Origin of the sequence: Saccharopolyspora sp. SCSIO 74807 (assembly GCF_037023755.1) — a bacterium.
Classification (GTDB): domain Bacteria; phylum Actinomycetota; class Actinomycetes; order Mycobacteriales; family Pseudonocardiaceae; genus Saccharopolyspora_C; species Saccharopolyspora_C galaxeae.
Genome location: NZ_CP146100.1, coordinates 57,672 through 519,044, shown reverse-complemented (window position 1 = coordinate 519,044; position 461,373 = coordinate 57,672). Strand labels below are relative to the sequence as shown.

The 461,373-nt window shown below is 71.1% G+C and carries 418 protein-coding genes, 4 tRNA genes, 1 pseudogene and 3 riboswitches (3 of these 426 only partly in view); of the genes and pseudogenes, 292 read left to right on the top strand and 131 right to left on the bottom strand.

Translation table 11 applies throughout. The features are described from left to right. Positions 1-8: the end of an ABC transporter substrate-binding protein gene (locus tag V1457_RS02370; RefSeq protein ID WP_338599707.1), read on the top strand. Its footprint begins 1,609 nt before the window's first position; the window shows 8 of its 1,617 coding nt (coding positions 1,610-1,617); the start codon falls outside the window, past its left edge; it ends in the stop codon at positions 6-8. After that, a protein-coding gene (locus V1457_RS02365; protein ID WP_338599704.1) for an ABC transporter permease crosses the window boundary here: on the top strand, positions 1-952 show its 3' portion. Its footprint begins 5 nt before the window's first position; the window shows 952 of its 957 coding nt (coding positions 6-957); the start codon falls outside the window, past its left edge; the stop codon is at positions 950-952. Before V1457_RS02370 ends, V1457_RS02365 begins: the two co-directional genes overlap by 13 nt. After that, complete coding sequence (locus V1457_RS02360) at positions 949-1,740, top strand: ABC transporter permease (RefSeq protein WP_338599701.1); 792 nt, start codon at positions 949-951, stop codon at positions 1,738-1,740. The genes V1457_RS02365 and V1457_RS02360 overlap by 4 nt, the downstream gene beginning before the upstream one ends. Beyond that, positions 1,737-3,308, top strand: a complete 1,572-nt coding sequence (locus V1457_RS02355) for an ABC transporter ATP-binding protein (RefSeq protein WP_338599699.1) — start codon at positions 1,737-1,739, stop codon at positions 3,306-3,308. The genes V1457_RS02360 and V1457_RS02355 overlap by 4 nt, the downstream gene beginning before the upstream one ends. Positions 3,309-3,696: 388 nt before the next feature. Continuing rightward, entirely contained in the window at positions 3,697-4,038 is a 342-nt protein-coding gene (locus V1457_RS02350; protein WP_200073161.1) for a hypothetical protein, read from the top strand. Between the two features lie 98 nt (positions 4,039-4,136). Here the strand turns inward: V1457_RS02350 and car are convergent, their stop codons facing one another. Continuing rightward, the gene (gene car, locus V1457_RS02345) at positions 4,137-7,829 is read right to left on the bottom strand and encodes a carboxylic acid reductase (RefSeq protein WP_338599695.1); all 3,693 of its coding nucleotides are present in this window, start codon (positions 7,827-7,829) and stop codon (positions 4,137-4,139) included. Between the two features lie 180 nt (positions 7,830-8,009). Here car and V1457_RS02340 point away from each other — a divergent pair, with 180 nt between their 5' ends. Further along, a complete protein-coding gene (locus V1457_RS02340) occupies positions 8,010-9,209 on the top strand; it encodes a hypothetical protein (protein ID WP_338599692.1) in 1,200 nt (399 codons plus the stop codon). A 216-nt stretch (positions 9,210-9,425) separates the two neighbouring features. Here V1457_RS02340 and V1457_RS02335 read toward each other — a convergent pair. Continuing rightward, positions 9,426-9,498, bottom strand: a tRNA-Arg gene (locus V1457_RS02335). A gap of 161 nt (positions 9,499-9,659) precedes the next feature. On the opposite strand from V1457_RS02335, the gene V1457_RS02330 reads away from it, so the two are divergent. Continuing rightward, complete coding sequence (locus V1457_RS02330) at positions 9,660-10,592, top strand: cation diffusion facilitator family transporter (RefSeq protein WP_200070337.1); 933 nt, start codon at positions 9,660-9,662, stop codon at positions 10,590-10,592. 54 nt (positions 10,593-10,646) lie between these two features. Here the strand turns inward: V1457_RS02330 and rho are convergent, their stop codons facing one another. The 6 genes from rho to argS form a co-directional block, all read right to left on the bottom strand. Next, positions 10,647-12,575, bottom strand: coding sequence for a transcription termination factor Rho (rho, locus tag V1457_RS02325; protein WP_200070336.1), 1,929 nt, complete (start codon positions 12,573-12,575; stop codon positions 10,647-10,649). A gap of 975 nt (positions 12,576-13,550) precedes the next feature. Beyond that, positions 13,551-14,453 (bottom strand): homoserine kinase, encoded by a 903-nt coding sequence (thrB, locus tag V1457_RS02320; RefSeq protein WP_338599686.1) that lies wholly within the window; start codon positions 14,451-14,453, stop codon positions 13,551-13,553. Between the two features lie 50 nt (positions 14,454-14,503). Then, positions 14,504-15,592 carry a threonine synthase gene (gene thrC, locus V1457_RS02315; RefSeq protein ID WP_200070334.1) on the bottom strand — a complete coding sequence of 363 codons (1,089 nt, stop codon included), beginning with the start codon at positions 15,590-15,592 and terminating at the stop codon, positions 14,504-14,506. Continuing rightward, the gene (locus V1457_RS02310; protein ID WP_200070333.1) at positions 15,589-16,893 is read right to left on the bottom strand and encodes a homoserine dehydrogenase; all 1,305 of its coding nucleotides are present in this window, start codon (positions 16,891-16,893) and stop codon (positions 15,589-15,591) included. Before V1457_RS02310 ends, thrC begins: the two co-directional genes overlap by 4 nt. Further along, positions 16,894-18,312 (bottom strand): diaminopimelate decarboxylase, encoded by a 1,419-nt coding sequence (lysA, locus tag V1457_RS02305; protein ID WP_200070332.1) that lies wholly within the window; start codon positions 18,310-18,312, stop codon positions 16,894-16,896. Between the two features lie 79 nt (positions 18,313-18,391). Continuing rightward, positions 18,392-20,053, bottom strand: a complete 1,662-nt coding sequence (gene argS / locus V1457_RS02300) for an arginine--tRNA ligase (protein WP_200070331.1) — start codon at positions 20,051-20,053, stop codon at positions 18,392-18,394. A gap of 222 nt (positions 20,054-20,275) precedes the next feature. On the opposite strand from argS, the gene V1457_RS02295 reads away from it, so the two are divergent. Both V1457_RS02295 and V1457_RS02290 read left to right on the top strand, forming a co-directional pair. Continuing rightward, the gene (locus tag V1457_RS02295; RefSeq protein WP_338599680.1) at positions 20,276-21,079 is read left to right on the top strand and encodes a DUF3105 domain-containing protein; all 804 of its coding nucleotides are present in this window, start codon (positions 20,276-20,278) and stop codon (positions 21,077-21,079) included. Between the two features lie 32 nt (positions 21,080-21,111). Further along, on the top strand, positions 21,112-21,759 hold the full coding sequence (locus V1457_RS02290) for a DUF305 domain-containing protein (RefSeq protein ID WP_338599677.1): 648 nt from the start codon (positions 21,112-21,114) through the stop codon (positions 21,757-21,759). A gap of 1 nt (position 21,760) precedes the next feature. Here the strand turns inward: V1457_RS02290 and V1457_RS02285 are convergent, their stop codons facing one another. Further along, complete coding sequence (locus V1457_RS02285) at positions 21,761-22,144, bottom strand: hypothetical protein (protein ID WP_338599674.1); 384 nt, start codon at positions 22,142-22,144, stop codon at positions 21,761-21,763. A 250-nt stretch (positions 22,145-22,394) separates the two neighbouring features. On the opposite strand from V1457_RS02285, the gene rpmE reads away from it, so the two are divergent. The 3 genes from rpmE (at position 22,395) to prmC (ending at position 24,727) form a co-directional block, all read left to right on the top strand. Further along, complete coding sequence (rpmE, locus tag V1457_RS02280) at positions 22,395-22,625, top strand: 50S ribosomal protein L31 (protein ID WP_200070327.1); 231 nt, start codon at positions 22,395-22,397, stop codon at positions 22,623-22,625. A gap of 85 nt (positions 22,626-22,710) precedes the next feature. Beyond that, on the top strand, positions 22,711-23,781 hold the full coding sequence (gene prfA / locus V1457_RS02275) for a peptide chain release factor 1 (RefSeq protein WP_200070326.1): 1,071 nt from the start codon (positions 22,711-22,713) through the stop codon (positions 23,779-23,781). Positions 23,782-23,851: 70 nt separating this feature from the next. Next, positions 23,852-24,727 carry a peptide chain release factor N(5)-glutamine methyltransferase gene (gene prmC / locus V1457_RS02270; protein WP_200070325.1) on the top strand — a complete coding sequence of 292 codons (876 nt, stop codon included), beginning with the start codon at positions 23,852-23,854 and terminating at the stop codon, positions 24,725-24,727. Positions 24,728-24,849: 122 nt separating this feature from the next. On the opposite strand, the gene V1457_RS02265 is transcribed toward prmC, so the two are convergent. Further along, entirely contained in the window at positions 24,850-26,604 is a 1,755-nt protein-coding gene (locus V1457_RS02265; protein ID WP_338599669.1) for a M protein, read from the bottom strand. 183 nt (positions 26,605-26,787) lie between these two features. Here V1457_RS02265 and V1457_RS02260 point away from each other — a divergent pair, with 183 nt between their 5' ends. Further along, positions 26,788-27,171 (top strand): SPW repeat protein, encoded by a 384-nt coding sequence (locus tag V1457_RS02260; RefSeq protein WP_338599666.1) that lies wholly within the window; start codon positions 26,788-26,790, stop codon positions 27,169-27,171. Between the two features lie 214 nt (positions 27,172-27,385). Further along, positions 27,386-27,940, top strand: a complete 555-nt coding sequence (locus V1457_RS02255; RefSeq protein ID WP_307850045.1) for a helix-turn-helix domain-containing protein — start codon at positions 27,386-27,388, stop codon at positions 27,938-27,940. Positions 27,941-28,015: 75 nt separating this feature from the next. Here the strand turns inward: V1457_RS02255 and mce are convergent, their stop codons facing one another. After that, positions 28,016-28,456 carry a methylmalonyl-CoA epimerase gene (gene mce / locus V1457_RS02250; RefSeq protein WP_295148673.1) on the bottom strand — a complete coding sequence of 147 codons (441 nt, stop codon included), beginning with the start codon at positions 28,454-28,456 and terminating at the stop codon, positions 28,016-28,018. 152 nt (positions 28,457-28,608) lie between these two features. Here mce and V1457_RS02245 point away from each other — a divergent pair, with 152 nt between their 5' ends. The 3 genes from V1457_RS02245 to V1457_RS02235 all read left to right on the top strand — a co-directional run bounded on the left by V1457_RS02245 (position 28,609) and on the right by V1457_RS02235 (position 31,866). Then, positions 28,609-29,634, top strand: coding sequence for a hypothetical protein (locus tag V1457_RS02245; protein WP_338599664.1), 1,026 nt, complete (start codon positions 28,609-28,611; stop codon positions 29,632-29,634). A gap of 168 nt (positions 29,635-29,802) precedes the next feature. After that, on the top strand, positions 29,803-30,984 hold the full coding sequence (locus tag V1457_RS02240) for an acetyl-CoA C-acetyltransferase (RefSeq protein ID WP_200070320.1): 1,182 nt from the start codon (positions 29,803-29,805) through the stop codon (positions 30,982-30,984). Between the two features lie 99 nt (positions 30,985-31,083). Continuing rightward, positions 31,084-31,866, top strand: a complete 783-nt coding sequence (locus V1457_RS02235; RefSeq protein WP_295149499.1) for a hypothetical protein — start codon at positions 31,084-31,086, stop codon at positions 31,864-31,866. Positions 31,867-31,900: 34 nt separating this feature from the next. Here the strand turns inward: V1457_RS02235 and V1457_RS02230 are convergent, their stop codons facing one another. The 4 genes from V1457_RS02230 to V1457_RS02215 all read right to left on the bottom strand — a co-directional run bounded on the left by V1457_RS02230 (position 31,901) and on the right by V1457_RS02215 (position 35,051). After that, positions 31,901-33,223, bottom strand: a complete 1,323-nt coding sequence (locus V1457_RS02230) for a DNA polymerase IV (RefSeq protein WP_200070318.1) — start codon at positions 33,221-33,223, stop codon at positions 31,901-31,903. 61 nt (positions 33,224-33,284) lie between these two features. Beyond that, entirely contained in the window at positions 33,285-33,731 is a 447-nt protein-coding gene (locus V1457_RS02225) for a TipAS antibiotic-recognition domain-containing protein (protein WP_295145946.1), read from the bottom strand. Between the two features lie 117 nt (positions 33,732-33,848). Beyond that, positions 33,849-34,049, bottom strand: a complete 201-nt coding sequence (locus tag V1457_RS02220) for a hypothetical protein (RefSeq protein WP_338599659.1) — start codon at positions 34,047-34,049, stop codon at positions 33,849-33,851. Between the two features lie 72 nt (positions 34,050-34,121). After that, positions 34,122-35,051, bottom strand: a complete 930-nt coding sequence (locus V1457_RS02215; RefSeq protein ID WP_338599656.1) for a tetratricopeptide repeat protein — start codon at positions 35,049-35,051, stop codon at positions 34,122-34,124. 346 nt (positions 35,052-35,397) lie between these two features. On the opposite strand from V1457_RS02215, the gene V1457_RS02210 reads away from it, so the two are divergent. Beyond that, positions 35,398-35,655, top strand: a complete 258-nt coding sequence (locus tag V1457_RS02210) for a hypothetical protein (protein WP_295145952.1) — start codon at positions 35,398-35,400, stop codon at positions 35,653-35,655. 56 nt (positions 35,656-35,711) lie between these two features. On the opposite strand, the gene V1457_RS02205 is transcribed toward V1457_RS02210, so the two are convergent. Beyond that, positions 35,712-36,014 (bottom strand): MTH1187 family thiamine-binding protein, encoded by a 303-nt coding sequence (locus V1457_RS02205; RefSeq protein ID WP_295145954.1) that lies wholly within the window; start codon positions 36,012-36,014, stop codon positions 35,712-35,714. Between the two features lie 129 nt (positions 36,015-36,143). Here V1457_RS02205 and V1457_RS02200 point away from each other — a divergent pair, with 129 nt between their 5' ends. Next, positions 36,144-36,644, top strand: coding sequence for a MarR family winged helix-turn-helix transcriptional regulator (locus V1457_RS02200; RefSeq protein ID WP_200070314.1), 501 nt, complete (start codon positions 36,144-36,146; stop codon positions 36,642-36,644). 131 nt (positions 36,645-36,775) lie between these two features. Here V1457_RS02200 and V1457_RS02195 read toward each other — a convergent pair whose 3' ends face one another. Then, a complete protein-coding gene (locus tag V1457_RS02195) occupies positions 36,776-37,132 on the bottom strand; it encodes a DUF3817 domain-containing protein (RefSeq protein WP_338599650.1) in 357 nt (118 codons plus the stop codon). Between the two features lie 235 nt (positions 37,133-37,367). Next, positions 37,368-38,231: an alpha/beta fold hydrolase gene (locus V1457_RS02190; RefSeq protein ID WP_200070312.1), complete on the bottom strand. Its 864-nt coding sequence runs from the start codon at positions 38,229-38,231 to the stop codon at positions 37,368-37,370. A gap of 283 nt (positions 38,232-38,514) precedes the next feature. Here V1457_RS02190 and V1457_RS02185 point away from each other — a divergent pair, with 283 nt between their 5' ends. From V1457_RS02185 to V1457_RS02120, 14 genes are all read left to right on the top strand, one after another. Further along, entirely contained in the window at positions 38,515-39,165 is a 651-nt protein-coding gene (locus tag V1457_RS02185; protein ID WP_200070311.1) for an L-threonylcarbamoyladenylate synthase, read from the top strand. 232 nt (positions 39,166-39,397) lie between these two features. Then, the gene (locus tag V1457_RS02180) at positions 39,398-40,573 is read left to right on the top strand and encodes a glycosyltransferase family 4 protein (RefSeq protein ID WP_200070310.1); all 1,176 of its coding nucleotides are present in this window, start codon (positions 39,398-39,400) and stop codon (positions 40,571-40,573) included. Then, positions 40,573-41,034, top strand: a complete 462-nt coding sequence (locus tag V1457_RS02175) for a hypothetical protein (protein ID WP_200070309.1) — start codon at positions 40,573-40,575, stop codon at positions 41,032-41,034. The genes V1457_RS02180 and V1457_RS02175 overlap by 1 nt, the downstream gene beginning before the upstream one ends. A gap of 229 nt (positions 41,035-41,263) precedes the next feature. After that, a complete protein-coding gene (gene atpB / locus V1457_RS02170; protein WP_200070308.1) occupies positions 41,264-42,043 on the top strand; it encodes a F0F1 ATP synthase subunit A in 780 nt (259 codons plus the stop codon). Between the two features lie 60 nt (positions 42,044-42,103). Then, complete coding sequence (locus tag V1457_RS02165; protein WP_295148891.1) at positions 42,104-42,361, top strand: ATP F0F1 synthase subunit C; 258 nt, start codon at positions 42,104-42,106, stop codon at positions 42,359-42,361. Between the two features lie 30 nt (positions 42,362-42,391). After that, positions 42,392-42,955 (top strand): F0F1 ATP synthase subunit B, encoded by a 564-nt coding sequence (locus V1457_RS02160; protein WP_200070307.1) that lies wholly within the window; start codon positions 42,392-42,394, stop codon positions 42,953-42,955. Between the two features lie 70 nt (positions 42,956-43,025). Further along, positions 43,026-43,856, top strand: coding sequence for a F0F1 ATP synthase subunit delta (locus tag V1457_RS02155; RefSeq protein WP_338599643.1), 831 nt, complete (start codon positions 43,026-43,028; stop codon positions 43,854-43,856). Between the two features lie 62 nt (positions 43,857-43,918). Beyond that, positions 43,919-45,562: a F0F1 ATP synthase subunit alpha gene (atpA, locus tag V1457_RS02150; RefSeq protein WP_338599640.1), complete on the top strand. Its 1,644-nt coding sequence runs from the start codon at positions 43,919-43,921 to the stop codon at positions 45,560-45,562. An 11-nt stretch (positions 45,563-45,573) separates the two neighbouring features. Beyond that, positions 45,574-46,491: a F0F1 ATP synthase subunit gamma gene (locus tag V1457_RS02145; protein ID WP_200070304.1), complete on the top strand. Its 918-nt coding sequence runs from the start codon at positions 45,574-45,576 to the stop codon at positions 46,489-46,491. Position 46,492: 1 nt separating this feature from the next. Further along, a complete protein-coding gene (atpD, locus tag V1457_RS02140; protein ID WP_200070303.1) occupies positions 46,493-47,926 on the top strand; it encodes a F0F1 ATP synthase subunit beta in 1,434 nt (477 codons plus the stop codon). A gap of 295 nt (positions 47,927-48,221) precedes the next feature. After that, the gene (locus tag V1457_RS02135; protein ID WP_200070302.1) at positions 48,222-48,587 is read left to right on the top strand and encodes a F0F1 ATP synthase subunit epsilon; all 366 of its coding nucleotides are present in this window, start codon (positions 48,222-48,224) and stop codon (positions 48,585-48,587) included. A 13-nt stretch (positions 48,588-48,600) separates the two neighbouring features. Beyond that, the gene (locus V1457_RS02130) at positions 48,601-49,056 is read left to right on the top strand and encodes a DUF2550 domain-containing protein (protein ID WP_200070301.1); all 456 of its coding nucleotides are present in this window, start codon (positions 48,601-48,603) and stop codon (positions 49,054-49,056) included. Positions 49,057-49,167: 111 nt separating this feature from the next. Continuing rightward, positions 49,168-49,656: a GNAT family N-acetyltransferase gene (locus V1457_RS02125; protein WP_338599630.1), complete on the top strand. Its 489-nt coding sequence runs from the start codon at positions 49,168-49,170 to the stop codon at positions 49,654-49,656. Then, positions 49,653-50,135, top strand: coding sequence for a GNAT family N-acetyltransferase (locus V1457_RS02120; RefSeq protein ID WP_338599627.1), 483 nt, complete (start codon positions 49,653-49,655; stop codon positions 50,133-50,135). The genes V1457_RS02125 and V1457_RS02120 overlap by 4 nt, the downstream gene beginning before the upstream one ends. A 13-nt stretch (positions 50,136-50,148) precedes the next feature. Here the strand turns inward: V1457_RS02120 and V1457_RS02115 are convergent, their stop codons facing one another. After that, a complete protein-coding gene (locus tag V1457_RS02115) occupies positions 50,149-50,721 on the bottom strand; it encodes a cob(I)yrinic acid a,c-diamide adenosyltransferase (protein ID WP_338599623.1) in 573 nt (190 codons plus the stop codon). A 92-nt stretch (positions 50,722-50,813) separates the two neighbouring features. Between V1457_RS02115 and murA the strand changes: the two genes are divergently transcribed. Further along, the gene (gene murA / locus V1457_RS02110; RefSeq protein WP_200070298.1) at positions 50,814-52,070 is read left to right on the top strand and encodes a UDP-N-acetylglucosamine 1-carboxyvinyltransferase; all 1,257 of its coding nucleotides are present in this window, start codon (positions 50,814-50,816) and stop codon (positions 52,068-52,070) included. Between the two features lie 104 nt (positions 52,071-52,174). Here murA and V1457_RS02105 read toward each other — a convergent pair whose 3' ends face one another. The 4 genes from V1457_RS02105 to V1457_RS02090 form a co-directional block, all read right to left on the bottom strand. Beyond that, positions 52,175-52,813, bottom strand: coding sequence for a LysE family translocator (locus tag V1457_RS02105; RefSeq protein WP_338599620.1), 639 nt, complete (start codon positions 52,811-52,813; stop codon positions 52,175-52,177). Positions 52,814-52,826: 13 nt separating this feature from the next. Next, positions 52,827-53,720 carry an SAM-dependent methyltransferase gene (locus V1457_RS02100; RefSeq protein ID WP_295146507.1) on the bottom strand — a complete coding sequence of 298 codons (894 nt, stop codon included), beginning with the start codon at positions 53,718-53,720 and terminating at the stop codon, positions 52,827-52,829. A gap of 79 nt (positions 53,721-53,799) precedes the next feature. Continuing rightward, a complete protein-coding gene (locus tag V1457_RS02095; RefSeq protein WP_200070296.1) occupies positions 53,800-54,327 on the bottom strand; it encodes an NUDIX hydrolase in 528 nt (175 codons plus the stop codon). A gap of 26 nt (positions 54,328-54,353) precedes the next feature. Then, the gene (locus V1457_RS02090; RefSeq protein ID WP_200070295.1) at positions 54,354-55,754 is read right to left on the bottom strand and encodes an amino acid permease; all 1,401 of its coding nucleotides are present in this window, start codon (positions 55,752-55,754) and stop codon (positions 54,354-54,356) included. Between the two features lie 142 nt (positions 55,755-55,896). Here V1457_RS02090 and nucS point away from each other — a divergent pair, with 142 nt between their 5' ends. The 10 genes from nucS (at position 55,897) to V1457_RS02040 (ending at position 65,863) form a co-directional block, all read left to right on the top strand. Beyond that, positions 55,897-56,556: an endonuclease NucS gene (nucS, locus tag V1457_RS02085; protein ID WP_200070294.1), complete on the top strand. Its 660-nt coding sequence runs from the start codon at positions 55,897-55,899 to the stop codon at positions 56,554-56,556. Between the two features lie 682 nt (positions 56,557-57,238). Continuing rightward, a complete protein-coding gene (locus V1457_RS02080) occupies positions 57,239-58,921 on the top strand; it encodes a sodium:solute symporter family protein (protein ID WP_295146500.1) in 1,683 nt (560 codons plus the stop codon). 12 nt (positions 58,922-58,933) lie between these two features. Further along, on the top strand, positions 58,934-59,209 hold the full coding sequence (locus V1457_RS02075) for a hypothetical protein (RefSeq protein ID WP_200070292.1): 276 nt from the start codon (positions 58,934-58,936) through the stop codon (positions 59,207-59,209). A 160-nt stretch (positions 59,210-59,369) separates the two neighbouring features. After that, a complete protein-coding gene (locus V1457_RS02070; protein WP_338599610.1) occupies positions 59,370-60,890 on the top strand; it encodes an aldehyde dehydrogenase family protein in 1,521 nt (506 codons plus the stop codon). A gap of 246 nt (positions 60,891-61,136) precedes the next feature. Then, positions 61,137-62,132 (top strand): dihydroxyacetone kinase subunit DhaK, encoded by a 996-nt coding sequence (dhaK, locus tag V1457_RS02065; RefSeq protein ID WP_200070290.1) that lies wholly within the window; start codon positions 61,137-61,139, stop codon positions 62,130-62,132. 115 nt (positions 62,133-62,247) lie between these two features. Further along, positions 62,248-62,880: a dihydroxyacetone kinase subunit DhaL gene (dhaL, locus tag V1457_RS02060; RefSeq protein WP_338599605.1), complete on the top strand. Its 633-nt coding sequence runs from the start codon at positions 62,248-62,250 to the stop codon at positions 62,878-62,880. Next, positions 62,877-63,551: a dihydroxyacetone kinase phosphoryl donor subunit DhaM gene (dhaM, locus tag V1457_RS02055; RefSeq protein ID WP_200070288.1), complete on the top strand. Its 675-nt coding sequence runs from the start codon at positions 62,877-62,879 to the stop codon at positions 63,549-63,551. Before dhaL ends, dhaM begins: the two co-directional genes overlap by 4 nt. A gap of 71 nt (positions 63,552-63,622) precedes the next feature. Continuing rightward, the gene (locus V1457_RS02050) at positions 63,623-64,609 is read left to right on the top strand and encodes a DUF3558 family protein (RefSeq protein ID WP_200070287.1); all 987 of its coding nucleotides are present in this window, start codon (positions 63,623-63,625) and stop codon (positions 64,607-64,609) included. Positions 64,610-64,678: 69 nt separating this feature from the next. Continuing rightward, positions 64,679-64,993, top strand: a complete 315-nt coding sequence (locus V1457_RS02045; RefSeq protein WP_200070286.1) for a hypothetical protein — start codon at positions 64,679-64,681, stop codon at positions 64,991-64,993. A 120-nt stretch (positions 64,994-65,113) separates the two neighbouring features. Continuing rightward, positions 65,114-65,863, top strand: a complete 750-nt coding sequence (locus tag V1457_RS02040) for an alpha/beta hydrolase (protein ID WP_200070285.1) — start codon at positions 65,114-65,116, stop codon at positions 65,861-65,863. Positions 65,864-65,876: 13 nt separating this feature from the next. On the opposite strand, the gene V1457_RS02035 is transcribed toward V1457_RS02040, so the two are convergent. From V1457_RS02035 to V1457_RS02000, 8 genes are all read right to left on the bottom strand, one after another. Then, entirely contained in the window at positions 65,877-67,046 is a 1,170-nt protein-coding gene (locus V1457_RS02035; RefSeq protein ID WP_338599595.1) for a THUMP-like domain-containing protein, read from the bottom strand. 316 nt (positions 67,047-67,362) lie between these two features. Next, positions 67,363-68,346, bottom strand: coding sequence for a class I SAM-dependent methyltransferase (locus V1457_RS02030; protein WP_338599593.1), 984 nt, complete (start codon positions 68,344-68,346; stop codon positions 67,363-67,365). A 263-nt stretch (positions 68,347-68,609) separates the two neighbouring features. Next, a complete protein-coding gene (locus V1457_RS02025) occupies positions 68,610-69,392 on the bottom strand; it encodes an enoyl-CoA hydratase/isomerase family protein (protein ID WP_200070282.1) in 783 nt (260 codons plus the stop codon). Between the two features lie 158 nt (positions 69,393-69,550). After that, positions 69,551-70,318, bottom strand: coding sequence for an ABC transporter ATP-binding protein (locus V1457_RS02020; protein WP_200070409.1), 768 nt, complete (start codon positions 70,316-70,318; stop codon positions 69,551-69,553). Between the two features lie 187 nt (positions 70,319-70,505). Next, a complete protein-coding gene (locus V1457_RS02015) occupies positions 70,506-70,829 on the bottom strand; it encodes an STAS domain-containing protein (protein WP_338599589.1) in 324 nt (107 codons plus the stop codon). Between the two features lie 145 nt (positions 70,830-70,974). After that, the gene (locus V1457_RS02010) at positions 70,975-71,409 is read right to left on the bottom strand and encodes a rhodanese-like domain-containing protein (RefSeq protein WP_200070280.1); all 435 of its coding nucleotides are present in this window, start codon (positions 71,407-71,409) and stop codon (positions 70,975-70,977) included. Continuing rightward, positions 71,406-71,996, bottom strand: coding sequence for a cysteine dioxygenase family protein (locus tag V1457_RS02005; protein ID WP_295145831.1), 591 nt, complete (start codon positions 71,994-71,996; stop codon positions 71,406-71,408). Before V1457_RS02005 ends, V1457_RS02010 begins: the two co-directional genes overlap by 4 nt. A 547-nt stretch (positions 71,997-72,543) precedes the next feature. Next, entirely contained in the window at positions 72,544-73,812 is a 1,269-nt protein-coding gene (locus V1457_RS02000; protein WP_200070278.1) for a peptidase, read from the bottom strand. A gap of 85 nt (positions 73,813-73,897) precedes the next feature. Between V1457_RS02000 and glgP the strand changes: the two genes are divergently transcribed. The 5 genes from glgP (at position 73,898) to hrpA (ending at position 83,888) form a co-directional block, all read left to right on the top strand. Next, positions 73,898-76,441, top strand: a complete 2,544-nt coding sequence (gene glgP / locus V1457_RS01995) for an alpha-glucan family phosphorylase (protein WP_338599583.1) — start codon at positions 73,898-73,900, stop codon at positions 76,439-76,441. Between the two features lie 296 nt (positions 76,442-76,737). Beyond that, the gene (locus tag V1457_RS01990) at positions 76,738-78,207 is read left to right on the top strand and encodes a neutral zinc metallopeptidase (protein ID WP_338599579.1); all 1,470 of its coding nucleotides are present in this window, start codon (positions 76,738-76,740) and stop codon (positions 78,205-78,207) included. Positions 78,208-78,313: 106 nt separating this feature from the next. Next, positions 78,314-79,168 (top strand): tyrosine-protein phosphatase, encoded by an 855-nt coding sequence (locus tag V1457_RS01985; RefSeq protein WP_338599576.1) that lies wholly within the window; start codon positions 78,314-78,316, stop codon positions 79,166-79,168. Then, positions 79,111-79,752: a DapH/DapD/GlmU-related protein gene (locus V1457_RS01980; protein ID WP_200070274.1), complete on the top strand. Its 642-nt coding sequence runs from the start codon at positions 79,111-79,113 to the stop codon at positions 79,750-79,752. The genes V1457_RS01985 and V1457_RS01980 overlap by 58 nt, the downstream gene beginning before the upstream one ends. Before the next feature lie 173 nt (positions 79,753-79,925). Next, complete coding sequence (gene hrpA, locus V1457_RS01975; RefSeq protein ID WP_338599572.1) at positions 79,926-83,888, top strand: ATP-dependent RNA helicase HrpA; 3,963 nt, start codon at positions 79,926-79,928, stop codon at positions 83,886-83,888. 127 nt (positions 83,889-84,015) lie between these two features. Here hrpA and V1457_RS01970 read toward each other — a convergent pair whose 3' ends face one another. The 3 genes from V1457_RS01970 to V1457_RS01960 all read right to left on the bottom strand — a co-directional run bounded on the left by V1457_RS01970 (position 84,016) and on the right by V1457_RS01960 (position 87,729). After that, positions 84,016-85,260, bottom strand: coding sequence for a glycosyltransferase family 4 protein (locus tag V1457_RS01970; protein ID WP_338599569.1), 1,245 nt, complete (start codon positions 85,258-85,260; stop codon positions 84,016-84,018). 86 nt (positions 85,261-85,346) lie between these two features. Further along, a complete protein-coding gene (locus V1457_RS01965; protein WP_338599566.1) occupies positions 85,347-86,828 on the bottom strand; it encodes a glycoside hydrolase family 57 protein in 1,482 nt (493 codons plus the stop codon). Positions 86,829-86,883: 55 nt separating this feature from the next. Beyond that, positions 86,884-87,729 carry a DegV family protein gene (locus tag V1457_RS01960; RefSeq protein ID WP_338599563.1) on the bottom strand — a complete coding sequence of 282 codons (846 nt, stop codon included), beginning with the start codon at positions 87,727-87,729 and terminating at the stop codon, positions 86,884-86,886. Positions 87,730-88,012: 283 nt separating this feature from the next. Here V1457_RS01960 and V1457_RS01955 point away from each other — a divergent pair, with 283 nt between their 5' ends. Continuing rightward, positions 88,013-88,795, top strand: a complete 783-nt coding sequence (locus V1457_RS01955) for an electron transfer flavoprotein subunit beta/FixA family protein (protein ID WP_200070269.1) — start codon at positions 88,013-88,015, stop codon at positions 88,793-88,795. A gap of 31 nt (positions 88,796-88,826) precedes the next feature. Next, positions 88,827-89,786: an electron transfer flavoprotein subunit alpha/FixB family protein gene (locus V1457_RS01950; protein WP_338599559.1), complete on the top strand. Its 960-nt coding sequence runs from the start codon at positions 88,827-88,829 to the stop codon at positions 89,784-89,786. A 55-nt stretch (positions 89,787-89,841) separates the two neighbouring features. Here V1457_RS01950 and V1457_RS01945 read toward each other — a convergent pair whose 3' ends face one another. The 4 genes from V1457_RS01945 to rnhA form a co-directional block, all read right to left on the bottom strand. Next, positions 89,842-91,083: a YcaO-like family protein gene (locus tag V1457_RS01945; protein WP_338599556.1), complete on the bottom strand. Its 1,242-nt coding sequence runs from the start codon at positions 91,081-91,083 to the stop codon at positions 89,842-89,844. Positions 91,084-91,251: 168 nt separating this feature from the next. Then, positions 91,252-91,383 carry a hypothetical protein gene (locus tag V1457_RS01940; RefSeq protein ID WP_338599553.1) on the bottom strand — a complete coding sequence of 44 codons (132 nt, stop codon included), beginning with the start codon at positions 91,381-91,383 and terminating at the stop codon, positions 91,252-91,254. Positions 91,384-91,408: 25 nt separating this feature from the next. Then, positions 91,409-91,546, bottom strand: a complete 138-nt coding sequence (locus tag V1457_RS01935) for a hypothetical protein (RefSeq protein ID WP_338599550.1) — start codon at positions 91,544-91,546, stop codon at positions 91,409-91,411. A gap of 198 nt (positions 91,547-91,744) precedes the next feature. Continuing rightward, positions 91,745-92,212 (bottom strand): ribonuclease HI, encoded by a 468-nt coding sequence (gene rnhA / locus V1457_RS01930; RefSeq protein WP_295144315.1) that lies wholly within the window; start codon positions 92,210-92,212, stop codon positions 91,745-91,747. Positions 92,213-92,426: 214 nt separating this feature from the next. Between rnhA and V1457_RS01925 the strand changes: the two genes are divergently transcribed. Continuing rightward, positions 92,427-93,206, top strand: coding sequence for a GNAT family N-acetyltransferase (locus V1457_RS01925; RefSeq protein WP_200070264.1), 780 nt, complete (start codon positions 92,427-92,429; stop codon positions 93,204-93,206). Then, positions 93,203-94,048 carry a 1-acyl-sn-glycerol-3-phosphate acyltransferase gene (locus tag V1457_RS01920; RefSeq protein WP_200070263.1) on the top strand — a complete coding sequence of 282 codons (846 nt, stop codon included), beginning with the start codon at positions 93,203-93,205 and terminating at the stop codon, positions 94,046-94,048. Before V1457_RS01925 ends, V1457_RS01920 begins: the two co-directional genes overlap by 4 nt. A gap of 22 nt (positions 94,049-94,070) precedes the next feature. Here V1457_RS01920 and V1457_RS01915 read toward each other — a convergent pair whose 3' ends face one another. Beyond that, positions 94,071-94,697: an SRPBCC family protein gene (locus V1457_RS01915; RefSeq protein ID WP_338599542.1), complete on the bottom strand. Its 627-nt coding sequence runs from the start codon at positions 94,695-94,697 to the stop codon at positions 94,071-94,073. Between the two features lie 113 nt (positions 94,698-94,810). Between V1457_RS01915 and V1457_RS01910 the strand changes: the two genes are divergently transcribed. The 3 genes from V1457_RS01910 (at position 94,811) to mnmA (ending at position 98,630) form a co-directional block, all read left to right on the top strand. After that, complete coding sequence (locus V1457_RS01910) at positions 94,811-96,190, top strand: MFS transporter (protein ID WP_338599539.1); 1,380 nt, start codon at positions 94,811-94,813, stop codon at positions 96,188-96,190. 113 nt (positions 96,191-96,303) lie between these two features. Continuing rightward, complete coding sequence (locus V1457_RS01905) at positions 96,304-97,536, top strand: cysteine desulfurase family protein (RefSeq protein WP_338599536.1); 1,233 nt, start codon at positions 96,304-96,306, stop codon at positions 97,534-97,536. Between the two features lie 5 nt (positions 97,537-97,541). After that, entirely contained in the window at positions 97,542-98,630 is a 1,089-nt protein-coding gene (gene mnmA / locus V1457_RS01900; protein ID WP_338599533.1) for a tRNA 2-thiouridine(34) synthase MnmA, read from the top strand. A gap of 138 nt (positions 98,631-98,768) precedes the next feature. Here mnmA and V1457_RS01895 read toward each other — a convergent pair whose 3' ends face one another. Beyond that, positions 98,769-99,719: an ABC transporter substrate-binding protein gene (locus V1457_RS01895; protein WP_200070259.1), complete on the bottom strand. Its 951-nt coding sequence runs from the start codon at positions 99,717-99,719 to the stop codon at positions 98,769-98,771. Between the two features lie 192 nt (positions 99,720-99,911). Here V1457_RS01895 and V1457_RS01890 point away from each other — a divergent pair, with 192 nt between their 5' ends. The 4 genes from V1457_RS01890 (at position 99,912) to ligA (ending at position 105,500) form a co-directional block, all read left to right on the top strand. Then, positions 99,912-100,946 carry a methionine synthase gene (locus V1457_RS01890; protein WP_338599529.1) on the top strand — a complete coding sequence of 345 codons (1,035 nt, stop codon included), beginning with the start codon at positions 99,912-99,914 and terminating at the stop codon, positions 100,944-100,946. Between the two features lie 133 nt (positions 100,947-101,079). After that, positions 101,080-102,126 carry a DUF6461 domain-containing protein gene (locus V1457_RS01885; protein ID WP_338599527.1) on the top strand — a complete coding sequence of 349 codons (1,047 nt, stop codon included), beginning with the start codon at positions 101,080-101,082 and terminating at the stop codon, positions 102,124-102,126. Positions 102,127-102,283: 157 nt separating this feature from the next. Further along, entirely contained in the window at positions 102,284-103,030 is a 747-nt protein-coding gene (locus V1457_RS01880) for a hypothetical protein (RefSeq protein WP_407074769.1), read from the top strand. 253 nt (positions 103,031-103,283) lie between these two features. Beyond that, positions 103,284-105,500, top strand: a complete 2,217-nt coding sequence (ligA, locus tag V1457_RS01875; RefSeq protein ID WP_407074742.1) for an NAD-dependent DNA ligase LigA — start codon at positions 103,284-103,286, stop codon at positions 105,498-105,500. 78 nt (positions 105,501-105,578) lie between these two features. On the opposite strand, the gene V1457_RS01870 is transcribed toward ligA, so the two are convergent. Then, positions 105,579-106,952: an MFS transporter gene (locus V1457_RS01870; RefSeq protein WP_338599523.1), complete on the bottom strand. Its 1,374-nt coding sequence runs from the start codon at positions 106,950-106,952 to the stop codon at positions 105,579-105,581. A 68-nt stretch (positions 106,953-107,020) separates the two neighbouring features. Between V1457_RS01870 and V1457_RS01865 the strand changes: the two genes are divergently transcribed. The 3 genes from V1457_RS01865 (at position 107,021) to V1457_RS01855 (ending at position 108,293) form a co-directional block, all read left to right on the top strand. Continuing rightward, positions 107,021-107,614, top strand: coding sequence for a TetR family transcriptional regulator C-terminal domain-containing protein (locus V1457_RS01865; RefSeq protein WP_338599521.1), 594 nt, complete (start codon positions 107,021-107,023; stop codon positions 107,612-107,614). Positions 107,615-107,676: 62 nt separating this feature from the next. Next, positions 107,677-107,886 (top strand): type II toxin-antitoxin system VapB family antitoxin, encoded by a 210-nt coding sequence (locus tag V1457_RS01860; protein ID WP_200070255.1) that lies wholly within the window; start codon positions 107,677-107,679, stop codon positions 107,884-107,886. Continuing rightward, positions 107,883-108,293, top strand: a complete 411-nt coding sequence (locus V1457_RS01855; RefSeq protein ID WP_295141085.1) for a PIN domain nuclease — start codon at positions 107,883-107,885, stop codon at positions 108,291-108,293. Before V1457_RS01860 ends, V1457_RS01855 begins: the two co-directional genes overlap by 4 nt. Here V1457_RS01855 and V1457_RS01850 read toward each other — a convergent pair whose 3' ends face one another. Further along, positions 108,294-108,947, bottom strand: coding sequence for an amino acid-binding protein (locus V1457_RS01850; RefSeq protein WP_338604771.1), 654 nt, complete (start codon positions 108,945-108,947; stop codon positions 108,294-108,296). 453 nt (positions 108,948-109,400) lie between these two features. On the opposite strand from V1457_RS01850, the gene gatC reads away from it, so the two are divergent. From gatC to gatB, 4 genes are read left to right on the top strand one after another with little or no spacing between them, the layout of a single operon-like run. Next, positions 109,401-109,700: an Asp-tRNA(Asn)/Glu-tRNA(Gln) amidotransferase subunit GatC gene (gene gatC, locus V1457_RS01845; protein ID WP_200070253.1), complete on the top strand. Its 300-nt coding sequence runs from the start codon at positions 109,401-109,403 to the stop codon at positions 109,698-109,700. Beyond that, positions 109,700-111,235 carry an Asp-tRNA(Asn)/Glu-tRNA(Gln) amidotransferase subunit GatA gene (gatA, locus tag V1457_RS01840; RefSeq protein ID WP_338599517.1) on the top strand — a complete coding sequence of 512 codons (1,536 nt, stop codon included), beginning with the start codon at positions 109,700-109,702 and terminating at the stop codon, positions 111,233-111,235. The genes gatC and gatA overlap by 1 nt, the downstream gene beginning before the upstream one ends. Beyond that, on the top strand, positions 111,235-111,432 hold the full coding sequence (locus tag V1457_RS01835; RefSeq protein ID WP_200070251.1) for a hypothetical protein: 198 nt from the start codon (positions 111,235-111,237) through the stop codon (positions 111,430-111,432). Before gatA ends, V1457_RS01835 begins: the two co-directional genes overlap by 1 nt. Further along, on the top strand, positions 111,429-112,934 hold the full coding sequence (gene gatB, locus V1457_RS01830; protein ID WP_295143744.1) for an Asp-tRNA(Asn)/Glu-tRNA(Gln) amidotransferase subunit GatB: 1,506 nt from the start codon (positions 111,429-111,431) through the stop codon (positions 112,932-112,934). Before V1457_RS01835 ends, gatB begins: the two co-directional genes overlap by 4 nt. A 189-nt stretch (positions 112,935-113,123) precedes the next feature. On the opposite strand, the gene V1457_RS01825 is transcribed toward gatB, so the two are convergent. Both V1457_RS01825 and V1457_RS01820 read right to left on the bottom strand, forming a co-directional pair. Further along, the gene (locus tag V1457_RS01825; protein WP_338604768.1) at positions 113,124-114,614 is read right to left on the bottom strand and encodes a potassium/proton antiporter; all 1,491 of its coding nucleotides are present in this window, start codon (positions 114,612-114,614) and stop codon (positions 113,124-113,126) included. A 226-nt stretch (positions 114,615-114,840) separates the two neighbouring features. Beyond that, entirely contained in the window at positions 114,841-116,016 is a 1,176-nt protein-coding gene (locus V1457_RS01820; RefSeq protein WP_307850030.1) for a PQQ-dependent sugar dehydrogenase, read from the bottom strand. A gap of 327 nt (positions 116,017-116,343) precedes the next feature. Between V1457_RS01820 and V1457_RS01815 the strand changes: the two genes are divergently transcribed. Beyond that, positions 116,344-117,033, top strand: coding sequence for a DoxX family protein (locus V1457_RS01815; RefSeq protein ID WP_200070248.1), 690 nt, complete (start codon positions 116,344-116,346; stop codon positions 117,031-117,033). 75 nt (positions 117,034-117,108) lie between these two features. On the opposite strand, the gene ilvD is transcribed toward V1457_RS01815, so the two are convergent. Continuing rightward, positions 117,109-118,953 (bottom strand): dihydroxy-acid dehydratase, encoded by a 1,845-nt coding sequence (ilvD, locus tag V1457_RS01810; protein WP_338599512.1) that lies wholly within the window; start codon positions 118,951-118,953, stop codon positions 117,109-117,111. A 142-nt stretch (positions 118,954-119,095) separates the two neighbouring features. Continuing rightward, the gene (locus V1457_RS01805) at positions 119,096-119,971 is read right to left on the bottom strand and encodes a PH domain-containing protein (protein WP_338599510.1); all 876 of its coding nucleotides are present in this window, start codon (positions 119,969-119,971) and stop codon (positions 119,096-119,098) included. A gap of 434 nt (positions 119,972-120,405) precedes the next feature. Here V1457_RS01805 and V1457_RS01800 point away from each other — a divergent pair, with 434 nt between their 5' ends. The 8 genes from V1457_RS01800 (at position 120,406) to V1457_RS01765 (ending at position 130,920) form a co-directional block, all read left to right on the top strand. Continuing rightward, on the top strand, positions 120,406-122,238 hold the full coding sequence (locus V1457_RS01800) for an acetolactate synthase large subunit (RefSeq protein WP_200070245.1): 1,833 nt from the start codon (positions 120,406-120,408) through the stop codon (positions 122,236-122,238). A gap of 8 nt (positions 122,239-122,246) precedes the next feature. Further along, on the top strand, positions 122,247-122,753 hold the full coding sequence (ilvN, locus tag V1457_RS01795; RefSeq protein WP_200070244.1) for an acetolactate synthase small subunit: 507 nt from the start codon (positions 122,247-122,249) through the stop codon (positions 122,751-122,753). Between the two features lie 74 nt (positions 122,754-122,827). Then, on the top strand, positions 122,828-123,820 hold the full coding sequence (gene ilvC, locus V1457_RS01790; protein ID WP_200070243.1) for a ketol-acid reductoisomerase: 993 nt from the start codon (positions 122,828-122,830) through the stop codon (positions 123,818-123,820). Between the two features lie 378 nt (positions 123,821-124,198). After that, positions 124,199-124,423, top strand: a complete 225-nt coding sequence (locus V1457_RS01785; protein ID WP_200070402.1) for a DUF397 domain-containing protein — start codon at positions 124,199-124,201, stop codon at positions 124,421-124,423. Positions 124,424-124,830: 407 nt separating this feature from the next. Continuing rightward, on the top strand, positions 124,831-126,420 hold the full coding sequence (serA, locus tag V1457_RS01780) for a phosphoglycerate dehydrogenase (RefSeq protein WP_200070242.1): 1,590 nt from the start codon (positions 124,831-124,833) through the stop codon (positions 126,418-126,420). A 538-nt stretch (positions 126,421-126,958) separates the two neighbouring features. Beyond that, on the top strand, positions 126,959-128,002 hold the full coding sequence (locus V1457_RS01775; RefSeq protein ID WP_200070241.1) for a 3-isopropylmalate dehydrogenase: 1,044 nt from the start codon (positions 126,959-126,961) through the stop codon (positions 128,000-128,002). 344 nt (positions 128,003-128,346) lie between these two features. Beyond that, entirely contained in the window at positions 128,347-129,990 is a 1,644-nt protein-coding gene (gene cimA / locus V1457_RS01770; RefSeq protein ID WP_338599505.1) for a citramalate synthase, read from the top strand. Between the two features lie 147 nt (positions 129,991-130,137). Further along, positions 130,138-130,920 (top strand): fumarylacetoacetate hydrolase family protein, encoded by a 783-nt coding sequence (locus V1457_RS01765; protein ID WP_200070239.1) that lies wholly within the window; start codon positions 130,138-130,140, stop codon positions 130,918-130,920. Positions 130,921-131,073: 153 nt separating this feature from the next. On the opposite strand, the gene V1457_RS01760 is transcribed toward V1457_RS01765, so the two are convergent. Continuing rightward, entirely contained in the window at positions 131,074-132,312 is a 1,239-nt protein-coding gene (locus V1457_RS01760) for an FAD-dependent oxidoreductase (RefSeq protein WP_295141006.1), read from the bottom strand. A gap of 109 nt (positions 132,313-132,421) precedes the next feature. On the opposite strand from V1457_RS01760, the gene gltX reads away from it, so the two are divergent. From gltX to V1457_RS01730, 6 genes are all read left to right on the top strand, one after another. Next, positions 132,422-133,936 (top strand): glutamate--tRNA ligase, encoded by a 1,515-nt coding sequence (gene gltX, locus V1457_RS01755; RefSeq protein WP_338599501.1) that lies wholly within the window; start codon positions 132,422-132,424, stop codon positions 133,934-133,936. 122 nt (positions 133,937-134,058) lie between these two features. After that, complete coding sequence (locus tag V1457_RS01750; RefSeq protein WP_295141012.1) at positions 134,059-134,838, top strand: HAD family hydrolase; 780 nt, start codon at positions 134,059-134,061, stop codon at positions 134,836-134,838. 192 nt (positions 134,839-135,030) lie between these two features. Then, positions 135,031-135,102, top strand: a tRNA-Gln gene (locus V1457_RS01745). 62 nt (positions 135,103-135,164) lie between these two features. Further along, positions 135,165-135,237 (top strand) — tRNA-Glu (locus tag V1457_RS01740). Between the two features lie 505 nt (positions 135,238-135,742). Then, positions 135,743-135,818 (top strand) — tRNA-Glu (locus V1457_RS01735). A 586-nt stretch (positions 135,819-136,404) separates the two neighbouring features. Continuing rightward, positions 136,405-137,154 carry a bifunctional 2-polyprenyl-6-hydroxyphenol methylase/3-demethylubiquinol 3-O-methyltransferase UbiG gene (locus V1457_RS01730; protein ID WP_200070236.1) on the top strand — a complete coding sequence of 250 codons (750 nt, stop codon included), beginning with the start codon at positions 136,405-136,407 and terminating at the stop codon, positions 137,152-137,154. A 91-nt stretch (positions 137,155-137,245) separates the two neighbouring features. Here the strand turns inward: V1457_RS01730 and V1457_RS01725 are convergent, their stop codons facing one another. From V1457_RS01725 to V1457_RS01715, 3 genes are all read right to left on the bottom strand, one after another. Continuing rightward, the gene (locus V1457_RS01725) at positions 137,246-140,533 is read right to left on the bottom strand and encodes a ferritin-like domain-containing protein (RefSeq protein ID WP_338599496.1); all 3,288 of its coding nucleotides are present in this window, start codon (positions 140,531-140,533) and stop codon (positions 137,246-137,248) included. Positions 140,534-140,569: 36 nt separating this feature from the next. Continuing rightward, positions 140,570-142,018, bottom strand: a complete 1,449-nt coding sequence (locus tag V1457_RS01720; RefSeq protein WP_338599493.1) for an NAD(P)/FAD-dependent oxidoreductase — start codon at positions 142,016-142,018, stop codon at positions 140,570-140,572. Between the two features lie 151 nt (positions 142,019-142,169). Continuing rightward, positions 142,170-142,922: a class I SAM-dependent methyltransferase gene (locus V1457_RS01715; protein WP_200070233.1), complete on the bottom strand. Its 753-nt coding sequence runs from the start codon at positions 142,920-142,922 to the stop codon at positions 142,170-142,172. A gap of 317 nt (positions 142,923-143,239) precedes the next feature. On the opposite strand from V1457_RS01715, the gene V1457_RS01710 reads away from it, so the two are divergent. Continuing rightward, positions 143,240-144,016 carry a class I SAM-dependent methyltransferase gene (locus V1457_RS01710; RefSeq protein ID WP_338599489.1) on the top strand — a complete coding sequence of 259 codons (777 nt, stop codon included), beginning with the start codon at positions 143,240-143,242 and terminating at the stop codon, positions 144,014-144,016. 247 nt (positions 144,017-144,263) lie between these two features. Here the strand turns inward: V1457_RS01710 and V1457_RS01705 are convergent, their stop codons facing one another. Next, positions 144,264-144,965 carry an IclR family transcriptional regulator gene (locus V1457_RS01705; RefSeq protein ID WP_200070231.1) on the bottom strand — a complete coding sequence of 234 codons (702 nt, stop codon included), beginning with the start codon at positions 144,963-144,965 and terminating at the stop codon, positions 144,264-144,266. 118 nt (positions 144,966-145,083) lie between these two features. Between V1457_RS01705 and leuC the strand changes: the two genes are divergently transcribed. From leuC to V1457_RS01690, 3 genes are all read left to right on the top strand, one after another. After that, on the top strand, positions 145,084-146,487 hold the full coding sequence (gene leuC, locus V1457_RS01700) for a 3-isopropylmalate dehydratase large subunit (protein ID WP_338599483.1): 1,404 nt from the start codon (positions 145,084-145,086) through the stop codon (positions 146,485-146,487). A 27-nt stretch (positions 146,488-146,514) separates the two neighbouring features. Continuing rightward, positions 146,515-147,117 carry a 3-isopropylmalate dehydratase small subunit gene (gene leuD / locus V1457_RS01695; RefSeq protein ID WP_200070229.1) on the top strand — a complete coding sequence of 201 codons (603 nt, stop codon included), beginning with the start codon at positions 146,515-146,517 and terminating at the stop codon, positions 147,115-147,117. 230 nt (positions 147,118-147,347) lie between these two features. Continuing rightward, positions 147,348-148,220: an HU family DNA-binding protein gene (locus V1457_RS01690; RefSeq protein WP_338599480.1), complete on the top strand. Its 873-nt coding sequence runs from the start codon at positions 147,348-147,350 to the stop codon at positions 148,218-148,220. A 423-nt stretch (positions 148,221-148,643) separates the two neighbouring features. Here V1457_RS01690 and V1457_RS01685 read toward each other — a convergent pair whose 3' ends face one another. From V1457_RS01685 to cofC, 3 genes are read right to left on the bottom strand one after another with little or no spacing between them, the layout of a single operon-like run. Beyond that, the gene (locus tag V1457_RS01685; protein WP_338599477.1) at positions 148,644-149,615 is read right to left on the bottom strand and encodes an NUDIX hydrolase; all 972 of its coding nucleotides are present in this window, start codon (positions 149,613-149,615) and stop codon (positions 148,644-148,646) included. After that, the gene (locus tag V1457_RS01680; protein WP_407074741.1) at positions 149,612-151,789 is read right to left on the bottom strand and encodes an RNA degradosome polyphosphate kinase; all 2,178 of its coding nucleotides are present in this window, start codon (positions 151,787-151,789) and stop codon (positions 149,612-149,614) included. The genes V1457_RS01685 and V1457_RS01680 overlap by 4 nt, the downstream gene beginning before the upstream one ends. A 17-nt stretch (positions 151,790-151,806) precedes the next feature. Next, entirely contained in the window at positions 151,807-152,487 is a 681-nt protein-coding gene (cofC, locus tag V1457_RS01675; RefSeq protein ID WP_338599471.1) for a 2-phospho-L-lactate guanylyltransferase, read from the bottom strand. 88 nt (positions 152,488-152,575) lie between these two features. On the opposite strand from cofC, the gene V1457_RS01670 reads away from it, so the two are divergent. From V1457_RS01670 to V1457_RS01645, 6 genes are all read left to right on the top strand, one after another. After that, on the top strand, positions 152,576-153,577 hold the full coding sequence (locus tag V1457_RS01670; protein ID WP_338599468.1) for a 1-acyl-sn-glycerol-3-phosphate acyltransferase: 1,002 nt from the start codon (positions 152,576-152,578) through the stop codon (positions 153,575-153,577). Then, positions 153,564-154,580 carry an NAD(P)H-dependent glycerol-3-phosphate dehydrogenase gene (locus V1457_RS01665; RefSeq protein WP_295144425.1) on the top strand — a complete coding sequence of 339 codons (1,017 nt, stop codon included), beginning with the start codon at positions 153,564-153,566 and terminating at the stop codon, positions 154,578-154,580. The genes V1457_RS01670 and V1457_RS01665 overlap by 14 nt, the downstream gene beginning before the upstream one ends. Before the next feature lie 10 nt (positions 154,581-154,590). Continuing rightward, positions 154,591-155,712 carry a cystathionine gamma-lyase gene (locus V1457_RS01660; RefSeq protein WP_338599462.1) on the top strand — a complete coding sequence of 374 codons (1,122 nt, stop codon included), beginning with the start codon at positions 154,591-154,593 and terminating at the stop codon, positions 155,710-155,712. A gap of 413 nt (positions 155,713-156,125) precedes the next feature. Continuing rightward, positions 156,126-156,602, top strand: a complete 477-nt coding sequence (locus V1457_RS01655; protein ID WP_200070222.1) for a cysteine dioxygenase family protein — start codon at positions 156,126-156,128, stop codon at positions 156,600-156,602. 141 nt (positions 156,603-156,743) lie between these two features. After that, positions 156,744-158,183: a PLP-dependent aminotransferase family protein gene (locus V1457_RS01650; RefSeq protein ID WP_338599459.1), complete on the top strand. Its 1,440-nt coding sequence runs from the start codon at positions 156,744-156,746 to the stop codon at positions 158,181-158,183. Positions 158,184-158,193: 10 nt separating this feature from the next. Further along, positions 158,194-159,285: a D-alanine--D-alanine ligase family protein gene (locus V1457_RS01645; protein ID WP_200070220.1), complete on the top strand. Its 1,092-nt coding sequence runs from the start codon at positions 158,194-158,196 to the stop codon at positions 159,283-159,285. A 230-nt stretch (positions 159,286-159,515) separates the two neighbouring features. Here V1457_RS01645 and V1457_RS01640 read toward each other — a convergent pair whose 3' ends face one another. Then, positions 159,516-160,091 (bottom strand): DUF3515 domain-containing protein, encoded by a 576-nt coding sequence (locus V1457_RS01640; protein WP_295149520.1) that lies wholly within the window; start codon positions 160,089-160,091, stop codon positions 159,516-159,518. A 45-nt stretch (positions 160,092-160,136) separates the two neighbouring features. After that, on the bottom strand, positions 160,137-160,370 hold the full coding sequence (locus V1457_RS01635; protein ID WP_200070219.1) for an Lrp/AsnC ligand binding domain-containing protein: 234 nt from the start codon (positions 160,368-160,370) through the stop codon (positions 160,137-160,139). 96 nt (positions 160,371-160,466) lie between these two features. Between V1457_RS01635 and V1457_RS01630 the strand changes: the two genes are divergently transcribed. Continuing rightward, positions 160,467-161,432, top strand: coding sequence for a thiamine-phosphate kinase (locus tag V1457_RS01630; RefSeq protein ID WP_200070218.1), 966 nt, complete (start codon positions 160,467-160,469; stop codon positions 161,430-161,432). 95 nt (positions 161,433-161,527) lie between these two features. Here V1457_RS01630 and V1457_RS01625 read toward each other — a convergent pair whose 3' ends face one another. Then, complete coding sequence (locus tag V1457_RS01625; RefSeq protein ID WP_200070217.1) at positions 161,528-162,874, bottom strand: MFS transporter; 1,347 nt, start codon at positions 162,872-162,874, stop codon at positions 161,528-161,530. Between the two features lie 358 nt (positions 162,875-163,232). Between V1457_RS01625 and V1457_RS01620 the strand changes: the two genes are divergently transcribed. After that, a complete protein-coding gene (locus tag V1457_RS01620) occupies positions 163,233-163,904 on the top strand; it encodes a uracil-DNA glycosylase (protein WP_200070216.1) in 672 nt (223 codons plus the stop codon). Between the two features lie 154 nt (positions 163,905-164,058). Further along, entirely contained in the window at positions 164,059-164,637 is a 579-nt protein-coding gene (locus V1457_RS01615; RefSeq protein WP_200070215.1) for a hypothetical protein, read from the top strand. An 84-nt stretch (positions 164,638-164,721) separates the two neighbouring features. On the opposite strand, the gene rpmB is transcribed toward V1457_RS01615, so the two are convergent. Then, the gene (gene rpmB, locus V1457_RS01610) at positions 164,722-164,913 is read right to left on the bottom strand and encodes a 50S ribosomal protein L28 (protein ID WP_200070214.1); all 192 of its coding nucleotides are present in this window, start codon (positions 164,911-164,913) and stop codon (positions 164,722-164,724) included. A 410-nt stretch (positions 164,914-165,323) separates the two neighbouring features. Here rpmB and V1457_RS01605 point away from each other — a divergent pair, with 410 nt between their 5' ends. The 14 genes from V1457_RS01605 (at position 165,324) to mutM (ending at position 181,285) form a co-directional block, all read left to right on the top strand. Next, positions 165,324-166,913, top strand: a complete 1,590-nt coding sequence (locus V1457_RS01605; RefSeq protein ID WP_307850027.1) for a DAK2 domain-containing protein — start codon at positions 165,324-165,326, stop codon at positions 166,911-166,913. Positions 166,914-166,980: 67 nt separating this feature from the next. Then, positions 166,981-167,466: a hypothetical protein gene (locus tag V1457_RS01600; RefSeq protein WP_200070212.1), complete on the top strand. Its 486-nt coding sequence runs from the start codon at positions 166,981-166,983 to the stop codon at positions 167,464-167,466. A 133-nt stretch (positions 167,467-167,599) separates the two neighbouring features. Continuing rightward, positions 167,600-169,825 (top strand): ATP-dependent DNA helicase RecG, encoded by a 2,226-nt coding sequence (gene recG / locus V1457_RS01595; protein WP_338599443.1) that lies wholly within the window; start codon positions 167,600-167,602, stop codon positions 169,823-169,825. A 302-nt stretch (positions 169,826-170,127) separates the two neighbouring features. Further along, positions 170,128-173,505, top strand: a complete 3,378-nt coding sequence (locus tag V1457_RS01590) for a pyruvate carboxylase (protein ID WP_200070210.1) — start codon at positions 170,128-170,130, stop codon at positions 173,503-173,505. A gap of 298 nt (positions 173,506-173,803) precedes the next feature. Next, positions 173,804-174,604, top strand: a complete 801-nt coding sequence (locus V1457_RS01585) for an SAM-dependent methyltransferase (protein WP_200070209.1) — start codon at positions 173,804-173,806, stop codon at positions 174,602-174,604. 246 nt (positions 174,605-174,850) lie between these two features. Further along, positions 174,851-175,297, top strand: coding sequence for a L,D-transpeptidase (locus V1457_RS01580; protein WP_200070208.1), 447 nt, complete (start codon positions 174,851-174,853; stop codon positions 175,295-175,297). Positions 175,298-175,558: 261 nt separating this feature from the next. Then, a complete protein-coding gene (gene rsmD, locus V1457_RS01575) occupies positions 175,559-176,149 on the top strand; it encodes a 16S rRNA (guanine(966)-N(2))-methyltransferase RsmD (protein WP_338599438.1) in 591 nt (196 codons plus the stop codon). Between the two features lie 61 nt (positions 176,150-176,210). After that, a complete protein-coding gene (gene coaD, locus V1457_RS01570; protein ID WP_200070206.1) occupies positions 176,211-176,705 on the top strand; it encodes a pantetheine-phosphate adenylyltransferase in 495 nt (164 codons plus the stop codon). A gap of 160 nt (positions 176,706-176,865) precedes the next feature. Next, positions 176,866-177,300 carry a ribonuclease domain-containing protein gene (locus tag V1457_RS01565; RefSeq protein ID WP_200070205.1) on the top strand — a complete coding sequence of 145 codons (435 nt, stop codon included), beginning with the start codon at positions 176,866-176,868 and terminating at the stop codon, positions 177,298-177,300. Between the two features lie 247 nt (positions 177,301-177,547). Next, a complete protein-coding gene (locus V1457_RS01560) occupies positions 177,548-178,294 on the top strand; it encodes a DivIVA domain-containing protein (RefSeq protein ID WP_200070398.1) in 747 nt (248 codons plus the stop codon). A 362-nt stretch (positions 178,295-178,656) separates the two neighbouring features. Next, a complete protein-coding gene (locus V1457_RS01555; RefSeq protein WP_200070204.1) occupies positions 178,657-179,232 on the top strand; it encodes a DUF177 domain-containing protein in 576 nt (191 codons plus the stop codon). A gap of 2 nt (positions 179,233-179,234) precedes the next feature. Next, positions 179,235-179,417, top strand: a complete 183-nt coding sequence (gene rpmF, locus V1457_RS01550; protein WP_200070203.1) for a 50S ribosomal protein L32 — start codon at positions 179,235-179,237, stop codon at positions 179,415-179,417. 16 nt (positions 179,418-179,433) lie between these two features. Further along, on the top strand, positions 179,434-180,276 hold the full coding sequence (rnc, locus tag V1457_RS01545; protein WP_338599431.1) for a ribonuclease III: 843 nt from the start codon (positions 179,434-179,436) through the stop codon (positions 180,274-180,276). A gap of 64 nt (positions 180,277-180,340) precedes the next feature. Beyond that, positions 180,341-181,285 (top strand): bifunctional DNA-formamidopyrimidine glycosylase/DNA-(apurinic or apyrimidinic site) lyase, encoded by a 945-nt coding sequence (mutM, locus tag V1457_RS01540; protein ID WP_295151120.1) that lies wholly within the window; start codon positions 180,341-180,343, stop codon positions 181,283-181,285. Positions 181,286-181,293: 8 nt separating this feature from the next. Here the strand turns inward: mutM and V1457_RS01535 are convergent, their stop codons facing one another. Continuing rightward, positions 181,294-182,559 (bottom strand): glycoside hydrolase family 27 protein, encoded by a 1,266-nt coding sequence (locus V1457_RS01535; RefSeq protein ID WP_338599428.1) that lies wholly within the window; start codon positions 182,557-182,559, stop codon positions 181,294-181,296. Further along, on the bottom strand, positions 182,559-184,736 hold the full coding sequence (locus tag V1457_RS01530) for a glycosyltransferase family 39 protein (protein WP_338599425.1): 2,178 nt from the start codon (positions 184,734-184,736) through the stop codon (positions 182,559-182,561). Before V1457_RS01530 ends, V1457_RS01535 begins: the two co-directional genes overlap by 1 nt. Before the next feature lie 267 nt (positions 184,737-185,003). Here V1457_RS01530 and V1457_RS01525 point away from each other — a divergent pair, with 267 nt between their 5' ends. The 4 genes from V1457_RS01525 (at position 185,004) to V1457_RS01510 (ending at position 190,936) form a co-directional block, all read left to right on the top strand. Further along, a complete protein-coding gene (locus V1457_RS01525; protein ID WP_338599422.1) occupies positions 185,004-186,305 on the top strand; it encodes a bifunctional glycosyltransferase family 2/GtrA family protein in 1,302 nt (433 codons plus the stop codon). After that, complete coding sequence (locus tag V1457_RS01520; protein WP_338599419.1) at positions 186,302-188,509, top strand: glycosyltransferase family 39 protein; 2,208 nt, start codon at positions 186,302-186,304, stop codon at positions 188,507-188,509. Before V1457_RS01525 ends, V1457_RS01520 begins: the two co-directional genes overlap by 4 nt. 262 nt (positions 188,510-188,771) lie before the next feature. Continuing rightward, a complete protein-coding gene (locus V1457_RS01515; protein WP_295149641.1) occupies positions 188,772-189,491 on the top strand; it encodes a response regulator transcription factor in 720 nt (239 codons plus the stop codon). After that, a complete protein-coding gene (locus V1457_RS01510; protein WP_338599416.1) occupies positions 189,485-190,936 on the top strand; it encodes a HAMP domain-containing sensor histidine kinase in 1,452 nt (483 codons plus the stop codon). Before V1457_RS01515 ends, V1457_RS01510 begins: the two co-directional genes overlap by 7 nt. Positions 190,937-191,132: 196 nt before the next feature. Here the strand turns inward: V1457_RS01510 and asnB are convergent, their stop codons facing one another. After that, a complete protein-coding gene (asnB, locus tag V1457_RS01505) occupies positions 191,133-192,974 on the bottom strand; it encodes an asparagine synthase (glutamine-hydrolyzing) (protein ID WP_295149645.1) in 1,842 nt (613 codons plus the stop codon). Between the two features lie 399 nt (positions 192,975-193,373). Here asnB and kdpF point away from each other — a divergent pair, with 399 nt between their 5' ends. From kdpF to V1457_RS01475, 6 genes are all read left to right on the top strand, one after another. Next, positions 193,374-193,463, top strand: a complete 90-nt coding sequence (gene kdpF, locus V1457_RS01500; RefSeq protein WP_295149648.1) for a K(+)-transporting ATPase subunit F — start codon at positions 193,374-193,376, stop codon at positions 193,461-193,463. Next, positions 193,463-195,118 (top strand): potassium-transporting ATPase subunit KdpA, encoded by a 1,656-nt coding sequence (gene kdpA, locus V1457_RS01495; RefSeq protein WP_338599410.1) that lies wholly within the window; start codon positions 193,463-193,465, stop codon positions 195,116-195,118. The genes kdpF and kdpA overlap by 1 nt, the downstream gene beginning before the upstream one ends. Continuing rightward, the gene (gene kdpB / locus V1457_RS01490) at positions 195,115-197,151 is read left to right on the top strand and encodes a potassium-transporting ATPase subunit KdpB (protein ID WP_338599407.1); all 2,037 of its coding nucleotides are present in this window, start codon (positions 195,115-195,117) and stop codon (positions 197,149-197,151) included. The genes kdpA and kdpB overlap by 4 nt, the downstream gene beginning before the upstream one ends. A gap of 103 nt (positions 197,152-197,254) precedes the next feature. Beyond that, positions 197,255-197,851: a potassium-transporting ATPase subunit C gene (locus V1457_RS01485; RefSeq protein WP_407074768.1), complete on the top strand. Its 597-nt coding sequence runs from the start codon at positions 197,255-197,257 to the stop codon at positions 197,849-197,851. A 56-nt stretch (positions 197,852-197,907) separates the two neighbouring features. Beyond that, positions 197,908-200,421, top strand: coding sequence for a DUF4118 domain-containing protein (locus V1457_RS01480; RefSeq protein ID WP_407074740.1), 2,514 nt, complete (start codon positions 197,908-197,910; stop codon positions 200,419-200,421). Continuing rightward, entirely contained in the window at positions 200,418-201,098 is a 681-nt protein-coding gene (locus tag V1457_RS01475) for a response regulator (protein WP_338599398.1), read from the top strand. The genes V1457_RS01480 and V1457_RS01475 overlap by 4 nt, the downstream gene beginning before the upstream one ends. Here V1457_RS01475 and V1457_RS01470 read toward each other — a convergent pair. After that, positions 201,080-201,379: a hypothetical protein gene (locus V1457_RS01470; RefSeq protein ID WP_338599395.1), complete on the bottom strand. Its 300-nt coding sequence runs from the start codon at positions 201,377-201,379 to the stop codon at positions 201,080-201,082. The genes V1457_RS01475 and V1457_RS01470 overlap by 19 nt on opposite strands. A 147-nt stretch (positions 201,380-201,526) precedes the next feature. Between V1457_RS01470 and V1457_RS01465 the strand changes: the two genes are divergently transcribed. The 8 genes from V1457_RS01465 to V1457_RS01430 all read left to right on the top strand — a co-directional run bounded on the left by V1457_RS01465 (position 201,527) and on the right by V1457_RS01430 (position 208,083). After that, positions 201,527-202,378: a helix-turn-helix transcriptional regulator gene (locus V1457_RS01465; protein WP_338599391.1), complete on the top strand. Its 852-nt coding sequence runs from the start codon at positions 201,527-201,529 to the stop codon at positions 202,376-202,378. Positions 202,379-202,399: 21 nt separating this feature from the next. Then, complete coding sequence (locus V1457_RS01460) at positions 202,400-202,657, top strand: DUF397 domain-containing protein (protein WP_200070193.1); 258 nt, start codon at positions 202,400-202,402, stop codon at positions 202,655-202,657. Between the two features lie 112 nt (positions 202,658-202,769). Next, positions 202,770-203,150 (top strand): hypothetical protein, encoded by a 381-nt coding sequence (locus tag V1457_RS01455; RefSeq protein ID WP_338599387.1) that lies wholly within the window; start codon positions 202,770-202,772, stop codon positions 203,148-203,150. A gap of 117 nt (positions 203,151-203,267) precedes the next feature. After that, positions 203,268-203,636 carry a hypothetical protein gene (locus tag V1457_RS01450; RefSeq protein ID WP_338599384.1) on the top strand — a complete coding sequence of 123 codons (369 nt, stop codon included), beginning with the start codon at positions 203,268-203,270 and terminating at the stop codon, positions 203,634-203,636. Continuing rightward, on the top strand, positions 203,633-204,250 hold the full coding sequence (locus tag V1457_RS01445) for a DUF3558 domain-containing protein (RefSeq protein WP_338599381.1): 618 nt from the start codon (positions 203,633-203,635) through the stop codon (positions 204,248-204,250). The genes V1457_RS01450 and V1457_RS01445 overlap by 4 nt, the downstream gene beginning before the upstream one ends. A 20-nt stretch (positions 204,251-204,270) precedes the next feature. Beyond that, entirely contained in the window at positions 204,271-205,503 is a 1,233-nt protein-coding gene (locus V1457_RS01440; protein WP_338599378.1) for a PPE domain-containing protein, read from the top strand. Continuing rightward, a complete protein-coding gene (locus V1457_RS01435; protein WP_338599375.1) occupies positions 205,500-206,309 on the top strand; it encodes an ESX secretion-associated protein EspG in 810 nt (269 codons plus the stop codon). The genes V1457_RS01440 and V1457_RS01435 overlap by 4 nt, the downstream gene beginning before the upstream one ends. Next, entirely contained in the window at positions 206,218-208,083 is a 1,866-nt protein-coding gene (locus tag V1457_RS01430) for a sugar porter family MFS transporter (RefSeq protein ID WP_338599372.1), read from the top strand. Before V1457_RS01435 ends, V1457_RS01430 begins: the two co-directional genes overlap by 92 nt. 401 nt (positions 208,084-208,484) lie before the next feature. Here the strand turns inward: V1457_RS01430 and V1457_RS01425 are convergent, their stop codons facing one another. Further along, on the bottom strand, positions 208,485-209,660 hold the full coding sequence (locus V1457_RS01425; protein WP_338599369.1) for an NBR1-Ig-like domain-containing protein: 1,176 nt from the start codon (positions 209,658-209,660) through the stop codon (positions 208,485-208,487). Positions 209,661-209,870: 210 nt separating this feature from the next. Between V1457_RS01425 and V1457_RS01420 the strand changes: the two genes are divergently transcribed. The 6 genes from V1457_RS01420 to V1457_RS01395 all read left to right on the top strand — a co-directional run bounded on the left by V1457_RS01420 (position 209,871) and on the right by V1457_RS01395 (position 216,349). Next, positions 209,871-210,188, top strand: a complete 318-nt coding sequence (locus V1457_RS01420) for a hypothetical protein (RefSeq protein WP_200070186.1) — start codon at positions 209,871-209,873, stop codon at positions 210,186-210,188. Between the two features lie 48 nt (positions 210,189-210,236). Next, positions 210,237-210,521 carry a hypothetical protein gene (locus V1457_RS01415; protein ID WP_338599364.1) on the top strand — a complete coding sequence of 95 codons (285 nt, stop codon included), beginning with the start codon at positions 210,237-210,239 and terminating at the stop codon, positions 210,519-210,521. A 388-nt stretch (positions 210,522-210,909) separates the two neighbouring features. Further along, positions 210,910-211,233, top strand: coding sequence for an acylphosphatase (locus V1457_RS01410; protein WP_338599361.1), 324 nt, complete (start codon positions 210,910-210,912; stop codon positions 211,231-211,233). Positions 211,234-211,336: 103 nt separating this feature from the next. Then, on the top strand, positions 211,337-215,047 hold the full coding sequence (smc, locus tag V1457_RS01405) for a chromosome segregation protein SMC (RefSeq protein ID WP_338599358.1): 3,711 nt from the start codon (positions 211,337-211,339) through the stop codon (positions 215,045-215,047). Between the two features lie 22 nt (positions 215,048-215,069). Then, complete coding sequence (locus V1457_RS01400) at positions 215,070-215,330, top strand: hypothetical protein (protein ID WP_338599355.1); 261 nt, start codon at positions 215,070-215,072, stop codon at positions 215,328-215,330. A gap of 110 nt (positions 215,331-215,440) precedes the next feature. Then, the gene (locus tag V1457_RS01395) at positions 215,441-216,349 is read left to right on the top strand and encodes a hypothetical protein (protein ID WP_338599352.1); all 909 of its coding nucleotides are present in this window, start codon (positions 215,441-215,443) and stop codon (positions 216,347-216,349) included. Positions 216,350-216,368: 19 nt separating this feature from the next. Here V1457_RS01395 and V1457_RS01390 read toward each other — a convergent pair whose 3' ends face one another. Next, positions 216,369-217,889 carry a sodium:solute symporter gene (locus V1457_RS01390; protein ID WP_295143463.1) on the bottom strand — a complete coding sequence of 507 codons (1,521 nt, stop codon included), beginning with the start codon at positions 217,887-217,889 and terminating at the stop codon, positions 216,369-216,371. Beyond that, positions 217,865-219,079, bottom strand: a complete 1,215-nt coding sequence (locus tag V1457_RS01385) for an anhydro-N-acetylmuramic acid kinase (protein WP_338599347.1) — start codon at positions 219,077-219,079, stop codon at positions 217,865-217,867. The genes V1457_RS01390 and V1457_RS01385 overlap by 25 nt, the downstream gene beginning before the upstream one ends. 116 nt (positions 219,080-219,195) lie before the next feature. Between V1457_RS01385 and ftsY the strand changes: the two genes are divergently transcribed. The 22 genes from ftsY to whiG all read left to right on the top strand — a co-directional run bounded on the left by ftsY (position 219,196) and on the right by whiG (position 241,911). Next, positions 219,196-220,824 carry a signal recognition particle-docking protein FtsY gene (gene ftsY, locus V1457_RS01380; protein WP_338599344.1) on the top strand — a complete coding sequence of 543 codons (1,629 nt, stop codon included), beginning with the start codon at positions 219,196-219,198 and terminating at the stop codon, positions 220,822-220,824. A 94-nt stretch (positions 220,825-220,918) separates the two neighbouring features. Continuing rightward, positions 220,919-222,136: an MFS transporter gene (locus tag V1457_RS01375; protein ID WP_338599341.1), complete on the top strand. Its 1,218-nt coding sequence runs from the start codon at positions 220,919-220,921 to the stop codon at positions 222,134-222,136. A 104-nt stretch (positions 222,137-222,240) separates the two neighbouring features. Then, the gene (locus V1457_RS01370; RefSeq protein WP_200070178.1) at positions 222,241-223,575 is read left to right on the top strand and encodes an ammonium transporter; all 1,335 of its coding nucleotides are present in this window, start codon (positions 222,241-222,243) and stop codon (positions 223,573-223,575) included. After that, on the top strand, positions 223,572-223,910 hold the full coding sequence (locus tag V1457_RS01365; RefSeq protein WP_200070177.1) for a P-II family nitrogen regulator: 339 nt from the start codon (positions 223,572-223,574) through the stop codon (positions 223,908-223,910). The genes V1457_RS01370 and V1457_RS01365 overlap by 4 nt, the downstream gene beginning before the upstream one ends. 426 nt (positions 223,911-224,336) lie before the next feature. Then, complete coding sequence (locus V1457_RS01360; RefSeq protein WP_338599335.1) at positions 224,337-224,921, top strand: AAA family ATPase; 585 nt, start codon at positions 224,337-224,339, stop codon at positions 224,919-224,921. A gap of 332 nt (positions 224,922-225,253) precedes the next feature. Next, positions 225,254-227,248, top strand: a complete 1,995-nt coding sequence (locus V1457_RS01355; RefSeq protein ID WP_338599332.1) for a DEAD/DEAH box helicase — start codon at positions 225,254-225,256, stop codon at positions 227,246-227,248. Between the two features lie 239 nt (positions 227,249-227,487). Continuing rightward, entirely contained in the window at positions 227,488-229,044 is a 1,557-nt protein-coding gene (gene ffh, locus V1457_RS01350) for a signal recognition particle protein (protein WP_295149139.1), read from the top strand. Further along, complete coding sequence (locus V1457_RS01345) at positions 229,041-230,117, top strand: amidohydrolase family protein (protein WP_200070174.1); 1,077 nt, start codon at positions 229,041-229,043, stop codon at positions 230,115-230,117. The genes ffh and V1457_RS01345 overlap by 4 nt, the downstream gene beginning before the upstream one ends. A gap of 110 nt (positions 230,118-230,227) precedes the next feature. Further along, a complete protein-coding gene (locus V1457_RS01340; protein ID WP_295149142.1) occupies positions 230,228-231,022 on the top strand; it encodes a CPBP family intramembrane glutamic endopeptidase in 795 nt (264 codons plus the stop codon). A gap of 180 nt (positions 231,023-231,202) precedes the next feature. Beyond that, the gene (gene rpsP / locus V1457_RS01335; protein ID WP_200070172.1) at positions 231,203-231,658 is read left to right on the top strand and encodes a 30S ribosomal protein S16; all 456 of its coding nucleotides are present in this window, start codon (positions 231,203-231,205) and stop codon (positions 231,656-231,658) included. Next, complete coding sequence (locus V1457_RS01330; protein WP_009943617.1) at positions 231,655-231,894, top strand: RNA-binding protein; 240 nt, start codon at positions 231,655-231,657, stop codon at positions 231,892-231,894. The genes rpsP and V1457_RS01330 overlap by 4 nt, the downstream gene beginning before the upstream one ends. A gap of 2 nt (positions 231,895-231,896) precedes the next feature. Further along, positions 231,897-232,424 carry a ribosome maturation factor RimM gene (gene rimM / locus V1457_RS01325; protein ID WP_200070171.1) on the top strand — a complete coding sequence of 176 codons (528 nt, stop codon included), beginning with the start codon at positions 231,897-231,899 and terminating at the stop codon, positions 232,422-232,424. A 40-nt stretch (positions 232,425-232,464) separates the two neighbouring features. Further along, positions 232,465-233,256, top strand: coding sequence for a tRNA (guanosine(37)-N1)-methyltransferase TrmD (trmD, locus tag V1457_RS01320; RefSeq protein WP_295149485.1), 792 nt, complete (start codon positions 232,465-232,467; stop codon positions 233,254-233,256). A gap of 197 nt (positions 233,257-233,453) precedes the next feature. Continuing rightward, positions 233,454-233,810 (top strand): 50S ribosomal protein L19, encoded by a 357-nt coding sequence (gene rplS, locus V1457_RS01315; RefSeq protein ID WP_200070169.1) that lies wholly within the window; start codon positions 233,454-233,456, stop codon positions 233,808-233,810. A 262-nt stretch (positions 233,811-234,072) separates the two neighbouring features. Then, a complete protein-coding gene (gene lepB / locus V1457_RS01310; RefSeq protein ID WP_295149482.1) occupies positions 234,073-234,996 on the top strand; it encodes a signal peptidase I in 924 nt (307 codons plus the stop codon). A gap of 2 nt (positions 234,997-234,998) precedes the next feature. Beyond that, entirely contained in the window at positions 234,999-235,766 is a 768-nt protein-coding gene (locus V1457_RS01305; RefSeq protein ID WP_295149479.1) for a ribonuclease HII, read from the top strand. Positions 235,767-235,802: 36 nt separating this feature from the next. Next, positions 235,803-236,126: a DUF2469 domain-containing protein gene (locus tag V1457_RS01300; protein WP_200070168.1), complete on the top strand. Its 324-nt coding sequence runs from the start codon at positions 235,803-235,805 to the stop codon at positions 236,124-236,126. 258 nt (positions 236,127-236,384) lie between these two features. Further along, positions 236,385-236,795, top strand: a complete 411-nt coding sequence (locus V1457_RS01295; RefSeq protein WP_200070167.1) for a YraN family protein — start codon at positions 236,385-236,387, stop codon at positions 236,793-236,795. Next, a complete protein-coding gene (locus V1457_RS01290; protein ID WP_200070166.1) occupies positions 236,796-238,319 on the top strand; it encodes a YifB family Mg chelatase-like AAA ATPase in 1,524 nt (507 codons plus the stop codon). Positions 238,320-238,572: 253 nt separating this feature from the next. Continuing rightward, positions 238,573-239,727 (top strand): DNA-processing protein DprA, encoded by a 1,155-nt coding sequence (gene dprA, locus V1457_RS01285; protein WP_338599303.1) that lies wholly within the window; start codon positions 238,573-238,575, stop codon positions 239,725-239,727. Positions 239,728-239,819: 92 nt separating this feature from the next. Beyond that, positions 239,820-240,797 (top strand): tyrosine recombinase XerC, encoded by a 978-nt coding sequence (locus V1457_RS01280; RefSeq protein ID WP_338599300.1) that lies wholly within the window; start codon positions 239,820-239,822, stop codon positions 240,795-240,797. Next, entirely contained in the window at positions 240,772-241,911 is a 1,140-nt protein-coding gene (gene whiG / locus V1457_RS01275) for an RNA polymerase sigma factor WhiG (protein ID WP_338599297.1), read from the top strand. The genes V1457_RS01280 and whiG overlap by 26 nt, the downstream gene beginning before the upstream one ends. On the opposite strand, the gene V1457_RS01270 is transcribed toward whiG, so the two are convergent. Next, entirely contained in the window at positions 241,892-242,461 is a 570-nt protein-coding gene (locus V1457_RS01270; RefSeq protein WP_338599294.1) for a M23 family metallopeptidase, read from the bottom strand. The two genes, whiG and V1457_RS01270, sit on opposite strands and share 20 nt — an antisense overlap. Before the next feature lie 420 nt (positions 242,462-242,881). Between V1457_RS01270 and rpsB the strand changes: the two genes are divergently transcribed. The 7 genes from rpsB to V1457_RS01235 all read left to right on the top strand — a co-directional run bounded on the left by rpsB (position 242,882) and on the right by V1457_RS01235 (position 249,005). After that, positions 242,882-243,721, top strand: coding sequence for a 30S ribosomal protein S2 (gene rpsB / locus V1457_RS01265; RefSeq protein WP_200070163.1), 840 nt, complete (start codon positions 242,882-242,884; stop codon positions 243,719-243,721). 220 nt (positions 243,722-243,941) lie between these two features. Further along, a complete protein-coding gene (gene tsf / locus V1457_RS01260; RefSeq protein WP_200070162.1) occupies positions 243,942-244,757 on the top strand; it encodes a translation elongation factor Ts in 816 nt (271 codons plus the stop codon). Positions 244,758-244,945: 188 nt separating this feature from the next. Beyond that, positions 244,946-245,695 (top strand): UMP kinase, encoded by a 750-nt coding sequence (pyrH, locus tag V1457_RS01255; RefSeq protein ID WP_200070161.1) that lies wholly within the window; start codon positions 244,946-244,948, stop codon positions 245,693-245,695. Between the two features lie 90 nt (positions 245,696-245,785). Continuing rightward, positions 245,786-246,343: a ribosome recycling factor gene (gene frr, locus V1457_RS01250; protein WP_200070160.1), complete on the top strand. Its 558-nt coding sequence runs from the start codon at positions 245,786-245,788 to the stop codon at positions 246,341-246,343. 170 nt (positions 246,344-246,513) lie between these two features. After that, on the top strand, positions 246,514-247,359 hold the full coding sequence (locus V1457_RS01245; protein ID WP_200070159.1) for a phosphatidate cytidylyltransferase: 846 nt from the start codon (positions 246,514-246,516) through the stop codon (positions 247,357-247,359). Next, the gene (locus tag V1457_RS01240) at positions 247,356-248,081 is read left to right on the top strand and encodes a class I SAM-dependent methyltransferase (RefSeq protein ID WP_338599286.1); all 726 of its coding nucleotides are present in this window, start codon (positions 247,356-247,358) and stop codon (positions 248,079-248,081) included. The genes V1457_RS01245 and V1457_RS01240 overlap by 4 nt, the downstream gene beginning before the upstream one ends. A 426-nt stretch (positions 248,082-248,507) precedes the next feature. After that, complete coding sequence (locus V1457_RS01235) at positions 248,508-249,005, top strand: hypothetical protein (RefSeq protein ID WP_338599283.1); 498 nt, start codon at positions 248,508-248,510, stop codon at positions 249,003-249,005. A 37-nt stretch (positions 249,006-249,042) separates the two neighbouring features. Here the strand turns inward: V1457_RS01235 and V1457_RS01230 are convergent, their stop codons facing one another. Genes V1457_RS01230 through V1457_RS01215 form a run of 4 tightly spaced genes read right to left on the bottom strand, consistent with a single transcriptional unit; the run spans position 249,043 to position 252,304 of the window. Next, the gene (locus tag V1457_RS01230) at positions 249,043-249,714 is read right to left on the bottom strand and encodes a metal-dependent transcriptional regulator (RefSeq protein WP_374220942.1); all 672 of its coding nucleotides are present in this window, start codon (positions 249,712-249,714) and stop codon (positions 249,043-249,045) included. 51 nt (positions 249,715-249,765) lie between these two features. After that, positions 249,766-250,638: a metal ABC transporter permease gene (locus V1457_RS01225; RefSeq protein WP_200070155.1), complete on the bottom strand. Its 873-nt coding sequence runs from the start codon at positions 250,636-250,638 to the stop codon at positions 249,766-249,768. Continuing rightward, complete coding sequence (locus V1457_RS01220) at positions 250,635-251,357, bottom strand: metal ABC transporter ATP-binding protein (RefSeq protein WP_200070154.1); 723 nt, start codon at positions 251,355-251,357, stop codon at positions 250,635-250,637. The genes V1457_RS01225 and V1457_RS01220 overlap by 4 nt, the downstream gene beginning before the upstream one ends. Next, positions 251,354-252,304: a metal ABC transporter substrate-binding protein gene (locus V1457_RS01215; RefSeq protein ID WP_338599279.1), complete on the bottom strand. Its 951-nt coding sequence runs from the start codon at positions 252,302-252,304 to the stop codon at positions 251,354-251,356. The genes V1457_RS01220 and V1457_RS01215 overlap by 4 nt, the downstream gene beginning before the upstream one ends. Positions 252,305-252,390: 86 nt before the next feature. Between V1457_RS01215 and rlmN the strand changes: the two genes are divergently transcribed. Beyond that, positions 252,391-253,500, top strand: a complete 1,110-nt coding sequence (gene rlmN, locus V1457_RS01210; protein WP_200070153.1) for a 23S rRNA (adenine(2503)-C(2))-methyltransferase RlmN — start codon at positions 252,391-252,393, stop codon at positions 253,498-253,500. Between the two features lie 493 nt (positions 253,501-253,993). Here rlmN and V1457_RS01205 read toward each other — a convergent pair whose 3' ends face one another. The 3 genes from V1457_RS01205 to V1457_RS01195 all read right to left on the bottom strand — a co-directional run bounded on the left by V1457_RS01205 (position 253,994) and on the right by V1457_RS01195 (position 256,162). Continuing rightward, positions 253,994-254,482: a carbonic anhydrase gene (locus V1457_RS01205; protein WP_200070152.1), complete on the bottom strand. Its 489-nt coding sequence runs from the start codon at positions 254,480-254,482 to the stop codon at positions 253,994-253,996. A 215-nt stretch (positions 254,483-254,697) separates the two neighbouring features. Beyond that, positions 254,698-255,795: a hypothetical protein gene (locus V1457_RS01200; RefSeq protein WP_200070151.1), complete on the bottom strand. Its 1,098-nt coding sequence runs from the start codon at positions 255,793-255,795 to the stop codon at positions 254,698-254,700. An 82-nt stretch (positions 255,796-255,877) separates the two neighbouring features. After that, complete coding sequence (locus tag V1457_RS01195) at positions 255,878-256,162, bottom strand: DUF2631 domain-containing protein (RefSeq protein ID WP_200070150.1); 285 nt, start codon at positions 256,160-256,162, stop codon at positions 255,878-255,880. A 388-nt stretch (positions 256,163-256,550) separates the two neighbouring features. On the opposite strand from V1457_RS01195, the gene dxr reads away from it, so the two are divergent. The 8 genes from dxr (at position 256,551) to V1457_RS01155 (ending at position 266,597) form a co-directional block, all read left to right on the top strand. Next, complete coding sequence (gene dxr / locus V1457_RS01190) at positions 256,551-257,867, top strand: 1-deoxy-D-xylulose-5-phosphate reductoisomerase (protein WP_407074739.1); 1,317 nt, start codon at positions 256,551-256,553, stop codon at positions 257,865-257,867. Then, entirely contained in the window at positions 257,868-259,151 is a 1,284-nt protein-coding gene (locus V1457_RS01185; RefSeq protein WP_295145049.1) for an RIP metalloprotease, read from the top strand. Between the two features lie 332 nt (positions 259,152-259,483). Further along, positions 259,484-260,638, top strand: coding sequence for a flavodoxin-dependent (E)-4-hydroxy-3-methylbut-2-enyl-diphosphate synthase (gene ispG / locus V1457_RS01180; protein ID WP_295145052.1), 1,155 nt, complete (start codon positions 259,484-259,486; stop codon positions 260,636-260,638). Positions 260,639-260,923: 285 nt separating this feature from the next. Next, positions 260,924-261,760, top strand: a complete 837-nt coding sequence (locus V1457_RS01175) for a GNAT family N-acetyltransferase (protein ID WP_338599267.1) — start codon at positions 260,924-260,926, stop codon at positions 261,758-261,760. Between the two features lie 187 nt (positions 261,761-261,947). Further along, entirely contained in the window at positions 261,948-263,777 is a 1,830-nt protein-coding gene (locus V1457_RS01170; RefSeq protein ID WP_307850022.1) for a penicillin-binding transpeptidase domain-containing protein, read from the top strand. 255 nt (positions 263,778-264,032) lie between these two features. Further along, complete coding sequence (gene map, locus V1457_RS01165; RefSeq protein WP_200070145.1) at positions 264,033-264,890, top strand: type I methionyl aminopeptidase; 858 nt, start codon at positions 264,033-264,035, stop codon at positions 264,888-264,890. Beyond that, on the top strand, positions 264,887-266,431 hold the full coding sequence (locus V1457_RS01160; protein ID WP_338599262.1) for a cobyric acid synthase: 1,545 nt from the start codon (positions 264,887-264,889) through the stop codon (positions 266,429-266,431). The genes map and V1457_RS01160 overlap by 4 nt, the downstream gene beginning before the upstream one ends. Before the next feature lie 10 nt (positions 266,432-266,441). Continuing rightward, positions 266,442-266,597 carry a type II toxin-antitoxin system prevent-host-death family antitoxin gene (locus V1457_RS01155; protein ID WP_338599259.1) on the top strand — a complete coding sequence of 52 codons (156 nt, stop codon included), beginning with the start codon at positions 266,442-266,444 and terminating at the stop codon, positions 266,595-266,597. Between the two features lie 63 nt (positions 266,598-266,660). On the opposite strand, the gene V1457_RS01150 is transcribed toward V1457_RS01155, so the two are convergent. Continuing rightward, complete coding sequence (locus tag V1457_RS01150) at positions 266,661-267,353, bottom strand: FadR/GntR family transcriptional regulator (RefSeq protein ID WP_200070142.1); 693 nt, start codon at positions 267,351-267,353, stop codon at positions 266,661-266,663. A 49-nt stretch (positions 267,354-267,402) separates the two neighbouring features. On the opposite strand from V1457_RS01150, the gene V1457_RS01145 reads away from it, so the two are divergent. Then, positions 267,403-268,719, top strand: a complete 1,317-nt coding sequence (locus V1457_RS01145) for an MFS transporter (protein ID WP_338599256.1) — start codon at positions 267,403-267,405, stop codon at positions 268,717-268,719. Between the two features lie 24 nt (positions 268,720-268,743). On the opposite strand, the gene V1457_RS01140 is transcribed toward V1457_RS01145, so the two are convergent. Continuing rightward, positions 268,744-269,247, bottom strand: a complete 504-nt coding sequence (locus V1457_RS01140; RefSeq protein WP_338599253.1) for a metallophosphoesterase — start codon at positions 269,245-269,247, stop codon at positions 268,744-268,746. A 20-nt stretch (positions 269,248-269,267) separates the two neighbouring features. Then, positions 269,268-270,668 (bottom strand): mycothione reductase, encoded by a 1,401-nt coding sequence (locus V1457_RS01135; protein WP_295139280.1) that lies wholly within the window; start codon positions 270,666-270,668, stop codon positions 269,268-269,270. A 283-nt stretch (positions 270,669-270,951) separates the two neighbouring features. Between V1457_RS01135 and V1457_RS01130 the strand changes: the two genes are divergently transcribed. From V1457_RS01130 to V1457_RS01120, 3 genes are all read left to right on the top strand, one after another. Further along, complete coding sequence (locus V1457_RS01130; protein ID WP_338599249.1) at positions 270,952-272,211, top strand: histidine kinase; 1,260 nt, start codon at positions 270,952-270,954, stop codon at positions 272,209-272,211. Positions 272,212-272,329: 118 nt separating this feature from the next. After that, on the top strand, positions 272,330-272,995 hold the full coding sequence (locus V1457_RS01125) for a response regulator transcription factor (RefSeq protein WP_200070137.1): 666 nt from the start codon (positions 272,330-272,332) through the stop codon (positions 272,993-272,995). 288 nt (positions 272,996-273,283) lie between these two features. Further along, a complete protein-coding gene (locus tag V1457_RS01120) occupies positions 273,284-273,586 on the top strand; it encodes a PLD nuclease N-terminal domain-containing protein (RefSeq protein WP_233627349.1) in 303 nt (100 codons plus the stop codon). Positions 273,587-273,601: 15 nt separating this feature from the next. Here V1457_RS01120 and V1457_RS01115 read toward each other — a convergent pair whose 3' ends face one another. Together V1457_RS01115 and V1457_RS01110 are read right to left on the bottom strand one after the other, a co-directional pair. After that, positions 273,602-274,732, bottom strand: coding sequence for a VanZ family protein (locus V1457_RS01115; RefSeq protein ID WP_200070136.1), 1,131 nt, complete (start codon positions 274,730-274,732; stop codon positions 273,602-273,604). Positions 274,733-274,750: 18 nt separating this feature from the next. Beyond that, the gene (locus tag V1457_RS01110) at positions 274,751-275,296 is read right to left on the bottom strand and encodes a YbhB/YbcL family Raf kinase inhibitor-like protein (RefSeq protein WP_200070135.1); all 546 of its coding nucleotides are present in this window, start codon (positions 275,294-275,296) and stop codon (positions 274,751-274,753) included. Between the two features lie 489 nt (positions 275,297-275,785). On the opposite strand from V1457_RS01110, the gene V1457_RS01105 reads away from it, so the two are divergent. Both V1457_RS01105 and V1457_RS01100 read left to right on the top strand, forming a co-directional pair. Next, entirely contained in the window at positions 275,786-276,631 is an 846-nt protein-coding gene (locus V1457_RS01105; protein WP_200070134.1) for a helix-turn-helix transcriptional regulator, read from the top strand. Between the two features lie 267 nt (positions 276,632-276,898). Further along, positions 276,899-277,786: a serine protease gene (locus V1457_RS01100; RefSeq protein WP_338599241.1), complete on the top strand. Its 888-nt coding sequence runs from the start codon at positions 276,899-276,901 to the stop codon at positions 277,784-277,786. Between the two features lie 94 nt (positions 277,787-277,880). Here V1457_RS01100 and V1457_RS01095 read toward each other — a convergent pair whose 3' ends face one another. Beyond that, complete coding sequence (locus V1457_RS01095) at positions 277,881-278,504, bottom strand: LysE family translocator (RefSeq protein WP_200070132.1); 624 nt, start codon at positions 278,502-278,504, stop codon at positions 277,881-277,883. 296 nt (positions 278,505-278,800) lie between these two features. On the opposite strand from V1457_RS01095, the gene V1457_RS01090 reads away from it, so the two are divergent. The 9 genes from V1457_RS01090 (at position 278,801) to V1457_RS01050 (ending at position 291,023) form a co-directional block, all read left to right on the top strand. Continuing rightward, on the top strand, positions 278,801-279,625 hold the full coding sequence (locus V1457_RS01090; protein ID WP_338599237.1) for a serine protease: 825 nt from the start codon (positions 278,801-278,803) through the stop codon (positions 279,623-279,625). Positions 279,626-279,699: 74 nt separating this feature from the next. After that, positions 279,700-280,158: a GNAT family N-acetyltransferase gene (locus V1457_RS01085; RefSeq protein WP_200070130.1), complete on the top strand. Its 459-nt coding sequence runs from the start codon at positions 279,700-279,702 to the stop codon at positions 280,156-280,158. Positions 280,159-280,228: 70 nt separating this feature from the next. Further along, a riboswitch (cobalamin riboswitch) is annotated at positions 280,229-280,356 on the top strand. Positions 280,357-280,414: 58 nt separating this feature from the next. After that, complete coding sequence (locus V1457_RS01080) at positions 280,415-282,553, top strand: magnesium chelatase subunit D family protein (RefSeq protein WP_200070129.1); 2,139 nt, start codon at positions 280,415-280,417, stop codon at positions 282,551-282,553. A gap of 386 nt (positions 282,554-282,939) precedes the next feature. Next, positions 282,940-283,554, top strand: coding sequence for a cob(I)yrinic acid a,c-diamide adenosyltransferase (gene cobO, locus V1457_RS01075; RefSeq protein WP_200070128.1), 615 nt, complete (start codon positions 282,940-282,942; stop codon positions 283,552-283,554). Further along, the gene (locus tag V1457_RS01070; RefSeq protein ID WP_338599230.1) at positions 283,551-284,975 is read left to right on the top strand and encodes a cobyrinate a,c-diamide synthase; all 1,425 of its coding nucleotides are present in this window, start codon (positions 283,551-283,553) and stop codon (positions 284,973-284,975) included. Before cobO ends, V1457_RS01070 begins: the two co-directional genes overlap by 4 nt. A 143-nt stretch (positions 284,976-285,118) precedes the next feature. Continuing rightward, complete coding sequence (locus V1457_RS01065; RefSeq protein WP_338599227.1) at positions 285,119-286,633, top strand: SAM-dependent methyltransferase; 1,515 nt, start codon at positions 285,119-285,121, stop codon at positions 286,631-286,633. 185 nt (positions 286,634-286,818) lie between these two features. Further along, a complete protein-coding gene (locus V1457_RS01060) occupies positions 286,819-288,015 on the top strand; it encodes an SAM-dependent methyltransferase (RefSeq protein ID WP_338599224.1) in 1,197 nt (398 codons plus the stop codon). Continuing rightward, on the top strand, positions 288,015-289,427 hold the full coding sequence (locus V1457_RS01055) for a cobalamin biosynthesis protein (protein ID WP_338599221.1): 1,413 nt from the start codon (positions 288,015-288,017) through the stop codon (positions 289,425-289,427). Before V1457_RS01060 ends, V1457_RS01055 begins: the two co-directional genes overlap by 1 nt. Positions 289,428-289,667: 240 nt before the next feature. Then, positions 289,668-291,023 (top strand): hypothetical protein, encoded by a 1,356-nt coding sequence (locus tag V1457_RS01050; RefSeq protein ID WP_338599218.1) that lies wholly within the window; start codon positions 289,668-289,670, stop codon positions 291,021-291,023. A 63-nt stretch (positions 291,024-291,086) separates the two neighbouring features. Here V1457_RS01050 and V1457_RS01045 read toward each other — a convergent pair whose 3' ends face one another. Next, entirely contained in the window at positions 291,087-291,356 is a 270-nt protein-coding gene (locus tag V1457_RS01045) for a DUF1876 domain-containing protein (RefSeq protein ID WP_338599215.1), read from the bottom strand. A gap of 124 nt (positions 291,357-291,480) precedes the next feature. After that, entirely contained in the window at positions 291,481-291,606 is a 126-nt protein-coding gene (locus tag V1457_RS01040; protein ID WP_338599212.1) for a hypothetical protein, read from the bottom strand. A 156-nt stretch (positions 291,607-291,762) separates the two neighbouring features. Here V1457_RS01040 and cobA point away from each other — a divergent pair, with 156 nt between their 5' ends. After that, the gene (cobA, locus tag V1457_RS01035) at positions 291,763-293,004 is read left to right on the top strand and encodes a uroporphyrinogen-III C-methyltransferase (protein ID WP_338599209.1); all 1,242 of its coding nucleotides are present in this window, start codon (positions 291,763-291,765) and stop codon (positions 293,002-293,004) included. Positions 293,005-293,162: 158 nt separating this feature from the next. On the opposite strand, the gene metG is transcribed toward cobA, so the two are convergent. Then, complete coding sequence (gene metG / locus V1457_RS01030) at positions 293,163-294,881, bottom strand: methionine--tRNA ligase (protein WP_200070121.1); 1,719 nt, start codon at positions 294,879-294,881, stop codon at positions 293,163-293,165. A gap of 261 nt (positions 294,882-295,142) precedes the next feature. On the opposite strand from metG, the gene V1457_RS01025 reads away from it, so the two are divergent. The 5 genes from V1457_RS01025 (at position 295,143) to V1457_RS01005 (ending at position 298,772) form a co-directional block, all read left to right on the top strand. Next, entirely contained in the window at positions 295,143-295,787 is a 645-nt protein-coding gene (locus V1457_RS01025) for a class I SAM-dependent methyltransferase (protein ID WP_338599204.1), read from the top strand. Between the two features lie 146 nt (positions 295,788-295,933). Then, positions 295,934-296,587, top strand: coding sequence for an SAV_915 family protein (locus V1457_RS01020; protein ID WP_338599201.1), 654 nt, complete (start codon positions 295,934-295,936; stop codon positions 296,585-296,587). 2 nt (positions 296,588-296,589) lie between these two features. Next, positions 296,590-296,886, top strand: a complete 297-nt coding sequence (locus V1457_RS01015) for a hypothetical protein (RefSeq protein WP_200070118.1) — start codon at positions 296,590-296,592, stop codon at positions 296,884-296,886. Positions 296,887-296,934: 48 nt separating this feature from the next. Beyond that, the gene (locus tag V1457_RS01010) at positions 296,935-298,077 is read left to right on the top strand and encodes a hypothetical protein (RefSeq protein WP_338599198.1); all 1,143 of its coding nucleotides are present in this window, start codon (positions 296,935-296,937) and stop codon (positions 298,075-298,077) included. A 131-nt stretch (positions 298,078-298,208) separates the two neighbouring features. Next, complete coding sequence (locus tag V1457_RS01005) at positions 298,209-298,772, top strand: hypothetical protein (protein WP_338599194.1); 564 nt, start codon at positions 298,209-298,211, stop codon at positions 298,770-298,772. A 71-nt stretch (positions 298,773-298,843) separates the two neighbouring features. Here the strand turns inward: V1457_RS01005 and V1457_RS01000 are convergent, their stop codons facing one another. The 3 genes from V1457_RS01000 to V1457_RS00990 are packed head-to-tail and all read right to left on the bottom strand — an operon-like array spanning position 298,844 to position 300,110. After that, a complete protein-coding gene (locus V1457_RS01000; protein WP_338599191.1) occupies positions 298,844-299,023 on the bottom strand; it encodes a DUF397 domain-containing protein in 180 nt (59 codons plus the stop codon). Positions 299,024-299,067: 44 nt separating this feature from the next. Further along, entirely contained in the window at positions 299,068-299,256 is a 189-nt protein-coding gene (locus V1457_RS00995) for a DUF397 domain-containing protein (protein ID WP_338599188.1), read from the bottom strand. Beyond that, positions 299,253-300,110, bottom strand: coding sequence for a helix-turn-helix transcriptional regulator (locus V1457_RS00990; protein WP_338599185.1), 858 nt, complete (start codon positions 300,108-300,110; stop codon positions 299,253-299,255). Before V1457_RS00990 ends, V1457_RS00995 begins: the two co-directional genes overlap by 4 nt. 689 nt (positions 300,111-300,799) lie before the next feature. On the opposite strand from V1457_RS00990, the gene V1457_RS00985 reads away from it, so the two are divergent. Then, positions 300,800-300,994, top strand: coding sequence for a DUF397 domain-containing protein (locus tag V1457_RS00985; RefSeq protein ID WP_338604764.1), 195 nt, complete (start codon positions 300,800-300,802; stop codon positions 300,992-300,994). A gap of 75 nt (positions 300,995-301,069) precedes the next feature. Here the strand turns inward: V1457_RS00985 and V1457_RS00980 are convergent, their stop codons facing one another. Next, positions 301,070-301,636, bottom strand: coding sequence for a DinB family protein (locus tag V1457_RS00980; protein WP_307850021.1), 567 nt, complete (start codon positions 301,634-301,636; stop codon positions 301,070-301,072). 97 nt (positions 301,637-301,733) lie between these two features. On the opposite strand from V1457_RS00980, the gene V1457_RS00975 reads away from it, so the two are divergent. Continuing rightward, positions 301,734-302,693 carry a transcriptional regulator gene (locus tag V1457_RS00975; protein WP_338599178.1) on the top strand — a complete coding sequence of 320 codons (960 nt, stop codon included), beginning with the start codon at positions 301,734-301,736 and terminating at the stop codon, positions 302,691-302,693. A 1-nt stretch (position 302,694) separates the two neighbouring features. On the opposite strand, the gene V1457_RS00970 is transcribed toward V1457_RS00975, so the two are convergent. After that, entirely contained in the window at positions 302,695-303,897 is a 1,203-nt protein-coding gene (locus tag V1457_RS00970) for a YbfB/YjiJ family MFS transporter (protein ID WP_338599175.1), read from the bottom strand. Positions 303,898-304,283: 386 nt separating this feature from the next. Between V1457_RS00970 and V1457_RS00965 the strand changes: the two genes are divergently transcribed. Continuing rightward, the gene (locus V1457_RS00965) at positions 304,284-304,664 is read left to right on the top strand and encodes a type II toxin-antitoxin system RelE/ParE family toxin (RefSeq protein WP_200070107.1); all 381 of its coding nucleotides are present in this window, start codon (positions 304,284-304,286) and stop codon (positions 304,662-304,664) included. Then, on the top strand, positions 304,661-305,035 hold the full coding sequence (locus V1457_RS00960; protein ID WP_200070106.1) for a helix-turn-helix transcriptional regulator: 375 nt from the start codon (positions 304,661-304,663) through the stop codon (positions 305,033-305,035). The genes V1457_RS00965 and V1457_RS00960 overlap by 4 nt, the downstream gene beginning before the upstream one ends. 155 nt (positions 305,036-305,190) lie before the next feature. On the opposite strand, the gene cobN is transcribed toward V1457_RS00960, so the two are convergent. Beyond that, entirely contained in the window at positions 305,191-308,820 is a 3,630-nt protein-coding gene (gene cobN / locus V1457_RS00955; protein ID WP_200070105.1) for a cobaltochelatase subunit CobN, read from the bottom strand. 108 nt (positions 308,821-308,928) lie between these two features. Continuing rightward, positions 308,929-309,164: riboswitch (cobalamin riboswitch) on the bottom strand. Between the two features lie 160 nt (positions 309,165-309,324). On the opposite strand from cobN, the gene cobG reads away from it, so the two are divergent. The 3 genes from cobG to V1457_RS00940 are packed head-to-tail and all read left to right on the top strand — an operon-like array spanning position 309,325 to position 312,703. Next, the gene (gene cobG / locus V1457_RS00950; protein WP_338599169.1) at positions 309,325-310,518 is read left to right on the top strand and encodes a precorrin-3B synthase; all 1,194 of its coding nucleotides are present in this window, start codon (positions 309,325-309,327) and stop codon (positions 310,516-310,518) included. Beyond that, entirely contained in the window at positions 310,515-311,150 is a 636-nt protein-coding gene (locus V1457_RS00945) for a precorrin-8X methylmutase (protein ID WP_338599166.1), read from the top strand. Before cobG ends, V1457_RS00945 begins: the two co-directional genes overlap by 4 nt. A gap of 8 nt (positions 311,151-311,158) precedes the next feature. Next, positions 311,159-312,703 carry a precorrin-2 C(20)-methyltransferase gene (locus V1457_RS00940; RefSeq protein ID WP_200070384.1) on the top strand — a complete coding sequence of 515 codons (1,545 nt, stop codon included), beginning with the start codon at positions 311,159-311,161 and terminating at the stop codon, positions 312,701-312,703. On the opposite strand, the gene V1457_RS00935 is transcribed toward V1457_RS00940, so the two are convergent. Further along, positions 312,691-313,431, bottom strand: a complete 741-nt coding sequence (locus tag V1457_RS00935) for a cobalt-precorrin-6A reductase (protein ID WP_407074738.1) — start codon at positions 313,429-313,431, stop codon at positions 312,691-312,693. The genes V1457_RS00940 and V1457_RS00935 overlap by 13 nt on opposite strands. Positions 313,432-313,465: 34 nt before the next feature. On the opposite strand from V1457_RS00935, the gene V1457_RS00930 reads away from it, so the two are divergent. Continuing rightward, on the top strand, positions 313,466-314,557 hold the full coding sequence (locus V1457_RS00930) for a cobalt-precorrin-5B (C(1))-methyltransferase (protein ID WP_200070101.1): 1,092 nt from the start codon (positions 313,466-313,468) through the stop codon (positions 314,555-314,557). Between the two features lie 1,134 nt (positions 314,558-315,691). Here the strand turns inward: V1457_RS00930 and V1457_RS00925 are convergent. Beyond that, the gene (locus tag V1457_RS00925; RefSeq protein ID WP_338599161.1) at positions 315,692-315,988 is read right to left on the bottom strand and encodes a hypothetical protein; all 297 of its coding nucleotides are present in this window, start codon (positions 315,986-315,988) and stop codon (positions 315,692-315,694) included. 287 nt (positions 315,989-316,275) lie between these two features. Between V1457_RS00925 and V1457_RS00920 the strand changes: the two genes are divergently transcribed. The 3 genes from V1457_RS00920 to V1457_RS00910 all read left to right on the top strand — a co-directional run bounded on the left by V1457_RS00920 (position 316,276) and on the right by V1457_RS00910 (position 317,622). After that, positions 316,276-317,121, top strand: a complete 846-nt coding sequence (locus V1457_RS00920; protein ID WP_338599158.1) for a helix-turn-helix transcriptional regulator — start codon at positions 316,276-316,278, stop codon at positions 317,119-317,121. A gap of 5 nt (positions 317,122-317,126) precedes the next feature. Further along, a complete protein-coding gene (locus tag V1457_RS00915; protein ID WP_338604761.1) occupies positions 317,127-317,330 on the top strand; it encodes a DUF397 domain-containing protein in 204 nt (67 codons plus the stop codon). Positions 317,331-317,418: 88 nt separating this feature from the next. Further along, positions 317,419-317,622, top strand: coding sequence for a hypothetical protein (locus V1457_RS00910; RefSeq protein ID WP_338599155.1), 204 nt, complete (start codon positions 317,419-317,421; stop codon positions 317,620-317,622). Between the two features lie 127 nt (positions 317,623-317,749). Here the strand turns inward: V1457_RS00910 and cobM are convergent, their stop codons facing one another. The 8 genes from cobM to V1457_RS00870 all read right to left on the bottom strand — a co-directional run bounded on the left by cobM (position 317,750) and on the right by V1457_RS00870 (position 326,046). Then, entirely contained in the window at positions 317,750-318,493 is a 744-nt protein-coding gene (gene cobM / locus V1457_RS00905; RefSeq protein ID WP_338599152.1) for a precorrin-4 C(11)-methyltransferase, read from the bottom strand. Then, positions 318,490-319,707: a precorrin-6y C5,15-methyltransferase (decarboxylating) subunit CbiE gene (cbiE, locus tag V1457_RS00900; protein WP_338599149.1), complete on the bottom strand. Its 1,218-nt coding sequence runs from the start codon at positions 319,705-319,707 to the stop codon at positions 318,490-318,492. The genes cobM and cbiE overlap by 4 nt, the downstream gene beginning before the upstream one ends. Before the next feature lie 36 nt (positions 319,708-319,743). Beyond that, the gene (locus tag V1457_RS00895) at positions 319,744-320,442 is read right to left on the bottom strand and encodes a DUF2071 domain-containing protein (RefSeq protein WP_338599146.1); all 699 of its coding nucleotides are present in this window, start codon (positions 320,440-320,442) and stop codon (positions 319,744-319,746) included. Between the two features lie 104 nt (positions 320,443-320,546). After that, entirely contained in the window at positions 320,547-321,353 is an 807-nt protein-coding gene (locus tag V1457_RS00890; protein WP_338599143.1) for a methyltransferase domain-containing protein, read from the bottom strand. Positions 321,354-321,527: 174 nt separating this feature from the next. Next, a complete protein-coding gene (locus tag V1457_RS00885; RefSeq protein WP_338599140.1) occupies positions 321,528-321,941 on the bottom strand; it encodes a TIGR03618 family F420-dependent PPOX class oxidoreductase in 414 nt (137 codons plus the stop codon). Positions 321,942-321,944: 3 nt separating this feature from the next. Then, positions 321,945-323,510, bottom strand: coding sequence for a DEAD/DEAH box helicase (locus V1457_RS00880; protein WP_338599137.1), 1,566 nt, complete (start codon positions 323,508-323,510; stop codon positions 321,945-321,947). A gap of 209 nt (positions 323,511-323,719) precedes the next feature. Further along, a complete protein-coding gene (gene yaaA, locus V1457_RS00875) occupies positions 323,720-324,463 on the bottom strand; it encodes a peroxide stress protein YaaA (RefSeq protein ID WP_200070092.1) in 744 nt (247 codons plus the stop codon). Positions 324,464-324,528: 65 nt separating this feature from the next. Next, complete coding sequence (locus V1457_RS00870; RefSeq protein WP_338599132.1) at positions 324,529-326,046, bottom strand: MFS transporter; 1,518 nt, start codon at positions 326,044-326,046, stop codon at positions 324,529-324,531. 72 nt (positions 326,047-326,118) lie between these two features. On the opposite strand from V1457_RS00870, the gene V1457_RS00865 reads away from it, so the two are divergent. Next, complete coding sequence (locus V1457_RS00865) at positions 326,119-327,072, top strand: LysR substrate-binding domain-containing protein (RefSeq protein ID WP_338599129.1); 954 nt, start codon at positions 326,119-326,121, stop codon at positions 327,070-327,072. Positions 327,073-327,287: 215 nt separating this feature from the next. Beyond that, the gene (locus V1457_RS00860) at positions 327,288-329,036 is read left to right on the top strand and encodes a proline--tRNA ligase (protein WP_338599126.1); all 1,749 of its coding nucleotides are present in this window, start codon (positions 327,288-327,290) and stop codon (positions 329,034-329,036) included. 262 nt (positions 329,037-329,298) lie between these two features. On the opposite strand, the gene V1457_RS00855 is transcribed toward V1457_RS00860, so the two are convergent. Further along, positions 329,299-329,994, bottom strand: a complete 696-nt coding sequence (locus tag V1457_RS00855; RefSeq protein WP_200070090.1) for an HAD family hydrolase — start codon at positions 329,992-329,994, stop codon at positions 329,299-329,301. Between the two features lie 85 nt (positions 329,995-330,079). Next, positions 330,080-330,490 (bottom strand): secondary thiamine-phosphate synthase enzyme YjbQ, encoded by a 411-nt coding sequence (locus V1457_RS00850; RefSeq protein ID WP_338599123.1) that lies wholly within the window; start codon positions 330,488-330,490, stop codon positions 330,080-330,082. A 98-nt stretch (positions 330,491-330,588) separates the two neighbouring features. Here V1457_RS00850 and V1457_RS00845 point away from each other — a divergent pair, with 98 nt between their 5' ends. Together V1457_RS00845 and V1457_RS00840 are read left to right on the top strand one after the other, a co-directional pair. Then, positions 330,589-331,614 (top strand): aminotransferase, encoded by a 1,026-nt coding sequence (locus tag V1457_RS00845; RefSeq protein ID WP_338599120.1) that lies wholly within the window; start codon positions 330,589-330,591, stop codon positions 331,612-331,614. 99 nt (positions 331,615-331,713) lie between these two features. Beyond that, the gene (locus V1457_RS00840; RefSeq protein WP_338599117.1) at positions 331,714-332,943 is read left to right on the top strand and encodes a hypothetical protein; all 1,230 of its coding nucleotides are present in this window, start codon (positions 331,714-331,716) and stop codon (positions 332,941-332,943) included. Positions 332,944-333,020: 77 nt separating this feature from the next. On the opposite strand, the gene V1457_RS00835 is transcribed toward V1457_RS00840, so the two are convergent. Both V1457_RS00835 and V1457_RS00830 read right to left on the bottom strand, forming a co-directional pair. Continuing rightward, a complete protein-coding gene (locus V1457_RS00835; RefSeq protein ID WP_200070086.1) occupies positions 333,021-333,482 on the bottom strand; it encodes a ferritin-like domain-containing protein in 462 nt (153 codons plus the stop codon). Beyond that, on the bottom strand, positions 333,479-333,991 hold the full coding sequence (locus V1457_RS00830; protein ID WP_307850018.1) for a hypothetical protein: 513 nt from the start codon (positions 333,989-333,991) through the stop codon (positions 333,479-333,481). The genes V1457_RS00835 and V1457_RS00830 overlap by 4 nt, the downstream gene beginning before the upstream one ends. A 342-nt stretch (positions 333,992-334,333) precedes the next feature. On the opposite strand from V1457_RS00830, the gene rimP reads away from it, so the two are divergent. The 8 genes from rimP (at position 334,334) to V1457_RS00790 (ending at position 343,417) form a co-directional block, all read left to right on the top strand. After that, positions 334,334-334,915, top strand: coding sequence for a ribosome maturation factor RimP (gene rimP, locus V1457_RS00825; protein ID WP_338599111.1), 582 nt, complete (start codon positions 334,334-334,336; stop codon positions 334,913-334,915). Continuing rightward, complete coding sequence (gene nusA, locus V1457_RS00820) at positions 334,912-335,988, top strand: transcription termination factor NusA (RefSeq protein WP_295143168.1); 1,077 nt, start codon at positions 334,912-334,914, stop codon at positions 335,986-335,988. The genes rimP and nusA overlap by 4 nt, the downstream gene beginning before the upstream one ends. Further along, positions 335,957-336,463, top strand: a complete 507-nt coding sequence (locus V1457_RS00815; RefSeq protein ID WP_338599107.1) for a YlxR family protein — start codon at positions 335,957-335,959, stop codon at positions 336,461-336,463. The genes nusA and V1457_RS00815 overlap by 32 nt, the downstream gene beginning before the upstream one ends. A 115-nt stretch (positions 336,464-336,578) precedes the next feature. Further along, entirely contained in the window at positions 336,579-339,728 is a 3,150-nt protein-coding gene (gene infB, locus V1457_RS00810; RefSeq protein WP_338599104.1) for a translation initiation factor IF-2, read from the top strand. Between the two features lie 75 nt (positions 339,729-339,803). After that, a complete protein-coding gene (locus tag V1457_RS00805; protein WP_200070083.1) occupies positions 339,804-340,097 on the top strand; it encodes a DUF503 domain-containing protein in 294 nt (97 codons plus the stop codon). A gap of 199 nt (positions 340,098-340,296) precedes the next feature. Next, positions 340,297-340,806: a 30S ribosome-binding factor RbfA gene (gene rbfA / locus V1457_RS00800; protein ID WP_200070082.1), complete on the top strand. Its 510-nt coding sequence runs from the start codon at positions 340,297-340,299 to the stop codon at positions 340,804-340,806. Between the two features lie 73 nt (positions 340,807-340,879). After that, entirely contained in the window at positions 340,880-341,911 is a 1,032-nt protein-coding gene (locus tag V1457_RS00795) for a bifunctional oligoribonuclease/PAP phosphatase NrnA (RefSeq protein ID WP_374220937.1), read from the top strand. Positions 341,912-342,103: 192 nt separating this feature from the next. Beyond that, the gene (locus V1457_RS00790; RefSeq protein ID WP_338599098.1) at positions 342,104-343,417 is read left to right on the top strand and encodes an MATE family efflux transporter; all 1,314 of its coding nucleotides are present in this window, start codon (positions 342,104-342,106) and stop codon (positions 343,415-343,417) included. A 1-nt stretch (position 343,418) separates the two neighbouring features. Here V1457_RS00790 and def read toward each other — a convergent pair whose 3' ends face one another. Continuing rightward, positions 343,419-343,919, bottom strand: a complete 501-nt coding sequence (gene def, locus V1457_RS00785; protein WP_338599094.1) for a peptide deformylase — start codon at positions 343,917-343,919, stop codon at positions 343,419-343,421. 264 nt (positions 343,920-344,183) lie between these two features. Between def and truB the strand changes: the two genes are divergently transcribed. The 15 genes from truB to V1457_RS00710 all read left to right on the top strand — a co-directional run bounded on the left by truB (position 344,184) and on the right by V1457_RS00710 (position 359,579). Beyond that, positions 344,184-345,038: a tRNA pseudouridine(55) synthase TruB gene (gene truB / locus V1457_RS00780; RefSeq protein ID WP_407074767.1), complete on the top strand. Its 855-nt coding sequence runs from the start codon at positions 344,184-344,186 to the stop codon at positions 345,036-345,038. A 36-nt stretch (positions 345,039-345,074) separates the two neighbouring features. Continuing rightward, positions 345,075-346,061 carry a bifunctional riboflavin kinase/FAD synthetase gene (locus V1457_RS00775; protein ID WP_200070078.1) on the top strand — a complete coding sequence of 329 codons (987 nt, stop codon included), beginning with the start codon at positions 345,075-345,077 and terminating at the stop codon, positions 346,059-346,061. A gap of 128 nt (positions 346,062-346,189) precedes the next feature. Next, a complete protein-coding gene (locus V1457_RS00770) occupies positions 346,190-346,669 on the top strand; it encodes a helix-turn-helix transcriptional regulator (protein WP_200070077.1) in 480 nt (159 codons plus the stop codon). Positions 346,670-346,673: 4 nt separating this feature from the next. Beyond that, entirely contained in the window at positions 346,674-347,357 is a 684-nt protein-coding gene (locus tag V1457_RS00765) for a 2'-5' RNA ligase family protein (protein WP_338599086.1), read from the top strand. Between the two features lie 131 nt (positions 347,358-347,488). Further along, positions 347,489-347,710, top strand: a complete 222-nt coding sequence (locus V1457_RS00760) for a hypothetical protein (RefSeq protein WP_338599083.1) — start codon at positions 347,489-347,491, stop codon at positions 347,708-347,710. 30 nt (positions 347,711-347,740) lie between these two features. After that, on the top strand, positions 347,741-348,010 hold the full coding sequence (rpsO, locus tag V1457_RS00755; RefSeq protein WP_200070075.1) for a 30S ribosomal protein S15: 270 nt from the start codon (positions 347,741-347,743) through the stop codon (positions 348,008-348,010). 239 nt (positions 348,011-348,249) lie between these two features. Further along, positions 348,250-350,538 (top strand): polyribonucleotide nucleotidyltransferase, encoded by a 2,289-nt coding sequence (locus V1457_RS00750; RefSeq protein ID WP_338599079.1) that lies wholly within the window; start codon positions 348,250-348,252, stop codon positions 350,536-350,538. Between the two features lie 118 nt (positions 350,539-350,656). Next, the gene (locus V1457_RS00745; RefSeq protein ID WP_200070073.1) at positions 350,657-352,003 is read left to right on the top strand and encodes a pitrilysin family protein; all 1,347 of its coding nucleotides are present in this window, start codon (positions 350,657-350,659) and stop codon (positions 352,001-352,003) included. A 56-nt stretch (positions 352,004-352,059) separates the two neighbouring features. Then, positions 352,060-352,824: a 4-hydroxy-tetrahydrodipicolinate reductase gene (gene dapB / locus V1457_RS00740; RefSeq protein WP_338599074.1), complete on the top strand. Its 765-nt coding sequence runs from the start codon at positions 352,060-352,062 to the stop codon at positions 352,822-352,824. Continuing rightward, a complete protein-coding gene (locus V1457_RS00735) occupies positions 352,825-353,310 on the top strand; it encodes a hypothetical protein (RefSeq protein WP_200070071.1) in 486 nt (161 codons plus the stop codon). Between the two features lie 614 nt (positions 353,311-353,924). Next, entirely contained in the window at positions 353,925-355,751 is a 1,827-nt protein-coding gene (locus V1457_RS00730) for a hypothetical protein (protein WP_338599069.1), read from the top strand. A gap of 71 nt (positions 355,752-355,822) precedes the next feature. Further along, the gene (locus tag V1457_RS00725) at positions 355,823-357,577 is read left to right on the top strand and encodes a hypothetical protein (RefSeq protein WP_338599066.1); all 1,755 of its coding nucleotides are present in this window, start codon (positions 355,823-355,825) and stop codon (positions 357,575-357,577) included. A gap of 184 nt (positions 357,578-357,761) precedes the next feature. Next, positions 357,762-359,009 carry a YeeE/YedE family protein gene (locus V1457_RS00720; protein WP_338599063.1) on the top strand — a complete coding sequence of 416 codons (1,248 nt, stop codon included), beginning with the start codon at positions 357,762-357,764 and terminating at the stop codon, positions 359,007-359,009. Positions 359,010-359,113: 104 nt separating this feature from the next. Then, positions 359,114-359,317: a hypothetical protein gene (locus V1457_RS00715; RefSeq protein WP_200070068.1), complete on the top strand. Its 204-nt coding sequence runs from the start codon at positions 359,114-359,116 to the stop codon at positions 359,315-359,317. Between the two features lie 16 nt (positions 359,318-359,333). Then, positions 359,334-359,579: a hypothetical protein gene (locus V1457_RS00710; RefSeq protein WP_338599060.1), complete on the top strand. Its 246-nt coding sequence runs from the start codon at positions 359,334-359,336 to the stop codon at positions 359,577-359,579. A 57-nt stretch (positions 359,580-359,636) separates the two neighbouring features. Here V1457_RS00710 and V1457_RS00705 read toward each other — a convergent pair whose 3' ends face one another. Together V1457_RS00705 and V1457_RS00700 are read right to left on the bottom strand one after the other, a co-directional pair. Continuing rightward, complete coding sequence (locus V1457_RS00705; RefSeq protein WP_295142058.1) at positions 359,637-360,128, bottom strand: YqaA family protein; 492 nt, start codon at positions 360,126-360,128, stop codon at positions 359,637-359,639. A 122-nt stretch (positions 360,129-360,250) separates the two neighbouring features. Next, positions 360,251-360,817, bottom strand: a complete 567-nt coding sequence (locus tag V1457_RS00700) for a GNAT family N-acetyltransferase (RefSeq protein WP_200070066.1) — start codon at positions 360,815-360,817, stop codon at positions 360,251-360,253. A gap of 184 nt (positions 360,818-361,001) precedes the next feature. Between V1457_RS00700 and V1457_RS00695 the strand changes: the two genes are divergently transcribed. Beyond that, on the top strand, positions 361,002-362,240 hold the full coding sequence (locus V1457_RS00695; protein ID WP_338604756.1) for a DNA glycosylase AlkZ-like family protein: 1,239 nt from the start codon (positions 361,002-361,004) through the stop codon (positions 362,238-362,240). A gap of 9 nt (positions 362,241-362,249) precedes the next feature. On the opposite strand, the gene V1457_RS00690 is transcribed toward V1457_RS00695, so the two are convergent. Both V1457_RS00690 and V1457_RS00685 read right to left on the bottom strand, forming a co-directional pair. Continuing rightward, positions 362,250-363,284: a DUF4097 family beta strand repeat-containing protein gene (locus tag V1457_RS00690; protein WP_338599053.1), complete on the bottom strand. Its 1,035-nt coding sequence runs from the start codon at positions 363,282-363,284 to the stop codon at positions 362,250-362,252. Positions 363,285-363,299: 15 nt separating this feature from the next. After that, a complete protein-coding gene (locus V1457_RS00685; protein WP_338599050.1) occupies positions 363,300-363,857 on the bottom strand; it encodes a toxin-antitoxin system HicB family antitoxin in 558 nt (185 codons plus the stop codon). Positions 363,858-364,051: 194 nt separating this feature from the next. Between V1457_RS00685 and thyX the strand changes: the two genes are divergently transcribed. The 6 genes from thyX (at position 364,052) to V1457_RS00655 (ending at position 370,844) form a co-directional block, all read left to right on the top strand. Next, positions 364,052-364,804: an FAD-dependent thymidylate synthase gene (gene thyX, locus V1457_RS00680; RefSeq protein WP_338599047.1), complete on the top strand. Its 753-nt coding sequence runs from the start codon at positions 364,052-364,054 to the stop codon at positions 364,802-364,804. Positions 364,805-364,862: 58 nt separating this feature from the next. After that, entirely contained in the window at positions 364,863-365,489 is a 627-nt protein-coding gene (locus V1457_RS00675; RefSeq protein ID WP_295150461.1) for a TIGR03085 family metal-binding protein, read from the top strand. Positions 365,490-365,723: 234 nt separating this feature from the next. Beyond that, positions 365,724-366,668 carry a 4-hydroxy-tetrahydrodipicolinate synthase gene (gene dapA, locus V1457_RS00670; RefSeq protein ID WP_200070060.1) on the top strand — a complete coding sequence of 315 codons (945 nt, stop codon included), beginning with the start codon at positions 365,724-365,726 and terminating at the stop codon, positions 366,666-366,668. A gap of 26 nt (positions 366,669-366,694) precedes the next feature. After that, positions 366,695-368,383 carry a ribonuclease J gene (locus tag V1457_RS00665; RefSeq protein ID WP_338604753.1) on the top strand — a complete coding sequence of 563 codons (1,689 nt, stop codon included), beginning with the start codon at positions 366,695-366,697 and terminating at the stop codon, positions 368,381-368,383. A 103-nt stretch (positions 368,384-368,486) separates the two neighbouring features. Further along, positions 368,487-368,840: a nucleotide pyrophosphohydrolase gene (locus tag V1457_RS00660; RefSeq protein WP_295145377.1), complete on the top strand. Its 354-nt coding sequence runs from the start codon at positions 368,487-368,489 to the stop codon at positions 368,838-368,840. Between the two features lie 111 nt (positions 368,841-368,951). Further along, entirely contained in the window at positions 368,952-370,844 is a 1,893-nt protein-coding gene (locus V1457_RS00655) for a DUF2075 domain-containing protein (protein ID WP_338599041.1), read from the top strand. A gap of 65 nt (positions 370,845-370,909) precedes the next feature. Here the strand turns inward: V1457_RS00655 and V1457_RS00650 are convergent, their stop codons facing one another. Both V1457_RS00650 and V1457_RS00645 read right to left on the bottom strand, forming a co-directional pair. Continuing rightward, positions 370,910-372,535 (bottom strand): alpha/beta hydrolase, encoded by a 1,626-nt coding sequence (locus V1457_RS00650; RefSeq protein WP_338599038.1) that lies wholly within the window; start codon positions 372,533-372,535, stop codon positions 370,910-370,912. Positions 372,536-372,824: 289 nt separating this feature from the next. Next, positions 372,825-373,568, bottom strand: coding sequence for a 1-acyl-sn-glycerol-3-phosphate acyltransferase (locus tag V1457_RS00645; RefSeq protein ID WP_295145383.1), 744 nt, complete (start codon positions 373,566-373,568; stop codon positions 372,825-372,827). 206 nt (positions 373,569-373,774) lie between these two features. Here V1457_RS00645 and V1457_RS00640 point away from each other — a divergent pair, with 206 nt between their 5' ends. Together V1457_RS00640 and V1457_RS00635 are read left to right on the top strand one after the other, a co-directional pair. Continuing rightward, positions 373,775-376,339 (top strand): DNA translocase FtsK, encoded by a 2,565-nt coding sequence (locus V1457_RS00640; protein WP_338599035.1) that lies wholly within the window; start codon positions 373,775-373,777, stop codon positions 376,337-376,339. Between the two features lie 266 nt (positions 376,340-376,605). Further along, entirely contained in the window at positions 376,606-377,832 is a 1,227-nt protein-coding gene (locus tag V1457_RS00635; RefSeq protein ID WP_338599032.1) for a sialidase family protein, read from the top strand. A gap of 57 nt (positions 377,833-377,889) precedes the next feature. Here the strand turns inward: V1457_RS00635 and V1457_RS00630 are convergent, their stop codons facing one another. The 3 genes from V1457_RS00630 to V1457_RS00620 all read right to left on the bottom strand — a co-directional run bounded on the left by V1457_RS00630 (position 377,890) and on the right by V1457_RS00620 (position 380,717). After that, complete coding sequence (locus V1457_RS00630; RefSeq protein ID WP_338599029.1) at positions 377,890-379,104, bottom strand: alpha-hydroxy acid oxidase; 1,215 nt, start codon at positions 379,102-379,104, stop codon at positions 377,890-377,892. Between the two features lie 117 nt (positions 379,105-379,221). Beyond that, positions 379,222-379,782, bottom strand: a complete 561-nt coding sequence (locus V1457_RS00625) for a phospholipase (protein WP_200070052.1) — start codon at positions 379,780-379,782, stop codon at positions 379,222-379,224. Positions 379,783-380,150: 368 nt separating this feature from the next. Beyond that, positions 380,151-380,717 carry an amino-acid N-acetyltransferase gene (locus V1457_RS00620; RefSeq protein WP_200070051.1) on the bottom strand — a complete coding sequence of 189 codons (567 nt, stop codon included), beginning with the start codon at positions 380,715-380,717 and terminating at the stop codon, positions 380,151-380,153. Positions 380,718-380,853: 136 nt separating this feature from the next. Between V1457_RS00620 and V1457_RS00615 the strand changes: the two genes are divergently transcribed. The 8 genes from V1457_RS00615 to V1457_RS00580 all read left to right on the top strand — a co-directional run bounded on the left by V1457_RS00615 (position 380,854) and on the right by V1457_RS00580 (position 387,191). Next, the gene (locus V1457_RS00615; protein ID WP_338599024.1) at positions 380,854-381,495 is read left to right on the top strand and encodes a Uma2 family endonuclease; all 642 of its coding nucleotides are present in this window, start codon (positions 380,854-380,856) and stop codon (positions 381,493-381,495) included. Between the two features lie 377 nt (positions 381,496-381,872). Continuing rightward, entirely contained in the window at positions 381,873-382,502 is a 630-nt protein-coding gene (gene pgsA, locus V1457_RS00610) for a CDP-diacylglycerol--glycerol-3-phosphate 3-phosphatidyltransferase (protein ID WP_200070049.1), read from the top strand. Further along, the gene (locus tag V1457_RS00605) at positions 382,499-382,978 is read left to right on the top strand and encodes a CinA family protein (RefSeq protein ID WP_338599019.1); all 480 of its coding nucleotides are present in this window, start codon (positions 382,499-382,501) and stop codon (positions 382,976-382,978) included. The genes pgsA and V1457_RS00605 overlap by 4 nt, the downstream gene beginning before the upstream one ends. A gap of 223 nt (positions 382,979-383,201) precedes the next feature. Beyond that, a complete protein-coding gene (locus V1457_RS00600; protein ID WP_200070048.1) occupies positions 383,202-383,690 on the top strand; it encodes a helix-turn-helix domain-containing protein in 489 nt (162 codons plus the stop codon). 52 nt (positions 383,691-383,742) lie between these two features. Further along, entirely contained in the window at positions 383,743-383,934 is a 192-nt protein-coding gene (locus tag V1457_RS00595) for a hypothetical protein (RefSeq protein ID WP_200070047.1), read from the top strand. A 97-nt stretch (positions 383,935-384,031) separates the two neighbouring features. Further along, the gene (locus V1457_RS00590) at positions 384,032-384,868 is read left to right on the top strand and encodes a PspA/IM30 family protein (RefSeq protein WP_200070046.1); all 837 of its coding nucleotides are present in this window, start codon (positions 384,032-384,034) and stop codon (positions 384,866-384,868) included. 12 nt (positions 384,869-384,880) lie between these two features. Further along, on the top strand, positions 384,881-385,711 hold the full coding sequence (gene pspM / locus V1457_RS00585; RefSeq protein ID WP_200070045.1) for a phage shock envelope stress response protein PspM: 831 nt from the start codon (positions 384,881-384,883) through the stop codon (positions 385,709-385,711). Between the two features lie 190 nt (positions 385,712-385,901). Beyond that, entirely contained in the window at positions 385,902-387,191 is a 1,290-nt protein-coding gene (locus V1457_RS00580) for a solute carrier family 23 protein (RefSeq protein WP_338599012.1), read from the top strand. Between the two features lies 1 nt (position 387,192). On the opposite strand, the gene V1457_RS00575 is transcribed toward V1457_RS00580, so the two are convergent. Next, on the bottom strand, positions 387,193-387,972 hold the full coding sequence (locus tag V1457_RS00575; RefSeq protein WP_200070373.1) for a DNA-formamidopyrimidine glycosylase family protein: 780 nt from the start codon (positions 387,970-387,972) through the stop codon (positions 387,193-387,195). Between the two features lies 1 nt (position 387,973). Then, positions 387,974-388,855, bottom strand: a complete 882-nt coding sequence (locus tag V1457_RS00570; RefSeq protein ID WP_200070043.1) for a ParA family protein — start codon at positions 388,853-388,855, stop codon at positions 387,974-387,976. A 104-nt stretch (positions 388,856-388,959) separates the two neighbouring features. On the opposite strand from V1457_RS00570, the gene V1457_RS00565 reads away from it, so the two are divergent. Next, positions 388,960-389,733, top strand: a complete 774-nt coding sequence (locus V1457_RS00565) for a bifunctional 2-polyprenyl-6-hydroxyphenol methylase/3-demethylubiquinol 3-O-methyltransferase UbiG (RefSeq protein WP_200070042.1) — start codon at positions 388,960-388,962, stop codon at positions 389,731-389,733. 183 nt (positions 389,734-389,916) lie between these two features. Continuing rightward, a complete protein-coding gene (locus V1457_RS00560; protein WP_200070041.1) occupies positions 389,917-390,339 on the top strand; it encodes a DUF3040 domain-containing protein in 423 nt (140 codons plus the stop codon). Positions 390,340-390,507: 168 nt separating this feature from the next. On the opposite strand, the gene V1457_RS00555 is transcribed toward V1457_RS00560, so the two are convergent. From V1457_RS00555 to V1457_RS00545, 3 genes are read right to left on the bottom strand one after another with little or no spacing between them, the layout of a single operon-like run. Next, positions 390,508-392,703, bottom strand: coding sequence for a DUF3488 and transglutaminase-like domain-containing protein (locus tag V1457_RS00555; RefSeq protein WP_338599006.1), 2,196 nt, complete (start codon positions 392,701-392,703; stop codon positions 390,508-390,510). Continuing rightward, a complete protein-coding gene (locus V1457_RS00550) occupies positions 392,700-393,941 on the bottom strand; it encodes a DUF58 domain-containing protein (protein ID WP_200070039.1) in 1,242 nt (413 codons plus the stop codon). Before V1457_RS00550 ends, V1457_RS00555 begins: the two co-directional genes overlap by 4 nt. A gap of 3 nt (positions 393,942-393,944) precedes the next feature. Beyond that, positions 393,945-394,988: a MoxR family ATPase gene (locus V1457_RS00545; protein WP_200070372.1), complete on the bottom strand. Its 1,044-nt coding sequence runs from the start codon at positions 394,986-394,988 to the stop codon at positions 393,945-393,947. A gap of 587 nt (positions 394,989-395,575) precedes the next feature. Between V1457_RS00545 and mraZ the strand changes: the two genes are divergently transcribed. The 16 genes and pseudogenes from mraZ to V1457_RS00465 all read left to right on the top strand — a co-directional run bounded on the left by mraZ (position 395,576) and on the right by V1457_RS00465 (position 415,674). After that, positions 395,576-396,007 (top strand): division/cell wall cluster transcriptional repressor MraZ, encoded by a 432-nt coding sequence (mraZ, locus tag V1457_RS00540; protein ID WP_200070038.1) that lies wholly within the window; start codon positions 395,576-395,578, stop codon positions 396,005-396,007. 206 nt (positions 396,008-396,213) lie between these two features. After that, positions 396,214-397,215: a 16S rRNA (cytosine(1402)-N(4))-methyltransferase RsmH gene (gene rsmH, locus V1457_RS00535; protein WP_200070037.1), complete on the top strand. Its 1,002-nt coding sequence runs from the start codon at positions 396,214-396,216 to the stop codon at positions 397,213-397,215. Next, a complete protein-coding gene (locus V1457_RS00530; RefSeq protein ID WP_338598995.1) occupies positions 397,212-398,054 on the top strand; it encodes a hypothetical protein in 843 nt (280 codons plus the stop codon). The genes rsmH and V1457_RS00530 overlap by 4 nt, the downstream gene beginning before the upstream one ends. After that, the gene (locus V1457_RS00525; protein WP_200070035.1) at positions 398,054-399,910 is read left to right on the top strand and encodes a penicillin-binding protein 2; all 1,857 of its coding nucleotides are present in this window, start codon (positions 398,054-398,056) and stop codon (positions 399,908-399,910) included. Before V1457_RS00530 ends, V1457_RS00525 begins: the two co-directional genes overlap by 1 nt. A gap of 546 nt (positions 399,911-400,456) precedes the next feature. Further along, a pseudogene (locus tag V1457_RS00520) lies at positions 400,457-402,238 on the top strand (UDP-N-acetylmuramoyl-L-alanyl-D-glutamate--2,6-diaminopimelate ligase); the annotation flags it as partial. A gap of 99 nt (positions 402,239-402,337) precedes the next feature. After that, on the top strand, positions 402,338-403,816 hold the full coding sequence (murF, locus tag V1457_RS00515; protein ID WP_200070033.1) for a UDP-N-acetylmuramoyl-tripeptide--D-alanyl-D-alanine ligase: 1,479 nt from the start codon (positions 402,338-402,340) through the stop codon (positions 403,814-403,816). Beyond that, positions 403,813-404,895 (top strand): phospho-N-acetylmuramoyl-pentapeptide-transferase, encoded by a 1,083-nt coding sequence (gene mraY, locus V1457_RS00510; RefSeq protein WP_200070032.1) that lies wholly within the window; start codon positions 403,813-403,815, stop codon positions 404,893-404,895. The genes murF and mraY overlap by 4 nt, the downstream gene beginning before the upstream one ends. An 86-nt stretch (positions 404,896-404,981) precedes the next feature. After that, on the top strand, positions 404,982-406,388 hold the full coding sequence (gene murD, locus V1457_RS00505) for a UDP-N-acetylmuramoyl-L-alanine--D-glutamate ligase (RefSeq protein WP_338598987.1): 1,407 nt from the start codon (positions 404,982-404,984) through the stop codon (positions 406,386-406,388). Between the two features lie 6 nt (positions 406,389-406,394). After that, positions 406,395-407,831: a putative lipid II flippase FtsW gene (gene ftsW / locus V1457_RS00500; RefSeq protein WP_200070031.1), complete on the top strand. Its 1,437-nt coding sequence runs from the start codon at positions 406,395-406,397 to the stop codon at positions 407,829-407,831. Next, positions 407,828-409,255 (top strand): undecaprenyldiphospho-muramoylpentapeptide beta-N-acetylglucosaminyltransferase, encoded by a 1,428-nt coding sequence (gene murG / locus V1457_RS00495; protein ID WP_338598982.1) that lies wholly within the window; start codon positions 407,828-407,830, stop codon positions 409,253-409,255. The genes ftsW and murG overlap by 4 nt, the downstream gene beginning before the upstream one ends. Before the next feature lie 62 nt (positions 409,256-409,317). Beyond that, positions 409,318-410,700: a UDP-N-acetylmuramate--L-alanine ligase gene (gene murC, locus V1457_RS00490; protein WP_233627393.1), complete on the top strand. Its 1,383-nt coding sequence runs from the start codon at positions 409,318-409,320 to the stop codon at positions 410,698-410,700. Further along, positions 410,697-411,428 carry an FtsQ-type POTRA domain-containing protein gene (locus V1457_RS00485; RefSeq protein WP_338598979.1) on the top strand — a complete coding sequence of 244 codons (732 nt, stop codon included), beginning with the start codon at positions 410,697-410,699 and terminating at the stop codon, positions 411,426-411,428. Before murC ends, V1457_RS00485 begins: the two co-directional genes overlap by 4 nt. Positions 411,429-411,575: 147 nt before the next feature. After that, complete coding sequence (locus V1457_RS00480; RefSeq protein ID WP_338598976.1) at positions 411,576-412,925, top strand: sugar ABC transporter substrate-binding protein; 1,350 nt, start codon at positions 411,576-411,578, stop codon at positions 412,923-412,925. Then, positions 412,922-413,818 carry a carbohydrate ABC transporter permease gene (locus tag V1457_RS00475; RefSeq protein ID WP_200070028.1) on the top strand — a complete coding sequence of 299 codons (897 nt, stop codon included), beginning with the start codon at positions 412,922-412,924 and terminating at the stop codon, positions 413,816-413,818. The genes V1457_RS00480 and V1457_RS00475 overlap by 4 nt, the downstream gene beginning before the upstream one ends. Beyond that, positions 413,808-414,629 carry a carbohydrate ABC transporter permease gene (locus tag V1457_RS00470; protein WP_338598969.1) on the top strand — a complete coding sequence of 274 codons (822 nt, stop codon included), beginning with the start codon at positions 413,808-413,810 and terminating at the stop codon, positions 414,627-414,629. Before V1457_RS00475 ends, V1457_RS00470 begins: the two co-directional genes overlap by 11 nt. Positions 414,630-414,681: 52 nt before the next feature. Continuing rightward, complete coding sequence (locus tag V1457_RS00465) at positions 414,682-415,674, top strand: WYL domain-containing protein (protein ID WP_338598966.1); 993 nt, start codon at positions 414,682-414,684, stop codon at positions 415,672-415,674. On the opposite strand, the gene V1457_RS00460 is transcribed toward V1457_RS00465, so the two are convergent. Further along, on the bottom strand, positions 415,658-416,566 hold the full coding sequence (locus V1457_RS00460; protein WP_338598963.1) for an SDR family oxidoreductase: 909 nt from the start codon (positions 416,564-416,566) through the stop codon (positions 415,658-415,660). The two genes, V1457_RS00465 and V1457_RS00460, sit on opposite strands and share 17 nt — an antisense overlap. Positions 416,567-417,143: 577 nt before the next feature. On the opposite strand from V1457_RS00460, the gene ftsZ reads away from it, so the two are divergent. The 11 genes from ftsZ to V1457_RS00405 all read left to right on the top strand — a co-directional run bounded on the left by ftsZ (position 417,144) and on the right by V1457_RS00405 (position 426,369). Then, positions 417,144-418,601, top strand: coding sequence for a cell division protein FtsZ (ftsZ, locus tag V1457_RS00455; protein WP_338598960.1), 1,458 nt, complete (start codon positions 417,144-417,146; stop codon positions 418,599-418,601). A gap of 114 nt (positions 418,602-418,715) precedes the next feature. Beyond that, positions 418,716-419,435 carry a peptidoglycan editing factor PgeF gene (gene pgeF, locus V1457_RS00450; protein WP_295139560.1) on the top strand — a complete coding sequence of 240 codons (720 nt, stop codon included), beginning with the start codon at positions 418,716-418,718 and terminating at the stop codon, positions 419,433-419,435. Next, entirely contained in the window at positions 419,432-420,169 is a 738-nt protein-coding gene (locus tag V1457_RS00445) for a YggS family pyridoxal phosphate-dependent enzyme (RefSeq protein ID WP_295139562.1), read from the top strand. Before pgeF ends, V1457_RS00445 begins: the two co-directional genes overlap by 4 nt. 70 nt (positions 420,170-420,239) lie before the next feature. Continuing rightward, on the top strand, positions 420,240-420,875 hold the full coding sequence (locus V1457_RS00440) for a cell division protein SepF (RefSeq protein ID WP_295139565.1): 636 nt from the start codon (positions 420,240-420,242) through the stop codon (positions 420,873-420,875). A gap of 19 nt (positions 420,876-420,894) precedes the next feature. Continuing rightward, positions 420,895-421,191: a YggT family protein gene (locus tag V1457_RS00435; protein WP_200070020.1), complete on the top strand. Its 297-nt coding sequence runs from the start codon at positions 420,895-420,897 to the stop codon at positions 421,189-421,191. Positions 421,192-421,253: 62 nt separating this feature from the next. Continuing rightward, complete coding sequence (locus V1457_RS00430; RefSeq protein ID WP_200070019.1) at positions 421,254-422,090, top strand: DivIVA domain-containing protein; 837 nt, start codon at positions 421,254-421,256, stop codon at positions 422,088-422,090. Between the two features lie 81 nt (positions 422,091-422,171). Next, positions 422,172-422,663, top strand: coding sequence for a hypothetical protein (locus V1457_RS00425; protein ID WP_338598953.1), 492 nt, complete (start codon positions 422,172-422,174; stop codon positions 422,661-422,663). A gap of 86 nt (positions 422,664-422,749) precedes the next feature. Further along, a riboswitch (SAM riboswitch) is annotated at positions 422,750-422,865 on the top strand. A gap of 43 nt (positions 422,866-422,908) precedes the next feature. Continuing rightward, complete coding sequence (locus V1457_RS00420) at positions 422,909-424,273, top strand: aminotransferase class V-fold PLP-dependent enzyme (RefSeq protein ID WP_338598950.1); 1,365 nt, start codon at positions 422,909-422,911, stop codon at positions 424,271-424,273. A gap of 53 nt (positions 424,274-424,326) precedes the next feature. After that, positions 424,327-424,953 (top strand): signal peptidase II, encoded by a 627-nt coding sequence (gene lspA, locus V1457_RS00415; protein ID WP_407074737.1) that lies wholly within the window; start codon positions 424,327-424,329, stop codon positions 424,951-424,953. Positions 424,954-424,964: 11 nt separating this feature from the next. Then, on the top strand, positions 424,965-425,882 hold the full coding sequence (locus V1457_RS00410) for an RluA family pseudouridine synthase (protein WP_200070368.1): 918 nt from the start codon (positions 424,965-424,967) through the stop codon (positions 425,880-425,882). Between the two features lie 76 nt (positions 425,883-425,958). Beyond that, positions 425,959-426,369: a hypothetical protein gene (locus V1457_RS00405; protein ID WP_338598942.1), complete on the top strand. Its 411-nt coding sequence runs from the start codon at positions 425,959-425,961 to the stop codon at positions 426,367-426,369. On the opposite strand, the gene V1457_RS00400 is transcribed toward V1457_RS00405, so the two are convergent. From V1457_RS00400 to V1457_RS00390, 3 genes are all read right to left on the bottom strand, one after another. Beyond that, positions 426,344-426,487, bottom strand: coding sequence for a hypothetical protein (locus V1457_RS00400; RefSeq protein WP_200070014.1), 144 nt, complete (start codon positions 426,485-426,487; stop codon positions 426,344-426,346). The two genes, V1457_RS00405 and V1457_RS00400, sit on opposite strands and share 26 nt — an antisense overlap. Before the next feature lie 127 nt (positions 426,488-426,614). Next, positions 426,615-427,529, bottom strand: a complete 915-nt coding sequence (locus tag V1457_RS00395; protein WP_338598938.1) for an AsnC family protein — start codon at positions 427,527-427,529, stop codon at positions 426,615-426,617. A 143-nt stretch (positions 427,530-427,672) separates the two neighbouring features. After that, positions 427,673-429,613 carry an arabinofuranosyltransferase gene (locus V1457_RS00390; protein WP_295147634.1) on the bottom strand — a complete coding sequence of 647 codons (1,941 nt, stop codon included), beginning with the start codon at positions 429,611-429,613 and terminating at the stop codon, positions 427,673-427,675. Between the two features lie 297 nt (positions 429,614-429,910). Here V1457_RS00390 and V1457_RS00385 point away from each other — a divergent pair, with 297 nt between their 5' ends. Beyond that, positions 429,911-430,492 carry a DUF2567 domain-containing protein gene (locus V1457_RS00385; RefSeq protein ID WP_338598933.1) on the top strand — a complete coding sequence of 194 codons (582 nt, stop codon included), beginning with the start codon at positions 429,911-429,913 and terminating at the stop codon, positions 430,490-430,492. A gap of 6 nt (positions 430,493-430,498) precedes the next feature. Here V1457_RS00385 and V1457_RS00380 read toward each other — a convergent pair whose 3' ends face one another. Then, entirely contained in the window at positions 430,499-431,176 is a 678-nt protein-coding gene (locus tag V1457_RS00380) for an LON peptidase substrate-binding domain-containing protein (RefSeq protein WP_200070012.1), read from the bottom strand. Positions 431,177-431,246: 70 nt separating this feature from the next. After that, positions 431,247-431,906 carry an NUDIX domain-containing protein gene (locus tag V1457_RS00375; RefSeq protein ID WP_200070365.1) on the bottom strand — a complete coding sequence of 220 codons (660 nt, stop codon included), beginning with the start codon at positions 431,904-431,906 and terminating at the stop codon, positions 431,247-431,249. A gap of 135 nt (positions 431,907-432,041) precedes the next feature. On the opposite strand from V1457_RS00375, the gene nadA reads away from it, so the two are divergent. Genes nadA through nadC form a run of 3 tightly spaced genes read left to right on the top strand, consistent with a single transcriptional unit; the run spans position 432,042 to position 435,531 of the window. Beyond that, positions 432,042-433,046 (top strand): quinolinate synthase NadA, encoded by a 1,005-nt coding sequence (gene nadA / locus V1457_RS00370; protein ID WP_338598929.1) that lies wholly within the window; start codon positions 432,042-432,044, stop codon positions 433,044-433,046. Further along, entirely contained in the window at positions 433,043-434,647 is a 1,605-nt protein-coding gene (locus tag V1457_RS00365) for an L-aspartate oxidase (RefSeq protein WP_338598926.1), read from the top strand. The genes nadA and V1457_RS00365 overlap by 4 nt, the downstream gene beginning before the upstream one ends. After that, positions 434,644-435,531 carry a carboxylating nicotinate-nucleotide diphosphorylase gene (gene nadC, locus V1457_RS00360; RefSeq protein ID WP_200070009.1) on the top strand — a complete coding sequence of 296 codons (888 nt, stop codon included), beginning with the start codon at positions 434,644-434,646 and terminating at the stop codon, positions 435,529-435,531. Before V1457_RS00365 ends, nadC begins: the two co-directional genes overlap by 4 nt. A gap of 13 nt (positions 435,532-435,544) precedes the next feature. Here the strand turns inward: nadC and V1457_RS00355 are convergent, their stop codons facing one another. Continuing rightward, positions 435,545-436,336 carry a carbon-nitrogen hydrolase family protein gene (locus V1457_RS00355; protein WP_200070008.1) on the bottom strand — a complete coding sequence of 264 codons (792 nt, stop codon included), beginning with the start codon at positions 436,334-436,336 and terminating at the stop codon, positions 435,545-435,547. A 79-nt stretch (positions 436,337-436,415) separates the two neighbouring features. Here V1457_RS00355 and V1457_RS00350 point away from each other — a divergent pair, with 79 nt between their 5' ends. Next, positions 436,416-437,042, top strand: a complete 627-nt coding sequence (locus V1457_RS00350) for a GntR family transcriptional regulator (protein ID WP_233627335.1) — start codon at positions 436,416-436,418, stop codon at positions 437,040-437,042. Here V1457_RS00350 and V1457_RS00345 read toward each other — a convergent pair. Then, entirely contained in the window at positions 437,014-438,306 is a 1,293-nt protein-coding gene (locus V1457_RS00345; RefSeq protein WP_338598915.1) for an MFS transporter, read from the bottom strand. The two genes, V1457_RS00350 and V1457_RS00345, sit on opposite strands and share 29 nt — an antisense overlap. Positions 438,307-438,405: 99 nt before the next feature. On the opposite strand from V1457_RS00345, the gene V1457_RS00340 reads away from it, so the two are divergent. The 3 genes from V1457_RS00340 (at position 438,406) to V1457_RS00330 (ending at position 441,301) form a co-directional block, all read left to right on the top strand. Continuing rightward, entirely contained in the window at positions 438,406-439,083 is a 678-nt protein-coding gene (locus V1457_RS00340; protein WP_338598912.1) for a DUF2848 domain-containing protein, read from the top strand. A 362-nt stretch (positions 439,084-439,445) separates the two neighbouring features. Further along, entirely contained in the window at positions 439,446-439,607 is a 162-nt protein-coding gene (locus V1457_RS00335; RefSeq protein ID WP_200070004.1) for a hypothetical protein, read from the top strand. A 239-nt stretch (positions 439,608-439,846) separates the two neighbouring features. Beyond that, positions 439,847-441,301, top strand: coding sequence for a DUF222 domain-containing protein (locus V1457_RS00330; protein ID WP_338598909.1), 1,455 nt, complete (start codon positions 439,847-439,849; stop codon positions 441,299-441,301). Between the two features lie 35 nt (positions 441,302-441,336). On the opposite strand, the gene V1457_RS00325 is transcribed toward V1457_RS00330, so the two are convergent. Together V1457_RS00325 and V1457_RS00320 are read right to left on the bottom strand one after the other, a co-directional pair. Beyond that, positions 441,337-442,116: an SAM-dependent methyltransferase gene (locus V1457_RS00325; RefSeq protein WP_304611153.1), complete on the bottom strand. Its 780-nt coding sequence runs from the start codon at positions 442,114-442,116 to the stop codon at positions 441,337-441,339. A gap of 173 nt (positions 442,117-442,289) precedes the next feature. Next, complete coding sequence (locus tag V1457_RS00320) at positions 442,290-443,543, bottom strand: M14 family metallopeptidase (RefSeq protein ID WP_338598906.1); 1,254 nt, start codon at positions 443,541-443,543, stop codon at positions 442,290-442,292. A 183-nt stretch (positions 443,544-443,726) separates the two neighbouring features. Here V1457_RS00320 and hisD point away from each other — a divergent pair, with 183 nt between their 5' ends. The 4 genes from hisD to V1457_RS00300 are packed head-to-tail and all read left to right on the top strand — an operon-like array spanning position 443,727 to position 446,973. Next, positions 443,727-445,055, top strand: a complete 1,329-nt coding sequence (gene hisD, locus V1457_RS00315) for a histidinol dehydrogenase (RefSeq protein WP_200070000.1) — start codon at positions 443,727-443,729, stop codon at positions 445,053-445,055. A gap of 24 nt (positions 445,056-445,079) precedes the next feature. Beyond that, complete coding sequence (locus tag V1457_RS00310) at positions 445,080-446,207, top strand: histidinol-phosphate transaminase (protein ID WP_338598903.1); 1,128 nt, start codon at positions 445,080-445,082, stop codon at positions 446,205-446,207. After that, the gene (hisB, locus tag V1457_RS00305) at positions 446,204-446,827 is read left to right on the top strand and encodes an imidazoleglycerol-phosphate dehydratase HisB (protein ID WP_338598900.1); all 624 of its coding nucleotides are present in this window, start codon (positions 446,204-446,206) and stop codon (positions 446,825-446,827) included. Before V1457_RS00310 ends, hisB begins: the two co-directional genes overlap by 4 nt. Next, on the top strand, positions 446,824-446,973 hold the full coding sequence (locus V1457_RS00300) for a hypothetical protein (protein ID WP_200069997.1): 150 nt from the start codon (positions 446,824-446,826) through the stop codon (positions 446,971-446,973). Before hisB ends, V1457_RS00300 begins: the two co-directional genes overlap by 4 nt. A gap of 31 nt (positions 446,974-447,004) precedes the next feature. On the opposite strand, the gene V1457_RS00295 is transcribed toward V1457_RS00300, so the two are convergent. Together V1457_RS00295 and V1457_RS00290 are read right to left on the bottom strand one after the other, a co-directional pair. Continuing rightward, complete coding sequence (locus tag V1457_RS00295; RefSeq protein WP_338598895.1) at positions 447,005-447,925, bottom strand: ferulic acid esterase; 921 nt, start codon at positions 447,923-447,925, stop codon at positions 447,005-447,007. Between the two features lie 43 nt (positions 447,926-447,968). Beyond that, positions 447,969-449,351 carry a cation:dicarboxylate symporter family transporter gene (locus V1457_RS00290; protein ID WP_295144756.1) on the bottom strand — a complete coding sequence of 461 codons (1,383 nt, stop codon included), beginning with the start codon at positions 449,349-449,351 and terminating at the stop codon, positions 447,969-447,971. 158 nt (positions 449,352-449,509) lie between these two features. Here V1457_RS00290 and V1457_RS00285 point away from each other — a divergent pair, with 158 nt between their 5' ends. Together V1457_RS00285 and V1457_RS00280 are read left to right on the top strand one after the other, a co-directional pair. Beyond that, a complete protein-coding gene (locus V1457_RS00285; RefSeq protein WP_338598890.1) occupies positions 449,510-451,198 on the top strand; it encodes a sensor histidine kinase in 1,689 nt (562 codons plus the stop codon). Continuing rightward, a complete protein-coding gene (locus tag V1457_RS00280; RefSeq protein WP_200069993.1) occupies positions 451,195-451,875 on the top strand; it encodes a response regulator in 681 nt (226 codons plus the stop codon). Before V1457_RS00285 ends, V1457_RS00280 begins: the two co-directional genes overlap by 4 nt. A 3-nt stretch (positions 451,876-451,878) precedes the next feature. Here V1457_RS00280 and soxR read toward each other — a convergent pair whose 3' ends face one another. Next, complete coding sequence (gene soxR / locus V1457_RS00275; protein WP_200069992.1) at positions 451,879-452,340, bottom strand: redox-sensitive transcriptional activator SoxR; 462 nt, start codon at positions 452,338-452,340, stop codon at positions 451,879-451,881. Positions 452,341-452,460: 120 nt separating this feature from the next. Further along, positions 452,461-453,708 carry a lipase family protein gene (locus V1457_RS00270; RefSeq protein ID WP_407074736.1) on the bottom strand — a complete coding sequence of 416 codons (1,248 nt, stop codon included), beginning with the start codon at positions 453,706-453,708 and terminating at the stop codon, positions 452,461-452,463. Positions 453,709-454,163: 455 nt separating this feature from the next. Between V1457_RS00270 and V1457_RS00265 the strand changes: the two genes are divergently transcribed. Then, the gene (locus tag V1457_RS00265) at positions 454,164-455,912 is read left to right on the top strand and encodes a fatty acyl-AMP ligase (protein ID WP_295144747.1); all 1,749 of its coding nucleotides are present in this window, start codon (positions 454,164-454,166) and stop codon (positions 455,910-455,912) included. Beyond that, positions 455,905-461,373, top strand: partial view of an SDR family NAD(P)-dependent oxidoreductase gene (locus V1457_RS00260; RefSeq protein WP_338598879.1) — the 5' portion only. 984 nt of this gene lie beyond the right edge of the window; only the first 5,469 of its 6,453 coding nucleotides appear in the window; it begins with the start codon at positions 455,905-455,907; its stop codon lies off the right edge, out of view. Before V1457_RS00265 ends, V1457_RS00260 begins: the two co-directional genes overlap by 8 nt.

Genomic DNA, 461,373 nt, shown 5'->3' with positions numbered 1-461,373 from the left:
TGGGTTGACGGTTCCGCGCTACATCGCCCGCCGGGTCCTCGTCGGGATCGTGCAGGTCCTCCTCGTCATGGTGCTGGTGTTCTTCTTGGCCGAGGCGTTGCCGGGCGACGCGGCGGTCACCCTCGCCGGGGACAATCCGGACCCGGGCATCATCGCGCTGCTCCGTGCGCAACTGGGGCTCGATCGTCCGGCGTCGGTCCGGCTCGGTGACTGGCTTTCCTCGGCGCTGCAAGGAGACTTCGGCCATTCGCTGGCCGGTCCCCGCGCTGTCGTGGACATCATCGGTCCCGCCATCGGGCCGACCCTGCTGTTGGCGGGGAGCACGCTCGCCTTGATCGTGCCGTTGTCGCTCGGCCTGGGCGTGCTGGCCGCCAATCGCGAGGGAGGGGTGGCCGACCGCGCCATCACCACCACGACGCTGGGCTTCTACTCGGTGCCCGAATTCGCCATGGGGATCCTGCTGGTCACCGTGTTTGCGGTGCAGCTCCGTTGGTTGCCGCCCACCGCGGTCGGCAGCACGGACCTGTTGAGCCGTCCCGGCGTGCTCGTCCTACCGGTGCTGGTGTTGCTGCTGCGTCCGATCTGCTCGCTGAGCAGGCTCGTACGGGCCGGCATGGTGGAAGCGGTGCACTCCGGTTACGTCCGGCAGGCGCGCCGCGCCGGGCTCTCCCCGATTCGGGTGCAGCTCGCGCACGCGCTGCCGAACGCCGTGGTTCCCGCGGTGCAGCAGTTGGCAAGGACGACCGACTGGTTGATCGGCGGCGTCGTCGTGGTGGAGGCCATCTTCGTGATCCCGGGGCTCGGCACCACGTTGATCGATGCCGTCTCGGCACGCGATCTGCCGGTGATCCAAGGTCTCGCCGTGCTGTTCGCGACGGTGACGGTGTTTGTGAACCTGCTGGCCGACATCGTCGCCCGCCTCCTCGCCCCGGCTGCGGAGGTGAGCCGATGAGACGTCTGTTGCTCCCCGGCCTGCTCATCGCGATTCCGGTGCTGATGGCCCTGTTCGGGCCGCTGTTCGCCACGGACGCCACGGCCAAGGACGTCGCGTTCAGCAGCGGCCCGGGCCATCCGTTCGGCACGGATTTCGTGGGTCGCGATGTCTGGGACGAGGTCCTGCTCGGCGGCCGGTCGGTGGTACTGGTCGCGGTGGCCGCCACCGCCTGCACGTACCTGGTGGCGGTTCCGTTCGGCGTGCTGGCCGGCATGACCCGGAACCGGCTGGTCGATGAGGTCCTGATGCGTCCTTGGGACGTCGTGCTGGCGATCCCGTCCATGCTGCTGCTCCTTCTGCTGGCGTCAACGGCGCCGAACGTGCTGTGGGTGCTGGTGGTGATCGTCACCGTGATCAACCTTCCGGACGTCATCCGGATCTCACGCGCCTCGGCGCTTTCGCTGTCCGCGCGTCCGGCGGTCGAAGCGATGCGCTTGCAGGGCGAAAGCCGCCTGCGCATCGGACTGGGCTACGTGGCGAGAGCGATGCTGCGTACCCTCGCGGCGGACTTGGGGACCCGGTTCACCGGGGCGATCTACCTGGTCGCCTCGGCCAGCTTCCTCGGGGTGGGAGTCTCGCCGCAGGCCAGCGATTGGGCCGCGATGGTGGACCGCAATCGCACCGGGCTGTTCCTGCAGCCGTGGGCGGTGGTCCTGCCCGCCCTGCTCATCGTGGCATTGTCGGTGGGCGTGAACCTGACCTTCGACCAGTGGCTGCGGAAACGGGAACGCGGGGTGCGCAAGTGAACGTCGTCGAGACCGACGAACTGGACATCTCGCTCGGAGAGCAGCGATTGATCGCGGGGATGTCGTTCGCGTTGCCCGCCGGCGAGGTGACCGCGCTGGTCGGGGAGTCCGGAAGCGGCAAGACCACTGCCGGGCTCGCCTTGCTCGGCGAGCATCCGCCGGGAGCTCGCGTCGCGGGCAGGATCGAAGTGGCCGGCCGAACCGTCGAACCGGGCAAACCGCCGGATCCAGGCGCGGTCGGCTACATCCCGCAGCATCCGTCCGCGGCCCTCAACCCGGTGCGGCGGGTCGGGTCCGTGCTGCGCGAGATCGCGCGTCGGCATCTCGGCGAGGTGCCACGCGCCGAGCGCAAAAGCTTGGTGCGCGACAAGGTCCGTGATGCGTTGCGAAAGGCGCAGCTGCCCGAAGGCGAAACGCTGCTGAATCGCTACCCGCACCAGCTTTCCGGCGGTCAGCAGCAGCGCATCGTGCTCGCCCAGGCGCTGGTCTGCGATCCGCGCGTGGTGGTGGCCGACGAGCCGACCACCGGTCAGGACGCGCTCACCCGCGCGCAGATCGTCGACGAGTTGCGCGGGTTGACCCACCAAGGCATCGCGGTGCTGCTGCTGACCCACGACCTCGACGTCGTACGCGGACTCGCGCATCGCGTCCTGGTCCTGCGCGCCGGCTCCGTCGTGGAATCCGGCCCTGCCCGGGACGTGCTCGCATCTCCGCAGCAGGAGTACACGCGGCTGCTGGTCGAATCCCAGCCCGATTCGCGCGTTCCAGTCCAGGCCGAACCGGCGGACGATGCAGCACCGGTACTCGCGGTGCGCGAGTTGTCCGCCGTGCACCGCGCGCGAGGGAAGACCGTTGAGGCGCTGCACGAGGTTTCGGTCGATGTCCGGCCCGGTGAGCGGGTGGCGGTCGTCGGCCGCTCCGGTAGCGGTAAGACCACGCTGGCCCGCTGCCTCGCCGGCCTGCACCCGCACCGCGGTGGCGAAGTCCGGTTGGACGGCGAATTGCTGGCGGCACGGCTGCGCCGGCGGACCCGTCGGCAGCTGGCCGGTATCCAGTACGTGTTCCAGGACGCGCGAGCCTCGTTCAACGAGTTCGTACCGATCATCGACCAGGTCGCACGCACCGCGGAACGGTTGCAGGGCACCGACCGGGCTCGGGCTGGGACGGAGGCCGCCGGGTGGCTGCGGCGAGTGGGACTGGACGACGCGATCACCACCCGGCATCCCGAGTCGCTGTCCGGCGGTGAGTTGCAGCGCGCCGCGCTGGTGCGCGCCCTGCTGGCCGAGCCCCGGTTGCTGATCTGCGACGAGATCACCTCCGGGCTGGACACGGTGACCCAGGCGGACATCCTCGCCCTGCTGCGCGAGCTGCAGGACGATGCGCGGTGCGCGCTGATGATCATCACGCACGACCTGGGTGTCGTCACGGACCTCGCGGAGCGGGTGCTCATCGTCGAGGACGGGCGGATCGTCGAGCAGGGCAGCACGGCGGAAGTGCTGCGCTCGCCGCAGCACTCGTTGACGGCTGCGCTGGTCGAAGCGGCGGCGAACCAGGTCGCCTCGGCCTAGCGATAGGAGCGCGGCAATCAGCCTGGGCACCCTCGGGCGGTGCGTCATCAAGAGCGTCATGAGCCGGGGTAGCTGCCGTGGGAGGAGCATGTCGTCGAACATGCATTCAATGCTTCCTGCTCGAACGCGCGTTCGTCATCACCGATAGGGGTGGAGGCGGTCCGCTCGATCGGGAAGCGCCACAAGTGAATCTATAACTCTGAGTGACAAACTGTTGCTTTCAGTAATGTCGGCGATGTCGCCCGGCGCACCCCGCGACCCGCCGCCGAAGCGCCGTTTCCGTTGCCTCGCCGGGAAAACCGGTCGATCGAGCCGTGGTCTGAGGACGCATCGCCGCGTCGAATAGTGGGTAGCCGAGGCACGCGAGGCCGAAAGGAGGGATGTCGCCGTGGCTGAGCAGCATCCGCCGATCGCCGGCTATGACGAACTTCCGCTGGGTGCGCTGCAGCACCGGGTCCGCTCGCTGACCGAGGCCGAGCTCCGCGCGCTGCTGGATTACGAACGCGATCACGCCGACCGTGCCCCGGTCGTCGATCTGCTGGTGCGCAGGCTCGGGGAGCTCGAAGCGGGCGCCGAACCGTCACCGGGACCGGAAGCGACACCGGCCGACACGCCGCACCACTCGCGCGCGGGTTCGCCCGTGCCGCCCAGCGGACCGGCCGGAACCGGCCAGCCCACCGGACACGGCACCCGCGGTTCCACCGGCAAAGGCGCCGAGCACAGCGAATGACCCGCGTCGTGCGGTGAAGCGACCAGACGCGGTTCGTCGAGGGCGGCCGACCACAGGACCGGACGAGCCGGCCACCGGTACGGGCCGCCCTCGACCGCTCACAGCAGACCGAGCTGTTGCAGGTCGGTCACGTACTTGCCGATGAGCGAAGCCGACAGGTGCGGGATGTCCTCGTCCGCACCGATACCGGCCGCGCGCACCGCCTCGTGGAACCGTTCGGCGGGAATCCCGGAGCCCGGCACCGGCTCGTCCGGCTGCTGGAAGGCGTGCAGCAAGGGCAGCAACGAATGCTGCCGCTGCGTTTCCGGCATCGCCCGAACAGCGGTCTCGAACCGGCCGATCCAGTCGTCGAAGTCGTCGATCCGCTGGATCGAGTGCCCCGCCTCGTTCAACCAGTCCACGAACACGTCCAGCGAGATGCCGTCATCGTGCGGATTCAGCACGTTGAACGTCTGGTACCCCGCCGTGTTCCGCGCGCCCAGTTCGGTGATCGCTTCGGCGGTGAAGTCCGCGGGCAATCCGTCGTAGTGCGCCCGCGGCCGCGCACCGTCCGCGCCGGTCCGGTAGAAGGAACGCGGTGCGATGCCCGTCGCGACGAGGCTCAGCAGCAGCCGGGTGAACATGTCGGGCACGTTCAACTGCCCCGTGTAGCGGCTGTGCGCGAGGATCATGTCGGAACGGAAGACCGCGGCAGGCAAGCCGAACTGCGCGTGCGCTTCCCGCAGGAGCACCTCACCGGCCCACTTGCTCGTCGCGTAGCCGTTCGCGTAGGTCTCGTCAAGTTCGCGGACGGGGCTGGTGACCCGGATGTCGGCGTCCTCGTCGAGCGCGGACGGGTCCACTCCGGCGGCCACACCGACCGTCGACAGGTAGGTGATCGGCTTGATCCGCGTGGTCAGCGCCATCCGGATCAACTCGGCCGTGCCCACGACGTTGGGACCGAACAGCTGGCCGTACGGCAGCACGTGGTTGACCAGCGCGGCCGGGTGCACGATCAGATCGACGTCGGTTGCCAGCCTGTTCCAGGTGGGCTCGTCGAGACCGAGGTCCGGCTCACCGATGTCCCCGGCGAGCACTTCGAGGTGGTCGGCCGCCAGCGCCCGGTAGTGCCGCAGGAGTTCCGGATCACCGCTGTCGAACGCCTCGTCCAGCCGCTTCCGCGCCGCCGCGGAGTCCGCACCGCGGACGATGCAGATGAGCTTTCCGCCGCGTTCGCCGAGCCGTTCCAGCCAGTCCAGGCACAGGAACCGGCCGAGGTAGCCGTTCGCGCCCGTCAGCAGCACGGTTTGCGGGGCCGTGTCATCCGGCTGGGGGAGGGTTTCGGCGGTGTCCAGCGTCTGCGCCGCGATGAACTTGTCGAGCGCGAGGTCGCCGGCGCGCACCTGCGTGCTTTCCCGGCCGTGCACTGTCGCGAAGGTGGGCCGTTTCGCTCCCGAGGACCGCTCACCCTCGATGTGCCGTGCGATCCCACGCAGGTCGTTGGCCGGGCTGATGACGACACCGACCGGAACTTCGACGTCGAAGATCTCCTGCAAGAGCTTGGAGAACGACAACGCGGACAGCGAGTCACCGCCGAGGTCGGTGAAGTGCGCCTCCGGACCCACGTCGCTGCCTGCGCACCCGAGCAGCGCCTGGGCGGCTCGGCTGACCGTTTCCAGCACCGGTTTGTCCCGTCCGGTGCGGCGCAGCGTGCGCAGCTCGCTGGCCTGCCCTTCGGCGAGTTGCGCGTACAACTGCTCGAGCTGCTCGCCGTACCGATCGGTGAGCTTGGGCCGCAGCAGTTTGCGCGCGTCCGAGAGCAACCCGTTCTCGTTGGTGAACGGCTCGGTTTCGATCAGGAAGTCGCGCGGGATCTCGTAGGAGTTCAGCTCGGCCTCGTTCGCGACCTGCTGCAGCGATTCGCCGATCCGCGCCTTGAGCGCCTCGGTGTTCCCGTTGCGCTCGAGTGCGTCATCGGTGGGCACGATCACCGCGAGCAGGTACGCGCGGACGCTGCTGCCGTAGACGAAGATCTGCTTGACCAGCGGGCTGGTGGCGAACACCGACTCCAGGTGGGAGACCGCGACGAATTCGCCTTGCGAAAGTTTCAGCACGTTCTTCCGGCGGTCGACGTAGGCCAGCCGATCCGGGCCGATTTCGGCCATGATGTCGCCGGTCTTGTAGAAGCCGTCCGCGTCGAATACCTCGGCGGTGACCTCCGGCCTGTTGAAGTAGCCCGGGAACAGCGAATCGGCCTTGAGCAGCAGCTCGCCGCGCGGATGCGGGGAGTCGGTGCGGAAATAGCCGAGTTCGGGGACGTCCACCAGCTTGTACTCGGTCACCGGCGGCCGCTGCACGTGCGTGTTGATCAGCACGCCACCGGCCTCGGTAGAGCCGTAACCGTCGTTCAGCGGCAGGCCCAGGCAGGATTCCACGAACTCGTGCATTCCGGTGGAGATGGGCGCACTGCCGCACATGGCGTGTACGACCCGGCCACCGAGGAAGTTCTCCCGCAGATCCTGCTTCACCGCCGCGTCCAGTTCTTCCTGGTCGCCGAAGTCGGCGGCGCGCCGGTCGAGTTCGCTCTGGTACTGCTGGAACAGCATGTCGCAGATCCGCGGGACCAGCATCAGTTCCGTGGGCCCGCTCAGCGCGATGTCTGCGAAGAAGGTGGACAGATCGCTTTTCGCGGTGAAGTACGTGGTGCCGCCGTGCGCGAGCGAGCTGACCAGGGAAGCGCGACCCGCGAGGTGGCTCATCGGCAGGTAGCTGATGGTGATCGACGGAACGTTGCTCGCCTTGGGCAGGAATCCGGCCCACACCCGGCGGACCAGCCATTCCGGGTACATGGCGCCCTTGGGCGTGCCGGTGCTTCCCGAGGTGTAGATGAGCAGCGACAGCGAGTCTTCCGATTCGGCGACGAACGGTGCCGGAGTCGGGATTTCCGCGCCCCGCTCGAGCACCGTGCCGAGCGCTTCGGCGGCGATGCCGGATTCGGCCAGCCGGCGTGCGCCCGCCTCGAACTTCTCGCGTTCTTCGTCGACTTCGGGGTGGTGGTCGAACACGATCACCCGCGGCTGCAACTCGCTGGAGATCGCCAATTCGACGGCCTTGTCGAGCAGTTCGACGCTCGTGGCGATGACCCGCGGCCCGGTTTCCTGCACGATCGGCTGCAGCTGGCTCACCGGTGCGCTGGACTGCAGCGGGACGGAAACGGCGCCCGAATGCACGCAGGCGAGGTCCAGCGTCGCGTAGTCGGTGCTGGTGAAACCGAGCAGGCAGACGAAGTCGCCGGCACGCAGCGAACCGTGCTGCCATTCGGCGGAAACCGCTTGCACCCGCGACCACAGTTCGCGGTAGGTGATGGTCTCGAACTCCGGGAGCAGCCGGTAGGCGGAACGCCCGGTGTCCGGATCCTTGGTCAGTTCCTTCGCGCGTTCGCCGAGGGCCGGTCGATCCGCATAACCTTCCATGATCGTGGCAACGGTTCGCGCCAAGCCGATTCCTGGTTGTTGCAGCGTGGCGTGCACCGATTCGAGCGGCTTGGCGTCCAAGATGCGCGGATCTTTCGCGGCTACCTCGTCCAGACGCTGTTCCGTTTGCGCTTTGACCGATTTGTCGTCGATATCGTTCTCGGGGCGAGAACCACCCATTGCAACGATCTCCCAATGCTCGCGACTGATTGCGCCGGGTTCTTCGCCGAACCCCTGCACACGCCAAGTGATTAGCTCAGCTAAAGATATCATTGGCACGATGCAACCATCAGTACGCGAACGTTGTGGGTTACCTCTCAGGGGTCGAGCGAACGGCATCCGACGCGTGGTGAGCCGCAGCGCGTAGAACCGCGATACGGGGTTTGCGCACGCGATCCGTCGCCGAGAGCGGCCATCCGGGACGGCGTGCGGGGGCTGAGCGACACACCTCGGTGTGACGTAAGAAATGCTTCGGCGAGCCTCCGCAGGCCGGTGGCCGCGATGTTTACGGTTCGCACCATGTCGATCACCACGCGTCAACGGGTGTTCTTCCACCTGGGATCGCCGAAGACGGGCACCACCTATTTGCAGGAGGTCCTGTGGCGCAACCGGGAACCGTTGCGCCGCGCCGGTCTGCTCTACCCGGGCGACCGTCCGGAAGCGCACTTCCAGGCCGCGATGGACCTGCAGGGCACGCAGTTCCAGGCCGACTGGGAGGACGCGGACGTGCCGTCGGCGTGGCGCAAGCTCGTCGAGCAAGCGCGGCAGTTCTCCGGCGACGTGGTGCTGTCCCACGAGCTGTTCTGCACCGCTGCTCCCGAGGACGTCGAGCGGGCCATGTCGGACCTCGCGTTCGCCGAGGTGCACGTGGTGTGCACCGCCCGCGACCTGGCGCGCCAGCTACCCGCTGTCTGGCAGGAGGACGTCAAGAACCGGCACGTGGTGAGCTTTTCCGATTTCAGCGCCGGTGTCCGCGGCGGCGAGGGGCGATCGCACTGGCTCAGCGAACTGTTCTGGCAGCGCCAGGACCTCCCCGCGATCCTCCGCAAGTGGGCGGTCGGGCTTCCGCCGGAGCGCGTGCACGTTGTGACCGTTCCGCGGCCGGATGAGGGGCCGAGCCGGCTGTGGGAACGTTTCGCCTGTCTGATCGGGGTAGACCCCGGTTCGTTCGACGCGCAAGTGGGTTCGCCGAACAAGTCGCTCGGCGTCGCCGAAACCGCGTTGCTGTCGCGTCTGAACGAGACGCTCGCGGATCGGCTGGACTGGCCGGGCTACGACAGCGTCGTCAAGTACCAGCTCGCGACCGAGATTTTCGGTGCTCGTGCGTCGCGCAGGCGCATCGCGCTGCCTGCCGAAGACCGACCTTGGGTGCAGGACCGAGCGAAGCAGCTGGTGAGCGAGCTCAGCACCGCCACCTACGACGTGGTCGGGGACCTCGACGAGTTGCTGCCGGCGACGTCGAGGCATTCGGGAGCGCACGACCATCCGGACGACGTCGAGGACCGGGAAGTGCTCGAAACCGCCATCGAGGCGCTCGGAGCCGTCCTCGAACGACACGCAGAGCTGGAACGAGCCACCGCCGCACAAGCGTCGTCCACGCGAAAGCAGCGGCTGCGCGGTCTCTGCGCTCGAAATGTGCTGTTGCGCAAGCTCTACCGGTGCGCACGTGCCCGGATTGCGCCCGCGCGATCTTCGCGCTGGGTTCCGCGAGGTGGCTGACGGACACATTCGGTATCGACGCAGCCGGAGCGAGGAGCTTGGCCCGAGACTTCCCGGCCGCACCCGAGCAGCGGGGAAACTAGGCGGACCTTGTCCGCGCATTGTCCGTAGATACTGACTGAGAGCAGCCGGAAGAGGCAGCCAGCGGCAGAACGCCACAACCATCCACTGGGAAGTCATTCCAGCTCAGCCGTCGTGTCTGCTGGCTGACGCGGGCGCCCTCGGCAGGACTCGAACCTGCGACACCTGCCTCCGGAGGGCAGTGCTCTATCCGCTGAGCTACGAGGGCTTGTCGTTGCTGACGTCGTTCACCTTAGCGCATGGGGCCGGACAGTCGATAAGGGGGCCTGCGCGGTCGCGATCTTCGCGGCGAGTCCACTGGGTGGGCGCCGTCTTGCATTCATGCGCATTCGACTATATATCCTGGGGCGAGCGGAGAGGAGGTTCCTGATGGGACACGGCCATGGACATGGCCACGGGCATGGCATGTCGGCGGACGTGCCCGCCAGCGCCTCCTGGCGCTACTCGCGGCGGCTAGCCGTGGCGTTCGTGGTGCTGCTGGCGTTCTTCGTCTTGGAAGCGCTCGTGGGGTATCTCGCGTCATCCCTCGCGCTGCTGTCGGACGCGGGACACATGCTGACGGACGTGCTCGGCGTCGGGATGGCGCTCGCCGCGATCACCGCGGCACGCCGCCCGGCGGCGGGGAAGCGGACCTTCGGCTGGTACCGCATCGAGGTGCTGGCGGCGTTGGCGAACGCCGTGCTGCTGTTCGGCGTCGCCGTCTACATCCTCGTGGAGGCCATCGGCCGGTTCCAGGAGCCGCCGGAAGTGGCCGGTGTGCCCATGATGCTCACCGCCGCCGCGGGACTGCTGGCGAACCTCGTGGTTTTCCTGCTGCTGCGCAAGGGTGCGGGAGAGAGCCTCAACGTGCGCGGTGCCTACCTCGAGGTGGTCGCCGATTCGATCGGCTCCATCGGCGTACTGCTCGGTGGGGGCCTGTCGCTGGCGTTCGGCTGGTACCTGGCCGACCCGATCGTCGCCGTCGCGGTTGGGCTGTGGGTGCTGCCGCGCACCTGGAAGCTCGCCAGGCAGGCGCTGCGCATCCTCGTGCAGCAAGCTCCCGAAGGCGTCGACGTGCAAGCGATGCGCGACGATCTCGGCGCGCTGCCTGCCGTCACCGAAGTGCACGACCTGCACGTGTGGACGCTGACCTCCGGGATGGAAGTCGCCTCCGCGCACTTGGCCACCCCGTCCGACGCCGATCACGGCGAGGTGCTGGTGGCCGCGCAACGGATGCTCGCCGAGCGCTACCGCATCGAGCACGCGACCTTGCAGGTCGAACCGGTCGAGTGCGCTCGCCGCTGCGAGGCGTTGACCTGGTGAAACGAAACCGGCCCGCACCGAGCGGTGCGGGCCGGTCCAGTTCGGCGCCCAGCGTCAGTCTTCGTCCTTGCCCGGAGTCTGCTTGGCGACCTGCATCAGGAATTCGATGTTGGTCCGCGACTTGCGCAACCGGTCCTGCAGCAGCTCCAAGGACTGCTGCGCGTCCAAGGCCGAGAGCACCCGGCGCAGCTGGTGGGTCACCGCCAACTCGTCCGGGGACAGCAGGATCTCGTCCTTGCGGGTGCTGGAGGCGTCCACGTCGACCGCCGGGAACAGCCGCTTGTCCGAGAGCTTGCGGTCCAGCTTGAGCTCCGCGTTGCCGGTGCCCTTGAACTCCTCGAAGATCACCGTGTCCATGGTGGAACCGGTCTCCACCAGCGCGGTGGCGAAGATGGTCAGCGAACCGCCGTTCTCGATGTTGCGGGCCGCGCCGAGGAACCGCTTCGGCGGGTACAGCGCCGTGGAATCCACACCACCGGACAGGATGCGCCCGGATGCCGGGGCGGCCAGGTTGTAGGCCCGGCCGAGGCGGGTGATCGAGTCCAGCAGCACGACCACGTCGTGGCCCATCTCCACCAGCCGCTTGGCGCGCTCGATGGACAGCTCGGCGACCGTGGTGTGGTCTGCCGGCGGCCGGTCGAAGGTCGAAGCGATGACCTCGCCCTTGACCGAGCGCTGCATGTCGGTGACCTCTTCGGGGCGCTCGTCGGCGAGCACCACCATGAGGTGGCATTCCGGGTTGTTCGTGGTGATCGCGTTCGCGATCGCCTGCAGGATCATCGTCTTGCCCGCCTTCGGCGGGGAGACGATCAGCGCGCGCTGGCCCTTGCCGACCGGCATGACGAGGTCGATGATCCGGCCGGTGAGGTTCTGCGGCTCGGTCTCCAGCCGCAGCCGCTCGTTCGGGTACAGCGGGGTCAGCTTGTGGAACTCGGAGCGGCCCTTGGCGGCGTCCGGCTCCAAGCCGTTGATCGCGTCCACCCGCACCAGCGGGTTGAACTTCTGCCGCTGCTGCTCGCCCTCCCGCGGCTGCCGGATGACGCCCTTGATCGCGTCACCGCGGCGCAGCCCGTACTTGCGGACCAGCGACAGCGACACGTACACGTCGTTCGGCCCGGCGAGGTAGCCGGAAGTGCGCACGAACGCGTAGTTCTCCAGCACGTCCAGGATGCCGGCCACCGGCAGCAGCACGTCGTCCTCGCGGACCTCCGGCTCGCCGCCGCCTTCGCCGCGGCCGCGGTTGCGGCGGCGGTCCCGGAACCGGCGTCCGCGCCTGCGGCCGCCGTCATCGTCGTCGTCCTGCTGGCGGTTGTCCTGCTGGCGGTTGCCGCCGTCCTGCTTGTCCTGCTGCCGGGAACCCTGGCGGTCGTTGCGGTCCTGGCCGCCGCGGTTGTTGTCCTGCCGGTCGCCGCGGTCGTCGCCCTGGTCCTGGTTCCCGCCGCCGCGCCCGGAAGAGCGGCGCCGCCGGTTGTTGCCGCCACCGCGGCGGGGCTCTTCCTCGCCGCCCTGGTCGGAGTTCTGCCGCCGCGGACGCCCGCGAGTCGGAGCACCGTTGGTGTTCTGCTCGGCGGTCGTGTCGCGCTGCTTCGGCGAAGAGTCGGTCTCGTCGAGCGCGGGCTGGTGCGCCTTGCCGCCGCCGGAGGCGCCGTCCTGCGCGGCCTTGCCGGACTCCGGCGCGCTCTTGCCGGTGTCCTCCTGCGTCGCGGTGGACTGCTTGTTGCCCGCGCCGCGGGAACGCTGCGGCGCACCGCCGCCCTGCCGCTCCTTGATGGCGGCGATCAGGTCACCCTTGCGCAGTCCGCCGGTGTCGATCCCCAGTTCCCCCGCGAGTTGGCGCAGCTCGGGGAGGAGCATGCCGGACAGCCCTCCGCGACGGCGCGGGGTGCCGTTGCTGTCGGTGCCCGAGGACTGGGCGGAGTCCTGCCCGCCGGCCGCGGGGACGCCGTTGGCCGCGTCGCTGCTCAACAGTTCGGTGTTGCTCACGAATGTCCTTCCTGACCGGACCGCGCCTCCTACGCGGCCCAGCGGATTGCCCGCCCGCTCATGCTCGCGGACGGCCTTTTGCGCTACCGGCCCGATGCCGGTCGAGTTCAACACGCACGCGCGGCTCGATCGGCGTCGGCGATTAGCCGGAACCAGCGGCATTGGGCGGTAAGAGGAGCCCAGCCCTGGCGTTCGTCCGATGTCGTTGCGCGGTTGCGGTCGTCACGCGCCTGCGTGCTGGAACCACGGTCCACGTGCGACGCATCCACTCCGATCCACACTTGCCGGTGCACGCCCTGCTGCCGCCTCACTCAGGTGTTGTCGTTCACGGGGAGCGCTGTGATTTCCGGTCCGGCCCGAAGTGTCGCCGTGCAGGACCGCAGACAGTGGCACCGGGGTACACGCCGATCCGGCGTCGATCGCCGCGGGCGTGCCCGCTGCCCCCGACTCGGCGGTTCGCCGAGTTCCCGGTACGAATCCACCGGAGCGGGGGCCGCCGCCTCGCGCGAACCCCATTGAGTTGACAACTCCTGCCTCTGCCACCGCGGCCGAGTACCCGCCGATCCTGACCTTCACCCGCGCCGGGTGGAGTCAATTCACTAGCGAGAGATGTGCCCCGGGAAACGATGCCCCGGATGCGGCACCGGCGCTCTGCGCGCGGTGACTGATTGACCTTGAGGGTAGACGCCCCGCCATCGAGGTGCAACAACCTCACCGGTCGCGGCCACACCCTCTGTCGATCATGGTGTTCGGCGTCCGCCGTGCTGCAACAGCCACGGAATTCGATCGAATCGGCGCCGCTCCGAGAGTGCCGCACAAGAACCCGATCGGCCTTGCAGCGAGCACTGCGCGGTGCCACCGAGCGAACCGGAGCCGTATCACGCACGTACAGCACCGGAACACCAGCCACCGGACTTCGTCCGGCTGACACTTCCTTTGTACCACCGCGCTCGGAGGAATGGTCCGGCCGGTCGGCTATTCGATCTGCGACCGCCCGGACACCACCCGAACGCCGCAGCGGTCCACCGGCAGGTGCAGTGCGGTGAAACCCGTGCTGTGCGCGGAATTCGGCAGTTCGCCGCGTGGCGGCAAGGCCAGCACGGTCGGCCCTGCGCCGGACACCGCGGCCGCCACCCCGGCGGCCCGCAACCGCCGCACCAGCTCGATCGTGGCGGGCCACGCGGGTTCCCGGTAGTCCTGGTGCAGCCGGTCCTCGGTGGCCACGGGCAGCAGCGACGGGTCGGTGGTCAGCGCGTGCACGGCCAGCGCCGCGCGTCCTGCGTTGAAGGCGGCGTCGGCGTGCGGGACCTGCGCGGGAAGCAGCCCCCGCGTGGTGTGCGTGGCGGATTCACCGGCGGGCACGAATGCTACCGGGTGCAGGTCGGCGTGCGCGGGCAGGCTCGCGGCCCGGAACCGGTCGCCGTCCTGCCAGGCGATCACCACGCCACCGAGCAGGCTCGCCGCGACGTTGTCGGCGTGGCCTTCCTCGGCGGCGGCCAGGTGCAGCGCCTGATCCAGGTTCTTGTTGTCCCGCAACGCGAAACCGGCGAGTTCGTAGGCCGCGGCCACGCCCGCGACGATCGCGGCCGCCGAGGACCCGAGACCGCGGGAATGCGGGATGCTGTTGCGGCACCGCAGCCGCACCGCACGCCGGGGCAGGCCGAGTTCGGCCCAGGTCCGGTGCAGCACTCGGACCACGAGGTGTTCGTGGTCGGTGGGGATCGCCGCCGCGCCTTCGCCCTCGGCCGAGACCTCGGCGGTGCCGTCCGGGCCGTCCACGACTTCGACGTGCACCGCGTCGTACAGCGCCAGGGCGATGCCGAGCGCGTCGAAACCGGGGCCGAGGTTGGCGCTGGAAGCCGGAACCGTGACCCGCACGGCCGCACCGGCGGATGGGGGGCCAGCGGGTGGGGGAGCGGCAGGCCCGCTCACGCCAGCTCCAGCGCGGTGGCCACGGCGCTCGGATCCACCGGCAGCGGCTCGACCTCGACCATGCCCGCCAGCGCGGTGTCGGGGTCCTTGAGCCCGTGACCGGTCACCGTGCACACGACCTTGGAACCCGCGGGCAGCCTGCCGTCCTCGGCGGTGGCCAGCAGCCCGGCCACGCTGGAGGCCGACGCGGGTTCGACGAACACGCCCTCGCGGGAGGCCAGCAGCCGGTACGCGTGCAGGATGTCGTCGTCGCTGACCGCGGCGAACAATCCGTCCGATGCGGTCTTCGCGGTCTGCGCGCCCTCCCAGGACGCGGGGCTGCCGATGCGGATCGCGGTGGCGATCGTCTCCGGTTCGGTCACCGGCTCGCCGCGCACCAGCGGCGCCGAACCGGCCGCCTGGAAGCCGAACATCCGCGGCGTGACCGGGATCAGGCCGTCCGCGGCGTACTCCGCGTAGCCCTTCCAGTAAGCGGTGATGTTGCCCGCGTTGCCCACCGGCAGGCAGTGCACGTCCGGTGCCGCGCCGAGCACGTCGCAGATCTCGAACGCCGCGGTCTTCTGCCCCTCGATGCGCAGCCGGTTCACCGAGTTGACCAGCGTCACCGGGTGCTCGGCCGCGGTCTTGCGGGCCAGTTCCAGGCAGTCGTCGAAATTGCCCTGCACCTGCAGGATCTTCGCGCCGTGCAGCACGGCCTGCGCGAGCTTGCCCATCGCGATCTTGCCCTGCGGCACCAGCACCGCGGAGGTGAGCCCGGCGCGCGCGGCGTAGGCCGCGGCCGATGCCGAGGTGTTGCCGGTGGATGCGCAGATGACTGCCTTGCTCCCGGCGGCGAGCGCGTGCGTCATGGCCACGGTCATCCCGCGGTCCTTGAACGAGCCGGTCGGGTTCGCGCCCTCGACCTTGAGGTGCACTTCGCAGCCGGTGAGCGCGGAGAGGTGCGGTGCGGGAACCAGCGGTGTCCCGCCCTCCTGCAGGGTCACCGCCGGGGCGCCCTCGGGCACGTCGACGCGATCCCGGTACGCCTCGATGAGGCCGGGCCAGCCGGTCGCGCGCGCGGGCGCGCCAGGGATGTTCGGGGTCACGACGATTCACCTTCCACGCGCATCACGCTGACGACCTCGCGCACCGCGGGCAGCTCCGCAATCTTGTCCACAGTGGACTTGAGTGCGGCGTCGGTCGCGGTGTGGGTGACCACGACCAGGCTGGCCTCTTCGCCGCGGCCCGCCTGGCGCACCACCGAAATGCTCACATCGTTGTCGTTGAAGGTGGCCGCGACCTGCGAGAGCACACCCGGTTTGTCCGCCACGTCCAGGCTGATGTGGTAGCGCGTCGGCGTCGAGCCCATCGGCTGCACCGCCAGCTTCGCGTGCGCCGACTCCCGCGGCCCCCGGCCCGAGACCACCAGGTTCCGGGCCACCGCGACCAGGTCGCCGAGCACCGCGCTGGCGGTCGGGCCGCCGCCGGCGCCCTGGCCGTAGAACATCAGGTTCCCGGCGGCCTCGGCCTCCACGAACACCGCGTTGAAGGCGCCGCCCACGCTCGCCAGCGGATGGTTGCGCGGCAGCATCGCCGGGTGCACCCGGGCCGAAACGGCCTCGGTGCCGTCGGCGTCGACGACCCGCTCGCAGATCGACAGCAGCTTGACCGTGCGGTCCAGCTCCTTGGCCGCGGAGATGTCGCCGGGAGTGACCGCGGAGATCCCCTCCCGGTGCACGTCGTTGGCGGTCACGCGGGTGTGGAACGCCAGCGAGGCAAGGATCGCGGCCTTCGCCGCCGCGTCGAAGCCGTCCACGTCCGCGGTCGGATCCGCCTCGGCGTAGCCCAGCCTGCCCGCCTCGTCCAGGGTCTCCGAATAGCCCGCCCCGGTGGAGTCCATCGCGGAGAGGATGTAGTTCGTGGTGCCGTTGACGATGCCCATCACGCGGTGGATGCGGTCCCCGGCCAGCGACTCGCGCAGCGGGCGCAGCAGCGGGATCGCCCCGGCGACGGCGGCCTCGAAGTAGATGTCCACCCCGGCCTCGTCGGCGGCCTCGTACAGCTCCGAGCCGTACTCGGCCAGCAGCGCCTTGTTGCCGGTCACCACGGACTTGCCGGCCCGCAGCGCGCGCAGCAGCAGCGAACGGGCCGGTTCGATCCCGCCGATGAGCTCCACCACCACGTCGACGTCACCGTCGACCAGCGCGGTCGCGTCCGTGGTCAGCAGCTGCTCGGGCACCGCCGGGTGCTTGTGCGGGCGCCGTACCGCGACGCCGGTCACCTGCACCGGAGCTCCGACGCGGGCCGCGAACTCGACCGGCCGGTCCTGCAGCAGCCGCAGCACCTCGGTTCCGACCGTGCCGCAGCCCAGCAGCGCGACGCGGATCGGTGCACGGTCCTCGATCACTCACACCTCCAGCCGGAGCAGGTCGTCCTCGGTCTCCCCGCGCAGCAGCAACCTCGGCCGCCCGTCCCGCACCGCCACCACGGGCGGCTTGGGCAGCCGGTTGTAGTTGCTCGCCATCACGTAGCAATAGGCACCGGTAGCGGCGACCGCGAGCAGGTCGCCCGGAGCAATGTCCTCCGGCAGCCAGCAGTCTCGCACCACTACGTCACCGGACTCACAATGCTTGCCCACGATGCGGGACAGCGTGGGCGGCGCTTCGGCGGCGCGGGAGACCAGCCTGCAGTCGTAGATCGCGTCGTAGAGCGAGGTCCGGATGTTGTCGCTCATCCCGCCGTCCACGCTGACGTAGCGCCGCGAGACCCCGCCGTCGAGCTCGACGTCCTTGACCGTTCCCACTTCGTAGACGGTGACCGTGCCCGGCCCGGCGATCGCCCGGCCCGGCTCGACCGCCACCCGCGGCGGCTCGAACCCGGCGGACTCGCACTCCTTGCGCACGATCTCGTGCAGCCGGGACGCCAGCTCCGGCACCGGCAGCGGATCGTCCTCCGAGGTGTAGGCGATGCCCAGGCCGCCGCCGAGGTCGACGGTGTGCACGCTGTCCATCACCTCGGCGCCGTGCTCGGCGCGCAGGTCCGCCAGCAGCGCCACCACGCGGTGCGCGGACAGGCCGAACCCGTCGTCGTCGAAGATCTGCGAGCCGATGTGGCTGTGCAGGCCCACCAGCTGCAACGAGCGCGACTTGACGGTTCGCCGGGCCGCTTCCGCGGCGTCGCCGGAAGCCAGCGAGAAGCCGAACTTCTGGTCCTCGTGCGCGGTCGCGATGAACTCGTGGGTGTGCGCCTCGACGCCGACCGTCACCCGCACCATCACCGGTTGCAGCACGCCGTGCTCGTGGGCGATGTGCTCCAGCCGCGCGATCTCGTGGAACGAGTCCAGCACGATCGAGCCGACGCCGGCCTGCACCGCCGCGGTCAGCTCCGCGGTGGACTTGTTGTTGCCGTGGAAGGTGATCCGCTCCGGCGGGAAGTCGGCGCGCAGCGCGACGCGCAGCTCGCCGCCGCTGCACACGTCCAGGCTCAGGCCCTCCTGGGCGACCCAGCGCGCGACCTCGGTGCACAGGAACGCCTTCGAGGCGTAGTGCACCGAAGCGGGGTCGCCGAAGGCCGCCGCGTACTCCGCGCAGCGGGACCGGAAGTCGGCCTCGTCCAGCACGAACACCGGAGTGCCGTGCTCGCGGGCCAGCTCGCGGACGTCGGTCCCGGCGAAGCGCACCGCACCGTCGTCGCCGCGCTGCGCGTTGCGCGGCCACACCAGGTGGTGCAGTTCGTCGAGTTCGGCTTCGGCGGCCGGGGGCGGCCCGGCGGTGCTGCCCGGCAGCAGGACTTCGGCGTGCCGAGGCCCGGCGGGATGGGCGCGCATGATCGCGGCTCCTTATGAGAACTCGGGTGGATGCGGGTGCCCGCATCCGGACCGCCCGATCGCGGGCGGTGTCGGCAATTCACATTTGTTCGGGCGCGGTGACCCCGAGCAGCGCGAGGCCGTTGGCGATCACCTGGCGGGCCGCCTCGCACAGCTGCAGGCGGGCCACCGTCAGCGGGCTCGCCTGGTCGTCGCCCGGCTGCAGCACGCGGCAGGCGTCGTAGAACTTGTGGTAGGCGCTGGCCACGTCCTCCAGGTACCGCGCGATGCGGTGCGGCTCGCGCAGCTGCGCCGCGGAGAGCACCACCCGCGGGAACTCGCCCAGCGTGCGGATCAGGTCGCCTTCCCGCTCGTGGGTCAGCAGCGCCAGATCCGCCTGCTCGACCGGACCCCGCTCGATGCCCAGCGACTCGGCGTTGCGCTGCAACGACGAGAGCCGCGCGTGCGCGTACTGCACGTAGTAGACGGGGTTCTCGTTGCTGCGCTTGCTGATCAGGTCCAGGTCGATGTCCACCGCGGAGTCCACCGACGAGCGGATCAGCGAGTACCGGGCCGCGTCCACGCCCACCGCGTCGACCAGGTCCTCCATGGTCACGACGGTGCCCGCGCGCTTGCTCATGCGGACCGGTTCGCCGTCGCGCACCAGGTTCACCAGCTGCCCGATCAGCACCTCGACCGAGTCCGGATCGTCGTCGAACGCGGCGGCCGCGGCCTTGAGCCGGGAGATGTAGCCGTGGTGGTCCGCGCCCAGCATGTAGATGCACAGGTCGAACCCGCGGGAGCGCTTGTCGCGCAGGTAGGCGACGTCGCCCGCGATGTAGGCGGCGGCGCCGTCGCTCTTGATCAGCACCCGGTCCTTGTCGTCGCCGAACTCGGTGGAGCGCAGCCACCAGGCGCCGTCGGCGAAGTACAGGTGCCCGGACTCCTTGAGCTGCTCCACGGAGCGCGCCACCGCGCCGGAGCTGTGCAGCGAGTCCTCGTGGAAGAACACGTCGAAGTCGGTGCCGAACTCGTGCAGGCTGCGCTTGACCTCGTCGAACATCAGGCCCACGCCGATCCGGCGGAACGTCTCGTGGCGCTCGTCCGCGGGCTGTTCCAGCACGTCCGGCTGCTCGGCGCGCACCTGCTTGGCGATCTCGCCGATGTAGTCGCCGCCGTAGCCGTCCTCCGGAACGGGCTCGCCCTGCGCCGCGGCGATCAGCGAGCGCACGAAGCGGTCGATCTGCGCCCCCGCGTCGTTGAAGTAGTACTCGCGGGTCACCTCGGCACCCTGCGCGGACAGGGTGCGCCCGAGCGCGTCACCGACCGCGGCCCAGCGCGCGCCGCCCAGGTGCATCGGGCCGGTCGGGTTCGCCGATACGAACTCCAGGTTCACCCGCAGGTCCCGGTAGCGGTCGCCGCTGCCGAAGTCCGCGGCCGCGGACAGCACCTCGCGGACGATCCCGGCCTGCGCGTCGGCGGCGAGCCGCAGGTTCAGGAAGCCCGGTCCGGCCACGTCGACCTCGGCGATGCCTTCCCGCCCGGTCAGCTCCTCGGCCAGCCAGCCGGCGAGGTCCCGCGGCGGCACGCCGGCCTTCTTGGCCACCTGCATCGCGATGTTCGTCGCGTAGTCGCCGTGCTCGGGGTTGCGCGGGCGTTCCACGGTCACCGCGTCGGGCAGCACGGATATGTCCAGGCCGCGGGCGGTGAGCACGTCGACGGCGGCACTGCGGACCAGGTCAGCGAGAACGGCGGGAGTCACCTGATGCAGTTTAAGTGCCGGTCTTCCGAGTCGTTTTGCCTGGGTGGGCGGTGCCGGGTGAGCGCGTTGCTCCGTTCGCCGCGCCGCGTTCCGCCGGAACCGGCTGGTCACCGCGTTGTGAGACCGTTATTACCCGCCGTGTTCGAAATTCTCCCCTGTTGATCGCGGCGTCCCTAAACTGGCGAGCCGTCCCGGCGACGGCGGGTGGAGGACGAGGACGAGATGACCAGCGGCAAGAAGAACAAGGCGATGCGCAACGCGCGCAGTTCCGTTGCGCAGCAGCGATCCGTCCCGTGGCTCACGATCGCCGGGGTCGGCGTCGTCGTTCTGGTGGCGGCCCTCATCTTCGGATTCGTGTACATGGAGCACCGCGAGAACACGGCCTCGGAGAGCGCGCAGGCCGAAGCGGACGCTGCTGCGGCGCCGTTCAAGCCCTCGCCGCAGAATCCCGACCCGTCGAAAAAGATCCCCGGTGTCGAAACCGCCGACTATCCCGGTATGCAGCACGTGACGGCTCAGCAGCGGGTGGCCTACGACAAGGCCCCGCCGTTCGGCGGCCCGCACGACAACGTCTGGGCCGACTGCACCGGCGTGGTCTACCCGCAGGCGGTACGCACCGAGAACATGGTCCATTCGCTGGAGCACGGTGCCGTGTGGATCGCCTACGACCCGGAGAAGATCGGCGCGGACGGCGTGCAGCAGCTGGCCCGGAGGGTGCAGAACCGCCCCTACACGATGCTTTCGCCGTACCCGGGGTTGGATTCGCCGATCTCGTTGCAGTCGTGGGGACACCAGCTCAAGCTCGACGCTCCGGACGATCCGCGGATCGACCAGTTCATCACCGCGCTGCGGCAGAACCCGAACGGCGTGTACCCGGAGGTCGGCGGCTCCTGCCAGGCGATCCCGGGCGGGTTCGACACGCAGAACCCGCCGCCGTTCGACCCCGCTGCGCCGCCGCCGGACGCCGTGCCGATGAGCGGCGCGGGCGCGCAGAGCGGTGCCGGTGACATGGGCGGGGGCCGTTGACCGGCGCGGCGCGGAACTCGCGGTGGCCGCTGATGGCACGGGTAGTCATCGCGGCCGGGGTGGCGACGGCTCTGCTGCTGCTCGGTGCCGCCGCAGGACTGCTGATCGCCGGGCCGGCACGACCATCGGAGCCCGCGCCCGGCGCGGTCGACGTCGGCTTTGCGCAGGACATGTCGATGCATCACCAGCAGGCGGTCACCATGGCCACGCTCGCGCGGGAACGCGGCGGCGACGCCGAGGTCCGCGGGCTCGCGTTCGACATCGAGACCAACCAGCGCGACCAGATCGGCCGGATGCAGGGGTGGCTGAACTTGTGGGGGCAGCCACCGCAGGCGAGCGGTCCGCCGATGCAGTGGATGCACGGTGCCGAGCACCAGCGCGGGGGCGAGCACCAGCACGGCGGCATGGCGGCCGGGGCGGGGATGCCCGGCATGGCCGACAGCGCGGAGCTCGCGCGGTTGCGGACGCTGCGCGGGCCCGCTTTCGACACCGAGTTCCTGCGGCTGATGCTGCGCCACCACGAGGGCGGCGCGCCGATGGCCCGCTACGGCGCCGAGCACGCCGCGCTGGCTCCGGTGCGCGGGTTGGCGAGCAACATGCTCGGCTCGCAGGCGACCGAAAGCGAACTCATGCGCGCCATGCTCGCCGCGCGCGGCGCGGCCCCGCTGCCGCCGGGTTGAGTCAGTCCTGCCCGCAACGCGTTCCGGGGCGGCGCGCCAGCAGCGCGGCCAGGACGAACAGCGTCGCCGCGCCGACGACCAGCATCGGCAGCAGCGGAACCAGGACCTGATCGGTGCTGACCGCGCACGCCAGCAGCACCACCGGGTAGCCGAACCGCAGCACGCGCCGCTGCCACCGTCGCGACCACCGCACTTGGCCACCGCTGAGAACCGCGAGCCCGGCGGCGCACCCGAACATCAGCGGAACCGACAGCGCCGTGGAAGTGCTCTCGGCCAGCATCCGGTCCAGCGCCGCGGCCACGCCGGCGGTTCCGCACAGGAACAGCGGCGGCAAGGCCAGCCACGACCGGATCCCGAGTTCGCCGAAGAGGGAGCACTGCTGCACGCCGGAAAGTGTGTACACGAACGTCCCGGTTCGCAGGACCTCGCGGGCCGCCGTGCGCCGGACGGTCCGCGAGGCGCGCCGGGCGGTCGGTGCACCGCGCCGGGCGGCTGCCTGCCGGAATACCCCGCGGTGCCCCTGCGTTGCAGGTCAGCGCCCTCGATCTGGCAGAATGCCGGATCGGAAAAGGCACCGGTTCACCTCGCGGCGCACCCGGCGCGGGGACCCGGAGCCACGAACAGGAGGACAAGCGTTGAAGTCGGACATCCACCCCGGATACGTCACCACCGAGGTGACCTGTGGTTGCGGGAACACCTTCACCACTCGCAGCACCCAGGCCAGCGGCAACATCACCGTCGAGGTCTGCTCGAACTGCCACCCGTTCTACACGGGCAAGCAGAAGATCCTGGACACCGGCGGCCGCGTGGCCCGCTTCGAGGCCCGCTACGGCCGCCGCCCGCAGGGCGCTCGCACCAAGAAGTAGCTGAGCCGACGGCGCCCGCTCCCGCGACGCGCGGGGCGGGCGCCGTTGTCGTGCCGCACCTGTACCGGTCGAGAAGAAGGTTGCCGTGGAGACTTCGAAGCTCGAAGAGCTGCTCGCCGAGCATGCGGAGCTGGAACGGCGGCTCGCCGAACCGGACGTGCACGCCGACCAGGCCAACGCGCGCAAACTGGGGCGCCGCTACGCCGAACTCACCCCGGTGGCCAAGGCAGCCGGGGAATGGCACCGGGTGCGTTCCGACCTGGCCACGGCCCGCGAACTCGCCGACGAGGACCCGGCGTTCGCCGCGGAGGCCGAATCGCTCGCCGACTCGCTGCCCGCGCTGGAGGCCAGGCTCACCGAGCTGCTGCTGCCGCGCGACCAGCGCGACTCCTCGGACGTGCTGCTGGAGATCAAATCCGGTGAGGGCGGCGAGGAATCCGCGTTGTTCGCGGGCGATCTGCTGCGGATGTACCTGCGCTTCGCCGAGCGCCAGGGCTGGCGCGCCGAGGTGCTGGGCTCCACCGAATCCGAACTCGGCGGCTACAAGGACGTCACGGTCTCGGTGAAGGAGAAGGCCGATCCGGGCCCGGACGGCGTGTGGTCGAAGCTGAAGTTCGAGGGCGGCGTGCACCGGGTGCAGCGGGTGCCGGTCACGGAGTCCCAGGGCCGGGTGCACACTTCGGCGGCCGGGGTGCTGGTCTATCCCGAGACCGAGGACGTCGAGGTCGAGGTGGACGAGAAGGACCTGCGCATCGACGTCTACCGGTCCTCGGGCCCCGGCGGGCAGAGCGTGAACACGACCGACTCGGCGGTGCGGATCACGCACCTGCCCACCGGGGTCGTCGTCTCCTGCCAGAACGAGAAGTCCCAGCTGCAGAACAAGCTGCGCGCGATCCACGTGCTGCGTGCGCGGCTGCAGGCGATGGCCGACGAGGAGGCCGAGCGCGAAGCGGCCGAGACCCGTCGCAGCCAGGTGCGCACCGTGGACCGCTCCGAGCGGGTGCGCACCTACAACTTCCCGGAGAACCGGATCTCCGATCACCGGGTCAATTACAAGGCGTACAACCTCGAGCACGTGCTCGACGGCGACCTGGACGGCGTGCTGGGCGCGTTGATCACCGCCGACCGGGAGGAACGCCTCGCCTCGACCGGGTGAGCGCAGCCGTTCCGGCGTTTTCGGGCCTCGCCTGAGCGGGTCCGGAGATCACGCGCTCTAAGCTTGCCTCGTGACTCGACAGCCACTGCGCCTGGCCATCCTCGAAGCGGCACGCATGTTGTCCGCGGCAGGCGTGCCGAGCCCGCGCACCGACGCCGAACTGCTGGCCGCCCACCTGCTAGGGGTGGAGCGGACCAAGTTGATGATGGTGCCGCTGGTGGATCCGCCCGTGGTGGAAGCGCTGCACGCGCTGGTGCGGCAGCGGGCCGAGCGGGTGCCGTTGCAGCACCTCGTGGGCACCGCGACCCTCGGCAACGTGACGCTCAGCGTCGGTCCAGGCGTGTTCGTCCCGCGCCCGGAGACCGAGCTGCTGCTCGCCTGGGGACTGGCCACGCTCGAAGGGATCGAGCATCCCACCGTCGTCGACCTGTGCACCGGCACCGGCGCGCTCGCGCTGGCCGTGGCCAACGCGCGCCCCGATGCGACGGTGCACGCGGTCGAGCTGGACACGAACGCGCTGACCTGGGCGAGGCACAACATCGACCAGCAGGCCGCCGCGGGCGACACGCCGACCCGGCTGCACGCGGGCGATGTGCACGACCCGACGTTGCTGATGGACCTGGAAGGCCTGGTCGACCTGGTGCTGTGCAACCCGCCGTACGTGCCGGAGGGCACGCCGGTGCCGCCGGAAGTGCGCGAGCACGATCCGCACGAGGCCGTGTTCGGCGGCCGCGACGGGCTGGACGTGGTCCGGCAGGTGATCGCTTGCGGCGCGCGGCTGCTGCGGCACGGCGGCGGCATGGCGATCGAGCACGACGACACCCACGGCGGATCGGTGCCCGCGTTGTTGAAGGCCAGGAGGGTCCTGTGCGAGGTGGAGGATCACACGGACCTGGCCGGGCGTCCGCGGTTCGCCACCGCGTACCGGGCGGAACCTCAGCTGTGAGGTCGGGCTTCGCAGCCCGGAGATCTTTCGCCTGAGCGAGCGGTCCGGGCGCGCATGTCTGCTCGGAGGGTTCGATCAGGCGCCTCGGGTGGCGGCGCTGCGCGGCCGTTTCCCGAGGTGGCTCAGCGGGACTTGTCGCTGCGGGTCGGCGTGCCGGGCTGCTGGGCCTGGGCGCCGGGCTGCTGGGCCTGGCCCGGGACGGGCAGCTGGATCCGGCGGGTCGGCTGGTCGTGCGGGTTCGGCTTGGCCTCGGCCTGCGCGGACTCCGTCGCCTGCTGGGCCGCCTGCTGACCCGCGGTCGAACCGGCCGGGCTCGCCGCGGTTCCGGACGCCGAGGCGACGGGCATCGCGGTCGCCGACTGCCCGGACCGGACCGGTCCCGCTGCCGCAGTTGCGGCCGCACCGGTCTTCGAGCCGCTCTGGTTCCCCGGGCCGCTCCCGTTCGAGCCGGAGGCGCCCGGCAAGTCCCGCCGCCGGATCTTCTCGGTAGGACCGTCCGCGGACGCCGCAGGACCGTCCACGGACGCCGCGGCGTCCTGCGGCCGATCCGCCGCCACGGCCTCCTCGGCGCCCTTGCGCGCCTGCTCGCGGGCTTCCGCGGCGGCCTCGCGCAGCGCGGCCTCCTCGGAGTCCTCCTGGTCCAGCCGCTCCAGCAGCGGCGTCGTCTGCCCGAGCAGTTCCGCGGCGTCGCGCAGCTTCGCCGCCACCGTGTCCCGCAGCTCGGTCAGCGAGTGCACCTGGTCATCGGCCTTGGTCAGCCGGCGCTGGGCCTCCTCGGTGGTGGCCACCAGCCTGCGCTCGGCGTCCGCGCGGGCTTCCCGGACCAGCCGCTCGCTCTCCCGGGTGCCGTCGTCGACCAGGCGCGTCGCCTCGTCGGTGCACTCCTGGATCATCCGGTTGGCCTTCTCGGTGGCCTCGGCGACCAGGCGCTCGGCTTCCTGGGTGCTTTCCCGCTCGCGGCGCTGCGCGGCCTCGACGCTTTCCTGCTCGCGCTGCTGCGCGGCTTCGACGCTCTCGCGTTCGCGCTTCTCGGCGGCCTCGGTGCTCTCGCGCTCGCGGCGTTCGGCTGCCTCGGTGCTCTCCCGCTCCAGCTTCTCGGCCGCCTGGGTGGATTCGGTGTTGAGCCGGTTGGCTTCGTCGGTGGCCTCGCGGACCCGGCGGTGCGCCTCGTTGGTGCCTTCGCGGAGCCTGCGGTTGGCCTCCTCGGTGGCCTCGCGGACGCGGCGCTGCGCGTCGGCTTTGCTGGTGGCCTCCTGCTCGGCGAGGGTCTTCATCGACTCGGTGCGCCGAGCCGCCATCGCGATCTCGAAGTCCTCCTCGACCTGCGTCCGGCGGGCCTCGGACTCCTCGTCGGCGCGGACGCGGTTCTGCTCGGCCTCGGTGGTGATCCGCTCGGCCTCGGCCTTTGCCTTGTCCAGCACCGAGCGGTGCTCGGTCTCCATCTCGGTGCGCCGCTCGTCGACCTCGGCGATCAGCTTCTCGTAGCGGGTGCGCAGCGCGCCCGCCTCGGACTCGGAGCGGCTGCGGGTCTCGGCGGCGTCCTTCTCGGCGCGGCTGCGGATGTCGCCCGCCTCGTCCTGGGCGAGCTTGAGCATCCGCTGCAACCGCTCGCTGAGCCCTTCCAGCGTCGTCGGCGGCTTGGACAGCCGTTCGACCTGGCCGCGCAGGTTCTCGATCTCCGAGCGCGCGGATTCGAGCTGCTTGGACACATCCCGGGCCTGGGCGACGGCCGCGTCGCGGTCCGAGGTGAGGATGCGCAGATCGGCGTCGACCCGTTCCAGATGCTCGTCGACCTGAGCGCGGTCGTATCCGTTCTTGCGAACGAGGTCGAATCCCGAACCCAGCGGGAGTAGATCACGGTCGTCGGCGAGGCCCATGACGACCACGCTACCTGGAAGGCACCCGCGTTGTGGGAGGTGTGGGCGGGAACGGGGGAGTTTCCGCGGGGTCACTCACCGGACCGGGTAAAGCCGGGCTGGACCGAGCCGAAGGACCCTGGACGCCGCCGGCGGTGTGCCCCGACCTTCGACAGGCGCATCCGGGCGGTGGAGGTGAGCGACGTGGCGACCAAGGCGAACGCGCAGGTCCGGCCGTGGAATCGTTGGCAGGACTGGGTGGCGCTGCTGCTGGGCGTGTACTTGCTGCTGGCCACCTTGTGGACCCGCACCAGCGGCGGCGCGGTCTCGGCGATGCTCGTGCTGGGCGTGCTGCTGGTGCTCAGCGCCGTGTGGTCGTTGGTGATGCCGGGCTCGATGACCAGCGAATACGCGCACATGGTGCTGGGCGTGCTGCTGTTCCTGTCGCCCTGGGTGCTCGGGTTCGCCGGTCTCGCGGGTGCCGCTTGGACCTGCTGGGTGGTCGGGGTGCTGGCCGTGGCGGTCGGCGCCGCCGCCCTGCCGGAGGCCGGTGCCGCGCACGGCAGCGCAGCGGCGGCCCCGCGATAGCGGGCGCGTCCGGAGGTCGCGTTCCGGCCGGTTCCGGCACCGCCGGTACGTTGCACGGAGGTGATCGACCGGCTGATCGACGCTGGAGGACGCGGTGGCATGGGCACTCGGAGCGCCGGAGCAGTCGTCGGCGTGCGGTTGCGGCCCGGCGGCGGAACCGCACGCCGAGGCTGCGGTCGCCGACGGTGCGTGCCGTTGTCCGGCACGTGAGCGGATCCTGTCCGCGGCGGGGGAGTTGTTCGCCGAGTCCGGGTTCGACGCCACCCCGACCTCGCGGATCGCCGAGCGCGCCCAGGTCCCGAAAGGACTGATCCACTACTACTTCCGCCGCAAGCAGGACCTGCTCGTCGCGCTGGTGGAGCGGCTGCCGGACGAGGAGCTGGACCCCGCGCGGATCGTGCTGGCAGGCGACGTCACCGGCAGCCTGTACCGGCTGGTGTCCGAACTGGACCGGCGGTTCGAGTCGTCGGTGCTGCTGAGCCACTTGCTCTGGCGCGAAGCGGACACGCACGCCGCGGTCCGGCGGGCGTTGCAGGAGCGGTTCGACGTCGTGGTGCGCCAGATCCGCGAAGTCATCTCGGCCGCGCTGGCGCCTGCCGCGTCGGACGGGTCTGCGGCGGGTGGCGGTGCCGAGGACGTCGACACCGCCGCGCTGCTGCTGGCCAGGGTGGTCAGCCACCGGCACGCCGTGGCCCGGCACGGGGACGAGGACGAGCTGGACCGCGAGATCTGCTTCATCGCGCGGGCGCTGGAGCGGCCCGCACCATGACGCCGAGGTGAAGCGCCGACCGGGCCTTCCCGACCGCGCCTTCCGACCGGGCCGTGACCGGAGCCGCCGCAGCCGTCAGACCGCCGGTTCCACCAGTTCGACCAGGACGCCGCCCGCGTCCTTCGGGTGCACGAAGTTGATCCGGCTGTCCTCGGTGCCCCGCCGCGGAGCGTCGTAGAGCAACCGCAACCCGCTGGCACGCAGTGCCGCGCAGGCCGCGTCCACATCGGTCACCCGGTAGGCGAGCTGTTGCAGTCCTGGACCGTTGCGGTCCAGGAACTTCCCGATCGCTGAGTCCGCCCGCAACGGCGCCAGCAGCTGGATCCGGGTGGCGCCGGCGGTGTCGCCGGGGGCGGCGAGCATCGCCTCCCGGACCCCTTGGTCCTCGTTCTGCTCGGTGTGGGTCACTTCCAGCCCGAAGGTGCTGCGCTGGAATTCGATCGCCGCGTCGAGGTCGGTGACCGCGATTCCGACGTGGTCGATCGCGGTGAGCAAGTCGTGCAGTTCGCCGTGCATGGCGGGCAGCCTAACGCGCGATGAATCCGCCGGAAGTGTGCGAAAGATGGCAGAAAAAAGTGATGGCACCCGGCTCGGATTGCTCCGGACGGCGGAGTTCGACTGACTGGGCCGACGTGAGCATGTTGCCGCTTCACGTCGAAAGGTGGCTCATGGTCGATTTCAGACTTCTGCAGCGCGAACCCGGTCGTCGCAGACGCTGGCCGCGCGCGTTCGCCGTGCTGGGCGCGGTCGCGGTGCTGTCGGCTCCGGCGAGCGCGTTCGCCGCCGGTGGCGGGCCGGTGGTTTCCGGCGGTGGCGGGCCGAATCCCGATGAGCTGCGGCTCAAGCACGAGCGCGCGTGGCTGCCCGCGGGGCCGTTGCGATTCGGCGCCGAGCCCTACTCCGCGGCCGAGTCGGCCGCCGCGGATGCCGCCGCAGCCGAGGATTGCGGGCTGAGCGCGGCCGATGCCACCAACCTCACGCTGGCCCCGACCTGGCCGGAGGTCGCGGGTTCCGGGGCCGCACCCGCCCCGATGACGTTGTCCCGCTACGACGACCAGACGGCGCTGGCCGATCCGCAGCAGCGCGCCGACGGCTTGTTCTTCAACCCCGGTGTCGGCATCTGGCAGCTCGACTCGGCAGGTCTGGGGGCGCAGGAAACCGCTGCCACCGCAGTGGATTCGCGGTCGGCGGCGAAGACGGCCGCCGCGCACGTCGTGGGTCGGTACTGCGACTCGGCCGCGGATGGTGCTTCCGCTGCGGAATCCCGTGCGGCCGCGTGGTCGGCTTGGCACGCCTGCGACGAAGGCGCGTGCGAGGACATCTACCAACGGCTCGCCACCAACGGCGTCACGAAGGTCGATTCGGTCGGCCGCTACGGCGGCGGTGAACCGCGCAAGTGCACCTTCGAGGGCGCCACCTACGACTGCCTCTACATCGATCCGCATGCTGCGGAAGGCGAAGATGCCTGGCTGTCGCCGGATTTCGGGCCGGCGCCGGTGCCCGCGCCGTTCTACGCGTTCACCTACTCCAGCGGGGGCGGCGAGTACGAGGTCCGGTACTGGCTGCAGGGTGATTCGGGAGCGGACACCGACGTATCGGCCTCCCGGAAACTGGGGACCGACGCGCGCAGCGAGCTGTCCTGGTCCGCGGAGTCCGCGCTTTGCGACACCACGGCAGGCCGCGGCAACTGCTGATCGGCAGGGGAGGGGAGCGCTGCCGCTTCCGTCCCGCATGTGCCCGAGCGCACCCCGCGAACCGGCTGGCACCGCGTGCCACGCCGGGTATGGTCCGGCCAGCCTCGGCAGGGGCATGATGGCGTCGGTGGTCGAATGGACCGGAGTCGAACGAACCGGGAGGCGGCAGTGGGCTCGTCTGTGATCGTTGCTGGAGCACGCACCCCGATGGGGCGGTTGCTCGGCTCGTTGAAGGACTTCAGCGGCGCCCAGCTCGGCGCGGTGGCGATCAGGGCCGCGCTGGAACGCGCGGGCGTGCCGCCGGAGCAGGTGCAGTACACGATCATGGGCCAGGTGCTGACCGCCGGAGCCGGGCAGATCCCGGCCCGGCAGGCCGCGGTCGGCGCCGGCATCCCGATGGACGTTCCCGCGCTGACCGTCAACAAGGTCTGCCTGTCCGGGCTGGACTCGATCGCCCTGGCCGACCAGCTGATCAGGGCGGGCGAGTTCGACGTGGTCGTCGCGGGCGGGCAGGAGTCCATGACGCAGGCCCCGCACCTGCTGACCAGCTCCCGCGAAGGCATCAAGTTCGGCGACGGCCAGCTCGTCGACCACATGTCCTTCGACGGTCTGACCTGCGCGTTCGACCAGATGGCGATGGGTGCCTCGACCGAGAAGTACAACTCCCGGCACGGCCTGACCCGCCGCGCGCAGGACGAGTTCGCCGCCCGCTCGCACCAGCGCGCCGGAGCCGCGGCCGAGCGGGGCGTGTTCGCCGAGGAGATCGCGCCGGTCAGCGTGCCGCAGCGCAAGGGCGACCCGGTCGTGGTCGACAGCGACGAAGGCATCCGGGCCGACACCACCGCGGACGGCCTCGGCAAACTGCGCCCGGCGTTCGCACCGGACGGGACGATCACCGCGGGCTCGGCCTCGCAGATCTCCGACGGCGCCGCCGCGGTCGTGGTGATGAGCAAGGCGAAGGCCGACGAGCTCGGACTGCACTGGCTGGCCGAGATCGGCGCGCACGGCGTCGTCGCCGGGCCGGACGCGAGCCTGCACGAGCAGCCGTCGAACGCGATCAAGGCCGCGCTGGCCAAGGGCGGGCAGCGCACCGCCGAGCTGGACCTCGTCGAGATCAACGAAGCGTTCGCCGCGGTCGGGCTGGTCTCCGCGCAGGCGCTCGGGCTCAGCGAGGACGCGGTGAACGTCAACGGCGGTGCCATCGCGCTCGGCCACCCCATCGGCATGTCCGGCGCCCGGCTGGCGCTGCACCTCGCGCTCGAGCTGCGGCGCCGCGGCGGCGGGCAGGGCGCGGCGGCGCTGTGCGGCGGTGGCGGCCAGGGCGACGCGCTGCTGCTGCGCGCGGCCTGACCTCGACGCACGGGGAAACCCGGAAATCACCCTGATACCACCCGGGTTCCGGGTCACCGAGGCCGATCGCCCGGAGTGCGCGCCGCTACCCTGGCGGGCATGAAATGGCTACCTGGCGGATGGCAGCGCGCGGACCGGGCGGAACGGGAATGGGCGACCGTGCCGGGCAGGACCACCGAGAAGACCACCCTGAACCAAGGCAACGCCCAGGGTGGCCCGGGGACGCGCGTCTACGGCCGGGACGAACGACCGCAGGAGCCGGCCGCGCCGATCGGGCTCGGCCCGGAGGCCCGGGACGTCGACGTTTCCGCGGGCACCTTCCGGATGCTGCTGCTCGGCGGCGGGGTGAGCGGGTTCCTCACCGTGCTGTGCGCGGCGACCCTGGTCAACCGCGGCAACACGGTCGGCATGTGGATCTGGCAGCTGGTGTTCGGGGTCGTGTTCCTGTGGTTCGCGTTCTCCGCGAGCGGGATGCTCAACAGCCGCGGCTTCCTGGTGGACCGCAGCGGCTTCTACGCGCGCACCCGCGGTGAGGTGTTCGGCGTGCCGTGGAAGGAGATCTCCGCCATCGGCATCGGCCGGCTGCCGTGGATCGAGCAGAACCGGCCGGTGCACCCGGAGCGGCGGGTAGCGCTGGAGTTCTACCCGGCCGACGCCGGATTCAGCTCCCGGCACCCGGAGCTCGAGCGCTGGCTCGTCGAGGAACCGCCGTCCGTCGCGGACACCCCGGGCGTGCGCTACCGGTTCCACCTCCCGCCGTTCAGCCGCGTGCCCCGCGCGGTGGAGCAGGCGGTGCAGACCTCGGCACCGCGCAAGTGGATCGGCCATTACCGCAGGCACCTGCCGCCCATGCCGACGAACAACGACTCGGTCCGGCGCTGAGTCCCGGGGCGGTCCCGCGGCGAGCCGCAGCGGTTCACCAGCCGAGGCTGTCGAGCGGGTCGGCCGGTTTCAGCGCCGGGTCTTCGGCACCGAACGTGCGCGCCCGCCCGCGGCCGGTGCGCGCGGTCTCGAACCGGACCGTGACCCGGCCGAGCCCGGCGCCCTGCACCCAGCCGTGCCCGTGCTCCGGGTGGAACACGTCGTCGCCCGCTCGCCACGGGCGCTGGAACAGCGGCTCGGACTCGGCCGGATGCTCGGCGGGCTCGGCGCTCGGGACGTCCGCGGGCTCGTCGGCCGGGGAGTCGAACAGCGCCTCCTGCTCCGAGGTCGCCAGGCCCGAATAGGAGATCCCGACCAGCCGCACCGGCGTGCCCGGCGGTACGGCCACCGCGGTGAGCCGCCGCGCGGCCGCGCTGAACGAGGCCAGGTCCGAGGTCGCGGACGCGAACGTCTCCGCCCGGCTGATCGTGGTGAAGTCCGCGTCGCGCACCTTCAGCGTCACCGTCCGCGCCGCCCGCCCGGACGACACCAGCCTGCGGTGCGCCGATTCGGCCATGCCCGCCACCTCGGCGGCCAGCCGCGCCGGTTCGGTGATGTCCACGTCGAACGTGGTCTCCGCGCTGACCTGCTTGGCCTCGGCGCGTTCGGCCACCGGGTGGTCGTCGATGCCGTGCGCCAGGCGGTGCAGTTCGGCGCCGTGCGCCTGCCCGAGCAGCGAAGTGACGTCGCCGGGCTGCATCGCCGCGAGCTCACCGATGCTGTAAACGCCGATGCGGTGCAGCTTCGACTCGGTGACCGGTCCGACGCCCCACAACTTGCGCACCGGCAGCCCGGTGAGCAGCTCGACCTCCTGCTCGGGTGGGACCACCAGCGCCCCGTCCGGCTTCGCCAGCCCGGACGAGATCTTGGCGAGCTGCTTGCCGGAGCCCGCTCCCACCGAGGCGGCCACTCCGACCTCCCGCAGCACCCGCGCGCGCAGGTCCGCCGCGTACTGCTCGACGTGCTCGACCGAGGCGCCCGCCAGCTCCGCCGGTTCCAGGAACGCCTCGTCGATCGAGACCTGCCCCACCACGTCGGAGAGCTCCCGCACGATCTCGAACACCCGGCGGCTCACCGCCTGGTACACCCGCCCGCGCGGCGGCAGCACCACCGCGACCGGGCAGCGCCGCCGCGCCTCGGCCATCGGCATCGCCGAACGGGCCCCGTACTCGCGGGCCTGGTAGCTGGCGCCCGCGACGGTGCCGCGCGGGCCGAGCCCGCCGACCAGCACCGCGCGGCCGGCGACGGTGGGGCGGGCGAGCTGCTCGACGGACGCGAAGAACGCGTCCATGTCCATGTGCAGCACCCATCTCGGCATGGGGTTCATTGAACGAGAAGGCACCGACAAGCACCACGACCGCACCCGCGGCGGGGCGTGTTCAGCGCAGTCGGGAGTGCGCGTAGGCGGTCATGGCGTCGCGCAGGTACGCGGCCAGCCCGGCCGGTTTCTTGCGCTCGATGCGCTTGCGGAACTTCGGCTGGCTCACGTACATCGCGGCCAACCGCAGGTAGGAGTCGCGGTCCGGAGCCCAGAACCGGCAGATCCAGCGGTAGTGCTCGCCCGCGACCTGCTGCACCCGCGGATCCTCGCCGGGCACGCCCGCGAGGAAGAGCTCGGTGAGCCGCGCGCTGATCCGGTTCCATTCCTCGCCGATCGCCTCGGCGTTGTTGCCGTCGGCGTTGGCGGGCAGGTCGAAGCGGTCGGTGCGTTCCGGGTCGAGGTGGCCGATCAGGGCGGTGCCCACCTCGGCGGCTTCGGCGCGGTCCAGCGCCGGGACCGTGCTCGCGTCGTCCGGCGGAGTCGAGTCGTGCAGGTGGTTCGGCACCGCGTCCCTTCCTGAGTCCGCGCGGCGACCCCCGCCGCGCCTCCGGCTTTCCCGCGTGGGCACGGTAGCTGAGCGCACCGGGCGCGTGGGCGGTTTCGCGCTCGCCGGGGCGGGCCGTCAGTCCTGCCGCTCGGAATCTTCCGGTTCGGACTCGGACGCTGTTTGCTCGGGCGCGGCCTGCTGATTCCGCGGGGAGAGGAAGACGACGCCGCGCTCCAGATCCAGCGGACCGCCGGGATCGTGCTCGCGTCCCGGCGAGCCGCCGTCGCCTTCGTGCTTGAGCTTGCGGCCCGGGAAGAGTTCACCGTAGGAAGCCATGCCCCCAGCGTAGATATCCGCGGACCGGCGTTGTGGCGCGACGAGCCGGGCGGACCGGATCGCCGCGCCGGATCAGAACAGCGCGCCTGCCAGCGCGCGGCGGCCCTTCGCGACCCGCTCGTCGCCATCGGGGAACAGCTCGAACATGCCGACCAGGTACTCCCGCACCCGGTTGCGCTCGTCGCCGGAGGTGCGCTTGACGGTGCGCACCAGCCGGTCGAACGCCTCCTCGACCCGCTGCGCGGCCAGTTCCGCGTCGGCAGCGGCGAGCTGGGCGTCGATGTCGTCCGGCGCGTTGTCGGCGCGTTCGATCGAGGCCGGGTCGGCGTTCTCCGCGCGGGCGCTGAAGCGCACCTGGGCGAGTGCGGCCTTGGCCTGCTCGTTGTCCGGTTCGGCGTCCAGGATCTGCTGGTACGCGGTTTCGGCCGCGGCGAAGTCGCCCGCTTCCAGCGCCTGCTCGGCCGCGGTGAAGCGCGGGTCCTCGGGCTCTTCGGCGGGTTCCTCGTCGTCGCCGCCGCCCTGCTCGGCCGCCGCGATGCCGGGCAACCGCTCCCGCAGCGCGTCGAGCAGCGCGTCGATCCATTGCCGCAGCTGGGGTTCGGGCTGCGCACCTTGGAACGCTTCGACCGGCTGGCCGCCGGCGATCGCGATCACCATGGGGATCGACTGCACCTGGAACAGCTGCGCGATCCGCGGGTTGTTGTCCACATCGACCTTGGCCAGCACCCAGCTGCCGCCGCCTTCGGCGGCGAGCTTCTCCAGCACCGGGGACAGCTGCTTGCAGGGGCCGCACCAGTCCGCCCAGAGGTCGACGACCACGGGCACCTGCATCGAGCGGTCGACGACCTCGGACTGGAAGTTGGCTTCGGTGACGTCGATGACCGTCGTGGCCGCGCCGCCCTGCGCTGCTGCGGAACCGCCGGGAGCCGAGCCGCCTGCAGCCGACGACTGGGCGTTCTCCGCCTTGTTCTTGAGCGAGGACAGGTCGACTGCGCCTGCCATCGCGGCGGACATTCCTGAGTTCTGGCGTGGATCTGGCCTCGTCACATCCCCATCCTGACACGGAGCGCCACGCGCACGGTGCGTGGGCAGGTGTTTCCCGGCGGCGACGGTCCGTGTTGCGGCGGTGTACGCGGCGCGGCGTCCGCGCTCGCGACTTTTGTCCCTCGAACGACTGGATGCAACCACTCGTTCGTATGACGGTATGCGTGTGTCTCTCAGGTTTTCCGGGAGTGATCGCCGAAGGTGCCACCGAGCCGCGCGGGATCTTGTTCCGGCGCGGGCTCGCTGACAGGGGCCGGCAAGCGGCCGGCCCGCTGCCAAGAAGTTCGACTGAGAGGTACAGAAAGTGCGCATTGCAACCCGCGTCGCCGGCGCCGCCGGCCTCGCCGCCTTCGGCATGGTCTCCCTCGGCGCGACCGCGTTCGCCGACAGCACCGGCAACGAAGGCGTCAACCTGGGCAACGGCAACAACGTGAGCGCGGCCCCGATCCAGGCGTGCGGGACCAACGCCGCCGTGCTCGGTGCCGTCGTCCCGGTGCTCTCGCCGCAGCCGAGCCACTGCGTCAACGCTCCGCTGACCGACCACCCCTCGGCCGAGGGCTGAGCTCGATCGGTTGCGTCCGGCCGGGGATTCCACCGGGAGTCCCCGGCCGGGCTCGGTCACCCTTCGCCGAGATGCTCCTCGACCCGCCGGACCTTCTGCTCCAACTGCCCGGTGTGCCCGGGCCGGATGTCGGCCTTGACGACCAGGCTGGTGCGCGGCGAGCGGGACGAAACCGCCTCCGTCGCCCGCTTGACCACGTCCATCACCTCGTCCCACTCGCCTTCGACGGTGGTGAACATCGAGGTCGTCTCGTGCGGCAGGCCGGACTCGCGCACCACGCGCACCGCCGCCGCGACCGCTTCGCTGACGCTGTCGTCGTCGCCTGCACCGGTCGGTGCCACGCTGAACGCCACCAGCATTCGTCCTCCAACCCTCGCGGAAACCTTCCGCCGCGATCATGCGCGGAACCCGGGCCGGTGCGCTCGCCGGTCGCGGCAACCTCGAAGGAGTTCCCGGGCCGCATCCGGCCCGCTGCTAGCGTCGGCGGCATGAGCGCCCGTGGTCCGCTGCCCTTCGACCCCATCGCACGTGCGGCCGAGCTCTGGTCGGAGCGGGTCGGCCCGTCCACGACGATGGCCGCGGTGACCAGCGTGATGCGGGTCCAGCAGATCCTGCAATCCGCGGTCGACAACGCGCTGCGGCCGCACAACCTGACCTTCGCCCGCTACGAAGCGCTGGTCCTGCTGACCTTCTCGCGGCGCGGCAGCCTGCCGATGCGGGTGATGGGGGACCGGCTGCAGCTGCACCCGACCAGCGTCACCAACATCGTCGACCGCCTGGAGCACGACAAGCTGGTGCGCCGGGTGCCGCACCCCACCGACCGCCGCACCACGCTGGTCGAGATCACCGACGACGGCCGGGACTTGATGAAGCGCGCCACCGAGTCGGTCAACGAGGTCGAATTCGGGATGGTCGGGGTGACCGAGCGGCAGACCCAGCAGCTCACCGAGCTCCTCGGCAAGGTCCGGCACGCTGCAGGGGACTTCTGAGGAGCTGGGTTCGATCTTGTTGCGCGGGGGTCACTGCTCAGCGGCTTCGCCGCTGACACGACCACGACAACCGGTCCGGACTGCCAAGTTCAACAGAGGTTCTGGGTCCGTGGTGCCGCGGCGGCCGCGGCTCAGTTGAGGGTTCGCAGCACGTGACCGACGTGGCCCCAGAAGGTCGGCTCCGTCGACTCGCGCGTGGTCAGCAGGCCGCGGCGATGCGTCCAGCGCTCGAACGCGACCGACGCCAGCGGCGGCACGGAAGCGATCAGTCCGAGCACCAGCGTCCGGAACGGCCAGCGCAGCGGGCTGAACACGACCAGGCAAGTCACCACGTAAGCGGTGAACACCAGGCCGTGCACCCAGCCGAGGACCGTCACGCCCTCGGGCAGCCCGAAGCCGTACTTGAACAGCATCGCGATCAGCAGGCCCGCCCAGGAGAACGCCTCGGCGACCGCGACGAAGCGGAACCAGCTTCCGTAGGTGCGCACCTGCCACCGCCTTTCGCGCCCGGAGGCGCCGTCCGATCCGTGCTGGGAGCCGGGTGAGCCGACTCGGCGCCGTCGTCACGGCTGCGAGCAGTTCCCCGAGTTGGTGCCGCCTTCGACGAGCAGTCCGGACCAGGCCCCACTTGCTACGAGTGTGCAGCGTGTGCGCGCTCACACTGCTTCGGGCTCCGGCTCTTCGCCGGTCGTGCGGTCCGGTGCCGAACCGCGGCACCGGCCGTCAGCCGCGCGCGTTCACGAACTCGCGGAGCAGCGCGTTGAACTCGTTCGGCCGCTCGCGGTTCGGCCAGTGCCCCGCCCCTTGGACCACCCGCAGTTGCGCGTCCGCGATGCCTGCGGCCGCCGTCTGCGAGGACGACAACGGCACCGACCGGTCCCGCTCGCCGTGCACCAGCATCACCGGACAGCCGATCTGGTCCAGGTGCGGCAGGTGGTTCACCCGCATGGATCGGCGGGCCACCGAGTCCCGCTGCCAGTCGGAGAACAGCGAGCCCCGCTGGCGCGCTTCGGCGATGACCTCGTCGACGATGCTCTCCATGTCCTGCGGTTGGTCGGCGAACAGCTGCTTGGCCAGCACCCGGCGCACCGTTGCGCGCCTGGTGGCCAGCAGGTTCTTGGTCCCGCGGTCCAGGAACCGCACGCGCGTGGCGAGGTACTTCAGCGCGTGGTTCTGCAGCTTGGGCACCAGCCCGCCGGAGCTGACCAGGACCATCCCGCGCACCCGGCGCGGATGCCGCAGCGTGAAACCGGTGGCGATGCTGCCGCCCATGGACAACCCCACCAGCATCGTGTCCCGCACGTTCCACGCGTCCAGCAGCCAGCGCAGCACCTCTTCGAATGTGCGCTGGTTCGCCCGGCCGTGCCACGGCTGACTGCCGCCCTGGCCGGGCAGGTCGGGAACGTAGACGCGGTGGTCGGCGGCCAGCACCGGGATCGCGTGCCGCCAGCTCAGCATCGCGTTGTCCAGTCCGGCGCCGTGCAGCAGCACGATCGCCGGTCCCGCGGAGCCCGCCCGGTAGTAGCGGATCTTGCCTGCGGGGAACTCCACGTGGTCGACCTCGACACCCTGCGGCGGGGCGGTCATCTCTCACTCCTCGACTGCTGGCTTGCTGCGGCGGGCGGACCCGGATGCGCGAATCGGACGTTCACTCGCCTGAGACGTTCCGCGGCACGGTCGCGTTGCGGTGCGGTTCTCGGCGACGGCGGTGCCGGGCCGCGAGCGGTGCCTGCGGCGCCCCGCGCCGATGGCGAGCGCATCCTTTCGATCTTGCATCGCCGCGCGGGTGTTACTCGGCAGGATATGCCCGCAGCGCATCGGCGTGGCACCGCCCGCAGCCCGGCGCGGCGGGCGTGCCAGGATCGACCGGGTGAGCACCGTGCATGACTGCAACCGCCCGGACGGCCGGGAGGCCGGCCTGACCGCCGCCGCGAACGCGGTGCGAGCAGGCGGACTCGTCGTCCTGCCCACCGACACCGTTTACGGCATCGGCGCCGACGCGTTCGACACCGAAGCCGTCGGCTCGCTGCTGACCGCGAAGGGACGCGGCCGCGACATGCCGGTGCCGGTCCTGGTCGGCTCCTGGAACACCGTGGACGGCCTGGTCATGTCGGTGTCCCGGCAGGCTCGCGCGCTGATCGAGGCGTTCTGGCCCGGCGGGCTGTCCCTGGTGCTGCCGCAGGCCCCGTCGCTGGCCTGGGACCTGGGCAACACGCGGGGAACGGTGAACCTGCGGATGCCGCTGCACCCGGTGGCGCTGGACCTGCTGCGCGAGGTCGGCCCGATGGCGGTGTCCAGCGCGAACCGCAGCGGCCAGCCGCCCGCGGCCACCGCGCAGGAAGCGCGGGACCAGCTGGGCGAGTCGGTGGACGTCTACCTCGACGGCGGCCCGTCCGGCGAGCCGGTCGCCTCCACGATCGTCGACCTCACCCAGTCGCAGCCGCGGGTGCTGCGGGAGGGGGAGATCAGCCGCGACCAGCTCGCCGAGGTGCTGGGCGTGGAGGTCGAACCCGCGCAGTGAGCCCGGTGCGCGGATCCAGTGCCATGCGGGCGAAAGGCCCCCGCGCCGGTTCCTCGCGTCCGAAGTGGATCGATCTTCGCTGATCCGGACCGGTGCTCGCGGCGCGTCCGAGTGCCGATAGCGTTGGTGCTGGATGCGCAACGTGCCACGCGATGAGGAGCACCGAGCTTGAACACGCCGTTCCGGGGGCTGAAGACCGACCGGGCCGCCGGCCCGCGCGGGTAGCACCGCCATGGACAATTCGACGCTCTGGGCTCCCGCCGGCCTGCCCGCGCGGGAGTACCTGTTGGTGCTGCTCACCGCGGCGGCGGTGACCTTCCTGCTGACCGGCTTGGTGCGGCTGCTGGCGATCCGCGTGGGGGCGGTCGCCTACCCGCGCAAGCGGGACGTGCACCTGACGCCGATCCCGCGGATGGGCGGGGTCGCGATGTTCGGCGGAGTGCTGGCCGCGATGTTCCTGGCCAGCAACCTGCCCGCGCTCTCACGCGGTTTCGACTTCTCCAAGGACGCGGTCGCCGCGCTGCTGGCGGGCGGGGTCATCGTGCTGGTCGGCGCGCTGGACGACCGCTTCGAGCTGGACTCGCTGACCAAGCTGGCCGGGCAGGTCACCGCGGCCGGGATCCTGGTGCTGTTCGGCGTGCAGTGGTTCGGCTTCTGGGTGCCGTGGGGCGGCACCGAGGGGCACATCGGGCAGCTGATGGTGCTCAACAGCAACCAGGGGCAGCTGCTCACGGTGCTGCTGGTCGTCACGATGATCAACGCGATGAACTTCGTGGACGGCCTGGACGGCCTGGCCTCCGGGATCGGCCTGATCGCCGCGAGCGCGACCTGCGCGTTCTGCCTGAGCCTGCTGCAGCAGCACGGCGGCGACGTCACCGCCTACCCGCCCGCGCTGATCGCCGCCTCGATCGCCGGGGCGTGCATGGGGTTCCTGCCGTTCAACTTCCAGCCCGCGCGGATCTTCATGGGCGACTCCGGATCGATGCTGATCGGGCTGATGCTGGCGACGGCGAGCACTTCGGCCTCCGGCAAGGCCGATTACGCCGGTTTCGGCGGCAAGGACGCGCTCGCGCTGCTGTCCCCGCTGCTGGTGCTGGCCGCCGTGCTGTTCGTGCCGCTGCTCGACCTGATCATGGCGGTGGTGCGGCGCACCCGCGCGGGCAAGAGCCCGTTCCACGCGGACAAGATGCACCTGCACCACCGGCTGCTGGAGATCGGGCACTCGCAGCGCCGGGCGGTGCTGCTCATCTACCTGTGGGCGGCGGTGCTGGCCTTCGGCGCGGTGTCGTTGACGCTGTTCAGCGCCGCGGTCGTGGCATGGGTGGTCGGATTGGGCGTGTTGTCGGCCGCTATCATTTCCGCAATCCCGAGAATGGCCGAACGGTGGCGATCCGATCGAGGGGCCTGATGAGCGAGACGACCGACCAGCGCGCCGACGGCGCCGATGCGGGCAACCCGCACGCCGCGACGGTGCGCAAGCTGGCCGACGCCATGCTGCGGACCGCGGTGTGGCCGGGCGTGGTGGTCGTGCTGCTCGGGATCCTGGTCTCCGGCTTGCTGGCAGGGCTGCCGGGTGTGTTCGGCGCGCTGGTCGGCGGAGTGGTGGCGTTCGGGTCGTCGCTGCTCACGATCGGCCTGATGCGCTGGACCGGCGGGCTGCACCCGATGTTCGTCATGGTCGCCGCGCTCGGCGGCTACATGGGGAAGATGCTGGTGCTGCTGGTCGTGATGACGTTGCTCGGCGGAGTCGAGGGCCTGCACTCCTACGCGCTGGCGTTCACCATGCTGGCCACGATCATCGTGTGGGCCGCTTCCGAGGTCGTCGCGTTCCGGAAAACCAAGATCCCGGTCGTCGTTCCTGGTCAATGACGGTCTCGGCGGTGCTTCGCGGGTAGTGCCGGAGATGGGGTTACCCGCTGGTATCGTCCGGTTCGACCTGGTCGCCCTGGTGCGGAGGGTGATCACCTGACACCGATCGTGCACATGTCGCGTGTGACGGGGTCGACTTAGGTGTCAGATCGCGTATCAGGTACGTTAAGTGCAAATCATGACGATTCGCCCGACGGTGTGAACCGCGGGAGAACCGGAAGGAGCCCTGTTGGGCGCGCTGGTGCTGGCCCAAGGCGGAAAGTTTCAACCGCCGGGCGCGGAAGCTTTCGACCTCCCGCCGATCTTCGGCGGCGTCACCAAGCCGATGATCCTGATCGTACTCTCCGTACTGATCATCGGCGTCTACTTCCTGGTTGCCACCCGCAACCTGAAGCTGGTGCCGGGCAAAGGCCAGTTCGTCGCCGAGTTCCTCTACGAGTTCAGCCGGAACAACATCGCGCGGGACCAGATCGGCGCCAAGGAGTTCCGCCGGTTCGTACCGCTGATCTTCGCGCTGTTCACGTTCGTGCTGGTGAACAACATCTTCGGGATCATCCCGCTCATCCAGTTCCCCACCATGTCGCGCATCGGCTTCCCGGTGGCGCTGTTCCTGGTGGCGTACGTGGTCATCCACACGGTCGGTTTCGCCAGGCACGGGTTCCTCGGCTACTTCAAGCACGTCATGTTCCCCCCGGGCGTGCCCAAGCCGATCTACGTGCTGCTCGCACCGATCGAGTTCTTCCAGAAGTTCATCGCCCAGCCGGTCGCGCTGGCCATCCGGGTGTTCGCCGCGATGTTCGCCGGGCACCTGATCCTGATGGTGTTCGCCCTGGGCGGGGAGTACCTGCTCGTTGAGGCGGGTGCGGCGTTCAAGCCGGTCTCGATCGTCGCCTTCGCCTTCGCCATTGCCTTGACGTTCGTCGAAGCCCTGATCCAAGTGCTGCAGGCGTACATCTTCGCGTTGCTGACCGCCAACTTCATCGGCAGCGCGCTCGCCCAGGAGCACTGAGAGCAAGACCAAGACCTCCGATCCGCGCATGAGCGCGGACCGAGTTGAAAGGTAGTGAAAGTGAGCAACATCGTTCTTGCGCAGGCCGCCGAAGCCGCGACGAACATGAACCCCGGTCTCGCCGCCATCGGCTACGGCCTGGGCGCCATCGGCCCCGGCGTCGGCGTCGGCCTGATCTGGGCCGCGGTCATCAACGGCACCGCCCGCCAGCCGGAGGCCCAGGGTCAGCTGCAGGGCATCGCGTGGATCTCGTTCGTGCTGGTCGAGGTGCTCGCCCTGATCGGCCTGGTCATCTACTTCATCGCCTCCAACGCGTGACAATCCGGCACTGAAGCGTAGGGAGACGTCATGGTGAAGACGCAGACGTTGCTGGCCGCGGGCGGCCACAACCCGGTCCTCCCTGCTCCGACCGAGATCGTCGTCGGGCTGATCGCCTTCCTGATCCTGCTGTTCGTGCTCTGGAAGTACGCCGTTCCGCGCTTCGAGAAGGTCTACGCGGAACGCAGCGAGCGGATCGAAGGCGGCATCGCCCGCGCCGAGCAGGCGCAGGCGGAGGCTCAGCGGACGTTGGAGCAGTACAAGTCGCAGCTCGCCGAGGCTCGTGCCGAGGCGGCCCGGATCCGGGACGACGCGCGGGCCGAGGGCCAGCAGATCGTCGAGGAGATGCGGGCTCAGGCGCAGACGGAGTCCGAGCGGATCGTCACGCAGGGCCAGAACCAGCTCGCCGCGCAGCGTTCGCAGATCATCGCGGAGCTGCGTTCCGACCTCGGACGGCAGGCGGTCGACCTGGCGGGACGTATCGTCGGGGAGTCCCTGGAGGACGAAACCCGGCAGCGCGGCACCGTGGACCGGTTCCTCGACGAGCTGGAGTCCACCTCCGCACCGTCCGGTTCGGCACCGTCCGGCAGGTAGGCAGGGGTGCGAGGAGCACGCACATGATGTGGTCACCGGAAGTGCCCCGAGAGCGAAAGGCCCTGGAGAGTTGAGCACCCTCGTGAACGCCGCGAGCCGCGACGCGCTGGCAGCCACCGAGCTGCAGCTGTTGCAGGCCACCGACGGGGCCGGGGCCGCGGAGATCACCGGTCTGGCCGACGAGCTGTTCGGCGTGGCCGCGTTGCTGGGTCGCGAGTCGACCCTGCGCCGCGCGCTGGCCGACGCCTCGACCGCGCCCGGGACCAGGGAGGACCTGGTCAAGGACCTGCTGGCGGGCAAGCTCGGCCAGCGGTCGCTGCCGGTGGTGACCGAGGCCGTCCGCGCCCGGTGGTCCAGCGCCAAGGACCTGGTCCGCGGCCTGGAACGGCTGGCGCGGGTGGCGCTGCTGGTGCAGGCCGAGCGGGCCGGTCGGCTGGATGCCGTCGAGGACGAGCTGTTCCGGCTGGGCCGGATCATCGGTGCGGACCTGCCGCTGGAACGGCTGCTGGCCGACCCGGCCGGTTCCCCGGAGGGCAAGGCGGTCGTGGTCGACGACCTGCTCGGCGGCAAGGTCGAGCCGGTCACCCAGACGCTGGTGCGCCAGCTCGTGGAACACCCGCGGGGCGGGCGGATCAGCGAGGGCCTGGAAGAGCTCGCGGAACTCTCGGCCAAGCGCCGGGAGCGGTCGGTGGCGCACGTGCGGTCGGCCGTGGCGCTTTCCGACGAGCAGCAGCAGCGGCTCGCAGCCACCTTGCAGCGGATCTACTCGCGGCCCATCGCGGTCCACCTGGAAGTGGATCCGGACGTGGTCGGCGGCCTGCTGATCCGGATCGGTGACGAGGTCATCGACGGCACCATCGCGGGCCGCTTGCAGTCCCTTCGGCGCGACCTGGCCGACTAGCGGCGAGGCGCAGCCGGCGAAGAACTTCCTCCCAGAGAACGAACCGAGAGCAGGAACGAGACATGGCGGAGCTGACGATCTCGTCGGACGAGATCCGCAGTGCGATCGAGAAGTACGTCTCCAGCTACTCCCCGGAGGTCAGCCGCGAGGAGGTCGGGGTCGTCACCGATACCGGTGACGGCATCGCCCATGTCGAGGGCCTGCCTTCGGTCATGACCGAGGAGCTGCTGGAGTTCCCCGGCGGCATCTACGGCGTCGCGATGAACCTGGAAGCCCAGGAGATCGGCGCGGTGATCCTCGGTGAGTCGGAGAGCATCGAGGAGGGCCAGGAGGTCCGGCGCACCGGCAAGGTGCTGTCCATCCCGGTCGGCGACGGCTTCCTCGGCCGCGTGGTGAACCCGCTGGGCGACCCGATCGACGGGCTCGGCGAGGTCAAGCCGGACGCCCAGCGCCAGCTGGAGCTGCAGGCCGCCTCGGTGGTCCAGCGCCAGGAAGTGCGCGAGCCGATGCAGACCGGCATCAAGGCGATCGACTCGATGACCCCGATCGGCCGCGGCCAGCGGCAGCTGCTGATCGGCGACCGCAAGACCGGCAAGACCACGGTCGCGATCGACACGATCATCAACCAGAAGAGCAACTGGGAAAGCGGCGACCCCGAGAAGCAGGTGCACTGCATCTACGTCGCGATCGGCCAGAAGGGCTCCACGATCGCCGGCGTGAAGCGGCAGCTGGACGAGTCGGGCGCCTCGGCCTACACGACCGTCGTCGCCGCCCCGGCCTCGGACTCGCCGGGTCTGAAGTGGCTGGCGCCCTACGCGGGCTCCGCGCTCGGCCAGCACTGGATGTACCAGGGCAAGCACGTCCTGATCGTGTTCGACGACCTCACCAAGCAGGCCGAGGCCTACCGCGCGATCTCGCTGCTGCTGCGCCGCCCGCCGGGCCGCGAGGCGTACCCGGGCGACGTGTTCTACCTGCACTCCCGGCTGCTGGAGCGCTGCGCGAAGCTCTCCAGCGACATGGGCGGCGGTTCGATGACCGGGCTGCCGATCATCGAGACCAAGGCCAACGACGTGTCGGCCTACATTCCGACCAACGTCATCTCCATCACCGACGGCCAGTGCTTCCTGCAGTCGGACCTGTTCAACTCCGGTCAGCGCCCCGCGATCGACGTCGGCATCTCGGTGTCCCGCGTCGGCGGTTCCGCGCAGATCAAGGCGATGAAGAACGTCACCGGCTCGCTGAAGATCGACCTGGCGCAGTTCCGCGAGCTGGAGGCGTTCTCCGCGTTCGCCTCCGACCTCGACGCGGCGTCCAAGGCGCAGCTCGACCGCGGTGCCCGCCTGATGGAGATCCTCAAGCAGGGCCAGGGCGAGCCGATGCCGGTCGAGGAAGAGGTCGTCTCGCTGTTCCTCGGCACCCAGGGCCACGTGGACACGGTGCCGGCGGCCGACGTGCAGCGCTTCGAGAACGAGTTCCTCGCCTACCTGCGCCGCACCCACGAGTCGGTGCTCAAGGACATCGTGGAGTCCAAGAAGTTCTCCGACGACGGCCAGCAGATCGTCGTGGACGCGGTCGAGGAGTTCAAGAAGCAGTTCACCGCCGCCGACGGTTCCGCGGTCACCGCGGAGGCCGAGGCCGACGCGATGGACGCGAACGCGGTGGGCCAGGAAACCGTCCAGGTCAACAAGCCCGCCCCGAAGAAGTGACCGGGTAGCTCATGGCGCAACTGCGAGAACTGCGAGACCGGATCCGGTCGGTCAAGTCGATCCGGAAGATCACCAAGGCGCAGGAACTGATCGCCACCTCCCGCATCACGCGGGCGCGGGCCCGGGTGGACGCTTCGCGGCCGTACGCGGCCGAGATCACCAAGGCCGTGTCCGAACTGGCCGGGGCGAGCACGCTGGACCACCCGCTGCTGGTCGAGCGCAGCGAACCGAAGCGGGCCGCGGTGCTCGTGGTCACCAGTGACGGCGGTCAGTGCGGCGGCTACAACGCCAACGTGCTGCGCGCGGCCGAGGAGCTGCAGAGCCTCCTGCGGGAGCAGGGCAAGACCCCGGTGCTGTACGTGATCGGCCGCAAGGGCGACGCGTACTACCGGTTCCGGCAGCGGGAGATCGCGGGCAGCTGGGCGGGCTTCGCCGAGAAGCCTGCCTACTCGGACGCGGCCGACGTCGGGGAGACGCTGGTCAGGGCGTTCCTGGCGGGCTCGGGCGACTCCCCGGACGGCGACGGCGGCGCGCCGGGTGTGGACGAGCTGCACCTGGTGCACACCGAGTTCGTGTCCATGCTGACCCAGAAGCCGACGGTCACCCGGATCGCTCCGCTGGAGGTCGAGTACTCCGAGGACCCGAAGAAGCCGCGGTCGGTCTACGACTTCGAGCCGGACGCGGACACGTTGTTCAAGGCGCTGCTGCCGAAGTACATCAACACCCGGCTGTTCGCCGGGCTGCTGGATGCGGCGGCTTCGGTCTACGCGGCCCGGCGCACCGCGATGAAGGCCGCCACGGACAACGCGGACGAACTGATCCGCAACCTCAGCCGGGAGGCCAACCAGGCCCGGCAGGCCCAGATCACCCAGGAAATCAGCGAGATCGTCGGTGGTGTCGAGGCGCTCTCGTCAGCAGGAAGTGAGTGACATGACTGCGACTGCCACTAGCACGGCTACTGGCACCGGCCGCGTCGTCCGGGTCCTCGGCCCGGTCGTGGACGTCGAGTTCCCGCGCGACCAGGTGCCCGACCTGAACAACGCGCTCACCGTGGACATCACCGCGGAGGGCATGGCCAAGACGCTGACGCTGGAGGTCGCCCAGCACCTCGGCGACAGCGTCGTGCGAACCATTTCGATGCAGCCGACCCAGGGCCTGGTGCGGGGCGTGACGGTGGCCGACTCGGGCGCGGGCATCTCGGTGCCGGTGGGCGATGTCGTCAAGGGCCACGTGTTCAACGCCCTCGGCCACTGCCTGGACGAGCCCGGCTACGGCGCGGACGCCGAGCGCTGGACGATCCACCGGAACCCGCCGGCGTTCGACCAGCTCGAAGGCAAGACCGAGGTGCTGGAGACCGGCATCAAGGTGATCGACCTGCTCACCCCGTACGTGCAGGGTGGCAAGATCGGCCTGTTCGGCGGTGCCGGTGTCGGCAAGACCGTGCTCATCCAGGAGATGATCCGCCGCGTCGCGAAGAACTTCGGCGGCACCTCGGTGTTCGCCGGTGTCGGCGAGCGCACCCGTGAGGGCAACGACCTCTGGGTGGAGATGAGCGAGTCCGGCGTGCTGGCGGACACCGCGCTGGTCTTCGGCCAGATGGACGAGCCGCCGGGGACCCGTATGCGGGTGGCCCTGTCGGCGCTGACCATGGCGGAGTACTTCCGCGACGTCCAGAACCAGGACGTGCTGCTGTTCATCGACAACATCTTCCGGTTCACCCAGGCCGGCCAGGAGGTCTCCACCCTGCTGGGCCGGATGCCTTCCGCGGTGGGCTACCAGCCGACGCTGGCCGACGAGATGGGTGAGCTGCAGGAGCGGATCACCTCCACCCGCGGCAACTCGATCACCTCGATGCAGGCGATCTACGTGCCCGCGGACGACTACACCGACCCGGCGCCGGCGACCACGTTCGCGCACTTGGACGCGACCACGGAGCTGTCCCGCCCGATTTCCCAGATGGGCATCTACCCGGCGGTGGACCCGCTGACCTCCAGCTCCAACGTGCTGGACCCGGCGATCGTCGGGGACGAGCACTACCGGGTGGCCCAGGAGGTCAAGCGGATCCTGCAGAAGTACAAGGAGCTGCAGGACATCATCGCCATCCTCGGTATGGACGAACTGTCCGAAGAGGACAAGGTGACGGTGCAGCGGGCGCGGCGCATCCAGCGCTACCTGTCGCAGAACTTCTACGTGGCCAAGCAGTTCACCGGCCAGGAGGGCTCCTTCGTGCCGGTGAAGGAGACCATCGAGGCGTTCGACAAGCTCTGCAAGGGCGACTTCGACCACTACCCGGAGCAGGCGTTCCTGTCCATCGGTGGTCTGGAGGACCTCGAGCAGGCCAACAAGAAGCTCACCGAGAAGTGAGTCCGGTCCCCGCCGCGACCGCGGTCGGCGGCGGGGATCTTCCGGCGGCAGCGGGTCGGGGTCCTCGTCGGATCCCGACCTTTTGCTGACGCCGGAGTGCTTCGGCGATCGGGCCGCGAGGCCGTGCTGCCCCGGTTCGCGCGCTGGTGAAACAAACCGGAAGTCGTTCGCGATCGACCGGGTGTGCTCGCCCGGTGGCGGCCCGCACCGCGGATCGCCCCTGTTCGGCCCTTCGGAGAACACCCGTCCGCCGCCCGCTAGACTGCGGGCGGTACACCTGACGAAGGAGACGCGCGTGGCCAACATGTCCGTCCAACTGGTCGCCGTGGAGCGCCGCCTGTGGTCCGGTGAAGCGACCGCGGTGGTGGCCCAGACGACCGAGGGTGAGATCGGCATCCTGCCGAACCACGAGCCGATGCTCGGCCAGCTGGTGGAGGGCGGCGTCGTCAAGATCACGACGTCCGACCAGGACACGGTGACCGCAGCGGTGCAGGGCGGGTTCCTGTCCGTGACCGCCGACGGGGTGAGTGTGCTGGCGGAGTCCGCGGAACTGGCCCAGGAGGTCGACGTCGCGCGTGCCCGCGAAGAGGCCAAGGGCGACGACGAAGAGGCCAAGACCAGGGCGCTGAGCCGACTGCGCGCGGCGGGGCACTCCGCCTGACGGGCCGCTGCAGATGGGCTCCGCGGGCGTGTGGTCTCTGGCCGGTGCAGGGCTGGTACTGCTCCTGCTGGTGGTCGGCCTGAGCGCGTTGTTCATCGCGCGGCGGCGGATCCTCCAGCTGCGCGCGGGCGGGATCGACGTGGCGCTGCGCACGCGCACCGGTGAAGGAGCCCGCGGTTGGCACCTCGGCGTCGCCCAGTACCGCGGTGAGGAGTTCACCTGGTACCGGGTGCTGAGCCTGCGCTCCGGTCCGAACTGGATGATCAACCGTGGGGACGTGGAGATCACCGCGCGGCGGGAGCCGTCGCTGGCCGAGTCCTACACGTTGCCGCAGGCGTCGACGGTGCTGCACCTGACGCGGCAGAACGGGCTGGAGCTCGAGGTGGCGATGGGTGCCGACGCGCTCACCGGATTCCTGTCCTGGCTGGAGTCCGCACCGCCCGGCCATTCGGTGCCCTGGGCTTCCTGAACAGGTACCGCGTTCGCGACGCGCCTCGGTGAACCGGGGCGCGTTTTTCGTGGCCTGGACCGCCGCAAAGTTGCTGGCGCTGGAGTCCGCCGCCGGGCGAGACTGGGCCGCGTGCAGGACGCATCAACTGAGCAGCGAGCGTTGTCCATCACCCCGGAGCCGATCGACGGCGCGGACGCCACGGTGGCATTGCAGTGCTACATCGACGAGCTGCGCGAACGGTTCCCGGCCGGTTTCGATCCGGGCAGGGCCGCACCGCCCGCGCCCGGTGACTTCGATCCGCCGCGCGGTTGCTTCCTGCTGGTCCGCGACGGCGATGGACGGGTGAGCGGGTGCGGCGCGGTGCGTGCCGAGCACGGCATCGCGGAGATCCGCCGGATGTGGATCTCCCCGGCCTTGCGGGGGTTGGGCGCGGGCCGGCGGTTGCTGCGGGAGCTGGAGCAGCGCGCCCGCGATCTCGGTTGCCGCACCGTCCGGTTGGACACCGCTGCGGAGCTGAGCGAAGCCAGGGGGCTGTACAGCTCGGCGGGCTACGCGGAGATCCCCGCCTACAACGACAACGAATACGCCCGCCACTGGTTCGAGAAAGCCCTCGATTGACCGCACGTAAGCTGGTCGGGGTGCGGATCGAGGAAGTGGGCTACGGGCACCCGGACGCGCAACGGCTGGTCGCCGAACTCCAGCAGGAGTACGTGGTCCGGTACGGCGGGCCGGACGGCGACCTCGTCGAGGCCGCGCAGTTCCAGGCGCCGAACGGCGCTTTCCTGGTCGGGTACCGCGAGGGCCGGGCGGTGGCATCGGGGGCGTGGCGGACGGTCGACGCAGACGGCCTGCGGGGTGCGGAGCTGAAGCGGATGTACGTGCCGCCGGACGCGCGCGGGCACGGGCTGTCCCGGCTGATGCTCGCCGAGCTGGAAAAGCGTGCCGCCGCGGCCGGGCACGTCCGAATCCTGCTGGAGACGGGCGTGCACCAGCCGGAGGCCATCGCGTTGTACCGCTCCGCCGGTTACGTCCCGATTCCGCCGTACGGGCATTACGGCGACGACCCGTCGGCGCTGTTTTTCACCAAGACGCTCTGAACGGTTCGGCGGCTCAGGCGTTGCCGGCGGGGCGCCAGAGCACGTCGCCATCCGGGTTCGCCACCCGCGCCAGGATGAACAGCAGGTCGGAGAGCCGGTTGAGGTACTTCGCCGGGAGCTCGGCGGTGCGCTCGCCGTCCTGCTCGAGCAACTCCCAGGCGGCTCGTTCCGCGCGCCGCGCGACGCACCGCGCCTGGTGCAGCAGCGCACCGCCCGGGGTTCCGCCGGGCAGGATGAACGAGTTCAGCTTCGGCAGCTTCGCGTTGTACTCGTCGCACCAGCCTTCCAGCCGGTCGATGTAGGGCTGGGTGACGCGCAGCGGCGGGAATTTCGGATTCTCGGCGACCGGGGTGGACAGGTCCGCGCCCACGTCGAACAGGTCGTTCTGCACCGACCGCAGCACCTCGGCGACGTCGTCGCCGAACGTGGCGGTGGCCAGCGCCACGCCGAGCACCGAGTTCGTCTCGTCCACGTCGGCGTAGGCGATCAGCCGCGGGTCGGTTTTGCGCACTTCCGAGTTGTCCGAGAGCCGGGTGGTGCCCGCGTCGCCGGTCCGCGTGTAGATCTTCGTCAGGTGCACAGCCATGCGGCACAGCCTAGGCAGTCGCCGCCCGGCTCGGCACCGGCTTGGCGCACCCGCCCCCCGCGGAGCCGCCGCCGGGCCGTAACCTGCTGCTCGTGAGTGAGCACTTCCGCGTGCACGGCGGGGCGCGGCTGACCGGCGCGGTCGACGTGGTCGGCGCGAAGAACAGCGTGCTGAAGCTGATGGCGGCCGCGCTGCTGGCCGAGGGCACCACGACGATCACCAACTGCCCGGAGATCCTGGACGTCCCGTTGATGGGGGACGTGCTGCGCAGCCTGGGCTGCGAAGTGGTCGTGGACGGCAGCAGCGCGCACATCACCACCCCCGCCGAGATCAGCCACGAGGCGATCTCGCCGTCGATGGGCAAGCTGCGCGCCTCGGTGTGCGTGCTCGGGCCGTTGGTGGCGCGGTGCCGCCGCGCGGTGGTGACCCTGCCCGGCGGCGACGCGATCGGCTCGCGCCCGCTGGACATGCACCAGAACGGACTGCGGCTGCTGGGCGCGTCCAGCCACATCGAGCACGGCGCGGTGGTGGCCGAGGCCGAGAACCTGCACGGCGCGCAGATCTGGCTGGACTTCCCGAGCGTGGGCGCCACCGAGAACATCCTGATGGCGTCGGTGCTGGCCGAAGGCACCACCATGATCGACAACGCGGCGCGCGAGCCGGAGATCGTCGACCTGTGCGTGATGCTGCAGCAGATGGGCGCCAAGATCGAAGGCGCGGGAACCTCGACGTTGACCGTGCACGGCGTCTCCTCGCTGAAGGCGGTCGAGCACCGCGTGATCGGTGACCGCATCGTCGGCGCGACCTGGGCGTTCGCCGCGGTGGCCACGCGCGGGGACATCACCGTGCGCGGAGTGGACCCGCAGCACGTGAACCTGGTGCTGGAGAAGCTGCGCAGCGCGGGCGCGGAGATCACCACCGGGGACGAGGAATTCCGCGTGGTGGCCGACCAGCGCCCGCTGGCGGTGGACTACGTGACGCTGCCGTACCCGGGGTTCGCCACCGACCTGCAGCCGATGGCGCTGGCGCTGTCCGCCGTCGCCGACGGCACCTCGATGATCACCGAGAACTTGTTCGAGTCCCGGTTCCGGTTCATCGAGGAGCTGGTGCGGATGGGTGCCGATGCGCGCACGGACGGGCACCACGCGGTGGTGCGCGGGCTGGACCGGCTCTCCAGCGCGCCGGTCTGGGCCTCGGACATCCGCGCCGGCGTGGGCCTGGTGCTGGCCGGGTTGTGCGCGGACGGAACCACCGAGGTCTGGGACGTGTTCCACATCGACCGCGGTTACCCGAACTTCGTGGAGAACCTGCGCGGTCTTGGCGCGCACATCGAGCGCGTCACCGACTGAGCGCCGCCTGCTCGCGCAACGGTGCTCGAGCCGAGTGAACGACCTGTTCGTCGCACTGGATTGGTCGAACGGACCGTTCGCCCGGGAGCCTGCCAGTCGCGAACTCAGTCGCTGGCGAACACCATCCGCAGGCCGAACCCGACCATCACGGCGCCCATCACGCGCTCCAGGGCGAGCTGCACGCGCTTCCGCGTCAGCAGCTGCCGCAGGCCGCCGACCAGCCACGAAGCCAGCCGCCAGTAGATGACCGCGACCGCGACGAACGCCAGCGTCAGCGCCAGCGAGGTCCACGCGCGCGGCTCTCCTGGCGAGATGAACTGCGGCAGCAGCGTCAGGAACAGCACGATGATCTTGGGGTTGAGCACGTTGCTCACCAGCCCCTGGCGGAACGCCGCGAGCCGGGTCAGCGGTTCGCCACCGGTGGTTTCGGCGACCGGTTCCACGGCCCGGTGCCGGTCCCGCCAGCTCTTCCACAAGGTGCTCGCGCCCAGCCAGACCAGGTAGGCGGCACCGGCGACCTTGACCGCCAGGTAAGCGGTCGCCGAGGCCGCCAGCAGCGCCGACAGGCCCAGCACCGAGATCACCGCGTGCACCAGCAGTCCGGCGCAGCACCCCAGGCCGGTCCACCACATGCCCGTCGTCCCGGCACGCAGGCTGTTGCGCAGGCCAAGTGCGGTGTCCGGCCCCGGGATCAGCGTCACCACGACGACGACCAGCAGGAACGGCAGGAGTTGAGCGGGCACGACGGAAGCCTAATCAACCATCCCCGGCTTCGGTTGCGAGATCGCTCACTCCCGGTTTCCGGCCCACGGCGGCGTAGCAGACCGAACGCTGCGGATCCGGTCCGACGTCCTCCGCGGATTCCGGGCGCCATTCCGGGGCGAACACGACGCCCGGCGAGAGCAGCTCGAACCCGGACATCATCTCGGTGAGCTGCCGCCTGCCGCGCAACGTGGCCGGGGTGGAGGTGTCGCGGTAGAGCTCGCCGAGTTCGGTGACCTCCGGAAGGTCCTCGTCGGTGCCGTGGGAGAGCGCCAGGTAGCTGCCGGGCGCGAGCAGGTCCCGGTAGCGCGCGATCAGTTCCGCGGGATGTTGCTCGTCCGGTACGAAGTGCAGCATCGCGAGCATCAGCACGCCGATCGGTTCGGCGGCGTCGAGCGTTCCGGACAGCTCCGGGATCCGGAACAGCTGCTCGGGGTCGCGCATGTCGGCCTGCACGATCGCGGCGCGCTCGTTGCCCTGCAGCATCAGCTGGCTGTGCGCGATCGCGACCGCTTCGTTGTCCACGTAGACGACCTTCGATTCCGGGGCGAGCCGCTGGGCGACCTCGTGCACGGCGCCGACTGTCGGGATTCCGGAACCGATGTCCAGGAATTGGCGGATTCCGCGGGCGACGTAGTAGCGCACCACGCGTTGCAGGAACAACCGGTTCAGCCGCGCGTATTCGCGTGCCCCCGGGAAGATCTCCAACGCGCGGTGCGCGAAATCGCGGTCGATCGCGAAGTTCGACGAACCGCCGAGCAGGTAGTCGTAGACGCGGGCCGCGCTGGGCTTGCTCAGGTCCGCACGGACGGGACTCCAGCTCGGCCTGCTGTGCACCGGGATGACACCTCGCTGATCATGGCTGCCGTCCGCCGCATCGTCGCGCACTGATCAACTTTTGCCAACCGGATCCGGCATTCTCGTGGAATCAACGGCCCGTTTCCGACCGGCGGGTTCGTTTTGGGGCTCAGCCTTCGTGCAATCGCAGTAGTTGATAGGCCGCGATCGTTTGCGCGTCGGTGATCTCTCCGCCGCGGATCATCCGCTCGAACTCCGCGCGCCCGAACCGGCCCGCGCGCATGTCCTGCTCCTCGGCCTCACGTTCGTGCTCTCCCGGGGTGAGCCCGGTGGCCAGGAAAACCCGCCCGCGCTGGCTGGACAGACCCGGCGCCACATCGAGCGATCCGAGGTCGGTGAGCCGCTCGGCGCGCAGGCCGGTCTCCTCGCGCAGCTCCCGCGCGGCCAGCTCCGGCCCGTCGACCTCGGCCCGGTCCGGCGCGGTGCCCTGCGGGAACTCCCAGCGCCGCAGGCCGAGCGGGTAGCGGAACTGCTCGACCAGGTGCAGCCGGTCGCCGTCCAGCGGGATCACCAGCGCGTAGTCCGGTTTGTCCACGACGCCGTAGATCCCGTCCGAACCGTCGGGGCGCCGGACGCCGTCCTCGCGCACGGTCATCCAGGGGTTGGCGTACACCTCGCGGGTGCTCGTCCTGTGCATGGTGGCAATGTTCCCGCGCCCGGGGCTCAGCGTTGCACGCGGTTCAGCTTCGAGCGGCGGATGCCGTAGCTCAGGTACAGCACCAGCCCGGCGAGGGTCCAGAACCCGAACACCACCCAGGTCACGCCGTACAGGCCGAGGATCAGGTAGCAGCACAAGGCCACGCCCGCCATCGGCAGCCACGGCATCAGCGGAGTCCGGAACGTTCGCTCCAGCTCTGGCCTGCGGTAGCGCAGCACCACCACGCCCACGTTGACGATGCCGAACGCGACCAGCGTGCCGATGCTGGTGGCGTCGGCGAGTTCGTTGAGCGGCACCAGCCCGGACAGCAGCGCGACCAGCGCGCCCACCAGCAAGGTGTTGAACGCGGGCACCGATCGCGCGTTCACCTTCGACAACCGCGCAGGCATCAGTCCGTCGCGGGACATCGAGACCAGGATGCGGGTCTGCCCGTACAGCACCGTCAGCACCACCGTGGCGATCGCCAGCACCGCGCCGAACGCGAGCAGCACCGACGCCCAGCCCTGGCCGGTGACCAGCTGCAACGCGGTGGCCAGCGAAGCCTCCGAAGAGCCGAGCACGTCCGTGCCGACCGCGCCGACCGCCGCGAACGCGACGAGCACGTAGATCGCGGTGACCACCGCCAGCGACAGCATGATCGCCCGCGGCAGGTCCCGCTTCGGATTGCGCGCCTCCTCGCCCGCGGTGGACGCGGCGTCGAAGCCGATGAACGAGAAGAACACCGCCGAGGCTCCGGCCGAGACACCGGCGACGCCCATCGGCGCGAACGGCGTCATGTTCTCCGAGCGGAACGCGGTCAGCGCCACGCACACGAAGAACACCAGCACGGCGATCTTCAGCAGCGTGGTGAACGTGGTGACCGCCGCGCTCTCCCGAACGCCCAGCATCAGCACCGCCGTGGCCAGCAGCACCACGACCATGGCCGGGACGTTCACCACGCCGCCCTCGCCCGGTGGCGCCGAGAGCGCATCCGGAATGGTCACGCCGACCGTGCCGCGCAAGAACTCGTTGAGGTAGCCGCCCCAGCCCACGGCCACCGCGGCCACCGAGACGCCGTACTCCAGCAGCAGGCACCAGCCGCAGATCCACGCGACCAGTTCACCCAGCGTCGCGTACGCGTAGGAGTAGGCGGAACCGGAGACCGGCACGCTGCCCGCGAGCTCCGCGTACGACAGCGCCGAGCACAGCGCGGCGAGCCCGGCCAGGACGAACGAGACGACCACGGCCGGGCCTGCCGCGGGCGCCGCCTCCGCCAGCACCACGAAGATCCCGGTGCCCAGGGTGGCGCCCACCGACAGCGCCATCAGCGGGATCAGGCCCAGGCTGCGCTTGAGCGGCGTGTGCGAGCCGTCGTCGGCGATCCGCTCGGCGGGCTTTACGCGGGTGAACAACTGGACGTAGGACACGAGCAGGCACGGTAGCCGCTCATCGCTGGTGATCCACCGGGAGTCGACGCCGGATCCGGCGATGCCGGCCCCAGCGACGCCGGATCCAGCCACGCCGAGGCGGCTTCTCGACTTCCCGATCAGCGCCCGTACCCTGTGCCGAGTGCGTCTCGTCATCGCTCGCTGCAAGGTCGACTACGTCGGCAGGCTCACCGCGCATCTGCCCATGGCCCAGCGGTTGCTGCTGGTCAAGGCCGACGGTTCGGTCTCGGTGCACTCCGACGACCGCGCCTACAAGCCGCTGAACTGGATGAGCCCGCCGTGCTGGCTGATCGAGGACCCGGGGCTGTGGACGGTGCAGAACAAGGCGGGGGAGAAGCTGGTCGTCACCCTCGAAGAGGTGCTGCACGACAGCAGGCACGAGCTCGGCCCGGAACCCGGCCTGGTCAAGGACGGCGTGGAGGCGCACCTGCAGGAGCTGCTGGCCGAGCACGTCGGCACGCTCGGCGACGGCTGGTCGCTGGTGCGCCGCGAATACCCGACCGCGATCGGGCCGGTGGACCTGATGTGCCGGGATGCCGACGGCACCAGCGTGGCGGTGGAGATCAAGCGGCGCGGGGAGATCGACGGGGTCGAGCAGCTGACCCGCTACCTCGAACTGCTCAACCGGGATCCGCTGCTGGCGCCGGTCAGCGGGGTGTTCGCGGCGCAGCAGATCAAGCCGCAGGCGCGGACGCTGGCCGCGGACCGCGGAATCCGTTGCGTGACACTGGACTACGACCAGTTGCGCGGGATCGAGCCGGACGAGTTCCGGCTGTTCTGAACCGCCGCCGGGCGGAGTTTTCGAACAGAAGTTCGCTCGGCTGAGTGATGATTTTCTTGCCCGGGCGGGCAAGACTGGAAGGCATGATCACGTCTTCGATGCTTTCCCGCTCCCCGGTTCCTGGGGCCCCGGCTCCTGGGGTCCTGGGCTCTGGGTTCCCGGCTTCGCCCTCCCCGGCCCTGCACCGCCCGGCTCCGCACTGCTCGGCCGCGGGGTTTCCGCCCGCCAAGCTCGCCGGATCATCGCCTGCTCAGCTTCGAGCCTTCGCCCCGTCGTGCTCGGGTGCGGCGCTCGACGACCTACCCGTGCCGTTCGTTCGCGCCGCTCCGGCTGGGCGTTGTTCACCTCGCCGTTCGCGGTGTGCCGGAGGCTGGCCGCTGGCTCGCGCGCGGAGTCCTGGCCGCCCCGGTTGATTTTCGTTTTCTCCTGTGTGGTGGTCATGCGCGGCCGCTTCGGGTCAACGCGCTCCCGAGCGGCGGCTGCGTGTCGCAGACGCGGCCGCGAGGCTGACTGACCGTCACGGTTTCCGCTGCTCGGCGGAGTGTTCGTTGTCCGGTCGGGCGACGTTCAACGAATTGGTATCGGACCGGTGTGAGCGGTTCCACTGTGCGGTACTGTCCGTCTGCCACCGATCGGGTGGTGATTGGCGTTGGAATTTGTTGGGTCTGGAGGTGGGGTTGCCGTGAGCGTGCTAGCCCAAGATCAGTTGCGGCTCGACGCCGGCGCGGTCGACTACGTGCTGCTCGCGGTGTACTTCGCGTTCGTGCTCGGCATCGGTTACCTCGCGCGCCGCTCGGTGTCCACGAGCCTGGACTTCTTCCTGTCCGGCCGGGCGCTGCCCGCGTGGGTGACCGGCCTGGCGTTCGTCGCGGCCAACCTCGGGGCGGTCGAGGTCATCGGCATGTCCGCCAACGGCGCCGAGTACGGCATGCCGACGATGCACTACTTCTGGGTCGGCGCGGTACCGGCGATGCTGTTCCTCGGCATCGTGATGATGCCGTTCTACTACGGTTCCAAGGTCCGCAGCGTTCCCGAATTCATGCTGCGCCGCTTCGGCAAGCCCGCCCACCTGGTCAACGGCATCAGCTTCGCGGTCGCCCAGGTGCTCATCGCGGGGCTGAACCTGTACCTGCTGGCCAGCATCGTCAACGTGCTGCTCGGTTGGCCGCTGTGGGCGTCGGTGCTGGTGGCCGCCGTGATCGTGCTCACCTACACCGCACTCGGCGGGCTGTCCGCGGCGATCTACAACGAGGTGCTGCAGTTCTTCGTGATCGTCGCGGCGCTGCTGCCGCTGACGCTGGTCGGGCTGCGCAAGGTCGGCGGCTGGCAGGGCCTGATGGACCGGGTCAGCGCCAGTCCCGGCGGGCCGGAACAGCTCTCGGCGTGGCCGGCCACCGAGCTGACCGGGTTCACCAACAGCTTCCTGAGCGCGCTGGGCGTCGTGTTCGGTCTCGGGTTCGTGCTCGCCTTCGGCTACTGGACGACGAACTTCGTCGAGGTGCAGCGCGCGATGGCCTCCAAGAGCATGTCCGCGGCCCAGCGCACGCCGATCATCGGTGCCTTCCCCAAGCTGCTGATCCCGTTCATCGTCATCATCCCCGGCATGATCGCCGGGGTGGCGGTGCAGGACATGGTCGCGTTCAAGGCCACCGGGCAGGGCGGGGTCGACTACAACGATGCGCTCCTGCTGCTGATGCGGGACCTGCTGCCCAACGGCATCCTGGGCGTCGCGCTGGCCGGGCTGCTGGCCTCGTTCATGGCGGGCATGGCCGCGAACCTGAGTTCGTTCAACACGGTGTTCACCTACGACATCTGGCAGGCGTACGTCGTCAAGGACAAGCCGGACCAGTACTACCTGCAGATGGGCCGCTGGGTCACCGTCGGCGCGACCGTCGTGGCGATCGGCACCGCGTTCATCGCCGCCGGCTACGAGAACCTGATGGACTACCTCCAGCAGCTGTTCTCGTTCTTCAACGCACCGCTGTTCGCCACGTTCATCCTCGGCATGTTCTGGAAGCGGATGACCCCGACGGCGGGCTGGCTCGGGTTGGTGCTGGGCACCATCTCGGCGGTGACGGTGTTCGGGCTCGCTGAGACGGAGGTGCTGCACCTGCCGGGTCAGGGCGCGAGCTTCGTCGGTGCCGGTACGGCGTTCGTGGTGGACATCGTGGTCAGCGTCCTGGTGAGCCTGGTGACCCGGCCGAAACCGGAGGCGGAACTGACCGGGCTGGTCTACTCGCTGACACCACGGGCGACGTTGCAGGCGTCCACCTCGGGCGAGGACGCGGGCTGGTTCCGCAGGCCGGGCCTGATGGCCGGGATCGTCCTGGTGATCACGATCGCGCTCAACATCATCTTCGGCTGACGGAGGGAACCCATGGCCACTGAGACACCTCAGCGCAAGCACACCGCGGGCGCCTTCGACATCCGGTTGATCATCGCCGCGCTGTTCTTCCTGTACGGCATCGTGCTCACGGTGCTCGGCGCGACGGGCGGGCCCGAGGAGACGGCGAAATCCGCCGGGATGAACATCAACCTCTACAGCGGCGTCGGGATGCTGGTGTTCGCCGCGCTGTTCGCCCTGTGGGTGCGGTGGCGGCCGATCGTCGTGGATGCCACCGAGTCCGCTCCGGACTCCGGCGAAGACGGCTGACGGGAGGCGGTCGCAGCACCGCCCGAGGCACCCCAAGGCGCCCCCGAGGCACCCCAAGGCGCCCCCCGAGGCACGGAGTGCCGCTGGAGCCTGCCACGGGCGCGCAAGATTCCGTAGGCTGCCGAATCGCAACGACCATTGAGACGGTTGGAGGCAGCTCATGACCCGGACCGCCCGTGGCGGCGCCGATGCGCCGGTCGACGACATCGCCGAGCAGCAGCGGCCGATGTTCGACTCGCTCGATCCCCGCACCGATGAGGTCGTCGGGCGGCACCCGGTGCACGACGCCGCCGAGGTCGGCGAGATCGTCGAGGCCGCCCGCGCCGCCGGGCGCTGGTGGGCCGAGCTGGGCTTCGCCGAACGCAAGAAGCGGCTCGACCGGTGGCGGGTGCAGCTGGTGCGCAGGCTCGACGAGCTCGCCGGGGTGATCTGCGCGGAGACCGGCAAACCGCTCGACGACGCCAGGCTGGAACTGGTGCTGGTCATCGACCACCTGCACTGGGCGGCGAACAAGGTCGAGAAGGTGCTCGGCAAGCGCAAGGTCTCGCCCGGAGTGCTGATGGCGAACCAGGCCTGCACCGTCGAATACCAGCCGTACGGCGTGGTCGGCGTGATCGGGCCGTGGAACTACCCGGCCTTCACCCCGATGGGCTCGATCGCCTACGCGCTCGCGGCGGGCAATTCGGTCGTGTTCAAGCCCAGCGAGCTCACCCCGGGCGTCGGGCGGTGGCTGGTGGACAGCTTCGCGGAAGTGGTCCCGGAACACCCGGTCTTCTCGCTGATCACCGGCTTCGGCGAGACCGGCGCGGCGCTGTGTTCGGCCGGCGTCGGCAAGGTCGCCTTCACCGGTTCCACCGAGACCGGCAAGAAGGTGATGGCGAGCTGCGCGCAAACCCTCACGCCGGTGCTGGTGGAGTGCGGCGGCAAGGACGCCTTGATCGTGGACGCCGACGCCGACCTGCGCGCCGCGGCCGATGCCGCGCTGTGGGGCGCGATGTCCAACGCGGGCCAGACCTGCATCGGCGTGGAGCGGGTGTTCGTGGCCGAGGCGGTGGCCGACCGCTTCACCGACCTGCTAACGGCGCGGGCGAAGAAGCTTCGCCCCGGTGGTGAACCGAGTGCGGACATGGGGCCGATCACGATGTCCTCGCAGGTGGAAGTGATCCGCGGGCACATCGACGGCGCGCTGGCCGCCGGTGGGCGGGCGCTGGTCGGCGGCGGTGACTCGGTGCGGCCGCCGTTCGTCGAGCCGGTGGTGCTGGTCGACGTGCCCGCCGAATCCGCCGCGCACGCCGAGGAGACCTTCGGCCCGACCGTCGTCGTGGAGCGTGTGCGCGACGCGGACGAAGGCGTGCAGCGGGCCAACGACAGCCGCTACGGGCTCGGCGCCACCGTGTTCTCGCGGGCGCGGGGGGCCGAGCTGGCGCGGCGGTTGCGCTCCGGAATGGTCGCGATCAACTCGGTGATCTCGTTCGCCGCGGTGCCGGGGCTGCCCTTCGGCGGCGTCGGGGACTCCGGGTTCGGCCGCATCCACGGCGAGGACGGGCTGCGCGAGTTCGCGCGGCCGCAGTCGGTGACCCGCACCCGGTTCAAGATTCCGCTGAACCCGATGAGCTTCAGCCGCGGCTCCCGCACCGTGCGGCACGTCGTGCAGCTCATCCGCGCCACCCGCGGGCGTTGACCGCGCCGCAGGGCGCCGGCGCGGCGCGGTCGATCGACGGGCCGCGCCGGGCTGGGTAAGTTCCCCGCCCGGCGATCATCGCCGCGCCTCGTGCGCCCGGCGGCGCGGATGCGATGAAGACGGCCTCGCGGGCACCTTTCGAGCGGGCGGACACGGCGGCGGAGAATCGACGGGGTGCGGGATCGGCGGCGGAAGTCGGCGGGCGCAGCGGGAACAGCCGCGAAGACGTGGACCGGGAGGCGAACGGTGAAGAAGATCATCAACGAGCCGGCGACGGTGGTCGCCGATGCGCTGCACGGCATGGCCGTCGCGCACCCGGAGCTGCTCCGGGTGCGCACCGACCCGGCGCTGGTGCTGCGTGCCGAGGATCCGGCGCCGGGCAAGGTCGCGGTGATCTCCGGTGGCGGCTCCGGGCACGAGCCGCTGCACGCCGGTTTCGTCGGCAGCGGCATGCTGTCCGCGGCCGTGCCGGGCGCGGTGTTCACCTCGCCGACTCCGGACGCGGTGCAGGCCGCGATCACCGCCACCGACGCCGGGGCGGGGTCGTTGCTGCTGGTGAAGAACTACACCGGGGACGTGCTGAACTTCGAGACGGCCGCGGAGCTGGCCGGGCTGGAAGGCGGCGACGTGCGCGCGGTCATCGTCGATGACGACGTGGCGGTGCAGGACTCCACGCACACCGCGGGCAGGCGCGGTGTCGGCGGCACCGTCCTGGTGGAGAAGCTCGTCGGAGCGGCGGCCGAGCGCGGGGACAGCTTGCAGCACTGCGAGGCGATCGCGCGGCGCACCGTCGGACAGGTGCGTTCGATGGGCGTGGCACTGACCGCGCCGACGGTGCCGCACGCGGGCGAGCCGAGCTTCAGCCTCAGCGACGACGAGGTCGAGATCGGCATCGGCATCCACGGCGAACCGGGCAGGCAGCGGCTGCCGATGGGGACCGCCGACGACCTCGTCGCCCGGCTCCTCGAACCGGTGCTCGCCGACCTGCCCTTCGCCGACGGCGACGAGGTGCTGCTGTACACCAATTCGATGGGCGCTACCCCGCTGATGGAGCTGTACCTCGCGCACGGCGTGGCCGAGCGGCTGCTGGCAGAACGGGGTATCCGCGTGCGCAGGCGGCTGGTCGGCCCGTACACCACGAGCCTGGAGATGCAGGGCATGAGCCTGACCTTGTTGAAACTGGACGACGAGCTGACCGAGCTGTGGGATGCGCCGGTGCGGACCGCCGCCTTGAACTGGTGAGCACCGGGCGGGAACGAGGACGGTCGCGGCTCGCGACCGGGGTGGCGCCGGGCTGCGCGGCGCACCGCGCGGCATCGCCGCGCACAGGACAAGCAAACACGACGGGTGAACCTTGATGGGCTGTACGGCACAGGACGTGGTCGCAGCGGTGCACGCGGGCGCGGAGATCGTCGCCGCGCACCGCGACGAACTGGTCGAGATGGACCGGGTCATCGGCGATGCCGACCACGGGGAGAACATGGACCGCGGTTTCCGCGCGGTCGCCGCGAAATTGGACACCTCGGCACCGGAGACGCCCGGTTCGGCGTTGAAGCTGGTCGCCAGCACGCTGATCTCCACGGTCGGCGGTGCCTCCGGGCCGCTGTACGGCACCGCGTTCCTGCGCGCGGCTTCCGCCGCGGGGGAGGGGGACGAGCTGGACGGTCCGGCGGTCGCAGCGATCCTGAAGGCAGGGCTCGACGGCGTGGTCGCCCGCGGCAAGGCCGAAGTCGGGGACAAGACCATGATCGACGCGCTCTCGCCCGCGGCGGACGCGGCGAAGGCGGCGGCCGACGATGGCGCATCGGCAGGCCAGGTGCTGGCCGCGGCCGCTGAAGCAGCGCGCAACGGCGCCGAGTCCACCGAGCCGTTGGTCGCGCGCAAGGGCCGCGCCTCTTACCTCGGGGAGCGCAGCGCCGGTCACGTCGACCCGGGCGCGCGCTCGACCGCGCTGTTGTTGTCCGCGTTCGCAGAGAGGTCGGTGCGATGAGCGTCGGTCTGGTCATCGTTTCGCACAGCGAGCAGCTCGCCGCCGGAGTGGTCGAGCTCGCCGCGCAAATGGCTCCGGATGTGCAGGTGCGGCCGGCGGGCGGGCTGCCCGGCGGCGGTGTCGGCACCGACTACGAGGCCGTGTCGGCGGCGATGTCGGATGCCGGCTCGGGTTCCGGCGTGGTGCTGCTCTACGACCTCGGCAGTGCGCAGATGACCGCGGAGCTCGCCGTCGAGTCGCTCGGCGACCCGTCCACCGCGGTGGTCGCGGACGCACCGCTGGTCGAAGGTGCGGTCGCCGCCGCGGTCGCGGCGCAGAGCGGCAAGGACCTGGACGCCGTGGCGCGCGCCGCGTCCGCCGCCGGGGTCGGTGCGGCGGAGGAGGGCGCACCGACCGAGGCGGCCGAGGAGGTCCGCGACGAGCTCGTGCTGGAGAACGAGGTGGGTCTGCACGCGCGGCCCGCGGCGTTGCTCGCGCGCAGCCTCGCCGGGTTGCGGGCCAGCGTGCGGGTCCGGCTGGGCGACAACGAGGCCGACGGTGCCAGCGTGCTCGGTCTGATGGGGCTGGGTGCCCGCAAGGGCGACCGGATCACGTTGCTGGCCGACGGCGCGGACGCGCAACAGGCGATCCAGCAGGTCCGCGACCTCGCCGCGCGCAACTTCGACGAGTGAGCCGCACCGTCCGCGCAACGCGGGCGTTGCGACCGGTGCTGCGGCCGGTGATCGAGCGTTAGGGTTGCGAAATGCCGCCGCGACCGCGCTTCCTTGGCGTCCTGGTTCTGCTGGCTGCGGTGCTGCTGGTCGCCGGCTGCACCGGCGGACCGCCGGGCAAGCCCGCGCAGGCGGCTCCGCCCGGCCCGACGACCGCCGAGTCGGTCCTGGGTGATCCGCGCACGATCGACGCGTGCTCGCTGGCCGATCCCGCGGCGCTGAACGAGTCCGGGCATGGCGAGTTCGGCCGGGCGGAGAACGCGGGCACCGTTTCGCTCGATTACTGCCTGCTGCGGGTGCGGTTGCCCGAGGGCGGCCTCGCCCAGCTCAAGGTCGGTGAGCTCGCACCGGCCGAGCAGCAGCAGGGCGATCCGGTCACGCGCAACGGCTCGTTCGACGTCGTGCAGGACGCTCCGTTGCCGAGCCACTGCGCGCGGCAGATCGTCTTCCCGGACCGCACGGCCATGCGCGTCAGCGCCGACCTGCTGGACGGCAAGCCGGGCGGCCGGCTGTGCGGGCTCGCCGATGCCGGCACGCGGACCGCGGTCGCGGCGATCGATCAGCACCGCGTCGAGCACCGCGATTACCCGCCGAACTCGCTGGCGCTGGTGGACCCGTGTTCGGTGCTGGACACCGCGGACGTTCGCCAGGTGCCCGGCCTGGAGCGGGCCACCCCGAGCGGGCGGCCCGCCGCGCACCAGTGCCAATGGGGCCAGGCCGATGCGGCGTCGCCGCGGGTGCAGCTGGTGCACACCGCCGGTGACCCTCCCGCGGTGCTGCACGGCTCGGCGACCGAGGAGCAGATCGCCGGGCGCCGCACCGTGACCAGCGTCGTCGGCGGTGATCCTCGGGTGCCGCTGTGCTCGGCCGAGACCGGGCACGTGCCGTTCGGCGACGACCGCGGCCAGGTCGAGGTCGCGATGCTCGTCGTGGCGTTCCCGGACGGCGACGGCATCGATGCCTGCGACTTCGCCCGCGGACTGGCCGAGCGGGCTTGGCCGCAGCTGCCGCGGACGTGATCACCCGCACTGCGGGACGCGCCCGAAGGACTCTCGGAGCCCGGCGCCGTGCCGGTTACCGTGTTGGGCGTGCCGCGCCGCAACCGTCCGCAACGCCCCTCCGGTGGCCCGCCGCAGTCCGGGAATCGTCCGCTCGGTTCCGGTTTCGGCTGGTCGCGGGTGGAGCGTGATCCGGACGGCGAGTGGAACGTGCGCACCGTGCCCGCGGCGCAGGCGACCAAGACCTACCGCTGCCCGGGCTGCGACCACGAGGTCCGGCCGGGTGTGGGGCACGTGGTGGCCTGGCCCGCCGACGATTTCGGCGACGTCGAGGACCGGCGGCACTGGCACAACGGCTGCTGGCAGGCCAGACGCCGTCGCGGCCCCACCCGCCGCTGGTCCTGATCGCCTCTCGCAAGGGTCGTCCTGCCCGGGTGGTCGCGGTCGGGTCCGAGCGGGTGCGTTGAACCGAACCCGCCGCATCTCACAGCTTTGCGGCCGCATCGCCGTGCGAGGATCGTGGCGATGAGCACCGAGATCCGCGCCAACACCGCGCTGCCCGCCCGGCGGGAGCAGATCACCTTGCACACCGCCGACGGGCTCGGGCTCATCGGTGAACTCTCGGTGCCGGAGAACGCGACACCGCGCGCCACTCTGGTGTGCCTGCACCCGCTGCCCACGCACGGCGGCATGATGGATTCGCACATCTACCGCAAGGCTGCGTTCCGGCTGCCCGCGCTGGCGGACCTGGCGGTGCTGCGGTTCAACACCCGCGGCACGGTCAGCGAGGCGGGCCGCAGCGAGGGCAGCTTCGACGGCGGGAACTCCGAGCGCTACGACGTCGCCGCGGCGCTGGAGTACGCGGAGTTCCACGACCTGCCGAACGTGTGGCTGCTCGGCTGGTCCTTCGGCACCGACCTGACCCTGGTGCACGGCCTGGACCCGCTGGTCCAGGGCGCCATCCTGATCTCCCCGCCGCTGCGCTGGAGCAGCGAGGACGATCTGCGGTCCTGGGGCGAGTCGGGCAAGCCGGTGCACGCGCTGGTGCCGGAGTTCGACGACTACCTGCGCCCGGAGGAGGCCCGGCGGCGGTTCGCCGCGATCCCGCAGGCGCAGGTCACCGGCTTCCCGGACACCAAGCACCTGTGGGTGGGCAAGGCGGAGTCCGCGCTGGACGCGATCGTCGGCGTCGTGGCCCCCGAGGTCGGCACGCCGCTGCCGCGCACCTGGGACGGCCCCTCGGAGACGCGCCAGGTGACGATCGTCGAGCAGTGATCCGGCGCCCGGGTCAGGTCCGCTCGGCCCGGCACAGGTACGCGAACGGCGTGCTGCCGATCCGGGTGAGCACGACGGTCGCTTCCGCCGCGCCGCGCGGTTTCAGCTTGCGGCGCAACGCGTCCGGGTCGATGTCGACGCCGCGCGCCATGATCTCCAGCCGGCCGACGTCGTGCCTGCGCAGCAGGCTGCGCAGGGTCTTTTCGCTGTAGCGGCCGTGGTCGAGCACCCGGAACGCGCGCACTCCCGGCGGCGGCCGGTCACCGGTGAGGTAGGCGATGCGCGGGTCGAGCTGGGCCAGCCCGTGCCGCGCGGCGTACTGCCGCACCAGTCCGGCCCGCACGACCGCGCCGTCCGGGTCGACGATCCATTCGCCGGCGTCGAGGACCGGGCACTCGTCCGACTCGCCGTCGGTGAGTTCGTCGCGTCCACCGTCCGCGCGCAGCACCGTTGCGCGGCGGCGAACTTCCGGATCGGCGAGGCCGCCGAGCCACACCGCGGCTTCCCGCACCTGGCCGGCCAGCGAGACGATCTCGATTTCGGCGCCGCCGGGCATCGCGTCGAAGTCCAGCCCCGGCGCGCACTTCACGACCACGTCCCGGCCCGCGTGCACCTCCAGCAGCTCGTCCAGCGGTGGCACCAGGTCGGCCGGGTTCCACCGCCGCCGCCCGGCGTCGTCGCGGCGCGCGGGATCGGCGACGATCGCGGTACCGGTGCTGACCGGGCGCAACGCGTCGGCTCGCGCCAGCGCGACGCCAGGGCCGAGGTTGTGCCGGGCCATCGCGAGCCGCACTTCGTCCAGATCGGAGCCGATGCAGCGATCGGCGACGGCCGCGATCTCCCGCAGGTCCGCGCCGATCGAGCAGGTCACGTCGTGCACGTCCCGGCCGGTGAGCCGCCGCGCGCGGTGCCGGGCCACGGTCGCGGTGGTTGCCTGCTGCAGGGCGTCGGCGGTGAACAGCCACTCGCGCGCATTGTCCAATTTGGACTCGGCGCGGCGCCGGAGCACCGCGGTTTCCAAGGCGGCGGAGGCGAAGCGCGCGCCCGCGAGATCACGCGCTGCGGTGACGTCGGTGAGCCGGGAGGCGCTGCTCAGCGGCCGGTCGGCCAACGCGGCCAACGCGTCCCGGCCGGCCTCGGAACTCAGGAAGGCCACGTCGTCGAGGTCGAAGGCGTAGCCCAACCGGATTCCTCCACCGCTCGCGTCCGGACCCGCAGCACTCTAACCGGCCCGTGGTCCGCACCCGCGCCCGCGATGAGGTTCGTCCCACTGGAACAAGCGAACTGCTCCGTTCGCTCGTGAGGCACCTGCGAGGCCGACACGCGCGGGCACTACCCGAGCAGGCGCACGGCCTCTGGAGTGAACGGACCGTTCGCCCCAATAGATTGGGCGAAGGCGACTTTCACTCGGAACGTGCCGGGGTAGCCGACACGCCCGCGCGCGACGTGTCGTCGCGGAGCGAAGGGGGCGTTCGTCCGGGGTCGAGCGAAGGAGTCCGTCAACCGGGCTCGGAGGCGGCGGTGGAATCCGGTTTCCTGCCGGTGATCAGCACGTTGTAGAACAGGTCGCGCGGCAGCAGCTTCGCCAGCAGGTTCGCGTCCACCCAGGACAGCTGCTGCCAGGCGCGGTAGGCGAACATGCTCCAAGCCCGGCCGAGCTTGTCCGCGGCCACGGCGGCTTCGAAGGTGCGCACCGGCCAGCCGAACACCGCGGCCGACAGCTCCTCGGTCGTGGCCCGCACGTCCGCCGCGCCCGCGCCGAGCGCCATCCGCTCCAGCTCGGACGGCACGAACGTGTGCACGTCCACGACCGCCTCCAAAGCCGCGGCCCGGGACGACTCGTCCGGCTCCGGCCGCGGGCGGCGCCAAGACGGCGCCAGCTCGGTGGCGTTCGCGGTCAGCCACCACGTCAGCCGCCCCAGCCGACGCGCGTAGAAATCTCCGATGCGCGTCGGGTCGCCCGCGAACACGAACCGGCCGCCGGGTTTGAGCACTCGCAGCACTTCGCGCATCGCCGCGGGCACGTCCGGGACGTGGTGCAGCACGGCGTGCCCGACCACGAGGTCGAAGCCCTCGTCGCCGTACGGGATCCGCTCGGCGTCGCAGACCCGGCCGTCCACGCTCAGCCCGAGCGAGGCCGCGTTGCGCAGCGCGACCTCGACCATGCCGGGGGACAGATCGGTGACCGAGCCGCGTTCGGCGATGCCGCCCTGCATCAGGTTCAGCAGGAAGAAGCCGGTGCCGCAGCCCAGTTCCAGCGCGTGCCGGTGCGCGCCGGTGCCGCCGGTGGCCGCGCGGAACCGGCCGACCGCGTAGTCCACGCAGCGCCGGTCGTAGGAGATCGACCACTTCTCGTCGTAGGTGCGTGCTTCCCAGTCGTGGTAGAGCACGTTGGCGAGTTTCGGGTCGGCGCCCGCCGCTCGTACCTCTCCGGCGGTGGCGTGCGGGTGCGGCGTCGGATCGCGCGGGGCTCCGGTGCTCACGTGTGCGTCCTCCCGCGGCGGCCGCGGCGATGGGTGGCTCGAGCCATGGTGCTGCTTGCGCGGCCCGAGCCGCCATTCGCGAAGTGCGCGACCTGCTGTTGCGAAGGGCGCAGCTGCTATTGCGAAGGGCACAGCCGATTCCGACGCGCGTTCCGGCCGTGGTGAGCCTTCTTCGTGACCGAACTCCGCCGACGGCTACCCGAAGGCCGCGGCATCGTGGACGTACTCGGGCGGGCCGGGCGACCCCGGCCCGCCACTTCCGGTCACCGGCCGGTGAACTCGGCCTTGCCCGGCCCGTTCTCCACGAACGAACGCATCCCGGTCTTCTGGTCCTCGGTGGCGAACAACGCGGTGAACACCTGGGTCTCCAGCTGCAGCCCGGTCTCCAGGTCCACCTCGAGCCCGCGGTCGACGGCCGTCTTGGCCGCGGCCAGCGCACGCGCCGGACCGTTCGCGAACTGCTCCACCCAGCGCTGCGCGGCCGGGTACACGTCGTCGGCGGGCACCACCTCGTCGACCAGGCCGATCCGCAGCGCCTCGTCGGAGCGGACGAACCGGCCGGTGTAGATGAGGTCCTTGGCCTTGCTCGGCCCGATCAGCCGGGCCAGCCGCTGGGTGCCGCCCGCGCCGGGGATCACGCCGAGCTGGATCTCCGGCTGCCCGACCTTGGCGTTGTCGCCGAGGACCCGGCGGTCGCAGCTCAGCGCCAGCTCCAGGCCGCCGCCGAGGGCGTAGCCGGTGATCGCGGCGACCGTCGGTTTCGGGATGGCCCCGATCGCGCTCATCGCCGCGGACAGGCCGTGCTGCTCCTTGGTGGCCATGTCCGCGTAGGACTTCTCGGCCATCTCCTTGATGTCGGCACCGGCGGCGAAGACCTTCTCGCCACCGTGCACGATCACGGCGCGGACATCGGAGCGCTCGGTGGCCTCGGCCGCGGCTTCCTTGAGTTCGGTCTCGATCTGCTGGTTCAGCGCGTTCATCGGCGGCCGGTCCAGCCGGATGGTGCCGATCGCGCCTGCTGCTTCGAACCGGACGAATTCGCCCACGCCGCAACCTCCTCGTCGAACTGCTGCTCGCGGGGAGGCTATCCCGCTGACCACGACAGCGTCAGTGTCATCGATCTCAATCGGCCGCCCGGCCGTCGCGAACGGACCGCTGGGCCCACTGGGTTGGGCGAAGAGCCCGTTCACTCGGCGAGAAGCGCTCAGGCGCGCCTGCGGGCGAAGTAGCGGTCGCCGCTGCGCTGCAGCTCCAAGTCCTGGTCGAAGGTCTTGGACAGGTTGTCCTCGGTGAGCACGTCTTCCAGCAGCCCCTGGGCGACCACCGCGCCGTCGCGGATCATCAGGCCGTGCGTGAAGCCCGGCGGGATCTCCTCGACGTGGTGGGTGACCAGCACCGATGCGGGGGCGTCCGGATCCATCGCGAGCGCGGACAGCCGCCCGACCAGGTCCTCCCGGCCGCCGAGGTCGAGGCCGGCGGCTGGCTCGTCCAGCAGCAGCAGCTCCGGATCGGTCATCAGGGCGCGGGAGATCAGCACGCGCTTGCGCTCGCCCTCGGAGAGCGTGCCGAAGCTGCGCTCGGCCAGGTGCGCGACGCCGAGCAGGTCCAGCAGTTCCGCCGCCCGCTCGGTGTCCATCGCGTCGTACTCCTCGCGCCAGCGGCCCACGACCGAGTAGCCGGCGCTGACCACGACGTCGCGCACCTGCTCGTCGCCGGGCATCCGGCCGGCCAGCGCCGCCGAGCACAGGCCGATGCGCGGGCGCAGCTCGAAAACGTTGGTGCGGCCCAGCCGTTCGCCGAGCACGTCCACGGTGCCCTGCGACGGATGGCCCTCGGCGCCCGCGAGCTTGAGCAGCGTGGTCTTGCCCGCGCCGTTGGGGCCGAGCACGACCCACCGCTCGTCGAGCTCCACCGACCAGTCCACGTCGGACACCAGCGCGGTGCCGCCCCGTCGGACCCCGACGCCGTCCATCCAGATGACCAGGTCGTCCACGTCCACCTCCAGCCGTTCGCCGGCCGCTACGCTCCAGCGCCGTTCGGACCGCCCGGCGGTCCCCTCCAGGTGAACATTCTTCCGGTTCGGCGCTGCGTGCTCGCGGCGGGGCCGTGCGGTGCGCGGCGGCGCGCGGGAGCCGGTCACCGGCCGGGCTCAGCGGCGGCTACGTGTGTTGGACGTGCGTGAACCGATCGGCTTCGCCTGCCTCGGCCAGCGCGGCCCTGCCGATCTCGTTTAGCACCAGCCGAGGTTCGTCCAACGGTGCTTCGAGCCGTTCGCGGATCCGGACGAGCGCGGCGACTCCGTCCGCGGTGAGCTGCTCGATGCCCGACAGCTCCAGCACCACCACCTGGTTCGGCGCGCGGTTGTCGGCGACGAGGCGTTCCAGGTCAGGCGCGGTCGTGGCGTCGAGGCTCCCGGTGACGGTGACGACGGTGCGCTGGTCCGCGAACATCGTCACGGGGGGTTTGCGGGGCGAAGCGGTCATGCGGTTCCTCCTGAAGGGATGTGCGTAGACCTGATCATCGCGGGACCGGCGGATCGCTTCCTCCGGACGAACCCCCATACCTGCCCGGAAAACGAGCAGGGCGCTCCCCGTCCCGGAGAGCGCCCTGCGATCTAGCGGTCGTACGTCAGCCCACCGGCGCGCTACCGCCTTCGACGACGGGCAGCCCGGCGCCCGCCCAGGCGCGGAAACCGCCGACCAGGTCGGTGGCCCGGCCCAGCCCGAGCTCGCGGGCCTGCGCCGCGGCGAGGCTGGAGGCGTAGCCCTCGTTGCACACCAGGACCACCGGCTGGTCGGTGCGCAGCCCGTCGAGCCGGTGCGGGCTGGAGGGGTCCAGCCGCCACTCCAGCACGATCCGTTCGACGGTCAGCGCACCCGGGATCTCGCCTTCGGCCAGCCGGTTCGACTGCGGCCGGATGTCGATCAGCAGTGCGCCGCGCCGTTGCAGCTCGGCGGCCTGCTGCGGGCCGACGCGGTCCAGTTCGCTGCGCGCGTCGGTCAGCAGGTGGTCGATGCCGTACGGACCGGGGTCCGGGGTGCGTTGCACGGGTACCTCGCTCATCCGAGCTCCCTCCGGATCGGCCCGGCGGGCGCCGGGGTCTCGTCGGGCACATCGGCCAGGTCGGTGTAGTGCCGCACCGGCAGCAGCGGCGGCGAGTAGGCGTGCACGCTCGCCGAGTTCACCGTGCTGGTGTTGCGCACCTGGTGAGCCCGGCCCGCGCCGAAGCCGATGGAGTCGCCCAGCTCGTGGCTCCTGGTGCGCACCGGCCCGGCCGGGTAGCGGTAGTCCTCCCGGACCTCGCCGAACAGCACCGCGAACGAGCCGGACGCGCCGCCGTGGTCGTGCGGTTCGGTGCCCTGCCCGGGCGCCCAGGACAGCAGCCACAGCTCGACGCCCGCGGTCAGGCCGAGCCGCGCCCACCAGCGCTCCCGCTCGTCGATCCGGACGATGTCCAGCAGCGAGCCGGTCAGTTCGGTGATCACCAGGTGGGTGAGGTCGCGCAGCTCGCGCGGCGTCCACAGGTCGTGGTCCGGCCGGATCGAGTCGCGCAGCAGCGGCGAGTCGATGCCCGGGTGCAGTTCGTACGCGCCGAGTTCGGGGATCTCTTCGGTCGGGGTGTACTGGGAGATGTGCGTTGGTGCGGACATGCTTCGTTCCGTTCGTTCGCAGGTGCTCGGAACGGATCGACGCGCGCGGGCGCGCCCGGCTGCTCGGTCCGGTGCTCGTGGAGCTGGGCGGCGAGCGTGCGCGGGCGGGCTCGTGGCGGAAGGTTCGCGGTGCCGCGCCGTCGACCCGGTAGGTCGCGGGGACTGGCGCGTCAGTGACAGGCCGACGTGACGACCAGGAACAGGTCGACCACGCGGTCGCGGGTCAGGAACGAATCCGGCACGGCCGCGATCCTGGCACGACGCCCTCGGCGGGACCAACATCCGCCGTTGCCGGTCCCGCCATCTGGTCACCCCGAGTCCGGTCTTGTCGGGCGAGCAGATCCTTCACCCGGTTCGAGCTGCCCGGTCAGGGTGGTGCGTCGGCGTGTCAGCGCGGTCCGCGTGCGCGCGATCGACTTCGAGCGAACGGACCGTTGGTCCGAATAGGTTGGGCGAACAGGCCGTTCGCTCGGAAAAGCTGCTCGCAAACCGGTGAGCAGGTCAGCGGCAGGCGAGTGAGCGGCAAGCGGATCAGCGGTCAGGCGGGTCAGCGGCAGGCGGAGGGGCCGCCGGTGAGGCCGGTGCGGAAGGCGTCGACCCGGTCCGCGCCGGTGAGCGCCTGGCCGCCCTGCGCGTCGCGGGACACGGCGTCGGAGACCAGCAACGTCTCCACGGCTTCGTCGAGGTCACCCGCCGACAGGTCCGGTGTCCGAGCGGTGTACGCGCCGGTGAGGCAACTGGCCGCGCGCCCGGCATCGGGCCCGGTGGTGGGCCGGCCGAGCGCGCCCAGCGCGGCGATCGCCTGCCGCGAAGCCAGCAGCGTCGCGGTCGCCTGATCCCCGATGTCGTCGTGCAGCGCGCTGAGTCCGGCGCGGTCGAACACGACAGCAGGCCCGCCCGCGCAGTAGCTCACCGGCGCGGCAGCGCAGCCCGAACCCTCGGCGGGCCGGATCGGCGGGGCGGCCGGGCCCGGCTCCGCGACCAGCTCGTCGAAGAACTCCGCGCCGGGGCGCCGGGCGAGAACATCGTCGAACCGCTGGTTGCCGTCGTCGGCACGTCCGTTGGTCAGCCGGTCGCTGTCCGCGGGAACCTGCCCGCACTGGCCGGGACCGCGCTGGTAGCCGTCCTGGAAAGCGGTGATCCGGTCGAACGAGCTGCCGTGCGCATCCCCCGAACCGGCACCGACCGGATCCCGGAACACGATCAGCGCGTGCAGCGCCTGGTCCCGCTGCTGATCGGTGAATCGCAGATGCGGCGCGTGCCCATCGGCGGCCGAGCGCATGAACGCCCCCGCGTAGCAGTCAGCTCCGGCTTCGGTGCGCATCGGATCACGGCTGCTGCCGACGTCCATGCCCGCGCGCTGCTGCACCGCGTGCCCGAGCTCGTGCGCGAGCACGACCGCGACCGCCGCGTCCCCGTAGTGCTCCCGCAGCACCGGCAGCAGCGCGCCGCGGTCCCATGCGATGGCGTCGACCGAACCGCAGTAGTACGCGTTGCCCTCCAAGCTCTGCACCGTGCCGGAGCACGGCGGCGGGCGGCTGTCCGCGGCCGAGGTGTCGGCCGAGTAGAAGCCGCCGTCGAGGTCGTGCCAGGGCTTGCCGAACAGCTCGGGGAAGGTCGCCGACCAGTACGCCTGCACGTCGGTGACCACGCTCGCGGCGAGCCGGTCGATCGATCCGCCGTCGGTGCCGTGCACGAACGCGGGATCCACCCGCGGCGGGCCCGCGTCCGGTCGCGGTGCGCGCGCGGGTGCGCACCCTGCGAGCACGAGCGCCAGCAGGGCGACGGCAAGGACCAGCAACCGTGGTGCGCGCACCGCCTCAGCTTCGCATCATCGAGTTGATCATCTCGTTGCGGCTTCGGAACACGCTGTCGAACAGCGGGCGATATCCTCGCCCGCCGTGAGAGCCGTCCACCGATTCACCGTTCGAGCGCACCTGCCGGAACCGCTGGCGGCGCTGGGCACCCTGGCGACGAACCTGCGCTGGACCTGGCACCCGCCCACCCAGGACCTGTTCGCTGCGGTGGACCCGGAGGTCTGGTCGCGGGTGGGCGGTGACCCGCTGCGGCTGCTGGAGGAGGTTCCGGCGCAGCGGCTTCGCGAGCTCGCCCGGGACGAGGACTTCCTGGCCCGCACCCGCGCCGTGGACGACGACCTGCGGCACTACCTCACGGTTCCGCGCTGGTACCAGCAGCGGCAGTCCGAGGGGGCGGTGCTGCCTTCGGCGGTGGCGTACTTCTCGATGGAGTTCGGGGTCAGCGAGGCGCTGCCGAACTACTCCGGCGGCCTCGGCGTGCTCGCGGGGGACCACCTGAAATCCGGCTCCGACCTGGGCGTTCCGCTGATCGGCGTGGGGCTGCTGTACCGCTCCGGCTACTTCCGCCAGGCGCTGTCCGAGCAGGGCTGGCAGCTGGAGCACTACCCGGTGCAGGACCCGCGCGCGCTGCCGCTGGAGACGCTGACCGAACCGTCCGGCGCGCCGATCACCGTGCAGGTGGCGATGCCGGGCGGGCGGCTGCTGCGGGCGCGGATCTGGAAGGCGCAGGTCGGCAGGGTTCCGCTGCTGCTGCTGGACACCGACCTGCCGGAGAACGACGACGATCTGCGCGGCACCACCGACCGGCTCTACGGCGGCGACTCGGACCACCGCATCCGGCAGGAGATCCTGGCCGGCGTGGGCGGGGTGCGGGCGGTGCGCGCGTACTGCGAGCTCACCGGGCACGCCCAGCCGGAGGTGTTCCACACCAACGAGGGCCACGCCGGTTTCCTCGGGCTGGAGCGGGTTCGCGAGCTGACCGGCGAGCTGGACTTCGACGAGGCGGTCGCGGCGGTGCGCGCGGGCACCGTGTTCACCATGCACACGCCGGTACCGGCGGGCATCGACCGCTTCCCGGTGGACCTGGTGCGGCACTACTTCGGCGACGGTTCTTCGCAAGCGCTGCTGCCCGGTGTGCCGACGGATCGCGTGCTCGCGCTGGGCGCCGAGGACAACCCGGGCATGTTCAACATGGCGCACATGGGGTTGCGGCTGGCTCAGCGCGCAAACGGTGTCTCGCGGTTGCACGGCGGCGTGAGCCGCAAGATGTTCCGCGGGCTGTGGCCCGGTTTCGGCGTCGAGGAGGTGCCGATCGGCTCGGTCACCAACGGCGTGCACGGGCCGACCTGGTCGGCGCGCGAACTCGGCAAGCTCATCGGTGAGTCCGAAATGGACAGCGGTGCGGGATTGCGCGGCATGGAACCGGTGAGCGATCCGCTGCTGTGGGAGCTGCGCAGCTCGCTGCGCGCCCGGCTGGTCGACGAGGTGCGCAGGCGGCTGCGGCACGCCTGGTTGCAGCGCGGTGCCTCGGACCTCGAATTGGGTTGGTGCGACTCGGTTTTCGACCCGGACGTGCTCACCATCGGCTTCGCCCGCCGAGTGCCGACCTACAAGCGGCTGACGCTGCTGCTGCGCGACACCGATCGGCTCAAGCGGCTGCTGCTGGACCCGGACCGCCCGGTGCAGGTGGTGGTCGCGGGCAAATCGCACCCGGCCGACGAGGGCGGCAAGGCGATGATCCAGCAGATCGCGAAGTTCGCCGACGATCCGCAGGTGCGCCACCGCATCGCCTTCCTGCCGGACTACGACATGTCGCTGGCGCGCTACCTGGTCTCGGGCTGCGACGTGTGGCTGAACACTCCGGTGCGGCCGCTGGAGGCGTGCGGGACGTCCGGGATGAAGGCCGCGCTCAACGGCGCGCTGAACCTGTCGGTCCGCGACGGCTGGTGGGACGAGATGTTCGACGGCGAGAACGGGTGGGCCATCCCGAACGCCGACGGGGTCACCGACCCGAACCGCCGCGACGACCTGGAGGCCGCCGCGCTCTACGAACTCATCAACACCAGCGTCGCGCCCGCGTTCTACGAGCGCACCGCCGACGGCGTGCCGGGCAAGTGGATGTCGATGGTGCGGCACACGCTGGCCAACCTCGGACCGCAGGTGCAGGCGTCGCGGATGGTGCGGGAGTACGTCGACCGGCACTACGGCCCTGCCGCGCGGTCGGTGCAATCCGTTTGCGCGCAGGAATACCGGGGTGCGCGGGAAGTGGCCGGATACCGCGCGCGGCTGGCCGCGGCGTGGACCCGGGTGCAGATCCGGAACACCTCGATGAGCGTCGAGGACGGGCGCACGCCGCTGCTCGGCGGGCGGGTGACGGTGCGGGCCGAGGTGCACCTGGCCGGGCTGCAACCGTCCGATGTGGACGTCGAGGTCGTGGTCGGGCGGGTGGACGACGACGACGAGTTGCACGACTTCATGGCGCATTCGATGCAGCACGGCGACGGCGAGCACTACGAGGCCACGGTGACGTTGCCGCACGCCGGTCCCGCCGGGTACACGGTGCGCGTGCTGCCGAAGCATCCGCTGCTGTCCGGCCCCGCCGAACTCGGCAGGATCGTGCTGGCCTGAGCCCGCGCCGTCGCCCGGCCGCGACCTCGCCCGACACGCCCGCGCGCCACCCGATCAGCGCTGCTCCTCCTGGAGTGAACGGACTGTCCGGCCGACTGGATTGGACGAACGGTCCGTTCACCCGGAGTGCCTCGCCTGATCGGCGGTTGCGGAATTGGTCCGTGTGCGGGGAAAGGTGCCAAGGCGTGAGCGTCGTCGGAGTCGTGGCGCCGCCCGATAGGCTGCGGCGCGGCGGAAGTGAGCGGGGGCGGTTTCCGCGACCAAATCGGACCTGCGAACAGGATGGGGCACCTGAAGTGGCAGCGGTTTCGGCAGGCACCGGGCGCAGCAGGCGGATCGTCGGCGTGCTGCTCGCGCTGATCTCGTGCGTCGCCTTGCTCGGCGGCTGCTCCTGGGTGATCAGCGGTACGCCCACCACGGCGGGCCGGGCCGCCACCGACGACGTCGCGGGCTTACCCGCGAGCAACGGGCCCAGTGGCCCGAAAAGCGGTGCGCAACCCTCCACGCTCCCGGTGGAAGGCACCGACAACGGTGAGATGGATCGGCTGGCCCGCGACGCGGTCGCCGATGTGCAGTCCTACTGGCGGCAGCGGTTCCCGGAATCCTTCGACGGCAAGGAATTCGAGCCGGTCAAGAAGCTGGTCTCCTACGATTCCGGTGCGCCCGGCGGGAATCTGTGCGGCAAGAGCACGCAGGGCGCCGAGAACGCCTTCTACTGCGCGCAGGAGGACACCGTCGCGTGGGACCGCGCGCAACTGCTCCCGCAGCTGCGCGCCAGTTTCGGCCCGATGGCGGTGGTGACCGTGCTCGCGCACGAAATGGGCCACGCCGTGCAGAACCGCGCAGGCACCGCGCCGCCGGACGCTCCGGCGATCGTGCTGGAGCAGCAGGCGGACTGCTTCACCGGCACGTTCTTCCGGCACGTCGCCGAAGGCGGCGCCGAGCACTTCCAGGTCTCCACCGGCGACGGCCTGAACGAGGTCATGGGCGTGCTCAACTACATCCGCGACACCCCTGCGGACGGCGATTTCACCGGCACCGGTGCGCACGGCAGCGCGTTCGACCGGGTCACCGCCTTCCAGGACGGCTTCAGCGGCGGCCCGCAGCGCTGCGCGGAGCTGGACGCCGCGGAGGTCAAGCAGCGCACCACCCAGTTCCGGTTCTGGAAGGACGACCAGGAGCAGGACCTGCCGGTCGACCAGCGGAACCTGACGCAGGTGCGCGACAGCCTGCGCGAGGTGTTCCGGGACACCGGCGCGCAGCCGCCGCAGATCGTCGGCGAACCCCGCAGCTGCCCCGGAATGCGCGGCACCCGGCCGGTTTCCTACTGCCCGGCCACGAACACCGTCTCGCTGTCGATGGACGGGCTGCAGAAGATCGCCAACCCGCCCGCCAAGGACGACCCGAACTCCGGTTACGGCGACTTCGCCGCCTACGCGCAGTTCGCGTCCCGCTATGCGCTGTCGGTGCAGCGAGCGGCCGGTCTGCCGCTGGAAGGCGGCAACGCGGGGCTGCGCACGGCGTGCATGGTCGGGTCGTGGAGCGGGCTGCTGGTCGAGGACCCGATCGGGCAGCGCAACCCGGTCGGCAAGCTGCGCATCGCGCCCGGTGACGTCGACGAGGGCGTCGCCGCGCTGCTCGGCGGCGACAGCCTCATCGCGGCCGGCATCAACGGCGAGCAGGTACCGGCCGGATTCGCCCGCGTGGAAGCCTTCCGCACCGGATTCCAGCAAGGCTTCGCGCCATGCAGCACCAGATATCCGTGAGCCGTGATTGCGCCGGATGGCCTTGCGCCCGCTCGGTGAGACGGCCGCACCCGGTGGAAAAAACCCTTGCGGCGCAACCACTTCCATCGCCGCGCGTCTACCGGTCATGGCTGGTGTTCGAGAGCTGAACTGGGACGGCCTGGTCAACGGCCGGGACCTGGGCGGGCTGCCCGCCCGTCGGGGGCGGAGCGTGCGGCGGGCAGCGCTGGCCCGCTCCGGCAACGTCGCGTGGTTGCGCCCGAAGGGCTGGTCGGCGCTGTGGGGGCACGGCGTGCGCACCGTCATCGACCTCACCGACCCCGGCGAGGACGGCCCGGACCGCGCGCCGCGGCCGCCCGGACTCAGCACCGTGCGGTTACCGCTGGACGACAGTTCCGACACCGAGTTCTGGCAGCGCTGGGGTGGCCCGCTGTCGTGCACACCGCTGTACTACGCGGAATTCCTGGAGCGCTACCCGGAGCGCGTTGCCGAGGTGGTGCGTGCCGTGGCCCGCGCCGAACCGGGCGGTGTCCTGGTGCACTGCGGCGGCGGCCGGGACCGCACCGGCCTGATCGTGCTGGTGATGCTCGCGCTGGTCGGCGTCCCCGCGGAGGAGATCGCCGCCGATCACGCGCTGAGCCACGAGCCGCTGCGGCTGCTGGCCGCGGCCGAGGGCCGGGACGACGACGCGCCGAAGATCGCCGAACTGCTCGCCGAGCACGGGCGCACCGCCGAGGACGTGCTCACCTCGATCACCGAGACGGTGGATTTCCCGGCCTTGCTCAGCGCGGCCGGGCTTTCCGAACTGGACTTGCAGGCGCTGCGCGCCCGGCTGCTGGACGACCGAGCCGGTTCGCGGCGCAGCAGGGGCGGGCCGATGCAGGCGCGCAGGCGTTCCGCGCGCCGGTCCGTAGGCTTCCACGCATGTGGTTGTGGTTGCGCGCGTGGCTGCGACGCGACCCGCGGCAGGCTCGCTTCCTGACCGCGGCGTCGCTGCGCTGGGTGCTGCGCAACCGCGCCTTCACGCCCTGGTACCTGGTCCGGTACTGGCGGCTGCTGAAGCTGCGCGTGCGGCAGCCGCACATCGTGCTGCGCGGCATGGTCTTCCTCGGCCGCGACGTGGAGCTGAGCTGCCGGGCGGGCCTGGCCCGGATGGAGATCGGCCGCTGGGCGCACTTCGGCGACGGCACCGCGGTGCGCTGCCACGAGGGTTCGCTGCGCATCGGCGACAAGGTGGTCTTCGGCAGGCACGACACCGTCAACTGCTGGCTGGACGTGGAGATCGGCGCGTCCACGCTGGTCGCGGACTGGATCTACCTGTGCGACTTCGACCACGGCACCGGCGACCTCGCCCGCCCGATCAAGGACCAGGGCATCGTGAAGACACCGGTGCGCATCGGCCCGGACTGCTGGCTCGGCGCGAAGGTCACCGTGCTGCGCGGCACCCGCGTCGGCCGCGGTTCGGTGCTGGGCGCGAACGCCGTGGTGCGCGGCGACGTGCCGGAGAACTCCATCGCCGCGGGCGTTCCCGCGCGTGTCGTGCGCCACCGGGCCGATGCGGAATGAGCGCTGCGGCACACCGGTTCGGGGATTCATGAGACGGATTCGCGCGGCGGTGCCGGTTGCTTGCATGACCACTGCTCAGTGGCTACGCCGCTGACAAGACAAGGACCCAAGACCAAAGTGAGCCCTTATTCGGAGGCGCCGCCCCGGTCCGGTTCTCTATCCTGGAACGAAGTATGGGCAAGTCACCTGTGAGCTCCCCGCTGGCCGATCTGCGCGAACGCCTGCCCGGGCTGATGTTCGGCGATCAGCAGCGGCTGCGCCGCCGCATCGAGGGCGCGCGCAAGATCCGCGACGCGCAGGCGCTGGACTCGGTGGCGGACGAGATCGCCAGCGACGTCGCCGCCGCCGAACTCCGCGTCGAGCAGCGCCGCGCGGCGATGCCGCGGATCAGCTACCCCGAGCAGCTGCCGGTCAGCGCCCGCCGCGACGACCTGCTCGAAGCGATCCGGGACAACCAGGTGGTGATCGTGGCCGGTGAGACCGGCTCCGGCAAGACCACCCAGATCCCCAAGATGTGCCTGGAGCTGGGCCGCGGCGTGCAGGGCGTGATCGGCCACACCCAGCCGCGCAGGCTGGCCGCGCGCACCGTGGCCGAGCGGGTCGCCGAGGAGCTCGGCACCGGGCTCGGCGACGCGGTCGGCTACCAGGTGCGGTTCACCGCGCGCACCGGCGATGCCACGCTGGTCAAGCTGATGACCGACGGCATCCTGCTGGCCGAGATCCAGCGCGACCGGCTGCTGCGGCAGTACGACACGCTGATCATCGACGAGGCGCACGAGCGCAGCCTGAACATCGACTTCATCCTCGGCTACCTCAAGGAGCTGCTGCCGCGCCGCCCCGACCTGAAGGTGATCATCACCTCCGCGACGATCGACCCGGACCGGTTCTCCCGGCACTTCGACGACGCTCCGGTGGTGGAGGTCTCCGGGCGCACCTACCCCGTCGAGGTGCGCTACCGGCCGCTGGTGGAGGAGTCCGCGGACCCGGACGAGCCGGTCGTCGAGCGGGACCAGCCGCAGGCCATCTGCGAGGCCGTCGGCGAACTGTCCGCCGAGGGCGACGGCGACGTGCTCGTGTTCCTCAGCGGGGAACGGGAGATCCGCGACACCGCGGACGCGCTGGAACAGCTGCGGCTGCGCAACACCGAGGTGCTTCCGCTGTACGCGCGGCTGTCCGCGGCCGAGCAGCACCGCGCGTTCCAGCCGCACACCGGCCGCCGGATCGTGCTGGCCACCAACGTCGCGGAGACGTCGCTGACGGTGCCCGGCATCAAGTACGTGATCGACCCGGGAACCGCGCGGATCTCCCGCTACAGCTTCCGCACCAAGGTGCAGCGGCTGCCGATCGAGCCGATCTCGCAGGCGTCGGCGAACCAGCGCAAGGGCCGCTGCGGCCGGGTGTCCGAAGGCATCTGCATCCGGCTGTACTCCGAACAGGACTTCTTGGCGCGCCCGGAGTTCACCGATCCGGAGATCCTGCGCACCAACCTCGCCTCGGTGATCCTGCAGATGACCTCGCTGGGGCTCGGCGACATCGGCTCGTTCCCGTTCGTGGAGCCGCCGGACAGCAGGCAGATCACCGACGGCGTGCACCTGCTGCACGAGCTGGGCGCGCTGCAGGAGTCCAAAAAGGACGCCCGGCGCGAGAACGGTTCCGGCCGCAAGCTGACCGAGGTGGGCCGCACGCTCGCGCGGTTGCCGATCGATCCGCGGCTGGCGCGGATGGTGCTGGAAGCCGAGCGCAACGGCTGCCTGCACGAGGTCCTCGTGATCGCCGCTGCACTGTCCATCCAGGACCCGCGGGAGCGCCCGGCGGAGCACCAGCAGGCGGCGGGCGAGAAGCATTCCCGGTTCAGCGACTCCGAATCCGACTTCCTGGCGTTCGTGCACCTGTGGCGCTACCTGCGCGAGCGGCAGCGGGAGCTGTCGTCGAACCAGTTCCGCAAGCTGTGCAAGGCGGAATTCCTGAACTACCTGCGCGTGCGCGAGTGGCAGGACCTCTACTCGCAGCTGCGGCAGATGGCGAACGGGCTGGAGATGTCGCTCAACGACGAGCCCGCCGACGCCGCGCGCGTGCACCAATCGCTGCTTTCCGGGCTGTTGTCGCACATCGGGCTCAAGGACACCGACAAGAAGTCCGGCAAACCGCAGCGCGGCGCCACCGAATACCTCGGCGCGCGCAGCGCGAAGTTCGCCATCTTCCCCGGTTCTTCGCTGTTCAAGAAGCCCCCGCAGTGGGTGATGGCCGCCGAGCTGGTGGAGACCTCCCGGCTGTGGGCGCGGGTGGTAGCCCGGGTCGAACCGGAGTGGATCGAGCGGCTGGCCCAGCACCTGGTCAAGCGCAGCTACAGCGAACCGCACTGGGAGAAGAACCGCGCCGCCGTGGTGGCCAGCGAGAAGGTCACGCTCTACGGCGTGCCGCTGGTGGCGGGCCGCAAGGTCACCTACGGCAAGGTCGACCCGCAGCTGAGCCGGGAGCTGTTCATCCGGCACGCGCTGGTGGAAGGGGACTGGGACACCGATCACCAGTTCTTCCACGACAACCGCAGGCTGCTGGCCGAGGTCGAGGCGATGGAGGAACGCGCCCGCCGCAGGGACATCCTGGTCGACGACGAGACGCTGTTCGAGTTCTACGACCAGCGCGTCGGCGCGGACGTGGTCTCCGGGCGGCACTTCGACAGCTGGTGGAAGAAGACCCGCCGCGAGCAACCGGACCTGCTCAACTTCGAGAAGTCCATGCTCATCAACCAGGAATCCGCGCGGGTCACCGGCCACGACTACCCGGACACCTGGCAGCAGGACGGGCACCGGCTGGCGCTGACCTACCAGTTCGAGCCGGGCGCGGACGCCGACGGCGTCACCGCGCACATCCCGCTGCCGGTGCTCAACCAGATCGAACCGGCCGGGTTCGACTGGCAGATCCCGGGGTTGCGCGAGGAATTGGTGGTGGCGCTGCTGAAGTCGCTGCCGAAGTCGTTGCGCCGCAACTTCGTTCCGGTTCCCGACCACGCGCGGGCCGCGCTGGACCGGATGCCGGTGATGGCGGCGCCGCTGCCGGACGCGCTGGCCGAGCAGCTGCGCCGGATGACCGGCGTGACCGTTGCGCCGCAGGACTTCGACTTCGACTCGGTGCCCGAGCACCTGAAGATGACCTTCCGCGTCATCGACGGAAAGGGCGGCAAGGCCGGGGAATCCAAGGACCTCGGCGAGCTCAAGCGCCGGTTGCGGCCGAAGTTGCGCGCGGAGATCTCCGCGGCCGCCGACTCGGTGGAGCGCTCCGGGGTGCGTTCGTGGGACTTCGGCGAACTTCCGCAGACCTTCGAGAAGGACCGCGGCGGCAACGCGGTGAAAGCCTACCCGTCCCTTGTGGACGAAGGGGACAGCGTCGCGGTCCGGATGTTCGACACCGAGCACGAGCAGCGCCGCGCGCTGTGGCAGGGCACCCGCAAGCTGCTGCTGCTGAACCTGCCGTCGCCGGTGAAGTCGTTGCAGCGCGGCATGAGCCCGCGCACCCGGCTGGTGCTCAGCGCCGCACCGCACGGCGATGTGGTGCAGGTGCTCGAAGACTGCCGCAGCGCCGCGGTCGACAAACTCGTCGCGGACGCCGGTGGTCCGGTGTGGACGCAGAGCGGTTTCGCCGCGCTGCAGGAGCGGGTGCGCGGCAGGCTCGGCGAGGTCGCCGCGGACGCGGCTGCCAGGACCGAGCGGGTGCTCGCGGTGGCGCAGCGGGTCGATTCGGCGCTTGCCGAACGGTCCCGGTCGATGCCCGCGGAGTCGCTGGCCGATGTCAAGGAACAGCTGGAAGGGTTGCTGCATCCCGGTTTCGTCACCGAGTTCGGCTGGGACCGGTTGCCGGACGTGGAGCGCTACCTGCGGGCTCTCGAGCAGCGGCTGGAGAAGGTGCAGCACCATCCGCAGCGCGACCGGGACCGGCTCGCGCACGTCGACGACGTGCAGGAGCGCTACCGGGACGCGCTCGACGCACTGCCCGCCGGGCGCTCGCCGGGCGAGGAGCTCCTGCGGGTCGGCTGGATGATCGAGGAGTTCCGGGTCTCGCTGTTCGCCCAATCCCTCGGCACCCCGCACCCCATCTCCGCCAAACGCATCCACCGCGCCTTGGACGAACTCACCCGCTGACCGGCTTCGCCGCCCGACACGCCCCGCCGCCATTCAACAGAACGCCTACCACCGGGAGCGAAATAGATCGGACGAATGGTCCGTTCACTCGGAAAGATCGAGTGGCGACACGGGGGAGTGGCCGGAATCAGCGGCGGTCGAGGACGTTGCCGGTCGCGATCTTGGGGCGGGCCAGCGCGGGGTGTGCGCCGGGGACCGCGGCTGCGTAGACCGCGGCGGTGCCTGCGGCGATGGTGTGCCAGTCGAAGTCGTTGCGCAGCCGGGACTTCGCCCGCCGCGCCCGGATTCGCGCGGCCGCCGGATCGGCCAGCACCCGGCTCACCGCGTCCGCCAGCCGCTCGGGCGCAGCGGGCGGGAACGTCACGCCGGTGCGCCCATCCACCACCAGTTCGCCGAGCCCGCCTGCCGTGGAGGCCACCAGCGGCGTCCCGGCCGCGGCGGCTTCCAGCGCCACGACCCCGAACGGCTCGTACCGGCTCGGCAGCACGACCGCGTCCGCAGCGGCCAGCAGCGCGGCGAGGTCCGTGTCGGGCAGGTTCCCGGCGAACCGCGCGGAGACGCCGAGCTCGTCGGCCCGCTCCCGCAGCCGACTCTGGTAGCTGCCGCGTCCGGCGATGACCAGTTCGGTTCCGCGGTGGCGCTGCCGGATCAGCGGCAGCGCGGCCAGCAGGTCCTGCACGCCCTTCTCGAACTCCAGGCGGCCGAAGTGCAGCAGCAGCGGAGACCGCCCGCGCCCGGCCCGCGCGGCCGCCACCGCGTGCTCCGGCACCTCCCAGGTGCGCGGCTCGATTCCGTTGTGCAGCACGGTGATCCGCTCCGGCGGCAGCTCGAACAGCGCGCTGACCTCGTCGCGCATCGCCGCCGAGCAAGTGATCAGCGCGTCCGCGCGCTGCGCCAGCCACCACTCCACGGAATGGATCTGCCGGTTGTGGCTCTGCGAGAGCCAGCCGCCGTGCCTGCCCGCTTCGGTGGCGTGCACGGTCGCCACCAGCGGCACCGAGCAGGCGTCGGCGAGCGCGATCGCCGGGTGCGTGACCAGCCAGTCGTGCGCGTGCACCACGTCCGGGCACCATTCCCGCAGCAACCGGTAGCCGGCGCGGAGCATGGCGTGACCCATCGCCAGCGTCCACGCCACCAGGTCGTGCTCGAAGGTCAGGTGCGGCGGGTCCTCGGCGGCCCGCACCAGCCGCACGCCATCGGCGACCGCGTCGGTACCGGGATGCGTCGAGGCGTCCGTGCCGCCGGCCTGCCTGCACAGCACGACGACTTCGTGGCCCTGCGCGGCGAGGTGCCGGGCCAGCGCGTGCACGTGGCGGCCGAGTCCGCCGACGACGACCGGCGGGTATTCCCAGGACAGCATCAGCACGCGCATGAGGTGAGATTCCTTCCGGCAGCTCCCGGAACAGGACGTTTGCACGCCGGGCCCGGCCGCGCATGATCACTCGATCCGCGCGGGCGCTACCGCAACGAGCGTGCGTCGAGGTGCCCGAAGATCCCGTCCTGCGACCGGAGCCCGCGAGCGAACCCGGCCGCTTCGGCGTGCGCACCGCGCTCCACCAGATCGACGAGCCGGTGCGCCCGTGCCGCGTGCAGCCGCGCGCGCCCGCGCGCGTAATCCGCACCGGTCTCGTGGCTGATCATGAACGCCCAGTCGCTTGCCAGCGCCAGCAGCACCTCGCGCAACAACTGGTCCCGCACCGGATCGCGCGCTGCTGAGCCGGGAACGCGCCGCAGGTGCCGCAGCGCCCGTTCCTGCAGCGCCCGGTTCGCCTCGGCGATGTCGGAGACCGCGTCGCCGCACCACGTCCGCCAGTCGTTGCCCACGCCCCACGAGGTTTCCGGCAACTGCACCGGCGCACCGACGTGACCGGCTTGCACGGCCCCGCGCAGCGTCGTCACGCGCACTCCCGCCGCAGGCAACGCGCGCAGCACCTTCTCCAGCCATGACGGACCCTCGAACCACCAGTGCCCGAACAGCTCGGTGTCGAAGGCCGCCACGACCAGCCCGCCGCGCTGCGCCAACCGGTTCGTGACCGCTGAGACGAACTCGCGAGCGTGGCCGTCGACCGCCGCGGCGGCTCGCGCCGGGTCGTACGGCTCCTTGTCCCCGGGATCCACGTCGCGCCCGGTGATCCGCGCCGGTTTGAGCCCCACGGCGTGGTCGAACGTGTGGAAGTCGCGATAGTCGGAATGCGCCGGATAGCCGGTGGCCGACCAAACCTCCTCGCTGAGCGCGACGTCGCGGCCGAAGCACAGCACATCGCCGCCGACCGGGTGCGCCACCGAAACATCCTCCAGCGCGCCGCCGTCCACCAGGAATCGCCGCACCCCGGCCGCCGCGTACTCCCGCTCCATTCCGGGCCGGTGCGCGCATTCCGGCGCCCAGATTCCGTCCGGCCGCACGCCCCATCGCAGTTCTGCGTCGTTCAGTCCGATCTGCAGCGCGAAATCCCGCATTTCCGGTTCGAGCATTGGCTGGAAGGGATGCGTGGCGGGACCACCGAGCAGTTCGACCGTCCCGGACTCGATCAGCGGCCGCAGCACCGGCGAAGCGCCGTGCCGCCACCGCGCCCCGAACTCGGCCAGCCGCTCACCCGCGGCGCGGTGCTCGGCCGCGGCCAGTTCCCGCAGCACCGGGTCGCCGCGCCAGCGCGCCGCCGCTTCGTGGCTGCGCAGCCGCCAATTCCCCAGCCAGTGGTGGAAGGACCGCAGGCAGCGCGGATCGTCCAGCCCCGCGGCCAGCGACGGTGTGATCCCCAGCGTGAGCACGTCCCGGCGGCCTTCGGCGGCGAAGCGCTCCAGCATCCCCGCCAGCGGCAGGTAGCAGTGCGCCCACGCCTGGTGCAGCCATTCCTCTCCGACCGGCCAGCTGCCATGCCCGGCGAGCCACGGCAGATGGCTGTGCAACACCAGGCAGAACGCGCCGATCGGTTCGGTCACGCGGCGACACTACGACCGCCGCAGCAGCGCCGCCGCGAGCGACCGGCGAGTGCGTTCACACCACCGGCGAGACCGTGAGGCCGAGCGCGCCAGGTCCGGCGTGCGCGCCGATGATCGCGCTGGTCTCGGCGATCACGACCCGCCGCGCCTGCGGTACCGCGGCGCGCAACTGCTCGGCCACCTCGTTGGCGCGGTCGGCGTACTGGAAGTGCTCGATGCCGATGTCGACCGGCCCGTTCCCGGCGCGCTGCGCGGCCTGCCGCACGGCCTTCTTCAGCGCCCGGTCCGGGCCGCGGCCCTTGACCATCGGTTCCAGGACGCCTTCCCGCAGCACCAGCACCGGTTTGATCGACAGGGCGCTGCCCAGCAGCGCTTGCGCCCGGCCGACGCGCCCGCTGCGGCGCAGGTACTCCAAGGTGTCCACGTAGATCATCTGCGTGGTGCTGCGCAGCCGCCGGTCCAGCACCGAGAGCACGCCCTGGGTACCCGCCCCGGCCGCCGCGGCTTCGGCGGCGGCGATCACCGGGTAACCGATTCCCAGCCCGCACAGCCGGGAGTCCACCACGTACACCGGCAGGTTGATCTCGGCGGCGGCGTTGCGCGCGGAGTCGCAGGTCTGCGAGAGACCTTCGGAGATGTGCACCGACACGATCGACTCGACGCCCGCCGAGACCGCGTCGGTGTAGTTCCAGAAGAAGGCGGGCGGCGGGGGAGGGCTGGTCTCGACCGCGACGCCGTCGCGCATGGCCTGCGCCAGGTCGGGGTGCGGGATTCGGCGTTCGTCGTTCTCCAGCTCGCCGAGCTTCAATTCGAGCTGTACGACGCAGATCCCCAGTTTGTCGGCGACATCGACCGGGATCGAAGCGGTCGAGTCCGTCACGAGGGCGACGCGGTTGTTCATGGCGTGCAGGCTAGTCCCGAGATGTTCGCTTCTGGATGTGGTTTCTGTAGGTGGCGGTACTCACCGCGGTATCGGAGTCGACGGAGTAAGTGAGTACTGTCACGGGATACGCTGGTTGCACCGGGGCTACCGACAAGTAACATCCGGGGTGGTTGGCGTCACTGTGCCACCGACACTGTGACGTGGCAAGGTCGAACTTCCCGGTAACGATGCGCAACCGTCGGCCGGAACCCCGCAAGCACGTATGAGTCGTCGTCAGTCCGCAGGAGGTCGAAGAGGACCCATGAACATCGTCGTCCTGGTGAAGCAGGTGCCCGATACGTGGTCCGAGCGCAAACTCGCTGACTCCGACCACACGCTCGACCGCGAGTCGGCGGACGCCGTGCTGGATGAGATCAACGAACGTGCGGTGGAAGAGGCACTGCTGATCAAGGAGGCCCAGGGCGGCGAGGTGACCGCCGTGTGCATGGGTCCGGATCGCGCGACCGACGCCATCCGCAAGGCGCTGTCGATGGGTGCGGACAAGGCGATCCACCTGTCCGACGAGGCGCTGCACGGCTCCGACGCGGTGCAGACCGCGAAGGCGCTGGCCAAGGTCATCGGCACCGTCGAGTCGGTGGACCTGGTGATCGCGGGCAACGAGGCCACCGACGGCCGCGTGGGCGCGGTCCCGGCGATGCTGGCCGAGCTGCTGGGGCAGCCGCAGCTGACCTACGCCCGCAAGGTCTCCACCGACGGTTCGACCGTGAGCATCGAGCGCGAGACCGACGCCGGTGTGGTGAGCCTGGAGGCGAACCTGCCCGCGGTCGTGTCGGTCACCGAGAAGATCAACGAGCCGCGCTACCCCTCGTTCAAGGGCATCATGGCGGCCAAGAAGAAGCCGGTCTCCGCGCTGACGCTGGCCGACGCGGGCATCGACCCGTCCGAGGTCGGGCTGGCCAACGCCGGTTCGCAGGTGACCGAGTCCGCGCCGAAGCCGCCGAAGGAAGCCGGTCAGCGCGTCAACGACGAGGGCGACGGCGGCACCAAGATCGTCGAGTTCCTGGCCGCCGAGAAGCTCGTCTGAGTCCACTGGTTTCGCGAGGAGAGTCAAAGTCATGTCTGAGGTTCTGGTCCTCGTCGACCACGCCGGTGGCGAGGTGAAGAAGGTCACCGCCGAGCTGCTGACCGCGGCGCGGCGTATCGGTGAGCCGTCGGCGGTGGTGGTCGGTGAGCCGGGCACCGCCGACAAGCTCAAGGGCGCGCTGGCGTCGCAGGGCGCGGAGAAGGTCTACGTCGCCGAGTCCGCGGACGCGGGCGGCTACCTGGTGACCCCGTCGGTGGAGGTGCTGGCCTCGCTGGTGGGTTCGGCGTCGCCGGCCGCGGTGCTGGTGCCGGGTTCGGTGGACGGCAAGGAGATCGCCGGGCGGCTCGCGGTCAAGCTCGGCTCCGGTCTGCTGTCCGAGGTCGTCGACATCGACGGCGACGGCGTGGGCAGCCACTCGCTGTTCGGCGGTACCTACAACGCCAAGGCCAAGGTCGCCTCCGGTACGCCGGTGGTCACCGTGCTGCCGGGCAGCGTGGACGCCGAGGCGACCGCCGGTGCCGGTGCGGAGCAGGCCGTCGAGGTGCCCGCGCTGGACGGTTCGAAGAACGCGAAGATCACCGGTACGCAGCCGGTGGAGGCCGGGGACCGGCCCGAGCTGACCGAGGCCAGCGTGGTCGTCTCCGGTGGTCGCGGTGTCGGTTCGGCCGAGTCGTTCGAGGTCGTGGAGACCCTCGCCGACTCGCTGGGTGCCGCGGTGGGCGCCTCGCGCGCGGCGGTGGACTCCGGTTACTACCCGCACCAGTTCCAGGTCGGCCAGACCGGCAAGACCGTGTCGCCGCAGCTGTACATCGCGCTGGGCATCTCGGGTGCGATCCAGCACCGCGCCGGGATGCAGACCTCGAAGACGATCGTGGCGGTCAACAAGGACGCCGAGGCCCCGATCTTCGAGATCGCCGACTACGGCGTGGTCGGCGACCTGTTCAAGGTCGCCCCGCAGCTGACCGAGGAGGTCGGCAAGCGCAAGGGCTGAGCGCTCGAACGCTTCGGCGGGCCGCGTCCATTCGGGCGCGGCCCGCTTTTTCGTCTCAGGGCCGGGCGGCGAGCCCGCGCGGACCGGGAACGACCAGTTGGCCGTCGGTGATCACCATGAAGCGTTCGAGTCCTGGCACGACGGTGCTGACCACGGTCAGCTCCGCGCTGGTGTGCAGCTCGCGCACGAGCGGGGTGAAGCCGTGCGAGGTGAGGATGCGAACGAGCCGTTCCAGGTGGCCGCCCGGAGAGCCCGGGGCGGCGGTCGGTGCGTACCGCATCACCTCGGCTTCGAGCAGCTTCGGGCCGAGGTTCATCAGGTAGCAGTCGTGGAACGGCGGGTATTCGGCGGTCCAGTCCCGTTCCTCGTCCTCGTCCCCTCGTTGCGTGCTGCCCGCCATGAGTTGCAGCAGTTCGGTCAGCGCCCGCCGGATGGCGTGCTCGCGGGACAACGACGCGCCTGCGCCGCGCACTCGCGCCGGTTCACCGGGCTGCGGCGGGAGGTAAGCGAGCACGGCGGGGATTCCGAGGCTCGTCGTCATGTCGACGAGCTGCACGCTCCCGCCGCTGCGTTGCTGCGCGATCCCGTGCAGTTCGGCGAGGTTGTCGGGAAGGGTCGCGGGGTCGACGACGGTCAGCGGCGCCGGGCTTGCGGCGAGGAACGTGTTGATCAGCATCAGCGAGAAGGCGTCGCGCTCCACGATCTCGTTGATCGCGTGGACGGTGGCCTCTTCCCGCGTGGAACCCGCCGCGCAGCCGCTGTTGAGCGAATAGCGCAGCACGCCCGCGTAGTCGTAGGTGTCGCCGAGTTCGCGGCGTTCCGGCTCGAAGGCGTCGCTGACGTAGTCGGGAGACGTCAGGAACACCGGCAGCAGGGTCGCCGCGTCGTCGGGCAGGTTCCGGAACGGCAGGCAGGCGATCGGCTCGTCGGGGCCTTCCGCGAGGCGGGCGCCCACGACATCACCGGTCAGCTCGGTGGCGGCTTCGCGCGCTGGGCGCAGGACGATGTCGGGGGTCTTGTGCTGCTCGCGGCCGAAGTGGTGCTCCAGCGCCTCGAAGATCGCCCCGACCTGGGCGGGCAGCCGGTATCCCTTGCCGGAGCCGGCTCCGCTCGGCACCGGCTCGCCGTTGCGGTCGTGCAGGACGCACCGCCACAGCGCGGGGTCATCGCCGAGCGGGTTGAGTTCTGCGGTCCACCCGAACCGCCGGACGGCTCGCTCGCCGTTCGACAGCGCCGTCCGCCAGTCGCAGGACCGCTCACCGGCTTGCGCGTGCTGATCTCCGTCGATGGTGCGCAATGCAACGCCTCGCTTTTGATCGAGTGTTCGTGGGAGCGGTGCAAGCGATTCGCGGACAATTCGTTCGCGCTGAACAGGAATCGTTGCTGAAACCGCACGGTCGGCTGCGTGGTGGATTTCGGCCGGGCACCCGGCGAGGTGTGCCGCTTGCGCCGGGTGCCCACGTCGTCAGCGCTTTGCTGCGCCGGTCCGCTGCTGGTGCTCGCGAACGAGGTGCGCGATCACCTGCTGCTCGGACTTCGACAGTTCGAGCTTGTCCGTGCGTGCCGAGTACAACTCCTTCGGGAGGCGGCCGCCCATTTTTCCTCCTTGCGGTCCCGCGGTCTCAGCGCTTTGCTGCGGTGGTCTGCTGCCGGCCCTGCTGCTCGCCGACGATCTGGGTGATCACCTGCTGCTCGGCCTTCGACAGTTCGAGCTTTTCCGCTCGTGCGGCGGCAATATCCTTGGCAATGAGAACACCCATTTTTCCTCCGTTGCGGGGTCGACGCGGGCGATGAGCCCATTGTGCGCATTCGGAGTTTGCGCGGGTGGGCGAGATCGCGTCAACGGGGCGCATTCGGATGGGCTACGACGGAAGTAGCACATTCCGCAAATGTGCTGTTTTCGGTTCGATTCTGCCGAATCCGTTGCGGCGCGCGAAATTCCGCGCCGGTGCGAGTTCTCAGCGATTCTCGTCGCGGCCGCGGCAGGCGAGCTTGTCGGCGCGCTCGTTCTCCGGGTGCCCGGCGTGGCCCTTGACCCAGTTCCACTCGACGGTGCCGTGCCGCTGCGCTTCGGCTTCCAGCCGTTGCCAGAGCTCGGCGTTCTTCACCGGCTGCTTGGACGCGGTCTTCCAGCCGTTGCGCTTCCAGCCCGCGAGCCATTCGGTGATGCCCTTGAGCACGTAGGTGCTGTCGGTGTGCACCAGCACCACCGGCATCGGGCGGGTCAGCGCCGCGAGCCCTTCGATGACCGCGGTGAGTTCCATCTTGTTGTTCGTGGTGCCCGGCTCACCGCCGTGGAGCTCGCGCTCGTGCGTGCCGTAGCGCAGCACCACGCCCCAGCCGCCCGGGCCGGGATTGCCGCTGCACGCGCCATCGGTGAACAACTCGACGCAGTCCTGCGTCCCGGTCTCGTCCCGCTGCGGCATTCCCGCAACCTAGCGCGCCATCGCACCCGCCCGGCACCCAGGTCACCCGCGGACCGCGAAGTCTCCGGGGGCGCGGGAACTTCCGGGATGCGGTGTTCGTTGGGCCGGTCAGGGCAGGCCAGTGCGGTAAGTACCGGGCATTCACCGAAAATTCCTATTGCGTGTCCTCAGCGGTCCTACTGCGCTTTCTGCGCGCGGCGATACACCTGCGGGCATGTCCGAGTCGACGCTGCTTGCCAGCACCGCTCCAGCGGGATCTCCGACCACTGCCACCACTCCCTATTCGCTGCTCGTGGCCCGGGACAGCGACGAGGTGCGGGCCGCGCAGCGGCTGCGCTACGAAGTGTTCGCCGAAGAGATGGGCGCCACCGTGCACGGCGACGCGCCGGGCGTGGAGACCGATCCGTTCGACGAGCACTGCGACCACCTGATCGTCCGCGACGACCGCACCGGCGAAGTCGTCGGCACCTACCGGATGCTGCCGCCGGAGCGCGCTCGGGAAGCGGGCGGGCTCTACTCCGAGACCGAGTTCGACCTGTCCGCGCTCGGGGAACTGCGCCCCGCCCTGGTGGAAACCGGCCGTTCCTGCGTGCACCGCGACCACCGAACCGGCGGCGTGGTGAGCCTGGTGTGGGCCGGAATCGCCCGCTACATGCTGCTCCACGGGCACACCTGGCTCGCCGGGTGCGCCTCGGTGCCGCTGGACGACGGCGGCGCGCTCGCGGCGAAGGTGTGGGACACGGTTTCGGCGAAGCACTACGCGCCGGAGGACTCGCGGGTGCAGCCGTACCTGCCGTGGAACCCGGAACCCGTCGAGCGCACCCACCGCGGTCCGCTGCCCCCGCTGCTGAAGGGCTACCTGCGGCTCGGCGCGCAGGTGTGCGGGCGGCCCGCGCACGACCCGGAGTTCGGGGTCGCGGACTTCTTCGTGCTGCTCGACTTCACCCGGATCGACCCGCGCTACCTGCGGTTCTTCCTCGGTGCCGCGGCATGACGCACAGATGGGCGCCGGATTCGCCGTGCGGCCCGGGCTGCCTGCCCAGGCCGGGGTCGGTGCGCCGCGCGGGAACGCACCGCGTGGCGCTGCGGCTGGCCGGGGCCGCCGGGCTGATGCTCGCGGGCATCGGGGTCGCGGTGGTGTTCGCGCTGCTGTGGCGGTCCGCGCGCACTGCGCTGGTGCGGTCGTGGTTCCGGGCGCTGCTGCGGGTGCTGGGCATCCGGTTCGCGGTGCGCGGTGAGCACCGGCTCGATTCCGGGGCGTTGGTGGTCACCAACCACGTCTCGTGGCTCGACGTGGTCGCGCTGATGGCGGTGCGCCCGATGCGGCTGCTGGCCAAGACCGAGGTGCGGTCCTGGCCGGTGATCGGGCCGCTGGCCGGGCGCGTCGGCACCCTCTACATCGACCGGGAGCGGTTGTCCGCGCTGCCCGGGGCGGTGCGCACGATCGCCGACTCACTGCGCGGCGGCGCCGTGGTCGGAGCCTTCCCGGAAGGCACCACGTGGTGCGGTCTCGCGTCCGGCAGGTACCGGCCCGCGGTGTTCCAGGCGGCGGTGGACGCTCGGGTGCCGGTGCAGCCGGTGGCGCTGCGGTTCAGCGCCGGTGGGCGGCCGACGACCGCTGCGGCGTTCGTCGGCGAGGCGACGCTGCTGGAATCCGTGCTCGCGGTGGCCCGGGTCCGGGATCTGGTGGTGGAGCTGTCGCTGCTGCCCGAGATGGACGCGGCCGCGGTTGGCGATCGCCGGGAACTGGCTCGCCGCACCGAACGCGCCGTGGCAGAGGTCACCGCACCCGCCGAGCCGCACCTCCCGCACCTGCCGCAGCCCGCGGCGGCGTGAGCCCGGGCGGTCACCCGCGGGCTCAGGACCCTTCCGGCGGTGCGGTGTAGGCCGCCGTCGTGCGATCCGCGCACGCCGTGGCCTGCGCCTCCGGCGTTCCGGCGGCGATGTTCGCCGCGCACCACGCCTTGCTGCTGAGCCACGCGAACCGGCTGCCCTCCGCGGACCCGATCCATTCCGCCCCGTACGCCGCGTCGCCGGTGAAGTGCACCGCGAGCCCGAGCAGCCCCATGTCCCAGCCGACGCCCACGGCTCCCGGCCCGTACTCGGCCCAGTTGTCGTTGTCGAGTTCGATGTGGCGCAGCTCCATCCGCGTGCTGCTCGCGTCCTCGGCGGTCAGCCGCACCTCGATCCAGCTCGTCGCGCCGCCGAACTCCCAGGTCGCGTCGAAGCCGTTCGGCGGGTCGCAGCGCTGCACCGTGCCGCCCGCGTTGCCCTCCAGCTGGTAGCGGCCGCCTTCCCGCAGATCCCCGCTGATCGGCGCGAACCACCGGGGAATCCGCTCGGCGTTGGTGCAGGCGTCCCAGACGTCCGCCACGGGCGCCGGGCAGCTCTGCGCGATCGTCACGACGTTCGCCGTGCCTGCTTCGAGTTCGCGAGTGCCCACCGTGCGGGTGACGGCATTGATCTGCTGCTCGACCTCGGGCATCGGTGCTCTCCTTCGCCGAAAGTGCGCATCCCGGGCGCGATTGAACCAGGCGTTGCGCCCGTGCGGGCGACTTCGCTGGACTTGTACCCCCGTGCAAGTTGCAGGCTCGCCGGGTGCGCGTTGACGGAACCTCAGAAAGCGCCTTGTGGAGCCCGGGGCGGCGGAACTTCACCATCGGCCTGGTCCTGGTGATCACGTTGGCCGCGTTCGAGGCGATGGGCATCGGCACCGCCCTGCCGACGATCGTGCGCGAGCTGCACGCCGAGCAGTGGTACTCGTGGCCGTTCACCGTCTTCCTGGCGGCGAGCGCGATCGGCAACGTCGTCGGCGGGCGCATCGCCGACCGCCGCGGCCCAGGGGCGCCGCTGCTGGTGGCGATGCCGACCTTCGGCCTCGGGCTGCTGATCGCGGGATTCGCCCCGGACATGCCGAGCCTGCTGGTGGCGCGCGCCATGCAGGGCATCGGCGCTGGTGGGCAGATCGTGGCGCTGTACGTGCTGATCGCCAGGGTCTACCCGGAGCGGGACCGGCCCGCCGCGTTCGGTGCGCTGTCCGCGGCCTGGGTGGTGCCCGCGCTGGTCGGGCCCGCGATCACCGGGTTGCTCACCGAGCACCTCAGCTGGCGCTGGACCTTCCTCGGGCTCGCGCCGTTGATGCTGGTGGGGGCGTTGCTGCTGGTGCCGACGGTGCGGCGGCTCGGGGCCGGTGAGACCGCATCCCCGGCCGGTGCGCCGGGATTGCCGCTGGCTGCGGTGGGTGCTGCGGCCGGGGTCGTCGGGGTGAACTGGGCGGCGCAGACCGCGACGGACGGGAACACCTCCGTGCCGGTCGTGGTGATCGGCGTCGTGGCGCTGCTCGTGCTGGCTCCGTCGCTGCGAATGCTGCTGCCGCGCGGCACCTTCAGCGGGCAGCCCGGGATTCCGGTGATGGTGCTCGCGCGCGGGCTGCTCGCGGGGGTGTTCATCACCGCGCAGGCGTTCGTACCGCTGACGCTGTCGGTGGTGCACGGCTATTCGCCTGCCGCGGCCGGGATTCCGCTCACCGTCGGATCATTGGGCTGGTCGGCCGGTGCGTTCTTCCAGAGCTCCCGGCGCGGTATCCGGCGGGAGTACCTGGTCGGCGCCGGTCTGCTGCTGGTGGCTACCGCAGTCGCCGGACTGGTGCTGATCGCGCCGGTCTGGGGGCCCGCGTGGGCGGTGTTCGGGCTGTGGTCGCTGGGCGGTGCGGGCATGGGCATCGCGATCTCCAGCACCTCGGTCCGGGTGCTGTCGTTGTCGGAACCGCAGCGGCGCGGGTTCAACTCGGCCGCGTTGCAGCTCTCGGACATGCTCGGGCAGGCGCTGCTGGTGGGGCTGGGCGGAGTGCTGGTGGCCGCGATGTCCCGGCCCGGTGCCGCCACCGCCGGGGTGGTGCCGCTGGACCTGCTGCTGGCCTGCGTCGCGGTGCTGTGCGCCGTGCGGGTCCTGCGCCGGGCGGCCCCGGCTGGGACTTGAGCCGCGTGGCCGCGGCTGGGACCTGAGCCGCGTGGCCGCGGCTGAGGCCTGAGCCGCGCGGAGCCGACGAGCCCGGCCGGACCGGTGCACGCCTGGTTTACCCTGGTGTCGCGATGACTTACCTCGACCACGCCGCCACCACCCCCATGCGCGCGGGGGCGGTCACGGTGATGAGCGAGGCGTTGGCCCAGCTGGGCAACGCCTCCTCGCTGCACACCTCGGGCAGGCGCGCGCGCCGCGCCGTGGAGGAGTCCCGCGAGGGCATCGCCGCGGCACTGGGAGCGCGCCCCTCCGAGGTGCTGTTCACCGCCGGAGGCACCGAAAGCGACAACCTCGCGGTCAAGGGCATCTACTGGGCCAGGCGCGCCAAGGACCCGAACCGGCGCCGCATCCTCGCCTCGGCGGTGGAGCACCACGCGGTACTGGACGCGGTCGAGTGGCTGGCCGAGCACGAAGCCGCGGAGATCACCTGGCTGCCGGTCGACCAGGTCGGCCGGGTGCGCCCGGAAGCGCTGGACGAGGCGCTGCGCGCGAACCCGGACGACGTCGCGATGATCACCGTGATGTGGGCGAACAACGAGGTCGGCACGGTCAACGAGATCTCGCGGCTGGCCGCGGTCGCGGACCGCTACGGCGTGCCGCTGCACACCGACGCGGTGCAGGCGGTGGACACCGTGCCGGTCGACTTCGCCGCCTCCGGCGCCGCTGCGCTCACCATGACCGGCCACAAGCTCGGCGGTCCCTACGGCGCGGGCGTGCTGCTGCTGGCTCGCGACGTCGAATGCACTCCGGTGCTGCACGGCGGCGGCCAGGAGCGCGAAGTGCGTTCCGGCACGCTGGACACCCCGAGCGTGCTGGGTTTGGCCAGCGCGGTGCGGGAGGCGGTGCGCGAACGCCCGGAGCACGCCCCGGCGCTGGCGAAGCTGCGCGACGAGCTGATCAGCGGCGTGCTCGCCGCGGTGCCGGACGCCGTGCTCAACGGCGATCCGGGCGCGGGCGGGCAGGACGGCGAATGGTCCCGGCTGCCCGGCAACGCGCACTTCACCTTCCCCGGCTGCGAAGGCGACAGCCTGCTGATGCTGCTGGACGCCAACGGAATCGAATGCTCCACCGGCTCCGCCTGCACGGCCGGAGTGGCCGAGCCGAGCCACGTGCTGCTGGCGATGGGGGCCGAGGCGCGGGCCGCGCGCAGCTCCCTGCGATTCTCGCTGGGGCACGACTCCACCGAGGCCGACGTGCGGGCGCTGACCGAGGCGATCGGGCCGGTGGTGGAACGGGCGCGCAACGCCGGACTGACCGGGTTGCGCAGGGCGGCGGGTCCGACGACCGCCACGACGGAGGTGTGAGAGCAGTGCGAGTACTGGCAGCGATGAGCGGCGGGGTGGACTCCGCGGTCGCCGCCGCCCGCGCGGTCGCCGCCGGGCACGACGTCACCGGCGTGCACCTGGCGCTGTCGGCGAAGCCCGGCACGCTGCGCACCGGTGCCCGCGGCTGCTGCACGGTCGAGGACTCCCGGGACGCGCGCCGCGCCGCGGACATCCTCGGAATCCCGTTCTACGTCTGGGATTTCGCCGAGCGGTTCACCGAAGAGGTGATCGAGACCTTCGTCGGCGAGTACGCCGCCGGGCGCACTCCGAACCCCTGCCTGACCTGCAACGAGAAGATCAAGTTCGAGGCGTTGCTGGAGAAGGCGATGGCGCTGGGCTTCGACGCCGTCTGCACCGGCCACTACGCGCGCCTGGTGGTCCGGGACGGCGTGCCGGAGCTGCGCCGCAGCCGGGACGATGGCAAGGACCAGTCCTACGTGCTGGCCTCGCTGACCGCCGAGCAGCTGCGGCACTCGATGTTCCCGCTGGGCGACTCGCTGAAGTCCGAGGTGCGCGCGGAGGCCGACGAGCGCGACCTGGCGGTGGCGCAGAAACCGGACAGCCACGACATCTGCTTCATCTCGGACGGCGACACCCGCGGGTTCCTGGAGTCCAAGCTCGGCGAGCGCCCGGGTGAGCTGGTCGACGCCGAAAGCGGCGCGGTGCTGGGGCACCACACCGGCGTGCACGGGTTCACCGTCGGCCAGCGCAAGGGCCTCGGCATCGAAGCGCCCGCCGCGGACGGCAAGCCGCGCTACGTGCTCTCGCTGGAGCCGGTTTCCGGGACCGTGAAGGTCGGTTCCGCCGAGGACCTCGGCGTCACCGGCATCGACGCGAAGCGGCCGATCTGGCCTTCGGAGCGGGAATTGGACGGTGCCACCGAGTGCGTCGTGCAGGTGCGCGCGCACGGCGGCACCGCCGGGGCCGTCGCGGAGGTCGCCGACGGCGGGCTGAGCGTCCGGCTCGACGAGCCGCTGCGCGGCGTGGCACCGGGCCAGGCGATCGTGCTCTACCGCCCCGACGACGCGGGCGACGTCGTGCTCGGCAGCGCCTTGATCTCCGCAACCCGCTAACCCGAGCGACGTTCAGGAGTGAACGGACCGTTCGTCCGAATAGATTGGTCAAACAGGCCGTTCACTCGAGACCGTTTCGGAGTGAACGGACCGTTCGTCCCGATCGGCCGGAAGGGCTCGGCACTTCGCGAACGTCGGTCAGCGGCCGCGCAGGACGGCTTCGAGCTCGTCGAGGGCGCCGAGCGCCTGGGTGAAGCTGAACACGTAGAGGTTCCGCAGCGGCACGGCCCCGCCCGCGCGCACCGGGGGCAGGTTCCGGTACGCGCCCTGGTCGAGCAGCGCCTGCATCGCGGGGTCCACCGCGCCGTCCGGGTTGACCTGGTAGAAGATCACGTCCGAGTCGGCCAGCACGCCGATCTGCTCGAAGGACTGCTCGACCGCGCTGCCGGTGCGCCCGGCCGAAGCGCCCGCGAACCGGGCTCCGGCCTCGGTCAGCACCACCCCGCTCCACGAGTCCGGCAGGCACAGGTTCCACGAGCCCTGCTTGAACGACGCGATGAGGCTGAACTCGGTGCGCGCCAACGCATCCGCGTGCTGCTGCCGGATCTGCGCCGCCCGCTGCAGGTAGCGCTCGCGGAGCCGGTTCATCGGCTCCGGGCGGTTCACCGCGTTCGCCGCCTGCAGCGCCATGTCCTGCCACTGCCCGGAAACCAGCGAGGTCAGGATCACCGTCGGCGCCAGCGAGCTGAGCTTCTCGTAGGTGTCGCCGCCGCTGAGCGTGAACGCGCTGTTGCCGATGATGAGATCGGGCTGCGCGGCGAGCACCCGCTCGAACTCCGGCTGGTAACCGCCCACCCGCGGTAACGACCGGTATGCCGCCAGGTGCTGCGCGGGCATCCAGTCGTCGAGTCCGTCCACAGTGGCCGCCGGTCGCACGCCCACGTCCAGCAGCGCCAGCGTCGCGTACTGGTCGAGGCACACCACGCGCTGCGGATTCGCCGGGATGCGCACCGGGCCGAGGTGCGTGTCGATGCTGCGCGACGGTCCTTCCGGCGCCGCCCCGCCGGGTTGTTGCGCGCACCCGGCGACTCCGGCGGCGGCCAGCGCGGTCGCGGCGTGCAGCAGGCCGCGGCGGGAAAGTGACGGCATCGGAACTCCTTGGCGACGGTCTTGCTCTCGTTCGGCGCGGGTGGTCCGGCGAGCAACCGGAACAGGCGCCGAGCCGGATCCCCGGATCGAGCATGGTTAGCCTAACCTTTCAGGCCGCCGGGATCACCCGTCCGGTGCGCTTGCTGGGAATCCCTCGCGATCAGCCGCGGGCCGCCACGTCAGAATGGCCGGGTGAGCGATGAAGCAGCGTGGAACCCCGGCACCGCCACCGCCCTCGGCTCCATGCCGGGCACCGACCCGTTGGAGACCGCGCGGGTCGTGGCGGGCGAGCTGCCCGGGCTGATGCCGTTCCCCGAACTGCCCGCGCGCGGCGTCGGCGCCGACCTGATCGGGCGCGCCGCCGGTCTGCTGGTGGATCTCGCGGTGCAGGTCGTGCCGTCCGGTTACCGGGTGACCGGCAGTCCCGGCCGGGATCAGCGGCGCGCGGTGGACCTGCTGCGCTGGGACCTGGACGCGGTCGAGCAGGCGGTCGCCGAGGCGGGCGCGCCGCGGGCGGTGAAGGTGCAGGCGGCCGGGCCGTGGACGCTGGCCGCCGGGGTCGAGCTGGAGCGCGGGCACCGCGTGCTCACCGACCCGGGCGCGCTGCGGGACTTCACCGCGTCGCTGGTGGAGGGCCTGTCCCGGCATGTCGAGCAGGTCGCGGCGCGCACCGGTGCGCGCGTGGTGGTGCAGCTCGACGAGCCATCGCTGCCCGCGGTGCTGGCCGGATCGCTGAAGACTCCCTCCGGCTACGGCAACGTTCTCGCGGTTCCGGAGCCGGAGGTGCGGGAACTGCTGGGCGAGGTGATCGGCGAACTCGCGGACGTCTCCGGCGCGCCCGTGATCGCGCACTGCTGCGCCGACCGGCCGCCGGTGACGCTGCTGCGGCGGGCCGGTACGGGCGCCGTGGCGCTGGACGCGACCGGGCTCGGCTCGGTGTCCGGGGCGTTCGCCGACGAGCTGGGGGAGGCGTGGGAGGAAGGCACCACGCTGCTGCTCGGCCTGGTACCCGGAACCGAACCGGCGAACCGCCCGGACGCTCGGGAACTGGCTCGGCCGGGACTGGAGCTGGCCGCACGACTCGGTTTCGGGCCGCGGGTGCTGATCGAGCGCAGCATGGTGAGCCCCGCTTGCGGCCTCGCCGGGGCGACGCCGGACTGGGCGCGGCGGGCGTTCGGGCTGGTGCGGGATCTCACCGAGGTTTTCCAGGAGGAGGCGCACCGCTGAGGGCCTTGCGAGGTCATCCGGCCGCCGAGGCCCGCGGTCGGATGCGCTTCGGGGTTCCCGCGGACCGATCATGCAAGATCAATTTATGCGGTTCGGGTCACTCGGATGTTTCAACGGTGGTAGGAAAAACGTCGTGTCCAACACCGGCGAAGTGGCGCGGTTCTCCTGGGTGCACCGCAGCACCATCCAGGACGCCGCCTGCCTGACCTTCGTGCGCGGCGTCGACGCGGACCGCGTCGGGCGCGGCTTCGGTGCGGTCACCGAGCACGTGCAGAAGCTCGACTTCGACGAGTTCTGCGAGGAAGCGTTCGCGCACCAGGACCGCTACCCGGTGATCGGCCTGCGCACCGGGGACGGCTGGACGCTGGTGGCCGAGGACGGCGGGCTGCAGGGCACCCGCCGCGAGGTGCTGCGGCGCGTCAGCGCGGGCACCGCGGCGGTGTCGGCGTTCTGGGACGTCAACGGGCTCACCCGGTTCTCGCACGCGGTGGACGGGGCGGTGCGCACCTCGTTCGAGGCGTTGATGCCGGAGTACCGGCTCGGCGTCGCCCCGGACGAGCTGGAGGAGATCCGCGCCGGGCTGCCGTGGGCGGGCAGCGGCTCGGAGGAGCGGGGCGAGAACAGCGTCGAGCTGATGCTCGCGCTCGCCGCCCGGATCACCGGATGCCCGCTCACCCCGGAGTGGCTGGAAGGCGATTTCCTCACCTACCCCGTCGCGCCCTGGCCGCAGGACCTGCCCGCCTCCCCGGAGGAGCTGCTGGACGAGGTCGGGCTGGCGCGCATCTGGCCCGAGCACCCGGATTCGGCGGCGCTGCTGAGCGAACTCCGCCGCGCAGGGTCGTCGAGGTGCGGGCGGGCCGCGGTGGGTGTGGCGCGGTACGTGCTGGACGTGGCCGACGGGTTCGAGTGGCCCGAGGTGACCGAGACGTTGCGGGCCTTGGAAACCGGCGCGGAGTTCGACGCCGGGCGGATCGGTGAGCTCGTGCGGCTGCGCCGCTGGGAGTTGCACCGCGGTCCGGCCACCAGCGCCGACCGCGCCCGCGTGCGCGCGCTGGAGGTGCTGCGGCAGGCCACCAACGACGATCCGCTGGTGGGCCTGCTCGGGACGCTGGCCGAGTCCCGCAGGCTCCGGCTGGAGCAGGCCACCATCTCCGACCTGGCCGCGGCCGCCCTGTCCTGACCCCCACTCGTCCGAAGTGCGAACCGCTGGACCGATGGGAGCGGGCGAACGGCCCGTTCACTGCTGACGAAGCCGCGCGGGCGCCCGCCGCGGACTCGCTGCGGATCGGCGGGAATCGCCACGGCGGGCGGCGGGCGGCTTGCACAATGAGCGCATGATGAGGTTCCTGCGCCGCCGCCGTGCCGATGCCGACGCAGCCGAGGCCGCGGAAGCCGGTGCCGATGGCACGTCGACCGGTGCCGGGCCGACCGGCGCCGCACCGCTCGACACCGCGCCGGAATCCGGAGTCACCGCCGATGCGCGTGCGAAGGCCGATGAGTTCTGGCGCCGCTGGGAAGAACTGCTGCCGGAGGTCGCCGCCGCCCTCGGCGAAGGCGCCCCGCAGCGCTTCGACCACCAGCTCGCCGAGGCCGTCGCGGGCGTGCACCCGGACCTCACGTTCTCCGTCGAGCAAGGCGAAGAGGCGGTGTACGCGCTGGTGATCAGCGCGCAGGCCGATCCCGAGCTGCGGCCTTACACCGACGCGTGGAAGGCGGCCGCCCCGGAGGCCGACGCCCTGTTCGAGTACCACGACTCGGTTCCGCCGGTGCCGGACCCGACGCAGGTGACGGTCAACCTCCGCGACCGGCGCTACGCGCTCGACGAGGTGCGGGTGTTCGCGCGCGTCGACGAGGGCGAAGGGCTGGTGGACGTGGCGGTCTACCACCCCGGTTTCGCCGGTTTGGAGTCCGAGGCGCGTTCGGCGTTGACGTTCCTGCCGCTGGACGCCGCGCTCGGCGAACGGCTGGCCGCCGACCGGTTGGGCCGGGTGGAGACCGCCGAGGCGGAACCGTCCGGGGCGGTGGGCCTGCTGGAGTTCCGCGACCTGGTCCGTCGCCTCGACGACCCGAACAGCTCGGAGTGAGCGACCCGGTCGCCCCGGACCAGTCGGGCGACCCGTTCGCTCGCCGATCCGTTCGTTCAGCGACCCCTGACGGCCGACACGCCCGCACCGCCGCCCGATCCGCGCAACTTCTTCCGGCGCGAGCGGTCCCGTTCGCCCGTCCTGGCCGGTCCAGCGGTCCGTTCGCGCCGAAAAGCACCGGGTAGCCCCGCCGGCGGGCGGCAGCGGAGGTGATCCGCGCGAACTGTCCGGACGGCTGGTTAGGCTTTCGGGCGTGACCAGCAAGAAGCGGGCCGGTGCCGACTCCGGCGAGAGCGTCCAGCAGAACCCGGCCGACGACGGCGACCGCGCCACCGAACTGCCCGACGACCCCGCGGCAGCCGCGCGCACCGAGGGCATCGAGGACGTGCCCGCGGATGTGCGCGAGCGCTACCAGGCCCTCGTCGAGGAGGTGCGCGGGCACCAGTTCCGCTACTACGTGCTGGACTCGCCGACGATCGCCGACTCGGAGTTCGACGAGCGGTTCGTCGAGCTGCAGCGCATGGAGCAGCAGCACCCGGCGCTGCGCGCACCGGACTCGCCGACGCAGGTGGTCGGCGGCACCTTCGCCACCGAGTTCAACGCCGTTGACCACCTGGAGCGGATGCTCAGCCTGGACAACGCCTTCGATACCGAGGAGTTCCGCACCTGGGTGGACCGGGTGGAGCGCGAGGTCGGCGCGGACGCGCACTACCTGTGCGAGCTCAAGATCGACGGGCTGGCGATCAACCTGCTCTACCGGGACGGCCGCCTGGAACGCGCGCTGACCCGCGGCGACGGGCGCACCGGCGAGGACGTCACGCTCAACGTGCGCACCATGGCAGACGTGCCGGACCGGCTCACCGGCACCGCCGATTTCCCGGTGCCGGCGCTGGTGGAGGTCCGGGGCGAGGTGTACTTCCGCGTCTCGGAGTTCGCCGACCTCAACGCCGCCCTGGTCGAGTCCGGCAAGGCGCCGTTCGCCAACCCGCGCAACGCGGCGGCGGGTTCGCTGCGGCAGAAGGATCCGCGGGTGACGCGCACCCGTCCGCTTCGGCTGATCTGCCACGGCCTCGGCAAGCGCGAGGGTTTCGAGCCGAGCAGGCAGTCCGAGTCCTACGCCGCGTTGAAGGCGTGGGGCCTGCCGGTCTCCCGGCACACCCAAGTGCTGTCCACAGTGGACGAGATCGTGCGGCTCATCGGCTACTGGGGCGAGAACCGGGACACCGCCGAGCACGAGATCGACGGCGTGGTGGTCAAGGTCGACGAGGTCTCGCTGCAGCGCAGGCTCGGCACCACCTCCCGCGCCCCGCGCTGGTCGATCGCCTACAAGTACCCGCCGGAGCAGGCCACCACGGTGCTGCGCGACATCAAGGTCAACGTGGGCCGCACCGGCCGGGTCACCCCGTACGCGGAGATGGAGCCGGTGCAGGTCGCCGGTTCGACGGTGTCCATGGCCACGCTGCACAACTCCGACGAGGTGCGCCGCAAGGGCGTGCTGATCGGCGACCGGGTGGTGATCCGCAAGGCGGGCGACGTGATCCCGGAGGTGCTCAGCCCGGTCGTGGACGTCCGCGACGGCCGCGAGCGCGAGTTCGTGATGCCCACCGAGTGCCCGGAGTGCGGCACCGCGCTGCGCAGGCAGAAGGAGAGCGACGTGGACATCCGCTGTCCGAACGCCCGCTCCTGCCCGGCGCAGCTGCGCGAGCGGTTGTTCCACCTGGCCGGGCGCGGCGCCTTCGACATCGAGGTGCTGGGCTACGAGTCGGCGGTCGCGCTGCTGGGTGCCGGCGCGCTGGTCGACGAGGGCGACGTGTTCCACCTCGACGAGCAGAAGTTGCTGGCCACCGACCTGTTCCGGACCAAGGAGGGCAACCTCTCCGCGAACGGCGCGAAACTGCTGGGGAACCTGGAGGCGGCCAAGCGCAAGCCGTTGTGGCGGGTGCTGGTGGCGCTGTCCATCCGGCACGTGGGACCGACCGCGGCGCAGGCGCTGGCCCGCGAATTCGGCTCCATGGAGCGGATCGAGCAGGCCGCGGAGGAGGACATCGCCGCGGTCGACGGCGTCGGCCCCACGATCGCGGGCGCGGTGCGCGAGTGGTTCGAAGTGGACTGGCACCGCGAGGTCGTGCGCAAGTGGCGCGAAGCCGGGGTGCGGATGGCCGATGAGCGCGACGAGTCGGTGCCCCGCACGCTCACCGGTCTGTCCATTGTGGTCACGGGTTCGCTGAACGTCTATTCCCGGGACGAGGCCAAGGAACTCATCATGGCCCGCGGCGGCCGCGCGGCCGGGTCGGTGTCGAAGAAGACCGCGTTCGTCGTCGCGGGCGACAACCCGGGGTCCAAGTACGACAAGGCGGTGCAGCACAAGGTTCCGGTGCTGGACGAGGAAGGCTTCACCGTCCTGCTCGAGCAGGGCCCGGACGCCGCGGCCGAGGCCGCGCTCGACGTCGGCGATCCGAAGCAGGACTAGGAGCTGCTCGGGGAGTTCGCGCCGGTGGCCGGGCTGAGCACATCGCAACCGGCTGACGCCGCTTCTCGAACCCAACGCTCAGCTCGCCACCGCTTCGGTGCGCTCCGCTCTCGGCAGCATCGCCGTGGCGAGCGCTGTGGCGAGCATCAGCCCGGTCATCAGCAGGAACGCGTGCCCGTAGGCGGCGGCGAGCACCCCGGGCGCGCGGTCGGCGGTGGCGGTCGCCGCCGCCATGGCCGCGAGTCCCACGGCACCGCCGACCTGCTTGGTGGTGTTCATCAGCCCGGAGGCCGCGCCCGCGTCCTCGGCGGCGACTCCGCTGGTCACCACGGTCGTGATCGGAGTGTTCAGCAGTCCGCCGCCGATCGCGATCAGGATCCCCGGCCCGAGCAGCCCGAGCACGTAACCGGAGTCCGGCGTCAGCAGGCTCTGCCAGCCGAACCCGGCCGCGCTGATCGACGCACCCGTCGCGATCAGCGCGCGCGTGCCGACGTGGCGCATCAGCCTCGGCACCACGTTCACACCCAGCAGGATGCTCACCAGCGTGTGCGGCAGGAATCCGAGCCCGGTCGCCAATGGCCCGTAGTGCAGGAGTTCCTGCATGGCCAGCGACAGGAAGTACCACATGGGATTCAGGCACGCCCCGGCCAGCAACAGCACGGCATTGCCCGCCGACACCGCGCGCAGCCGGAACAGCCGCACCGGAATCAGGGCGGCATCGCTGTGGCGCGCTTCGTGCGCTGCGAACAGCGCGAGCAGGGTCAGGCCCGCGAACGCCGCCGCAACGGCGAGCGAATCCGCGTCGCGCAGTTGCGTGATCCCGTACGTGAGCGTGATCAGACCGGCCGTGGCGGTGAGCGCTCCGGGCACGTCCAGGCGCGCAGCCGTTGATGCCCGGTCGCGCGCCAGCAGGCTCAGCGCCAGCGGCGCGGCAACGACCCCGATCGGCACGTTGATCAGCAGCGTCGCCCGCCAGGAGAGGTACTCGGTGAGCACTCCGCCCGTGAGATTTCCGGCCGTGCCACCGGCCATTCCGACGGCGGCCCAGATCGCCAGCGCTCGGGTCCGGTCGTTCCCCTCGGGGAACGTGGTGGTCAGCAGCGTCAGCGTGGCCGGGGCGAGCACGGCCGCGCCGAGCCCCTGCACAGCCCGCGCCGCGATCAGCGCGCCAGGCTCGACCGCTGTCCCGCCCACCAGGCTGGCCACGCAGAACAACGCGAGCCCGGCGAGGAACGCGCGCCTGCGCCCGATCACGTCGGCGAGCCGCCCGCCCATCAGCAGGAAACCGGCGAAGACCAGCGCGTAGGCGTTGACCACCCAGGGCAGCACCGTTTCGTCGAGACCCAGTGAAGCGCTGATCGACGGCAACGCCACGTTCACCACGGACACGTCCAGCACGACGATGAACTGCGCCGCGCAGGCCAGGGCGAGCAGGAGCCTCCGGCGATCCAAGATTCCCCCTTGTTTGATACAGCGGTATCATATACAGCAGTATCACGTAGGAGAAGCTAGGAGAAGCATTGCCGAAGACCGTCGATCACGCCCAGCGCCGAGCCGCGATCGCGGACGGCCTCGTGCGGGTGGCCGCGCGGGAAGGGCTGCACGCGGTCACGATGCGCGCCGTCGCCGCCGAGGCCGGCGTCTCGTTGCGGCTGGTGCAGTACTACTTCCACAGCAAAGCCCAGCTCATGCACTCCGCCCTGCTGCACCTGGAAGAACGCAGCCACCAGCGGTGGGCGGAGCGGATGCGCGCTCGCGGCGGGTCGACCCGCGAGCTGGTCGCGGAACTGCTCGCCGAAGCGCTGCCCACCGACGAGGCGAGCCGGGCGTTCCACCTGGTGTGGACTTCGTTCGCGGCGCTGGCGATGACCGACGCCGAGCTGTCCGCGCAGCCGTTCGTCGAGGGCCCGCAACGGCTGGAGGAGCAGCTCACCGGCCTGCTTACGCGGGCGCGGGAGAACGGCGAACTGCTCGCGAGCGCCGACCCGGCGATCGAATCCGCCCGGCTGTTGGCCCTCGGCCACGGCCTCGGAACCACGGTCCTGGTCGGCCAGCGCACCGCCGACTCCGCCCGAACCGTGCTGACCTACCACCTGAACGCGCTGTTCGGGTAGAGCCTCGGCCTGTCGCGGATGCCGCCTGTCGCTCTACTCGCGTTGATGTGTATTGTTGGTGTATGAGCCGCACAAACATCGATATAGACGATGAACTGGTCGAAGCCGCGATGCACCGGTACGGCCTGACGACCAAGCGCGAAGCGGTCGACGTCGCGTTGCGCAGACTTGTCGGTCCTAAAGTGACCAGCGAGGAGTTCTTCGCGCTGGAAGGGATCGGCTGGGATGGCGATCTCAACGAGATCCGCGACGATGCTCCGGAGCAGGTATGAAGCAGTATCTCGTCGATACGTCGGTCTGGATCGACTTTTTTCGCGGGATTCCCGGTGGATCCCACGACGTCATGAAGGACTTGGGGCAGGACACCGACTGCATCGCCACCACAGAGCCTGTGATCATGGAACTGCGAGCCGGAGCCGTGGGAACTCGGCTGGCTCGGATCGAAGGGACGTTGAACCGCTTCGCGCAGCTTGGCGTTCAGCCGACCACAGATTTCTTCGTGGCGGCCGACCTCTACAGGCAGGTGCGCCGCAACGGGAACACTGTCCGCTCCATGGTCGACTGCCTGATCGCTGCGGTCGCCATCCGAACTGGCGCAACGCTGGTTCATCGAGACCGTGACTACGCGTTGCTGGCGGATATCGCTACCGAGCTTCGGGTGCGGTCTGCACTGGACTGATCAGTCGTCCAGGACCACCGAGACGATGCCCGCCAGGTGCGCGAGGCGCGCGACCTCGGCGGCGCGGAACATCGGGCCGCCTGGGCGCCCGGCCAGCAGCACGCGGTCCGGTTTGCCGATCGGGGTCGCCGCCAGTTCGGTGCCGAGTTCCTGCCAGGTTTCCGGCACCCAGCCCTCGTCGCCGTCCAGGATCGTGGCGCGCGGCAGCGGCAGCCACGGCAGCTCCAGGTAACCCTGCTGCGGTGCGGACGAACTCGCGGCCAGTTGTTCGGCACCGCCCGAGTGGTGCCCGAACACGATCGCCCAGCCGGAGCGGATGATCTTCGGCACGCCCTCGGCGAAGATCTGCAGGCCGTTGCCGGGCTCGGCGGCGATGTCCTCGACCAGTTCCAGCTCGCGGTGGGTGTCCAGCACGCCCGCGTACGGCCGGACCGCGTCGACCTCGACCCCGTCGATGGACTCCGCGGCGGTGATCAGGATGTCCGGCAGGCGACCGGACGGCAGTTCCACCACCATGTCGTCGATGGCCATGTCCGAGGCCCGCTCGACCACGTCGACGCTGAGTATGTCTGCTCCGATCTCGCCCAGCGCACTCGCCACCGCCCCGAGGATCCCCGGGCGGTCCGGTATCTGAACCCGGATCAGGAAGGACACCGGACTCAACGCCTCCAGCTTCGTGCGCGGCACCTCGCCGTCCGCGCTCCCCGCGACGCACGGCCGCTCACCAGGGCCGCCGTGCGAGCAGCAGGCGGGCCAAATTGTGGCAGACACCGCACCCTAGCGGTGCGCCCGCCGTTCGTGTAGTGCAACGCGAGGTCGTCGTTGCACCTTCCCGCGCTGTCCGGCTTACCCGCGAAGGCCGCCTTGACCCCGATGAAGCGGTCCGCCGCTGCGGTTCCGGAGAGGGCGGCCGACACGCGCGGCCGTCAGCCGAGGGGGGCCGATGCGGCGAAGTGGCGAGCAGGCGGAAGGGGCCTGCGCTGCCGCTCCGCGGCGCAGCGGTGACACGGGGTGACGACCGGGTTCGCCCCCTGGCCGGGGCCATGCGGGCTCGGCAATAGACTGAGGACAACCCGTGATACCGGACATGACCAGGGAGCCTTCGCAGTGTCCAAGATCTCCCGCGACGAGGTCGCGCACCTCGCCGGCCTGGCCAGGCTGGCGGTCACCGAGCAGGAGCTCGACACCTTCGCCGGTCAGCTCGACGTGATCCTCGAATCGGTGGCCCGCGTCGGGGAGGTCGCCGCGCAGGACATCCCCCCGACTTCGCACGCGGTGCCGGTGACCAACGTGTTCCGCGAAGACGTGGTGCGGCCCAGCCTGCCGCGCGAGGCCGCGCTGGACGGCGCGCCCGCGGCCGAGGAGAACCGGTTCCGCGTCCCGCGGATCTTGAACGAGGAGGCGTGATGACCCAGACCGCGACCGGCGGCGACTCGGCCCTGACCGGCCTGACCGCCGCGGAGCTGGCAGCCGAGCTGGCCGCCGGCGAGGTGAGTTCGGTCGAGGCCACCCGCGCCCACCTGGACCGCATCTCCGGCGTGGACGGCAACGTGCACGCCTTCCTGCACGTGGACGCCGACGGTGCGCTCGATGCCGCGAACAAGGCCGACGAGGACCGCGCCGCCGGCCGGTCGGCTTCCCCGCTGGCGGGCGTGCCGCTGGCGCTCAAGGACGTGTTCGCCACCGGCGACATGCCCACCACCTGCGGCTCGAAGATGCTGGAGGGCTGGGTCCCGCCGTACGACTCCACGGTGGCGCAGCGGCTGCGCGCGGCCGGTGTGGTGGTGCTCGGCAAGACCAACATGGACGAGTTCGCGATGGGCTCGTCCACCGAGAACTCCGCCTACGGCCCCACCCGCAACCCGTGGAACACCGAGCGCATCCCCGGCGGCTCGGGCGGCGGTTCGGCGGCGGCGCTGGCCGCGTTCGAGGCGCCGCTGGCGATCGGCACCGACACCGGCGGCTCGATCCGCCAGCCGGGCGCGGTGACCGGCACGGTCGGCGTGAAACCGACCTACGGCGGCGTTTCCCGCTACGGCCTGGTGGCGTTCTCGTCCTCGCTGGACCAGCCAGGGCCGTGCGCGCGCACGGTGCTGGACGCGGCGATGCTGCACGAGGTGATCGCCGGGCACGACCCGATGGACTCGACCTCGATCAACGCCCCGGTGCCGCAGGTCGCGGCGGCCGCCCGCGAAGGCGCGGCCGGGGACCTGACCGGCGTGAAGGTCGGCGTGGTGCGCGAGTTCGCCGGTGAGGGCTACCAGCCCGGGGTGGAGCGTTCGTTCCGCGCCGCGGTGGAGCAGCTGTCGAAGCTGGGCGCTGAGGTCGTGGAGATCTCCTGCCCGCACTTCGACTACGCGCTCGGCGCCTACTACCTGATCGCGCCGAGTGAGGCGTCGTCCAACCTGGCCCGGTTCGACGCGATGCGCTACGGCCTGCGCGTCGGCGACGACGGCGAGCGCAGCGCCGAGCAAGTCATGTCGCTGACCCGCGAAGCCGGGTTCGGTGCCGAGGTCAAGCGCCGGATCATGCTCGGCACCTACGCGCTGTCGTCCGGCTACTACGACGCCTACTACGGCCAGGCGCAGAAGGTCCGCACGCTGATCTCCCGCGACTTCACCGCCGCGTTCGAGCAGGTGGACGTGCTGGTCTCGCCGACCACGCCGACCACCGCGTTCGAGATCGGTGAGCGCTCCGACGACCCGCTGGCGATGTACCTGGCGGACCTGTGCACGATTCCGGTGAACCTGGCGGGCAACGCCGCCATGAGCGTCCCCAGTGGACTGTCCGATGAGGACGGGATGCCGGTGGGGCTGCAGATCATGGCCCCGGCGCTGGCCGACGACCGGCTCTACCGGGTCGGCGCGGCCTACGAGACCGCCCGCGACGCCGCCCAGGGCGGCCCGCTGATCGACCGCATTCCCGCCCTGGAGGTGGCGTGATGAACTCGAAGATCAAGGCAGTGATCCAGCTCGCGTCGGTGCTGTCGGCGGCCTTCGGGCTGCGCGCGAGCATCCGCGACGCCAAGGCCAACAACGACAAGCTGGCGATGGCCGACTCGATCATCACCGCGCTCGGCCTGGTCACCGGCACCGCGCTGGCGATCCGCACGCTGCGCAAGGGGGAGGACGCGAAGTGACCGCGGTCGCCGAGATCATGGACTACGAGGAGGTCCTGGAGCGGTTCGACCCGGTGCTGGGCCTCGAGGTGCACGTGGAGCTGTCCACGGCCACCAAGATGTTCTGCGGCTGCGCCAACGCCTTCGGCGCCGAACCGAACACCCAGGTCTGCCCGGTGTGCCTGGGCCTGCCCGGTGCGCTGCCGGTGGTCAACGGCAAAGCGGTGGAATCGGCGATCCGGATCGGGCTCGCGCTGAACTGCCAGGTCGCCGAGTGGTGCCGGTTCGCGCGGAAGAACTACTTCTACCCGGACATGCCGAAGAACTTCCAGACCTCGCAGTACGACGAGCCGATCGTCTTCGACGGCCACCTCGACGTGGCGCTCGACGACGGGGAGACCTTCCGCGTCGAGATCGAGCGCGCGCACATGGAGGAGGACACCGGCAAGTCGCTGCACGTCGGCGGTGCCACCGGGCGGATCCACGGCGCCGAGCACTCGTTGCTGGACTACAACCGGGCCGGGGTGCCGCTGATCGAGATCGTCACCAAGCCGATCACCGGCGCAGGCGAACGCGCGCCCGAGGTGGCGCGGGCCTACGTGGCCGCGCTGCGGGACCTGCTGCGCTCGCTGGAGGTCTCCGACGTGCGGATGGACCAGGGCTCGCTGCGCTGCGACGCGAACGTGTCGCTGATGGCCAAGGACGCGGCGGAGTTCGGCACCCGCACCGAGACGAAGAACGTGAACTCGCTGCGCAGCGTCGAGCGGGCGGTGCGCTACGAGATGCGGCGGCACGCGGCGGTGCTGGTCTCCGGCGGCGAGATCAAGCAGGAGACGCGGCACTTCGACGAGGCTTCCGCGGCGACCTCGGCCGGTCGGCCGAAGGAGACCTCGGAGGACTACCGCTACTTCCCGGAGCCGGACCTGGTGCCGATCGCCCCGTCCCGCGAGTGGGTCGGCGAGCTGTCCCAGACGCTGCCGGAACTGCCCTGGGAGCGGCGCAAGCGCATCCAGCAGGAGTGGTCGCTGTCCGATGAGGAACTGCGCGACCTGGTCAACGCGGGCGCGCTGGACCTGGTCGCATCCACTGTGGACGCCGGCGCGGCGCCGTCCGAGGCGCGGTCCTGGTGGGTGGCCTACCTGTCCCAGCAGGCCAACACCCGCGGCGTCGAGCTCGGCGAGCTGCCGATCCAGCCCGCGCAGGTCGCGCGGGTGATCGAGCTGGTCACCGAAGGAAAGCTGACGCACAAGCTGGCGCGCCAGGTCGTCGACGGCGTGCTCGACGGGCAGGGCGAGCCGGACGAGGTCGTGGCCGCCCAAGGGCTGGAGGTCGTCTCCGACGACTCCGAGCTGCAGGCCGCGGTGGACGAGGCGCTGGCCGCGCAGCCGGACGTGGTCGAGAAGATCCGCGGCGGCAAGGTGCAGGCCGCGGGTGCGGTCGTCGGCGCGGTCATGAAGGCGACCGGCGGCAAGGCCGACGCCAAGCGCGTCCGCGAACTCATCCTCGCCGCCTGCGGGCAGTGAGCCGCCACTCCGGCGCTCCCGCACCGGTGACTTCTTCCGAGTGAACGGCCTGTTGGTCCGACCAGATTGGACCAACAGGCCGTTCACTCATTGCGGACCCGCGCACGCGCTACCCGGCCGGCGGAGAGCGGTTCCGAGCGAGCGGCTCGTTGGTCCGGCTGGAGTCCGTTCACCCGTCGAGGGACCGGGTCAGTCGGGGTCGCCGTATTCGCCGAACCAGTGGGCCAGGCGGCCGCGGCGGCCCACCGCGCGCAGTCGGCGCTCGGTCGCGGTGCGGACCGCGGCCGTCGTCATGATCAGCAGTTCGTCGCCGGTGGACAGGCGGGTTTCCGGGCTCGGCACGAACGAGGTCTCGCCGCGGATGACCAGCGTGATCACGCTCGGGTCGGGCAGCCGCAGCTCCAGCACCGTCACGTAGTGCAGCTGCGAGCCCGGCGGGATCGACACCGTCAGCAGCTCCGCGTCGAGCACGTCCAGCGGCGCCACCTCGACCTGGATCTCCTGCGCCGCGTCCGCCCGGATCAGCCCCAGCAACCGCGCCAGCCGCAGCAGTCCCGGCCCCTGCACCAGCGTGAACACCGCGACCAGCACGAACACCAGGCCGAGCACCCGGCTGCTGCCCGGCACCCCGGCCACCACCGGGAACGTCGCCAGCACGATCGGCACCGCGCCGCGCAGGCCCGCCCACGACACGAAGACCTGCTCGCGCCACGGCAGCTTGAACAGCACCAGCGACACCGCCACCGACAGCGGCCGCGCCACCAGCAGCAGCACCAGGCCCACGACCAGTGCGGGCAGCAGCTCCGGCAGCAGCTCGTGCGGCGTGACCAGCAGTCCCAGCAGCACGAACAGGCCGATCTGCGCCAGCCAGCCGAGCCCTTCGGCGAACGAGCGCAGCGAAGCCCGATGCGGCAGGCCGGAGTTCGCCAGCACCAATCCCGCGACGTAGGCGGCGAGGAAACCGGAAGCGGCGATCGCTCCGGACGTGGCGAACGCGACCACTCCCAGCCCGAACATCGCCAGCGGGTACAGCCCCGAAGCGGGCAGCTCGATCCGCCGCAGCCCCCAGGCGCCGAGCTTGCCGACGGCGAACCCGACCACGGCGCCGACGACGAGCTGGTAGAGCAGGTTCGCGGCCACCCCGACCGGTTCGATGCTCAACGGGATGCTGCTGAACAGCAGCACCAGGATCACCGTCGGCGCGTCGTTGAACCCGGACTCCGCCTCCAGCAGGCCCGCCACGCGCCGCGGCACCGGCAGCGTGCGCAGCACGGAGAACACCGCGGCGGCGTCGGTGGACGACACGATCGCCCCGAGCAGCAGCGCGGGCTGCCAGTCCAGCCCGATCAGCAGATGCGCGCCGGTCGCGGTGACCGCCACGCTCACGCCGACGCCGACCGTGGCCAGCATCCCGGAAGGCGCCAGCAGCGCGCGCACGTCCGCCCACCTGGTGGTGAGCCCGCCTTCGACCAGGATCACCGCCAGCGCGGCGGTGCCGAGGTTCTGCGCGAGCTGGGCGTCGTCGAAGCGCAGCCCGAGCCCGTCCTCGCCGATCGCGAGCCCGACGACGAGGAACAGCAGCAGCGCGGGCAGTCCGACCCGGGAAGCCGCGCGGGTGGCCACGATGCTCGCCAGCAGCACGAGTCCACCTGCCAGCAGCGCCACGTACAGCTGCTGCAAGTCCATCGCGGGTCCCCGTCCGGCATCGCGCCGCGGTCCCGATCACGCGCGGCGGAGTGTCCTGAGTGGACCACGAGCGGCGCGGCCGCGTCAGGTGCGCCACGCATGGCGGCGCGAGCTCGCTGCCTGCCGGGTGAACGACGGGGGAGCCTTCCGCTGCGGTGGCCCGTCAGCGAGGACGGTGATTCCGCCGGGTAGTCGAATCTTCGGCGAAGACCTCGAACGCTCAGTCCTTGCCCGCGGTGCCGCCGCTCGGCGGGTCGATGCGCAGCACCCGGTCGTCGCTGGGTACCGGGCGGCCACCGGATTTGTTCGCGGTGCCCAGCCAGAGCTGCCCGTCCTTGCTCATCGCCGCGGCGGAGAACCGGCCGTAGGTGTTCTCCATGACCTTGGCGGGTTCCCCGGTGATCGAACCGCCGGGCCCGGGCGTGAGCGTGTACAGCGCCGCGGCCTCGCGCAACGCCACCACGATCCCGTTCGGCGCCGCGGCGCATCCGGCGACTCCGGGCCGGTCCGGCCAGCTCCACACCGCCGACCCCACCGGCTGACCCGGTTGCACGCGGTGCAGCGAGTCGCGGGAGGCGTCCCGGTCGGTCAGCCAGATCCCGGCCGCGGCCGATCCGCACAGCCCGCCGGGACTGGTCACCCCGGAGGCCACCACCGGCGACGCCGGATCGGGGTTGCCGGGCGCTGGCGCGCCGAACGCGTCGATGCGCAGCACCTTGCCCGCCAGCGAAGCCGGGTCCGCGGCGTTCGCCGGATCGCCCGCATCGCCGGTGGCCACCAGCAGCCCGCCCTGGCCGTCGTCGAGCAGCGCACCGGAATTGCCGGAGCCGCCCTTCGGGATGCCGGTCAGCACCGGTTTCGGCCGGTCGCCCGGCGCCACGCGCAGGACCTGGTTGCCGCCGCCGGTGCTGGCGTAGGCGTAGAAGAGCTCGTCCTCCTGGTAACTGGGGGACAGCGCGAGCCCGGTCAGCCCTCCGTCGCCGGACGAGTCGACCGGGACGCGGGCGACCTCCACCGGTTCGCTGTCCTTGCGCACTCGCAGCACCCGGCCGGTGTCGCGTTCGGCGACCAGCGCGCTCTGCCCGTCCGGCAGCACCGCGACCGCGCCGACCGGGGACAAGCAGGTAGCGACGACCGACGGATCAGGGTCCACGCAGCCTTCCGGAACGGCCGGTTCCTCGGGCACCGGCTGCCCGGGCGGTGGCGGTGGTGGCGGCGGTTGCTCGATCGACGGCTGCGGTCCGGCCTGCGGTTCCAGCGACGGCTGGTCTTTCCAGGCGTTCGGGTGCTCGTTCGGGAACTGGGCGCAACCGGCGAACGCGGCCGCGACGAGCAGCGCACCCGCGGCCGTCCGCAGGCGGCGGGTCGTGCGGTTCGCGCGGTTCGAGGCTGCCACGGGGCACGAGGGTATCGGCCGGTCCGTGAACGTCCGGTGAGCAGCCCCGGCGTTCCGCCTCCCGGAAACCGAATGGAATTCGTCCGCGCTCTGCCCGGCCGCCGGGTTAGGGCCGAATGCAGCAAATACACCTGGTGGCGGGTTGCAACCTTCTACGGCGGGAATGCGAACCGATACGAGCAGTGCGCGGGCGCGCTGCGGAATGCGGCGAATGCGGAGGCTTTCGGCGGGATTCCGCCAAGCGTCGGAACCCGGCGCAAGGACGTCGCGAAATCTTCACTCGAAAGGGTCGCTTTTTGTGCTTGGGATGGCTTAACCTCCAGCGCCGTGAGCATTCACGACGAGCGCCCGAGCGGCGGGGGCGCACACCGCGACGATCGCGTGCGGGACACCGAAGGTTCGGGTCCCGGAACGTACAACTACTACGACGACGCCGCCTACAGCGACGGCACGGCAACGTCGGTGGTCGACCGCCGCTACGAGGACGACTACTACGAGCCGCTGCCGCCGCAGCGAAAGCAGTTCGGCTGGAACGCGGGCGCGGACTTCGGCCTGCTGGTCATCCGGCTGGTGCTCGGCGGGATCTTCGCCGCGCACGGCGCGCAGAAACTGTTCGGCGTGCTCGGCGGCAGCGGCCCCGAGGCATTCGCGCAGTCGCTGGCGAAATCCGGATTCCAGCAGAGCCAGATCCTCTCGCTGGTCACCGGCGGCACCGAACTCGGTGCGGGCGCGCTGCTGGTGCTCGGCCTGTTCACCCCGCTGGCCGCGGCCGGCATCGCAGGGGTGATGGCCAGCGCGGTGATCGGCACCAGACTCGGCGACGGATTCTTCTCGCCGGACGGTTACGAGTACAACGTGGTGCTGGCCGCGCTCGCGGTCGGCCTGATGTTCATCGGACCGGGCAGGGCCGCGCTGGACAACGGCCGTTCCTGGTTCCGGCACCCGGTGGTCAGCGGAATCATCTGCCTGCTGATCGCGGCCGGTTCTTCCGCCGGAGTGCTGTTCTTCCTGCACTGAGGCGCCGTACGCACCGAGTGAACGGACCGTTCGACCGATCTTCCCGGGCGAGCGGTCCGTTCACTGCCGGCGGAGTTACTTGCTGATGTCGCGGACCGCGCCGTAGGACGCCGAAGTCGCGAGCTTCGCGTAGGCCCGCAGCGCGGTGGTCACCGAGCGCTCCCGGGCGACCGGCTGCCACGGGTGCTCGGCGGCGTCCATCTTCGCCCGCCGCTCGGCCAGCACCTCGTCGTCGACCAGCAGCTCCAGGCCGCGCTCGCGCACGTCGATGCGGATCGGGTCGCCGTCCTGCACCAGCCCGATCACGCCGCCGTTGGCCGCCTCCGGCGAGATGTGCCCGATCGACAGTCCCGAAGAACCGCCGGAGAACCGGCCGTCGGTGATCAGCGCGCACTTCTTGCCGAGGCCGGAGCCCTTCAGGAACGCGGTCGGGTGCAGCATCTCCTGCATCCCGGGCCCGCCCGCGGGGCCTTCGTAGCGGATCACCAGCACGTCACCGGCCTGGATCTCCTTGTTCAGGATCGCCGAGACCGCCTGCTCCTGGCTCTCCAGCACCCGCGCCGGGCCCTCGAACAGCCACAGCTCCTCCTCGACACCGGCGGTTTTGACCACCGCGCCGTCCTCGGCGAGGTTGCCGCGCAGCACCGCCAGCCCGCCGTCGGCGGTGTAGGCGTGCTCGATGCTGCGGATGCAGCCGTTCGCCGCATCGGTGTCCAAAGAGGACCAGCGGTTCTCGGTGGAGAACGCCTGCGTGGTGCGCACTCCGCCGGGCGCGGCGTGGAACAGCTCCACGGCCTGCTCGGACGGCGACTCGCCGCGGACGTCCCATGTGGACAGCCAGTCGGTGAGGCTGGGGCTGTGCACCGAGGAGACCTCGCGGTGCAGCATCCCGCCGCGGTCCAGCTCGCCGAGGATCGCGGTGATCCCGCCCGCCCGGTGCACGTCCTCCATGTGGAAATCGGAGTTCGGCGCGACCTTCGACAGGCAAGGCACCTGCCTGCTGATCCGCTCGATGTCCTCCAGGGCGAAGTCGATGCCGCCCTCCTGCGCAGCGGCCAGCGTGTGCAGCACCGTGTTCGTCGAGCCGCCCATCGCCATGTCCAGCGCCATCGCGTTCTCGAACGCCTGCTTGTTCGCGACCGAGCGGGGCAGCACCGAGTCGTCGTCCTGCTGGTACCAGCGCTCGGCGGCGCGCACCACGGTGCGCCCGGCCTCCTGGAACAGCGCGCGGCGGGCGGCGTGCGTGGCCAGCGTCGAGCCGTTGCCGGGCAGCGCCAGGCCGAGCGCCTCGGTCAGGCAGTTCATCGAGTTCGCGGTGAACATGCCCGAGCAGGACCCGCAGGTCGGGCAGGCGGAGCGCTCCACCTCGGACAGGCCCGCGTCGTCCACCGCGGCGTTGGCCGACGCCGAGATGGTGGTGATCAGGTCGGTCGGTGCCTGCGCGACACCGTCCACGACCACCGCCTTGCCCGCTTCCATCGGGCCACCGGAGACGAACACCGTCGGCACGTTCAGCCGCATCGCCGCGTTGAGCATCCCGGGCGTGATCTTGTCGCAGTTCGAGATGCACACCAGCGCGTCGGCCTGGTGCGCGTTGACCATGTACTCCACCGAGTCCGCGATCAGCTCGCGGGACGGCAGCGAGTAGAGCATCCCGCTGTGGCCCATCGCGATGCCGTCGTCCACGGCGATGGTGTGGAATTCCCGCGGCACGCCGCCGGATTCGCGGATCGTGTCGGCCACCACGTCGCCGAGGTCGCGCAGGTGCACGTGCCCTGGCACGAACTGGGTGTAGGAGTTGGCGATGGCCACGATCGGCTTGCCGAAGTCGTCGTCGGTCATGCCGGTGGCACGCCACAGCGAACGGGCGCCTGCGGCGTTGCGGCCGTGCGTGGTGGTGCGGGAGCGCAACTGGGGCATGGTCTTCTCGGTTCCTCTGCGAGACCCGCGTCGGGGCGGGGAGAACGGCACCTTTTGGGTGCGAGCACAGCGCGGTGACCGCGACGTTACTCCTGCCGCGGTGCTGGTCGTGCGCCCGGTTCGCGCCGTTCGCGCGAGGTGTTCAGCCGCGGCGGTCGTCCGGGGAGTCCTCGCCCGGAGCGGATTCGCTTGCGGCGGCCGAGGAATCCTGCTGCGTGGCGATGGGTTCTCCGGTGTCGTCCGCGGATTCGGCGGCGGAGTCCGCGCGGGACTCGGAGTTCGCGGATCCGGTGCCCTGCTCGCCGTCCGACACCGCGCCGGTCTCCGCCGGGCGTTCCAGCGGCTCGTTCGGGTCCGGCAGCCGGCCGCCGCTCATCAGCGCCAGGTGGGACAGGTCGCGCACCCGCACCGCCGAGAGCCGGACTTCCCGCGTCCGGCCTTCGCCGCCGGACTCCAGCACCGCGCGCACCCAGCGGCGTTCGTTCAGCCGCACCGAGGCCAGCTCGTCCCAGCCGAACGAGGTCTCGCCCGCCAGCAACCGGGTGCGGATCCCTTCGTCCGTGGCGATCGTCCGCGGCCACAGCACGGCGTAAGCCAGTGCCGCGGGGATCAGGAAGGCGGGCAGCAGGTAGGGGAACGGCTGCGCGAACGCGATCGGCGTCGTGCAGACCGCCACCACGGCCACCGCCAGCAGCGAGGTTCGGGTGAGGTGGAAGGTGAGCGACTTCGGGACCGCCTTCGCGGTCGGGCGGGCCGCGCCGCCATCCGGAGTCCGCGCGGTGTTCTCCGAGTCCGGCGCCGTGCTTTCCGGCGCGGCCTGCGGCTGCTCGGTCGTGCCCGGCTCCTGCACGGCGGTCGAGCCTTGCTCCTCGGTCGTGCTCACTTCGGGGGTCCCCTCGTCGTTCGGGCTCTCTGCGGCCGGGCGTTCGCCGGTCTGCCGCCGCGAGCCCTCGGCCGCCGCGTGCGCTTCGTTCGCGCCGGCGCCGTCCGGTCCGGAGGACTTGGGGGACTCGCTCACGTCCCGATGGTCTCACCCGCGTGCGCGGCCCATCGCGGGGCAGGCGAAAACCGGCGAGCGGCCCGCTCCGCGGACATCGGACTGGCGGGATGCGCGACGTACGCCACAAATTCGCCCGTCGGAAGGCGAATTCGGGATCGGTAAGCTGCGGAAACGCACTGCCGATCGGCGTGCGAGCGGGGCGCGGCGCGTCCATTGGCTGGGAAATCCTTCCCGCATGGTTTGACCCGGCGACATGGCTGCCGTTAACGTCCTGGCCATGCTGCGAATCGACGACATTCTCGTACTTCCCCGGCGCGTCCACGCCTGAGGAAGCTCGCAGCGTCGACGCGCCAACCCTCGTACGGTCCTGTGTTGACCGGCGGGGGTTTTTTCGTGCCCAACGCATCGACAGTCCACTCACCGATCAACACCGCTCGGACAGAGGCGAACCGATGACCAGCGCCAACACCAGGCAGAACCCCGTCCCGGCGCCGCCGCCGGGGCACCGTCCCAAGCCCGCCCCGCCAAGCGGCGCTCCGGTGCAGGCCACCGGCGCGCAGTCGCTCGTGCGCTCGCTCGAGGCGGTAGGCGCCGAGGTCGTGTTCGGCATTCCCGGCGGCACGATCCTGCCGTCCTACGATCCGCTGCTGGACTCCACGAAGGTCCGCCACGTGCTGGTCCGCCACGAGCAGGGCGCCGGGCACGCGGCGACCGGCTACGCGCAGGCCACCGGCAACGTCGGGGTGTGCATGGCGACCTCGGGGCCGGGGGCGACGAACCTGGTCACCGCGCTGGCCGACGCGCAGATGGACTCGGTGCCGGTGGTGGCGATCACCGGCCAGCAGGCCACCACCCTGATCGGCACCGACGCCTTCCAAGAAGCCGACATCTGCGGCATCACGCTGCCGGTCACCAAGCACAACTTCCTGGTCACCAAGGCCGAGGACATCCCGCGCACGATCGCGGAAGCGTTCTACATCGCCAACAGCGGCAGGCCCGGCCCGGTGCTGGTGGACATCCCGAAGGACGTCCAAACGGCTACCACCTCGTTCTCCTGGCCGCCGGAGATGAAGCTGCCCGGCTACCGGCCCACCAGCAAGCCGCACGGCAAGCAGGTCCGGGAGGCCGCGAAGCTGATCACCGCGGCGCGGCGCCCGGTGCTCTACGTCGGCGGCGGCGTGCTCAAGGCCGAGGCGACCGAGCAGTTGCGCAAGCTCGCCGAGAGCAGCGGCATCCCGGTCGTCACCACGCTGATGGCGCGCGGCGCGTTCCCCGACTCGCACCCGCAGCACCTGGGGATGCCCGGGATGCACGGCACCGTCTCGGCGGTCGCGGCGATGCAGCGCTCCGACCTGCTGATCGCGCTCGGCACCCGGTTCGACGACCGGGTCACCGGCCAGCTGTCCTCGTTCGCCCCGGAGGCGAAGGTGGTGCACGCCGACATCGACCCGGCCGAGATCTCCAAGAACCGCAACGCCGACGTGCCGATCGTGGGCGACTGCAAGGACGTCATCACGGAGCTCATCGACGCGCTGGCGACCGCCACCGGAGAGGACGGCACCGCCGACCTCGGCCCGTGGTGGGACCAGCTCCGGCAGTGGCGCGACACCTTCCCGCTGGGCTACGAGTGGCCGTCGGACGGCAGCCTCGCGCCCGAGTACGTGATCGAACGGCTCGGCAACATCGTCGGCCCGGAAGCCTGCTACGTCGCCGGTGTCGGCCAGCACCAGATGTGGGCCGCGCAGTTCATCGGCTACGAGCACCCGCGGACCTGGCTGAACTCCGGTGGCCTGGGCACGATGGGCTACGCGGTGCCCGCCGCGCTGGGCGCCAAGGCCGGGGTGCCGGACAAGCCGGTGTGGGCCATCGACGGCGACGGCTGCTTCCAGATGACCAACCAGGAGCTGGCGACCAGCGCCATCGAGGAACTGCCCATCAAGGTCGCCGTCATCAACAACGGCAACCTCGGTATGGTCCGGCAGTGGCAGAACCTCTTCTACGCCGAGCGCTACTCACACAGTGACCTCGGCACCCACAAGCACCGCATCCCGGACTTCAAGCTGCTCGCCGAGGCGCTGGGCTGCGCAGGCCTGCGGTGCGAGTCCCGCGAGGACGTCGACAGCGTCATCCAGCGGGCGATGGAGATCAACGACCGACCCGTCGTGATCGACTTCGTGGTGGGCAAGGACGCGCAGGTGTGGCCGATGGTGGCCGCGGGCACCGGCAACGACGAGATCATGGCGGCGCGCGGCATCCGCCCGCTGTTCGACGAGGACGAGGGGTGAGCGCCTCCATGAGCCGACACACGCTGAGCGTGCTGGTGGAGAACGTGCCGGGCGTGCTGGCCCGCGTTTCGGGCCTGTTCTCCCGCCGCAGCTTCAACATCGAGTCGCTGGCGGTCGGGCCGACCGAGCACCCGGAGATCTCCCGGATGACCATCGTGGTCGCGGTCGGCGAGCAGCCGCTGGAGCAGGTCACCAAGCAGCTCAACAAGCTGGTCAACGTGATCAAGATCGTGGAGCTGGACCCGGAGTCCTCGGTGCAGCGCGAGCTGCTGATGGTCAAGGTCCGCGCGGACGCCTCGGTGCGCAGCCAGGTGCTGGAGACGGTGCAGCTGTTCCGGGCCAAGGTCGTCGACGTCTCGCCGGAGGCGCTGACCATCGAGGCCACCGGTGACGGCGAGAAGCTGGGCGCGCTGCTGCGGATGCTGGAGCCCTACGGTGTCCGGGAGATGGTGCAGTCCGGGTCGATCGCCATCGGCCGCGGCCCGCGCTCGATCACCGCGACCGCGGTTCGCTGAACCCGGCCGTCCGCCGCCCGCCCGCGCGTGCCGGGCAGGACGAACGAATCAAGTCCGAAAGGAAGACCGAACACATGGCTACTGAGATCTTCTACGACGCCGACGCCGACCTGGGCATCGCGCAGGGCCGCAAGGTCGCGATCATCGGCTACGGCAGCCAGGGCCACGCGCACGCGCTGAGCCTGCGCGACTCCGGTGTGGACGTGCGCATCGGCCTGCCCGAGGGGTCGAAGTCCCGCGCCAAGGCCGCGGACGAGGGCCTGCGGGTGGTCACCCCGGCGGAGGCTTCCGCCGAGGCCGACCTGATCATGATCCTCGCCCCGGACACCAAGCAGCGGGAGATCTACGCCAACGACATCGCGCCGAACCTCAAGTCCGGCGACGCGCTGTTCTTCGGGCACGGCTTCAACATCCGCTACGGCCTGGTCCAGCCGCCGTCCGATGTGGACGTCGCGATGGTCGCCCCGAAGGGCCCGGGCCACCTGGTGCGCCGCCAGTTCGTCGACGGCAAGGGCGTGCCGTGCTTGATCGCGGTCGAGCAGGACGCCTCCGGCAACGCTCAGGCGCTGGCGCTGTCCTACGCCGCGGGCATCGGCGGGGCGCGCGCCGGGGTCATCAAGACCACCTTCACCGAGGAGACCGAGACCGACCTCTTCGGTGAGCAGGCGGTGCTCTGCGGCGGCGCCAGCGCGCTGGTGCAGACCGGCTTCGAGGTGCTGGTGGAGGCCGGCTACCAGCCGGAGATCGCCTACTTCGAGGTGCTGCACGAGCTGAAGCTGATCGTGGACCTGATGTTCGAGGGCGGCATCGCCGGGCAGCGCTACTCCTGCTCGGACACCGCCGAGTACGGCGACCTCACCCGCGGCCCGCGGATCATCGACGCGCACGTCAAGGACAACATGCGCAAGATCCTCGGCGAGATCCAGGACGGCTCGTTCGCCAAGGAGTGGGTCTCCGAGGACGAGGGCGGCCGCCCGAACTTCAACAAGCTGCAGCAGGCGGGCAACGACCACCAGATCGAGGAGGTCGGCAAGAAGCTGCGCGCCCTGATGTCCTGGACGAAGTGAGCGCTGGACCCGACGAAGTGAGCGCCCCGCGCTGCGCATGATCTCCCGCGCAGGCCCGCCCGACCGGCGGGCCGCGCGGTCGGAAGGCCCGGTCGTCCCCACGAGGGATCGCCGGGCCTTCGGCGTGTTGTCCCTGCCGGTCGCTTGAACGGCGGAGCGGCTGACGCCGCGCCGCGCGGCCGCGGCCCCTTCCCGGCGCGGTTCCCTCGCGGCGGTTCTCCTTGCACCGCAGGAAGTTTCCGCGCGAATCGACGCCCGGCCACCCGTTCACGCGATCGAGTCGCGGGCGCTGCCGCGGGTATCGTGCCGGTCGTGAACGACGAAGCCAGCACGACAACGCAGACCGGCGGCGATACCACGCGGACCGCGGACGCCCCGGTGGACGACAAGGCGCACATCCGCCACGAGCTCGACTTCACCGACGCGGAGTGGATCACCAGCACCGAGGACGACGACGAACCGGGCGTGGAGATCGCTTTCGTGGACGGCTACATCGGGATGCGCAACGGCGCCGAGCCGGAAGGCCCGGTGCTGGTGTTCACGCCCGAGGAATGGGACGCGTTCGTGGCCGGGGCGAAGGACGGCGAGTTCGACGAACCCTGATCCGCGAGCTTCGGGATGCTTCGCGTGGGCGGCCGGGCGGTGGAACCTCAGTCAGGCGTCCGCTCGCTCCGGGAGATCCTCGGAGGCGTAGTGCCCTACGCGCGTCGGAGCCGTCCTCGCGAGCGAACGGCTGAGAGCCCGCGGCGGTGCCGTTGCTCAGGCGTTCGGCGCAAGCGGCTTCGCCGCTGCACGCAGGCGAACCGAAGTCCGAGCGATTGTTCGCTGCGCAATCATCGCGCTGACCTGCGACGAAGGGCCCGGAAACGGGCCTTTCCGACTTCTGCGGCGGGTTTGTCGTGCGTCACACCCTTGTGAACGAGTTCTCAAACTCCGGTTAAACTGCCTCACCGTCCGGGTACAACGCCGTGCCCAGCTACGACCGTGATCCCTCTCAATGGAGCGCGCCCGTGACCAATCGTCCTGTCGTCCTGATCGCCGAGAAGCTGGCCCCCTCCGTGCTCGAAGCGCTCGGAGCCGAGGTCGAGATCCGTCACGTCGACGGCACGGACCGCCCGGCGCTGCTGGAGGCCGTCGCCGACGCAGACGCGCTGCTGGTCCGCTCCGCCACCAAGGTCGACGCCGAGGTGCTGGCCGCGACCAGCAAGCTCAAGGTCGTCGCCCGGGCCGGGGTAGGACTGGACAACGTCGAAGTGCCCGCGGCCACCGAGCGCGGCGTGATGGTGGTCAACGCCCCCACGTCCAACATCGTCTCCGCCGCCGAGCACGCCCTGGCGCTGCTGCTGTCGGTGGCCCGCAACGTGGCCGCCGCCGACGCGAGCCTGCGCGCAGGGGAGTGGAAGCGCAGCTCCTACAGCGGCGTCGAGCTCAACGGCAAGACCGTCGGCGTGGTCGGCCTCGGCAAGATCGGCCAGCTGTTCGCGCAGCGCATCGCCGCCTTCGGCACCAAGCTGATCGCCTACGACCCGTACGTGTCCGCCTCCCGCGCCGCGCAGCTGGGCATCGAGCTGGTCAGCCTCGAAGACCTGCTGGCGCGCGCGGACGCGGTGTCGATCCACCTGCCCAAGACCGCCGAGACGCTGGGCCTGATCGGCGCCGAGGAGCTGAAGAAGGCCAAGCAGGGCCAGCTGATCGTCAACGCCGCGCGCGGCGGGCTGATCGACGAGGAGGCGCTGGCCGAATCGATCCGCTCCGGGCACATCGGCGGCGCGGGCATCGACGTCTACAAGTCCGAGCCGACCACCGAGAGCCCGCTGTTCGAGCTGGAGAACGTGGTCGCCACCCCGCACCTGGGTGCCTCCACCGCGGAGGCGCAGGACCGCGCGGGCACCGACGTGGCCAAGTCGGTGCTGCTGGCGCTGGCAGGCGACTTCGTGCCGGACGCGGTCAACGTGCAGGGCGGCGCGGTCGGCGAGGAGGTCCGCCCGTACCTGCCGCTGACCCAGAAGCTGGGCCAGCTGCTGGCGGCGGTGCTGGGCAGCACGCCGACCTCGGTGACCATCGAGGCGCGCGGCGAACTCGCCGACGAGGACGTCTCGGTGCTGCAGCTCGCGGCGCTGCGCGGGGTGTTCTCCGGAGCGGTGGAGAACCAGGTGACCTTCGTCAACGCCCCGCAGCTGGCCGAGGACCTCGGAGTCAGCGTCGAGGTGCAGAAGGCATCGGAGAGCCAGAACCACCGCAGCGTGGTGTCGGTGCGCGCGGGCCTGGCCGACGGGCGCCGCGCCGTGGTCTCCGGCGCGCTCACCGGCGCGAACCTGGTGGAGAAGCTGATCGAGGTCAACGGCAGGCACTTCGACCTGCGCGCCGAGGGCAACGTGCTGCTGCTGGAGTACCCGGACCGCCCTGGCGTGATGGGCAAGGTCGGCACGCTGCTCGGCGAGGTCGGCGTGAACATCGATGCCGCCACGGTCAGCCAGACCACCGAGCGCTCCGACGCGATCATGCTGCTGCGGGTGGACCGGCCGGTCGACACCGGTGTGCTGGAGCCGATCGGCGCTGCGGTGGGCGCGACCACCGTCCGCACCGTCAGCTTCGAGTGAGCCGCATCAGGCGTGCTTGAGCAGATTGCGTAGTGGATCACCCAGCGGAACCTCAGACGTCTTCTGGCTCCGGGATCTCGTCCTGACGTAGCGTCCTACGCGGCGTCTTTATAGGTCCGGGCCGCTGGCCTCGCCAGAAGACGCCTGAGAACCCGCCGGTGGTCCGGCTGCGCCCTCGGGCGCCGCAAGCGGCTGACGCCGCTCATGAAACGGCCTCGTAAGCACCGCTGATGATCCCCCGGCCGGGCATCGCGTGATCCGCTGGATCGTGGCAGGCTGCGGGGGATCCAACGGATCATGGGGAGCTCGCCGTGATCCGCCGGGTCGTGGCACTCGGCGAAGGACCGCCGCGCGCGCCGCGGCGGTCCTTTTTCGTCGTCCCGCCCGTCGTCGTTCACCCCTATGGGTGTCCCGCCGGCCGGGATGGTTGGACCACTTGGTGGGTGCGGCGTGCCTGCCCGCGAAGGCTTGCCGGTAGCCTTCGCCGCAACAGATCGAGCCCCGCGGTTTCGGGGTCGCCTAGTCGGGAGGTGTGTTCATGCGGCTCGCTGTGATCCCCGGTGACGGGATCGGGCCGGAGGTGGTCGCCGAGGCGCTCAAAGTCCTCGGAGAGGTCGTTCCCGATACCGAGATCACCCGGTACGACCTGGGAGCCGCGCGCTGGCACGCCACCGGCGAGCTGCTGCCCGAGTCGGTGCTGACCGAGCTGCGCCAGCACGACGCGATCCTGCTCGGCGCGGTCGGCGACCCCTCGGTGCCCAGCGGGATCCTGGAGCGCGGGCTGCTGCTGCGGCTGCGCTTCGAGCTCGACCACCACGTCAACCTGCGTCCCGGCAGGCTCTACCCCGGGGTGAAGAGCCCGGTGGCCGATCCCGGCGACGTGGACATGGTCGTGGTGCGCGAAGGCACCGAAGGGCCGTACGCGGGCAACGGCGGTCTGCTGCGCAAGGACACGACGCACGAGATCGCGACCGAGGTCAGCATCAACACGGCCTTCGGCGTGGAGCGGGTCGTGCGCGATGCCTTCGCCCGCGCCGCGGCCCGCCCGCGCAAGCACCTGACGCTGGTGCACAAGACCAACGTGCTCACCCACGCCGGCTCGTTGTGGTCGCGGGTCGTCGAAGAGGTCTCGCTGCAGCACCCCGACGTCACGGTCGCCTACCAGCACGTGGACGCCACGACGATCCACATGCTCACCGACCCGAGCCGGTTCGACGTGATCGTCACGGACAACCTGTTCGGCGACATCATCACCGACCTGGCCGGGGCGGTCACCGGCGGCATCGGGCTCGCCGCCAGCGGCAACATCGACGCCACCCGGCGCAACCCGAGCATGTTCGAGCCGGTGCACGGCAGCGCCCCGGACATCGCCGGGCACGGTGCGGCCGACCCGACGGCCGCGGTGCTGTCGGTGGCGCTGCTGCTGGACCACGTCGGGCAGGCCGAGGCGGCCCGCCGGGTGGAGGCTTCGGTGGCGTTCGACCTGGCCACCCGGGACCACTCGGCGCCGGGTGCGACCTTCGCCATCGGCGACCGGCTGGCGGCGCTGGTGTCCTCCCGCGAGGTCGCCCAGCAAGCCTGACAGCCCAAGCGTGACCGGCCGGCAAGCCTGGTCGACTTCGAGTTTCCTGCGCTGCGGGCGCCTTCCTGCCGGGAGGGCGCCCGTTTCGCATGTCGGGACCGCGCGCCCGTCCGGCAGCTGGGAATGGCAGCCCACCTGGTGGCGCCGCGAGCGGTTGTGGCAGCATACGGGCGTGGCCATCAGCTTCCGCATTATTGGACGGCGCGCCGGGTGACGACTCGCACCCCCGGCGCGCAGACCTCTCGCATTCGCGGGGGGTCTTTTTTGTGCCCGGAGGAACCCGCCACCAGCGCGGCGAGACGGCCGCTTCGAGGCATCGATACCGAAGCCGACAGGAGAATCCAGTGACTCGCACGACCCCGGCCGGGACCCCCCTGGGCGACGACTTCCACGTCTACGACACCACGCTGCGCGACGGCGCCCAGCGGGAAGGGATCTCCTACTCGGTCCCGGACAAGATCGCGGTGGCGAAGCTGCTGGACTCGCTCGGGGTCGGTTTCATCGAAGGCGGCTGGCCGGGCGCGCTGCCGAAGGACACCGAGTTCTTCGCCCGCGCCGCCGCGGGCGAGCTGCGGCTCGACCACGCCGCGCTGGTCGCGTTCGGCTCCACCCGCCGCGCGGGCGCGCAAGCGCACGAAGATCCGCAGGTGCGGGCGCTGGTCGATTCGCAGGCGCCGGTCGTCACGCTGGTCGCCAAGTCCGACCGCAGGCACGTGGAGCGGGCGCTGCGCACCACGGTCGAAGAGAACTGCGCGATGGTCGCAGACACCGTGCGCTACCTGGTGGGGGAGGGGCGCCGGGTGTTCGTGGACGCCGAGCACTTCTTCGACGGCTACGCCCACGACCCGGACGCCTCGCTGCGGGTGCTGGAGGCCGCGATGACCGCGGGCGCCGACGTGTCGGTGCTGTGCGACACCAACGGCGGGCAGCTGCCGATGCAGCTCGCGTCCACGGTCGAGGAGATCGTCGCGCGCACCGGGTTCCGGGTGGGCATCCACTGCCAGGACGACACCAGCTGCGCGGTCGCCAACTCGATCGCGGCGGTGCAGGCCGGTGCCACGCACGTGCAATGCACCGCCAACGGATACGGCGAGCGCGCGGGCAACGCCGACCTGTTCGCGGTCCTCGGCAACCTGGCGACCAAGCTGGACATGCCGGTGATGCCGGAGGGCAAGCTGACCGAGCTCACGACCGTCTCGCACGCGCTGTCCGAGATCGCCAACCTCGCCCCGGACACCCACCAGCCCTACGTCGGGTCGTCGGCGTTCGCGCACAAGGCCGGGCTGCACGCCAGCGCGATCAAGGTGGACCCCGAGCTCTACAACCACCTGGACCCCGACGTGGTCGGCAACCGGATGCGGGTGCTGGTCACCGAGATGGCCGGGCGGGCGAGCCTGGAGCTCAAGGGCGCCGAGCTCGGGCTGGACCTGTCCGACTCGCCGGAAGCGGTCTCCGGCGCGGTGCGCAAGGTCAAGGAGCTGGAGGCCCGCGGCTGGTCGTTCGAGGGCTCGGACGCTTCGCTGGAGCTGCTGCTGCGCCGCGAGATGGATGCTGCGGGGGAGGCCGAAGCAGGCGCCGTGGACGCCCCGTTCGAGCTGGAGTCCTACCGGGTGCTGCTGGATCACCGCCCGGACGGGACGGTCGTTTCCGAGGCGACGGTGAAGATCCACGTGGACGGGGAGCGCGTCATCGCCACGGCGGAGGGCAACGGCCCGGTCAACGCCCTCGACGCCGCGTTGCGCAAGGCGCTGGTTCCGCACCTGCCGTGGGTGGACTCGGTTGAACTGGTGGACTACAAGGTCCGCATCCTCACCGACGCCGCGGGTACGGACGCGGTCACGCGGGTGCTGGTGGAGTCCCGCGACGATCAGGACGAGTGGACCACCGTCGGAGTGCACGGCAACATCGTCGAGGCGAGCTGGCTGGCGCTGTGCGACGCGCTCGCCTACAAGGCGCTGCGCCGCACCGTCCTCAGCGGCGCTGACTGACGGCTCCTTCCGAGCGAACGGCCTGTTGGCCCGATCCGTTCGGACGAGCAGTCCGTTCACTCCTCGCGAAACCGCGCTCCGCAAGCCTGCGGGCGCGGAGGCTTAGGGTGGCCGGGGAAAGCAACGCCGCAACGAAAAGAGGTCGTCGTGCGCCTGGCCCGAGTCGCCCACTCCGACGGGGTGTCGTTCGTCGCGCTGGAACCCGACCCGTCCGCCCCGCAGGAGAAGGTGCTGGCCATCGAGATCGACCAGCACCCCTTCGGCGAACCGACGTTCACCGGGCGCAAGTGGCCGATGGCCGACGTCCGGCTGCTGGGGCCGATCCTGCCCAGCAAGGTGATCTGCGTCGGCAAGAACTACGCCGAGCACGCCAGGGAGATGGGCGGCGAGGTGCCGCAGAACCCGATCATCTTCATGAAGCCGTCCACCTCGGTCACCGGCCCGAACGCGGCGATCAAGCTGCCGCCGAACTCCGAGCGGGTCGACTACGAGGGCGAGCTGGCCGCGGTCGTCGGCCAGCCGTGCAGGGACGTCCCGGAGGCGCGCGGCGCCGACGTGCTGCTCGGCTACACCGTCGCCAACGACGTGACCGCCCGCGACCAGCAGCAGGCCGACGGGCAGTGGACGCGGGCGAAGGGCTACGACACGTTCTGCCCGCTGGGCCCGTGGATCGACACCGAGCTCGATCCCGGTGACCTGGGGCTGCGCACCGAACTGGACGGCGAGCTCAAGCAGGAGTCGCGGACTTCGCTGCTGCTGCACGACGTTCCGGCGCTGGTGTCGTACATCTCGCGGATCATGACGCTGCTGCCGGGCGACGTGATCCTCACCGGCACGCCCGCCGGGGTCGGGCCGATGCAGGCGGGCCAGCAGGTCTCGGTGTCCATCGACGGGCTCGGCACCCTGACCAACCCGGTGCAGGACCGCTGAGTACCCGTCTTCGAGCTCGTCTTGCGCAGGTGGTCCGGGCGCGCCTCATCAGGCGCCTGCTCGCTGCGGGATCTCCTCGCAGAAGCAGCTCCGTGGTCGCTGCTGGAGCGGCTGCGCCGCTGACCCCGGCCGAGACCGGGTGCAGCGGCGCGGTCAGCGCAGCGCCTCCTGCGGCGGGCGTTCCCGCAGCGCGCCGTAGGCGAGCACGTACGGCGGCACGACCCGCAGCGCCGGCGCGTTGGTGACCAGCCGGACCGGAGCGGGCAGGCTCTTGTAGAAGTCCACCTCGCCGCGCAGCGCCGGGGCGACGGCGTTGCGGTGCAGCACCCGCTGGAGCTGCTGGATCAGCACCGTCGTGGGCCACCGCCGCCGCTGGATCGCCGCGACGTGCTTGCGCCGCAACCGCCCCTCGCGCAGCGGCGTCGCCAGGTACCGCGCGGCGGCGACGCCGTCCTGCACGGCCAGGTTGATGCCGATCCCGCCGACCGGTGACATCGCGTGCGCGGCGTCTCCGATGCACAGCAGCCCCGGCACGTGCCACTTGCGCAACCGGTCCAGCTTGACGCTGAGCAGCCGCACGTCGTCCCAGTCGCGCACCAGGTCGCGGCCGTCGTCGAGCCACGGCAGGAACCGGCGCAGCCGTTCGTTGAACTCCGCCACCGGCCGGGCGCGGCGTTCCGCGTCGGTGCCCTTCGCGATGATCGAGGCGGCCTGGTAGTAGTCGCCGCGGTCGATCAGCGCCTGGAAGGTGCGGTCCGCGATCAGACCGAGCAGCCCGGCCGGGTCCTCCGCGCGGCGCGGGATCTTGAACCACTGCACGTCCATCGGCGTGGCGAAGTCCCGCAGCCCCAGCTCCGGAAGCTGCCGCACCAGCGAGTCCCGCCCGTCGCAGGCGACCGTGATGGTGGCGCGCAGCTCGCCGGTGCTGCCGTCGGATTCGCGGTAGCGCACCCCGTTCACCCGGCCGTCCTCCCGGACGAGCCCGGTGACTTCGGTGTTCATCCGCAGGTCGAAACCGGGTTGCTGCTTGGCCTCGTCCGCTAGCAGGTCCAGCAGATCCCACTGCGGCACCAGCGCGATGTAGTTGTACTTGATCGGCAGCCTGGTGAAGTCGGCGATCGTCAGGAACTGGTCCTCGCGCTGCCCGACCGGCAGCCGCACCCGGTCCACCCTGCGGTGCGGCAGCTCGGCGAACCGCTCGGCCAGGCCCAGGTCGTCGAGCAGTTGCAGCGTCGTGGGGTGCACGGTGTCGCCGCGGAAGTCGCGGAGGAAGTCGCCGTGCTTCTCCAGCACGGTCACCTGCACACCGGAGCGGGCCAGCAGCAGGCCCAGGACCATCCCGGCGGGGCCGCCGCCGACGATGCAGCACGTCGTGCGTTCCGTTCGCGTCATCGCGATCCCCTCCCGAGCGAGTATTCAACGGTTGTTGAATAACCTCACCATCCTCCTACCGGAGTCGCTGGTCAACCACGGAACCGGGCTCGCTAAGCTGGACCGCGTCATGAGCACGTCAGAGGTCACCGCCACGCCGCACAGCACCGTCCGCGCCCGGTTCTGCCCGTCGCCGACCGGCACACCGCACGTCGGGCTGATCCGCACCGCCCTGTTCAACTGGGCCTTCGCCCGGCACCACGAAGGCACCCTGGTGTTCCGCATCGAGGACACCGACGCCAGCCGGGACAGCCAGGAGTCCTACGACGCGCTGCTGGACGCGCTGCGCTGGCTCGGGCTGGACTGGGACGAAGGCCCCGGGGCCGGGGGTGAGCACGGCCCGTACCGGCAGAGCGAGCGCAAGGACATCTACGCCGACATCGCGCAGCGCCTGCTCGCCGCCGGTGAGCTCTACGAAGCCTTCTCCAGCCCGGAAGAGGTCGAAGCCCGGCACAAAGCCGCCGGCCGCGACCCCAAGCTCGGCTACGACAACCACGACCGGCACCTCACCGAGGACCAGAAGGCCGAGTTCCGCGCCGAAGGCCGCAACCCCGTGCTGCGGCTGAAGATGCCCGAGCACGACCTCGCGTTCACCGACCTCGTCCGCGGCGAGATCACCTTCCCCGCGGGCAGCGTGCCCGACCCGGTCCTGGTGCGCGGCAACGGCGAACCCCTCTACACCCTCACCAACCCCGTCGACGACGCGCTGATGCGGATCACCCACGTGCTGCGCGGCGAAGACCTGCTGTCCTCGACGCCCCGCCAGATCGCGCTGTACGAATCGCTGCGGCGCATCGGCGTCACCGACTTCACCCCCGAATTCGGCCACCTGCCGTTCGTCATGGGCGAGGGCAACAAGAAGCTGTCCAAGCGCGACCCGCAATCCGACCTCTTCCACCACCGCGCACGCGGATTCCTGCCGGAAGGGCTGCTGAACTACCTCGCGCTGCTGGGCTGGTCCATCGCCGACGACCGCGACGTGTTCACCCTCGACGAGATGGTCGAAGCCTTCGACATCGGGCGGGTCAGCGCCAACCCCGCCCGGTTCGACCAGAAGAAGGCCGACGCGATCAACTCCGCGCACCTGCGGGCGCTCGCACCCGACGACTTCGTGCAGCGCGTGGTGCCTTACCTGATCGACGGCGGCGTGCTGCCCGCGGAACCCACCGGCGAGCAGATCGAAACCGTGCGCGCCGCCGCGCCGCTGGTGCAGGAACGGCTGATCGTGCTCTCCGACGCGGTGAACATGATGGGATTCCTGTTCGCCGGCGAAGACTTCGAGCCCGACGAAGCCTCCGCGCAGAAAGCGCTCGGCGAAGACGCGCGCCCGGTGCTCGAAGCGAGCATCGGCGCGCTCGAGCAGCTGCCCGAATGGGACACCGACTCCATCGAAGCGGCGCTGCGGGCCGCCGTCGTCGACGGGCTCGGCATCAAACCGCGCAAAGCCTTCGCGCCCGTGCGGGTCGCCGTCACCGGCCGCACCGTGTCCCCGCCGCTGTACGAATCGATGGAACTGCTGGGCCGCGAAGTGTCCCTTAGCAGACTCCACCGCGCACTGGACGGGAACACCGCGGAAATGCGCTGAACGGGTGGCGGTCGGAGCGCCGCCACCCCCAACGGCCCCAGCGGCACTAAACCGTGCCAGGGAACCGAGTATCACCGGCTTGGTCGAGTCGGGTACGCCCGGTGATCACCTAGCCTCTCGGGGTGACAACCGCGCCTGAACCGCCGAACGCACCCCCGCCCGGCCCGATCAAGGCCGTGTGCCTGGACATCGACGACACCCTGCTGGACAACGCCACCTCGTCCCGGATGGGCCTGCGCGCCCTCATCGGCAACGACGCCGCCTGGCCGGTGTGGCGCAGCACCACCGAGCAGCACTACGCGCGCTTCGTCGCCGGCGAGTACGACTTCGCCACCATGTGCCGAGAACGCACCCGGGACTTCTTCGCCGCCTTCGGCGAACAACTCGGCGACACCGAAGTCGCCGCCCGCGAGGACTACCGGATGGCCGCCATGCAACGCGCCTGGCAACTGTTCGACGACGCGCGCCCCTGCCTCGACTGGATGCGCGCCAGCGGCCTGCGGCTCGCCGTGATCACCAACGCGGACAGCGCCTACCAGCGCAAGAAGATCAGCGACACCGGGCTCGCGGGAACCTTCGACGACCTGGTCATCTCCGGAGAACTCGGCGTCGCCAAACCCGACCCGCAGATCTTCCACGCCGCCTGCACCGCCGTCGGCGCCGAACCGCACGAAACCGTGCACGTCGGCGACCGGCTCGACACCGACGCGCTCGGCGCCGCCAACGCCGGCATGCACGGCGTTTGGCTCAACCGCAACGGAACCGAACACGCCCCGCCGGACGGGGTGTCGATGATCACCAGCCTCGCCGAGCTGCCCGAACTGCTCGTCTGCGACCTGCCCGGCATCCCCGAAGCAGCGGCCCCGCAGGACGAAACGAGACACGAGCGCGCCCTCGCCTGAGCCCCGGCCGGGCCGCCACCGGACCCGGCCCGGCCGCCACCGCGCCCACCAGCGAAAACGACCCGAGCAGGGGGTGCCTTACAGCGCCCCCGCGAGGATGTTCTAGTATTTAACACCAGCAAGACGGACAGCGGCCGCCGAGCCGGACTTTCCCCAGAAGCCCGGACGAACAACGCTGAACGTCAAAGCCCTTGGGGTATGGTGTAATCGGCAGCACGACTGATTCTGGTTCAGTTAGTCTAGGTTCGAGTCCTGGTACCCCAGCGCGAGGATCAAGACCGAGTGCGTTGATCACGATCAGCGCGAAGGTCACGATCGTTCGCCGAGGCCCCGTCGTCTAGCGGCCTAGGACACCGGCCTCTCACGCCGGCGGCGCGGGTTCGAATCCCGTCGGGGCTACACGCGCGTGTTCAAGGCCCGCCCCCTTTGGGGGCGGGCCTTTTCCCGTTTTTGTCTGTCTATCTGGGGGGCGACCCCCCAGACCCCCACGGTGCGGTGGTTGCGTGGGGAGGGCTCCTCGCCATAGGTGTGTGGAGGGGCTGGGTGGGGACCAGCACTTGTGTGGGGCCACTCGCGTGTGTGGTCGCCACCGGCGCTTGTTTTGAGCCACCGCAGGTGTGGTCGGCCACTGCTGTGTGGGCGCTCGTGCTTCGCACATTGAGTTGTGGGGTCGGCTTTGTGCGGCGGGGAGTGCGTGGCTCGTGCTTCGCACATCGAGGTGAGTGGGGGCTCGTGCTTCGCACGTCGAGGTGAGTGGGGGCTCGTGCTTCGCACGTCGAGGTGAGTGGGGGCTCGTGCTTCGCACGTCGAGGTGAGTGGGGGCTCGTGCTTCGCACGTCGAGTGTGGGAATGGGGGTGGGGGTCTTGGTGGTGTGGGGGTGTTGTAGAGTTCTCGGTGTAGCGCGGTCCCGTCGTCTAGCGGCCTAGGACACCGGCCTCTCACGCCGGCGGCGCGGGTTCGAATCCCGTCGGGACTACCAAATTAGGCATTGTGCGAACCGCTCCTTCCGAGGTCGTTCCCGCTGGTGAGGTGGGGGCGGCCTCGTTTTGTCGCGGGGCTGGGGGAGTGGGACCGGGACGAGCCGGTTCGGGTCGGTGATCTCGGTCCGGGGCGCTAGGGCTTCGGTGCGAGCCTTGCGCTCGTCGGGTGTGCCGCTGTCGGTGGTCTCGCTGATGTGGTCGGCGACCTGTCGATGCGGTTGGACAGGGCACGACGGACTTGACGGACTGAGCACCTCCGTCGGAGGCGCGGTGTCCGCGTTCGTTGCGCAGGTCGGCGATGGCGTTCGCGCTGGAAAACGGATGCTCGGTCATCAGCGGGCGTGTCCGTGATCGAGCGTCGTGTCGATGGAGTGGTCGCCGCACGGCGACCCCGGACTCCTGCGGGACGCCGTTACCGAGGGCTGGACCAGGGCAGGACGTCGTCGATTCCGGTCGGCGAACTCCATCCGCCGGAGTGTCTGATCGGCTCGCATACCGCGATGCCGAAAATTGTCGGAATGTGTGCAAATCCTGCGCATCATTTCACCCGAACGGGAATGGCGGCTGCAGGTATCGTGCCAGGACATGGAATCATCGGGAAAAGAGTCCATTGCTGCGCGGTCCGCGGAAGTCGGCGCGCTTTTCGACGACGTGGCCGAACACTTCGACCGGATGGCCACCCGGATGATCGACGCGGAAGGCCCCTTCCGCACCTGGCTGGACGCCCAACTGCCCGGCGGTGACCGAGCGCTCGACGTCGGGTGCGGTACCGGCAGGCACTGCCCGCTGCTCGCGGAACGCTACGCGCAGGTGCTCGGCGTCGACCTGTCCGAAGCGCTGATCCACATCGCGCGGCGGACCCGGCCGGCCGCGAACATCCGCTACGAGGCGCGCAGCGCCTACGACGTCGAGCCCGCGGCGGATGGCGTGTTCGACGTCGTTTTCGCCTTCAGCGCCGTGTTCCACATGCGTCCCTACGAACAGATCTTGCCGCACCTGCGCTCGCTGGTCGCCCCGGGCGGGCGGCTGGTCGTGCTGGAACCGCAGCGGACCGACCTGCACGCCCGGAAGGGCCGGGACGCGGACTGGCACATCCCGGTCGCGTTCCAGAACGCCGAAGCCGTGTACCGGGCCACCGCCGATGCCGGGGCGGCCACGGACGCGTTGAACCTCTTCCTGCACCCCAGCTGGCACAAGCTGGGCGAGCTCAACACGCTGCCGAGTTCGCAGGAATTCCGGGACGCCTATTCCGGGTGGTTGCCGGGTGCGCAATTCTTCGACGGGGTGGCCGTCGCAATGGCCGCCGCCGTCTGGCAGGCCCCGGACCCGAATTGAACGAGGCTTCGTCGATCTGAACGCGGCGGCATCGATCCGCTCGGCAACCCGACCGCGAATGCGCACCGGGAATTCCGCGAGACCATCGCGGTCACGGTGCCGACCCGCGGAACTCCGCGGCGTAGGAGCGCATCAGCTCTGCGACCCGCGCGGGCAGCCCGGGTTGTTCCGCAGCCTGGCGAGCGAGGTGGTCGAAGCGGCCGCCGAGCGAGCGCAGCGCGACATCGGGACGGGCGAGGAAACCCGGCTCCTCCTCCAGCTCGAAGGACGGCCCGGCGGTGCGGCCGGGCCGTCCGGACGGCAGCGTCACCAGGTGCTCGGCGATGGGCCGCAGCATCCCCGTCATCACGTCGATAGCCGCGTTCATCAGCCGGGAGCGCCGCAGGCTGGCGTCGGCCGCGCCGTGGAAGTGCTGCAGCATCAGCTGGTGCATCAGGAAGTACGAGCGGTTGAACAGCACCATGGCCGAGCGCGCCTCCGGCGCGGTGACCGGTTCCCTGGCGCCGTCGCCCGCGTGCAACGTCGGATTGCGCAGCACCGGGTACGCGGGTGTCCACGGTGGGCACCGCTGGCCGGGCGCCTCGACGCGGTGCGCCATCAGCAGGTCGGACATCCGCAGGAAGGTGTCGTAGTGCGAGTCCTCGTCCGCGGGCCCGGGCAGGACGTTGCCCTCGCCGTGCTCGGTGACGAAGTCGATGGCGAACAGCGCGCTGGGGACGTCGTCCACCTCCAGCTGGTAGTCGGGGTGGACGTCGTTGAGCGACCTGCGCATGAACAGGTGGTGCTCGCCGCCGCCCCGCCCCCGCTGCACCAGGAAGAGGTCCGGCACCGCGCCGATGCCCTCCCGGATGGCGGCGTAGAGGTCGCTGAGCGACTGGTACGGGTACGCCTTCCCGGCCGCGTCCGGCGCGACGTCGCCTGCGATCTCCCTGGTCAACGAGTGCGGCTGCTCCAACGCGATGAACCGCTGCACGCTCCCGAGCCCGAACCCTTCCAAGGCCAGGTCGAGCGGCACCTGCAGACGGTGGTTGACGCGGCCGAAGTCGATGTCCGGCAAGTGGAACGGCAACCCCATCGCCGTGATGATGTTGTTGATCACCAGGAAGTGCACCATCTCTTCCCGCGCCACGCTCAGCAGCTCGCCGCGCATCCCGTTGCGCAGCGTCTCGGTGCCGTCGCCGCAGGCCAGCCGCAGCTGCTCGGCGGTCCACTCGCCGCGCCGCACCAGCTGCTGCCCGGCCTCGTGCGTCGGGATCGACCAGGCGGCGTACAGGTACTGCAGCATCCCGGCGAGTTCGACGCTCGCGGCCTCGCGCAGCGCGTCGCGCAGCTGACCGCGGGTGGTGATGGCGCCGGGTCGATCTCGCCGGGCCACGAGCTCCGGCGGAGCGGGCGCCTGCTGCCTGCGCAGGTGGGCCAGCAGCAAGCGGCCCTGCGGCCGGGTCAGGTCGCGGGTCGGCGGCATGTAGAACGTCTTGTCCCGGTGGCGCGGGTCGGACATCAGCCAGATCAGCCGCGCGTAAGTGCCCACCTTGCTCTGCTCGGCCAGGCTGAAGACCTCGTCGGCCATGAACGAGTACAGCAGCTCGTAGGGCGCGAAGACCTCCCGGTAGAGCAGGTCGTGGGTGACTTCCGCGCGCGGGATCTCGTCCAGGTGCCGGGTGTCCGGCAGCACGCGCACGTCCGCGCAGCCGACGGCGGGCCAGTAGCCCGTGCGGTCGTCGTTGTCGTACGCGCGGGCCGCTGAGCCGGGCTCGTCCGGGTCGCACGGCGGGTGTTGGCCTTCCGGGAGCAGCAGCAGCCGGGTGGCGCCGGCGGTGGCGCAGCGCACCGCCAACACGGCTCGGCCCTGTTCGTCGGTGTCCAAGGTGCAGGATTCGGCCCAATCCGCGGCGCCTTCGTCCGGCCGGACCTGCACGATCTGCACCGCACCGCACCGGGCGTCCGCGGCCTGGGCCCGCGGGTCCCGCGGCAGTGCGCGCGGGTTGAAGAACTGCACCACCCGCAGGCCGTTCAGCGGAGCGGGGCGTCCCAGGTGGTACGTGCGGACCGGTACCCGCGCGGTGCCGTCCCCCGCACTGCCGTCCCGCTCGGTGCTGTCTCCCTCGGTGCTGTCTCCCTCGGCGGGGTCGAGGAACAGGCAGGAGTCGTCGATCCGCACGACCGACTCCTCCTCGGCGAGCAGCACCGCGGACTCCTGCCCCTCGCGGACGAGCACCAGCGGCTCGTCCTCGGCTGCGGCGCATCCCGGCTCGGTCGCAACGGTGACCAGCCCGCCGGTCCGCGCGGTGTCCGCGCGGTAGGCGCTACTGGGCAACCGCGCGACCAGCTGCCCGGAGCCGAGCGTGCGCAGCTGCAGATCTCCCAGGTCCAGCCGCGGCCCGAGCCGGTGCACCCCGTCCGGACCGGGCTCCGGGCTCCGTCCCAGCGCGGGCACCGCGGTGATCAGGTCGAAGGTCGTGTGCTCGCCGGTCACCTGCACCGCGGCGTTGTGCAGCGGAGCCGGTTCACCGCGCCGGCGGGGTTCGCGCGCGGTGAGCAACCGCCCCGCCGGACAAGTGCGCTCTTCCGCGGGGTCGCGGGCAGCGATGGTGCCGCGCACCTGCCAGACGTTCGGGGTGTCGTTGTCTCGCGGTGCGGCCATGTTGCTCAGCGCGTAGCGGACGACCAGACCGCCTGGGCCCGCCGCGGCGCGCAGCAGCCGTACCGCCTCGGAAATCTCCGCCTCGGGTAACCACTCCAGGCCGTCGGCGTCCACGGCGAACTGATGCACGACAGAGCGCCGGAACCAGGATTCCAGCGGGTGCTCGCCGACTCCGTGCACGTGCTGCGAGTTCTGCCAGCGAGGTGGCTGCGGGCCGTCGACCGCGCCGACCGCCATGTACCCGGTGTCGTGCGAGCGACCCTGGCGGCCGAAGCAGAACTGACCCGCCAGCACGGTGGTGGTCCAGTCGGACGCCGGGTCGACGTCGAAGACGCGAGCCCGGTTGTGCGTGGTCGCCAGGTGCTCGTTGAAGTGCCCCCACAGGTCCACCGCCCGCCCGAGCACCGGATCCTGCGCACCGGCCGCGCCCGGCACGCGCTCCCACCCGGTGATGCGGGCGTCCAGCCAGAAGTGCCCGTTGCCGCCGAAGTTCCAGCCCTTGGCGGTGCCGAACCGCCCGTCCGGCCGGAGCCGGCCGTCGGGTTCGAAGCGCTCGCCGAGCCCGTCGAGGTGCTCGTGGTACTCCGCGGCAGGCCGGTCCCGCGGGAACGGCGTGCCGTCCGCGGTCAGCGCCTCGTTCGCGGCCAGGTCGTAGCGCCCGCTGCGCGGGCCGGTGGGCAGCCGGGTGATCGCCGTACCGGCGAAGTGCAGCCGGGGCAGGTCGAAGATGCTCACTGTTTCCCCCTGTTCACCGCTGCGCCGCGCGGGCGCTCACGATCGTTGCGCGCGGTCGGCCGCACCGGTCCGCAACGCCGCGTCCACGGCGCCGGTGACGGCCAGCGCCGACTCGATGGCCCCGTTGATCCACGCCGGAGTGGACGAGCAGTGCTCACCGGCGAAGAACAGCCCTCCCTGCGGGCGGGCCGCGCGCATTCCCTCGGCCCTGGCCGCGGCCGCGTCCTTGCCCCACCGCCAGCGGTGCGCGGCGCAGCCCTTGCTCCAGCGGTGGTCGCCCCAGGAGATGCTCGCGGCGCCGAGCACGGCGCCCGGCGCCTTGAGCTCCGGGTGCAGCCCGGCCAGCTCCTCCAGCGAAGCGGCGTGCCTGCGGTCGGCGGGCAACCGGCCGAGCGGGGCGGCGTCCTCGGCGATCGCGTAGGAGCCCAGCAGCACGGCGCCCAACGCCGGGTCGCCGTCCTGCGGCAGGTAGTACGTCTGGCGCAGCCGCCCGCCGGTCGCGGACGCGCCGCCCGAGACCGCGGCGCGTTTCCAGAAGGGCTCCCGGCAGTGCAGTGCGATCTTCGTGGCCGCCGCGTACTCGACGCTGCGGATCACCTCCCGCTTGTCGTCGTCCAAGCCCGCCAGCTGCAGCTCGCGCAGCACCGAGAACGGCAGCGTGCACACCGCGACCGGATATCTCGAGAGCACGTCGACGCCCCGGTGCCGCAGCCCGACGAGCACCTGGTCGCCGCGGACGTGCAAGCTCACGACCTCCCGGTCCAGCAGGACCGGGCCGCGGAGCCGGGCGGCCAGCCGGTCGGTGATCCGGCCCATCCCGCCCGCCAGGTACCGCAGCCGGGTTCCGGTCTCCAGCAGCAGGTCGTCGATGAACCCGGCCAGCCGGACGCCGCACGCCTCGCGCAGTTGCGGATGGGTGTCGAAGGCGCCGACCAGGTCGAACCGGTCGGCCGGCCCGTGCACGTACGACGACAGGTCGACGCGGTCGGCTGCGCGCAGCATCGGGGTGATCTCCGCGGCCAGGCCCGTGCGCAGCGCACGCGGGCCCACCGCCCGGGCGAGCGCGGCCAGCCAGGCGCAGAACAGCACGGTGTCCCGCCGGAAGGAATCCACCGGGACCGCGCACCGCAGGTCCTCGACCACCGGCCCGGCCGCGTCCCGCACCCGGACGAAGCCGCGGCCGGTCGCCAGGTAGTTGTTCGGGTCGCTCAGGATCGTGCGGAACGGGCGCAGCGCGGGCGTGAGGCCGAGTTCGTCCACGTAGCGCATGGTCAGCGCGTGACCGGTCGGAATGCGCATCGCGCCCAAATCCGCGTAAGGGGCGTTGTCGGCGGAGCCGAACCGGTGGGTGAACACGCGTCCGCCGATGCGGCCGCTGCCCTCCAGCACGATGACCGAATGCCCCAGCCTTTCCAATTCGTGCGCCGCCACCAGTCCCGCGATCCCGGCGCCGAGAATCGCCACGGCGGGCGGTTCCGCCGCCACGTGAGATCTTCCCCCAGCTGTTCGCACAAAACGGATTATGTCGCAGTTCGCCGGTTCGCCACATCCATGATCACCCGGAAGGGCGATCGGTAGCGGAAACATTTCGCCGGGGTTTTTCAAATCGCGGGGAAAGCGCAAAAGCGCCGCGTCCTCAGCGGCGCACCGCGCTCACGAACCAGGCAGGCGCGGAAATCCTTCCCCGGTCGTCGACCGCCGCCCTGCCCGGGTCGATGCCGACCCCTTTCCGCGCGAACAGGGCGATGTCCGCCTCGGTGAGCGCGTCCCGGATCAGCGCGGTGGAAATCTGCGCGGTGCGCACTTCCAGAACTTCCCAGCGAGCGTCCAAGGTGGCCCGGATGCTCTGCTCGCCGACGCCCATCGGATGCCGCACGGCCGCGTCCTCGCCCGCCACCGCCCAGCACAGCAGGTGCAGTCGCGCGCCCGGTTCGGTGACCTCGTGCAAGGCGGCGGCGTATCGGTGCTGCTGCTGCGCACCGAGGCAGTGGTACAGCGCGCTGTCCACGACGGTGCCGAAGCGGCGCCCGCTGAGCTCGCCGAGCCGAGTGGCGTCCGCCTGCACGAACTCGACCTGGGCGGCGCATTCGCGGGCCCGCGCGCGGGCGCGGTCCAGAGCTGTCGGCGAGCAGTCGAACGCGGTCACCCGGTAGCCACGACCGGCCAGGAAGATCGCGTTCTCGCCGAGCCCGCAGCCGGCGTCGAGGACATCGCCGGAGAACGCGGTCCGGTCGGCCAGCTCCACCAGGGCGGGCTGCGGTTCGCCGATGTCCCAGGGGGCCACCGGGAAGGTCAGATCGGTTCCCGCCAGAAAGCGCTGACCCTGGTAGCAGGCTTCGAAATCGACGTTCTCCTTGACGAATTCGGGCGCGCCGGACTGTTCTGCCACGATGACCTCCTCGTCCGAACCGGCCTCCGTGCCGCACGCCGGTTTCGGCGCGATCTTCCTCCTGGGGGTTCGGGTTCGCAATAGGCGCGGCGTCCGGAACATTTCGGCTGGATTTTTCATGTCGCGATCAAAATTTCGGCAGGGCTGGTTTTCTCGCGCCACCATCGAGCGGTATCGCGGGCAACCGCGACCACCAGGCGAAATCGCGGACTACTTTGGTGCTCGCCAGATATGTGCGACCCGCGAGCCGGTGCCCGGGCTGTGCAATGCAGCCACACCTGCCGGTCGTGCGGCAGGGCCGAAGAAGGGGCGAGGCGATGGCCGAATCCACCGGAACGAATGAACCCGGCGCTTGGGAGTCCTATTGGCAGCTGGCCGGGACCAGCCCGGACCTGCCGGTGCCGTGGCACTTCGGCACCGCCGAGGACATGGCCCCCTACCTGCCGATGCTGCTCGCGGGGTTCGACTCCCGGCTGCCGCTGGTCGACGCCGGTTGCGGGAACGGCGGGTTGACCGAGCACTTCGCCGAGCACTTCGAGACCGTGCTCGGCACCGACGTCGCCGCCGCGGCGCTGGAGAAGGCGCACACCGGGAACGGGAACACCTGGATCGGGCGCACCAGGATCGGGCGCACGGGGAACGGGCACACCGGGGTCCGCTACGAACAGCTCGACAGCACCGACTTGGCCGCGGTCCGGGCGCTGCACGAGCGCATCGGCGACGCGAACGTGCACCTGCGCGGCGTGCTGCACGCGATGGCAGCGGAGCAGTGGCCGAACGCGTTGGCCGGCCTCGCCGTGCTGACCGGGCAGCGCGGGCGGGTCTTCGACGTCGAGCTCTCCGAACGCTTCACCGAGTCCCTCGCCGAGTTGGCGGAGTGCTTCGGCGAGTGGCCCGAAGCGATCCGGGAGGCGGCGACGACGGGCCTGTGGCCCGCCGAGCTCCCCGCTCAAGGGCTCACCGGGCTGTACCGGCGGCACGGGTGGCTGGTGATGGAGGCCGGGGAACTGGCGCTGTCCTCCCGCGTCCCGTTGCCCGACGGAACCTTCCTGCACTTGCCCTTCGAGTACGCGCTCGTGCGCCGGCACGCCTGAACCATCCGGCCGCTCGGCCCAGAGCGGTCCGTCCGGTCCGATGTGCCGTCCGCACGGCGTCGCTGCGCCGGGTCAGCGGTTCGCCGCTCACTTCGTCGGCAGCGGCGGGAAGGACCGAGCGACATCTCCCGTTGCGCGGAAGGCCGACGGCGCCCGGAAATCCGCCAGCGCCGCGAAGGTCGACGGGCCCCGAGAGTCGATGAGCCCCGAAAGCCGACGGCCCCGAAGACGGATGGGCCCCGAAGGATCAGATGCGGTTCTGCAAGGCATCCGCGGCCGCCAACAGGTCGGCGGCCCAGCGGGCGCCCGGTCGGCGGCCCATGCGGTCGATCGGGCCGGAAACGCTGATGGCCGCCACCACCGTGCCCTGCGAATCGCGGACCGGGGCCGAGACGCTGGCCACACCCGACTCGCGTTCGGCGACGCTTTGCGCCCAGCCGCGGCGGCGGACCTCCAGCAGCGTGCGCTCGCCGAAGACGGCCTCGGCCAGCACCGCTCGTTGGGTGGCCGGATCCGCCCACGCCGCAAGGACTTTCGCGCCCGAGCCCGCCATCATCGACACCGTCGAGCCGACCGGGACCGTGTCCCGCAACCCGCTCGGCGGTTCCGCGGAAGCGATGCACAGCCGCTGCAAACCGTCCCTGCGGTAGAGCTGGACGCTTTCCCCGGTGACTTCCCGCAGTTTGGGCAGCACCGTGGACGACGCCTCCAGCAGCGGATCCACCGCGCCACCGGCCAATTCCGCCAGCGACGCACCCGGGCGCCACCGGCCGTCCGAGCCGCGGCGCAGCATCCGGTGCACCTCCAGGCCGACCGCCAACCGGTGCGCGGTCGCCCGCGGCAGACCCGTGCGGCTGCACAACTCCGTGAGGCCGCAAGGTTCTTCGGCCACGGCCTGCAACACGGCCACTGCCTTGTCCAACACTCCGATGCCGCTATGCTGTCCCACGTACCGATACTAACTTCTCGTCATCTGAGAAGTCCACTTCTTGGGACAGTGCCGCTGCGCAGGGTCTGCTTGCCCGCCGGGCAGCGGTGCGACCACCACCTTTCGATCGGGAGGAGCGATGGGCAACACGCTCGCGGAGAAGGTCTGGGACGGCCACATCGTGCGCCGAGGCGAGGGCTACGAGCCCGACCTGCTCTACATCGACCTCCACCTCGTGCACGAAGTCACCAGCCCCCAGGCGTTCGAGGGGCTGCGGCTGGCGGACCGGCCGGTCCGGCGACCCGACCTGACGATCGCGACCGAAGACCACAACGTGCCCACCACCGGCACCGAGCTGCCGATCGCCGATCCGGTCTCGCGCACGCAGGTGGACACTTTGCGGCGCAACTGCGAGGAATTCGGTGTCCGCCTGCACCCCATGGGCGACGCCGAGCAGGGCATCGTGCACGTGGTGGGGCCGCAGCTCGGGCTCACCCAGCCCGGCACGACGGTGGTGTGCGGCGACAGCCACACCTCCACGCACGGCGCGTTCGGCGCGCTGGCGTTCGGCATCGGCACCTCCGAGGTGGAGCACGTGCTGGCCACCCAGACGCTGCCGCTGCGCCCGTTCAAGACCATGGCCATCAACGTCGAAGGCACGCTGCGGCCCGGTGTCACGAGCAAGGACATCATCCTCGCGGTCATCGCCAAGATCGGCACCGGCGGCGGGCAGGGCTACGTCCTGGAGTACCGCGGCGAAGCCATCCGCCAGCTGTCCATGGAAGCCCGCATGACGATCTGCAACATGTCCATCGAAGCGGGCGCGCGGGCCGGGATGATCGCGCCGGACGAGACGACCTTCGAGTACCTGCGGGGCCGTCCGCACGCGCCGCAGGGCGCCGACTGGGACGCGGCCGTGGCGTACTGGAAGACGCTGCGCACCGACGAAGATGCCGAGTTCGACGCGGAAGTCACCCTGGACGCCGACGAACTCACGCCGTTCGTCACGTGGGGCACCAACCCGGGCCAAGGGCTGCCGCTGGGCGAGCGGATTCCGGATCCCGAGGCCATCGCCGAGGATTCCGAGCGCTACGCGGTCGAAAAGGCGTTGGCCTACATGGGCCTGCAGGGCGGCACTCCGCTGCGTGAGGTCGTCGTGGACACCGTCTTCCTCGGTTCCTGCACCAACGGCCGCATCGAGGACTTGCGGGCCGCAGCGGCCATCCTGGACGGGCGCAAGGTGTCCTCGGACGTGCGGATGATGGTGGTGCCCGGCTCGATGAAGGTCCGGCAGCAGGCCGAATCCGAAGGGCTCAACGAGGTCTTCACCGCCGCGGGGGCGGAATGGCGCTCGGCGGGCTGCTCGATGTGCCTCGGCATGAACCCCGACCAGCTGACCCCCGGCGAGCGCAGTGCCTCCACGTCCAACCGCAACTTCGAGGGCAGGCAGGGCAAAGGCGGCCGCACCCACTTGGTCTCGCCGCTGGTCGCCGCGGCGACCGCGGTGCGCGGCACGCTGTCCTCCCCGGAAGACCTCGACTGACCGCCCGCGCAACAGGAGGAACCAACGATGGAACCGTTCACCACGCACACCGGTGTCGGCGTCCCGCTGCGCCGGTCCAACGTGGACACCGACCAGATCATCCCCGCCGTGTACCTCAAGCGGGTCGCGCGCACCGGGTTCGAGGACGCGCTGTTCGCCGCATGGCGCGGCGACGAGACCTTCGTGCTCAACAACGAGGCGTTCCGCAACGGCAGCGTTCTGGTCGCAGGCCCCGACTTCGGCACCGGATCGTCCCGCGAGCACGCGGTGTGGGCGTTGAAGGACTACGGCTTCCGGGTGGTCATCTCTTCCCGGTTCGCGGACATCTTCCGCGGCAACGCGGGCAAACAGGGCCTGCTGGCCGCCGAATGCGAGCAGTCCGATGTGGAACTGCTGTGGAAGCTGCTGGAGAACGAGCCGGGCACCGAAGTCACCGTGGACCTGCAAGAGCGCACGGTGCAGGCGAAAGACCTCACCGTCGGGTTCTCGCTCGACGACTACACCCGCTGGCGGCTGCTGGAAGGTCTCGACGACATCGGCCTGACGATGCGCCACGCCGAGACGATCGACACGTACGAGCAGCACCGCCCGGCGTTCAAACCGGCCACACTGCCCGCTCGCGAAGGCTGATCGGGAACCCGCCGGAGAACGCATTTCTCCCTGCTGTGCGGGAAAAACAATGTTGCCCGGCGGTCGCCGGGACGGCGTCGCGAAGCGCGGCGAGCAACGCCCAGGACAGCCGAAAGTCCCACGCCCCAACGAAAAAATGAGGCGTGGCGAATGGCATTCGGCTGTTCTGGGCTTTACCGTGGGCTTTGAGTCGGCCCGACGGGGCCGTTGTTGTCCTGGGAGGGACTGAAGTGAACAAGGCCCAACTCATCGAGGCACTGGCCGAACGCCTCGGCGACAAGAAGACCGCCAGCCAGGCGGTGGAAGGCGTCGTGGACCTCATCGTCCGCAACGTCAACAAGGGCGAGAAGGTCAACATCACCGGATTCGGCGTCTTCGAGAAGCGCGCCCGCGCCGCGCGCACCGCGCGCAACCCGCGCACCGGTGAGGCCGTGAAGGTCAAGAAGACCAACGTTCCGGCGTTCCGCGCAGGCACCCAGTTCAAGGAAGTCGTCGGCGGCAGCCGCAAACTGCCCCGCGCCACCGCGACGAAGTCCGCCGGAACCCGCAGCACCGCCACCAAGACCGCGGGCACCGGCCGCAGCACGGCCAAGTCCACCGGCACCGCGGCCAAGTCCACCGGCACCGCGGCCAAGTCCACCGGCACCGCCGGCAAGGCCACCGCGACCAAGACCGCGGGCTCGCGCAGCACCGCCGCCAAGTCGGCGACCACCACCAAGGCGGCGCCGAAGAAGGCCGCCACCACCCGGTCCAGCGCCAAGACCGGTGCCACGACCAAGGCGACCACGAGCAAGGCGGCGACCACCGGCAAGTCGACGGCGAGCAAGGCCGCGACGACCGGCAAGGCTGCGACCACGAGCAAGGCGACCACGAGCAAGGCGACCACGAGCAAGGCGACCACGAGCAAGGCGGCGCCGAAGAGCACCACCGGCAAGGCGAGCACTGCCAAGGCGAGCACTGCGAAGGCGAGCACCGGCAGCAAGTCCACCGGCACCAAATCCGCGACGAAGTCCACCAAATCGACCGCTTCGGCAGCGAAGACCTCGGCCGCGAAGACCTCCACCGCCAAGACGAGCACGGCGCGCAAGACCACCAAGAAGTGAACGCTCGCCACCTGAGCGAGCCGAACTTCCCAGGTGGGCCAGAGTGGTCACGTGCACTGCACGGCGTCATCCGCCTGCACCGCACGGGAGTGATCCGCGTGCACCGCACGGGAGTCTTTCGCGTGCACCGCACGGAAATCCTTCGCGTGCACCGCACGGCACCACTCGCAGCCGCGCGCGGCTGCGGAGGCGGAACCGGTCAGCGGCAGCGGAAACGGTGCCGCCGAATCCGGTCCACGCGCTCCGCGATGTTCATCCGATGATCCCGGCGCGATCCGATCGCGCCGGGATCATCGCCGTTTTCCACCGGGTTCGCGCGGCATCGGCGACGCGATGCGCCGCGGCCTGCTCCGAAGAGCCGCCGGGAAACCGGAAAAAGCCCGAGCCGCCGCTACCGGACCGCTGCGCAAAGCATTTCCCCGCTCAACCCCTCGGGTCGGGGAGGTAATCCGCGGCCACCAGCCGCAGCAGCGGCCCGGAACCGTTGCCGGAATTCGCATCCGGGCAGAACCGCAACGTCCACACGCTGCCTTTGCTGCTGAGCACCTCGTCCGGGCGCAGGCCCGCGGATTCGGTCAACCGCCCGACCAGATCCGGGATGACACCGCCCTGGCTGCACACCACCGAAGTGCCGGAACCGCCCGCGATGCGCAGCAGCCTGCGCACCGCCGCGGCGGGATCGGCCTGGTACTGCTCTTCGGTCAGCAGCGGCTCGTCGGCGACGGCGATGCCGAGGTCGTCGGCCACCGGCTGCACCGTCTGCGTGCAGCGCACCCGCGGCGCCGAGTAGACCCGCTGCGGGCCGAACAGCGGCAGCAAGGTGTGCAAGGCGTCCCGCTGGCGCAGCCCGGCCGCGGACAGCGGGCGCTGCGTGTCGTCGCCGGTGAATTCCGAACGCTTGCCCGCTTTGGCGTGCCGGACCAGCAGCAGCGTCCGGGATTCCAGCGGCAGCGCGTCGAAGGCGTCCAGCACGTGCCCGTCGTGCGGGTAGGTCAGCAGTTCCCGTGCGGCCGCGGTGCTCAGCCAGCGCAGCTCGTCGACTTCCTCGTTCACCGCGAACAGGCCCTGCCCGGCGCGGGCGGCGAAGTAGTCCACCCGCTTGCCGGTGTACCCGCCCGGAGCGGGTACCGAATAGCGGATCTGCGCGAGTTCGCCGGAGAGCACGCAACCGAACCCGGTTTCCTCCAGCACTTCCCGCGCGGCCGCGTGCGCGGGGGTCTCGCCGGGATCCAGCTTGCCCTTCGGCAGCGTCCAGTCGTCGTAGCGCGGGCGGTGCACCAGCGCGATCCGCGGAGTCCCGTCGTCGTCCGGGCGCCACAGCACCGCACCGGCGGCGCGGACCGTCACCGAATCGCTCGCGCTGGTCGCGTGCTCCGGTTCTTCCTGCGTCGTCATGAAACCTGTGCCCCGTGCCTGCGCAACATCTCGGTCTGGTGGTCGCGGACCTGCGCCCCGCTGCGCGGCGAAGCCTCCCAGTCCCCCTTGGAATTGAGCACCCAGCAGCGCGTCTGCGGGTGCAGCGCCGAATCCAGCAGCTCGTCGAGCTGCTCGGTCAGCTTCGGGTCCACCACGCGCACCTGCGCCTCGATCCGGCGGTCCAGGTTGCGGTGCATCATGTCCGCGCTGCCGATCCAGCGCTCGTCGATGCCCGCGAAGTGGAACACCCGGGAATGCTCCAGGAAACGGCCCAGGATGGAGCGGACCTCGATGTTCTCGCTCAGGCCGGGAACCCCTGCCTGCAGCGCGCAGATGCCGCGCACCACGATCCGGATCGGCACGCCCGCCAGCGAAGCGCGGTAGAGCGTGTCGATGATCTGCTCGTCGACCAGCGAATTGACCTTCATCCGGATGCCGCAGGGCAATCCGGCGCGGGCGCGTTCGGCCTCGGCCTCGATGCGTTCCACGATCCCGGAGCGGATGCCCTGCGGGGACACCAGGACGCGGCGGTAGGTGCCGTGCCGGGCGTAGCCGGTGAGCACGTTGAACAGGTCCGTCAGGTCCGCGCCGACCGCCGGCTCCGCGGTCAGCAGCCCCAGGTCCTCGTAGGTGCGCGCGGTCTTCGGGTTGTAGTTGCCGGTGCCCAGGTGGCAGTAGCGGCGGATCGTCGAACCTTCCTGCCGCACCACCAGCGCGGTCTTGCAGTGCGTTTTCAGCCCGACCAGGCCGTAGACCACGTGCACCCCGGAACGTTCCAGGGTGCGCGCCCACTGGATGTTGGCCTGCTCGTCGAAGCGGGCCTTGAGCTCCACCAGCGCGACCACCTGCTTGCCCGCCTCGGCCGCGTCGATCAGCGCGTTCACGATCGGCGAGTCGCCGGAGGTGCGGTAGAGCGTCTGCTTGATCGCCAGCACGTGCGGATCCGCGGCGGACTGCTCGATGAACCGCTGCACCGACGTGGAGAACGCGTCGTAGGGGTGGTGCAGCAGCACGTCGCCGTCGCGCAGCGTCGCGAAGATGCTCCGCGGCGTCTGGCCCTCGGCGAAGGCGGGGTGCGTGGCGGGCACCACCGGCGCGTTCTTCAGATCCGGGCGTTGCAGCTTCTCCAGCTGGAACAGGCAGGACAGGTCGAGCAGGCCGCGCACCTCGACCACGTCGTGCTCGTCGACCTCCAGCTCCCGCAGCAGCAGCTCCAGCATGGTCTCGCTCATGGTGTCGGCGATCTCCAGCCGCACCGGCGGGCCGAACCGGCGCCGCGCGAGTTCCCGCTCCATGGCCTGCAGCAGGTCCTCGTCGCGGTCCTCCTCGACCTCCAGATCAGCGTTGCGGGTGACCCGGAAGATGTGGTGCTCGCTGACCTCCATGCCGGGGAACAGCTTGTCCAGGTGCGCGGCGATGAGCTCTTCCAGCGGCAGGAACGTCGCCTGCTCGTCCTCCCGGTCGGCTTCCACCCGGATCAGCCGCGGCACGTTGTCCGGCACCTTCACCCGGGCGAAGCGGCGCAGGCCCTCCTCCGGGTCGGTGACCATCACCGCGAGGTTCAGCGACAGCCCGGAGATGTACGGGAACGGGTGCGCCGGGTCGACCGCCAGCGGGGTCAGCACCGGGAAGATGTGGTCCTCGAAGTAGCGGCCCAGCGTGCGCTGGTGGCCCTCGTCGAGCCGCGCCCAGCTCATGATGCTGATGCCGGACGCCTCCAGCTCCGGCAGCAGCTCGTCGGTGAACACCCGGCCCAGCTTCTCGGTCAGGTCCTGGTTGCGGGCCGCGATGCGGGCCAGCTGCTCGTGCGGGGTGAGCCCGTCGGCGCTGCGCACCGACAGCCCGGTCTCCTCGCGGCGCTTCAGCCCCGCGACCCGGACCATGTAGAACTCGTCCAGGTTGGACGCGAAGATCGCCAGGAACTTGGCGCGCTCCAGCACCGGCTGCGAGTGGTCCTCGGCCACGGCGAGCACTCGCGCGTTGAAGTCCAGCCAGGACAGTTCGCGGTTCAGGTAGCGGTCGTCGGGCAGGTCCGTGCTGGCCGCGGCGCGGGTCACTGCCGGGGGCGCTTCGGGAACCCGGGCGCCGGCACCGTCCGGCGGGGTGTCGCCGTTGCGCCGCGGTTTGGCGGGCTCGCTGCTGTCCGTGCTCACGCCACCATTGTCACTCATCAAGCGCCGTCCGTTCGAGCACTGTCACCCGGAACACCACCCGGATCCGCGTGCTCCTGCGAGGCTCGCGCGAGCCATGCCGCGGTTCGCGCGCCGAGGCCGATCCGGGCCGCCCGGCGCAGATCGGCTGCGGTGTCCACATCGCAGCGCAACGACTCCCAGCGTCCCGCCAGCCGGCGCGCACCGGAAGCCTCGTGCGCCAACGCGGAGCCGTTGCCGAACCGGGGTGCCAGCGCGGCCCCGGCGGCTGCCAGCAGCAGCGTCGTACCGGTCCGCTGCCGGTCCGGTGTGAACGCCCGCTCCGGACCGGCCGCGTGCAACGCCCGCGCCAGGTCTTCCGGCCGCAGCGCGGGCAGATCCGCCTGCAGCGCCCCGATCCGGTCCGCGCCGCGGCCGCGCAGCACGCGCTCGCCGTGCTCCAGCGCGGGGTTGAGCCCGGCGTCCGGGTCGTCGGCGACGACTTCCACGCCCGCCGCCGCGAACGAGTCCGTCAGCTCCGAGTCGGAGGTCACCACCAGCACTTCGCGAACGCCCGCGGTGCGCCGGGCCGCCTCGACCGTGTCGTGCGCGACCGCGCTCACCAGCGCGGCGTGCGCGTCGGCGGGCCGGTCGCCGCGCAGCCGGGTCTTCGCCAGCCGCAGCGGCTTGATCGGCACCAGGAGGGAGGCGGGAACGCTCATGCCGCCATCCTCCGCCCGCGGCGACCCCCGCCCGGGCAGCGGTGCCGGGGAGGTAACTTGACAGCCGCTCTGGCGAGAGGAGATGGGCGTGGAACCGGGAAATCTCAAGCGGCCGCGCAGACGCACGAAGGAGCGGCCGGCCACCGGCATGGGCCGGTTCTGGCTGCGGTTCGCGGCGATCGTGTTCTACCCGCTCACCGCCCTGCTCGCCCGGGTGCGGGTGCACGGGCTGGCGAACATCCCCGCGACCGGTCCGGTGGTGCTGGTGCTCAACCACGTTTCGCACCTGGATCCGCTCTACGACGCCGTGACGGTGCACCGGGCTGCGCGGATCCCGCGGTTCATGGCCAAGAACACGCTGTGGAACGTGCCGGTGCTGCGCAACGTGCTCGACGGCGTCGCCCAGATCCCGGTCGTGCGGCAGACCACCGACGCGCAGAAGAGCCTGCAAGCCGCGCACGACGCCTTGGAAACGGGCAAGGTCGTGATCATCTACCCGGACGGGACGGTCACCAAGGATCCCGACGGCTGGCCGATGGTGCCGAAGGCCGGTGTCGCGCGGCTCGCGCTGGAGCACGACGTGCCGATCGTTCCGATCGCCCGCTGGGGAACCCGGGACCTCTACAACCACTACGAGAAGAAGTTCCGCCCGTTCCCGCGCAAGACGGTGCACCTGCGCGTCGGTGAGCCGTTGGACGTTTCGGAGTTCCGCGGCAAACCGGCCGACAACGCGACGCTGCGCGCGGTGAGCGAGTTGGCCATGGGGCGGGTGCGGGAACTGCTCGGCGAGATCCGCGAGCAGCAGCCGCCCGCCGAGTTCTACTCGCCCGCTCGGCGGCGGGTGCAGGGCGGCTCCGCGGGGGGTTCGCGGGACGGCGCCGCGGGGGAGACTCCGCAGAACGACACCGCGGGGGAGACTTCGCAGAACGGCGTTGCGGGGGAAACCTCGCAGAACGACACCGCGGATGAATCCCCGCAGAACGGCGCCACGCGTGGGCGGGACAGATCGGCCGGGAGCCCGCGCGAGGACTCGGACGATCTCCCGCAGCACAAGCGCGAACGCCTGCAGGGCGACGATGAGCGGGCCTGAACCGCTGCGCCGGGTCACCGTGCTCGGCGCCGGTTCGTGGGGCACCACGTTCGCCAAGGTGCTCGCCGACGCCGGGTCGGAAGTGACGTTGTGGGCGCGCCGCGCCGAAGTCGCCGAGGAGATCAACCGGCAGCACCGCAACGAGGACTACCTGCCCGGCGTGACCCTGCCGGAATCGCTGCGCGCCACGGATGACGCCGCCGCCGCGGTGCACCGGGCGCAAGCCGTGGTGCTGGCGGTGCCCAGCCAGAACCTGCGGGAGAACCTGGCCGGTTGGCAGCCGCTGCTGCCGGACGAGGCGACGCTGGTGAGCCTGGCCAAGGGCGTCGAACTGAGCACCCTCAAGCGGATGAGCCAGGTGGTGGCCGAGGTCGCGGACGTGCCGATGCAGCGCGTGGCCGTGGTCTCCGGACCGAACCTGGCCAAGGAGATCGCCGCCGGTGAGCCCACCGCGACCGTCGTGGCCTGCGCCGATCACGACCGCGCCGTCGCCTTCCAGGCGGCGTGCTCCACCGGCTACTTCCGCCCCTACACCAACACCGACCTGGTCGGCATCGAGCTGTCCGGGGCGTGCAAGAACGTGATCGCGCTCGCCTGCGGCATGGCCGCCGGGCTCGGGCACGGCCACAACACCATGTCCTCGCTGATCACCCGCGGGCTGGCCGAGACCACCCGGCTCGGGGTGGCGCTCGGCGCGGAGCCGATGACGTTCGCCGGGCTGGCCGGGATGGGCGACCTGGTGGCCACCTGCACCTCGCCGCTGTCGCGGAACCGGACCTTCGGCGAGCGGCTGGGCCGCGGCGAATCCGTGCTCGCCGCGCAGCAGGCCGCGCACGGGCAGGTCGCGGAAGGCGTGAAGTCGTGCTCGTCCATCCGGGAGCTCGCCGCGCGGTGCGGGGTGGAGATGCCGATCACCGAGGTGGTGCACCAGGTCTGCCACGAGGGCCTGGAACCCGGCCCGGGGGCGGCGCTGCTGCTGGGGCGGGAACGCAAAGCCGAGTGACGGGAGGGAAATGACGGCGTTCAGCGCGGATTCCGGGGCGGAGTTCGGCGACGGCACGCGTTGCGTGCACGGCGGGCACGGCGGGCACGGCGGGGAACGACCCGGTGAGCCGCTCGCGCCCGGGCCGGTGTTCGCGGCGCCTTACCACCTCGGCGGTGACTCGGCGGATTTCTACGGCCGGGCGGGCAATCCCACCTGGCGGGCGCTGGAAGCCGCGATCGGCGACCTCGACGGCGGGCCCTGCGTGCTGCTGCCCTCCGGCATGGCCGCGATCAGCACGTTGCTGCGCAGCGTGCTGCGGGCGGGGGATTCGCTGCTGCTGCCCAGCGACGGCTATTACGCGACCCGCCAGTTCGTGCAGGACGAGATGGACGCGCTTTCGTTGCGCGTAAAGAAAATCCCGACCACCGGTCCGTGGCCGGAAGGGATCTTCGACGGGGTCCGGCTGGTGCTGCTGGAAACCCCGTCCAACCCCGGGCTGGACGTCTGCGACATCGCCGAACTCGCGCGGCGCGCGCACGCGGCGGGTGCGCTGCTGGCGGTGGACAACACCACGGCGACGCCGCTGGGGCAGCGGCCGCTCGAGCTCGGCGCGGACTTCGCGATCGCCAGCGACACCAAGGCGTTGTCCGGGCACAGCGATCTGCTGCTGGGGCACGTGTCCACTGCGGACGGCGAGTGGGCCGAGCGGTTGCGCAAGGCGCGCACGCTTTCCGGCTCGATTCCCGGGCCGTTCGAGACCTGGCTGGCACACCGCAGCCTCGGCACGCTCGACCTGCGCTTGGCGCGGCAGGCGCAGAACGCCTCCGCGCTGGCCGAGGCGCTGCGCGGGCGCGTGCGCGGGTTGCGCTGGCCCGGGCTGTCCGACGATCCCGCGCACGCGGCCGCGCGGGCGCAGATGCGGCGCTGGGGCGGGGTTTTCCGCTTCGAGCTCGCCGACGCCGACGCGGTGGCGGAGTTCGTGCGCCGCAGCCGGCTCGTTTCGCAGGTGACCAGTTTCGGCGGCGTGCACAGCACCGTCGACCGGCGGGCGCAGTGGGGCGATCCGGTGCCCGAGGGATTCGTGCGCTTCTCCGCCGGGTGCGAGGACACCGATGATCTGGTCGCCGACGTGCTCGGGGCGCTCAACTGAGGCCCGCGGGGTTTCCCGTTCTCGCTCGTCGCGGTCGCACCGCTCGCAAACCCCGGTTGAGCTGCGATCCCGCCCCCTGCCCGAGGGTGTGAGATGGGCGGAGTCCGCTTGACGGGTAACCCGGCGTGCTGGTTGAGTACTCGCCGTGTTGCCGCGAGCCATGACCGTCAGCTGGGGTCACATCGACCTTCGCCGGGTGGCGAGCGCGCTTTGTCCGCTGCGGTGATCCACCCGGCGTCCCGGGCCTGAGCCCGCATTTCCCGGCCGCTTCCCGGCCACCGCAGCGCTTTCCGGCGCATTCCGCGCGAACTCCCGCGCGACGCAGCCGATCCCGCGACGCCGCAGAACCCGAGGGTGGACACCGCGCCGCCGCGCGATCCCGATCAATTCGACCGATTCACGAGGACATCCACGTGTTCGCAGTACCTCCCAACACCGTCGCCGCCGAAGCGGACCGCTCCCTGGCGCACCCGGCGCGGATCGCCCGCGAGTTCGCCGCCGACCGGCAATCGTGGGCGCACCGGCTGCGCTACGACCCGCAGCAGCGCTGGTCCGGCCTGCTGGAACGCACCGCCGGGTACGAAGCGTGGCTGCTGAGCTGGTTGCCGGGGCAGCACACCGAACTGCACGACCACGGCGGCGCCACCGGCGCTTTCACCGTCGTGTCCGGTTCGGTCGACGAACGGGTGGTCCGGTCCACCGCCACCGGCCCGGCCGAGGAGTGGCGCACCATCGAGACCGGTCAGTCGCGGGTGTTCGGCCCGGACTACGTGCACCAGGTCGTCAACGACGGCCCGGATCCGGCGATCACCGTGCACGTGTACCGCCCCGCCCGCACCCGCATGACCCGCTACTCCCTCGACCCGGTCCGCGGCCTCACCACTGCTTGACTCCGAAACCCTTCGGGTCGGGTGGAGGTCGCGCCCGACCGAACCAAGGGGGCCGATGGGGAAGCGGTGCGGGGTTGCGGCGCACCGCACAACGCAGCGGGTGGCAGCATCGCAGGTGACGACCCAGGAGAGTCCTCCGCGATGCCCACTTCGCTGCCCGCGGCGAGTTCGCCGCTGCTGGAACCGGCCGTCGAGCTGCGCCGCGACGACCACCGCCCGCTGGCGGTGCAGCTCGCCGACGCACTGCGGCACGCCGCCACCCTCGGCCACCTGCGGGGTGGTGACCGGCTGCCGTCCACCCGCGCGCTGGCGCGGCACCTCGGCGTGAGCCGCACCGTCACCGCCGCGGCCTACGAGCAGCTGCACGCCGAAGGCTGGATCGTCGGCAAGCACGGCTCCGGCACCTACGTCACCACCACGCCGCCCGGCTCCCAGCCCTCCTCGCCGGTTCCCGGTTCGGCGGCCACCGAGCAGGAAATCGTCGCCGAGGTGAACCTCACGCCCGGCGCCCCGTGGGTGGGCGGCATCGACCGGGCCGCCTGGCGCCGCGCGTGGCGGGCGGCCGCCGACCGCGAACCGGACGAACGAGTGCACCGCGCGGGCCTGGCCGAATACCGCGAGGCCGTGGTGGAACACCTGCTGCGGCACCGCGGCATGGTCACCGGCGGCTCGCACCTCGGCACCGTGCTCGCCACCGGCGGCACCACGGCGGCCGTGGTGGAGCTGGCGGCGGCGGTGCTGGAACCCGGCGCGGTCGTCGCGGTGGAGGAGCCCGGTTACCAGCGCGCGGTGCAGACCTTCCTGGCCGCCGGGATCCGCGTGGTGCCCGCGCCGGTCGACCACGGCGGCATCGTCGTCGAGGAGATCCCGCAAGGGGTGCAAGCGGTCTACTGCTCACCGGCGCACCAGTACCCGCTCGGCGGCCGGTTGCCCGCCGAGCGGCGGGTCGGGCTGGTGGAGCGGGCGCGCGCCGAGGGCTGGCTGATCGTGGAGGACGACTACGACGGCGAACTCCGCTACGACGTGGCGCCGCTGCCGGTGCTGGCCTCGATGGCCCCGGACGTGGTCGTGCACCTCGGCACCACCAGCAAGATCCTCACCCCGACGCTCGGCGTGGGCTGGATGCTCGCCCCGGACCGCGTCGCCGCCGCGGTGCTGGACCACCGCGAGCGCACCGGCACCCGACCTGCCGCGGCCGGACAGCGCGTGCTGGTCGAGTACGCCAGGAACGGGGACCTCGGCAGGCACCTGCGCAGGCTGCGCCGCGAGCTGTCGCAGCGCCGAGTCCTGGTGGTCGATCAGCTGGCGGGATCGGGCGTCGAGGTGTTCGGCGACGAAGCGGGCGCGCACGTGGTGCTGCCGCTCCCGGACGCCGGCGCGGAGCGGCGGGTGGTGCACCGCGCAGCCGGGCAGGGACTGGTGCTCGACGGTCTGCGGCGGCACCACCACGGGGCTCAGCAGTGGTGCGGCATCGCCTTCGGCTACGCCTCGTGTTCACGCGCTGACCTGGAGCGTTCGGTCCGGGAGCTGGCGCGCTGGTGCGCCGAGGAGGCCGGTGTCCGGACCGGCTCGGCCCGGTAGGGTTCCGCGCATGACTCAGCGCAAGATCCGGGTGGCCGTCGTCTTCGGCGGGCGCAGCACCGAGCACGGCGTTTCCTGCCTGTCCGCGGGCAGTGTTCTGGCCCATCTGGATCCGGAGCGCTTCGAGGTGGTGCCGGTCGGCATCACCCGCGAGGGCGCGTGGGTGCTGGGTACCGGAGACCCCGCCGAGCTGGAGATCCGCGACCGGCGCGCCCCCGAAGTCACCGCGGGCACTGCCGTGGCGCTGCCCGGCGACCCGACGCGGCGCGACCTCATGCTGGTCGAACCGGGCCGCGGCGGCGAGATCCTGTCCGGTGTGGACGTTGTTTTCCCGGTGCTGCACGGGGCTTTCGGCGAGGACGGCACCATTCAAGGGCTGCTGGAGATGGCCGACGTGCCGTACGCGGGGCCCGGTGTGCTCTCCAGCGCGGTGTCGATGGACAAGGAGTACACCAAGAAGCTGCTGGCGGCCGAAGGGCTCGCGGTCGGGTGCTACGAAGTGCTCCGCCGCGAACAGTCCACTCTGGACGATCGGCAGCGGGAACGGCTGGGGCTGCCGGTCTTCGTCAAACCCGCCCGCGCCGGTTCGTCGCTGGGCATCAGCAAGGTCACCGGCTGGGCGGAGCTCGACGAGGCCATCGCCGAGGCCCGCCGCACCGACCCGAAGGTGATCATCGAGTCGGCGGTGACCGGCCGCGAGGTCGAGTGCGGCGTGCTGGAATTCCCGGACGGGCGGGTGGAAGCCTCGCTGCCCGCCGAACTGCGGGTGACCGGCACCGCCGACTGGTATGACTACGAGTCCAAGTACCTCGACGACGTCACCGAGTTCGACATCCCCGCCAAGGTCGGCGACGACGTGGTCGAACGGCTGCGGTCGGCTGCGGTGGCCGCGTTCCGCGCGCTGGACTGCCAAGGGCTGGCGCGGGTGGACTTCTTCGTCGCCGAGGACGGCGAGCTGATCGTCAACGAGGTCAACACGATGCCCGGGTTCACCTCGATCTCGCTGTACCCGCGGATGTGGGCGCAGACCGGGGTGGACTACCCGGCGCTGCTGAGCACGCTGATCGACACCGCGCTGTCCCGCGGCACCGGCCTGCGCTGACCCGCGCTTTCCCGAGTGAACGGCCTGTTCGTCCCGCTAGATTGGTCGAACGGTCCGTTCACCCCTGGTGAACTTCGCTCCCCGGCGCCTGCCCGACACGCCCGCGCATCGTCCATTCCGAGCAGCTCCGAGCAGAGTGAACGGCCTGTTGGTCCGAATAGGTTGGTCGAACGGGCCGTTCGCTCGCGGAGTTCGGCCGGGAGGAGACCGGCGTCCGGGGAAGGCCGGCGTCAGGGGAAGACGGGCTGTTTCGGCATGGTGCGGCGGATCAGGCCGGAGAGGTCCTGCACCGGGCCGGAACCGGAGTTCGCGGGCGCGGTCAGCGCCACGTGCACCGGGCGGTCCACCGCCAGCCACGAGGTGTTGCCCGCCTCGGAAAGCCGCAGCCAGCTCACCCCGGAGATGTCGACCAGCGGCGAGGTCGGGGTGAGTTCGGCCGGTGCGGGCATCCCGCAGCGCACCGTCACGGGATCGTGCTCGGCGTCGCCCCACGCGACTGTGCCCGGCGGCGCCGGCTCGGCCAGCGGCCGCCGCGGCACCGGTTCACCGTCGAGCACCAGTTCCGGCGGCAGCGCCGCGAGCAGCTTCGAGCACTCCGGCCCGCCCGCGTCCGGCGCAGGCACCGGCGGCAACGCGAGCGGACCGCTGCGGCGGGCCTGCTGCTCGGCCACGACCGCGTCCCGCTGCTGCTTCTGCGAGTACCAGGAGACCAGTCCGAGCGCGCCGACGCCGACGGCCAGCAACCCGCTGAGCACGAGCGCCACGATCAGCACCGGACGGGGAACTCCCGGCTGTTGGTCGAACACGCCGCCCACTACAGCACGGTCCCGCGACGCGGCCGGAAGGCCCCGTCACAGGTGTACGACGGGACACGTCAGCGTGCGGGTGATCCCTTCCACGTTCTGGATGCCTGCCACCACCATTTTCCCGAGCTGGTCGACATTCTCCGCTTCAGCGCGCACGATCACGTCGTACGGGCCGGTCACGTCCTCGGAAGTGAGCACGCCCGGCGCCCCGGAGATCTCGGCGGCAACGGCGGCGGCCTTGCCGACCTCGGTCTGGATGAGGATGAATGCCTGAACCACGGCGTGCCCCTTCGTCTCGGCCTCGGCGGGGTAGGAAACTGGCAGGAAACTACCCCATCGGGCCGTGCGGTTGCTCGAGGATTCAGGAGGTCAGAGGTGGCTTCGGACACTTCGGCGCAGGAGAAGACGGTGTCCGAGGCCGGCGAGTTCGGCCTCATCCACCGGGTGACCTCCGGGCGCCCGCAGCCTCCGTCCACGCTGCTCGGTCCCGGGGATGACGCCGCGGTGCTGGCCGCGCCGGACGGCCGCGTGGTCGCCACCACCGACGTGCTGGTCGAGCAGGTGCACTTCCGCTTCGACTGGTCCAGCCCGCACCAGGTGGGCCGCAAGGCGGTGGCGGTGAACCTGTCCGACCTGGCCGCGATGGGCGCGGTGCCGACCGGGCTGCTGGTCGGCATGGGCGCCCCGCCGGAGACCGCGACCGGCGTGGTCGACGACCTGGCCGCGGGCATGTGGGAGGAGGCGCAGCGCGCGGGCACCGGCCTCGCGGGCGGCGACATGGTCGGCGCGCCGGTGCTGACGCTGTCGATCACCGCGCTCGGCGACCTCCAGGGCCGCACCCCGGTCACCCGCGGCGGGGCGCGGCCGGGCGACGTGGTGGCGGTCGCGGGCAGGCTCGGCTGGGCCGCCGCGGGATTGGCGGTGCTGGGGCGCGGATTCCGGTCCCCGGTCGCCGTCGTGGGCGCGCAGCGGGTGCCGGAGCCGCCGTACGCGGCAGGCCCGGCCGCCGCCGACGCCGGTGCCACCGCGATGATCGACACCTCCGACGGCCTGCTGGCCGACCTCGCGCACATCGCGGAGGCGTCGCAGGTGAGCATCGACGTGCGCAGCGAGCTGGTCGAGGTGCCGCAGCGGCTCACCGAGGTCGCTTCGGCGCTGGGCGCGGACGCGCGGCACTGGGTGCTCACCGGCGGTGAGGACCAGGCGCTGGTGGCGACGTTCCCGCCGGACCTGCCGCTGCCGGAGGGCTGGCGCGCGCTCGGCGAGGTCGGCGAAGGCACCGGAGTCACCGTCGACGAAGCCGGTTACGAAGGTTCTGCGGGCTGGGAGCACTGGCGCTGACGTCCTCGCCGCGCGAGCGCAGCGATCGGCCCGGCCGCCGCGCATGAAAAGGACCGGCGGAACGGATCCCGCCGGTCCTTCGCAGCCGGTGCCGCTCAGCCGGAAGTGGCCGCCTGCGGACCGCTCGTGCGGTCGTTCTCCTCCATCAGCGGACGGCCCGCCGTCTCCTTCATCAGCAAGATCGGTACCAGCGCCACCAGCGCCGCGCCCATCAGGTAGTAGCCGGGGAAGAAGGAATTCCCGGTGATCTCCACCATCGACTCGTTGATCAGCGGCGCGGTCCCGCCGAACGCGGCGGTGGAGAGGTTGTAGCCGATGCTGAACGCCGCGTACCGCACCTTGGTCGGGAACATCGCGGGCAACGTCGCCGCCAGCGGCCCGACGAGCTGGACGTGCCCGATGCCCAGCAGCGTCAGCCCCAGCAGCGTCGTGACCATGGTGCCCTGCGAGATCAGCAGGAACGCCGGGTAGGGCAGCACGATGAAGCAGATCGCCGCGGACAGGAAGACCGGTTTGCGCCCGACCCGGTCCGACAGCGCCCCGACCGGCGTGATCAGCACCATCATCACCGCCACGACCAGCAGCAGCGGCACCAGCACCTGGTATTCCTGCCCCTCCGGGACGGACAGGGTGTCTTCCAGGTAGGTCTCCATGTAGGTCAGGATCGTGTAGTTGGCGACGTTGATGAGCACCACGACGCCCATCAGGATCAGCAGCTGCTGCCAGTGCCCCTTGATCAGCGCCTTCAGCGGGGAGCGGGCGACGTTGCCGGAGGCCTCGAGGTTCTTGAACGCCGGGGTGTCCTCCAGCTTGGAGCGCAGGTAGAGCCCGATCAGGCCGAGCGGGCCGGCCAGCAGGAACGGCACCCGCCAGCCCCAGGACTCCATGGCCGCCTCGGGCAGCGCCAGGATCAGCAGCGTCGGCACCAGCGCGCCGAGCCCGAACCCGGCCAGCGTGCCGAATTCCAGCCAGCTGCCGTAGAAACCGCGTTTGCGGTTGGGCGCGAACTCGGCGATGTAGGTGGCCGCGCCGCCGTACTCACCGCCGGTCGAGAAGCCCTGCAGCATCCGGCACAGCAACAGCAGCATCGGCGCCAGGATGCCGATCGTGTCGTAACCCGGCAGCAGGCCGAGCACGAACGTCGACCCGGACATCAGCAGGATCGTGACCGCGAGCACCTTCTGCCGCCCGATCCGGTCGCCCAGCGGGCCGAAGAACAGGCTTCCCAGCGGCCGGAACAGGAAGGACATCGCGAAGACCGCGAACGTCGAGACGGTCCCCCACGGGCCGGGGAAGAACTGCTGACCCACGTAGCTCGCGACGTAGGCGTAGACACCGAAGTCGTACCACTCGGTGGTGTTGCCGATCGCTGCGGCGCCCACCGCGCGTCGTAGCAGCGACCGCTGTTCCGGCGTTACCTCGTCCGTTCCCTGTGCAGTCATGAGGGTGTGTGCCACCTCCGGGTCGTGCCGTCCACGGTGTGTGAACACGTTTGGAGTACCGAGAACTTAGCCGAGTAGCCGTTCGCTGACCACCGAATCGGCCACATCTGTGCCGTTTCGATAGTTGTGCGGAGCAGGTAAAACCTCGTTTCGGAGGCGGTCGTGCACGCACTGTCCGGCGGCCGGGCGGCGGTGCGATGCTGATCACGGGCCGCGACGAAGATCGCGAGATGGTGGACTGCATGGTCAACTCGTTCGGGGAACATGATGACGCCGTGCAGTGTCCGCCGTCACGCCGCCCCGCGCCGCTCGGGGCGGCCGCGGGCTCGGTTCCGGCCGATCGCTAGAGTGCGCGCTCATGGCACGTCCCTTGCATGAGGTCGTCGAGGCGGGCTGGGCCGAGGCGCTGGAGCCGGTCGCCGACCAGATCACGGCCATGGGTGAGTTCCTGCGCGCCGAGGTCGCTGCGGGGCGCAACTACCTGCCTTCCGGGGACAACGTGCTGCGGGCCTTCCAGCAGCCGTTCCACGACGTGCGGGTGCTGATCGTCGGCCAGGACCCGTATCCGACGCCGGGGCACGCGGTCGGCCTGAGCTTCTCCGTGGCCGAGGGCGTGCAGCCGCCGAAGAGCCTGATCAACATCTTCCGCGAGTACTGCTCCGACCTCGGCCACCCGAAGCCCTCCGGCGGCGACCTCACGCCGTGGACCGAACAGGGCGTGCTGCTGCTCAACCGCGCGCTGACCGTGCAGCCGAGCAAGCCGGCCGCGCACCGCGGCAAGGGCTGGGAGGTCGTCACCGACCAGGCCATCCGCGCGCTGGCCGCCCGCGAGCAGCCGATGGTGGCGATCCTGTGGGGCAACGACGCGCGCAGCACCCGCGGGCTCATGCCGGGCGTGCAGTGCGTCGAGTCGGTGCACCCGAGCCCGATGTCGGCCGACCGCGGCTTCTTCGGCTCCCGCCCGTTCAGCCGCGCCAACGAGATCCTGCGGGAAGCGGGCGCCGAGCCGGTCGACTGGAAGCTCCCCTGAACGCTCCGGCCGGCCGCCGCCGGTGAACGCGCTGTGATCGAACAGCCCTCCGGCGTGTCCGCGAGGCGCCGGTTCGGCGGATGGTCCGGCTCGGCATCCGGTCGTACATTGGCCGTGCGGTGGACTTGTGCGCGCCGATGGAAGAAGGCTTGTCATGGGTGCCGGAGGTGGTCTGACGCGCCTGCTGCGCAGGGTGTGGCCGGGAGCCAACCCGCTGCGGCGCCGGACCGACCTGTTCGAGCCGGCGGCACTGCTGGTCGTGCTGGTGCTGACCGCGGTGGCGGTGGTCGCCGCGCTGCTGGTCTCGCAGTCGGTGCTGCACTCGCACCTCGCCGAGGTGCGTGCCGAGCAGGCGTCCCGGCACGCGGTGCAGGCGCGGGTGCTGGCTCAGCTCAACGGCGACGATCCAGTGACGCGGCCCGTCGCGGTGGGTTGGAGCCCGAGCCCGCAGCAGGAGCGGTTCGCGGTCGTCGAAGCGCCGGTGAACGGCCCGCTGCCCGCGGAGCTGCCGATCTGGGTCGACCGGGAGGACCGCCCGGTCCCGCCGCCGCGCCCGCCTGCCGAGGCGACGCAGGCGGCCGGTACCGCGGGGGCCGGAGTGCTGATCGGCTCCGTGCTCGGGTTGTCGGTGCTCTACGGCGGCGCCCGCTGGGTCGTGCGCAGGCAGCGGCTCGCGGCCTGGGAAGCGGAATGGGCGCAGGTCGGCCCCAAGTGGCGGCACTACTGGCCGTGACGCCCCGCAGACCGTGCGGGCGCGAGACGCGAAGAACCCCGGGGCGGTCGGACCACCCCGGGGTTCTTCGTGCGATTCGAGCGTTCAGCCGCGAACGACCTTGCCCGCCTTCAGGCAGGAGGTGCACACGTTCATCCGCTTGCGCCCGGAAAGACCGATCTTGGCGTGCACGGTCTGGATGTTCGGGTTCCACCGGCGCCTGGTCTTCCGGTGGGAGTGCGAGACCAAGTTGCCGAAGCCCGGCCCCTTGTTGCAGACGTCGCAGACGGCAGCCACGTCAGACACCCCTAACTTTCGCGTTCGACGTGCTCCCACGCCGGCGGCGGGGAAGCCTGGGTTTCGGTTGCGGCGATGGTCCGCACGAGCGCTGCCCGCTTGGTGGTCCCGCCGGCTGCGCGCCGAGGAGGACCGCGTCCCGCTGGGCCTGCTGCTCGCCAGGGTCGCGCCGCGCCTCCCGGCAGTGCCCTCCGGCGGGATCGTCGATGCGATCCGCCGGTACCGTCCTCGCGCGGAGGCCGGGCCGGGCGTACAGCCATGCGGATGCCCTGGGCCATCGCCGCCCAAGACCCGGACAGCTTACCCCACGGTCGTCGTGCCCCTTCGCCCGCCTGGCGAGTGCGGATCGCACGGGGACGGATCGCCGGGCCGTGGCCGCGACAGCACCGCCCGGCTCCTACGCTGCCCGCGTGGCAGGGAGTCCGGAAGTGCTGCGGGTGTTGGACGAAGCGGCGGCCCGCCGGTGGGCGCGCGAGTCGGTGACGGCACTGGCCGCCGACCGCGCTGCGCTGGACCGGATCAACGTCTACCCGGTCGCCGACGCGGACACCGGCACGAACCTGCTGCACACGATGCGCTCCGCGGGCTCGGCGCTGGACGCGTCGGAGGCCGCCGCGCCGGACGGGCTGCTGGCGGTGCTCGCGGAGGGCGCGCTGGCGGGCGCGCGCGGCAACTCCGGAATGTTGTTCTCGCAGGTCCTGCGCGGGCTGGCCGAGGGAGTGCGGGGCGTCGGCAAGATTGACGGCGCCGCGTGGCGGGATGCTTTGCACCGCGCGGAGTCGCTCGCGCGCCGAGCGGTGGCCGAACCTGTGGAGGGCACCCTGCTGTCGGTGCTGCGCGCCGCCGTTCTCGGCGCCGCGAACTGCACCTCCGACGAACTCGCCGACGTGGTCCGGCTGTCCACGGCGGATGCGGTGCTGGCGCTGGAACGCACCACCGCACAGCTCCCGGCGCTGGCGGCGGCGGGGGTGGTCGACGCGGGCGGGCGCGGCCTGGTCGTGCTGCTGGACGCGTTGCACGCGGTGGTGCACGACGGTGCGCGGCTGGCGCCCGAACCTCCGGAGGGGGAGCTGCGCGAACCGGCAGCGCCGGGCGGTCCCGCCTACGAGGTCATGTACCTGCTCACCGGCGCGGAGCCGGAGGGTCTGGAGCGGCTGCGCGACGCTCTGGCGGAACTCGGCGACTGCGCATCGGTGGCCGGTGACGGCGCGGACTCGTGGGCGGTGCACGTGCACTGCGACGACATCGGCGCGGCGATCGAGGCGGGCATCGAGACCGGCCGCGTCCGCCGCATCCGGGTGGTGCGCTTCGCGGATCAGGCCGCCGCGCCGCACGCCGCGAGCGGACAGGGGGTGCTGGCGTGCGTGCGCGGCGGCGAACTCGCCGAGCTGTTCCGCGGTGAGGGCGCAGATGTCCTGGAAGTGGGTGCCGAACCACCCGCGGCGGACGAGCTGGTCGAAGCGATCGATGCGACCGGTGCCGCGCACGTGGTGGTGCTGCCCAACGACGCGGCGGTCACCGCCGTCGCCGAACGCGCCGCCGAGCACCTCGTCCGCGCGGGCCGCGACGTCGTGGTCGTGCCCACCGGCTCACCGGTCCAGGGCTTGGCCGCGCTCGCGGTGCACGACACCTCGCGGCGGCGCCCGGACGACGTGGTGGCGATGGCGGAGGCCGCGGCGGCGACCCGGCGGGGCGAGCTGCGCATCGCCGATTCCGAGGCGCTGACCTGGGCGGGACACTGCCGCCCGGGTGATGTGCTGGGGCTGGCCGATGGCGAGGTCGTGCTGCTGGGCCGAGATTTCTTCGCGGTGGCCCGGGACCTGGTGGACCGGATGTTCACCGCGGGCGGGGAACTGGTCACGGTGCTGATCGGTGCGCGGGCGCCTGCCGGGGTCGGCGACGAGCTGACCGCGCACCTGGCGCGGCACCGGCCCGAGGTCGAGTGCGTCTGCTACCCGGGAGGGGAACTCGGCTCGGCCGTGCTGCTCGGTGTGGAGTGAGCGAGCCGGGTTCGCGCCCCTCGCCATCTGGCACGGTTACTACCGCGAAGACGATCGAGGGGGCGCGATGACGATCCGCAAGCGGATGCGGCCGGAGGAGCGGTCGGTGTGGACCTCGGCGGTCTCCAGCGCGGTGCTGCTGGTGCTCGCGGTCGTGTCGCTGCTCGCGGGCGCGTTGTTCGCGGTGTGCACCGCGATCGATGTGCTGCCGGGACTCTGGTTCACCGCCGCGACGTTCACCGTGGTCGGCCTGACGCTGCTGCTGTTCTCGTCGGTGCGGGTGCTCATCGGCGATCGAGGGCTGACGATCATGTACGGCCCGTTGCGCAGGCCGGTGCAACGGCTGGCGCTGGCGGAGATCGAAAGCGCGCGGGTGGAGAACCGGCGGCCCGCCGAGGTCGGCGGCTGGGGCTACCGCGGGCTTCCCGGCAAGGCCACGATCATGTTGCGCGCCGGGGAGTGCCTCGTGGTGCGCTACCGCTCCGGCCGGGAGGTCGGCATCAGCGTGGACGACGCGGAACGCGGCGCGGCGCTGCTGAACGCGATGCTGTGAGCGCGCAGGCGGCGGGTTTCGTCGGTGGCGTCCGATAATCTCGCCAGCGGAAGCTCAGCGGGAACGCCCGAAACCGATGAGGTTCACGACCGGTGGGCCGGAAATCTTGGGGCACAGGACGAGCGGGGCACGGATGACCACTTTGGAGACCGGGCTGGAGCGGGTGCTCGGCGGCAAGACCGGCAAGGCGCTCGAGTCCGCCCTCGGTCTGTCCACTGTGGGCGACCTGGTGCGGCATTATCCGCGCCGCTACGCCGAACGCGGCGAACTCACCGCGATCGCCGGGCTGGAGATCGACGAGCACGCCACGGTGCTGGCGAAGGTCGAGCGGGTCACCAAGCGCAGCATGAAATCCCGCCGCGGAACCATCGTGGAGGCCCGCATCACCGACGGGCACCGGCCGCTGCTGTGCACGTTCTTCAACCAGGCGTGGCGGGAACGCGAGCTGTTGCCCGGCCGCCGCGGCATGTTCGCGGGCAAGGTCACCGCCTACAAGGGTGCGCTGCAACTCGCGCACCCCGAGTACCAGCTGTTCGACGAGCAGGAGCAGGACGCTGGTTCGGCGGCCGAGGAGTTCGCCGCAGCGCTCATCCCGGTCTACCCGTCCGCGCAGGGCCTGCCGTCCTGGTCGATCGCCCGCTGCGTGCGCCAGGTGCTGGACACCTGGGACGGGGCCGAGGATCCGCTGCCGGAGCCGCTGCGCGCCGAGCACCGGCTGATGGGCCTGGAGTCCGCACTGCGCAAGATCCACCAGCCCGCCGATCACGGCGAGGTGGCCGCCGCGCAGAACCGGCTCAAGTGGGACGAGGCGCTGGCGGTGCAGCTGGTGCTGGCGCGGCTGCGCGAAACCGCGCACGAGCACCCCGCCCCGGCCAGCCCGCGCCGCGATGACGGCCTGCTCGCCGAGTTCGACCGGGGGTTGCCGTTCCGGCTCACCCAGGGCCAGACCGACATCGGCGAGCAGATCGCCGCCGACCTGGCCACCGAGCACCCGATGAACCGGCTGGTGCAGGGCGAGGTCGGTTCCGGCAAGACGCTGGTGGCGCTGCGCGGCATGTTGCAGGTGGTGGATTCCGGGCGGCAGGCCGCGATGCTGGCGCCCACCGAGGTGCTGGCCGCGCAGCACGCCCGCTCGCTGGCCGAGCTGCTTGGCGACCTCGGCAGGGCCGGTGAGCTCGGCGCGGCCGAGCACGCCACCGGCGTCACGCTGCTGACCGGCTCGCTGCCCGCCGCGCAGCGCAAGAAGGCGTTGCTGGCGGCGGCTTCCGGCGAGGCGGGGATCGTCGTCGGCACCCATGCGCTGATCCAGGACCGGGTGTCGTTCGCCGACCTCGGCATGGTCGTGGTCGACGAGCAGCACCGCTTCGGTGTGGAGCAGCGGGACGCGCTGCGGGCGCGCGGCGGCGGTGAGGTGGCGCCGCACGTGCTGGTGATGACCGCGACGCCGATTCCCCGCACGGTCGCGATGACCGTCTACGGCGACCTGGAGACCTCGGCGCTGCGGGAGCTGCCGCAGGGCCGCTCGCCGATCAGCACGAGCGTGGTTCCCGCGGCGGAGAAACCGGCGTGGCTGGACCGCGCGTGGCAACGCGTCCGCGAAGAGGTGACCGCGGGGCACCAGGTCTACGTGGTGTGCCCGCGCATCGGCGACGACGAGCAGAACCCGCCGAAGAAGCCGAAATCCGCCCAGGAGTCCGAAGTGGACGAAGAAGCTCCGGACGAGGGCGCGGATTCCGGCGAACGCCGCTCGCCGCTGTCGGTGCTGGAGGTGGCCGAGAAGCTGTCCGCGGGGCCGTTGTCCGGGCTGCGGCTCGGCGTGCTGCACGGCCGGTTGCCCGCCGACGACAAGGACGCGGTGATGCGCGCCTTCGCCGACGGCGGTGTGGACGTGCTGGTGGCCACCACGGTCGTCGAGGTCGGTGTGAACGTCCCGAACGCCACGGTCATGGTGATCATGGACGCGGACCGGTTCGGCGTGAGCCAGCTGCACCAGCTGCGCGGCCGCGTCGGGCGGGGTTCGGCCCCGGGGTTGTGCCTGCTGGTCAGCGATGCGGTCGCGGGCACCACCACGCGCGAGCGGCTGGACTCGGTCGCCTCCACCACCGACGGGTTCGAGCTGGCGAAGCTGGACCTGGAGCTGCGCAGGGAAGGCGACGTGCTGGGCGCGACGCAGTCCGGCCGCAAGTCCGGGCTCAAGATGCTCTCGCTGCTGCGCGACGAGGACGTGATCGCCGAGGCGCGGGTGGCGGCGCAGCACCTGGTCGCCGAGGATCCAGCGCTGCGCGGCCATCCCGGTCTGGCGGCAATGGTCACCGAACTCGTCGACGCGCAAAGCGCGGGTTTCCTGGAGAAGTCGTGAGCGCGGCGGAGTCCGAACGGCGGCGCGCGCATCGGCGGACGGTGTGCGACCCGGCCGGTGGTGATCGGGCGCGCTCGACCGCCCGCGCGAAGGACGGGTGGCGCACCGGCCGAGCCGCGGTCAACTTTCGCGTCGGCGGAAAAACTCGATTCCTTCTTGTCGGGACGCCTTGCATGACCGATCTTCCGCAGCAGGTCAGCGCTTTTCGATGAGGTGCATCACCGTTGCACTCTCTCGGTGGGCGGAATTTTCGCGGTACGGTTTCGCCCGACGGTCCGACACCTGCCCAGGAGGTAGCCGGCATGTTCCGCAAGGTCCTCGTCGCCAACCGTGGCGAGATCGCCATCCGAGCCTTCCGCGCGGGCTACGAGCTCGGCGCCGGAACGGTGGCGGTGTTCCCGCACGAAGACCGCAACTCGCTGCATCGGCTCAAGGCCGACGAGTCCTACGAGATCGGCGAACCCGGCCACCCGGTGCGCGCCTACCTGTCCGTGGACGAGGTAGTGCAAGCCGCGCGCCAAGCCGGCGCGGACGCGATCTACCCCGGTTACGGTTTCCTGTCCGAGAACCCGGATCTGGCGGGCGCGTGCCGCGAAGCGGGCATCACGTTCGTCGGCCCCAGCCGCGAAATCCTGGAGATGACCGGCAACAAGGCCACCGCGGTGGCCGCGGCCCGCGAGGCGGGCGTGCCGGTGCTGGATTCCTCCGCTCCGTCCGCGGACATCGACGAGCTGACGTCGGCGGCCGAGTCCATGCAGTTCCCCGTGTTCGTCAAGGCCGTCGCGGGCGGCGGTGGCCGCGGGATGCGCCGGGTCGACGAGCTCGGCGCGCTGCGGGAGGCGCTGGAAGCCGCGATGCGCGAAGCCGACGCGGCCTTCGGCGATCCGACGGTCATCCTGGAGCAGGCCGTGGTCAACCCGCGGCACATCGAGGTGCAGATCCTCGCCGACAACGAGGGCAACGTGATGCACCTGTTCGAGCGGGACTGCTCGGTGCAGCGGCGGCACCAGAAGGTCATCGAGATCGCCCCGGCTCCGAACCTCGAACCCGAGCTGCGCGAGCGCATCTGCGCCGACGCGGTCGCGTTCGCCCGCAAGATCGGCTACGTCAACGCCGGGACCGTGGAGTTCCTGGTCGACGAGCAGGGCAGGCACGTGTTCATCGAGATGAACCCGCGCATCCAGGTCGAGCACACCGTCACCGAAGAGGTCACCGACGCCGACCTGGTGCAGTCCCAGCTGCGCATCGCCTCCGGCGAGACGCTGGCCGACCTGGGCATGAGCCAGGAGACGATGCGGCTGCGCGGCGCGGCGCTGCAGTGCCGGATCACCACCGAGGACCCGACCAACGGGTTCCGCCCGGACACCGGGATGATCAGCGCCTACCGCTCGCCGGGCGGCGCGGGCATCCGCTTGGACGGCGGCACCGCGTTCGCGGGCACCAGCATCAGCGCGCACTTCGACTCGATGCTGGTGAAGCTTTCCTGCCGCGGCAGGGACTTCCCGACCGCGGTGGCGCGGGCGCGCCGCGCGGTGGCGGAGTTCCGCATCCGCGGGGTGGCCACGAACATCCCGTTCCTGCAGGCGGTGCTGGACGACGAGGACTTCGCGGCGGGCCGGGTCACCACCTCGTTCATCGAGCAGCGGCCGCACCTGCTGACCGCCCGGCACTCCGCCGACCGCGGCACCCGGCTGCTGAACTACCTCGCGGACGTGACGGTGAACCGGCCGAACGGGGAGCGGCCCGCGGCCGCGGACCCGGTGTTCAAGCTGCCGGACGTGGACCTGACCACGACGGTGCCGAAGGGCTCCAAGCAGCGGCTCACCGAACTCGGCCCGCAGGGCTTCGCGCGCTGGATGCGGGAATCCGACGCGGTCGGCGTCACCGACACCACCTTCCGCGACGCGCACCAGTCGCTGCTGGCGACGCGGGTGCGCAGCAAGGACCTGCTCGCCGTCGCGCCGCACGTCGCGCGGATGACGCCGGAGCTGCTGTCGCTGGAGTGCTGGGGCGGTGCGACCTACGACGTGGCGCTGCGGTTCCTGGCCGAGGACCCGTGGGAGCGGCTGGCCAAGCTGCGCGACTCGGCGCCGAACATCTGCCTGCAGATGCTGCTGCGCGGGCGCAACACCGTCGGCTACACGCCTTACCCGACCGAGGTGACCGAGCACTTCGTGCAGGAGGCCACCGACACCGGCATCGACATCTTCCGGATCTTCGACGCGCTCAACGACATCGAGCAGATGCGCCCGGCGATCCAGGCGGTGCGCGACACCGGCAAGTCCGTTGCCGAGGTGGCGCTGTGCTACACCGGCGACCTCTCGGACCCGGGCGAGAACATCTACACGCTGGACTACTACCTGCGCCTGGCCGAGCAGATCGTCGAGGCGGGCGCGCACGTGCTGGCGATCAAGGACATGGCCGGGCTGCTGCGCGCGCCCGCGGCCACCAAGCTCGTCACCGCGCTGCGCAGCGAATTCGACCTGCCGGTGCACCTGCACACGCACGACACGCCGGGCGGGCAGCTGGCGACGTACCTGGCCGCGATCCAGGCCGGGGTGGACGCCGTGGACGGTGCGACGGCCTCGCTGGCGGGCACCACTTCGCAGCCCGCGCTCTCGTCGGTGGTGGCGGCCACCGATCACACCGAGCGGGCGACCGGGCTGGACCTGGGTGCGGTGTGCGACCTGGAGCCGTACTGGGAGTCGGTGCGCAAGATCTACCGGCCGTTCGAGGCGGGGCTGGCCTCGCCGACCGGCCGGGTCTACCGCCACGAGATCCCCGGCGGGCAGCTGTCGAACCTGCGCACCCAGGCCGTCGCGCTCGGTCTCGGGGACAAGTTCGAGGAGATCGAGGCGATGTACGCCGCGGCCGACCGCATCCTCGGCAGGCTGGTGAAGGTCACCCCGTCCTCGAAGGTCGTCGGTGATCTGGCGCTGCACCTGGTCGGCGCGGGCGTGGCCCCTGCGGACTTCGAGGCCGATCCGCGCCGGTTCGACATCCCGGACTCGGTGATCGGCTTCCTGCAGGGCGAACTCGGCGAGCCGCCCGCGGGCTGGCCGGAGCCGTTCCGCACCCGCGCGCTGGAGGGGCGCCCGCAGGGCCGCCAGCTCGCGGAACTCACCGAGGAGGACCGGAAGGGGCTCGCGGAGAACCGCCGCGACACGCTGAACAAGCTGCTGTTCGCCAAGCCCACCAAGGAGTTCACCGAGCACCGCGAGGCGTACGGCGACACTTCGCTGTTGCGCAGCAAGGATTTCTTCTACGGGCTGCGGCCGGGGGAGGAGTACTCGGTCGACCTGGAACCGGGCGTGCGGCTGCTCATCGGCCTGGAGGCGATCAGTGACCCGGACGAGCGCGGCATCCGCACCGTGATGGCGGTGCTCAACGGCCAGCTGCGGCCGATCCAGGTGCGGGACCGCTCGGTGGCCACCGACCTGCCGGTGGCGGAGAAGGCCGACCGCAGCAATCCGGCGCACGTTCCGGCGCCGTTCGCCGGGGTGGTCACGCTCTCGGCCGCCGAGGGCGACAGCGTCTCGGCCGGTCAGACCGTGGCCACCATCGAGGCGATGAAGATGGAGGCGGCGATCACCGCTGGGCAGGACGGGCAGATCAAGCGCCTCGCGATCGGTTCCGTCCAGCAGGTCGAAGGTGGCGACCTGATCGTCGAGCTGGGCTGACGCCGGTCCGCTCGTTCGCCCGGTAGGAGAACAGGCGCCGTCTCGCTGCGGAAGCTTGCCGATCGTCGGCTGTCCGCGCGGGACGACGCCTGGGAGTCCGCGGTGGTTCTTCGACGCGCAGAACCCGCTCGGCGATCTCCGAGCACTTCGACGGCCGAGCGGATTCCACCGGAAGTGAATCTTCTGCCTGCGCTGATCGGTGGGTATCGTTGCGCCGACCGTGGCAGGCGAAGATCTCCGCGCCACGTTCCGCACGATCGGGCCGCCCACCGGGGCCGGCCCCGCGAAGGAGCCGGCCGTGACACTGCTGCCCAGGGGCGCGGACATCACCAAGTCCAGCGCTTCGCGCGTCTACGACTACGGGCTGGGCGGTTCGCACAACTTCGCGGTGGACCGCGAAGTGCTCGACGCGATCAAGAAGATCTACCCGCCGACTCCGCAGCCCGCCGTGGACAACCGCGCGTTCCTCGGCCGCGCGGTCCGGTTCTGCCAGCAGGCGGGCATCCGGCAGTTCCTGGACCTGGGCTCGGGAATGCCGACCCTGGGCAACGTGCACGAGATCGCGCAGCGGGACGATCCGCTGGCGCGCGTGGTCTACGTCGACGTGGATCCGGTCGCGGTGGCCTACAGCCGGACGCTGCTGGCCGGTCAGCGCCACACCGCGGTGCTGCAGGCCGACATGCGGGATCCGGAGCACGTGCTCAACCACCCGGACACGCTGGCCGCGCTCGACTTCGAGCAGCCGGTGGCGGTGCTGATGGTGGCGATGACGCACTACATCAACGACGCGGATCGGCCCGGTGCGGCGGTGGCGGCCTACCGGCGGGCGATGGCTCCCGGCTCGTTCCTGGTCTTCTCGCACATGACCGCGGACGACTTCCCGGAGGTCCGGCGCACCGCCGAGACGTTCAACGCGGGCAGCTCCGACGAGCTGGTGCTGCGCAGCCGCTGCGAGATCGACGCGCTGCTGGGCGGTTTCGAGTACCTGGATCCGGGGTTGGTCTACCCGGCCGATTGGCGCCCGGACGGGCCGCTGTCGCCGGGGTACGAGCCTGCGCGGGCCGCTTGCTACGCAGCCGTCGCGCGACCGCGCGATTGAGCTGCCGTCGCGCGACCGCGCGATTGAGCTGCGGAGCACCGGAGTCGGCCAAACACGTTGCGTGCAAACGCAATTAGATCATCCGTGGGTGCGAACCCGTTGCCAGCGGCCGATTTTCCCGGACCAACGTCATCTTTTTGCGGATATCGGGCGAAATCCGACCCCGCAGCGAAACCGAACACGTGTGCTTGTGGCACGGTGGAGTGACAGCGAAGATCCGGAAGGACGTGAACGACCGTGCGCAACTTGACCAAGCACGCCGGGCGACTGGCCCTGGTGACCGCACTCGCCGCGGGCGGCGCGCTGACCGGAGCCGCGGCCTACGCCGACGCCGGCGATGTCACCCCGTGCCAACCGAGCGCGAAGGCGTGCGTCGACCTGTCGTCGAAGCAGGCGTGGTTGCAGAAGGACGGCACGGGCTACTACGGCCCGGTGCCGCTCACCTCCGGTAAGGCGGGCGCCGAGACGCCGACCGGCGTGTTCCAGGTGCAGTGGAAGGACGCCGACCACCGCAGCGGCGAGTTCGACAACGCACCGATGCCGAACGCGGTGTTCTTCACCAACACCGGCGTCGCCTTCCACGAGGGCAGCCTCCAGCAGGAGTCCAACGGCTGCCTGCACTTGTCCACCACCGCCGCGAAGCGGTTCTTCGACGAGCTGAACAAGGGCGACGAGGTGCAAGTCGTGCAGTGATCCGGCACGGCGGTGATTCGCCGCGGCAGTGATTCGCCGCGACGGCGATCCGCCGCCACGGCGCGACTCCGCCCGGGCAGGGAACTCCCCGCCCGGGCGGAGTTTTTTCGTTCGCAGCGCCCGTGCGGGCCGCGCTGCTTTCCCCGCCGCGTCGCAGCCGTCGACGACCACGCCCGGCCCGCTCCTCCTGCCGTCTCGAACCGGGGCGAGGCGGGAGTCCCCCGCACCCGCGCCCCCGCGACCGTGCGCGAAGATGACCCGGTGACTCGGATCGTGGCCGGCAGCGCGGGCGGACGCCGCATCGAAGTGCCCCCGCGCGGTACCCGCCCGACGTCCGAACGAGTCCGGGAAGCCGTGTTCAGCGCGCTGGAAGCGAGCGTGGAGCTGGACGGCGCGCGGGTGCTCGACCTCTACGCGGGCTCCGGTGCGCTCGGGCTGGAAGCCCTTTCCCGCGGAGCCGCGCACGCCACGTTCGTAGAGGCCGACCGGCGCGCCGCGCAGATCGTCCGCCGCAACGCCGGCTCCCTCGGTTTCCGGCAGATCCGGATCGAGCAGGCCAAGGCCGAGACGGTGCTGGCCGATGCTGCGCAGGCCGATACTGCGCTGGGAGCGCCGCCTGCCGGACCGTTCGACGTGGTGTTCGCCGACCCGCCCTACGACCTCGACCCGTCCAAGTTGGACTCGGCGCTGCGCGCGCTGGCGGCAGGCGGCCGGCTCGCGCCGGGCGCGGTCGTGGTGCTGGAACAGGCGGTGCGCAACGGAGATCCGAGCTGGCCGGAACCGCTGGCGGCCATCCGCAGCCGCCGCTACGGCGACACCGTCGTGCACTGGGCGGGCAACGAACCCGCGTGATCGGTGACGCACGCCACGCGACGCCTGATGGGCACCTGGGCCGGTGCTAACGTCGGCGCTCATGAGGCGTGCCGTGTGTCCGGGCTCCTACGACCCTGTTACCAACGGCCATCTCGACATCATCGAGCGGTCTTCCGGGCTGTTCGACGAGGTCGTCATCGCGGTGCTGGTGAACAAGAGCAAGCGCAGCCTGTTCGGCGTCGACGAACGCATCGAGATGCTGCGCGAGGTCACCGAGCCGTGGCCGAACGTGCGCATCGACTCCTGGCACGGCCTGCTGGTGGACTACTGCCGCAACAACGGCATCGGCGCGATCGTGAAGGGCCTGCGCGCGGTCAGCGACTTCGACTACGAGCTGCAGATGGCGCAGATGAACCAGCGGCTCTCCGGGGTGGAGACGCTGTTCATGTCCACCAATCCGCTCTACAGCTTCCTGGCCAGCTCGCTGGTCAAGGAGGTCGCGACCTACGGCGGGGACGTTTCCAGCCTGGTCCCGCCGAAGATCGAGCAGCGCCTGGTGAAGCGCGTCGCCGAACGCGCGGCCGAGGACGGCTGAGGTCCGCTCGGGCGATCGGTCCCGCGGCTTCCCGCATCGGGAACGGGAGATGTACCGGGAACGACCTGGAGCCACTGCCGGGTGAACTCCGGGTGCAGCAGGCTTCGGGTTCCCGCCAAACCGCCCGGCGCGGCCGGGCGGCGGGGCTAGCGTCCGGCGCATGAGCATCTCGTCCAGAGCCATCAAGGTCGTTCTTGCCGGACTGCTCGCGATGGCGGGCCTGTTCGGCTTCTCCAGCGCCGCGGTCGCCACCGCCCCCGCGCCCGCGGCCCCAGTCCAGGTGCAGCAGGCGCCGTGCGGCGAAACCGGCGAGTTCGCCCCGGTCAAGCTCTCCGAACTGCCGCCGGAAGCCACCGACACGGTCAACCTGATCAAGCAGGGCGGCCCGTTCCCGTACCCGCAGGACGGCCAGACCTTCAGCAACCGCGAAGGGATCCTGCCGGACTGCGCCGACGGCTACTACAAGGAGTACACGGTGGAAACGCCGGGCAGCGACGACCGCGGGGCGCGGCGCTTCGTGGTCGGCGACGGCGGCGAGTACTTCTACACCGAGGACCACTACGAGACGTTCTCCATCACCGACATCAACGCCTGATCCGCTCGTTCACCGGCACCCGTCGCGCTGCGCGGCGGGTGCCGGTCTGTTCGCACCGCGAGAAGTCGATCACCCGATCGGCGGCAGCCGCTTCCGCGGTCAGGTGAAACGGGACACGCGCGGCGTAGTTGCGCCCCGCCCGCCGCCGGTCACGGCACACTGGAGATCGGCCGACCCGTGATCGCCGGGGCCGGGGTCTGGTGTCATGCTTTGCGCTCCGGACGGCTACGACGGCAGGGAGATCGAGGTGTACCGGGTTTTCGAGGCGCTCGACGAGCTCGTGACGATCGTCGAGGAGGCGCGCGGCGTTCCGATGACGTCGGGCTGCGTGGTGCCCCGCGGCGACGTGCTGGAACTGCTCGACGACGTGCGCGACGCGCTGCCGCAGGAGTTCGACGACGCGCAGGACGTGCTGGACCACCGCGACGACGTGGTGTCCAAGGCCGAGGCGCAGTCCGGCAAGGCGATCGGCGACGCCCGCACGGAGGCCGACCGCACGCTGTCCTCGGCGCGCTCCGAGGCGGAGCAGATCCTCTCCGACGCCCGCGACCGGGCCGACCAGATGATCGCCGACGCGCGCGCGGAGGCCGAGGAGTCGGTGACCGCCGGCCGCCGCGAGTACGAGGACCACGTCAGCCGCGCCCAGTCCGAGGCCGACCGGATGGTGCAGGCCGGGCGGGCCGCCTACGAGCAGTCCGTGCACGAGGGCCGCACCGAGCAGTCCCGGCTGGTCGCCGACACCGAGGTCGCCCAGGCCGCGCACAGCGAGGCGCACCGCATCGTGGAAAGCGCCAACGAGGACGCCGAGCGGCTGCGCAGCGACTGCGATGCCTACGTGGACTCCCGGCTGGCCGACTTCGAGGACCTGCTCAGCCGCACGCTGCGCACGGTCGGGCGCGGACGCCAGCAGCTGCGCAGCCCGGTTGGCGTGCCGTTCGACTACGAGGACGCCCGCTCGGCCGTCGCGACCAACGGGCAGGACCCCGAGAGCTGACCGCGCGGGTGGGGCGATTCCAGGTGGTCGCGGCGGTGGCGTAGGCTGGATCTACTGGCCGTGCGGGATTCGCCCGTTGTCCGGGGTCCGGGTTCCGGATGCTCCGGTTTCCGGATGTCCCGGTTTCTGGATATCTCGGTTTCCGGATGCCCTGCTTCCGGAGATCCGAGGCACGGACCGCCCGGGTCGCAGGCGTCCGCGTTCCAGATATCCGCGTCCGAGCTCCGGGAGTCGCGGAGTCCGGTTCCGATCGGGATTCCCGCACCACCGGCGCTCGCCGGTGCCCGGGACGTCCGCACCAGGCCAGCACACCGCCGGAACCCAGCACCAGCTGGGACCCTTCGCCGCAACGAGATTCAGTGATGTCCGAGAACCGTGATGCCGCACGCACCGCCCAGGTCGGTCCGTGGGTGCTCGACACCCGCGAGATCGGGCACCGCGCGGGCAGCAGCCGCCAGTACACCCGCAGTGCACCGGTACCTGCCGGGTTCGGCCTGGATCTGATCGGGGTGGCCGAGGGGGAGCCGGTCCGGCTGGACCTGCTGGCCGAGTCGGTGGTGGAGGGCGTGCTGGTCTCCGGCACCGCGTCCGCCGAGCTGGCCGGTGAGTGCGCGCGCTGCCTGGACCCGGTCGCCGACGAGATCGAGATCGAGCTGCGCGAGCTGTACGCCTACCCGGACAGCACCACCGACAGCACGACCGACGAGGACGAGGTCAGCCGGGTGCAGGACGAGCTCATCGACCTGCAGCCCGCGGTGCGCGACGCGATGCTGCTGGCGATGCCCAGCTCCCCGGTCTGCGCGGAAGACTGCCAGGGGTTGTGCGCCGGGTGCGGGGCCAAGTGGGCCGAGCTCGACTCCGATCACACCCATGAGACGATTGACCCTCGCTGGGCCGCGCTGCGTGAGCGGTTCGGCGGAATCGAAGAGGAGAACTAGTCGTGGCCGTCCCCAAGCGCAAGATGTCCCGCTCCAACACCCGGCACCGCCGGTCGCAGTGGAAGGCTTCCGCTCCGAACCTGGTGCAGTGCTCCAACCGGTCCTGCCGGGAGCAGAAGCTGCCGCACGTGGTCTGCCCGTCCTGCGGACAGTACGGCGGCCGCCAGGTCGTCGCGCCCGCCTGACGCCGCGGGTCGCGGAGTGGGGGGAAAGCAATCCCGGAACCGCGTCGCGGACGCGGACCGGACCCCGTTGTTGGCAGCGCTCGGCGTCGAGCTCGACGCCGAGCTGCTCACGCTTGCCCTGACGCACCGCTCCTACGCCTACGAGAACGGTGGGCTGCCGCCGAACGAGCGGCTGGAGTTCCTCGGCGACGCGGTGCTCGGGCTGGTCATCACCGACCGGCTGTACCGGGAGCATCCGGACCTGCCGGAGGGCCAGCTGGCGAAGCTGCGCGCGAGCCTGGTGAACATGAACGCGCTGGCAGGCGTGGCCCGCGGGCTCGGTGATGGCGGTCTGGGCGAGTACTTGCTGCTGGGCCGCGGTGAGGAGCTCACCGGCGGCCGGGACAAGGCGAGCATCCTCGCCGACGGCTTGGAGGCCGTGCTCGGCGCGGTGTACCTGCAGCACGGCATCGACGTGGCGCGCGGGATGATCTACAAGCTGTTCGAGCCGCTGCTGAACGAGGCGCCGCAGCGCGGTGCCGGGCTGGATTGGAAGACCAGCCTGCAGGAGCTCACCGCCGCCACCGGGCGCGGCGTGCCGGAGTACCGGGTCGAGGAGCACGGGCCGGACCACCGCAAGGAGTTCAACGCCTTCGTCTCCGTCGCGGGCGACACCCTCGGTGAGGGTGACGGGCGCACGAAGAAGGAAGCCGAGCAGAAGGCCGCCCAGGCGGCTTGGCGCTGGCTCTCCGAGCGGTCCGACGAGCAGACCGCGCCCGCCGGGCAGGATGCGCCTGCCGAGTCCGATGCGCCCGCCGGGCAGGACCACGACGCGGGCGCTGAGCAGGACCAGGCCGCCAGCGGGGACTCGTCGCGGTGATCCGGCCGGGCGCTCGCCCGGCTCGCGGCCCCGCGGGGCCGATTGCGGTGGAGAGGTGCGCGCGTTGCCCGAATTGCCCGAGGTCGAGGTCGTCCGGCGCGGCGTGGCCGAACACGTCGCGGGCCGCACGTTGTCCACTGTGGAAGTCCTGCACCAGCGTGCGGTGCGCAGGCACGTGCCCGGTCCGCAAGATTTTGCGGGGCGGCTGGCCGGTCGCACGGTGTGGTCGGCGCAGCGCCGCGGCAAGTACCTGTGGCTGGAGCTCGGCGACGACCTGCCCGCGCAGGACGATCTGGCCGGGCGCACCCAGTCGACCGAGTTCGTCGGCACCGCAGACGGTGCGGTGCCCGGCGAGGCGTTGTTGACCCATCTGGGCATGAGCGGCCAACTGCTGGTGCAGCCGCAGGGCGCCGCGGACGAGAAGCATCTGCGGGTGCGGTTCCGGTTCACCGACGGCGGCCCGGAGCTGCGGTTCGTGGATCAGCGCACGTTCGGCGGGTTGAGCTTGGCCGACCTGGTCGACGTGGGCGGCGTGGCGCTGCCGACGCCGGTGGCGCACATCGCGCCGGATCCGCTGGAGAAGGTTTTCGATTCCGAAGCGGTCGTGGCGAAGATGCGGTCGCGGCGCACCGGTGTGAAGCGGGCGCTGCTGGACCAGTCGCTGGTCTCCGGCATCGGCAACATCTACGCCGATGAGGCGTTGTGGCGGGCCAAGATGCACTGGGCGCGTCCGACCGAAACGTTGACGCGGCCCGCGGTGCGGCGGCTGCTGGAAGCGGTGACCGAGGTGATGGCCGATGCGCTGCGGGCGGGCGGCACCTCGTTCGACGATCTGTACGTCAACGTCAACGGCGAGTCCGGCTACTTCGACCGTTCGCTGGCGGTGTACGGCCAGGCCGGACACCCGTGCCCGCGCTGCGGCGCGATCGTGCGCCGCGACTCGTTCATGAACCGCTCCTCCTACACCTGCCCGTCCTGCCAGCCGACACCCCGCAACGCGCACTACTGAGCCGGTAGTTACCGCCGGGCGGAGTCGATCCGCAGCAGGACCGTGCCGTGCGCGGGGACGTCGGCGGAGATCGGGTCGGTGGTGCGGTAGTGGTGGCCGGTCCACAGGTTGCGGATGCCGTGATCGCCCGGTGGCAGGCGGAGTTCGGCCGGCGTGGTGCTGATTCGGGCGGGTTGGTCGCTGCGGTTGTAGAGGGCGACGGCGGTGCCCTGTTGCAGTGGGCGCGTCCAGACCTGGTGGTCGCCGCCGGTGACGCGGTGTGCGGCGTGGCCGAGCGGGTCCTGGTCGACGGCCAGGACTTCCGGGTTGGTGAGCAGGTCGTGGTCGGCCGGGCTCATCCGGCTCGGGTCGTTGCCCGCGATGAGCGGGGCGGCGAACATCGCCCACATGCTCAGGTGCGTGCGCGCTTCTTCGTGGTTCAGGCCGGGGTGGCCGTTCACGTCGTGCACGCCGACTTCGAGCATGTCCGGGTCGTTCCAGTAGCCGGGCGCGGGCCGGTCGGAGAGTCCACTGAGGACTTCGATGATGTTGCGCACGCCCATCGGATGTTTGTTGGTGTGCCCGGTGTCCCAGACCGGCTGGATGTCCTCGGTGCTGCGCGCCAGGTGCGCGACGCCGCGCCAGCTCTCGGTTTCTCCCGGTACGCCGGGAAAATTGCTGTTCGGGTTGATGCTGTAGGTGATCGGCCTGCCGGTGGCGGCCAGCGCGTCGCGCATCGTGGTGAACGCGGCGCGGGCGGTGCGGGTGGAACCTGCGCCGTGGCACCAGTCGTACTTCAGGTAGTCCACGCCCCAGGCGGCGAAGGTCCGGGCGTCGCCGAGCTCGCGGTCGCCGCTGCCGGTGCTTCCCGGGTAGGCGCCGGTGAATTGCGCGCAGGTGCGCACGTTCGGCGACATGTAGAGGCCGAATCGCAGGCCCCGGGAGTGCAGGTAGTCGCCGAGGGCGGCCATTCCGCTCGGGAAGCGTGCGCGGTCGGCGCGCAGGTTCCCGGCCGTGTCGCGCTGCGGTTCGTACCAGCAGTCGTCCACGACCACGTTCCGGTAGCCGGCGTCGCGCATCCCCGAGCGCACCAGGGCGTCGGCGGCGCGCCGGACCTTGGCCTCGTCGATGTCGCAGCCGAAGGTGTTCCAGCTGTTCCAGCCCATCGGCGGAGTTTCCGCCGGGAAAACCGGAAGTTGTTGCGCCGCAACGGGTTCCCGGGGTGCGGCGGATCCGGTCGCGGACAGCACCAGCAGCAGTGCGGCGGTGATCCGCAGGATGCTCCGGCGGTTCATCAGCGCGGCTTCGCGCAGTCGTAGAGCCGCGTTTCGCCCGTCGGAACCGGCTCCGTTCCGCCGTATTCGGCGGGAGCCACGGCGGTGCAGTGCGCGGCGACCCAGCCCATCGACTCGTCGACTACCCGGGTGTCGACCTCGCCGCCCATGCTGCGGACGCCGGATGTCCCGTCGGTCCACACGAAGCGAAGTTCGCCGTCGCGGACGTATCGCCGGAGTTCGTCCACTGTGGGCGCCGGGTCGTTGCCGTTGTAGCCGCCGACGGCCATCACCGGCTCGCCGGTTCGCAGGATGACCGGTGCGGCCACCATGGCGCCGACGGTGGCCACGAGCCAGGTTTCGCCGTGGTGCCGGGCGGTCAGGTAGCGCACCGCGGAGTCGGGTAGTTCGCTGCTGCCGCCCGGGCCGCCACGGCGGGATTTCTGGCCCGGTGATTGGGCATTCGGCGATCCGCCGTCCAGGCTGGGGGAGTTCGGCGCGCTCGGGCCGTGCTGTCCGGGAGGGTTCTGCGCCCGCCGGGCCTGCGAACCGTCCGACATCGGGCCGCGGCCTCGTCCCGGACCGCCCGGACCACTCGGACCGCCGCCGGACGGTCCCGCGCTGGGGAAGGTCGACTGCACCGGTTCGCTCAGCGGAGTCAGCGCGTAGGACATCGGCCCGGACAGCATCGCCACCAGACCCGCCGTTCCTGCCGCGACCAGCAGTTTCGCCCTGCGCATCCGCCGCTGGCGCGTGAACGTCAGCATCAGCCCGAGCACGCCGACCGACACCGCCGTGAGCACCGCGACCACCGGCGGCAGCCACGGCAGGAAATCGGAGCCGGAGAGCAAATACCCGCACCACACCCCGGTGCAGCCGACCGACAACGGGAACAGCGCGCCCCACCAGGACGAGACGCGGTACAACCGGGCCATGCTCACCACGCCCATGCCGACTACGGCTGCCAGCGGAGGCGCCAGCGCCACGGTGTAGTACGGGTGCCAGATGCCGGAGGCGAAGCTGAACACCGCGGCCGTCACCAGCAGAGTTCCGGCCCAGAGCAGGAAATCCGCGCGCTGCGCGTCCTTGCGCGGGCGCCCGCGCAGGTAGACCAGCGTCGCGACGGTGCCGAACGCGGCAAGCGGGAACAGCCAGGCGATCTGCCCGGCGACCTGGCCGCTGACGAGCCTGGTCAAGCTGCCTTCGTCCGAGCCGGGACCGCCGCCACCAGGCCCGCCACCGGGACCACCGGGACTACCGCCACCGGGCCCGCCCGGTCCGCCGGGCGGCATCTGCCCAGGCATCCCACCGGGTCCGCCGGGACCACCCGGCCCACCGCCCATCATCCCGGGCGAAGCGATGTGCTCCTGCCCGAAGACGCGGCCGAGGCCGTTGTAGCCGAGCAGCAGCTCACGCACGGTGTTGTCGGTGCTGCCGCCGACGTACGGCCGCGCATCGGCGGGCGTCGCGTCCACGGCGACCATCCAGGACGCGCTCACCACCGCCAGCACGGCCGTGGCCACACCGAGATCCCGCAACTTCCGCGTCCAGCGCGGTTTCCCGGCCACCAGGTACACCACCGCGATCACCGGAAGCACGAAGTACGCCTGCAGCATCTTCACGTTGAACGCGAGCCCGACCGCGACGGCGCACCACACCAGCGGCAGCAGCCTTCCGGAGCGGATCGCGTTGGACGCCGCCCACAGCGCCAGCGCGCCCAGCAGCACCAGCAGCGCGTCCGGGTTGTTGTGCCGCGCCATGACCACCGCGATCGGAGTCACCGCCAGCACCAGCGCCGCCAGCAGCCCCGCCACGTGGCCGAACGCGCGCCGCACCACGTGGTGCACGACCCACACCGTCAGCACCGAGGCGATGGCCTGCGGCACCAGCAGGCTCCACGTGTTGAACCCGAACATCCGGGCCGACAGCGCCTGCACCCACAGCGCCAGCGGCGGCTTGTCCACCGTGATGAACGAGCCCGCGTCCACCGCGCCGAAGAAGAACGCCTTCCAGCTCTGGGTCATGCCCAGCACGGTCGCCGAGTAGTAGGTGTTCGCCCACTCGTTGATCGACAGCGCCCACGTGCCGAGCACCGCGGCCAGCGCGAGCACTCCGATCAACGCGGGCCGTGCCCAGGGCGGATCGGTGACCTCGCCCAGCACGAGCCGGGCTGCGCGAGACCGTTCCGGATTGCTCAACACTTCTCCTCCGCTCGCCGTTGCGGCCCGACGGTGCCGCGCGAAGCTGGGAACCGGCTGGGAACCCGGTGGGAATCCCGCGATCGATCCAGCGCCCGGCCGCCCCGGTGCGCAGCGGTGCCGCGGGGCGCGTGCCCGCGGCGGCCCGCCGATTCCCAGCCAACTCCCATTTCGTTCCGAGGTCCTGGACAACCCGGCCGTGCTTCATGGAGCACGGGTCGCCATCGGTGCCGGCCGCGAGCTACGAGCGGGAGAGGAATGAACGTGATGCCGCATGGAAGTGTCGAGACCGCGCGGCGGGGCACTGCGCCGCGCGCGACGGCCACGGTCGACCTGGTGATACCGGTCTACAACGAGGAGCGGTCCCTGCCCGGCTGCTTGCAGGTGCTGGGGGAGCACTTGAGGCGGGATTTCCCGTTCGATTGGTCGATCACGGTCGTGGACAACGCGAGCACGGACGGCACGCTGCGGGTGGCGAACGAACTCGCCGAGACGATCCCGAACGTGCGAGTGCTGCATTTGGACCGCAAGGGCCGTGGTTTGGCGTTGCGCACCGCTTGGGGCTACAGCGACGCGGACGTGGTGGTCTACATGGACGTGGACCTCTCGACCGGGCTGGACGCGCTGTTGCCGCTGGTGGCGCCGCTGGTCAACGGTCATTCGGACCTGGCGGTCGGGTCGCGGCTGGCGCCGGGTTCGCGGACCGTGCGCGGGACCAAGCGGGAAATGATCTCCCGCGCGTACAACAAGGTGATCCACTGGACGCACGGCGCGCGGTTCTCCGACGCGCAGTGCGGCTTCAAGGCCGCCCGCACCGATGTGGTGCGTCCGCTGCTGGCCCAGGTGCACGACGATGCGTGGTTCTTCGACACGGAGTTGTTGCTGCTGGCCGAGCACAACGGTCTGCGGGTGCACGAGGTGCCGGTGGACTGGGTGGAGGACGTCGACACCCGCGTCAACGTCACCAAGACCGCCACCGACGACCTCGCCGGGCTGCTGCGGGTCGCCCGCGCGAAGGTGACCGGTGCCGCGACGGTGACCGGGCTGCCGCGCAGGCCCGAGCCGCGCGCCGAGCATCCGCAGGCGGTGCTGGCCGAGCGGGAGAACGGGTTGCTGTGGCAGCTGTTCTCGTTCGGGCTGATCGGCATCGTGTCCACTGTGGTCACCTCGGTGCTGTACGCGCTGCTGCGCAGCTGGTGGCCACCGCTGCTGGCGAACCTGGTGGCGCTGACCGTGACGACGCTGTGGAACACCGAGGCGAATCGCCGGTTCACCTTCGTCGGGCGCGCCGCCGCCTCCGGCCGCGTGCACCTGCAAGGGCTGATCGTGTTCGTCCTGTATTACGTCGTGACCTCCGGTGCGCTGCTGTGGCTGGACGCGGCGGCGCCGGATTCCTCGCGATGGCTGGAAGTTCTCGTGTTGATCGTGTCCTCGGTGGTCGGTACGGCGCTGCGGTTCGTGCTGCTGCGCTCGTGGGTGTTCCGGCCCGCCGCCGACAACCCCGCCGGAAACCCCGCTGCTGGAAACGGGGCGGAGACCGCCTCGATGAGCGAAAAGGAAACAGCATGACCACCACGGCCGTACTCGGCGCGCCCACCGCGGGCGCGGCCGACGCCGCACACCGCAGCCGGTGGCAACCGGCGGCACTGGCGGCGATCTGCCTGCTCGCCGGCGCCCTCTACGCGTGGGGAATCGGCGATTCCTGGGGCAACAGCTACTACTCCGCGGCCGTCAAATCGATGTCGCAGAGCTTCGAGAACTTCTTCTTCGGCTCCTTCGACCCGGTCGGAGTGGTCACAGTGGACAAACCGCCGATGGCGCTGTGGGTTCAAGTGATCTCGGTGCTGCTGCTCGGCTACAACAAAGTCGCGATGCTGCTGCCGCAAGTGCTGGCCGGAGTCGCGGCCGTGTTCCTGCTGCACCGCACCGTGCGGCGATGGGCGGGTGAGCACGCGGCGCTGCTGGCGGCGCTGGTCATGGCGCTCACCCCGATCACCGTGGCGATCAACCAGGACAACAACCCGGACACCCTGCTGGTGCTACTGGTCGTCGCCGCGGCCTACGCACTGACCAGGGCCTTGTCAGCGGAGCGTGCCTCGCGGGCCAGCTGGTGGCTGGCAGCCTCGGCCGCGCTGATCGGCTGCGGCTTCCTCACCAAAATGCTGCAGGCCTGGATGGTGCTGCCAGTGTTCATCGCGGTCTACCTCGTGGGCCGCGAGACCTCGTGGACACGACGCATCGCCGATTTGGCCATCGCAGCAGCGACCGTGCTGGTGTCGTCGTTCTGGTGGGTCGCGGCAACCATGCTGTGGCCCGACCCCAAGCCCTACATCGGCGGCAGCGAAGACGGCTCCGCACTGGACCTCATCCTCGGCTACAACGGATTCGGCCGAATCCTCGGCGGCGAGGGCAACGGCGGCGGTGGCGGCGGTCCGGGCGGTGGGCCCGGTGGCGGCTTCTCCGGCGAGGCCGGAATCCTGCGCTTCGCCAACGAAAAGCTCGCGGGACAGATCAGCTGGCTGATGCCGCTGTGCGCGCTGGTGCTGATCGCCGTCGTGGTCGGTGCCGTGCTGCGGCGGCGGGCGGGTGAGCCGTTCGACCGCAAGCGCGCGGCGGGTTGGTTGCTGTGGGGTGGCTGGCTGGTGCTGATCTGGTTCATGTTCAGCTTCGCCCAGGGCACGATGCATCCCTATTACACGACGATGCTGGCTCCGGCGATCGGTGCGGTCGCGGGCGCGGGGATCGTCGCAGCATGGCGCGCTTACCGGGCGCCGCAAGGGAAAACCTGGCTGCTGCTGCCGGTCGGCGTGCTGCTCACGGTCGTTTGGGCGGTGGTGCTCGTTCACCGCGATCCGGAGTGGAACGTCTGGGCCGCGTACCTGGCGATCGGTTTCGGCGTGCTCGCGTTGGCGGCGTTGCTGCTCGGGCGGAGCCGGGCCGCGCTCGGCAAGGTCGCGTTGACGTTGTCGCTGGCCGCGGCGCTCGTGGTGCCGAGCGTGTGGTCGGTGGCGGCCGCGGCCTCGGGGGAGAGCGGCATGGGCGGGGCCAATCCGATGGCCGGGCCGTCCAGCGGCATGGGGCCCGGTGGGGGCGGTCCGCCCGGGATGTCCGGACCGGGGCAGGCTGATCCGGGGCAGTCCGGTTCGGGCCAGCCGGGGTCGGGCCAGCCCGGTTCGGGTCGGCAAGGCCAGGACGGCAAGCAGGGCGGCGGCGACGGTCCCGGGCGGCGCGGCGGGATGTCCGGCGGCCCCGGCGGCGAGGAATCGCTCAGCGCGGAGCAGAAGTCGCTGCTCGCCTACGTCTCCGGCAACGCCGGTGACCGGGAGGTTCCGCTGGCGGTCGAGGGCGGTTCGCACGGCGCCGCCTCCTACCTGATCAACAGCGAGCTGCCCGCTGTCGGCATGGGCGGGTTCATGGGCAGCGACGACGCCCCGTCGGTGCAGCAGCTCACGGAGTGGAAGAGCACCGGCCAGCTCGGCTTCGTCCAGCTCGGCGGCGGCCCCGGTGGCGGCCCCGGCGGCCCCGGCGGTTCGGGCAAGCAGGGCCCGCCCGGTCAGGGCGGTCACAGTCAGGGCGGTCACAGTCAGGGCGCCTCTGATCAGAATGGCCCCGGCGCGCAGCGCTCCCAAGGCCCCGGCGGCGAAAAGCGCACCGAACGCCAGCAATGGGTGCAGCAGAACTGCACCGAGGTACCCCCGGCGACCTACGGCGCCACCACCGAGTCCGACGAGATGGGCAGCAACTCCACCCAGCTCTACGACTGCCGCTCCTAACCCCGCCGAAGTGCGGGTCTCCTCCGCCCGACTCCCGTGCACCGGGCAAAGGGGACCTTCACGCGCGCTACGAGAGGCGCGCCGACACGCCCGCACGCCATCCGATCAGCGCAACGCATCCCGGAGTGAACGGCCTGTTGGTCCGGCTGGATTGGTGAACGGGTCCGTTCACTCCGGGAGAACGCGCGTGCTCGCGGCGGCGTCCGGCGGGTTCCCAGCGTCCGTTCAGCGACTGCTCAGACGAGTGAGAGACCCTGGCCAAGTGGAAGATGGAAAGACGCCCTCGGCGCGCGTGCTGGTCGTCGACGACGAACCCAACATCCTGGAACTGCTCACCGCCGCCCTCCGGCTGAGCGGCTTCGAGGTGCAGGGCGCGGCAAGCGGCGCCGAGGCGCTCAGCGCAGCGAGCGATTTCCGCCCGCACATCGTGGTGCTGGACGTGATGCTGCCGGACCAGGACGGCTTCGCGGTGGCCCGCAGGCTCCGCACCGGCGGCGATGCCGTGCCGGTGCTGTTCCTGACCGCGCGCGACTCGGTGGAGGACCGCATCGCCGGGCTCACCGCGGGCGGCGACGACTACGTGACGAAACCGTTCAGCCTCGACGAGGTGGTGCTGCGGCTGCGCGCGATTCTGCGCCGCGCCCAGCCCGCGCAGCTCGCCGAGCCCGATTCGCGGCTGCACTACCACGACCTGGAGCTGGACGAGGAGACCTACGAGGTGCGCCGGTCGGACAAGCTGGTGAACCTCTCGCCGACCGAGTTCAAGCTGCTGCGCTACCTGCTGATCAACGCGGAGAAGGTGGTCAGCAAGACCCAGATCCTGGACCGGGTGTGGAACTACGAGTTCGGCGGGGACAGCCGGATCGTCGAGTCCTACATCAGCTACCTGCGCCGCAAGGTCGATTTCGTGCAGCCCGCGCTGATCCACACCATCCGCGGCGTCGGCTACGTGCTCCGGATCCCGCCGGAGGAACGATGCTGAAGCGCTTGCTGCCGCGGACGCTGCGCGGCCGGCTGCTGCTGGTGCTGATCGGCGCGACCGTGGCGGGCCTGCTGGCCATGGGGTTCGCCAACCAGGTGATGCTCAAGAAGTCCCTGATGGACCGGCTCGACGACCGGCTGCGGGAGATGTCCCGCCCGTGGGAGCACGGCCGCCCGCCGCCGGGGCCGCCACCGGGGCAGCGCGATCCGCACGACAAGCCGGACTGGTTGCCCACGGACTTCCGGGTGTTGCTGTTCGACGCGGACGGCAGGCTGGTGCGCATCGACGGGCCTTCCGCGAGCGACCCGAAGCGCCCGGTGATCCACCCCTCCGATCTGGAGCACGAGTTCGCGACCGTGCCGGACAGCCTCGGCGGCGCGAACTGGCGGGTGCGCACGGTGACGCTGCCGGACGGGAGCGTGCGGGCGCTGGCGCTGACCACCGACAACGTCGGCATCCCGTTGCAGCTGCTGATGTTCATCGAGCTGGGCGTCGGCGCGGTCGTGGTGGCGGTGCTGGTGGTGGCCGCGTTGGTGACGGTGCGGCTGGGGCTGCGGCCGCTGACCCGGATCGAGCACACCGCCGACGCCATCGCCACCGGCGAGCTGGACCGGCGCATCCCGGACCAGGACCCGGGCACCGAGACGGGCCGGCTGGGCGCGGCGCTGAACACGATGCTCGGCCGCCTCACTTCCGCGTTGCAGCAGCGGGAGCAGTCCGAGCACCGGTTGCGCCGGTTCGTCGCGGACGCTTCGCACGAGCTGCGCACCCCGCTGACTTCGATCCGCGGTTTCGCCGAGCTCTACCGGCGCAGCGAGGACCCGGACGCGGAGACGGTGCGGATGATGATGTCCCGCATCGAAGGCGAGGCCGTGCGGATGAGCGATCTGGTGGAGGACCTGCTGCTGCTGGCCCGGCTGGACCGCGAGCGTTCCGTCGACCTGGTGGACGTGGACCTGGTGCCGTTGGCGCGCGACGTGGCGGGGGACGCGCGGGTCCGCGACGGCGATCGGGACATCGAGCTGGTCGTGCCGGAGCGCCCGGTGCGGGTGCTCGGCGACGGGCACCGGCTGCGCCAGGTGCTGACGAACCTCACGACGAACGCGCTGGTGCACACCACGCCCGGCACGCCGGTGCGGATCGAGGTCGAGCACGGTGCGGTGGACGACTCGGACGCGGTCGGTGCGGGGGCGCCGGTCGAGCCGGCCACGGCGATGGGCGTGGTCTCGATCAGCGACCGCGGCCCGGGCATCGCGCCGGAGCACGCCCGCCGCATCTTCGACCGGTTCTACCGGGTCGACGACGGCCGGGAGCGTTCCGAGGGCGGCACCGGCCTCGGCCTGGCGATCACCGCCGCGATCGCCGAGGCGCACAACGGCCGCGTCGAACTCGCCGCGAACCCCTCCGGCGGCAGCACTTTCCGCCTGCTCATCCCGCTGAGCTGAGCACGCTGTTCCTCCATGAGTGAACGGACCGTTTGCCCAATCTATTGGGACCAACAGGCCGTTCACTCCGAGAGCAGTTCCGCTGATCGAGTGGCGACTCGGGAGTGTCGGGGAGTTCCGCGCGCGGATGTGCGCGAAGTGAGCGGACCGTTCGACCAATCTTGCCGGGCGAACGGTCCGCTCACTCGGGCTTCGCTCAGACCTTGATGGTCGGGTTGTGCAGGTCGAACCACTGGGACACGTCGAGGATCCGCTCGAACATGTTCCGCGTGTTGGTGTCCACTTCGGACGGATCGAGCCGGACCGCGGACCGCGCCCACTGCTCGTTCATCAGCTCCAGCGACCGGTCCCCGGTCGAGAGCAGGTCGGCGACCTGCTTCTGCAGCTCACCCGCGTACTTCGGGTCCTGAGTGGACGGATACGGGCTCTTCACCCGGTCCACCACCGACTTCGGCAGCACGTCGGAGGTGGCGTGCCGCAGCAGGCTCTTCTCCCGGTCGTCGAACGTCTTCAGCGACCAGGGCGTGTTGAACACGTACTCCACCAGCCGGTGGTCGCAGAACGGCACCCGGACCTCCAGCCCGACCGCCATGCTCAGCCGGTCCTTGCGGTCCAGCAGGCTGCGCACCATCCGGGTCAGGTGCAGGTAGCAGATCTCCCGCATCTTGGCCTCGAACGGGCTGTCGGTCTCCTTGCGCGGCATGGCCGCCACGGCCTGGTCGTACTCGGACTGGATGTAGCCGGGGATGTCCAGCCGCTGCGCGATGCCGGGGTTGAGGACCTCGTTGCCGTCGCTCTGGGCGTGCCGGGCCATCCCGAACGCCAGCCACGGGAAGGTGTTTGCCTGCTGCACCTGCGGGTCGTGGAACCACTTGTAGCCGCCGAAGACCTCGTCGGCGGACTCGCCGGACAGCGCCACCGTGGAGTGCTCGCGGATCTTCTTGAACAGTAGGAACAGCGAGTTGTCCATGTCGCCGAGCCCCATCGGCAGGTCCCGGGAGGCCACTGCGGCGCGGCGCACCGCCGGGTCGGCCAGCGACTGCGGATCGAGCACGATGTCCTTGTGCTCGGAGCCGACGTGCTTGTGCACGTCCTGCACGTACGGCCCGTCCGGGGTGTCGCGCACCGGGTCGGGCACGAAGTTCTCGGTCTGGCCGACGAAGTCGACCGCGAAGCTGCGCACCGTCTCGCCCTGCTCGCGCAGCTGTTGCGCGGACAGCGCGGTCAGCGCGCTGGAGTCCAGCCCGCCGGACAGCAGCACGCAGCGCGGCACGTCGGCGACGAGCTGGCGGGCGACGATGTCGTCGAGCAGTTCGCGCACGTGCCCGACGCTGGCGTCCTGCCCGTCGGTGTGCTCGGCGACGTCGAGCTGCCAGTAGGTGTGCTCGCGCAGGCCGTTGCGGTCGAAGGTGACGATGGTGCCGGGCTTGACCTCGTGCATGCCCTGCCACACGGCCTTGCCGGGGGACTTGGTGAAGGAGAACAGCTCGCGCAGCCCGTCGGCGTCGACGACCTTGTCGACCTCGGGGTTGGCCAGGATCGCCTTCGGCTCCGAGCCGAACAGCACGCCGTTCTCGGTGGGCTGGTAGTACAGCGGCTTGATGCCCATCCGGTCGCGGATCAGCAGCAGCTGCTCGGTCCGGGTGTCCCAGATGGCGAAGGCGTACATGCCGTTGAGCTTCTCGGCGACGTCGGCGCCCCACTCCAGGTAGCCGTGCAGCACGACCTCGGTGTCGCTGTCGGTGTCGAAGTGGTGCCCGCGGCGGCGGAGTTCACCGCGCAGCTCGGAGAAGTTGTACGCCTCGCCGCTGTAGACCATGCCGACCTTGCCGTCGGGGGTCTGGACCTCCATCGGCTGGGTCCCGCCGGGCAGGTCGATGATCGCGAGCCTGCGGTGCCCGAGGGCGGCGTGCGGTTGGACCCAGGTGCCCGAGTCGTCCGGCCCGCGGCAGGCCATGGTCTCGCACATCGCGTCGATCACGGGCTGTTCCCGGGTCAGGTCTCGGCGGAAGTCGATCCAGCCGGAGATTCCGCACATCGCTGTGCTCCCTTCGCGGAGGTGTTTACTTAGCCAAGTTAACGAGATCGTTGCATCGTGGAAACCAAACATCCAGGTGAGGCGACGTGAGATCTCCCACGGATATAACTCGCTTACCAGGCAAAACACCCGAAACAATCGGGGCCGGAGCCGGTGACGCGATGTATGTCCGCCGTGCCCAACGCAGCATCAACACCGCGTCAAAGTGCCCGGAGGTGGCGTCAAGACCGCGTCATGAAGCTGTCCGGCCGGACCGCGGCGGGCTTGGGTGGAAGACGGCGGGCGCCACCGGGGCGCCCGGAGCCGAAGGAGCCTCGCGGTGGCGGATCTGGCCTTCGCATCGTTGTTGATCGGCGGATTCCTCGTGCTGGCGCTGATCCTGCGCGGTTTGGAGCGGTTGTGATCGCGGCCAACGTCGCGGGCGGAGTGCTCGCGTTGCTGCTCGTCGCCTACTTGTTGGTCGCGTTGATCCGGCCGGGGAGGTTCTGATGCCGACCGCCGGGTTCGCCCAGCTCGTGCTGCTGGTGCTGGCGCTGGTCGCGGTGCATCGTCCGTTCGGCGACTACCTGGCCCGCGTCTACACCGATCGCGGGCACTGGCGGGTGGAACGGGCGTTTTACCGGCTGCTGCGGATCGACGGCGATTCCGGGCAGCGGTGGACGACGTACGCGGCCGGAGTTCTCGGTCTTTCGTTCGCGTCGATCGTGCTGCTGTACCTGATGCAACGGCTGCAACCGCTGCTGCCGCTGAACTTCGGGCGCGGCTCCGTGCAACCGGCGATGGCGTTCAACACCGCCGTCAGCTTCGCGACGAACACGAACTGGCAGTCCTACGTGCCGGAGCAGGTCATCGGGCACGCGGTGCAGATGGGGGGGTTGACGGTGCAGAACTTCCTCTCCGCAGCGGTCGGGATGGCCGTCGCGGTCGCGCTGGTTCGCGGTTTCACCCGCTCCGGTACCGACCGCATCGGCAACTTCTGGGTCGACCTGATCCGGGGTGTCGTGCGGGTGTTGCTGCCGATCGCGGCTGTGGCGGCGGTGCTGCTGGTGGCGCTGGGCGTCGCGATGACCTTCGCGCCCGCCCTGGTCGCTGTCGGGCTCGACGGGCGGGAGCAGGTGATCGCGACCGCCCCGATCGCGAGCCAGGAGGCGATCAAGGAACTGGGCACCAACGGCGGCGGCGTGCTCAACGCGAACTCCGCGCATCCGCTGGAGAACCCGAGCGGTGCCACCAACCTCGTGGAGATCTTCCTGATCCTGGTCATCCCGGTGAGCCTCACCCGTGCTTTCGGCACGATGGCCGGCGATCGGCGGCAAGGCCGGGTGCTGTTGTCGGTGATGGCGGTGTTGCTGCTGGTGTCGCTCGCGGTCACGTGGTGGGCGGAGGCGCACCCGAACGGCCAGGCGGCGCTGGCGGCAGGCGGTGCCTGGGAGGGCAAGGAAGCCCGTTTCGGCCCATACCTGTCGGCGCTGTTCGCGGTCGCCACCACCGGCACTTCGACGGGCGCGGTGAACTCGATGCACGACAGCTTCACCGGCCTCGGCGGCGGCGTCGTGCTGCTGAACATGCTGCTCGGCGAGGTGGCGCCGGGCGGTGTCGGCGCCGGGTTGTACGGGATCCTGGTGGTGGCCGTGCTCGCGGTGTTCCTCGCCGGGCTGATGGTAGGGCGCACGCCGGAGTACCTGGGCAAGAAGCTCGGCCGCCGCGAGATCACCGCCGCCGCGCTGTCGACCTTGGTGATGCCGGCGCTGGTGCTGCTCGGCGCGGGCACCGCCGTCGCACTTCCGTCCACGTCGGACGCCATGGCGAATCCGGGCCCGCACGGCCTGTCCGAAGTCCTCTACGCCTACGCCTCGGCGGCGAACAACAACGGCAGCGCCTTCGCCGGTCTCACCGCGACCGGTGACTTCTTCCAGGCCACGCTGGCGTTGGCGATGCTGCTGGGGCGACTCGTGCCGATGCTGGCGGTGCTGATGCTCGCCGGTTCGCTCGCGCGGCAGCAGCGGATGCCGCCCACCGCCGGAACGCTGCCCACCGGAGGCCCGCTGTTCGCCGGCCTGCTCGGCGGCACCGTCGTGCTCGTCAGCGCGTTGACGTTCGCGCCAGCGTTGGCGCTCGGCCCGATCGCGGAGGCGCTGTCATGACCGTCCTGGAACGCGGAGAAGCACCGGTTCGGAGTGCTCCCGCGGCGTTCGGCCCGCGGCAGCTGTGGGGTTCGATGCCGGAGGCGCTGCGCAAGCTGGACCCGCGCCATCAGCTCAAAAATCCCGTGATGTTCGTGGTGTGGGCGGGTTCGGCGCTGGTGACGGTGCTGAGCGTCGCCGAGCCGAGCGCGTTCGACATCGCGGTGGCGGTGTGGCTGTGGTTGACCGTGCTGTTCGCGAACCTCGCCGAGGCCGTCGCCGAGGGACGTGGTCGCGCGCAGGCGGAATCGTTGCGCCGCACCAAATCCGAGGCGGTCGCGCGGCTGCTCACCCAGCACGGCGAGCAGCGGGTGCCCGGCGCCGAACTCCGCGTCGGCGATCGCGTCGTGGTCGAAGCGGGCGAGCAGATCCCCGGTGACGGCGACGTGGTCGACGGGATCGCCACCGTCGACGAATCGGCGATCACCGGCGAATCGGCCCCGGTGATCCGGGAGTCCGGCGGTGATCGCTCGGCCGTCACCGCGGGCACCACCGTGCTGTCCGACCGGATCGTGGTGCGGGTGAGCACCGCGCCCGGCGAGACCTTCGTGGACCGGATGATCTCGCTGGTCGAAGGCGCGAAGCGGCAGCGGACGCCGAACGAGATCGCGCTGACGATCCTGCTGTGCACGCTCACGGTGATCTTCCTGCTGGCGGTGCCGGCGTTGCAGCCGATGGCCGCCTACTCCGGTTCGCTGCTGCCGGTGAGCACGTTGGCAGCGTTGCTGGTATGCCTGATCCCGACCACGATCGGCGCGCTGCTCTCGGCGATCGGCATCGCGGGCATGGACCGGCTGGTGCGGCGCAACGTGCTGGCCAAGTCCGGCCGCGCCGTGGAGGCCGCCGGGGACGTGGACACGTTGCTGCTGGACAAGACCGGCACGATCACCTTCGGCAACCGGCAGGCGACCGAGCTGTCGCCGGTCGCAGCGGTCACCGCGGCCGAACTCGCCGCGGCGGCGCGGCTTTGCAGCCTCGCCGACCCGACGCCGGAGGGCGCCAGCGTCGTCGAGTTCTGCCGCGAGCGGTTCGGGATCGAGGCCGGGGAGCCTGCCGGTGTCGTCGTGCCGTTCTCCGCGCGGACCAGGATGAGCGGGATCGACCTCGACGGCCGGGAGGTCCGCAAGGGTGCGGTCGCTGCGGTGTGCGCGTGGGCCGGCATCGAATCGTCCGAAGTGGACACGATCGCGGAGGAGATCTCGCGGCAGGGCGGAACGCCGCTCGCGGTCGCCGAACGCGCCGGTGGGCGGGCCCGGGTGCTCGGCGTGCTCCGGTTGTCCGATGTGGTCAAGCCGGGCATCGCCGAGCGGTTCGCGGAACTGCGCGCGATGGGCGTGCGCACGGTCATGGTCACCGGCGACAACGCGCTCACCGCAGCGGCCATCGCCGCCGAAGCCGGGGTGGACGACCACCTGGCCGAGGCGAAACCGGAGGACAAGCTGGAGTTCATCCGCCGCGAGCAACGCGGCGGGCGGCTGGTCGCGATGACCGGGGACGGCACCAACGACGCGCCCGCGCTCGCGCAGGCCGATGTCGGGGTGGCGATGCACAGCGGGACGGCCGCGGCCAAGGAGGCCGGGAACATGGTCGACCTGGATTCCGACCCGACGAAGCTGATCGAGGTGGTGCGGATCGGCAAGCAGCTGCTGATCACGCGCGGGGCGTTGACGACGTTCAGCATCGCCAACGATCTGGCGAAGTACTTCGCGATCCTGTCCGCGCTGTTCGTCGCGATCCACCCGCAGCTGGGGCGGTTGAACGTGATGCAGCTGGCGACGCCGGACTCCGCGATCCTGTCCGCGGTGATCTTCAACGCGCTGGTCATCGTGGCGCTGATCCCGCTGGCGCTGCGCGGAGTGCGCTACCGGCCGTCCGGCGCGGCCGCGCTGCTGCGCCGGAACCTGCTGCTGTTCGGCGTCGGCGGCGTCCTCGCCCCGTTCGCGGGCATCTGGCTGATCGACCTGCTGATCCGGTTGTTGCCCGGCTTCGGCTGATTGCATGGCTGCCGCGAGTGAACGGCCTGTTCGACCAAGCTAGTGGGCCAAACGTCCGTTCACTCGCGGAGAAATCCGTTGTTGTGGAAGGGATGGCGTCGTGGTGTGGACGTTGTGGCGGCAAACCGTGACCGGGCTCAAGGTGCTGCTGGTGGCGACCGTGCTGCTGGGAATCGGGTATCCGCTGGCGGTGTGGGGCGTGAGCCGGTTGCCGGGACTGGAACAGCACGCGGAGGGTGCACCGCTGATGGCCGGCGGCCGGGTCGTCGGCTCGTCGCTGATCGGGGTGGACCCGGTGCCGGCGGATCCGGCGCGCGACCCGTTCTTCCACACCCGGCCGTCGGCTTCGGCGCCGGACCCGGTCGGGTCGGGCGATCCGGCGAGCACGGGCGGCAGCAACCTCGCGGGCGGCAACGCGGAACTGCTCGACGCCGTGCAGCAGCGCCGCAACGCCGTGGCCGCCCGGGAAGGCGTTGTCCCGCAAGCGGTTCCGCCCGACGCGGTGACCGCTTCGGCCAGTGGCGTCGACCCGGGCATCAGTCCCGCTTACGCCGCACTGCAGGTTCCGCGCGTGGCCCGCGTGACCGGCATCCCGGAAGCGGCGCTGCACCGCCTCATCGCGCAGTCCACGTCCGGCGGCGTGCTGGCCGAACGTTCCGTCAACGTTCCCGAACTCAACGCGGCCGCGCGACACCACTGACGAAAATTTGCAACCGTTGATCAAGCGCTATTACCACCGAGGCGTAGGAGGATGGGGTGGTGAACAGCGGCAAGCAGCGTGGTGAGCTGCGCATCTACCTCGGTGCGGCACCCGGCGTGGGCAAGACGTACGCGATGCTCGGCGAGGCGCACCGCCGTTCGGAACGCGGCACCGACGTCGTCGTGGGCCTGGTCGAGACGCACGGCCGCGAGCAGACCCGGCGCCTGCTGCACGGCCTCGAAGAGGTCCCGCGCCGCCGCGCCGCGCACCGCGGCGTCGATGTCACCGACATGGACCTCGATGCCGTGCTCGCCCGCGCGCCCGACGTCGCAGTCGTGGACGAGCTGGCGCACACCAACGCGCCCGGCTCCCGCAACACCAAGCGCTGGCAGGACATCGACGAACTCCTCGACGCCGGGATCACCGTGCTGTCCACGGTCAACGTGCAGCACTTGGAAAGCCTCAACGACGTGGTGGAGGCGATCACCGGGATCCGCCAGCGCGAAACCGTCCCGGACGAGGTGGTCCGCAGCGCCGAGCAGGTCGAGTTGGCCGACATCACCCCGGAGGCGCTGCGACGCCGCTTGGCGCACGGCAACGTCTACGCCGCCGACCGGGTGGACGCCGCGCTGGGCAACTACTTCCGCACCGGGAATCTCACCGCGCTGCGCGAGCTTGCGCTGCTGTGGCTGGCCGACCAGGTGGACGTGGCGCTGCGCCGCTACCGCCGGGAGCGGCACATCACCGCCACGTGGGAGGCGCGGGAGCGGGTGGTCGTGGCGATCACCGGCGGCCCGGAGAGCGAGACGCTGATCCGCCGCGCCCGCCGCATCGCCGCCCGCGCTGGCGCGGACCTCCAGGTCGTGCACGTGCTGCGCGGCGACGGACTCGCCGGAGCGTCCCCCGCCGGACTCGCCGGTGCCCGCCGCGTGGCCGATGACGTGGGTGCGAGCTTCCACAGCGTGGTCGGCGACGACGTGCCGGAGGCGCTGCTGGAGTTCGCCCGCGGCGCCGACGCCACCCAGCTCGTCCTCGGCACGTCCCGGCGTTCCCGCTGGGCGCGCGTGCTGGACGAGGGGATCGGCTCCACGGTGGTGCAGCGTTCCGGCTCGATCGACGTGCACATGGTCACCCACGCCCATTCCGGTCACGGCCGGGCGCGTCGGGCGGCCCGCAACCCCTTGTCGTTCCTCCGGCGCGCGTGGGGTTGGGCGCTGGCGTTCCTGCTGCCCGCGCTGATCACCGCGCTGAGCGCGCTGCTCGGCGATTTCGAGCTGTCCGTGGACGTGGTGGGCTATTTCCTGGCGACGGTCGTGGTCGCACTCGTCGGAGGTGTCGCTCCGGCGTTGACCGCCGCGTTGTTCGCGGGCGGTCTGCTGAACTTCTTCTTCGCCGAGCCCCGGTATTCGCTCGCGGTCAGCAGACCGGAAGTCCTGGTCACCGTGCTCGGCATGATCGGTGCGGGCCTGATGGTGGCGGTCGTGGTGGACCGCGCGGCACGGCTGGCGGAGCGCGCCGCCCGCGCGCGGACCGAGGCCGCGCTGCTGGCTTCCTACGCGCGCACCGCGCTCACGCACTCCGATCCGTTGCCGCGCCTGCTGGAGAAGCTGGTGGAGAACTTCGGCTTGTCCTCCGCGGCGCTGCTGGAACGGGCGGATGGCTGGCACGTGGCCGCCTCCGCCGGCTCCCCGCCGCACTCGCGGCCCGAAGAGTCCGATGTGGACATCGAGGTCACCGGGGACGCGCATCTCGTGCTGCACCTCCCGGGCGGCCGCCCGCTGCCCGCCGCGGACCGCACGGTGCTGGAAGCCGCCGCGGGCCAAGCGCTCGTCGCGCTGCGCCAGCAGCGGATGGCCGCCGAGACGGCGCAAGCCCAGCGCGAGGCCGACACCAGCAAGCTGCGCACCGCGCTGCTGTCGGCCGTGGGCCACGACCTGCGCACCCCGCTCGCGTCGATCAAGGCTTCGGTGAGCAGCCTCCGCGCCCCGGACCTGCGGTTGTCCGAGCAGGACACCGCCGAGCTGCTCGCCGGTGTGGAGGAATCCACCGACCGGCTCGCCGACCTGGTGGACAACCTGCTGGACTCGTCGCGGCTGGCGACGGGTGCCATCGTGCCGAAGCTGCGCCCGGTCGGTTACGACCAGGCCGTGGCGGGCGCGCTGGCCGGGTTGGACGGCCGTGGTCGCGTCGAGGCCGACGCCGACGAATCGCTGCCCGCGGTGCTCGCCGACATCGGCCTGTTGGAGCGGGTCATCGCCAACGTGCTGCAGAACGCGCTCAAGTACAGCGACGACCGGGTTTTCGTGCGTTCCAGCGAGCACGCGGCGTGGGTGGAGCTGCGGGTGGTCGACCACGGTCCGGGTTTGCCGCACGGTGCCGCGGATTCGGTGTTCGCCCCGTTCGAGCGCCTCGGTGGGCACACCGACACCGGTGAGCCCGGTGTGGGCTTGGGGTTGAGCGTGGCGCAGGGTTTCATGACGGCCATGCACGGCACCATCCGCGCCGAGGACACTCCCGGGGGCGGCCTCACGGTCGTGCTGGCGCTGCCCGCGAGCGTGGAGGCCCGATGACGAAGGTCCTGGTGGTCGACGACGAGCCGCAACTGCTGCGGGCGCTGCGCATCAACCTCACCGCACGCGGCCACGAAGTGCTCGTGGCCGCCGACGGCACGACCGCGCTGCGGTTGGCGGCGGAGGGCAAACCGGACGCGGTGGTCCTCGACCTCGGCCTGCCCGACCTGGACGGAGTGCAAGTCATCGAGGGTCTTCGCGGCTGGAGCACGGTGCCGGTGCTGGTGCTGTCGGCCCGCACCGAGTCGACGGACAAGGTGCACGCGCTCGACGCCGGAGCCGACGACTACGTCACGAAACCCTTCGGCATGGACGAGTTGCTGGCCCGCCTTCGGGCCGCGCTGCGCCGGGCCGGGGATTCCGCCGCCGCGGACGAACCCGTGGTGCGCACGGAGAGCTTCCAGGTGGATCTCGTGGCCAAGAAGGTGCAACGCCACGGCGCCGAGGTGCACCTGACCCCGACGGAGTGGGGGATGCTGGAAGTGCTGGTGCGGAACCGGGGACGGCTGGTCGGCCAGCGGCAGCTGCTCAAGGAGGTGTGGGGCCCCGCCTACGCGGAGGAATCCCACTACCTGCGGGTCTACCTGGCCCAACTGCGCCGCAAATTGGAGGACGACCCGAGCCGGCCCCGGCACCTGATCACCGAAGCGGGCATGGGCTACCGGTTCGAGGTGTGAACGTCCGGTTCCTGCTCGGCCCGCTGGGTCGCGGCGTTGGCGTCGTAGCGGGCGATGTCTTCCTGCGCGACCGCGATGGCCTCGTCCAGCGCGCGGCGGAACACGGCGATTTCGCTGTCGCGCAGCCGGAAGCAGCCTTGCAGCTCGGGTCCGGCGATCTCCACGTCGCCGCTGGCCGCGCCGACGGTGGCGATGTTGAACCGCTCGTCGTCGTCGACGCATCGGCACAGCCACTCCCGCTGCGGAGCGCCGTGCTCCAGCCGCGCGATCTTGTCGTCCACTGCTCCTCCTCGAGGTCGAGATCAACGTGGAACCAAGAATTGCGCAGGTGCAGTAGCCGACACAATTACGCCATCGAGTGATCGTCAGTGCAAATTTGTTCTGCCATGGTTGAAAACAGATTCCCCCGCAACCACTGGAGATTCACCATGGCTCGACGTGTCGGCCCTTCCGCTCGATCCCGCAGGCTCGCGCAATCACTGCGCAAGATCCGAACCGAGAACGGCGCGAGCGCCGCAGAGGTCGGCAAAGCCCTCGGCATGTCCGGCAGCAAGCTCAACCGGATCGAAACCTGCGAGATCGGGATCTACCTGGACGACCTGGAGAAGCTGCTGGATTTCTACCAGGTCGCCAAGTTGCGCCGCGTCGAACTCCTCGACATCGCCCGGCACGCCGAACAGCGCAGCTGGCTGCGCACCCGCAACGCGCACTTCCCCGCCGACTGGCAGACCTGGAGCGACTTCGAGGACGAGGCGACGGCGCTGCGGTACTACGAGCCGATGATGATTCCTGGGCTGCTGCAAACGCCTGAGTACGCGCGTGCTGTCATCGCGGCTACCGGCTGTTCTTTGACCGATCGTGAGGTCGATGAGCTGGTCAGCAGCCGGGTCGCAAAGCGTGGCTTGCTCACCGGCGCCAAGCCGCTAGAACTGCACGTGATCGTAGAAGAGGCTGCGTTGCAGCGGCCGTTCGGTGAGCCAGACTGCCGAACGCGGCAGATTCGGCACCTGATGCAGGAGGCGGAGCTCCCGAACGTGACCCTGCAGGTTCTCGCGCCCGATGCAGGACTGCATGTCGGCATGACCGGAGCATTCATCCTGGTCGAATACGGAGCAGAGCTTGGTTCCGTCTGGTTGGAGCAGATGGTGTCGAGCATCTGCCTGGAAGAGCGCGAGCATCTTGAGGTCTACCGGACCGCCTGGGAGAACCTGGTAAAGACCGCGCTCAGCACCGAGGGCTCGCTTGACCGGTTGCGACAGCTGGTCGTTCAGCTGGGGTGACGACGATGACATGCTATCGACATGAAAGATCCTCATTCGGAACAAGTGACCTGGCGTAAGTCCAGCCGGAGCGCGAGCAGCGCGAACTGCGTCGAGGTCGCCTTCGGCTGGCGCAAGTCGACCCGGAGCGCGACCACCGCGAATTGCGTCGAGGTCGCCTTGGGCGACGAGGTCGTCGGGGTGCGGGACTCGAAGGACCCGGATGGCGGTGTGCTGGTCGTCCCGGCTCGGCGATGGGCGGAGTTCGTCGGTTCGCTCGGCGTTACGTCAGTGCGGTGAACTTCGCGGAATCCTCGTCGTGCGGCGGAATTGCGCTGCTACGGTCCGCCGCGCATTGCTGATCAGCCGTCGTGCTGCGGAAATTTCAGCTTGGCAAGGAGGCAACCCGAGCATGGACGAGGAAATCCAGAACCCGCACGCTCGGCGGGCACTGTCCGATGCGCACGAACAGCTGGACCGCATGAGCCGGACGCAGTCGGGCCTGGACCAGCAGCGCGGAAATCTCGGGGAGGCGCTCGGAAACCCGGAACTCGCAGCCGCGCTCAACGGCTTCCTGGACAAGCTCGGCGGCGCCGTGCAAGACCACGTGCACACCACCCGCGCCCAACTCGCCGGCATCGCCGACCTGCAACGCCGCGAAGAACAGGCCGAACGCGACCAGCGCGGCACCGCAGCAGCCGGTCCGGCCCACGGCGACCCTGCTCGCGACGGCGCTGACCGCAGCAGCGGTGCAGCGGACGCCGAACGACCTCCGGAAACCGGCAATACCTGATGCGCGGCCCTCCGGTGCGCTCGGTGTGAAGTTCGCGGAAGTCGCACCTGCCGGGAACCTCCGCTGCTACCGTCTGCGTCGCACCGGTGATCAGCCGCCATGAGGGGGTTTCCCGCGATGACCGCACCAGCACCGCCACCCGCACCCGGCGGTCCAGGCCAACAGATCACCGTCACCCCGGAGAACGTCCTCGCGGCGCGTAAAGCGATTCTCGCGGCTGCCGAGGATGCGAGAAACAAGCTGGTGGCCAAGCAGACAGACCTCACGGTCCGCTCTCCGGCGAGGGATGACATCAGTGTTGCGGCGAGCGCGACTTGGACGGCCAACCTGATGGGTGATCCGGACTCGCACTACAACCGGCTGATGAGCTACGTGCTGCAGGTCGAGCAATTGGGACACCGCCTCGGTGAAGCGGCGAAGCAGTACGGCTATACCGATGAAGAGATTGCAGCGTCCTTCCAAGCGAAACCGGGGAAGATGATTTGAGCACGACAACTTCTTTGGGGCGTATCGGTGTGGCGGTCGCCTGCGCGGTTCTGTTCGCTGTCACCGCGGGCGGTTGCACGGTGAACGGTGCGACGGGAACGTCGCAGCCTGCACCGACATCCGAGGCTGGGGACGAGCAGCCTGCCCGGCCGCGCGAGCTCGCAGTAGCAGGTTTGACCGAACCCCAGATCTGTGGCTTGATCAAGCCCGAGCAAGAACAACAGATCGGCGCGTTTGGGCCGTCCCCGGCTCCGAAGGACGGCACGCTCGACTTCCCCGGCTGCATCTGGCAAAGCCCGGCGGGCGGTGTTCCCTACGGGATCGGCGTAGCTGTTGCTCCCATGAGTCTCGATGAACTCCTAGGGCAAAAAGATCCAGGTTCTCCGGAGACTGCCGCGACTTACACCGTCGGCGAAGGTTTCCGCGCGGTCCAGTCGCAAACACCTGGTGCCGAAGGCCTCGGTTGCGTTGTGGACGTCGATGTTGCCGAAGGGCAGGCGCTCGAGGTCAACATCGCGATGTTGCAGTCTCAAGCGCTGTCGAATCAGGAGCAGTGCGCAAAGGCCAAGCAGGCGGCCGAACTAGTCGTGACGAATCTGCAAGCGCAGGGCTGAAGGTTCTACAGGGGGCACGCATGAGCGATCTCGACCCGATTCGGGACCTGCGGTTCCAGGGGTTCGACATTCCCGAGCTGCTGCAGTGGATCGGCAAGATCAAGGAAGGGCGCGGCACCGAGTCGATGGAGCAGGCCGCGACCGCTCTGCAGCAGTGCGCGCAGATCGTCGCGGACCTGGACGAGACGCTGCGCACCGAGCTCGGCAAGTTGGAGATCGAGTGGCAGGGCCACGCGGGCAGCATCGCGCAGCAGGCCACCGCGCAGCAGACCGCGGTGATGCGCGAGTCGCAGGATCCGCTGGCGAATTCGGCCACGGGCGTGCAGGCGCAGGGACGCGGGTACGAGTCGGCGCGGAACACGCTGCCGAACCAGTCCGAGATCCAGCACCAGAAGGACGAGAACTTCTTCGAGTGGGCCGGTGGCGCGTTCGGCTACACCAGTGACTACGACGAAGAAGCCAAGAAGATCGACGGGCAGAAGCAGGTCGCGCAGCAGGCGCTGGGGTCCTACCGGGACACCACGGTCGCGCAGGCGGACGCCTTCCAGCCGTTGCCGGAGATGCAGCCCGCCGGGGTCAGCGCCCAGTCGGCGAGTCCCAGCGGCGCGGGCGGTTCCGGCGTCGGCGCGTTCTCGGGGGCCGGTGGTGGCTCCGGGTCCGGCGGCTACTCCGAGAGCGGTGGCGCGTTCGGCGGCGGCTATCCGGGTGCCGTGCCGGGGCAAAGCGGTGGTCAGCGGCCCGGCGGGCACAGCGGCAGCAGTCCCGAGGACGAGCAGTCGACCGGTGGCGGCGTGGATCGCGCCCCGGGCGAAGCTCCGCAGCAGGACGGCATCGGGCTCGGCGGTGCGCTCGGGATCGGCGCCGGTGGTGCGGCCGTCGCCGGGATCGGTGCGGCAGCGGCGGGCAAACTCCTCGGCGGCAAGGGTGCGACGCCGGGAAGTGGCTCGGGAGGTGGCTCGGGCGCAGCCGGTGGCGGCGGCAAATCCGGCGGGAGCCTGAAAGGCGGCGGCTCGTCCGGCGTCGGCGGCGGCCCCGGTGACACCACCGCGGGTCGCACCGCCGGTGGCTCGGCCACCAGCCGCCCCGGGCCCGGCTCGATGATGGGACCGGCCGCGACCCGCGGCGGGCAGCCCGACGACGACGCCGAGCACGAGGACAAGTACTACGAGCCGGAGACGCCGTTCGACGACAACCGGCTCGTGGCGCCGCCGGTGTTCGGCGCGGACCGCGCGCCCGACGACGAGCGGGAGTGACGGTGCGGCCCGGAGCCGACGGCGAACCGATCACGCTGTCCACATTGGAATTCGATGTGGTCTGCGAGGCGGAAGCGCTGACCGACCGGCGGCACATCGTGCTGGACGTGCCCAGCCCGGGGCGCACCCACACCGAACGCGCCGGACTCGTCGCGGAAGTCTGGCCGCAGCTGCGGTCCCGGCAGCTGGCCGAATCCCGCCGGGACCGGGTGGATCCGGACTTCGGCGACCTGCTGGTGCTGCTGGACCGTCCGAAGCTGAGCCTGGACCTGCGGATCTGGGCCGATCGCGCGATCCGGGCGCAGGCCGCGTGCAACGGCGGCACCGGCCTGCTGACCATTGTGGACGGTGACGTCGTCGAACTCACTCCGGTGCGGGGGAGTTCGCTGGCCGAAGCCGTCATCTCGGTCGCCGGGGACGCACCGCCCGGCGCGGGCCGGGCGGTGAGCGTGCCGCACGAGGTGCTCCGCGACGCGAGTGCGGGCGCCGGTCAGCACGACTCGCGCGCGTTGACCGACGAGCTGCGGGTGCGCGGAGTCGGCGCGGACGACGCGGCGACGCTGGCCGCGATGGCCGACGGGATGGGGATGCGCGGGCAGTTCGGCGTCGAATTCGCGCCGACGCGCGGCTCGAAACCGGAACGCGCGCCGCGGGTCGTCGCGTTCCACGACACCGGCTCCGGGCGCTACCTGCACGTCGTGCGCGCCAACGGCGATGGGCAGCTGTGGAGCACCGTCGCGCCTTCCAGCAACCAGCTGTTGGCCTGGTACCTGCAGGAACTCATCACCGAGACCACCGGCGACTGACGCCTTCCCGCCGGTGCCCCGGCGTGTCGGCGCACCCGATCTTTCCGAGCGAACGGCCCGTTCGACCAATCTAGTGGGACCAACAGTCCGTTCACTCCGCGGAATCCCACTGGCGCGGGCGAGCTACGCGAGTGTCGGCACGCCTCGATGTTCCGAGCGAACGGCCCGTTCGACCAATCTAGTGGGACCAACAGTCCGTTCACTCCGCGAGAATCCACTGGGATGGGCGAGGCGCGGGCGTGTCGGCGCGACGTCCGCGGTCGGCGGGAGCCACCGGGTGCGGCTCGCCGGGACGGTCGGCGCTCGGTTGCGATTGCGTTCCGGCTCTGGTCCCAGCAGGGCACTTCGTCTACGGTCTCGCCCGGCCGTCGGCCGTCCACCCAGGGCAGCGCGGCACGAGAGGAAGGCGCAGCACATGAGCACACCGGCTACCCAGCCAGGAGCCGGGCGGGGCACGATCATCGGCGCGTCGACGATCGCCGCGCTCGGCGGGCTGCTGTTCGGCTACGACACCGGCGTCATCTCCGCCGCCCTGCTCTACATCGCACCCGCGTTCGGCCTGAGCACCGGGATGAAGGAGGTCGTGGTCGCGTCGCTGCTGCTCGGCGCGGTCGCCGGTGCGATGAGCGGCGGCCCGGTCGTGGACCGGCTGGGGCGCAAGCGCACGCTGCTGCTGGTGTCCGCGGTGTTCACCGCGGGCGCGCTGCTGTCGGCCGTGGCGGTGGACGTGGCGATGCTGATCGTGGCGCGGGTGGTGCTCGGGCTGGCCATCGGGGCGAGTTCGCTGGTCGTGCCCGCCTACATCGCCGAGATCGCGCCGCCTGCGCTGCGCGGCCGGTTGGTGTCCATGAACCAGCTCATGATCACCATCGGGATCTTCGTGTCCTACCTGGTCGGCTATGCGTTCGCCGAGATGCAGGGATGGCGCTGGATGCTCGGGCTGGCGGCCGTGCCGTCGCTGGCGATGCTGATCGGGCTGCTGTTCCTCGGCGAAAGCCCGCGCTGGCTGCTCGCCCGCGGGCGCACCGATGAGGCCAGGGCCGAGCTGCTGCGCACCCGATCGGCGCAAGAGGTCGACGCGGAGATCGACGAGATCACCGTGGCCATGCGGGAGGAGAGCAAGTTCTCCTACCGCGACCTGTTCCGGCCCGGGCTGCGGCCCGCCGTGCTGCTCGGGTTCGCCGTGGCGGCGACCAACCAGCTCGTGGGCGTCAACGCGGTGATCTACTACGCGCCGACGATCCTGCAGCAGGCCGGGCTCGGTGCCTCGGCGTCGATCCTGTCCTCGGTCGGCATCGGCGCGGTGAACATGGTCTTCACCGCGATCGCGCTGCTGATGATCGACCGGGTCGGGCGGCGGCCGCTGCTGATCGGCGGGACCTCGGTGGTGATCGTCGTGCTGTTCGGGCTCGGCGCGCTGTACCTGCTGCCGAGCGTGCAAGGGCTCGGGTTGTGGCTCACCGGCGGGCTGATGCTCTACGAGGCGGCGTTCGCGGCCAGCCTCGGGCTCGCCATCTGGCTGATCAACAGCGAGGTGTTCCCCACCGCAGTGCGCGGCAAGGCTTCCAGCGTCGGCACGGTGACGCACTGGGCGCTGGACTTCCTCATCTCCATTTCGGTGCTCACGCTGATCAGCGCCCTCACGGAAACCGGATTGTTCTGGATCTACGGCGTGCTCGGAATCATCGGACTCGGCTACCTGTACCGGAACCTGCCGGAAACGAAGGGGCGCAGTCTGGAGGACATCGAGCGGTCGTTGCGCAAGCAGCGATGAATCCTGGCGAAATGAATGGTGGTGCGGTTCCGCCGGAAATGTTCCAATGGCAGCAGACGTTCCGATTCGAAGCTGAGCGACGGCCTGCCGAAGCGGCGCCCCGCTTCCGGAATTGACCTGGCCGCCCGCCTGAATGTCCGCTGGTCAATGCGCTGACCTGCATGCACATTGGCGCGGGCGGCTCCGGCCAATGATCGCTTGTGGTGGCCGGAGCGTGGTGGTTGTGTGGTCGGCACGGCGAACCGGGGAACATCACTGAACAGGCGGGAAGCCATTATGCGCGTTCGGCAGCATCCGAATCACGAGCGCGCGAATCCGGTTCCGGCGCCATCGGCCACCCCATGGGGAATCGAAGGGCGTCTTCGTTCCGCTGGGGGTTGGACGAAGGCGCCCTTCGCCGCTCAGCGCACCACCCGCCAGTCGAAGAAAACGGGGTGCAGCGCGTTCTCCGGGAAGAACAACCTCCCGGATTCGTCGACCATCTTCCACGCGATCTTGCAGCGGCCCGGTTCGTCGCCCGCGTTCACCGGGACCGCCACCCGCACCGTGTCGCCCGGCCGCACGTCCGGGATCCACACCCGCTTCGGCGCGGTGCAGGCGGAATCGCCGATGGGCGGTCCGGCCTGCTCGAGGTATCGGCCGGACCACGGCACGTCACCTGCGTTGCGCAGGTCCCAGGTCTTGACGAAACTCCCGCCTGCCTGGACCGGGCTGTCGTCGAGCAGGTTCTCGTCGACCATCAACGAGTTGTCGCCGGGAATGGGCCGCTGCGGTTCGGAAAGGAAATACGTGGCGGCGGCGATGGCCGCGACGGTCACGACGACGGCGGTTCCGGCCGGGAGCAAGGCGCGGCGGAGCCGCTCGCGGGCAGCGGGACGGCCGGTCGGAGGTTCGGGGGAGTCCGGGGTTTCGCGGGCGGCCGCGCTGCCCGGGGACGCTGCGTCTCCGGAGGGCGCGGCTTCTTCGGGGGAAGGTGCGCCTTCGGGAGACGCGGCTTTTCCGGAGAACGCTGCTTGTTCGGAGAACGGGGTTTTTCCGGAGAACGCGGTTTTTCCGGAGAACGCTGCGTCTCCGGAGGTCGTGGCGTCTTCGGGAGACGCGACGTCCTCGCCGGGCGCTGGAACGGAGTCCGGGACGCCGGTCGGTGTGCCGTTGACCGTTCCGCGGGTGCCCGCCGCCGCGGACTCCGCGCCGGCCGTCCCGTTCGCTCCGCTCGCGAGACCGCTCGAGTGCGCGCCGGGGAGGCTCGCCGCGGCATCCTCGCGTGCCCGCTCCCAACGTCGGGACCACTCGCGGCGAGTCGCGCCCGCGTCCTCGCCGAGCACACCGACCGCGAGGCTGCGCACGAACTCCCAAGTGGTCTCCCACGAAGGCAGGTCCTGGCCGCGCGCAGCCGACGACAACGCGGATTTCGACGCGGCCGCGCCGAAATCGCCCCGCATCCGATCGTAGGAGGGATCTCCGGCCGCCTCCTTCAACTCGCACAGCCGGTGCGCGAACGCGGCGACCGGACCGGTCGCCGGGTCCGGGCGCAGCTGCTTGCGGCCGCGTTTGCCGGGAGTGCACGGTTCGCTCATCGGCCGCGTCCGCGGCCGCACGTGGTGCCGGACATGGAACCTGTGTTTAGCACGGCGCCGCTCGGCGTCGGCGCGGCGATCGGGTGATTGCGCCGCACGACACGGCAAACCGCGCGAACGGTCCAGCGCCGTGCGCCGCAGGCCGAGCGCGTGGCCCCGGGAACCGCGCACTCAGACGTCGGTCACTCCGCGAAGGGCGCTTCGGGATCCATGTACGGAGCGTTCGGCGGAGCCGGGTCTTCCGTCGCCGGGACGCGATACGTGGTCGTGCTCGGTTCCGTCGTCGTCGAGGTCGGACCGGGCATGTCCGAGGTCGGAGCGGGCGTCCGCGAGGTCGGCCGGGAGACGGTCGGCTCCGGCGAGGTCGCCTCGGGCCCGGTCGTCGTCCGGCCGGACGTGGTCGGTGGCGGTGCAGGCGACGGCGCCGGACCCTCCGTGCGGCTGGACGTGCCGGTGCTCGGCGGGCTCGTCGGCGGCGCACTCGTCGGCGGGGGCGTGCTCGGCGGAGGCGTGCTCGGCGGAGGCTGAGTCGTCGGGGGCGGATCGGTCGTCGGCGGCGGAGGCGGCGGCTTCGGCGTGGTCGGCGGCGTGGTCGGCTGCGGCGGCGTCGGCGACTCGGTCGGCGTGCCGGTGGGCCGCGGGGACTCCGAAGTCGTCTCCGGTGGCGGCGGCAACTCCTCGGAATCCTCGGAAGAACTCGTGGAACTGCTCGGGGAAGAAGTCGTGCCCGGCGCCATCGGCGGCGGAACCAGCACCGGCGGCGCCTCCGACGTCCGCGTGCCCGGATACCCGTCGGTGGTGACCAGCGTCGTCCCCGCCGGCCCTGGCGGGAGTTCGGAGCTGACGTCGTTGCGTTGCTGACCGCCCACGACCAGCGCGGCGGTGGTGGCGAAACCGGTGGCGACCACGACCCCGGTGGTCACCCACAGCACGAACCGGCGCGGCCGCGCGTCCGGGTGCTCGGCGTGGGGCTGCGCCCCATCGGCGTCCGGTGCTAAAGGGTCCATCAACGTTCCCGCCCTCGAAGTCCCACCGGCACGGACTGGCGAACCCGTGCCGCTGACCCGGTACGGACCTCGACCGGCGAAGTCGGACGTCCAGCACCGCGTGGATCACTCCTGGATCAGCGGACACGGTAGCCGCCGGTGCGCGGGCCACCGCCGCCGGGTGGGCCCCGTGCGCAGCCGGTTTGATCAAGGAGGCGGGGGCGGGTCGGCCGCATCCGCGCCGCGGCGGGCATCATGCGGGTGTGACCGACCGCAGCGATTCCGCGAGCAGGGATTCCGGGAACAGGGATGCCGGCGACACCCGCCTCACCGCCCGGGTGCACGGCCACGTGCAGGGCGTCGGGTTCCGGTGGTTCACCCGATCGAAGGCGCTGGAGCTGGGGCTGGTCGGCAGCGCGACCAACCTGCCCGCAGGCAAGGTCGAGGTCGTCGCCGAAGGTCCCCGCCACGCGTGCGAGCAACTGCTCGCCGCGCTGCGTTCCGCGGAAACCCCGGGCCGGGTGGAGCACGTCGGCGAGCAGTGGACGGAGCCGAAAGGCGGCCTGGACGGCTTCGTCGAGCGCTGAGAGCTCCCGCGTCCTGCGTGGTTATCCGCAATAGCCCGCACCGCGCCGGGTACGCTCGCGCGAACGCCGCACGCACAGACTCGCGGGAAGGTCGATCGCAGCCGTGCACTTGAAGAGCCTGACGCTGAAGGGGTTCAAGTCGTTCGCGTCGGCCACCACGCTGCGCTTCGAACCGGGCATCACCTGCGTGGTCGGCCCGAACGGCTCCGGCAAGTCCAACGTGCTCGACGCGTTGACCTGGGTGATGGGCGAGCAGGGCGCGAAAGCCTTGCGCGGCGGCAAGATGGAGGACGTCATCTTCGCCGGCACCTCCGGTCGCGCGCCGCTGGGCCGGGCCGAGGTCACGCTCACCATCGACAACGCCGACGGCGCGCTGCCCATCGAGTACACCGAGGTCTCGATCACCCGCCGGATGTACCGGGACGGCGCCAGCGAGTACGAGATCAACGGCAACACCTGCCGGTTGATGGACGTGCAGGAGCTGCTGTCCGACTCCGGCATCGGCCGCGAGATGCACGTGATCGTCGGGCAGGGCCAGCTGGCCTCGATCCTGCAGGCCAAGCCGGACGAGCACCGCAGGCTCATCGAAGAGGCCGCGGGCGTGCTCAAGCACCGCAAGCGCAAGGAGAAGGCGCTGCGGAAGCTGGACGCGATGCAGGCCAACCTCACCAGGTTGACCGACCTCACCGGCGAGTTGCGCCGCCAGCTCAAACCGCTCGGCAAGCAGGCCGAGATCGCGCGCAAGGCCCAGACCGTGCAGGCCGACCTGCGCGACGCGCGGCTGCGGCTGATCGCCGACGACCTGGTCAGCGCCCGCGCCGAACTGGCCCGCGACCAGGCCGACCAGGAGAACGCGAAGGCCAAGCGCGCCGAGGTCGAGCGCAACCTGCAGTTCGCCCAGTCCGAGGAGAAGGGGCTGGAGGAGAAGGTCGCCGCCGACGCGCCGCGGCTCAACCGCGCCCAGGACACCTGGTACCGGCTCTCCGCGTTGGAAGAACGGCTCAACTCCACGCTGCGGCTGGCCGAGGAGCGGCACAAGCACCTCACCGCGCAGAACGTCGAAGAACGCAGCGGCCGCGACCCGGACCAGCTCGAAGAGGAAGCCGCCGAAGCCGCCGAGCAGGAGATCGAGCTGCGCGAGGAGGTCGAACGCGCCCGGGAGGCGCTGGGCGAGGTGGAGCGCCGGCGCGCCGATCTCGAATCGCAGCTCAAGGACGCCGAGCGGGAGCACATGGCCGCGGTGCGCGCGATCGCCGACCGGCGCGAGGGCGTGGCGAAGCTGTCCGGCCAGGTCGAGTCGATGCGCAGCAAGGTCAGCGCCACCAGCGACGAGCTGGAACGGCTCACCGCCTCGCTGGCCGAGGCGCAGGAACGCGCCGAGGTCGCCGAATCCGCCTACGCCGACGCCGAAGCCGAAACCGGTGGCCAGGAATCCGACGACGCCGGGCTGGAGGAACGCCGGGTCAACGCGGCCGAAGCGCGCGACGCCGCGCGGGCGCGCGTGGAAGAGCTCGTGAAGGAAGAGCGCGCCGCCGAGCGGGAGATCGCTTCCTGGAAGGCCCGCGTCGAAGCGCTGTCGATGGGCCTGAACCGCAAGGACGGCGCGGGCGCGCTGCTGGCCGCCGGTGACCGGGTGCCCGGGCTGCTCGGGTCGGTGGCCGCGCTGCTGACCGTCGATACCGGTGCGGAGGCCGCGCTGGCTGCGGCGTTGGGCGCGGTCGCCGATGCGGTGGCGGTCGACGGCGTGGGCGACGCGGTCACCGCGCTGGAACTGCTCAGGTCCGACGAGGCGGGCAAGGCCGGAGTCCTCGTCGGCGGCACCGCGACTCCGGACCGCTCGAACTGGCCGCAGCTGCCCGGCGGTGCGCACTGGGCCGCCGACCTGGTGCGCGCGCCCGACGGGTTGCGCGGCGCCGTGACCACCGCGCTGGACCGGATGGCCGTGGTCGACGACCTCGGCGCCGCCCGTTCGCTGGTGCAGGAGCACCCCGGGGTGCGCGCGGTGACCCGCGGCGGCGACGTGCTCGGCGGGCACTGGGCCACCGGCGGCTCCGACGACGCGCAGAGCGTGCTCGAAGTGCAGGCCGCCGTCGACGAAGCCGAGCAGGAGCACGCCGCCGCGCAACGCCGCCTTGAGCAGCACTCGGCAGCGCTGGAAGGCGCCCGCGCCGAGGAGGAAGCCCGCCGCGACGAGGTCCGCGCGGTGCAGGAGCAGATCAACGAGGCCAAGGTCGCAGCGGCCCGCAGCACCGAACGGATCTCCAGCCTGCGCAAGGCCGCCCAGTCCGCCACCGCCGAGGTCGAGCGGGTGCGCGAGCAGCGGAGCAAGGTCGAGCAGTCCCGCGAGCAGGCGCTTTCCTCGCTGGCCGAGCTGGAGGAACGGCTCAGCGCGGTCAAGACCGAGCAGCAGGAGCAGGCCGAGCCGGACACCGAGCTGCGCGACCGGCTCAACAACGAGCTCGGCACCGTGCGCCAGGAGGAGATGGACGCCCGGCTCGGCCAGCGCACCGCCGAGGAGCGGGCGCGCGCCGTGCAGGGCCGCGCCGACCAGCTGCGCAGGGCCGCGCGCCAGGAGCGGGAAGCGCGGGCGCGCGCCGAAGCCGCCCGCCAGGCGCGGGAGCGCGGCGCCCGGGTGACCAGGGCCGTCATCGACGGTGCGCAGAAGGCGCTGGAGCGGATCGCCGGGTCGCTGCGCGCGGCCACCGACGAACGCGACACCGCGCAGGCCCAGCAGGCCGAGCACGACCAGGCGTTGGGCACGGTGCGCGCGCGGGTCCGCGAACTCGGCGGCGAGCTGGAGAAGCTCACCGACGCGGTGCACCGCGACGAGATGGTCCGCGCCGAGCAGCGGCTGCGCATCGAACAGCTCGAGAACAAGATCATCGAAGATTTCGGCATCGGGCTGGACGACCTCGTCGAGGAGTACGGCCCGACCGTGCCGGTACCGCCGACGCCCGCCGAGGTCGCCGAGTACGAAGCCGCCAGGGAACGCGGCGAAGAGGTCAGCGAACCGCCGTCGATGCCCTACGACCGCGGTACCCAGGAACGCCGCGCCAAGCGCGCCGAGAAGGACCTGTCGCTGCTCGGCAAGGTCAACCCGCTGGCGCTGGAGGAGTACGCGGCGCTGGAGGAGCGCTACCGGTACCTGTCCGGCCAGCTCGAAGACCTCAAGGCCACCCGCCGCGACCTGCTCGACGTGGTCAAGGAAGTGGACGAGAAGATCCTCGAGGTCTTCCAGTCCGCGTTCCACGACGTGGCCGCGGAGTTCAAGCAGGTGTTCTCGGTGCTGTTCCCCGGCGGTGACGGGCGGTTGGTGCTCACCGACCCGGAGGACATGCTCAGCACCGGCATCGAAGTCGAGGCGCGCCCGCCCGGCAAGAAGGTCAAGCGGCTCTCGCTGCTGTCCGGCGGGGAGAAGTCGCTGACGGCGGTGGCGATGCTGGTGGCGATCTTCCGGGCGCGGCCATCGCCGTTCTACGTGCTCGACGAGGTCGAGGCGGCGCTGGACGACACCAACCTGCGGCGCCTGATCACGCTGCTGGACCAGCTGCGCAGCACCTCGCAGCTGCTGATCATCACGCACCAGAAGCCGACCATGGAGATCGCCGACGCGCTCTACGGCGTGAGCATGCGCGGGGACGGCATCACGACCGTGATCTCGCAGCGGCTGCGCGGCTCGGAACCGGAGCCGGACCCGGCGGCTGCCGGGCCGCCGCCGGAGGTCGTCGCGGACGGGCCGGAAGCGGAATCGGGACCGGAGCCGGATTCGGAAGCCGCTGCGGACGCCGAGCAGCAGGCCGCGGAACACCCCTGACCTAGGACGGTTCCATGTCTCGGTGTTCCCGCGCGACATCCTCGATCCGCCGCGGGTACTGCTCGAACGCAGCACCAACCTGGTGCACCTGAACCGGATGGGGACCGCGGTGGGCACTTCGCCCGGTCGAGGAGCCGGAGCTCTACGTCGGCGAACTCCGGGACTTCTTCCGGCCTTTCCGGTGATCCGGCCCGTTCGGCCTGGCGTGAGGTCGTGCGCACCGGAGGACGGCGACGGCTACCTCGGCTCGATCGTGCTGGCCGCGGATCAGGACGGTGCGTGAGGCGCCTCGGCCACGCTCGGCCCGGGCCGGTCGCAATACCGGAGATCGGCCGAGTGCTCGCGGGCATTACGGTGTGTGCCGAATCCGCCGGACGCCGCCAGGAGGCCCGCATGTCGCAGCCGTACGGTCCGCAGGGCCAGCCGTACCCGCCCGCCGGTCAGCAGGCGCCGCACGGTCAGCAGACACCGCCTTCGAACGGATACGCACCGCAGCCTCACCCGGGCGCCGGGCCGCAGTACCAGCCGGGTTCGGGCCCGGTGCCGCAGCCGTACCCGAACTCGGGGCCGCTGCCGCAGCAGCAGCCGGGGTCGGGGCCGTTCCCGCAACAGCCCCATCCCGGGTCGGGCCCGTTCCAGCAGCCGCACCCGGGGTCGGGGCCGCTGCCGCAGCAGGGATATCCGCAGCAGCCCGGCCATCCGCAGCAGCTCGGCCATCCGCAACATGCCGGTCATCCGCAGCAAGCCGGTTACCCGCCGCAGCCCGGTTATGCCGGCCCGTACGCGCAGCCGGGTCAGCCGCAGCCGGGGTTCCCGCCGGGTTTCCCGCCGCAGCCCGGCCAGCCCGGCCAGATCGGCCAGCAGCAAGGCCACCTCGGGATGACCCAGCAAATGCCCGGCAAGCCTCCGATGGGGCCGCCTCCCGGCATGGGCCGCATCGTGCTGGACTCCTCCTACCTGCCCATGGCGTTCACGCTGGCGCTGTTCAAGCCCGGCCTGACCATCAACGGACAGCCGGGACCGCCGGTGGGCTGGGGCAAGACCGCGATCGACCTGCCGCCCGGGCAGTACCAGATCGAGGTGCACGTCAACTACCTGTGGAAGTTCGGCTCGGCCACCGCGATGATCCCGCTGAGCGCGGGCCAGCGGGTCGACGCCTTCTACCGGTCGCCAGCCATGGCCTTCGGCGGCGGCAACCTCGGCCCGACACCGCAGTCCACGCCGAACGTCGGCATGACCGTCGGTGCTTGCGTCGCGGCCGCCGTCGTCGGCCTGCTGATCGTCTTGCTCCTGTTGCTCTGATCCGCCGGGACGGCTCCGCTCACTCCGCGGAGCCGACCGGTTCGGGCGCCGGGCGCGGGTTCCGCAGCGACAGCAGGCCGCCGACGAGCAGCGTCACGACCACTCCGAGCGGGGTGAGCCACGGGAACGCCAGCGTCGCCGAGCCGCCCTCGCCGTCCGGGAACATCAGCAACGCGTCCCCGTCGCCCGCGATCGGCAACGCCACCAGCAGCACCACCACCAGCGTCGCCACGAACGCGACGATCGCGTCCAGCTGCCGCGCCCGCCGCACCAGCAGTCCCAGCAGGAACGCGCCGAGCAGCGCGCCGTAGGTGTAGCTGGCGATCTCCAGCCCGAGCTCCACCACGGGGTTGTCGGTGCTGCTGAACAGCGACGCGAACACCACGAACACCAGCGCCCACACCAGCGTCCAGATCTTGCCGAGCCGCAGCACGCCCGCGTCGTCGCTGCGCCGGGTCAGCCGCCGGTAGAGGTCGCTGACCGTGGACGTGGACAACGAGTTCAGCGACGAGGACAACGTGCTCATCGCCGCGGCGAGGATGCCGGCGATCAGCAGCCCGGACAGCCCCGGCGGCAGCTCGTTCACGATGAACCGGGGGAACAGCTCGTCCTTGCTGGCCATGCCCAGCTCGGCCGGGGCGGCGCCGCCGTGGAACGACCACAGCATGGTGCCGATGAACAGGAACAGCGCGAACTGCAGCGCGACCACCACACCGCTGCCGATCAGCGCCAGCTGGCTCTCCCGCAGGTTCCGGCAGGACAGCAGCCGCTGCACCATCAGCTGGTCGGCACCGTGCGAGGCCATCGCGAACACCGCGCCGCCGAGCACGGCGGTGATGAACGCGTACTGCTCGGTGACCACCGAAGAACCGAAATCCAGCAGCTGGAACTTGCCTTCGGACCAGGCGGTGGACGCCCAGTTCCCGGGTAGCCGGGTCGAGAGCACTCCCGCGGTCAGCACCGCCCCCGCGACGTAGACCAGCATCTGGATCGCGTCGACCCACACCACGGCCTTGATCCCGCCGAGGTAGGTGTAGATCACCGTGATGATCGAGAGCACCAGCACGATCTGCCAATAGGAGAACTGCAGGCCGAAGGCGTCCAGCATCACCTTCACCGGGATCGCGGTGGCGAACAGCCGCAGCCCGTCCGCGAGCAGCCGGGTGATCAGGAACGTCACCGATGCGGTGCCCTGCAGCCCGGAGCCGAAGCGCTGGCCCAGGAACTCGTAGGCGCTGACCAGGTTCCCGGCGTAGTAGCGCGGCAGCAGCACGAACGCGACCACGATCCGGCCGATCAGGTAGCCGATGGCCAGCTGCAGGTAGGTGAAGGTGCCGAGGTAGGCCACCGTCGGCACGCTGATCACCGTCAGCGTGGAGGTCTCGGTGGCCACCACGGAGAAGCACACCGCCCACCACGGCAGGTTCCTGCCGCCGACGAAGTAGTCCTGCGAACTGCGTTGCCGCCCGCTGAGCAGCAGGCCCAGCAACGGCATCGCGATCAGGTACACCCCGATCACGATGAGATCGACGGACCGCATTCGCCCTCCTGTGAATTCGTCGTGGGGTGGTCGGTGATGCGCAGGCGCCGCACCGGTGCGGCGGGTTCCGGAAGGTGCAGCGGTCCGGTGCCGGGCGTGATCGAGCCGAGTGGCCGCGGGTCCGCGCCGGTGGTTCCCGGCACGTTGCCCGGCAGCCCGTGCCAGGTCAGCCAGCCCAGCAGCGCCGCCAGGTACGCCTCCTTGCCGTGCGCGGGCAGCCCGAGTTCGTCGCTGGTGCGCAGTTCGATCGCGCCGAGTTCGCGGCGCAGCGCGTCCATCAGCACCGGGTTGCGGACGCCGCCGCCGGAGGCGATCACCTGCCGGGCGCCGTTCGCGCGGCAGGCGGTGGCGACGGTGGTGGCGGTCAGCCGGGTGAGGGTGGCCAGCAGGTCCGGTCCGGAGATCCGCAGGTCGTGCACGGCTCGCCGCAGGTAGTCGGCGTTGAAGTGCTCCTTGCCGGTCGATTTCGGCGCCGCGGCCGCGTAATAGGGGTCGGCCAGCAGGTTCGCGAGCAACTCGTCGTGCACCTGCCCGCGCGCGGCCAGCTCGCCGCCGACGTCGCTGTTCGCGGCGCCGCCGGTGACCTCGGCGGCCGCTGCGTCGAGCAGCGCGTTGCCCGGACCGGTGTCGTACGCGAGCGGTTCCGGCCCGCCCACGACGGTGATGTTGGCGATGCCGCCGATGTTCAGCGCCACGCCGGGGCCGGGCCGGTCGGCCAGCCACAGCGCGTCCAGCACGCCCGCCAGCGGAGCGCCGTGCCCGCCTGCGGCGACGTCGCGGGCGCGCAGGTCGGCGACCACCGGGAGTCCGGTGGCCTCGGCGATCCAGGCGGGCTGGCCCAGCTGGAAGGTGCCGCGGGCGCGCCCGGCATCGACCCAGTGGTAGAGCGTCTGGCCGAGCGAGGCGACGAGGTCCGCCGGTCCGAACTCGGCGATGCCTTGGCGGGCGGCCTGCGCGAACGCGCGTCCGACCTCGGTGTCGAGCACGCACAGCTCCCGCGCGTCGCACGGCTGCGGAGGCAGTGCGGCCAGCAGCCGTTCCCGCAGTCGCGGCGGATAGGGGAGCTCGGTGCAGCCGAGCGGCCGCAGCTGGACCTCTCCGGCCGTGGCCGGGTTCAGCTCGGCCACCGCGACGTCGATGCCGTCCATCGACGTTCCGGAGATCAAGCCGACGACCCGGTTGGCGGACATGCCCAGTGGTCTATTGCACCCTGCCGTGGGACGCAAGCGAGTTCGCCGCATTGTTGGTCAATCGCCCACTGCGGGGCTCCTCCACCAGCGGAATCCGCAGGTGCGAGGATGGACCGGTGTCCACCTCGAACCTGATTCTGATCGCCGTCGTCGTCTTCGTGGTGCTGGTGCTCGCCGTGGTCACCGGCGTGCTGCTGGCCCGCAGGCGCCGGATCAGCCTGCGTGATCAGGAGGCGCAGCGGCAGGACGGACAGGTAGCGGGCGGCGGTTCCCAAACCGGTGGCGGCTACCAGGCGGGCGGCGGTATCAGCCTCTCCAGCGGTGGCGCGGCCACTGCGCCCGCGGAACATCCGGTCGAGGAGCGCACCGAAACCGAGGGGCAGCCCGCCGTCGGCGACGACGCCGCCGTGCCCAGGGACACCCAGCGGCGCGGCATCGTGGACGTGCCGCTGCCGACCGAGACCGAGACCGAGGTCGAGGCCGAGACGGGGACGCCGCGCGAACCTTCGGCGGGCGCGACGGCCGTCGAGGAGCCCGACCCGGGTACCGCGACCGCGGAACCGGCAACGACCGACTCGGCAACGACCGACGCGGCGGTCCAGCCGGCCGACACCGCCGCGGACACCACCGAAGACGTCACCGGAACCGCCGAACCGGCAGGCAGCACCGCGTCCACGGGTGCGGCCACCACCGACGAGACCGCAGCAGGAACCTCGGACACGACCGCCCCCGCCGAAGTCCCCGACCAGGGCCGCGTCGAGGCACCGCCGGAACCGGCTCCGGCCGCCCCCGAACAGGTCGAGGAGATCGAGCCGACCACCGGCAGGCTGGAACGCCTCCGCGGCAGGCTGTCCCGCTCCCGCTCCACGTTCGGCCAGGGCCTGCTGGGCTTGCTCGGCGCGGGCGACCTCGACGAGGACTCCTGGGAAGAGGTCGAGGACACGCTGCTGATGGCCGACCTCGGCGCGGCCACCACCACCGAGATCGTCGAACGGCTCCGCACCGAGATCGCCTCCCGCGGCGTGCGCACCGCCGACGACGCGCGGGCGCTGCTGCGCGAAGTGCTGATCGACGCGCTGTCCACCGAGCAGGAACGTTCCGTGCGCGCCCTGCCGCACGGCGACCCGGCCGACGGCGGCAAGCCCGCCGTGTTGCTGGTCGTCGGCGTGAACGGCACCGGCAAGACCACCACCACCGGCAAACTCGCCCGGGTGCTGGTCGCCGACGGCCGCAAGGTGCTGCTGGGCGCGGCCGACACGTTCCGCGCCGCCGCTGTCGAACAGCTCGGCACCTGGGGCGACCGGGTCGGCGCCGAGGTGGTGCGCGGCAACGAGGGACAGGACCCGGCCAGCGTCGCGTTCGAGTCCGTCACCCGCGCCACGGACAGCGGGGTGGACGCCGTGCTGGTCGACACCGCGGGCCGGCTGCACACCAAGACCGGGCTGATGGACGAACTCGGCAAGGTCAAGCGGGTGGTGGAAAAGCGCGCCCAGGTCGACGAGGTGCTGCTGGTGCTGGACGCGACCACCGGCCAGAACGGCCTCGCGCAGGCGCGGGTGTTCTCCGACGTGGTGGACGTGACCGGCATCGTGCTGACCAAGCTGGACGGCACCGCCAAGGGCGGCATCGTGTTCCAGGTGCAGCGCGAGCTCGGCGTGCCGGTGAAGCTCGTCGGTCTCGGCGAAGGCGCGGACCACCTGGCACCGTTCGAGCCCGCCGCGTTCGTCGACGCGCTGCTGAGCTGAACCTGCGCGAAGTACCGGCCGCGGAACTCGCGGTGACGATCACGATGCGCCCGAGCCATTCCGCGCAACGCACCGGCATGTTCCACTTCGTGCCGTGACGACGCAGCTGCGGGAACGGTTCGCGATCGGAACCTCGGTGCTGGTCGTGCTGGTGGCGTTGGCGCTGCGGCCGCCGGTGACGGCCGTGGCCCCGGTGCTCGATCGGATCCTCGGAGACCTCGGTCTCTCCAGCACCTTCGGCGGCGTGCTGACCACGCTTCCGCCGGTGTGCCTGGGAGTTTTCGCGTTCGTCGCGCCGCGGTTGCGGCAGCGCTTCGGCGATGAACGAGTGCTCGTCGGCTGCCTCGTGGTGCTGCTGGCGGGCAACCTGCTGCGCGCCGCGGGGTCGGTTTGGGCGCTGGTGGGGGGCACCGTCGTGGTCGGCGCGGGCATCGCGGTCGCCAACGTCGCTCTTCCCGGCGTGATCAAACGGGACTTCCCGAGCCGCGTGCCGGGCGTGACCGCGCTGTACACGATGTGCCTCACGCTCGGCGGAGCGCTGGCCGCGAGCGTGGTGGTGCCGCTCGGCGGAGCGCTCGGTTCCGCATGGCGGCTGCCGCTGGGCCTGCTGGCGGTGCCGGTGCTGCTGGCACTGCTGCTGTGCGCGTTCGCCCTTCGCGGTGCGGTGAGCAGGCAGCGGGTCGTGCGGCCCGGACTGCTGTGGCGCAACCGGCTGGCCTGGCAGGTCACCGGCTTCATGGGTGCCCAGTCACTGATGGCCTACGTCGTGTTCGGCTGGTTGCCTTCGATGGCGCAGAGCCAGGGCATGTCCGCCGAAGCGGCCGGGGCGCTGCTCGGTGTGCAGGCCGCGGTGCAGGCGCTCGGATCGTTGACGGTCCCGGTGCTGTGCCGCCGGCTGCGGGACCAGCGCTGGGTGGCCATGGCGTTGGGAGTGCTCACCGCGCTCGGTTTCGCCGGGGTACTGCTCGCCCCCGGGACTGCCGTGGTTTGGACCGCCACCGTCGTGCTGGGCTTGGCGCAAGGCGCCGCGTTCGGTTTGGCGCTGACGTTGTTCGGGCTCCGCGCCCCGGACAGCGACACCACGGTCGCGCTGTCCGGCATGGCGCAAGGCGCCGGATACCTGATCGCGGCGACCGGTCCGCTGCTGATCGGAGTGCTGCACGGAGCCACCGGCGGCTGGAGCGCCCCCCTGGTGCTGCTGATGGTTTGCTGCGCTGGGGAAACGGTGCTCGGGGCGGTCGCGGGCCGGGATCGGCAGGTGCCGTCGGTGATCGGCGCGCAACATGCCGGTGACGGGACAACCGCGCCGTAACACCGCGCGGCCCAAGGTTCACGGCCGCGAAACAGCAGAAACGGACACTTGAAACACGCCTTCCCCAGGATGCGGGCTCGACTCGGTACGCACGGGGAGGCGACGTGAATTCAGGCGATACCGCATGGGTGCTGATCAGCGCGGCACTCGTACTGCTCATGACACCTGGGCTGGCGTTCTTCTACGGCGGCATGGTGCGCACCCGCGGTGTGCTCAACATGCTCATGATGAGCCTCGGCAGCATCGGGGTCGTCGGAGTCCTGTGGGTGCTGTTCGGGTACTCCGCGGCGTTCGGCTCCGACCTCGGCGGGCTGGGCCTGCTCGGAAACCCCGCCGAACTCTTCGGGCTCGGCGGCCTGCTCGGGCCGGATGAACTTTCCGGCACCATCCCGACGCTGGTCTTCGCCGGGTTCCAGGCGATGTTCGCGATCCTCACGGTCGCGCTGATCTCCGGCGCGATCGCCGACCGCGCCCGCTTCGGCCCGTGGCTGCTGTTCGCCGCGCTGTGGGCCGCCGTGGTCTACTTCCCGGTCGCGCACTGGGTCTTCGCGTTCGACGAGACCGATGCCGCGGGCAACGTGACCGCCGTCGGCGGCTGGATCGCCAACCGGCTCGCCGCCATCGACTTCGCAGGCGGCACCGCGGTGCACATCAACGCGGGGGCCGCCGCGCTCGCGCTAACGATGGTGCTGGGCAGGCGCACCGGCTGGCCGAAGCAGGCGGGCAAACCGCACAACCTGCCGTTCGTGGTGCTCGGTGCCGGACTGCTGTGGTTCGGCTGGTTCGGCTTCAACGGCGGCTCCGCGCTGGCCGCCGACAGCACTGCGGCCGTGGTGCTGGTCAACACGCTGGTCGCCACCAGCGCCGCGATGCTGGGCTGGTTGCTGGTGGAGCGGCTGCGCGACGGGCACGCCACCACCCTCGGCGCCGCCTCCGGAATCATCGCCGGCCTGGTCGCGATCACCCCGGCCTGCTCCTCGGTCACCCCGCTGGGCGCCATCGCGGTCGGTGCGATCACCGGTGCGGTGTGCGCGCTGGCGCTGAGCCTGAAGTACAAGCTGCGCTACGACGACTCGCTCGACGTGGTCGGGGTGCACCTGGTCGGCGGCCTGGTCGGCACTCTGCTGGTCGGGTTCTTCGCCTCCGCTTCGGCACCCGCCGGGGTGGACGGGCTGCTCTACGGCGGCGGTTTCGACCAGCTGTGGCGGCAGGCCGTGGGCGCTGTCGCGGTGCTGATCTACTCGTTCGTGCTGAGCTTGCTGCTGGCCTACCTCGTCAAGGCGCTCGTCGGATTCCGGCTGAGCCCGGACGACGAGGCCGAAGGCATCGACGAAACCGAGCACGCCGAATCCGCGTACCACTTCGGCGACGGGCGTTCCGCCCGCTCGCCGTTGCGCGCCGACGACGCCGAACGCGAGCTGGAGGGCAGCCACCCATGAAGCTGGTCACCGCGATCGTCCAGCCGGACCGGCTGGAGCCGTTGCAGGAAGCGCTGGCCCGACTGGGCGTGCTCGGCATGACCGTCAGCGACGCGCAGGGCTACGGCAGGCAGAAGGGCCACACCGAGGTCTACCGGGGCGCCGAGTACGCGGTGGACTTCGTGCCGAAGTCCCGCGTGGAAGTGCTGGCCGAGGAGTCCGCAGTGGACGACGTCGTCGAAGGCATCGTGACCGCCGCCCGCACCGGCCGCGTCGGCGACGGCAAGGTCTGGGTCACCGCGATCGACTCCGTCACCCGGGTGCGAACCGGGGAAACGGGCAACGACGCGATCTGAGCCTGCCGCCGCACAACACCGCGCCGGGCGCGGGCCGAAAGGTCCGCGCCCGGCGCTTTCGCGCGGTTGCCCGGGAGACCACGCAAAGCGGATGCGTAGCACTACGCACCCGTACTCACGGGGGTTCACGGGTCACCGGGGCCCGCCCGGACCGGCAGACTTCTGCCCGTGCCGAGGCGGAGATCTCCGGGGGAACCGCCGGTGACGGTGGGCGGAGGACCGCTCTCGGCGCGGTCGCTCGTGCTGGGGGACGAGCGACCGGGGGTCGGGAACCGGGTCGTCGCTGGGGGACGACCCGGCTGACCTGGGGGTGGATGGGGGAGCCCTGGGCGGCTCGCGCGAGGGGGGCGAGCCGCCCGGGGACTGCTTCCACGGCGGCGACCGCTCGCTCCGGCCAAGATCCGTTGCGCGTAGCCTGGCCGTGTCGTGGACATTCCGGACGAGTCCGCCGCAATGGCGGGACCACCTCCCGCAGTGCGCGTGCCCCGCCGCGCCCTCGTGGTCCTCGCGGGTCTGCCCGGAGCCGGCAAGAGCACCCTGCTGCGCAGGCTCACCGCTCCCGCGGGAACCGTCGTGCTCGACTCCGAGCAGGTCCGCGCCCGGCTGCGTGCCGCGCTGCCCGCGCAGCTGCCCTACCGCTGGTACCGGCCGCTGGTGCACGCCGTGCACCGCGCGCGCATCGCCTGGTTCTGCTGCACCGCGCGCGGCCTGGTCGTGGCGCACGAGCCGTCGACCCGCGGCGGCACCCGGCTCATGCTCGTGCTGTTCGCCGTGCTGACCGTGCGGCCCCGCTTGCTGGTGTGGTTGCACGTCGGGCCGGAAGAAGCGCTGGCGGGCCAGGAGGCGCGGGGGAGGCTGATCCGCAGCCGCGTGTTCCGGCTGCACGTGCATCGGGCGTACCGAGTGCATCGGACGCTGCTCGCGGGCGGACGGCTGCGGGGTTGGCAGCATGTGCTCTTGTTCACCCGCAAGGACATCGAGCGCGGGCTCGAGCTGCGAACGCCGAGGTGAGATTCGTCCCGAAGGCGCGGGTGGGTGCGGGGCCGGGGCGGGGTGATCGCTATCCTGGTCGGTGACGGTGCGGCGGTACGACGCCGCACTTGGCTGAGACAGCGAGCTGCGAGTGACTGGCAACAGTGTGTGTGCGTGCCAGGTGTGCGCGGCTTGAGTTGCGCTAGCAGCACCTCCCGTGCCCCTCGGGCGTCTGCCCCTCGGGTGTCGATGGCGGAGCTGCGTTCGGACCTGACTGTTGCGCCTCGCCGCGGGCACGCCGGCGGTGCAGGGCCGTGTGACGCATCCGTTCAGCCCCTGGCCACCACCGACCGAGGAGACTCGCTACATCCATGTCTCGAACCGAGGACGTAATTTCCGACCGGGCAGCGGAATTCCCGGCCGCGATCGCCGAAGCTCCGGCGGCGCCGGACGCGACCGCGACCGCCGCGGAAGCCGCGGAAACCCCCGGAACAGCGGAATCCGCTCAGCCCGCTGAGTCCGCGCAAGCCGAACCGGCCGCAGCGGAATCCGCTCCCGCAACCGATCCGGAACCGGCCGAGCAGACCGAGCAAGCTGACCAGGCCGAGCAGGCCGAGCAGACGGACCAGGCCGCGAGCCGGAACGGCTTCGACGCCCTCGCGCTCGACCCGCTGGTGCGCAAGGTGCTCGGCGAACTGGGCTACGAGAACCCGTCCCCGATCCAGGCGCAGACCATCCCGCCGCTGCTGGACGGCCACGACGTGATGGGCCTCGCGCAGACCGGCACCGGCAAGACCGCCGCGTTCGCGCTGCCCATCCTCAGCCGCATCGACCTGGACGCCCCCGGCCCGCAGGCGCTGGTGCTCGCGCCCACCCGCGAGCTGGCGATCCAGGTGGCCGAGGCGTTCGAGCGCTACGCCAAGCACCTGCCCGGCTTCCACGTGCTGCCGATCTACGGCGGCCAGAGCTACGGCCCGCAGCTGGCCGGGCTCAAGCGCGGCGCGCACGTCGTCGTCGGCACGCCCGGCCGGCTGATCGACCACCTCGACAAGGGCTCGCTGAACCTCAGCGCGCTGAACCACCTGGTGCTCGACGAGGCCGACGAGATGCTGCGGATGGGCTTCATCGAGGACGTCGAGCGGATCCTGCAGTCGGTGCCGCAGCAGCGGCAGGTGGCGCTGTTCTCGGCGACCATGCCGGGCGCGATCCGCAAGATCAGCCAGTCCTACCTGCGCGAGCCGGTGGAGATCTCGGTCAAGACCAGCACCAGCACCGCCACCAACATCAGCCAGCGCTACGTCCCGGTGCGCGGCCCGCAGAAGATGGACGCGCTGACCCGCATCCTCGAAGTCGAGAAGTTCGACGCGATGATCGTGTTCGCGCGCACCAAGCAGCTCACCGAGGAACTCGCGGAGAAGCTGCAGACCGCCGGGTTCAACGCCGCGGCGATCAACGGCGACGTGCCGCAGGCGCAGCGCGAACGAACCATCGGCCACCTGCGCGAGGGCCGCATCGACGTGCTGGTCGCCACCGACGTGGCCGCCCGCGGGCTGGACGTCGAACGCATCTCGCACGTGCTCAACTACGACATCCCGCACGACAGCGAGTCCTACGTGCACCGCATCGGGCGCACCGGCCGCGCCGGGCGCAGCGGCGAGGCGATCCTGTTCGTCTCCCCGCGTGAGCGGCACATGCTGCGCTCCATCGAGAAGGCCACCCGCCAGAGCATCGAGCAGATGGACCTGCCGACCGTCGACGCGGTCAACGATCAGCGGCTCGCGAAGTTCGCCCAGAACATCAGCGACACGCTGCAGAAGGGCAACCTGGAGCTGTTCCAGAAGCTCGTCGAGGAGTACGAGCGCAACCACGAGGTGCCCGCCACCCAGGTCGCGGCGGCGCTGGCGAGCATGGTGCAGGGCGACCGCCCGCTGCTGCTGGAACCGGACCCGGAGCCGGACAAGCAGCGCCGCAACCGCGGCGGCGGGTTCGAACCGGCCGGTCCGGAGACCGACACCTACCGCGTCGAGGTGGGCCGCCGGAACCGCGTGACGCCCAGCGCGCTGGTCGGCGCGCTGGCCAACGAGGGCGGGCTGCACAGCAAGCACATCGGGCACATCGACATCCGCGACGCCCACACGCTCGTCGAGCTGCCCGCCGAGCTGCCCGAGGAGATGCTGCGCAAGCTGCGCAAGACCCAGGTCGCCGGGCGCGGGCTGCGGATCAGCCGCGCGGACGGCGAAGTGCTCGCCCGGCGCGGGCCGCGGCCCGGCGGCGGACGCGGCGACAAGCCCCGACCGCCCCGCAAGGGACAGCGCGCACCGCAGTCGGGTCGCGGTCCCAGCAAGCGCCCGCGGGACCGCGCCTGATCCCGGCGAGGACGTGAGAGCGTCCTCGCCGCCGGAAACAAGTCCGCGCGCTGCGGCTGTGCAGCACGCGTGAAACCGACCCGGCCCGGAACGCCGCTGCTGGTGCGGCGTTCCGGGCCGCCGGTTCTCCTCGGGCGGGCGCGGTCCGGTTACCCTCGATCCCAAGTATTCAGGTACCGCAGCACTCGGGTGCCTGGAGCGCTCAGGTACCTCACTCGACTCAGGAGCGGCGAGAACCCGTGTTCGACACCCTTAGCGACCGGCTCACCTCGGTCCTGCAGAACCTGCGCGGCAAGGGCCGGCTCTCGGACGCCGACATCGACGCCACGGCGCGAGAGATCCGCATCGCCCTGCTGGAAGCCGACGTGGCGCTGCCGGTGGTGCGCGCGTTCATCGCGGGTGTCAAGGACCGGGCCAAGGGAGCGGAGGTCTCCGCCGCGCTGAACCCGGCCCAGCAGGTCATCAAGATCGTCAACGAGGAGCTGGTCGGCATCCTCGGCGGCGAGACCCGCCGCCTGGAATACGCCAAGAACCCGCCCACCGTGATCCTGCTGGCCGGGCTGCAGGGTTCCGGCAAGACCACGCTCGCGGGCAAGCTCGCCAAGTGGCTCGCGGGTCAGGGCCACACCCCGATGCTGGCGGCGTGCGACCTGCAGCGGCCGAACGCGGTCAACCAGCTCCAGGTCGTGGGTGAGCGCGCGGGCGTGCCGGTGTTCGCGCCGGAGCCGGGCAACGGCGTCGGCGATCCGATCGGGGTGGCCCGCGGCAGCCTGGACGAGGCCAAGCGCGCCCAGCACGACGTGGTCATCGTCGACACCGCCGGCCGGCTCGGCGTCGACGAGGAGATGATGCAGCAGGCCGCGGACATCCGGGACGCGGTCAGCCCCGACGAGATCATGTTCGTGGTCGACGCCATGATCGGCCAGGACGCGGTCAGCACCGCCGAGGCGTTCCGCGACGGCGTCGGCTTCTCCGGCGTGGTGCTCACGAAGCTGGACGGCGACGCCCGCGGTGGTGCCGCGCTGTCGGTCCGGCAGGTCACCGGCCAGCCCATCATGTTCGCCTCCAACGGGGAGAAGCTGGAGGACTTCGACGTCTTCCACCCCGACCGGATGGCCAGCCGGATCCTCGGCATGGGCGACATGCTCACCCTGATCGAGCAGGCGGAGCAGGCGTTCGACGCCGACCAGGCCGAGCAGGCCGCGGCCAAGCTCGGCTCCGGGCAGCTGACCCTGGAGGACTTCCTGGAGCAGATGCAGGCGGTCCGCAAGATGGGGCCGCTGCAGAACCTGCTCGGGATGCTGCCGGGCGCGAACGGCATGAAGGACCAGCTGGCCAACTTCGACGAGAAGCACCTGGACCGGCTGCAGGCCATCATCCGCGGCATGACGCCTGCCGAACGGGACGACCCGAAGATCATCAACGCCTCGCGCAGGCAGCGCATCGCCCGCGGTTCCGGGGTCAACGTCAGCGACATCAACGATCTGGTGAACCGGTTCTTCGAAGCCCGCAAGATGATGCAGTCGATGGCCGGCCAGTTCGGCGGCTTCGGCGGCGGCGGTGGCGGCAAGAAGGGCAAGAAGGGCAAGGGCAAGAACCGCAAGGGCAAGAACAAGGGCCCGACGCCGCCGAAGGGCATGAAGGGGATGCCGGGTGGGATGCCCGGCGGAATGCCCGGGCTGCCGCCCGGCGGTGCGGGTGGTCCCGACATGTCCAAGCTGGAGGGCGGGCTCAACGAGCTGCCATCGGGCTTCGACCCGTCCAAGCTGAACTTCGGCGGCAAGAAGAAGAAATGAGCGCGGCGCTGCACCTGCGCGGGGTCCTGCTGCCCGGCGGTGAGACCGGTGACCTCTGGCTGCAGGACGGTCTGATCAGTCATCAGCCGATTCCGGGCGCGACGACCGTGTTCGACGGCGGCTACGTGCTGCCGGGCCTGGTGGACGCGCACTGCCACGTCGGCATCGGGCCGGAAGGCCCGGTGGAACTCGACGTTGCCGTGCAGCAGGCCGAGACCGATCGGGACGCGGGCACGCTGCTCATCCGCGACTGCGGCGCGCCGATCGACACCCGGCCGCTGCAGGAGCGCACCGATCTGCCGCGGATCATCCGCGCCGGGCGGCACCTGGCGAAGCCGAAGCGCTACATCCCGTACCTGGCCGACCAGCTCGAGGACGAGTCCGAGCTGCCGCGCGCCGTGGCCGAGCAGGCCGAGTACGGCGACGGCTGGGTCAAGCTGGTCGGGGACTGGATCGACCGCTCCGCAGGGGACCTCGCCCCGCTGTGGAGCGACGGGGCGCTGACCGAAGCGATCGAGGTCGCGCACGCGCACGGCGCCCGCGTCACCGCGCACGTCTTCGGCGAAGAAGCGCTGCCGGGCCTGCTGCGAGCGGGCATCGACTGCATCGAGCACGGCACCGGGCTCACCGACGACACCGTGGAGCTGATGGCCCGGCACGGCACCGCGCTGGTGCCGACGCTGGTCAACATCGAGAACTTCCCGTCGTTCGCCGCTTCGGCGAGCAAGTACCCCGACTACGCCGCGCACATGACCGCGCTGTACGAGCGCGGCGACGCGACCGTGGCCAAGGCGGTCGAAGCCGGCGTGCCGGTCTACGCGGGAACCGACGCGGGCGGCGGCATCGAGCACGGCGTGCTCGTCGACGAAGTGCTCGCGCTGCACCGCGTGGGGCTCTCCGCGGAGGAAGCGTTGGGCACGGCGTCCTGGTCGGCCCGGGAATGGCTCGGGTACGGGGGCTTGCAGCACGGCGCGGTGGCCGATTTGCTGTGCTACGACGACGATCCCCGCAAGGACCTCGCGGCGTTGCGGCATCCTCGGCGCATCGTGCTGCGGGGCGCGGTCGTCGGCTGACCCGCATCCGATTTCGGATGCTCGGCAGGAAAGCGCGAAGGTAATCTGGCGGTTCCGCCATGGCCCGCCGCGAGCGACCCGGATGCCGTTCGCCCGAGACGGAGGCGCCCGTGCAGGTACCGAACCCCGACTTCCCCGACGGCGCGGCGGAGGCCGGAGGCGCGGGAACCACCGCTTCCGCGAGCGCGACCGCGCAAGCCGACCGTCCCGGCTCCGCCCGGCCCGATCACCGCTGGGGCTTCGGCGCGTTCTTCTTCGCCGAAGCCGTGTTCATCCTGACTTCGGTGGTGCTGCCCGCGATCTACGGGAAGCCGAGCGGTGACGGCCCCCTGATCGTGTTGATGATGATGGTGCCGACGTTGCTCTCCGGCGCGGTCGCGGTGCTGATCACGGTGCTGCGCGGGAACGGGCCGCGGCTGGACTTCGGGCTGAACCTGCACTGGTGGGACATCCGGACCGGGCTGACCGTCGGCGCCTTCGGCATGATCACCACGACCGCGGCTTCGATGATCTGGATCCGGTGGGTCGGCCCGGACAACGCCACTTCGACCGTGAGCAGCCTGCTGGACGGGGTGCGGCTGTCGCCTTCGCTGGCGGTGCTGCTGTTCCTGCACGTGTGGCTGATCGCGCCGATCTGCGAGGAGCTGCTGTACCGGGGCCTGCTGTGGGGCGCGATGGACCGGCTGCGGTGGAGCCAGATCAGCGCTTTCGTGCTGTGCACGGCGCTGTTCGCGATCGGGCACCTGGAGCCGGAGCGGACCGCGCTGCTGCTGGTGATCGCGGTACCGATAGGCGTGGCGCGGATGCTCACCGGCCGCCTCACCGCCAGCGTGGTCGCGCACCAGGTGAACAACTTCCTGCCCGCGCTGGGTCTGCTGCTGCTCTCGCTCGGCGTTCTCGGTTAGGCCGCCGGGAGCCTGCTGCGGCGGGGAAACCGGCGTCTGGCACAATTGTCGACTGTTCGCCGTGCGGCGGTCCCTCTCACCGTCCGCGGCCGTCTACGTATGAGCATGGAACACCGTTTTCCCCACACGGCTCGACATGCTCCCCGAGCACGAACGAGAGTCTGAGGAGCACCAGCACCCGTGGCTGTGAAGATCAAGCTGGCGCGGATCGGTAAGGTCCGCGAGCCGCACTACCGCATCATCGTCGCCGACGCGCGCACCCGCCGGAACGGCCGGGACATCGAGACGATCGGGCAGTACCACCCGAAGGAGAACCCGAGCCGCATCGAGGTCAACTCGGATCGGGCGCAGTACTGGCTGGGCGTCGGCGCGCAGCCGACCGAGCCGGTGCAGGCCATCCTGGAGGTCACCGGTGACTGGCAGAAGTTCAAGGGCCTGCCGGGCGCCGAGGGCACGCTGAAGACGCCGGAGGCCAAGCCTTCCAAGCAGGACCTGTTCAACGCCGCGCTCGCGGCCGCCGGTGAGGAACCGACCACCGAGGCCGTCACGCCCAAGAAGAAGGGCGGCAAGAAGGCCGAGGCGGACACCGCCGAAGCCGCCGCCGAGGAGCAGAAGTCCGAGGACGGCCAGGCGTGACGGTCCTAGCGGACGCGCTCGAACACCTGGTGCGCGGCATCGTCGACAACCCCGACGACGTCCGCGTCCAGCTCCTCACGACTCGGCGCGGCCGCACCCTGGAAGTCCACGTGAACCCGGACGACCTCGGCAAGGTCATCGGTCGCGGCGGTCGCACGGCGACCGCGCTGCGCACCGTGATCTCCGGCATCGGCGGTCGCGGCATCCGGGTCGACGTGGTCGACACCGACCGTTGACCATGAGCGGTCCTGCGCTGGCCGTGGGCAAGGTCGTCAAGTCGCACGGCGTGCGCGGCGAGGTCGTCGTCGAGGTGCGCACCGACAGCCCCGAGCTGCGGTTCGCGCCGGGCGCGGTGCTCGGCGTCCAGCGCCGGGCGACGGCCGCCCCGGCCACGCTCACCGTCGCAGCCGCCCGGCCGCACGCCGGGCGGCTGCTGGTCGTTTTCGAGGAAGTCTCCGGCCGCGAGGCGGCCGAGCAGTTGCGCGGATCGCTGCTGACGGTGGGTTCGGACGAGCTCGAACCCACCGCGGATCCGGACGAGTTCCACGACCACGAGCTGGAAGGGCTCCGCGTGGTCCTGGTGACCGGCGAAGAGGTCGGCGTGGTGCGCGAAGTGCTGCACACCCCGGCCGGCGAGCTGCTGTCCGTGGGTACGCCGCAGGACGAGGAGAAGCTCGTGCCGTTCGTCTCCGAGATCGTGCCCGAGGTCGATCTCGCCCAGGGCAGGGTCGTGCTCGACCCGCCGGAGGGGCTGCTCGAAGGCTGACCGAGCAGGTCAGGCCATCCAGCGCTAAGGAACGCAAGCGTTGCGCATTGACGTCATTTCCATCTTTCCCGAGTACCTGGCCCCGTTGCGGCAGGCCTTGCTGGGCAAGGCGATCGAACGCGAGAAGATCTCCGTCGGGGTGCACGACCTGCGGGACTGGACCCACGACGTGCACCGCGCCGTGGACGACAGCCCCTACGGCGGCGGTCCGGGAATGGTGATGAAACCGGACGTGTGGGGCGAAGCCCTGGACGCGGTGTGCGGTTCCGGCGCGGAGCAGCCGACGCTGGTCGTGCCGACGCCGGCGGGGCGTCCGTTCACGCAGTCGACGGCGGTCCGCTGGGCGGCGAAACCGTGGCTGGTGTTCGCCTGCGGCCGCTACGAGGGCATCGACGAGCGGGTGGTCGAGGACGCGGCCGGCCGGATGCCGGTCGAAGAGGTCTCCATCGGCGACTACGTGCTGGTCGGCGGTGAGGTCGCGGCGCTGACCATGATCGAGTCGGTGGCCCGGTTGCTGCCGGGCGTGCTGGGCAATCCCGCCTCCGCGGAGCAGGACTCCTTCTCCGACGGCCTGCTCGAAGGCCCCAGCTACACCCGCCCGGAGGTCTGGCGCGGGCGTGCCGTGCCGGACGTGCTGCGTTCCGGCAACCACGCCGCGATCGCGCGGTGGCGCCGCGATGAGGCGCTGCGGCGCACGAGCGAACGCCGCCCGGACCTGCTGGCGGCACTGCCACCGGAGGCCCTGGACGTCAAGGACCGGGCGCTGCTGGATACACTGGGCGCGGACGAGGCGCAGTCCCCGGAGGACTCCGCGCAGCAGGGGAACGACTGAGATCGCACCCGCTGCACCGGGGCCAGTTCCGGCGGCTGCCTGCGCGTCTGGCACACTTGACCGGTTGCTGCAGCCGGATTCTGTGCTGGCGCGCACCAATGCAAGCTCACCCCCGTGTCAGGCGGTGGCCGCGGTCAGGCCGGGCCATGGAGCGCGAGAACACGGGTGCCTACGACACGGATGAGGACGGACCACCGATGAACACCCTGGACGCTTTGGACGCCCAGTCGCTGCGTTCCGACATCCCGGCCTTCCGGCCTGGCGACACGCTGAAGGTCTACGTCCGCGTCATCGAGGGTTCGCGCGAGCGGAACCAGGTCTTCCAGGGCGCTGTGATCCGGCGCCAGGGCGACGGTGTCCGGGAGACCTTCACCGTCCGCAAGATCTCCTTCGGTGTCGGCGTGGAACGCACCTTCCCGGTGCACAGCCCGAACATCGCCAAGATCGAGGTCGCTGCCCGCGGCCGGGTCCGCCGGGCGAAGCTGTACTACCTGCGCGAGCGTCGCGGCAAGGCCGCCAAGATCAAGGAGCGGCGCGAGCCCGTCTCCTCCTGAGCCCGCGCTAGCGGCGAGGATTCCGGAAACGGCCCGGGTGCTGCGGCATCCGGGCCGTTTTCGCGCGCACTGATCCACTTTTGAGTGAACGACGGGATGGGATGAGCCGCATCGCACCCCGCCGCGGACCGGTCGAACTCCGCGCGAGCGCTCAATGATCGGCGAATTCGCACGTCATCCGGTTTCCTGGGCGATCCGGACGGACCGGGCGCGCGCAGGGGGAGCGCGCCGGGCGCCGGTGCCGTTCCAGTAGCCTGGCCGCGTGGCCGACGTCATGCGCTCCACCGGACCAGAGGAAGAGCCCCAGGAAGGGCCTGCCGACAACCGCGAAGGCGGCGGCAAGGGCCGCTTCGGGCGGCGCTCCCGCCGCAAGCGGGAGCGGAAGAGCTCCTTCTGGCGCGAGCTGCCGATCCTGATCGTCACCGCGCTGGTGCTCACGGTGCTCATCCAGACCTTCCTCGCCCGGGTCTACGTCATCCCGTCCCAGTCGATGGAGCAGACGCTGCACGGCTGCGACGGCTGCCAGAACGACCGGGTGCTGGTGGACAAGGTGTCCTACCGGTTCACCGACCCGGAACCCGGCGACGTCGTCGTGTTCCGCGGGCCGGAGACCTGGGGCAACAACGAGTTCAACGTGCCGGAGGCGTCGAACCCGGTCGCCGGTTTCTTCCAGGGCGCGCTGTCGCTTCTCGGCTTCGGGTCGCCGGACGAGAAGGACTTCGTCAAGCGGGTGATCGCCACCGGCGGCCAGACCGTGTCGTGCTGCGACCCGCAGAACCGGATGCTGGTCGACGGCAAGCCGCTCGATGAGCCCTACGTCTACTGGGAGCCCGGCGAGGGGGAACGGCACGAGGCGTTCGCGCCCGTGACGGTGCCGCAGGGACGCTTGTGGGTGCAGGGCGACAACCGCGGGAACTCGCAGGACTCGCGGTACCAAGGCGGCGGTGGCGTCAACGGCACCGTCCCGGTGGACAACGTGATCGGCAAGGCGCAGGTCATCGTGCTGCCGCCGACGCGCTGGCAGAGCATCCCCGAACCGAATCCGCAGGCCGACGCGCTGGGCGCGCCCGCGTGGCAGGCAGGAGTGCCCGCAGGCGTCGGGTTCGCCGCGGCGTTCCCGGTGTTGTGGGCGGGCCGGCGGGTCACCGCCGTGGTGTCCGACCGGCGTGCCCGGAGGCGGCACTGACCGTGGGGGCGCGGTTCGCGCCCGCTGCGGCGGAATGGCGGCCGCCACGGCCGGTGATCCGCCGCAGCAGCGGCAACTGGGCGCTGCAGAGCGCGCTGGACCGCAGCGGGCTCGGGCCGGTGGCCGGCGTCGACGAGGCCGGTCGCGGCGCGTGCGCCGGGCCGTTGGTGGTGGCGGCGTGCGTGCTCAAGGCCGGGGACGGCAAGCGGTTCGCCGGGCTCACCGATTCCAAGGTGCTCGCCGAGGCGGAGCGGGAGCGGCTCTACGAGGTGATCACCCGCCGCGCGGTGGCGTCCTCGGTCGTCGTCATCCCGCCCGAGGAGGTCGACGCGCTGGGCATCCACGTGGCGAACCTGGAAGGTATGCGCCGGGCGGTGGCGCGGATGCCGGTGCACCCGGGCTACGTGCTCACCGATGGCTTTCGAGTGCAGGGGCTCGCGGCGCCGAGCGTGGCGGTGCTCAAGGGCGATCTGGTCGCGGCGTGCGTGGCGGCGGCCTCGGTGCTGGCGAAGGTCACCCGCGACCGCATCATGCGCGAGCTGCACGAGCGGTTGCCGATGTACGGCCTCGACGAGCACAAGGGCTATTGCACGCCGGATCACACGGCGCGGCTGGAGGAGCACGGGCCGAGTCCGGAGCACCGCTGGTGCTATTCGAACGTCGTCGGCGCCGCGCGCCTGCACGGCATGCGCTCGCCACGCACCGTGACCAGTAAGCCCGGTTTGTTCGATGCTTCGGACGAGGATGTGGTGGACAATGGGGGAACGTAAGGGCAACGGCGATCTAGAAGGGCGGCCCGCACTGCGATGAGCGCCGAGGATCTCGAGAAGTACGAGACCGAGATGGAGCTGCAGCTCTACAAGGAGTACCGCGACATCGTCGGGCAGTTCAATTACGTCGTGGAGACCGAGCGGCGCTTCTACCTGGCCAATGCGGTGGACGTGCAGGTCCGCAATTCCGACTCGGAGGTCTACTTCGAAGTCGCGATGTCGGATGCGTGGGTCTGGGACATGTATCGGCCGGCGCGGTTCGTCAAGAACGTCCGGGTGATCACGTTCAAGGACGTGAACGTGGAGGAGCTGGACAAGCCGGATCTGCGGTTGCCGGAGAACGGTCCGTTCGGGAGCTGAGGCTGTCCGCGGCCGGTTCGGCCGCCGCACCTGCTGGGGAAAACGGGTGGTCGCCGTGGGCGGCCGCCCGTTTTGCTGCGCGGGCTCGCCCGGTGAGTTGTCCACAGGCTTGCTGTTCATCCACAGATTTCCCAATTGAGTCTGGTGGCGCTGCGCGCCGCGGGGCAGTTTGGAGATGGCGGCCCCGGGTGATCGGGGTCGTTGCGCGGTTCGGTTTCTCCGCTGCCGCGTTCCGCCTCGCATTCCCGGAGGGAAACCATGGCTCGAACGCTCGATTACAGCCCGCTGCTCGGCGCCTTGTCCGATGTGGACGGATACGGCAAGCACGCGCTGGGGCGCGCAGGTGAACGGCTGGCGGCCGAACACCTGCAGCGGCAGGGGTTGGCGGTGCTGGTGCGGAATTGGCGGTGCCCGCAGGGCGAACTCGACATCGTCGCGACCGACGGGCAACAGGCGATCTTCTGCGAGGTCAAGACCCGATCCGGCGTCGACTACGGGGCGCCGCTGGACGCGGTGGGGCCGAACAAGGTGCGGCGGCTGCGGGAACTGGCGCGCGCGTGGCTCGCGGAGCGCGAGCTCACCGGCTGCCCGGTCCGCTTCGACGTCATCTCGATCCTGTGGCCGCCGCGTGGGCGCCCGTCCCTCGAGCATTTGCCGGGGGTGTTCTGAATGGTGCTGCGACGGACTTGGGCGGTCGCGCTGTTCGGCGTGGACGGCGCGCTGGTGGAGATCGAAGCGGACGTGCGCAAAGGCGGCCTGCCGAGCGTGCAGCTGCTGGGCCTGCCGGACACGGCGTTGCAGGAGTCCAAGAACCGCGTCCGCGCGGCGGTGCAGAACTGCCGCGAGGACTGGCCGAAGAGCTGCGTGACGCTGGCGCTGTCGCCGGCGGCGCTGCCGAAAGCGGGCACCTCTTACGACCTCGCGCTCGCGTGCGCGGTGCTCGCCGGTGCGGAACAGGTGCCGCCGCACCGGCTGGAAGGCACGGTGCTGTTCGGTGAACTGGCGCTGGACGGACGCATCCGCTCGGTTCGCGGGCTGCTGCCCGGGCTGCTCGCAGCACGGCGGGAAGGCGTGCGCCGCGCCATCGTGCCTGCGAGCGGTCTTGCGGAGGCGCAGCTGGTCGAGGACGTCGAGGTGTTCGGTGCCTCCCACCTGCGGGAGGTGATCGCGTGGCTGCGGGAGCAAGGCGAACTCGACCACTTCCCGGCGGAACCGGTCCAGCAGGACGAATCCGCCGCGGCCAGGACGGACCTGGCGGACGTGCTCGGCCAGCCGGAGGCGCGGTGGGCGCTGGAAGTGGCCGCCGCCGGTGGCCACCACCTGCTCATGGTCGGCCCGCCGGGAACCGGCAAGACCATGCTGGCGCAGCGGCTCGGCGGCCTGCTGCCGACGTTGAGCAGGCAGGAAGCGCTGGAGGTCACCGCGATCCACTCGGTCGCCGGTGAGCTCGCCGGTGCGGCACCGCTGGTGACCGATCCGCCGTTCGTCGCGCCGCACCACTCCACCTCGATCCCGGGGCTGATCGGCGGCGGAGCGGGGCTGGCCCGGCCTGGCGCGGTCAGCCGCGCGCACCGCGGCACGTTGTTCATGGACGAGGCTTGCGAGTTCGGCACCAAACGGCTGGAAGCACTGCGCACCGCGTTGGAGGACGGCGAGGTGCGGTTGTCCCGCCGGGACGGCACGTTGCGCTACCCGGCCGCGTTCCAACTGGTGCTGGCGACGAATCCGTGTCCGTGCGCACCGGCCCGGGACAGCGACTGCTGTTGCTCGCAGCAGGTGCGGCGGCGGTATTTCGGCAAGCTTTCCGGGCCGCTGCTGGACCGAGTCGACATGCGGGTGCGGATGCGGCCGGTCACGGCGATGACCATGCAACCCGATCGGCAGCCGGAATCGACCGAGGTCGTGCGGGAACGGGTGTCCCGGGCGCGGGCGCTGGCCGCCGAGCGCTGGTCCGCGCACGGGTGGCGGACCAACGGGGAGGTGCCGGGGCCGCTGCTGCGGCGCGAGTTCGCCCTGCCGGAGGCGACCACGGCGTTGCTGGACCGGGGGCTCGATCTCGGTGCGGTGACGGCTCGCGGAGCAGACCGGTGCCTGCGGGTGGCGTGGACGCTGGCCGATCTGGACGCCAGCCCGGCGCCGAGCGCGGAACACGTTGCGTCCGCGCTCGATTTCCGGGAAAGGAGTGTCCATTGAACGCGGTAAGGCGGCGCCCGGGCACCTGCCCGTGCAAGCAGGCCGAAACGCGCCACTCCTTCTTGCATTGCAACGAAGGCTTCGGCGGCCCGTGGGTGGGTGTTGCGCCATCGCACCTGCACACCGCGCCGCACGACCCGGAAGTCGATCGTCGTGCCGGTTCCGGCCGGGAATCACCGGGGCACCGCCAACCTGGTTCCGAGTCGCGGGCAGCTCATCCATCAGCACTAGCAGCAGACGGGCGGGAGGTGACATGACCATGTCGTCTGCGCAGGATCAACACGATCCGACACGGGTCGCGCGCGCGTACCTGTCGGCGGTCGCGGAGCCTCCGGCACCCGCGCTCGGAGCGTTCGTGGCTGAGCACGGTGTCGTCCGCGCGGCCCTGCTGGTCAGCCGGGGAACGACTCCTTCCCCCGTAGCCGACGAGGTCGAGGCGCGCCGCGAGCACGTCTCCGGCGAGGCGGCGTTGGCGGCCGGTGCTGCCGCGGGCGCGCGGTTGCTCACTCCGGAGGATCCGGAGTGGCCGGCGGAACGTGTGGCGATCTTGGCGGCAGCGACCGAGATCGGCGTCGCGGGGGTGGCGGAGCCGTTGGCCCTGTGGGCGCGGGGCCGGGCGGATCCGTCCGTGGCCCTGCGGTTCTCGGCAGCGGTGGTCGGCGCGCGTGCGGCCTCGGGCTACGGCGAGCACCTGGCGGCCGAGATCGGCCACGGGTTGGCGTCGACCGGGTGCGCGGTGGTCTCCGGTGCCGCTTACGGCATCGATGGTGCCGCGCATCGCGGTGCGCTGGCCGCGGACGGGACCACGGTGGCCCTGCTCGCCTGCGGTATCGACGTCGACTATCCCGCCGGTCACGGCAGATTGTTGCGCAGCGTCGCCGAGCAAGGCGTGGTCCTCAGCGAGTACGCCCCCGGGACTCCGCCGCGCAAGCATCGCTTCCTGGTCCGCAACCGGCTGATCGCCGCTTGCGGGCAGGGCACGGTGGTGGTGGAGGCCGGTGCGCGCAGCGGAGCGGCCAACACCGCGAACACCACCGACCTGCTCGGCCTGCCGCTGATGGCCCTACCCGGGCCGGTGACCTCGGCGAACTCGGTGGGCTGCCACGACATGATCCGTTCCGGCAAGGGGGTGCTGGTCACCTCGACCGCGCAGGTGCTCGAGATGATCAACCCGCTCGGTGCCGCGCCGCCGGTCGATCCCGAACCGCAGGCACGCAGCTCCGACGCACTCGATCCGTGCACCAGAAAACTGCATGATGCAGTAATTGCTCGCGATGGTGCGAGTTCGGAGCAACTTGCCCGCGAATGCGGTCTTCCATTGCGCACCGTTCGTGCATTGTTGCCAGAAATGGAACTCGCCGGACTCGTGCGGCGAAAGGAGGGTGGCTGGATGAGAAACAGCAGGTGAGCGCTCGACGGTCGGCGCGGTTTGCCGGATGCGAGCCTGTTCACGGCGTGGCCCTCTTGACCAGTTCACATCCACCGACGAGCGTTTGCGGCATGGCTCGCAGACCGTCCGACTCCACCCCGCGGCCCGACCTGCGCGCGGCACGGGCGAACCTCCCCGGCCCGTTCGGTACGGCGGTGGACGGCTTCGAACGGCATCTCGCGACCGAGCGCGGATTGTCGCCGCACACCGTCCGCGCTTACGTCGGTGATGTCGTGTCCCTGCTGGATGGCGTCGCCGCCGGTTCGGACGAGCAGCCCGGCCTGGAGACGGTGACGCTCGCCGCCTTGCGGTCGTGGCTGGCCGGACAACATGCCACGGGAATCGGCCGGGCGACGCTCGCGCGCCGGGCGGCTTCGGCGCGCACGTTCACCGCTTGGGCGCACCGGGACGGCCTGCTCGACGCGGACCCGGGCCCGCGGCTGGCCGCACCGACGCGGCAGCGGACGTTGCCCGCGGTGCTGCGCGCCGAGCAGGCGGGTTCGGCGATGGCGGCCTCGGCCGGCGGCGCTGAGCAGGGTGACCCAGTCGCGCTGCGCGATCACGCGCTGCTGGAACTGCTCTACGCCACCGGGGTGCGGGTTTCCGAGCTGTGCGGGCTGGACCTGGCCGAGATCGACCACGAGCGGCGTCTGCTGCGCGTGCTGGGCAAGGGTGACCGGGAACGGGCCGTGCCGTTCGGGGTACCTGCGGATCAAGCGCTCGGGCGCTGGTTGTCGGCCGGTCGCCCGAAACTGCGCACCGAGCGTTCGGGCGACGCGGTGTTCCTCGGCGTGCGCGGTGGCCGGCTGGATCAGCGCGCTGCGCGCCGCGTTGTGCACGACGCGGTCGACGCGGTGCCGGGAGCCACCGAGATCGGACCGCATGGCCTGCGCCATTCGGCCGCGACCCATTTGCTCGAAGGGGGAGCGGACCTCCGTAGCGTTCAGGAGTTGCTTGGTCACGCTACGCTCGCAACGACCCAGCTTTACACCCACGTGACCGTCGACCGGCTGAAGGCGATCCATGACCGAACCCACCCCCGTTCCTGACGACGCCGGGGGCGGTGCCCGCACCGCGGCCGCGGAAGCGACATCGAGATCGACCACGTCGGAGCCGTACGAGCACGGCGATCCGGCACCGCAAGACGTCCCGGACGGCCACGATCCGAACGCCTCGACCGGCGGGCGCCGAGTCAACGGCAGCCGCAACGGCGAACACACCGTCACCCAATCAAGTGGCGGAACACGAACCGGGGAAGACCGGGACGCGGCGAACGGCCGGGCCCCGAACGGCCAGGAGATCGGCCACGGCCGGGACATCGGGAACATCCGGGACAAAGCGCCGACCGCTTCACCGCAGTCGTTGCCCTACCTCGTCGGTGCGGACGACCAGCGCAGCGCCGACGAGGTCGAGGCGGGGATCGTCGCGCTCTGGCAGGCGTTCGGCGAGCATCGCGATCATTCGCTGCGCGACCGGTTGGTGCTGCATTACGCGCCGCTGGTGAAGTACGTGGCCGGGCGCGTGGGCACCGGCCTTCCGTCGCACGTCGAGGTCTCCGACCTGATCCAGTCCGGCATCTTCGGACTCGTCGACGCGATCGAGAAGTTCGAGCCGGAGCGCGGCCTGAAGTTCGAGACCTACGCCATGCAACGCATCCGCGGCGCGATCCTGGACGACCTGCGCGCGCAGGACTGGGTGCCGCGCTCGGTGCGCAGCAGAGCGCGCGATCTGGAACGCGCACTGGAACGGCTGGAAGCGAAGTTGCAGCGCACTGCGACCGACACCGAGGTCGCCGACGAGCTCGAAGTCTCCCCGGACGAGCTGCGCGAGCTGTTCGCGCAGCTGCAGATGACCAGCGTGGTCGCGCTCGACGACCTGATCAGCGCGGGCAAGGGCACCGCATCGCTGGCCGAGACGCTGCCCGACGATCGGGCCGAGGATCCGGTCGCGGCGCTGGTGGACCGGGACAGCCGCAGGCAACTCGCGGAGGCGGTCGAGCGGCTCAGCGACCGGGACCGGGTCGTGGTCACCCTGTACTACTTCGAGAACTTGACGCTGGCCGAGATCGGCAAGGTGCTCGGCGTGACCGAGTCCCGGGTCTGCCAGCTGCACACCCGGGCCGTGCTGCGGCTGCGCAGCAAGCTCACCGAGCCACAGCAGTGACCTGATCCGCCGCGTCCCACGGCAGCAGCCGCACCCGGCCACCGCCGAGCAAGCCCAACGGGTCGCGGTATTCCGGCCCGCGCCGCACGCCCCAGTGCAGGCACGCATCCGCCGGACAGCCCGGATGCCCGGGGTCCAGCGCCCCGATCGGCTGGCCGGGTGCCACCGCCTGCCCGGCCTGAACGGTGGCGCGCACCGGTTCGTAGGTGGTCCGCAGACCACCGGAGTGCTCGATCGACACGACCGGCCGGTCGGCGAGCACGCCCGCGAAGCGCACGGTGCCCGCGCCTGCCGAGCGCACCTGCTCGCCGGCCGCACCGGCCAGGTCGACTCCCCGGTGGCCGGGACCGAACTCGCTGCTGGGCGGCTCGAACGGCCGCAGCACGGGCGCCGCGGACGCCAGCGGCCGCATGAATTCCGGTGCGGGCTCGGTCGTTGCCGGTGATGTTCGCTGCGCTACTCCGGCTGCGGGCAGCATCAGCAGCACGAGCAGCGGCGACACCAGGCCGAGCGCGGCGGACCATGCGCGGCACCTATCGGCGATCAACATGCTTCCAAGGTGGCCCGCTGCGGACCGGCGGGACAGGGTCCGTTCCGGAATCTGTGGACCGGCCGAGGGCCTGTGGACAATCCGCTACCTCAACGGTGCGGGGTTTGCACGTCGAGTACACTGCAATCGCGGTTTCGTGTGCGCACGATCCGACTTCGCGTGTCCGCGCGTCGACATCGGGCAACCGAAATAACCGTTCTTCCATCGATCACCGCATGTCCGGTACGGCCGGGCGCGGTCGGCGGAGCGGTGCACGGGCCCGATGCGCAGCGGCGACCTCGCGGTCCCGGACCGGCAGAAGCCGGCCCGGGTGGGGAAACCGGTGCGGACACCAGGGCGGCAGGTCACCCGGCCTGCCGCGGCAACCGAATCGCGCGCCGCCCCGGCGGCGCGCCCGACACACGAGGTGCGAACAAGGCCATGGCCGTCGTCACCATGAAGCAGCTGCTCGACAGCGGCGTGCACTTCGGGCACCAGACCCGGCGCTGGAACCCGAAGATGAAGCGCTACATCTTCACCGAGCGCAACGGCATCTACATCATCGACCTGCAGCAGACCCTGTCCTACATCGACGGGGCCTACGACTTCGTCAAGCAGACGGTCGCGCACGGCGGGACGATCCTGTTCGTCGGCACCAAGAAGCAGGCCCAGGAGGCCATCGCCGAGCAGGCCCTGCGGGTCGGCATGCCCTACGTCAACCAGCGTTGGCTGGGCGGGATGCTCACGAACTTCCAGACCGTGCACCGTCGTCTCCAGCGGCTCAAGGAGCTGGAGAACATGGAGCAGACCGGTGGTTTCGAGGGTCGCACCAAGAAGGAGATCTTGATGCTGACCCGCGAGAAGGACAAGCTGGAGAAGACCCTCGGCGGCATCCGCGACATGTCCAAGGTCCCCAGCGCGATCTGGATCGTGGACACCAAGAAGGAGCACATCGCCGTCGGTGAGGCCCGCAAGCTGGGCATCCCGGTGGTCGCGATCCTGGACACCAACTGCGATCCGGACGAGGTCGACTACCCGATCCCGGGCAACGACGACGCGATCCGGTCCGCCGCGCTGCTGACCCGCGTGCTCGCCGACGGTGTCGCGGACGGCCTGATGTCCCGCAGCGGCCGCAGCAACGGCGCGGTCGAGGGCGAGGACAAGCCGCAGCCCGGCGCCGGTGAGGAACCGCTGGCCGAGTGGGAGCAGGAGCTGCTGACCACCGGTTCCAGCGAGGGCGAGAGCACGCCGCAGAGCAACGAGCAGGCCGCTCAGTCCTGATCCGCCCCGCGCCGGTCGTCCGTGCGATCGGGTGATCGGCGCGGGCGCCGAGTTCAACGGCCACACTGGTGGCCGCGGCGGCGCGGGCGAGCCCGCCCGCGCCGCCGCAACGCATCCGCACCGGGGACTCGCGCGCGGCCACGCGAGCGGCGTGCCGCCGCTGCGGCCCCGGACCTCTTCCCGCTGTGCACAACTTCCGAAGAAGGACGGACAACGCACGATGGCGAACTACACTACGGCTGACGTCAAGAAGCTCCGCGACCTGACCGGCGCCGGCATGATGGACTGCAAGAAGGCCCTGGGCGAAGCCGACGGCGACTTCGACAAGGCCGTGGAGGCCCTGCGCATCAAGGGCGCCAAGGACATCGGCAAGCGCGCCGAGCGCTCCGCGGCCGAGGGTCTGGTCGCCGCCGAGGACGGCGTGCTGATCGAGCTCAACAGCGAGACCGACTTCGTCGCCAAGAACGACGAGTTCAAGCAGCTCGCGGGCCGGATCGTGCAGGCAGCCAAGGCCGCGAACTCCTCGGACCTGGAGACGGTCAAGGCCGCGCCGCTGGACGACAAGACCGTCGACCAGACCGTGCAGGACCTCGCCGCGAAGATCGGCGAGAAGCTGCAGCTGAGCAAGGTCGCGATCTTCGACGGCCAGGTCTCCACCTACCTGCACCGCCGCGCCGCGGACCTGCCGCCGCAGGTGGGCGTGCTGGTCGAGTACACCGGTTCCTCCGAGGAGGCCGCCCGCAACGCCGCGATGCAGGTCGCCGCGCTCCGGGCGAGCTACCTGACCCGGGACGAGGTCCCGGAGGACGTGGTGGCCAACGAGCGCCGCATCGCCGAGGAGACCGCCCGCGCCGAGAACAAGCCGGAGCAGGCCCTCCCCAAGATCATCGAGGGTCGGCTCAACGGGTTCTTCAAGGAGAACGTGCTGCTCGACCAGCCTTCGGTGCAGGACAACAAGAAGACCGTCAAGGACCTGCTGGACGAGGCGGGCGTGACCGTGACCCGGTTCGCGCGCTTCGAGGTCGGCCAGTCCTGAGCCCTGCAGGCTCGGTGATCCGTCTCCGGCGTGGTCCCGCCGACCTCGCCGCCGGCGCCCGCAGCGCCGGCGGCGAGCGCGGCGACGTTGTACGCCCCGTCTCCGCCGCACCGGCGGGCGGGGCGTTCGCGCAGGGCGCGCGATGCCCGGCGCGCACCGTGGAATAACAGCCTCTCGGGAGGAACCCAGTGACCGACGACGGCCTGTCGTACGACGGCTATGGGCGTGTGCTGCTCAAACTGGGCGGTGAAATGTTCGGCGGCGGCGCGGTCGGCGTCGACCCGGACGTGGTGGGCACCGTCGCGCGGCAGATCGCCGAGGTCGTGGCCGGCGGCATCGAGGTCGCCGTCGTCATCGGCGGCGGCAACTTCTTCCGCGGCGCTGAGCTGCAGCAGCGCGGCATGGAACGCGCCCGCGGCGACTACATGTCCATGCTCGGCACTGTGATGAACTGCCTGGCGCTGCAGGACTTCCTGGAACGCGAGCACGAGATCGACACCCGCGTGATGTCGGCGATCACGATGGGCCAGGTCGCCGAGCCCTACATCCCGCGCCGCGCGATCCGGCACATGGAGAAGGGCCGCGTGGTCATCTTCGGCGCAGGCACCGGGATGCCGTACTTCTCCACCGACACCGCCGCGGCGCAGCGTGCGCTGGAGATCGGCTGCGAGGTGGTGCTCATGGCCAAGGGGGTGGACGGTGTCTACACTGCGGACCCCAAGACCAACCCGGCCGCTGAGCGGTTCGAGAGCATCAGCCACCGCGAGGTTCTTGAGCGAGGGCTCAAGGTCGCCGACGCGACCGCGTTCAGCCTGTGCATGGACAACCAGATGCCCATCCTGGTCTTCAACCTCCTGCAGGAGGGCAACATCGCCCGCGCGGTGCGTGGTGCGAAGATCGGAACCCTGGTCAGCACCCCGGCCGCAGCGCCCGTGTGAGCGTGCTGGGATCCTGATCGGGCCGTCTGCGGCACCGGAGCGCCGCGCGGCGAGCAGCGCACATCGGCCGGCACACCTTAAGGAGCAGCCGTGATCGACGAGACTCTTCTCGAAGGCGAGGAGAAGATGCAGAAGGCGGTGCAGGTGGCCAAGGACGACCTTGCCACGGTTCGCACCGGCCGTGCCAATCCCGCCATGTTCTCCGGCATCGTCGTCGACTACTACGGTTCGCCGACTCCGTTGAACCAACTGGCCAGCATCAACGTGCCGGAGGCGCGGCTGGTCGTGATCAAGCCGTACGACGCCAGCCAGCTGGGCGCGATGGAGAAGGCCATCCGCGACTCCGACCTGAGCGTCAACCCGAGCAACGACGGCCAGCTCATCCGGATCGCGATTCCGCAGATGACCGAGGAGCGCCGCAAGGAGATGGCCAAGCTCGCCAAGCAGAAGGGCGAGGAGGGCCGGATCAGCGTGCGCAGCATCCGGCGCAAGGCCAAGGAGGAGCTCGACCGGATCGTCAAGGACGGCGAGGCCGGTGAGGACGAGGGCACGCGCGGCGAGAAGGAGCTGGAGAACCTCACGCACCGCTACACGGCCCAGATCGACGAGCTGGTCAAGCACAAGGAAGCCGAGCTCCTCGAAGTTTGAGAGGCTGTCTTGCAACTGTGGTTCGCGGCTGCCGGGCCGCCTTCGCCGGTGGCGCCCGCGTGGCCGGGTGGCCGCCGCCCGCTCCCGGTGGCCGCGTGGTCCCGCGCCTTCGGCGCGCCGGCCGTTGGCGGGCCGTGGTGACGACCAGCCGGCGCGAAGGTGAGTCGTGGATGTCCGCTGCCGCACCGGACCCGCCCTCGCGTCCTTCCCGGGCTGGCCGGGACCTGCGCGCGGCGATCGCGGTGGGCGTGGTGCTCGGCGCCGCGATCATCGTGTCGCTGCTGATGTTGCGGCAGTTGTTCATCGGCATCGTCGCGGTGGCCGCGGCGGTGTCGACCGTGGAGCTGGCGGGCGCGTTGCGCCGCGGCGCAGGCATCCGGGTTTCGCTGCTGCCGGTGCTGGCCGGTGGCCAGCTGATGGTGTGGTTGTCCTGGCCGTTCGGCCTGCGCGGTTTGCTGGTCGGTTTCGCGATCACCACGCTGGCTTGCCTGGCGTGGCGGTTCCGGCTGGGCGTGGACGGTTATCTGCGCGACGTGTCGGCTTCGGTGCTCACCGCTGCTTATGTGCCGATGTTCGCGGCGTTCGCGGCGATGCTCGCGGTGCCGGAGGACGGGGCGTTCCGCGCGTTGTGCTTCATGATCGGCGTGGTCGCTTCGGACACCGGCGGCTACGCGGCCGGGGTGCTGCTGGGCAAGCACCCGATGGCTCCCTCGATCAGCCCGAAGAAGTCCTGGGAGGGTTTCGCGGGCTCGATGCTGACCGGCACCGTCGCGGGCGGGCTGTCGGTCTCGCTGATGCTGGGCGGGCATTGGTGGCAGGGCGTGTTGTTCGGCGCCGCGCTGGTGTGCAGCGCAACGCTGGGCGACCTGATGGAGTCGGTGATCAAGCGCGATCTGGGGATCAAGGACATGGGCAACCTGCTGCCCGGTCACGGGGGCTTGATGGATCGGATGGATTCGCTGCTCCCGTCGGCGGTGGTGGCCTGGATGGTGCTGTTCTGGCTGCTGCCGCAATGAATTCGCCGCCCGCGCCGAAGATCACCCCGAGTCCGAACATCTGGCGCTGGCCGGACCTCTACGAGCTGGAGAACCGGGCGCAGGACTCGACCGGCGCGCTGTGGGAGGCGCTGCGCGGGCACTGCGATTGGGCGGGCCGCGACGTGGTGGACATCGGTTGCGGCGACGGTTTCCACCTCGAGGTGTTCGCCGCTTCGGCCCGTTCGGTGGTCGGCGTCGAACCGCATCCGCCGCTGGCGCGGCGGGCGCGAGAACGGGTCGCGGGACGCGCGGGGGTGGACGTGCGGCAGGCCCCGGCGCAGCGGCTGCCGTTGGCGGACGCGGGCGCGGACCTGGTGCACGCCAGGACGGCATACTTCTTCGGCCCCGGCTGCGAGCCCGGATTGGCGGAGGCTGAGCGGGTGCTGCGTCCCGGCGGCACGCTCGCGATCATCGATTTGGACGCGGCCTGCCCGCCGTACGGCGACTGGATGCGCGCCGACGCGCCGCACTACGACCCGGTCGCGGTGGAGTCGTTCTTCCAGCGGCGCGGTTTCGACAGCGTCGGGGTGCGCAGCGAATGGCGGTTCGACGCGCGGGCCGAGCTGGAGGCGGTGCTGGGCATCGAGTTCTCGCCGAAGGTCGCGCGGCGTGCGGCGCGCCAGGTCACCGGTTGCGCGTTCGAGGTCGGTTACCGACTGCGGGTCCGGCGTCGGCCGGTGGGGCTGCTCCGCAGCCGCTGAGCCGGTTCCGCGCCGCTTGATCACTCAGAGTGAGACGGTTTCCTGTCCGGTTCGGAACTGCAGCCGACCGGCCGATCAAGGCCGGATCCCGGCCGGTGAGCCGTTACGTTTCAGTGCTTCTTCCGCAACGCGAACGCCCCCGAATGCCGCCTTGCTTCGGGCGCGCGCTGCGTGATCGACTTGGATGGATCACGGAGTGTGCCCGCGTGCGGCCGGTGCCGACACCTCGGCGGTGCTGCGCAGCGCGGGCGTTGTTGTGCGCCGCGGCGGTGCGGTGCCACCGCTGCGGCGGGCGCACCCAGCGCTCGGCGCGGAGGCGGACACCCGGCGCTTCGGACGAACTGAAACCGAGCGCTCAGCGCGACGTTGAAACCGAGCGCTCAGCGCGGCACGGGCACCGAGCGACTTGCGCGAAGGAGGGAACGCATGGCCTTTCACGCGGGCAAACCGGTGACCGCGGGGTTGAGCCAGGTCGCGCAGATGGACCGCAAGGAACGTTCCCGCCTGGTGCGCGAGTTGTCCCGCCAGCACCCGGCGTTCCGCTCGCTGCTGCGGCAGGTCGCGTTGACCAGGGCGACGGCGTTCGCCTCCGGCCTGGTGCTGGCGGTCGCGGTGGTCCTGCTGGTGCAGGAGGTCTCCGTGGTCTGGGTGTCGATGCTGGTGTTCGGCGGCCTGATCGGGTTCGCCTACGTCGCGGTGGTGCTCACGGATCACCGCTTCGATCTGCTGCTGGCGGTGCTCGGCGCGCATCGCACCGATGAGCTGCACGGGGTGCTGCTCGCCGAGCAGCTCTACGGCGCGGAGCCCGCAGATTCCCAGCAAGCCGCAGGTTCCCAGCAATCTGCCGATACCGAGGAGACCGCCGAACCGGACACGGCCGAGGAACCGGTGTCCACTTCGGACGAGCAGCGCCGGGCTTGCTGAACCGCTTCCGGGTCGGCCGTTCGCGGACTCGCCGAGCTCAGGTGCGGATGGACAGCGTGGCGGCGATCTCGCTGCCGAGGAAGTGCGTCTCCGCCTCCGGCGGTTCTCCGATCCGCACCACCAGCGGGCCGCCGAACGGTTTGCGCTCCACGACCTCGATGCGCGCACCGAGGGTCATGCCGTGGTCGGTCAGGTAGCGCAGCAGCTCCGAATCGGTGTCCCAGACCCGCGCGATGGTGCCGACGGTGCCCGGCTCGACTTGGTCCAGCAGCCGGGTCGCGGGTTTCTCCACGTCTCCGTCGGCGGTGGGGATCGGGTCGCCGTGCGGGTCGTGCGTGGGGTGGCCGAGCTTCGCGGCGATGTGCGCGACGAGGTCGTCGGAGACGGCGTGCTCCAGCGCGTCGGCTTCGGTGTGCACCTCGTCCCAGGTGTAGTCCAGCTCCTCCACCAGGAACAGTTCGATCAGCCGGTGCCTGCGCAGCACGTCGTAGGCCAGTCGGCGGCCGTCCGGAGTGAGCTCGACGCTGCGGTACCGGATGTGCGTGACCAGTCCGAGCTGGGCCAGCTTGGTGATCATCCCGGAGACCGAGGACGGGCTCAGGCCCAGCCGCTGGGTCAGCGTCGCGTTGGTCACCGCGACCCCGCGTTCGCTGAGCCCGTAGATCGCCCGGACGTAGTCCTCGACGGACGGCGACGGGCGCTCGGCCATGCTTGTCATGGTTTCCACGATAGGAGACCTCCACCGCCCCGGGTGAGTGGACTATTCGGCCACGACCGGCGCTGCCCGCCTGCGCCGGCGCACCGCTTCCCACAGCAACCCTTGCGCGGGTGCGAACAGGTAGGTGAGCAGGAACAGCGCCGCCTGGCAGACCACGATCATCCCTCCGGTGGAGGTGTCCAGGTGGAAGCTGAGGTAGGTGCCCGCGATCCCGCTGAACACCGCCAGCCCCGATGCGGTGCCCAGCATCGCCGGGAACCGGCGGGTGAGCAGGAACGCCGTCGCTCCCGGCGTGATCAGCATCGCGGTGACCAGGATGACCCCGACGGCTTGCAATGCCACGACCACGGTCAGGGCGAGCATGGTCAGCAGCACGGCCCCGATGCGCTTCGGATTGAGCCCGATGGCGTGCGCGTGCGTGGGGTCGAAGGCGTAGAGCGTGATGTCGCGCCGCATGATGACCGCCACCAGCAGCGTGATCGCGCTGATCACCAGCACTTGCAGGATGTCCGAGTCGGTGACGCCGAGGACGTTGCCGAACAGGATGTGGTTGAGGTCGACCTGGCTGGGGATGCGCGAGATCAGCACGATGCCCAGCGCGAACAGCCCGGTGAACACCACGCCGATCGCCGCGTCGCCCTTGAGCCGGGTCGTGTTGCGCACCGCGCCGATCAGCGCGACCGCGAGCCCGCCGAACAGGAACGCGCCCACCGAGAACGGCAGCGCCAGCACGTAGGCGAGCACGACACCGGGCAGCACGGCGTGCGAGACGGCGTCGCCCAGCAGCGACCAGCCGATCAGCGTCACCCAGCAGGACAGCACCGAGCACACCAGCGCGGCGACCACGCTGACCAGCAGCGCTCGTTGCATGAAGCCGAACTGCAGCGGTTCGGCCAGCCAGATCAGCACGTTCATCGGGTTCCTTCCGGGACGCCGAAGGTGCGGGCCAGGGTCTCCGGCGCGAGCACCTCGGCGACCGGGCCGTGCGCGAGGACGCGCTGGTGCAGCAGCACCGCCTCGTCGCACAGCGCGGGCGCCGCGGCGAGGTCGTGGGTGGAGATCATGATCGTCCGGCCGTCGTCGCGCAGTCCGCGCAGCAGCTCGCTGAGCACCGCCTCGGAACCCTTGTCGACACCCGCGAACGGTTCGTCGAGCAGCAGCAGCTGCGCCTCCTGCGCGATGCCGCGCGCCACGAAGGCCCGTTTGCGCTGGCCGCCCGACAACGCGCCGATCGGGTTGCGGGCCAGTTCGGTCAGCCCCACGCGGGCGAGCGCGGCGGCCACCGCCGTGCGGTCGGCGGACTTCGGTCGCCGCATCGGCCCGAGCCGCCCGTAGCGGCCCATCATCACCACGTCGGCGACGGTGACCGGGAACGTCCAATCCACCGCCTCGGACTGCGGCACGTAGGCGACCAGGCTCCGCGCGCGGGCGCGTCTCGGTTCCATGCCGAGCAGCCCGATCTCGCCGCGGTCCGGGCGGACCAGCCCCATCAGGGACTTGAACAGGGTGGACTTGCCGGAACCGTTGACCCCGAGCAGCCCGCAGACCTTGCCCGCACCGACCTCGACGGTGACGTCGTCGAGGGCCAGGGTGTCCCGGTAGCGCACGGTCACGTGCTGGGCGTGGACGCTCATCGAGCACCTCCGGAGAGCCCGCCGACGATGGTTTCCGCGTCGTGGCGCAGCAGGTCGAGGTAGGTGGGCACCGGCCCGCCGGGTTCGGACAGCGAGTCCACGTAGAGCGTGCCGCCCATCCGCGCGCCGGTCTCGGCCGCCACCTGCTGCTGGGCCTTGTCGTTCACGGTGGATTCGCAGAACACCGCGGGGACGCGCTGGTCGCGCACCAGCCGGGTGGTGTTCTTGATCTGCTGCGGGGTGCCTTCGGAGTCGCTGTTGACCGGCCAGAGGTAGTCCTCCCGCAGTCCGACGTCCCTGGCCAGGTACGAGAAGGCGCCTTCGCAGGTCACCAGCGCGCGTTGCTGCTCGGGCAGCTTGCCGAGCTCGGTGCGCAGGTACTGCTCGATCTCGTCGATGCGCCGGGTGTAGTCCGCGGCGTTGCGCCGGAACGTCTCCGCGTGCGCCGGTTCGATGCGGGTGAGCGCGTCCCGGATGTTCGCGACGTAGCTCTTGGCGTTGCGCGGGGACATCCAGGCGTGCGGGTTGGGCGCGCCCTGCTGTCCGGCCGCGCGGATCGGGATCGGCTCGACGCCGCGGCTGAGCGTCACGTGCCTGGCCTCGCTGCGCTGCACGAACTGCTGGAACCAGCTCTCCAGGCCGAGCCCGTTGTCCAGCACCACATCGGCCCTGGCCGCGCTGAGCATGTCGCTCGGAGTCGGCTCGTAGCCGTGCACCTCGGCCCCGGGCTTGATGATCGATTCGACCGGCAGCACCCCGCCGGAAACGGCGCGGGTCATGTCCGCGAGCACGGTGAACGTGGTGACCACGGTGCGCCGTCCGTCGTCGGGCAGGCGCAGGCCGGTGCCGCAGCCGGTCAACAGCGGTGCTGCGGCCAGCAGGGCGATGAGCGCGGCCGCGCAGCGCCGGCCGCGTTTTCGCCATATCGGCAGTCCGAGTTTCGGCACACCGAAACATTACGCCCGCGAAGCCGCGCTGACCAGTGGACTCGGTCTCCGGCCCCGGATTCCGCCGTGGGAGAATGGTGAGCGCTATGTCGACTTCACTCCCGCTGGTCTTCGACGCGCCGAAGCGCGGTATGCCACCTCGCCACCTCGCCGACATGTCGGCCGAGGAACGTCGCACCGCCGTGGGCGAGGCGGGGGAGAAGCCGTTCCGGGCGCGGCAGCTCGCGAACCACTACTTCGGCAGGCTCAACGCCGACGTCGAGTCGATGACCGACATCCCCGCGGCCAGCCGGGCCAAGCTCGGCGCGGACCTGCTGCCCACGCTGCTGAGCCAGGTCCGCACCGTGGACACCGACGAGGGCACCACCCGCAAGACGCTCTGGCGCGCGCACGACGGCACGCTGATCGAAAGCGTGCTGATGCGCTATCCCGAGCGGGCGACGGTGTGCATCTCCAGCCAGGCGGGCTGCGGCATGGCATGCCCGTTCTGCGCCACCGGGCAGGGCGGTCTGCAGCGCAACCTGTCCACCGCCGAGATCGTCGACCAGGTCCGCACCGCCGCGGCGATGCTGCGCGACGGCGAGGTTCCGGGCGGCCCGGGCCGGTTGTCGAACGTGGTGTTCATGGGCATGGGCGAGCCGCTGGCGAACTACAAGCGCGTGCTCGACGCGGTGCACCGGATCTGCGACGACGCGCCGGATGGGCTGGGGCTGTCGCAGCGTTCGGTCACCGTCTCCACGGTGGGCCTCGCCCCGGCGATCCGGAAGATGACCGCGGAGAACCTGCACGTCACGCTCGCGGTCTCGCTGCACACTCCGGACGACGAGCTGCGCGACACGCTGGTGCCGGTGAACAACCGCTGGCCGGTGGCCGAGGTGCTGGAGGCCGCGCGCGGCTACGCCGACAACACCGGGCGCCGGGTCTCGATCGAGTACGCGCTGATCCGGGACATGAACGACCAGGGCTGGCGCGCGGACCTGCTCGGCAAGCTGCTGCACCGGCACCTCGGGCAGTTCGCGCACGTCAACCTGATCCCGCTGAACCCGACTCCGGGCAGCAAGTGGGACGCGAGCCCGAAACCGGTGGAGCGCGAGTTCGTCCGCCGCGTCCGGGCGGCCGGAGTGCCGTGCACCGTCCGCGACACCCGCGGGCAGGAGATCTCCGCGGCCTGCGGGCAGTTGGCCGCGGAGGGCTGAGCGCCCACCGGGCGACGAGGGTTCCCGAGCGCGCGGACCAGGCGCGCTGCGACCCGGGATCGGCCGAGCGCGGCGCGAGCAACGGCCGGGTGGCCGCGGCTTCATCACTACGGATGATCCGGTCCGCTCCGGGCAACGGATCACGAGCTGATCACGAAGCGTCGGCGGTTGCTCCGGCGGGTCCGCCCGGCATTTCGCCATTGCGTTTCTGACCTGCGTGTTTCGCCGGAAGCGAAGGCGCTCGCCTGGCTCGTCCGCATGATCGCGGAGCGGTTCGCCGAGCCCCGTGCAAGGGGTGTCCATCGGTCGGGTTGGGACTCTGGAAAACCGTCCAGCGCGAGATCACCCTGGTGATCGCGGCCCTCGCGGAACTCCCACGAAACCCCCGCCCGGGCCGGCCCGATGCCGACACCCCCGACCGGTGTCGGGTCCGCGCCGGCCGGACAGCGCCCCTTCCCCTCGCACCGCGCTGCCCGGCCGGCTCCGGGCGGTCTCAGCTCACCTCGCCCAGCCGCCCGTCTGCAACGTCGAACACGAAGCCCCGCACGGAATCCTTCTTCGGAATGAACGGGCTGGTCAGGATGCGCTGCACGGATTGCCGCAGATCGGTTTCGAGGTCGCCGAACGACTCCGGTGACCAGTCCGGTTCGACGCCCACGTCCTGCTGGATCGCGGCGGTGAACTCGTCGTCGGTGAAGGTCAGCATCCCGCAGTCGGTGTGGTGGATCAGGATGATCTCCTCGGTGCCGAGCAGCCGCTGGCTGATCGCCAGCGAGCGGATCTCGTCGGCGGTGACCACGCCGCCCGCGTTGCGGATGACGTGCGCTTCGCCTTCGGCGAGCCCGAGCGCGCGGTAGACGTCCAGTCGCGCGTCCATGCACGCCAGCACGGCCACCTTCTTGGCAGGGGGCAGCGGCAGCGGACCGGAGAACCCGGCGGCGTAGGACTCGTTGTTCTTGAGCAGTTCGTCGGTGACCGACATGGTGTCCCTCCTGTTCATGCTTCCCGCCGGGGCGGGCTGGATCACGTTCGGAGGCGGCCGCGCACGACAAGCGCGGCCCAAGGACACGCCTGGTCGAAAAGGGACATGCGCCGCGACGGCCAGAACGGGTCGAGCGGCACGTGGTTCATGCGCACACGTCTATTGGTCGACCGCGGGTGAGCGCAAGGGGACACCACGTGACGGGATGATCGCGGTCAGCCGGGGCGAGCCGGGACGATCTCGCCCGCGGTGCCCAGCTGGGCCGGTGCCTCCGGTGGCCAGATGACGCGGCCGCCCGGCAGACCCGGTGCTGCGGCCGCCCACGGCACCGTGATCTCGCCGCGCGTCACGGCCTCGTGCAACCTGATCAGCACGCACAGCTCGTAGGCGACCCGCTCGATGCGGCCGCGCTCATCCACCAGCACCTCGCGCCAGCCGTGCGGGACGACGCCGCGCACCGGAATCTTCTGATCGGCGGAGTAGTAGCGGTCGTCGCCCCAAACCTGCGTGCCGCCGCCGAGCAGCTCTCCCAGCGCGGCCAGCAGGGGCCAGCAGCGGTCATCGGAGCAGCGGAACTCCAGTGCGCGCAGCAGCGGCTCGACCACCTGCCGGTAATCCGAGGAGTAGGAGGTGTGCAGCGCCGTGCGCGAGTTCCGGGCGCCTGCGCTCGCATCCGCCTCGCGCAGCAGGTCGCGCAGTCCGGGACCGATCGACGAGAAGCGCTCCGACCGCCCGTGCGCGGTCGAATCCACGAGCCGCAGCAAGACGCGCTCGCGGGACTCGGCACTTGTCCGGTGCAGCCGCGCGAGCGCGCGGGAATGCAGCTGTTCGATCATCGCCAGCAGCACGAGCAGCAGCTCCTGGGCGAGTTCCGCCTGCCTGCACCAGCACAGCGCGGCCAGCAGCGACAACCGCGCGGCGGCGGGTTCGAGGTGCAGGCCGGTCAGCGCCCGATGCCGCCAGCAATCGATCGTGGCGTCCGGCACGCCGTCGAACATTTCGTCCGGAAGCTCCAGCGCACGCAGCCGGTCGAGCCGTTCGACATCGCCGAACAGCGCGTTGAGCTGCTCCAGCCGCGGCGCGCCGTCCGATTCTCCGAGGAATCCCAGCGGCAGTTGCAGCGCGCGAAGCGCACTGAGGCGATCGAGTTCGTGGCAGAGCCCGCGTGGATCGACGCCCACCGGTGCGGCCAGCAGCGCGGGCGGCACCCGGTTCCGCGCGCGGGAACCGATCAGCCCGGCCAAGTTCTCCGCGGCCGGACCCAGTTGCTCCCGCACCCGCCGGTGCAGTTGTGCCTCCGGTATATCCCCCACGGGCCGAAAGCTAGTACTTGCCCGAGCTACCCGATCGGGCGACCACCTGCGGAGACGTCCGGGAAGCGCCGCGGAGGGCGGATCAGCGGCGCCAGGCGGTGCGCTTCCGGCGCAGGTCGAACAGCAGCCCGACCGCGACTCCCGCCGCCAGCACGATCAGCCAGATGTCCTCGGTCTTGAACCCGCTGCCGCCGCTGAGGATGCCCTGGTGGTTGCCGTGCAGCATGATCAGCAGCGCGAACACGGTGAACCAGCCCGCGACCTGGGTGGCCTTCGGAAAGCCGCCGTGCCAGCCCCACTCGGCCGACGGCTCGTCCGCCGGATCGACGTCCTGGCCGGGCTTGGTCTCGAGTTCCGTGCTCGCCACGTGGCCCTCCTGCGTCCCAACCGGCCACGAGGTCGGTTGCGCCTGCACCTGCACGCGACCCCTGGTCACGCGCGTTCATCTTCGCACACCGGGGCGAACGGCCGGGCGGCGCGGTGGCGGGAATCGCATCCGGGTCCGCGGAGGTCGGCGAAGGCTCGCCGCGGCTGACCCGAGCCCGGAAACAGCACTGCGGAACGGGAGCGAACCCGTTCCGCAGCGCCCTGGGAGTGGACCGGGGCGCAGCGCCCCAATCGGTCGGCGGCACGACGTCGCCGCACGACGTTCAGCCCGGTCATCGGCCGGACGACCGGGACTGACCCCCGCGATCCTGCCGCCGCGCGTGGCGTCGCGCACCGCGAGCGTCCGGCGCTCACCTGCTTCGGGGACAATGGCGGCGATGAACACCGCGACCCCCACTCCTGGCGAGCCGGCCAGCGCCCGCGGCGGCGCACCCGGCGGTCCGGCGGCAACGAGCGTGTCGGCGACGAACGAGCAGGGGGCGGGAGAGCCGCGCACCGTGCTCATCCTGGGCTCGACCGGCTCGATCGGCACCCAGGCGCTGGAGGTGATCCGGAACGATCCCGGCCGGTTCCGCGTAGCCGGCCTGGCCGCCGGCGGCAGCGACCCGGGCGCACTGGCCGCGCAAGCCCTGGAATTCGGGGTCGAAGCGGTCGCGGTTGGCAAGGGGACCGCGGCGGAGGACGTGCAGCTCGCGCTCTACGCCGAGGCGCAGCGGCTCGGCTACTCGACCGGCGAGTTCAAGCTGCCGCGGCTGCTGGCGGGCCCGGAGGCCGCCACCGAGATCGTGCGCAGCACCCCGGCCGACGTGGTGCTCAACGCGGTGGACGGGTCGCGGGGACTGGGCCCGACGCTGGCCGCGCTGGAGTCCGGCGCGAAGCTGGCACTGGCGAACAAGGAATCGCTGGTCGCGGGCGGCGCGCTGGTGCTGGCCGCGGCCGCGCCCGGGCAGATCGTGCCGGTGGACTCCGAGCACTCCGCGCTCGCGCAATGCCTGGTGGGCGGCCGGGGCCACGAGGTCGACAAGCTGGTGCTGACCGCCTCCGGCGGCCCGTTCCGCGGGAGCACCAAGGAAGACCTGGAGGGCGTCACGCTGCAGCAGGCGCTGGCGCACCCGACCTGGAACATGGGCGACGTCGTCACGATCAACTCGGCGACGCTGATGAACAAGGGCCTGGAACTGATCGAGGCGCACCTGTTGTTCGGCGTCGACTACGAGCGGATCGACGTGGTGGTGCACCCGCAGTCGATCGTGCACTCGATGGTGACGTTCGTGGACGGTTCCACGCTGGCGCAGGCCAGCCCGCCGAACATGCGGCTGCCGATCGCGCTGGGCCTGGACTGGCCGCGGCGGATCGCCGGGGCCGCGCCCGCGCTGTCGTTCACCGAAGCCTCCGCGTGGACGTTCGAGCCGCTGGACGACGACGTTTTCCCCGCGGTGTCGCTGGCCAGGCACGCGGGCAGCACCGGCGGTTGCCTGCCCGCCATCTACAACGCGGCCAACGAGGAAGCGCTGGCCGCGTTCGTCCGAGGTGACACCGGTTTCACGTCCATCGTGCAGACTGTCGAGCGGACGCTGGCCGCCGCCGACGACTGGCACGACGCGCCGCGCAGCGTCGAAGAGGTCTTCGCAGCCGAGGAGTGGGCGCGGATGAAGTCTCGCGAGCTGGTCGCGGAGGTGCGGTAAATGCTGATCGTCGTTGGCATCGTGATCTTCTTCTTCGGGCTGCTGCTGTCCATCGCCTGGCACGAGCTCGGGCACCTGCTCACCGCGAAGATGTTCGGCATCAAGGTCACGCAGTACATGGTCGGCTTCGGCCGGACCGTGTTCTCCCGCAAGCGCGGGGACACCGAGTACGGGGTGAAGCTGATCCCGCTGGGCGGCTACATCCGGATGATCGGCATGTTCCCGCCGAAGCGGGACGAGGAGTACGGGCGCACCGCATCGTCCTCGCCGTGGCGCGCGATGATCGAGGACGCGCGCGAGGCGGACGCCGAAGAGGTTCCGCCGCAGGACGCGCACCGGCAGATGTACCAGCGCAAGCCGTGGAAGCGGATCATCGTGATGGCCGCGGGACCGTTCATGAACCTGATCCTCGCGGTGGCCATCTTCGCCGGGATCCTGATGGGCTACGGCACTCCGCAGCCGACGACCACCGTCAACACGGTCAGCGAGTGCGTGGTGGCCGCGGACACCAAGGACACCGGCAGCTGCCCGCCCGGCGCTCCGCCGTCCCCGGCGGCCGCCGCCGGGTTCCAGCAGGGCGACAAGATCGTCGAGTTCAACGGCCGCCGCTACGACTCGTGGAACCAGTTGCAGCTCGCGATCCGCGAGTCCTCCGGCTCCGTCCCGGTGGTCGTGGAGCGCGGCGGGCAAGAGGTGCCGCTGCGGGCGAACCTCATCCAGGACGAGCGGCCGTCGCTGCGGAACCCGGACGAGACCGAGCGGGTCGGGTTCCTCGGGCTCTCACCCACGCAGGTCTACGTGCGCCAGGACGTCGGCGGGGTGGCGCGCACCATCGGCGGGTTCGTGACCCTCACCGCGCAGAAGGTCGTGGAGCTGCCGCAGCGCGTTCCCGGCCTGGTCAGCGCGATCGGCGGCGAGGAGCGGTCGAAGGATTCCCCGGTGGGGATCGTGGGTGCGAGCAGGCTCGGCGGCGAGGTGCTGTCGATGGACCAGGCCCCGGTGGGCGCCCGGCTGATCATCCTGCTGCAGCTGCTGGCCGCGGTGAACCTCTCGCTGTTCGTGATGAACATGCTGCCGGTGCTGCCGCTGGACGGTGGGCACATCGCGGGTGCGCTGTGGGAGTCGATCCGGCGCGGGTTGGCGAAGCTGGTTCGCAAGCCCGACCCGGGTCCGTTCGACACGGCGCGGCTGATGCCGCTGGCCTACGGCGTGACGCTGGTGTTCATCGCCTACTCGTTGCTGGTGCTGGTCGCCGACGTGGTCAATCCGGTCACGTTCCTCTAGCGCGGAGGCCGCTGTTCACGCGCGGACAACGGCGGGTGAACAGCGCGTCTCCGCAGGCGGGCGGGCCACTGACGGAGCAATGTCGATCACTGCCGGTGATCAAATCAGTGCCGAACCTTGCCCAGCCGGGTGAGAGACGATCGGTATCGTGGGAGCGGGACGGCTCCGCCGTCACCGGCCGGCCGGGAGCATCGCGGCCCCGGCGGACAGCCGGTCCCGGCGCAGTCGCCGGCACCGGCAGGCGCAGCCCATCGGTGGCTACCGGCCCCGCGAAACCGGCCCGTGAGGGCGGAACCAGTCAGCGCACCCGTCGTAGAGGTGGAGAGGAATCGATGACCGTCGACCTGGGAATGCCCGGCGCTCCGGACCCGGTGCTGGCCGAACGGCGCAAGACCCGCCAGTTGCAGGTCGGCGCGGTCGGGGTGGGCAGTGAACACCCCATCTCCGTGCAGAGCATGACCACCACCAACACCACCGACATCAACGGCACGCTGCAGCAGATCGCCGAGCTCACCGCCTCGGGCTGCGACATCGTCCGGGTGGCCTGCCCCAGCGCCGACGACGCCGAAGCGCTGCCCGCGATCGCGCAGAAGTCCAAGATCCCGGTCATCGCCGACATCCACTTCCAGCCCAAGTACGTCTTCGCCGCGATCGAGGCGGGCTGCGCGGGCGTGCGGGTCAACCCGGGCAACATCCGCAAGTTCGACGACCAGGTCAAGGAGATCGCGCACGCCGCGAAGGACCACGGCACGCCGATCCGGATCGGGGTCAACGCCGGCTCGCTGGACCCGCGGCTGATGAAGAAGTACGGCAAGGCGGTGCCCGAGGCGCTGGCCGAGTCGGCGCTGTGGGAGGCGAGCCTGTTCGCCGAGCACGACTTCAACGACATCAAGATCTCGGTCAAGCACAACGACCCGGTCGTGATGGTGCGCGCCTACGAGATCCTCGCCGAGCAGTGCGACTACCCGCTGCACCTGGGTGTGACCGAGGCCGGTCCGGCGTTCCAGGGCACCGTGAAGTCCGCGGTGGCCTTCGGCGCGCTGCTGCGCCAGGGCATCGGCGACACCATCCGGGTCTCGCTGTCCGCGCCGCCGGTCGAGGAGGTCAAGGTCGGCGCGCAGATCCTGCAGTCGCTGAACCTGCGCCCGCGCAAGCTGGAGATCGTCTCCTGCCCGTCCTGCGGCCGCGCGCAGGTCGACGTCTACAAGCTCGCCGACGAGGTCACCGCGGGCCTGGAAGGCATGGAGGTGCCGCTGCGGGTGGCCGTGATGGGCTGCGTCGTCAACGGGCCGGGCGAGGCCAGGGAGGCCGACCTCGGGGTGGCCTCCGGCAACGGCAAGGGCCAGATCTTCGTCAAGGGCGAGGTCATCAAGACCGTGCCGGAGGCGAAGATCGTGGAGACGTTGATCGAAGAGGCGCAGCGCATCGCCGAGGACATGGAGGAGACTCCGGAAGGCGAAGGCGACCCGGTCGTCACCGTCGGTTGATCGCGCGGCTGCGCGGACATCGCCCGCGGACATTGCCGCACGGCCCCGCCGAGGTGCATTGCTCGGCGGGGCCGTTCCGTTGCGCTGGTTTTTGAACCGGTCGCTGGAGCAATTCGCCGTCGCGGTGACGCCGATCGATCGAACGTGGGTGGCGACACGGACGGTGGCGACTGCTGCGCGTGCAGTCGGCCGCACCTGCGCCGGTCGGCTGATCCACGTTCGGATTGCGCTGCGCACACCGGGTAGGGGAGCCGGGACGCGGGGTCTTCTGGCACTCTTTTAGCCGTGCTCAAGCTCGTCGGTGCCCGCCTGTTGGAGGACCGGGACGCGGCCAGTGTCCACACGGCGCTGGCGCGGGACCCGGTCGCGGCCTGCATGGTCGCTTCCCGCGTGGAAGCCGCCGGGCTGCGGCCGAGCCGGTTGGGCGGTGAGGTCTGGGGCTACGGCAGCGGGCTGGACGGGCTGTGCTTCTCCGGGGTCAACCTCATCCCGCTGGCTGGCGGCCCGGAGGCGATGCGCGCGTTCGCCGATCGGGTGCTGCGGCGCCGCCGGGTGTGCTCGTCGCTGGTCGGCCCGTCCGAGCAGGTGCTGGCGCTGTGGGACGAGCTCGCCGGGCAGTGGGGCCCCGCGCGCGAGGTGCGTGAGCAGCAGCCGCTGATGGTGCTGTCCGGCCCGCCGCTGGTGCGACCGGATCCGCTGGTCCGGCAGGTGCGCCCGGAGGAGCTGGACCGGTACCTGCCCGCGGCGGTGGCGATGTTCACCGAGGAGGTCGGCGTCGACCCCTCCCGCGACGGCGGCGCCGCGGGCTACCGGGCGCGCGTTGCGGAGCTGATCGCCGCCGGTCGCGCGTTCGCCCGGTTCGACGGCGGTGAGGTCGTGTTCAAGGCCGAGATCGGGGCGATGTCCCGCTCGGTCGGGCAGATCCAGGGCGTGTGGGTGCATCCGGACCGGCGCAGCTCGGGGCTCGGCACCGCGGGAACGGCGGCCATCGCGGACCGCCTCGTGCGCGGTCTGGGGCGCACCGCGAGCCTGTACGTGAACGGCTTCAACGTCTCCGCGAGGGTGGCCTACGGCAAGGTGGGCTTCCACCAACTGGGCACGTTCAGCACGGTGCTGTTCTGAATCCTTTCTTCCGCGGGAGACCCCGCACCAAGGCGTACCGGCGGGTGCTGTGCTGCGCCGTTCGGCCCAGGCGAAGCGGGAGTGCCCGGCGACGATCGGCTCAACGCCTGCGGCCGGTGCCGGGACCGGATGATCTGACGGTGGGTGGGCGCCCGGAACGGTCGTACCCCTTCGGCATACTTCCCACGTGATTTCCTCCCGGATCTTCTACCCGCGGACCTCGCGAGCCGTGACCGCACTGGCCGGGCTGGCGCTGGCGGTGCCCCTCGCGGGCTGCGGCGCGTTCGACTCCGGCCCGTCCGCCCATGACGTCGCCACGTCGTTCCTCGGATCGCTCTCGGCCGGGGACGCCGCGGCCGCCGCGGGGCGCACCGACGCGCCGGGACAGGCGCAGCAGACGCTTGAACGCTCGTGGACCAACTTGCACCCGCAGGGCGTGCGGACCGAGGTGCGCAACGTGAGCGAAGGCGAGGGCCCGAACCCCGCCTCGGTCAAGTTCTACGCGACCTGGGACCTCGGCGGCGGCCGGGTTTTCGAGTACGAGGGCCACATGCGCCTCGCCGACACCGACCAGGGCTACAAGGTGCACTGGGAGCCGTCGGTGCTGCACCCCAAGCTCGGGCCGGGCCAGGCGCTGACGCTCAACGAGCAGCCGCCGCAGCCCGAGCCGGTGCTCGACCGCGACGGCAAGCCGTTGATGACCCCGGAGCAGATCGTCAACGTCAACCTGGACCCGCAGGCGGCCGGGGACCTGCCCGGCGTGGCCGCGCAGCTCGCGGACGGCATCAAGCCGGTGGAGCCGGAGATCTCCCAGCAGTCCATCTTGGACGGTGCCGCGAAGACCAAGCCCGGGCAGCCGTACTCGGTGATCTCGTTGCGGCAGGCCGACTACGAGCGGGTGCGCCCGGCGATCTACGACCTGCCCGGGGTGCAGTTCCCGGCCAAGCAGCAGCTGGTGACCCCGGAACGCGGCTACGCCTCGCAGGTGCTCTCCGGTGTGTCCAAGCAGGCCGACGAGCAGGTCAAGGCGGGCACCGGTTGGAGCGTGGCGACCGCGAACGCGGACGGCGCCCCCGCCCAGGTGCTCCAGGAGCAAGCGCCGAAACCGGTCGCGCAGGTGAGCACCACGCTCAGCGATCAGGTGCAGCGGGCCGCCGAGCAGGCGGTGCAGCCGGTGCCGCAGGCCGCGATGGTCGTGGCGATGCGGCCGTCCAACGGCGACGTGCTGGCGGTGGCGCAGAACGACCCGGCCGACGCGCAGGGTTCGCTCGCGCTGACCGGCCAGTTCCCGCCCGGCTCCACGTTCAAGATCGCCACCGCGGCGGCCGGGCTGGAAACCGGCAAGGTGACCAAGGACCAGCCGGTGGACTGCCCGGCGAGCAAGGTCTTCGACGGCCGCACGGTGCCGAACGACAAGAACTTCGCGCTCGGCATGGTGCCGCTGCACACCGCCTTCGCCAAGTCCTGCAACACCACGTTCGCGCAGCTGGCCGTGGACATGCCCGCGCAGACGCTGACGAACACGGCCCAGCAGCTCGGCGTCGGCGTGGACTTCGTGATGCCGGGTGCCACCACGATCACCGGACAGGCCCCGCCCGGGCAGAACATCACCGGCCGCGCGTCCAACGGTTTCGGGCAGGGGCAGGTGCTTACCAGCCCGTTCGGGATGGCGCTGGCCTCGGCCAGCGTGGCGAACGGTTCGATGCCCACGCCGAAGCTGATCCAGGGCGAGCAGACTAAGGCCGATTCGACTCCGCAGCCGCTGTCGCCGCAGACGGTGGAGCAGCTGCGGCCGATGATGCGCGAGGTCGTCACCGACGGGACGGCCAAGGGCGTCGCAGGTGCCGGTGAGGTGTTCGGCAAGACCGGCACGGCGCAGTTCGGCGACGGCACGCACTCGCACGGCTGGTTCGTCGGCTACCGCGGCGACATGGCCTTCGCGGTGCTGCTGACCGACGCGGGCTCCTCCACCCCCGCGGTGGACGTGGCGAACAACTTCCTGACCAACACCCCTTGATCCGCTAGCACTTCCCCAGGAGTGAACGGACCGTTCGCCCCAATAGCCTGGTCGAACGGTCCGTTCACGCAGTGCTCCTGCCGGGAGTGAACGGCCTGTTCGTCCCACTAGATTGGTCGAACGGTCCGTTCGCTCAGTGCTCCGTTCGCTTGGGAGAGCGCCAGGGGTGCCCGGCGCTGCCCGGGCGAACGGTCCGTTCACCCGGTGCGCCCCCGGCCGCCACCGGGCCGTGACCGCACGTTCTAGAGTGAGGACATGCCGGTACGAGCCCCGTTGCAGCCAGGAGTGCAGACCCCCCGTCGGCCGGTGCCGGCGTCGATCCAGCGCCCCGAGTACGTCGACAAACCCGCTCCGCAGCGCAACACCGACCCGGACGTGCAGCCGCCCGAGGTCATCGCCGCGATGCGGGAGTCCTGCAAGCTCGCCGCGCAGGCGCTCGAAGAGGCGGGCAAGGCCGTGCAGCCGGGCGCGACCACCGACCAGGTGGACGAGGCGGTGCACCGGTTCTTCGTCGACCACGGCGCCTACCCGTCCACGCTGGGCTACCGCGGTTTCCCGAAGTCCTGCTGCACCTCGCTGAACGAGGTGATCTGCCACGGCATCCCGGACTCGACGGTGATCGAGGACGGCGACATCGTGAACGTCGACGTCACCGGCTACATCGGCGGCGTGCACGGCGACACCAACGCCACCTTCCTGGCAGGCGACGTCTCCGAGGAGGCGAAGCTGCTGGTCGAGCGCACCCACGAGGCCACGATGCGCGGCATCCGCGCGGCCAAGCCGGGGCGCCAGCTCAACGTCATCGGCCGGGTCATCGAGTCCTACGCGAAGCGCTTCGGCTACGGCGTGGTGCGCGACTTCACCGGGCACGGCATCGGGCGCGCGTTCCACAGCGGCCTGGTGGTGCTGCACTACGACGAGCCGTCGGTGCAGACCGTGCTGGAACCGGGCATGACGTTCACCATCGAGCCGATGATCACCCTCGGCACCCACGAGTACGACATGTGGGACGACGAGTGGACGGTGACCACCCGGGACAAGAGCTGGACCGCCCAGTTCGAGCACACCATCCTGATCACCGAGGACGGCAACGAGATCCTCACCCTGCCGTGAGCGGGCTGCTGGTCGCCGGGACCACCTCGGACGCGGGCAAGAGCGTCGTGGTCGCCGGGATCTGCCGGTGGCTGGCCCGCGCCGGGGCCCGGGTGGCGCCGTTCAAGGCGCAGAACATGTCGAACAACTCGGTGGTGTGCCCGGACGGCGGCGAGATCGGCCGGGCGCAGGCCGTGCAGTCCGCGGCCTGCGGGCTGGAGCCGTCGGTGCGCTACAACCCGGTGCTGCTCAAGCCGGGCGGCGACCGGAGTTCGCAGGTCGTGGTGCTGGGCCGGGCGGACGGTTCGGTGACCGCGCTGTCCTACCGGCAGCGCAAGGCCGCGCTGCTGGAAACCGTGGCGGCGACGCTGGAGCAGCTGCGCGGCGAGTACGACCACGTCATCTGCGAAGGCGCCGGCTCGCCCGCGGAGATCAACCTGCGGGCCACCGACATCGCGAACATGGGCTTGGCCCGGGCCGCGGAACTACCGGTGCTGGTGGTCGGCGACATCGACCGCGGCGGGGTGTTCGCCTCGCTCTACGGCACCTTGGCGCTGCTGGACGCCGCCGATCAAGCGCTGGTCAGCGGGTTCGTGATCAACAAGTTCCGGGGCGATCCGGCGCTGCTGGAACCCGGTCTGGAACAGGTGCGGGCGCTGACCGGCCGTCCGGTGCAGGGCGTGCTGCCGTGGGCCGAGGAGTTGTGGCTGGACGCGGAGGATTCGCTGTCCTACGTGGCCGACGGTGTCGTCGGCAGGCCGCAGCCGCCGCGCGGTGACCAGTGGCTGCGGGTCGCGGTGCCGAAGCTGCCGCGCATCTCCAACGCCACCGACATCGAGGCGCTGGCCGCGGAGCCGGGGGTGGCCGTCCGGTTCGTCACCGAGCCTTCGCGGCTCACCGACGCGGATCTGGTCGTGCTGCCCGGGTCGAAGGCGACCGTCGAGGACCTGGCTTGGCTGCACCGCACCGGCCTGGCCGACGCGGTGCTCGCGCACGCGCGGGCGGGACTGCCGGTCTTCGGCATCTGCGGCGGTTTCCAGATGCTGTCGGGGCGCATCGTCGACGAGGTCGAATCCGGTGGGGGAGTAGTCGACGGCCTCGGCCTGCTGGACCTGGAGATCGAGTTCGCGCCGGAGAAGACGCTGCGGCGGCCCGCGGGCACCGCGTTCGGCGAACCCGTTTCCGGCTACGAGATCCACCACGGCCTGCCGGTGCGCAGGGGCGACGCGCTGGAACCGCTGTTGACCTCGGACGAAGGTGTTCCGGAGGGCGCGTTGGCCGGGTCGGTCGGCGGCACGCACTGGCACGGGCTGTTCGAGAACGACGCGTTCCGCCGCCGGTTCCTCGCGTTCGCGGCCGAGCGGTCCGGCCGGGACGGGTTCGCCGTCGCCGCGGGCACCTCGTTCGCCGCGCTGCGCGAAGCCCAGCTCGACCTGCTCGGCGATCTGGTCGAGCGGCACCTGGACACCGGTGCGCTGCGCAAGCTGCTCGACGGCGGTGCGCCCGCCGGGATGCCGGTGATCGGACCGAATGCGGTGCCGGGAGGATCTCCACGGGCGTAGCGTCTGCGTCATGAGCACCCGATTCTCCGCGGAGGAAGCGCAGGCGCGGCTGCCCGAGCTGCTCGACCGGGCCGAGTCCGGCGAGGAGATCGTGATCACCCGGTTCGGTGCCCCGTCGGCGGTGCTGCGACGTGCCGATTCCGCGGACGGCGCCCGTCGGTGGTGAAGCGGCCGGCGAGGTCTTCGACGTGGGCACCGACTACGGGCAGCCCGATTGGGGGCAGCTGGACTACGGGGACGCCGGCTGCTCCGGCTGAGCGCCGATCTCCGCCAGCAGTTCTTCCAGGAACCCGCAAGCCTCGCCCGCGGCCCGCTCCGGTTCGCCCGCGCGCACCGCGTCGAGCAGCGCGGTGTGCGACACGGGCGGCGGCTGCGCCGGGTCGTGCGTGGTCGCCACGCTGGACTGCACCGCCTCGCTGACCCCGTCGTAGAGCCCGATCAGCACCGGGTTGTGCGAGGCGGCCACCATCCGCAGGTGGAACCGGGTGTCGGCGGCGCTGAAGTGTTCGCGGTCCCGGCCTGCCGCGGCCTCGTCGCGGGCGGCCAGCAGGGTTTCCAGCTCCGCGAGGTCCTCGTCGGTGCGGGCGGTGGCGGCCAGCCGGGCGGCTTCCACTTCCAGCGCGCGGCGCACTTCCAGGATCTGGCGCAGTTCCGAGCCGTACAGCCTGCGCACCGCGCCGGAGAGCTCGTTGGTGGCCCGGACGAACGTGCCGTCGCCCTGCCGGACCTCGAGCAGTCCCGCGTGCGCGAGCGCGCGCACCGCCTCGCGGACGGTGTTGCGGCCGACGCCGAGCGCGGTGACCAGTTCGGCCTCGGTGGGGATGCGCCGGCCGAGCGGCCACTCGCCGGAGCTGACCAGTTCGCGCATCTGCGCGATGACCTGGTCGACCAACCCGGTTCGCTGGGTGTTGACCAGAGGCAAGGGGACATCCTTTCGTCCGAACATCCTACGTTTGACAGAATAGGTGGCGATGTCTGCCGAGTCGCACACCCAGCACGCCCACGATCGCGGGAACCGCGACGTGGCGGCCCAGGATGCCAGCACCACCGACGGTTCCGGACCGCTGTCCCGGGCCGAAGCGCTGCCGAACGAGGGCGCCGCGGAGAACGTGGTCAACACCCGGCACCGCGCGTTGGCAGGAGGCGCGCTGCTGCTGGCGGGAGTGGCGCTGGCCTCGGCGAACATGCGTCCCGCCGTGACCAGCCTCAGCTCGATCCTCGGCGAAGTGCGCGACTCGGTCGGCGCGAGCAGCACGTGGGCCAGCGTCGTGACCGCGGTGCCCACGCTGTGCTTCGGTGTCGCGGCGCTGGCCGCACCGGTGCTGTCCCGGCGTTGGGGCATGAACCCCGTCGTCGGCGGTTCGCTGGCGTTGCTGACGGTCTCGCTGGTGGTCCGCGTGCTCGGCGGATCGTGGGTGCTGCTGGGCGGGACCGTGCTGGCCTGCGTGGCGATCGCGATGTGCAACGTGCTGATCCCGGTGGTGGTCAAGGAGTCCTTCCCGAACCGGGTCGGCGCCGCGACCGGGCTGTACACGACGGCGCTGGCCGCAGGCAGTGCCGCCGGATCGGCGGTCACGCCCTGGCTGGACTCGCTCGTCGGCAGCTGGCGGCTAGCGCTGGCGACCTGGATGGTGCTGGCGCTGGCGGCGCTGCTCGTGTGGGTGCCCGGCAGTCGCCGCACCGGCAGGACGGTGGCCGCGGCCGAGCCCGGGACCGGCATGCGTTCGATGCTGCGCAGCCCGCTCGCCTGGCTGGTCACCGGCTATTTCGGCCTGCAGTCGACCACCGCGTACATCGTGATGGGCTGGCTGCCCGAGGTGTTCAAGGGCGCCGGGATGGACGCGACCACGGTCGGCGTGCTGATGGGGGTGCTGCTGCTGGTCGGCGTGCCGATCAACATGGTGCTGCCGCCGCTCGTGACCCGGACCCGCGGGCAGTCCTGGTGGGCGGTGCTGATGGGGGTGCCGCCGCTGGCCGGTGTGCTCGGGTTGCTGCTCGCACCGCTGGCGGCGCCGCTGCTGTGGGCGCTGCTGATCGGCGTGAGCGTGAGCGCGATCTCGCTCGCACTGGCGCTGATCTCGCTGCGCACCACCAACACCGCCGACACCGGCCAGTTGTCGGCCATGTCGCAGAGCATCGGCTACGTCGTCGCCTCGGTGGGCCCGTTCCTGTTCGGCGTGCTGCACGAGATCACCGGCAGCTGGTCGGCCTCGCTGACCGCCGTGCTCGGCTTCATCACCGCGCAGACCGTGATCGGATTCCTGGCCGGGCGGCCCCGAACGATCTGAACCCGCACGATCCGGACGGGCGGCTCACCCGCGCCCGGGCAGCCGGTGCAGCTGCACCTCGCCGAGGCCGCCGGCGGTGAGGTCGGCGGTCAGGTAGGTGCAATGCGGTTGCCGCCGCCGATCCGTCGGCGAACCGGGGTTGAGCAGCCGCATCCCGGCCGGCGTCACGCTGTCCCACGGGATGTGGCTGTGCCCGAACACCAGCACGTCGACGTCCGGGTACGCCTTGTCGCAACGCCGCTCCCTGCCTTGCGCTGCGCCGGTCTCGTGCACCATCGCGAACCGCAGCCCACCGAGTTCCGCGCGTGCCACCTCCGGCAACCGGCGCCGCAACTCGTCGCCGTCGTTGTTGCCGTGGACGCCGATCAGCCGCGCGCTGCGCTCGGCCAGCTCGTCGAGCAGGTAGGGCTCGACCCAGTCACCGGCGTGGAAGACCACGTCGGCCGCATCGACCTGCGACCACACCTCGTCCGGCAGCGCCTTGGCCCGTTTGGGCAGGTGCGTGTCCGCGATCAGCAGCAGGCGCAACGGCACTCCTCGCGACCGGGTCATTCCGCGAGCGGCAGGCCGAGCAGCGCGTTCTCCAGCAGTTCCGGCATCGCCGGGTGGATCCAGTACTGGCCGCGCGCCATCCGGCGGGCGTCCAGGCCGAACTCCATCGCCTGCACCAGCGGTTGCAGCAGCGTCGGGGCCTGCGGCCCGATGATGTGCGCGCCGAGGATCCGGCCGCTCGCCGGGTCGGCGAGCAGCTTGGCGAAACCGGTGGTGTCCTCCATCGCCCAGCCGTAGGCGATCGCGCCGTACTCCTGGACCTTGCTGACGTACTCGACGCCGTGCGCCTGGGCGTCCTGCTCGGTGAGCCCGACCGCGGCGATCTGCGGCGCGGAGAACACCGCGTGCGGCACGTGCGCGTGGTCGGACTCGATCTGCTCGTCCGGGTGCAGCAGGTTGTGCTGCACGACCCGCATCTCGTGGTTGGCGACGTGCTTGAGCTCGTGATCGGAGCTGATGTCGCCCAGCGCCCACACCCCGTCCACGGAGGTCCGCTGCCGGGAGTCGACCTCGATCTTGCGGTCGGCGCGCAGCCGCAGCCCGCCGGTCTCGGCATCGATCAGGTCGCTGTTGGGTTCGCGGCCGACGGCTACCAGCAACTGCTCGGCCTCGACGGTTTCCGCGCCGTCCGGGCCTTCCAGGTGCAGCCGCACGACGTCGCCGTCTCGTTCGGCCGCGAGCGCCTTGCGGTTCAGCCGCACGTCCCAGCGTTCGGCGGCCAGCTCGGTGAACCGCTCCGAGACGTCGACGTCCTCGGCGCGCAGCAGCCGCCCGGATCGCCCGATCACGGTGACCTCGACGCCCAGCGCGGAGAACACGTGCGCGAACTCGGCGCCGACGAACCCGGTGCCGAGGATGATCATCCGGGGCGGCAGCGCGTCCAGCCGCATCACGCTGTCGCTGGTGTGGAAACCGGTGTCGTCGATGCCGGGGATGTCCGGAGTCGTCGGCCGCCCGCCCGCGGCGACCACGAACCGGTCGGCGGTCAGCGTCTCGGGCCCGTCCGCGGTCTCGACGGTGAGTTGCTTGATACCGGTGAACCGCGCCTCGCCCTCGAACAGCGTCACGTTGTCGCTGCCCGCTGCGCGGTAGCGCCTGCCGCCGTCGGAGATCGCGTCGATCCGGCCGAAGATCCGGTCCCGGATGTCGCGCCAGCGCACGTCCCGCAGTTCGAGGTCGACCCCGAGCCTGCTCCCGGCGCCGGGTGCCGCGGCGACGTCGGCGGTGTGCACCAGCATCTTCGTCGGGATGCAGCCCACGTTCAGGCAGGTCCCGCCGTAGGAGGAGGCGCTGCCGATGCCCTTCTCCACGAACGCGACGTTCCAGTCGGCGAACCGCTCGTCGGCGATCGAGTTGCCGGAGCCGCTGCCGATGATGACCAGGTCGAAGTGGGGCATGTCCATCCTGTGCTGTCGGGTGCGTGCCGGGGCCGGTCGGGTCGGTGTTCGGGCCGCTGCGCGTTTGGTTCGCCGGTCCTGCGGGGTAATCGCCGGACGATGTCCGCCGCGATCCGTTCAACTTCCGCGGCGGCTCGGGGATTCCCAGCGGCCGGAGCCGAGCCTGCCACTCCCGCGCCCGCCGGTGGGAATACCGCGAAGGTTTACCCGGTATCTCCACCGCTGGTTTGTCGACCGGCACCGGCCGTGATCACTAACTTGGGCGAGCGCATCATTGTGCGCGATGCCGAAGAGGGTGCGGCCGCATGATGTGCACGGGGAGGCAGAGGTGGGGGTGGCCCCCGGGGGTGGTCATCTCCACCTGCCCACCGAGCATTCCCGAGGCCCGGCCGCGATCCTGACCGGCTGGCTGCATCGGCACCCGCTGCTCGCGGACTTCGCGCTGGCCATGGCCTTCGTGGTAGTCGTGGCGATCGGCCCGGAAGACGTGGTCGAAAGCGGTGCGGCCGGAGCGCTGGCCCACGTGCTGGTCTTGCTCAGCGGTGTGCCGCTGGTGCTGCGCCGGAAGTTCCCGCTCGGGGTGCTGCTGGTGGTGACGGTGGCCCTCGCGGTGTTCTACGGAATCGGCTGCAAGACCTCCCTCGGCGTGATCGGGCCGCTGCTGGCGGCTTACACGGTCGGAGTGCACAAACCGTTTCCGCTGGCCGCCGCGGGCACCGGGGTCGCCACCGCGGTGATCTACACCGGGGCTGCTGTCGGTACGCCCGCCGACCTGATGCCCTCCGCCGTGCTGTTCGGCACGACGCAGGCGGCGATCGCGCTGACCGCCGGTCACGTGGTGCGGCTGCGCCTGCGGCAGGCCGAACAGCTGCGCCGGGATCGGGACCGGGAAGCCGAACGTGCGGTCACCGAAGAACGGATGCGCATCGCGCACGAGTTGCACGACGTGGTCGCGCACCACCTGTCGGTCGTATCGGTGCAGGCCGGTCTGGCCCGCTACGTGTTCGACTCGGATCGGGAGACCGCCCGCGACGCGCTCGGCACGATCTCGACGGCGGCCCGCGGCTCGCTCGACGAACTGGCGAGGCTCCTGAGCGTGCTCCGGCCGCAAGCCGAGGACGGTCCCGCGGACGCCGACCGGTTCCACCCGCAGCCGGGGCTGGCGGACCTGCCCGCGCTGGTCGAGAGCATCCGCGCCGCAGGCGTGCAGGTCGAGCTGAGCAGCGAGGGCGAACCGCGCCCGCTGTCGCCGGGGGCCGAACTCTGCGCCTACCGGATCGCGCAGGAAGCGCTTACCAACGTGCTCAAACACGCTCCGGACAGCGCCGTCGCCGTGGTGCTGCGGCACCAGGGCGAGCAGCTGGAGCTGCTGGTCAGCAACAGCGCAGCGGCCGCCCCGGCGTCCGCAGGCTCGTCCGGGCACGGTTTGATCGGCATGTGCGAACGCGCGAAGATGTACGGCGGCACGGTCGAGAGCGGGCCGCGCCGCGAAGGTGGTTTCCAGGTGGTGCTGCGGCTGCCGCGGCGGCGCGAGGAGCACTGAGCGGTGCTGCCGCGGCCGCGCGAGATACACCGGGCGGTGCTGCGGCGGCCGCGCGAGAAACACCGGGCGGTGCTGCCGCGGCCGCGCAAGGAGCACTGACCGCTCCGGGAACGAACGCATGACCAGCGTGTTGGTCGTCGACGACCAGGATCTGCTGCGGGCGGCGTTCGCCGCGCTGCTGCGCGCCGCCCCGGGGATCGAAGTCGCCGGCGAGGCCGCCGATGGCCGCGCCGCCGTGGAACTCGCGGCGCAGCTGCGGCCGGACGTGGTGCTGATGGACATCCGGTTGCCGGAGATGGACGGGGTGCGCGCCACCGAACTGATCCTGGCCGAACCGCCGCGGCCGGGCGTGCTGGTGCTGACCGTTTTCGACCTCGACGAGTACGTCTACGCTGCGCTGCGCGCGGGCGCCTCCGGCTTCCTGCTGAAGGACGGCCCGCCGGAGGAGCTGATCAACGGGGTGCGCGCGGTCGCCGACGGCGGGATGTTGTTCGGCCCCACCATCACCCGTCGTCTGGTGGAGACCTACACCCGCGGGCCGCAGCCCCGCGGTGGCGTGCCCGCGGAACTGTCCGCGCTGACCCGGCGGGAGCTGTCGGTGCTGGAGCTGATCGCGACCGGAGCGACCAACGCGGAGATCGCCGAACGCCTCGGCGTCGGCGAGGCCACGGTGAAAACCCACGTCAACCGCGCCATGACCAAGATCGGCGTGTCCAGCCGCGCGCAGGCCGTGGTCGTCGCCTACGAAACGGGCCTGGTCGTGCCGCGGCACTGCCACGAGTGATCAGCGGTAGCACGGTGAGCGGCTGCGCCGCCTCGGCCGTTCGGCCGATCTTGCCCGGGTGCGGGCGAACGCCGGAACGGCCTCGGCGTCGAGGTGCCGGGAGGTCGTTGTCGTTCGGCCGGTCAGCGGATCGGTTCGCGCGCTCGCCCGGTGGCTTGTGGTGCGCGATCCGGCTTGTCCCGAAGTACGACCGAGCCCGGGCCGATGTGCCGATCCGCGCCGGAACGCGTCATGCCAAGATCTTTTATGTCCGGCGGCACGGAGCCGCCGGCGCGGAACCTACGGGAGATGGGGACAACGATGACGGACCAGGCTTCTTTGCTCGCACAGCAGAACAACCTCGCCGAAGGCGCCGGCGTGGGCGACTACATCGCCGGGGGCGCTGTCGGCCTCGGCATCACCGGAATTCTGATCGCGCTGGCCGTGCTGTTCATCGCCGCACTGGTCAGCGTGCTCCGTTCGCCGCTGACCGGCGGGATGAAGCTGGTGTGGATCGTGATCGCGTTCGTGGCGCCGTTCCTGGGCAGCTTGGCCTGGTTCGTGTTCGGCCGTCGCGACGCCTACGACAGGAAGTCGCTCGCCGCGTCCTGAAGGTCCACCGGATCGTCAGCGGTGTTGCGCCGCTGACCCGGTGCGGTCCGCGGGATCGCCGGGGCGGGCATCGGCCACCGCCGTCCCGGCCGCTCTACCGCTGATGCCGCGATGGTTCCGGGTGCGCAGGACGCCGAACGCGTGCGCCGCGCACCACAGGACCGCCAGCGCGGCACCGGCCTGCGGCCACACCAGGTTCGCGAGCGCTTCGAGCAGCGCGAGCCCGCCGAGTCCGGACAGCCAGCGCACCAGCACCGCCCGCGCACCCGGGCTCCGATCGCCCGCGACGGTGCGCAACAGGACGGTGCGCTGGCCCAATGTGGTGCCGCCCCCGGCCAGCGGGACGAGCAGCAGCACCAGCGCGGGCAGCAGCCACAACGCGGCCGACTCGACCAGCTCGCCCAGCCCGGGCGGCACTTGAGCGCCCGTCGCGCCCAGCGCGAGCTGCGTGCCGCGCCCGATGATGAGTCCCAGCCACACCAGCGCCAGCACGTCGCAGCTCATGCCGAGCAGCCTGCGCCGCGCGGTGACCGGCCGGGGCGTTCCCGCGTCCGCCGCGCTGCGCTGGCCCGGCAGCAGCCGCAGCAGCGGGGCCGCGACCGCTCCGGCCAGCGCTCCGGTGGTGTTGGCGAGCAGGTCGTCGACGTCGAACAGCCGGTAGGGGCACGGGTACAGGAACCAGATGCCGGTGATCTGGGTGACTTCGACCAGCAGTGAGGCCGCGAACCCGGCCAGCACCGTCCACGGCAGGCTCAGCCGCCCCAGGTACCGCCCGAACATGCCCAGCGGCACGAACAGCAGCACGTTGAACCCGAACTGCTGCACCGAGCCGTCCGCGAGCAGCCCGGTCAGCTCCATCCAGTGCTGCGGGCGCCGGAGGCCGTCGAAACCGGCCAGCGGCCGCCATTGCGGCTCCAGCTCGCCGAAGACCTCGCAGAACCCGGGAGCCACCGGCGGCAGCGGCACCAGCACGTAAGCCACCAGCCCCAGCGCGTACAGCAGGGCCGCGAGGAACAGCAGCAACGTGCCGGGGCGCAGCTCACCGCGCCTGCGGTGCTCGCGTGCGACGAACGGGACGAACAGCAGCACCGCCAGCGCCACCGCCACCAGCGAGGCGACGACGGCGGGCAGCACCCGGACGCTCACCGGGACCTCCGCGCGGGATCAGTGCGCGTAGGTCGGCGCGAGCACCGCCCGCGCCAGCGTGTTGAACGCCACGTTGAAGCTGACCACGGCCGGGGTGACCTGGTCGTCCACCCCGAGCTTCTCCACACCCAGCGCGTGCACCGCGAAGATGTAGCGGTGCGCGCGGTCGCCGGGCGGCGGGGCGGCGCCCGCGTAGGCGCGCTCGCCCAGGTCGTTGGGCACCTGGAAGGAACCGGAAGGCACGCCGGAGCCGGTGCGCCCGCCCGCGCCCGCGGCCAGTTCGGTCACCGTCGGCGGCACGTCGACCAGCACCCAGTGCCAGAACCCGCCGGGGATCGGGGCGTCCGGGTCGAAGCAGGTGACCACGAAGCTCTTGGTGGCTTCCGGGAAGCCTTCCCAGCTCAGTTGCGGGGACACGTTGCCGCCGTCGGCGCCCATCCCGTCGTAGGCGTGGGTGAGCGCCATCTGCTCGTCCTCGGCCACGTCCTTGGAGGTGAGCGTGAACGCGGGGACCTCGGGCAGCAGCGAGTACGGGTCCGGGTCGACGGGGCGTTCCAGGCTCATCGGTCTCCTCCTCAGCCGATACGGGTGGCGGGCGGTTCTTGCGTTCGCCCGCGCGCAGCTTAGTAGGCGGCTGTCGGGCCTCTGCGCGGTCCTGCCGGGCACGGGTGAGGCTGCAAGAATCTGCAAGTCTTCACTTGATCGAGTTATTGTCGGCGCGCGCCGCCCTCGAGATCATGGGCGCAGCACGCCGGTCTTGGTCGACGCCGGAAATCTCCGGCCGCTCGCCGGATCCGCACCCGCCGGTCCCGAAGTGGTGGGAGGATCCGCAGCGGCGCCGAGAACGACCGGCACCGCACCGGATCGCGGCACGATCAGAGCGGGCAGGCCCGCCGATCTGGCCGCCCACGGTTTCGGGGAGATGCCCGTGGCAGGTGCGACCGGGGCGGACCAGCACTTCCGGCCGGCGTGCGCAGTTCTTGTCCGTGCTTGCGGGCGCCGAAGGTTCGGCGTCCTCGTCGGGGGATGTCGATGCTGGGGGAAACCGCAGCCATGCCGGGTAACCGTCACACGTCGGTCCGTTCACGCCAACTCGCCACCGAGCTGCGCAGATACCGCGAGCGCAGCGGCTTCAGCTGCACCGACGCGGGCGCCCGCCTCGGTGTTTCCGGCAGCAAGATCAGCCGGATCGAGACCGGTGCCAGCGGGGTCCAGCTCGCCGATGTGCAGGCGTTGCTGGGCTTGTACGAGGTGGCCGAGCAGGAGCGCACTGCGCTGGTTGAACTCGCCCGCAACGCGGGCCGCACCGCGTGGTGGCAGCGCCCTTCGGCCGCCCCGCAGAGCTGGCGGGAGTTCTTGAACTACGAGGGCAAAGCGGTCCGGATGCACAGCTTCGAGCCGCTGCTGGTGCCGGGCCTGCTGCAGACCGCGGAATACGCCCGCGCGGTGATCTCCGGAATGGCCCCGGAGCATTCCGAGGCCGAGCTGGACGACCTGGTAGCCACCCGGATGGCCCGCCAGATGATCCTCAGCCGCAGCCGGGCGCCGCTGTTCCACGCGGTCGTGGAGGAACACGCGCTGCGCCGCCCGATCGGCGGGCCGGGCGTGATGAAACGACAACTGCTGCACCTGCTGGTGATGATGGAGTCCGACCACGTCTGCCTGCGCGTGGTGCCGCGCCAGGTGGGGGCGTATCCGGGGCTGCACGGCTCGTTCCTGCTTTTCGAGTACGACGGCGAGCCGGACATCGTGTTCCAGGAGAACCACCACGCGTCGGTGTTCCTCGACTCGGACAGCGCGGTCAGCTGCTACCGCCAGCTCCTGCGCAACATCGTGCGAGCCGCGAACCCCCCGGACACCAGCGCCGAGCTGATCCGCGAGGTCCTGCACGAGCAGTGAGCGATCGCTGCGCGCGGGTGCCTCCGCGGTTGGGCTCCGGAAAGTCCACATAGGACTAATTCGTGCTGCTCCGATCGAGGAGTTCTCCCGCTATATCACCTGTTCAGGTAAAGACGATCGGCCGTTGTGGACTGTGACCGAGCCGTGATCCGCTTTGTCCGCGACACTGTCCGCGCACCGGGGCAGCGCCGGTTGACCACCGCGCCGCGATACCGGCTGATCCATGCAGGACGAGCGGGATGACAGGGCGATTCGGAGGACAGCGGGATGACAGGAATTCGCGGGAAGACCGGGACTTCGGGGCTGGCCGGAACTTCGGGGACGGCCGGGAAACCGACTTCCCGGTGGTGGTCGGCGGCCGGAGCGCTCGCCGCGGCGGCGTTCGCCACAGCGGCGATCAGCGCACCGGTCGCGGCGGCCCCGCAACAATCGGCCCCGCAACAGCAGGCCCCGCAGCAGCAACCGCCGCCCACCAGCAAGGTCGTCGGCGGCGAACCCGCCAGCACCGATGACTTCCCGTGGGTCGTCTACCTCACCGACGCCTCGGGCAACCAGTTCTGCGGGGGCACGCTGGCCGCGCCGGACAAGGTCGTCACCGCCGCGCACTGCGTCACCGGCGGGCCGCCCGAGATGACCGTCGTGGCCGGTCGCGACGACAAGCTCAGCAGCGACGGCGAGGAAGTCGACGTCCGCGGCACCTGGGTGCACCCGGATTACCAGCAGGCCACCAGCGGTTCGGACGTCGCGGTGCTGACCCTGGAACGGGACCTGCCGCAGACTCCGCTGCAGCTGGCGCGGCCGCAGGATTCCGGGCTCTACGAGCCGGGCCAGGAGGCCACGGTGCTCGGCTGGGGCAGCACGAGCGAAGGCGGCACCCCGTCCCGCACGCTGCGCCAGGCGACCCCGCCGATCACCACCGACCAGCAGTGCTCCGACGCCTACAACGGGCAGTACGACCCGGAGGCGATGGTCTGCGCCGGGCTGCCCGCGGGTGGCGTGGACAGCTGCCAGGGCGACTCGGGCGGGCCGCTGGTCGTCGACGACCGGCTGATCGGGATCGTGTCCTGGGGCAACGGTTGCGCCCGGCCCGGCCAACCGGGGGTTTACACCCGCGTGGCCAGCTACTACGACGAGGTGCAGGCGCAGTTGAGCTGATCCGGGTTCAGCCGGAGCAGGGCCGGGGCGCGCGCCGGGCGCCCCGGCCTTCGCATGTTCCGGGGCGGTGCCTGAGAAATCGGCCGGAAGCGGCTCAGCTCGCGACGAGGCCGACCGAGATGGTCAGGAACGCGGCTGCGCTGACCATGTCCAGCGAGCGCGCCACCCGCGGATGCCGCAGCCGGTCGGCGATGCGCGCGGCGGCCAGCACGACGGTGATCTCCCAGATCGCGGCCACCACCAGGAACACCGCGCCGAGCATGATCAGTTGCAGCGTCGGCGCGGTGGCGCCGCCCACGAACTGCGGCAGGAACGCGAGGCTGAACAGCAGCATCTTGGGGTTCGTGATGTTGCTCAGCAGCCCCTGCAGGTACGGCCGCCGCACCGGGGCGCCGCCGCCGAGTTCTTCGCCGCTTCGCTTCCGCGTCAGCCACAGCCCGCGCACGATCGTCGCCGCCAGGTAAACGAGGTACGCCGCGCCCGCCCATTTCAGCGTGGACAGCACCGCCGGGTTGCTCGTGATCAGCGCGCCGAGTCCGCAGATCACCAGCGCGACCTGCGCGATGCTGCCGCTGTGGATGCCGGCCAGCGCCCGCAGCCCGGCTCCGGTGCCCTGCCGCAGCGAGGTCCGCAGCAGCAGGAACGCGTCCACACCGGGCGTGAGCACTACTACTGCACTGGCGAGCAGGAACGCAGGCAGCGTCGTGAAGTCCAGCATGGCGGGTTCGCTCCTCCTACTCGGGCGCGCGAAGGCACGGCGGGCCGCGCGGCCGCCGGGCAAGATTCACCGGATCGTGGGTGATCTCGGGAGTCCGCATCGTCGCGGTCTCCGGATCAACGAAATGAGTGGCTGGATGAACGGTGGATGAAGAGCTTGATCGACGTTCTTTTTCCTGCCGATGACCATAGTAACGAAAAATTTTGCCGCCTGGATGTGAGTTCAGCCTCCTGACCTCTATGTGACCGGGCCGCTACGGTGTGCCGCCGTAGATCCCCGCGACCATGGAGGCCGACGTGTTCAACGGCAGCGCTCGCAAGTTCCGGCTCCCGCTGCGAAGGCTGTTCGCGGGGTGCTCCGCGGGAGCCGCTGCCGTGGCGCTGATGAGTCCGGTCGCGTCCGCCGAAACACCCGGCGGCGGCAAGGAACGCGTCGTCGGCGGGGAGGGCACCGGGATCGAGGCCGCGCCTTGGGCGGTCGCGCTGACCGACCCGGACGGCAACCAGTTCTGCGGCGGGACGCTGGTCGCCCCGGACAAGGTCGTCACCGCCGCGCACTGCACCTTCGACACCGCCACCGCGCAGCCGCGCGCCGTGGGAGAGCTGCGCGCGGTGACCGGGCGGGAAGATCTGCGCACCTCCGCCGGGACGGTTTCGGAAGTTCGCGAAGTCTGGGTGCACCCCGAGTTCCGGGACGTCGGCCACGGCCACGACGTCGCCGTGCTGACCCTGACCGCTCCGGCGCCGCAGCCGCCGCTGCCGATGGCCGGGGCCGGGGAAGTCGAGCCCTACCGGCCCGGAACTCCGGCCCGCGTCTACGGCTGGGGCCGCACCACCGAGTACGGGTCCACTTCGGACACACTGCGCTCCGCCGACGTGCCGATCAACAGCGACGAGCAGTGCCGCAACACCTACCCGGAATACGACGGCACGACCATGGTCTGCGCCGGACTCCCCGAAGGCGGCCGGGACGCGTGCACCGGCGACTCCGGTGGCCCGCTGGTCGCCGAAGGCAGGCTGGTGGGAGTCGTCTCCTACGGCGCGGGATGCGGGCGCCCCGGCGCCCCCGGCGTCTACGCCCGGATTTCCGGTGTCGCCGCCGAGATGGCCCCGCAGCTGTGACGACGACAGTGGCGTTTACTACTTCGCCGCAGGTGAATGCGGGTCGCGCGACCCGCGTGTGATATCCCGGAGTGGTGACGCTGCAACCGCTTGCCACCGCTGTGCAACGCGCCTACACGGCCGACCTCGACGCCGAGGACTTCTACAGACTGCTGCGCCTGCGGGTGGACGTGTTCGTGGTCGAGCAGCAATGCCCCTACGCCGAGCTCGACGGCCGCGACCTGGACAGCCGCACCCGGCACTTCTGGATCGACTCGGCCGACGGCTACGTGCTCGGCTACCTGCGGCTGCTGGAGGACGCCGGCGGCGGTTTCCGGATCGGCCGGGTGGCCACCGCGAAGAACGCCCGGGGGATGGGGCTCGGCGCGAAGTTGATGCGCGCGGCGCTCGCCGAGGTGCGCAGTTCGCCCGCGGTGCTCTCGGCGCAGACCCGGGTGCTGGAGTTCTACCGCCCGTTCGGCTTCGAGCCCTCCGGTGAGGAGTACCTCGAAGACGGCATCGCGCACATCGACATGTTGCGCTGCCCGGCGTGATCGCTGCCGCAGCGAGGTTCCTCGGCATCGGCTGATCTGCGACGATGCTCGCTGGTCCCAGCCGGGCAGGTCAGGAAGCCGGTGCGAGTCCGGCACGGTCGGCGCCACTGTGACCGGGGAGCGGGTCCCCTTCGCGAGCCACCGGGACGCCTGGGAAGGCCGGGGAAGTTCCGCGCGGATCCGGGAGTCAGGACACTGCCTCGCCCCGGCACAGCCGACATCGGGGCGTCCGAGACCCGAGGAAGGAACTCCTGGCATGACTGCTCCCGCGAGGGCGCGCTTCCCGTTCTCCGCCGTGGTCGGGCACGACGACCTGCGGCTGGCGCTGCTGCTCAACGCGGTGCACCCGCGCATCGGCGGCGTGCTGGTGCGCGGCGAGAAGGGCACCGCGAAGTCCACTGTGGTCCGTGCGCTGGCTGCGCTGCTGCCCGCGCTGGACGTGGTCCCGGACTGCCGGTTCGGCTGCTCCCCGCAGCAACCCGACCCGGAGTGCCCGGACGGCCCGCACGCGGCGACGGCCGCCGAGCAGCGGTCCGCCGAGCTGGTGGAACTGCCGGTCGGGGCCACCGAGGACCGGCTGGTGGGGTCGCTGGACTTGGAGAAGGCGCTGACCGAGGGAGTCCGGGCCTACCAACCGGGTCTGCTGGCCGCCGCGCACCGCGGAGTGCTCTACGTCGACGAGGTCAACCTGCTGCACGACCACCTGGTGGACCTGCTGCTGGACGCGGCGGCGATGGGGCGCGCGCACGTCGAGCGGGAAGGCGTGTCCATCACGCACGCCGCCTCGTTCCTGCTGGTCGGCACGATGAACCCGGAGGAAGGTGAGCTGCGTCCGCAGCTGCTGGACCGCTTCGGCCTCACCGTGCAGGTCTCGGCTTCGCGGGAGGTAGCCACGCGCACCGAGGTGGTGCGGCGGCGGCTCGAGTTCGAGGCCGACCCGGCGGGTTTCGCGCAGCAGTGGGCCGAGCAGGACGCCGAGCTGGCCGAGCGGATCGCGGCCGCCCGCGCCCGCGTCGAGTCGGTGGTGCTGCCGGATTCCGAGCTGCGCCGGATCTCCGCGCTGTGCGCGGCGTTCGACGTGGACGGGATGCGCGCGGACCTGGTGCTGGCCCGCACCGCTGTCGCGCACGCCGCTTGGCGCGGTGCGGACGCGGTCGAGGAGGTCGACGTCGAGGCGGGCTCCCGGCTGGCGCTGCCGCACCGGCGGCGCCGCGATCCGTTCGACGAGCCGGGTGTGGACGAGGAGCAGTTGCAGCAGGCGCTGTCCGATGCCGCGGAGCACGCCGAGGACTCGGGCGACGACTCCGGGGACGCTGGGGATTCGGGCGACGCTGGGGATTCGGGCGACGACGAACCGCCGGACGGACCGGACGACGGGCCGGGCGGCGGATCTCCGGACGGCGGTCCGGACGACGGCCCGGACGGTCCCGGTGGCGGACAAGCCCAGCAGCCGCCGGAGAGCGCTGCTGATCAGCAGAACGGGCAGCAGCAGGAGAAATCCGGCGGCAACGGCCCGGCGCCCGCGGGCAAGCCGCCCGCCGCGCCCGCTCCGGCCTTCCGCGCCCGACTGCTGGAAGTCCCCGGGGTCGGCGAAGGCGCGCCCGGCCGCCGTTCCCGCGCGCGCTCCCGCACCGGCCAGACCATCCGTTCCTCCACAGTGGACGGAAATGGCGTGCACCTGCCCGCCACGCTGACCGCCGCCGCCCCGCACCAGCTCGCGCGCGGGCGCAGCGGCCCGGGACTCGTGCTGCACCAGGAAGACGTCCGCCGGTCGGTGCGCGAAGGCCGCGAGGGCAACCTGGTGCTGTTCGCCGTGGACGCCTCCGGCTCGATGGCCGCCAGGGAGCGGATGTCCGCGGTCAGCGGCGCGGTGCTGTCCCTGCTGCGGGACGCCTACCAGCGGCGCGACAAAGTGGGCGTGGTGACGTTCCGCGCCGGTGCCGCGGAACTGGCGCTGCCGCCGACCTCGTCGGTGGAGATCGCCGCCTCCCGGATGCGCGATCTGCGCACCGGCGGCCGCACTCCGCTGGCCGACGGCCTGCTGAAAGTCCGCAAGGTGGTGCAGACCGAACGCACCCGGGACCCGCGCAGGCGCCCGCTGCTGGTGCTGCTCACCGACGGCAAGGCCACGATTCCGGCCGGTGAAGCGGCCGGCGGTGGGCGCTCCGGCGCGCAGCGCGCGGTGCGGGATTCGTTGCGTGCGGCCGGATTGCTGGCCGGGCTCGGAGTGGCTTCGGTGGTCGTCGACTGCGAGCAGGGCATGGTCCGGCTCGGCTTGGCCGGGCAGCTCGCCACCGCGCTCGGCGGGGCCTGCCTGCGGCTCGAGGAGCTCTCCGCGGACGCGGTCGCTGGAGTGGTGCGCGCGGCCCGCGACGGCGTGGCAAAGGCCGCCTGATTCCGATTCGGTCACAACACGCGCGGGCAGGTGTAGGAATATCCCGGCGAACTTGGTAAGGTGTTCTTCGTCCACCTGACCCCCAGGGGTGGACCACGAGGCGCCCTCGCGCTCCCGATGACCCCCAGGTCGGTTGAGCGCGGGGGTGCTTTCTACGCACCTCGGCGAATCTCGCGCACCGGCCGCAATCCCGCGGCGTACCGGTGGAATCCGGGCAAACGATTTCGTCGCCGAGGCCGTTCGGGCGCGGTGCAACGGGTGCGTCGCCGGTTGCAGTGTGCCGGGCCGCTCTGCGACCTCGGCCGGTTGCGCGCGCAACGGTGTTCCGGCGCACTCCGCCGAGCTGGTCCTGCGATCTCGGCCGCGCCGTGGCTTAGGCTCGGGCCATGCCGCAGGGAAAACCATCGACCGTCCCGGACGACGGGCTGACCACCCGCCAACGCCGCAACCGCCCGCTGCTGGTCGTGCACACCGGCGAGATGAAGGGCAAGTCCACCAGCGCGTTCGGCATGGCGCTGCGCGCGTGGAACCAGGGCTGGCCGGTCGGGGTCTTCCAGTTCGTCAAGTCCGCCAAGTGGAAGGTCGGCGAGGAGAACGCGTTCCGCGCCCTCGGGCGGCTGCACTCCGAAACCGGTGAAGGCGGGCCGGTCGAGTGGCACAAGATGGGCGAAGGCTGGTCGTGGGCCCGCAAGCAGGGCACCGAACAGGACCACGCCGAGGCCGCGCTGGAGGGCTGGCACGAGATCGCGCGCCGGCTGGGCGAGCAGCGGCACGGCATGTACGTGCTGGACGAGTTCACGTATCCGCTGCACTGGGGCTGGGTCGACGTCGCCGAAGTGGTTTCGACGCTGCAGGACCGGCCCGGCCACCAGCACGTGGTGATCACCGGCCGGAACGCGCCGCCGGAACTCGTCGAGGCCGCCGACCTGGTGCTGGAGACCGGCAAGATCAAGCATCCGATGGACACCGGGCAGAAGGGCCAGAAGGGCATCGAGTGGTGAGCCCGCGGGTCGTCATCGCCGCGCCCGGTTCCGGGCAGGGCAAGACGACGGTGGCGACCGGCCTGCTCGGCGCGCTGCGCCGCCGGTCGCTGCGGGTGGCGCCGTTCAAGGTCGGCCCGGACTACATCGACCCCGGCTACCACCGGGTGGCGGCCGGGCTGCCGGGGCGGAACCTGGATCCGGTGCTGGTCGGGCAGCAGCGGATCGCGCCGTTGTTCCGGCACGGCAGCGCGGGCGCGGACATCGCGGTGGCCGAAGGCGTGATGGGGCTTTTCGACGGCAAGCTCGACGCGGGCGCGGACGGGCCCGCGTTCGGTTCCACCGCGCAGGTCGCGGACCTGCTGCGGGCTCCGGTCGTGCTGGTCGTGGATGCCCGCGGGCAGAGCCAGAGCCTCGCCGCGCTGCTGCACGGGTTCCGCAGCTTCCAGCCGGGAGTGCGGCTGGCCGGGGTGATCCTCAACCAGGTGGGCTCGGACCGGCACGAACAGGTGCTGCGGGACGCGGCGGAATCGGTGGGGCTGCCGGTGCTGGGCGTGCTGGGGCGCACGGACGGGCTGAGCGTGCCGTCGCGGCACCTGGGCCTGATCACGGCCGCGGAGCACGGCGGCGCCGCGTCCGAGGCCGTGGACGCGATGACCGACGCCGTGGAAGCAGGCGTGGATCTGGACGCGGTGATCCGGCTGGCCCGCGAAGCGCCGGAGCTGCCGGACGAGCCGTGGCGGCCCGCGGACGAGGTCGCCGCGCCGGCGGATCGGCCCGGTGCGGATCGGCCTGGCGCGGATCTGGCGTCCCGGCCGGTGATCGCGGTCGCCGGCGGTCCGGCGTTCACCTTCGCCTACACCGAGCACGTCGAGCTGCTGACCGCGGCGGGCGCCGAGGTCGCGGTGCTCGACCCGCTGCGCGACGAGCGGCTGCCGGAGGGAACTCGCGGACTGGTGCTCCCGGGTGGATTTCCGGAGCAGCACGCGGCCGAGCTGTCCGCGAACTCCGCGCTGCGCGCGGAGATCACCCGCTTCGCCGAGTCCGGGGCGCCGATCCACGCCGAGTGCGGCGGGCTGCTCTACCTCGCCGAGGAGCTGGACGGTCATCCGCTGTGCGGGGTGCTGCCCGCGCGGGCGGAGATGTCGCCGACGCTGACGCTGGGCTACCGCGAGGCGGTCGCGGCCACGGACTCGCCGTTGTGCCAGCGCGGTTTCCGGCTCAACGGGCACGAATTCCACCGCACCAGGCTGCAGCCGGGCAGCGGCCCCGAGCCTGCCTGGTACTGGCGTGCGGGCACGGCGGTGTCCGAGGGTTTCGTGCGCGGCGGGCTGCACGCCTCCTACTTGCACACTCACCCGGCCGGGGCGCCGGAGCTGGTGTCGCGCTTCGTGGCCTCCTGTTCGCAGCGGGTCACCGGGGATGCAGACACGGCAGTGTGAACGCCGGTCGACCACCAGGTACGGTTTCTGCGGCTGCGCGGCTGCGCTGGGTGACCCCGGGCGGGCCGCGCATTGTCCTCAGTGGACTGATCGGGCCCGGTTCCGCGGCCGCGCACCGGCGAGGCGACAAGAGGAGAGCAACAGTGAGTGGGCGGATCTCGTTCATCGGAGCCGGACCCGGCGCGGCCGACTTGATCACGGTCCGCGCGGCGCGGCGCATCGCCGAGGCCGATGTCGTGGTGTGGTCCGCCAGCGTGCTCGCGCCCGAGTGCGTGCGCGAACACGCCGCAGCCGACGTCGAGCTGATCGACTCCTCGCAGCTCAACCACGAGCAGGCCGTGGAGGTCTACCGGCGCGCCGAGCGGGACAAGCTCCGCGTGGTCCGGTTGCACGCGGGTGATCCGGCGCTGTGGGGCGCGGTGCAGCAGCAGTACGACGCGTGCACCCGGATGGACCTGGAAGTCGAGATCGTGCCCGGCGTCGCCGGGTTCACCGCGGCCGCGGCCGCCGTCGGCCGCGAGCTGACCGCGCCGGAGAGCGCGCAGTCGGTGGTGCTGACCCGGCTCGGCGGCACGACACCGGAATCCGAGCAGGTGCGCGAGTTCGCCCGGCACGGCACGACGATGGCGGTGACGCTGCCCGCCTCCCGCGCCGGGCACTTCGTGGAGGAGCTGCGCGCCGGGGGCTACTCCGACGACGTGCCGGTGCTGGTGGCCTACAAGGTCAGCCTGCCCGACGAGCTGCTGGTGCGGACCACCATCGGTGAGCTGGAGCAGGCGGTGAAGTCCCGCAAGCTGTGGCGCAACGCGCTGTTCCTGGTCGGCAAAGCGCTCGATTCGGGCAAGCGGGCGGACTCCGGCTACCGGCGCGGCGACCCTTCGGCCAGGCGGCGTTCCTACCGCCCGTCGGGTTCGCGGCGCCGCGGTGCGCGGCCGGAAGCGGATCCGGAGGACCTGCCGCAGCAGCGTGCGGTCGGCGATGCCTCCGACGCCCCGGTGCGCGATTCCGCCGAGCAGGGCCGTGCGGGCGCGGTGCCGAACATCGCTTGGTGGGCGGTGCGTGAATGGCAGGAGGCGGCGCGCGGTTCGGCCCGGGTGGCTTCCCGCTCCCGGCGCGCCGAGGACCCGGGGCAGTCGGATCTGTTCGGTTCGCAGCGCAACACCGATGCGACCGAGGAACCCGAACCGGCCGACGAGCCCGCGCGGCCCGCGCTCTCCTTGGTGCGCTCGGAAGCGGAACTTCCCGCCGCTGCGGAGGAATCCGCTGTCGAGGACCAGGACGCGGCGTCCTCCGCGGAGCAGGTTTCGGAGACGCAGGAACAGCAAGCCCGCGAGTCCGCGGAACCCGAGACGGTCGATGCCTCGGAGGTGACCACCGGGTCGGAGGCCGGCTCCGGAGCCACCGGCGAGCCCGAGGTTTCCGACGACGCCCAGGTTTCCAGTGGTGCCGAAACCTCGAGCGGATCCGAGGACTCCAGCGAGCCGGACACGCCCGCCGGGGCCTCCAGCACGGCCAACGGCACGCGCACGACCGCGAAAACCCGCTCGCGCAGCACCAAGTCCACGAAGTCGCAGTCCAAGACGCCCGCGAAGTCCTCCGGCCGATCCCGTTCCACCGGGACCAAGTCGGCCAAGCGCAAGAACGACTCCGCCGACTGACTCCACTGTGGACCGGGACGCCGCGGCTGCGCGGCGCCCCGGCCCCTGGCTCCGGCCCGTGCGACAGGCGGGCACGCGTCCTCCGCGTGCCCGGCCACCACGTCCCCGCTCCCGGCGGCCGGGCGTGGCAAGGTGGTGATGTTCGTGCGATGAGACGGCGTGCACGCCGGGACGAGGTGGGTGACGTGACGGTCACGGTGGTCGGGATCGACGGTGCGGGGCTGCCCGCGGGTGCCGCGGAGGCGCTGGGGTCGGCGCGACTCGTGGTGGGAGCGCGCAGGAATCTCAACGCGCACGCCCCCGAGCAGGCCCGGACGCTGGAACTGGAACCGCTGGAGTCCGCGCTCGGCGCGCTGTCCGCATTGGCCGGTGCGGAGACCGGCGTGGTGCTGGTGGACGGCGACCCCGGTTTCTTCGGCGTGCTGCGGTCGTTGCGGGACCGCGGGATCCGCTGCTCGGTGCTGCCCGCCGCCTCGGCGGTGGCGAAGCTGATGGCGCACATCGGCCGCCCGTGGGAGGACGTGCCGGTGGCCGTCCCCGGCGAGCAGGACCTGCCGAGGGTGATCAACCTGTGCCGGGCGCGCCCGGCCGTGCTGGTGCTGACCGCACCGGACGCCGGTCCGGCGCAGCTGGCCTCCGGACTGGCGGGCTGGCGGCGGACGCTGCTGGTGGGCGAGGACGTCGGCGGTCCGGACGAGAAGTTCACGCCGGTCGATCCGGCCGAGGCTGCCACTCGCACTTGGGCGGCGAATTCGGTCGTGCTGTGCACGAACCAGGCGAACGAGCAGGGGCCGCGCAGCTGGCTGTCCGGGGGTGAGCGGCTGCCCGACTCGTGGGGCCTGTCCGAGGACGAGTTCTCGCACCGCGACGGCGACATCACTCCCGCCGAGGTGCGGGCGGTGGCGCTGGCCGAGCTCGCCCCGCGTCCCGGCACGCTGGTGTGGGACGTCGGCGCCGGTTCCGGTTCGGTCGCGGTGGAATGCGCCCGGATGGGCTCGGCCACGGTCGCGGTCGAGTCGGACGAGGCGCAGGTGGTGCGGCTGGTGACGAACGCGGCCGGGCACGGCGTGGACGTGCGGGTCGAGGAGGGCGAAGCTCCGAAGTCGTTGCGGGAACTGCCGAAACCGGACGCGGTCTTCGTCGGCGGCGGTGGCGCCGACGTGGTCACCGCCTGCGCGCACGCCGGTGCCTCGCGGGTCGTGATCGAACTGACGGAGCTGGAGCGCGTCGGCCCGACCCGGGACGCGTTGCGCGCCGCGGGCTACGAGGTGCGGGGCGTGCAGCTGGCCGCGAGCCGGCTCGTCGAGCTGGACGACGGCGGCTCGAAGCTGGAACCGGCCGCCGCGGTGGTGGTGGTCTCCGGCCGCCGGAAGGAGCCGTAGTGCTCGGGCTGTTCCCGCGCACCCCGCAGGAGCAGCGCACCGCCGCCGATCTGGCCGCCCGCCTCGGCCCGGATGCGGTGCTGGTGGACGGCTCGACCGGACCCGCGCTAAGGCGGAATTGGTCCTCTTTGGACGCTGTGGTCCTGTTCCTCCCGGTGGGCGCGGCGGTCCGGTCGGTCGCGCCGCTGCTGCGCGACGAGGCGTCGGATCCGGACGTGGTGTGCGTGGACGAGCGGTTCGCGGTCACCGTTTCCGGCGGCTCGCGTGCCTTGGCCGAGCGGATTTCCGAGATGCTGGGCCTTGTTCCGGTGGTCACCGCGGGTGCTGCGGTCGATCCGCTGGACGAGGTGCTGGACTCGCTGGACGCCACTGCGGACGGTTCGCTGGCCGAATGCGGCGCGGCGATCGCCGGTGGTGCGCCCGTGCTGCTGCGGAATCCGCGCGGATTCCCGATGCCTGCGCTGCCCTCGAACGTCTCGACCGACTGCGACGAGCCACTGTGGACGATCGTGGTGGATGATCGGCGCCCTGGTGCGGAACCGGGCGAGCACGAGGTGCGGATCCTCCCGCGCACGCTCGTGGTCGGGATCGGTTCGGTGCGCGGAGTTTCGCGCACCGCGGTTACCGGGCTGATCGCGAAGCTGGATCGCGAGCACGGGCTCGATCCGCGGGCCGTCCGCGCGTTCGCCACCGCGGAAGCGAAGGCCGACGAGAGCGGAATCCTGGAAGCGGTGCAGGACCTCGGGTTCTGGCACGCGACCGACGTCGAGTTGCCGCTGCGGCTCTACCCGGCGGACGAGTTGGCCGGGGTGCCGGTGCCGAATCCCAGTTCAGCGGTGCTCGCCGAGTCGGGAACGCCCAGCGTCGCCGAAGCGGCCGCGCTGCGGGCGGCGGAAGATGCGGCGGTCGGCGACGGGGATGCTGCTTCCGGGGCGGACCTTACGGCTGTCGTCCAGGAAGCTGCCCCCGATTCCGAGCCGGTCGTCTCCAACGGGCGCGACCTCTCCACCGGACCCGGCGAAGTGGCTGAGCTGGTGGTCCCCAAGATCAGCGACGGCGGGGTCACCGTCGCGGTCGCCCGGGTCCGCCCGCGCGGGCGGCTCACCGTGATCGGCCTCGGTCCCGGCCCGGCGGACTTGCGCACGCCCCGCGCCGAGACCGAACTCCGCCGCGCTGCGGCGATCGTGGGTCGGGCCGAAGACCTGGACCTGGTGGGAGACCTCGTGCATCCAGGCGCGGTAACGCACGCGGCGGACTCCGGCTGCGCGGCAACCGCCGCGGCTCTCGCCCGCGAGGGCCGTCTGGTCGCCCTGGTCACGACCGGCGACGGGCTTCCGCTGCACACCGCCGCCCGCGCGGCAGCGGGCTCGAACTCCGTGCAGCTGCAACTGATCCCGGGCGTGCGCGCCTGAACGTCGGATCAACGCCGAACAGCCGACCGTGACGCGGGCAGTTGTCGGCGACCGTGCCCGTTGGGGCAGCACGGCGGGCACTTTCGGGCAACGGCGTTTCGCCCGATGGCGACGTGTCGGCTCTGGCGAGGGCAGGGAAGTCCGGGCCACGCTGGTTCGACCGGCCTCGTGCGGCGATTGATCCGGGGAAAGTCTCCGTGCGGCGGCATTGCGTTGGGGTCGACCTTGCAGGAGGCAACGATGCACGCCCGTCACGAGATCGACGACAACGCGCGCCGGAAGCCGTCGAGCCGCCCGACGCCGGGCCGGGGACCGGCGACTCCGGCGTCAGCGCTGCTGGATCTGCAGCAGAAATTGGGCAACGCGGCGGTGGCGGACATGATCGCTCGGCGCTCGTCGCCCCATGCGCCGGCCGCTCCGGTCGGGGAGGAGACGACACGTTCGGCACATGGCGATACCGGAGCGCTGCCGACCGCGCCGGCTGCCGTCCAGCGGTTGGCGTTCGTCAATGGGCAGAAAATTCCGTCGACCGACGGCACTCTCAATGACGAGCAGAAGAAGCTAGCGGGTGACGATCTCGTTCACGACTACACGTCACTGCGGGAGTTCGAGGACCACGCAGCCGGGAATACTGACCACTTGGGCAACCTGTCGGGGACCGCGAGTGAGGGGACTTGGGTCCGGTTCGACCAAAACCTCACCAATGTGCTCGGGGAGCGCCACAGCAAGGTTACCTTGCCGCACGTGCTCAACGCGGTCGATTCGGACCGTTTCTTGTACGAGCCCTTCGTCACCGACGGCTTCGCGGGGGAGCCGCACACGAAGAAGGCATACGAAGACGAATTGGGTGCGACCCTCGAAAGGGTCGGCATGTCCGAGCAGCAGTCCGATGTGGTCGCACACGGTGCCGAATCGCTGTATCCCAAGTTGGGTGAGGTCGCGGCAATTCTGATTAAGCAGCTGCAACGCCCCGGGGAACGTCCTCCCGGGCCGACGGATGAAGTCGATAAATACGGGCGGATGTTGCAGGGGTATCTGAAGATCGCGTGGCAGTACGGCAAGGATGTTCGAAGTAAGGAGCCCAAGAAACCTGCGCAGGAAAAGTTGGTTGCGGAGTACACGGCCACCAAGAATAAGAAATCCGACAGAACCGGAGTCGCCAAGGCTGCCGACCTCCTCAGGGACGATGTGAACCATTTCGTCAAAGGCCTTCCCCGTGGTGGTTCCCTCTGGGAAGCATTTGCCGACGAGGATACGCATCGTTTCGCGGGGCCGCTGGAGAGCTACCTCAAAGTCCTCCTCGAAGAACTACGGGAACGTGGCAAAGAGGACGAAACGGCCAAGACTGATGCGACCCGGATGGGCGACCATTCCGGCATGACGCTGGACGATAAGGAAATCGAGATGCGAAACCGGAGGAACAAGCACTTCAAGAAGGCGGTTGAGGGTGCTGTTGCAGACGGTGTCCGCTACGTAGGAATGGGCAAAGATCATTACGATGCGCTCGATAGAGTACCTGGCGCGCGTTACTACGACATGGTGGATGTCGATCTCCGGCAGTTCGAGAGGGAAACCGCGAACCGCAAGAATCAGTAGTAGTGCGGCCCCGGCGGTGGCGCTTGTCGCAACGTCACCACCGGGCGCAGTGCGCGCGCCGCGCTAAGCCATCAGGTGCACTCGGCGGTGCTGGCGTTCGCCGATGTCGGTGGCCGCGGTGTCCAGCAGCTTGTGGCCGAGCTCGAACAGCGCGCGGGCGATCGCGATCTCGTCGCCGATCTGCGGGACGTCCGCGTCGTCCGGGTGCCGCCGCGCCGTGCCGTGCCCGTGCAGCGCCCGGCCGTCCCCGGTGATCATCCCGATGTCCGCCGTCGTTTTCGCGCCGGCCTCGAGGACTTGCATGTCCAGCGTGAGATTGCGGTTCGCGTGCATGACCGCCTCCCGGAGTGCGGACTTGGAGTTCGTGTCCCAAGGATGCGCCGCCTCCCGTGCCGAGGCAACGAAACCAGCCGGTGACCAGGTGGTTCCGCGGCGCGACGGAGATCGGTGAGCGAATTCACCGGAGTTTGACCTTCGTCGCCGGGCGGGTGAGGATGCTGCGGCCGAAGCCGCGGACACCGGTGGTGCCGATGAGGCCGCCGGGACTGCCCGCGGACTCCACTGTGGCCGGTCTCGGGACCACGCTGAGCTGCTCGGTCCTTCGGTGCCTGCGGCTTCCATGACAAGATGGGACGGCTGGCGGAGGCGACGCGAGTCCGAACCCGCCGGACGCCTCTCGCGCGTCACTCCGGCCCCGGCGACGTCGCCGCGGCGAACAGCTACTCGAACGACGGACGGCATGACCACGCATTCAGCTACCCCGGAACCTGCCGAGCACCACTACTTCGCGGGCCTCGATCTCACCGGCAAGCGGGTGGTGGTGGTCGGCGCGGGCACCGTGGCGCAGCGGCGGGTGCCGCGGCTGATCAACGCGGGCGCGCGGGTGGAGATCGTCTCACCGGAGGCGACCCCGGCCGTTGAAGCGATGGCCGAGGCAGGGGAGCTCACCTGGCATCGCCGCCGCTACGCGGACGGTGACCTCGCGGACGCTTGGTACGCGGTGGCCTGCGCGACGGGCAGCGAGGTGAACGCGGCCGTCGCCGCGGAAGCCGATCGGGAGCGGATCTTCTGCGTGCGCGCCGACGACGCTTCGCAGGGCACCGCGGTCACGCCCGCGGTCGCCGAGCACGACGGCCTGCTGGTGGGCGTGCTCGCCGGCGGGGCGCACCAGCGTTCGGCGGCGGTGCGGGACGCGCTGGTCGAGGCGCTGCGCACGGGCGTGGCCGACGACCGCGCCGAGCCGCCCGTACCCGGTGTCGCCCTGGTCGGCGGCGGTCCCGGCGCACCCGACCTGATCACGGTGCGCGGGCGGCAGCTGCTCGGCCGCGCCGACGTGGTGATCACCGATCGGCTCGCGCCGCGCGAACTGCTCGAAGAGCTCGGGCCGCACGTGGAGGTCGTCGACGCCTCGAAGATCCCGTACGGGCGCGCGGCGAACCAGGACGTGATCAACTCGCTGCTGGTCGAGCACGCGCGGGCCGGGAAGTTCGTGGTGCGCCTCAAAGGCGGCGACCCGTACGTGTTCGGCCGCGGCTACGAGGAACTGCTCGCCTGCGTGGAAGCGGGCGTGGCGGTGACCGCCGTACCCGGCATCACCAGCGCGTTCTCGGTTCCCGCGGTGGCCGACGTGCCGGTGACGCACCGCGGGGTGGCGCACGAGGTCGTCGTGGTGTCCGGGCACGTCGGGCCGCACGACGAGACTTCACTGGTGGACTGGCCCGCGCTGGCGAAGCTCAAGGGCACGCTGGTGCTGATGATGGCGGTCAAGCGCATCGGCGAGTTCGCGGCGGTGCTGCTGGAGCACGGCCGCGACCCGAAATCGCCGGTGGCGATCGTGCAGGAAGGCACCATGCGCACCCAGGCCACCGTGCGCAGCACGCTGGCCGAGGTCGCCGACGCCGTCGCCGAGCAGGACGTGAAACCCCCGGCCGTGATCATCATCGGCCCGGTCGCCGACCTGACTCCGCAGTCGCGGCGCTGAACTTCGAGTGAAGGAGCTCCGCACTCCATCTATCGGGGCGAACGACCCCTTCGCTCGGTTCCAGAGCCGACGCCCGACGCGCGCGGCCACCACCCGCCAGCCGCAACCCCGGAACAAACCCGCGTTGAGCTAGGGAGGCGCGGTGTGTCGGCCCGGGGTCAGCTCTCGGCTGGTTCGGCGCCGAAGCGGGTGCGGTAGTCGGCCAGCTCATCGTCGGTGATCTTCTTGAACAGCACCGGCGGGATGGTGAAGCCGGTGCCCGCTTCGACGAGGCCGAACGAGGTGGCTTCGTCGGTGGTGACCCAGCGCCGCGCCGGGTCGTCGGCGGCGAACGCCTCCCGCATCGACTGTGCCGCGCCCGGAATCAGCGGCTCCGAGACCACCGCGTACAGGTAGATCAGGTTCATCGCCGTGCGCAGCGTGAGCGCGGCGGCTTCCTGATCGGTGCGGATCTCGATCCATGGGGCCTTCTCCTCCAGGTAGGAGTTGCCCGCGCTCCACAACGCCCGCAACGCCTGGGCCGCCTTGCGGAACTGGTTGGCCTCCAGGTTGTCCTGGTAGTCGCCGAGCAGCCGCGCGACCTCGCCGGCCAGCCGCCGCTCCGGTTCACCCGGCTCGCCACCGGCGGGCACCTGCTCGCCGAACCGCTTGCGGCTGAACGAAAGCACCCGGTTGACGAAGTTGCCGAGGGTGTCGGCGAGGTCCTTGTTCACCACCGAGGCGAACAGTTCCCACGAGAACGACGCGTCGTCGGACTCCGGCGCGTTCGCGATCAGGAAGTACCGCCAGTAGTCCGCGCCCATCAGCTCCAGCGCCTGGTCGGTGAAGATGCCGCGCTGCTCGCTGGTGGAGAACTTCCCGCCGTAGTAGGTGAGCCAGTTGAACGACTGGACGTGGTCGACCTTCTTCCACGGCTCGCGGGTGCCCAGCAGCGTGGCCGGGAACATCACGGTGTGGAAGGGGACGTTGTCCTTGGCCATGAACTCCGTGTAGGTCACGTCGTCGGCCTCGTACCACCAGGACTTCCAGTCCCGCTGCTCCGGTGCCTCGTCGGCCCATTCCTTGGTGGCACCGATGTATTCGATCGGGGCGTCGAACCAGACGTAGAAGACCTTGCCCTCTTCGGCCAGCTCCGGCCAGGTGTCGCCGGGCACGGCGACGCCCCAGTCCAGGTCGCGGGTGATGGACCGGTCGTGCAGGCCTTCGGTGAGCCATTTCCGCGCGATCGAGGAGGACAGCGTGGGCCACGAGGCGCTGTTGGCGTCCAGCCACCGCTCGACCTCGTCGGTGAGCTTCGACTGGGTGAGGAACAGGTGCTTGGTCTCGCGCACTTCCAGCTCGGTGCTGCCGCTGATCGCCGAACGCGGTTCGATCAGGTCGGTCGGGTCCAGCACCCGCGTGCAGTTCTCGCACTGGTCGCCGCGCGCCCGCTGGTAACCGCAGTAGGGGCAGGTGCCGACGATGTAGCGGTCCGGCAGGAATCGCCCGTCGGCGGCCGAGTAGACCTGCCGCACCGCGTGCTGCTCGATGAAGCCGTGCTCGTGCAGCTTCCGCGCGAAGTGCTGGGTGATGTCGCGGTTCTGCGGTGAAGAGCTGCGGCCGAAGTGGTCGAAGGACAGCCCGAAACCGCGGTAGATCTCGGCCTGCACCTGGTGCTGCTGCGCGCAGAACTCGGCGACCGGCAGGCCCGCTTCGGCCGCGGCCAGCTCGGCGGGCGTGCCGTGCTCGTCGGTGGCGCAGATGAACAGCACCTCGTGGCCGCGTTGGCGCAGGTACCGGGCGTGGACGTCGGCGGGGAGCATGGACCCGACCATGTTGCCCAGGTGCTTGATGCCGTTGATGTACGGAAGCGCACTGGTTACCAGGTGGCGGGTCATGCTGGAAAGCTCCAATACCGTTTTCGGTGAGGATGGTCGCGCTCGTCGCGCGGGATGCGCGGCTTCCGGTCGGCGGGACGCCGGTCCTGCCTTCGGCAGAAGGCCTGCGCACGCGGCCGCGGATGGTAACCGCGAATCGGCGCCATCCTACCGGGCGGGCGGTCCCGTCCCGGCAGCCCTCGCGGTGCGGCGGCGATCCGGGGCGCGGGGAGTTCGCGCGTTCCCCGCCTCGGTGGCCGCGTCGCCGTCTAGTCTCCGCTCGTGGACGAACCGGGTTTCCTGCGCAGCACGCGCGAGTCGTACGACGTGCTGGCCGCCGACTGGGCCGGGCACTTCCGCGACGAGTTGGCGGGCAAGCCGCTGGACCGAGCGCTGCTGGCGGCGTTCGCGGAACTCGTCCCGGAGGGTGGTCGGGTCGCCGATGTCGGCTGCGGGACGGGCCGCACCACGGCGCACCTGCGCGAGCTGGGTTTGTCGGTTTTCGGGATCGACCTCTCGCCGGGGATGCTCGAGGTGGCCGCCCGCGCGCACCCGGACATCCGGTTCGAGGTGGGCTCGATGCTGGAACTGCCCGTGCCGGAGGATTCCTTGGGCGGCGTGGTCGCGAGCTACTCGATCATCCACGTCCCGCCGGAACGACTCCCGGAGGCTTTCGCGGAATTCCACCGCGTTCTCGCGCCTGGTGGCCACGTGCTGCTGGTTTTCCAGGTCGGCGACGAGCCGTTGCGCTTCACCGAAGCGTTCGGCCACCCGATCTCGCTCGAGTTCCTCCGGCACCAGCCCGAGCACGTCGCCGAACTGCTGGCGGCGGCCGGACTTCCCGTCCACGCCCGGCTGCTGCGCGAACCCGTCGCGGGAGCGGAGCGAACGCAGCAGGGCTACTTGCTGGCGAGCAAGCCCGGCTGACCGCGCGGAGCTGCAGGGCGGCTCGAAGCACCTGCTGTGTCCACATCGGACAACGATGCCCCCGAAGCGTCCCCGCGAAAGCGCCCGCAGCGCGGCGGTGCTCTGCTACCTTGCCGCGTTGGCAGCGCGATCAGGGGGAGGGCCGAGTGACAGACCTGCGGAAACGTCCCGCCGTGTTCGATCCGGACGAGACCGCGGAACTCCCGGAGCGGCTGTATTTGGCCTGTCATCCGGCAAGCGGTGCCGGTGACGTCATGTTCGAGGTGCGCGAGTGGTCCGGGCAGCAGGTGGTGCTCGCCTACTCCTCGCTGGACGAGTTCTTGGCCGGGTGCGGCAACGACCAGCCGTGGATCATGATCCCGGTTGCGCGGCTGGCCGAGCTCGGAAGCGAGAAGTCCGGTGGCGCGCTCGGGAATGCGTCCTTCCGGTTCGGGGTGTTGCTCGATGCGCCGCTGCCCGCCGAGGCCCGCGGCACGGCCGGTGGGCCGGCCGATGCGGAAGCCCGCTGGGATGACCCCGATTCCGAGGACTGGACGATGGTGCACCTCGCTTCCCAGCCGTTCGAGCCGGGCGACGAACAGGCGAAGCTGGAGCTGCAGCCGATGCCGGGGGAGCACTTGGCCGTGATGGCCTACTCGTCCCCGGAGGCCGTGCAGGCCGGTTGCGGCCCGCACCAGGCTTCGGTGCGGATTCCCGCGGGCTTGCTCGGCGAAGCCCGCCGCCAGGCGGGTGCGGACACGATCTGCCTGGACACACCGTTGCCGCAGCGGCTCCGGCACACCTCGAACGAAGGCAGGTAGGCATGGCCGAGGAAGTCAAGGCCGATCGCGAGCAGCTGACCGGGATGGCCGGTGCACTGCGCGATTCCACGTCCGAGCTGGACAGCTCCGCCAAGACCGATCCGCCGATGCCGGAAGTCTCGGTCTCGGCGGACAAGGTGGGCCACACGCTCTCCGAGCTGACCAAGACGGTCGGCGGCTTGGTCGCCGCGGTGCACCAGACCGCCGACAAAATCCACGCGAGCAGTGGCAGCTACGGGGAAGTGGAAAACCACGCCGCCGACGAGCTGCGCCGTTCGGGTAGCGGGCTCGGGTATTGACCGGAGGCGCCCGGCGATGACCATCGGGTGCGAGGAAAGCGGGGGACCATGAGCGGTGAGCTGAACACCGAGGTGCACGACGAGCCGGAATCCTGCCGGCGGGCGGCGGACTGGGTGGGCGGACTCCAGCCCGGGGTCAGCGGTGTCGGCGACGCAGTGCACCGGCAGCGTTCGGCTTCCGAGTCGTTCTGGCAGGGCACAGCCGGTGACTCGTGCAGACGGTCGCTGTCCGAGCACGGCGACGACGCCGACGAACTGGAAGAGCAACTGGGCAAGGTGAAAAGCGCCCTGCTGGTTTTTGCCGCCGCGATCGACGGCGTGCGCAGGAGCATGGCCGACGCCCGAGCGGATGCCACGGCGGCGCGGCTGATCGTCACGCCGACCGCGATCCTGCCGCCGGAGCCGGCGAGTCCGAACCTGCCGGGAGGGCCGCACGGCGACAGGGCGATCGAGCAAGGGCGGCAGGAGTTCGAGCGCAAGCACAAAGCGTTCGAGGAGGCCAAGGGCGCCGTCGAAGCCGCGCGGACGCAGCAGGACAACGCCCACCGCGACCTCGAGAAAAGCATGGAAGACCCGCTGGAGCGGATCAAAACCACGAAGACGTGGACGATGTTCGCGGTCGGGCACGGCCTCGGGACCTTGAAGGGGTCTTACGAGACGGCGAAGCAGTTCGAGGCGCAGTCGGAGAGGTGGACGAAAGCGGCCGCGACCGTGCAAGCCAACGCCGAGGTAAAGCCCGGCAACCTGCGCACGATCGGCATGAACGCCGCCGAAGAGGGCAGGAACCTCGCCGACGACGCCGCGCGGCGCGGGGCCGCGGCGGGGAAGTTCGGGGGTGGGTATCTTTCGAAACGTGCGGGCAAGGCCATTTCGGCAAATCCCGCCCGCTGGATCCACGGCGGGGGTGCTGTGGCGAAGACCGGATCGAAATTCCTGCGTGGCGTGCCTTTCGTCGGAACCGCGGCGTCCGTGGTATCCGGCGCCGGTGACGTCGCTCTGGGTAAGGACCCCGTGGACGCGGCGCAAGACACCACCGCGAATATTGCGGGTGGTGCTGCCGGTGGTTGGGCAGGCGCCGCAGTCGGCACTGCTATCTGTCCCGGGGTGGGAACCGTGATCGGTGGTGTTGTTGGCGGAATTGCGGGGAGTATGGCCGCTACCGAAGGTGTCAGCGCCGCTAGAGGGGACTGACGCGCAATTATGAACACATGTCACGATCGGGGCATCGCATGACAAACCGGCCTTATCTTACGGTGGAGGAACTTCCTCCTAAGCCGGACCCGGATACAGGGGAGCCCCGGCCGCCCCGCGCTCCCGGCCTGGTGGACAAGAAGAAATCAGCTGAGGAGGAAATCCGTGGTCGGGTGACCGATCCCGCCAAGGCGCCCGCACCACCGGAAGGTGAGGGGCCATTGTTGGCCTGGTACAAGTCATCTCGCCGTGCAGCTTTGCTCGTCACTGCGTGGGGGCTTCCGCTTCTCGTGGTTGGGGTTACCCTGTTGCAGGGTTTCAGCATTGAGTGGATGAAGTTCTGGCAGCTCTGGGCACTGATCGTGTTGTTCTTGGCAGGTCTGTACAGCCTGCAACGAACGGTCGTGTGTTCTGCGGGTGCCGAGTGGTTGAAGGTCGGCAAGACGTGGGTGCGGCTGTACGAGTTGGTCGAGGTGAAAGCGAAGCATCGAAGCAATGCGATCCACCTCGATTTCAAAGACGGCGGGGGCCGCGAAGTCATGGTGGAGGTCGATGACCTGCAAGGAAACCGGGACGTATGGGACCTCGTCTACAACGGAATCTTGCACTCGGTCATCGCGGGTGAAGCGAAGACGAACGGCCTCGTGCACAGCGCGCTCGACGTACCTCGGCTGGACCGGCGGCAGCACGGGTAGCCGACCGGCTGCGCGCGAAGCGGAATCGGGACGTGCCCCGGAGGCTCGAGGCGCGGTCGCCTCGCACCCGCCTATCCGTTGTTCTTAAGCATGTTCAGGAACGCCGTCCACTTTTCCGGGGTGACGGTTAAAATTCTCCCTGTGCGATCCTTGGAGTCGCGGATCGCTGGACGATCGCCCAGGCGTCCGACTTCGACGCAGTTCGTTTGGTTGCCGCTGTAACTCGACTTCCGCCAACCGGTAAGTTTCATGCGTTCGTTCCTTTTCGGGGTCGATTAATCGCATACTGCGCAAGTCATTGATCGAAACAGTCGTTTTTTGCTGCCGCCAGGAAGGCGGACCACTGCGCTGGGGAGACGATTAAATTCCCCGTCTCGTGGTTCTTGCTGTCGCGTATTGCGGCGTGATCGCCCAGCCTGCCTACCTCTACGCAGTTGCCGTTCGGCTGGCTGTAGCTGGACTTTCGCCACCGTGCCGGACTCATGCCGTTCGCTCCTTCTCGTCAGCGAGTTTCTTGATGAATCGTGTTGTTTCGGCTGCGCTGAGTGCGATGTGGCCGATGCTCTCCACCGCACCTCTGTACGCCTCCACATCGTCGTTGTCAGGGACGAACGCACCTGAGCTGAAGTGCTCCAAGTGCACGACAGCGGGAGAGTCTGTGAATTCGTACAGGACGAACGGGCCTGCGATGCCGGGATGCCAACCGATGCAGCGCCGGACGACCTGAACGGTGATGTTGTCGCGTTCGAGGCAGTCCAGAACGTGGTGCAGCTGGTCAGCCATCACCTCCGGCGGCCCGATGCGATCGCGAATGGCGTCCTCGCCGATCAACGCCGTGAACTGCACTGGGTTTCGTCTAGTGATCACCTCCCGCCTGCCGACTCGGATCGTGACTCGGCGTTCAACCTCGTGCGCCGGAAGGCCGCTCGCCGTTGCGATGGCGCGTGCGTAGTCGGCCGTCTGCAACAGGCCGGGCAGCCCCATCGGTGCCCACTCGACGATTGACGTCGCTGATCGTTCGCACTCGACGGCCCCGGCGAGTTGTTGCGGAATCCCCGGCATACCGACCGTGAGCCAGTTCGGTTCACTGGCATGGCGGGCAAGATCCAGCAGTCGCTGCCGCTCTTTGCCGGTGACCCCGGCAACCGCGAGGAACGAGGCGACGTCTTCCGGCGTCGGGACACGACGCCCGGTTTCCCAGTGCGAGATGGTTCCGTGGCTGAGGCCGAGGCGTTTGCTCAACTCGCGGCCGCTGACGCCGGAATTCTCTCGTGTGGAGCGGATGGCGGCGGCGAGTGCGCGCGCTCGTGGGGTGATCCCGTTGGCGTCTACAGGCACGAGACAGATCGTAGCTAGGTGGGGAACCGGTGTTCATGCCCTGATCGAGGTATTGATCAATGTCTAGTAGACAGCGATGATTTTTGTAGTCGCAGGCCGAGGGGGTTGACGTGGGTGTCCGGGTGTTCATGGCTTCGGTGCAGGAGTCGGTCTGGCACGTGGTCGGGTTGCGGACCGGTGGCCCGCTGCCGGAGGCCTTGTGCGGACACGTCATCCGTGGGCGCGTACACCGGCGGATCGGTAGGCCGCAGAAGCCGCGTGGTGTGTGCGATGCCTGCGCATCGGCCGTAGCGGGTGGGCGCGAACCACCGGCTGATGCGGATAGGAATCTCTCGGCTGGTCCTCGGAACTGATCGCCGGGGATTGACCGGCCCGCGTCCTGTCCCCGACCAGGCGCGGGCCGTTGCCCGGCCGGTTGTGCCGCGTGCTTCCCCGAGCGCGGTCCTTCCGGCCGGGTTCGCGGGCCGGGCGGAGTTCCCCTCCCTGCTCTGCCCGGCCCGCACCGGGGTTTCGCTGGTGAAGGCGACCGATCTTGTGCGGCGAAGGCTTCCTTGCTATTCCGCTATGCGAAGGGCTGAAGCGGCTGCGCCTTTGGCACGAGCGGGTACAGAAACGCACCAGCTGACTGCAAGCTTCGGAAAACGGCCTGTGGTGCTCGACGAGACCGCCGGAGGACTGGAGAGGCAATGATGACTGAACAGCCGACGGGCTGGCGCAAGTCCAGCCGTTCTCAGCAAAAGACCGCGTGCGTCGAAGTCGCCAGCTTAGGGAGTGGCGCGGCGGTGCGGGACACCAAAGACCGCGGTGCCGGGTATTTCACCGCGGGCGCTACGGCGTGGTCGTCGTTCATCGGCGCGATCAAGTCCGGTCGTTTCGACCGCTGAGCCCGGAACGAGCGGACCGTTCGCCCCATCCAGCCGGTCGAACGGTCCGTTCGCTCACGAGTCGCGGCGCGGTTATCAGGACGCGCGCCGCCCGTCGATGGTCTCGCGCAGGATGTCGGCGTGGCCGGCGTGCTGAGCGGTCTCGGAGATCACGTGCGTGAGCACCCGCCGCACGCTGCGCACCTCGCCCGGCCGGTGCCACGGCGCCTCCGGCAGCGGGAACTCGGCGTTCAGGTCGGGGAGTGCGGCGACGACCTCCGCGGTGCGGGCCGCGACCCGCTCGTAGCGGGCGAGGATCGCGGCCAGCGTGTCCTCGGGCGACATCCGGAAATCCCGGCCGTGCTCGATCATCCACTGCGGATAGCTGCTCGCCGTGCCGGCCATGATGTCGGCCCACGTGACGCCGTCGGGCAGCTCGAAGCTCATCGCGGCGGGGCCGTCGACCGCGAAGCGCAGCCACTGCTCCTCCACGGACGCGACGTGCTTGATCAGCCCGCCCAGGCACAGCTCGCTGACCGTCGGGCGCGAACCGGCCTGCTCGTCGTCCAGCCCGTCGGTGGTGGCGATCAGTGCTGCACGGGCGTCGGTGAGCTGGGCGAGCAGATCGGCGCGTTCGGCGTCGAGGGTCGATTTCGTGGTCACGGTGCGTCCTTCCGGTCCTGCTCGGTTGTCGGTACGGAGGAACCTTCGCACCGGTAGCGGACAGGTAGTGGCCGCTTCTGCGGGCAGGATGGGATTCATGCCGAAGACCTCAGCGCGGTTGCTGTCGCTGCTGTCCCTGTTGCAGGCGTGCCGGGACTGGCCGAGCGAGCGGCTCGCCGAACGACTGGGCGTCAGCCCGCGCACCGTGCGCCGCGACGTGGACCGGTTGCGGGAGCTGGGCTATCCGATCGCGGCCAGCAAGGGGCCGGACGGCGGCTACCGGCTCGGTGCGGGAAGCGAGCTGCCCCCGCTGCTGTTCGACGACGATCAGGCGGTCGCGCTCACCCTCGCGCTCCAGCTCGCCACCACCGCCGGGGCCGGGATCGAGGAGGCGGCTGAGCGGGCGCTGCACACCGTCCGGCAGGTGCTGCCCGCCAGGTTGCGCCACCGCGTCGACACTCTCCAGATCACCGCGGTTCCCGTGCCGCAGGGCCGGGCTGAGGTGGAACGCGATGTGCTCGTGGCGCTGAGCGCGGCAGTGCACGCGCGGGAGGAATTGCGCTTCGACTATCGGCGCCCGGTCAACGGCGACGGCTCGCGCCGGGTGCAGCCGCACCACCTCGTCACCTGGGGTGGACGCTGGTATCTCGTCGCCTGGGACCTGGACCGGGAGGACTGGCGCACCTTCCGCGCCGACCGGATCACTCCGCGCACGCCCACCGGGCCGCGCTTCACCCCGCGCGAACTGCCCGGGGGAGACGTGGCGGCGTTCGTGACCGCCAAGTTCCGGGGCGTGGAAGGCTGGCCGTGCCGCGGGGAGGTGATCCTGGACCGGCCCGCCGATGAGATCGCCGAGTTCGCGGACGACGCCCTGGTCGAACCGGTCGACGAGGGCCGCTGCCGCTTCGTCGCCGGATCCTGGTCGTGGCCGGCGCTGGCGGCCATGATCGGCCGGTTCGACGCCGACTTCCAGGTCATCGGACCACCCGAACTCCACGAGGCGGTCGCAGCTCTCGGCCGCCGCTGCGCGGCCGCGCCCGGTTCTCCCGCGGAATGAGTCAGGAGCGCTCGGTCCGCTGCGCCAGCGCCACCGCGGCGGCAGCCAGCAGGATCGCCGCCGAGAGCAGCATCCCCGCACCGATCCCGCCGCCGGTGTCCGACAGCCACCCGGCCAGCACAGGACCCGCGCACTGCCCGATGGCGAACACCGTGGTCAGCGCGCCGATCGCGGCCGCCCAGCGGTCCGGCGGGAGGGCGTTGCGGGCGACCGTGGTCACGGCCGTGACCACGGACAGGAACGAGCAGCCGAACAGCAGCGCCGAGCAGAACTCCGCGACCGCCCCGGTCGAGAGCAGTGGCAGCACCGCGCCGACCGTGACCACGACCAGCAGCACCGCCAATCCCCGGCCGCCGCGCAGCTTTCCCAGCATCGGGCCCCAAAGGAATCCGCCGCCGACCGCGGCCGCGCCGAGCAGCGCCCAGAACGCCGAGATCTCCGCGGAAGAGGCTCCGCCGGATTTCAGGAACGCCGCGATGAACGTCATGTAAGCGATGTAGCCGACGCCGAACAGGCCGTAGGCGACCACCGCCGGAGCGATCGGTCGCGCGCTGAACCCGCCTCCGTCCGCGGCGGGCGCAGGTGCCGCCGTGCGCGCCGAAGCGGGGATCACCAGCGCGGCCGAGACCGCAGCCAGCACGCCCAGCACGATCCAGCCCCAGCGCCAGCCACCCGCGACCACCGCGGGAGGCAGCACCAGCCCGGACAGCATCGTGCCCAGCCCGCCACCGGCGAAGTAGATCCCCAGCAGCACCGCCGACCGGCCACCCGGCCGCCCGTGCCCGAGGTGCGTCGCCAGCACTCCGCCCAGCACGAACGCCACCGCACCGGCGATCCCGGTCAGCAGCCGCAATGCGAACAGCAGCGCCACGTTCGCGGTCAGCGCCGAGGCCGCCAGGAACATCGCCGTGGCGACCAGTCCGCCGAGCATGAGCCGCTTGGTGCCCCAGCGGCGCCCGACCGGTGCCGCCACCAGCGCGCCCAGCAGGTATCCGGCGGCGTTCGCGGTGTTGAGCAGTCCGGCGGTGGCGAAGGACCAGTGCAGCGCCTCGCTCATCGACGGCAGCAGCAGCCCGTAGGCGAACCGTCCCAGGCCCTGTGCTGCCGACGATCCCAGTGCCAGCCCGAACGCGACCAGCACGTCCGCTCCGAAGGAGCGCGGTGGCGCGGCGGTGGCCGGGGTGAGTTCCTGTTCCCGCGGCATGGGTCCTCCCTTCCCCGCCGCTCAGCTGAGCAGCCCCCACTTCCCCGCACCAGTCTTGCGTGCGCAGCACCACGTTCCGTTCGGCGCGAAGCGGATTTTCCGGGCGGTGCAACGCGAAACCGGGCGGGCGTCAGTCGTGGCGGGGCGCAGACCCGTGAACCCGCAGATCACCTCGTGCCGGTGGGCAGCCGTGGCGAAGCTCGACAGGACGAGCTGTGCCGGTTCCGGCCCGGTGGATGGCTCGAACGAGCCGGACAACGTCCTCGCATCGCTGATCCGGCCCAGCCGGAAGGGCCGGTCACCGTCTGCCGGATTCCGGGGCGAGCGGCGAGGTGCGGACCATGCCGGAATTGCTAAACCTATAACACAGGGGTTATCATCGCAGGATGCGATGGGAAGTCCTGCTGCACGCGGACGTCGAAGCGTGGTTCCTGGATCTGGTGCGATCAGATTCCAGGTCCGCTGATTTGATCGAAGCGGCGTTGGACCTCCTAGCAGCCAAGGGGCCTGCGCTGGGCAGGCCGTTGGCGGATCGCATCAAAGGTTCGACCGTCCACCACCTCAAGGAGTTGCGGCCGGCATCAGCTGGAGCGAGCGAGGTCCGGATGCTGTTCGCCTTCGATCCGGAGCAGCAAGCGTTCGTCCTGGTGGCCGGCGACAAGGCCGGCAACTGGCGCGGCTGGTACGAGCAGGCCATCCCACTCGCAGAAAAGCGTTATGCCCAGCATCTCGCCGAGCTCATCGACAGGAGAGGGGAGAACCGATGAGTCGTTCGTGGAAGGACATCAAGGCCGACAAGCAGGCGATCGACGAGGCTGCCGGGCGGGACGTCGAAGCTTCCCGCGAGCGTGCCCGCGCTCGAACCCAGTCCTACGTTCTCGGCAACCGCCTCGCCGGTCTGCGCGAGCGGGCCGGACTCTCCCAGTCCGCTCTGGCCGAACGAATGGGAATCAGCCAGGTCCGCGTTTCGGCGATCGAGCGGGGTGCGTCCCTTGAGCCGATGGAGGTCGCCACCATCCGCCGCTACATCACCGCGCTCGGGGGGCAGATGCGTGTGGTGGCCGACTTCGACGACCACGACATCACCGTTTCCTCCGTCGAAGTAGATCGGGGGGACGACCTCGCGAACGCGCGCTGACACCGGCCCGCGCACACTGCGATCCAGGAGCGTGGCCCATGATCGGCGCGAGCTGAGTGCCGAGTGCGCATCCGCGCGGGTTCCGGAGCATTTCTCGCGGAGTGAACGGACCGTTCGCCCGATCCGGTGGGGCGAACAGTCCGTTCACCCGGAGCTCAGGATTGTTGCGGGCCGTCCTCCAGGTCACCTTCGGCCTGCAGGTAGACCTCGTGCAGGGCGGCGATGGTGTCCGGGTCGGGGGATTCCCACATGTTCCGGTTCGCCGCTTCCAGCAGGCGTTCGGTGATGCCGTGCAGCGCCCACGGGTTGGACTCGGTGAGGAACTTCTGGTTCTCCTCGTCGAGCACGTAGGTCTCGGCCAGCTTCTCGTACATCCAGTCGCCGACCACGCCGGTCGTGGCGTCGTAGCCGAACAGGTAGTCCACTGTGGCCGCGAGCTCGAACGCGCCCTTGTAGCCGTGCTTGCGCATCGCGTCCAGCCAGCGCGGATTCACCACGCGCGCCCGGAAAACGCGCGAGGTCTCCTCGGTGAGCGAGCGGGTGCGGATCGAGTCAGGCCTGCTGCTGTCGCCGATGTAGGCCGCCGGTGCCTTGCCGGAAAGCGCGCGCACCGTGGCGATCATGCCGCCGTGGTACTGGAAGTAGTCGTCCGAGTCGGCGATGTCGTGCTCGCGGGTGTCGACGTTCTTCGCTGCCACCGAAATCCGCTTGTACGCCGACTCCATGTCGCCGCGCGCCTCGGTGCCTTCCAGCCCGCGGCCGTAGGCGAAACCGCCCCACACCGCGTAAACCTCGGCGAGGTCGGTGTCGTCGCGCCAGTTCTTGCTGTCCATCAGCGGCAGCAGACCGGCCCCGTACGCGCCCGGCTTGGAGCCGAAAATCCTTGTGGTGGCACGACGTTCGTCACCGTGCTCGGCCACGTCGGATTGCGCGTGCGCGCGCACGAAGTTCTGCTCGTGCGGCTCGTCGAGCGCGGCGACCTTGCGCACCGCGTCGTCGATCAGCGTGACCACGTGCGGGAAAGCGTCGCGGAAGAAGCCGCTGATGCGCACCGTCACGTCCACGCGCGGGCGCCCCAGCTCCTCCAGCGGGATCACTTCCAGGCCGTTGACCCGCCGCGAAGCCTCGTCCCAGGTGGGCCGCACGCCCATCAGCGCGAGCACTTCCGCGATGTCGTCACCGGAAGTGCGCATCGCCGAGGTGCCCCACACCGACAGCCCCACCGAACGCGGGTATTCCCCGGTCTCGTCCAGGTAGCGCTCGATCAGCGAGTCCGCGATGGCGTGGCCGGTCTCCCAGGAAAGCCGGCTCGGCACCGCCTTCGGGTCCACCGAGTAGAAGTTCCGGCCGGTCGGCAGCACGTTGATCAGGCCGCGCAGCGGCGAACCGCTCGGGCCCGCCGGGACGTAGCCGCCTTCCAGCGCGTGCAGCGCCGCGGTCATCTCGTCCGTTGTGGACGCCAGCCGCGGAACGAGTTCGGAAACCGCGAACTCCAGCACTCGCACCACGTCGTCCGGTGCTTCGCCGAGCACCGAACGGCAGACCTCCGGCACCGCCGAGAGCTCCCAGTCGTGCTCCTCCATACCGGAAACCAGGGCGTGCGCGCTGGTTTCCACGTCGTCCACGGTGCCGCGGGCGACGCTGCCGTCCTCCAACATGCCCAGCGCCTCGCGCAGGCCGGGCAGCGCGGCGGACTGCCCGCCCCACATCTGCCGCGCCCGCAGCATCGCCAGCACCAGGTTCACCCGCGGCTCACCGGTCGGCGCGCCGCCGAGGATGTGCAGGCCGTCGCGGATCTGCGCGTCCTTGATCTCGCAGAGCCAGCCGTCGACGTGCAGCAGCATGTCGTCGAATTCGGCTTCGTGCGGGCGTTCTTCCAGCCCGAGGTCGTGGTCGAGCTTCGCGGCCTGCATCAGCGTCCAGATCTGGCTGCGGATCGCGGGCAGCTTCGCCGGGTCCATCGCGGAGATCTGCGCGTGCTCGTCGAGCAGTTGCTCCAGCTTGGCGATGTCGCCGTAGCTCTCCGCGCGCGCCATCGGCGGCACCAGGTGGTCCACCAGCGTGGCGTGCACCCGCCGCTTGGCCTGCGTGCCCTCACCGGGGTCGTTGACCAGGAACGGGTAGATCAGCGGCAGGTCGCCCAGCGCCGCGTCCGGCGCGCAGGACGCCGACATGCCCGCGGTTTTGCCCGGCAGCCACTCCAGGTTGCCGTGCTTGCCCAGGTGCACCATCGCGTGCGCGCCGAACTCGTGGTTGAGCCAGCGGTAGGCGGCCAGGTAGTGGTGGCTCGGCGGCAGGTCCGGATCGTGGTAGATCGCGATCGGGTTCTCGCCGAAACCGCGCGGCGGCTGCACCATGATCACCACGTTGCCCGCGCGCAGCGCGGCGAGCACGATCTCGCCGTCCGGGTCGTGCGAGCGGTCCACGAACTGCTCGCCAGGCGGCGGACCCCAGTGCTGCTCGATGCTCTCGCGCAGGTCCGCGGGCAGCGTCGCGTACCACTCGGCGTAGCGCTTGGCCGGAATCCGCACCGGATTCCCGGAAAGCTGCTCCTCGGACAACCAGTCCGGGTCCTGCCCACCCGCCGCGATCAGCGCGTGCACCAGCGCGTCACCGTCCTGCGCGGCGACGCCGGGCAGCGCGTCCGGGCCGTCGGCCGGGCCGATGTCGTAGCCCGCGTCGCGCAGCGTGGCCAGCATCTTCACCGCGCTGGCCGGGGTGTCCAGCCCGACCGCGTTGCCGATGCGGGAGTGCTTGGTCGGATACGCCGATAGCATCAGCACCAGCCGCTTGTCCTGCGGCTGCACGTGCTTGAGCTGCGCGTGCCGTACCGCGGTCCCGGCGACGCGCGCGGTGCGCTCCGGATCGGCGACGTAGACCGGCAAGCCCTCGGAGTCGTTCTCCTTGAACGAGAACGGCACCGTGATCAGCCGCCCGTCGAACTCCGGCACCGCCACCTGCGTGGCCATGTCCAGTGGGGACAGTCCCTCGTCGTTCTCCTCCCACGCCGCGCGGCTGGAGGTGAGCGTGAGCCCTTGCAGGATCGGGATGTCCAGCTCGGCCAGCGCACCCACGTCCCACGCCTCGTCGTCGCCACCGGCCTGCGCGGTCGCGGGTTTCGTGCCGCCCGCCGCGAGAACCGTGACGATCAGCGCGTCCGCCTGCTCGAGCGTGTCTAGCAGTCCCGGCTCCGGAGCGCGCAGCGAGGCGCAGAACACCGGCAGCGCCTGCCCACCGGCGTCCTCAATGGACTCCGAGAGCGCGTGCGCGAACGCGGTGTTCCCGGCCATGTGGTGCGCGCGGTAGTACAGCACCGCCACCGTCGGGCCCTCGGTGCGGCGCGGCTCGCGTTCCAGCACGCCCCACTTGGGAGTCTCCACCGGCGGCTCGAAGCCGTGTCCGGTGAGCAGGATCGTGTCCGACAGGAAGTGGAACAGCTGCGTCAGGTTCTGCGGCCCGCCCTGGGCGAGGTAGCTGTGCGCCTGCGCGCAAACCCCGCCGGGCACCGTGGAGCACTCCATCAGCTCCGCGTCCGGGGCCTGCTCGCCGCCGAGCACCACCACCGGCCGCGGCCCGGCCAGCAGCGCGTCCAGGCCCTCCTCCCAGGCGCGGCGGCCGCCGAGCAGGCGGACCACGACGAGGTCGACGCCTTCCAGCAGCGGCGGCAGGTCGTCCACGCCGAGCCGGGCGGGGTTGCCGAGCCGGAACTGCGCGACACCGGAGTCGGCGTTCGCGGCGCGCGCGCTCAGCAGATCGGTGTCCGATGTGGACAGCAGCAGGATCACGCGGCACGCTCCCCGTTTCGCGGGGACACGGACGTCGCAGGACGCATGGTCAACCTTCCTCGGGGTCGTCCGCCCCGGAGTCGTCGGGCACCCGGTCGTCGGGCCCCGGCTGGCAGGCATGGCGGCGGCGGAGTGTCCTGGCTCCCGGATCGCTGCTCGCCCCGGCCTTCCCGCCCGCAGGCAGTGGCCGCCGTTGCCCGCAGGCAGTGGCCGCGAAGTGCTCGACTTCGCCCATCGGAGTCCGCTCCCCGGTGACAGTGGCGGGACCGCGCCGGATTCGCACCGGCTTCCTCCACTCGTCGCCGTCGACCACTCTCCGCAACGCCGCGATCGTTAGTCAAGTGCGGCGTGGTGAAGCGCTCGTGTTTTGCCCCCGCAACCACCCCTGGTCGTAGTATCGACGATCGCCGGTGTGCGCCGATGGTCCGCGCGCTACCGAGCGCCGACGCCGTGCGCAGCGGATTCCGGTGTCGGGACGACCACGATCAGTGAAGGCGGGAAGCTGTGCCGGAACGAGCCGAGCCCGATGCGTGCCCCGGCGCGCTGCGGGTGCACGAGGCCGCGGACGGCGGACTGGCCCGGGTGCGGGTGCCCGGCGGGCGGCTGACCGCGCACCAGGTGCGGGCGCTGGCCGATGCTGCGCAGCTCGGCGACGGCGGGTGGGAGCTGACCTCGCGGGCGAACCTGCAGGTGCGCGGGCTGGCTTCCGGGGCGGAGTTCGCCGGGCGGCTCGCCGGCGCGGGATTGCTGCCGTCCGCGACGCACGAGCGAGTACGCAACGTGATCGCCTCGCCCGGTAGCGACGGCGCACTGGACGTGCACGCGGTGTCGCGGGAGCTCGACGAGCGGTTGTGCGCGGTTCCGGGCTTGGCCGAGCTGCCCGGCCGGTTCCTGTTCACTGTGGACGACGGGTGCGGTGACGTCACGGGGTTGCGCGGTGACGTCGGGTTGTTGCCGGTGGGTGACTCGGTCGCGGTGCTGCTTTCGGGCGTGGACAAGGGGATTCGGGTCACGGCGGATGCTGCCGCGCAGGCCGCGGTGCTGGCCGCGGAGGCGTTCCTGGCCGAGCGGGCGCAGCAGCGAGCGGCGAGCTGGCGGCTCGACGAACTCACCGATGGTGCTTCGCGCGTCACCCAGCGGGTCCTCGCTGCGCTGGGGATTTCCGCGGCAGAGCCGGTCGCCGTGCCCGACGAGGTGGTGCCGACGCACGCCCACCTCGGGCGCCGGCAGCTCGGCGACGGGCGAGTGAGCGTCGCGGCCGGGGCTCCGCTGGGCCGGTTGAGCCCGGCCCAGGTCGCCTGCGTCAGCGCCGCGGCGGAAGTCGCCGGGCAGCTCCGGCTCACTCCGTGGCGGACCCTGGTGCTGCCGGGAATCCCGCGCGGCGAAGCCGCAACGCTACTGTCCGAACTGGACTCCGCGGGGCTGGTCGTGGACGAGTCCGCGCCACTGGCCGGAATCACCGCGTGCACCGGCAGCCCCGGCTGCGCGAAATCCTTGGCGGACGTCCGCACGGACGCCGCGCGCACCGCGCGTCCCGGGGAGCTGCCGGTGCACTGGGCGGGCTGTTCCCGCCGGTGCGGGCGGCCCGCGGGTCGCGGAGTGGAAGTGCTGGCCACCGAGGCCGGCTACGAGGTCGGCGGGAAACCGGCCGGCAGCGAACCGACCGCCGCGCTCGAAGCGGCACGGAGGGCACTGTGAACACCGGTCGCTACGAGTACGTCCGCGAAGGCCCGGAGATCTACCGCCGTTCCTTCGCCACGATCCGCGCCGAGGCCGAACTGGACGGGATGCCGCCGGAGGTCGCCGGGGTCGCGGTCCGCATGATCCACGCTTGCGGCATGGTCGACCTGGTCGCCGATCTGGCCTGGTCGCCGAACGCGGTGCTGGCCGCTCGCAAGGCGTTGCGCGCGGGCGCGCCGGTGTTCTGCGACGCGGAGATGGTCGCCGCCGGAATCACCCGGCGCCGCCTCCCGGCCGCCAACGACATCGTCTGCACCCTCGGTGACCAGCGAGTTCCCGAGCTGGCGCAGCAACTCGGCACCACCCGCAGCGCCGCCGCGATGGAGCTGTGGGCCGACCGCCTGGAAGGTTCCGTCGTGGCCGTGGGCAACGCGCCGACCTCGTTGTTCCGGCTGCTGGAGATGGTCGACGAAGGCGCCGGGCGGCCCGCGGCCGTGCTCGGTCTGCCGGTCGGTTTCATCGGCGCCGCCGAGTCCAAGCAAGCACTGGCCGAACATCCCGCGCTGGAGCACCTGGTGGTGCACGGCCGCCGGGGTGGCAGCGCGATGGCGGTGGCCGCCGTCAACGCGATCGCGAGCGAACAGGAGTGAGCAGCACCGTGGAGCAGGCAGGCAGGTTGTTCGGCGTCGGACTCGGACCCGGTGATCCGGAGCTGGTGACCGTGAAGGCCGCGCGGCGCATCCGCGAAGCGGACGTGATCGCTTACCACAGCGCGCGGCACGGCCGCAGCATCGCGCGCGGGGTCGCCGAACCGTACCTGCGGTCCGACCAGGTCGAAGAGCCGCTGGTCTACCCGGTGACCACGGAGACCACGAACCACCCGGGCGGCTACCAGGGCGCGATCGACGAGTTCTACGCCGACGCCGCCGAGCGGCTCGCCGCGCACCTGGCCGCGGGCCGCGACGTGGCGCTGCTGTGCGAGGGCGACCCGTTCTTCTACGGCTCCTACATGCACATGCACAAGCGGCTGGTGGACCGGTTCGAGGTCGCCGCGGTGCCGGGGGTGACTTCGGTCAGCGGAGCCGCCGCGTCGCTCGGGCGCCCGCTCGCCGAGCGGGACGAGGTGCTGACCGTGCTGCCCGGCACGCTGGAGCCGGAGAAGCTCGCCGAGCAACTGGCCGCGACCGACGCGGCCGCGGTGATGAAGCTGGGCCGCACGTTCGAGGGCGTGCAGCAGGCGTTCGAGCAGGCCGGACGGCTGGACGAGGCGTACTACGCGGAGCGCGCCACCACTGACCGGCAGCGCTTGCTGCCGTTGCGCGATGTGGATCCGGAATCGGTGCCGTACTTCTCGCTGGCGCTGCTGCCGAGCCCGGTGAACGCGGACAGCCCGATCAACCTCACCGCGGCCGATGGCACCCCCCACGTGCGGGAAACCGTTGCGGCTGAAGAACTTCCCGCGCCGAGCGGGCCCGGTGAGCTGGTGGTCGTCGGCCTCGGCCCCGCTGGTCCGCAGTGGACCACTCCGGAGGCGGCCACGGCCGTCGCCGCCGCCGACGACCTCGTCGGCTACGGCCCTTACCTGGACCGGCTGCCGTCGAATCCGCGGCAGCGCAAGCATTCCTCGGACAACCGCGTCGAGTCCGAACGCGCGGAGTTCGCCCTCGACCTGGCGCGGGCCGGATCGCGGGTCGCCGTGGTTTCTTCCGGTGATCCGGGGGTTTTCGCGATGGCCACGGCAGTGCTGGAGGTCGCCGCCGAGGAGCGGTTCGCCGACGTGCCGGTGCGGGTCCTGCCCGGACTGACCGCTGCGCAAGCGGTGGCGAGCCGGGCCGGGGCGCCCCTCGGGCACGACTACTGCGTGCTGTCGCTCTCGGACCGGTTGAAGCCGTGGGAGGTCATCCTCGAGCGCTTGGAGGCCGCGGCGAAGGCGGATCTGGCGCTGGCGATCTACAACCCGGCTTCGCGCAGCCGCACCTGGCAGGTCGCCGCGGCCCGCGATGCGCTGCTCAAACACCGTTCGCCGGAGACGCCGGTGATCGTCGGCCGGGACGTGGGCGGGCCGGAGGAGTCCGTGCGCACGGTGCCGCTCGGCGAGCTTGATCAGTCCGATGTGGACATGCGTTGCCTGCTGGTGGTCGGTTCTTCGATGACTCGCGAGGCGAGCGGCAGGGTGTTCACGCCGCGCCGCTACCCGTCGTGAACCCAGCGCACCGCTTCATCCACTGTGGACACAGCCGGTACCGGCGGTTCCGGTGGGCGTTGCACCAGCACGACCGGGATGCCGAGCTCGTCGGCGGCGTCCAGCTTCGCGCTGGTCAGCTGCCCGCCGCTGTTCTTGGTGACCAGCACGTCGATGCGCTGCTCGCGCAGCAGCGCCACCTCGTCGTCGAAGCTGAACGGGCCGCGTGCGAGCAGCGTCGTGGTGTTCGGCGGCAGCGGCGGATCCGGCGGATCCACGGCGCGCAGCAGGAAGCTCAGGTCCAGGTGCGCGAAGTGGCTCAGCCCCTGGCGCCCGGTGGTGAGGAAGATGCGTTCGCCGAGCGCGGGCAGCGCAGCGGCGGCTTCGTCCAAAGAGGTCACCAGGTGCCAGCCCGGACGCGGTTCCCAAGCCGGTCGGCGCAGCACCAGCAGCGGCACGCCCGCCGCTGCACAGGCGCGCGCGGCGTTGCCGGTCATGACGTGAGCGAACGGGTGCGTCGCGTCGATCACGGCGTCGATCTGCTCGGCGCGCAGCCAGTTCACCAGCCCGTCCGCGCCGCCGAAGCCGCCCACGCGCACCTCGCCTTCCGGCAGGTTCGGCTGCCGCACCCGTCCGGCCAGCGAGGACGTCACCCGCACACCGGGTTCGGCTTCGAGCCGCGCCGCGAGCGCGCGGGCTTCGCCGGTGCCGCCCAGCACCAGCACCCGGGTCGCGCCGCCGTCCTGCACACGTGCACCCTTCCACAGTGAAGGAGGCGGCATCATGACCGGTCAGGAAGGCGCCCCGCTGCGCTACGGGTGGACCACCGGCGCGTGCGCGACCGCGGCCACCGCCGCCGCGCACACCGCGCTGCTGACCGGCGAGTTCCCGGACCCGGTCGAGATCGTGCTGCCGAAGGGGCATCGGCCCGCGTTCGCCCTGGCCCGCGAAGCCCTCGGCGACGACTACGCGACGGCGGGCATCGTCAAGGACGCCGGTGACGACCCGGACGTGACGCACGGTGCGCTGGTGTCGGCGACGGTGCGCCACGGCGAACCCGGCTCCGGAGTGGTTTTCCGCGCCGGTCCCGGGGTCGGCACCGTCACCAAGCCCGGCCTGCCGCTGGATGTGGGCGAGCCCGCGATCAACCCGGTGCCGCGCAGGCTTATCCGCGAGGTCGTCGAGCGGACCGCCGCCGAACACGGCGGCTCGGGCGATGTGATCGTTGAAGTGTCCGTTGTGGACGGTGAAGAACTGGCCCGGCACACTTGGAATCCCCGAATCGGCATCCTCGGCGGACTGTCCATCTTGGGCACGACCGGGGTGGTGGTGCCGTACTCGTGCTCGGCGTGGATCGACAGCATCCGCCGCGGTGTGGACGTGGCCCGCGCCGAAGGGCTCCCGCACGTGGCCGGATGCACCGGCAGCACCTCGGAAAAGCTGGTCACCGACCGCTACGGCCTCGCGCCGGAGGCCTTGCTGGACATGGGCGACTTCGCCGGTGCGGTGCTGAAGTACCTCCGGCGGCATCCGGTCGAGCGGCTGACCATCGCGGGCGGCATCGGCAAGCTCGCCAAACTCGCCGACGGCCACATGGATCTGCACTCCAAGCGCTCCCAGGTGAACTTCGGGCTGTTGGCCGGATTCGTGCGCGATTCCGGCGGCTCCGACGCACTCGCCCACCGGGTCCGCAACGCGAACACGGCCCTGGAAGCGCTGACGCTGTGCCAGGAGTCCGGCATCGCACTCGGCGACCTCGTCGCCACCCGCGCCCGCGAGGTCGCACTGACGACGCTGCAAGGCGCACCGGTCGAGGTGGAGATCCTGGTGATCAACCGGGGCGGGGACTTGGTGGGCCGGGCGGCTTTCGCCTGATCTGGTGCTACGGCTAACAAGGAAGCAACCCGCTGTTCAGCAGGGCAGGCGTCCTGCTGGCTTTCATCATCCAATCGGCAACCGGCGCAGAGATCATGCGTGCGAGTGCGATCAAATCCTCGTGAACCTCTCGTGGTCCACGACGCGCGTCCAGTTCGGCCCGTGCGAAACCGGGCCGCCGGATACCGAACAGCACTGGCTCATGGTGAGCGATCCGATTTCGAGTTGCGTGCGCGACTTGCGCCACGGACAGCACGTCGGCGCGCCGACGAGACGAGTTCGGGAATGCGTGCCGCAGAGCCGGTCGCCAGAGCAAGCTCTCGTACGGTCGGCGCTGCCGGTATGGCTCCCTACCAATGTGCCCACCCGCCTCCATGAGATGTACCCAGAAGCCGAAGGGGAGCTGTGCGAGCAATTTGCCGGGCGGGTCGTCCTCACGGCAGCGGAGATGGGACCAGGCCTTGCTTACCGTCGACTGAGAGCGTTCGTCGAGCAGTCGATCGTCAGCCCACCACCTGCTGTGGTACGCCTTCGTGAGTTCCTCGTGCATGGCGTTGCGCATGATGACTTCGAGCAGGGACAAGTCCGCCAAGTAGCTGGCTGCGAGTTCGATCCCGAGTGTGTAAAGCTCTATGGGGTCGCAGCCCCAGGTTTGCGCGTGCCTGATGTACGTCCCTAGGCGCTCAGTGCTGAGCCGCGGGCGGAGCTCCGCCGGTGGGGACGTGTCGCAATAGCTCACAGTGATGTTGTATCACTCAGCGTGCCCATGCTATTGTTCGCGTCGAAGTCCCCGGGATCGCCAGTGCTTCGGCACGCGCCCGGGGTACTTTTTTGCTCGTCCGGTGCACGCTGGCTTGTGATCAGTGCGCATCGTCCTCGGCGACCTCGTCGCCACCCGCGCCCGCGATGTCGCACTGACGACGCTCAAGGCGCACCGTTCGAGGTGGAGATCTTGATGATCAACCGGGGTGGCGATCTAGCTGGGCGGACTTCGAGTAGGTCGCCGACGCTACCCGCACACCGCGGCCACGGGTTCTCTCTATTCGCAACGCTCCTTGCCGCTACAAGGTGGCAGTGTCGAACCAGGCTGTGGTTTTGCTGCAGCGGTGGGCTTGAGCCTGTCGGTTCCGTTCGTCAGGTACCGGCTCTCCGGCCGTCGAGTCCGAGGACGGCGGCGGTCACCGGGGCCGGGTGGCCCGCTTGCCGCCAGTGCAGGTGCGCGGGGCCGGAGAGCAGGGGAGTGCGCGGGTCGATTCCGCTTGCGCGGTAAGCGAAAGCCTCTTCGTGCGAGTAGACGATCACGACGTCGACCACCCCGGAAGGCCAGTACCGCGCGTACAGCAGCGCGTCGAGCTCACCCGCGTCGTTGTGCACCGGGACGCAGCGGAATCCTTGCGCTACAAGAATTTGCAGGTTTCCGATCGCGTCCATGATGCGAACTCCGTTCCATGCAGGGAGATCGGGAGGGAGGACCGGCGGAACCGAACCGCGTCGGGGGCGTTTCGGTCCGGCCCCGCCGGTGGCACCAGGCGAAGGCGGGGGAGGGAGCGCCAGTGCCTGGTGGGATCGTGATCGGTGTCGATCACCGATGTGGAGCACGATACATTTGCGATGTGCTCCGATCTAGATCCCTGATCGGGTGATGATGTTGGCTCGCGCGCCGGGGCAGACTCCGTGCGACGGGATGGAGGTAGCGGGTGAGCACGAGTCCGACCGCGTTGAAGCGCTGGATCGCAGGGGAGCTGACGCGGCTGCGGGAACGAAGCGGCCACACGAGGGCAGAAGCCGCGAAAGCGATCCACGGCAGCATCCAGAACCTCGGCCACTTCGAGGTCGGCCGCCGAATGCCGAAAGCCCTGGAGCTGGAGACGCTGCTGCGGCTGTACGGAGTCTCGGACCGGGTCGAGTTCTTCCTGACGCTGCGCGACCGGGCGCGCAAGGGCACCGACTGGTGGATCGGGTTCGATGCGGACGACAGCGCGCTACCCGAGTACTTCAAGCTCTTCCTCGGGCTCGAGGCGATGGCGTCCAAGATCGAGAGCTGGGATGTCCAAGTGGTGCCGGGACTGTTTCAGACCCGCGAATACGCCGAGTCCATCGTCCGCGCCGGCGAGCCTGAGCTGCCCGATGACGAGGTTTCGCGTCGGGTCGAACTCCGGATGGCCCGGCAACGGGAAGTACTGGGGCGAGAACATCCGCCGTCGGTCTGGGCGATTCTCGATGAAGCTGCGTTGCGTCGTTCAGTGGGTGGCGCGGACGTGATGCGCGCGCAGTTCGACGAGCTGGTCCGGTTGGCGCAACGTCCGAACGTCGAAGTGCAGGTGTTGCCCCTCGACGCGGGCGCACATGCTGGTACCGAAGGTGCGTTCACCATCCTGACCTACCCGCCGGACTTCGACGGTGATCTCGGGATGGTCTACGCGGAGACGCGAGTCAGAGGTATCTACTACGACGAACCGGAGAATGTGCGGAAGTACCGCGAGACGCTAACCCGCTTGCAAGTCGCTTCCTGCAAGCAGCGAGACTCGATCGAGTTGATCGAGCGAATAGCGAAGGATCTTTGAGCACCATGCTCCACCAGCAAGCCGACGTCGACCCCGTGACCAACTGGCGCAAGTCCACTCGCAGCCAAGCGCAGAACGGTTGCGTCGAGGTCGGTTCCGCACCGGGTGTCGTCGGCGTCCGCGACTCCAAACTCGGCTCAACCAGCCCGATCCTGACGTTCACCCGCGCCGAGTGGGCGGCGTTCACCGCCTCCCTCCGCGAGTCGTAACCCGTTCGCACATGAGTGAACGGACCGTTTGACCAATCTAGTGGGACGAATGGTCCGTTCACTCGGAAGATCATGGCGGGGTGAGCGGATGAGAGGGATTCCGTCGCGGTTCCTGATGGCCGCGGCAGTTGTGCTGGGGCTGGTGCTGGTCGCGTTGGTCTCGGCGAGCGCTTCGTCCTCGTTGCTGCCCGGGCCGGTGTTGTGGGCGCTGGTAGTGCTCGACGCGATTGTGCTGTCGGCGAGCGTGTTCGAACTCGCTCGGCGCCGAGTGCGCGGTCCGGAGCGTGGCTGAAACCGGGGGCCGGCCGAGCGCTCACCACTGCTCGCGGGCCGTCGCCACCGGGCACGATCACCGGAGTAATGGGCCCCTTCGCCCAATTTGTCGGGGCGAACGACCCCTTCACTCCGAAATGGCCGAGTCAGTCGCGGCAGCGCGCGGTCGAATACAGGTGGCTGTCCGGGAAAGTCGAAGCCGTCAGCACCGACCCGACCACGATCACCGCGGTGCGCTTGATGCCCGCCTCGCGCACGGCGGGAGCGATGTCGGTGAGCGTGCCGCGCAGCACGATCTCGTCCTCCCGGCTGGCGCCGGCGACGACCGCGACGGGGCAGTCCGGGCCGTAGTTCGGCAGCAGCTGCTCGACCATCGACTCGATCCGGTTGACCGCCAGGTGCAGCACCAGCGTCGAACCGCTCTGCCCGAGGGTGGCGAGGTCTTCGCCTTCCGGCATCGGCGTGGCCTGCGCGGACGTGCGGGTGAGCACCACGGTCTGGCCGACGCCGGGCACGGTCAGCTCGCGGTTGAGCGTCGCGGCAGCAGCGGCGAACGCGGGCACGCCGGGGACCACGTCGTAGGGCACCCCGGCCGCGTCGAGGCGGCGCATCTGCTCGGCGACGGCGCTGAACACCGAAGGATCGCCGGAGTGCAGCCGCGCCACGTCCAGCCCGGACTCGTGCGCGGCGATCAGCTCGTCGAGGATCTGGTCCAGGTTCAACTGCGCGGTGTCGACCAGCCGAGCATCCGCGGGGCAGTGCGCCAGCAGCTCGACCGGCACCAGGCTGCCCGCGTACAGGCACACCGGCGAAGCCGCCAAGACATCCCGTCCGCGCACCGTGATCAGGTCCGCCGCGCCCGGCCCGGCGCCGATGAAGTGCACGGTCATCGCTTGGTCACCGCCCACTGGGTGATCCGCATCGCGGGCCGCCAGCCGGTGAAACCACCGACCGGCGAGGCGTGCTCCGAGGAAATCCGCACCAGCTCACCGCCGCAGCGGCCGTACCAGTCCGCCACCAGCACCTCCGATTCGATCGTCACCGCGTTCACCACCAGGCGGCCGCCCGGGCGCAGCGCGTTCCAACACGCATCGAGCACACCGGGCGCGGTCGAGCCGCCACCTACGAAGATCGCGTCCGGAGGGTCCAGCCCGTCCAGCGCCTCCGGCGCGGCACCGACGACCAGTCGCAGGCCGGGGACGCCGAGGCTCAACGCGTTCGTCGTCACGCGGGCCGCGCGGTCCTCGCGGTGCTCGATCGCCACCGCCCGGCAGGACTCGTCGGCGCGCATCCATTCGATCGCGATGCTACCGGCGCCCGCACCCACGTCCCACAACAGCTCACCGGGCATCGGGCCGAGCCGGGCGAGGGTCAGCGCGCGCACGTCCCGCTTGGTGAGCTGGCCGTCGTGCAGGAACGCCTCGTCCGGCAAGCCCGGCGTGCGGGGGAGGCGCTGCGCGTCCGGATCGGCGCGGCAATGCACGGCGACCACGTTCAGCGCGGAGACCTGCGGGCTCGGCCATTGCGCGGCGGTGCAGTCCAGGCGGGACTCCGCCGGCGCGCCGAGGTCGCCGAGCACGGTGATCTCGCTGCTGCCGAAATCCCGTGCGACCAGCAGCGCCGCCACCTGCGCGGGAGTGTGCTCGTCCGAGCTGAGCACCAGCAGCCGGCTGCCCGGCTGGACCTGCGGGTGCAGCAGCTCGGTGTGCTTGCCGACCAGACTCACCACCTGCGTGTCGTGCGCGGGCCAGCCCATCCGCGCGCAGGCCAGCGACACCGACGACACGTGCGGCAGCACCCGCAGCCGCTCCGCGCCGAGCACCCGGGCCAGCGTGGAGCCGATGCCGTGGAACATCGGATCGCCGCTGGCCAGCACGCAGATCGCGCGGCCTTCGTACTGCTCGAACAGGCCGGGCAGCGCGGGCAGCATCGGCGATGGCCACTCGACGAGTTCCTGCGCGGGCTCGGGAACCAGGTCGAGCTGGCGGCGGCTGCCGAACAGCACCTCCGCGTCCCGGACACGCCGCTGGGCCGCCGCGGACAGGCCGTCCCAGCCGTCCGCGCCGATGCCCACCACGTCCACCGGTTTCCGCTGCGCACTCACGCCCGCAACCTCATCACGGCAGCGCGGTCCGGCGCGCTAGGTGGTGCCGAAGCGCACGGCCACGCCCGGCGACCACAGCACGCTGCACGGCGGGCCGGAAACCGGGAAACCAGCTCCCGCCAGCAGCTCGTCCTCGCATTCCAGCAGTTCAGCGCGGTGCAGCGGCCAGGTCGGATGTTCGTTGGGGACGTAGATCGTGCGGCCGTACCAGGGCACGTGCATCCCCCATCGGGCGGTGAGGAAGTGCTCCAGCTTGCTCGGATGCGCGATCCGCTCGCCGACCCGGACGGTGATGTCGCTGCGCAGCCCGCGGATCCGACGCCGGGCGGTGTAGCGGACCGCGTCGCCGTCGCGGTGCAGGCGCATCGATGCCCACCTGTACGGCAGCCGCAGCGAGGCTCTCGCGATCAGCACGGGTAGCAGCCGCGCGGCCTCCAGCGAACGGAACACCACACCTCGCCGCCCCTGATCGTCCACTGTGTACAGACGGACGTTGGTTTCCGCGAAATCGCCGAAGTACGGGACTCCGAAACCAGGCCCCACCCGGTGCATCCGGAACGGCACCAGCCCGACGTAGGACCGCCCGTCGAACAGGTCCGGCCGGGTGCCCGCGGGCAGGAACCGCGCGACCCGTTCCGGATCGGCCTCCCAGTGCAGGAACGTCAGATCCAGCCAAGACTGGCCCAGCAGCATCCGCCGGATCGGGCGCGGCGCGAGCTCAGTGATCTCGTCCATGCGCGCAACGTACCGGCGGGTTCGCCGTTGGTGCGCGGGCGTTCCGGCGCGTTCAGTGCACGCGCGGTGTCGCGCTGCTGAGCGGGCCGAGGTCGGCGGAGTCCTCACTCCGTGACGCGGCAGAGCGCCTCGCCGTGCGGGATGGAGAACCAGCCGTCGGGGTGCTGCGCCCATTCAGTCCACGCGGCCGAGATCGCCGTCAGGTCCTCGCGGGTCGCGTGGCCGCCTTCGAGGGCTCTTCCGGCGATGCGGGAATCGAGGATGCGCTCCGCCCACATGCCGCCCCACCAGGCCCGTTCGTTCGGGCTGGAGTGGCACCAGATCGACGCGCTCGGCGTCACGTCGACGGCTCCGGCGGCGTGCGCCCAACTGATGATCCGGCGGCCGGCGTCCGGCTCGGTGCCCCCGGCCCGCGCGACCGCCTGGTACACCTCGCGCCAGCGCTCCAGCCGATCGTCCGCGGGCCACCAGATCGCTCCGGAGTAGTCGCAGTCGCGCACCGCGACAACGCCGCCGGGGCGGGTGACCCGCAGCATCTCGCGCAGCGCGGCCACCGGGTCGGTCAGGTGCAGCAGCACCTGGTGGGCGTGCACCACGTCGAACGAGTCGTCGGGGAAGTCCAGCGTGTAGGCGTCGCCGCACCGGAATTCGACGTTGTCCAGGTCAGCGGCGTTGTCCCGGCCCTGGGCCAGCACCGATTCGACCGCGTCCAAGCCGATCACGCCGCCCGGCGCCACCCGCCGGGCGAGGTCGACCGTGATCGTTCCCGGGCCGCAGCCCACGTCGAGCACGGATTGCCCGGGGCGGAGCTCGGCGGCCAGGTGCGGTGCGGAATTGTCCACCGTCCGCCAGTGCTGCGAGCGCACCACGCTTTGCGCGTGGCCCTGGCTGTAGACCTCGTCGGATGTCACGGTCGGCTGGCTCCTTCCCGATGTGCACCCCCGGCTCCCAAAGCCGACGCTGTCTCAAAATCTGAAACAGAGTGCTCAACATTAGAGACACTACGGGTGGCGCTGTCGGGACGGCAAGCAGGAAAGGCGGCCGCGCGGCCATCCGTTGCCGCAACGGATCGGGCGCGCGGCGCGTCAGAGGTTGCTGAGCACCCGGGTGGCGGTGATCTCGAGGACCACTCGCCGCGGGTTCGGCCGGGGCGCACGGCCGTAGCGGTGCGTGGCGCGGGATTCCGCGTCGGCGACCGCACCCGGATCGTCCCGGACCACCGCAACACCCTCCACAGTGGACCAACGTCGTCCGTCCACTTGGCACAGGGCCACCCGCGCACCGGATTCCCCGGCCGCGCGGACCTGCCGCACTTTGTGCGAAGTGGACGAAGACAGCACCCGGGCGATTCCCGTTGCGGCGTCCAGCGTCGAGTTCACCGGCACCACGTGCGGCGTACCGTCCGGCCGCACGGTCGTGAGCGTGCAGCGGTGCGGCTCGGCCCAGAACTCCAGGAATTCCGGGCTCGGAGCGGAAAGCGCGACCTTGCGGGACGCCACGGCTCAGCCCGCCGAGGACTGCCGGGGGCGGCGCGGGCCGCGTCCGGAGCCGCCGCGCCTGCCGCGCCCACCGCCTGCCGGGCGTCCCCGCTGGTCGTCCCGCGGACGGCCGCGTTCGCCCGACCCGTGGCCGCGCTGCTCGTCGCGCGGTGGGCGGTGCTCGTCGCGACCCTGCCCGCGCCGGTTGTTCCGCGTGCCGCGGCCGCCGTGGTCGTCCCGGGGCTTGGCCGCGCGCTCGTGCCCGCGCGCGGAATCCCGCCGCTTGCCGCCGGTGTCCTTTTGGGACTGAATCGGTTCCCCGCTCGGCTCGCGCGCACCGGTGAGTTCCGCCAGTTCGGCCGATTCCGGGGAGATATCGGTGGTTTCCGCCGTCACTCCGGCCTTCGAGGCCATCTGCCGGAACGCCTGCCGCTGGTCCTCGGTCACGATCGTCACGACCGTGCCGGTCGCCCCGGCGCGCGCGGTCCGCCCGGCGCGGTGCAGGTAGTCCTTCGGGTCAGCGGGTGGCTCGACGTGGACCACCAGGCTCACGTCGTCCACGTGGATGCCGCGGGCGGCGACGTTCGTGGCGACCAGCGTTTCCGTTGCGCCAGAACGGAATTCGTCGAGGATGCGGGTGCGCGCGTTCTGCGCCTTGCCGCCGTGCAGCGCGCCAGCGGGGACTCCCGCCGCGCGCAGCTTCTTCGTCAGCCGGTCCGCGTGGTGCTTGGTGCGCACGAACATGATCGTGCGCCCGTCGCGGGCGGCGATGCGCGCGAGCACCTGCTGCTTTTCCTGCGCGGCAACGAGGAACTGGTGGTGATCCATGCGGTCCACGCTGGCCGCCGGCGGTGCCAGCGAATGCACCACCGGCTCCGACATGTACTCGCGCACCAGCCGGTCCACGTCGCCGTCCAGCGTCGCGGAGAACAGCAGCCGCTGGCCACCCGGCGGGATCAGGTCCAGGATCTGCCGAACCTGCGGGAGAAAACCCATGTCGGCCATCTGGTCGGCCTCGTCCAGCGCGGTTCGTTCCACATCGGACAGCACGCAGGTGCCCTGCCGCACGTGGTCGGACAACCGGCCGGGCGTGGCCACGAGCAGGTCCACCCCGCGCCGCAACGTCTCGGCCTGCCGGTTGAACGGCATCCCGCCGACGACCTCGCGCACGTACATCCCCAGCACCTTGGCCAGCGGTTTGAGCGCGGTCGTGACCTGCGTGGCCAGTTCGCGGGTCGGCACCAGCACCAGGCCGCGCGGGTGCAGCGGACGCGCCGACTCCTGCTGCATCGCCAGCAGCGGCAGGCCGAACGCCAGCGTCTTGCCGGAGCCGGTCTGCCCGCGCCCGAGCACGTCCCGCCCGCTGAGCGCGTCCGGGATGGTCGCGGCCTGGATGGGGAACGCCTCGGTCATGCCCGCGTCCGCCAGCTCGCGGACCAGCCGCTGCGGCAGGCCGAGCGAGTCGAACGGCGCCGGGTCGACCGCGGTCACCCCGGCCTGGTCGAACAGGCTCGGCGCGGGCGCGGCGGCGGGCTTGCCGCCGTTGCGGCGACGCGGGCGCCGGGAACGTGCGGGCGCGGAGTCGGGCACTGTGAACCTCCGGAAACTGGCACGTCTCGGGGAGGTCGCGCAGTGGCGGATCACAAGGACGAGCCCGGCGCCTGCGGGCGCCGCTGGTGGGTTTCGGGACCGATCGGGGCTCCGGCCGCGGTGCGGCGGGCTGTCTGGACCGGCTCGATGTCGGGGCGCAGTCTAGCCGACGGGTGCGGTGCGGCCGTCGCGCGCCCCCAAAGTCAAGATCAACTCGTTACGACCACGCAGAGCGCGCTGTCGCCCTCCTGCTCCACGCGCATCCCCGCATCGCAGGCGATGGTGCGCACGTCCTCGATCGTCGCGGGTTCGTCGTCCGCGGTCGCCAGCGCGCGGGCCAGCCGTCCCTTGTGCGACTTGTTGTGGTGGCTGACCACCTTGCGCTTGCCGCTCGCGTCCTCGGACAGCACGCGCACGCTCACGGCCTCCGGAACCCGCGCGAGCGCGGCGTAAGCACCGGAACGCAGATCTACCACCAGCTCGTCCGAGCCTTGCAGCACCGGCGCCAGCACCGGCCGCCACATCCCCCGCAACGGCCCGAATCCGGGCAGCGAACTACCCGCCGACAGCCGATACGCCGGGATCCGGTCGGTGCCCCGGACCAGCCCGAACAGCGCGGAAGCCACCGCGAGCCGGGAGTCCGCCCGCGCCCGCTGATCGGCGCCGAGCGAACCGATGTCCAACGCGTCGAACAGCACGCCGGTGTAGCGCTCCAGCGCGGGCGCGGTGGGGGAGTCGAGCAGTTCGGCGTTGCGCTCGACCTCGCCTGCCTGGCGTTCGGAGAGCCCGAGCGCGGCCAGGCTCGCCGGCAGGTCGGCGGCCAGCGAGCGCACCGCGTCGACCAGCTTGCGCCGGGTGGGCGTCAGTTCCGGGCACGACAGCGCGTCCAGGTCCAGCGGCGGCCCGTCGCCGCCGGCGGCCTTGGTCTCGGAGGGAGGCAGCAGCACCAGCACGGCACGCCAGCGTAGACAACGCGGTGCGCGCCGTTGCTGCCCCGGCCGAGGCCCGGCGCGTCGCATCACTGATCACGCCGTCGTCGTGATCGGGCGTCGACGGGACGCGCGGGAACAGCGGTGTCCAGGCGGGACCGCCCGGTGCGGCGCAACGTCGGCGACCGGCGGCCTGCACGTCGACCGCGAACTGTCCCGGACCGGTGCGCGGGGCCGCTGCCTGCGGTCTCCCAGCGCTGTGGAATCGGCACGCTCCTACGAGGTTCTCGTACCCGCCGGAAAAATCCGAGCGGCGTTGTCCCGTTCTTCCTGCGCGCGCAGACGTCGTTCCCGTCGACCCGCTGTCGGGACCGGCGCTCGCCCGCAGGTGCGCGATCGACGGCGTCGCTGGTGAGCATGACGGCGGCACCGGCGAACGGCACCAGACATGCCGCGGCGCCTGCGACCCAAGTCGTCGCTGCGGACAAGGGGTGTCCGAGGGTGATCAGGCCGACGGCCACCGCCGGGAAGCCGGCGCCGAGGTAGAACGCCAGGTACAGCGCTCCGGTGACCGCGCCGCGCTGTCCTGCGGGCGCAGCGGCGTCGACCGCCGCGGCCGCGCCTCCGTAGGCGAGCCCGTGCCCGAGCCCGGCGACCACGGCCGCGGCCAGGGTGATCTGCGTTGCGCCTCCCGGGGCCAACGCCAGCACGGACAGGCTGACCAGCAGTCCACCGAGACCGCCGAGCTGCGCGCGAGCGGGCCCGAGCCGTCCGGCCAGCGGCTGCACCAGCACGGAGAAGATCAACATCGTGCCGAAGATGCCGCCGGTGACCGCCGGATCCGCCGCACCCGCCCGGTCGAGCAACGTCGGGATGACCGCGAGGAACAGCCCGGCCACCGTCCACGCGAGGAACCCGGTCACCGCGGAGGCCGCGAACAGCCTCCGCATCCCGTGCGGAATCCGCGGCCCGGTGAAGCGCCACCGGCGAGCAACCGGCTCCGCACCGGTCAGCTTCGCGACGCGGCGCCAACCGATCAGGAGCAACACCGCGTGCACCGCGTACGGCGACACCTGCGGTGCAGGCGCGTACCGGGCGAGCAGCCCACCGGCGATCGGTCCGATCGCCGTGCCCGCCAGAAAGGCCGCACTGGCCAGCATCGCCCCGCTGACCCGGTACCAGTCGCCCGCGCGCTCACTGATCAACGCGCTCGCCGCCCCGGTCGCCGTGCCCAGCGCGATTCCCTGCACGGCGCGTCCGAGCACGAACCACATCGGTCCCGACGCCACCGCGAAGCAGATCGAGGCGACGGCCGCCAGCACGACGCTCGCCCGCAGCACCGCCCGCCGCCCCAGCGCATCCGAAGCGGACCCGAACAGCACCAGGGCCGGAGCGCTGACCAGCGCGAACATCGCGTAGATCACCGTCATGGCCAGATCGCTGATCCCGAACATCGCCTGATAGGCCGGGTACAGCGGACTCGGCAGGTAGGCGCCCGCGGTGAGCACGACCAGCACGTACAAGCCGGTGCGCAGGTCGCTTCGCCGGGCGAGTCGATCTCCGGGCGCGTTCCGGCGGCGGGAAGCAGCACTCCTCTCAAACAGCACGCCCACAGGCTGCCGCCCGATACCGCGCAACAGAATCAAACGTTGCTGGACAAGACCGTGCAAAATGGTTGCATGATTGACCCGCGGCTCGCAGTGCTCCAACTCGTCGCGCACCACGGCACGGTCACCGCGGCCGCCGCGGCGCTGCACTACACGCCTTCCGCGGTCTCGTACCAGCTGCGCCAGCTGGCCGAGGAACTCGGCGTCGAGCTGGTGACCCAGCACGGGCGCGGCATCCAGCTGACCGGTGCCGCCCGGACGGTGCTGCGCCACGCGGAGGCGCTGCACGCCCAAGCCGAACGCGCCCACGCCGAACTGGCCGCGCTCAGCGGCGATCCGAGCGGCACCTTCACGCTGTGCGGCTTCTCCACCGCCGCCACCCGGCTGCTTCCGCCTGCGGCCGCGGCACTGCGGGAGCGCTACGCGCAGGTCGACGTCCGGATCATCGAAGCCGAACCGGGCCGCTGCTTCGACCTGCTGCTGGCGGGCGACGCCGATCTCGCCCTCGTGATCAACACGCCGGATACCCCGTCCACATCGGACGGACGTTTCGAGCAGCGCAGGCTGCTCGACGACCCGCTCGACCTCGTGGTGCCCAGCCACCACCACCTCGCGGAGCGGTCCGCGGTAACCCTCGCCGACGCCGCGGACGAGCCGTGGATCGTCGGGCGCCCCGGCAGCACCTACCACGACCTGGTGCGGGCGGCCTGCACGAGCGCCGGTTTCACGCCGAACATCGCGCACTACGCCGACGAGTGGGACACCGGAACGGCGCTGGTGGCGCACGATTTCGGCCTCATCCTGGTGCCCCGGCTCGCCAGGCTGCACGACGACTGGCCGGTCACCCGCATCCCGCTGCGCGGCGACCCCACACCCGCGCGTCGGATCCTGGCCGCCACCCGGCGCGGGCACCGCGAGCACCCGTTGATCGCTGCTTCGCTGTCGACGATCAGCACGACCGCGTCGGATCTGCTGCCGCCGCCTGCGATCGACCGGACCGCGGCGAGCGGACCGGCCGGACCGTAGCGAGCTTCCGGCCGGTTCCCAGGCGGCAGCGCCTGGCAGGCCGTCGCCGCTGAACGGCCGTGCCGCCGCCCGGCCCGTCGATCCGCGCAGCCGGGGAATCCGCTGGCGGCGGCCCCACCTCGGGTCGCTACCCTGCGAGGATCGGAGGTCCGCGAAAAGTGGCTGCGAACCTCCGGGCCCCGACCTTGCCGATCCGCACCCGAGGAGCGCCCGCCGTGATCACGAGGATGTCGACGTTGTTCTTGCGTACGCTGCGCGAGGATCCGGCCGACGCCGAGGTGCCGAGCCACAAGCTGCTGGTGCGCGCCGGCTACGTGCGCCGCGTCGCGCCCGGCATCTACTCGTGGCTGCCGCTGGGCCTGCGAGTGCTGCGCAACGTCGAAGAGGTCGTGCGCCAGGAGATGGCCGCGATCGGCGCGCAGGAGATCCACCTGCCCGCGCTGCTGCCGAAGGAGCCCTACGAGGCCACCGGCCGCTGGACCGAGTACGGCCCGACCATGTTCCGGCTCAACGACCGCAAGGGCGCCGAATACGCGCTGGGGCCGACGCACGAGGAGCTGTTCGCGCTCACCGTCAAGGGCGAATACAGCTCCTACAAGGACTACCCGGTGATGCTGTACCAGATCCAGACGAAGTACCGGGACGAGGAGCGGCCCCGCGCGGGCATCCTGCGCGGGCGCGAGTTCGTGATGAAGGACTCCTACTCGTTCGACCTCGACGACGAGGGACTGGCCGCCTCCTACCGGCTGCACCGGGACGCCTACGTGCGGATCTTCGACCGGGTGAACCTCCGGTACGTGATCGTGCAGGCCACGTCCGGGGCGATGGGCGGTTCGGCGTCGGAGGAGTTCCTCGCCGAGAGCGAGACCGGTGAGGACACCTTCGTGCGCAGCACCAGCGGCGACTACGCGGCCAACGTGGAGGCGGTGGCCACGCCGGTGCCCGCGCCGCTGTCCATTGCGGACAAACCGGCCGCGCAGGTGCACCACACGCCGGGCACGCCGACGATCGAGACCCTGGTGGCGTTCCTCAACGCCGCGGAGCTGGGCCGCACCTTCACCGCCGCGGACACGCTGAAGAACGTGCTGGTCAAGATCCGCAAGCCCGGTGCGGACGAGTGGGAACTGCTGGCCGTGGCGGTGCCCGGCGACCGCGAGGTCGACATGAAGCGGCTGGAGGCCGCCGTCGAACCCGCCGAGGTGGCGCTGCTGGAGGAGGCCGACTTCACCGCGAACCCGTTCCTGGTGAAGGGCTACATCGGGCCGAAGGCGTTGCAGGACAACGGAATCCGCTACCTCGCCGACCCGCGCATCGTGGCCGGGACGGCGTGGGTCACCGGCGCGGACCGGGACGAGCACCACGTGGTGGACCTGGTGTGCGGCCGCGACTTCGCCCCGGACGGCACCATCGAGGCCGCCGAGGTCCGCGAAGGCGACACCGCGCCCGACGGCAACGGCACCCTGGTCGCCGCCCGCGGCATCGAGATCGGGCACATCTTCCAGCTCGGCCGCAAGTACTCCGACGCGATCGGGCTGGACGCGCTCGGCCAGGACGGCAAACCGAAGCGGATCACCATGGGCTCCTACGGCGTCGGGGTGTCCCGGATGATCGCCGCGATCGCCGAGCAGAGCCACGACGAACTCGGCCTGGTGTGGCCCCGCGAAGTCGCCCCCGCCGACGTGCACGTGGTCACCGCGGGCAAGGACGACGCCGTCCGCGAAGGCGGCGAGCGGCTGGCCGCCGAGCTGGACCGCGCAGGGGTCCGGGTGCTGCTGGACGACCGCACGGCCTCGCCAGGGGTGAAGTTCGCCGACGCGGAACTCGTCGGGGTGCCCACGATCCTGGTCGTCGGCAAGGGCCTCGCGAACGGCGTGGTGGAGATCAAGGACCGCCGCACCGGCGAGCGCGAGGAGATCGGCGTGGACAAGGCGGTCGGGCACCTCACCGAGCTGGTCCGACGCTGACGCAGCGGACGCGGGGCATCGAGTGAACGGCCTGTTCGCCCAATCTATTCGGACCAACGGTCCGTTCACTCGGTCCACTCGCCCGGGGCCGGGCGGTGCGCGGGTGTGTCGGCCGGTGTGTCAGCAGGGCGCCCGAACTGGTGCACAGGTGCGGTTTCTCCAGGAGTGAACGGACCGTTCGACCGATCCAGTGGGGAACAGGCCGTTCACTCGGGTCGGCCCGCACGGGTCGCCAGGGCAGCGGGCGAAGCGCGTCGTCGGACTATCCACTCCGGACGGCGGCGAGGACGGCTCCGGTGTCGGTGAGGTCCGGCAGCACCACGTGCGCGCCCGCCTCCCGCAGTTCGTCCTCGCCGTTGCGCCCGGAGGCGACGCCGACGGCGACCGCGCCGTGCCGAAGCGCCCCGGCCACATCGCGCGGCGTGTCACCGACCACGACGACGGCCTCCGGAGCGAATTCGCGACCGTGCTTGGTGCCGGCCTTGCGCACCGCCGCGGCGATCAGGTCGTGCCGGTGCACCGAGTCGCTGCCGAATCCGCCGATGTCGAAGTCCACGTGCCGGTGCAGGCCGAAGGCGTCGAGCTTGTGGAACGCCACTTCCGGCAGGTTGCCGGTGACCAGGCCCTGCAGCACGCCCGGAGTCTCGTCCAGCGCGGCCAGCGCCCGCGCCGCGCCGGGCATCGCGTTGCCGCGCAGCGACAACCCGTCCCGGTCGGCCGCCACGGCGGTGTTCAACGCGGTGAACATCGCATCGACGGTGTCCGCGGCCGCCTCGACGTCGTGCGCGGCCAGCACTTCGCCGGTGATCGCCAGCTCGGTCTTGCCGGCCATGTCCGGCACGTGCCGCAGACCGAGCCCGGTGACCTCGGCCAGCGCCCGGCGGTACCAGTCGGTGCCGATGCCGCGCGCGTCGATCAGCGTCAGGTCCACGTCCCATAGCACCAGCCGGCCGGTCATGCGCACATCCTGGCAGCCGGCGCCGTCCGGATGATCAAGATGTGATCGATCTCCGGGACCGTCCCGGCCGCGCCGCGGCATCGGCTCAACCGGCCAGGAAGCTGAACCGCACGCGGCGCACCGGGTTGTCCGCGTTCGTGTCCACCAGGCACACCGACTGCCACGTGCCCAGCGCGAGCCGCCCGCCCAGCACCGGGATCGTCGCGTACGGCGGCACCAGCGCGGGCAGCACGTGATCGCGCCCGTGGCCCGGGGAACCGTGCCGGTGCCGCCACCGGTCGTCGGCGGGCAGCAGCTCGCGCAGCTGCGCGAGCAGATCTTGGTCGCTGCCCGCGCCGGTCTCCAGCACCGCCAGCCCCGCGGTGGCGTGCGGTACCCAAACGTTGAGCAGCCCGTCGCCGGCGCCCGCGGAACGCAGGAAGCGCTCGACCTCGCCGCTGAGATCCTGCACGACCTCGGTGGAACCGGTCCGGATTTCGACTTCCGTGCTCTCCATACCCCCACGGTAGGACCGGAGGAACTCGCCAGTGCTCCGGTAGCGGGTTCCGGAAAAGGGCCTGGCGCTCGCGGCCGTCGATTGACGACGATGCGGGTATGCGTTCCGCGTTCGGCATGACCTTCGAGGTTCCCGGCGGCTACCTCAACACCCCGTCCATCGGCGTCCCGCCGACCGAGGCCGTCACCGCCATGAACGAAGCGGTGGCCAAGTGGGGCCGGGGCGGTGACGCACCCGGCGACTTCGACGGGTACATCGAGCGGACGCGCGAGCTGTACGCGCACTTCGCCGGAGTTCCTGCGGAGCGGGTCACGACCGGCAACTCGTTTTCCGGGCTCGTCGCGCTGGTCGCCGCGAGCCTGCCCGACGACGCTCGGGTGCTGGTCGCCGATGGCGACTTCACCAGCGTCATCTTCCCGTTCGCCGCGCACGCCGATCGCGGCGTCACCGTCACCGAGGCGGAGCTGAGCGCGCTGCCCGAACTCGCCGCCGGATACGACCTCGTCGCGGTCAGCGTCGTGCAGTCCGCCGATGGCCGGATCGTCGACCTCGACGCGCTGCGCGAAGCCACCGCAGGCATCCCGACCCGGGTGCTGCTGGACACCACGCAGGCCGCCGGATGGCTGCCGCTGCAGCTGGAGTGGGCCGACTACGTGGCGGGGGCCTGCTACAAGTGGCTGATGTCCCCGCGCGGAGCGGCCTGGATGGCGGTGCGCCCGGACATCCGGCTGCGGCCGATCTACGCCAACTGGTTCTCGGGCACGCCCGACGAGGACACCAACTACGGGTTGCCGCTGCGGCTGGCCGACGGAGCCCGGGGGCTGGACCAATCACCGGTCTGGTTGCAGCAGGTCGGCGCGGAAGCGGCGATGCGCGAACTCGCGAAGGCCGATCTGGAGCAGGTGCGGCGGCACTGCGTGGGCCTCGCCGACGAGCTGCGCGCGCAGCTGGGGATGCCGCCGGGCGGGTCCGCGATCGTCGGCGTGCCCGGAGCCGATGCCGGGGACCGGCTCACCGCCGCGGGAGTGGTGAGCTCGCCGCGCGCGGGCAAGGCGCGGGTCGGATTCCACCTCTACAACACCGCCGACGATCTCGATCGAGTGATCTTGGCGCTGCGTGCCTGAGCTGCCCGAACGTCATCGCTGCACACGTGCTGTTCTGCGATCGACCGGCAACCGCTACCGTAGGTGCTCGTGCCGGATCCCCAAGGTGCGCCCGAAGAGATGAATGACTCGCAGCAGACTCCGCGCGGCGACACAGCGCCACTGCAGCGCGACAACTCCCGGGTGAACCACGAGCAGCGCGCGGCGACAGCCGCCGACTTCGCCCCCGAAAGCACCTCCGGTGCGCCCGGGGACGCGACCCGGCCCGCATTCCAGCAGCCGTCCGCCCGCGACGACCAATCGCAGCACGGGCAGTCGCAGCGCGGGCAGCACGGCAACGGTCCGGACAACCAGTACAGCGGCTGGGGCAACGGGAACCAGCAGTGGAACGGGACCGCGCACCAGCCGCAGCAGCACGCGCACCCGCAGCCAACCCAGGCGTACTCGGCGCATCCGTACCAGCAGCCCTATGCGGCGCAGGGTTATTGGCCGCAGTCGAATCCCGGTGGTGCCTACGCCGGGGCGAACCAGTACCCCGCCCAACATCCCGGGACTGCCCAACATCCCGGGACTGCCCAGCACCCCGGAACGGCTCAGCACCCGGGAATGGCTCAGCAGCCGGGGCCGCAGTACCCGGGAACTGCCCAACAAGCCGCTCCGGCCCAGCAGGCCGCCGCCCCTGTCCAGCGCGCCCACCCCTCCACCGGCAGGCAGTCCCCGGCCGAGCCGAACCCGGCGAGCGGGAACGGCGGCACCAAGATCACCCCGTCCGGCTGGTTGCTGCGCGGGCTCGTGCTGTTCGGCGTCTCGCTGCTGTCCGGACTGGTGTGGCTGTTGCTCAAACCCTCCGACCCGGCCGACGACCAGGCGCAGGGACCGCAGCCGCCGCAGGGCAAGTTCCAGTTCCACCCCGAACTGCGGGAGGAGGGCTTCCGCGGCTGCGCGAACGTCTCCACCGAGCAGATCAAGGCATATTTCCAGCAGCACCAGTGCGAGCACCTCACCAGGGCGCTGTACTCCACCACGCTGCCCGGCGGGCAGCGGGCACTGACCTCCGTGGTGACCGTCCGGATGCCCGACGCCGCTTCCGCCGCGCAGCTGAATTCGCTGGTGTCGACCGACAGCACCGGCAACGTGATGGACCTCGTCTCCGCCGGGCGGGACCTGCCCGACGACTTCCCGAAGCTCAGCCAGGACGTCGGCTACTACTCCGAGCAGCAGGACCGCCTCGTCGTGGTCGGTGAGTCCGGCTACTTCGGCAAACCGGCCACTTTCGAGGACGCCCAGCTCTCCGAGGTCACCCGGGACGCGCTGCGGCTCGGCTGGCCGCAGGACAGCACCGGCAGCTGACCCCGCGGGGCAACGGGAGCCCGCCCGCTGAGTCGCCCGGAGATCGAGGCTGTCCGGGGATCAAGGCTGTCCGGGGATCAAGGCTGCCCGGGGAACGCCTTCGCCGCCGGTTCCTCGCCGATGGTGATCCGCCAGCGGGTCGCCCGGCTCGCCGCGGTGGTAAGCGCGTCCAGCGCCAGCTGCCGCACCGCGGGGTCGCCGCTGTCCGGTTCGGTGCGTTCCAGCACCGCCCGCCAGCCGACCGCGCATTCCTGCTCCGCCAGGGCCAGCACCCGGATCGCCGAGTTCTCGTCGGTGACCTGCTGCGGCAGCTCGTAGGCGGGCGCGGCCACCGCCGGTGCCGAGCCCGCGGCCCGGATCAGCCGCTCCGCGTCGTCCCGGTGCCGCTCGTGCAGCTCGGTGGCCTGCTGCACCGCCGAGCTGACCGCGGACTGCTCGGCGAACGCCGTCGCCAGCCCGTAGGTCCACACCGCGGCGTGCTCCGCCTGCAAGGCGGTGCGCAGCGCCTGGGCCGCTTGTTCGGGCAGCTCGCTGCTCATGCCAGCACCTCCGTCAGGCCCGCGCAGCCTGCCGAGACCGAGCCGGTCAGCCCGGCGCGGTAGCCGGGCAACCGCGGGCAAGCCTTCGCGGCCTCCTGCTGCCCGACGGCCAGCGATCGCCGCAACGCCTCCTTGGCCGCAGCGGACGAACCGGGTACCTGCGGTGCGGAAGCGCCCCGCCGTTTCGGGCGGTCCGGGTCCGGCGGGTCCAGCCGGTCGATCTCTTTCTCCAGGGCTCGCGCGTGCTCACCGCGCATGGCGGCGACCGCACCCGCCTGCCCGGCCAGTTCCGCGTGCGCCCGCGCGATGCCCTGCGCGAGCGCGGCGTCCGAACGGGCCGAGGCGGCCAGCGGCTCCAGCGGATCCGGCGCGTCCTGCCCGCTCCCGCAGGCGGTGGTCAGCGCGCTCACCGCGGCCGCGGCGGGCAGCGCGGCGAGCAGGCGCAGCACATCGCGGCGACCGGTGCACGCGGCCCCGGTGGGGCGGTGGTTGCTGAAGGGGGCTCGCACGCTGATCCATCCTGCCAGGCAGCCCTGCGGCGGCCGCGTTCGCCCGGCGCCCGCCCATGCCGCGCTGAGCGGCGGACCGACGAGATAAGCTGGACGACCGCGGCCCGTGCGCCGAGCTCGAGTGCCGCGAGCCCGGCCGAGCGCGGGCCCGTATCGGCCCACCGGGTGCCACGACGGAATCGGCCGGAGCCGCGCGGCGGATCCGCCCCGAACGGAGCCGCCCCGCCGGGAAGCTCCGGCACGGAGTCCGGCCGCGGAGATCCGGCCGCCGACCACCCAGCCCCCGACCGCCCAGCCCACCGACCACGACCCGCCGAACCCCCCGAACCTAGGAGTGCCAACGTGTCCAGCCCGCCGCGCGATGAACTCGTCGCGCTGCTGGAGCCCGTCGTCGCCGACGCCGTCTCCGCCGCCGGCTACGACCTGGAGGAGCTCGACGTGCAGCAGGCGGGCAGACGCCGCCTGGTGAAAGTCGTCGTGGACTCCGACGAAGGGGTCGGTCTCGACGAGATATCCCAGCTCAGCCATGCCGTGTCGACCGCGCTGGACGCGCACGAGCACGTGCTGGCAGGTGCTTACACGCTGGAGGTGACCTCACCCGGCACCGACCGCCCGCTGACCCGGCCGCGGCACTGGCGCCGCGCCCGGCACCGGCTGGCCAAGATCCGGCTGACCGACGGCACCGAGCTCACCGCCCGCGTCGGCGCGGCGGGCGAGCAGGAGGTGCAGGTCCTCGAGCGCAAGCAGGTGCGCACGCTGGCCTACCGGGACGTCGCGCGGGCGGTGGTCGAGGTGGAGTTCCAGCAGCCCCCGGCGCAGGAACTGGTCCAGCTCAAGCGGGCGGCGGGCGGCCAGGAAGATGCCGACGAGGACAACGCCGAGCAGGCCGACGGCGACCGGACGAATGCAGAGGAGTCGAGGTGAACGTCGACATCGCCGCGCTGCGGGCGATCGAACGCGACAAGGACATTCCGTTCGAGACCGTCCTGGAAGCGATCGAATCAGCACTGCTGACGGCATACCGCCACACCGAGGGGCACCAGCAGCACGCCCGGGTGGAAGTGGACCGCAAGACCGGCATCGTGCGCGTCATCGCGCACAGCCTGGACGACGAGGGCGGCGTCGCCGAGGAGTGGGACGACACGCCGGAGGGCTTCGGGCGGATCGCCGCGACCACCGCGCGGCAGGTCATCCTGCAGCGGCTGCGCGACGCCGAGCACGAGCGCACCTTCGGCGAGTTCTCCACCAAGGAAGGCGAGATCCTCGGCGGTGTCGTGCAGCGCGACGCCAAGGCCAACTCGCGCGGCATGGTGGTGGTGCAGGTCGGCGACAGCGAAGGCGTCATCCCGGCCGCCGAGCAGGTGCCCGGTGAGCGCTACGAGCACGGGATGCGGGTCAAGTGCTACGTCGTCGGCGTCTCGCGCAGCGCCCGCGGACCGCAGATCACGCTCTCGCGCACCCACCCGAACCTGGTGCGGCGGCTGTTCGCGCTGGAGGTGCCCGAGATCGCCGACGGCACCGTGGAGATCCCCGCGGTGGCCCGCGAGGCCGGGCACCGCTCGAAGATCGCGGTGCGCTCCGCGGTCAGCGGCGTCAACGGCAAGGGCGCCTGCATCGGGCCGATGGGCGCGCGGGTGCGCAACGTGATGAGCGAGCTCGGCGGCGAGAAGATCGACATCATCGACTTCTCCGAGGACCCGGCGACGTTCGTGGGCAACGCGCTGTCCCCGGCGAAGGTGGTCTCGGTCGAGGTCGTCGACGAGCGGGCGAAGACCGCGCGGGTGGTCGTGCCGGACTTCCAGCTGTCCCTGGCGATCGGCAAGGAGGGCCAGAACGCGCGGCTCGCGGCCCGGCTCACCGGCTGGCGCATCGACATCCGCAGCGACGCCGACCCGTCCTCGCCGACGACCACGGCGGGGCATCCGCACGCCACGGCACCGAGCGAGCACGTCCAGCAAGGGGTCGGTGACCTGCCCGCGGTCGGTTCCGCGGAGTGAGTGCAGCGGCGCGACCGGGACGCCGACCGGTCGCGCCGGGCGAGGAACAACCACTGGCGGGCACGGGTTAGAATCATTGGTGGCTCGACGCGAGGGAGCGAGAATCCGCACACGTTCGCCCGGTGATCACGGCTGTGGCCGTGCGCAAGGACCGGTTCGCACCTGTGTGGGGTGTCGTACCCGGACGTCGGCCGCCGAGCTGCTGCGAGTGGTGGCCGGGAGTGGTGCGGCAGAGTCCGCCGCCGTGCCCGATCCGCGAAAGCGGAAACCGGGCCGGGGCGCATGGCTGCACTCCGATCCCCGTTGCCTTCGGCTCGCCGAGCGCCGTCGAGCGTTCCCCCGGGCACTGCGCGTGCCGGGGCCGCTGGACCTCTCGGCCGTGCGGGCGCACCTGGATTCCGCGGATTCCGGGACACCACCGGACGGCAGTTCATCCCCAGACCGACGCGGGACCCTCCCGCGCGGACGCAGTTGAAGGAAGCAGGTCGACCCGTCATGAATCAGCCGTGAAGCTGAAGCCATGAACGCGCATCGGCGATAGGACGAGGTCGTGCGGGACTGCCGCCCGGCCTCACCAGATGAGGAGAGCAGTGGCAGGCAAGGCCCGCGTGCACGAGCTCGCTAAAGAGCTCGGTGTGACGAGCAAAGAAGTTCTCAACAAGCTCGCCGAGCAGGGCGAGTACGTGAAGTCCGCGTCCTCCACCGTGGAAGCCCCGGTGGCGCGCAGGCTGCGCGATGCTTACCCGAAGGCAGGCAAATCCAACGGTCGCGGTGGCGGCAAGCCCGCGCCGCCGCCCAAGTCCGGCGACGCGGCCGCGTCCGCGGGGTCGGCCGAGCAGACCGCGCCCAAACCCGGCCCGAAGCCCGGCCCCCGCCCGCAGCAGGCCCCGTCCGACGGCGGACAGGGCGGCGAGCAGGCGCGTCCGGCGGGCGGCGAAGAGCGTGCCAACGTGCCCAAGCCCGGACCGCGGCCCGGTCCGCGCCCCGGCCCGAAGGCACCGGAGCCGAAGCCCGCTGAGCAGGAACCCGCCGCGCAGGCACCCGCCGCGCAGGGACCTGCGGAACAGCAGGCACCGGCCGAGCAGGCGCCCGCGGCGAAGGCGGACTCCCAGTCCAGCGGTCCGCAGGGCGGCTCCGCGGACACCGCGCAGCGCCCGGCGGCGCCGAAGCCCGGTCCGAAGCCCGGCCCGCGTCCGGAATCCAAGCCGCAGGGCGGCGACGGCGAGGGCACCGTGCCGCCGAAGCCGCAGGGCGGCAAGCCCAAGCCCGGCCCGCGCTCGCCGCGCGTCGGCAACAACCCGTTCGGCGTCGGCAGCGGTGCGCCCGCGCAGCGCCCGCCCAAGCAGGGCGGTAGCGGCCAGCGCCAAGGCGGCGGCCAGGGCGGTCCCGGCCGCGGTGGCCAGGGGCAGCGCCCGGACCGCGGTGGTCAGGGCGGCGCAGGCACCGCTCCCGCGGGCGGCGGCCAGCAGACCCCGCGCGGTGGCGGCGGCGGTGAGAGCGGCGGCGGATCGCGCCCGAACCCGGGCATGATGCCGCCCCGGCCGAACCCCGGCATGATGCCGTCCCGCCCGGCCCGCTCCGGCAGCGGTTCCGGCGGCCCCGGTGGGGGTCGCGGCGGCGGTGGCCGCGGCGGCCCGGGTGGTGGCCGCGGCGGTGGCGCCGGTGCTGGCGGCGGCGGTCGTCCCGGTGGCGGCGGTGGCTTCCGCCCCGGTGGCGGTGGCGGCGGCGGGGGCGGTGCCCCGGCCGGTGGCCCGCCCGGTGGCGGCTTCCGCGGTCGTCCCGGTGGTGGCGGCCGTCCCGGCGGCGGCCGCGGCAGCACCGCGGGTGCGTTCGGTCGTCCCGGTGGTCCGGCGCGTCGCGGCCGCAAGTCGAAGCGGCAGAAGCGCCAGGAGTACATGGACAACATGCAGGCGCCGTCGGTGGGCGGTGTCCGGCTCCCGCGCGGTGGCGGCGAGATCCTGCGCCTGCGCCGCGGTGCTTCGCTGACCGACTTCGCCGAGAAGATCAACGCCAACCCGGCCTCGCTGGTGCAGGCGATGTTCCACCTCGGTGAGATGGTCACCGCCACCCAGTCGGTCTCCGACGAGGTGCTGGAACTGCTCGGCCAGGAGATGAACTACCAGGTCGAGATGGTCAGCCCGGAGGACGAGGACCGGGAACTGCTGGAGTCGTTCGACCTCAGCTTCGGCGACCCGGACAGCTCCGACGAGCAGCTCGCGTCCCGCCCGCCGGTCGTGACCGTGATGGGCCACGTCGACCACGGCAAGACGCGCCTGCTGGACACCGTCCGGAAGGCGAACGTGCAGGCGGGCGAGGCCGGTGGCATCACCCAGCACATCGGCGCCTACCAGGTCGAAACCGAGCTGGAGGGCCAGGAGCGGCCGATCACCTTCATCGACACCCCCGGTCACGAGGCGTTCACCGCCATGCGTGCCCGCGGTGCGAAGTCCACCGACATCGCCGTGCTGGTGATCGCCGCGGACGACGGCGTGATGCCGCAGACCGTGGAAGCGATCAACCACGCGCAGGCGGCGGGCGTGCCGATCGTGGTCGCGGTCAACAAGATCGACGTCGAGGGCGCCAACCCGGACAAGATCCGCCAGCAGCTGACCGAGTACAGCCTGGTCGCCGAGGAGTACGGCGGCGACACGATGTTCGTGGAGATCTCCGCCAAGCAGGGCACCAACATCGAGGGCCTGCTGGAGGCGATCGTGCTCACCGCGGACGCCTCGCTGGACCTGCGGGCGAACCCCGGCATGGAGGCCCAGGGCGTGGCGATCGAGGCGCACCTGGACCGCGGCCGCGGTCCGGTGGCCACGGTGCTGGTGCAGCGCGGCACGCTGCGGGTCGGTGACTCGGTCGTGGCGGGCAACGCGCACGGCCGCGTCCGCCGGATGATCGACGAGCACGACAAGGACGTCACCGAGGCGACGCCGTCCCGGCCGGTGCAGGTCATCGGGTTCACCTCGGTGCCGGGCGCCGGGGACACGTTCCTGGTGGTCGACGAGGACCGGGTGGCCAGGCAGATCGCCGACCGGCGCGGTGCCCGGTTGCGGGAGGCGCAGAACGCGGCTCGGCGCAAGCGGGTCAGCCTGGAAGACCTGGACAAGGTCATCAAGGACACCAAGCAGCTCAACCTGATCATCAAGGGCGACAACTCCGGCACCGTCGAGGCGCTGGAGGAATCGCTCGGCAAGATCGACGTGGGCGAGGAGGTCGAGCTCCGGGTGATCCACCGCGGTGTCGGTGGCATCAACGAGTCCGACATCAACCTGGCCACCGCCGAGGACACCATCGTGCTGGGCTTCAACGTCCGCGCCGAGGGCAAGGCGGCCGAGGCCGCCAACCGCGAGGGCGTGGAGATCCGGTACTACTCGGTGATCTACCGGGCGATCGAGGACATCGAGCAGGCGCTCAAGGGCATGCTCAAGCCGATCTACGAAGAGGTCGAGCTGGGCAGGGCCGAGGTCCGCGACGTGTTCAAGTCGTCCAAGGTCGGCACGATCGCGGGCTGCATGGTCACCGAAGGCATCATGCGCCGCAACGCGAAGGCGCGGTTGCTGCGGGACAGCGTGGTGGTCGCCGAGAACCTCTCGGTGAACTCGCTCAAGCGGTTCAAGGACGACGCCACCGAGGTCCGCGACGGGTTCGAGTGCGGTTTGACCCTCGGGTCGTACTCCGACATCAAGGTCGGCGATTTCATCGAGACCTACGAGATGCGGGAGAAGCCGCGCACCTGATCCGCCACCACCGGGGCCGTCCGCACGGGCGGCCCCGGTGGGTGTCGGCGGCGGTTTCGGCGATGGGGGTGCGTTGTGTACGTCGGTGCGCTGGAACTGGACGTGCTGCTCGGGGACGTCCGGTCGTTGAAGCAGAAGCGCGGCGTGGTGCGGCCGGTCATCGCCGAGCTGCGCAAGAAGTTCGAGGTGGCCGCGGCGGAAGCGGGCGATCAGGACCTGTACCGCCGCGCGCTGCTCGGGGTCAGCGTGGTCTCTGGCGACGCTTCGCACGTGCAGGAAGTGCTGGAGGCGTGTGAACGCCTCGTCGCGGGGCGTCCAGAACTGGAGTTGCTCTCCGCCCGCCACCGAATGCTCGGGCCGGAGGACTAAAGGTTGTACGGACGGCTGCGCGGCTTCGTTGGCAGAACCTAGCGCGGAACACGGCGGCCTCGGCGTGGCGTTGTCGAGGTGGCGCACCTGTTCCCCAGCGCTGGAAGGGAAGTCCGAGGTCCGGGCGGTTCGACCGCGGCGGCCCGGCCAATGCTCGCGCCCGGTGCGCCGGGTGCCGGATCGACGGAGGAGGTGCGCCGTGGCGGATACGGCGCGCGCCCGCAGGCTCGCCAAGCGAATCGCGCAGATCGTGGCCTCGGGGCTGGAGTACGAGGTCAAAGACCCCCGGCTGGCGATGGTGACGATCACCGACGCGCGGCTCACGCCGGACCTGCGGGACGCCACGGTCTACTACACGGTGTTCGGCGACGAGGCCGACTACTCGTCCACGGCCGCGGCGCTGGCCAGCGCGACCGGGGTGCTTCGTTCCCGGGTGGGGGCGCAGACCGGGGTGCGGTTCACCCCGACCCTGACGTTCGTGGCCGACACCGTGCCGGACGACGCGCGGCGGCTCGAAGACCTGCTCGACCGGGCCAAGGAGGCCGACGCGGAGGTCGCTCGGCTGGCTTCGGGTGCCGAGCACGCCGGGGAGGCGGACCCTTACCGCCAGCAGCCGGACGACGAGGAGGAAAACGACCGGGAAACTCCCGGTTCCGACTCGGTGACCAGCGCGGACGCGGATGTGCGGCGTCGGCCACACAACGGTTGAACCCATTGGTCCGATCGGGTGCGTTGGGGGTGGCGCCGGGAGCTCGGCGTGTTCGGCGTGGAGGTGAGACCGAGTGAGCGGGCGATCCGGAACCACCTTGGGTAGCGAGGACGACTCGCTGACCGGTGCCGTGCGGCGCGCCGCCCGGCTGGTCGCGGACGCCCCCGACGTCACGCTGTTCGCGCACATCAACCCGGACGCCGATGCGCTGGGCAGCGCGTTGGCGCTGGGCCGGGCGCTGCACGCGCGGGGCGCGGCGGTGCGGGTGTCGTTCGGTTCGCCCGAGGTTCCGCCGCGCTCGCTGCGCGATCTGGACTCCGACGGCCTGGTGGTGCCCGCGAAGCAGGTGCCCGCGGCGCCGCCGCTGCTGGTGGTGTGCGACGCGGGAAGCCTGGAACGGCTCGGTGCGCTGGGCGGCCGGGTCGCGGCCACGATCGCCGCCGGTGGTGAGGTGGTGGTGCTCGACCACCACGCCGGGAACACGATGTTCGGCACCCACCACGTCGTCGACGAGACCGCCGAGGCGACCGCGGTGCTGGTGCTGAAGCTGCTCGACGAGCTCGGGGTGGAGCTGGACCAGCCGATGGCGCGGTGCCTCTACGCCGGGCTGGTCACCGACAGCGGCATGTTCCGCCGCGCGAAGGTCTCGACGCACCTGATGGCGGCGCGGCTGCTGCAGGCCGGGGTGGACCCGTCGGCGACGACGCGCTCGCTGATGGACACGCACCCGTTCGCCTGGCTGCCGATGCTGTCCGGCGTGCTGGACCGGGCGCGGCTGGAGCCCGCCGAGGCGCAGGGCTTGGGCCTGGTGCACGCGGCGGTGACGCTGGCCGATGCAGCACAGGTGCGCAGCGAAGAACTCGACAGCGTGATCGACATCGTGCGGACCGCGGAAGAGGCCGAGGTGGCCGCGGTGCTCAAGGAGGTCGCGCCGGGTCGCTGGTCGGTGTCGCTGCGGGCGGACAGCAGGATCGACGTGGCGCGCGCGGCGAACGCCTGCGGAGGCGGCGGGCATCGGCTCGCCGCCGGGTTCACCACCGGCGGGACCGCGCAGGACGTGCTCGCGCGGCTGCGGGCAGCGTTGCGCGAGGCGCCGCTGCTCTGAGGAGCCCGGTTGCGCAGCGGTGCCGGTCGGGGTCGCTGCTGGAGGCGGCTGCGCCGCTGACCGGACGAACATGCTCGAACGACCCCTGAGCGCCCGCCCCTGCGTCTAGTGGAAACCACCGAGCGGACGGCGCGTTGAGCGCGGTCATGCGGCGCAGGAGCGACCGGGGATGCACAGCTATCAGGAGGACTTGTGAACGAGGTCGCCGAGCGGGTGCCGGTGCGCCGGGTGCTGGGGCTCGCCGTGCCCGCGCTGGGCGTGCTCGCCGCCGAGCCGCTGTACGTGCTGGTCGACACCGCGGTGGTCGGGCACCTGGGCGCGGTGCCGCTGGCGGGACTGGCCCTGGGCGGCACCCTGTTCACCCTGGTCTCCAGCCAGCTGACCTTCCTGTCCTACGGCACCACCGCGCGCACGGCCCGGCTGCACGGCGCCGATCGTCGCGCGGACGCCGTGCAGGAGGGGATGCAGGCCACCTGGCTCGGCATCTCGGTCGGCGTGCTGCTGCTGATGCTCGCGCAGCTGTTCGCGGTGCCGGTCGCGGAGCTGCTGGCCGGTCCCGGCCCGGTCGCCGACGCGGCCGCCCGGTGGCTGCGGGTCGCGCTGCTCGGCGCGCCGCTCGTGCTGATCACCATGGCGGGCAACGGCTGGATGCGCGGGGTGCAGGACACCCGGCGCCCGCTGTACTACGTGCTCGCGGGCAACGGCGTCTCCGCGCTGCTGTGCCCGCTGCTGGTCTATCCGCTGGGCTGGGGCCTGGAAGGTTCGGCGGTGGCGAACCTCGTCGGCCAGTCCATCGCCGCGGCGCTGTTCCTGCGCGCGCTGTTCGCCGAGCGGACCGGGCTGCGGCCGAACCCGGCGACAATGCGCGCCCAGCTGGGCATGGGGCGCGACCTGGTGCTGCGCACGCTGGCCTTCCAAGCCTGCTTCCTGTCGGCGACGTCGGTGGCCGCGCGCACCGGGGCGGGAGCGGCGGCCGCGCACCAGGTGGTGTGGCAGCTGTGGTCGTTCCTGGCGCTGGTGCTGGACTCGTTGGCGATCGCGGCGCAGTCGCTGGTCGGCGCGGCCCTCGGCGGTGGTTCGGCGAGCAGGGCCAAGGGCATCGCCCGCCAGGTCTCCTGGTACGGGCTCGGTTTCGGGGTGCTGCTCGGGACGTTGTTCGCGGTGCTCGCGCCGGTGATCCCGGGGCTGTTCACCACCGACCAGGCGGTGCTGGCGGAGGTTCCGCACGCCTGGTGGTTCTTCGTGCTGCAGCAGCCGGTCGCCGGGGTGGTGTTCGCGCTGGACGGGGTGTTCCTCGGCGCGGGCGATGCGCGCTACCTGCGCACCGCCACGCTGATCAGCGCCGCTGCGGGCTATCTGCCGCTGATCTGGCTCTCGCTCGGGTTCGGCTGGGGACTCGCCGGGATCTGGACCGGGCTGAGCCTGTTCATGCTGCTGCGGCTGGGCACGCTGCTGCTGCGGATGCGATCCGGGCGCTGGGCGGTGGTGGGCGCCGAAGTCGCGTGATTCAGGACTGCCAGAACCAGTCGGTATCGCGCACCTGCCGCATCGCTTCCCGCCGCGTCGCCGGGTCCAGGCGTTGCAGGTAGACCACGCCGTCGAGGTGGTCGCACTCGTGCTGCAGGCAGCGCGCCATCAGCCCGCTGCCGGAGACGGTGACCGGCTCGTTGCGCTCGTCGACGCCGCGCACCACGGCGTGCTCGGCGCGTTCGGTCTCGAAGCCGAGCCCGGGCACCGACAAGCAACCTTCCGCACCGTGCTGGCGGGCGTCGGACAGCTCCACGATCTCGGGGTTGAGCAGGTAACCCGGCTCGCCGTCCACGTGGTAGCTGAACGCCCGCAGCGGCACCCCGATCTGCGGTGCCGCGACCCCGGCGTGACCGGGCACGTCGACGGTGTCCAGCAGGTCGCGGATCAGCCCGCGCAGGCCGTCGTCGAACTTCGTCACCGGCTCGGCGACCCCGCGCAGCACCGGGTCTCCGAAGCGGCGGATCTGCCGATACGGCACCGCACCCTCCTCGTCTTGCGCGCCGCTCAGCTTAGGGAGCGTTTCGGGAGGCGTTGCGCAGCGGGCCGCCCTGCAGCCGATTGACCGGCCGAGTCCCGCGAGGCAGGCGGCCGCGCCGCTCGGGCAACAGCGCCCAGCCCGGGGCCGCTGCCGCACTGCGCGGCGGGTCGGGGAGGATGAGTCGCCGTGTCCGAGCGTTCCCGCACCGCCCGCAACCGCCCAGCCGTACCGCCCGGCCTGCTGATCGTCGACAAGCCGGCGGGCATGACCTCGCACGACGTGGTGTCGCGAGTCCGGCGCATCATGGGCACCCGCAAGGTCGGGCACGCGGGCACGCTGGACCCGATGGCCACCGGGGTGCTGGTGCTGGGCCTGGAGCGGGCGACCAAGCTGCTCGGGCATCTCGCGCTGGACACCAAGGCGTACTTGGCGACCATCCGGCTCGGGGTCGCCACCAGCACCGACGATGCCGAGGGCGAGGTGCTCTCCAGCACCGACCCGTCCGGCGTCGCCGAGCAGGCGATCCGGGACGGCATCGCCGAGCTGACCGGCGAGCTGCAGCAGGTGCCCAGCGCGGTCAGCGCGGTCAAGGTCAACGGCAAACGCGCCTACGAACTCGCGCGGGCCGGGCAAGAGGTGGAACTGGACGCCCGCCCGGTCACGGTGTCCCGGTTCGACCTGCTCGCGCTGCGGCCCGAGAGCGACGATCCCGACGCCGGAGCGGTGCTCGAACTCGACGTGCTGGTCGAATGCTCCTCCGGCACCTACGTGCGCGCGCTGGCCCGCGACCTGGGGCAGCGCCTCGGCGTCGGCGGGCACCTCGGCCGGTTGCGGCGCAGCCGGGTCGGACCGTTCGGGCTGGCCACCGCCCGCACGCTCGACCAGCTCGAAGCCGAACCCGGCCTGTCCATGGGCTTGGACCAGGCCATCGCCACCGCTTTCACCCGCTACGACACCGACGAGGGCACCGTGCGCGCGCTCGCGCACGGCCAGCAGATCCCGCCGACCGGGCTGGCCGGGACCTGCGGCGTGTTCGGACCGGACGGGCGCGCGGTGGCGCTGGTGCGCGACCAGGGCCGCACGGCACGCCCGGTCCTGGTGCTCACCCCGGCGGGTTGAACCGCGTGCGCGGGGCAGGCATTACGCTTGCCAGCCGTGCAGCGTTGGCGCGGTTTGGAGCAGCTTCCCGGCGGCTGGGGCCGGTGCGTGGTGACCATCGGGGTCTTCGACGGAGTGCACCGCGGGCACCAGCAGTTGATCAGCCACGCGGTGCGCACCGCCCGCGAGCGCGGACTCCCGTGCGTGCTGATGACCTTCGACCCGCACCCCGCGGAGGTGGTGCGCCCCGGCAGCCACCCCGCGCAGCTGACCACCCTGCGCCAGCGCGCCGAGCTCGCCGAATCGCTCGGAGTGGACGTGTTCTGCGTGCTGCCGTTCACCGCCGAGCTGTCCCGGATGGCCGCGGACGAGTTCGTGCACGAGCTGCTGGTGGAACGGCTGCACGCGGCGCTGGTCGTGGTGGGGGAGAACTTCACCTTCGGGCACCGCGCGGCCGGTGACATCGGGATGCTGCACCAGCTGGGCGAGCGGTTCGGTTTCGAAGTCGCCTCGGACAGCCTGCTCAGCGGCAAGGCCGAGAATTCCGGCGGCGTGGTCGACGCCCCGGTGACGTTCTCCTCGACCTACATCCGCTCCTGCATCGACGCCGGTGACGTGGTGGCCGCCGCCTCCGCACTGGGCCGGTACCACCGGCTGGAGGGGATCGTGGTGCGCGGCGCCGGCCGCGGCGGCAGCGAGCTGGGATTCCCGACCGCGAACCTGTCCAGCCCGGCCTACTCGGCGATCCCCGCCGACGGGGTCTACGCCTGCTGGTTCACCCACCGCCACCGGGGCTCGACCGGGCCCGGCGAGACGTTGCCCGCGGCCGTCTCGGTCGGCAGCAACCCCACCTTCTCCGGGACCGAGCGCACCGTGGAGGCGTTCGTGCTGGACGTGCACACCGACTTCTACGGCGAGCACGTGTCGCTGGACTTCGTGCGGCGGCTGCGCGGGATGGTGCGCTTCGATTCGGCCGACGAGCTGATCGAGCGGATGAACCAGGACGTCGCCGAGACCCGCGAGATCCTCGGCGTCCGGCAGTGAACCGACGATTGAACGAAATTCGCGTTCCACTCCGCGAACGCACGATGACCTGGCAGTATTCAGGACCGGCCGGGCCCGGACTCGCTCCGGGCGCGTCCAGCACGACCGAGGGCACCGGGGGAGCTGAAGTGGCGGAGCACAAGAGCGTCCAGCGCAATCTGGACCTGCAGCGGCAGTGGTACGGGGAGCCGCTGGGGGATCGGGTGCGCCGCCTCGTGGTCGCCTTCCGGACCTCGCAGGCCCAGCTCGCCGAGGTGCTGGGCATCAGCGCCCCGATGCTCAGCCAGGTGATGAGCGGCCGCCGCGCCAAGATCGGCAACCCGTCGGTGCTGGCCAGGCTGGTGATGCTGGAACGCAAGGTGCTCATCCCCGGGGTGACCGCGGGCGAGTCGGAGGCGATCGAGCAGGCGCTGGCCGACGTGCGGGACTCGCACCCGTCGGTCGGCCGCGACACGCTGCCGGTGCCGGGCAACGGTGAACAGGTGGCGTGGCCGGTGCTCCGCGAAGTCGCCAAGCCCAGCGAGCTGGAGCAGGCGGCCGCGCTGATCGACGGGCGCTACCCGGCGCTGGCCGGACTGTTACGCCGGGCCGCGAACGGGGAATCTTGAGGTAGTGCCGGGCGAGTCGGAAGCGGATCGGGCGCCGCGCCTGTTCACGGCGTTGTGGCCGTCGCAGGCCGCGGTCGAGCACCTGGCGGGCGCCGTCTCCGGGCTAGCCCCCGCGCGCGTGGCGGCAGCCTCGGAAGGACTGCGGCGGTTCCGGTTCGTTCCGGCCTCCAAGTGGCACCTGACGCTGCGCTTCCACGGCAGCGCCGAACCCGGGCCGCTGAGCGAACGGCTGGACCGGCGCGTCGCCGGACTCACCGGGCGACCGCACCTGCGGCTGACCGGAGCGGGCGCGTTCCGCAGCGTGCTGTGGGTCGGCGCGGAACCCGCCTCGGGCCGGGACGCGGAGCTGCTGCGGGAGTTGGTGCGGGCAGCAGGCGGCGACCCGGAGGAGTTCCGCGCGCACCTCACCGTGGCCCGCTGGAACGCGGGGCGGCCGAGCGGAGGCCGGCTCACCGGTCTGCTGCGGGCCTACTCCGGCCCGTGGTGGGAGGTCGGCGAGGTCGCGCTGGTGCGCTCCGACCAGGAAGCCGGGGGTTCCGCTTACCGGACGGTGCACCGGGTGCGGCTCGGTGGTCCGGATACGGAGGGCCGGGATGCCGCAAGTTCGGATGCAGGGCCCTCGGATGCAGGGACCACGCATGCAGGGACCACGCATGCACCGCGTTCGGATGCCGGGAACCAGGGCTGATGCGCAGGCCCTGATATCCTGCTCGGCGGATTCGGCTGTAGTCCGTGGCGGCCGTATCCGTGGGGACTCTGGGCACTCGAGAAGTCGGGCAGCCGAGAAGTCGGGCAGCCGAGCTGTTTGGCAGTCGGAAGATGGGCAGCCGGAAGATCACCGAATCGGCGCGGTCCGACATCGTCGGCCGCAATCCGCCGGACGGGATCGGCGGTGCGAAGGCAGTCGCGGAGCAGGCACCGATGCGGGGCACCTGCGACGCCGCGCTCCTTCCGGCCGCTGCCGCCGGGCTCGACCCGGGGATCCCACCGGTGCCCGCCGCGGTGCCGCACTCCGGTGCCGCCCGGCGACGCACTCCCTGACACGGCACGCGAAACAAGGAGAGTCAACTCGTGGCGCTGTCCACTACCGAGAAGAAGCAGATCCTGAGCGACTACGGCCTGCACGAATCCGACACGGGTTCGGCCGAGGCCCAGGTGGCCCTGCTGACCAACCGGATCTCGGGCCTGACCGAGCACCTCAAGCAGCACAAGCACGACCACCACTCGCGTCGCGGCCTGCTGCTGATGGTCGGTCGTCGCCGCCGGCTGCTGAACTACCTGACCAAGGTGGACATCGGACGGTACCGTTCGTTGATCCAGCGGCTCGGCCTGCGTCGTTGACCCGCCCCGGGGGAGCGTTCCATTGTGGATGCTCCCCCGGTCGCACAACCCAATGAGAGAATGCGGGCACGCGGTTGCCCGCAAATACCCGGGTCCACGCCCACGGCGGGTCAGCTCCGCCGGTCCTCGGTAGTGGCTTCCGCGGGCGGTTTCCGCCCCGGGCGCTTCGATCGATGACCGGCCTCGCCGGAAGACTCACCCGCGCAGTCGTGGACCCTTGCGGAAACGAGGAGTTCCACTTGACACAAGCGTCCAACGTCGACGAAGGCGTCTACGAGACGACGGCCGTACTGGACAACGGCGCCTTCGGCACCCGCGAGGTCCGGTTCGAGACGGGCAGGCTGGCCAAGCAGGCCGCGGGCAGCGTCGTGGCCTACCTGGACGACGAGACCATGCTGCTGTCGGCCACCACGGCCTCCAAGCAGCCCAAGGAGAATCTCGACTTCTTCCCGCTGACGGTGGATGTCGAGGAGCGGATGTACGCGGCGGGCCGCATTCCCGGCTCGTTCTTCCGCCGGGAGGGCCGCCCGTCCACCGACGCGATCCTGACCTGCCGGCTGATCGACCGGCCGCTGCGCCCGACCTTCGTGGACAACCTGCGCAACGAGGTCCAGGTCGTGGTCACGGTGATGAGCCTGGACCCGAAGGACCCCTACGACGTGCTCGCGATCAACGGCGCGTCGGCCTCCACCCAGCTTTCCGGCCTGCCGTTCTCCGGCCCGGTCGGCGGCACCCGGATGGCGCTGGTCGACGGGCAGTGGGTCGCGTTCCCGACCTACGAGCAGCTGCAGCGGGCCGTGTTCAACATGGTCGTCGCCGGGCGCATCGTGGGTGACGACGTCGCGATCATGATGGTCGAGGCCGAGTCCACCGAGCACACCGTCGAGCTGGTCGGCAACGGCGCGCAGGCGCCCACCGAGGAGGTCGTGGCCGAGGGGCTGGAGGCGGCGAAGCCGTTCATCCGCACCCTGTGCCAGGCCCAGCAGCAGCTCGCGCAGGCCGCGGGCAAGAGCACCGGGGACTACCCGGTGTTCCCGGCCTACGAGGACGACGTCTACAGCGCCGTCGAGGACGCGATCTCCGGCGACCTGTCGCAGGCGCTGGCCATCGCGGGCAAGCAGGAGCGCGAGAACCGCATCGACGAGGTCAAGCAGGCCGCGCTGGACAAGGTCGGCGTCGCCGAGGAGCAGCCGTTCGCCGGCCGCGAGAAGGAGGTCGGTGCCGCGTTCAAGGCGCTGACCAAGAAGCTGGTGCGGCAGCGCATCATCACCGAGCAGGTCCGCATCGACGGCCGCGGCCTGACCGACATCCGCAGCCTCTCCGCCGAGGTCGGCGTGATCCCGCGGACGCACGGTTCGGCGCTGTTCGAGCGCGGCGAGACCCAGATCCTGGGCGTGTCCACGCTGAACATGCTGCGCATGGAGCAGACCATCGACAGCCTCGGCCCGGACACGGCCAAGCGCTACATGCACCACTACAACTTCCCGCCCTACTCGACCGGCGAGACCGGCCGGGTCGGCAGCCCGAAGCGCCGCGAGATCGGCCACGGTGCGCTGGCCGAGCGGGCGCTGCTGCCGGTGCTGCCCTCCCGCGAGGAGTTCCCGTACGCGCTGCGGCAGGTCTCCGAGGCGCTGGGCTCGAACGGGTCGACCTCGATGGGCTCGGTGTGCGCCTCCACGCTGTCGCTGCTCAACGCCGGTGTGCCGCTGAAGGCGCCGGTCGCGGGCATCGCGATGGGCCTGGTCTCGGACGTGGTGGACGGCAAGACGCACTACGTCGCGCTGACCGACATCCTCGGCGCCGAGGACGCCTTCGGCGACATGGACTTCAAGGTCGCGGGCACCAAGGACTTCGTGACCGCGCTGCAGCTGGACACCAAGCTGGACGGCATCCCGTCCGAGGTGCTGGCGCAGGCCCTGGGCCAGGCTCGGGACGCGCGCTTCACCATCCTCGGCGTGATGGCCGAGGCGATCGGCACGCCGGACGAGATGAGCCCGCACGCGCCGCGGGTCACCTCGATCTCCATCCCGGTGGACAAGATCGGTGAGGTGATCGGGCCGAAGGGCAAGATGATCAACACGATCACCGAGGAGACCGGCGCCGAGATCACCATCGAGGACGACGGCACGATCTACGTGGGCGCCGCCGACGGCCCGTCCGCGGAGGCCGCCATCGACAAGATCAACGGCATCGCGAACCCGCAGCTGCCGAAGGTGGGCGAGCGGTTCCTGGGCACCGTGGTCAAGACCGCGGCCTTCGGCGCGTTCGTCTCGCTGCTGCCCGGCAAGGACGGGCTGGTGCACATCTCCAAGCTGGGCAACGGCAAGCGCATCGGCAAGGTCGAGGACGTGGTCAACGTCGGCGACAAGCTGCGCGTGGAGATCGCCGACATCGACAACCGCGGCAAGATCAGCCTGATCGTCGTGGACGAGGACGGCGAGTCCGGCGGATCGGACGAGGGATCGGGCGAGTCGGCTGAGTCCGGCGAGCAGGCCCCGGCCGAGGAAGCCGGAGCCACCGCCGAATGATCCATCGCGGACGCCGCACCGCCGGCGTCCGCGAGCAGCACGGCGTACGGCCCGTCCCGGACTTCCGGGGCGGGCCGTATCGTGTCCGGGGGTTACGGCGAAGAGATCTTGAAGGACGATGAAGCAGAACCAGACACGTGCCGGGCACCTGCAACGGCCGGGCACCACCCGCGTGCTGGGACGCAGCGGCGCGGAATCGGTGCGGCGCACGGTGCTGCCGGGCGGGCTGCGGGTGGTGACCGAGCAGGTGCCGGGAGTGCGCTCGGCCTCGGTCGGCGTCTGGGTCGGTGTCGGTTCGCGCGACGAGACGCGCCCGCAGGCCGGCGCCGCGCACTACCTGGAACACCTGCTGTTCAAGGGCACCGGGCGGCGCAGCGCGGTGGACATCGCCGAGGAGGTCGACGCCGTCGGCGGTGAGCTCAACGCGTTCACCTCCAAGGAGCACACCTGCTACTACGCGCACGTGCTCGACGAGGACCTGCCGCTGGCGGTGGACCTGCTCTGCGACGTCGTGTTCGACGCGGTGAACGCCTCCAGCGACGTGGACGTCGAACGCAGCGTGGTGCTCGAAGAGATCGCGATGCGCGACGACGACCCGGAGGACCTGCTGCACGAGGTGTTCGCCGAGACGGTCCTCGGCGATCACCCGCTGGGCCGGTCGGTGCTCGGCACCGAGGAGTCCATCACCGCGATGAGCCGCAACCGGGTGCACGGCTTCTACCGCCGCGGTTACGCGCTGCCGAAGATGGTGATCGCGGTGGCGGGCAACGTCGAGCACGCCCGCGTGCTGCGGCTGCTGCGCAAGGCGCTCGGTTCGCGGCTCGACGGGCCGCAGACGCCGCACCCGCCGCGTTCCGGGCGCGCCCGGCTGCCCAAGCAGCGCCCGCTGGTGCTGCGCCACGACGACACCGAGCAGGCGCACCTGCTGCTGGGCTGCCGCGCGCTGAACCGGCACGACGAGCGGCGGTTCACGCTCGGAGTGCTCAACGCGGCGCTCGGCGGCGGCATGAGTTCCCGGCTGTTCCAGGAGATCCGCGAGCGGCGCGGGCTGGCGTACTCGGTGTACTCGTCGGCAACCGCCTACTCGGACGCCGGTTCGTTCGCCGTCTACGCGGGCTGCCAGCGGGACCGGCTGGGCGAGGTGGCCGCGGTGATCCGCGAAACGCTGGCCGCGGTGGCCGCCGACGGGCTCGGCGAGGACGAGGTCGCCCGCGGGCGCGGGCAGCTGCGCGGCGGGCTGGTGCTGGGCCTGGAGGACACCGCTTCGCGGATGAGCCGGGTGGGCAAGAGCGAACTCAACTACGGCAGCCACCTCAGCGTGGAAGAGACGCTGGACCGCATCGACGCGGTCACCGCGCAGGACGTGGCCGCGCTGGCGCGGGACCTGCTGCGCAGGCCGCTGACCACGGCCGTCGTCGGACCGTACGAAGACGAGCAAGATTTGCCGGAACCCCTCCGGCGGTAGGAATTTCGCCGGCATCACCGGCTCGGCCACGCAGAACGCAGAAAGGCGGCACGTTCGTGACTTCCCCAGCTTCCACTCCGGTCCGGGTCGGCGTTCTCGGCGCGCGCGGGCGGATGGGTTCCGAGGCGGTGCGCGCCGTGCAGGAGGACCCCGGTGCGGAACTCGTCGCGTCGGTCAACCGCGAGGACTCGCTGGAGGTGCTGGTCAGTTCCGGCGCGCAGGTCGCGGTGGACCTGACGCACCCCGATTCGGTGCTGGAGAACGTGCGCTTCTGCGTCGAGCGCGGCATCCACGTCGTCGTCGGCACCAGCGGGCTCGGCCCGGACGAGCTGGAGCAGGTGCGCAGCTTGCTGGCCGAGCGGCCCGAGACCGGGGTGCTGGTGGTGCCGAACTTCGCGCTCGGCGCGGTGCTGTCGATGAAGTTCGCCGAGATCGCTGCCCGGTTCTTCGAGTCGGCGGAGATCGTCGAGCTGCACCACCCGAAGAAGGCGGACGCCCCGTCGGGCACCGCGGCTCGAACCGCGGAGGTCATCGCGCAGACCCGCGAGTCCGCAGGGCTCGAGGCCGCGCCGGACGCCACCAGCAGAGGGCTCGACGGCGCGCGCGGCGCCAAGGTGAACGAGGTGCCGGTGCACTCGATCCGGATGGCCGGACTGGTGGCGCACCAGGAGGTGCTGTTCGGCACCGAAGGGGAGACGTTGACCATCCGGCACGACTCCTACGACCGGCGTTCGTTCATGCCGGGCGTGCTGCTGGCCATCCGCGAAGTCGGCGGCAGGCCGGGGCTGACCGTCGGGCTCGACACCGTGCTGGGGCTGTGAATGTCCACCAACGAGCGGCAATCCTGGTTCGGTCCGCGCGCCGCGGCGTTCGTGCTCGCCGCGGTGCTGCTGGTCTACCTGGTGCTGATGGGGCAGCGCGCGGTCACGATGATCGTGACCGCGCAGCCGGTGTTCGTCGTGCTCGGGCTGGCGATCCTGGTGCTGCCGGTGCTGGGTGCGCTGCTGGTGGCCGACCAGCTCCGGTTCGGCGCGCAGACCGAGCGGCTGGCGCGGTTGCTGGAGTCCGAGGGGAACCTGCCGGACACCTCGCACCTGCCGTTGCGCCCCTCCGGGCGGGTGCAGCGGGAAGCCGCCGACGCCTGGTTCGAGCAGAAGCAGGCCGAACTCGAAGCCGCGCCGCACGAGTGGCGGGCGTGGTTCGCCCTCGCCCAGGCGTACGACTTGGCCGGGGACCGCAACCGCGGACGCAAGGCGATGCGCCGGGCGATCGAACTCCAGCGCGGCGACGCGGAGGGCGAAAAGTAGTTCATCCGGCGCCGCGGCGGTACCTACGAACGGCGGGGAACGTTCGGCGGCCCGGAAAAGTTCCCGTGCTCATCTCACGGATTGGTCGATTGGTTGACACCGGGTAGATCGCCCGCGCATGATCTACCGCATGTCGAGGTTCACCACTCTGGTGGCTCGCCTGCACGTCGATTTGCAGCAGCAGGCCAGCGCCCTGTGTAGCATTCGCTGACGATCCTTTCGCCGACTTCCGCGCAGGCCATTCAGCGGAGTTCGCCCGTGGAAAATCCGCGGGCGGAACCGCGCGGCGCGCAGCGCCGCACCTGAATCGCGGATTCCCTCTTCCTTTCGGCGCGGGCCGGCCGTTCCTGCGGCGGTTCGCGCAATTCCGTGTCCCCAACGGAACCAGACCCACCGGCCCGGAAACGCATTTCCGGGCCGGCGGGCAGGTGCGCCCGGGGGCGGACCGGAGGCACGTCCGGAATCGACGCCTCCCGTGCGGATCGATGCTGCGCGGGAATCGCTGGACCGGCGCCACCGGAAACCTTTCCCGAGAACACCTGTGCCCGAATGCAGGTAATCGAGTTCGAAGGTGCCCAGACGTTGGTGGAATTCCGCAGCAGACCGGAGAGAACATGAGAATCAAGGCGCGAGTGCTGCGCAGAGGAATGATCGGGGCGGCCGCCGCGCTGCTCGCGGTCGGCACCGTCACGTTGCCCGTGCAGGATGCCGACGCGGACGTGCAGGTCACGACGCAGCAGGTGCCGGGGGCCGACGGCAAGAACTACTCGGTCACCAACCACACCGTCCGCAACGTGGCGACCAAGGCCGCGGACGGAAAGCGCAAGGAATGGCTGCTGGTGTGGGCCGGTGACGAGAACATCGCCGACACCGCGGTCAAGGACGTCAAGGGCCTGCCCGGGTCGTTGAAGGATCCGGTGAACAAGGCGAAGAACGCGCTTCCCGGACCGGACTTCCTCGCGGTCATCGACGCGACGAAGGGTTCGGAGACCTACGGGAAGGTGGTCAACACCGCCACCGTGGGGCCGCTGGTGGAGAACGAGCCGCACCACATGCAATACGTGTGGCACAAGGGCGACACCATTTTCGCGGGCGCGTTGTTCCTCGGCGCGACCTACGCGTTCGACGTGACCAAGCTGCCGAACCTGGAGCTCAAGGGCGTCAGCTTGCCGACGCAGACGCTCGGCGGTTCGGTTCCGGACGCTTATTGGACGCTGAAGGACGGCACGTCCTACGGCACCTACATGGGCGGTCCGGTCGCTCCCGGTCCTTATCGCTACGACGACGGATCGGTGCACAGCGGAAACGGTTTCGCGGGTAGTCCGGGCGAAGTCGTGCGATTCGACCGGGACGGGAAGGTGCTTTCCCAATCCCCGGCCGCGACTCCGCAGGGCGACAACCCGAAGTTGTGCGACAACCTGCCGCGGCTGGGCAAACCCACCTGCGCCAACCCGCACGGCATCCAGGCCCGCGAGGACCTGAACACGCTGGTCACCAGCGACTACGCGGAACCGCGCAACATCATCCTGGACCCGGTCAAGCAACCGTCGCCGTACCTGCGGCGGCCGACCGTGCGCACCTGGGACATCTCCGACCGCAACCAGCCGAAGCTCAAGTCGGTGTCGTACCTGCCGGACGGGCCGCGCGCCGATCCGGAGGACCCGCTGCATTCGGAAAGCCGCGCGGTCATGGAAACCACCGTCACCAACCGGCCCGGCCACAAGGGCGCGTTCGCCGAAACCATGCAGGGCGGCGCGGTCTTCTACACCCCGGACATCACCGCCCCGGCCCCGCGCTGGACGCAGGTGTTCGACGACGGGCAGGCGTTGAAGGCGATCGACCCGGCGAACAACGACGCCAAGGGCAGCGGCTCGAACGGCGGCTGGATCCAGACCAGCCCGGACGACCGGTTCCTGTACCGCGCGGTGCAGGGCAGGCAGAAGGGCACGCTCGGCCCGGACGACCCGGGTGCCACCGGCGGCGTGTACACGCTGGACATCTCCAAGCTGACCAGCAAGGGCACCGACTTCCAGTGCTCCATCGACAGCGTCGAGAAGGCCGAGAACGGCGGCGGGCAGGACTGCCCGACGCTGGCCGGTGCGGCTCCGATCAACCCGGGACAGCCCGGGGCGGGTCCGCACTGGGGCGCCTACGACAACTTCAAGCCGGGCGCCGACGGCAAGTACGAGGAGACCAAGCAGCCCGGCCGGTTGGCGGTGTCGAACTACTTCGTCGCACGCACCGGCAACGACGGGGACCACAAGGTCAACATGATCGACCTCGCCGAGGACGGCCAGGTCAACGTGGACGAGTCGTTCAAGGACGAGGTCACCGGTGAGACGGGCATCAACTTCAACCGCAAGTCGTGGCCGCACGGGCCTTTCGGGAACGCGAAGCCGCACTCCGAGCTGTTCGTGGTCGCCGACGAGGACCTGAAGTAGCTCACCCGCCCGGGCATCGCCGCGCGCGGTGCCCGGGCCCCGGTTTTCCCTGCGTGAAGCGAGGTTTCGCGATGGACATGAGCGGTATGCACCCGGCAGCGACCGGTGTGGACGCCGCCGCGCTGGTGCTGCGCATCCTGCTGCTGTCGGGCACGGCCGTGGTCGCCGGGCTGGGGCTGCTGCGCGGGTCGGTGCGCACTACCGGGCGGGCGACGGTGGTGGTGGCCGCGGCCGCGGCCGTGATCGCCGCCGCGGCGAGCTTGCTGTCGATTCCGGTGCAGCACGTCAGCGTGCCGGTCGCGGTGGTGCACGCGGTGCTGGTGCTGGCGCTTCCGATCCTGCTGCGCCTGCCGTCGCCGGCTTCCTACCTCGGCTTCGCGCTGACCGTGCTGCTGATCGTGGAAAGCGGGCTCGGGCACTCGCCGGTGGAATTCTTCGCCGCGGCGGTGGCGAGCGCGGCCGTGGTCGGCTGGCTCGGGCTGGCCGGATACGGCTTGCTGCTGCCCGCCGAGCAGCGCCCGGACGGTGCGCCGCGGTTGCGGTACCTGGCATGGGCGCTGGCCGCGGCACTGGTGGTGGCGGTGGCGGTGCAGTTGTTCAGCACCGGCATCGCGGATCGCAGGCTGCTGAGCCCGCTGGGTGCGGCGCTGCTCGTGCTCACACTGTCCATAGTGGCCGTTGTTGGGGCGGTTCTGCTGCTGCGCCAGGAGAATCCTTGGCGGATCTACCGCTTCGGTGCAGGCGCGGTCGCCGTGGCCTTCGTCGCGTTCACGGTGCTGCCCGCGATTCCGCGTCCCGGTGAGCTCCCGCAGCCGGGAGTCGCCCGGCTCGCGCACGCCACCGTCGGCGAGCAGGACGTGCCGGTGCTGGTGACGCCGCACCGCCCAGGGCCCAACCTGGTGCACCTGCCGGAAAGCGCAGGTGACGAGCTGACCATCGACTCCGGTGGGCGGCCCGTCCGGGCGGTTTCGCGGCCGGGCACCAGCGGTCACTGGGCGCAGGTGGACCTGCCGGCCGGGCGCAGCGATCTGGTGCTGCGGAGCGGCGCCGCGGAAGGAAGCGTCGAAGTCGACACCGGCGACGCACCCGGGCCCGCCGACGCGGCGGGCCCCGACGGGCCGGAATGCGCCAGCGCCGCGCTCGCCGGAATCGTTGCGGGACAACGGGATCCGCTCACCGGTTGCCCCGCCGATTCGCTCCAGCCGCAGGACGCCGAGGCGCTGCGCGCCCTCGTCGGATACGTGCACCGCAACGGCGCACCCGGAATCACCGTGATCGGCGACGACTCGCCGCGCTCCCGGCAAGCCACCGGCGTGGTGCGAACGGCGGCGGACGCGGCGCGCCTGCCGGTCAGCGGCGCACCGCGATCCGAGAACGCGCTGATCCTGGTGTCCGGCTGGACCAACGCGGCCGAACACCTCGAATCGGTGCGGCAACGGCCCGGCGGGCCACCGAACTACACCTACGGCGCCCACCTCGCGCCGTGGCTGCTGCACAGCCCCGTGACCACCGCGGCGGCCAGCTCGGCCGCTCCGCTGCGGTTCGACCCGCGCGACTACCGGTCGCTCGAATACGGCATGGCCATCAACGAGGGATTCGGCGGCGAACCGCCATCGGTGGCCGGGCTGGAGACCTGGCTCGCCGCGCGCGGGCAGCGGATCGAAGACCCCATCTCGGTGTACGCGGCCGCGCAGGTCGACGTGATGCAGATGGACATGCCCGGAATGGGCGGGATGAAGATGCCGATGCACGGCTCCGACCCCGCCGGCCAGTGGCTCCCGCGCGGCACCGTCGTCCCCGTCTCCGGCCCGTTGACCCCGGATTGATCGTTCTGGGCCCATTTTGCGTAGCGGTGCCGGTTGCGAACGCCGTGAGAGCGGCTAGCGCCGCTTGAAACGCAACAAGCACAACAGCCGCCTTCCGTGGCGAACGCCGCTACGCAACCGGGAAAGATCGAGCCGAACGGGTTTGTTGGACCACAACGGCAAGCTTTCGAGACGAGGAGAATCCATGTCCGCAGTCGGCGTCGACAGCGCCCCCAGAACCCCGCCGCCTCCCGCGGCCCAAGCACCACCGGCCCGGCCCGGCGTCGTGACCGCCGGCATCCTGCTCGCCGTCGTCGTCGGCCTCGCCGTCGCGGCCGAAGCCGGGTGGAAACTGACCGTCCTCTACGCCGTCGGGCTCGCGCTCGGCACCGTGCTGTTCCACTCGCGGTTCGGTTTCACCTCGGCGTGGCGGCAGCTCGTTTCGGTCGGTCAAGGGCGCGCGCTGCGGGCGCACATGGTCATGCTGGCCGCGGCCTGCCTGCTGTTCTCCGCGATCCTCGGCGGCGGGCTCGGGCTCTCCGGCGCGCCGGAAGGGACCGTCGCGCCCGCCGGGCTCGGCGTGATCCTCGGAGCGTTCCTGTTCGGGGTGGGGATGCAGGTCGGCGGCTCGTGCGCGTCCGGCACGCTGTTCGCGGTGGGCAGCGGGCAAACCGCGATCCTCTACACCCTCGGCGGCTTCATCGCGGGTTCAGTGCTCAGCGCGTTCATCTCGCCCTGGATCAAGACGCTGCAGAACACCGGCCCCACGGTGTCGTTCGCGGACACCCCGCTGGGCTATCCCGGCGCGCTGCTCATCTCGCTGGTGATCATCGCGGCGGTCGTGGGCGTGTCGCTGCTGGTCGAACGTCGCCGCACGCCGCCGCCGATCGAGCAGCCGCCCACGGCGCGCGGATTCCTGCGAGTGCTGCGCGGCTCGTGGCCGCTGTGGGCCGGGGCGCTGCTGCTGGCCGGGTTCAACGCGCTGACGCTGTTCATCTCCGGAGGGCCGTGGGGCATCACCTCGGCGTTCGGGCTGTGGGGCGCGAAGTTCCTCGGCTGGATCGGGGTGGACATCTCCGGTTCGCCCTTCTGGAGCGACCCGGAGAACACCGCGAAGCTGCAAGCGTCGGTGCTCGCCGACAAGACCTCGGTGATGGACTTCGGCATCATGATCGGCGCGCTGATCGCTTCCGCGCTGGCCGGAGCGTTCGTGCTGCACCGGCGGGTCCCGCTGCGGCTCGCGCTCGGCGCGGTGCTCGGCGGCATCGCCATGGGCCTCGGCGCGCGGCTGGCCGGTGGCTGCAACATCGGCGCCTACTTCTCCGGCATCGCCTCGTTCAGCCTGCACGGCTGGCTGTGGGGAGTGCTGGCCATCGCAGGCACCTACGCAGGCCTGCTGCTGCGGCCCCTGTTCGGGCTGGGCAATCCGAAACCCGGCGACGCGGTGTGCTGAGCCCGCGCCGGTGAACCGGGCGCGGCGCGCCGGGTCCCGGCTGGCTCCGCCGTGGCACAGACCTCCCGCCGACCGGCGGGAGAGCACGGAAGGAAGAGATCACCATGCCGAAAACCCTCGCCAGGGTGGCCACCACGGCCGCGGCCACCCTCGCCCTCGCCGGGTTCGGCGCGGGCGTCGCGCACGCCGACCCGCCGTCGATCTGGCTCGTGCCCGGCGTGGACGCCGGTGGACTGCTCAGCCCCACCGTCGGCCTGCCGACCGCCGCCCTCAACCCCGTCGTCGGACTGCTCGACGCGCTCGACTGACCAGGAGGAAACCGTCATGAACGCTGAACTGCGCCGCGGACTCGCGGTGTCCGCGCTGGTCGGAACCGCCCTGCTGGGCGGGGCCGGCGCCGCGGTGGCCGCACCGCAGTCCGCGCCGGAGCAGGACGGTGTCGTCGTGGTCGACGAACCGGACACCGGCGACCTGCACAACAAGTGGACCTTCGCGCCGCTCGGGGTCCCGGTGTTCGGCCTGGTCGACTCGGTGCTGGACGTGCCGGGCAAGCTCTTGCCGGGGGCGTGAGCGCCGCTTCGGGTGACGGCGGCCCCGGTCAGGCACCGGGGCCGTCCACGCGGCGGCTCAGATCCAGGCGATCATCAAGCCGGGGGCGACCGCCAGCGCCGCGAAGCGGGCGAAGCGGCCCACCAGGCCCGTGATCAAGAACGTGCTCAGCGGCACCCGCGCCCAGCCCGCGACCACGCAGGTCGCCAGGAACGGTGGCAGGCTCGCCGCCGCGCTCAGCAGCAGCACTCCACCGGTCCACATCGGACGGTGCAGGCACCAGGCGCGGAACCGGTCCAGCCATTCCTTCCAGCGGCCGGTGTGGTGCTCCGGATCGCTGCGGCGCTGCAGGAAACCGGGAAGTTTGATGATGCCGCGCGCGGCGTAGTAGTAGAGCAGCTTGCCGCCGATCTGCCCGAGGGTCACCACCAGCGCCAGCAGCCACCAGGGCACCTCCGGGCCCTTGACGACCATGCCGACGACGAAGATCTCCACGCTGATGATCGGGAACAGCGCGGAAACCACCGACATCCCGAAGGCGGTGGAGATCAAACCGATGGAGGTCAGCACGGGTCCTCCGGAGGTCGGTGCGTGGTCAGCGCCAGGCTAGCAACATCCGCCGAACGGCATCGTGTGGCCGGGCGGCTGCGGAGCGTTTCCGGCCGGGCCGCGACCCGCCCCCCGCAGGCGGCTCACTCCGGCCGGGAGAGTTCCAGGTCGAGCGGGCCGGACAGGCGCAGCTCCCGCAGCGGGCGACCAGCGGCGTCGAGCGTGCGGACCGTGCCGTCCGGACCCCAACCGGCGTGCTCGAAGAACGCGAGCGAGGCCGAATCCTCCTCCGGAACCCAGGTGATGCCGCGCGTGGCGCCGCCCTCGGCGAGCTGTTGCGCCATGGTCGCCAGCAGCCGGCCGCCGTGCCCGCGGCGACCCCAACGCGGCTCGACGAGCAGCGTGCTCACCAGCGCCACGGTCGCCGCATCCGGCGGTGGGGTGCCGTTCGCGGCGGCGGCTTCCTGCTCGGGAGCACGACCTGCGGCGCAGAACCCGACCGTCCATTCGCCCTCGGTGGCCACCAGCAACGTCACCTGGCCGCCGTGCAGTGCCTCTTCCCAGCTGCGTCGCGCCGCGTTCTCGTCCACGCTCGCCAGCGCTTCCGGCGGCAGCAGCTCGGCGTAGGCGCTGCGCCAGGTGGTGAGCTGGATCCGTGCGATCTCGGGGACGTCGGAAGGCGCGGCGAGGCGCACATCGGCATCGGCCATGCGCGCCAAACTAGCTGGGAGGTCAGTCCGGATGCGTGCGGGCGGGGGAGACGCGGTGCCGCGCGGGTTGCGTGACCGGTTCGTCCGGCGCGCGCAACAGCTCGCCGAACCGGTTCGTCGAGCCATGCGCTGCGGTTCGGTGCGCCGGGCGGGGTTGTCGGTGCGGCCTGGCACCATCCGGGTGATGGAGACGATGAGTGCTGCGGCAGCACGGCGGACGGCGCTGGCCGCCCAAGGGTTCGCCGCGCAGGGATCCACTGCCGCACGGCCGATCGGGGAGGCGAACAGGCAGCACCTGAACCGGGCGCTGGGTCGGACGAAGCTGCTGCAGATGGACTCGGTGAACGTCGCGGTGCGGGCGCACTACATGCCGCTCTACAGCCGCCTCGGCGCTTACTCCGCGGAGCTCGTCGACAACGCCGCTTGGACGCACAGCGCGAAAAAGCCGCGGCTGCTCGTCGAGTACTGGGCGCACGAAGCCTCCCTCATACCGGTGCGGGACTGGCCGCTGCTGCGCTGGCGGATGCGCGAACACGGCGGCTCGTGGCGGCGGGGCCTGCGCGAGCTGCTGGAGGACTCACCCGGCCTCATCGACGACGTGCTCGCCGCGGTCAAAGACCTCGGTCCGGTCGGCGCAGGCACCCTCGAACGCGAACTCGGCGGTGACACCCGCCAGGGGCGCGGACCGTGGTGGAACCGCACCGACACCAAACGGGTCTGCGAGTTGCTCTTCGCCATGGGCGAGCTGACCACCGGCACCCGCCGCGGTTTCGAACGGCTCTACGACCTGCCGGAACGGGTGCTGCCGGCGGACGTGCTCAGCCAAGACCCGGACGAGCACGACGCGGTGCGCGAACTCGTGCGGCGCTCCGCGGACGCGCTCGGCGTCGCGACCGAAGCCGAGCTGCGCGACTACTACCGGCTCAGCCCGCAGCGCGGCCGCCGCGCCGTCGACGAGCTCGTGGAAAACGGCGACCTCGAACCGGTCGCGGTGCACGGCTGGCGCAACCAGGCGTACCGGCACGTCGACGCACGCACGCCGAGGCGGGTGCGCGGCAGCGCGCTGCTCTGCCCGTTCGACCCGTTGATCTGGGAGCGCTCGCGGGCCGAGCGGCTGTTCGGCTTCCGCTACCGCATCGAGATCTACGTGCCGCAGCCGCAACGCGAGTACGGCTACTACGTCTTCCCCTTCCTGCTCGACGGTGAACTGGTGGCCCGGGTCGACTTGAAAGCCGACCGGACCGCGAAGGTGCTGCGCGTGCCCGGCGCGTTCGGCGAACCCGACCGCGATCTCGGCAAGATCGCCCCGGAGCTCGCCGCCGCGCTGCACGACATGGCCGCCTGGTTGGGCCTGGACGGCGTTGCCGTCGGAACCCGGGGCGACCTCGCCGACCCGCTGCGCGCGCTCACCGCAGCGTCCTGATCCGCTCGCTCACCCGGCCGAGGTGAGCAGCGCGTCGCCGCTACCGGTGCGGCCGAAGATCCGCAGCGGGGGCTCGTCCTCGGCAGGCTCCGCCGAAACCTCCAGGTCGCTGTGCGCCGACCCGGTCGTGGAGGTCAGGTCCACTTCCGCGGTCACCCCGCGCCGCACCGCGACCCGCAGCTCACCGGAACCCGTGATCAGCTCGGTCTGGCCGCGGGCGGCTTCGGAGATGGTGATGTCACCGCTGCCGGACCGGACCAGCACGTCCGCGTGCACCGCGCCCAGCCACACGCTGCCGCTGCCGGTCACCACCGACGACGCCGCACCCACCGAGGCGATCTCCACGTCACCGCCGCCGCTGCGGGCCTGCACCCCGGCACCCATCTCCCCGAGCCGCAGCGCGCCCGAACCGGTGCGCGCGACCGCGTTGCCGCCGGCCCGTTCCACGGAGACCGCGCCACCACCGGACTCCACCCGCGCCCGGCTCGCCGGACCGGTCACGCGCACGTCGCCGCCGGTCGAGCGCACCGAGACCTCGGTTTCCTCCGGTGCCCGCACCGTGATCGCCAGCGGAACGGTGCGCAGCGGCACCGTGCTCGGCGCGCGCACCGACAACCTGTTGCCGCCGGTGAAGTCGATCGTGGTCTGGCGCACCGCCTCCGCGATCGGTTCCCCGGGGCCGCGGTCGCCGAAGGCGCGATCCCCGAGCCCGCCGCCGAAACCGCCAGCCCCGAGACCACCAGCCCCGAGACCACCACGCCGTCCGGCTTCGCTGATCTGCCCGCCGACCCAGTTGAGCAGGCCGGACAGGCCGGTGCGCCATTCCGGGCCACCACCCGCGGAGTCGTGCCGGATCTCCACGTGCGTGGTCACCGTCTCGGCCAGCTCGACGTTGATCGCGCCGAGGCTGTTGCCGACGTCCACGACGATCGGCCCAGGAGTGTCGAATTCCTGGGTCCGCACGAGCTCGTTCGGTTCCCGGGATTCGGCATCGCCGGGTTGGGAGTCGCCGGGTTGGGAATTCCGGCCGGTGTCGCTGTTCAAGGTCGCCACCTCCCGTCAGCCCTGCACCCAGCCGTGGACCCGGGAGCCGTAGCCTTCGTCGCCGCGAAAGCGGCCCGGCCCGCCCCAACCGGGTCCGCGACCCGGCCGGTGGTGCTCCCACGGTCCCCGCGGTCTGCCGCCGTGCAGGGCGCCTTGCACTGCCTGCGCGACCCACGTGTTCAGCGACACGCCCTGCGTGGACGCGGCGTTCTCGGCCTGCGACTTGATCTCGTCGAGCAGCCGCAGCGTGATCCTGCTGATGTCACCGCTGTCGCCGCCCGGAGGCGGTGGCGGCGGCCGGTCGTCCTCGGCGGTCGAAGCCTTCCCGCCGCCTCCGCCGCTGACCGCCACCCGGACGTCCCGCCCGTCCAGCCGGACGTCGACGACCTGGTCTTCCAGGTGCGTGGTGACCTCCGCGGCGAGGTCGGACAGCGCGTTCATGATCGCCAGCCGTGCCGCGGGCTCGATCGCGGCCGAGAGCACGGCGGCGGTCTGCCGGGTCTGCTCGTCGCCCGCCGAGGCGGCGGACGTGAGGTCTTCGCGAAGCTGGTTGATGTAAGGGCTCAGATCCATGACACCAATATGGCGTCGATGCTGGCGTCGCGCAATCATTCGATGGTGTCGTCCGGTGTCACCGCGCCATCGCGAGTGGTGACCGGCCGGTGCGGCAGGACTGTCGGCACGGCCGGTTACGCTCGTTCCCGCAACCGCCGCAGCAGCGGCGGAGCAGCAGAAACCCCGAGACGAGCCAGAAGGGTCCGCGCACCGTGACCGAGATCGTGCCGCCGAAGGTCCAGCTCATCGGCAAGACGGAGTTCCTCCCCCCGGCCGACGTGGACTGGTCCACCGATGCAGACGGCGGCCAGGCGCTCGCGGAGTTCGCCGGCCGGGCCTGCTACCAGTCCTGGCGCAAGCCGAACCCGGCCACGGCCACCAACGACGGCTACCTGCGGCACATCATGGAGGTCGGCCACCTGTCCGTGCTGGAGCACGGCTCGGTGACCTTCTACCTGACCGGCATGTCCCGCTCGCTGACCCACGAGCTGATCCGGCACCGGCACTTCTCCTACTCGCAGCTGTCCCAGCGCTACGTCCCGGAGCGCGACGCCGCGATGGTCGAACCCGACGTGATCGCCGAGGACCCGGCGCTGCACGAGAAGTTCGTGCAGGCCACCGAGGCGAGCGTGCACGCGTACAACGAGCTGCTGGAAGCGCTGCAGGAGAAGTTCGCCGACGAGCCGAAGGCGACGCTGCGCCGCAAGCAGGCCCGCCAGGCCGCGCGCACGGTGCTGCCGAACGCGACCGAGACCCGCATCGTCGTGACCGGGAACTACCGCGCGTGGCGGCACTTCGTGGCGATGCGCGCGAGCGAGCACGCCGACGTGGAGATCCGCGCGCTCGCCGTGGAATGCCTGCGCCAGCTGCAGAAGGTTGCACCGAACGTGTTCGGCGACTTCGAGATCACCAGCCTCACCGACGGCACCGAGGTCGCGTCCAGCCCGTTCGTCACCGAGGGCTGACTTCCGGCCGAGCGCCCGGTGCGCGTGCCGGTTCGCTGATCACGGCTACAGTGGCCGCATGGGTGTGGCCAACGACGAGCGCCGGGAACTCTGCGACCTGTTCGAGCGGGTCGGGCCGGACGCGCCGACGCTGTGCGGTGACTGGAAGACCAAGGACCTCGCGGTGCACCTGCTGCTGCGCGAGCGTCGTCCGGACGCGCTGGCGGGCAAGTTCATCAAGGCGCTCGCCGAGCGCGGCGACAAGGTGGAGCAGGAGCTGCGGGACAAGCCGTGGCCGGACCTGATCGCCACGTTGCGCGAGGGGCCGCCGAAGTGGAACCCGATGTCGTTCGGCTCGGTGGACGAGACCGTCAACGCCGCCGAGTTCTACGTGCACCACGAGGACGTGCGCCGCGCGCAGCCGGGCTGGCAGCCGCGCCCGTCCGACCCGGAGCGGGAGGAAGCGCTGTGGAAGTCGCTGTCCCGGGTGGCGAAGGTGTTCTACGGCCGCAGCCCTGTCGGCGTGGTGCTGCGCCGCCCGGACGGCACCGAGATCGCCGCGAAGCGCGGTCCGCGCACGGTGCGCCTCAGCGGTGAGCCGAGCGAGCTGATCCTGCACGCCTTCAGTCGCCGCCAGCACCAGGTGGAAATCGAAGGCAACGAGGCGGACGTGCTCGCGGTGGAGGACTTGCGCCGTTCGTTCTGAAGCCGGTCGCGTTCGAACCGGCTGGGCCGAACGGGTGACCGGCGGCGCCGTGCGGATCGCACGCATGTGCCGCTGGAAAACCCGCGCCACCGCAGCCGCCGCGACGGAAGAAGATCGGCCCGCACGGGCGCTGACCGGTACCTTTCCGGCTGCCGCCGGTCGCGGCGGAGGTCCTGCGCACGGCCGCCGATGCGGCGCGTTGATCAATGGACTCACCAGGTAGCGTCAGGAGCTATGACCGTCTGTCCTACCGCTGCCCCTGGCCGACCGTTCGGCCGGGTCCTGACCGCCATGGTGACGCCGTTCGACGGAGACGGGAAGCTCGACCTGGCGTTGTCCCAGGAGTTGGCGACCTACCTGGTCGATCACGTCGGCAACGACGGCCTCATCGTCAACGGCACCACGGGAGAGAGCCCCACGACCAGCGACGACGAGAAGGAGCGCCTGCTGCAGGCGGTCGTCGAGGCGGTCGGCGACCGGGCGACCGTCGTCGCGGGCGCGGGCACGAACAACACCGAGCACTCGGTGGAGCTGGCTCGCAGCGCCGAGAAGGCGGGCGCGCACGGTCTGCTGGTGGTCACCCCGTACTACTCGCGGCCCCCGCAGGAGGGGCTGCTGGCGCACTTCGGCACGGTCGCGGACGCGACCGATCTGCCGGTGATGCTCTACGACATCCCGCCGCGTTCGGTGGTGCCGATCCAGACCGACACGCTCAAGCGGCTCGCCGAGCACCCGCGGATCAAGGCCGTGAAGGACTCCAAGCACGACCTGTGGGCGGGCAGCGAGGTGCTGTGCAACAGCGATCTTGCCTACTACTCCGGTGAGGACCCGCTGAACCTGCCGTGGCTGTCGGTCGGCGCGGTCGGCTTCGTCAGCGTGATCGGCCACGTGGTGGGCGACCGCCTGCGCAAGATGCTGGACGCGTTCGAGGCCGGGGACATCGAGTCGGCGCGGGACGTGCACGCCGGTCTCATGCCGGTGTACCGCTCGATGAACTTCGTCGGTGGCGTGATCTTCTCGAAGACGGCGCTGCGGCTGTGCGGCTACGAGACCGGGCATCCGCGGCTGCCGCTGCCGCAGGCCACCGACGAGCAGGTGCGGGTGATCACCAGCGATCTGTGGGACGCCGGTCTTGTCCTGGTCAACCCCGATGCCGCAGCAGAGGTGACGTCCCGGTGAGCACGCAGCCTTCCGAACACCGCCCGATGGCGCCGACGGCGTCCGCGCCGCCGCCCGCGCTGCCGGAGGGCGGCCTGCGGATCACCGCGCTCGGCGGCATCGGCGAGGTGGGCCGCAACCTGACCGTGTTCGAGTACGCGGGCAAGCTGCTCATCGTCGACTGCGGGGTGCTGTTCCCCGAGGACGATTCGCCGGGTGTGGACCTGATCCTGCCGGACTTCGGGCCGATCGAGGACCGCCTGGACGACATCGAGGCGCTGGTGCTCACCCACGGGCACGAGGACCACATCGGTGCGGTGCCGTTCCTGCTGCGGCTGCGCCCGGACATTCCGGTGGTCGGCTCGAAGTTCACGTTGGCGCTGCTGGCGGCCAAGTGCAAGGAGCACCGGCAGACGCCGCAGCTGATCGAGGTCGCCGAGGGACAGCACAGCGAGCACGGCGCGTTCGACCTGGAGTTCTTCGCGGTCAACCACTCGATCCCGGACGCGCTGGCGGTCGCGATCCGCACTCCCGCGGGCGTCGCGCTGCACACCGGGGACATCAAGCTGGACCAGCTGCCGCTGGACGGCAGGCTCACCGACCTGGCCGGGTTCTCCCGGCTCGGCGACGAGGGCGTGGACCTGTTCCTGGTCGACTCGACCAACGCCGAGGTGCCGGGGTTCGTCACGCCGGAACGCGAGATCGGCCCGGTGCTGGACTCGGTGATCGGCAAGGCGACCCAGCGGCTGATCGTGGCCTGCTTCGCCAGCCACGTGCACCGCGTGCAGCAGGTGCTCGACGCCGCCGAGCAGCACGGCCGCAAGGTCTGCTTCGTTGGCCGCTCGATGGTGCGCAACATGGGCATCGCAGCCGATCTCGGTGTGCTGCGGGTGCCGCCGGGCCTGCTGGTGGAGTTGGACGAGGCGCTGGCGATGCCGGAGCACCTGGTGCTGTTCGTCTCGACCGGTTCGCAGGGCGAGCCGCTTTCGGCGCTGTCCAGGATGGCCCGCGGTGAGCACAAGCAGATCCGCATCAAGGCCGGGGACACGGTGGTGCTGGCGAGCTCGCTGATCCCCGGCAACGAGACCGCGGTGTTCGGCGTGGTCAACGGCCTGGTCCGGCTGGGTGCCGAGGTGGTGCACCAGGGCGGGGCGAAGGTGCACGTCTCCGGGCACGCTTCCGCGGGTGAGCTGCTGTACCTGTACAACGCGGTGCGCCCGAGCAACGTCATGCCGCTGCACGGCGAGTGGCGGCACCTGCGCGCGAACGCCGAACTGGCCCGGCTGACCGGCGTCGCCCCGGAACGGGTGGTGATCGCCGAGGACGGTGTCGTGGTCGACCTGGTCGACGGCATCGCGAAGGTCGCGGGCCGCGTCGAAGTGGGTCACGTCTACGTCGATGGATTGTCCGTTGGCGACGTGGGCGAGTCGACGCTGTCGGACCGCCTGGTACTCGGAGAGGGCGGCTTCATCTCGATCACCGTGGCGGTCGAGGCCGCCACGGGCCGGGCGGTGTCCAGCCCGACGATCTCCGGGCGCGGTTTCTCCGACGACCCGAAGGCGCTGGACGAAGTGGTGCCGCTGGTCGAGATGGAACTCGCCCGCACCGAATCGGAAGGCATCACCGACACCCACCGCATCGCCCAGGCCGTGCGCCGCGTGGTCGGCAAGTGGGTCGCCGACACCTACCGCCGCCGCCCGATGATCGTCCCGAACGTGCTGCCGGTGGGTTCCTGAGCGACGTCGCCGGGCCTTGCCCCGGTGACGGGCTTTCCGAGCGGTCGTGATGGCCGCTGCAGCTCGCGTCCGGAGACCCCCGCGTCTCGTAGGGTCACCGGACGTGACCATCGAGACCCTTCAGCAGCGCCTGCGCACATTCGCGGATGAACGTGATTGGCACCGGTTCCACGACCCGAAGAACCTCGCCATGGCGTTGTCCGTCGAGGCGGGCGAACTCGTCGAGCTCTTCCAGTGGCTCACCCCGGAGCAGTCCGCGCAGATCATGGACGACTCCGCAGCCGGCGAGCGAGTGCGCCACGAAATGGCCGACGTGCTCGCGTACCTGCTGCGCCTTGCCGACGTGCTCGACATCGACATCCTGGCCGCACTGGACGTGAAGATGGGCTTGAACGCGGCTAAGTACCCGGTCGAAACGGCCAAGGGCAACGCTCGAAAGTACGACCGGCTCGAATGAGCGGACTGCTAACCTGGCCCGGCAAGATCGCGGCCCGACGGGCACCGAAGTAGCCACTTCGTCGCTGCCCCCACCCGCGCGTGGATCACGCGTGCCCAGTGGGGGTTGTCAGTGGCACTGGTTCGCCGGAGCGCGGCCGAACTGCTCGAAGACGCGAAAGCCGACCGGTTGCACTTGCTGCTCAACGAGCAGGCCAAGTTCCAGCTCGAGTCCCGGGTCGGAACCTCCGAGGTGCGGTCCTGGCAGCGCAGCCTCCCGGTGCTGCTCGCCGATCTGGCAGATGCCGGGCTCGGGCACGTCGAGGTGCTGCTGGAACACAAACTCCCGCACAGCCCTCGGCGCGTCGACGCCGTCCTGTGCGGAACGCACCCCACGACCGGCGAATCCAGCTACGTGCTCGTCGAGTTGAAGCAGTGGTCGCACGTCGAAGCGGCAGTGGGCGAGCTCGTCCGCACCGCCGGTTACGGTCCGGCCCCCGTTCTGCATCCGGTCGAGCAGGTTCGCCGCTACTGCCAGTACCTCGTCGATTCGACGCCCGCTCTGGCCGCACGTCCGGACGCCGTCCACGGCATCGCCTACCTGCACAACGCGCGGAACGCGGACGTCTCGGCGTTGCGCGACCACGCGCTGAGCGAGTACGGACGCCTGTTCACCCTCGACGATCGAGGCGCGCTCGTCGACCGCCTGCAGGCCGTGCTCGGCCGGGCCGGTGACCGCGACGCCGCGCGTAACGCCGCCGACGAGTTCCTCAACTTCCACCACGCGCCGTCCAAAGCGCTGCTCAACATCGCGGCCAAGGAAATCCGGGAGCGCGAGCAGTTCGTGCTGCTCGACGAGCAGAAGGTCGCCTACGAGACGGTCATGCACGCCGTGCGCAATGCTCGCGCCGCCAGTACTCGCACCGTCGTGATCGTCCTCGGCGGCCCTGGTTCCGGGAAGAGCGCCATCGCGCTGAGCCTGGTCGGCGAACTCGCGCGGCAAGGCCGTACCGTGCACCACGCCACCGGATCCGGCGCCTTCACCCGCACGCTCCGCAAGACCGCGGGCAGCCGCAACACCCGCGTGCAGGGGCTGTTCAAGTACTTCAACAATTACGTCAGCTCCGAACCCCGCGAACTCGACGTCCTGATCTGCGACGAAGCGCACCGCATCCGGGAAACGAGCGTGAACCGCTTCACCAAGAAGGAAGTCCGCGCACGTGCCGGGCGGCAGATCGACGAATTGATCGACGTCGCATCGGTGCCCGTGTTCCTCCTCGACGAGGACCAGATCGTGCGTCCGGGGGAAATGGGGTCGCTGGAGGAGATCACCACAGCGGCCAAGACGAAGGGCTGCGAAGTCGAGGTCGTGCGCCTGGAGGGCCAATTCCGCTGTGGCGGCTCGGCGGCGTTCGACACCTGGGTTTCCCGGCTGCTCGGACTCGAACAGGCCGGTCCGACGGAATGGACCCGCCTGGTGTCGGCGACCGATGATGATTTCGTCGTCGCCAGCGCTGCGACTCCGCAGGCGATGGAAGCATGGTTGCGGACCCGGCGGTCCGAACACGGCGGCACCGCGCGCATCGCCGCGGGCTACTGCTGGCCGTGGAGTGATCCGGCCGAGGCGGAGCAGGGCAAACACCTCGTGGACGATGTCGTCATCAACGACTGGAAGCGTCCCTGGAACGCAAAACCCGGCAACAGCGTGCCCGACGCGCCCGAGTCCTATTTCTGGGCTTCCGACGAACGCGGATTCGACCAGGTCGGATGCATCTACACCGCCCAGGGCTTCGAGTACGACTGGGCCGGCGTGATCATCGGCCCGGACCTCGTCCGCCGTGACGGGGAGTGGGTCGCACGCCGCGGCCACTCGCACGACCCGGGTGTCCGGAAGGCGGACGAACTCCACTTCGCCGGGCTCATCCGCAACACTTACAAGGTGCTGCTCACAAGGGGGATGAGCGGGGTCTGCGTGTATTCCCCGGACCCCGAGACGCAGGAATTCCTGGCGCACGTGACGCGATGATCCGGGTTCCTCGGCTCAAGGCGTCGGCGGGAACGCGGTGATCGATACCGCGTTCCCGCCCGATTTCAGTCCTGGTGCTCCGATCCGCCCGGCGATGTCTCGGGCCGTTGCGGTTGCGGCTTCGCGCCCTTCGGGACCGGCTGGGGGAGTGGTTCACAGGTGGTGTCGGGACCGCCGCCGGGTTTGCGGGCGGGGCGTTCGCCGGTGTTGAGGTAGTCCGCGATCTGGTCGTCCAGGCAGCGGTTCCCGGAAAGCGAACCGGAATGCGTGGTGCCGCCGGGAAGGCTGATCAGGCTGGAGTTCGGGAAGCGCTTCCGCGTTTCCAGCGCGCCGGGGTACGGCGTGGCCGCGTCCAGTTCCTCGTTGATCAGCAGCGCGCTTTGCACGCCGCCGCCGTCGACATCGACCGGCTCGCCCGGTTCGACCGGCCAGCTCTGGCAAGAGGCGTTGTACCAAGCGTTCGCCCAGGTCTCGAACGGCGCCTTCGCGTGCGTGATCCAGTTGTCCACCCGCCAGCGGTTCCACTGCCGCGGCCACTGCAGGTCGCTGCACTGGACCGCGTTGTAGACGGCGAAGTTGTTGTCGTCGCCCGGTGAGTTGTCCGAGTCGTAGATCTTCTTCAGCGGCTGCCAATCGCCGCGCTGCACCCATCCGGCGAACGCCTCCGCGCGCTGTTCCCAAGCTTTGTGCTCGTACCCGGCCTGCAGGAACAGGTCGACCCACTCGTCGGAGCCGATCACCCCGCCCGCCGGCTGCGCGTCGAGCTTCGCCTTCTGCTCGTAGAACCGCCGCTCCACCTGATCACCGGTGGTGCCGAGGTGGTAGACGGAGTCGTAGCGGGCGACCCAATCGAAGAAGATCTTGATGTTGCGGTCGAACGCCACGTCCTGGTTGAGGTTGTTCTCGTACCAGACGTCCTCCGGGTTGACCACGCCGTCCAGCACCACCCGCCGCATCCGGTCCGGGTGCAGCGTGCCGTAGACCTGGCCGAGGTAGGTGCCGTAGGAGAACCCGTAATAATTGATCCGCTGCTGCCCGAGCGCCTTGCGGATGCTTTCCATGTCCGCGACGGAATCCGTCGTCTTCATGTGGTTCAGCAGTGCGCCGCCGGACTTCCCGCACGCCTGCGCGTAACGGGCCGAGCGGTCCCGCAGCTCCCGCTCCTTCTGCGGGGTGTCCGGCGTGTAGTCCGGCCGGTCGTAGCCGAAGTAGTCGCGATCGCAGGACAACGCCGGTTTGCTGGCGCCGACGCCGCGCGGGTCGAAGCCGATCCAGTCGTAGGCGGCGCCCGCGTTCTTCGGCACCGAGGACCCCAGCTTCGCCAGTGCCAGCCCGGAACCACCGGGACCGCCGGGATTGAGCAGCATCGCGCCCTGGTACTGGTCTTCCGGCAACGTGTGCTTCACCCGCGAGACGGCCAGCGAGATCTTTTCCCCGCCCGGATCCGCGTAATCCAGCGGCACTTCGAGCATTCCGCACTCGGCGTGCGCCTTCCGTAACGAATCGTCTTCGCACGGGCCCCATTTGATCGGTGCCGGGTTGAACGAGTCCGGTTCCGGAGAAACCGTTTCCCGAGCCGGGTCCTGGGTCGCCGGGACGTGGCCCGGTTGAGCGGCGGAACCAGCCGGTGCGAACAGCAGGCTCGCTGCCAGCAGGCCGGTCGCCGCCGTGGCGATCGCTGATTTCTGCACTTCGTTCCTCGATGTCCGTTCCAGCGCCCGGGCGGGCACCGATCGCGACCAATCCCTGATCGGCGCCCAGTCCCTGATCGGCGCCCAATCCCTGATCGGCCCAGTCTGTCCCAACAGATCCGCGGCCCACCAGGAAGCCGCGAAGATCCAGCCGCGACGAACTTCCCCGCTCGAACGCCGACCAGCGCGCGAGGAGACAGTCCGGCAGCTGAACGAAAACCGCGATTGCGTGGTCGATCAGCAGTCGGCCGACCGCTCGCCGCAAGGCTCGCAGCACGGCGACGCGCGCTCAAGGGCGCCAAGGACTCCTTTTGTCCCCAGTCGGGCGCGTCGCGTCGGCGTGCCGAGGTGCGTCCGGTTCGTCCGCGCGCAGCGGAGTCAGCCCCGCCGTGATCCCGCGCATGATGCGGTCGCGCGCGCGGGCCGCATCGCCGGGCTTGTCCGCGGACAGGTCGCTCAAGTCGACCGGCTCGCCGAAGTGCACCCGCAGCACCGGCCGCCGCCGGATCGCACCGAGCCACGAACGCAGCAGGACACCGGCGTCGCGCGGGCTCTCCACCCGCGGCATCCCGTAGCGGACGACCTCGTGCGCACCCCACTGGCTGATCGGGACGACCGGCGCCCCCGAAGCCAGCGCCATCCGCGCCACACCGGTCTTGCCGCGCTCCGGCCACAGATCGGGTTCCAGGCTGATCCGCCCCTCCGGATACACCAGCACCGGCCGGTGGTCCTGCTCCAACGCATCCACGACGCGGTGCAGCGCCTCGCTCGCGGTGGCCCTACCGCGGTCCGCGCGCACGTGCCGCGACTTGCGCAGCAGCGAGCCCAGCACCGGAGCGTCGAACAACCCGCCGGTGGCCAAGAACCGCACCGCCAACCGGTTTCGCCCGCACGCCGCCATCACGACCAGGGCATCGACGTTGCCGATGTGGTTCGCCGCCAGCAGCAGCGGCTTGCCGCGCAGTTCGTCCGGCACATCACCGGTGACCTGCAGCCGTCCGGTGAGCCGCACCAGCGCGCGGTCGACCCGCAGCAGCACCCGCCACAGCAGTGGCGCCTCGCGGTACAGCTGCTCGCGTGCTGCCGGAGGCGGTTGCGCGGATTCGGGCTCGACGTGCTGGGCGACCATGACGGGTGAGCATCGCACAACGCTCGGCGTCACATGTCCCGGACCGGATAGCCGTGTGTTTCCTGCGCCTCCTGTGACGCAAAGCGGCCGCGCAAGATAACGTAAGGGCCATGGCGGGCCGGACCACGAGCGGCGCCCAGAGCGGGAAATCGTCACCGAAGAATGCGGCGAAATCCCCGGCGCGGAACTCGACGCACAGTCCAGGCGGCACCAAGAGCGGCGGTGCCGCGAAGGGGCGCAACACCAGTTCTTCTTCCGGTGGGGGGAAACCGCGCCCCGGATCGACGCACGCGCCGCGCAGCTCACCCGCCAAGCGCGGCTCCTCGAACAGCGGCTCCTCGAAGAGCAGCGCCAAACGCGGCGCCAAGTCCGGCGCGCAACCGAGCCTCGGCGTCGGGCGCGTGCTGCGCCGCGCCAAGGACATCGACCCGGCGCACGGCCGCACCGGCATGGCGCTGATCGCGCTGGCCGCCGCCGTGATCACCGCCGCGGGCGTGTGGGGGCACGCGGGCGGGCCGGTCGGGCAGTGGCTGGACTGGGGCCTGCGGTTCGTCGTCGGCTCCGCGGTCATGGCGCTGCCGCTGGTGCTGGCCGGGATCGCGGTGTTCTTCGCGAGCACCGACACCAATCCGGAGGCGCGCCCGCGCGTGGTGCTCGGCTCCGTGCTGCTCGGGCTCAGCGTGCTCGGCGTGCTGCACATCGTGTTCGGCGCGCCCGCGAACTGGCAGGCGTGGCCGGGTGCGGGCGGAATCATCGGGTTCGTCGCGGGCGGCCCGCTCGCGCAGGGCGTGACGACGTGGGTCGCGGTGCCGGTGCTGGTGCTGGTGGCGCTGTTCGGGCTGATGCTGCTGACCGACACGACGCTGTCCACGCTGCGGGCCCGGTTCACCGCCGCGCCCGAGGAAGCGGACGAGCCGGTCACCGAAGAGGTCGAACCGGAGACGGTGCAGCTGCGCCGCCCGTCCCGGCGCAGGCAGGGCTCCAGCGCGAAGGGCTCCGACGCGAAGGAGGTCGCCGACGACGGGCAGCTCTCCCTCGACGACGCGCCCGCCGAATCCGCGCCGAAGTCGAAGAAGCAGTCGAGCGAGCCGAAACCCGCGCCGGAAGAGGTCCCCGCAGCGGGTGAGCAGCAGGACCAGGAAGAACCCGAGGACAGCGGCAAGCTCACCATCAGCCGCACCGTCGAAGGCGACTACAAGCTCCCGCCGCTGGACGCGCTAACCGGCGGGGAAGCGCCGAAGACGCGCAGCAAGGCGAACGACTCCATGATCGAGGCGATCACCGCGGTCCTGGAGCAGTTCAAGATCGACGCGCAGGTCACCGGGTTCGTCCGCGGGCCGACGGTGACCCGCTACGAGGTGGAACTCGGCCCCGGCGTGAAGGTCGAGAAGATCACCGCGCTGACCAAGAACATCGCCTACGCCGCGGCCACCGACAACGTGCGGCTGCTCGCGCCGATCCCGGGCAAGTCCGCGGTCGGCATCGAGGTGCCCAACAGCGACCGCGAAATGGTGCTGCTCGGCGACGTGTTGCGTTCCTCCAAGGCCGCCGGCGACGCGCACCCGCTGGTGATGGGTCTGGGCAAGGACATCGAAGGCCACATGGTCACCGCGAACCTGTCCAAGATGCCGCACCTGCTGTGCGCGGGTTCCACCGGTTCCGGCAAGTCCAGCTTCGTGAACTCGATGCTGGTCTCGCTGCTGGCGCGGGCCACGCCGCAAGAGGTCCGGATGATCCTGATCGACCCGAAGATGGTCGAGCTCACCCCGTACGAGGGCATCCCGCACCTGATCACGCCGATCATCACCCAGCCGAAGAAGGCCGCGGCCGCGCTGGGCTGGCTGGTCGACGAGATGGAGCAGCGCTACCAGGACATGCAGGCCAACCGGGTGCGGCACATCGACGACTTCAACTCGAAGGTGCGCTCCGGCGAGATCACCGCCCCGCCCGGCAGCGAACGCGAATACCGGCCGTACCCGTACATCCTGGCGATCGTGGACGAGCTCGCCGACCTGATGATGACCGCGCCGCGGGACGTCGAGGACGCGATCGTGCGGATCACGCAGAAGGCGCGGGCCGCCGGGATCCACCTGGTGCTGGCCACCCAGCGGCCCTCGGTGGACGTGGTCACGGGGCTGATCAAGACGAACGTGCCCTCGCGGCTGGCGTTCGCGACGTCCTCGCTCACCGACTCGCGGGTGATCCTGGACCAGCCGGGCGCGGAGAAGCTGATCGGCATGGGCGACGGGCTGTACTTCCCGATGGGCGCGTCCCGGCCGCAGCGGGTGCAGGGTTCGTTCGTCAGCGACGCGGAGATCACCCGGATCGTCGGCTACACCAAGGAGCAGGCCGAGCCGGACTACACCGAAGGCGTCACCGCGGCCAAGGCGGGCGAGAAGAAGGAGGTCGACTCCGACATCGGCGACGACCTCGACGTGCTGCTGCAGGCCACCGAACTGGTCGTGACCAGCCAGTTCGGTTCCACTTCGATGTTGCAGCGCAAGCTGCGCGTCGGGTTCGCGAAGGCGGGCCGGTTGATGGACCTGCTGGAATCGCGCAACGTCGTCGGTCCGTCGGAGGGTTCGAAGGCGCGCGACGTGCTGGTGAAGCCGGACGAGCTGCAGGGCGCGCTGGACTCGATCCGGGGCGGCCCGCCTCCCGACGACGAAGCCTGAACCCGGTGGCCCCGCCGAATTCCGGCGGGGTCTTTTTTGCTCTGATTCGTCTCCCGGACACCTCCGGGATTCACGTTTTTCACGGTCTCGGTACCAGCCCTGTGAGTTTGCGGAAAAACTCGCCAACCGGGTTCACCGGCTGATCTTCAAGCTATATATTCTGCGCCGCTGATCGAGCTGAAGGGTTCGCGATGAACGGCAGGAGAATCCGAGCCGGTGCCGCCACCGCGCTAGCCGCGTTGCTGGTCACAGGCTTATGTTACGGAATGGCGCAGGCCGATGAGCCTGCTGCCGCGCCCATGGACGTGAACCAGGGCGAGATGTTCCGGCAGGGCGGAAGCAGCTATCCGAGATTGGTCAGACTGCAGCACAGTGGTCCCGCGAACGGGCGCGTACTGGCCAGCATGACGACCTATGTGGACAATGCCGGAAGAGCGGTGATCTACGAGAGCGGCGATGACGGGAAGTCCTTCGAGCAGGTCGGCGAGATCCGCGACCCCGAGGGCGAGAACACCAAGGGCATGTGCTGCTCCACGCTCTACGAACTGCCCCGCGCCGTCGGCGACATGCCCGCGGGCACGCTGCTGTGGGCAGGTACCGCCGGAGTCGGCGCGGACGCGGACACCCGCACCAGCAGCATCCGGCTCTGGCGCAGCGACGATCACGGACGCACCTGGAACTACCTGTCCAATGTGGTCACGATGCCGCCCGGGCCGGGCGTGTGGGAACCGGAATTCACCGTCACCGCCGACGGGCAGCTGGCCGCGTTCTACTCCGACGACATGGACCCGAACCACGACCAGAAGATGGTCCAGGTCCGGTCCGCGGACGGCGTGCACTGGACCGACCAGCGCGACGCCATCAAGGACGACCGGTTCCGCGTCCGGCCCGGCATGGCCGGAGTGCGGCAGCTGCCGGACGGCAGCTACGTGATGGTCTACGAGATGTGCAACTACGACCCGGTGCACATCTGCACCGTGTTCATGCGGACATCGCGGGACGGCTGGGACTGGGGCGATCCCCGCGACCCCGGGACCGAGATCGTCTCGGACGCCGGTGGGCAGCCGCTCGGCACGCCGACGATCTCGTGGGCGCCGGGCACGGATCCGAACGGGCGGCTGATCCTCGCCTACCAGATGCTCGGTGGCGACAACGGCGGTTTGGCTCCGGGCAACGGGCGCACGCTGATGGTCAACGACCATCCGTCCGACCTGGCGCACGGCTGGCGGGAAGTCCCGGCGCCGGTGCAGATCGAGCACAACCAGGGCAGCGACTGCCGCAACTTCAGCCCGACGACGCTGCCCACCTCGGACGGGCGGTCGGTGATCCACTTGGCCACCGACTACGAGAAGTACATCGGCGGCCCGTGCGAGGCGTACTTCGGCACCGGACCGATCGACGGGGACGCGGGGCAGGCAGGCGAAACGGGGCAGCCCGGGGAAATGGCGGGCGCGCCGGACCGGACTCCGCTGGACGCGCGGCCGAACCGGTGATCTCGAACCGGTGACCGCTGGTGCCGGGCCGTCCGAACGGCAGCCCGGCACCCGGTCTCAGCGCCGCAGCGTCGCGTACGAGCTGTCCAGCTGATCCAGCGAGGAAACGCCGAGCAGCCGCATCGTGCGCTCCACCTCGACGCGCAGGATGTCCACCGCCTTCTGCACCCCGCGCTGCCCACCGGCCATCAACCCGTACAGGTAGGCGCGCCCGACCAGGCAGGAATCCGCGCCGCGCGCGATGGCGGCGACGATGTCGGCGCCGCTGAGGATGCCGGTGTCCAGCATGATCTCCGCGCGGTCGCCGATCCGCTCGCGCACCTTCGGCAGCAGCTCCAGCATCGTCGGCGCCCGGTCCAGCTGGCGGCCGCCGTGGTTGGACAGGATCACCGCGTCCGCGCCGAGCTCGACGACCTTCGCCGCGTCCGGAGCGTTCTGCAGGCCCTTGATGATCAGCGGGCCGTCCCAGATCTCGCGCAGCCACTCCACGTCGGCGAAGCTCAGCGACGGGTCGAACATCTCGTTCATCAGTTCCGCGACGGTGCCTTCCCAGCGCTTGAACGACGCGAACTGCAGCGGCTCGGTGGTCAGCAGGTTGAACCACCACGCGGGGTGCAGCGCCCCGTCGGCGATCGTCTTCAGCGTCAGCGACGGCGGGATGGTCAGCCCGTTGCGCACGTCCCGCATCCGCGCGCCCGCGACCGCGGTGTCGACCGTGAGCATCAGCGCTTCGTAGCCGGCTTCCTTGGCCCGCTGCACCAGCTCGCGGCTGGCTTCGCGGTCGCGCCACACGTAGAGCTGGAACCACTTGCGGGCCTCCGGCGCGGCCGCTGCGGTGTCCTCCACCGACGTGGTGCCCATTGTGGACAGTCCATACGGGATGCCCGCGCGCTCGGCGACCCGTGCCACGGCGGGCTCGCCCTCGTGGTTCATCATCCGCGTGAACCCGGTGGGCGCCAAGGAGAACGGCAATGTCGACGGCCTGCCAAGGATCTCGCGGCCAGTGTCCACATCGGACACATCGCGCAGCACCGAAGGGTGGAACTCGAGGTCGCGGAACGCCTGCCGCGCGCGGCGCAGGCTCGTCTCGCCTTCCGCCGCGCCGTCGGTGTAGTCGAACACCGCGCGCGGCGTCCGCCGGTAGGCGATCCTGCGCAGGTCGGGAATGGTGTGCGCGTGCGAAAGGCGCCGCTCGAGCGGGTTGAGCTCCGGCGGCGCCACCCGCAGCAACGGGCGCAGCTCGGACCACCGTGGAATCTGGCGCCGTACCATTCGTTTCCCTTCACCTCGTCGTCCAGGGCCCGGCGCACACTACCCAGCGGATGCCCGCCGACCACAGCAAAAGCGGGCACGGCCACACCCGGTGACCGTGCCCGCGGGCAACCCGGCTCAGGGGTTGAACTGCACCGGCTTCCCGGCCGCGTCGCGGGCCTGGTAGCCGACGATCGCACCGGACTTCGAGCGCTTCGGCGTGACCTGCGCCTGTTGCATGGCCTCGGCGACGCTGACGTCGCCGAACTGGCGCACCGCCCAGTAGTAGACCTCGGCCGCGGACTTGCACACCGGGTCCGCACCGCAGCCGGAACGCATGTCGGCCTTGAAGTTGTCGTCGATGCGCAACCGGTTTTCGTCGGTGAACCGGGACTGCTTCTCGTAGTTCCGGTAGCCGAAGTCGTGCCGGTCGCAGCTGGTGCCGAAGTCGTAGCCCAGCGGCTCGTTCGGCGAGTACGAGCAGCTGTCCGACGACCAGTCGAGCTGATCGCCGTAGGGCTTGTCGGCGCGGATGCCGGTGAAGTCGTGCAGCGTCGTCTGGAACAGGTATCTGTCGGTGATCTGCTGGAGCTCCGGTTGGGGTATCTCGGCTTGCGCGTTTCCCGCGGTCAGCAGCAGCACCGCACCGGCGGAGGCGGCGGCTGCGAGCGCGCGAGGGCGCGCGGCGTGACGGGGCACTGGCTCTCCTGGAAGGTCGGGACCTGCAACGAGCGACACCGGAGTTATAGCTGTTGCCGATCTGCCGCGGCGACCCCCGGTCGTCCCGGCGTGCACCACTCGATGTGGTGGAGGCGTTCGCGGCGTGGACGGCGGTCACCGGAACCGCCTGCCCGGACTTGTCGTAGCCGGGCATGAGCAGCAGCTCCCCGGCGGCAAGTCGTGGAGTTCTCCAAGCGGCCGACCTCGGAATCGAGGTCGTGCAGGTCGAGCAACGCGAGAACCGGACCAGGCAGCGCCGCTACGAGGACCGGGCGAATCGCGCAGAGGCGGTCGGTGAGCTGGACGGCGCTAGTGCGCTGCGGGCGAGGATCGCCGGACCGGTGGTCTCAGCCGAGCAGGCCGTCGGCGGTCGTGCCGTCGGTGGTGCCACCGAGTTCCAGCAGCATCCGCGTGTTGCCGAGGGTGTTGGGCTTGACGAAGGGGAGGTCGAGGAATTCGGCGACGCCTTCGTCGGCGGAGCGGCGCATTTCGGCGTAGACGTCCGGACTCACCGGGGTGCCGTCGATGCGGTGGAATCCGTGCCTGCCGAAGAATTCGGTTTCGAAGGTCAGCACGAACACCCGCGCCAACCCCAGTTCGCGGGCGAGCTGCACCAGGCGGCCGACCACGCGGTGGCCGACGCCGTGGCCCCTGGCGGCCGGGTCGACCGCGACGGTGCGGATCTCGGCCAAGTCCTCCCACAGCACGTGCAGTGCGCCGCAGCCGACCACGCGGATGCCGTCGCCGTCGGAGAGCTCGGCGACCCAGAACTCCTGCACGTGCTCGTAGAGCGTCACGAGTTCCTTGGCCAGCAGCACCTTTCCGGCGTAGGAGTCGACGAGCGCCTTGATGCCGCGGACGTCGGCGACCCGAGCCCGGCGAATCGATATTTCGCCTGGCGCATAGCTATGCATGGTGCGAATGCTACCTTCCGTGCACGATGAAGTCGATGTGCGCCCGGTAGCGCTCAGTGACGGCTTGGTTTCGGACAGTGATAAGATCGCTACTTTCCGTGGTGATGTGCGCTAGTCTGGAGCCAGGAGGTGGGAGATGACCGCCACGATGGAACGCGGCACGCACGAGCATCGCCCGGAAGCTCCGGAGCAGTCGGGAGCCCCGGAACAGTCCGGCGGCAGGCCGACCGCGCGGGAGACCGCCGAGCGGTTGTGGCAGGACCCCGCGCTGGACGGCTTCCGCATCGAGGCGATGAGCGGAAGGGTTGTCGTGACTCCACCTCCTGACGGCGGCCACGGGGTGGCCCTCACCAGGCTGATGCGCATCCTCGACCGGCAGGTCGTCGAGGAGAACCAGCTGGAAGTGATCCAGAACCTGGGCCTTGCGCTGCCCGAAGGGCCGGGCGACTTCGCGCTTCCCGACCTCGCGGTGGTCGACGAGGACTTCCGCGAACACCGCCTGCCCGGTTCGCAGTACCCGCCCGAGCTCTTCCACCTCGTCGTCGAGATCACTTCTTCGAACTGGCAGGACGACCTGCGCATCAAACCGGAGGCGTACGCGCGGGCCGGTGTCCCGGTGTACCTGATCGGCGACCGCGAACACGGCGAGGCCAAGGTGCTGTGGCGGCCGGAGAACGGCGAATACCGCAGCATCGCGGCTTATTCGCGGGGTGACGCGTTGAAGTTGCCCGGCGATGTCGCGGTGGAGATCCCGGTGGACGTGCTGCTGCAAAGCTGATCTTCGGCTGTTCCCGTTCCGGGCTCGATCGCAGGGCAGTGCTGCTGTCCCGCTAACCTCGACGCCATGCCAGCAGGCACCGCTGCCCGCCGGGGCGCCACGATCGCGCCGGCGCGCGTTCGCAACGTTGTCCCTCCCGGTCGGTTCGCGCGTGCCGCACGGTCCGCGGACGCCGGACGGATCGCGGATGCCGGGCGCATCCGGGAGGTCCCGCCCACAGGTCAGCGGCCGGAGGTGGACGGTGCGTGCTGCTTCGCTGATCCTGGACGGGTCGGCGCGGGCGATGTGCCGCTTCGCCGGGTGACCGGCACCGAGTACCTGGACTCGGCGCCGCGCCCGGGCGGCACGTCCGAACAGCAACTTCGCGGGGAGCAGGCATGACGGCCGAGAGCGCGGCATCGAGCTCGCCCACTCCCGGTGGGCCGGTCGAACGACCGGTGCCGCTGGTGAACATCGCCAACGTGCTGACCGTGTCCAGGCTGGCGATGGTGCCGGTGTTCCTGGTGACCCTGCTGTGGGGCGACGGGCACGAGCTGCTGTGGCGGTGGCTGGCGACCGCGGTGTTCCTGATCGCCTCGATCACCGACCGCGTGGACGGCGACCTGGCGCGCAAGCGCGGGCTGGTCACCGACTTCGGCAAGATCGCCGATCCGATCGCGGACAAGGCGTTGACCGGCTCGGCGCTGATCGGGCTAAGCCTGCTCGGCGACCTGTCCTGGTGGGCCACCTCGATCATCATCGCGCGTGAGTTGTTCGTCACAATCCTGCGGTTCTGGGTGATCCGGCACGGCGTGATCCCCGCCAGCCGCGGCGGGAAGCTGAAGACGCTGCTGCAAGCGATCGCGATCGGGCTGTACCTGATGCCGCTCGGCGCGCTGGGGGCTCCGGTCGCCTGGACGGTGATGGCCGCTGCGGTGCTGGTCACGGTGCTGACCGGGCTGGACTACGTGGTCCGCGCGGTGCGGCTGCGAGCGGCGGGCGAGCAAGCCGCGGAGCAGCGGCCGTGACCGCCGCCGAGCACGATCTCGTCGCAGGCGTGCTGGCTCGCCTGCGCTCCCGCGGCGAGACCGTCGCCACCGCCGAGTCGCTGACGGCCGGTCTGCTCTCGGCGGCGTTGACGGAGGTCGCCGGGGCCAGCGCGGTCGTGCGGGGCGGGCTGGTCGTCTACGCCACCGAGCTCAAGGCCGAGCTGGCGGGCGTGGATCCCGCGCTGCTGGCCACGGGCGGTGCGGTGCAGCCGAAGGTCGCCGAGCAGCTCGCCGCGGGCGCGCGGGACCGCTGCCGAGCGTCGTGGGGTGTGGGGCTGACCGGGGCCGCCGGGCCGGATCCGCAAGATGGCGCCGCGCCGGGGACCGTGCACATCGGCTTCGCCGGGCCGTCGGTTGCGACCGTGTTCTCCACGCGTCTCGACGGTGATCGTTCTGCCGTCCGGGCGGCGGCCATTCGGGTGGCGTTGGAACAGTTCGGCGCCCTGCTGGGTTGAACTTCCGCGGCACGTGTGCAGCGCGATGTCGCTGGGCACGGCAGCTGCGCCGGGCGGTGGACACGGGTGGATCACCGCTTGATCGACTGCGGCCGCGGGTGCAGGATGCGTTCGCCCTCGGCGGACTTGCCGGTGATCGCTCTCGTGCGGCCGTCGCGATGAGTAACGTAGAGGGCGTTGACGCGTAGCGCACGATGTAGGCGACGAAGGAGGGAGGCGCGCGATGACCGTGTTGTTGCGGGAAGCGGTCGGAGAACGGCTGCGCCGCGCCCGGACCGCTCAGTCTCGTACGCTGCGGGACGTCTCGCGCGCCGCCCGGGTGAGCCTCGGCTACCTCTCGGAGGTGGAACGGGGCCGCAAGGAGGCGTCGAGCGAACTGCTGGCCTCGATCTGCGGCGCGCTGGACGTGCCGCTGCCGGAACTGCTGGTGACCGTGGCCGGCGATCTGGACGGGGCGGGCTCGATGCTGACCCCGGCGATGGTCGAGCAGGCCGACTCCGGTTTCGACGGCGGGACGCTGGTGCCGAGCCTGGCGGGCACCGACCTCGCCGAGACCGGCCTGGCGGGCGCGGAATTCGCCGAGGTGGGTGCCGAGGCGCAGGCGAGCGCCGCGGCGGACGAATCCGCCGAGGACCGCAAGCTGCAGCCGGTGCTCAGCCAGCGGATCAGCGCTCCGGTGCGCAACTCCGGCGGCGTCGTGGTGGCCGCTTAGGGAATGTTCCGCCGAGCTCAGGAACCTGCCGGGTGGCCGGTGCGTTGATCGAATGACCCGCGCGCGCCGCGGTCGCCTGCCGGGCACGAGCCCGGGCGGCGGCGTCGGCTCGATCAGCGTCGGCGCCGTCGCGGGATACCCCGGGAAAATCCCGGAGATCTTCGGCGTCCTGGTGGAAGCGGACATCGCGGACTGCCACGATGGGGCCAGGACCCGTTGGGGACCAGGCGCGATGGCAAGATGATCGCGAAACGCCGCGGCCCGTCGGCTCGCCGAAAGGGGAGTTGTGCGGCCCGGCCGCGCACGGGCAGCACCGGCAGCAGAGAAGGCAGGCGGAGGAGATGGCCAATCCGTTCGTGAAGTTCTGGAAGTACCTGATGGCGTCGTTCTCGTCGAAGGTCGACGAGAACGCCGATCCGAAGGTGCAGATCCAGCAGGCCATCGAGGATGCGCAGCGTCAGCACCAGAGCCTGTCGCAGCAGGCCGCATCGGTGATCGGCAACCAGCGGCAGCTGGAGATGAAGCTGAACCGCCAGCTCGGCGAGGTCGAGAAGCTGCAGTCCTCGGCGCGGCAGGCGTTGACGATGGCCGACCAGGCGCGTTCCGAAGGCGACACGGCCAAGGCGGAGAAGTACGAGGAGACCGCCACCCAGCTGGCCAGCCAGCTGGTCACCGCCGAGCAGGGGGTCGAGGACCTCAAGACGCTGCACGACCAGTCGCTGCAGGCCGCCGAGCAGGCCAAGCAGGCGGTGGAGCGCAACTCGCAGATGCTGCAGCAGAAGATCGCCGAGCGCACGAAGCTGCTCAGCCAGCTCGAGCAGGCGAAGATGCAGGAGCAGGCGTCGAACTCGCTCAAGCAGATGTCCGACATGGCCGCGCCCGGCAACACGCCCTCGCTGGACGAGGTGCGGGACAAGATCGAGCGCCGCTACAGCACCGCCCTCGGTGAGGCGGAGCTGGCGCAGAACAGCGTGCAGGGCCGGATGATGGAGGTCCAGCAGGCTTCCATCGACGCCGCGGGCTCGAACCGGCTGGAGCAGCTGCGCGCCTCGATGGGCAGCAACGATCAGCAGCAGGTCACCGGCGGGCAACAGCAGCAGGTCACCGGCGGGCAGGCGGCCGAGCCGTCCACCCAGCCGCAACAGCAGCAGCAGAACCCGCAGACCGGCCAGGTCTGAGCGAGTTCGCCGATGCCGCCGCAGAAGAAGGAGCTGGCGGAATGGGGCGAGGCCGCGCTGCGCGAGCTGCGCGGCCCGATCGCCGGTGAGTTCCGCCGCAAGCTCGCGCGGTGGCGTGATCCGCGCGCCAGGTTGCTGCGCAAGCGCAAGCGCAGCAGGCAGACCGCCATCACGGGAACCGTGGGCACCGGGGTGTTCGCGGCCGGCTCGTACGGGGCGTTCGCGCCGCACGTGTTCGGCATGCCCGCGGCTCAGCCGCTGGAGACGATGCTGGACGTGGCCGCGTTCGGCATCGGCGGTGCCGCGGTCGCGACCGCGGTCGGCGCGGTCGCCTCGTGGCGGCAGTACCGCAAGCTGTGCAAGGTGCCGCTGCCGGAGGCCGCGCCGGAACCGGTGGAGTTGCCGCCGAACGGCTCGCAGGCGCGGGAGCCGATGCGCAGTCTCCGCGACGCGGAGCAGAGCATGCACCAGGCGCTGCAGCAGCTGAGCACGGCCGGTTTCGGCGAAGCCGCGGACGCCCGGGACACCGCGAACCGAGCTGCGGCCGCGCTGCGCGAGGTTTCGGCGCGGCTGCAGGCGGTGGAGGCGGCGCTGCCGCACGTGCCCGCCTCCGAGCAGGAACCGCTGCGCGCGGATGTGCAGCGGTTGCGCGGTGAACTCGACGAGGGCGTGGAGGGCTACCGCCACTTGGTCGCCGCAGCGGGACGCGCCGTCGCTGCCAGCGGAGGGCCGGAGCAGCGGCACGCCGTGCAGGACGCTTCGGACCGCTTGGCCGGGCTGGCGACCGCGCTGCTCGAGCTCGGGCGGGGCAGTGGCGATACCGGGCAGCCGCGGAATTCTTGAGCGCCCGCCGACCGGGTCCGCGCGGGCGCGGTGCCGCGGTCATGACTGCACGTCAGCACATGTGCATCACTTTTCACACTAATGACCCCGTGGCGGGTTGATTATGTGATGCCGAATAGTAATCTCCCCAGCGTCGCTACGTTACGTGGCAGCGCGTCCCCCGCGCCGGGGGACAGTCGGGGAGGAAGTTGTGGCGTTGTGGACCGTGCACGGCAACGGTCGTCACTTGGTGGACGAAGCGGTCGTGGGGTCCGAAGAACGCCTCAGCTGGCCGTTGACCATCGGATTCGGGCTCCAGCACCTGCTGGCCATGTTCGGCACCACCGCCCTGGTGCCCGCGCTGACCGGTTTTCCCGCCGCCACGACGTTCTTGTTCTCCGGCATCGGCACCCTGCTGTTCCTGGTGATCACCCGCAACCGGGTGCCCGGCTACCTCGGTGCCTCGTTCGCCTTCGTCGTGCCGATGGGCGCGGCCGTCGATCACGGCGGTGCCGGTCCGGGCGCGCTGCTCGGCGCGATCATGATCGTGGGGCTGGTGCTGGTCGCGTTCGGGATCGCGGTCAAAGCGCTCGGCGCGCGGCTGCTGGAATCGGCGATGCCCCCGGTGGTGACCGGGGGCATCGTGCTGATGCTGGGGTTGAGCCTGGCCGGGCAGACGGTGACGTCGTTCCGCGCGCAGCCGGTGCCCGCGGTGGTGACGCTGGTCGTCGTGGTGCTGGCGACGGTGCTCAGCCGCGGCATGTTGCGGCGGCTGGCGGTCCTGCTCGGAGTGCTCGCCGGATGGGGCTGCGCCGGGCTCGCCGGCCAGGTGGACGCGGCACGGCTGCACGCGGTGGCCGATGCCGACTGGTTCGGGGTTCCGCAGGTGCTGAGCCCGCAGCTGCACCTGTCCGCGGTGCCGTTCGTGGCCCCGATGGTGCTGGTGCTGGCCGCCGAACTCGTCGGCAACGGCAAAGCGGTCGCGGCGATGAGCGGGCGCAACCTGGACGGGCACGTCGGCGACGCGCTGATCGGCGGCGGGCTGGCGAACTCGCTGGCCGGTTCCGGCGGCGGTTCGGCGTTGAGCAGCTACGCACCGAACGTCGGCGTGATGGCCGCGGCGCGGGTGTACTCGACGGCGGCGTGCATGGTCGCGGCGGTGGGCGCGGTGCTGCTGGCGTTCTGCCCGAAGCTGCACGCGCTGATCGGCACGATTCCGCCGGGCGTGCTCGGCGGCGCGATGTTCGTGGTGGTCGGCGTGCTCGCGCTGGTCGGGGTGCGGATCTGGAGCGAAGCCGGAGTGGACTTCGCCGACCCGGTCAACCTGGCCGTGCTGGGCACCGCGCTGGTGGCCGGGGTGGGCGACCTGACGTTGTCGCTGGGCGCGCTGCGGATCACCGGGCTGGTGTGGGGTTCGATCGGGATCGTGCTGGTGTACCCGGTGCTGCGGAGCCTGGCCGACGCCGTGTCGGCGCACCGGGAGGAGATACCCGGCGGCTGACTCACGGCTGGCAGCGCGGGCAGTGGTAGGCGACGCGTTCCTCGGTGCCCGCGCCCTGCTCGTCGCGCAGCACCGCGCTTGCGCAGCGCAGGCAGGTGCGGCGGCCGTAAACCCAGTGCTTCGCCTCGCGGCGCGGATCGCCGGTGGTGGCTTGTTCCGGGCGCCACGCGTTGCGCAGCAGCAGTTCGCGGCCCAGTTGCACCGCGCGGTCCGCATCCACCTCGCCCGCCGGGGTCCACGGCGAGCGGCGCAGCAGGAAGCACACCTCGGTCTTGTAGATGTTGCCGAGCCCGGCCAGCACGGATTGGTCCAGCAGCGCGAGACCGATCTCGCGCTCGGGGTCGGACCGCAGCCTGCGGACCGCTTCGGTGCGCATCGCCTCGTCCCAGTCCGGGGACAGCAGGTCCGGGCCGAGGTGGCCCACCAGCTCGTCCTCTTCGCCGGTGCGCAGCCATCGCAGATCGTGCAGGTTGAACCCGACCGCGGTCCGCTCCGGAACCGCGAGCAGCGCCCGCACCTGGTGCGCAGGCCGCCGCCAGCGGGCGCGCGGCGAGTACAGGTGCCAGGCGCCGTCCATCCGCAGGTGGCTGTGCAGCGTCCAGCCGCACTCGAACCGGGTGAGCAGGTGTTTGCCGATCGGGCGCACCTCGCGCACCACCCGGCCCGTGAGATCCAAAGTGGACAGACGAGGGTGCCGGAGTTCGCCGCGCACCAGCGCCCGGCCGGCCAGCGCCTCGTGCAGGCGGTGGCAGGTCAGGAACACCGTGTCGCCTTCCGGCAGGTCAGTCCTCCTGGAGCTCGTCGGCGTCGAGTTCCGCGTCGCCCGGATCGTCGGCCGCAGTCGCCTCATCGATCGGTGGCTCGGCACCACGCCGCTGCCGCCCGGCGCGCAGCGTGCGCGCCAGCAGCAGGTTGAACCCGAGCGCGACCTCGCGCGCTCCCGGCGTGCCCCACTGGTGGATCGGCAGGCAAGCGCCCTGCGCCTGCTGCACCGCGAGCCGGTCCGGCAGCGCCACCGGCATCACCAGCGGCCCGAAGATCTCCCGGAGCTCGTCGATCCGGAACTGGTGCTCGTGCGACCGCGGCCGCACCCGGTTCACCACCACACCCAGCGGTTGCAACCGCGGGTTGTTCTCCCGCTCGGCCTGCACCGCCTCGAACGCCCGCTGCACCCCGGAAACCGCGAAGATCGTGGGCTCGGTCACCAGCAGCGCCCGGTCCGCCGCGATCAGCGCCGAGCGCGTCAACCGCCCCAGCGAAGGCGGGCAGTCCAGCAGCACCAGCTGGTACGGCAGGTCCCCGTCCGCGATCAGGGTCTCCAACGCGGATAACGCCTCGGTGAGCTTCGCCAGGTCGCTGCGGCTCCCGTCGGTACCGCCGTTGTGCAGCTCGGCGTCTTCCGAGCCCACCAGCACATCGACCTGTTCGCCCCACCCGCTGGGCCCCACCGCCGACCGCAGCACCTCCGGGCGCGGGTCGGCCAGCACATCGCTGAGGCCCAGCTCGGTCTCGTCCGGTTCCAGCGCGGCGGTCGCGTTGCACTGCGGGTCCAGGTCGACCACCAAGGTCCGCGCACCGCGGCGCATGGCTGCCGAAGCGAGCCCGAGCACCACGGTCGTCTTGCCGACTCCGCCCTTGAGGCTGAGCACTGCCACGGTTTGCACGCCCGTAGCCTACGGAACCGCACGTCGATCTCGTGTGCTGCTGCGCCAGTGCAGCCGCCCCGCCGGTGCGCCGCCCGGTCTGACCCGCCATTACGCTGCTGGCCATGAGATCGGACGCCGTCCACCGCGTGCTGGAAGAAGAGATCGCCGAAGCCCGCAGCCGCCGGGACGGACGGCCCCCGCGGGTGCTCGACGTCGGCGGCGGCAGCGGGGTGTGGGCGGTACCGCTGGCCTCCACCGGCTGCGAGGTCACGGTGGTCGACCCGAGCCCGAACGCGCTGGCCACGCTGCAGCGCCGTGCCGCCGACGCGGGTGTCGCCGAACTGATCACCGCGTTGCAGGGCGACACCGAGGCGCTGCACAACTACACCCCGCCCGGTGGGGCCGACCTGGTGCTCGGGCACGGCTTGCTGGAGTACGTCGACGACGTGGCCACCTCGCTGTCGTCGCTGGTCGCAGCCAGCGCTCCCGGCGGGGCGGTGTCGGTGCTGGTGGCGAACCGGTACGCGGCGGTGCTGGGCCGCGCGCTGGCCGGGCGGCTGCCCGAGGCGCTGCGGGTGTTCCACGATCCGGACGGCAGGCTCGACGGGACGACCGACACGGTGCTGCGGCGGTTCGACACCGAGGAGCTGAAACGCCGGATGCAGGACGCCGGGCTGGCGGTAGAGCTGGTGCAGGGCCAGGACGTGTTCGGGTACCTGGTGCCCGGCACCGTTTCCGAAGGCGTGCCCGGCACGACCTCGGATGCCGCGGCAGGCGCGGGTTCCGAGAGCAGCGCCGCCGATGCGCTGGCAGAGCTGGAACGCGGCGCCGCCGCCCGCCCGCCGCTGCGCGACATCGCGACCCGGCTGCACGCCGTCGGCCGGGTGGTCGGCTGATCGCTGGACCGAGGGGATGATGTCGACGAGCTCATGAACCCGAGCTGACCCCTGCGGGTAGTCCTGACGTCGCCGGAACCGTATCCTCGTCGGTGACGCCCCCAAGCGTTCGCCGGGTTCCAGCTCGAAGGTGTGCCCTCCGAGTCTCCGGCGCCACCAGAGACCTGTGCCGGAGGAGGAGCCATGCCACTCTCCGAGCACGAGCAGCGGATGCTCGACCAGATCGAGCGCGCGCTCTACGCCGAGGATCCGAAGTTCGCCTCCACGGTTCGCGGCGGGCGGTTGCAGCGCCCGTCGCGGCGGCGTCGCCTGCAGGGCATCGCCGTGTTCGTGCTGGGGTTGATCCTGCTGGTGGTCGGCGTGGTGATACCGGTCAAACCGGCCGGTATCCCCGTGGTGAGCGTGGTCGGCTTCCTCGTGATGTTCGGCGGAGCAGTGATCGTCCTGTCCGCGATGCGCGGTGGCGGCGGCCAGGACGCCGAGTCGGAGGCCGCGGAAGGCGGGGGCTCTTCCGGCGGCGGCCGCAAGCAGCAGCCCGAACCCCGCGCCAAGGGTTCGTTCGCACAGCGGATGGAGGATCGCTTCCGCAAGCGATTCGACCGCTAGGCCGTGCTCGCCGGCCACGTGCCGGCGATGCGCCACCCGGCCGACTTGATGACGTGGAACCCGGTGACCCGCGCGGTCACCGGGTTTCTTCGTGCCGGTGCGGCGGTCTCGGCGCTTCGGGTCAGCCCCGGCGCAGGTCAGTCCGGCGCAGTTCAGCCCCGCCGCAGTTCAGCTCCGGCGCAGCGGAGTGTCCGACAGCAGCGAGCGGGGCAGCAGCCGATCCCGCCAGCTCATCGGATGCTGCTGCCGCAGCCCGGCCAGGACGGTGCGCAGCGCGGCATCCGGGGCGGCGGTGGCGGTGGCGACCCGGCCCGCCGGGGCGTACCACTCCCGCTCGACCGCTTCGACCAGCTCGTGCAGTGCGCGGGAGCTTTCCGGACCGAGCTCGTGTCGGTCGGCGAGCTCGGTGGCCGTGGTGCGCACGGTGCGGCTGCGGTCCGGGTGCTCGCCGCGGTCGGCGAGTTCGTTCAGCAACTCCCGCCAGGCGGCGGCCGCCGACCCGCCCGCGGCGGCCCGCAAGTGCTGCCTGCGGCGGAGTTCGCGGACCGCGGCCGGTGCCCCGGCCAGCAGGACGACCAGCAGCAGGACTCCCGCCGTCGCCGCGGTCACCCCGAACCAGGAGCCGCTTTGCGGCTGAGCGGGCGGCTCGGCCTGCGGCGGCGTGCCCGGCTCGGACGGAGCGGGCGGCGGTGCCGGCTCCTGGCCCGTCTCCGGAGCCGGCGACGGAGCGGGCGGGGGCGGCGGCTGCGCGTACGCGGGCAGTGCGGTGCGCCCGTCGCCGAGCGGGGTCGGGTCGAACGTGATCCACCCGTAGTGCGGGAAGTACGCCTCCACCCACGCGTGCGCGTCGTTGGTCGTGATCACCCGCTGGTCGCCGTCCTGGTAGCCGGGCGTGAAGCCGACCGCCACGCGGGAGGGGATGCCTTCGGAACGCAGCAGCACGGCCATCGACGAGGCGAACTGCTCGCAGAACCCGCGCTTGCCGCCGAACAGGAAGTCCTCCAGCGCGGAGCCGCCTGCGGGCGGGGCGGTGCTGAGGTCGTAGCGGAAGCCGTTGGCCGGGTCGGTGAAGAACCGCTGCAGCGCCATCGCCTTGTCGAACCGGGTCGGCGCGCCAGCGGTGACCTGATCGGCCAGCTCGGAGATCCGCGGCGTCACTCCGGCCTTGTCCAGGTAGGTCCGGTCGACCGGCTCCGGTCCGGTCGCGTTGCGCAGCGCCTCCGGGCTGGGGGACGGCAGCCGGAGCTGCTCGGTGTAGGGGCGGCTCTGCTGGCGGGTCTGGGTGAACACGATTCCGCTGGCCGGGTCGTAGCGCCAGCCCGCGCCCATCCCGGACACCCCGGTCGGCATCCCGAAGATCGGCAGCCACGGGTCGCGGTAGCCGACCGGGTCGATGCCGACCGTCGCGGTCGGACCCGGCGCGACGGTGTCGGTGCCCTCCGGCGGCGGCAGCGGCTGCTGGGCGTCCACGCCGCGGGTCAGCGGGCCGAGGCTCCAGCCCTGTTGCGGGTCGAACCTGCTCAGCGTCATCGCCCGCAGGTACGTCTGCTCCGGCAGGCCGCGGACCCGGAACAGGTCCGCCTCGTCATCCCGGTTGAGCTGGCCGCGCAGCGAGGTGAACGGGCGCAGCCCGACGCCGCCGCTGCCCGGCCCGTACCCGGCCGAGTTCGAACCGGGCAGCCGCCCCTCGGTGCCCACTCCGGTGAACACGACCCCGGTGAGCAGCCCGATCACGGCGGCCGCTGCACCCAGCGCGGCACCGCGGGAACCGAGCGACCAGCTGTCCGGCCGCCCCTGCACATGCCTGCCCGCCGATGCCAGCAGCAGCGCGAACCCGGCGGCGCTGATCGCGAACGTCCACCACGGCAGCATGCTCTGGGCCAGCGAAGCGGGGATGGCGACCACGCACAGCAGCACCAGACCGGCCACCGCTGGCGTGCCCGCGGTCACCGCGATCACGTCGATCAGCGCGGCGACGAATCCCAGCCCGAGGCACACCAGGCACTGCAACGCCGGGTCGGCGGCCACCGGCGGAACACCTCCGCGCACCGCCCCCAGCGCCTCGGAGAGCACTTCGGACAGTTGCCCGACGGCGGCCGGACCCGGCAGCACGCCCAGCACTGCTTGCTGGGTGAACAGCGCCGAAAGCAGCGCGAGCAGCACGACGAGCTGGGCGATCGCGACCAGCGGCGGCCACCAGCGCAGCGTGCGGCCGAGCAGCCCGGTCCCGCTGACCACCGCGACGGTCAACGCCGCCGGAACCATCCAGCGCGCGTCGGCGAAGATCCCGGTGAACGAGGTCGCCGCGCACAGCACGGCCACCGCGGCCGCCAGCGTCGCGCGAATCGCCTGGCCGTCGATCACGAAGCCACCTCCGCCGCACCGGCCTGGCACAACCGGCCCCAAGCCCCGGCCATCGACGTCTTCGGCCCGCGCACCACGACCACGCTCCAGCCCGCCGTGCGCAGCCGTTCGGCGGTGCGCTGCGCGTCGAAGGACCCGTCCGAGTCGCCCGTCCAGGCGGGCACGTCCAGCAGCAGCGCCAAGCTGCGGGCGCGCTCCGGGCGCAACCGCGTCAGCTCACCGACACCGGCCGTGCTGGTGGCACCGAGGACGGCGATCAGCTCCTGGCCGTTGCCGGGGTCCTGCGGGCACACCAGGTCCCGCTGCGCCGACGGCCGCACCGCCGCGAGCGCCTCCAGCATCGCCGAATCGTCCTGGCCGCCGTCGAACGGGCCCGGACCGCCCGCCAGCGCGGCACCGTCCTCCGTGATCAACCGAACCTGCTGGTCGTGCGCGTGCAGGTGCGCGCAGATGCTCGCTGCGGCCGAGACCGCCCACTCCAGGCTGGAGGCCGCGCCGCTGCCGCGGTGCGCAGCCGTTCGCCGGTCCAGCAGCACCGTCACGCCGCCGTGCCAAGGCCGCTCCTCGACCCGCACCATCAGCTCGTCGCGCTTGGCGGTGCTCTTCCAATGCACCCGCCGGATGTCGTCGCCGTGCCGGTACTCCCGCACCATCGTGTCGTCGTCGCCGTGCCCGGCGCGCAGCCGCGTGGTGCCGTCCTCGCCGGTGCCCAGACCCGAACCGGCGGGTAAGCCGCCGAGCGGGACCACCCGCGGCACCGCCACCAGCCTGCTGCGGCCGCCGAGCTCGTGGCCGAACTCGGCCAGCCCGAACGGATCGCCGACCCGGGTGCGCAGCGGCCCGATCTGGTGGATGCCGCGCAGCTGCGGCGTGACCTGGTAGTCCAGCACCGCGCCCGCGCGGCGGACGTGCTCGACGCGGAAGTACGGGTGGGAACTGAGCGCGTGCGGCACCTCGTCCTCCAGCTGCAGCCCGCCCAGCGGCACCGCACCCGAGCCGGTGACGTGCAGCCGGACTTCCGCCTGCGCACCGACCTGGACCCGGCCGGGCAGCACCTCCCGCCGCACCCGCAGCCCGTGCCGGACGCGGGCGGCGACGACCATCGCCAGCAGCGGCAGCACTACGACGAAAGCGGCGATCCGCAGCAGGTCCCGCTCGTCGAGCGCCACCGAGCACACTGCGGCGGCCACGCCCGCCGCCAGCAGGCAGCGGCCGCGCACGGTCAGGCCGGACAGCAACGGCTACCGCCCGGCGTCGCCGCGCGGCACCTCGACGCGGCGCAGCAGCGAGCGCACCAGGTCCGAAGCGGAACGCCTGGTGGCGCGGGCCTCGCTGGTCAGCACCAGGCGGTGCGCCAGCACCGGCACGGCGACCTCCTGCACGTCGTCCGGGACCACGTAGTCCCGGCCGGACAGCGCGGCCTGCGCCCGCGCGGCGCGGATCAGCTGCAGCGTCGAGCGCGGCGAGGCGCCCAGTCGCAGTTCCGGCAGCGACCGGGTGGCGCTGACGATCTCGATCACGTAGCGGCGCAGCTCGGTGCTCACGTGCACCTCGCGCACCGCCTGCAGCAGCGCGCGGATCCGGCCGCCGTCGGCGACCGGGCGCAGCTGGTCCATCGGCTCGTGCCCGGTGTGCTCGTCGACCATGGCCAGTTCGGCCTGCGGATCCGGGTAGCCGACCGACACGCGGGCGGTGAAGCGGTCCCGCTGCGCCTCCGGCAACGCGTAGGTGCCCTCCATCTCCACCGGGTTCTGGGTGGCGATGACCATGAACGGCGCTTCCAGCGGGTAGGTCTCGCCGTCGACGGTGACCTGGTTCTCCTCCATGCACTCCAGCAGCGCCGACTGGGTCTTCGGGGATGCGCGGTTGATCTCGTCGCCGACCACGATGTTGGCGAACACCGGGCCGGGCCGGAACTCGAAGGACTCCGCCTGCCGGTTGTACATCGCCACGCCGGTGATGTCGCTGGGCAGCAGGTCCGGGGTGAACTGGATGCGGTTCACGGTGCAGTCGATGGACCGGGCCAGCGCCTTGGCCAGCGAGGTCTTGCCGACGCCCGGCACGTCCTCGACCAGCAGGTGGCCTTCGGCGAGCAGGGTGACCAGTGCCACCCGCACGACCTCGGGCTTGCCGACCAGCACCTGTTCCACGTTCGCCGCGATCCGCTGCAGCGTCGAGTGCAGGCCGGCGATGGTGCCGGGTTCGGCCGGCTGTTGCGTGCCGCCGTCGCCGGAGCCGGGTTCGGCTTGCCCGCCACCGGCGTAAGCGGTGCCGGATGTGGGCATGTTGGGCGTCACGCAACCTCCAAGGTGCTGCTCCGGGCGCCGCGGCGAGTCACCTTCCGCGTGGGCCCTTCCGCGCGGGCGCTGTTCCGGCGCCGCAGGCGGGCGATCACGGCGATCGTCGGCTGATCGCGCGCTGAGCGTGCCTCCGCAGTGTGCCAAACCGGCGTCGGAGTCCGTACCGGTGCCGGTGGCCTGGCCGTTCCCCACCTTCCCCCACGCCCGCTCCCCGGCATCCGCACGGGCGGGCGGGCCGGGTTGCCGGGGGAGATCCCGATCGGGTGTTTCGGCGCAGTCCGGTGCCGAGTGCCGCACCACGTCCCCCACCCCGCACCACTTGCGTTAAGAGGCCGTTTAGCTGGGCAAACGCCCGACTCGCCGCGGCGTGTCGGGCTCCGGTCCCGGTTGACGGTGGAGGGAAGTGGGGTACTGTGGCGCCCGGTGGGGCAAACGGGGGCTCCGCCCGGCTCCGGGGAGCGCCGAGGTGGCCCGGTGCGACCGCCGCTGGTGGCGCAGCGGCAGGCACCGCCGATCGCCCGTCGTTGCCGGAGTCGTCGGACCGTCGGGTCCGCGGGGGAGGTGGTCCCGGGATGTTCCTCGGTACCTACAGCCCCAAGCTCGACGACAAGGGGCGTCTGACGCTGCCTGCGAAGTACCGGGACGCACTGGCAGGGGGGCTGATGGTCACCAAAGGGCAGGACCACTGCCTCTACGTCTTCCCGCGTGCCGAGTTCGAGCAGCTGGCCCGCAAGGTCGCCGAGGCCCCGCTCACCAACGAATCCGTCCGCGCCTACCAGCGGTACCTGTTCGCGGGCACCGACGAGCAGCGCCCGGACGGGCAGGGCCGGATCCCGATCGCACCGGAACTGCGCCGCTACGCGGGACTGGACAAGGACTGCGTGGTGATCGGCGCGATCAACCGGCTGGAGATCTGGAACGCCGAACGGTGGCAGTCCTACCTCGACGAGCACGAGGAGAGCTACGCCCAAGCCAGGGAGGAGGTCCTGCCCGGGTTGTTCTAGCGGGACCGGTGGCGTCCGGCCTCGGTCCGCCTCGGCGTCCTGGTGCACCTTCCCCGGCACCAGGAGGCACGGGCGGGCTGGGACCAGGCGTGATCGGTGCCGCCGGGCGGGAACTTCCGCGAGGCCGCTGCGGCGCCGCGTTGGTGAGACAGCTGTGCAGGTGGACGAGCCTGCCGCCGCCGCAGGGGCGGTGGCGCGGACCAGGTATGCGGGAGGGAGGGACCGCAGTGACCGACGCATCGGAAGCCGGCGGCTCCGCCCGCGACCGGCACGTTCCGGTGGCGCTGGCGCGCACGCTGGAACTGCTGGCGCCCGCGCTCGCCGACCGCCCCGCGGTCGCGGTGGACGCGACGCTGGGCATGGGCGGGCACGCGGAAGCGCTGCTGCGCGCGCACCCGCAGCTCACGCTGATCGGCCTGGACCGCGATCCGGAAGCGCTGCGGCTCGCGGGCCTGCGGCTGGCGGAGTTCGCCGACCGGCTGCACCTGGTGCACGCGGTCTACGACGAGTGGGCCGAAGTGCTCGACCGCCTCCAACTGCCCACTGTGGACGCGGTGCTGTTCGACCTCGGGGTCTCGTCGCTGCAGCTGGACGAAGCCGAGCGCGGATTCGCCTACGCCCGGGACGCGCCGCTGGACATGCGGATGGACCCGGGCGCCGGGCAGAGCGCGGCCGACGTGCTCAACACCTACTCCACCGGCGAACTGGTCCGGATCCTGCGCGACTACGGGGAGGAGCGGTTCGCCTCCAAGATCGCCGGCGCGATCGTGCGGGAGCGCGGCAAGGAACCGTTCGACCGCAGCGATCGGCTGGTGCGACTGGTCTACGACGCGGTGCCCGCGGCGAGCAGGCGCACCGGCGGGCATCCGGCGAAACGCACCTTCCAGGCGTTGCGCATCGAGGTCAACGCCGAGCTCGACGTGCTCGGGCGGGCGCTGCCCGCGGCGCTGGACTCGCTGGCCGGGGGCGGGCGGATCGTCGTGCTGTCCTACCACTCGCTGGAGGACCGCCTGGTCAAGCGGGCGATGGCCGAACTCGCCCGGTCCCGCACTCCGATCGACCTGCCCGTGGAACTTCCCGGGCACGGTCCGCAGCTGCGGCTGCTGACCCGGGGCGCCGAGCTCGCGGGCGAACAGGAAGCGGCGGAGAACCCGCGGGCCGCGTCGGTGCGGCTGCGCGCCGCCGAACGGATCAAGGAGGCGGCATGACGGCACCGACTCGCGCCAAGACGGCTGCTTCGCGCACCGGCACCGCGGGCAAGAAGAACACCACCGAGAAGGGCAAGTCGCAGCAGTCCGGGGCGGACAAGACTGCGACCCAGAAGACGGCGACGCAGAAGACCGCGACCCGCCGGAACTCGGCGACGAAGTCCAAACAGGACACCAAGGCCCGCGGCCGGTCCGCGGCCGCCGAACGCGCCTACAACCGCCGGGAGGAACGCCGGGAACGCTCCGCCCGGGAAGCTCCGGAACGCCGCCCGCGCGGGCAGCGCCCGGCGGTCGAGCAGCGCCAGCCGCGGCTGCTGCGGCTCAGCGCGGTGCGCCCGGCGGCCCGCCAGTTGCAGGCCAAGGTGGCGACCTCGCGGGCGCCGCTGGTCGTCGTGGTGATGGGCGTGCTGGGGGTGGGCCTGGTGACCTCGCTGTCGCTGTCCATCGCCACCGTCGGCGGTTCCTACCGGCTGCAGCGCTCCGGTGCGGAACTGACCGCGCTCAACGAGCAGCGCGAGCTGCTGCTGCGGGAGGTCAGCAACATGGACTCCACCCCCGCCTTGCAGCGCAAAGCCGCCGAGCTGGGCATGGTGCCGCCGGACTCGCCGCCGGCGCACCTGCTGGTGCAGCCGGACGGCGGTGTCCGCACGATCGGTGATCCGCAGGCGGCGACCGCGCCCGAACCCGCGACGCCGCCGCCCCCGCCGCCGGTTTCCCCGCCGTCGATTCCGCAGCCGCCGGCTCCGCAGTCACCGGCGCCGCAGCCGCCGCCGGACGGGCAGCAGGTGCCTGATCCGCAGCGGCAGGCCGTGCCGATCCCGGCGGTGGAGGGGCGCTGATGGTCCGCAGGGGGACGCGGCCCGCCGGGGGGAGCCGGCGGACCGCGCGCACCGACGTGGCCGGCAGCGCGCGGCGGTTGAAGATCGGCCGCCTGCTGCTGGTGCTGGCGCTGGTGCTCACCGGGGGGAAGCTGGTCCAGGTCCAGGGCTTGCAGGCGCAGCAGCTGTCCGCGGACGCCGCCAAGCAGCGCCACACCGTCTCGGCGATCCCCGCCGAACGCGGTTCGATCACCGACCGCAGCGGCAACGTGCTGGCGTTCAGCAGCGAAGCCAGGCAGCTGTACGCGACGCCGAACAAGCTCACCGAGGACCAGAACGAGGAACACGCGAAGAACCCGGCGGAACCGACCGCCGAGCAGTACAAGCACGAGGTCGCCCGCTACATCCACCAGGTGCTCGGCGACCGGGTCGACGAGCGGCAGATCACCGAGGCGCTGTTCAGCGACTCCAGCTACGTCAAGATCGGGCCGGTGATCGACCCCGGCGCCGCGCGCCTGATCACCGAGAAGTACTCGCAGATCGGCGCCGAGTACCGCGCCACCCGCGAATACCCGGCGGGCGACACCGGTTCGGCGGTGCTCGGCGGTGCGCGGTGGAGCGAGGACGCGGGCAAGGTGCTGGGCAGGATCGGGCTGGAGGGCTCGCTGGACAAGCTGCTCGCGGGCACCGACGGCAAGAAGGTCTCGGACACCGCGATGGGCAGCGACCTGGTCATCCCCGGCACCGAGCGGCAGGTCCAATCGGCCGTGCCCGGCTCCGACGTCGGGCTGACGCTGGACTCCGACGTGCAGTACATGGTCCAGGACAAGCTGACCAAGTACGCGCGCAAGACCCAGGCGCGCAGCGCCAGCGCGGTGGTGCTCGACGCGCACACCGGTGAGGTGTACGCGCTGGCCAACGACAAGTCGTTCGACCCGAACTCGCCGAAGTGGGGCCCGGACGGGCTCGGCAACCCGGCCGTGACCACGCCCTTCGAACCGGGTTCGGTGAACAAGGTGATCACCGCGGCCGGGGCGATCGAGCACGGGATCAAGCGCCCGGAGACGGTCATGCAGGTGCCGGGTTCGATCAAGGTCGCGGACCGCACCGTCGGGGACGCCTGGTCGCACGGCACGATCCCGCTGACCTTCACCGGCGTGCTCGGCAAGTCGTCCAACGTGGGCACGCTGATGACCGCGCAGGAACTCGGGCCGGACCGGTTCAACGAGCTGGTGCGCAAGTTCGGACTGGGCCAGCCCACCGGCATCGGCCTGCCCGGCGAGAGCGGGGGCACGGTGCCGCCGCGGGAGGAATGGTCCGGCAGCACGTTCGCGAACCTGCCGATCGGGCAGGGCCTTTCGATGACGGTGCTGCAGATGGCCGGGATGTACCAGACCATCGCCAACGACGGGGTGCGGGTGCCGCCGCGGATCATCTCCTCGGAGGTGCGCCCGGACGGCACGCGGGTGGAAAAGCCGCCCCCGGACGGGGTGCGGGTGGTCAGCCCGCAGACCGCGCACACGGTGAAGGACATGTTGCGCGGCGTGGTGCAGGGCGCGCCGAAGCAGCAGGGCACCGGCAAGGACGCGGCGCTGGAGGGGTTCCAGATCTCCGGCAAGACCGGTACCGCGCAGCAGGTCAACCCGGCGTGCAACTGCTACAGCCAGTCCTCGAACTGGATCACCTTCGCGGGGATCATGCCCGCGGACGATCCGCGGTTCGTGGTCGGGCTGATGCTGGACGCGCCGAAGAAGGGCCTGCCGGACTCGGATTCGGCTGCTCCGTTGTTCCACGACATCGCCGCGTACCTCGCGCAGCGCTACCAGATCCCGCTCTCCCCGGAACCCGCGCCGGTGCAGACCTTGCAGGTCCACTAACGGCGTGCTCGCGGTTCCAGCGCGTGCACGGGCCGTTCGCGCCACGGCCCGTGCACGGCTCACGTCAGGCGGGGCAGGACGGTTCCGCCGGTGCGGGCGGTGCAGCGCGGCGCACCTCGCGGGTCGTGCTCCCACGAGCCCTCCCCGAAAACCAGCGGAACCGTCGACCTGACGGGATGCAACGCTAAGCGAATGGGCACCCGCAGCACCACAAAATTGCACGAGACGGACCAACAACTTCGCACGGACGGCCCCGGCCGTACGTCGGGTCCTCGCCTGGCCGGCCACGGGGTGGCATCGGCTTTCTGCCGAACGTGTGTGACCCCTTCAGAGCACTTGCCGCCGACATTGGGCGCGGCGCCGGATATTCGGGCGGTTGAGCGGCGGATTACCGCAGTTCTCCGATGTTTTTGGATCATGGCGCTGAGCTGGTGAAACTTGCTCGGCGCCGGTCCGCGGGCGGTGGTGTGAGCGACGGTTCGCGACCCGCTCCAGAACGCAGTTATCGAATATCACCGAATCGGCGGTGTCGCCGATCGTTCAGGAATGCGGGAGGTCGGAATCGTTGTTCGCGGTTTCTGCCCGAGTTCGGACAACGGCCGCGATGCGGCGATTCGCGGAGCGGGATTCCGCCGCGTTTTCGGCGAATTGCGGGCGGCGCTTCCGGCGGCCCCTGCGCGGCGCCGCGCGAAAACGACCGAGTGGTCCCGGTCGCGTCAGCGGGCGAGTACCCGGCGCGCACAGCCGACCATGAGCATGACCCGTCAAGTGGTACCGGTAGCCTTGCGCGACGTGCCTTCCGCGGTCGCGACAGCCCCGCCTCGACCCGCTCACGTCGAGCCGGTGCGGATCCAGCAGCTCGCCGAGAACATCGGTGCGCGGGTCATCGACGTTCCTGGTCATTCCCCCGGCGCGGGGGTCGTGACCGGTGCGACGCTGCGGGCGCAGCACGTGCTCGACGGCGATCTGTTCGCCGCGCTCCCGGGCACCCGGGTGCACGGCGCCGACTTCGCGGGCGAAGCGCTGAGCGCGGGTGCCGCCGCGGTGCTCACCGACCAGGCCGGGATCGACCGGGTCGCGCTGCTCGACGACCCGCGGGTGCGTTCCGGCGAGGTCGCGCTGCTGGTGCACGACGATCCGCGCGACGTGCTCGGTGCCGCTGCCGCCCGCATCTACGGCGACCCGTCCGGCAAGCTCGCCGTCCTCGGCGTCACCGGCACTTCCGGCAAGACCACCACCTGCTACCTGCTGGAGTCCGCGCTGCGCGCGGCCGGGCACACCACCGGCCTGGTCGGCACGGTGGAAACCCGCATCGCGGGGGAGCGCCTGGAAAGCGCGTTCACCACTCCGGAGGCCCCGGACCTGCAGGCGCTGCTGGCGGTGATGGTCGAGCACGGCGTGACGCACGTGCCGATGGAGGTTTCCAGCCACGCGCTCGCGCTCGGCCGCGTCGGCGGCACCCGGTTCGCGGTCGGCGCGTTCACCAACCTGTCCCAGGACCACCTGGACTTCCACCGCGACCTGGAGGACTACTTCCAGGCCAAGGCGCTGCTGTTCGACGGCCGCTCGGAACGCGAAGTGGTGTGCGTGGACACCGAGTGGGGGCGCCGGCTGGTCACCGCGGACACCACGACCGTCTCCACCGCGGGCGACGCCTCCTGGACGCCCGGCCCGGTGCAGGCGTTTCCGACCGGTGAGCAGCGCTTCACCGCGCACGGCCCGGACGGCGACCTGGCGGTGCGGCTGCGGCTGCCCGGCCCGTTCAACGTGGCCAACGCGCTGCTGGCCGCCGGAGTGCTGCGCGCCGCCGGGGTCCCGGCGGCGGCCGTCGAGCGCGGACTGGCCGAAGTGGACGTTCCCGGCCGGATGGAGCGCGTCGCGCTCGGCCAGGACTTCACCGCCGTCGTGGACTACTCGCACAAACCGGGCGCGGTCGCCGCGGTGCTCGACGCCGCCCGCGCGCAGGCCGGCGAGTCCCGCGTGCTGGTCGTGCTCGGCTGCGGCGGCGACCGGGACATCGCCAAACGGCCGCTGATGGGCGAGGCCGCCGCGCGCCGCAGCGACCTGCTGATCGTCACCGACGACAACCCGCGCAGCGAAGACCCCGCCGACATCCGCGCCGCCATGTTCGCCGGTGCGCTGGAAGTGCCCGCGGGCGAACGCGGCGAGGTCCGCGAGGTCGGCGATCGCCGCGAAGCCATCGGCGAGGCGGTGTCGCGGGCGCGCACCGGGGACGTGGTCGTGATCGCGGGCAAGGGCCACGAGACGGGGCAGGAGATCGCGGGGGTGGTGCACCCGTTCTCCGACCGCGACGAGGTCGCCGCGGCGCTGCGGCGCAGGCCGGCGCACGAAACTTCAAGCCGCGCAAGGAAATCTGGGGGAGCCCACGTCCCCGGCCGGAGGCCGGGGCAGCAACGAGGAGGCAAGGTGATCCCGCTCAGCCTCGCTGACATCGCGCGAGCGGTCGGCGGCAGGCTCCACCACGCGGACGGCACCGAAACCGTCACCGGCCCCGTCGAGTTCGACTCCCGGCAGATCGGCCCCGGCGGGTTGTTCGTGGCGATGCCCGGTGAACGCGTCGACGGGCACGACTACGCCGCCGGAGCCGTCGCGGACGGCGCCGCCGGGGTGCTCGCCGCCCGCGAAGTGTCCACAGCGGACGCGCCGATCCCGTCGGTGATCGTTCCCGAGCTGCCCGCGCACCACCCGTCCCGCGCGATGGCGCTGGCGGGCGACGCCGACGGCAGCGGTGCCGCGGTGCTGGCCGGGCTGGCGCGGCTGGCCCGGCACGTGGTGGACCGGCTGCCGGAGCTGGCCGTGGTGGGGGTGACCGGATCGTCCGGCAAGACCTCCACGAAGGACCTCATCGCGCAGGTGCTGGAACCGGCCGGGCCGACCGTGGCGCCGCCCGGCTCGTTCAACAACGAACTCGGCCACCCGTGGACGGTGCTGCGCGCCGACGAGCACACCAGGCACCTCGTGCTGGAGCTGTCCGCGCGCGGCGTCGGCCACATCGCTGCGCTGTGCGAGGTGGCGCCGCCGCGGATCGGTGCGGTGCTCAACGTCGGCAGCGCGCACCTCGGCGAATTCGGCTCGCCGGAAGCCATCGCGCAGGCCAAGGGCGAACTCGTCGCGGCGCTGCCCGCGGCTGCCGACGGCGGAGTCGCGGTGCTCAACGCCGACGACCCGCTGGTGGCCGCGATGGCCGAGCGGACCGCGGCTCGCGTGGTCTTCGTCGGCGAGAGCCCGAAGGCGCAAGTCCGCGCCGAGGACGTCGAGCTCGACGAGCGGGCGCGGCCCACGTTCACGCTGGTCACCGCCGAAGGCTCGGCGCGGGTGAGCCTGCCGCTGCACGGCGAGCACCACGTCGGCAACGCGCTGACCGCCGCCGCGATCTCGCTGGAACTCGGCGCGACGCTCGCCGAGACCGCCGAACGGCTCGGTTCGGTGCGGCGCGTGTCCGCGCGGCGGATGGAGGTCGCCGAGACCTCCGGCGGCGTCACCGTCGTCAACGACGCCTACAACGCCAACCCGGAGTCGGTGCGCGCGGCGCTGAAAACGCTCGCGTCGATGACCAGGGGAAAACCCGGCCGCGCCTGGGCGGTGCTCGGGGTGATGGGCGAACTCGGCGAGTCCGGGGTCGCCGCGCACGACGAGATCGGGCGGCTGGCCGTCCGGCTCAACATCGACCGCCTCGTGGTCGTCGGTGACCAGGCGCGCGCGATGCACCAGGGTGCGTCGCTGGAAGGGTCGTGGGGAGAGGAGTCGGTTCTGGTGCCGGACGTCGATGCCGCCGTCGCGCTGCTGCGCGACGAGCTGCGTCCCGGTGACGTCGTGCTGGCCAAGGCGTCCAAAGTGGCCGCGCTGTGGCAGGTCGCCGAGGCGCTGACCGGGGGTGCCGCGTGAAGAGCATCCTCGTCGCCGCCGCGGTGGCGCTGGTCGTGTCCATCCTGTTCACCCCGTACCTGATCCGGATCTTCTCGAAGCAGGGCTTCGGCCAGGAGATCCGCGAAGAGGTGCAGAAGTCGCACTCGGCCAAGCGGGGAACGCCCACCATGGGCGGGATGGCGATCCTCGTCGCGATGTGGGCGGGGTACCTGGCCACCCACCTCACGGTGGCCGACCAGGCGCCGTCGGCGTCCGGGCTGCTGGTGCTCGGGCTGACCACCGCGCTGGGCATCGTGGGGTTCCTGGACGACTTCATCAAGATCCGCAAGCAGCGCAACCTGGGGCTGAACAAGACCGCGAAGCTGGTGGGCCAGCTGGTCGCCTCGGTGCTGTTCGCGATCCTGGCGATGCAGTTCCAGGACGAGGCGGGCATCACGCCGGCCTCCGAGCACCTGTCGTTCATCCGGGACATCACGGTCGTCTCGTTCGGCGTGGTCGGGTTCGTGATCTTCGCCTACATCGCGATCAGCGGCTGGTCCAACGCGGTCAACTTCACCGACGGCATGGACGGCCTTGCCGGTGGCACCGCGGCGATGGTGCTGGCGTGCTACGTGCTGATCTCGTTCTGGCAGCTGCGCTACGACTGCACCGCGCCCACCGGCGGCGGGCCCACGCCGGCCTGCTACACGGTGCGCGACCCGCTGGACATCGCGGTGGTGGCGGCCGCGGCGATGGCCGCGTGCATCGGGTTCCTGTGGTGGAACGCGGCACCGGCGAAGATCTTCATGGGCGACACCGGTTCGCTGGCCATCGGCGGCCTGGTCGCCGGGTTGTCCATGGTGACCCGCACCGAGCTGCTGATGGTCGTCGTGGGCGGGCTGTTCGTGGTCGAGGCGCTGTCGGTGGTGCTGCAGATCGTGGTGTTCCGCAGCACGCGGCGAAGGCTGTTCCGGATGGCGCCGTTCCACCACCACTTCGAGCTGGCGGGGTGGGCGGAAACCACGGTGATCATCCGGTTCTGGATCCTGGCGGGGATCAGCGCGCTGTTCGGCCTCGGGCTGTTCTACGCGGACTGGCTGGCGCTGTCCGGGTCGTGAGCGGGATGGGGCCGCCTGCCCGGGCGGCCGCAGGCCAGGAGGATCGTCGGGGAATCAGGATCGTCGGGGAATCAGGGGAGCACGGCGTGGCGCAAGCATTGCGGGACCGGGACGTGCTGGTCGCCGGGGCCGGGGTGTCCGGGCGGTCGGCCGCGGAAGCGTTGCTGGCCGCGGGTGCCCGGGTGACGCTCACCGACGCCTCGGAGGAACGGCTCGCCGAGCTGGCCTCGCTGCGCGCCGAAGGCGCCGAGCTGGTGCCGGGCCTGGCGGAGCCGCCTGCAGGTACCGACCTGGTGGTGACCAGCCCCGGCTGGCGACCCGGCGTGCCGCTGCTGGCGGCCGCCGAAGCCGCCGGCGTCGAAGTCATCGGCGAGGTCGAACTCGCCTGGTGGCTGGACCGGCAACGCCCCGAACCGGCGGAGTGGCTCGCGGTGACCGGAACGAACGGCAAGACCACCACCGTCGGGATGCTGGAGTCGGTGCTGCGCGCGGCCGGTGCGGACGCGGTGGCCTGCGGCAACGTCGGGCTCCCGGTGGTGGACGCGGTGCGCGCCGGGCATCGGGTGCTCGCGGTGGAGCTGTCCAGCTTCCAGCTGCACTGGTCGCGGTCGCTGGCCGCGCACGCCGGTGTCGTGCTCAACCTCGCCGACGACCACCTCGACTGGCACGGGTCGATGGACGCCTACGGGGCGGCGAAGGCGAAGGTGTACGCGGGCAACGCCGTCGCGGTGCACAACGCCGACGACGAGTGGTCCGCGAAGCTGGCCGCCGGGACGCAGCGGGCGGTGTCGTTCACGCTGTCCGAGCCGGGGCCCGGGCAGCTCGGCATCTCCGGCGGCGCGCTGGTCGATCGGGCCTTCGGCGGTGTCGGCGACGCCTTCGGCGAGGACGTGCGGCTCGCCTCGATCGCCGACGTGCATCCCGCGGGCCCGCACAACCAGGCCAACGCGCTCGCCGCGGCCGCGCTCGCCCGCGCGCACGGCGTCGAACCCGATGCGGTTTCCCGCGGGCTGCGCGAATTCGAGCCCGGGGCGCACCGTTCGGTGGTGATCGCCGAAGCCGCCGGTGTGACCTATGTGGACGATTCCAAGGCGACCAACCCGCACGCCGCGGACGCCGCGCTGCGGGCGCACCCGCGGGTGGTGTGGATCGCGGGTGGGCTGCTCAAAGACGCCGACGTGACCGACGTCGTCGCGCGCAACGCCGAACGGCTGGACGCGGTGGTGCTCATCGGACGCGACCGGGGCAAATTCGCCGACGCACTGGCCCGACACGCCCCCCGGGTGCCGATCGAGCAGGTCGCGGCGGGAGACGATGCGGGCATGGCACAAGCAGTCCAGCTGGCGGCCGGGCACGCCCGGCCGGGCACGGCGGTCCTGCTCGCGCCCGCGGCCGCCTCGATGGACATGTTCACCGACTACGCGCACCGCGGCCGGGCGTTCGCCGACGCGGTGCGCGCCCTGCCCGCCGTCGCGACCACGACCGGCGGGTGAGCGACGATGGCGACCGCCACCGCCCAGAGCCCGCGCAAGAACCAGGGCTCGCGCGAGAACCAACGCCCCACCGGGCTCGCCGCGCTGACCACGCCGCTGACCGCCTGGCTGACCCGGCCGCTGGCCTCGTTCCACCTGCTGCTGGCGGTGTTCGGGCTGCTGACCGTGTTCGGACTGGTCATGGTGCTGTCGGCGTCCAGTGTGGACTCGTTCAGCAGCGGCGGGTCGTCCTACGGGATCTTCGTCAAGCAGCTCGCGTACTGCGCGGCGGGGCTGGTGCTGTTCTACGGCGCGCTGCGGATGCCGGTGAAGCTGCTGCGCAGGCACAGCCTGTCGGTGTTCGGCGGTTGCCTGCTGCTGCTGGTGCTGGTGCTGACCCCGCTCGGGGAGGAACGCGGCGGCGCGCGCAGCTGGTTCGACTTCGGGCCGGTCTCGTTCCAGCCGGTCGAGTTCGCCAAGATCGCGTTCGCCGTGTGGGGCGCGCACGTGCTGGTCACCAAGCGCGGAATGCTGGCGCAGTACCGGCACCTGCTGGTGCCGGTGGTGCCCGCCGGGCTGGTGATGTTCGCGCTGGTGATGCTGCAGCCCGACCTCGGCTCCACGGTCACGCTGTTCATCGTGCTGCTGGCGCTGATGTGGTTCGCCGGGGCACCGCTGCGGCTGTTCGGCGTGGGGGTGCTCGGCGCGGTGACCGCGGCGATAGTGCTGGCGTCGCTGGCGACCTACCGGATGGACCGGATCACCTCGTTCCTCAACCCCTCGGCCAACTCCAGCGGCGCGGGCTACCAGGCGCAGCAGGCGCTGTACGCGCTCGCCGACGGCGGCCTGTTCGGGCGCGGGCTCGGGCAGGGCTGGTCGAAGTGGCAGTACCTGCCGAACACGCACAACGACTTCATCTTCGCCGTGATCGGGGAAGAACTCGGCTTCGTGGGCTGCGCGGTGGTGCTCGGCCTGTTCGGCACCACCGCCTACGTGGGCCTGCGGATCGCGGCGCGCAACACCGACCCGTGGATCCGGCTGGTCTCGGCGACGCTGACCACCTGGCTGGCCGGGCAGGCCGCGATCAACGTCGGCTACGTGGTGGGGCTGCTGCCGGTCACCGGGTTGCCGCTGCCGTTGATCTCCTCCGGCGGGTCGTCGGTGGTCACCAGCATGCTGGTGTTCGGGCTGCTGGCGAACTTCGCGCGCAACGAGCCGGAGGCGATCGCCGCGCTGCGCTCGCTCGGGCCGGGTCGCGTCGGCAAGCTGCTGCGGCTGCCGACGCCCGCGCCGTACCGCCCGCCCGCCAAACGACGGGCCGCGCGCCCAGCGCCGTCCAACCGCCCCGGTTCGCGCAGCACCGGGGCGTCGCAGACCCGCCGGGGAACCTCGGACGCGCGAGGGCGCACGGCGCCGCGCGCCAAATCCGGTTCCCGGGCACCGACACGAGGAGGAAACCGTTGAACGGGCAGCAACCCGGCTACCGCGGCCAGCCCGGCTTTCCGGGCGGGCCCGGATCTCCCGGGCAGGCCGGCCCTCCCGGACCGCAGGGCGGTTTCCCGGGGCAGCCGGGACCGGTTGGCGGTTTTCCGGGGCATCCGGGTCAGCAGGGTCATCCGGGGCAGCAGGGCTACCCCGGGCAGCAGGGCCAGCAGGGCCATCCCGGGCAGCAGGGCTACCCGGGCTATCCGGGCCAGCCTCAGCAGGGCCAACCGCCGCAGCCGGGACAACCCGGCCCGCCGCCCGGCTTCCCCGGCCAGCAGGCGAACCAGCCGTACCCGGGCTGGCAACCCGGCCCGCCGCAGCGCCCGCTCTCGGTCGTCGTCGCGGGCGGCGGCACGGCCGGGCACATCGAGCCCGCGCTGGCGCTCGCCGACGCCGTCCGCCGCGCGCGCCCGGACGCGCGAATCACCGCGCTGGGCACCGAACGCGGCATGGAGAACCGCCTGGTTCCCGCCCGCGGCTACCCGCTGGAGCTGGTGCCGCCGGTGCCGATGCCGCGCAAACCCAGCACCGAGCTGCTGAAGCTGCCGATGAAGGTCCGCGAGTCGGTGCGCCAGACCAAGGAGATCCTGGAGCGCGTGCAGGCCGACGTCGTCGTCGGCTTCGGCGGCTACGTCTCGCTGCCCGCCTACCTCGCCGCGCGCGGGCGGACGCCGATCGTGGTGCACGAAGCAAACGCGCGCGCCGGAATCGCCAACAAGATCGGCGCGCGCTACGCCGAGCGGGTGCTCTCGGCGACCCCGGACAGCGGCCTGGCGGGCGCCCGCCCGATCGGGATCCCGCTGCGCGAATCGATCACCGGCCTGGACCGGATGGCGCTGCGCGCGCAGGCGCGGCAGTTCTTCGGGCTGCACCCGCACGCCCCGACGATCCTGGTCTTCGGCGGTTCGCAGGGCGCGCAGACGCTGAACACCGCGTTCTCCGGCGCAGCGCAAGCGCTCGGCCGCGCCGGGATCGGCGTGCTGCACGCGCACGGGCCGAAGAACACCCTTGCGGTGCAACAGGTTCCGGGCGCCCCGAACTACGTGGCCGTGCCGTACCTGGAGCGCATGGACCTCGCCTACGCCGCTGCCGATCTGGTGGTGTGCCGGTCCGGCGCGATGACCGTCGCCGAGGTTTCCGCGGTCGGCCTGCCCGCGGTGTTCGTGCCGCTGCCGCACGGCAACGGCGAGCAGGCGCTCAACGCGCAGCCGGTGGTTTCCGCGGGGGGCGCGGTGCTGGTCTCGGACGAGGACATGACCCCGGACAAGGTCGCCGGTGAGCTGCTGCCGATGGCCCGCGACCCGCAGCGGCTGCAGATGATGAGCCGTGCGACGCTGGGCAGCGGTCACCGCGAGGCCGACCAGGTCCTCGCCCGGATCGTGCTGGAGGTGGCCGGGCAGTGAGCGAGCGACCCGACGAGGACCTGCTGTCCCGAGTGCACTTGGTCGGCATCGGCGGCGCCGGGATGAGCGGCATCGCCCGCATCCTGCTGGCCCGCGGCCGCCAGGTGTCCGGTTCCGACGCGCGCGACTCGCGCACCGTGCTGGCACTGCGCGCGCAGGGCGCGCACGTGGCGCTGGGGCACCGGGCGGAGAACCTGGACCAGTTCGACCGCGACCCGACGGCGATCGTGGTCTCCACCGCGATCCGCCCGGACAACCCGGAGCTGCTCGAAGCGCAGCGGCGCGGAGTCGCCGTACTGCGCCGCGCCGAAGCGCTCGCGGCGCTGATGGCCGATCACCGGGTGGCCTGCGTGGCGGGCACACACGGCAAGACGTCCACGACGTCGATGCTCACCGTGGCGTTGCAGCACTGCAGGCTGGACCCGTCGTTCGCGATCGGCGGCGACCTCAACGACTCCGGCGCGAACGCGCACCACGGGGAAGGCGGCGTGTTCGTCGCCGAAGCCGACGAGAGCGACGGCTCGTTCCTGGTGTTCGCGCCGTCGGTCGCGGTGGTCACCAACGTGGAACCGGACCACCTCGACCACCACGGCACCGCGGAGGCCTACACCGAGGTCTTCGAGGAGTTCGTGCGCCGCATCGAACCCGGCGGAGTGCTCATCGCCGACGCCGACGACCCGGGCGCGGCGGCGCTGGCCGAACGCGCCGAGCTCGCCGGGCTGCGGGTCCGCCGCTACGGGCATTCGGTCACCGGGCACGGCGACGCCCGCCTGGTCGGCTACCGCCCCGAGCACGGCGCCGGGGTCGCCACCGTCGAGCTGCACGCCGGGCCGGACCACCCGGCGCACCGCGTGGACGTGCAGGTTTCGGTGCCGGGCGAGCACATGGCGGGCAACGCGGTCGCCGCCATGCTCGCGGGGCTGGAACTCGGTGCCGAGCTGGAAGGGCTGCTGGACGGTCTCGCCGCGTTCGGCGGAGTGCGGCGGCGTTTCGAGTTCAAGGGCCAGGCCGCCGGGGTGCAGGTCTACGACGACTACGCGCACCACCCGACCGAAGTGGACGCGCAGCTGCGCGCGGCCCGCCCGGTCGCCGCGGACGGGCGGCTGGTCGTGGTGTTCCAGCCGCACCTGTTCTCCCGCACCGCCGCGTTCGCGGGCGAGTTCGCGACCGCGCTGGCGCTGGCCGACGAGATCGTGGTGCTCGACGTGTACGGCGCGCGGGAGGACCCGGAGCCCGGCGTGACCGGTGCGCTGATCGCCGACGCGATCCCGGCGGCCCCCGAGCGGGTGCACTACGAGCCGTCGCTGACCGCGGCCGCGCCGCTGGTGGCGGGCTTGGCGAAACCGGGCGACCTGGTGCTGACGATGGGCGCGGGCGACGTGACCATGCTCGGAGCCGAGATCCTGACCGAACTGGACCGCGCCGCCACCGGGGAAGCGGTGTGAGCCCCGCCGGGCGCGCGGCGAACCGGCCGGGTGCGCGCAGCACCCGCGGCCGCCCGGTGCGGGCGGCCCGTCCGCGCCAGCCGCGCCGGTGGATCCTGCCGCTGGGGCTGGCGGTGATCACCGTCGTGGTGCTGGCGCTGTACTTCACCCCGCTGCTCGGGGTGCGTTCGGTGCGGGTCGACGGGCTCACCGCGACGCCGCAGCAGGCGGTGCTGGAGGCCGCCGCGGTCGAACTCGGGCAGCCGATGATGCGCGTCGACACCGACGACGTCCGCGGCCGGTTGGGCGAACTGCCGGAGATCGCTTCCGCGCAGGTCCGGCTGGAGTGGCCGTCGACGGTGGCGCTGCAGGTGACCGAGCGGCACGCGGTGGCGTACCTGGCCGAGCCGGGCGGGGCGCGGCTGGTGGACGAGGCCGGGGTGGCGTTCCGGAGCGCGCCGAAGCCGCCGCCGGGTCTGCCGGAACTGCGCCTCGGCGCCGACCGCCCGGCCGGTGTGCGGGCGGCGCTGGACGCGCTCACCGCGCTGCCGCCCGAGCTGCGCGGCCAGGTCCAGGCGGTGTCCGCGCAGCAGCCGCAGGACCTGAGCCTGGTGCTGACCGCGAACCGCCAGGTGCATTGGGGCGACGACGAGCAGGCCGCGCGCAAGGCCGCGATCCTGCCGCCGCTGCTGGGTCAGCCCGGCCGGGTCTACGACGTCACCAGCCCCGCGCTGCCCACCGTGGCCTGAGCGTCCGCTCGTCGATCTCGCAGGCGGCTGCGGCCGTCGCGGGACCTGTGCGGCTCGCGCTGCCCCGGCGGCGTTGGCCCGAACAGCGCATTGACCGTGATCCACGCCTCGGACTACCGTTCAGCAATCGTTTTCTGGGGGTGCTGGATGGGCGATGCCTACGGGATCAGCAGGACCACCGGGATCAGCCGCCGCGCCGTGCTGCGCGGAGCCGGCGCGACCGTGCTCGCGGGCGCCGCGGCGGGCTGCGCACCGGCGCGCACTCCGAACGAGATCAACTTCTGGAACTTCTACGGTCCGGGCGGGCAGACCAAGAGCCAGAGCGACTGGGTCGTGCAGCTGGCCGCGGAGTGGAACGCCACCCACGACGTGCAGGTCCGCCTGCGGTACGTGCCGAACAAGGACTACAAGTCCGGGCCGACGCTGCAGACCTCGTTCAGCGCGGGCGCCGGACCGGACGTGTTCCTGCTCAGCCCCGGCGACTTCCTGCGCTACTACAACGGCGGCGCGCTCGCCGACCTCACCCCGCACCTGGAACCGGGGATGCGGGAGGACTTCCTGCCGCAGGGACTGTCCACCAGGGTCGTCGACGACCGGGTGTACGGGCTGCCGATGGAGATCGAACCGCTCGCCCTGTTCTACGGCGAGCAAGCCTTCGAGCAGGCGCACCTGTCCGAAGGGGACCTGCCGCGCACCTGGGACGACCTGCTCGCGCTGGCGGAACGGCTGACCACGCCGGAGCGGTTCGGGATGCTGTTCGAGACCAATCCCGGCTACTACCAGAACTACACCTGGTACCAGTGCATGTGGATGGCGGGCGGCGAGGTGTTCACCCCGGACCAGCGCCGCTGCTCGCTGGACTCACCCGCCACGCACCGCGCGTTGCAGTGGTGGCAGGACGCCGTGCGCGCCGGTTCCGCTCCGCGCCGAGTGCGGGGTGAGGGCGGCAACGACTCGATCTCCAACCTCGCGGACGGCTACTGCGCGATGCAGCAGCTCGGGATCTGGGGCATCGCCGAAATCGCCGAGCAGGCGCCCGGCTTCCGCTACGGCGTGACGCCGATGCCGGTGCCGCAGGGCGGTTCCTACACCACCGCGCTGGGCAGCTGGGCGATGGTCGCCAACGCCCAGGGCAACAACCCGGACGCGGCGGCGGAGTTCGTGGTGTGGGCGCTGGGCTCGTCCGACCCGGCCTGCGTGGAGCGGGTGCGGCGGTGGAACACCGAGGCCAAGACGAACCTGCCCGCGCGGTACTCGGTGCGCCGGGCCGCCGACCGGCACGGGGCGTTCGAGAGCGGACCGCTGCGGGTGTTCGCCGACGAGGTGATGACCGAAGCGCGACCGGAACCGCGCTATCCGCCGGAGGTCTACCGCGCGATCTCCGACGCGCTGCAGGCCTGCCAGCTCGACGGCGCCGACCCGGCGCAGGCGGTGGCGGGCGCCGCCGAGCAGATCGACACGTTCCTCGGCACCTACGACGGGGCGGCGATCCAATGACGGCCCCGCGGACTCGGCGCCGCGAAGGCCGCACGGCGCTGGCGTTCCTGGCGCCGGACGGCATCGGCCTGCTGGTGTTCGTGGCGATCCCCGCGGTGCTGGCGCTGGTGGTCGGACTGTTCGATGTGGACGGTTTCGGCAACGTGGAGTGGGCCGGGCTGGACAACTTCCGGCTGATGGCCGGGGACGGGCTGCTGTGGCGCAGCTTCGGCGTGACGGCGCTGTACGCGGTGCTGTTCGTGCCGCTGGCGTTCGCGCTCGGGCTCGGTCTTGCGCTGCTGGTGCGGGACCACTTCCCCGGGGTGGGCGCGGTGCGGGCCGCGCTGTTCCTGCCGAACGCGGTGAGCCTGGTCGTGGTCGGGCTGCTGTGGCAGTTCCTGCTCACCGACAAGACCGGGCTGCTGAGCAAGCTCTCGGCGGTGTTCGGCCTCGGCGGGGTGTCCTGGCTCGGCGACCCGGACCTGGCGCTGCTGACGCTGGTGCTGATCAGCGCGTGGTTCCTGATGGGCTACCAGATGCTGATCTTCCTCGGCGGGCTGCACGACATCCCGCGCGACCTCTACGACGCGGCCACCGTGGACGGTGCGGGGACGTGGCACCGGTTCCGGCACGTGACCTGGCCGATGCTGCGGCCGACGAGCTTTTTCGTGCTGGTCACCTCGACGGTCAACGCGGTCACCGGGCTGCAGGCCTTCGACCTGGTCTTCGTCACCACCTCCGGCGGGCCTGCCAACGCCACCTCCACCGTCGTCTACTACGCCTACCAGCAGGCGTTCCAGTTCGGCCGGTTCGGCTACGCGGCGGCGATCTGCGGATTGCTGGTGCTGGTGCTGGCCGCGATCACCGGCGGGCTGTTCGCGGCGACCAGGGGAGGGCGGTTCGATGCCCAATAAGGCGCTTCGCGCGACGAAGCCGCGAGTGAAGGCGGTGCTGGCGTACCTGGCGGCGCTGCTGACGGTGGCCCCGCTGCTGTGGCTGGCCCTGGCGGCGTTCCGCCCGGAGTCGGAGCTGTTCTCGACGAGCTGGCCGCGCACGCTGACGCTGTCCAATGTGGTCTACGTGCTCACCGAGGTGCCCTTCCTGCGGTACCTGGCCAACAGCGCGTTCGTCGCCACCGCGGTCACGGTGCTCGCGCTGGCCGCGCACTCGATGGCGGCCTACGCGCTGGCCAGGATGAGCTTCCGCGGGCGCGGCATGGCGTTCGCCTCCGTGGTGGCGACGCTGCTCGTCTCGCTGCCGGTGATCCTGGTGCCGCTGTTCCTGATCGTGCGCTCGCTCGGGCTGGTCGACTCCTACGCGGGCCTGATCGTGCCCGGGGTGTTCAACGCGTTCGGGATCTTCCTGCTGCGGCAGTTCTACCTCGGCGTACCGCGCGAGCTGGAGGAGGCCGCGCACCTCGACGGCTGCGGGCACTGGCGGATCTACTGGCACGTGGTGCTGCCGCTGAGCAGGCCGATGCTGGCCGCGCTGGCCGTGCTGTTCTTCCTGGCCAACTGGAACTCCTTCCTGTGGCCGCTGGCGGTGGCGCAGGACGAGTCGCTGACCGTCGTGCAGGTCGGCATCGCCTCGCTGCAAGGGCAGTACGCCTCCAAGCAGCACTACGTCATCGCCGCCGCGATGCTCGCCGCGATCCCGACCGTGCTGGTGTTCCTGCTCGGGCAGCGCTGGCTGATCTCGTCACTGAAGACCAGCGGGCTGCGCTGATCGGTCGGTCTGTCGGGGCTCGCCCGTAGCGTGCCGGTCGGAAGGGGGAGCCATGCGCGCGGCAAGACTGATCTCGCTGGTGCTGCTGCTGCAGTCGCGCGGCAGCATGACCGGCCCCGACCTCGCGGGCGAACTCGAGGTCTCCGAACGCACCGTGGCCCGCGACGTGCTCGCACTGGCCGAAGCGGGCGTGCCGGTCTACGCCGAACGCGGCAGGCACGGCGGCTACCGGCTGCTCGGCGGCTACCGGACCCGGCTGACCGGGCTGCACCGGGGCGAAGCCGAGGCGCTGCTGCTGGCCGCGATCCCCGGCCCGGCGGCCGAAATGGGCCTGACCGGCGAGGTCGCCAGCGCGCGCCGCAAGATCTCCGCGGCGCTCGCCCCGGGCGCCCAGGACGCGCCGGAGCGGGTCAGCAGGCGGTTCCACCTCGACGCGCCCGGCTGGTTCCGCCGCTGCGGAACTCCGCCGCTGCTGGGCGAACTCGCCGAAGCCGTCTGGCAGGACCGGTCGGTGCGAGCGGTGTACCGGCGCGGTGACCGGGAGGTCCGGCGTGACGTCGAGCCGCACGGGCTGGTGCTCAAAGCGGGCGCCTGGTACGTCGCCTGCCGGGTCGGGCAGCGGTTCCTGGTCTACCGCGCCGACCGGTTCCAGCACGTCGAGCTCGCCGGGCCGTTCGACCGCGACGAGTCCTTCGACCTGCCCGGATTCTGGCAGCGGCGCAGCGAGGACTTCGCCCGCAGCCTGCTGCGCGACAGCGTCACCGTCCGGCTCACGCCCGCAGGCGTGCGCGCCTTGCCGGTGCACCTCGACCGCTTCGCCGCGGAGCACGCCGAGCACGGCGAGACCGACGAGCAGGGGCTGGTCACGGCCACGCTGCCCGTCGAATCCCTGGACGTCGCCCACGACCAGCTGCTCGCGCTCGGCCCCGAGGTGGAGGTGCTGGCACCGCCGGAACTGCGGGGGCGGATGGCGCGCGCCGCGGCCAGGTTCGCCGGGCTCTACGCGGAGGCGGGCGAACTCGCGCAGCTCAGCGGTAGCCGGTGACGTCCTCCGGCTTTCCCGCCTCGACGACCTCCTCGATGTAGCGCCAGCAGTCCGGCCGGGAACCGTCCACATCGGTGAGTCCGTAGACCTGCGCCAACTGCGCGCTGGACAGCGTCCGCCCGGACCACCGGGCAACCTCGGGATCGGCGGCCAGCGCCGCGACCGCCCGCCCGACGAACCGCGGTGACTCCGAGATGCCGAAGTGCGGCTCGGTCGCCTCCCGCCAGTTCTGCTCGGTCACGCCGAACAGGTCCAGCATCATCTCCGAACGCAGCCAGCCCGGCGTCACCGCGACCGCGGTGCCGCCGTGCGGGCGCAGCTCCTCGGCCAGCCCGAACGCCATCCGGCTCGCGGCGGTCTTCGCCACGTCGAAGAACGCGCCCAGGTCGCCGCGGTAGCGCCGGTTGTACTCCGCCGTGCCGTCGGTCAGCTCCACGACCAGGCCGCCGGGTGTGCGCGACAGCAGCCCGAGCGCGAAATGGCTCGTGATCAGGTGCGCTTCGATGCCGACGCGGAGCCGGTCGATCCCGATCCGCAGCGAGTGCTCCCAGACCGGCTTGTGCCAGTCCGTCAGGTGCTCGCCGCCCAGATCGTTGACCAGCAGGTCCAGCCTGCCGCGTTCGCTTTCGATCCGTGCGACCACCTCGCGCACCTCGTCCGGCTGCGTGTGGTCGGCGCGGACCGCGACGCCCTCGCCGCCCGCCGCGTCGACCAGCCGTGCAGTGTCCTCAATGGTCTCCGCCCGTCCGTAGTCCGACTGCTGTTCGCGGGTGGTGCGCCCGGTCCCGTAAACCGTCGCGCCCGCCGCGCCCAGTTCGACGGCGATGCCGCGGCCCGCGCCGCGCGTCGCTCCGGCCACCAGCGCCACCTTGCCCTGCAGCGGTCCAGCCATGCGTTTCCTCCCTGTCGAACGGCCGCTCAGAACGGCCGACGCGGTGAGCCTGACCCCCAATCCGGACATCTGCTGTCGCGATTCACCGCGAGCGCTTTGCCGAATGCCCCGCCTTGCGCCGCCGGACGCGCGGTACGGTGGACGCGGTGATCGCGTAACGCGCGGATCACCGCGTCGGCTGCGAACGAAGGTGCAGCTGCAAAACGAAGACATAGCTGCAAAAAGAAGACCCGGCTGCAAAGAACGAAGGCCCGGCTGCGGACGAAGGCACGGCTGCGGACGAGCGCGGCACTGCCTGCGGAGGCGAGCAGGTGATTACGGGCAGGCGAGAACGACGGTCGAGGCGGAGCTGTGACGTGGGGACACTCCTGGGAGATCTTCCGGCGTGGCTGCTGGACGCGGCCGCGCCGACATGCCTAACGTCCGCACCCGGTACAGGGTTGACCGCGTTTCGATCTTGTGCTTGCACGGGAACACCCCGGCAACGGCCGGACAGTCGGCCGGTACCCCCGGTGACCGCGCACGCGGCGGTCCGAGCAACGCAGAGCGCTCAGCCACGATCAGGAAGGCGGACCCGATGACGCCCCCGCACAACTACCTCGCGGTGATCAAGGTCGTCGGCATCGGTGGCGGCGGCGTCAACGCCGTCAACCGCATGATCGAGGTCGGGCTCAAAGGCGTCGAGTTCATCGCGGTGAACACCGACGCGCAGGCCCTGCTGATGTCCGATGCCGACGTCAAGCTGGACATCGGCCGCGAGATGACCCGCGGCCTCGGCGCGGGCGCCGCCCCCGAGGTCGGGCACAAGGCGGCCGAGGACCACAAGGACGAGATCGAAGAGGTCCTCAAGGGCGCCGACATGGTGTTCGTGACCGCCGGCGAAGGCGGCGGCACCGGTACCGGCGGCGCGCCGGTGATCGCCGACGTCGCCCGCAAGCTCGGCGCACTGACCATCGGCGTGGTCACCCGCCCGTTCTCCTTCGAGGGCAAGCGGCGCGCGAACCAGGCCGAAGAGGGCATCAAGGAACTCCGCGACTGCTGCGACACGCTGATCGTGATCCCGAACGACCGGCTGCTGCAGCTCGGCGACATCGGGGTCAGCCTGATGGACGCGTTCCGCTCCGCGGACGAGGTGCTGCTGTCCGGTGTGCAGGGCATCACCGACCTGATCACCACGCCCGGGCTGATCAACCTGGACTTCGCCGACGTCAAGAGCGTGATGTCCGGCGCGGGCAGCGCGCTGATGGGGATCGGATCGGCCCGTGGCGAGGGCAGAGCCGTGCAGGCCGCGCAGAAGGCGATCAACTCGCCGCTGCTGGAAGCCTCGATGGAGGGCGCGCACGGCGTGCTGCTGGCCATCTCGGGCGGTTCCGACCTCGGCCTGTTCGAGATCAACGAGTCGGCCTCGCTGGTGCAGGAGTCCGCGCACCCCGAAGCCAACATCATCTTCGGCACGGTGATCGACGACTCGCTCGGGGACGAGGTGCGGGTGACCGTGATCGCCGCCGGGTTCGACGCGGGCGCGCCGACGCACAAGAAGCTCGACCCGCAGCAGATCGGCGGCACCGACGAAGCCGGCGAAACCCAGGTGACCGAGGGCCAGGTCGTGGACGGCGAATCGACGCCGAGCGCGCAGGCCCCGCCCGCCCGGCCGCAGCCGGTCGAGCAGCAGGCGCCTGCGCAACCGGCCCCCGCGCAACCGTCGCCGCAACCGGCTCCCACCGCGCAGTCGGCACCGGCCCCGCAACCGCCGTCGGCCCCGCAGCCGCAGCCCGAGCGCCGCGAACCGGTCGGCCGCGACCAGGGCGAGCAGCCGTCCGCGCCGGACTACGAGCAGCGGCCCGGCCAGGAGCAGCAGCGGCCGGCCTACGGGGAAGGCGCGGCGCCCAGCGTCTCGGTACCGACCCGGTCCAGCGGCGGCTATCCGACACACACCGGCAACCAGGGCATGAGCGGTTCGCTGCCGCAACGCCCGATGCCGGTCGCCGACGACAACGACGACGACGTGGACATTCCCCCCTTCATGCGGCGGTGATCGCCGCAGCGGCATGGGCGAGAATCGGCACCGGGGCGAGGTTTCGCCCCGGTGCCCGTTCGTGCGGGCACCCTTCGTCGGCCGGGGCGCAGCCCCGGAGCAGGGAGGCACAGGGTGCGGATCCGGCGCGTGATCACCACGCGGGAAGGCGGCAGTTCCGGGCCGCCGTTCGACTCGTTCAACCTCGGCGGCCGCGTCGGTGACGACCCCGCCGCGCTGGTTGCCAACGAGCGCAAACTCGCCGAGGGCATCGGGCTCGGCCGGGAACGGCTGGTGTGGATGGAGCAGCTCCACGGCAGGCACGCGGCGCTGGTCGACGGTGCGCAGCCGGAGCCGGTGGAGGCCGCGGACGGGTTGGTGACCGCGCAGCCGAACCTGGCGCTGGCGGCGCTGGTCGCGGACTGCGTGCCGGTGCTGCTCGGTGATCCGGTCAGCGGCGTCGTCTCCGCGGTGCACGCCGGGCGGGTCGGTGCCCGGGTGGGCGTGCTGGTCGCCGCGCTCAAGACGATGCAGCAGGCCGGAGCGCACGTCGACCGCGTCGAGGCACTGCTCGGCCCCGCTGCCTGCGGCGAGTGCTACGAGGTGCCCGCCGCGATGCGCGACGACGTCGAGCAGCACCTGCCGGGCAGCGCCTGCCGCACCCGCAAGGGAACTCCCGGCCTGGACCTGCGCGCCGGGCTGTGGGAGCAGCTCGCGGGCGCGGGCATCGGCAAGATCGGGGTTGATCCGCGCTGCACGATGGAAACCCGGGAACTGTTCAGCCATCGCCGCGACGGACCCCGCACCGGTCGCTTCGCGGCCGTCGTGTGGGCCGAACCCGAGGAGGGGCCGTGACCGACGACGACTGTCGCCGCGCGGAGCTGGCGGAGTCGCTCAAAGAGGTCCACGAGCGCCTCGCCGCGGCGTGCCACGCCGCCGGTCGTGCGCCGGCTGAGGTCGAGCTGCTGGCGGTCACCAAGACGTTCCCGGCGCGCGACGTTGCGCTACTGTCCGACCTGGGATTGCGGGAGTTCGCGGAGAACCGCGAGCAGGAGGCGCGCGGCAAGGTCGCCGAGTTCGACGAGTTGCGCCCGCGCTCCGGCGCCCGCTGGCACATGGTCGGCCAGCTGCAGCGGAACAAGGCGCGTTCGGTGGTGCGCTGGGCGGACGTCGTGGAGTCGGTGGACAGTCCGCGCCTGGTCGAGGCGTTGGACCGGGCGACGGCGAACGCGCTCGCAGCGGGGGAGCGGACACGCCCGCTCGAAGTTCTCGTTCAGGTGAACTTGGACGAGGCGCGGGGCCGCGGCGGGTGCCCACCTGCGGAGGTCAGGTCACTCGCAGAGGTGATCACGACGACGAGTGAGCTGCGGTTGCGGGGAGTGATGGCGGTGGCTCCGCAGCACGTCCGGCCGGAAGTGGCGTTCGACACACTTTCCGAGATCGCCGCACGGCTGCGCCAGGATCACCCCGAGGCTGAAGAAATCTCGGCGGGCATGAGCGGAGATCTGGAGAGTGCCGTAGCGCACGGGTCCACGCGAGTGCGTGTCGGAACAGCGTTGCTAGGAGGCCGCGGGCTAATCTCGCCGTAGCCAGCGGCGGGGGGTCGACGGCCGGTCGTACCGCGCTCGGCTCGTAGGAGTCGCGGAGGAAGGTCATGCCATGAGCGCTCTGCACAAGCTGAAGGCATATTTCGGCATGGTCCCGGCCGACGAGATCGAGGAATTCGAGGACGAGACCTACGCCGACCGCCAGTACGACCGCCACCCGGTCGACGACGGCTACGACGCCCCGGCCGACCGGATCGGCGGGCGCCGCCGCGTCGGCGTGCGCGGCGGTTACCAGCCGGAACCCGCGAGCGAACCCTACGAGGACGTGCCGCGCGCGGACGATCACCGGGAGGTGAAGCCCCCGGTCCGCAGGCAGTGGCCCGCGGAGGCGCCGTCCCGCCCGGCGGGCGGCGAACGCGAGTCGGTCTCCCGGCTGCGCGCGGTCACCGACACCGGCAGCATGTTCAACTTGAGCAAGATCACAACGCTGCATCCGCGCAGTTACAGCGAGGCGCGCACGATCGGCGAGCAGTACAGGGACGGCAGTCCGGTGATCATGAACCTGACCGAGATGGACGAAGCGGACGCCAAGCGGCTGGTCGACTTCGCCGCAGGTCTGGCCTTCGCGCTGCGCGGATCGATCGAGAAGGTCACCAACCGGGTGTTCTTGCTCTCACCGCCGAACGTGGACGTCGCGGCCGAGGACAAGCGCAAGCTCGCCGAGGGCGCCTTTTTCAACTACGGGTGACCGGTGGCAGAGTTGAACCGTGGAACTGCTCCTGATCATCCTTTACTACGCGGTCTTCTTCTTCTGGCTGCTGCTCACGGCCCGTATCGTGATCGAACTCGTCCGGGTGTTCGCCCGCGACTGGCGCCCCGCTGGAGGGGTTGCAATCGCGTTGGAGAGCATCTACACAGTGACCGACCCGCCCGTCCGGCTGCTACGTCGGGTGATCCCGACGGTCCGGATCGGCGGAGTGGGGCTGGACCTATCCATTATGGTGCTGCTGCTGGTTGTGTACATACTGATGCAGCTGCTGTTGAGGTTGCTGCTGGGACATTGAGCGAAGTCCGGGTAACGGGGAACCCGGGTGACCCGCAGCCGAAGAGTGCGTGAGGTGATCTTGTGGGCCTGACCCCCGCCGACGTGCATAACGTCGCGTTCAGTAAACCGCCGATCGGGAAGCGCGGCTACAACGAGGACGAGGTGGACGCGTTCCTCGACCTCGTCGAAGCCGAGCTCGCCCGGTTGGTGGAGGAGAACAACGACCTGCGCAGCCAGGTTGAGCAGCTGGAGAACCAGCTGCAGACCGCGCAGGTCGACCTCGACGACGCCCGCAGCCAGGCGTCCGCGGTCCCCGCCGCTCCCGCCGCCCCCGCTCCGGCGGAAGAACCGCGTCGGCTCGCGCCGGTCCCGGCCCCGACCGCTGCCGAGCAGACCTCCCCGGGTGGAGATCACCACGTGCAGGCCGCGAAGGTGCTGGGCCTGGCGCAGGAGATGGCCGACCGGCTGACCGGTGAGGCGAAGGCCGAGGCCGACGGGATGCTCTCGGAGGCCCGCACCAAGTCCGAGCAACTGCTCTCGGACGCCCGGGCGAAGTCCGAAAGCATGGTCAACGAGGCCCGCACCCGGGCCGAGACGATGCTCAACGACGCGCGCACGCGCGCGGAGACCCTGGAGCGGCAGGCCCGCGAGAAGGCCGCCGGTCTGGAACGCGATGCCCAGCGCAAGCACGCCGAGGTGATGGGCAACATCACCCAGGAGAAGAACGCGCTGGAGAAGAAGATCGACACGCTGCGCACCTTCGAGCGCGAATACCGCACGAGGTTGCAGACCTACCTGGAATCGCAGCTGCGTGAACTGCAGGACCGCGGGTCGGCGGCTCCTGCCGAGAGCAACGGTCGCAGCTCGGCCCAGCAGAACACCTACAGCTTCGGCGCCCGCGCGGCAGAGGCGGGCTAGTCGGCGTTCCCGGACGCCGCCCGTGCACGGTGAGCGTGGCGAGGGCGTCACAGGCGGTCGTTCGGTGAGTGGGAGTCCGACGTGTTGTTGGTGGTTCTGGCGCTGGTCCTGGCCGCAGCCGGTGTCCTGGTGACCTCGGTGGTGATCGGCAGCCCCGCGTGGTCGTGGCTGTCGGTCGTGTTGTGCGCGGTGTGCGCGGTCCTGCTCGTGGTGGACCGGCTCCGACGGCGACGGGAGGCGAGCTCGTCGCCGTCGGGGCCCGGCCCCGCAGTGCCCGCGGATGATTCCAGCGAGGGAACGTCCGCGCAGTCCGCGACGGTCGAGGACGGTTCGGGGGACGAACCGGCCGAGGAGGACACCGACGCGGCGGACGCGCTGCTGGTGTCCGAATCGGACGAAGAAGTGGTCGTGGTCGACGAACGCCCGCGATACCACTTGGCCGCGTGCGGCTGGCTCGGCGACCGCGAGGTGCTGAGCCTGCCGGTGCGCGAAGCCCGCGAACTGGGCTTCACCTCCTGCGCCCGCTGCACGCCCGACGCCGTGCTGGCGGGGCAGGCGCGGACCGCGGGCTGACGTACCGCGGGCTGCCAGCTGGCTGCCGCGCACACCGATACCCGGTGGCGGCGGACCTAACAGCGTGTTCTAACCTCTTGATCGAAGGTCATGAGTGCCAGCGGTAAACCCCGGTTTGCTGGCCGGCAACCCTCCGACCGCGGTGGGGTGCCCCGGGTGAGGACCTGGCCGGTCGCGTGCGGCGATCCGGCAAGCGCGGGCCTGGCACGGACGCTGGCGGGTCCGGAGTGACCCGAGGAGATGTCGTGTCGTCAGCCGTCGAGCATCCGCAGCAGTCCGATGTGGACGTCGAAGTGCCCGGTGTGGTCGGTAGCGGGCTGCGGGTGCCGCTGATCACCGGTGGCACCGCCGAGTACGCCAACCTCGATCACGGGGCCAGCGCGCCGTGCCTGACCGCGGTCCGCGACGCCGTCGACGCGTTACTGCCCTGGTACGCCAGCGTGCACCGCGGCGCGGGATTCGCCTCCCAGGTCTGCACGCGGGTTTACGAAAGCGCCCGGGACGTTCTGCGCCGGTTCGTCGGCGCGCGCCGCGATGACTCCGTGATCTTCACGCGGAACACGACCGACGCGGTGAACCTGCTGGCGGCGGCCGTGCCGGACGGAACGTCCGTGGTGGTGTTCGACACCGAGCACCACGCGGCGCTGCTGCCCTGGGGAAGCGAGGTCCGGCGGCTCGGCATCCCGGCGAGCGCGGACGAAGCCGTGCGGGCGCTCGACGAAGCGCTCGCGGATTGCCCGGAAGGGCCGAAGCTCGCGGTGCTCACCGGTGCTTCCAACGTCACCGGTGAACTCTGGCCGGTCGCCGAACTCGCGCGGGTCGCGCGGCGGCGCGGTGCCCGCACGTTGCTGGACGCGGCGCAGCTCGCCCCGCACCGGCCGGTGCGGATCGCCGAGCTGGGCGTGGACCACGTGGTGCTGTCCGGGCACAAGCTCTACGCGCCGTTCGGGGCGGGTGCGCTGATCGGCCGTGCGGACTGGCTCGACGCGGCTCCGCCCTACCTCGCCGGCGGCGGCGCGACTCGCGCCGTGCCGGATGACGGCGTGATCGACTGGAACACCGGGCCGGAACGGCACGAAGCGGGTTCGCCGAACACGGTGGGCGTGCACGCGCTGGCCACCGCCTGCCGGGTGTGGTCGGAGCACGCCGAGTCGATCATCGCGCACGAGGACGCGCTGCTGATTCGGTTGCGCGCGGGCTTGCGCGACATCCCCGGGTTGCGCGAGCTGAGCCTGTTCGGGCCCGAGCACGCGCGGGTCGGAGTGGTCAGCCTGACCGTGGCGGATCGCGATGCTGGGCAGAATCGCGATGCCGGGCAGGCTCGCGACCCGGGACTGCTCGCGAGCGCGCTGTCCGCCGAGCACGGCATCGGCGTGCGGGACGGGCTGTTCTGCGCGCACCGCGCGGTGCGGCACCTGCTGGCGGGTTCCGGGGCGCAGCGCGCGCTGCGGGTCAGCATCGGGCTCGGCACGACGACCGAGCACGTGGACAGGTTCGTCGACGCGCTGCGCGGGCTGGTCGCGGACGGGCCGAGCTCGAGGTACGCGTTGGTAGAAGGCGGTTGGGTGCCCGAGCACGATCCGCGGGGTTTCCCGGCGGCGCTGAACTGACCCGGGTTCGAGCCGATGCGAGGGCGGTCTCCGGCTCGGGGAGAATGGGACGAGTGAACATCGAGCGATCCGAACCCGAGCAGCCCGAACCTGCCGCGCCGGGCGGCTCCGCCGCGGGGGATTCCAGCGGGGCTGGTGACTCCGGTAGCACGGGGGAGTCCCCGCGCCCGCGCAGGCTGCTGGTGCTGCTGTTCGGCGTCGCCGCGCTGCTGTTGGCGGCCGACGTGCTAACCAAGGTCGCCGCGGTCGCCGCACTGGAGGACCAGCCGCCCGCACGGCTGTTCGGCGGTGCGGTCTACCTGGTATTGGTGCGCAATCCCGGCGCTGCGTTCTCGCTGGCCACCGGTATGACGTGGCTGCTGGCGCTGCTGGCGATCGTGGTCGTCGGCGTGATCTTGTGGCTCGCGCCGAAGCTGCGCTCCACCGGCTGGGCCATCGGGCTCGGGCTCGTGCTCGGCGGGGCCTGCGGGAACCTCGTGGACCGGTTGTTCCGCGAACCCGGGTTCCTGCGCGGGCACGTCGTCGACTTCGTCTCGCTGTTCGCACCGGACGGCAGCGTGTGGCCGGTGTTCAACGTCGCGGACTCGGCGATCGTGTGCGGCGGCGTGCTCGTGGTGCTGATGTCCCTGCTCGGCCGGGACTACGACGGCACGGTGCACCGGAAGAAGGAGCGGTCGTGAGCGATCTGCGGATGCTGCCGGTCCCGGACGGGCTGGAAGGGATGCGGGTCGACGCGGGCCTGTCCAAACTGCTCGGCCTGTCCCGCAACACCGTCGCCGGGCTCGCCGAAGCAGGCGACGTGCTGCTGGACGGCGCCCAGGTCGGCAAGTCCGACCGGCTGCCCGCCGGGTCGCTGCTGGAGGTCACCCTGCCGGCCGCCCGGCCCGAACCGGAGGTCGTGGCGGTGCCGGTGGAGGGCTTGCAGATCCTGCACCAGGACGCGGACATCGTCGTGGTGGACAAGCCGATCGGAGTGGCCGTGCACCCCAGCCCCGGCTGGGAAGGCCCGACCGTGGTGGGCGGGCTCGCCGCGGCCGGCGTCCCGATCGCGACATCGGGGGCCGCCGAACGGCAGGGCGTGGTGCACCGGCTCGACGCGGGAACCACCGGCGTGATGGTCGTGGCCAAGAGCGAGCACGCCTACACGGCGCTGAAGCGGGCGTTCAAGGAACGCACGGTGGAAAAGCGCTACCACGCGCTGGTGCAGGGCCATCCCGATCCGAGCCGCGGCACCATCGACGCGCCGATCGACCGGCATCCGCGGCACGACTACAAGTTCGCGGTGGTCACCGGCGGCAAACCGAGCGTCACCCACTACGAGACGGTGGAGGCGTTCCGCGCGGCGTCGCTGGTGGACGTGAAGCTGGAAACCGGGCGCACGCACCAGATCCGGGTGCACTTCGCGGCCTTGCGGCATCCTTGCGCTGGCGACCTGACCTACGGTGCCGATCCGGTGCTGGGACGGCGGTTGGAGCTCACCAGGCAGTGGCTGCACGCCCGTTCGCTCGGGTTCGAGCATCCTGCTGACGGAACTCGGGTCGAGTTCACCAGCGAATACCCGGCCGACCTGCAGCACGCGCTGGATGTGCTGCGCGCGCAGGACGCTTAGCCGAATCGGCGATCTCCGGGGCTCGCATCGCGTAATCTGGTGAAATCCGCCGAGATCGGGCGGGCTGGGAGGGGCGATGTCGAACGCGGGTGAACGGCACGAGCACGTCGAGGACACCCCGACCCCGCCGATGGGATTGTCGTGGCGCGGCACGTTGCAGCCGGAACCGCTTGCACCTGCGGAGGAAACCGCGACCGGGCCGATCGCAGCCGCGGGGCCGGTCGCTGCCGGAATCGGACCGCAGCGGAGCCCGCAGGCGGATGCGGACGAGCGGGTGAACACCGGACTCGCCGAGCTGGTGCAGGCCGAGGACTTCGGCCGGGGCGGTCCGGCCGTTCTCGGTGGCGCACCGCCGGAACCGGGCGACTCCTACGGCGACGCCGGGGATTGGCCGACGCTGCAACGCCGGGAGCGGCAGGAACCTCGTGACGAGGAGCGCTCCGGCGGGCCGCTCGGGTGGATCAAGCGTCGCCGGGACGGGCAGTAGTCACCGCGGGCTCCCGGCCGCGCTCGGCGGCCGACCGGCCGGCCAGTTCGGCGATCCCGATCATCATCAGCGCCGATCCGACGCCGAGCAGCAATGCGGGCAGCGGAAGTGCGGGCAACACCATTCCTCCTCGCGACACCGGGAAGCGGCTCGCTTCCGCTTCGACCTCATGCCGTTGACGCTAGGCCGCCGAGGTGCGTGGCAGTTGCGGGTCGTCCCCCGGTCGAACCCGGAGATCCGCGCCGTCAGAGGTCGGTGATGTCCCAGATGAGGCTGCGCTGCTCGTCACCGGGCCGCGGCGACCAGCGGACCGCGGAGAGCTCGGTGTCCTGCGGCAGCACGTAGACGGTGTGCCCGCCCGCGGTCTCGCCCGGCGGCACTCCGATGCGGTGCGGCGGCCGCGAGGACAGCGACACCGGGGCTTTGCCGATCGTGGACCCGTCGGTGGCGACCAGCACCAGGTACAGGTCGGGCAGCGAGGTGAACGGCATGGCACTGCGGTTGGTCAGCTCGGTGTGCACCACGATCGCGCGATCGCCTGCTTGGAGCTGGTAGCCGGCGGCGGTGTAGAGGAAGTCCGCGGGGTCCACGACCTCGACGAGCTGGATGGTGATCCGCTCGCCCTCGGGCCCGTCCACGTCGAGCTTGCTGCCGACCTCGCCGGTGCGGGGCGTGGGCGGGGCCTGCGGTGTCCGCGCGTTCGCGTCCACGACCTGCTGATCGCGCGGGCCGGACTGCTCGCCGCGCGTCCACGCGGCAGAGCCGGGCGGGCCCCACGTGTTCATCGGCTCGGCTGGCCGCGGACCGTGCTGTTGCGGAGGGCCGTACGGCGGAGCCGCCGGGACGAACTGCTGCGGACCGCTCGGGCCGGTGCCGGGATGACCGCCGCTGTGGCCACCACTGGGGCCGCCGTGCACCTGGTGGCCACCGCTGTGCTGCTGAACCCACGCGTTCGCCGCGGCCAGCGCGTTGCGGATGCCTGCCGGGTCGCATTCGACGCCGACCACCATCGGCAGTCCCGTGGTCGACAGCGCGGCGAGCCGGGCGGCGACTTCGCGCACGTCCATGCCGAGCCTGCCCGCGATCTCGTGCACCGCGGCGCGGCCGGACTCGGCGACGGCGGTGAGCAGACGTACGTCCACGGGATCAGGGCCAGTCACGTCCGGCCACGCTACCCCCTCGAACCGATCACCGGACGCAAGGGCGCCGAGTTCGCCGCGCCTCGGCGGCACGTGGATCGCCGGTGCTCGCGGGGTTCGGGATCGATCCCGGGCGGGCAGCGCTCGGGCTGCCCGCCGACCGGTCAGCGCACCGCGATGATCGTGTACGGGCCGACGTCGCGGCGGGAGAACCCGGGCCCGTCGAACACCGCCGGATCGAAGTGGACGTCGTAGTCGCGCACGTTCGGCAGCTGCGGGAACGAGTCGCCCTTCAACGTCAGCGCCAGCTTCCGGCCGTTCGGGTCGGACGGGTCGGCGGCGCGTTCCTTCTCGCTCTCCGACGCGACCGGGCTCATCGGGTTGCGCAGCACGAAGACGTTCGGGGCCGCGAACTTTCCGCGGTTCATCTCGGCCAGCAGCTGCGGTCCGCTGCGCGCCTTCGACCACCGCTCGATCTCGGCGGCCCGCTCGTCGTACTCGGCCAGCGGGTTCGCGTAGTGCGGCGTCTCCTGCTGGAAACCCCAGTACGGCCGGAACGACATGAGCTTGTAGTCGGTGGTCAGCAGGATGTTCTGCTGCGGCTGCTTGCCGGTGAGACCGGAGATCGCGCGGTAGACGTCGTCGGCCCACGACCCGGTCTCCTGCGGGTCCCGCGCGCCCATCGCGTTGTTCCCGGTCGGGTAGTAGTCCTCGTAGGCCAGCTCGGTGGAGTCCTTCAGCTTGGTGCCGATGGCCCCCTGGGTGAGGGTGATCGCGCCGATCAGGCCCAGCGCGCAGGACAGCGTGGTGATCCGCGCGGCGTACGCCAGGTCGACGCGCTCCCGCAGCCACCCGATGAACTCCAGCAGCGCGAACACGCCCGCCACGGCCAGCACCGCGCCGAGGATCACGTTCAGCCGGAACGACAGCAACGTCGTCTTCGCCACCAACGCCAAAGTGGACAGTCCGAACCACACGTAGATGGACAGCACCAGCATCAGCATCGCCGCGGCGATCTCGCTGCGGCGGGCGCGCAGCAACAGCCAGCAGAACCCGGCCAGGCACAGCGCGCCGAACGGAGTCGGCTCGGTCATCGGCACCGGCAGGAACGAACCGTCCTCCGGCAGGTAGTGCAGCGCAGCGCTGCGCGGGTTGTCGGTGAACACGTGCGTGGACAACACGTACGGCAACCACACCAGCAGCGCGATCAGCCCGCTGACCACGCCGATCGGCAGCAGCCGCAGGAAAAGCCCCCGCACCGTCGGCCACAGCGACGCGCCGCGGCGCACCCGGAAGACGCCGATCACCACCGCCATGGCCACGATCAGCAGGACCGCGAATCCGAAGTGCAGCGTGTAAGTGATCGCGGCGAAACCGACGTAGCCGCCGATGCCGATCAGCGTCCAGCGCGGCGCGCGATCCCCACGGCGCAGCGCGTGCCAGGTCAGCACCGCGATGGGCGCCAGCCAAGCCGCCGACGGCCAGGCGTAGGGCTCCTCGATGCCGTGCAGCATCCCGGCCAGCGTCGTGGCCACCGCCGCCAGCAGCGCCAGCTTGCGCCGCACCACCACGCTCCAGAGCGTGAACGTGACCACGGCGGTCACCGCGACCCAGATCAGCGCGTACGGCTTGTAGGCGGCCCAGCCTTCCCAGCCGAGCAGGTTCGCGAACCGGCCGCCTAGCCAGAACCAGCCTGCCGGGTAGTACGGCGCGGTGTCCGCGTAGTTCATGTCCGCCAGGCCCAGCGTCGAGGCCATCCGCGTCATGTACTGCATCCGGAACCCGTTGTCGACGGACGCACCGCCGAAGTAGTACCGGGTGGCCTGCAACGGGATCGCCAGTGCCAGCGTGCTGAACGCCGACAGCGCGACCCACGTTCCCGTCGCGCGCAGCCACCGCGGCGCGCCGATTCGGGCGAACGCCAGCACCGCGAACGTGATCAACAGCACCAGGCCGGCGCCGAGCGAGGCCAGCGCCTCCGGCGCGTAACTGGGCTCGCTGATGCCCAGCCGGGTCACCGCGAACTGCAGGACGAGGCTGACCACCGCGGCCACCGCGGAACCCGCCAGCAGCTCGATCACCGCGGTACGCAGCGGAAGCCGCACGGCCGAATCCTGGCGCGGTGCGTCGATCGGTCGGGGGCCGGTCAGAGCCGGACTCAGCAGGGTTCCCGCCACGTGAGTTCGATCCTTCGGCGGTGGGGGACAGGGCGCCCGCGCAGAATAGAGGATGCTCGCGCCGCGGCCGCACGGCTGTCGGTGATCACCCGCTAGGGTGCTGAAAGGTGTTCAGAGGCGCCCCGCGTCTCGGGTCGATCGGCGGGTCGGCCGGCGCCTCCGCACCGCACGCGGCGCCGCCGCGGATCCGGACAACCCTGAGCGCACATCGAGGAGGGACGGCGATTGCCTTCGGACGCGGTCGAAACCGGACCGGAGCCCGCAGGGGCGGCGGGTCCGGAACCATCCGCGCGGATCCCGCGCGTGGTGGTTCGCGCCGACCTGCTGCCCGCGCTGAGCGCGCTGTCCCTCGTGGCGTTGCTGGGGCTGCCGCTCGGCTGGCTGTGGTCGCGGCTGGCGCCACCGGAGCTCGCCTTGCTCAGCAGCAGCGGCAACCCGGTTCCGGCGCAGGTCACGGAGAGCTACCACCGGTTCGACGCGGTCGGGCTGTTCCTGCTGCTGACGTTCGCCGCCGGGCTGGTGACCGCGGGCGTGCTGTGGGCGGTGCGCGGGCGGCGCGGGCCGGTGCTGCTGATCGGCGCGGTGCTCGGTTCGCTGGTGGCGGCGTGGCTGGCGATGCGGATGGGGGCGACGTTCGCGGGCGATCTCTACCCGCTGCCTGCCGCGCCGCGGGCCGGCGGGCAGATCACCGTGGCGCCGGAGGTTTCGACGCCGTGGGCAGTGCTGGTGCAGCCGCTGGGGGTCGCGCTCGGTTACGGCTTCGCGGCGTCCTGGAACGGTTTCGACGACCTCGGCAGGCGGCCTTGAGCCGGTTCAGTTCACGCTGGTGCCTTCGGTGAACTCGGCCAGCGGAGCCGGGATGGCCCGCAGCTCGCGCAGGAACTCGGCCTCCCGCACCAGCAGTCGTCGCACCAGCCGCAGCCGCGCCAGCGGGTCGGTCTCGGCCAGCAGCTCTTGGCGGTCCTCGGTGCTGAGCACGCAGTCCTCGGCGAGCGCGTAGGCGAGGTCGGCGAGCTCGGTGTCCGCGGCGGGCGGGTCGTAGTGGTCCCCGCGCAGGCCCGTCCCGTGGTACCGCTCGTGCGCTGCGCGGGCGGCGGCGTCCAGCCGCGGGCCGATCCGCGGATCCTCGGCGGGTTCGGTGTCCGGCAGCCATTCCACCCGCGCCATCAGGTACGGCGCGGCCTCCCGGTCGATCTGCAGCAGCCGGAACCGCTGCGCACCGTCCGCGGAGACGTCGTAGCGGCCCTGCGGGAGCTGCTGGACCTGCTGCAACCGCGCGGAGCAGCCGACGTCGTACATCGAGTCGACGTTGTCGTCGCCGACCTCCCAGCCCTGCCGGATGCCGACCACGCCGAACCGGCGGTCCGGGACGACGTCGTTGACCAGGTCGAGCACGAGCTGCCGGTAGCGCGACTCGAAGATGTGCAGCGGCAGCGCCGCACCGGGCAGCAGCACGGTGCTCAGCGGGAACAGGGGCAACGTGTCGGTCACGGTTGCCAACCTACGTGCACTCCCGGCCCGGCGGCCAACATCGATTCGCCGGACGTCGGCCACGCGGCGCTCATGAAGCACCCGGCGGCGGGCGGAACACCGCGAACGGGTCGGTGATCTCCAGGCCGGGGCTGGTGAACCGGAACAGCGCGGGCGGGCGCCCGCCGGAAGGGCCTGCGGGAACCGTGCGCCCGGTCGGTTGCAGCGCTCCGCGCCGGGTCAGCACTCGTTGCAGATTCGTCGCGGCCACCTGGTAGCCCAACGCGGCCGAGTAGATCCGGCGCAGCTCGGAGATGGTGAATTCGGCGGGCGCCAGTGCGAAACCGAGGTTCGTGTAGGAGAGCTTCGCGCGCAGCCGGTCCCGCGCCGCGTGCGTGATCCGCTCGTGGTCGAACGCGGTGGGCGGCGGGTCGTCCAGCGCGTGCCAAGCGGTGTCCGCGGGCACCTCCGGGTCCACATCGGACGGGACCAGCCCGAGGAAGGCGGTCGCCACGACGCGGCGGCCGGGCACGCGGCCGGGATCGCTGAACGCGGCGAGCTGCTCGACGTGGCTGAGCTTGTGCACGTCGACCTTTTCCGCGAGCTGACGGCGGATCGAGCGCTCCACGTCCTCGTCGTCGCCGAGCCTGCCGCCGGGCAGCGCCCACCGGTTTTCGTGCGGCGGTTTGGCGCGTTGCCACAGCAGGACTTGCAGGCGGCCTTCGTGCGCCCGGAGCACTCCGGCGAGCACTTCGTGACCTGCATCTCCCTTGTCCGGGTCGGCTCCGGTGCTACGATGGGGCACGTTTTCGATTATGAGGCGAAAACTGCTCGATGAGCAACGCCGGGCGCGCACCGCAGCGTTTCCGGTGGTGAGGAGGACGAGATGGTGGCTGCCGACGCACCGGCTGCCTACACGGGAGTGGCACCGGACGCGGAATGGGCGCGGGAGATCCGCAGGCTGGCCGAGCAGCGCGACGCGGTGCTGCTCGCGCACAACTACCAGCTGCCGGAGATCCAGGACGTCGCCGACCACACCGGCGACTCGCTGGCGCTGAGCCGGATCGCCGCGGACAGCCCGGCATCGACGATCGTGTTCTGCGGCGTGCACTTCATGGCCGAGACGGCGAAGATCCTCGCGCCCGGCAAGACCGTGCTGATCCCGGACGAGCGCGCCGGCTGCTCGCTGGCCGACTCCATCACCGCCGAGCAGCTGCGCGCCTGGAAGGCCGAACACCCCGGCGCGGTCGTGGTCTCGTACGTGAACACCACCGCGGAGGTGAAGGCCGAGACCGACATCTGCTGCACCTCGTCCAACGCCGTCGACGTCGTCCGCTCGATCCCCGCCGAGCGCGAAGTGCTGTTCTGCCCCGATCAATTCCTCGGCGCGCACGTCCGCCGCGAAACCGGGCGGGACAACGTTCTCGTGTGGGCGGGGGAATGCCACGTGCACGCCGGGATCAACGGGCCGGAGCTGGCGGGCCGCGCGGCTTCCAACCCGGACGCCGATCTGTTCATCCACCCGGAGTGCGGTTGCGCGACCTCCGCGCTGTACCTGGCGGGCGAGGGCACGGTGCCGCCGGAGCGGGTCAAGATCCTCTCCACCGGCGCGATGCTCGATGCGGCGCGGGAGACCGGGGCCGATTCGGTGCTGGTGGCCACCGAGGTCGGAATGCTGCACCAGCTGCGGCGGGCCGCACCGGAGATCGACTTCCGGGCGGTCAACGAACGCGCTTCCTGCCGGTACATGAAGATGATCACGCCTGCGGCGTTGCTGCGCTGCCTGCGCGAACGGGCCGACGAGGTGGAGGTGCCCGCCGACGTCGCCGAACGCGCCCGCGAGTCGGTGCGGCGGATGATCTCCGTCGGCAAGCCCGGGGGCGGCGAATGAGCTGGGAAGCCGGTGCGGACCTGGTCGTCGTCGGCTCCGGCGTCGCCGGGCTCACCGCGGCGCTGAGCGCCAGGCAGCTCGGGTTGCACGTGCTGGTGATCACCAAGGACTCGGTTTCGGCGGGCAACACCGGATGGGCGCAGGGCGGGGTCGCCGTGGTCCGGCCCGACGAGCACGACGTGGGCGACAGCTTGCAGCGGCACGTCGACGACACCCTGACCGCCGGAGCGGGATTGTGCGACGAGGACGCCGTCCGCGCGATCCTCACCGACGGTGCGGCGGCGGTGGCCGAACTGCGCGCGGCCGGTGCTCGGTTCGACACCGATTCCGGTAGCGCGGGACCGCTCGCGCGAACCCGCGAGGGCGGGCACACCGCTTTCCGCGTCATCCGCGCCGGTGGGGACGCGACCGGCGCGGAGGTGCAGCGGGCGTTGTCGAGCGCAGTGGCCGCCGGTGGAATCCCCGTGCTGGAAGGGCATTGCGTCGCCGAGCTGATCCGCGACGAGTGCGGCGCGATCGCGGGTGCGCTCGCGCTCGACGGGTCCGCGAATCCGGGCACGCTGCGGAGTCCGGCGGTACTGCTGGCCACCGGTGGGCTGGGACAGCTCTTCGCGGCCACCACGAATCCGGAAGTCGCCACGGCCGACGGGATCGCGCTCGCGCTGCGCGCGGGTGCTTCGGTGGCGGATCTGGAGTTCGTGCAGTTCCATCCGACGGTGCTGCACATCGCGGACGGCGCACGGGGCAGGCGCCCGCTGGTCACCGAGGCGGTGCGCGGCGAGGGCGCCGTGCTGGTGGACGCGCAGGGGCGGCGCGTGATGGCCGGGGAGCACCCGCTCGCGGACTTGGCGCCGCGCGACGTGGTTTCCGCGGCGATCAACCGGCGGATCACCGAGACCGGCGCGGAGTGCGCGTACCTGGACGCGACCGGGCTGAGCGGTTTCGCCGCCCGGTTCCCGACGGTGTTCGCGGCCTGCCGGGAAGCCGGGATCGACCCGGCGCGCGAACCGATTCCGGTGACCAGCGCCGCGCACTACTCCTGCGGCGGCGTTCTGTCCGATGTGGACGGACGGACCGGGGTGGCCGGCCTGTACGCGGCGGGCGAGGTCGCCCGCACCGGCCTGCACGGGGCGAACCGGCTGGCCTCCAACAGCCTGCTGGAAGGGCTGGTCGTCGGCGGACGAGCAGCCCGCGCCGTGGCGCGCGACCTGCGGGCAGGCGGACGTGCGCGCAAGCCGGTCCACTCGCCGATACCCGCGGCGGCCGTGGTGGACCGGGACCTGTTGCAGCGCACCATGAGCAGGCACGCGGGCATCGGGCGCAGCGCGGAAGGGCTCGCCGAGGCGGCGGCCGCGCTCGACCGCGCGGGCATCGTCCGTCCACTTCGGAGCAGGCAGGCCGTCGAGGGCGCCGCGCTCACGCTCACCGCGCACGCGATGCTGGCAGCCGCCGCCACCCGCGCCGAATCCCGTGGCAGCCATTTGCGCAACGACCATCCGAACCCGGACGACGTACGCTGGCGGCGCAGCATTCCGCTGCGCCTGGACGTGTCGGGCCGGCTGCTGGGCACCGATCGCGAACCCGTGAGGAGCGTGGCATGACGCTGTCCGAAGCGACCACGGCACAACTGCGCTCCGCAGGGCTGGACCCGCAGGAAGTGCGCGCGCTGGTGCGGGCCGCGCTCGCCGAGGACCTGCGCTACGGGCTGGACGCCACCACGGAGGCGACGGTGCAGGTGGACGCCATCGCCGAAGCCGAGTTCCGATCGCGCCCGGCCGGCGTCGTGGCCGGAATCCCGGTCGCCCGCGCGGTGCTCGACGAAGTCCTCGGCCCGGACGGGTACAAGGTGCTGCACAGCCGAACCGACGGCGACATGATCATGCCGGGGGAGAGCGCGTTGAGCGTGCACGCGCCGGTTCGCGGCCTGCTCACCGCCGAACGCACCGCGCTGAACCTGCTCTGTCACCTCTCCGGCATCGCCACCGCGACCGCGGAATGGGTGCGTGCCGTCGAAGGCACCGGCTGCCGCATCCGGGACAGCCGCAAAACCCTGCCCGGCCTGCGGGTGCTGCAGAAGTACGCGGTGCGCAGCGGCGGCGGGGTGAATCACCGCATGGGGCTCGGCGACGCCATGCTCATCAAGGACAACCACGTCGTCGCGGCCGGTTCGGTCGTCGCGGCGCTGCGCGCCTGCCGGGAACACGCGCCGGATCTGCCCGCCGAAATCGAAGTGTCCACTCCGGAAGAGCTCGACGAGGTGCTGGAAGAGGGCGCCGAGCTGGTCCTGCTGGACAACTTCGGCCCTGCGGACTGCGCCGATGCGGTGCGCCGCACCCGCGAGGTCTCACCCGGCACCGAGCTGGAAGCATCCGGCGGACTCACCCTCGACGTCGCCCGCAGCTACGCCGACACCGGGGTGCACTACCTGGCTGTAGGTGCGTTGACCCACTCGTCGCCCGCGCTGGACATCGGGTTGGACATGTGAGCGCGCGCCGCGCTCAGAACTTGCGGTTCGCCAGCACCGGGACGCTGCCGCGCGCCTGCTGCACGGGCTCCTCATCGAGGTCGACGACCAGCACGTCCGGGGCATCGGCGAGCTGCGCGTGGATCGCGCCGAGCGGGCCTGCGACGGTGCTGTAGCCGATGCCGGTGGGCGCCTTGCCGCTCGGCTCGATCCCCCGGGTTCGCGGGTCCGCCTGCCCGCACGCCGCGATCCACGAGGTGCTGTCCAGCGCGCGTGCGCGCACGAGCAGTTCCCACTGGTCCCGCTTGCCCTCGCCCGCGCCCCAGGACGCCGCGGTGACGATCACCGAAGCGCCCTGGTCGGCCAGCGCGGTGAACAGTCCGGGGAAGCGCACGTCGTAGCAGGTCGTTACGCCGAAACGAGTGCCGGCGAGGTCCACCACCAGCGGTTCGGCGCCGGGTGCGACGGTGCGGGATTCCGCGAATCCGAAAGCGTCGTAGAGGTGGATCTTGTCGTAGTGCGCGTCCAGCCCGCGCCCGGTGACCAGCAGGGTGTTGGTCACCCGGCCTTCATCGGCGGGAGTGAACATGCCCGCGACGACGGCGATCCCGGCGTCGTCGGCGATGCGCCGGACCTCGCTCGCCCACGGGCCGTCCAGCGGTTCGGCCAGCGGGCCCAGCTTCGTGCCGAAGCAGGCCATCGTGGCCTCCGGGAACACCGCGAGGTCCGCGCCGGACTCGGCGGCCCGGCGCACGCCGTCTGCGACGAGTTCCAGGTTCGCCGCCGGCTCGGGAGTGGACACGATCTGGCACAGCGCCACGCGCATGGGTTCCGCCTTCCTTCGCCTCTACACTGTTGTATACCAGCAATATGCAACGTCGGTGAACATGCGCGAGGAGCCACCGTTGACCTCGGGACGCCAGCTCGCTTACGAGCATCTCAAAGACGCCGTGCTCAGCGATCCCGCCATGCAGGGCCGGTTCGTGAACGAGCAGGCGCTCGCCGACGACATCGGAGTGTCCCGCACGCCGATCCGCGAAGCGCTGCTGCTGCTGGCCGCCGAGGAACTCGTGCAGCTGGTGCCCAAACGCGGCGCTTACATCGCACCGGTGGGCGGGCGCGAGATCCGGGAGCTGTTCGAGCTGCGCGGCATGATCGAGCAGTACTCCGCGCGCAGGGCCCTGGAGCTCGGCACCGTTCCGCTCGCGGCGATGCGCACCGAACTCGACGAGCAGCGGGCGATACCGGCCGATGCCGACACGCGGAGGTTCATCGACCTCGACCACCGGTTCCACACCGCGCTGGTCCACGCGGTCGGCAACGACATGCTGAACAAGAGCTACGACGGGCTGCGGGCGCGCCAAGTGCGCGCGGGCATCGTCGCCCTGTTCTCGGCCGCCAACCGCCGCAACGCGGTGCTCGACGAGCACGACGCGATCCTCAAGGCGCTCACCGCCGGGGACGCCGCCGCGGCCGATGCGGCGATCAGCGCGCACCTGGAAGCTACTCGGCACGTGCTGCTCGCGGGCTGATCGCCAGTCCGGCCAGCGTCACCACGCACGTCCCGAACAGGTAGCAGGCCGGTGCGATCCAGCTGTCGAAGTACGCGAACAGCGAGGTGAACAGCAGCGGAGCCAACGCGCCGCCGATCACTCCGGCCAGCGTGTAGGCCAGCGAACAACCGGTGTAGCGCAGCCGCGGACTGAACTGCTCGGAGACGAAAGCGCCCTGCGGCCCGTACATCAGCGAATGCCACAGCAGCCCGACGACGACACCGACCACCAGCATCGGCGCTGAACCACCGCCGATCAGCGGGAAGAACAGGAACGGCCACACCGCGCCGCCGACAGCCCCGAGCGCGTAGACCCGGCGGCGCCCCCAGCGATCGGACAGCCAGCCGGCGACCGGGATGAGCGCGAGCTGGCAAGTGGAACCGAGCATGACGCCGGCGACCGCCCAGCTCTGCGGCAGACCGAGCTCCTTGGTGGCGTAGGTGAGCACGAAGACCGTGAACAGCGCGTAGAGCACATCCGGCCCGACCCGGGAAAGGATCGCCGCGAGCAGCGCGCGGGGTTCGCGGGTGAACACCTCGCGCAGTGGTGCGGAAGACTGCTCGCCTTCGCGCTTGAGCTGCTGGAAGACCGGTGTCTCCTCGAGCCGCACCCGGATCCAGAGTCCGAAGATCACCAGCACCGCCGAGAGCAGGAACGCGATCCGCCAGCCCCACGCCATGAACTGCTGCGTGCTCAACAACGCCGCCAGCGCTGCCAGCACCCCGTTGGCCAGCAGGTTCCCCGCAGGCGGGCCGATCTGCGCGGCGGATGCCCAGAAGCCGCGCTGCTTGTCGCTGCCGAACTCGCTGGAGAGCAGCACCGCGCCGCCCCATTCGCCGCCGATGCCGACGCCTTGCGCGAACCGCAGCGTCACCAGCAGCACCGCGCCGAGCGAACCGACCTGGCCGTGCGTGGGCAGCAGGCCGATCAGCACCGTCGCGATGCCGGTGAGCAGCAGCGTCGTCACCAGAACCTGCTTGCGCCCGAGCACGTCGCCGAGGCGGCCGAACACGAAACCGCCCAACGGCCGGGACAGGTATCCGACGGCGTAGGTGGAGAACGCCAGCAACGTGCCGGAGAGCGGGTCTTGGCTGGGGAAGAACAGGTCGCCGAAGACCAGGGCGGAGGCGACCGAATAGGCGGCGAAGTCGTACCACTCCAGCGAGGTGCCGGACAGCGCGGCGGTGAACGCCTTGATCAGGTCTTTCCGCGGCGGCCGGGTCGGGGTGTCGGCGAGCTGCATCCGGGTTCCTTGTCGACGGGGTTCGTCACATCGGCGGCGCGGGCGGCCGCAAGCGTGATACGAACTGTATACAAGAAGTATGCCGATTGGGAGGGCTCGATGTCTCCGCTTTGTTTCGATGTGGCCGGCGAGTCCGTCGAGGTGCCGGTCCGCACCCTGCTCAACGCCGGCTACGCAGGGCGCCGCCAGGACGACGTTGCCGCGCACGTCGCCGAACTCGCCGAACTGGGGGTGCCCGCGCCCACCCGCACGCCCAGCCTCTACCCGATCGCGCCGTACCTGGCGATGCAGGTCGCCGAGGTGCCGGTGCAGCACGCCCGCACCTCCGGTGAAGCGGAATGGGCACTGGTCATCGCAGGCCCGGACGAACGCGACGTGCTGCTGACCGCGGCCTGCGACCACACCGACCGGGAACTGGAAGTGCACGGCGTGGCGTGGAGCAAGCAGGCCGGACCGGACGTGCTGGGACGTCGTGCGTGGCGGCTGGTCGACGTGGCCGACCGGATCGACGAACTAACGCTCACCGCCTGGGCGGGCGGGCGGCGCATCCAGCACGGCACCCTCGCGGAGCTGCTCACTCCGGCGTATTGGCTCGGTGAGCTTCGTGCGTGGGGTTTGGCCGAGCCGGGAACGGTGCTGCTGTCGGGCACGATTCCGATGGACCCGGCCGTCGACCAGTTCGCCGGCTCGTGGCGTGCCGAACTCGGTGACCCCGCCAATGGCGATGCGCTGAGCTGCGAGTACGCCGTGCAGGTGCTGCCGCGGCCGGTTGCTTAGGCCGGGCGGCGGAGAGCACGTCGCAGCCGCCCCCGCGATCACCTGCCTCCGCGAGCACCGCAGGAGGGCGCCACGCCCGAGTCGCGCGCCACGATCGGGTTCGTCTTCCGGCGGGTTGATCTGCTGCGACGTGACCGCCATCCTCGACGCCTCCACCACGTGCCGGATCGGCAGCACCGGCTGCGCCTCGGCCGGGCAGAGCCGCGGCGCTGCGATCGGGCACCAGCCGGAGCTGCCTGGATCCGCCCGCCGGGTACGTGGTCCTAATGTGATCTCGCCGATGTGGCATCGTGATTGCCCACAAGTTCGCGGAACGGCCGCGGGCGGTGCCATAAGCAGCACACGACGAGTGGGAGACAGACGTGAGCGACAGCGGCGAGGGCACCACGTTCATGCAGTGGCGCGAGCGAGCGCAGACGGAGGCCAAGGAGCAGCAGCCGCAGCTTCGGGCCGTCATGATCACGGCGGCGGTCGTGGTCCTGATCGGCATCGTGGTGGGCGTGATCGTTCTGCTGCTGTCCTGAGCCGCTCCCTCCGGACGCACGAGCCGGCGCGGGCGAGGCTCCGGGCTCGCCCTCGCCGTTACTGGCGTAGTGCTGAGTAGGCCCTTGCAGCGCTGAGTGGCCTGCAGCGCTGAGCGAGAAGTGCGTCGCAGTGCTCCGCGGCCGCTGATGTCGGTTTTGCGGTGTGCTTGGTTTTTTGCGGTGGATACACCCTGATCAAGTGATGACGAACCCGTGTTCGAGCTGGAACGCTCGATGGCGTGGATTCGTTCGTCGATGTGCCGCCCCCTCGCGACTCGGAGCAGTCCGTGCCCGAGCCGCGGCGTGTGCTGTCGTCCGGCGATGCCGGTGCACACGCGGGTCGAAGGCAGCAGGCGGAGGACGTCCTCGATGTCGCAGCCGCTGTGGAGGAACTTCTCGGTTGCCGCGATCGGGCGGCGGCCGCGCGCTCGGACGAGGAACTCGTCGCCGGGATCGCCGACTGCGAATCGGTGATCCGCGCCGCCCTGGTGTGGCAGGCGGAGCAGATCGCCGAGTCGGAGCAGCGCGGCCTGCACACCGCGGCTGGGACGCGCTCGATGCCGGTGTGGCTGCGGGAGATGCTCAACATCCATGCCGGGGACGCGACGTCCCGAGTGGTCGTGGCACGAGCCGTAACCGACCGCACCGAGCCCGGAGGGCTCCAGCAGGCCCCGTCGCTGCCTGCCACGGCGGGCGTGCTCCGGGCGCGGGAGATGAGCTTGGCCCACGCGAAAGTGATCGTGGACGGCATTGCGGCACTGCCGCCGTGGACCAGCGCCGAGCGGCGCGCCGAGGCCGAAGAACTACTCGCCGACGAGGCGAAGAAGCTCTCACCACGCGAGCTGGAAGTACTGGCCCGTCGCATCCGGTACCTGCTCGACCAGGACGGTGCCCTGCGCGAGGAGCAGAACCAGATCGAACGCCGCGAGCTGCAGCTGACCACCGGACGCGACGGCATGACCGTGCTGAAAGGACGACTGGACCGGGAAACCGGCGCGAAGCTGCGAGCCGCGCTCGAACCGCTCACCGGCCCACGAGCACAGAACACCGGCGAGCGAGCACAGAACACCGGCGAACGCGACATGCGTTCGGCAAGCAAACGCCGTGCCGACGCGTTCGCCGAACTGCTCGAGACCTCCCTGGGCTCGGATGCCCTGCCGCGCTCCGGCGGGCAGCGTCCGCACATGGCCGTGACCATCAACGTCGACCAGCTGCGCGGCACCGCCGAGGACGCCGCCGCCGCGCGATTCGGCGGCACCATCGACACCACCGGCCAGCCGATCACCGCGGACAACGCCAGGCGCATCGCCTGCGACGCCGAGATCCTGCCGGTCCTGCTGGACGGCGAAAGCCGCCCCCTCGACGTCGGCCGGGCACAGCGCTCCGCCCCACCACACCTGCGTGCGGCCCTGCTCGCCCGCGACGGCAGTTGCGCCTTCCCCGGCTGCGACCACCCACCCGGAACCGCGCAAGCACACCACATCCGCCACTGGGCCGACGGCGGCCACACAGCACTGACCAACCTCGTCATGCTCTGCGCCCATCACCACACGGTCATCCACGCGCAGCACTGGAACATCCAGCTCCACCAAGGACGCCCGGTCTTCACCCCACCCGCATGGGTCGACCCCGCGCGAACACCGAGGCCCGGCAACCGGGCACACCACGAACCACCTCACCTGACCACCGACTGACAGTGGCCAGGGCACCGAGGCGCGCCCGCGCCCGGTCACGCCTCCGTCGCCACCGCCACCGCGGCCCAGCCGTTGCCGACGGCCTCGCGAACGTCCGGGTCGACCTGGTGCTCCGGTCGCCAGTCCACGACCGGGACCACGCCAGGCGAAACGACCGACCAACCGGCCAGCAACTCGTCCACGCGGTCGGCGGGGCGCAGCGTCAGCGGAGTCGGCGTTTCGTCGTAGATGCGCAGTCCCTCGGTGACCTGGGTGGTCGTCAGGCCCGCGCCGGAAGCGTGGCTGATCGCCAGCACGCTGCCCGGGGCGCAGGAACGCCGGTAAGTCGCGAGAATCCCGGCAGGATCCGACTCGTCCGGCACGAAATGCAGCACCGAGAGCGCGAGTACGGCGATCGGCCGGTCGAAGTCCAGCAATCCGCGCACGCCGGCGGCGGACAGCACGTCCCGCGGCTCGGCCAGATCGGCCTGGGTGACGGTGACGTTCGGTTCGCCATGCAGCAGCCGAAGCCCGTGCGCCACGGCCACGGGTTCGTGGTCCACGTAGGCGATCACGGAATCCGGTGCGTCGCGAAGCGCCACCTCGTGCACGTTCCCCGCAGTGGGGATGCCGGAACCCAAGTCGAGGAACTGGCGGATGCCGCGTCCGATGCAATGCCGCACCACCCGTCGCAGGAAAGCGCGGTTCTCGCGGACCCCGACGCGAGTGGCGGGCAGCAGACCCAGCTGTCGCTGCGCGGCGACCCGGTCAGCGGGGAAGTTCTGCGTTCCGCCGAGGAAGTAGTCGTACATGCGCGCCGCGTTCGGCCGCTGCAGATCAGGTTCGCCCTGGATGTCGGCCAGCCTCTCGAGAATCTCGTCATCGCTGCCGATCGCCGGCCTCCTCGCCTACCGCGGGCGCGAACCCGGCGATCGTAGCGACCCGGCGACGGCCGAGGGCGGGCCGTGCGCAACTGGCGAACGGCCCGCCGGTCGGGGGTGGGAACAGCTCAGGCGCCGGCTTCCCGGATCACGATGTCCACGGCCGCGTCGTTGCGGGCCGTTTCCCGATCGATCACGTCACCCGGCGGGTAGAACCCGTCGATGCCACCGCTGGAGGGGTACATCTCCAACGTGAACGCGAGGATCTTGTGCTTGCCCCACATCCAATCCAGGCTGTCGCCGTCGGTGGTGTACAGATCGCTGGACTGCTGCGGGGTGTAACCGTTCGTCCCGGCGATCTCCTTGCCGACCCGCTCGAAGCGGTCGTGCTCCTGCTGGGTCATGCCCTCGGTGACGTCGTCCGGGGTGTGCCCGAACGGCCAGAGCACCAGCTCCGAGAAGGTGTGGAAATCGATCGCGGACTTGATCTGCTGCTCGCCCCCGACCACGCGGGAATCGATGAACTCGGCGATCGCGGCCGTTTCCGGCGCGGAGAACGGGGCGCTGCCCCGGTAGGTCTCGTCCTGCGGATCGTCGCTGGCGCCGCCGCAGCAACCCCACTTGTAACCCCAGTTGCGGTTGAGGTCGGTACCGGTGTCCTGGCGGTTCTTCCGCCAGCCCTGGTACTGCCCGGACTCCACGTCGTAGGTCGAGCCGTCGACGTTCACCGACGGGATCACCCAGATCTCCCGGTTGTCCACCATGTCCTTGACGGCCGGGTCGTCGTAGTTGTCGGTGAGCCGGTTGACCACGCGCAGGCACATCTCGGTGGTCAGGTGTTCGCGCGCGTGCTGGTTGCAGTCGAACAGGACCTCGGGCTCGTCCTCGTCCTGCGCCACGTTGTCGCTGATCTTGAGCACGGGGATGTCCCGGCCCTCGAAGCTCTTGCCGATGCTCGACTGAGCGGCCAGGTCGGGATGGTCGGCGGCGGCCTTGCCCAGCTCGGCGACCATCTCGTCGTAGTTGTGGTACGCCTCGTCGCCGGGTGGGAAGTCCCGCGCCCCCGCCTTGGCGTTGCGCTGCGCGAGCACTTCGGCGTTGGCGGCCTGCAGGTGCAGTGCCAGGCCGCGTTCGCGCAGCTGCGCAGCCTCTTCGCCGGTGGCCTCGATGGTGGCCGCACCGTCCTGCACCCCGAGCACTTGGGCTCCGGAGGCGTTCAGGTCGGTGCGGATGCGGCTGTCGGTGTCGGGCACCGTGTAAACGGCCGCTCCGCCGGGCTGGGCGGTGCCGCCTGGCGCGGCCACCCCCGCCTGGGCCGGTAGTAGCAGTACCAGGGACGCGGTGGCCGCCACCGCTGCTGCTCTGCGCCGTGCGCTGGACATCGGGCCTCCGATCGAGCACTGATTGTGATCAATGAGGTTCCCCGAGTAGCGGACCGGTTGGCAACCGACTTACGTCGCAAGGAGTTGCTCACCGTTTTCCCATTCGCCGCACCATGCGCATCGGACGCCCCGGTCCGGGCCGATTACCCTGGTGGCAGCGTCACCCGAGTCGAAAGGACGCTCATGCTCACCCGTACCGACCTGCGCGGTCGAGTTCCGTCCACCGCCGAATTGCGCACCAAGCTGCCGCGCGCGGAGACGGACGTGGAGCACGTGCTGCACCGGGTGCGGCCGGTGATCGAATCGGTGCGGGACCGCGGTGTGGAGGCGGTGCTGGAGCACACGGAGCGCTTCGACTCGGTCCGGCCCAAGCAGGTCCGGGTACCCGCAGCCGAACTCACCAGGGCGCTCGACGAGCTGGACCCCGAGGTGCGGGTGGCGCTCGAGGAGTCCATCGACCGCGCTCGCCGAGTGCACCACGATCAGCGTCGCACCGACGTGACGACGCAGGTCGTGCCGGGCGGCACGGTCACCGAGCGGTGGGTTCCGGTGTCCCGGGTCGGGCTGTACGCGCCGGGTGGGCTGGCGGTGTACCCGTCGAGCGTTGTGATGAACGTGGTGCCCGCGCAGACCGCCGGCGTGGAGTCGCTGGTGGTCTGCTCACCGCCGCAGGAGGCTTTCGACGGCCTGCCGCACCCGACGATCCTGGCGGCCGCGGAACTGCTCGGGGTCGACGAGGTGTGGGCGGTCGGTGGCGCGCAGGCCGTGGCGCTGCTGGCGTACGGCGCAGCGGACACCGACGGTGCCGAACTCGCCCCAGCGGATCTGGTCACCGGCCCCGGCAACGTCTACGTCACCGCCGCCAAGAGGCACCTGCGCAGCATCATCGGCATCGACGCCGAAGCCGGCCCGACCGAGATCGCGGTGCTGGCCGACGACACCGCCGACCCGGCGCACGTGGCCGCCGACCTGATCAGCCAGGCCGAGCACGACACGCTCGCGGCCAGCGTGCTGGTCACGACCTCGGCGGAACTCGCGGACGCCGTCGACGCCGAGCTGGACGGCCAGGTGCCGATGACCCGGCATCAAGAGCGCATCCGCACCGCGCTCACCGGTGACCAGTCGGGATGCGTGCTGGTGAGCACGCTGGGAGACGGCGTGCGGGTGGTGGACGCTTACGCCGCCGAGCACTTGGAGGTCCAGACCGCCGACGCGGATGCGGTGGCCGCGCGGGTGCGCAACGCCGGGGCGATCTTCGTCGGACCGCACGCGCCGGTGTCGCTGGGCGACTACTGCGCGGGTTCCAACCACGTGCTGCCGACCGGTGGGTGCGCACGGCATTCCTCGGGTCTCAGCGTGCAGAGCTTTCTGCGCGGCATCCACGTGGTCTCCTACAGCGAGCAGGCGTTGCGGGACGTCGCGGGCAAGGTCGTCGCGCTCGCCGACGCCGAGGACCTGCCCGCGCACGGGCAGGCCGTCGCGGCCCGCTTCCCGTCCGGACTCGACCGCTGATCAACACCCCGCGAAGAGAGAAACATGAGTGACGTGCTCGGCGCCGACGTGGCGCTGACCGACCTTCCGCTGCGCGACGACTTGCGCGGCCGCAGCCCGTACGGAGCTCCGCAGCTCGAAGTGCCGGTGCGGTTGAACACCAACGAGAATCCGTTCCCGCCGCCCCCGGAGCTGGTCGAGGACGTGGCCGCGTCGGTGCGCGAGGCGGCGCGCGAGCTGCACCGCTATCCGGATCGGGACGCGGTGGAGCTGCGGGAGGACTTGGCCGCGTACTTGAGCGGTGCCACGGGTGTCGCGGTTTCGCAGCAGAACGTGTGGGCCGCGAACGGTTCGAACGAGGTGCTGCAGCAGGTGCTGCAGGCGTTCGGCGGACCGGGCAGGACCGCGCTGGGTTTCGAGCCCTCCTACTCGATGCACCCGATCCTTTCCGCGGGTACCCGCACGGACTGGTCCCCGGCGCCGCGTCGCGCGGACTTCAGCTTGGACGGCGCGCAGGCGGCGGCGATCGTGGCCGAGCGGCGGCCGGACGTGGTGTTCGTGACCAGCCCGAACAACCCGACCGGCCAGGTCGTGGCGCAATCCGATCTGCGGGCGGTGCTGGCCGCCGCGCCGGGTGTCGTGGTGGTCGACGAGGCGTACATCGAGTTCTGCTCGGAGCCCAGCGCGATCGGGCTGCTCGCGGAGTTCCCGCAGAAGCTCATCATCAGCCGCACCATGAGCAAGGCGTTCGCGTTCGCCGGCGGCCGGTTGGGGTATTTGGCCGCCGCTCCCGCTGTGATCGACGCGCTGCTGCTGGTGCGGTTGCCGTACCACCTCTCGGCGGTGACGCAGGCGGCCGCGCGTGCGGCGCTGCGGCACGCCGAGGCCACGCTCGGCTCGGTGCAGGCGCTGTCCGACGAGCGTGATCGGGTCGTGCAGGCGCTCCGCGACATGGGCTTCTCGCCGGTGCACAGCGACGCGAACTTCGTGCTGTTCGGGCTGTTCGCGGACGCGCACCGGTCGTGGCAGCGCTACCTGGAGACGGGTGTGCTGATCCGGGACGTCGGCATCCCGGGGCATTTGCGGGTCACCATCGGCACACCGGAGGAGAACGACGCCTTCCTGGACGCCAGCAAGCCGTTGGTGGAGGCGAGTGAGGAGAACGCCCGATGACCGACAACGCCGCGGGTACCGCCCGCACCGGCCGGGTGGAGCGCACCACCAAGGAGTCGTCGGTGCTCGTCGAACTGGACCTCGACGGCACCGGGCAGGTCGACGTCGACACGACGGTGCCGTTCTACGACCACATGCTCACCGCGCTCGGCACGCACGCGGCCTTCGACCTGAAGGTCAAGGCTTCGGGTGATGTGCACATCGACGCGCACCACACCGTCGAGGACACCGCGATCGTGCTCGGCCAGGCGTTGCGGCAGGCGTTGGGTGCGAAGAAGGGCATTCGCCGTTTCGGCGACGCCTGGATTCCGATGGACGAGACGCTGGCGCACGCCGCCGTGGACGTGTCCGGCCGGTCGTACTGCGTGCTGACCGGGGAACCCGAGCAGTACAACAGCTTCACCATCGGCGGGAACTACCCGTTCGTACTGAACCGGCACGTGTTCGAATCGCTGGCGTTCCACTCGCAGATCAACCTGCACGTGCGGGTGATCCACGGCCGGGACCCGCACCACATCGCGGAGGCCCAGTACAAGGCGATCGCTCGTGCGCTGCGCGCGGCGACCGAACCGGACCCGCGGTTCACGGGTGTGGTGCCGTCGACCAAGGGCGCGCTGTGAACTTCGCACCGCTGGTCCTGTTCGCCGTGGCGGGTTTCCTCGCCGGCGGTGTCGCCGCGATGTGGAAGACGGCCAAGGTGATGGCGGCGGTGCTGGCCGTGCTGGCCGTGCTCGCCGCCGCAGGTGGGGTCGCCTGGCTGCTGTGACTGCCAGCTGCTGTTACTGCCAGGCGAAGTTTCAGGTGTGCAGCGGGTGCCGCTGGAAGAACTTCCAGATGATCGGGGTCGCCTCGAGCACGGTGGGGCGTTCGGAGTCCGGGTTCGCGGATCGGCTCGGCCAGTCGTGCCCGAGCCCGTCGATGCGGTAGTGCTCGAGTGCGCCTCGCCCGGCGCATCCGACCCAGCGCTGCCTGGTCACTTCCTGCCGCGGTCGATCCGTGATCGGCTCCGAGAAGCATTCGTCCCGCTCTGCCCACTCGGCGAGCCAGTCGGGGATCGATGGCAGCCCCCGCGATGGATCTCCTTCGTAGGGGATGGTGTCGTCGGCCGTGCCGTGGAACGAGATCATCGGTACCGGTTCGGTCGGCGCGCACTTGCCGCTCTGCGGGTAGTAGGCGCCGGCGACGGGCGCGAACGCGGCGATGCGGTGCCCGAGGCGGCAAGCGAGCATTTCGGTGAATCCGCCGCCGTTGGACTTCCCGGCGGCGTAGATCCGCCTCGAATCGACGCACAGTCCGCGTTCCACTTGGTCCAGCACGTCGCCGGTGAACCGCACGTCGTCGGCGTCGGCCGAGTAGGGAGCGCCCTGCCACGCCGTTTCCCCGTCGGTGCCGACCAGGCCCTGCGGGTAGACCGCGATGGTGTCCAGCTCGGAGAACCCGGTCAGCGCTTCTTGGTATTCGGCGCTGCGAGTGTGCCCGTGGAAGGACAGCACGACCGGCAGCGGACGGTCCGGGTGGTAGTTCTCCGGTACGTGCACCAGGTATTCGCGGGTCCGCCCGCCGGATAAGACCGTCCGGCTCGTGGTGACGCCCGGTTCGACCGGGGATGCGCTGCCGCATCCGGTGCGCGGCGGGCGATCCGCGTGCGCGTGCGCGGGCGCGGCGGTGGCGGTGACCGCGCCGAGAACGATCAGCAAGCTCAGCACTGCTCGGTGCATCTTCTTCCCATCTGTCCCGGCGCGGTACCGCACCGCGCGCGCATCAGTGTGCGGTGGTGGCGGGCTGCTTGTCCGCTGCCTGCTCGGTCGACTCCTCCTCGTCGACGAAGCTCTGCTCGTTGAACGGGTCTTCCTTGGCGAACACCCGCTGCATCTGCTCCCGGTCGATCTCCTTGGTCCAGGAGCCGATGATCACGGTGGCGATCGCGTTGCCCGCGAAGTTGGTCAGCGCGCGGGCCTCCGACATGAACCGGTCGATGCCGACGATGAGGCCGACGCCGTCGACCAGTTCGGGCCGGTGCGACTGCAGCCCGCCCGCGAGCGTGGCCAGGCCGGCGCCGCTGACGCCTGCCGCGCCCTTCGAGGCGATCACCATGAAGATCAGCAGCGAGACCTGCTCGCCGAGCGCCAGCGGTTCGCCCATCGCGGAGGCGATGAACAGCGAGGCCATCGTCAGGTAGATCGCGGTGCCGTCGAGGTTGAACGAGTACCCGGTGGGCACGGTGATGCCGACGACGGGCTTGCTCACGCCGAGGTGTTCCAGCTTCGCGATCAGCCGCGGCAGCGCCGCCTCCGAGGAGGAGGTGGACAGGATCAGCAGGAACTCCCGGCCCAGGTAGGCGAGCAGCCGGAACACGTTGACCCGCGCGAACGCCCACAGCAGCGGGCCGAGGACGACGAACACGAACAGCACGCAGGTCGTGTAGAAGCCGAGCATGATGATGCCGAGGCCCTTGAGCGCGTCCACGCCGGTGGCGCCGACCACGGCGGCGATGGCGCCGAACGCGCCGATCGGCGCGACCCACATCACCATCGCGAGGATCTTGAACACGAGCCGCTGGATGTGCTCGATGCCGTTCAGGATCGGGGTGCCCTTGTCCCCGAGGGCTTGCAGGGCGAACCCGGCGAGCAGCGCCACCAGCAGCGTCTGCAGCACTTCACCTTCGGTGAGGGAGGAGACCAGCGTGTTCGGGATGATGCCGAGCAGGAAGCCGCTGAGTCCTTCGGCTTCACCGCCGCCGGAGAGCTGGCCTTGGCCGCTGGTGCGCATCTCCTCGGTGAGCTGCAGACCTTCACCGGGGTGCAGCACGTTGCCGACCAGCAGCCCGATCACGAGGGCGACCAGGGACATCACGAGGAAGTAGCCCAGCGCGAGGCCGCCGACCTTGCCGACCTTCGCGGCCTGCCGGACTCCGCCGACGCCGAGCACGATGGTGCAGAAGATGACCGGCGAGATCATCATCTTGATCAGGTTGACGAAGCCGGTGCCCAGTGGTTTCAGCGAGGTCGCGAAGTCGGGGAAGGCGAACCCGACCGCGATGCCGGCCAGCACCGCCACGATGACGAAGATGTAGAGGTAGTGCGTGCGGTCCCGCTTCTTCGGCGGTGCACCGGCGGCCTCGGGCGCAGCGTCTTTGCTTGGCACGGGTGAAACTCCTACGGGATGTACCTGTCACTGTGGTAGGCGGTCACTCATTCGGTCGTGTCTTGGGTCACGAGCGCATCGGGGGAGACTATCGGACTCACGGGCCGTGACCGTCACCGTTGCGTTCATTGTGTTCATGCGGGAGCAACGATTCAGTCATGTCGCATTTCCCTCTGCTCGGGCGCCTGCGCGCGCTGCTGAGCAATCGGGCGGCTCGGCGCGGTGCGCGGGGAGCCAGCCTCGCCGCGCAGCTGTTCTTGCTGCAAGTGGTCGTGGTGGCCGCGATAGTGCTGGTCATCGCCGTGCTGGGTTACGTGAACGCGCAGCGCCGCAGCACTCAGTCGGCCGCCGAGGAGGTGACCGGGGTGGCCCGCACCCTCGCGGCGAGCCCTGACTTGCTGCGAGCGCTCGGCGCGCCGAACCCGTCGGCCACGTTGGAACCGCTGGCTGAGCGCGTGCGCGCGGACACGGGCGTCGCGTTCATCACGATCATGGATCCGGCCGGCATCCGCTACACGCACCCGAACGCGGCGCTGATCGGGCAGCCGTTCATCGGCAACATCGCACCTGCGCAGCGTGGCGAACTGCTCACCGAGACCTACACCGGCACGTTGGGGCCATCGGTGCGCGCGGTGACTCCGGTCTTCGACGAGTCGGGGCGGGTGCGCGCGTTGGTGGCAGTGGGGATCACGGTGCGGGTCCTGACCGCCGAGCTCCGCGGGCAGATCTTTCTGCTGGCCGGTGTGGCGGCCGCGGCGCTGCTGTTCGGCGGGCTGGCCAGCTACCTGGTCGCGAGCCGGCTGCGCAGGCACACTTACGGATTGCGCCCGGCGGAGCTGAGCCGGATGTACGAGTACCACGACGCGATCTTGCACGCGGTCCGCGAGGGGCTGCTGCTGGTCTCCCCGTCGGGCGCGGTGACGCTGTGCAACGATGGTGCGGCTGTGCTGCTTTCCGTGGATCCCGCCGAGGCCGAGGGCTCCCGTCCCGCCGATCTCGGGCTGCCCGGCTCGTTGGTCGAGACGCTGATCGCGCACCGGGAGGTCCGCGACGAGGTGCATCTGACCGCTGACCGCGTGGTGCTGGTCAACGTCTCGCCGGTGCGCAGCGGTGAGCGTGATCTGGGCAGCGTGGTCACGCTTCGCGATCACACGGAGCTGCAGGCGTTGACCGGGGAACTGGACTCGATGCGCGGATTCTCGGAGTCGCTGCGTTCGCAGGCGCACGAGTCGGCGAACCGGCTGCACGCGGTGGTGTCGTTGATCGAGCTCGGCCGCACCGAGGAAGCCGTCGCGTTCGCCACTGCTGAGCTGGAGTTGGCCCAGCAGCTGACCGATCGCGTGGTGACCGCGGTGGGGGAGCCGGTGCTGGCGGCGGTTCTGCTCGGCAAGAGCGCGGAGGCCCGGGAACGCGGTGTCGAGGTGGTGCTGTCGGAGGACAGCGACGTCGACGACGGCGTGCTGCGGAACGTGCGTTCCCGCGACTTGGTGACGATCCTCGGCAATCTGATCGACAACGCGGTGGACGCGACGCAGGAGGCGCCGTCGCCGCGGGTCGAGGTGAGCGTGCGTGCCGAGCCGGACGCGCTGGTCATCCGCGTGGCGGACAACGGCCCGGGGCTGGACCCGGACACTGCGCGGGATGTGTTCCGGCGCGGTTGGTCCACCAAAGACCCCGGCGGGGGCCCGGAGGGCTCCGGCGGGGGAGGCCCGGCGAACTCCGGCCGCGGCTTGGGGCTGGCGCTGGTGGGCCAGAGCGTGCGCCGCTACGGCGGAAACGTCGATGTGCAGCGGGACGCGGGAGCCGTGTTCACCGTGCGGATCCCGCTGCCGGAGGTGAGTTCGTGATCTCCGTGCTGGTCGTGGAGGACGACCCGGTCGCCGGTGAGGCGCACGAGATGTACGTGTCCCGGCTGGACGAGTTCCAGGTCGCCGGGCGCGTCCGCACCGGGCAGGAGGCGCTGCGGTTCTTGGAGCGCACGCAGGTCGACCTGGTGCTGCTGGATCTGCGGTTGCCGGACATGGACGGTCTCGCGGTCGCGCGGGCGTTGCGCAACGCGGGCAGCTCCGCCGACGTGATCGCGGTGACTTCGGCGCGGGACCTGAAGGTGGTGCGCGCTTCGGTCGCCAGCGGTGTCGTGCAGTACTTGTTGAAGCCGTTCACGTTCGCGGCGATGCGGGAGAAGCTGGAGCACTACGCGCTGTTCCGGCAGAGCCTCGGGCACGATCGGGAGGCCAGCGGGCAGAGCGAGATCGACCGCGCGTTCTCCACCTTGCGCGGTGTGGATCGCGCGTCGTTGCCGAAGGGCATGGGCGAGGAGACGCTGGCGGCCGTCGTGTCGGCGCTGCGCGCGCACCGCGAAGGCGCCTCCGCGGGCGCGGTGGGGGAGCAAGCCGGGGTGTCGCGGGTGACGGCTCGGCGCTATTTGGAGTACCTGGTCGACAACGGCATGGCCAGGCGCGACCCGCGGTACGGGGGCGTGGGACGTCCCGAGATGTTCTACCGCTGGCGCGAGCAGGGGTGAAGCTCAGTGCGACCGATCGGCAGCGGGTTCCAGCAGCGGTGATCCGGGGCCTTGCTCGGCCATCTCGTCGTCGGGGTTGTTCAGCGCGCAGGTGCGCAACGACAGGCAACCGCAGCCGATGCAGCCGGTGAGCCGGTCCCGCAGCCGTTGCAGGCCGTCGATGCGCGCGTCCAGTTCGTCGCGCCAGGAACGGGACAGCCGGGTCCAGTCGCTCTTGGTGGGGGCGTGGTCGGTCGGCAGCGTGGACAGCGCTTCGGTCACCTGTTCCAGGCTCAGTCCGACGCGTTGCGCCGCGCGGATGAACGCCAGCCTGCGCAGCACGGCGCGTTCGTAGCGGCGTTGGTTGCCGCTGGTGCGGCTGGAGGTGATCAGGCCGCGTTGTTCGTAGAAGCGCAGCGCGGTCTGCGCGACGCCGCTGCGGTGCGCGACTTCGCCGATGGTCAACGTGTGCGGCGGTTTCGACATGCGTCCACAGTAACTTGGACTTCACGTTAAATCTAAGTTTCCGGACGTCGGGGCGGGCCGGCCTTCCGGCCATGCCGGGCGCGCGAACCGGGATCGTCGCGGTCCGCGCGCCCGTGCTGTTCAGCAGTTGGGCGTGGTGGGCTTGCCTTCGAACCGGTCCTTGATGAACTGCTGCGCGTCCGGGTTGCCCGCGAAGATCCCGCTCAAGTGGTCGCTCGGGTAGGTCCGCCAGGTCACGTCCATGCCTTTGGCGCAGTAGGTCTCGTGCAGCGCCTCGGCCTGCGGCGTGTTCACGATCTCGTCGGTGGTGGCGTGGTACTGGAAGACCGGAGCGTTGATCCTGCCCTGCCCCAGCTTGTTCTCCGCCAGCCGTTCCTGCCATTGCGGTGTGCCCAGCGGGTCGGTGTGGGTGTAGTCGCTGATCCGCTTGAACGGGTACTTGGTCAGCAGCTCCACGACGCAGTCGTTCTGCCGCGCGTCGGCGAGGTCGTCGCGGCCGGTTTCGTTCAGGTAGGAGTCCAGTTTCAGGTCCGGGTAGGCGAAGTCCAGTCCTGCGGCGGCGAAGGCGAGGAAGCCGAACCCGACGTAGCCGTCCAGTCCTTTCGCGACTTCGTTGAGGTCGGCGGGCACGCCGCCGCCTGCGACGCCCACCAGGTTCAGCTCCGGCGCGTACTCGGGCTGCATCTCGCCCGCCCACATCACGGCCCCGCCGCCCTGCGAATAGCCCTGGAAGGCCACTTTGGACTCAGCGGAGAGCCCGGCCTGCGGGAGCCGTTGCGCCGCGCGGACGCTGTCGATCAGCGCGGGCCCCTCGGAGCGGCCGACGATGTAGGTCGGCTTGTTGTCCTCGCCCGGCGCGTAACCCTCGTAGTCGGTCAGCGCGACGGCGTAGCCGTTCGACAGCGCGTCGTTCACCGCGGGTTGGTCGTAGAGCGTGCCGCGCTCGACCGCTTTCGACGGCGCGCACTTGAACGCGGGCCCTTGCGTTCCCGGTCCGAAACCCACGATGGGCGTCTTGGCGGGATCGGCGCCCTTGGGCACGAGGATCGTGCCGACGACCGTGTTCCGTTCGCCGCGGGCGTCGGTGGACAGGTACATCACTTGCCAGGCGTCGGCATTGGCGCCGTTGAGCGCGGGGAAGACCGGGCGCCAGCGGATGACGTCACCCGGCTCGCCTGCCGGGGGCTCGGCGGGCGGCCGGTAGAAGGAGTCGTCGAACGGGCCGGGCGGTTGCTCCGCTGCGGCGCTCGGTGCCTGCGGCGCCGCGGGATCCGCCGCCTGCACGGGCGCAGCGGTCAGAACCGTCAGAACCGCTGCGGTGAGACCGATGGAAACGGCATTTGCCGCACGTGATGAGGCGATCTTCATTGCTGCTCCGGGAAAAAGTCGAGGATTTCCGGGGAAAGCGGGTTACGGGCAGGCATTCGGCCGTGTCCGGGATGCTGAAGATGGAACATCGCGGACCGTTTGGCAATGCTCCGTGCGAGTGAATCGAATGTCGTGCGCTTTCCGGGTGGAGTAGCTTTAGTGCCAGCTCAGCGTACTTTCCCGGTGGTCCTTCCAGAGGTGTCGGACTGATCAACCGATGTCATCGGCGATTGTCACGGTGCTGATAAAAAACTCCGGAAAAGCGATCAACTAGGTGCGCGAAGCGTCGTTGCCGATGCGGCTCGCTTGACATGCCCGAACGCGCCGTGACAATTTTTCTCCGCTCGCCGGCGTAGTCGAGTGGTGACAATTCTCCGACGCGCCGGCACTTCCCGCCCCGATCAGCCACGAGTCGTGCTCGTGCTGCGCTCGGGGCTCGCGTGGAGGGAGTTCCCATGGTGCCGAGCACGGACGAACCGCTCGCCGAGCGTCCGGCGCGACTGCTCACCGACCCGCTGGTGACCGCGGCCCGCGAAGCGGGCGAGGACCTCGCCGTCACCTTCGTCGACCACGACGCCAGCCCGGACGGTGTGGCCTGGTCGCTGTCCTGGGCCGAGTTGCACGAGCGCGTGCGGACCGTCGCCGCCTGGCTGCAGCAGCGCTGCGAACCGGGTGAGCGGGTGGCGATCATGGCTCCGCAGGGCCTGGAGTACGTGACCGGTTTCCTCGGCGCGGTGCACGCGGGCCTGATCGCCGTGCCGCTGTTCACCCCGGACCTGCCCGGCCACGGCGACCGTCTGGCGCGGGTGCTGGACAGTTGCGCGCCGAGCTGCGCGTTGACCGGCAAGAGCTCGTTCGATCAGGTGCGGGAGCAGATCCGGGACGGTTCTCCGCGGCATTGCGCGGCCGTCGACACGCTGCCCGCGACGCTGGCGGACGAGTACCGGCCACCGTCGACGGGCCCGCACGATCTGGCGTACCTGCAGTACACCTCGGGCTCGACCCGCGTCCCGGCCGGTGTGGAGCTGACCCACGCGAACGTGCTCGCCAACGCGGACCAGGCTCTGCGGGCCTACGGCGGCAACGAGCCGGGTGCGGTTTCGGTGAGCTGGTTGCCGTTGTTCCACGACATGGGTCTGGTGCTGTCCGTGGCCGCGCCGCTGGTCGGTGGCCTGCCGTCGGTGCTGATGGACCCGGTGGCGTTCCTGCAGCGTCCGGGCAGGTGGTTGCGGCTGCTCTCGGACCACCCGGGTTCGATCAGCGCCGCACCGAACTTCGCCTACGACTTCTGCGCGGCGCGCGTCAGCGACGAGGAGAAGGCGTGGTTGCAGCTCGACGAAGTTGTTTCACTGATCAACGGCAGCGAACCGGTGCGCCCGGAGACGCTGCACCGGTTCAACGAGGCGTTCGCGGATTGCGGTCTGCGCCCGGAGACGCACCGCTGTTCGTACGGCTTGGCGGAGGCGACGGTTTTCGTCTCGGTGACCGATTCGGGCAGCGAACCGCGGGTGGCCGGTTTCAGCCGAGAGCAGCTCGCCCTGGGCCGAGCACGACCACCGCAGGGGACTGAGGCGGTCAGCGACCTGGTCTCCTGCGGCCGCCCGGTGGGACAGCGGGTCGCGGTGGTCGACCCGGACTCGCACACCGTGCTGCCCGACGGCGGCGTGGGAGAGATCTGGGTGCACGGCCCGAACACCGGCCAGGGCTACTGGGGCCGGGACGAGCAGGACACCTTTGGCGTCGAGCTGGCAGGCGCCGAACCGGTAGGCGCGGGTGAGCTGCCCGCGGACGGCTGGCTGCGCACCGGCGACCTCGGTGTGCTGGACGGCGGCGAGCTGTTCGTCACCGGCCGGATGAAGGACGTGATCATCATCGACGGCCGCAACCACTACCCGCAGGACGTGGAGCTGACCGTGGAGCAGGCGCACCCGGCGGTGCGCAAGCACCACACCGCCGCTTTCGCGATCAGCGCGGCCGAAGGTGAGCGGTTGGTCGTCGTGGCCGAGTACGGCAGGCGCGTCGCCGCGTCCGACCGCGACCCCGCGGAGATCACCAGCGCGGTGCGCTCGGCGGTCTCGGCCGAGCACGGTGTGCTGCTCAGCGATCTCGTGCTGGTGGAACCGGACACCGTTCCGCGCACGTCGAGCGGCAAGGTCGCCCGCCGGTTGTGCCGCGAGCGCTACTTGGAGGCCGATCATGCGTGATCGCGCGGAGTGGGCGGACTGGCTGGCGCAGCACGTCGCCGGACGGCTCGGGCTGCCCCCGGGTTCGGTGGACACCGGGCGCCCGTTCCAGGAGTTCGGGTTGTCCTCGCGGGACGCGGTGGAGCTGGCCGGGCGGGTGCAGGACATCGTCGGGCAGCGGTTGCCTCCGACGCTGCTGTGGGAGCACCCGACCATCGACCGGCTTTCCGCGGCGTTGGCGGCGCAACCGGACGGGTCCGACGGCGCCGACGAGTCGCCGGATCCGTTCCCCCGCCCGCGAAAACCGGAGCCGGACGAACCCGTCGCGGTGGTGGGCGTGGGCTGCCGCTTCCCAGGGGGAGCCGGAGGACCGCGCCGCTACTGGGAGCTGCTGGAGTCCGGTGCCAGCGGTGTCGGCGTGGTCCCCGAGGGGCGCTGGGAGAGGTTCTCCGGGGCGGACCCCGCGCTGTCCAAACTGCCCAAGGCAGGCGGATTCCTGGACGGAGTGGACGAGTTCGACGCGGAGTTCTTCGAGATCTCGCCCACCGAAGCCGCGGTCATGGACCCGCAGCAGCGGCTGCTGCTGGAGGTTGCGTGGGAGGCCCTGGAACACGCGGGCGTGGTGCCTTCGGCGTTGCGCGGCAGCGCGACCGGCGTGTTCGTCGGGGTTTCGTCCACCGAGTACGGCGCGTTGACCACGCGCGATCTGCGAGCGGTGGACGCGTGGACCGGAACCGGCGCAGCACTGTCCATTGTGGCCAACAGGTTGTCGTACTTCCTGGACCTGCGGGGGCCGAGTTCCGCGATCGACACGGCGTGCTCGTCCTCGCTGGTGGCGGTGCACCAGGCGTGCGCGAGCCTGCGGTCGGGCGAGAGCCGGGTCGCGCTGGCCGGCGGTGTGAACCTGCTGCTGTCGCCGGCGATCACGGCGAACTTCGATCGTGCCGGAGCGTTGTCGGACGACGGTCGGTGCAAGGCTTTCGACGCTTCCGCCGATGGCATCGTGCGCGGTGAAGGCTGCGGTGTCGTCGTGCTCAAACGACTCTCCGATGCGAACCGCGACGGCGACCGGATCCTGGCGGTCGTGCGGGGCTCGGCGGTCAACTCGGACGGCAGGTCCAACGGCCTGATGGCGCCGAATCCGGTGGCGCAGGCGGACTTGCTGCGTAGTGCTTACGCAGGTGCGGACCTCGATCCGTCCGTTGTGGACTACGTCGAAGCGCACGGGACGGGCACGTTGCTCGGCGACCCGATCGAAGCGGAGGGCCTGCGCTCGGTGCTGGCCCGCGGTCGGCCTGCGCAGCGGCCGCTGCTGCTGGGATCGGTCAAGACGAACCTCGGGCACCTGGAGGCCGCTGCGGGAATCGCGGGATTGATCAAGGTCGTGCTGTCGATGCGGCACGGCTCGCTACCCGCGAGCTTGCACTACCGGGAGCCGAACCCGCACATCCCGTTCGAGCAGTCCGGGCTGGAAGTGGTCGGTGCGGCGCGGAACTGGCCGAAGTACTCGGGTGTGGCGCGTGCGGGGGTCTCCGGGTTCGGTTTCGGCGGCACCAACGCGCACGTCGTCCTGGAGGCGTGGCGGCGGATGCCTTCGCGGCGCCGGAACCCGGACGGCGATGGCGTGCAATCCTTCGTCGTCTCCGGAATCACCGAGCAGCGGATGCTTCGCGCGGCCGCGGACCTGGCGGAGTGGATGGCAACGCCCGAGGGGCGTGCTGCCGGCCTGGCCGACATCGGGCACACCTTGGCGCACCGGCGGGAGCAGCATCCCGAGCGGGCTGCCGTGGTGGCTCGTGGCAGGGACGGCGTGCTCGACGGCCTCCGTGCGCTCGCCGCCGGATCCGGCGGCGTCCGGGGCAGGGTGACCACGCGTGACAAGGGGATCGTGTGGGTGTTCTCCGGATACGGCTCGCAGTGGGCCGGAATGGGCCGCGAGCTGCTGGCCGACGAGCCCGCGTTCGCCGCGGCGGTCGACCGGCTCGACCCGGAATACCTGCGGCAGAGCGGGTTCTCCCTGCGCGCGGTGTTGAGCGGGCAGGACGATCTCGGTGATGTGCACCGGACGCAGCTGGTCCTGTTCGGACTGCAGGTCGCCTATGCCGAGCTGTGGCGCGCCTACGGTGTCGAACCTGCTGCGGTGATCGGGCATTCGCTGGGTGAAGTGGCCGCGGCCGTCGCCACGGGAGCGCTCGACGAGAGCGACGGGCTGCGTGTGATGTCCGCGCGCTCCCGACTGCTGTCCGAAGTGGACACGGCGGGAAACGGCGCGATGGCGGCCGTGGAAGCGTCGGCCGCGGAAGTGGAGGCGTTGGCGGAGCTTTTCCCCGGGGTGGACGTGGCGGTGCACGCGTCCCCGGTCCGGTGCACGGTCACCGGGCCCGCCGACGAGGTGCAGCTGCTGGTGACGCACTTCGAGCGCGCGGGCCGCAGTGCTCGCCTGCTCGGCGTGTCCGGCGCCGGGCACAGCGCTGCCGTGGACGGGGTGCTGGCGCGGTTGCGCGAGGAGCTCTCCGGGATCGCCCCCCGGGAAACGTCCACAATGGTGTTCAGCACGGCGGATCCTGGCTCGGTCCCCGCGTTCGACGCCGACTACTGGGTCCGCAACCTGCGCAACCCCGTGCGGTTCGAGCAGGCCGTGCGCGCCGCAGCGGAGGCCGGTTTCGGCACTTTCGCCGAGCTGGCCCCGCACCCGGTCGCCACCACGGCGATCGAGGAGACCCTGGCGGAGGCGGGAGTTTCCCGTCCGGTGGCGGCGTTCACCGGCCGCCGCGGGACGGATGGAACCGAAACCTTCCACACGGCCCTCGCCGAGCTGCACACGAACGGCCGCATACCGGTCACCGGGTATCGGAAAGGTCGTCTCGTGGATGTGCCGCCGGCCGCGTGGCAGCACGAATCCCATTGGGTCGCAACACGTTCCGCACCTGATCCGGCCGGACATCCACTGCTGGGCCTGCGAGTCGACCTGCCGGGCGGCGCAAGCGCGTGGCGCGGCGACGTCGGAACAGAAGCTTTGCCCTGGCTAGCCGATCACAAGGTGCAGGACACTCCGGTGCTGCCCGGCAGTGCCTACCTGGAGATCGCGTTCGCGGCAGGTGCGCAGGCGTGGGACGCCGACCTCGGGGCATTGCGCCTGGAATCGCTCGACTTGCACCAAGTGCTGCTGCTGGCGGACAACGTGCCCGTCACGACCACGTTCACGCCGGACGATTCCGGTGCCGGGCGTGTCGAGGTGCACTCGCGATCGGTCACCGGTAGATGGACCTGCCATGCCACGGCAACCCTCGTCCGCAGCGAGACCCGGTCCGGACTCGAAAAGTACGAAGTGGACAGTGTGGAGGTCGATCTGTATTCGGCGCTGCGCGCGGCCGGCCAGCATTACGGGCCGACCTTCCGCGGGGTGCGTTCCGCACGTGCCCGTGGTGGCCTCGCGGTGGCCGAGGTCGCGTTGCCGGAGCAGGCCGCCGATGCCGAGATGTTCGCGGCACATCCCGCATTGGTGGACGCGTGCCTGCAAAGTCTGCTGGCCGCGGGTCTCGGGGACGGCGCCCCGGAAGCCGGGATCGGCGTGCCGGTCGCATTGGCGGGAGTGCGCCTGCTCGGCCAGCTGCCCGAGCAGGTCCGCTGCTACGCGCGGTTGCACACCGGTGGTCCGGAACCGATCGGTTCGCTGCTGGTCACCGATGGCGAAGGCGTGCCGGTGCTGGAGGTCGCCGAGATCCGCGCTCGCGGGCTCGCGCCCCCGCCACGTCCACTGGACGAAGCTTTTCTGGAGCTGCGCTGGGATTCGGCGGACCTGGCCGAGCCGGGCACGGCGCAAGCAGGCAGCTGGCTGGTCCTGGGCGAAGACGACGGCCTCGTGTCGGCATTGCGGGACGCCGGCCAGCGGGCGGTGCGCGGCGACCTCCACCGGCCCGAGTCCGGGCTCGACGTGGTCGTCGATGACGAAAGCCTCCCGCCACGCGGTGTCGTGCTCGTTTTCCCGGCGGATTCCCCGGATTCGACCGAGCGAGCCGAGCACGTGCTGCACGCGTCGGCCGTCGTGCGAGAAATGTCCCGGCGTGATCTGAACATCCGGCTGTGGTTGTCCACATCGGATGATTCCGGTGCTGATTGGGGCTTGCGGGCGCTCGTGCGGGTGCTCGCGTTCGAGCACCCGGAACTGCGGGTGAGCATGCTGGTCACGGACGGAACGGCATCGGCGGCCGCGGAACTCGTCGCCGATGCTCCGGACGACGAGGTCCGGCGTCGCGGCGAACATCGTGAAGTGGCGCGGCTGCACCGCGCCGAGTTGGGGCGGATCCGCACCGATCAGGTCGTTCGTCCGGCTGCCTACGTGGTGACAGGCGGACTTGGCGGCTTGGGCCGCACGGTCGCGAGATGGCTCGGCGAGCGCGGGGCGCAGCGCATCGTGCTCAACGGCCGGGGTGAACCGTCCGCTGCGGTCGCCCGCGAACTCGCCGAAATCGAGGCCGAGGGTGCCGAGATCCGGGTGGTGACCGGCGATGTGTCCACTGCGGACGTCGCAGCGCAGCTCGTCGCTGCGGCCACGGAGAACGGCATGGCGTTGCGCGGTGTCGTGAACGCCGCAGGTGCGTTGCTCGACGGTCTCGTGGCGGATCTCGACGAGCACGCGATCGAGCAGGTGTGGCGGTCGAAGGCGCGCACCGCTTGGCGGATGCACGAGGCCACGGTTGACCACGAGCTGGACTGGTGGGTGGTGTTCTCCTCCGCGGCTGCCCTGCTGGGATCTCCCGGACAGGCCGCCTACGCCACCGCGAACGCCTGGACCGACGATCTCGCCAGGTTGCGCCGTGCGCGCGGACTTCCTGCCACGACCATCCATTGGGGACTTTGGGCGGACGTCGGCGGTGCGGCGGAATCCCCGCTCGCGCGGGTGATCGACCAGCTCACCCCTGCCGAAGGCGTCGAAGCGTTGGAGGCGGTGCTGGCCTCCGGGCGCACTGCGACCGGTGTGGCGCGGCTCGACGCGGCGCGCGCTGCGGAGTATTTCCCGCAACTTTGCTCCCGTCCGCTCTTCGATGCGGTCGTCACCGCGGAGCCGAAGACGGCGGGCCGGTTCGATGTCGACTCGTTGCCGCGCGACCGGCCCGCCGAAGCCGTCGAATCGATCACCGGGCATCTCAGGTCGGAGGTCGCGGGAATCCTCGGCGGCTCGGCGGAAAACCTCGACCCGGCCGCGCCGCTGACGATGCTGGGGCTCGACTCGCTGATGGCGACCCGGGCGCGGAACGCAGTCGAACGCGATTTCGGCGTGGCGGTCCCTCCCGCGCTGCTGCTGCGCGGTGCGAGCCTGCACGACATCGCCCGGCACCTGGCCGAACAGCTGGGCCTCGGGACCGTTGCGGAGGTCGTCGAGTCGGCACGCATCGGCCCGCGGGACGCGACCGAGCGGTGGATCGCACATCTGTGGGCCGAGGCACTGGGCCCGGTCGAGTTCGGCGTCGCCGAGGACTTC

Coding starts and splice junctions, on each gene's coding strand:
- V1457_RS02360 (WP_338599701.1), top strand. CDS start 949: ATGAGACGTCTGTTGCTCCCCGGCCTGCTCATCGCGATTCCGGTGCTG.
- car (WP_338599695.1), bottom strand. CDS start 7,829: ATGCCGTTCGCTCGACCCCTGAGAGGTAACCCACAACGTTCGCGTACT.
- V1457_RS02340 (WP_338599692.1), top strand. CDS start 8,010: ATGTCGATCACCACGCGTCAACGGGTGTTCTTCCACCTGGGATCGCCG.
- V1457_RS02330 (WP_200070337.1), top strand. CDS start 9,660: ATGGGACACGGCCATGGACATGGCCACGGGCATGGCATGTCGGCGGAC.
- lysA (WP_200070332.1), bottom strand. CDS start 18,312: ATGCGCGCCCATCCCGCCGGGCCTCGGCACGCCGAAGTCCTGCTGCCG.
- V1457_RS02295 (WP_338599680.1), top strand. CDS start 20,276: ATGACCAGCGGCAAGAAGAACAAGGCGATGCGCAACGCGCGCAGTTCC.
- V1457_RS02290 (WP_338599677.1), top strand. CDS start 21,112: ATGGCACGGGTAGTCATCGCGGCCGGGGTGGCGACGGCTCTGCTGCTG.
- V1457_RS02265 (WP_338599669.1), bottom strand. CDS start 26,604: ATGGGCCTCGCCGACGACCGTGATCTACTCCCGCTGGGTTCGGGATTC.
- mce (WP_295148673.1), bottom strand. CDS start 28,456: ATGCACGGCGAACTGCACGACTTGCTCACCGCGATCGACCACGTCGGA.
- V1457_RS02245 (WP_338599664.1), top strand. CDS start 28,609: ATGGTCGATTTCAGACTTCTGCAGCGCGAACCCGGTCGTCGCAGACGC.
- V1457_RS02235 (WP_295149499.1), top strand. CDS start 31,084: ATGAAATGGCTACCTGGCGGATGGCAGCGCGCGGACCGGGCGGAACGG.
- V1457_RS02230 (WP_200070318.1), bottom strand. CDS start 33,223: ATGCCGAGATGGGTGCTGCACATGGACATGGACGCGTTCTTCGCGTCC.
- V1457_RS02220 (WP_338599659.1), bottom strand. CDS start 34,049: ATGGCTTCCTACGGTGAACTCTTCCCGGGCCGCAAGCTCAAGCACGAA.
- V1457_RS02215 (WP_338599656.1), bottom strand. CDS start 35,051: ATGGCAGGCGCAGTCGACCTGTCCTCGCTCAAGAACAAGGCGGAGAAC.
- V1457_RS02205 (WP_295145954.1), bottom strand. CDS start 36,014: ATGCTGGTGGCGTTCAGCGTGGCACCGACCGGTGCAGGCGACGACGAC.
- V1457_RS02200 (WP_200070314.1), top strand. CDS start 36,144: ATGAGCGCCCGTGGTCCGCTGCCCTTCGACCCCATCGCACGTGCGGCC.
- V1457_RS02190 (WP_200070312.1), bottom strand. CDS start 38,231: ATGACCGCCCCGCCGCAGGGTGTCGAGGTCGACCACGTGGAGTTCCCC.
- V1457_RS02180 (WP_200070310.1), top strand. CDS start 39,398: ATGGACAATTCGACGCTCTGGGCTCCCGCCGGCCTGCCCGCGCGGGAG.
- V1457_RS02175 (WP_200070309.1), top strand. CDS start 40,573: ATGAGCGAGACGACCGACCAGCGCGCCGACGGCGCCGATGCGGGCAAC.
- V1457_RS02160 (WP_200070307.1), top strand. CDS start 42,392: ATGGTGAAGACGCAGACGTTGCTGGCCGCGGGCGGCCACAACCCGGTC.
- atpA (WP_338599640.1), top strand. CDS start 43,919: ATGGCGGAGCTGACGATCTCGTCGGACGAGATCCGCAGTGCGATCGAG.
- V1457_RS02145 (WP_200070304.1), top strand. CDS start 45,574: ATGGCGCAACTGCGAGAACTGCGAGACCGGATCCGGTCGGTCAAGTCG.
- atpD (WP_200070303.1), top strand. CDS start 46,493: ATGACTGCGACTGCCACTAGCACGGCTACTGGCACCGGCCGCGTCGTC.
- V1457_RS02130 (WP_200070301.1), top strand. CDS start 48,601: ATGGGCTCCGCGGGCGTGTGGTCTCTGGCCGGTGCAGGGCTGGTACTG.
- V1457_RS02115 (WP_338599623.1), bottom strand. CDS start 50,721: ATGGCTGTGCACCTGACGAAGATCTACACGCGGACCGGCGACGCGGGC.
- V1457_RS02095 (WP_200070296.1), bottom strand. CDS start 54,327: ATGCACAGGACGAGCACCCGCGAGGTGTACGCCAACCCCTGGATGACC.
- V1457_RS02075 (WP_200070292.1), top strand. CDS start 58,934: ATGGCCACTGAGACACCTCAGCGCAAGCACACCGCGGGCGCCTTCGAC.
- V1457_RS02070 (WP_338599610.1), top strand. CDS start 59,370: ATGACCCGGACCGCCCGTGGCGGCGCCGATGCGCCGGTCGACGACATC.
- dhaL (WP_338599605.1), top strand. CDS start 62,248: ATGGGCTGTACGGCACAGGACGTGGTCGCAGCGGTGCACGCGGGCGCG.
- dhaM (WP_200070288.1), top strand. CDS start 62,877: ATGAGCGTCGGTCTGGTCATCGTTTCGCACAGCGAGCAGCTCGCCGCC.
- V1457_RS02050 (WP_200070287.1), top strand. CDS start 63,623: ATGCCGCCGCGACCGCGCTTCCTTGGCGTCCTGGTTCTGCTGGCTGCG.
- V1457_RS02040 (WP_200070285.1), top strand. CDS start 65,114: ATGAGCACCGAGATCCGCGCCAACACCGCGCTGCCCGCCCGGCGGGAG.
- V1457_RS02020 (WP_200070409.1), bottom strand. CDS start 70,318: ATGGACGGCGTCGGGGTCCGACGGGGCGGCACCGCGCTGGTGTCCGAC.
- V1457_RS02015 (WP_338599589.1), bottom strand. CDS start 70,829: ATGACCGCTTCGCCCCGCAAACCCCCCGTGACGATGTTCGCGGACCAG.
- V1457_RS02010 (WP_200070280.1), bottom strand. CDS start 71,409: ATGAGCGAGGTACCCGTGCAACGCACCCCGGACCCCGGTCCGTACGGC.
- V1457_RS02005 (WP_295145831.1), bottom strand. CDS start 71,996: ATGTCCGCACCAACGCACATCTCCCAGTACACCCCGACCGAAGAGATC.
- V1457_RS01985 (WP_338599576.1), top strand. CDS start 78,314: ATGGCTGGTGTTCGAGAGCTGAACTGGGACGGCCTGGTCAACGGCCGG.
- V1457_RS01980 (WP_200070274.1), top strand. CDS start 79,111: ATGTGGTTGTGGTTGCGCGCGTGGCTGCGACGCGACCCGCGGCAGGCT.
- hrpA (WP_338599572.1), top strand. CDS start 79,926: ATGGGCAAGTCACCTGTGAGCTCCCCGCTGGCCGATCTGCGCGAACGC.
- V1457_RS01970 (WP_338599569.1), bottom strand. CDS start 85,260: ATGCGCGTGCTGATGCTGTCCTGGGAATACCCGCCGGTCGTCGTCGGC.
- V1457_RS01960 (WP_338599563.1), bottom strand. CDS start 87,729: ATGAACAACCGCGTCGCCCTCGTGACGGACTCGACCGCTTCGATCCCG.
- V1457_RS01955 (WP_200070269.1), top strand. CDS start 88,013: ATGAACATCGTCGTCCTGGTGAAGCAGGTGCCCGATACGTGGTCCGAG.
- V1457_RS01950 (WP_338599559.1), top strand. CDS start 88,827: ATGTCTGAGGTTCTGGTCCTCGTCGACCACGCCGGTGGCGAGGTGAAG.
- V1457_RS01940 (WP_338599553.1), bottom strand. CDS start 91,383: ATGGGCGGCCGCCTCCCGAAGGAGTTGTACTCGGCACGCACGGACAAG.
- V1457_RS01935 (WP_338599550.1), bottom strand. CDS start 91,546: ATGGGTGTTCTCATTGCCAAGGATATTGCCGCCGCACGAGCGGAAAAG.
- rnhA (WP_295144315.1), bottom strand. CDS start 92,212: ATGCCGCAGCGGGACGAGACCGGGACGCAGGACTGCGTCGAGTTGTTC.
- V1457_RS01925 (WP_200070264.1), top strand. CDS start 92,427: ATGTCCGAGTCGACGCTGCTTGCCAGCACCGCTCCAGCGGGATCTCCG.
- V1457_RS01920 (WP_200070263.1), top strand. CDS start 93,203: ATGACGCACAGATGGGCGCCGGATTCGCCGTGCGGCCCGGGCTGCCTG.
- V1457_RS01915 (WP_338599542.1), bottom strand. CDS start 94,697: ATGCCCGAGGTCGAGCAGCAGATCAATGCCGTCACCCGCACGGTGGGC.
- V1457_RS01905 (WP_338599536.1), top strand. CDS start 96,304: ATGACTTACCTCGACCACGCCGCCACCACCCCCATGCGCGCGGGGGCG.
- V1457_RS01895 (WP_200070259.1), bottom strand. CDS start 99,719: ATGCCGTCACTTTCCCGCCGCGGCCTGCTGCACGCCGCGACCGCGCTG.
- V1457_RS01880 (WP_407074769.1), top strand. CDS start 102,284: ATGAGGTTCCTGCGCCGCCGCCGTGCCGATGCCGACGCAGCCGAGGCC.
- V1457_RS01860 (WP_200070255.1), top strand. CDS start 107,677: ATGAGCCGCACAAACATCGATATAGACGATGAACTGGTCGAAGCCGCG.
- V1457_RS01855 (WP_295141085.1), top strand. CDS start 107,883: ATGAAGCAGTATCTCGTCGATACGTCGGTCTGGATCGACTTTTTTCGC.
- gatA (WP_338599517.1), top strand. CDS start 109,700: ATGACCCAGACCGCGACCGGCGGCGACTCGGCCCTGACCGGCCTGACC.
- V1457_RS01835 (WP_200070251.1), top strand. CDS start 111,235: ATGAACTCGAAGATCAAGGCAGTGATCCAGCTCGCGTCGGTGCTGTCG.
- ilvD (WP_338599512.1), bottom strand. CDS start 118,953: ATGCCCCAGTTGCGCTCCCGCACCACCACGCACGGCCGCAACGCCGCA.
- V1457_RS01800 (WP_200070245.1), top strand. CDS start 120,406: ATGACCAGCGCCAACACCAGGCAGAACCCCGTCCCGGCGCCGCCGCCG.
- ilvN (WP_200070244.1), top strand. CDS start 122,247: ATGAGCCGACACACGCTGAGCGTGCTGGTGGAGAACGTGCCGGGCGTG.
- ilvC (WP_200070243.1), top strand. CDS start 122,828: ATGGCTACTGAGATCTTCTACGACGCCGACGCCGACCTGGGCATCGCG.
- V1457_RS01775 (WP_200070241.1), top strand. CDS start 126,959: ATGCGGCTCGCTGTGATCCCCGGTGACGGGATCGGGCCGGAGGTGGTC.
- V1457_RS01760 (WP_295141006.1), bottom strand. CDS start 132,312: ATGACGCGAACGGAACGCACGACGTGCTGCATCGTCGGCGGCGGCCCC.
- gltX (WP_338599501.1), top strand. CDS start 132,422: ATGAGCACGTCAGAGGTCACCGCCACGCCGCACAGCACCGTCCGCGCC.
- V1457_RS01730 (WP_200070236.1), top strand. CDS start 136,405: ATGGAATCATCGGGAAAAGAGTCCATTGCTGCGCGGTCCGCGGAAGTC.
- V1457_RS01710 (WP_338599489.1), top strand. CDS start 143,240: ATGGCCGAATCCACCGGAACGAATGAACCCGGCGCTTGGGAGTCCTAT.
- leuC (WP_338599483.1), top strand. CDS start 145,084: ATGGGCAACACGCTCGCGGAGAAGGTCTGGGACGGCCACATCGTGCGC.
- leuD (WP_200070229.1), top strand. CDS start 146,515: ATGGAACCGTTCACCACGCACACCGGTGTCGGCGTCCCGCTGCGCCGG.
- V1457_RS01685 (WP_338599477.1), bottom strand. CDS start 149,615: ATGACGACGCAGGAAGAACCGGAGCACGCGACCAGCGCGAGCGATTCG.
- cofC (WP_338599471.1), bottom strand. CDS start 152,487: ATGAGCGTTCCCGCCTCCCTCCTGGTGCCGATCAAGCCGCTGCGGCTG.
- V1457_RS01665 (WP_295144425.1), top strand. CDS start 153,564: ATGAGCGGGCCTGAACCGCTGCGCCGGGTCACCGTGCTCGGCGCCGGT.
- V1457_RS01660 (WP_338599462.1), top strand. CDS start 154,591: ATGACGGCGTTCAGCGCGGATTCCGGGGCGGAGTTCGGCGACGGCACG.
- V1457_RS01650 (WP_338599459.1), top strand. CDS start 156,744: ATGCCCACTTCGCTGCCCGCGGCGAGTTCGCCGCTGCTGGAACCGGCC.
- V1457_RS01645 (WP_200070220.1), top strand. CDS start 158,194: ATGACTCAGCGCAAGATCCGGGTGGCCGTCGTCTTCGGCGGGCGCAGC.
- V1457_RS01625 (WP_200070217.1), bottom strand. CDS start 162,874: ATGACTGCACAGGGAACGGACGAGGTAACGCCGGAACAGCGGTCGCTG.
- V1457_RS01620 (WP_200070216.1), top strand. CDS start 163,233: ATGGCACGTCCCTTGCATGAGGTCGTCGAGGCGGGCTGGGCCGAGGCG.
- V1457_RS01615 (WP_200070215.1), top strand. CDS start 164,059: ATGGGTGCCGGAGGTGGTCTGACGCGCCTGCTGCGCAGGGTGTGGCCG.
- V1457_RS01600 (WP_200070212.1), top strand. CDS start 166,981: ATGACGATCCGCAAGCGGATGCGGCCGGAGGAGCGGTCGGTGTGGACC.
- recG (WP_338599443.1), top strand. CDS start 167,600: ATGACCACTTTGGAGACCGGGCTGGAGCGGGTGCTCGGCGGCAAGACC.
- V1457_RS01590 (WP_200070210.1), top strand. CDS start 170,128: ATGTTCCGCAAGGTCCTCGTCGCCAACCGTGGCGAGATCGCCATCCGA.
- coaD (WP_200070206.1), top strand. CDS start 176,211: ATGAGGCGTGCCGTGTGTCCGGGCTCCTACGACCCTGTTACCAACGGC.
- V1457_RS01565 (WP_200070205.1), top strand. CDS start 176,866: ATGAGCATCTCGTCCAGAGCCATCAAGGTCGTTCTTGCCGGACTGCTC.
- V1457_RS01555 (WP_200070204.1), top strand. CDS start 178,657: ATGTCCGAGAACCGTGATGCCGCACGCACCGCCCAGGTCGGTCCGTGG.
- V1457_RS01535 (WP_338599428.1), bottom strand. CDS start 182,559: ATGAACCGCCGGAGCATCCTGCGGATCACCGCCGCACTGCTGCTGGTG.
- V1457_RS01525 (WP_338599422.1), top strand. CDS start 185,004: ATGCCGCATGGAAGTGTCGAGACCGCGCGGCGGGGCACTGCGCCGCGC.
- V1457_RS01520 (WP_338599419.1), top strand. CDS start 186,302: ATGACCACCACGGCCGTACTCGGCGCGCCCACCGCGGGCGCGGCCGAC.
- V1457_RS01510 (WP_338599416.1), top strand. CDS start 189,485: ATGCTGAAGCGCTTGCTGCCGCGGACGCTGCGCGGCCGGCTGCTGCTG.
- asnB (WP_295149645.1), bottom strand. CDS start 192,974: ATGTGCGGAATCTCCGGCTGGATCGACTTCCGCCGAGACCTGACCCGG.
- kdpA (WP_338599410.1), top strand. CDS start 193,463: ATGCCGACCGCCGGGTTCGCCCAGCTCGTGCTGCTGGTGCTGGCGCTG.
- kdpB (WP_338599407.1), top strand. CDS start 195,115: ATGACCGTCCTGGAACGCGGAGAAGCACCGGTTCGGAGTGCTCCCGCG.
- V1457_RS01475 (WP_338599398.1), top strand. CDS start 200,418: ATGACGAAGGTCCTGGTGGTCGACGACGAGCCGCAACTGCTGCGGGCG.
- V1457_RS01465 (WP_338599391.1), top strand. CDS start 201,527: ATGGCTCGACGTGTCGGCCCTTCCGCTCGATCCCGCAGGCTCGCGCAA.
- V1457_RS01460 (WP_200070193.1), top strand. CDS start 202,400: ATGAAAGATCCTCATTCGGAACAAGTGACCTGGCGTAAGTCCAGCCGG.
- V1457_RS01455 (WP_338599387.1), top strand. CDS start 202,770: ATGGACGAGGAAATCCAGAACCCGCACGCTCGGCGGGCACTGTCCGAT.
- V1457_RS01450 (WP_338599384.1), top strand. CDS start 203,268: ATGACCGCACCAGCACCGCCACCCGCACCCGGCGGTCCAGGCCAACAG.
- V1457_RS01440 (WP_338599378.1), top strand. CDS start 204,271: ATGAGCGATCTCGACCCGATTCGGGACCTGCGGTTCCAGGGGTTCGAC.
- V1457_RS01430 (WP_338599372.1), top strand. CDS start 206,218: ATGGGCAGCTGTGGAGCACCGTCGCGCCTTCCAGCAACCAGCTGTTGG.
- V1457_RS01425 (WP_338599369.1), bottom strand. CDS start 209,660: ATGAGCGAACCGTGCACTCCCGGCAAACGCGGCCGCAAGCAGCTGCGC.
- V1457_RS01420 (WP_200070186.1), top strand. CDS start 209,871: ATGTACGGAGCGTTCGGCGGAGCCGGGTCTTCCGTCGCCGGGACGCGA.
- V1457_RS01395 (WP_338599352.1), top strand. CDS start 215,441: ATGTCGCAGCCGTACGGTCCGCAGGGCCAGCCGTACCCGCCCGCCGGT.
- V1457_RS01390 (WP_295143463.1), bottom strand. CDS start 217,889: ATGCGGTCCGTCGATCTCATCGTGATCGGGGTGTACCTGATCGCGATG.
- V1457_RS01385 (WP_338599347.1), bottom strand. CDS start 219,079: ATGTCCGCCAACCGGGTCGTCGGCTTGATCTCCGGAACGTCGATGGAC.
- V1457_RS01365 (WP_200070177.1), top strand. CDS start 223,572: ATGAAGCTGGTCACCGCGATCGTCCAGCCGGACCGGCTGGAGCCGTTG.
- V1457_RS01355 (WP_338599332.1), top strand. CDS start 225,254: ATGTCTCGAACCGAGGACGTAATTTCCGACCGGGCAGCGGAATTCCCG.
- V1457_RS01345 (WP_200070174.1), top strand. CDS start 229,041: ATGAGCGCGGCGCTGCACCTGCGCGGGGTCCTGCTGCCCGGCGGTGAG.
- rimM (WP_200070171.1), top strand. CDS start 231,897: ATGAGCGGTCCTGCGCTGGCCGTGGGCAAGGTCGTCAAGTCGCACGGC.
- rplS (WP_200070169.1), top strand. CDS start 233,454: ATGAACACCCTGGACGCTTTGGACGCCCAGTCGCTGCGTTCCGACATC.
- V1457_RS01300 (WP_200070168.1), top strand. CDS start 235,803: ATGAGCGCCGAGGATCTCGAGAAGTACGAGACCGAGATGGAGCTGCAG.
- V1457_RS01295 (WP_200070167.1), top strand. CDS start 236,385: ATGGCTCGAACGCTCGATTACAGCCCGCTGCTCGGCGCCTTGTCCGAT.
- V1457_RS01290 (WP_200070166.1), top strand. CDS start 236,796: ATGGTGCTGCGACGGACTTGGGCGGTCGCGCTGTTCGGCGTGGACGGC.
- dprA (WP_338599303.1), top strand. CDS start 238,573: ATGACCATGTCGTCTGCGCAGGATCAACACGATCCGACACGGGTCGCG.
- V1457_RS01280 (WP_338599300.1), top strand. CDS start 239,820: ATGGCTCGCAGACCGTCCGACTCCACCCCGCGGCCCGACCTGCGCGCG.
- whiG (WP_338599297.1), top strand. CDS start 240,772: ATGACCGAACCCACCCCCGTTCCTGACGACGCCGGGGGCGGTGCCCGC.
- V1457_RS01270 (WP_338599294.1), bottom strand. CDS start 242,461: ATGTTGATCGCCGATAGGTGCCGCGCATGGTCCGCCGCGCTCGGCCTG.
- rpsB (WP_200070163.1), top strand. CDS start 242,882: ATGGCCGTCGTCACCATGAAGCAGCTGCTCGACAGCGGCGTGCACTTC.
- tsf (WP_200070162.1), top strand. CDS start 243,942: ATGGCGAACTACACTACGGCTGACGTCAAGAAGCTCCGCGACCTGACC.
- V1457_RS01245 (WP_200070159.1), top strand. CDS start 246,514: ATGTCCGCTGCCGCACCGGACCCGCCCTCGCGTCCTTCCCGGGCTGGC.
- V1457_RS01240 (WP_338599286.1), top strand. CDS start 247,356: ATGAATTCGCCGCCCGCGCCGAAGATCACCCCGAGTCCGAACATCTGG.
- V1457_RS01235 (WP_338599283.1), top strand. CDS start 248,508: ATGGCCTTTCACGCGGGCAAACCGGTGACCGCGGGGTTGAGCCAGGTC.
- V1457_RS01230 (WP_374220942.1), bottom strand. CDS start 249,714: ATGGCCGAGCGCCCGTCGCCGTCCGTCGAGGACTACGTCCGGGCGATC.
- V1457_RS01225 (WP_200070155.1), bottom strand. CDS start 250,638: ATGAACGTGCTGATCTGGCTGGCCGAACCGCTGCAGTTCGGCTTCATG.
- V1457_RS01220 (WP_200070154.1), bottom strand. CDS start 251,357: ATGAGCGTCCACGCCCAGCACGTGACCGTGCGCTACCGGGACACCCTG.
- rlmN (WP_200070153.1), top strand. CDS start 252,391: ATGTCGACTTCACTCCCGCTGGTCTTCGACGCGCCGAAGCGCGGTATG.
- V1457_RS01205 (WP_200070152.1), bottom strand. CDS start 254,482: ATGTCGGTCACCGACGAACTGCTCAAGAACAACGAGTCCTACGCCGCC.
- dxr (WP_407074739.1), top strand. CDS start 256,551: ATGGCGGCGATGAACACCGCGACCCCCACTCCTGGCGAGCCGGCCAGC.
- V1457_RS01185 (WP_295145049.1), top strand. CDS start 257,868: ATGCTGATCGTCGTTGGCATCGTGATCTTCTTCTTCGGGCTGCTGCTG.
- ispG (WP_295145052.1), top strand. CDS start 259,484: ATGACCGTCGACCTGGGAATGCCCGGCGCTCCGGACCCGGTGCTGGCC.
- map (WP_200070145.1), top strand. CDS start 264,033: ATGCCGGTACGAGCCCCGTTGCAGCCAGGAGTGCAGACCCCCCGTCGG.
- V1457_RS01155 (WP_338599259.1), top strand. CDS start 266,442: ATGAGCACCCGATTCTCCGCGGAGGAAGCGCAGGCGCGGCTGCCCGAG.
- V1457_RS01145 (WP_338599256.1), top strand. CDS start 267,403: ATGTCTGCCGAGTCGCACACCCAGCACGCCCACGATCGCGGGAACCGC.
- V1457_RS01135 (WP_295139280.1), bottom strand. CDS start 270,668: ATGCCCCACTTCGACCTGGTCATCATCGGCAGCGGCTCCGGCAACTCG.
- V1457_RS01130 (WP_338599249.1), top strand. CDS start 270,952: ATGCCGAAGAGGGTGCGGCCGCATGATGTGCACGGGGAGGCAGAGGTG.
- V1457_RS01125 (WP_200070137.1), top strand. CDS start 272,330: ATGACCAGCGTGTTGGTCGTCGACGACCAGGATCTGCTGCGGGCGGCG.
- V1457_RS01120 (WP_233627349.1), top strand. CDS start 273,284: ATGGGGACAACGATGACGGACCAGGCTTCTTTGCTCGCACAGCAGAAC.
- V1457_RS01110 (WP_200070135.1), bottom strand. CDS start 275,296: ATGAGCCTGGAACGCCCCGTCGACCCGGACCCGTACTCGCTGCTGCCC.
- V1457_RS01105 (WP_200070134.1), top strand. CDS start 275,786: ATGCCGGGTAACCGTCACACGTCGGTCCGTTCACGCCAACTCGCCACC.
- V1457_RS01100 (WP_338599241.1), top strand. CDS start 276,899: ATGACAGGAATTCGCGGGAAGACCGGGACTTCGGGGCTGGCCGGAACT.
- V1457_RS01095 (WP_200070132.1), bottom strand. CDS start 278,504: ATGCTGGACTTCACGACGCTGCCTGCGTTCCTGCTCGCCAGTGCAGTA.
- V1457_RS01080 (WP_200070129.1), top strand. CDS start 280,415: ATGACTGCTCCCGCGAGGGCGCGCTTCCCGTTCTCCGCCGTGGTCGGG.
- cobO (WP_200070128.1), top strand. CDS start 282,940: ATGCCGCAGGGAAAACCATCGACCGTCCCGGACGACGGGCTGACCACC.
- V1457_RS01050 (WP_338599218.1), top strand. CDS start 289,668: ATGCACGCCCGTCACGAGATCGACGACAACGCGCGCCGGAAGCCGTCG.
- V1457_RS01045 (WP_338599215.1), bottom strand. CDS start 291,356: ATGCACGCGAACCGCAATCTCACGCTGGACATGCAAGTCCTCGAGGCC.
- cobA (WP_338599209.1), top strand. CDS start 291,763: ATGACCACGCATTCAGCTACCCCGGAACCTGCCGAGCACCACTACTTC.
- metG (WP_200070121.1), bottom strand. CDS start 294,881: ATGACCCGCCACCTGGTAACCAGTGCGCTTCCGTACATCAACGGCATC.
- V1457_RS01015 (WP_200070118.1), top strand. CDS start 296,590: ATGGCCGAGGAAGTCAAGGCCGATCGCGAGCAGCTGACCGGGATGGCC.
- V1457_RS01010 (WP_338599198.1), top strand. CDS start 296,935: ATGAGCGGTGAGCTGAACACCGAGGTGCACGACGAGCCGGAATCCTGC.
- V1457_RS01000 (WP_338599191.1), bottom strand. CDS start 299,023: ATGAAACTTACCGGTTGGCGGAAGTCGAGTTACAGCGGCAACCAAACG.
- V1457_RS00995 (WP_338599188.1), bottom strand. CDS start 299,256: ATGAGTCCGGCACGGTGGCGAAAGTCCAGCTACAGCCAGCCGAACGGC.
- V1457_RS00985 (WP_338604764.1), top strand. CDS start 300,800: ATGACTGAACAGCCGACGGGCTGGCGCAAGTCCAGCCGTTCTCAGCAA.
- V1457_RS00975 (WP_338599178.1), top strand. CDS start 301,734: ATGCCGAAGACCTCAGCGCGGTTGCTGTCGCTGCTGTCCCTGTTGCAG.
- V1457_RS00970 (WP_338599175.1), bottom strand. CDS start 303,897: ATGCCGCGGGAACAGGAACTCACCCCGGCCACCGCCGCGCCACCGCGC.
- V1457_RS00965 (WP_200070107.1), top strand. CDS start 304,284: ATGCGATGGGAAGTCCTGCTGCACGCGGACGTCGAAGCGTGGTTCCTG.
- V1457_RS00960 (WP_200070106.1), top strand. CDS start 304,661: ATGAGTCGTTCGTGGAAGGACATCAAGGCCGACAAGCAGGCGATCGAC.
- V1457_RS00930 (WP_200070101.1), top strand. CDS start 313,466: ATGACCGGTCAGGAAGGCGCCCCGCTGCGCTACGGGTGGACCACCGGC.
- V1457_RS00925 (WP_338599161.1), bottom strand. CDS start 315,988: ATGGACGCGATCGGAAACCTGCAAATTCTTGTAGCGCAAGGATTCCGC.
- V1457_RS00915 (WP_338604761.1), top strand. CDS start 317,127: ATGCTCCACCAGCAAGCCGACGTCGACCCCGTGACCAACTGGCGCAAG.
- V1457_RS00910 (WP_338599155.1), top strand. CDS start 317,419: ATGAGAGGGATTCCGTCGCGGTTCCTGATGGCCGCGGCAGTTGTGCTG.
- cobM (WP_338599152.1), bottom strand. CDS start 318,493: ATGACCGTGCACTTCATCGGCGCCGGGCCGGGCGCGGCGGACCTGATC.
- V1457_RS00895 (WP_338599146.1), bottom strand. CDS start 320,442: ATGGACGAGATCACTGAGCTCGCGCCGCGCCCGATCCGGCGGATGCTG.
- V1457_RS00865 (WP_338599129.1), top strand. CDS start 326,119: ATGATTGACCCGCGGCTCGCAGTGCTCCAACTCGTCGCGCACCACGGC.
- V1457_RS00855 (WP_200070090.1), bottom strand. CDS start 329,994: ATGACCGGCCGGCTGGTGCTATGGGACGTGGACCTGACGCTGATCGAC.
- V1457_RS00850 (WP_338599123.1), bottom strand. CDS start 330,490: ATGGAGAGCACGGAAGTCGAAATCCGGACCGGTTCCACCGAGGTCGTG.
- V1457_RS00845 (WP_338599120.1), top strand. CDS start 330,589: ATGCGTTCCGCGTTCGGCATGACCTTCGAGGTTCCCGGCGGCTACCTC.
- V1457_RS00840 (WP_338599117.1), top strand. CDS start 331,714: ATGAATGACTCGCAGCAGACTCCGCGCGGCGACACAGCGCCACTGCAG.
- V1457_RS00835 (WP_200070086.1), bottom strand. CDS start 333,482: ATGAGCAGCGAGCTGCCCGAACAAGCGGCCCAGGCGCTGCGCACCGCC.
- truB (WP_407074767.1), top strand. CDS start 344,184: ATGACCTCGCACGACGTGGTGTCGCGAGTCCGGCGCATCATGGGCACC.
- V1457_RS00760 (WP_338599083.1), top strand. CDS start 347,489: ATGGGCAGCCGGAAGATCACCGAATCGGCGCGGTCCGACATCGTCGGC.
- V1457_RS00745 (WP_200070073.1), top strand. CDS start 350,657: ATGAAGCAGAACCAGACACGTGCCGGGCACCTGCAACGGCCGGGCACC.
- V1457_RS00735 (WP_200070071.1), top strand. CDS start 352,825: ATGTCCACCAACGAGCGGCAATCCTGGTTCGGTCCGCGCGCCGCGGCG.
- V1457_RS00730 (WP_338599069.1), top strand. CDS start 353,925: ATGAGAATCAAGGCGCGAGTGCTGCGCAGAGGAATGATCGGGGCGGCC.
- V1457_RS00725 (WP_338599066.1), top strand. CDS start 355,823: ATGGACATGAGCGGTATGCACCCGGCAGCGACCGGTGTGGACGCCGCC.
- V1457_RS00720 (WP_338599063.1), top strand. CDS start 357,762: ATGTCCGCAGTCGGCGTCGACAGCGCCCCCAGAACCCCGCCGCCTCCC.
- V1457_RS00715 (WP_200070068.1), top strand. CDS start 359,114: ATGCCGAAAACCCTCGCCAGGGTGGCCACCACGGCCGCGGCCACCCTC.
- V1457_RS00710 (WP_338599060.1), top strand. CDS start 359,334: ATGAACGCTGAACTGCGCCGCGGACTCGCGGTGTCCGCGCTGGTCGGA.
- V1457_RS00700 (WP_200070066.1), bottom strand. CDS start 360,817: ATGGCCGATGCCGATGTGCGCCTCGCCGCGCCTTCCGACGTCCCCGAG.
- V1457_RS00695 (WP_338604756.1), top strand. CDS start 361,002: ATGGAGACGATGAGTGCTGCGGCAGCACGGCGGACGGCGCTGGCCGCC.
- V1457_RS00685 (WP_338599050.1), bottom strand. CDS start 363,857: ATGGATCTGAGCCCTTACATCAACCAGCTTCGCGAAGACCTCACGTCC.
- V1457_RS00675 (WP_295150461.1), top strand. CDS start 364,863: ATGGGTGTGGCCAACGACGAGCGCCGGGAACTCTGCGACCTGTTCGAG.
- dapA (WP_200070060.1), top strand. CDS start 365,724: ATGACCGTCTGTCCTACCGCTGCCCCTGGCCGACCGTTCGGCCGGGTC.
- V1457_RS00665 (WP_338604753.1), top strand. CDS start 366,695: ATGGCGCCGACGGCGTCCGCGCCGCCGCCCGCGCTGCCGGAGGGCGGC.
- V1457_RS00640 (WP_338599035.1), top strand. CDS start 373,775: ATGGCGGGCCGGACCACGAGCGGCGCCCAGAGCGGGAAATCGTCACCG.
- V1457_RS00635 (WP_338599032.1), top strand. CDS start 376,606: ATGGCGCAGGCCGATGAGCCTGCTGCCGCGCCCATGGACGTGAACCAG.
- V1457_RS00630 (WP_338599029.1), bottom strand. CDS start 379,104: ATGGTACGGCGCCAGATTCCACGGTGGTCCGAGCTGCGCCCGTTGCTG.
- V1457_RS00620 (WP_200070051.1), bottom strand. CDS start 380,717: ATGCATAGCTATGCGCCAGGCGAAATATCGATTCGCCGGGCTCGGGTC.
- V1457_RS00615 (WP_338599024.1), top strand. CDS start 380,854: ATGACCGCCACGATGGAACGCGGCACGCACGAGCATCGCCCGGAAGCT.
- pgsA (WP_200070049.1), top strand. CDS start 381,873: ATGACGGCCGAGAGCGCGGCATCGAGCTCGCCCACTCCCGGTGGGCCG.
- V1457_RS00600 (WP_200070048.1), top strand. CDS start 383,202: ATGACCGTGTTGTTGCGGGAAGCGGTCGGAGAACGGCTGCGCCGCGCC.
- V1457_RS00595 (WP_200070047.1), top strand. CDS start 383,743: ATGACCCGCGCGCGCCGCGGTCGCCTGCCGGGCACGAGCCCGGGCGGC.
- V1457_RS00590 (WP_200070046.1), top strand. CDS start 384,032: ATGGCCAATCCGTTCGTGAAGTTCTGGAAGTACCTGATGGCGTCGTTC.
- pspM (WP_200070045.1), top strand. CDS start 384,881: ATGCCGCCGCAGAAGAAGGAGCTGGCGGAATGGGGCGAGGCCGCGCTG.
- V1457_RS00565 (WP_200070042.1), top strand. CDS start 388,960: ATGAGATCGGACGCCGTCCACCGCGTGCTGGAAGAAGAGATCGCCGAA.
- V1457_RS00560 (WP_200070041.1), top strand. CDS start 389,917: ATGCCACTCTCCGAGCACGAGCAGCGGATGCTCGACCAGATCGAGCGC.
- V1457_RS00545 (WP_200070372.1), bottom strand. CDS start 394,988: ATGCCCACATCCGGCACCGCTTACGCCGGTGGCGGGCAAGCCGAACCC.
- mraZ (WP_200070038.1), top strand. CDS start 395,576: ATGTTCCTCGGTACCTACAGCCCCAAGCTCGACGACAAGGGGCGTCTG.
- rsmH (WP_200070037.1), top strand. CDS start 396,214: ATGCGGGAGGGAGGGACCGCAGTGACCGACGCATCGGAAGCCGGCGGC.
- V1457_RS00530 (WP_338598995.1), top strand. CDS start 397,212: ATGACGGCACCGACTCGCGCCAAGACGGCTGCTTCGCGCACCGGCACC.
- V1457_RS00525 (WP_200070035.1), top strand. CDS start 398,054: ATGGTCCGCAGGGGGACGCGGCCCGCCGGGGGGAGCCGGCGGACCGCG.
- ftsW (WP_200070031.1), top strand. CDS start 406,395: ATGGCGACCGCCACCGCCCAGAGCCCGCGCAAGAACCAGGGCTCGCGC.
- murC (WP_233627393.1), top strand. CDS start 409,318: ATGAGCGGCATCGCCCGCATCCTGCTGGCCCGCGGCCGCCAGGTGTCC.
- V1457_RS00480 (WP_338598976.1), top strand. CDS start 411,576: ATGGGCGATGCCTACGGGATCAGCAGGACCACCGGGATCAGCCGCCGC.
- V1457_RS00475 (WP_200070028.1), top strand. CDS start 412,922: ATGACGGCCCCGCGGACTCGGCGCCGCGAAGGCCGCACGGCGCTGGCG.
- V1457_RS00470 (WP_338598969.1), top strand. CDS start 413,808: ATGCCCAATAAGGCGCTTCGCGCGACGAAGCCGCGAGTGAAGGCGGTG.
- V1457_RS00465 (WP_338598966.1), top strand. CDS start 414,682: ATGCGCGCGGCAAGACTGATCTCGCTGGTGCTGCTGCTGCAGTCGCGC.
- V1457_RS00460 (WP_338598963.1), bottom strand. CDS start 416,566: ATGGCTGGACCGCTGCAGGGCAAGGTGGCGCTGGTGGCCGGAGCGACG.
- ftsZ (WP_338598960.1), top strand. CDS start 417,144: ATGACGCCCCCGCACAACTACCTCGCGGTGATCAAGGTCGTCGGCATC.
- V1457_RS00440 (WP_295139565.1), top strand. CDS start 420,240: ATGAGCGCTCTGCACAAGCTGAAGGCATATTTCGGCATGGTCCCGGCC.
- V1457_RS00410 (WP_200070368.1), top strand. CDS start 424,965: ATGCTGCCGGTCCCGGACGGGCTGGAAGGGATGCGGGTCGACGCGGGC.
- V1457_RS00405 (WP_338598942.1), top strand. CDS start 425,959: ATGTCGAACGCGGGTGAACGGCACGAGCACGTCGAGGACACCCCGACC.
- nadA (WP_338598929.1), top strand. CDS start 432,042: ATGGTGGCTGCCGACGCACCGGCTGCCTACACGGGAGTGGCACCGGAC.
- V1457_RS00365 (WP_338598926.1), top strand. CDS start 433,043: ATGAGCTGGGAAGCCGGTGCGGACCTGGTCGTCGTCGGCTCCGGCGTC.
- nadC (WP_200070009.1), top strand. CDS start 434,644: ATGACGCTGTCCGAAGCGACCACGGCACAACTGCGCTCCGCAGGGCTG.
- V1457_RS00355 (WP_200070008.1), bottom strand. CDS start 436,336: ATGCGCGTGGCGCTGTGCCAGATCGTGTCCACTCCCGAGCCGGCGGCG.
- V1457_RS00345 (WP_338598915.1), bottom strand. CDS start 438,306: ATGCAGCTCGCCGACACCCCGACCCGGCCGCCGCGGAAAGACCTGATC.
- V1457_RS00340 (WP_338598912.1), top strand. CDS start 438,406: ATGTCTCCGCTTTGTTTCGATGTGGCCGGCGAGTCCGTCGAGGTGCCG.
- V1457_RS00320 (WP_338598906.1), bottom strand. CDS start 443,543: ATGTCCAGCGCACGGCGCAGAGCAGCAGCGGTGGCGGCCACCGCGTCC.
- hisD (WP_200070000.1), top strand. CDS start 443,727: ATGCTCACCCGTACCGACCTGCGCGGTCGAGTTCCGTCCACCGCCGAA.
- V1457_RS00310 (WP_338598903.1), top strand. CDS start 445,080: ATGAGTGACGTGCTCGGCGCCGACGTGGCGCTGACCGACCTTCCGCTG.
- hisB (WP_338598900.1), top strand. CDS start 446,204: ATGACCGACAACGCCGCGGGTACCGCCCGCACCGGCCGGGTGGAGCGC.
- V1457_RS00295 (WP_338598895.1), bottom strand. CDS start 447,925: ATGCACCGAGCAGTGCTGAGCTTGCTGATCGTTCTCGGCGCGGTCACC.
- V1457_RS00285 (WP_338598890.1), top strand. CDS start 449,510: ATGTCGCATTTCCCTCTGCTCGGGCGCCTGCGCGCGCTGCTGAGCAAT.
- soxR (WP_200069992.1), bottom strand. CDS start 452,340: ATGTCGAAACCGCCGCACACGTTGACCATCGGCGAAGTCGCGCACCGC.
- V1457_RS00270 (WP_407074736.1), bottom strand. CDS start 453,708: ATGAAGATCGCCTCATCACGTGCGGCAAATGCCGTTTCCATCGGTCTC.
- V1457_RS00265 (WP_295144747.1), top strand. CDS start 454,164: ATGGTGCCGAGCACGGACGAACCGCTCGCCGAGCGTCCGGCGCGACTG.